Raw genomic sequence first — 452562 nt, forward strand, 5'->3', positions numbered from 1 at the left:
CTGGTCTTAAGACCGGATGCAAGCGAGCTGCTCGGCGTAGCTCCAATAAAGCAATCCGGTCGAACACGTCGATGGCATCTGAATGGTCTGGTTGTAAAAGGTAACCAGATTGTTGGAGCTGAGCGTGCGGCAATCGCAAGATTGTCCGTATGGTCAGATTTGGAACCCCTTCGAGCGCAAGCGAGAAGGATAGGAATTCCAAATCCAACTAAGGATGAGCATTGGCAATGAGAACGATTAAGTGTCGTAAGGGCATTTGGTGGATGCCTTGGCATGCACAGGCGATGAAGGACGTGATACGCTGCGAAAAGCCGTGGGGAGCTGCGAATAAGCTTTGATCCATGGATCTCCGAATGGGGCAACCCACCTTAAATGCTTGGAAAATCATTCTGGTTGTTTAGGCAACCCGAGTGGTTTCCAAGCATTGTGATAAGGTATCTACACCTGAATACATAGGGTGTAAGAAGCGAACGCAGGGAACTGAAACATCTAAGTACCTGCAGGAAAGGACATCAACCGAGACTCCGCAAGTAGTGGCGAGCGAACGCGGACCAGGCCAGTGGCAATTGTGGTTAAAGTGGAACAAGCTGGAAAGCTTGGCCGTAGTGGGTGACAGCCCCGTACGCGTAGATACCATGATTGTCCTAGAGTAGGGCGGGGCACGTGAAACCCTGTCTGAACATGGGGAGACCACTCTCCAAGCCTAAGTACTCGTGCATGACCGATAGCGAACAAGTACCGTGAGGGAAAGGTGAAAAGCACCCCGACAAGGGGAGTGAAATAGAACCTGAAACCGGATGCCTACAAACAGTCGGAGCCCGCAAGGGTGACGGCGTACCTTTTGTATAATGGGTCAACGACTTAGTGTAACAAGCAAGCTTAAGCCGGTAGGTGTAGGCGAAGCGAAAGCGAGTCTGAATAGGGCGATTTAGTTTGTTGCATTAGACCCGAAACCGAGTGATCTAGCCATGAGCAGGTTGAAGGTTGGGTAACACCAACTGGAGGACCGAACCCGCATCTGTTGCAATAGATTGGGATGACTTGTGGCTAGGGGTGAAAGGCCAATCAAACTCGGAAATAGCTGGTTCTCCGCGAAATCTATTTAGGTAGAGCGTCGAGCGAATACCCCGGGGGGTAGAGCACTGGATGGGCTATGGGGACTCACCGTCTTACTGATCCTAACCAAACTCCGAATACCCGGGAGTACTACTCGGCAGACACACGGCGGGTGCTAACGTCCGTCGTGAAAAGGGCAACAACCCTAACCTCCAGCTAAGGTCCCCAAGTCATGGCTAAGTGGGAAAGGATGTGAGGATCCCAAAACAACCAGGATGTTGGCTTAGAAGCAGCCATCATTTAAAGAAAGCGTAACAGCTCACTGGTCTAAATAAGGGTCTTTGCGCCGAAAATGTAACGGGGCTGAAGCCATGCACCGAAGCTGAGGATTTGCAGCAATGCAAGTGGTAGCGGAGCGTTCCGTAAGCCTGTGAAGGGACAGTCGTGAGACATCCTGGAGGTATCGGAAGTGCGAATGTTGACATGAGTAACGATAAAGAGGGTGAGAGACCCTCTCGCCGAAAGACCAAGGGTTCCTGCTTAAAGTTAATCTGAGCAGGGTTAGCCGGCCCCTAAGACGAGGCGGACACGCGTAGTCGATGGGAACCACGTTAATATTCGTGGGCCTGGTGGTAGTGACGGATTGCGTAACTTGTTCATTCTTATTGGATTGAGTGGGCAGGGAAGCGGTTCCAGGAAATAGCTCCACCGTATAGACCGTACCCGAAACCGACACAGGTGGTCAGGTAGAGTATACCAAGGCGCTTGAGAGAACTATGTTGAAGGAACTCGGCAAATTGCACGCGTAACTTCGGAAGAAGCGTGACCCCATTTTACGCAAGTGAGATGGGGTGGCACAGACCAGGGGGTAGCGACTGTTTATCAAAAACACAGGGCTCTGCGAAGTCGCAAGACGACGTATAGGGTCTGACGCCTGCCCGGTGCTGGAAGGTTAAGAGGAGAGGTGCAAGCTTTGAATCGAAGCCCCAGTAAACGGCGGCCGTAACTATAACGGTCCTAAGGTAGCGAAATTCCTTGTCGGGTAAGTTCCGACCTGCACGAATGGCGTAACGACTTCCCCGCTGTCTCCAACATAGACTCAGTGAAATTGAATTCCCCGTGAAGATGCGGGGTTCCTGCGGTCAGACGGAAAGACCCCGTGCACCTTTACTATAGCTTTACACTGGCATTCGTGTCGGCATGTGTAGGATAGGTGGTAGGCTTTGAAGCGGGGACGCCAGTTTCCGTGGAGCCATCCTTGAAATACCACCCTTATCGTCATGGATGTCTAACCGCGGTCCGTTATCCGGATCCGGGACAGTGTATGGTGGGTAGTTTGACTGGGGCGGTCGCCTCCGAAAGAGTAACGGAGGCGCGCGATGGTGGGCTCAGACCGGTCGGAAATCGGTCGTCGAGTGCAATGGCATAAGCCCGCCTGACTGCGAGACTGACAAGTCGAGCAGAGACGAAAGTCGGTCATAGTGATCCGGTGGTCCCGCGTGGAAGGGCCATCGCTCAACGGATAAAAGGTACGCCGGGGATAACAGGCTGATGACCCCCAAGAGTCCATATCGACGGGGTTGTTTGGCACCTCGATGTCGGCTCATCGCATCCTGGGGCTGGAGCAGGTCCCAAGGGTTTGGCTGTTCGCCAATTAAAGCGGTACGTGAGCTGGGTTCAGAACGTCGTGAGACAGTTCGGTCCCTATCTGCCGTGGGTGTAGGAATATTGACAGGATCTGTCCCTAGTACGAGAGGACCGGGATGGACATATCTCTGGTGGACCTGTTGTCCTGCCAAGGGCATAGCAGGGTAGCTATATATGGACGGGATAACCGCTGAAGGCATCTAAGCGGGAAACCCACCTGAAAACGAGTGTTCCCTATCAGAGCCGTGGAAGACGACCACGTTGATAGGCCGGGTGTGGAAGTGCGGCAACGCATGAAGCTTACCGGTACTAATAGCTCGATTGGCTTGATCGTTCTCATTGCTTGTGCTCATCGAACTTCGTTCGATGATGCCTGACCTTTTGTCCTCACGCGCCAATGGCGCTGCGGACGGCGCGCCAAACTGTTGGCGACGCGCCTTGCGCTTGCGGCCTTCGGCCGGGAGTGTAGAGCAAGATCAAAGACGTGTTCAAAAAATGCAGCCTAGCGGCTGCGCCAGCTTCTCAATTGTTGCGCTTCGCTGACCTGGTGGTCATGGCGGGGTGGCTGCACCCGTTCCCATTCCGAACACGGCCGTGAAACGCCCCAGCGCCTATGGTACTTCGTCTTAAGACGCGGGAGAGTCGGTCGCTGCCAGGTCTGCTAAACGCAACACGCATGCGCCCGAAGCTGAAAAGCTTCGGAAAGCTGCATGCGAAACAAAAAATCTTCTCATCACATTCTACGGCCCCTGGCCGATCAAAGGGCCGCTCGCAAAGCGGCCTTTTTGCTTTCGAGCCCTATATGCAGACTGAAATAGCGATGCACCGGATCTATAATGGTGCGTCCCTTACAGGAGACAACTCCTTTGGAGTTGCTCCGGCAGTAAGCGTAAATCGCCAAAGGCGTTTTACGCTATCGCGACAAAACCCAAAGGGTTTTGCGCTGGCGCGGGGTGGAGCAGCCCGGTAGCTCGTCAGGCTCATAACCTGAAGGCCGCAGGTTCAAATCCTGCCCCCGCAACCAAATCTCCCCGACACACATCACAGCCCGCGATCGCGCGTTGTTGCGTTTCTGGGCTAGATAAACCGCAACCTCACTCCTCCCGAAACGCACGGCTCAACTGATCCGTCAATGGCTTCGTCAAAAACGACATCGCCGTCCGCTCATGTGTCGAGCAGAGGTTCGCGCATGACCGGATCACACTTCGGTCGATCCATGCCGCCCACATCTCGATGACCGGTCGAGACCTGACATTCGCAGGCAGCGGTTCGTCCTGCTGAACGGTATCGTCATCCCACCCCCGCAGCACGGTGGTTTTTTCCCCTCGTTCAACTCCAAAGAGAAAGCGGTTCCTTACCGCGCTATTTGTCTACTGATTTTATAGGCAATATAGAAATATGGCGAGGCACCGTGATGACCTATCTTCTCAGCTTGCTGGACAAGGCCCCGATCGAAGCGGGCGTGACGGCGACGGAAGCGCTTGCGGCGGCCGTGAAGCTCGCCATTGCGGCGGAGGAGCTCGGTTACCACCGCTTCTGGGTCGCTGAACATCATAGCATGACTAACCTCGCAAGTTCCGCACCAGAGGTGCTGATCTCCTATCTCCTGGCGCGCACGCGCTCGATCCGTATCGGCTCGGGCGGAGTAATGCTGCAGCACTATAGCGCCTACAAGGTCGCCGAGACTTTCAACGTCCTGTCGTCGCTCGCGCCGGGCAGGGTCGATCTTGGCGTCGGCAAGGCGCCGGGCGGCTTTCCCTATTCGACGCGCGCCTTGCAGGTCGCGGTCGATCCTGCGTTGAAGCCGGGCTTTGCCGAACAGCTCTCCGAGCTGAATGCCTACCTTTCGTTCGATGCGCGCGACGACCAGGCGGTGGCAACGCCTATCCCGCCGGTCAAGCCCGAGCGCTTTCTGCTCGGCGCCAGCGTCGACAGCGCTCTGCTTGCCGCGGAGAAGGGGTGGCGGTTGGTCTTTGCCGGACACCTGAACGGCGATCCCGAAAATCTTCGCAAGACCTTCGATGCCTACGCGCAGGCGACCGGCGGCGATGTTCCGATCCTGGCGCTGGCGGCTTTCGCCGCCGAAAGCGCAGAGCAGGCGAGAGCCCGCGTCGGCGATCTGCGCATCGTCAAGGTGTTCCTGCCGAACGGCCAGACGGTGAATGTCGGCAATGAAGAGCAGGCGGCCGAATATGCCCGGCAAGCCGGTGTTGCGGACTATCGCACCGAGGAAAAGATCCCGAGTGTTCTCCATGGCACCGCGCGTCAGGTGCGGGATGCGCTCGACGATCTTCACGCGCGCTACGGCGTCCAGGAATTCGTGCTCGACACGCCGGCCCTGACGCCTGGGGAGCGCCTCGCCTCCATCGAGCTGCTGGCAAAAGAACGCCTTTCACTCGCTGCCTAATTCCCACTCCGGAGACAGATCATGGCTCAGAAACACGTCACTTTCGGCATCATGCTGCAGGGCCCGGGCGGCCACATGAACGCCTGGAAGCATCCGAGCGGTCCGGCGGACGCCTCGACCAACCTTCAGTTCTACGTCGATACCGCCCGCAAGGCCGAGGATGTCGGCATTGCTTTCGCGTTCGTTGCCGACGGCCTCTACATCAACGAGCAATCGATTCCCCATTTTCTCAACCGCTTCGAGCCGCTGACGATCCTCTCGGCGCTGGCCGCCTCGACATCGAAGATCGGTCTGGTGGGCACGGTATCGACTTCCTACAGCGACCCCTTCACCATCGCCCGGCAGTTCGCGTCGCTCGACTTGATCAGCGGCGGCCGCGCCGGCTGGAACGCCGTCACCTCGCCTCTGGAGGGATCCGGGCGCAACTACGGGCGCGAACATCCCGAACATGAGCTGCGATACGAGATCGCTGAGGAATATATCGACGCGGCCAAGGGCCTTTGGGATTCCTGGGATGACGACGCCTTCATCCGCGATCGCGACAGCGGGCGATATGCCGACTTCGACAAGATGCACCGGCTCGATCACAAGGGGCGGTTCTTCCGGATCGAAGGGCCGCTCAATATCCGCCGTTCGAAACAGGGCCAGCCGGTCGTCTTCCAGGCGGGCGCGTCGGATTCCGGCATCAAGCTCGCCGGCAAGCATGCCGATGCCGTCTTCACCAATGGCGGTCCGATCGAGGATGCGAAGACCTTCTACAAGCAACTGAAGCAGAGCGCGGTCGCCCAGGGGCGCAGCGCCAGAGAGATCGGCGTCTATCCAGGCATCGGCCCGATCGTGGGTGCGACGGGGCAGGAGGCGGAAGCCAAGTATCAAGAGATCCGCGGCCTCGTTACCATCGAGGAGGCCTTGCGCTATCTCGGCCGGTTCTTCGATCACCATGATTTCAGCATCTATCCGCTAGATGAGCAATTTCCCGAGCTCGGCGATATCGGCCGCAACAATTTCCGCGCCACGACCGACCGGATCAAGAAGACGGCGCGCGAGAAGGGGCTGACCTTGCGCGAGGTTGCACTCGATGCAGCCACGCCGCGCACAGCGTTTATCGGCACGGCCGATCATATCGCTGACGAGATCATCCGCTGGATCGATGGTGAAGCCGCCGACGGCTTCATTCTCGGTTTCCCGGTGATTGCCGAAGGCTTCGACGACTTCGCACATCACGTTCTGCCCATCCTGCAGCGTCGCGGCTATTTCGATCCCAAGCTCAAAGGCGAAACGCTTCGCGATCATCTGGGGCTGCCCTTCCGCACCAGCCGCTACGCCGAACGCTCCGACGATTCCGACCAGCGAAAGGCCGCCAGCGCCTGAGCGCTGGGGGATACCCGATGAACGTAAGAGTTCAAACACCCCCAGGCCATGACCGCGTCGAGCAGGGGATTGCCTCATTCCTCGACGAATTCGTCGCTCTGCGCCACGATCTTCACCAATATCCGGAGCTTGCGTTTCGCGAGCATCGCACCAGCAAGCTCATCGCCTCGCGTCTTGCCTCGTGGGGCTATGAGGTCGAGCATGGCATTGCCGGGACCGGCATCGTCGCGACCTTGACGAAGGGAAACGGCAACAAGAAAGTCGCCATTCGCGCCGACATGGATGCGCTGCCGATCGAGGAGGCGACGGGCATTGCCTATTCCAGCAGCAACCCCGGCGTGATGCATGCCTGCGGACATGACGGGCACACGACCATCCTGCTTGCAGCGGCGCGCTATCTCGCCGAGAGCGGACGTTTCGATGGAACGCTTCGGCTGATCTTCCAGCCGGCCGAGGAGATCGGCGCCGGCGCGCGCAAGATGATTGCGGAGGGGCTGTTCGATCGCTTTCCTGTCGACGCAGTCTTCGGGCTCCACAATTGGCCCGGTGTGCCCTCCGGGCATTTCGGCTTCGTCGCGAATGCGGCCATGGCCTCGGTCGACCAGGCGGTGATCAGGATCGTCGGCAAGGGCGGCCATGGTGCCGAGCCGCATCGCGGCGTCGATCCGGTGCTGGCATCCGCCTCATTCATCACCGCGCTGCAGAGCGTCGTTTCCCGCAATGTCGACCCGCAGGAGATGGCCGTTGTCACCGTGGGCTCGATCCACGGCGGCTCCGCCTCGAATGTCATCCCCGAAAGCGTCGAGCTGAAGCTCACCATGCGTGCCTATAGCGAGAGCGTTCGCGAAAGGCTTGAGACCCGCATTCCGGCGTTGGCCCGTGCACAGGCCGAAAGCTTCGGCGCGGTGGCCGAGGTCGACTACCGGCGCGGTTTCCCGGCACTGATCAACCATGCCGACGAAACGGCATTTGCGAAAAGTGTAGCGATCAGGGCATTCGATCGCAGCGTCACCGAAGATGATTTCCGTCCGCGGACGGCAAGTGAAGACTTCGCCTTCATGCTGCAGGAGACGCCGGGAAGCTATCTCTTCGTCGGCAACGGCGACAGCGCGCCGCTGCACAGCGCTCACTACGATTTCAATGACGCCATCATAGCGCCTGCGGCCCGCTACTGGGTGCAGCTCGCCGAAACCTTTCTCTCTGAAGACAACGGGTAACGACGACATGAGCGATACGTTCCTCTACACATCACCGCTTGATCCGCAGGCAAAGCCGCTGATCGACGAACTCATTCATGAATATGACAGCCGCTACGGCAGCTATTTCGATGAGAAGGGCGCGGCAGCCGAGCTCAACCGCTATCCCCCCGAAGCCTTCGCCGCGCCGGACGGCAACTTCGTTTTGTTGATCCGCGATGGCGTGACGATCGGCGGTGGTGCCTTCAAGCGCTATGACGAGCGGACCGCCGAGTTCAAGCGCATCTGGACCCGCTCCGACCTGCGACGTCAGGGACTGGCGCGAAAGGTTCTCGTCGAGCTTGAGGCGCAGGCGGCCCGCCAGGGCTATCAGCGCGTCTATCTGACGACGGGGTTCAGGCAGCCGGAGGCCGTCGGCCTCTATCTGAGTAACGGATACACCGCGCTCTTCGACATCAATGTCGATCCTGAATTCTACAAGACGCTGCCGTTCGAAAAGACGATCGCGGCCGCTGCTATCGCGCCAGCGGCAGATATCGACGCAACGCCGCTTCGAGCGGTCGCCAATCTTTGATTTGGGAAGGAACAGGGACATGGCGCTGACCAGCGAATTTGCGGCTATCGCAAAACACGAGCACAGAGCGGTGGAGACCTCCGATTTCACGCGCTACAAGATTGTTCCGGCACGCCACCCGGCGCGCTTTGCGGGCACGATCTTTGCCGCCGCGGTCATTGCGAGCATCATCTATTCGACGTCCACGAACCCGCGCTGGGGCTGGAATGTGTTTGCCGAGTGGTTCTTCGCGGAGCCGGTGCTGGCCGGCCTTGGCCGAACCCTGCTTCTGACAGCACTCGCCACCGTCTCCGGCTCGATCCTCGGAACCGCGCTGGCACTTGCCCGTGTTTCCCGCTCACCGCTGCTGTCGGGTCTCTCCTGGGGCTATATCTGGCTGCTCCGTTCGATCCCGGTCATCGTGCTGCTGCTCGTTCTCAACAATCTCGGCTATCTCTATGAAACGATAACGATCGGCATCCCCTTCACCGATACGGTCTTTGCGAGCTATCCGACGACGCAGCTTCTGACGCCGTTTGCGGCAGCCTTTCTTGGTTTGACGCTCAATCAGTCGGCCTTCTTCGCCGAGATCGTTCGCGGCGGTATTCTCTCCGTGGACCAGGGGCAGCTTGAGGCGGCCGCCTCGCTCGGCCTCTCGCATCGCCGCCAGGCGTTCCGCATCATCCTGCCGCAGGCGATGCGCTCGATCCTGCCGACAGGGTTCAACGAGGTGATCGGTCTCGCGAAGGCGACTTCGATGGTCTACGTGCTGGCCCTGCCGGAGCTCTTCTACACCGTGCAGGTCATCTATCGCCGCAATCTGGAAGTCATTCCGCTGCTGTTGGTCGCGACCGCCTGGTATCTCGTCATCATGACCGTGCTGTCGATCGCGCAGCACTATATCGAGCGGCATTATTCGAAGGGTGCCTTGCGCAATCCGAAGCCCTTGCCGTTCCAGGCCGTCTTCGCACGCTTTGCCCGCCAGCCTGCCGCGGTTGAGTTTGCGCCTGAAACCGCGGTCGCCCATAGGGGATTTGCCGATGCCGCGGTTCTGCGCGCCGGTGGCGCCATCAGCATCCAGGGAATTTCGAAAAGCTTTGGCTCGCTGAAGGTGCTCGATGGCATCGATCTCAATCTGCCTGCCGGCAGCGTGACCGCCATCCTCGGCCCCTCGGGTTCCGGCAAGTCGACGCTGCTGCGCTCGATCAATCATCTGGAGCGCGTCGATGCCGGTTTCATTGCCGTCGATGGCGAGCTCGTCGGCTACGAGCAGAAGGGCAATCTGCTCTATGAGCTCAAGGAGAACGAAATCCTGAAGCGGCGCGCCGATATCGGCATGGTGTTCCAGAGCTTCAATCTCTTTCCGCATCTGACCGTGCTCGAAAACCTGATCGAGGCGCCGATCCAGGTGCGCGGCGCAAAACGCGAGGAAGCGGTCCAGCTGGCTCAGGAACTGCTCGCGCGAGTCGGGCTCGGCGACAAGATCAATGCCTATCCCCGCCAGCTTTCCGGCGGCCAGCAGCAGCGCGTAGCAATTGCCCGGGCGCTGGCACTCCGTCCCAAGGTTCTCCTGTTCGACGAGCCGACATCGGCGCTTGATCCCGAGCTCGTCGGCGAAGTGCTCGATGTCATCAAGGAACTCGCGCGGACAGGGACGACGCTTGTCGTCGTCACCCACGAGATCGGCTTTGCCCGCGAGATCGCCGATACCGTGGTCTTCATGGACGGCGGCAAGATCCTGGAGTCCGGCCCGCCATCGAAGATCTTCACCCGGGCCGACCATTCCCGCACCAGAGAGTTTCTCGCCAAGGTGCTCTGAGCTTTCCGCAGAACACGAAATTCCGGCCGCGACGGGCGTCCGGATCGCATGCCAGCAGCCACAATTTAAAGAAGAAATGGAGTAGGGCAATGACATTCAGAAATAGCGCAATCCAGCTGCTCGCCAGCGCCGTAGCGGTGGCAACCATTGGGATCGGCTCCGCGCAGGCTGCGGAGAAGTTCAACTTGAGCCCGGATACCTCGAACCGGATCCGCGCCGAGAAGGATGAAGCGGCGATCAAGGCAATCTCTCCGTCCTTCAAGTTCGTCCAGAAGGGCAAGTTCACGGTCGCCATCAACCCCTGGGACCCGCCGGTCGCGACCTACGCAACGGATGCGAAGACCGTCGTCGGTACCGATCCCGAGATCGCGCAGCTACTCGCCGACTCTTTCGGCCTCGAGCTCGATCTCGTTCCGGTCGCCTGGGAAGACTGGCCGCTCGGTGTCTCCTCCGGTAAGTACGATGCGGTCATTTCCAACGTCACCGTGACGGAGGAGCGCAAGGAGAAGTTCGATTTCTCCACCTATCGCAATGACGTGCTCGGCTTCTATGTGAAGGCCGACAGCAAGATCACCGCGATCAGGGAGCCGAAGGACGTCGCCGGGCTGAAGGTCATCACGGGCGCCGGTACAAATCAGGAAAAGATCATCCTCGAATGGGACCGCGAGAATGTCGCCGCCGGCCTGAAGCCGATCGAGGTCCAGTATTACGACGACCGGGCCGCGGCCGATCTGGCAATCCAGTCCGGCCGTGCCGATGTCGAATTCAATCCGAATGCCACGCTTGCCTACAGCGCCTCGATCAAGGGCTCGACCAAGCTCGTCGGCACCGTCAGCGGCGGCTGGCCGATTGCGGCCGAGATCGCAGTCACGACCAGAAAGGGCGCCGGACTTGCCGACGCGGTCACCCTCGCTCTCAACGACCTCATCAAGAACGGCAAGTATGGCGAAGTGCTGAAGCGCTGGAACCTGACGTCTGAGGCGACGGCGGAATCGAAGACCAACCCGCCGGGACTGCCGAAGAGCGGTTCCTAAGGCTGGCCGTGCGGACCGGCGCGAGGGACGCGAGCCGGTCCGCACCGTTCATTTCAGGAGATCTAAAATGATGTCTTTTGCTTCCTGGCGCCCGGCGCTGCTTTTGAGCGCGATTATGCTGGCTGCCTCCGGTACGGCGCATGCCGGCGACGAGTTCGATCTGAGCCCCGAGCAACCCGCTCGTGTCCATGCGGTGAAGAACGAAGCGGCGATCGCCTCGATCCCGAAGAGCTTTGCCTTCGTCACGCCGGGCAAGTTTACCGTTGCGATCAGCCCGGGCGGACCACCGCTTGCAACCTATGCCACCGACGCGAAGACGGTCGTCGGCGCCGATCCCGAATATGCCAATGCGATTGCAGAAAGCCTCGGGCTGGAGCTGGAGATCGTGCCGGTCGCCTGGATCGACTGGCCGCTCGGTCTCGTCTCGGGCAAGTACGACGCTGTCATCTCCAATGTTGGCGTCACCGAGGAGCGCAAGCAGAAGTTCGACTTCTCGACCTATCGCAAAGGCCTGCATGGCTTCTTCGTGAAGGGTGACAGCGCGATCGCCTCCATCAAGGAACCTAGGGATGCGGCGGGTCTGCGCATCATCGTCGGTGCTGGGACCAACCAGGAGCGGATCCTGCTGAAATGGAGTGATGAGGACGTTGCCGCCGGCTTGAAGCCGATCGAGCTTCAATATTTCGACGACGAGGCAGCGAGCCTGCTGGCGCTGCAATCCGGTCGCGCCGACGTCATTGTTCAGCCGCATGCGCAGCTCGTCTTCATCGCCGCCCGCGACAAGAACATCAAGCGCGTGGGAACGCTGAGCGCCGGCTGGCCCGATCGCTCCGACGTCGCGATCACGACGCGCAAGGGCAGCGGCATTGCCGACACGCTGACGATCGCCACCAACGGCCTGATCAAGGACGGCACCTACGCCAAGATCCTCGATCACTGGCATCTGTCGGAGGAAGCCTTGCCAGCTTCGGAGACGAATCCGCCTGGCCTGCCGAAATTTTGAGTTCCAGAGATGACCAGTCATTCCATTGCGATCAAGCATGTCGGGTTCCTGACGCCCGGAAACTATCCCGAACACGATCCCCATCGCGGGCTCGAAGAGACGCTTCTGCTCCTGAAACATGGCGAGGAGCTTGGCTTCAACAGCGCCTGGGTCAGGCAGCGGCATCTGGAACCGGGTATTTCCTCGGCAACCGCCTTTCTGGCGGCTGCCACCCAGCGGACCGAGAGGATAGAGCTCGGAACGGCCGTCATTCTGATCGGCTACGAAAGCCCGTTTCGGTTGGCCGAGGATCTCTCGACCGTTGACGTGCTCTCCCGGGGTCGGCTCAATGTCGGGCTGAGCGCGGGACGGCCGCTCCATGCCGATCTGATCGGGCCGCTCGCTTTTGATGGCGCCTGGGAGAGCCATGACTTCTCGCATGCCCGCGTTGTCAGGTTCGCCAACAATCTGAAGGGACACTATCTCGGCGACGAGGAGACGCGGATCAAGACGCCCTTCGGCCCGCAGCGTCCGCGGCTCAATCCCCATGCCAAGGGCCTGATCGACCGCATCTGGTATGGAGGAGGGTCCCTGCGCTCCGCAGCCTGGGCCGGACAGAACGGCTTCAATCTCCTGATCGGCAACGTGACGACGGGCGAGGAGACAGACGAGTTCTTTGTCGCCCAGGGACGCCAGCTCGAGCGCTACAGAAATTCCGGTGGGGCAGGGCGCCGGGTGGCGCTCGGAAGGGTCATCGTTCCCTTCGACAGTGCCAGCCTGGCAACGCGCAAGCGCTACGCTGCCTATGCCGCCGGCCGTCACGAACGGACGCTCACGCCGCAGGGCGAGCGCCGCACCCTCTTTGCTCGCGACCTCGTCGGAACCGCTGACGAAATCCTGGAGACGCTATACGCCGATCCGATCCTGCCCCATGTCGAGGAATTCCGTCTGGAGCTTCCCTATGAATTCATCGACGAGGATTACCGCCAGATTCTACACGACTTCGTGACGCTGATCGGTCCGGAACTCGGTTGGCGCCCCGCTGCGCTTCAGCCAATATCACCGCGCGCCGGTGACGTGAGATCTTTGAAATCAGGATATTAGCAATGACAAAGTCCCTCGAATATTTCTTCTCCATCGGTTCTCCGTGGTCCTATATCGGCCTCGACGCCTTCGCCGATCTCGCCAAGCGGCACCAGGTGGAGATAGAGCCTTTCCTGACCACCGTGATCGAGGAAAACGGCGGCATCTTCTCGCGCAACCGGCCGGAAATCCGCCGGGCCTATTGGATGAGGGACCTGAAACGCTGGGCGAAGGTGCGCGGCAAGGAAATCTGGCTCGACAAGCGCCCGGAACTCGGTGATCCGACGCCCGCCTCCTTTCTGGTGATCGCAGCCTATCTCGACGGCAAGGATTGGGTGGGTGTCACTCGCGCGTTGCAGACCGCCTATTGGGCGGACGCACGTGATATCGGCAAACCCGAGGTGAGGGCCGAGGTCGTCACCCGGGCCGGTTTCGACGGCGAGGCACTTCTCAAGCGCCAGGGCGACGACGACGTTCAGAAGAAGTGGAGCCGCGACCGCGAACGTGCCCGCAACAGCGGCGTCTTTGGTTTTCCGACATTCATCTATGACGGGGAAACCTATTGGGGTCAGGACAATCTCCCCTTCCTTGAGCGGCACTTCGAGGGTGACCGGCCCTGACGCTCATGTGAAAGGGCACGCAGCGTCTCGCTCCGTCCTTACCCCGAGGCAAGGCCGTCATTGCGCCGGTGGCGGCCGCCGAACGTCACAATGTCGCGTCCAATCGCGGCTAGCTTGCGCGTGCCGCCTTGGGGTTGTTGATCTGCAGATAGGATAAGGGAAGTTCGGTCGTGAACTTCAGCTCCTGCATGGCAAAGCGCGAGCTGACGTCGCCGATCTCGATCTTCGCCACCAGCCGCCTGTAGAACGCGTCATAGCCTGCGACGTCGGGCACCACGACCCGCATCAGATAGTCGACGTCGCCGCTCATGCGGTAGAACTCGACCACTTCGGCAAAGCTTGTCACCACCTCGGAAAACCGGCGCAGCCATTCCGGCGAATGCGCCTTGACCCGGATGGACACGAAGACGGTGACGGCGGCGTTGATTTTCGCCGCGTCGAGCAGGGCAACCCGCCGGCGGATGACCTTTTCTTCCTCCAGCTTCTGAACCCTTCGCCAGCAAGGCGTGTTCGAAATGCCGACTGACTTGGCAAGCTCCGGCCCGGGGATGTCGGCGTCGCTCTGCAGCTGCGCCAGGATTTTGCGATCGACCCGATCCATCTCTCAATCCCTCAGGAGCGGCAGCAGCTTGTTTCCCTGCCGTTTGATCTCGGCAAGGTAGGGCGTATCCGAGAGCACGAAATGCGTGATGCCGAGGTCGCGGTATTTGCGCAGCGACGAGGCGACATCTTCGGCCGAACCGACCAGCCACGTCGTTCCCGCGCCGCCGCCGCCGAATTTTCCGGGAGCGGTATAGAGGTTGTCGTCGAGCACATCGCCGCGCTCGTGCAGTTCCAGGAGGCGGCGTTGGCCGACGGCGACAGAGCCACGGTGGTCCTGCCAGCTGCCACCCTGATTTGCCGCCATGGCGGCAACCTTCTTTTCGGCATCCGCCCAGGCTTCCTCGCGCGTCTCCCGCACGAGCGTGGTGATCCTCAGGCCAAACTCCAGCGGTGCAAGATCGCGGTCGAGATCGCGGCTCAGCCGCTTCAGCCTGTCGATGCGTTCCCTGACGCCATCGAGCGGTTCGCCCCAGAAGAGCTGCACATCCGCCTCGGTCGCGGCGACCTTTTCGGCCGCCTCCGAGGCGCCGCCGAAATAGAGCTTGGGGTGGCGGCGGTTGCCATTCCCGGCGATGCGCGGCTGGACGGTCGAGCCCTCAAGCCGGAAATGCTCGCCCGCCGAGGTGACGTTTTCTTCCGTCCAGAGGCGGCGCACGAGGCGCATGAATTCCTTCGTGCGCGCATAGCGATGGGCCTGATCGCCCTCGCTGTCGCCGTAGGCAGCAAGATTGTCCTGCCCGGAAACGATATTGACGCGGACGCGGCCGCCGCTGAGGTGGTCGAGTGTTGCGGCCGCCGAAGCGAAGTTCGCCGGGCGCCAATAGCCTGGCCGAATGGCGATCAGCGGCTCGAAAGTCTTGGTGCGCGCTGCCAGCGCCGTGGCAACCGTGAACGTATCCGGCCGCCCCCAACCGGTGCCGATCAGCGCGCCCTTCCAGCCGTGATCCTCGAGCGCCTGCGCATGCTCCGTCAGCGTTTCCAGGCTGTTGTGATCGATGGTGGCGCTGTCGCCGCGGTGACCGGCCTTGATGTCGTTCGGGATGTACCAGAGAAATTCGGAGCTGTTGGTCATGCCTGTGCCTGCTGATCGATTTGCTGAATGAAAGGGCAGGGCGCTTACTTGAGCGCGAAGCCGAGCTTTCGGATGACGCCCTTCAGAACGTGACGGCCTTTCAGGGCTGCGACGGTGCCGATGCGGTTGCTGACCTGCTCGGTCCAGTCGATCCGCGGCATTGCCTGCTCCGCCTGGAAGGTTCCAAGCGCACGGTTGTAGGCGTCGAGGCCAGGCCGATGTGCACCGGGATCGTAGCGATCGCGATGGAGGATTGCTGCCTGGCCGAGCCGCGGCTTTACATCTGCGGGCCTGCCCGGATCGGGATAACCCACCGTCAGGCCGAAGACGGGGAACACGCCTTCGGGCAGACCGAGCGCGCGCGCCACGGTTTCCGGATCATTGCGGATGGCGCCGATATAGCAGGTGCCGAGGCCAAGGGATTCGAGCGCCACGACGGCATTCTGCGCAGCAAGCGCGGCATCGATGACACCGAGCAGGAAACTCTCGATATAATCGAGACCTTCGGCCGTACCGCCCCGCGTCTCAGCGATGTCACGCGGGCGGGCGAGATCGGCGAGCCAGACCAGAAGAAGCGGCGCCCCGGCAATCTGTCGCTGATTGCCGGCAACGGCATTCAGGCGATCCCTGATCTCCTTGTCTTCGACGGCGATCACGCTCCAGGCCTGGAGGTTCGATGAACTCGGCGCCGATTGAGCCGCGGCGACGGCAAGTTCGATCACATGCGCGGGCACGGATTGCGGGAGATAGTCGCGGACGCTGCGGTGAGACAGGATTGCGTCGAGCGCCTCGTTCCATTGTCCGGACAGCGCCTTATTGCTGCGATACCGGCTCTTTGCGAGCGCGGCCAGTCTGTCTTCCTGTGGCGCGATGGGCGCTGACAACGTCATTCATATCTCCTTGGGCGCGATGCGGGCCGCACCGATGAGCCGAAAACATGCCTGCTCGCGCGCAGCCTTTCCAATTACAAAAGTTCCTTCAGCGGCTTCGAAATAGAATATAATTTCTATAGATATTATTTTTTTAATCCTAGCCTGACTGCTCCTTCGAACGGAGCTCGAAATGGCTGAACGATCGCAACTCAGGCTCGGCGCCTTTCTCTACCCGACCGGACACCACATCGCCGCCTGGCGTCATCCGGATGCGCAGGCCGATGCCGGCTCCAACTTCGCCCATTACGTGGAACTGGCGCAGCTCGCCGAGCGCGGCAAGTTCGACCTGATCTTCATGGCCGATGGCGTCGGCACGCGGGGCACCGATATCGAGGCCTTGAGCCGCACCGCGACGCGCTATGTCGCGCAGTTCGAGCCGATCACGCTGCTCTCGGCGCTGGCGGCGGTCACCCGCAATATCGGCTTCGTCGCCACCGCCTCGACATCCTATAACGAGCCCTATCATATCGCCCGCAAATTCGCCTCGCTCGACCATATCAGCGGCGGACGGGCAGGATGGAACCTCGTCACCTCGTCCAGCGAGCACGAAGCGCACAATTTCGGCCGCGACGAGCATTATGCCCATGGCGAGCGCTACGAGCGCGCCGAGGAATTCGCCGATGTCGTGACCGGGCTGTGGGATACCTGGGAAGAGGGCGCCTTCCCGCGCGACAAGCAGAGCGGCCTCTATTTCGATCCCGACAAGCAGCATGTCCTCAATCACAAGGGCAAGTTCTTCAAGGTTCGCGGGCCGCTGAACGTTGCCCGTTCGCCCCAGGGACATCCGGTGCTCGTTCAGGCTGGCTCTTCCGAGCCCGGCAAGGAACTTGCGGCGCGCACCGCCGAAGTGGTCTTTACCGCCCACCAGACATTCGAGGATGCCCGCGCCTTCTACACCGATCTCAAGGGGCGCCTGCGCAAATACGGCCGTCACGCCGATGATCTGAAGGTCATGCCCGGCATCTTTCCCGTCGTCGGCCTTACGATCGCCGAGGCGGAAGAGAAGTTCGAACAGATCCAGGAGCTGATCCATCCGGTCGTCGGCCTGGCTTTGCTGAGCGGCATGACCGGCGGCGTCGATCTCTCCGCCTATCCCCTCGACGGGCCGGTTCCGGCGCTGCCGGAGACCAACGCCAGCAAGAGCCGCCAGCGCCTGCTGCTCGATCTCGCCCATCGTGAGAACCTGACGATCCGCCAGCTTTATCTGAGGATCGCCGGGGCGCGCGGTCACCGGCAGATCGTCGGCACGCCGGCGCAGATCGCCGACGAGATGCAGCACTGGTTCACGGGCGGAGCCGCCGATGGCTTCAACATCATGCCCCCGCATCTGCCCGTCGGTCTTCGCGATTTCGTCGATCTCGTTCTGCCTGAGCTGCGCCGCCGCGGCCTGTTCCGCAACGAATATGAAGGCACGACGCTGCGCCAGAATCTGGGGCTGCGCACACCGCAGCATCCGGCATCCGCCCCTCTTGCCGCCGAGTAGGATCACCATGAGCATCGCCCATCTCCAGGCCGACCACATCACCCGCCGCTTCAAGATCGGCAACGATACGCTGACTGCCCTCGACGATGTCAGCGTCGATGTCGCGAAGGGCGAATTCGTCACCATCGTCGGCGCCAGCGGCTGCGGAAAATCGACGCTGCTGCGGCTGCTTGCCGGTCTCGATGTCACCACCGCCGGGCGCATCCGCCACGGCGGCGCCGAGGTGCACGAGCCGAGCCTCGATCGCGGCATCGTCTTCCAGGAGCCGCGGCTGTTCCCCTGGCTGACGGTCGAGCAGAATGTCGCCCTCGGTCTCCTGAACACCAGGCTGCCGAAGGCCCGCAAGGCCGAGCTGGTGCGCGAGCATCTCGAGCTCGTCGGGCTTGGCGGCTTTGCCACTGTCTATCCGCATCAGCTTTCCGGCGGCATGGCGCAGCGCGCCGGTATCGCGCGCGGACTGGTCAACCGTCCGAACGTGCTGCTGCTTGACGAACCCTTCGGCGCGCTCGACGCGATCACCAAGGCGCGCCTGCAGGACGAGCTTCAGGAAATCTGGGCCAAGGAAGGCATCACCATGGTGCTCGTCACCCACGATGTCGAAGAGGCGGTCTATCTCGGCGACAGGGTGGTGGTGATGTCGCCACGCCCCGGCCGGGTGCGCGAGATCATTCCGGTTGCGATCGACCGCCCGCGCCGGCGCACGTCGCCTGAGATCGCCGCAGTGCGCGACCGCGTTCTCAACAGCCTGCATGCCACCGGCGAAATCGCCGCTCCCGCGGCCCCGCGCCCGCTGCGCGCCCCCGAACAGGATCGCCCGCGGCCGGCGATCGCCATTGCACGATAAGCATCAACGGAGACAATCATGAAACGCATCACCTTTACCCGCCTGGCCGCCGGCCTCGCCATTCTGCTTGCGGCGACGGCAACATCGGCACGCGCCGAGGATCAGCTCGTCATCCATGTCGGCTATGCCGCCATCGGCATCGACAACCGGCCCTATTCGGAAGGCACGTCGGCCGCGACCGCGCGGGCCGGCGAATTCCTGGAGAAGGAATTTGCCAATGATGCCAACATCAAGATCGAGTGGACCTTCTTCAAGGGCGCCGGTCCCGCCGTCAACGAGGGCTTCGCCAACGACCAGCTCGACTTCGCCTACCAGGGCGACCTGCCGGCGCTGATCGGCCGCGCCACCGGTCTGAAGACCAAGTACCTGCTGGCAAGCGGCGCACGCAAGCCGCTCTATCTCGCCGTCGCCAAGGATTCCGGCATCAAGTCGATCGAGGATTTGAAGGGCCGCAAGATCGCCCTGCAGCGCGGCACCAACGGCCATCTGGCGGCGATCAAGATTCTGGAAGCGCATGGCCTGACCGAACGCGACGTCCAGGTCGTCAATCTCGACAGCGCCGGCACCGTCGCAGCTTTGACCAGCAAGGATATCGATGCCGCTTTCGGCGATACGCAGCTGATCAATCTCGCCGCCAAGGGTGCCGCCGACGTCATCTACACGACCAAGGGCGACGATCCGCGCTTCGGCCGAAACGCCGGCATCATCGGCCGCGAGGCCTTCATCGATGCCCATCCCGAAATCACCCAGCGGGTCGTCGACGCCTTCGTCAAGGCCGCAAAGTGGTCGTCCGACGAGCCGAACCGCGCGGCGCTCTTCGAGCTCTGGCACAAGTCCGGCACGGCAATCCCGATCCTTGAGGAGTACTTCAAGGGCGATACGCTGGCCTACCGCAATTCGCCGCTGATCGATGATCTCCTCGTGTCGCAGTACACGGAGCAGGCGGCCAAGAGCAAGGAATTCGGCCTGATCCGCCGGGATGTCGATCTCAAGGGCTGGTTCGAACCGAAATATCTCGACAACGCGATCGAGCGTCTCGGCTTCAAGAACTTCTGGCAGGCCTATGGTGCCGACGGCAAGCCTGTCGCGTCGTGATCTTGCTGACCGAACAGCCTGAGTGAAAGACCTGGCATGGCAATCGATATAGAGTTCGAAGAACAGGCGCGGCGGCGCAACTGGTTGCAGCATCCGGTCATTCGCCGGATCCGACGGGGAGAGGCATTCCTCTTCCCGGTCGGTCTGATCGCCCTCTGGTGGATCGCTTCGGCGCGCGGCTGGCTGCCGGAACAGATCCTGCCGGCGCCCGCCTATGTCGTCGCGACCGGGCGGGACATGATCTCGACCGGCGAACTGTTCTACCATGCCGGCGTCAGCCTGCGCCGCGTCGTCTTCGGCTTCGCGATAGGGGCCACTCTCGGCATGGTGCTTGGAATTGCCATGGGGCTTTCCCGGCGCTTCGAGGATTATGTCAAGCCGGTCTTCCTTGCTTTTGCACAGATCCCGACGCTCGGATGGATTCCGCTTCTGATGCTGCTTGTCGGCATCGAGGAAACGCTGAAGATCATCATCATCGCCAAGGGCGCTCTGGTGCCGGTAACGCTGAACACCTTCTCGGGCATTCGCAGCGTTCCGGCCAAATATCTTGAGGTCGGGCGGGCATTGCGCTTCAGCCGCCGGCAGACGCTGCGGCTGATCATCCTCCCAAGCGCCGTGCCCTCGATCTTTACCGGTGTCCGCTACGGCCTGACGCATGCCTGGACGTCGCTTGTCGGCGTCGAGCTCCTGGCCTCTTCGGAGGGGCTCGGATACCTGCTCGTCTGGGGCCGCCAGATGTTCTGGCTCGATACCGTCATCATCGCCATGGTCATCATCGGCATCATCGGTTTTGCCATGGATCGCGGACTGGAAGCATCCGAGGTGCTAATCCGGCGCTGGAAGCGGCAGGCGGAGGACTGAGAGATGGAAGAGACTTCAAACTTCGTCCGCATCCGCCGGGGCTTGACGCTGCCGCTTCTGCTTCTTATCGCATGGGAGGCCTCGAGCCGCTTCGGTCTGGTCGATATCCGCTTCCTGCCGCCGATCGAGGACGTCATCCTGACGGCCAAGCAGGAGATCATCGACAACGGCCTGGTGGGCCAGCTTGGCTCGAGCCTGCTGCGCAATATCGCCGGCTTCCTGATCGGCGACGTCCTCGGCATCGGCTTCGGCACGCTTCTTGCCGTCGTCAACATCGCCGACCGGCTGATCATGCCGACCTTCAATGGCATCAAGCAGATCTCGTTGCTGGCCTGGATCCCGCTGATCTCCGTCTGGTTCGGCTTCGGCGAGCAGGCGAAGATCGTCTTCGTGGCACTCGCCGCCTTCATCCCGATTGCGCTCAACACGCATGACGGCATCAAGGATGCGCCGCGCGAACTGGTCGAGGTTGGCCGTGCGCTGCGCTTCAATTCCTGGCAGCGCATCAGCCGGATCTACCTCCCGGTCGCCCTGCCGTCGATCGCGACCGGCATCCACCTCGGCCTGATCTATTCCTGGCTCGCAACCGTCGGTGCCGAATATTTCCTGGCCGTCGGCCCCGGCATCGGCGGCCTCGTCATCGCCGGCCGCGAACGCTTCGACATGGCCCTCGTCATGGTCGGCGTCATCATCCTCGGCATTGTCGGCTTTGCGTTCAATCGGCTGGCGGGTGCTGCGGAACGGCGTCTGCTGCGGTGGCGTGAGTGATGAAAATACCAGTTTGAAAGCGGCGTTGATCGCTGCGGTCGGCCGCGGCCCGCGCATATTCAGGCCGGCAGAAGGCCTGCGGCCCGGTAGCTGTCGATCAGCGTGTCGTAAAGGGAGATATCGGCGCGGCTTCTCGCCATGAGCTGTGCGCCCGCCACTGCCGCAAACACGGCTTTGGCGCGCGCCTCACCTGTTTCTTCATCGACGGCGCCCGACGCGAGCAATGCCTTTTTCAGCCAGGCGACGTTGACGTCTGCGAATACCTGCACCTCTTCCTTCACCTGGTCCGGCAGGTCATCGTATTCGGCTCCCATGAAACTGCACAGACACATGCGGTTTTCGTTTTCGAGGGCTCGCCGGAAAGTCACCGGGAAAAAGCGCAGGCGCTCGGCCGGGTCGGGATTTTCATCCCAGATCTTTTCGAGATCGGCAGCCGCATCTTCCCAATATCGTTTGGCGACTGCGGTGGCGAGTTCGGCCTTGCTTGGAAAATGATAATAGAGGCTGGCGGCCTTGATGCCGACTTCGGCGGCCAGATCGCGCATGCTGAGGCCGCCGTATCCATGGGCCTGAGCCGCCTTCTTGGCCGCCTCCATGATGTCTTCACGCGCATTCGTACCCATTTTCACGGCCTTTCTGATCGCGCCCAGTTAATCGAAAAAAGGGGGTTGACCAAGGAAAACTTTGCTTCTATCCGTAGCTAACTAACGTTAGTTAGTCAAATGGAGCAGGAAGATGCAGCAGGAAAAACTCTATTATACCGACGCCACCAAACTGGCCGACTTGATCCGCACCAAGCAAGTCTCGCCTGTCGAAGTCGTCAAGGCGCATCTCGATCGCATCGAGGCCGTCAATCCCAAGATCAATGCCATCGTCACGATGGCCGACGGTGCGCTCGAGGCTGCAAAGAAGGCTGAGGCCGCGGTCATGTCAGGCGAAAAGCTCGGCGCGCTGCATGGCGTGCCGTTCACCGTCAAGGACAGCATCGATACCGCTGGCGTTCTCACGCAGCGCGGTTCGCCGATCTTCAAGGGACGTGTGCCCGACACCGACGCCACCGCCGTTGCCCGCGTCAAGGCTGCCGGAGGTATCCTGATCGCCAAGACCAATCCGCCCGAGTTCGCCACCTCGATCGAGACCGACAACCTTCTGACCGGCCAGACCAACAACCCCTGGAATCTCGACTATGTCAACGTCAATATCGCGATCACCAAGATCGAGACCGATATCGGCGTCACCGGCTACGGCATCGGCCGCGACAATGTCGGCGAAAATGCCATGCGCAAGCAGTTCCTCGCCAAGATGATCGGCAAGGACCCGACGATGACCGAAGCCGTCTGGAAGGAATTCTGGATCCCGAAGCTCTACGGCCGCCGCGGCCAGGAAACCAAGGCGCTGTCGTCGATCGACATGGCGCTCTGGGACATCAAGGGCAAGCTTGCAGGCCTGCCGATTTGGCGTCTGCTCGGCGGTTACCGCAACCGTATCCCGACCTATGTGGCTGGCGGTTACTACAGCAAGGGCAAGGGCACCCGCGATCTGCAGGCCGAGATGGAGGGCCACGTCAAGAACAACGCCCGCGCCGTCAAGATGAAGATCGGTGCCGTCGAGATCGCCGAGGATGTCGAGCGCATCAAGGCCGTTCGCGAAGTGCTCGGTCCCGATATCAAGCTGATGATCGATGCCAACTGCGCCTATTCCTATTCGGACGCGATCCGCATCGCCAAGCGCGTCGAGGAATATGACATCTACTGGTTCGAGGAAGCCGTTCAGCCTGATGACTACGAGGGCTTCATCAAGCTTTCCCGTGCGACCTCCATTCCGCTCGCGACCGGCGAAAACGAATATACCAAGCATGGCTTCCGCGATCTGATCGCCACGCAGGCAATCGCCTTCCTGCAGCCGGACGCCCGTTACATGGGCGGCGTTACCGAGTTCATGAAGGTTGCCGGCATGGCGCAGGCTCACGGCCTCAACATCTGCCCGCATGGCGACCAGCAGGCGCATATCCAGCTGCTCGGCGCCATCCCGAACGGCCATATGCTGGAATTCGGCGCGAAGGAACTGAACCCGATGGCGGGCCAGGTCTACAAGTACACGCCGGATCTGAACGAAGACGGCACCGTTACCATTCCTGACGTGCCCGGCATGGCGAGCGATCCGAACGAGGCTGCGCTCGAAAAGTACCGGGTCGCCTGACGCAATTGTGGCGGGGCGCCCGAGGCCTATGCGGTCTTCGCCGGGCGTCCCGCTATAATCTCTTGATTCGGAACGGCTTGCCGGATCCGGACAAAAAGACTTTCGATTGGGACAGCCTGCCAGATAAGGGAACTTTGGTTGCAAAACGAAACAACGGAAAAGATCGTTTACGTGAAGACGGAGGACGGCCTCACGCTTGAGGGCCTGATGCTGCAGCCTTTGGGGCAGCCGACGCCCGCCGAAACGGTCATCTGGTTTCACGGCCTGCACCAGAAGTTCTCGGAAGCCGAATATGTCAATATCGGCAGGCAGCTCGCTGCCCGCGGCTTCCGTTTCATCACGGCGAACCTCCGCAGCCACGATTTCGGCACCTGGTTCCGCACCGACAAGGGCGCCTATCTCGGCGGCAGTGCCTGGGAGCTGTTCAGCGAATCCCCGCTCGACATCGCCGCATGGATCGACTTCGCGACGAAGGATCCGGGCCGCGTCGTGCTCGCCGGGCATGGTCTTGGCGGAGCGAAGGTCGTTTACTATCAGGCCGAGCGCCGCGATCCGCGGCTGGCGGGCTTGATCATCGCCTCGTCTGGTTCGCTGTTTCGCGAAAAGATGCGCCAGGACCTGCATCCCGTGGCAGCGAAGATGATCGCGGAAGGGCGGGAAAAGGAACTGCTGCCCTGGGGTACGCGCGGCGACCGCCAGGTCGCGACGATCAGTGCCGAATCTTACATGGATCTGGACCGTATCCACGAGTCGCTCTACGGCTATGAGAGCGTTCCGCCGGCGCTGGCGCGCATCACATGCCCGATCCTTGCCTGGTACGGCTCGAAGGAAAAGCTCGCCAACAAGGACATCGACGACTTCCTGGCCCGCGTGCGCCGCACGGCCACGGCATCGTCCCTGGTGAAGACGAGGAAGATTGCAGGGGTTGAATTTTTCTACACCGGAAGTGAAAAGGTAATAGCCGGCGAAATAGAACGCTGGTGCGAACAGTTACGGACACTCCAGGCGGCCGTTTGATTGATATGAAGGAAGCTTCCAACCGTCCCGGACGCAAGCCCACCCGTGAGGTCCTGCCGGTCACCCGCACGCTGGACCGCGGGCTTTCCGTGCTGCAGATTCTGGCCAAGGCGCCCGGCCTCAGCCTCTCGGAACTGTCGCGCGAGCTTGATCTTTCGCCGAGCACGGTGTCGCGCCTGCTGGCGACGCTTTCGGAGCGCGGCTTCGTCGCGCAGGAAAACGGCACCTTCAAGATCGGCCTTGGCGCCTTCGAGGTCGGGCTCGCCTTCTCCAAGCACATGCGTATCGATCAGGTCGCAGGCCCGATCGTCCAGAGACTGGTCCACGAGATCGGCGATACCGTCAGCCTCTGCATTCTGGAAGGCAAGGAGGTCATCTATGTCGACCAATATGAGGGACGCGGCACCGCGAGAACGGTGATGCGGATCGGTTCCCGCCAGCCGCTCTATTGCACGGCGGCCGGCAAGGTGATGCTCGCATGGCTCTGGGAAGAGCGGGTCCGCGATCTCCTCGGCGATGGCGCGCTTGTCCGCTACACGGAACATACGCTGACAACGACCGACCAAGTGCTGCACGAGCTCGAAAACGTACGCAAGCGCGGCTACGCGACCGACCTGCAGGAGCTCGAAAATGGCGTCTGCTGCGTCGCCGCTCCCATTCGCGGCCGCTCGGGAGAGGTCATCGGCGCGATTTCCGCCTCGGCGATCGAACTGCGCATGACGTCCGATCGTATCGCCTTTCTCGGACCGGAGCTTGCGCAGGTCGCGAACGACATTTCCCACCGGCTCGGCTGGCGCTCCCCCGATCAGGGCAATCGCGGCCACTCGGAATTCAACGATATCTTCAGCGACTGAAGCCTTCGGCTATCCCGTCTTCAGCTGCGCCATTGCGAGCAGCGTATCGGCGCTGATCGACGCCGAACCGGTCAATATGGACAGTGCGGGTGACGAGGCGTTCGTCCCATTGGCGACGTCGTACATGGCGGTAAAGCGCTTGATCAGGTCCTGGACCTTGTCGGGGTCGGAGAGGTCCTTCAGGTCGATGAAATTCTCGACCATCTCGGCCTGTTTATCGACATCCATGTTGGAAACGTAGCTCGAGAGATTGAAGCTCGTGGTGAAGAACTCGAAGAGGGCGCTGTCGCCGAGGATGTCGTAGGCGCTGGAAATGTCGGGCGCCTTGCGCTCGAAATAGAGGGCAAGGCGGACGCCGGTATTGCTGTCGCCCTGATCGGATTCCAGCGTCTGTTGCAGATAGAAGTCGACGGTCTCGAGGACGTCGCCGCGTTGCTGGACGGTTCCCGTCGGCTCGTCCGACAGATTGCCGTCGCTGTCGAAATTGAAGGCGCCGACGAGTTCGGCGTAGCGGTAATCGTCGAGGCCGTTGACGTAGCTGTTTTCGTCGTCGAGGTCCGACGCAAACATCTTCTTGAGCTCGTCGTCGCTGACCTCGTCGGGGTCAAGCCCCTTGGCCTTCAGCGCGAAAGAGACGAGGCGGTCGTCGGCAAGGAATTCGCTCGATGTCTTGATGGTCGCCATCTGCTCGCGAAAATAGCTGATCTCCGTGTCGGCGGCATCGGAGGCATCCGTCTGTTCGGTGCCGGTGAGATAGCGGATGGCGTCCTGTTTGTAATAGGTGGCGAAGTCGTCGATCACGGAAGAGGACATCGCCTGCAGGGGAACCGTGACGTCACCCTCGCTGTCGAAATTGAAGGCATCGCGGAATGCCTCGAAACGATCGTCATGCAGGCGGTTCACATAGCTCTTGTCGTCGGTCGGATCGCTTTCCAGGATCTTCCGCAACTCGGCCTTGGAGACGGTCGAGGGATCGATGCCGAAGGCGGTCAGTGCGATGGCCGAGAGTTCGGGAAGCCCGTCATTGTCCTCGTCGTCATCGCTGGCATTGGTCTTCAGGAAGTCGTCGATCGAGGCGACGCTGGCGATGCGGGTCTTGTAATTCTCGATTGCATCGTCGCTGCTGGCAGCGGCGATCACGGATTGATAGCCGGAGGTGAAGGCCGAGGTCGTCGAAGCGGTCTGGTCGGCGGTCTGGGCGCTGACGCCATCGGCGAGATTGCCGCTCTCATCGAAATTGAAGGCATCGTGCAGCGCCGAGAGGCCGATCGCGGTCGCAACCGAGGCGCTCTTCAGCGACGCGGAGATGAAATTGTCGTTGTCGGAATCGGCAAGGCCATAGGCGGTGCGGAGGTAGCTCACCAGCTTGTCGTCGCTCATCAGCTGGCTGACCGAGGTGATGCTGCCGATGACTGAGGCGAAATAGGTGGAATAGGCCTCGCCCGTCTCCGAGGAAGCGAAGGTCGAGCTGCCGACAGCATAGGCGCTGGAGACCAGCGCCGTCTGATCCTCGGATTGCGCCTCGCCATCGACCGAGCCGTCGCTGTTGAAATTGAAGGCCTTCGCCAGGTTCAGATAGACGTCGTCGCCGAGCTGGTTGACGAAGCTGTCGGGGTCATCAGGGTCGCTGGTCAGCACGTTCCTCAGAAAGCTGGTGGAGGTATATTCGGTGCTGAGGCCGAAAGCCTTGAGCGTGAAGTTGGTGAGCCTGGTGTTCGACAGGAGATCGTCGACCGAGGTGATCGAGCCGATCTTCTCCTGGAAGTAGTCGGTCTCCTCGCTGATCGCGTCGGTCTCGGCGTCGAAGGAGGCCTCGTAGGCGTCGAGCAGCGTATCCCGCTGGGTGCTGGATTGGGCGGTGGCGGTCTCGCCGGAGAATTTGAAGGCGGCGGCGAATTCGGCATATCGGCTATCGCTCAGGCTGTTGGCGAAGCTGGAGGAATCGCTGAGATCGCTCTCCAGGACTTTCTTCATGAAGGCCTTGGCATAGGTCATGTCCTCCAGACCGTAAGCCTTCATCGCATAGGAATAGAGCTTGTAGTCGTCCATGAACTCATCGACCGTGGTGACCTTGGTGATGTGCTCCTTGTAGTAGTCGGTATCGCGCGCCACCGCGCCCTGCGAGGCGACGTTTCTGAGGCTCGTGGTCAGGTTGCCGGCGATGGCGAGATAGCTGACATAGGTGGAGACCATGGGCTGCTCCTTGGCGCAGGCGCGCGGATCGGCGTTCGCGGCCAGCGGAGGGCGGCCACGTCGGGGTGCTTTGGATGTGTGGAGATCGGCGCCCGTCATGGCGCGGACAACGCGAGTCATCCCGCGCCGGTTCTTAATTAAAGAACTAGACGGTTCTGTATTTTATGTCAACGCCATGGCGCTGATATGCCTGGGATGCTACCTGGCGTCGACGCCGGCGCAGAAGATGGCGATGCAGCGGCGCAGATGCGCCAGACGCTCCTCGCGGCCCTGCCATGCCTGGGCGCGGCCTTCCGGCGGACCCATGCCGCCGAAAATCATGTCCATCAGCATGCGTGCGCCGCTTGCGCTATCCTCGAGACGGATGCGCCCTTCGGCGCGGCGCTCGTCCAGCCATGCCGAGAGCTCGCGGCGGGAGGCGAGAACGCCTTCGCGGTGCAGTATCTCGATCAGTTCAGGGAATTGCGGCGCTTCGCGGAAGACGAGCTGCAGCAGACCGGCGCGGTCGGCATCGGTCTCCTCGTCGATATCGATCATGAAGATCTGCTCGAGCGACTGGGCGATGCTGATCGCTTCTGCCTCGCGCGGCAGGTCGAGCATCATGCGGCGGTGCGCGCCGACGACGGCGGCAAAGAGCTCTTCCTTACTTTCGAACAGCTTGTAGAGCGTCTGCTTGGAAACGCCGGCTTCGGTGGCGACGACCGCCGTGGTGCTGGCCGCATAGCCGTTCCTGACAAAGATGCGGCGGGCGTTCTCGACGATATTGGCGCGCTTGTCGTCGTCGCTCGAAACCTTGGGCCTGCCGCGCTTGCGCGGTGCCTCGTCCTCATTCCCGCCGGCCGTCATCGATGCACGCAAGTCCCATTGGCGAAGCGCCGGGCGGGGCCGGCAAAACTGAAGATCGGCGACCGGCGCAGAAAATTCAGTTGCCCTCTGACCGAATCAGAATTAGAGAACTGATTAGTTCTGTAATGCGTTGTTCGACTAACTTGCCCCCTGAGGAGCGCATATGACAGCCGTTCGCAGCACCAAACCGATGTGACGCTTTCCCGCGCCGTCTGCCGTTCGAAGCAGAAAGCGCCGTTGTGTCCAATAAACCGTCTCCCGGCGAAAATGCAACCGCCGCGGAGAGCGAGACCCCACATCTCGATTTCGAGACCTTGAATGCGCTGCCGTCCCGCAGGGGCGGTCTCCAAACGCGCGGATGATCCGCTGCGACCTTCGCCATCAGGCGGCATTCCAACACGATCAGCCTCTTTGCGGTTGCCGGTGCCCGGCTGCCCGTGAGCCCTCGTGCGCGCTTTTTAGGCGCCGAATGCCGTCTTGTCCGGGGCATGTCCAGAAAATCCAAGAACAGGGATCAGATCATGAGCATCTTCGGCAGCATGAAAACCGCAGTTTCCGGCATGAACGCGCAGGCAAACCGCCTGAGCACGGTGTCCGACAATATCGCCAATGCCAATACCGTCGGCTACAAGTCGCTATCGACCTCCTTCTCCTCGCTGGTCCTGCCGTCCTCGTCGGGCAATTACAATTCCGGCGGCGTGCAGACCTCGGTGCGCCAGGCGATCTCGCAACAGGGCGATATTTCCTACACGACCTCGGCCTATGATCTGGCGATTTCAGGCGACGGCTTCTTCATCGTCGAGAGCCCCGACGGCACGCCGGTTCTGACGCGCTCCGGCGACTTCTCGGTCGACAGCAGCGGGAATCTGGTCAACAGCGCCGGTTTCACGCTGATGGGATACTCCTACGATTCCGGCGCGCCGGCCGTCGTCGTCAACGGTTTCGATGGTCTTGTTCCGGTCAATGTCTCGCAGTCAGGCCTCAGCGCCATCGCCTCGACCAGCGCCTCTTTCAGCGGCAACCTGAATTCCGCTGCCGAAGTGGTCAGCGATACCACGACGCTGCCGAGCGCCAATTCCGCCTCGGTGACCGACGATACCAAGAAGATGTCGCTGGTCGCCTATGACAGCCTCGGCGCCACGGTCCAATACGACTATTACTTCACCAAGACGGGCGTGACGACCGACGCCAACGGCGCCGTCACCGGCAGCACCTGGGAAGTGGCCGTCTATCGCAACGGCGATGCGGCGACCGGCAGCACGACGTCCTTCCCTTATTCGTCGGATGCCGTCAGCACCGCGACGCTTAGCTTCGATGCGGATGGCAAGCTCACTTCGGCAACCGATACCGACATCGTCGATCCCACCACCGGCAAGACGATCACCATGGACTATTCCGGCTTCACCCAGCTGTCGTCGGATTTCTCGGCGACCGGCTCGGCCGATGGTCAGGCGGCAAGCGCCGTCAGCTCGGTCTCGATCAGCACTGCCGGCGTCGTTTCCGTCTCCTATGCCAACGGCACCAGCAAGGCGCTCTACCAGATCCCGCTCGCGACCGTCGCCAGCCCCGACAACCTGACGCTGCTGAGCGGCAACGTCTATTCGGCGAACGGCATGTCCGGCGTCACTGTCACCGGCTTCCCGCAGTCGAACGGACTGGGCTCGATCCAGTCGGGCGCGCTTGAGAGCTCGAATGTCGATCTCGCCGGCGAGCTGACCGAGATGATCGAGGCGCAGCGCAGCTACACCGCCAATTCCAAGGTCTTCCAGACGGGCTCGGACATCATGGACGTCCTGGTCAACCTGAAGCGCTAAGGGGAGAGGCTCATGACCCTTTCCTCCGCGCTGAACAGCGTCCAGAGCATCTTCAACACCACGGCGAAGCAGAGCAGCATCGTCTCGACCAACATCGCCAATGTCGGCAATTCCGACTATGTGCGCCGCCAGGCATCGGTCACCACCTCGCTTGCCGGTGCCCAGGTCGTCACCATCAGCCGGGCGCAGGAAGATGCGCTGCTGACGCAATATCTGCAGTCGAACTCAAAGGACAGCGCCCAGCAGACGCTGCTCAGCGGCCTGGAAAGCCTGAAGTCGCTGGTCGGCGGCAACGATTACGAGACGTCGCCGAGCACCTATCTCAGTGCCTTCCAGCAGGCGCTGCAGACCTTTGCCACGTCGCCCAGCAGCTCGATCACCGCACAGTCGGCCGTGACGGCGGCGCAGGATCTGGCGAACTCGCTGAACACGGCAAGCGACGGCGTGCAGTCCGTCCGCGCCGATGCGGATGCCGAGATCGCTTCGCAGGTCGATACGCTGAACAACCTGCTGTCGCAGTTCGAGACCGCCAACAATGCGGTCAAGGCCGCGACCGCCACCGGCGCCGATACGTCTTCGGCGCTCGATGAGCGCGAGAAGCTGCTGAAGCAGATCTCCTCGATCGTCGGCGTCACCTCGGTGACCCGCAGTAACAACGACATGGCGCTCTATACGTCCGATGGCACGGTGCTGTTCGAGACGATCCCGCGCAGCGTCACCTTCTCGCCGACCTCCACCTATGTGGCGGGAACCGAGGGCAATGCTGTCTATATCGACGGCGTGGCGTTGACGGCCGGCGAGGGCTCGACCACCGACGCCAATGGCAGCCTGCAGGCACTGCTGCAGCTGCGGGACGAGGTGGCGCCGACCTTCCAGGCGCAGCTCGACGAGATCGCCAAATCGCTGGTGCAGATCTTTTCGGAAAGCGACGGCACATCGAGTGCGCCGGGGCTTTTCACCTGGACGACGTCATCGGGCGCAGCAGGCGGCACACCGTCGGCAAGCGACGATACGACCGGGATCGCCGCGACGATTTCGATCAACACCGCCGTCATCACCAGCCAGGGCGGCGATGCGATGAAGCTGCGCGACGGCAATATCAGCGGCATCACCGACCTCAATAGCTCCGCCGACGCAGGCTTCACCGACAATCTCGATAACCTCTATCAGGCGCTGTCCGCGAAGCGTGATTTCTCCTCCGACGCCGGGCTCTCCACCAGCCAGAGCCTGATGGACTATGCCAGCGCCTCGATCGGCTGGCTGGAAGAATATCGCAGCGGCGCGACCACCGCTTCAGAAAATACCTCGGCCGCGCTGTCGCGCTCCGACGAGGCCTATTCGAACGAGACGGGCGTCAATCTGGACGAGGAGCTGACGCTGCTCCTCGACATCGAACAATCCTACAAGGCGGCGACCAAGATCCTGAACGTCATCGACGAGATGCTTCAGTCGCTGCTCGACATTGCGAGCTGATCACCATGAAAGCATCCTTCGTCTCATCATCCGCCATGCAAAGCACGCTCCGGCTGACGATCAGCCAGTCGCAGACCAAACTGCTGCAGGCCTCGACGGAAGCGGCAACTGGCGTCTACAGCGATATCGGCGTGTCACTCGGGTCGGGCGCTGCCAAGTCCGTCAACCTGACCAATGCCATCAGCCTGACCGATGCGCTGACGGCGAGCAACTCGATCGTCGGGCTGCGCATGGACGCGTCGCAGACGGCGCTCTCCAGCCTCAAGGATGCCGGCGATACGCTGGTCTCGAACCTGACGGCGCTGCAGGCCGGGCAAGATTCCACCAGCGTCGCGGTCGCCCTGCAGGCGGCCAACGATACGCTGTCGCAGCTGATCTCGACGGCCAATACCTCCGTCAACGGCGAGTTCGTCTTCGCCGGGACGAATGTCGACGAGACGCCTCTGACCGACCAGTCGGCAACGGTGACGGCGGCGATCAGTTCAGCGCTCAACGACTATGCCACGAGCCTCGGCAAGCCGGTCAACGAGCTCTCCGGCGACGAGATCACCGGCTTCATCACCGGCACGATCGAGCCGATGTTCTCGGAAAGCGCCTGGACCGATCCGGCGAATGGCTGGTCGTCGGCGTCAAGCAACAGCATGACGAGCCGCATCAGCGAGAACGAGACGATCTCGTCTTCGACCAGCGCCAATTCGGAGGGAATGCGCTACCTCGCGCTCGCCTCCGTCGTCATTTCCTCGCTGTTCGGCCAGGATCTCGGCGCCGACGCCAAGAGCGCGGTGGCCTCCAAGGCGATCAGTTACGCCTCGCAGGCGACCAGCGGGATCGTCACGCAACAGAGCCAGCTCGGCCTGTCGCAGGAGCGGCTGGAGAAGGCGAACGACGCGCTCGATGCGCGCTCGACGCTCTATCAGGGCAACCTCGTCGATCTGCAGGGCGTCGATGTCTATGAGGCCTCGACCCTCGTCAATCAGCTGCAGACGCAGCTGGAGACCGCCTATACGCTGGTCTCCAAGCTGCAGCAGCTGAGCCTCGTCAACTATCTCTGAGGGGCCCCGATGAGCCTGCAGAAACCCCGAACCTCGATCCTGGATGCGGCACGCTCGATGACGTCGCGCCAGGCCTATATGACCGAACTCTCCTTCCAGCTCGCCTCTAATATCGTCGATACCATCCCCTTTATCGGCGCCAAGCGCGACGCAAAGCAGGAGCGGGCCTGGCCGCGTTCCGGCATCTTCACCGACGATGGCGTCGAGATGGCGGAGACGCCGCAGGAGATCTTCGACCTCTGCGAATTGCTGGCCGAGAACATCCAGCTCGGCCAGACCTTCGACGTCTTTCAGGTTTTCCACAAGATCGCGCGGCTCGACCGGCTGATCGACTGGAGCGGCGAGGGGCTGCAGGGCGGCGGCGGCGGTACCGAAAATAGCATCGTTCACTGATGGCGGTGCGCCTGTTATGTCCTTGTTTCAGCAAGAGATGATATCCGGCGCGTCGGCTGAAGGCCGGCCGGAGGGGTGTCTTAGCGGTGCGTCCCTCCGGCCGGTCATGGCATTATTTGAAGCCTTTCTGGCCAGGGCCGGGGCGTTGCGGCAGCGCATGGTTTCGCTTACGGCATATCGATGGCCGTCAGCCCGTTACAGTGGTCGGCGGCCTTGCTAGACCGGGTATATCCGATGCCGACGCCGCGCGCGAAACGTCCGTTCTCCGAGGAGAACTTGCAGGCCATGCTGATCCGCGTGCTCCGGCCGCTGGTGAAGCTCGCGCTGTCGTCCGGGCTCGGCTTTCCGGCTTTTTCGGCGGTGCTCAGAAGGCTCTACATCGAAGTGGCGGAAAATGACTTTGCGCTTGCCAACAAGCAGCAGACCGATAGCCGCATCTCGCTTCTGACCGGCATCCACCGCAAGGATGTCAGCCGCCTGCGCGGTGAGCCGCTCTCCGAGGCGGCGCTGCCGCCGGCCGTCTCGCAGACCGGCCGTGTCATCGCCCGCTGGCTCGCCGACCCCACCTATTGCGACGAAAACGGCAAGCCGCTGCCGCTGCCGCGCACCGCGCCCGACGATGCCCCGTCCTTCGAGCGGCTCGTCACCGAGGTGACGCGTGACGTGCACCCGCGCGCCGTGCTGGACGAATGGCTCGACCGCGGCACCGCATTAATCGACGCCGAGGGCCGGGTGACGCTCGATGTCGCCTCCGTGGTGCCGAGCGCTGCCGACGATGCCCGCCGCCACTATTTCACCCGCAACCTGCATGACCACGCGCTTGCGGCCGTCACCAACGTCCTGAGCGACAGCCCGCCGCATCTGGAGCGCGCCGTCCACTACGACCGGATTTCGCCGGAGCTTGCCGCGCGTCTCGACGGTATGGCGCGGGAAGAGACGATGGCGATGCTCCTGAAGCTCAACAAGATCGCCCACCAGCTGGTGCAGCAGGATCCGGGCGGCGACGGCCGCTGGATCACCGGCGTCTACGTGATGAACGAGACCGTCGCGCCTGATGCCCCCACCGGAGCCGGGGAGGGCAAGCCATGACGCCTCCCATGCTTTCCAGACGTCAGCTCCTGCTCGGCAGCGTCGCGCTGCAGCTTTTCGGCGCCCTGCCTGTCGACGCCCGTGGCAAGAGCGGCGGCAGCAATAGCGGCAACGGCGACCATGGCATCGGCGGCTCCGGCCTTTCCGTTCATGGCGGCGAGAACGAGGACCACGGCATCGGCGGTACGGGCATCGTCGGCACGATCCAGGGCTTCGGCTCGATCATCGTCAACGACGTCCACATCCCCTTTACCCGCAGGACGCCCGTCACGATCGACGGCAAGCGGGTTTCGACACGGGAGATGCAGATCGGCCATGTCGTGCGCGTCCTCCTCGACGGACGCCGGGCACGGCGGATCAGCATCACCAGCGAGGTGCAGGGCCGCATCGACCGGATCGGCTCCCGGAGCCTATCGATCCTGCATCAGCGGGTTGCGACCCACGGGCTCGACACGGGTTCGCTGAAGGTCGGCGATGTCGTTGCGGTCTTCGGCATCCGCAAGCCTGACGGCAAGATCGTCGCGCGGCGGATCGAGCCACGCCCGGCGGGTGCCGGACAGCATGTGCGCGGTGTCGCCGAGCCGAGAGGCGCCGGCGTTGCGATCGGCGGTCTTTCACTCGGGCCGCGCTACTTCGGGATTGTTGGCCGTCCGGCCCTGGTGCGCTTCCAGACTATAGCCGGCTTGACGGCTGTCTCGACGGTCGCCGTCGAGCCTCTTGTCCCGGGGCTGAAACGCGGCATCGTCAATGTCGAGACCTATGGCCGGCAGGGCAGCAGTTCGCTCGTGCTCGGGATCGGCCGTTTCCCGCCGCGCGGGCCGATGCGCTTCGGTCCCGGTGGCCATGCCTTTGCCGATATCGCCGTGCGTGACGGCGGGCGGCTGATGGATCCCCGCAACGGCATGCGGACCGATTTCGGTCCTTCCGGAGGTCCGGGTCCGAATGGTCAACCCGGTGGTCCGCCGCCTGACGGGCGCCCCTTCGACGGTTCGCAGTTCAATGGCCCTGGTTTCGGACCTGGACCCGGTAGCGGCCCACCGCCTGGTGGTCCTCCTCCGGGTGGCCCCCCGCCGGGCAGTGTCGGTCATCCCCCCGGCGGTTTTGGCGGACCCGGTGGCTTCGGCGGGCCGGGCGGTCCGCCGTCAGGCCCCCCTGGACCAGCGCCTGATTGAGGCGCTTGCGGAAGCGCCTGCTAATTGACATATGGGAAAAATTCCCATTTATTAGGGATGCGATTCTGAAATGCTTGCTTTGCCGCGGCAGCAGTCGCCGGCCGTCCACCTGCGCAACCCCAAGCTGGTAGACGGCCGCCCCGTTTTTTCATGCGTTTGTTTCAATCAACCGTTGACGGATGCGATTGCCGATGGCCGATCGAGAAATGATCCAGGCGTATGCCATGCGTTTGCTGGCAATGGGTAACCCCAAGCGACTGGAAATCCTGGCGATCCTCAACGAAGAAGAGATGAGTGTCTGCGATCTGGCGGAACAGCTCGGCATGGGCCAGTCGTCGCTGTCGCAGCATCTGGCCCGGTTGCGGCAGGCCGATCTGGTCACCACACGCCGCGAGGGGCAGCTGATCTTCTACCGCTCGGCCCGTCCCTGCCTTCTGGAATTGCTCAAGAATTTGTCCCGGCAGTTTTCCGCCCCGCGCACAGCGCCGGCCGTTCGACGATAGGATCCATCATGCTGAGATTAGACGAGCAGCTTTACGGACAATATGACGAGATCCCGCCCTCCGTTGTCACCACCTGGGAGAACCGCGAGGCGATCCTGCAGATGATGCAGGACGCGGCGGGTCTCAGCCAGCGGCTGCAGCGGCTCTGGGAACGCAGCGGCTCCGTCGGCCGCCTCTCACAGGATCATACCGATGAGATGGCGTTGCTGCTCGCCCGGCTCGGCGATCTCGGCAGCGCCCTGCAGCGGCTGGATTGATTGCAGCGATGCCCCGTATAGGGCATCGCTGACACGGGATCACCCGATCTTACGGCACCTTGTTGCCGGCAGCGCGGAACAGGCGGTACCATTCTTCTCGGGTCAGATCGACATCCGAACCTGCAACGCTTTCGCGAACGCGCGCGGCCTTGGTGGTGCCGAGGACGACCTGGATATTGGCCGGATGACGGGTGATCCAGGCGACCGCGATACCGGTCGGCGTCACGCCGTATTTGGCGGCCAGTTCGTCGAGCACGTCGTTGAGCTCGGCAAAGTCCTTGCGGTCGCCTATGAAGACGCCGTCGAAGAAGCCCTTCTGGAAGGGCGACCATGCCTGCAGCATCATGCCGTTGAGGCGGGAATAATCGAGAAGGCCGACATCGCGCGAGATCGACTGGTCGAGACCGGCCATGTTGGCGGCGACGCCCTGGGCGATCAGATTGGCATGGGTGATGCTGAGCTGGACCTGGTTGAACAGCAGCGGCTGCGTCACCGCGGTCTTCAGGAGCTCGATCTGGCCCGGCGTATGGTTGGAAACACCGAAATGCTTCACCTTGCCGGCCTTGTGCAGCGTCTCGAAGGCGTCGGCCACTTCTTCAGGCTCGACCAGCGTATCCGGGCGGTGGAGCAGCAGCACGTCGAGATAGTCGGTCTTCAGCGCGGCAAGCGAGCCGTCGACCGACTGCAGGATATGTTCGCGCGAAAAGTCGAACCAGCCGCGGCGGATGCCGACCTTGCTCTGGATGCTGATCCGCGAACGATCGGCCGCCGACAGTTTCACGGCCTCGCCGAATCGCTTCTCGCAGCGGTGGCGCTCGCCGCCGTAGATATCGGCGTGGTCGATGACGGTCACACCAGCTTCGACCGCGGCATCGAACAGCCCGCGGATTTCCGCATCGGTCATCTCGGCGATGCGCATCAGGCCGAGGATGACGCTGGAAACGCTGAGCGACGTGTTCTTGACAGTATAGGTTTTCATGAAATCTGGACCTCGTTGAGCATAGAGGGAACGACCGCAATCTATCGCGGCCAAAAACGAAAACTCTCCTCCGTCAGGACTGCCTCCCACAAGCGCCCTGACAAACGGCCGCTCCTGAAGCGCGCCCGCGACGTAGATAGCACCTCTGGCGGCGCGATCGAATCTTTTTATCGGGATGTCGAAGGGGAGGTCGCCGCGATCGCCAAGGCTGATCGGAGAATTCGACGCCACCACAAGCACTTGAAGAACTGCTCCCGCCATATTGACCTGCGGTAGCAGCAGACATTAAGACCATACTAACCATGGCGGCATGGGATCGACGAAGTGGCCCGCTTCTGAACACATTGCTGTGTCAGAGGCACTTTTGAAACTGGATGACTCCATGACAGAAAAGCCGATTGCGCCGATCCTTGCCTGCTTGATGCTCCTGCTGCCGCTGGCAGCGTGTTCGCATACCGAGCCGCTGGAAACAGTGGCGGTCACGTCTTCCGTGCCGAAGCAGGCTCCGATGACGGATCAGTCGGTTATCGCCGATGCTGTCGGCAATGCGCCGGTCGGTGCGAGTACCCTGGCTTGGGCCAATCCTTCGACGGGCAGTGCCGGTGTTATCGAAAAGATCGACGCTGCAGGCGACGGCCCGGATGGATGCCGGCGGTTCGTGACGAGCAGCCAAAGCCTGGAAGGCACGACCCGATTCGATGGCGTTGCCTGCCCGGCCGATGGTTCCTGGAAGGTGACCGGGGCGCCGGGATTGCACTGATCCCCGACGCCACCGCTCCGGCGCTGTTTACGCTTTCCCCGCCACTTCATACCGTCCACGGCTGAGGCTCACCAGACTTGCCACGGCAGCGCAGGCGCTGGCTGTGAGGATTGCCGTTTCGAGCGCAATCGATATCGGCAGCAGCGTGAAGATGATCGACATCGAAATCCCGCCCAAGGTCTGACCGAGTAGCCGTGCCGTGCCCTGCATGGCGCCAGCCGCGCCGCTCCGGGCCTTTGGTGCCGACAACAGCAGGATCCGGTTGTTCGGGGTCTGAAACAATCCGAAGCCGAAGCCGGAAATCACAGTGCCCGTGAGGAACGCGATGGCATGCGGGTCCGATGGCGCAAAGCCGATGATCAGAAGACCGAGCGCTAGAAGAGCCCCGCCTGTGGCGCAGAGCCAGGCCGTCTTGACGCGGTTGGCGAGGCGGCCGGAAACCGGCGCAATGATGGCGGTCGCGATCGGCCAGGGCATCATGTAGAGGCCGGCGAGAACTGGGGTCATCCGATAGCTGTGCTGCAGGTAGAAGGGCAGGGCGATGTAGCTCAGCATCTGTCCGCTGAAGCAGCAGACCGAGGCGATGACCGCAACTCGGAAAGCCGGTTCCGCCAGAAGATCGGTCGGGATGATCGGCGTGCGGCTTCCGCGTTCGAGACGCAGCAGGGCGGCAAGGCAGGCGAGTGCGGCGGCGATCAGGGCAATGCCGGCAACCGGCGCGGTGGCGATCCGTTCGGTGCCGCAGAAGAACAGGATAAACATCAGTGTGTTCAGGAGCAGCGCCCTGGTGTTCAGCGGGCGATCGGCGCGCTCCATCTTCCCAAGCAACCGCCCACCGATCAGAACGATAGCGCCGAGCGGCAGGTTGACGGCAAAGAGCCACGGCCATTGCGTCACGGAGAGGATCGCACCGGCAATGCCGGGGCCGGCAGCCGCCGAGATGGCGATAACCATGGCGTTGACGCCGATGATCGGCCCAAGCGATCGTTCGGGCACGACAGCGCGCAGGTTCATCATCGCAAGCGCCATGATCGCGCCGCCGCCGAGCCCCTGCGCGAAACGGGCAACGACCAGAACGGGCAGATTGCCGGCAAGGGCGCAGGCCGCCGAGGCTGTGGTAAACAGCGCGACACCGGCGAGGAAGACCCGCCGGGCGCCGTAGATTTCTCCGAGCGCCCCGCAGGGCAGAATGGCGACAAGCACGGCCAGCTGATAGGCCGAAACGACCCAGACGGTGCTGCCGGCATCGGCCTTCATCGACAGCGCGATCGACGGCAGGGCGACATTAGCGATTGCGCCGTCGAGGACGACGAGAACGATGGTCGACAGGATCAGCGCGACGGCAATCCGGCTGCGCGCCGACTTCAGGCCGGGCTCATCGACGACGGGCATTGTTGAGGCGAGGGACATCAGGACACTCCCTTTGATTTCCATGCCCGATAGCTACGCTCTGCGGACGAGTTGCGCCAGACGCAACGAAGTAAAAGTACCGTTGCATCAAACGCCATTCATCAATATCGTCCAGCCATGACGGAAGTCGATCTCAATCTGCTGGTCGCCCTGGATGCTCTGCTGCAGGAGCAGAGCGTCTCGGCCGCCGCGCGCCGGATGAACCTCAGCACCTCCGCAATGAGCAGAACGCTGTCGCGCCTGCGGACCGCGCTGCGCGATCCGATCCTGGTGCCCGCCGGCCGCGGCATGGTCGCCACCCCGCATGCTCTGGCTATCGCCGCAGACGCCCACGCGCTGAGAGAGGCTGTGGTCAGGGTGCTGAGCCCGGCGGCAACACTTGATATTCGCGAGATCAGCCGCGACTTCACCATCCGCGCCAACGAGGCCTTCGTGCTTCTCTACGCCGCGACCTTGAGCGCCGCCGTCGCCGGTGCTGCGCCGGGCATCCGCCTTCGCTTCGCGCCGCGATCGGACAAGGACGTGACCCCCCTGCGAGAGGCGGCCGTCGATCTCGATATCGGGGTCCTGCCCGCCGATGCCGGCGAGCTGCGCTGCCAGACGCTGTTTGAGGACCGCTATGTCGGTGTTGCCAGACACGGCCACCCCATTCTTGACGCGGGCAAGCTGACTGTCGGTGCCTATGCCGCCTGCGGCCATGTCGTCTTCTCCCCACAGGCCGATTTTGCCGGTCCTGTCGACAGGGCCTTGGCGGAGCTTGGCGCCCACCGCGAGGTCAAGCTGATCGTCCCGAGCTTTCCAGCAGTGATCGCGGTCGCCTCGACATCGGATCTGATCGGTTCGATCCCAAAGTCCTATCTGAGATCGGCCGCCGCCGACCAGGTCGCGACCTTCGACCTGCCCTTTGTCATGCCGGGTTTCGATATCGTGCAGGCCTGGCATCCGCGGATGGATGCCGATCCCGTCCATCGCTGGCTGCGGGCGCTGATCTTCGAGACATTCCGCTCGATGGGCTGATCGCCCGGTCAGGGCCTCGATGCGCTCGTCGCGCTCGCGCCGTCTCCATCCACGAAGTCTTCGACCGCTTTGATATACTGGTCCGGGTCCTGATAGATCGCCAGATGGCTGACATCCTTGAGGATGACGAGCTTGGCGCCCGGGATGGCCGAGGCGATGTAGCGGGAATGTTCCGGCAGGATGAACTCGTCATGATCGCCGACGACGATCTCGGTTGGAACGGTGATCTTGCCGAGGTCGGCGGCCGTGTAATTGGGCTCGGTGGCCCAGAGCTTTTGGATCGCCGCCTTGAAATTCGAGAAGTCGTCCGGCGTCGGCGACAGGCGCTTGTATTCCGTTTCGTCGCGCGCGCCGGCGGCGGTCAGCGCCGTCATGTCGGGGTCGTCGTTCAGGCCGTCGGGCGTGACATTGGCCGCGTGGGCGAAGAGTTTCGCCAGATGATCCGGGTGGTTCATGGCGATGTCGAGGCCGATGATCGCGCCGTCGCTCCATCCCACCAGCGAGACCTTCGGCTCCTTCAGCTTGTCGAGCAGGGCCACATAGTCCTCGGCCATCATATGATAGGTATAGGGCGCATCGGTGCGCGTTGAACGCCCGTGGCCTCTGCTGTCGGCGACGATGACTTCATGATGCTCAGAAAGCCGCGGCACTTCGAAGCCCCAGACATCCCCGGTTCCCATGCCGCCATGCACAAGAAGGATCGGATTGCCCCGGCCCTTGCCGTAGATCGCATAATACATGCGAATGCCGTTCACATCCGCCAGGCCGCTCTCGTCGGCGACGGGCATCGGCGGAGGAGGGGTGAAGACCTGCCACTTTTCGGCAGCATGTGTCCCCTGGACCGATGCAAGATGCATCAAAACGGCTGCTAATTTTGACAATGCGTGTCGAAGCATGACAGGTATCCGCAAAAGCGAGGTTTTTATTAACCTACTGCAATCTCCATGCCACGGGCGAGCCCCCGCCGCATCATCTATCGCTGATGACTAAGACATTCCGATGCGTTACCGGAGTGCCGTTCTAGGAATTGTCGCATCGCGCGACGCACAGGAGGCAGCAATGCCGGCAAACGACCTGAACGACATCCGGTATTTCACCGCTGTCGTCGCACATGGCGGCTACGCGGCGGCAAGCCGCAATCTCGGTATTCCGCGCTCGAAGCTCAGCGTCCGGGTCCAGAAGCTCGAGGACGAGCTGAGCACCCGCCTGATCGAGCGATCGACGCGCAATTTTCGGGTCACCGAGATCGGAAGAGACTTCTACGAACGCTGCGTGGCAATCCTTCAGGCCGCCGAGGATGCGCGAAACGCGGTGATCAGCGCGCAGGAGCGCCCGAGGGGTCTGATCCGGCTCGGATGCCCGATGCCTTTCGTCGATCTCGTCGTGACCCGCACCATCCAGAATTTTCTGAGCCGCTATCCTGAGGTCTCTGTCCAAGTCGTCGGTGTCGAGCACAACAGTGACCTGGTCGGCGAAGGCATCGATCTCGAAATCCGCTCAAGCCGTGAACGCGAAACGCAGTCGAGCGTCGTCATGCGGCGGCTGGCCAAGGCGTCGTCGGTCCTGGTCGCAAGCCCGGCCTTTATCGAGGAGGCGGGCGCGATCACCTCGATCACGCAGCTCGAAGACCTTCCATTGCTGACGGCGACAAGCCTCTACGACGAAGATACCTGGCAGATGACGGGTCCGAACAAGGAGGTCGCGATCGTCAAGAAGCGGGCGCGTCTCGCCTGCCGCAGCATTCCGGCCGTGCTCGCCGCGCTGCGCTCGGGCCTCGGCATCGCCATGCTGCCGGAGATAACCTGCCGTGACGATCTGGCGGCCGGCCGTCTTGTCCGCATCCTGCCGGACTGGAGCCCGGCGGATGAGGAAGTCTATCTCGCCTTTGCAACGCGCAAGGGCAACTCTCCCGCGGTTCGCGCGCTCATCGACTTCTTCGTCGAGAACGCCGAATAGGGAACACCCGGCTTCAGGCTTAAGCCGAAGGACCAAGGTGATATTGCCGGCATTTGGATAGATAGTGACAGTGCAATGCGTGGCGCTTCCGCCTGGCGCGGAGCGCTCCGGCGCCTTGAGTGCAGCGTTTGGTGGCGAGTACCCGATGACATCAGAGCCCAGTGGTATCAAGGATCACATCCTGAAAACGATCGACACGATGGAGACCCTCGGGTCATCGCAGGATTTCGGTGTCCGCAGGAAGTTCAACAGGATGATCGGCGATCAATATGAGGCGCTGATCGCGCTCAGCGCCTCCGAACTGCGCGAGATGGCCGGCGATCCCTCGCCGGATGATTTGTGAGGCATGTCATGAGACGGCTCATCGTATCGGAAGCCCTGACGACCCTGATCGTGCTGACGCTGCTCATCGGCTTCGTGCTCTACGACCATTCCGAGCCCGGCGGCTTCCTGTCGATCCGGTGAAAGCAAAAACGGCCCGGCAAGGCCGGACCGTTCCATGTCTTCACGAGATCGCGCAGGTCTTACCAGGACGCGATCAGCGCACCCTTGAACTGTTCGTTGATGAACTTGCGGATGCTTTCGTCGTGGTAGGATTCGACGAGCGTCTTGGCCCAGGGCGCGTCTTTGTCGGCGGCGCGCACGACGATGACGTTGGCGTAGGGCGACTTTTCGCCTTCGATGGCGATCGCGTCGGTCTTCGGGTGCAGGCCGGCTTCCATCGCGTAGTTGGTGTTGATGACGGCAGCGTCGACGTCATCGAGCGAGCGCGGCAGCTGTGCGGCGTCGATTTCGGCGAAGTCGATCTTCTTCGGGTTCTCGACGATATCGGCAACCGTGACCTTGATGCCCGGGTTTTCCTTGAACTTGATCAGGCCCTTGCTGGCGAGAACCAGAAGCGCGCGGCCGCCGTTGGTTGGGTCGTTCGGGATGGCGACGGTGGCGCCTTCCTTGAGTTCGTCGAGGCTCTTCACCTTCTTGGAATAGACGCCCATCGGGGTGGTGATCGTCGTGCCGATGCTGACGAGATCGAACTTGCGGTCGGCGATCTGGTTGTCGAGATAGGGCTGGTGCTGGAACGAGTTGGCCTGGATGTCGCCGTCGGCGAGCGCCTGGTTCGGCACGACATAATCGGAGAACTCGACGATCTCGATGTTGAGGCCCTTGGTCTTCGCGACTTCGGCGACCTTTTCCATGATCTGCGCGTGCTCGCCCGGCGTGACGCCGACCTTGATGTCTTCGGCAAGTGCCGAACCGGCGGCAAAGGCCGCGATCGCAGCTGCGATGATGAACTTCTTCATGGATGTCTCCTTGGTACGTTTATAGAGTATGCGAATTAGGATCAGTTCTTGCGGTTGCGCTTGTCGAAGCGCCGGGCAAGTCCGTCGCCGGCGCTCTGGACCACCTGCACCAGCACGATCAGCACCACGACGACGATCACCATCATCTCGGGATTGAAGCGCTGGTAGCCGAAGCGGATACCGAGATCTCCAAGCCCGCCGCCGCCGACGGCGCCGACCATGGCGGAGTAGCCGATCAGGCTGACGATGGTCATCGTCAGCGCCATCAGGATGCTGGGTCGCGCTTCCGCAAGCAGCACCTTGAAGACGATCTGGAAGGGTGTGGCGCCCATGGCGCGGGCGGCTTCGATCAGGCCCTTGTCGATCTCGCGGATTGCGGATTCGACCAGGCGGGCGAAGAACGGAATGGTGGCGATGGTCAGCGGCACGATCGCCGCCCAGGTGCCGATCGAGGTGCCGGTGAGCAGCCGCGTCAGCGGCACGATGGCGACGACGAGGATGATAAAGGGCGTCGAGCGCGCCGCGTTGACGATGAGGCCAAGCACACGGTTGGTCGCCGGCGCCGGGAACAGTTCGCCCTTGCCCGATGTGGCCAGGAAAACGCCGATCGGCAGGCCGATGATCGAGCCGACGATGCCGGCGACGAAGACCATCTGCAGGGTCTGCATCAGCGCCTTGGAAAGCAGGCTGAAGATCATATCAGGCGACATAGCCGAGCACCTCCGTCTTGAGGCCCGTTTCAGTATAGAACCTGTTGGCGCGGGCGACGACATCCGGGTCAGCCGAATAAGAGACCACCAGCGACCCGAAGGGCTCGCCCGATATTTCCTCGATCGCTCCCGCGAGAATATTGACGTCGGAGCCGAGCTCGGCGACCAGCCTGCCGGTCAGCGGCTTGAAGGCCGTGTCGCCGAAGAAGACGAGGCGCACCAGCACGCGGTCGCCCGCCGAAGGCTGCGGCTTGATCGTCGAGCGCAGCCATTGCGGCAGCTTCAGCGCCGAAGCGAGCAGCGTGCGCGTCGTCTCGTGCTGCGGGTTGGTATAGACGTCGAAGGTGCGGCCGGATTCGACGATCCGCCCGGCATCGATGACGGCCACATGGCTGGCGATGGTCTTCACCACTTCCATCTCATGAGTGATCAGCAGAACGGTCAGGCCGAGATCGGCATTGATCCGCTTCAGGAGCTCGAGGATCGACTGCGTCGTTTCCGGATCGAGCGCCGAGGTCGCCTCGTCCGAGAGCAGCAGCTTCGGATCGGTCGCCAGAGCCCGGGCAATGCCGACGCGCTGTTTCTGGCCGCCCGAAAGCTCCGAGGGGTAGCTGCCGGCCTTGTCGCCGAGGCCGACGAGATCGAGAAGCGGGCCGACCTTGGCGCGGATCGCCTGCTTGTCGACGCCTGCGATTTCCAGCGGCAGCGCCACATTATCGAAGGCGGTACGCGAAGAGAGAAGATTGAAGTGCTGGAAGATCATGCCGATCTGGCGGCGGAGCCCCCGCAGGCCATCTTCGCCAAGCGCGCCGACATCGACGCCATCGACACGCACCTTGCCGGATGTCGCGGTCTCCAGGCCGTTGACCATGCGGATCAACGTCGACTTGCCGGCGCCCGACCGGCCGATAATGCCGGTGATGGCGCCGCGTCCGACGGTGAGATCGACATGTTCGACAGCGGTAAACCCGCCTTCGCCTGCCGGTCCGTAGCGCTTTCCGGCGCCTTCGAAGGCGACCATCGGCACCGGATGATCGGTGCCTGCAAAATTGCCCTGGGAACGACCGGTTGATGCGGCGCCGGCAGCCAGTTCGTGGCCCGCGTGCTCAGTTGTCATGCTATGCTCTCGGAGGTTGGTCTTCAAAAACTCGCGGTTCTATAACCGCTCATGCGCACATTAGCCAATCAGGCTGCACATTCGAAGACAATCACGGTTCCGGCGCATGACAACAGGCTTTCAGTGTAGGCGGCTGGAGAGGCAAGGCGCCTCTCTTCAATGAGGGGACTTATGCCGCGCCGGGGCGGCGCTGAACAGGGATGAAATTTCACGAGGGCGGCAAAGCAGGAAAAATATTCCCGCCTTGTGATGAGTGGGCGGCCTGTGCCAAACCCTGCGAGAAGTCCGTTTTAAATAGAGAAGGGTGGTTTGATGATCGAAAGAATTGGCTTGGCGGCCCGCTGGAGCGACGCGGTCGTTGTCGGAAATCTGATTTTCCTCGCGGGCCATACGGCGGAGGAAACCCGTGGCCAGTCCGTGAAGGTGCAGACCGCCGAGGTACTCGCCAGCATGGACGACACGCTGGCGCAGGCGGGCGTCACCAAGAACAATCTCGTCAGCGTCACCATCTATCTCGCCGACATCGCGGGCTTCGACGAGATGAACGAAGCCTGGGATGCCTGGGTTGCGGAAGGCCATGCGCCGGCGCGCGCAACCGTCGAGGCACGGCTTGCCCATCCGGATATGCTTGTCGAAATGACAGCGATCGCTGCCAAGTGATCGGTGCCGGAGCGCCCGTGAAGCGCTCCGGCAGGCCGCCGTGCCGCAATGTCAGCGCTAAGCTTGTCGCTTTTCCGGAATGACTCTTTTCCGAAGGTCGCCTGATTTTAGAAAATATAATCTATAATATAAATAGACATTATGGAAATCTCATTGGGACGTCGCCGCAGGGGCTGACGAAAACATTGAGGTGACACCATGGGTATCAAGACATTGCTCGGGACGATCGGTCTCGTTGCGTCATTCATCACCGCCGCACATGCTGATGAAGCAAAGAAGGTCGTTATCGCCTATCAGACCGGCGCCGTGCCCTATCTGGTCGGCATTGCAAACGGCGATCTTGCCAAGCAGACCGGTTGGGATATCGAATTCCGCCGCTTCAATTCAGGCGCCGATATCTTCGCGGCGATCGCCTCCGGCGACGTGCAGCTCGGCGATGTCGGTTCGAGCCCCTATGCGGCTTCGGTCAGCAAGGATCTCGACGTCAAGGGCATCTACATCACGGCGGGTGCAGGCGACAGCGAAGCGCTGGTCGTACGCCCCGATATCAAGTCCGCCGCCGATCTGAAGGGCAAGAAGTTCTCGGCCGCGCCCGTTTCCACCGATCACTACCAGCTTCTCGCCTATCTGAAGCAGGAAGGTCTCACCGAAAAGGACGCGCAGGTCATCGCCATGCCGCAGCCGCAGATCGTTGCCGCCTGGAAGCGCGGCGATATCGACGGTGCCTTTGTCTGGGATCCGGCGCTGAGCGAACTGAAGAAGGACGGCAAGGTTCTGGTGACCTCGGGGGAAGTCTCGAAGCGCGGCGCGCCCGTTTTCAGCGCGCTGGTGGTGACCGGCGACTTCGCTAAAAAGAATGCCGAGTTCCTGACGAAATATGTCGGCCTGATCGACAAGTACTATGTCGATTTCGCCAAGAACCCCGGCAACTGGACCGCATCCTCCGACAACATCAAGGCGATCGCCAAGCTGCAGGGCGGTACGCCTGAGGAAAATGCCGGCTGGCTGAACACGACCGTCGTCGTTCCGCTGCAGGAGCAGGTAACGGCCGCCTGGCTGGGCGAAGGCGACAAGGGCAGCGTTGCCAAGACCCTGAAGGATACCGCCGGTTTCCTGAAGGAGCAGAAGAAGATCACTGCGGTCAAGGATAGCTACGCGAGCTTCGTCGATCCGCAGTTTGCTGCCGCAGCCCTCGCTTCGAACTGAACGTCTGACGAAATGGCGGCCCGACCCGGCCGCCATTTCACATTTACGGAAGACACGACATGCTTGAAGTCCGACACGCCACCGTGAAGTTCGATGCAGCCGACGGAAGCTCCGTCCACGCGCTCGACAACGTCTCCTTCGACGTCCCGCCAGCCTCGATCGTCGTCGCGCTCGGCGCTTCGGGCTGCGGAAAATCGACCTTGCTGAATGCCATCGCCGGCTTCCAGCCGTTGACCGAAGGCGAGATCTTGATCGACGGCGTGGCGGTTTCGCGGCCGGGCGGTGATCGCGGTGTCGTCTTCCAGAAGGATACGCTGCTTCCCTGGTCGAGCGTTCTCGACAATGTCGCGCTCGGCTTGCGTTATCAGGGCGTAGGTAAAAGAGAACGGCACCAGAAGGCGCGCGAGCTCCTGAAGCTTGTCGGGCTTTCCGATTTCGAGAACAAGCCTCCCTATGAACTCTCCGGCGGCATGCGCCAGCGCGTCGGCATCGCCCGCGCCTTGGCGACGGATCCGAAAGTGCTGCTGATGGACGAGCCGTTCGGCGCCCTCGACAGCCTGACGCGCGAAACCATGCAGCAGCTGCTCGCCTCGGTCTGGGCCGAGACGAAGAAGCAGGTGTTCTTCATTACTCACTCGATCGAAGAGGCGCTGACGCTCGGCACCCACATCCTCGTCATGTCGCCGCGGCCGGGCAGGGTGGTTGCACGATACGAGGCCGATTTCGTGCGGGAATTCGCAGGCACCGGCGAGATCGGGCCGATCCTCGCAAACCCGGATTTTGTCGCTCTCAGGGAAGAGATCCGCTCGATCATTCACAAGCCCGCGCATGACCGCCGGGCCGCTTAACGCGGCACACAAAGCAAGGATTCGACTATGAGCGTATTGGCAGAACCAGCCACGGCAGCCCGCGCGGCCTCGCCCGAGCGCAGGCCACGCGTCCGCAAACCGGCGACGGGCACCTTCGCGATCAGTGCCGCGACCCTGGTGGCACTCCTCTTAGGATGGGTGATCGCGACGCGGTACCATCTCGCCTCCCCACTCTTCCTTCCCTCACCGGGCGAAGTGCTCGTCCAGTTTCAGGCGATCGCCGCTGATGGATATGCCAACGGGACGCTTACCGAACATATTCTGGCGAGCCTAGGGCGCATCAGCGTGGCGCTCGCCTTCGGCATCGGCCTCGGCGTGCCGATCGGCCTGATCATGGGGCTGAATCGCTGGGCGAAGGGCGTGCTGAGCGTGCCGATCGACATCTACTGGGGTCTGCCGCCGCTTGCCTATCTGCCGCTGCTGATCATCTGGCTCGGCATCGGCGAATCCTCGAAGATCCTGCTCCTCAGCCTCTCTGCCTTCGCGCCGATCTGCTATGCGGCGCAAGCCGGTGTACGCTCCGTACCGCAGGAGCGCGTCAATGCCGCCCAGTCGCTGGGTGCCAACAGCTTCCAGCTCTTCACGACGATCGTCCTTCCCTCTGCGCTGCCCGAGATCCTGACGGGTCTGCGCATCGCGATCGGTGCAACACTCTCGACCCTGGTGGCAGCCGAGCTCATCGCCGCCCAATCGGGTGTTGGCTACATGATCATGTCCGCCTCTAATTTCCTGGCAACCGATGTCGTCTTCGTCGGCCTGATCGTCATCGCCATCTTCGCCTTCGCCTTCACCGCGGCGATGCGCTTCCTCGAAAAGCAGCTGGTGCCCTGGAAGGGCAAACTCTGAGATCCGGATCCGACCCATGACCGCACATGCAAATCCTCCGCTGAACTTCTTCTGGTACCTGCCGACCCATGGCGATGGTCCCTACCTCGGAAGCGACGAACGCCACCGTCCGCCGACCTTCGGCTATATGCGCGATATCGCCCAGGCAACCGACCGGCTCGGCTTCGAAGGCGTACTGCTTCCGACCGGCACCTATTGCGAGGATGCCTGGATCACCGCCGCCTCCCTCGTGCCGCTCACGGAACGGCTTCGTTTCCTCGTGGCGCTCCGCCCGGGCAGCGCAACGCCTGCCATGTTCGCGCGTCATGCCGCCGCCCTCGACCGCATCTCCGGCGGCAGGGCGCTGTTCAATGTGGTGACGGGTGCTGATCCCGCCGATCTCGCCGGAGACGGCAACAAGCTCGGGCATGGCGAGCGCTACGAGCAGACCGACGAGTTCCTGACCATCTGGCGGCGGGTTCTCTCCGGCGAAAATCCGGATTTCGAAGGCAAGTATCTCTCCTCGCACGGGCGCGGACTTTCGTTTCCGCCGGTGCAGGCTCCGCATCCGCCGATCTGGTTCGGCGGCTCCTCGGATGCGGGCATCGCTGTCGCGGCCAAGCATGCCGACGTCTATCTGAGCTGGGGAGAACCGCCCGCTCTGCTGGCCGAGAAGATCACCCGGGTCAAGGAGCGTGCCCTTGCCGAGGGGCGCAAGATCCGCTTCGGCCTGCGCATCCATTTCATCGTCCGCGAAACCGAGGACAAGGCCTGGGCCGCTGCCGACGAACTGATCAGCCGCGTCACCGACGAACAGATCGCCGAGGCGCAGAACGAATTCCTCAACGTCTCTCAGTCGGTTGGCCAGAAGCGGATGTCGGCGCTGCATCAGGGGAGCCGCGACAAGCTTGTCATCGCGCCGAACCTCTGGGCCGGTCATGGCCTCGTGCGCGGCGGCGCCGGGACGGCGCTGGTCGGGAGCCCGGAAAATATCGCGGCGCGCCTGCGCGAATATCAGGAGATCGGCGTCGAGACCATCATCGGCTCGGGCTATCCGCATCTCGAAGAGGCATTCCATGTCGCCGAGCTGCTCTTCCCGCTGATTGGCAAATCCGGCGAGAAATCCTACGGCATCGGCAAGGATAACCAGACCTTCGAGAGCGGATTGAAATCGAAGCGGACGGCGTGAGGCGCTCCTGTTCCGGTCAGCGAGGCCGGAACAGCTTCGGCCTCTGCGCCTCGAACGTCTTGCGCCCGCCTTTGCATCCGAAGATGACGCGGGCGTTTTCGCGGATGACCTGTTCGCGGTTACCGCAGTCGATGAGGATGATGTCGGCGGGCTCGCCGACGGCGATCTGGTGCATCTTTCCCAGGATCTCTGCCGCGGAGCGCTCGATCATGTCGAAGGCGAGTTGCATATCCTGGCGGCGTGAGAGCTGCGCGACATTGGCATAGAGGTTCGCCATGCGGATCAGCGAGGCGTCGCCGTAGGGCGTGAAGGGATTGAGGATGTTGTTGCTGGCGATTGACGTCAGGACGCCCTCCGAAGCGAGGAGATGCGCAGGGGCGACGCCGCGCGGTACCAGCCGGTCGAAGCTGCGGCCGTTGAGAAAGAGATCGGTCGATGGCAGCACGGTAATGGCGATGCCTGCGGTCTTCAGCTTCTGGGCCACGGCGCGCAATTCGTCCGGCGCGAGCGCCGACAGGTTGGTCATGTGGCCAAGCGAGACGCGGCCTTGATAACCGCGCTTCAGCGTCTCCTCGATGACTTCGGGCAAGTTGCTCTTTTCCGGCGACAGGTCGAAATCGAGGTGGAAATCCACGGGAACGCCGTGCTTTTCCGCAAGATCGAAGATCATGCGAATCTGGCCGTGCGGATCGGGATCGATATAGGGCGCGCCGCCAATGAGATCGGCGCCATCAGCCAAAGCCTGATCGAGCATCGCGAAAGTTTCGGGTTCATTGGTCAGGCCGTCCTGGGCGAAGGCGCAGATCTCGATGTCGACCGCGAAGGCATAGTCGCTGCGGATGCGCTTGATCGCCTCGAAGGAGCGCATTCCTGCGCGAGGATCGATCTCCACGAAGGTTCGCATCCGCATTGTGCCATTGACGATTGCTTTCTCGACGACTTGGGCGGCGCGGGCATAGACATCGGCCTCGGTGAAGCCTGCCTTGGCGACGGCGGTCTCGCGCACGGCTTCGGCGAGCGTGCCCTCGCAGATGCTGCAGCGGTCGAGGATGCAGGCCTTGTCGAGATGGATATGGCTGTCGGTGAAGCCGCAGCTCGCAAAGGCGCCCTCGGCATCGATGGTTTCGACGACTTCGCAAACGAGGTTCGATCCGATCGCCGCGATCATCCCGCCGGATATGCCGATGTCGACAGGGGCGTCCGCATCTTCGAGGCTGGCATTGCGGATGAGGAGATCGAAGAGCGGCGTCGCCATGATCAGATACCGATCGCCCCGCCGTCGCTGCGCGGATCATGTGCGCCATCGATCGTCTCGCCGATGCGGATGACGCCTGCCTGTCCGCCCAGCTGGCTGAAGGCATCGATACTGCTCACCTCGTGGCCCATCGCCTGCAATTCCTCGAAGACACCAGCCCCGGCATTGGCCTCGATCTTCAGTGTGTCCCTGACATCGGAGAAGGTGCGGCCGAGCAGGAAGCGGGGCTGCGACAGGGCCGCCAGCGGGTCGAGCCCGTGGTCGATCAGCAGCGACAACAGCAGCGACAGCGTCTGCGGCTGGCCGTCGGCGCCCTGTGTGCCGTAGAGGAGGTGCGGCCGCCCGTTCTTCAGCGCCATGCCGGGGTTCAGGGTGTAGAAGGGCCGCTTGCCGGGCGCAAGGCGATTGGGGCTCGCGGGATCGAGGCTGAAAGCGGCGCCGCGGTTCTGCCAGAGGATGCCGGTATCCCCGGCCACGACGCCGCTTCCCCAGTCGAAATAGATGCTCTGGAGCATCGAGACGCTGCGCCCTTCGCTGTCGGTGGCGGCGAGGAACGCCGTATCGCCTTGCCTGAACGGCTGCGGCCAGGGCATCGCCTTCTGTGGATCGATCGCGGCCGCCTTGGCAGCTAGGCGGGTGCCATTCAGCAAGGCCTCGCAATCGACTTCGACGAAATCCGGATCGGCGATCCCGGCGCGATGGAGGAAGGCCTGTTTCACCGCTTCGACGAGCCGGTGGTAGAAGGCGGCGCTGTCCGGCTCGAGCGCTGCCATGTTGAACTGGCTGAGAACCCCCATGATGCCGAGCGTGGTGACGCCTTGGGTCGGAGGCGGGGGCGCCAGCAGGGTCAGGCCGCGATAATCGAGCGACAGGGGTTCGGCCGTACGGGCCTTGGTTCTCGCCAGGTCCGCTGCGGTCAAAGGTGAACCGGCCGAAGCCAGCCCGGCGGCAATCCGGGCGGCAAGCTCGCCCTCGTAGAACTCGCGTGGGCCATGGTCGGCAATGGCGCGCAATGTCTTCGCCAGTGCAGGCTGGCGCTGTGTGCCATCGGCGGCGAAAGTCGCCGCAAAGCCCGGCCAGTCCGGGATTTCCATTTCCCTGAACCGGTACCAGAAACTCTGAGAGGGGCTGACGGGAAAGCCGTCTTCCGCCAGAGCGATCGCGTCCTCCAGCAGGGCGGCGAGTTTTTCTTTGCCGTTCCAGCTTTCCGCCGAATGAGCGAGGAGCGTGCCCCAGCTATCGACAAGGCAAGCCGTGGTGAGCGCCGACATCGGTCCGCGAAGCGGGATTGCAGAAACCTCGGGCGGGGTCATGGCCGCCTGGCCGATGCCGAGGAAGGACGTGGCGGTGCCGGAGCGATCGGCGACGAGCCAGATCGCATCGCCACCGAGCCCGCAGAAATGCGGATAGACGACCGAAAGCGCCGCCCCGGCCGCGATCACCGCCTCAATGGCATTGCCGCCGCGACGGAGGACTTTGGCACCGGCCTCTGCTGCAAGCCAATGCGGCGCCGTCACCATGGCGCTCGCGGACGCGGCATCGCTGCCTGATGTCTGGCGGCTTGCCATCGTCATCTGCGGATCACCACGCCGTCTTCGGCAACCAGCTTGCCGGACTTGAAGACCTTGCGGCCCTTCGGCACGCTGACGACGGCCTGCGGGATATGCTCGGCCGGCAAGGTCACGAAGTCTGCCTTGTTGCCGAGTTGAAGGCCGTAGCCTTCCAGCCGCAGCGCCTTGGCGCCTGCCGCGGTCACGACGTCGAAGGCGGCGGCCAGCTCGTCATCGGTATAGAAGCCGGAGCGGTAGCCGATGATTTCGGCCCGGCGCAGCATGTCGCCATCGCCGTAGGGCCACCAGGAGTCGCGGATATTGTCGCTGCCGCTGAAGACGGTCACGCCTGCCTTGCGCAGCAAGGCGACCGGCGGAAAATTGTGATTGCCGGGCGCATTGGTCATGATCGAAACGCCGCTCGCGGCGATCAGGTCGGCCGCCTTTCTTGCCGCATCCGGAGGCAGGTCGCCCAGCCCGTAGGCATGGCTGACGGTGACGTGGCCGGACATGCCGAGCGCCGCAGTCCGCGCACAGATCTCCTCGATGGTGAAGAGACCGAGCGTACCGGCATCATGCAGATGGATATCGACATCGACGCCGTGCTTTTCGGCAACGCCGAAGACGACATCGAGATGGCCCGTCACATCGCGGTCGAAGCTTGCCGGATCGAGGCCGCCGACGAGGTCTGCGCCGAGCGCGATGGCCTGGTCGAGGAGTTCGGGTGTGCCGGGGCTTTTCAGGATGCCGCTCTGCGGGAAGGCGACGAGCTGGATATCGATCAGATCGCGATAGTCCTCGCGGACCTTCAGGATGGTCTCGAGAGACGTCAGGCCGACCGATCCGTCGACCATGACATGGCTGCGCATGGCCGTTGCGCCATTGGCGATGCAGAGGTCGAGCTGGTTGCGGGCGCGCTCGTCCATTGGCGCGGCCTGAGCCATGTTCTGCGCCTGGAACGCGACGCGCTCATGGACGTCGAAGCCGTTGGTGCAGGGCTTATGCGGGATCCAGGCGTCGCCATAGAAGCTGGTGTCGAGATGGATATGGCCCTCGACGAAGCCGGGCACGACCAGCACGCCCCCGAGATCGACGGTACTGCCCGCGCCAGCTGCGGCGCCCGCCGGTGAAATCGCGGCGATCCTGCCGCCGGAAACGCCGATATCCGACAGCGGTCCATCGGCGAGGCGCGCATTGGTAAAGACGGTCTCGGTCTCGGCCATCTCGTTCTCCTTGTTGTTCTGCCGCCGGGCGCCTGACACTCACTCGGGATATGACCTGCAAGAGCAATGCCAGTTGGCGGCCTATGGGATGAAATATCTGCCGGGCACGGATCGCAGGGCCTGGAGACCCGCTTGACCGGCACGGTTTCGCGAGTGCTCATATATCATGTCTACATAAAAGGCAAAATCATGTATACATGATTGAAAAATAGGCGGCGCTACCGGGCGCTGCTGTAGCGCGAGAGGATGCTGCCGAGATCGGGTGCAGTCTCCGCCTCCTCGGTGATCAGCGCGCGCGTCTCCACAGATACGAGATGTTCGTCCATCAACCGTTCGGCGGCAGCGGCATCCTGCGCTTTCAGGGCGGCGATCAGGGCGGAATGCTCGCTGATGGCGCATTCGCTGGAGTGCGGGCGGCTATACATCGCGAGGATCAGCGAGCAGCGCGACACCAGCTCGAAAAGGTAGCGCTCCAACAGCATGTTGCCGGAGAGCGTTGAGAGCTTCAGGTGAAACTCGCCGGCAAGCCGGGTGGAAAGCCGCGCATCGCTCTTGGCATGCGCCGCCTCTTCCTCTTTCACGTGATTTTTCAGAGCCTTCTCGATCTCGGGCGACCAGCGCTTCATCACGCTTCTCATGGCCTCGCGTTCCAGCGAACGGCGCACGGCAAAGACATCGCGGGCCTCTTCCAGGCTCGGCCGCGCCACGGTCGCGGTGCGCTTGTGATAGGTATCGACGAGGCCTTGGGTCTGCAACTTGGCGAGCACGGCGCGCACCAGCGTCCGGCTCATCGAGAAGTGCCGGCCGATCTCGTCTTCCGGCAGCTTGGTGCCGGCCTTCAACGCCTGTTCGATAATGGCGCGCCGCAGGGCGAGGGTGGCGGCTTCGACGCGATCGGAATTCGAGGACATTGCGGATCCTGAGAAGTAATTTTTTGTATACGTTATCCCGCGTTCCCGCATACGGCAACCGGCGGCAGCCGCGCGCTGTCAGGGCCACCCCTTGAGCAGTTGTGATGCGGAACCTAGATCATCAGGAGAGAAGGCCAGGGGGAGAGCAATGCCTGATACAATGGTCGTCAAACGGGAAACCCATGTGGCCGCGCCGCCTGCGGCGGTCTTTGCGCTGCTGACCGATCCCGACAAGATCCTGCGCTGGATGGGAACCGAGGCCCATGTCGAGGCCGAGCCCGGCGGTCTCTATCTCGTCAATGTCACCGGCGCCCGCTTCGCCCGGGGCACGTTCCGCGAAGTCATCCCCGTCCATCGCATCGCCTACAGTTTCGGCTGGGATGGCAGCGAGATCGTGCCGCCGGGGTCGAGCCTCGTGGAGATCGATCTCATCGAAAAGCCCGATGGTACATTGCTGCGGCTGACCCATACCGGCCTGCCGACGCCGGAGCAGTGCGCCGGTCATGCCGAGGGCTGGGCGCATTATCTCGGCCGTCTCGCCACCGTCGTCGCCGGCAAGGATCCGGGACCGGATTCGAATGCCGGCCGCACCGGCTGAAGCTTGGATGACAGGGGCTAGCGGCCATGGCATCATCGCCGCATGAACATGCCTCCCTCCCTTGCCTGGCTGGTCGATGAGGCGAGCCATACGGCAACCCCGGAACTGTTTCTCGGTGAACTCGGCCGGATGCTGCTGGCCGAAGGCATTCCCGTCGCCCGCATGGCGCTGACACTTGCCGTGCCGCATCCGATCATCGCGCAGCGAACCTGGCTTTGGCGCGCCGCCGGCAACGAGGTGATCGAAGCGCTCGGCTTCGGCGTCTCGGCGCAGGCGGGGCGTGAATGGCTGGCCGAGATCGGCAACGCCAGGGAAGGGCTCGCCAGTGAGGCAAGCGGTGTGCGCTTCCTCGGTTGGGCGGGAAGCCAGCCGTTCAGTGCAGAGCAGCAGGCGCTGATCGACGATGCCGCGCGGTTTGCCAAGGCGCCGCTGGCGGCGATCTCGGCACGGCTGGCGGGTGCGGCGTTGCTCGAAGCCTATCTCGGCAGGCGTAGTGCCGCCCGCGTCGGCGCCGGTGCGCTGAAGCGTGGTAGCGGTGAGACCATCCGTGCGGCATTGCTTTGCGCCGATCTTCGCGATTTCACCGCCATGTCCGAAAGTGCTCCGGCGGAAACAGTCATTGCTGCGCTCGACGCTTGGTTCGAGCGGGTGACCGGTGCTGTCAACGTCTTCGGCGGCGAGGTGCTGAAATTCATCGGCGACGGCGTGCTGGCGATCTTCCCGGTGGCCGGGACGGCGCATGATGCCTGCGCGGCCGCCATCCGCGCCGCCAACGCGGCGAAGGCCGGCATGAAGTACCTGAATGCCACGCGGGAAGGCGATGGCCTCCCTTCATTGCCGTTCGGCATGGCGCTGCATTTCGGCGAAATCTTCTGGGGCAATATCGGCGCGGCGGACCGGCTGGATTTCACCGCGATCGGCCCTGCCGTCAATCTCGTCAGCCGGCTCGAAGGGCTCTGCAAACCGCTGGGACAGACGGTTCTTGTCTCCGGCGCGCTTGCGTCCGAAGTGCCGGAAGGGCTGGTGGATCTCGGCAGCCACGCGCTTCGCGGCATTGCCGAGCCGTGCCCGGTTTTTGCGCTCGGCGGCGAATGAAACGAAAAGCCGCCGCGTGTTCATCGCGGCGGCTTTCGAAGCTGACCCGGTGCTGACTTAGCTGCGCGGGTTCAGGTTCTCAGGGTCGTAGAGCGGCTTGTAGCCGACGGCTGCGACTTCGACCGGATAGATCTCGGCGAAATACTCGATGTTGAGCTTGCGGCCGACCTGGCAGTAATCCCAGGGCAGGTAGGCGAGCGCGATGTTCTTGCCGAGCGTCGGGCCGAAGGCGACCGAGGTCGTGTAGGAGCGGCGGCCGAGCTCGTCGATCAGCACCTTGCCGGTTTCCGGGTCCATGACCGGCATGGAACCGACGGGGTAGCGCTTGACGCCCGACTTGTCGGTATTCTCGGTCATGACGAGGGTGCAGAGCATTGCCGGCTGGTGCTCGCGCGCCTTGTATTCCAGGTGCTTGGCCTTGCCGCGGAAGTCGGATTCCTTGACCTTCGGACGGGCCAGATCGGCTTCCAGCAGATTATACTGGGTGAGCAGATCGCCGTTCTGCAGGCGCAGGCTCTTTTCCATGCGGCGCGAGTTCGCGTAGGTCTCGACGCCGAACGGCATGACGCCGGTCGAGCGCAGCGTATCCCAGACGGCGAGGCCGTCTTCGTACTTCATGTGCAGTTCCCAGCCCTGCTCGCCGACATAGGAGATGCGGAAGGCGGTGACCGGCTTGCCGCCGATCTCGATCGGCTTGATCGCCGCGAAGGCGAAGTTTTCGGCATCGAGGCCCGAGGGATCGGCAACCACCTTCTTCAGCGTGTCGCGGGCGTTCGGTCCCCAGATGCCGATGGTGATGTACTTCTCGGAGACGTCGGTGATGGTGACGTCGAGGCCGCGATCCTCGGCAACGCGCTTCATGTAGTGGAAGTCGCGCGGGCCGGCATCGGCGCCGTTGATCAGGCGGCAGCGGTCGGCCATGCGGATGACGGTGAAGTCCGCACGCACCATGCCCTCGTCGTCGAGGAAGTGGGTGTAGATGCCCTTGCCGATATTGGCGTCGCCGCCGATCTTTGCGGCGCAGAGCCATTCGAGCAGGTCGACATGGTCAGGACCTTCGATGTCCACCATGTGGAAGTGGCTGAGATTGACGATGCCGCAATCCTCGCTCATCGCCAGATGTTCGGCATTCGAGACGCGCCAGAAATGGCGGTTGTCCCATTCGTTCTCGCGAACCGGCACGCGGTCGGCATATTTTTCCAGCAGGTGCTCGTTGGCGGCGTAGCCATGCGCACGCTCCCAGCCGCCGAGTTCCATGAAGTAGCCGCCGAGTTCCTTCTCGCGTTCGTAGAAGGGCGAGCGCTTGGCGTTGCGGCCGGATGCATAGGGTTCGCGGGTGTGAACGGCCGGGAAATAGATCTTCTGGGCGGCTTCGTAGCAGCGGCCCTCGATGAATTCTTCCGTCAGCTGATGCGGGTAAAAGCGGGCGTAGTCGATCGAGTTATGGTCGATCTCCGTGCGGCCGTCGGTCATCCAGTCGGCGATCAGCTTGCCGTAGCCCGGGCCGTCCTTGACCCAGATGGCGACGCAGTACCAGAGGCCGCGAACCTTCTGGCTTTCGCCGCAGGAGGCGCCGCCGCCGGCCGAGACCTGCAGCAGGCCGTTGAAGGAGTGGCCTTCGTTATAGCCGAGTTCGCCAAGGATCGGCGTCAGTTCCATGGCGCGCTCGAGCGGCTCGATGATCTGTTCCATCTCGAGGTCGCGCTGCGACGGCGAGAGGCGTGCTTCGTGCTTTTCGAGAAGATCGCGCGGATGGCACATGCGTGGGTTGGTGGTCTCGTAATAGCCCCACTCGATCTGGCCGCCTTCGGTGGTGGCCGGATCGCCCGTGTCGCGCATATAGGCGGAGTTGCCCTGGTCGCGCAGCAGCGGGAAGCCGATTTCCTTGCCGGTGCCCTCGAATTCGTTATAGGGGCCGAAGAAAGTGAGCGGGTGATCGACCGGCATGACCGGCAGGTCCTCGCCGACCATTTCGGCGATCAGGCGGCCCCAGAGGCCAGCACAGACGATGACGTGATCGGCCATGATCGTGCCGCGATGGGTGACGACGCCCTTGATGCGGCCGCCTTCAACGATCAGCGACTTCGCCGGCGTGTTGCCGAACATCTTGAGCTTGCCGGACTTTTCGGCAGCATCGACGAGCTTGCCGGCGACCGTCTGCGAGCGCGGAATGACGAGGCCGGCGTCGGGGTCGAACATGCCGCCCTGAACCTGGTCTTCCTCGATCAGCGGGAACATTTCCTTTATCTCGGAGGGCGAGACGTAGCGGGCGTTGGTGCCGAAGGCCTTGGCGGAGCTGAGCTTGCGCTTGATCTCTTCCATCCAGGTGTCGTCGCCGGTGCGGGCAACTTCCAGGCCGCCGATACGGGCGTAGTGGCCCATCTTCTCGTAAAAATCGATCGAGTACTGGGTCGTCCAGACGCTGAGATAGTCGTGGCTGGTGGTGTAACAGAAGTCGGAGGCATGTGCCGTCGATCCGATATCCGTCGGGATGCCCGATTTGTCGATGCCGACAATGTCGTCCCAGCCACGCTCGATCAGGTGATGAGCGATCGAGGCGCCGACGATGCCGCCGAGACCGATGATTACGACTTTAGCCTTGCTTGGAAATTCCGCCATCACTTGAACCCTTGAACCTTGGTGCGCCGAATCTAATACAGGCCGAAACGGCACTACAGTCGATCCACGACAATAAGATGTAGCGATCCGCCAAGGGGCTTGTCTATTCGAGACGCGAAGCCGCTGGCTCTTTTGCGACATCTGCATGCAGCCATGGCATTTGAGACGAACAGCGGTATGTTTGTAACAGGATCGCGGGAGACATCGCGCATCCATCCATGAGCCAGGCAGGGAGGAGCCAATCTCATGACATCAGACGATCCGGTGGTGATCGCCGGTATGGCGCGCACGCCGATGGGCGGCTTTCAGGGCGACTTCAAGGACGTGGCGGCGACGGAACTCGGTTCGGCGGCAATTCGGGCTGCGATCGAGCGCAGCGGACTTTCAGTGGAGGCGATCGGCGAGGTGCTGATGGGATGCGTGCTGCCGGCAGGGCAGGGGCAGGCCCCGGCCCGTCAGGCCGCACTCGGCGCCGGATTGCCTTATGACTGTGGTGCCGCGACCATCAACAAGGTCTGCGGCTCCGGCATGAAGGCGGCGATGATCGGCCATGACGAGATTCTCTCCGGCAGCCAGTCGGTGGTCGTTGCCGGGGGCATGGAGAGCATGACCAATGCCCCATACCTCCTGAAGCGCGCCAGAAGCGGTTACCGCATGGGCCATGGCGCCATCCACGACCACATGTTTCTCGATGGCCTGGAGGATGCCTATGACAGGGGCCGCTCCATGGGCACGTTCGCGGAAGAATGCGCGGAAGCCTACCAGTTCACCCGTGACGCTCAGGACCATTATGCCATCGCTTCGCTCGACAAGGCAAAACGCGCCGTCGACGGCGGGTTCTTCGATGCCGAGACGGTGATATTCCAGGTGCAATCCGGAAAGGCCAGCCGCGAGATCCGCCGGGACGAGCAGCCGGGCAAGGCGGATCCGGCCCGCATTCCCTCGCTGAAACCCGCGTTTCGCGATGGCGGCACGGTGACGGCCGCAAGTTCGGCCTCTATTTCCGATGGTGCGGCGGCGCTCGTCATGATCAGGCGTTCGGAAGCGGAGCGGCGCGGTTTGACGCCGATTGCCGTCATAGCCGGCCATGCGACGCATTCGCAGGCACCCAATCTGTTTACGACGGCGCCTGTCGGCGCGCTGCGCAAGCTGTCGGAAAAGACCGGCTGGGCGCTCGGCGATGTCGATCTCTTCGAGATCAACGAAGCCTTTGCCGTCGTGCCTATGGCGGCGATGCACGATCTCGGGCTTCCGGCTGAAAAGGTCAATATCCACGGCGGTGCTTGCGCGCTCGGCCATCCGATCGGCGCTTCGGGCGCCCGCATCATCGTGACGCTGCTCTCGGCCATGCAGCGTTATGGTTTGAAGCGCGGCATGGCTTCGCTCTGTCTCGGCGGCGGCGAGGCGACGGCCATGGCTTTCGAGCGGATCTGAGGAGGGAACATGCGGCTCGACGAAACCCAGATCCAGATTCGCGACATGTCCCGCGCCTTTGCGCAGGAGCGGCTGGTGCCGGGTGCCTCCCGCCGCGACAAGGAGCACAGTTTTCCGCGCGAGGAATTGCGGGAGATGGGCGAGCTTGGCCTGCTCGGCATGCTGGTTCCGGAGGAATATGGCGGCTCGGAAACCGGCGCGATCGCCTATGCGCTGGCGATCGAGGAGATTGCCGCTGGCGACGGCGCCTGCTCGACGATCATGAGCGTCCACAGTTCGGTCGGCTGCGTTCCGATCCTGCGCTTCGGCAGCGACGAGCAGAAGCAGCGCTTTCTGCCGAAGCTCGCATCAGGCGAGTGGATCGGCGGCTTTGCCCTGACCGAACCGCAGGCGGGCTCGGATGCCTCGAACCTGAAGACGAGAGCAGAGCGGGACGGCAGCGACTATGTCATCACCGGCGCCAAGCAGTTCATCACCTCAGGCAAGAACGGCGACGTGATCATCGTCTTCGCGGTGACCGATCCGGCGGCCGGAAAGAAGGGCATCACCGCCTTCATCGTGCCCACGGATACGCCGGGTTACGAAGTCGTGCGCGTCGAGGACAAGCTCGGGCTGCACGCATCCGATACCTGCCAGATCGCCTTCAACGGCATGCGCATCCCGGCCGCCCTTCGACTGGGCGAGGAGGGCGACGGCTACAGGATTGCGCTCGCCAATCTCGAAGGCGGCCGCATCGGCATTGCCGCGCAGGCGGTCGGCATGGCGCGAGCGGCATTCGAGGCGGCGCGCGATTATGCCCGTGAGCGAACCGCTTTCGGCAAGGCGATCGCTGAGCATCAGGCGATTTCCTTCCGGCTCGCCGAAATGGCGACGAAGATCGAGGCGGCGCGTCAGCTCGTCCTGCATGCGGCGGCTTTGAAAGAGGCCGGCGAGCCGTGCCTCTCCGAGGCGTCGATGGCGAAGCTCTTTGCATCGGAGATGGCCGAAGCGGTCTGTTCGGCGGCGCTGCAGATCCATGGCGGCTATGGCTACATGTCCGATTATCCGGTGGAGCGCATCTACCGCGATGTCCGCATCTGCCAGATCTATGAGGGCACCAGCGACGTACAGAAGATGGTGATTGCGCGGAACCTTTGAGGCTCAAATGCCGATTTGGGGTTGCACTTTGCCGCGAGTGTGGAAATGACTGCACGCTAATATGTTGCTTTGATCCCGGAACCAGGCGGACCGTTTGCCAATGTCAGATTCCACCCAGAACCTCTCTGCCATCGACATCCTGCGGACCCGTTCGCTTGCCAATGTCGTGCAGGCCGAGATCGAGCGGATGATCATCGACGGTGAGCTGAAGCCGAACGAGCGGGTCAACGAAAACGGCCTGTCGCAGCGCCTCGGCGTCAGCCGCGGACCGATCCGGGAGGCCTGCAGCGCGCTCGCCGCCATGGGGCTGATCGAGATCATCCCGAACCGCGGCTTCTTCATCCGGGCGCTCAGCACCGACGAGGCGCTGGATCTGTCGGAGGCCCGCGCCGGCGTCTTCGGCTGCATGGCGATGATGCTTGCCGAGCGGATCACCGATGCGGAGCTTGCAGTGCTGCGCGGCCTGATCGAAAAGATGGAAGAGATCGTCGCGCTCGGCGACCTCCATATCTATTATCCCGTCAACCTCGAGTTCCACAAGCAGATCGCCGGCATGGCGGGGAACCTGCGGCTGGCCGCCACCTATCAGAGCTTCGTGCGCGAGCTGCATATCCAGCGCTACCGCGCGCTCTCCGGCCCCGACATGCTGCATGTCTCGAACGAAGAGCACCGGGCGATCGTCGATGCGCTGGCCGCCCGCGATCCGGTTCGGGCGCTGATGACGGCGCGCACCCATATCCTCAACGGTATCATTCGCGCCCGGAATGCCGGCGAAGCGCGCAAGGGCTGACTAGCTCCGCCTTTCGCAGGGCGACTATTCATCCTGAAAATTGTTGACAATCTACAATTTGAAACGCAAGGTCGCCCCGACAACGAGGGAGGCATTGCATGGAAAGTCATCTGGTCATCGGTATTCTCAATGGAGACGATATCGGCCACGAGATCGTGCCGGCGGCAGTGGATGTCGTGAGGGCTGCAGCTGAAAAGACCGGGCTGAAGATCGACTGGCGGCCGATGCCAATCGGGCGGACGGCGCTCGATACGCATGGCTCGACCTTCCCCGAGGGAACGATGGAGACGCTCGCCAGGATGGATGGCTTCATTCTGGGACCGATCGGCCATCAGGCCTATCCGAAAGTGCCCGGCGCCATCAATCCGCATCCGATCATGCGCAAGGGTTTCAATCTCTTCGCCAATGTCCGCCCCACCAAGTCCTTTCCCGGGCTCGGCGCCATCTATGACGATATCGATCTGGTGATCGTCCGCGAGAATAACGAGGGCTTCCAGCCGGACCGCAATGTCGTGGCCGGCTCGGGTGAATTCCGGCCGACGGAGGAGATGACCATCTCTGTGCGCGTCATCACCCGGCTCGGCTCCTCGCGTGTGGCGCGGGCCGCCTTCGAGATCGCCCGGCAGCGCAAGAAGCGGCTGACGGTCGTGCACAAGAACACCGTTTTCAAGCTCGGCTGCGGCATGTTCGTCGAAGAGTGCCATCGCGTCGCCAAGGAATTTCCTGATGTGACGGTCGATGAGGTCATCGTCGATACCATGGCGATGCGGCTGATCCGCGATCCGCAGAGCTTCGACGTCATCGTCACCACCAACATGTTCGGCGATATCCTGACCGATGAAGCGGCGGGTCTGGTCGGCGGTCTCGGCATGGCGCCCGGCCTTTGCATCGGCGAGGGCAATCTCGCGATGGCGCAGGCGACGCATGGCTCGGCGCCCGACATTGCCGGCAAGGGCATCGCCAATCCCTTCGCGATGATCGAGTCGGCCCGGATGATGATCGAGTGGCTGGGGCATAATCGCGGCATCCCGCAGGCGGTCGAGGCAGGGGCAATCATGGAAAGGGCGATTGCCAGAGCGCTCGCCAATCCCGAGACCCGCACGCGCGACATCCGCGGTACTGCCGGCACGGACGGGATGACGCGCGGCATCATCGCGGCACTCGGCTAGCGGTCAGAAACCGGTCAGCTGCGGCCAGCAATGGGCAAGGGCCGCAGCCGTTCCGCCAAGCGCGAGAACGGCGACCACCGGCATTTTCGGTTTCCAGTAGAGCAGGCCGCAGGAGAGTGCGGCGATGACAAGCGCCAGCACGCCGCCTTCTGCGACCCGGAACAGCGAGATGACACCGGCGATGATCAGACCGGTGCCGATCGGCGCCAGCCCCTCGCGCATGGCGCGGTGCCACTCCTTGTCACGGTGGGTATTGGTGAGCCGGAAGACGGCGTAGCAGAGCAGCGACGAGGGCAGGAACAGCGCCAGCGAAGCGATCAGCGCGCCGAGCCAGCCGGAGACTTTCCAGCCGATCACGGTGGCGAGCATCGTGCCCGGGCCGGGCGCTGCCCGCGACACGCCGAAGAGATGCAGGAACTCCGCCTGTGTCAGCCAGCCATGCACATTGACTGTCTCGTTCTGCAGCCCGGCGATGATCGCCGCGCCGCCGCCGATCGATGTCAGCGAGAACGGGATGAAGACGAGGGCGAGGCCGATGAGGGGATTGTCGCGCATCTACCGTCTCTTCCAGGCCAGCGCGATACTGAAGGGCGCGATGGCGAAAACGACAGGGATCAGCGGCCATTCCAGCACGCCGACCAGAAAGGCTGTCAGCGCGATGACGATGGCGGCCGGCGGAAAGCGGATCGCACGGCGGCTTCCCTGGATGCAGGTCAAAAGCAGAAGGCCGATCGCGGCGAAGGCAATGCCGTTGAAGACGACGGGAAGAAGCTCGTATCCCGCCAGCAGATCGAAGAGCCTGTAGAGGCCGATCACCGCGAAGAACGGGCCGACGAGAAAGCCGGTGAAACAGGCGATGGAGCCGAGTGGGCCGCGCAGCTGTTCGCCGAGGCAGATGACGAGATTGACGACATTGGCGCCGGGCAGCATCTGCGAGATCGCCAGGCTGGTCGAGAAATCCTCGTCGCTGACGAGCTCCTTGCGCAGGACGAATTCCTGGTAGAGCCATCCGGAAAGACCGCCGCCGAAGCTCAATATCCCGACCTTGAAGCAGAGAAGGAAAAGGGCGGCGAGGCTCGGCCGGTCCGCCGGCCGCAGGGATTCCGGTACAGACATCCTACGGGTCCATCATGCGCTTGAGCCCCGGCGGCGATGCGCCGGGGAACGTTGTTCAGACTGTTTCCGCGAGTCGCGGGCGATCGGTCAAGGCAGGAAGGCGCCGCCGTTGATATGCAGCGTCTGGCCGGTGGGTGAAACGCGCCTGCATGCTGGCGAGATAGGCAACGGCTGCCGCCACCTCTTCCGGCGTGCCGCGCCGTCCGACCAGCGTGCGCGTCGTCTTGTGATGGGCCGGATCGCCCGCCTTGGTGTGCTCGCGATTGGTCTCGATCATCCCCGGCGAGACAAGGTTGACGGTGATGCCGTCAGGGCTGAGTTCCTGAGCCAACGCCTTGGTCATGCCATCGAGACCGGCCTTCGCCGAGACGACGTGGACGCGGTTGACCGCACCGGTATAAGCGGTGAGGCCGCCGATATTGATGATCGCGCCGCTGCCGCCCGCCCGCAGATGCGGGATCGCCGCCCGGCTCATCAGGAAGGCGCCGTCGAGCGTGACGCTGATCACGTCCCGCCAATCCTTGTAGGACAGTTCCTCGACCGGCGCTTCGCGGCGGATCGCGGCATTGTTGACGAGAATGTCCAAGCGGCCGAGCGCCGAGGCGGCTTCGGAGACCAGCCTTGCGGCATCCGCCTCGCTCGCGACATCGCCCATCAGCACCTTGGCCTTGACGCCGAAAGCCTCGACCTCGCGCGCGACCGCTTCCGCGGCCTCCCTGTCGGAGCGGGCGACGATGGCGATCGAGGCGCCGGCCTCGGCGAGCGCCAGTGCGATGGCGCGGCCGATATTGCGGGAGGCGCCGGTCACCAGTGCGGCGCGGCCCTTGAGACCGAGATCAGTCATGATGCCCTCCGTTCACAGCCGCGCTACCGACAGATCGACAGCGCCGCCATCGGCGATGCGGCCGAGTGCCGAACGAAGTGCATCGATCCGCTCGCCGGTCAAGCCGCCGAAGGCGAGGTTCGCCTCGAACTTGGCTTGCAGCTCGGCATCCGGCAGCGGCTCATGCGCGCCGCCGCGCATATGCGGCTGGCGGAATTCGCGGATGCTGCCGTCCTTCAGGACTGCCTTGACGTGGCCGGTATAGCCGCGCGGATAGGGATCGTTGGGGTCGATCTCGTAGGAGACCTTGGCGGCAAGCGCGCGCAGTGCCGGATCCTTGACGCGTTCGTCGGTGAACTGGCCGAGCCCGGCCTGGCCATCGGTGAAGCCGACGGCGATGCAATAGGGCGTCGAGAACTTGCCGGCATAGCCGTTCGGCGGCTGATGTTTCTTCGCAAGCGGCTCCCAGAGGCGATGGACGGTGCCTTCGCCGACATTGCAGGTGATCGAGACGATATCGTCGGCGGCAACGCCCGACTTGGCGAGCTTGATGGCGCAGTCGATGAAGGGCTGGGTCATCGTTCCGCAGGCATAGGGTTTGAAGGCCAGCGTCTCCAGCACCCAGCTCTCGCCGAGACCATCGACCAGCGGCGCGAAATCGGGCGTCTTCGACGGCGCGAAGGCTTTGTACATGCCATTGGTGCCGTCGAAGACGGTGAGCGGTCCGGTAAAGCCGCCTCCCGCGAGCAGTGCGGCGCGTAGACCGGCCTGGGCCGCCGCACCCGCATGAAGGCGCTTGGTTGAGCTGCCGTCGGCGAGATATTCGATGATGCCGGATGCGAGGCTGCCGGAGATGCCGAGCGCCCGGGCAATGGTTTCCTCATCCTGTCCAAGCGCGGCGCCGACGGCTGCGGCCGCTGCCGGTGCGCCGAAGATCGCGGTCGGGTGGAAGCTTGCCTTGTGGGTCGCCTGCGGCGCCACGAGGCTCATGCGGCACATGAGTTCGGTGCCGACGGCAATGCCGCGCATGACCGCTTCGCCATCGAGCTTGCGCTGTTCTGCGATCGCCAGCACGGCAGAGACGATGACCGCACCCGCATGGATCGGTCCGCCTTCGAACGTGTCGTCATAGTCCTCGCCATGGGCGGCGGTGCCGTTGACGAGGGCTGCATCGTAGAGGCCGAGCCTTCGGGTGTGACCGAAGGCGGTGCAATCGCCTTCATCCGCAGCGCTGCCGAGGGCCGCCTTGACGTAATCGGTATCGCGGGCGGCGACTGCGAGCGCGACGATATCGAAGATCAGCTGGCGGCAGGTGGCGCGCGCTGCTGCCGGGGGCACTGCACTCGCGGCAAATGCCGCGAGCGTGGTTGCGACCGGTGCCGGTTTCGAGACGGCAACATTCATGAATGAGCTTCCTTCAGCTTGGCCTTGCGCGCGTCGCGGACTTCGCGGGCGAGGGAGAAGACGATAAAGATGAGGGCGAGCGTCAGCAGGCCCAGCGCGATCGGATCCTGCAGGAAGATCATCAGGTCGCCGCCGGACAGGACCAGCGAGCGCCGGTAGCTGGATTCGACCATGTGGCCGAGGACGACGCCGAGGATCATCGGCAGAACCGGGAAGCGCGTCAGGCGCATCAGGTAGCCCACCAGGCCGAGCCCGAGGGCGATGCCGAGGTCGAAGAGGCTGTTGTTCAGCGTGTAGATGCCCGACAGGATCAGCGCGAAGATGAAGCCGGAGCGGTACTGCCGCGGACGGTTCACCAGCCAGATGCAGGCGGGCAGGATGATGATGCCGATGCCGATCTGGGCGATGATGGCGATGAACGAGCCGACATAGATGCTGTCGATGACCTGGGCGCTCTGTTCGAACAGGCGCGGTCCCGGGATCAGGCCGTGCATCAGCAGGCCGCCGAGCAGAACCGCCGTGGAGTTCGAGCTCGGAATGCCGAAGCTGAGCAGCGGGATCATCGCCGTGCTTGCCACGGTGTTGTTGGCGGCCTCGGGAGCGGCGACGCCTTCTTCGGAACCCTTGCCGAAGAGCTGCGGGGTCTTCGACCAGCGGCGGGCTTCGTTATAGGACATGAAGGCTGCGATCGAGCCGCCGCCGCCGGGCGTCAGGCCCTCGAACAGGCCGAGGATGCAGCCGATGAACTGCGAGCGCTTGAGCTTGTTCATCATCGACAGGCTCGGCAGCTTGATGCGGATGCTGGCATTGAGCCGGCTCATGCCTGCCGAACCGGACTGGCTCATCAATTCCGTCAGCGCGAAGAGGCCGACCATGACGAGAACCGGCTCGATACCGCCGAGAAGATCCGGGATATCGAAGGTGAAGCGGGTGACGCCGGAGATCGGGTCGGTGCCGACGGTCGAGAGCATCAGGCCGATCGTCGCGGCCGCCAGTCCCTTGATCAGCGAGCCGCCGCTCATCGAGGCGATGACGCTAAGGCCGAGAATGCCGAGGCCGAAATAGGATGCAGGCGTGAAGGCAAGCGCCAGCCACGAAAGCGGTTCGGTCAGCAGGATCAGCATAGCCAGGCCGAACAGCGAACCGACGACGCCGGACATCAGCGAGATACCGAGCGCTTCGCCGGCGCGGCCCTGGCGGTTCATCTCGTAGCCGTCGATGACGGTCGCGGCGGACGAGTTGGTGCCGGGCGTGCGGATCAGGATCGCCGGGATCGAGCCGCCGTATTCGGCGCCGATATAGACGCAGGCCAGCAGCGCGATCGCCTGTGCCGGGTCCATCGTGTAGGTGAACGGCAGAACGAGCGCCATGGTGATCGAGGCGGAAATGCCGGGAAGCGCGCCGCCGAGAATGCCCCAGGTGAGGCCGGCGATGGCGACGAAGAAGATCGGCGTTTCAGTCAAGAGATGGATGATGTCCCAGAAGGTCGCCATCAGAATAGTCCTTGGAAGAGCGAGCCCATCGGCTGGTTGACGCCGAGCAGCTTCACGAAGATGGCCCAATAGAGAATGCCGCCGCCGACCGCGGCCGCCGGGATGACCCAGGTGCGCGGCGATCCCTCGTATAGGGCGATGCCGGCGATCAGCAGGGCCGTCGCAATCGGATAGCCGACGAAGGGCAGGAGGGCGACGTAAGCGGCGCCGAAGAGCAGGAAGCCGATGGCGCGCGGAAGCTTGGCGTTTTCATCCGCCTCTTCGTCGTCCGCATTGCCCGCGGCAGCCGCGGCCGTTGCCGGCCTCATGCGGGCCGAAAGCAGCGTGCGGACGATCAGGCAGACGGCGAGAATGGCGAGGATGGCGGCGAGAACCTTGGGCAGGCCGCCGGCACCGATCTCGTCGGAGAGCGTGCTGTCGGCGATTTGCGTGGTCCAGGTGTAATAGGTGCCGGCGACGGCCAGAAGCACGACACCGCTGAGAAGGTCTTTGTTCATGAGACAATCCTCATGGAGAAGCAGGGGGCTCCGGAACCGCGGGCCGCGCGGTCCCGGCGTGTCGCGGCCGATTACTTGATCGCGCCGGTCGATTTCAGGAAGTCTTCGGTGGTGGTCGCGAAGGTGTTGACGAAATCGGGATATTCCTTGTGGCCGATCGGCTTGGCGACGAGCACTTCTTCGGAATAGGCCTTCTTGTAGTCCGGGTCTTCGAGCAGCTTCTTGACGGCTTCGTCCCAGATCGCCGCAGTCTCATCCGGAATGCCCTTCGGGCCTGCGAGGCCGCGGAACTTGACGAGCGAGACGTCGTAGCCGAGTTCCTTGACGGTCGGGACATCAGGCTTGTCGGCGATGCGTTCCGGATTGAAGGTGGCGAGAAGCACGATCTTGCCGGCGTCGAGCTGCGAGCGCAGTTCCTGGATTTCGCCGATGCCGATGTCGAGCGTGCCGTTTAGCACGTTGAGCATCATGTCGCCGCCGCCTTCATGGGTGACGATCGCGGGCGTGACGCCTGCGGCGCGTTTCAGCTGTTCGGCAGCCTGGCGTTCCAGCGAGGCCGGGTTTGCAGCGCCCCAGCGGCCACGCTCCTTCTTGGCGTGATCGATGACATCCTTCAGCGACTTGTAGGGGCCGTCGGCGCGGGTGAAGATCACTTCGCTGTCGAGGAAGAAGTTCACCAGCGGCTGCATGTCCTTGTAGGTCGACTGCGGCTTGCTCATCAGCGAGGTGTAGATATAGGTCGGCGTCGTCGCGTAGAAGACGCTGCCATCGGCAGGGGCCGCGGCGACACGCGCCATGGCCTTTGCACCGCTGCCGCCCTGGACGTTTTCGACGACGAAGGTAGCGTTGATGTACTTGCCGAGATATTTCGACATCTCGCGAAGGAAGACGTCGCTGCCGCCGCCCGGGCTCGAATGCGTCACCAGGGTGACGACCTTGACCGGATAGGCCGCCGGCTCTGCGAGAGCCGGCGTTGCGGACAGCAGTGCCAGAGCGGCGAGCCCGGAAACTGCTGTTCCAATCATCTTGATCATGCTCATTTCTCTCTCCCACTAGTTCACCGCCTCTCCCACGGCGGTGTTGCCTCAAATAATCAGATCATTCCGCAGCAAGGCCCCCGGCGGCTGCGCCGTCACAGCTGATCAGCGCCATCAGGCGCTTGATGTCTGCGCCCTTGTCGATGCCGCGGACCAGGCGGAGCAGTTCGGCCTGGCCGTTGTCGCTGATGACGCCCTCGGCGCACATCAGGAACTTGGCGTCCAGATCGGTATCGTTGATCGGGTTGGACGGGCCGCCGCGATAGCGCTCGTCTGCCCACTGCACGAGAGTGCGGCCGTCCTTGGTGGCGACCTCGATGCGCGAGCGGATCTTGTCGTAGCCCTGCGCGTCGATCTCGAGATCGTTGATGACTTCGGTGCGTGCCTGCAGATCCTGCATCGCCTCTCCGGCGACGAAGGCATCCTCGAACTCATGATGGCTGGCGCGGCGGCAAAGCGCGATCATGGCGAGCAGCGCCGGCATCGAGAACTTCGCCTGAAGATGGTTCCTGGCGATCGGATAGCGGATCGGCTCGATGATGTTCTTGCCGGCGAAGAAGCGGATGCGGTCGATCTGCTCCGGCTTGAGATCGTGATCGAGCACCAGTTTCAGCATCGCGTCCATCGACTGATGGGTGAGGATACCCGACGGATAGGGCTTGATGCTGACGCCGGGGCTGACGATCGTCAGCGGCGAGGCGAAGCCCTGCTTGGCCTTCTCTTCATCGAAGCCTTCGCCCATGACCGAGAAGAAGCCCCAGGTGCCATCAAGCGCTGCCGGATCGGCTTCGAAGCCGCGTGCAGCCAGAAGGGCGGCAGTGATGCCGTTTTCGCAGGCGCGGCCGACATGCAACGGCTTGGTCATCGTGCCGAAATTGACGCGGATGCCGGCGGCGAAGCTGGCGGCGAGGCCGAGCGTATGGGCAAGCTGCGCGCCCTTGAGGCCGAGCAGCTTGGCGGCGGCAGCAGCCGCACCGAAGGTGCCGACGGTGCCGCTCGTGTGGTGGCCGCGGCGGTAGTGGCGCGGCTTCATCCATTCGGAAATCTTGCACTCGACTTCGAAGCCGACCTGGAAGGCCAGCATGATGTCACGGCCATCGACATTGCCAAGCTCGCTGGCAACGATCAGCGCAGCCGTCAGCGGCGGCACGGAAGGATGGGTGAGCAGGCCGTAAACATGGGCCGGATCATGCGAGACCTGCGTGTCGTCCCAGTCATGCGCGTGACCCGACGTGCCCCAGACGCGGCCGGCGATCGCGGCCGGAACCTTCTTTGTGCCGGCGCCCGGCAGCGGAGCATCGCCGCGGCCGCCCTGGGCCAGCGCGTCCTCGATCAGGATACGAACGGAGGATTCCTGGCTGCCTGCGAGATAGAGGCCAACCGTATCGACCATGCAGCGGCGGCCGATGGCAAGGGCTTCCTCGGGCAGGTCGGCATAGGTCGTCTGCTCGATGAAACGGATGGCCTGAGCCGTGATGTCGGATATGCTGCTCACCAGTGGTATCTCCCTATTTATTTATGTGTCGCGACCGTCGCCATCAGCCGGAGCCGGGCGGAGTCGACATGTCCAGTATGTGCTGCCAGCGCCCTTTGCGGGTCGCGGGCAATGATCGCGGCGGCCATCTCGTGGTGTTCGAGATGCGAGGCATGCAAGGAATCGCCGAGCATCAGGTTGCGGGCGCGGTAGAGCCGCAGCTGCTTGACGAGGCCGAGATATTGCTGGGCAAGCGTCGGGTTTCCGGCGTTGCGGACGATAAATTCGTGGAAGGCGAAATTGAGCTTCACATAGGCTTCGAAATCATCGGCCGCGACCGCCTTGTCCATGTCGGCGATGAAGGTCTTGACCCGGCCGATGCCTTCGTCGGTGATGCGCTCGGCAAGCAGCTTTCCGGCAAGGCCGAACAGTGCGGCACGGACTTCATAGACGTCGCAGGCCTGCTCGGCGCTGAGTTCGCGGACGAAGAAACCGCGGTTCGGCACCTGCTCGACGAGGCCGGAAGAATCCATCGAGCGCAGCGCCTCGCGGATCGGGCCGCGGCTGATGCCGAAGCGCAGCGCCAGTTCCTTCTCGTTGATCCGGTCGCCGGGACCGAACTCACCGCTCAGGATGACGCGCTCGATCTCCTGCTCCAGCACCATGGGCAGGGACTGCGACCGCAAGATCTCGACAGCGCTCAGAACCATTCAACTCTCCTCTTGAGGCAAGACTTCACATGCAGAATGTAAATTGTCAACAATTTAATGTCGATCAAACCGGCGGCCTGTGGATGGGTCGTGGTAGTGCAGCCAGGGAGGAGGGATGGAAATAAGGGTGCGGCAGAGCCGCGCTCGCCGCTATTCGGCGGCGTTGTCGTCGAGCTTCAGCGCGGTGCGGCCGCGGGTCAGGTTGGTGATCAGGAGAGCGGCATCTTCGGCGTGCTTCTCGATGATATCGAGCGTCAGCCAGCAGCCTTCGTGGTCGAACTGCTCGGCCATGACGCGGGCCATGCCTGCCGATGTTAGCTTGGCGCGGACGATCTCCAGATCCTGAAAGCTCAGGTGAACGGTCCCGCCGATCGAGGCGGCGGTTTCCTCAAGCTCGGCCTCGCGCAGGCAGGCGGCAGCCGTGCCGCCATAGGCGCGAACCAGGCCGCCCGCACCGAGCAGCACGCCGCCGAACCAGCGGGTGACGATGACGAGTGTCTTGTCGAGCTGGCGACCTTCTATGGCCTGGAAGATCGGTTTGCCCGCCGTGCCCGAGGGTTCACCGTCATCGTTGAAGCGATAGATGTTGCCGACGCGCCATGCGTAGCAATTGTGATTGGCGGACGGGTCGGAATGTTCCGCGAGCGCCATCTTTACCGCGGTTTCGCTGTCGACCGGAATGGCGATTGCCAGAAACCGGCTTTTCTTGACCGTCTGCTCAAGGCTGATCTGGTTTTTAAGGACGAACATCTGCGGCGGCGGACCCGGCTGGTTGGCGTGATGCCTCATAGCGCAAAGCCGCGGCCGCCTCCAGCGCCTGTTGGCGAAGTGGCGCGGCTGTGCCAAAAGGATCGAAGTGCCGGATAGCTGAGGGGAATCAACGTGACGATCGGGCTTGCCCATGCCGAACTCATGGCTGTCGTGACGGCCGTGACCGGTGACGAGCCGCGCGTTATGACCGTCCGCTCCGGCGAAGCGCTGCCCTCCGGCCCCTTCGAGCTCGGGCATCGCACGCTGCAGAGCGGGCTGCGCGAATGGATCCAGGAGCAGACGGGCCATCCGATCGGCTATCTCGAGCAGCTCTATACATTCGCCGACCGCGACCGGAACAACGACATTCTCGGTGGCCGGACGATCTCGATCAGCTATCTCGGTCTCGTGCGCGAACAGGAGGCGCCGGGCGCCGGGCGGCCTGCCTGGCATGGATGGTATGAGTACCTGCCCTGGGAGGATCATCGTCAGGGTGCCCCCGAGGTGCTGGGCGAGGTCATCGATAAACTGCGGCTCTGGGCCGATGCCGATCCGGCGAGGCGCCATGAGCGCCACAGGCGTGCGGACTTCACCTTCGGTCTCGATGGTGGCGGCTGGAACGAGGATCTGACGCTGCAGCGCTATGAGATGCTCTACGAGGCAAGGCTCGTGGCCGAGGCCGGTGGCGGCGACAATTTCGGTCGCCCGATGTTTGCCGATCACCGGCGCATCCTGGCGACCGGTGTTGCCCGCCTGCGCGCCAAGATCAAATATCGCCCTGTCGTTTTCGAGCTGATGCCGGAGAGCTTCACGCTGCTGCAGCTGCAGCGCGCCGTCGAGGCGCTGGCGGGGCTCGGATTGCACAAGCAGAATTTCCGCCGTCTGATCGAACAGCAGGAGCTGGTCGAGGAAACCGGCGGCGTGACCAGCGAGACTGGCGGGCGGCCCGCCAAGCTCTTCCGCTTCCGCGAAACCGTGGTCGAAGAGCGCGCCCTCTCCGGATCGAAACTGCCTCTCTCCCGCAATTGACATATGCTCAATGTGAGAATATCTATTTGCTCCGTAAATGCTCAAATTGAGCATAAAGGAGACCGCCATGAACCGCCCCGTATCAGCTGCGTCCCTCTATGATCGCGTCAGCCGCGTCATCCCCAAGGCCGAATGGATGTCGTTCGAAGACGATGTCGAGGCGATCCTCGAACTGAAGCGCAAGCGCAACGCCGTCATCCTGGCGCATAACTACCAGACGCCGGAAATCTTCCACGGCGTCGCCGATATCGTCGGCGACAGTCTGGCGCTCGCCCGCAAGGCGATCGATGTCGATGCCGACGTGATCGTGCTCGCCGGGGTGCATTTCATGGCCGAGACGGCGAAGTTGCTCAATCCGGCAAAGACGGTGCTGATCCCCGATATGGGCGCCGGCTGTTCGCTGGCGGACTCGATCACGCCAGAGGACATCGCGCTTCTGCGCCAGGCGCATCCCGGCGTCCCCGTTATCACTTACGTGAACACCTCGGCGGCGGTGAAGGCGGCTTCCGATATCTGCTGCACCTCGGGCAATGCCAAGCAGGTCGTCGAGTCCCTCGGTGTTCCCAAGGTGCTGATGATCCCGGACGAATATCTGGCCCGCAACGTCGCCCGCGAAACCAATGTCGAGATCATTGCCTGGCACGGTCATTGCGAGGTCCACGAGCTGTTTTCGGCCGACGACGTCAGGCAGCTGCGCGAAAATCATCCCGGGGTCACCGTTCTCGCCCATCCCGAATGCCCGCCTGAAGTCGTCGCCGAGGCGGACTTTGCGGGCTCGACAGCCGTCATGTCCGACTATGTCGGCGCAAAGAAGCCGGCGCGTGTCGTGCTGCTCACCGAATGCTCGATGAGCGACAACGTCGCCGTCCATCACCCGGATGTCGAGTTCATCCGCCCCTGCAATCTCTGCCCGCATATGAAGCGGATCACGCTATCGAATATCCGCACTGCGCTGGAAGAAAACCGCCACGAAGTCACAGTTGATGAGAGCGTGGCGGCTGCCGCCCGTCTCGCTGTCGAAAGGATGCTGGCGATATGACCGAGATCCTCACCCATCTGGCTGGACGCCCGGTCATCGTCGGCAGCGGGCTTGCAGGCCTGATCGCGGCGCTGACGCTGTCGCCTGCGCCCTCCGTCATCGTCACCCGCAGCGCGCTCGGCGCCGAGACCTCGAGCGCCTGGGCGCAGGGCGGCATTGCCGCGGCCCTCGGCGCCGATGATAGCGCCGGCCTGCATCTTGCCGATACGCTCGCCGCGGGCGACGGCCTCTGCGACGCCGGAGCGGCCGAGAATATCGTCGCGGATGCGGCCGGTACGATCGCAGCGCTGCAGCGTTTCGGCGTCCGGTTCGATCGCGACGGCGCGGGCGGCTTGGCGCTTGGCCTGGAAGCAGCGCATTCGCGCCGCCGTATCGTTCATGCGGAAGGCGATGGCTCCGGGGCGGCGATCATCCGGGCGCTTGCCGCTGCGGTGCTCGCCGATCCCGCGATCACGGTCATCGAGGGCGCCGAGGCCCGGCAGTTGATCATGGCGGATGGCGCGGTCCGCGGCCTGCTTTGCGCCGGTGCGGGCGGCGATTTCGTGCTGCCGACTTCGCGGGTGCTGCTGGCGACCGGGGGCATCGGCGGTCTCTATGAGGCGACGACCAATCCAGCGGGCAATTTCGGTCAGGGCATTGCGCTTGCGGCCCGCGCCGGCGCCGCGCTTGCCGACATGGAATTCGTTCAGTTCCACCCGACCGCGCTCGACAGCCGCCGCCGGCCGCTGGCGCTGGTCAGCGAAGCCGTGCGCGGCGAGGGCGCCGAGCTGATCAACGAACGGGGCGAGCGGTTCATGGCCGATGTCGCAGGCGCCGAGCTTGCGCCGCGCGATATCGTCGCTCGAGCCATCAGCGCCGAGATCGCCCGCGGCGGCCGCGTCTTCCTTGATGCCCGCCGCGCTCTCGGCACCGGCTTTGCTTCGCGTTTCCCGGTGATTGCCGAGCTCTGCCAGGAGGCGGGCGTCGATCCCGGCCTGCAGCCGATCCCCGTGCGCCCGGCGGTGCACTATCATATGGGCGGCGTTGCCACCGATCTCGACGGCTGCAGCAGCGTTCCGGGCCTGTGGGTCGCGGGCGAGGCGGCATCGACCGGCCTGCACGGCGCCAATCGCCTAGCAAGTAATTCGCTGCTCGAAGCCTCCGTCATGGGCATGCGGGCGGCCCGCAGCATCGCGGGATCCGATGCCGACGGCAGCCTCGCGGCGATCCCCGCCATGCCGGGACGGTCGAACACGGCGCTCGTCCGGCCTATCGTCTCGCGCCATCTCGGCGTGCTGCGCAATGCCGGAGCGATGCATGGCGCGATCGCCGCCCTTCTGCCTCTGGCGGAAGAGGAGGGGCCGGCTTCGGATCCGGCCGTCGTCGCGCTGGCGATCGCGGTCTTCGCAAGCCTGCGCAACGAGTCGCGAGGCGCGCATGCGCGGACTGATTTCCCGCTCAAACATCCGGCCGCCAGACGGCGGACGATGACGGTGGCGCAGGTGCTGGAAAGCGCCCACGCCGCCACATCCCAGGATTTTGCAAGGAGTGCCTGACATGACCCCTGTTTCCCTGCCGCGCGTCATCGTCGAGCCGATCGTGCGCAATGCGCTTGCCGAGGATCTCGGGCTTGCCGGAGACATCACCTCGGCCGCCGTCATCCCGGGCGATTATCGCTCGACCGTCGTCATGGCCGCGCGGCAGCCCGGTGTGATCGCCGGTCTCGATGCTGCCGAGCTTGCCTTCCAGCTCGTGGAGCCCGCCATTACCATGACCCGGCATGTCAACGATGGCGCTGCCGTCGAGGCCGGAGAGGTGATCGCGACGATCAACGGCCCATCACGGGGTCTGCTGACCGGCGAGCGCACCGCCCTCAACTTTCTCAGCCATCTCTCGGGCATTGCCACCGTCACCGCATCGATTGCGCGCGCGATTGCCGGAACCAGGGCGTCGGTCGCCTGTACGCGCAAGACCACTCCGGGGCTTCGCGCATTGGAGAAATACGCCGTCCGCGCCGGCGGGGGCATGAACCATCGTTTCGCCCTGCACGACGCGATCCTGATCAAGGACAACCACATCGCCATTGCCGGTGGCACGCGCGAGGCGCTGCGCCGGGCCAAGGCGGCGGCGGGTCACATGGTCAAGATCGAGATCGAGGTCGATACGCTCAGCCAGCTGCGCGAGGTGATGGAGGAGGGCGTTGACGCCGTGCTCCTCGACAATATGGGGCCGGAACAGCTGCGCGAAGCCGTCGGCATCGTAGGTGGGCGGGCGATCACGGAAGCCTCCGGCCGCATCACGCCGGAGACGGCCGCCGCCATCGCCGCTTCAGGCGTCGATCTTATCTCCGTCGGCTGGATCACCCACAGCGCCCCGATCCTCGATATCGGCCTGGATTTCCGCTCGGAAGCCTGAGCTAAGACGGGCATTCGGCGCCGGTATCCACCCAGGCGGCGATCAGCGCCGCAAAGGCTTCCTGCGATCCCGGAGGGGCGGGGCGGCCGTCGCCGGGATGCCAGGCCCAGCCGACGAGATGATCCTCGCCCATGTGCCGGATCAGATCAGCATGCGAGCGGTTGCCGTTACGACTGGTATCCTTCACCTGCTCGCAGATCTGGCCAACCGTCAGGCCCTGCCAGGCCATGCTGGCGGGCGCAAGCTGCCAATGGGCGTTGCCGGGGATCGATTTCAGCTTGCTGCCGACGATCGGCCGGTTCTCCGCGCCATGGCAGGTGGCGCAGGCAAGCCCTGCGGGGCCATGCGAGGTCTTTGCGGCGATCATCAGCGGCACATGCGGATGCATGTCCTCGCCCTGCGTCGGGCTGCGGGTTGCCGGGTGGCAGTTGATGCAGCGCGGATGGGTCATCACCCGGCTCGCCTCCTCGAAGATCGCCTTGGATCGCGCGGCCTTGTCGGGGATCGTTTCGAAATCGGCGACGGTCTTCAGCGCCCCGTTCTTTGCCGTCTCGGCATAGGTCTTAATGGCGCCGGTTCCGGCCAGCGTGGTGCCGAAGGCGATGAAGGTGGCGAATGACAAGGTGGCCAGCGGTCTCATCTCACACCCTCCTCAATCCGCCCTGGTCGATCGGCAGCGAGCGCAGCCGTTTCCCGGTCGCGGCAAAGATCGCGTTGAAAAGCGAAGGCGCGACCCCCGGCGTGCCGACTTCGCCGATGCCACCAGGTGTTTCCGAGCTCGGGACGATGTGAACCTCGATCTTCGGCGTCTCGTGGATGCGCAGCACGGGAGAGTCGTCGAAATTGCCCTCGACGACGGCACCATTCAGAACCGTGATGCGGCCGTAGAGTGCCGCGCTCAGCCCATAGACGATACCGCTCTGGATCTGCGCTTCGACGGTATCCGGGTTGATCACCTGGCCGCAATCGACGGCGCAGATGATGCGCTCGGTCTTGAACGCGCCATCGTCACCGACGCTGACTTCCGAGATCATCGCCGAGAAGCTGCCGAAATCTTCCGAGAGCGCGATGCCGCGGCCTTTTCCCTTGGGTGGTGCGTTGGTCCAGCCCGCCTTTTCGGCAGCGAGATTGAGCGCTGCAAGCAGGCGCGGCTTATGCGCGAGCAGGCGCCGGCGGTATTCCAGCGGGTCAATCCCGGCAATATGGGCGAGTTCATCGATGCCGCCTTCGATCGGCGGGATGTTGCGCGTCGCGCCGACGCCGCGCCAATTGCCGGTCAGCATGCCATCCGGCGCCTCGTGGCGCGCGAAGTCGGTATATTTGTTCGGGATGGCATAGGGCGTTTCCGCGCCGCCCATCTGGTCGAGGTCGATCCCATCGCGGGTGAAGGCCGGAAGCCAGCGGGCCATGACGGAGGGACCGATGACGCGATGGCGCCAGGAGACCGGCATGCCGTCCGGCCCGAGCGTGGCGGTGACCTTGCTGTAGTTCAGATACCGGTAGCAGTCGTGGCGGATATCTTCCTCCCGGCTCCAGGTGACTTTCACCGGGCCATTGACCTGCCTGGCGATCTTGGCGGCAAGGATGACGCCATCGACATCCAGCCGGCGGCCGAAACCGCCGCCGAGTAAATGATTGTGAACGACGACCTTCTCCACCGGCAGGCCGGTGACCTCGGCAACCGCCTGTCGCGTACGCCCCATCACCTGCGTCCCGACCCAGACCTCGCAGCCATCCTTGCGGACATCGAGCGTGCAGTTCATCGGCTCCATCGCCGTATGCGTCAGGATCGGCAGCCGGTAGATGAATTCGTGAACCGGACCATGTTCGGCTTCCGCCTTGTCGACATCGCCTTCCTTGATATGGGCAAGCGCTTCGCCGGAGATCGCGGCATCCATCCGCTGCTCGAGCTCGGCGAGAGACACGTCGGCGCTTGAGCCTGCATCCCACTCAATCGACAAGGCGGCAAGGCCCTTGCGCGCCGCGCCGGTATTGTCGGCGATCACGGCGACGGCCTCTTCGGTGCGCACGACCTGCTTCACGCCTTTGACCGCAAGTGCCGGCGCATCGTCTACGCTCTTGAGCTTGCCGTTGAAGTGCGGACAGATGGCGATTGCCGCATAGGACACGCCGTCCGGCCGCGCATCGATGCCGAATTTCGCGGTGCCGTTGACCTTCTCCGGGCTGTCGAGACGGCGTACCGCCTTGCCGATGACGGCGAAGCTTGAGGCCGGTTTGAGCGGCACATCCTGCGGCACCGGTTGCGAGCCGGCATCGCCAATCAGGTCGCCATAGCTGGCGCTGCGGCCGGTCGCTGTGTGCAGGACTTGCCCGTTTCTGGCTTCGCAGCTTTCCGGATCGACACCCCAGCCGCTCGCGGCGGCATTGACCAGCATGATGCGGGCCGCAGCACCCGCCTTGCGCATCTGGTCGTAGACCGCGCGAACGGCCAGCGAGCCGCCGGTGATCTGGTCGCCGAGAAGCGGGTTCGCGTATTTCTCGGGATCCGCCGGTGCATGCTCGAGAACGGTCTGGTCGAGGCTCACTTCGAGCTCTTCGGCGAGCAGCATGGCGACTGCCGTGTAGATGCCCTGGCCCATCTCGACCGAAGGCATGATCAGCGCGATCTTGCCTTCCGCCGGGATGCGGATGAAGGCGTTCGGCTGCAGTGGGAGCGGCGGCGCGTCGGCGGCGAGCGAAGGCCTGACGCCGATCAGCAGGCCCGATGCCGTCAGCGAGGCGCCGATCAGGAAATGGCGGCGCGAGAGAGCGGGATTGATCTTGTCGAGGAGAGACATCGCATCACGCCTCCGCCGCCAGCTTGATCGCCGCGCGGATGCGCGGATAGGTGCCGCATCGACAGATATTGCCGGCCATGACGGCGTCTATGTCGTCATCTGTCGGCTTCGGATTGGCGGCAAGCAGCGCCGTTGCCGACATGATCTGCCCGGACTGACAGTAGCCGCATTGCACGACATCGATATCGAGCCAGGCTTTCTGGATCCGGGCGCCAGCCTCGGTGTTGCCGATCGCCTCGATCGTGGTCACCTGCTTGCTGGCAGCTTCCGCCACCGGCATGACGCAGGAGCGCATCGCCACGCCATCGACATGAACGGTGCAGGCGCCGCACATGGCGATGCCGCAGCCGAACTTCGTGCCGGTCAGGCCTATCGTGTCCCGCAGAACCCATAAAAGCGGAATGTCACCATCGACATCAACGGCATATGTCTTGCCGTTGACCATAAGATCGTAGGTCATGTGAGCTTCGGCTGAAAGCCGCCCCCAACGAACATTCAGTGACGCGAAAGGTAGAGGAGGGGCGCTTGTACGGCAAGTAATCGAGATGGGCTAATCCGGATGGTGCAGGTCTGCGACCGTACCAGCAATGGCTGCAGTGGGCATCTTGATCTCCTGAGGTCCATCACTAAAGATGCCGCGCGCTGACCCGGCGACACGAGCCGTCTTTTTCCGGTCAGCCCGCCTATCCGCTTGGCTTGCCCTTTAAACAATTCAACCCCAAACGATAAGAGGACGACCAATATGACCGAGCATTTCGTCACCACCAAAGATGGCGTGCAGATCTTCTACAAGGACTGGGGCCCGAAGGATGCCCAGCCGATCATGTTCCATCACGGCTGGCCGCTTTCGGCCGATGACTGGGACAATCAGATGCTGTTCTTCGTGCAGCGCGGCTACCGCGTCATCGCCCATGACCGCCGCGGCCATGGCCGCTCTTCGCAGGTGAGCGAAGGTCATGACATGGATCATTACGCCGCCGACGCCTCTGCCGTCGTCGAGCATCTCGATCTCAAGAACTCCGTCCATATCGGCCATTCCACCGGGGGCGGGCAGGTTGCGCGCTATGTGGCCAAGTTCGGCGAGCCGCAGGGCCGCGTCGCCAAGGCCGTGCTGGTCAGCGCCGTTCCGCCGCTGATGCTGAAGACCGCGGCCAATCCGGGCGGTCTGCCGCTCGAAGTCTTCGACGGCCTACGCAAGGCGCTTGCCGATAACCGCGCGCAGTTCTTCCTCGATGTCCCGACCGGTCCGTTCTACGGCTACAATCGTCCGGGTGCCGCAATCTCCGAAGGCGTTATCCGTAACTGGTGGCGCCAGGGCATGATGGGCAGCGCCAAGGCCCATTACGAGGGCATCAAGGCCTTCTCGGAAACCGACCAGACCGAAGACCTGAAGAATATTTCGGTACCGACGCTGGTGCTGCATGGTGACGACGACCAGATCGTGCCGATCGGCGCTTCCGCGCATGAATCGATCAAGCTTCTGAAGAACGGTACGCTGAAGGTCTACAAGGGCTATCCGCACGGCATGCTGACTACCCATGCTGACGTTCTGAACGCCGACCTGCTCGCCTTCATCAAGGGCTGATCGCATCCGGTCCAGACCTCCGCCGCGGTCCGGGCTGCGGCGGAGGTTCATTGAGCGCGCCTTGCAAACTGGCGCCCGTCTCCCTATCTTTTCGTCATCACTCACATACTAACCCAAGGCATCGCCGGCGCTCAGCGCCGGCCGCCTGGCGTTTTGCGCCGGCTGGTGCCGGATGCCGCCCTCAGGCGGCCAAGGATGACATTTGAACAAGACGAATACCGCGATTGCGCCTGCCGCGGCAGCGCCGCGCGAGCGCGACGAGGCCGTGAAGCGGCCCGACAAGAACTGGAAGCCCTATCCCTGCCTGCTGACGCGCCGGGAGCTGAAGGCGATCATCGCCAAACAGCTGGGCTGAGACATCAACCGCCAACGATAAGGAGAACACCATGCAGGTCATTGTCAGAGACAACAATGTGGAACAGGCAATCCGCGTCCTCAAGAAGAAGATGCAGAAGGAAGGCTTGTTTCGCGAGATGAAGGAACGCCGCGCCTACGAGAAGCCGTCCGAACGGCGGGTGCGTGAGCGGGCGCAGGCCGTCGCCCGCGTGCGCAAGGCGGCAAGGAAGAAGCTGCAGCGCGAAGGGCTGTTGCCCACCAAGCGCCGCGCTTCGGCACGGTAACGATCCAGGGGCTGCCGGCAGATGCGCCGGCGGCCGGGACATGAAAGGGTTGTGCGATGGAAGAACTGTTCAGCATGAATGTCTCGGATGAGAGGCTCGAGGACTGCCGCGAGGTGGTGGAGCCCGATCTCCAGGATCTTATCCGCTCGACGATTGCCTCCGGCTTTAGCGCCGAAGAGGTGCTGATCGCGATCAGCGAGCTCGTTGCCGAGGACTTCGCTCTCATGGTGAAGACGCCGAGTGTCCATTAATTGCCCGCCATATGGGCAAGCTATGCAATTGACGCATTGCTGATTGGATGTCTTTGCGCTGCAAATCGGCCGCAGCTCATATTATATACATCTCATCGAAGCGAACGGAGCGCCGATTGGGGCAGCAGGGTTCGCAAAGCCCAAGGAAGGGGACTAAGATGAACATTGCACGCTCTTTCAATAACTGGCGCAAGTACCGTCAGACCGTTGCTGAACTCGGTCGCATGTCGAACCGCGAACTCAGCGACCTCGGCATCGGCCGCAGCGAAATCCAGTCGGTCGCACGCGCTGCTTCCGGCCGCTAAACGGCCGGCGAAAGCCGAATAAAATCCCATACGAAACGCCGGTTCACACGAGCCGGCGTTTTTGTTTTGGGCGCATGGGAGCGTCCCGTTTGGCGCATAGCGGGACTGCGCTGCTCGCAAGGGGCATTTTCCGGTGCCGTGGCGACACTCTGTTCAATCCGCCGCGGCTATACCGGGCGGCGCTCCCGTGCGAAGAAGCCGGCAACGAAACATTGCAATTGGTGACACCATGAAAAAGATTGGCTTTCTCTCCTTCGGCCACTGGTCGCCCTCTCCGCAATCGCAGACCCGCTCGGCCGGCGATACGCTGCTGCAGTCGATCGATCTCGCCGTTGCCGCTGAAGAGCTCGGCGCCGATGGCGCCTATTTCCGCGTCCATCACTTCGCGCGCCAGCTGGCTTCGCCTTTCCCGCTGCTCGCCGCCGTCGGCGCGAGGACGAAGAGCATCGAGATCGGCACGGCCGTTATCGACATGCGTTACGAGAACCCGCTCTATATGGCGGAAGATGCCGGTTCGGCTGACCTGATCGCCGGCGGTCGTCTGCAGCTCGGCATCAGCCGCGGTTCGCCGGAGCAGGTGATCGATGGTTATCGCTATTTCGGCTACGCGCCCGCCGAGGGCGAGAGCGACGCCGATATGGGCCGCCGCCATACCGAAGTCTTCCTCGATGTGCTCAGGGGCGAAGGCTTTGCCGAGCCCAATCCGCGGCCGATGTTTCCGAACCCGCCCGGCAAGCTGCGCCTCGAGCCGCATTCGGAAGGTCTGCTTGAGCGCATCTGGTGGGGATCGAGCTCCAATGCGACCGCCGTCTGGGCAGCCAAGCTCGGCATGAACCTGCAGAGCTCGACGCTGAAGACAGATGAGAGCGGCAAGCCCTTCCATGTCCAGCAGGCCGAGCAGATCCGTATCTATCGCGAGGCCTGGAAGGAGGCCGGTCACAAGCGGGAGCCGCGCGTCTCGGTCAGCCGCAGCATCTTCGCGCTGATGAACGACATGGACCGTGCCTATTTCGGCGCAAGCGGCCAGAGCCAGGACCAGATCGGCTATATCGACCCGCAGACCCAGGCAATCTTCGGCCGCTCCTACGCCGCAGAACCCGACAAGCTGATCGATCAGCTGCGCAAGGACGAGGCGATCGCCGAGGCCGACACGCTGCTGCTCACCGTGCCGAACCAGCTCGGCGTCGCCTACAACGCGCATGTGATCGAGAGCATCCTGAAGCATGTCGCCCCGGCGCTCGGCTGGCGGTAATCAGCTCCAGGCCGAGAAGATCTGGCCGATCACTTTGCCGTCTTCGCGCAGGAGGCGGCAAAGTGCGGCGCGACGTTCAGGCGTCATCGCCATCAGCTCCAGATAGACCGTCTCCCCCTGACGGATATTGCCGGAAAAGAACACGTCGCGGTGCCGGATCGGTCGCGTTGTGCCGAACCATCTCCCGAAGGCGCGATCGGTGATCGCCTGGAACTGCGCGAAATAGAAAAGCCCCGCACCGTTGAACTCCTGCGATGCATCCGGCTCGAAGCGGAAGCCACGCAATCGCTTCGGCGGATTTGCCTGTAGGCCGAGATGGGTATCGAGCTGGCCCGAGCGTAGCAGCGAGGCAGTGCGGGCGAGCGCGTTCTCCGCAGTAGCCTCCGCCATGCCGGGCAGGGGCACGCGGGCGATCGAGTAATTGTCACCGTCCCGGGTGCGGTGGACGAAGGTGGAGATCAGCTCAACATCGCCGATGGGTATGCCTCGCACTGATAGCGCGTGGCGGGTAGAGACCTGTGTGCGCGAGACCGGGGTCAACGCCGAGCGAATGGTCAGGACGTCGTTGGCGCGCGCCTTGTCGAAGCGCGCATCCTGCAGCGAGGTCGCGCAGATCGCCGCATAGGCTTCGCCGCCGTCGGACGTGCGGAAATCGGCGTCGGGCATGCCGAGATGACGGGCGAGCATCAGCCAGTGCCGGTGGCCGAGTTCCTTCATCAGCCACGTATCGGAGAGGCCGGCGGGGGTCATATGCGGCATGCCGATCAGCAGGTGCGGCGACAGTGCCTGCTCCATCAGTTCCGCCACCGATGGTATTTGCGGTGGCAGATGGCTTTCCGTTTCCCGGGCATTCGCGAAGTCGAGGACGGCGATATTCATGCTCAGCCGCCCGCCGCCTGTTTCAGCACTGGCCGGCCGCTTTCCAGATGCCCGGCGAGGTGGCCGACGACATGTTCGGCATCCTTGCCGACGGCAAGGAAGCGACCGGAGCCCCAGGTCCACAGCCACGGCAGCCCCAGCACATAGACGCCATCGATGCCGGTGACGCCGCGCCGCTGGACGGGGTAGCCAGTACCGTCGAAGATCGGCAGGCCGACATAGGACCAGTCTGGCGAGAAGCCTGTCGCCCAGATCACCGACGTGATGCCTTCCGCCTTGAGATCGAGTTCGGCCGGTTCGCCCTCGGGTTCCCACAGCGGCGTATAGACGTTCGCGGGCGGCGCATCGATGCCCTTTTCAGCGATGTGGCGGTCGATCAGCGCGTTGATGCCGTTATAGACGCGGTCGGCATTGTCGAGGTTGGATTTCAGATTGGGCGCAAACAGCATCTTGCCGTTCGAGACGCCTTCCATGCGGCCATAGAGCGCCATGCCTTCGAGGGCAAACTTGCGCAGATCGAGGTCACGGCCGCCATCGCGCCCGGTGAGATAGTGGTTGGTGTCGTGCTTTTTCTTGGTCATGCCGTCATGCTCGACGGTGATGTCGTACTGGCCGACATCGGCCAGCCAGTCCACCACATCGCGGCCGCGATAGAAGCGGGCGCAGCGCGGCGCGTTGCCGGTGACCATATGCACCTTGCGCCCGGCCAGATGCAGATCCTCGGCGATCTGGCAGCCGGATTGGCCCGAACCGACGACGACGACGGCACCGTCCGGCAGCAGGCTTGGATTGCGGTAATCGGCCGTGTGGATCTGCAGGATATCGTCGGGCAGCCGCTCGGCGGCGCGCGGTATTGCGGGCGCGCTGTAGAGGCTGGTGGCAATGATGACGCTGTCGGCGGTGATGCTGCCAGCCGAGGTCTCGATCTTGAAGAGATCGCCGGTCTTTTCCAGCGAGGTGACGCTGGTGCCTTCCAGCACCGGCGCATTCACCTTCTTCACGAAGCGGTCGACATAGCCGATGATTTCATCCTTCACCATGAAGCCGTGCGGATCGTCGCCGTCATAGGGATGATCGGGAAGCTGGCACTGCCAGTTTGGCGTCACCAGGCAGAAGGCATCCCAGCGCTCGTTCTTCCATTTGTGCGCCACCGTCTTCTTCTCGAAGACGACATGATCGATGCCGTGCTTCTTCAGATAATGGCTGGCGGAAAGACCGGCCTGTCCGCCGCCGATCACGGCAGTGCTGTAATGCGGCTTGAGGAGAAATGTCATGGGACGTTCCTTTCAGAAAATGAAGCTTTGGCAGCGCACGCGCGCATCGGCGTCGGATAAGAAGCGGGCACCGGCCTCCTCGATGCGGGCGAGCTGGCCGCGGGCGAGTGAGCAGGGGTAGCCGTATTTCGCCTCGACCCGGTCGCTGGCGATGCCAAGTGCCTGACGGCTGCGGTCGAGAAAGTCGCGGATCGGATAGGTCTGGCCTTCCTCGAAGAAGTCGCGGATCACCAGCGAGGGCGAGTAGCAGGTTTCCTCCCGGCCATCGGGCCAGGCGATGACGAAGCGCATTTCAGGCATGGGCAGGCTCCCTCAATGTCTCGTAGGCGTCGAGATGGGCAGCGGCGGTGCGCCGCCAGCCATGACCGGCGGCGATCACCAGGCCGCGCGGGACCAGCCGCTGCCGCACCGGCGGCATCAGCGAAATAGCCATAGCTTCGGCAATCGAGGCGGGATTGTGCGGATCGCACCAGATGGCATCGCCAGAGCCGAGATATTCGGTGAAGGGCGCAATCGAGGAGACGACAACAGGAATGCCGCTTGCCATCGCTTCCAGCACGACAAGGCCGAAGCCCTCCTTGACCGACGCAAAGACCAGCGTATCGGCAAGCCGGTAAAGCGCTGGCATGTCTTCATCGGCGACCGTGCCGAGGATATGGACGGCGCCCGCATGATCGCCGAGGGCGGCGAGGGCTGCGCGAAACTCGCCCTGATAGCCGCGGTGATCGAGCAGCGATGCGCCACCGGCGATGACGAACTGTGCGTCGGGGCGGATGGCGCGCACCTGCCGGAAGGCTTCGAGCATCGAGAGCGTGTTCTTGCGCGCCTCGATGCCGCCGACCGACAGGAAGACCGGCCCTGCGGGCAGGCCGAGCTTGCGGCGCAGCGCCGAACCATCGGCGGATGGAGAGAAGCGGTTGGTATCGACGCCGTTGCCGACGATGGTCGAGGAAATCCCGCGTTCGCGCTTCAGCCTGTCGCGCCACAGGGCGCTGACGGTGAAGAACAGGTCAGCATTGTCGATCGAACGGTCCTGCAGCGCCATCAGCCTGGCATCGCTGAACTGGTCGATATGATGGACCGTGCGGGCGAAGCCGGCGATGAGGCCACGTTCCTTGAGCGTTGCCAGCGCATTGCCCGAAATGCCGTCGTGGGCGTGGTAGAGGTCGAAATCGCGGTTGGCGGGATTGTCGAAGTGATCAAGGTAGTCGGCAATGCGCTGTTCGACCATTACAGTCATGTCCGAGAGCATGGAGTTCGCGGCCCCCTCATCCGCCTGCCGGCACCTTCTCCCCGATGGGGAGAAGGGATCTGCGGCTTGCTCAACATCCCCTTTCCCCTCAGGGAGAGGGTAGGATGAGGGGGCTGTAGTCTCAGTGTTTGCGGGCTGGGCAACCGGTATGCAGACGGTCTGGCATGTCGTTGCCCTGAAGAACCCGGCGCCTGTCGCATCCGGTGCATGCAGGACAACATCATGACTAAGCGCCGTCAGCGCCTCCGAAAGCTGCATGGCATGCACCACGCCGCCGCGCGGATTGGTGGAGTGCGAGAGCATCGCGATGCGCAGCGGGCGGCTCATGCTGCATCCTCCCGGCTGGCGACGGCTGGTCCAAGCCGCAGCAACGGGGTTTTCGCGTAGTCGCGGATGACGGCGCGCGCAGTGCCGTCAGTGATCGCAACCTCGCTGCCTGGTACGACCGTGCCGATTGCGGCGGCTGTGATGCCGCGGGCCGAGAACCTGGAAATAACGGCGTCGACATTCTCCGGCGCGACCGACAGCAGATAGCCGTAGCTGGGGAAAGTCGCGAGCCAGCGGTCGAGCGTCACGCCTGATGGCAGCGGGATCGGCGCGACGTCGATCTCGATGCCGACGCCGGAGCATTCGGCGAGCATGATCGCGGTGCCGGGAATGCCGCCCTGGCTGATATCCTTGGCGGCGAGCGCCAATCCGGCCTCGGCGATTTCGGGCATGATTTCCAGATCGCCGCGCAGCCGGGCAGGCGGCGCGTCTGTCGCTGCTTCCCAGTTGTTAAAGGGCTCGCGGTAGCGGCCGCGATGATCGACTGCGGCGATCAGCACATCGCCGGGGCGGGCATCGAAGCTGGTCAGCAGCCTTTTCGCCCGGCCGAGAATGGCGACGGAGAGCTGGTGGCGGTCGGTGCGGATATTAGTGTGACCGCCGACGATCGGCATGCCATAAGTCAGTGCCGCCGCCCGCATGCCTTCCAGCACCGGAGCGGCATTCTCCTCGCCATTCGCCCAGAGCGCATCGACGACAGCGACCGGCCGTCCGCCCATGGCGGCGACATCCGAGATGTTGACCATCACCCCGCACCAGCCGGCAAACCAGGGATCGGCGGTGACGAACTCGTTGATGAAGCCTTCGATGGCAAAAAGCAGGTAGCCGTCACCATCCGGCAGCGCGGCGCAATCGTCGCCGACAGGGATGGCTGGCGACAAGAGGACGCGCGGCGCCGTCCCGCCAAGATCATGCAGCGAGTGCGGCTGGGTTGGCCCCTCCCCCTTGTGGGGAGGGGTTGGGGAGGGGGTTACAGCTCCCATCAACCCCAAGCGCTCCGCCGCAAACCCAATATCAGCTTTTGCAGCGATACCCGCGGATGCCCGGAGCTTTTCGGCCAGCGCCTTGATGTCGATCGCGCCCATCATGCCGCCTTCTTCGGTAGTGCCACGAAACCGGCCTCCGGTGTCGGGCAGGGCGGATACCAGGCGAGATCGGCCTTCATCCGCAGATGCGGCTTGCCGTAGATCTCGAATTCCTCGACGACATCCCAATGCAGGCGGCGGAAGAGCAGGCCGTTCTGCACCTGCACATTGGCAAGGAACGTGTGGCAGCCCATGGCATTGGCCGAGGAGACGGCGAGCTTGATCAGCGTCGCACCGAGCGCTCCGATCTTGCGGAAATCCTCGTGGACGGCGAGGCGCGAGCCCCACCAGAGCCCAGGCTCCTCCTCATGAATGCGCACCGTCCCGGCCAGCCGGTCGGAGGCGACGCCCATCATCGAGAGCGCAACGATCGGAATGGCGTGGTCGTCGATCGCGTCGCGATCATCGCCGTCGAAAATCTTCTGCTCCTCGCAGAAGACGGCGCGGCGCAGCGCATGTGCCTGCTGCCTTTCCCAGGACGAGGTGGCGAACTTCACTTGGAATTCCGCGGCGCGGTAGGGAGCGAAGGGTTCGTGCATCATTTGGTCAGCATCCTTTCGTAGGTCGAAAGGGCCGAGCAGGCGCCGCATTTGCCACAACCGGCCTTGATGTCGACGGCCTTTAGGCCGCTATCGACCAGCATCTTCGAGAGCGGGCCGAGGATCGAATGCATGAAATCCGGCTTCGGCGCCGGGTGGCTTTCGAGCGGCGTTCCGGAGATCGGCACAAAGGGCACGACGAAGGGATAGACGCCGATCGCCACCAGCTTCTCGCAGATGTCGAGGATCGCTTCGCGGGTATCGCCGAGACCGGCGAGGATATAGGTGGAGACCTGGCCGCGGCCGAAGACCTCGACTGCCGCCTTGAAGGACGCCATGTATTTCTCGATCGAGACCTGCGCCTTGCCGGGCATGATGCGGGCGCGCACCTCCGGTGTGACGACCTCGAGATGCATGCCGAGCGCATCGACGCCAGCATCCTTCATGATCTGGAACCAGGCATTGTCTTCCGGCGGCTCGCATTGCGCCTGGATCGGGATATCGACCGCTGCCTTGATGGCACGGGCGCTGTCGGCGAGGATGGAGGCGCCGCGATCCGAACCCTTCGGCGTCCCCGTCGTCATCACCATATGCTTGACGCCATCGAGCTCGACGGCGGCCTTCGCCACCTCGGCAAGCTGCTCCGGCGTCTTGTGGGCGATGGTGCGGCCGGCGGCGAGCGACTGGCCGATGGCGCAGAACTGACAGGTCTTGGTGCGGCTCTGATAGCGGATGCAGGTCTGCAGCACCGTCGTTGCCAGTACATCGCGGCCATGTAGCACGGCGATCTGCGAATAGGGGACGCCATCCGCCGTTGTGCGCTCGTAGAAGCGGGGGCGCAGCGGGAAGGAGACTTCGCCGAGCACGCGGCCATCGCGGCTGATGCGGCTCTTGCCCTCTTCGTCAGGCTTGTCCACCAGATAGGGGCTTTCAAAGGCCGGGGCGGTGTGCACTGGCACCATGACGGTCATCCCGTCGATGGTCATCGGCTTATGGTCGGACGGACCGGCGCCGCCGCGGCGGCTCTCGTGCCCGGCCTTGGGATCAACCAGCCTGGCTCCGTAGGACTGCAACTCGTTGATCAGGATCTCGGTCGGAAGACGTGTCGTCGTACTGGTATCCATCGGTGTTGCTCCTTGCGGCTGCGGTTTCGAAAGAATTCTGGGAAGCGATCATCGGCGCGGTGGCGCGGCCATCGATGACGAGGTGAAGCAGTTCGGGGCGGGCGTAGTGGCCGACCGAGTCCATCATCCGTTTGCGCTTGGTGATCAGGCTCATGTCGAGATCGGCGATCAGGATGCCTTCGCCCTCGGTGACCGGCGGGGCCAGATGCTTACCCTCGGGCGAGATGATCGCCGTCATGCAGCCGCCGCGCAGCGCCTTCTGCAGATTCTGGTCCGGCGTGATCGAGACGATCTGCTCGTCGGTCAGCCAGCCCGTGGCGTTGACGACGAAGCAGCCGCTTTCCAGCGCATGGTGCCGGATCGTCACTTCCATCTGCTCGGCGAAGATCGGGCCGACCATCGAGCCCGGGAACTGGGCAATATGGATTTCCTCGTGCTGCGCCATCAGTGCGTAGCGGGCGAGCGGATTGTAATGCTCCCAGCAGGCGAGCGCGCCGAGCCGGCCGATGCGGCTATCGACGACAGTGAGCCCGGAACCATCGCCCTGGCCCCAGATCATTCGCTCGTGGAAGGTGGGGGTGATCTTGCGCCGCTTCAGCAGTAATTTGCCGTCGGCATCGAAGAGGAGCTGGGTATTGTAGAGCGAGCCGTGATCCCGCTCGTTGACGCCGAGGGCCACGACGATGCCGTGCTCACGGGCGGCGGCCGCGACGGCATCGGTTGCCGGGCTCGGGATGGTGACGGCCTCCTCGTAGAGGCGAACGTGCTCGCGTCCAGAAAGGACGGGTGGCAGCACGAAGGAGAAATACGGATACCAGGGAACGAAGGTCTCCGGGAAGACGATCAGCTCGGCACCCTTCGACGCCGCCTCGCTGATGGCGTCGAGCACGCGCGCTAGCGTCTTCTCCCGCGAGGTCAGATCGGGAGCGATCTGCGCGGCGGCGGCCCGGACGGTCAGTTTCTTCTCCATGGCAAAAAATCCTTGCTTCGGTTTCCCTTCTCCCCGGCGGGGAGAAGGGAGCGGGGGTCAGAGCGTCCAGGTATCGAGGATGAAGGCGCCGTCGCGGCGGTGGAGCAGGATCAGGTCGAGCACATCGAGCGGGCTGATCGGCGTGATGCCGGGGATCAGAGAGGGTTCGCCGTGTCCATAAAGCGCCTGCAGCGCAAAGCGGCAGGCATAGACCTTGCCGCCCTCATCCATGAAGCCCTTGATCTGGTTGTTGAAGTTCAGATGACCGGGGAAGGCTTCCATGCCGAGTTTGGGGAAGCCGCGCTGCACGCCGAGTGTGACGCCCGGGCCGTAGAGCAGCACCGAGGTCTCGAAGCCCTTGCGCTTCAGGCGCTTGGCCTGCAGCAGGTTGACGAGGCCGATCGAGCCTTCGAAGGCGACGGTATGGAAGGTGATGAGGGCCTTCTCGCCCTCCTTTGCCTGGACGTCTTCAAAGACCTTGTCTTCGTAGTCGACGAAGAAGTCTCCATCTGCGTGGGCCGGTGCGGTAACTGCGGGCATGAATGGCTCCTGTGTTTGAAGTCAGGCCCCTGTCGCGGGGTACAGCCATTGAATTGCAAGCACCGTGCCAGATTGAATCTGCACAAATAGCAGTCAAAATCACAGGAAATGCGATCAATATTGCATTCAATGTCGATGGTCGCTTGGATTGCCGCTAAAATGGCGTGCAGTTCCCTGCCAAAAATGAGTGCATCTATGACTTGAATGAATGCATTCAATATGCAATCAAATGTCAGCTGTTTTGCTCTGCCGAGCTGCTGATGCGGCATTCCGTTGTTGCGCGGCGGCCGATTGCCGCCGTGATTTCGCGTGACAGGGCGAGGGTGCAACAATATACGATCAATGTCCCCGGATTCCCTTCCGACGACGATCACGAATTGCGGATATGAAATGAAAGACTGGCATCCCGACCTCAGCCGTTCCTCCAGCCCTCGATATATGGCGATCGCCGATCTGATCGAGATGGATCTGCGTAGCGGCGTGCTTGCGGTCGGCGACCGGCTGCCGCCGCAGCGTGAGCTTGCGCGCAGGCTCAATATCGACTTCACCACTGTCGCTCGCGGCTATGTCGAGGCGCAGAAGCGCGGGCTGGTCGGCTCGCATGTCGGGCGCGGCACCTTCATCACCGGCGCTCAGGACAAGGAGCGCCGCGGCTTTGCGTCCGATGCGGCGCCCGATCCGCGCCGTGCGTCCGTCGTCGACTTCTCGATGAACCTGCCGCCCGAGCCCGATGATCCGGAGCTGCTCGACCGCATGCGCGAGGGCATGTCGGCGGTTGCCACCAATCTCATTCCGTTGCTGCGCTATCAGGGATTCGGCGGTTCCGGCATGGACAAGGAAGCGGCGGCCGCCTGGCTCAGCCGCCGTGGCCTCGTGCCATCGCAGGAGCGCATCTTCGTCACCCCCGGCGCACACCCGGCGCTGCTGGCGATCTTCGGCCTGCTGGCGCGGCCGGGCGATACGGTTCTCTCCGAAAACATCACCTATCCCGGCATGCGCTCGATCGCGGCACAGCTGCGGCTCAACCTTTCCGGCCTGCCGATGGACGACGAGGGCATTCTGCCGGATGCGCTGGCCGATGCCTGCGAGCGCCTGAAGCCGAAGGCGCTCTATCTCAATCCGACGCTGCAAAACCCGCTGACGCTGACCATTCCGGAGCGCCGGCGCGAGGAAATCGCTGCCGTTGCCCGCAAGTATCATGTGCCGATCGTCGAGGATGACGCCTATGGTTTCATTCCGCTGCATGGCCCGCCGCCGCTCGCGGCCATCGCGCCCGACCTGACCTGGCATATCGGCGGACTGGCGAAATGCATTGGCGCCGGGCTGCGGCTTGCCTTCGTCGTGGCGCCCGATACCAAGGCGATCTGGCCCTTCGTCAGCGCCATGCGCACCAATAATGTCATGGCTTCGCCGCTTAACCTGGCGCTGGCAACGCGCTGGATCGAGGATGGCACGGCCGACACCATCCTGCGCTTCATCCGCGCCGAGGCGGCCGCCCGTCAGCAGATGGTGGCCGGCATTCTGCCGGAGGGAAGCTACAGGGCCGATCCGATCAGCTTCAATATCTGGCTGCCGCTGACCAATGGCTGGACCCGCTCGACCTTCGGCAGCCATATGCGCAGTTCCGGCATCGGCGTCGTCGCCAGCGATGTCTTTACTGTCGATGGTGCAGCCGCCGAAGCCGTTCGCGTCTGCGTCGGCGGTCCGATCAGCCGCGAGCGGCTGCGTGGTGCGCTGGATTTCATGGCGCATGCGCTCGAAGGGCCGCCTGAGATGACCGCGTCCTTCTTCTGACGCTTCATTTGATCGACTTTGATGAAGGCGGGCCGTCGTGCCCGCTTTTTGCGTTTGCCGGCGCTATCGTTAAGCGCCGGGGACGCGCGGAAGGGCTCCATTAATCCTCTTCCCACAATCCTGCGGCATTGTGACTAATAGACTAGCAATCCGCGTTCAATGTAATTATATTGTATGCATACATTTAGAGGCGTTGAATGCATTTAAGGATGCCTCGCAACCCGAAAAGCGAGACTGCCGTGGATACCGATTATCCTCCTCTCCCTCCCATGCAGACCGGCGTGCGCGGCCGTTGTCCGCGTTGCGGGCAGGGGCATATGTTCAAGGGCTTCCTGACGCTGAAAACCGAATGCGAGGCCTGCGGCCTGGACTATTCCTTCGCCGACCCGGCGGATGGCCCGGCTTTCTTCGTTATCTGCTTTGCCTGCGTGCCAAGCGTGCTGCTCGGCGTCTGGCTCGAAGTCGCCTTCTCGGCGCCGCTTTGGGTTCAGTTCCTGGTCACCGGCCCGTTCATGGCGCTCACCTGCATTCCGCCGCTGAGGCCTCTGAAGGGGTGGCTGGTTGCCAGCCAGTATTTCTACAAGGCCGAAGAGGGCAAGCTTGCCCGAAGAGAAGCGCATCCGGCCGGCTGATTCAGACTTCGCCAAAATGAAAACGGCCTGCGCGGGTATCTCGCGCAGGCCGTTTTGCATTTGCTGCTTCGTCAGCGATCAGACCGAGACAGGGTCCTTCGCCGGCTGCGTGAACCAGTTGGCGCCGGTTTCGCTCATGTAGATATGGTCTTCGAGGCGAACGCCGAACTGGCCGGGGAAGACCACCATCGGTTCGTTCGAGAAGCACATGCCCGCTGCAAGCGGCGTCTTGTTGCCGCGCACGATAAACGGACCCTCGTGGATTTCCAGGCCAAGGCCGTGGCCGGCGCGATGCGGCAGGCCGGGCAGGCGATAGTCCGGGCCGAGGCCGTGGCTGCCAAAGGTTTCGCGGGCGGCGGCATCGAGTGTTTCGCAGGCGGCGCCGAGCTTGGCCCCATCGAACACGGCCTGCTGCCCGGCGCGCTCGATCGTCCAGGCGCGCTCGAATTCGGCATTGCCGCCATCAAGCATATAGGTGCGCGTCAAATCCGAGTGATAGCCGTCGAGACGGCAGCCGGTATCGACCAGAATGACATCGCCCTTCTGCAGGATCTGCTCGCCATCGGCGCCATGCGGCAGCGCCGTCGCGCCTCCGAAGGAGACGATGCAGAAGTTCGAGCCGTTATCGGCCCCGGCGGCGCGATGCTGCTGGTCGATATAGCGGATCACTTCGGAGGCGGCGATACCAGGCTGCAACATGCCGCGCACCTTGGCGTGGATATCGAGCGTCAGACCCATCGCATATTTGATCAGGGCGATTTCGGCCGGCGACTTGATGAGACGAAGGCCGTTGATGACAGGACCGCCATCCACCAGCCGCGCCGGATCGATGACCTTCGAGAAGGCGTGGTAGAAGGCGAGCGGCAGGGCGTCGTCGAGCGCCAGCAGGCCTTTGGCACCGGCGAGCGATGCGACCAGCGCCGACGGGCTTTCCTCTTCCTGCCATACGGCGATCTCGCCCGGCAGGTGCGGCAGGGTCTCGACGCGGCTGAATTCGAAGCCCGGAACGATATAGGTGAGCTTGTCGTCCGTGACGACGGCGCCGAGCAGGCGCTCGCTGAGGTGCCAGACGAGGCCGGTGAAATAGCGCAGGCTCTCGGTCGGGCCGAGCAGGGTGGCGGAGATGCCCTGTTCGCGCATGCGGCGGCGCAGGCTTTCAAGGCGTTCGGCGCGCTCGGTTTCGGTAATGGCGGCGACCGGGTGGTTCCATCCCTGTTGCATCATGATGCTTATCCATTCTCATTCGAACCGCCGGCGACACCCGCCGGCGCAGGGCCGAAGAGATGCATCCGATTGCCATCGAAGGGAAGTGGTATTTTTTGCCTGCCGCGCGATCAGCTCCAGCGCCGCCTCAGTGCATGGCTTCCGTCGCCCGCAGCGGGTGGCCGAATTCTCTGAGCGCCATCTCCAGATGGCGCACCATATCCCATTGGCCGCATTGGCGGGCCAGGTGATAGGCCTGCAGGCAGTGCCAGAAGAGGCTGTCCTGCGGCGCGCGCTCATCCGCCTTCGGGCAGACGACACCGGCATAATGCGACGGCGTACCGGCGGCGTCACGGAAGCAGCGGCCGAACGCCGAGACACTTGCGCGCGTGCCGTCGGGGCGAAGTATATCGTAGTCCTGCTGATAGGCCGCGCCGGTGACGATCGCCTCGTGGATCGCCTGCGCGATGCGCGGCTTGTCGACCGCATCGATGCGGTCGAGGAAGTGAATGATAGGCTGTCCCGACTGGGCGACCTCGGCATCGAAGCCGAAGAGGGCCGCCAATGTCGTATCGGCATAGACGGTGTCGGTACCGAGATCCCAGGTGAAGACGCCGGCCTCCGCCAAATCGGCGGCAGAACCGATATCCGCTGATCCGCTTTGGGTGAGGGACATTTGCGCTCTCTAAATTAGATTCGTTCTGATTTTCAGTGTCATATGCACACCGATAGAGGTATCGCAAGATTTCGGGATGGCCGGTCCGTCAGGTGAGCCCCAAGGCGGGCGAAGAATTCGCACCACCCGGCTGCATGCCGCGGAAAATCATGTAGGCTCACGGTTCTTGATCACGAAAGGAACCGCAATGGCCACCGTCAAGCTCCTCACCGATGCCGAAGTCGAAGCAAATCCCGCTGCCAAGGCGGTGTTCGACGACATCAGAGCCACCCGCAAGTCAGATTTCGTCAACAACTTCTGGCGCGGCCTCGCCAACGATCCCGCCCTTCTGAAGCGGACCTGGGAAGGGGTGAAGACGGTGATGTCGGCCGAAGGCGCGCTCGACCCGCTGACGCGCGAGATGATCTATATCGCCGTCTCGACGGCAAACAGCTGCTCCTATTGCGTCCACTCGCATACCGCAGCGGCAAAGGCGCGGGGGATGACGGAGGCCCAGCATGCCGAACTGCTCTCGGTGATCGCGCTTGCAGGGCAGAACAACCACCTGCTGACGGCCATGCAGATTCCCATCGATGAGGCGTTTCTTATCTAGGCGGCGTGGCGTCCTCTGGACGGTCCGCGCTGCCTTTACCAACTGGAAAGCATTGTAATTCTTAAGGATATTTCCGAAATCTCCGTCCGTCTCCCGTCAATTGAAGGCCGATCTTAATTAGCGGCGGGAGATGCTGACCGAAACAAAGGCGGCGGGGGCCAGGATGTTCAAGCGTAGAATTCGTGCATTCGTCAGTGATATCGGCGGTAATTTCGGGATCATGACGGCGGTGCTGATGCCGGTTCTGATCGGATCGGCGGGCGTCGCCGTCGATTTCTCCAATATGCTGCTGACGAAGCAGAACCTGCAGAACTACGCCGATGGCGCGGCACTCGCGGCCTCTTCGGCGCTGGCATCGAACGGCATTACCGAGGCGCAGGCGAAATCGCTGGCGACGGACTATCTTAAGGGCCAGATGACCGGCGAGGGCCTGACTGTCTCGCCGCAGATCACCGTCTCGACGGTCACCGGCGTCAACAACAGCAAAACCTATACCGTCGATCTTGCCTTCGATCTTTCGATGGCGCTGTCGCCGATGATGAGTGTCTTCAACCAGCAGACTGCGAAGATCTCCATCAGCAGCCGGTCGACCTCGTCGCGCGGCGCAAGTAATTCGCTGTCGATGTATCTGGTGCTCGACCGCTCGGGCTCGATGCAGACGAGCACGACCTCGATCAAGTCGACGACGCAGCCCTGCCACTATTACTACATGCCGAATGCCAGCACGATCAAAGACGGCGGCAGCAAGACGCCCTGCTACTATCAGCGCATCGAGGCGCTGAAGCTGGCGGCAGACACGCTGTTCAGCACCTTTGCGACCGCCGACCCCAGCGCCGGCCTGATCCGCACCGGCGCCGTGTCCTACAATTCCGCAAAGCAGACGGAGACGCCGCTCGCCTGGGGCTGGTCGGCAACCGACAATTATATCGACGCGCTGACCCCGACCGGAGGCACAAGCTCGACGGGCGCCTTCAAGGTGGCGCTCGATGCGCTGAACTCGACCAGCGAAGACACGATCCACAAGAACAAGAACGGCCTGACGCCGAACAAGGCGATCGTCTTCATGACCGACGGCGAAAACTCCTCGTCGTCCGACGACACGACGACGCTGACCCATTGCGCCACGGCAAAGAGCAAGGGCATCACCGTTTACACGGTTGCCTTCAGCGCCTCCGACCAGGGAAAGAACCTGCTGTCGAAATGCGCGACATCTGCGGCTACTTTCTTCTACGCCGAGAACGCTACCGACCTAACGGCGGCCTTCAAAACCATCGGCCAGGTGGCCGCAACAGGCCTGCCGCGCCTGACACAATAATTTGCTCCATACGCCCGTCTTGAGCCGGGCTCGGCCTGCTCCATTTTTAGCTCCGGCCGCCTTCGCAAGAAGGTGGCCGTTTGTGCAGGAATGTGAGACGTTGCTTTTGCGCCGGGCGGCTGCCCGGTTCGATGCCGTCTTCTGAAACGCGCGAGTTGCAGCGCAATGGGGAAAATAATGGCTGATGCAAAAATGATGTCTCAGATGGCTGACAAAGCGGGTTTCATCGCAGCGCTCGACCAGAGCGGCGGCTCGACGCCGGGGGCGTTGCGCCTCTACGGCATCGCCGATAGCGATTACAGCGGCGAAGACGAAATGTTCCGGCTGATGCACGAGATGCGCGTGCGCATCATGACGGCGCCGGCATTTTCCGGCGACAAGGTGATCGGCGCGATCCTCTTCGAAAAGACCATGGATGGCGAGGCCAAAGGTAAGCCTGTGCCGACATTCCTCTGGGAAGAGCGCGGCGTCGTGCCGTTCCTCAAGGTCGACAAGGGACTGGCGGCCGAGGTCAATGGCGTCCAGGTGCTGAAGCCGATGCCGGAGCTCGATGGGCTCCTGGAACGGGCGGTCAAGAAGGGCATCTTCGGCACCAAGATGCGCTCGGTCATCGCTGAAGCGAACCGGGCGGGCATTGCCGCCGTCGTGCATCAGCAGTTCACGGTCGGTCAGCGCATCCTCGAGCACGGTCTCGTTCCGATCATCGAGCCTGAAGTCTCCATCAAGAGCCCGACCAAGCGCGAGGCGGAGGTAATCCTGCGCGAGGAAATCCTGCGCGAGCTCGATGCACTGCCGGCAGGCAAGAAGGTGATGCTGAAGCTTACGCTTCCGAGTGTCGCCGATTTCTACAAGCCGCTCAGCGACCACAAGTCAGTCATCCGCGTTGTGGCGCTCTCCGGCGGCTACACCCGCGCCGATGCCTGCGACAAGCTTAGCCATAATCACGGCATGATCGCCAGCTTCTCACGCGCGTTGACCGAAGACCTCAGGGTGACGATGGCCGATGCTGAATTCGACACCAGCCTCGGCAAGACGATCGACGAGATCTATACCGCGAGCACGACAAAGTCCTGAGCGGGTAGCGAGGTCAGCGGGCTCCTTCCTGGAGCCCGCATCCCCTGCGAAAACGCGAGCTTTCTCCCGCGCAGCAAGGCCGGACGCTTTCTTTCCGGCTCCCGGAAATGATATAGCTAGCGCATGAAAATCCTCATCGTCGAAGACAACAGAGAGCTGGCCGACTGGCTCGCAAAGGCTCTCCGCCAGGCGCAATATGCAGTCGATATAGCCTTCGATGGCGAGGATGCCGAATTGATGCTGAAAGTGGCGAGCTATTCGGCGGTGATCCTCGATCTTTCGATCCCGAAAATCGACGGCATGACGCTTCTCAAGCGGCTCCGGCAGAGCGGCGAGCGGGTTCCCGTCATCATTCTGACGGCCAATGCCAGCCTCGACGGCCGCGTCGCCGGCCTGGATGGCGGTGCCGACGATTATCTCGCCAAGCCCTTCGAGATTGCCGAGCTGGAGGCGCGCATCAGGGCGATCGTCCGGCGCGGGCAGGATCGTGCGGCGCCCGAGGTGGTGGTCGGCGATCTCACCTTTGCAGGCGCGACGCGGCAATTTTCTATCAATGGCGAGCCGCTCGCCCTGACGCCCAGGGAACATGCTGTTCTCGAGCATTTGATCACCCGGGTCGGAACGACGGTGTCGAAGGCGGCGCTGTCGGAAAGCGTCTTCGGTTTCGATGATGAGGCGGACCCGAGCGCCATCGAGATCTACATCCACCGGCTGCGCAAGAAGCTCGAGGCGAGCTCCGCCCAGATCGCGACGCTGCGCGGACTTGGATATCTGCTGCGGGACGCGTCCTAGGATGAGCCGTCTGCGGAGTGTGCTGGCCGGTGTCTGGAGCTTGCGGCAGAGCCTGCGCGCCCAGCTTCTGGCCTGGGTCGTGCTGACGCTCGTCGGAGCGATATGCTTCAATCTCTATGACAGCTACCGGACGGCCGACCAGACGGCGAAGCTGGTTTCTGACCGTACGCTGCTGAGTTCGGCGCGGGTGATCGCCGAAGCGGTGCGGGTCGATGAGGGCGGCAATATCGAGGCGGACATTCCGCCTGCGGCGCTCGAGATGTTCGATACCGGCTATGGCGATCAGGTCTTCTATCAGGTGATCACCGCCTGGGGAAACCTGGTCAGCGGCTTTCCCGATCTGCCGCTGCCGACCGTCGATCGCACCGGGCAGGACGTGACCTTCCGCAACTCGACGGTTCGCGCGCTGACGCTGAACCACCCGGTCGTCGGCCTGCCTGACGATGGCGATATCTCGGTCACCGTGGCGATTACCCACAACAGCCAGTATGCGCTGCGCCGGCGGCTGTGGCTCGACGATTTTAGCAAGCAGTTCATTCTCGTGCTGCTCGCAGGCGCGGTCACAATCATCGGCCTGCAGCGGGGGCTGGCACCGGCGCTTCGCCTGCGCGATGCCGTGCGTACCCGCGGGCGCGAGCGGCTCGATCCGTTGTCGCCGGCCATGGTCCAGACCGAATTCCAGCCGCTGGTGCGCGCGCTGAACGATCACATGGAGCGCGTCCAGAACCAGATGGCGGCGCAGCGGCGGTTCGTGTCGAATGCTGCGCATCAGCTGAGGACGCCGCTGGCGCTGATGTCGACGCAGGCGAGCGTGGCAGCGCGCGAGACGGATGAGATGAAGCGCGACGAGGCGCTGCAGGCGCTGCGCAGCAGCACGCGTCACATGTCGCGTCTGGCAAGTCAGCTTCTGACGCTGTCGCGTGCCGAGCCCGGAAGCCGGCGGCCGCGCAGCGATACGATCGATCTTTCTGCGGCTGCCCGCGATATTGTCGCGGCCCATGCGGAGCAGGCGCTGCAGCGCGATATCGATCTCGGTCTGGAGGTTTCAGGTTCGGTGCCGGTCGAAGGCGACGGCACGATGCTGCGGGAAATGCTCGTCAATCTCGTCGACAATGCGATCCGCTACACCCGCCGCGGCGGCCGGGTGACGGTTTCGGTCCGCCGGGCAGGGGATCTTGCCGTTCTCGATGTCGAGGACAACGGTCCCGGCATTCCGGCAGACGAGCGCGAACAGGTCTTCGAGCGCTTCTACCGGGTACTCGGTACCGAAGGTGACGGCAGCGGTCTGGGTCTGGCGATCGTCCGCGAAGTGGTCGATGGCGCCGGTGGCACGGTTGCCCTTGCGGAGGCCGATGGCGGCGGTCTCGTCGTCAGCGTCCGGCTTCCGGTCGCGGCTGCGGGATAGGCATGAAAAAGGCCGGATCTCTCGACCCGGCCTTCCGAAGCCTTGGGAGGATGGCCTCTTTTATTGCACGTCCATCTGCTGCTGCGGCCGCCACTTGGCGAGGCGGTTCTCGATGATCGTCATGATGTATTCGGCAACGAGCGTCACCACCATGACCAGCAGGATTGCGGCGAACATGCCGGCGGCGTCGAAGGTGCCCTTGGCGATCGAGATCAGCTGGCCGATGCCGAACCGGGCGCCGACGAACTCGCCGACGATGGCGCCGATGATCGCAAAGCCGAACGAGACGTGAAGGCTGGCGAAGATCCAGCTCATCGCCGAGGGAATGACGACGGTGCGCGTCACCTGCCAGTCGGAGGCGCCGAGGATGCGGGCATTGGCGATCATGTTCCGGTCGGCTTCGCGCACACCCTGGAAGGCGTTAGCGAAGACCACGAAGAATACCATGATGAAGGCAAGCGCCACCTTGGAAGGAAGGCCGAGACCCATGATCATGATGAAGATCGGCGCGAGAACGACGCGCGGGATCGAGTTGATCGCCTTGATGTAGACAGAGAAGATATCCGAGAGGAAACGGTTGCGGCCAAGGCCGATGCCGACGAAGACGCCGGTGATCGAGCCGGCGAAGAAGCCGATCAGCGCCTCTTCCATGGTGACCCACAGATTGTACCAGAGCGACCCTTCGGTCGTGCCCTCGGTGGCCCATTCGTACAGGCGCTCGATGACGCCGCTCGGGCTCGAATAGAAGAACGGATCGATCCACTGCATGTTGGAGGACAGCTCCCACATGCCGATGACGAAGACGAGGATGGCGATCTGCCAGAAGCGGACAAGCGCGGTGCGTCGCTTCATCGCCTTCATCGCGGATGCCTCGATTTCCGCATCCGAGGTTCCCGGGCGAAACAGCGCGGCGGAGCCTGCGCCCATTGTCGTATCAGTCATTGTCCCCTCCCTCAGGCCGCTTCGCTTGCGCGGCGGTAGCTGGTTTCCACCTCTTCGCGCAGGTCGTCCCAGATGGTCTTGCAATAGTCGATGAAGTTCTGCTCGTAGCGGATCTCGGACACCACGCGCGGCCGCGGCAGATCGATCGTGTAGACTGATTTCACCGTCGCCGGGCCCGCCGTCAGCACATAGACCTTGTCGGCGAGAGCCACGGCTTCCTCGAGATCGTGGGTGACGAAGATCACCGATGCCTTGCGCTCGGCCCACAGCTTCAGCAGCTCTTCATGCATGACGGTGCGGGTCTGCACGTCGAGCGCTGAGAAGGGCTCGTCCATCAGCAGGATTTCCGGTTCGTTGATGAAGGTCTGCGCCAGCGAGGCGCGCTTGCGCATGCCGCCCGAAAGCTGGTGCGGATAGTGATGCAGGAATTTCGACAGGCCGACGCGGGCCAGCCAGTCCTTGGCGCTCCTTTCGGCTTCCGCCTTCAACTTGCCGCGAAACAGCGGCCCGGCCATCACGTTGTCGATGACGTTCTTCCAGGGAAAGAGCGCATCGGTCTGGAATGCGAAGCCGACGCGGCGGTCGATGCCGGTGATCGGGCCGCCCATCAGGCGAACCTCGCCGGCGCTCGGCCGGGCAAGCCCGGTCACGAGGTTGAGCGTCGTCGACTTGCCGCATCCGGTCGGGCCGACGACGGCAACGAACTCGCCGCGTTCGACGGTCATGTTGAAGTCGCGGAGAGCGGTGAGGGACTTGCCGGTCGGCGAGACAAAGCGGCGGCTGACATTGATCAGCTCCACCGCAGGCGTCTTCATGTTTTCCTGCTGCATGGCGATACCTATGCGTGCCTCTGCGGGCGTGCACGCAGTGCCCATAGCGCGCTGCGCTCCCGCCATCCGGCGGGAGCCGTCGCGACGGAAGTTACTTCGCGTTCTTGACGAACTCGGTCGTGTAGGTCTTGGAGAGGTCGATCTGCTTGCCCTTCACGTTCTTCGAGAACTCGGACAGCACGGCCAGAACCGTCTTCGGACCATCTTCCGGCATCACGCCATCCGGCGTGAACATGCCTTTGCCTTCCTCAAGCGCCTTGATGTAACCATCCTTGTCGCCGACGTAGAAATCCTTCGGCATCTTGTCGGCGATTTCGGCCGCAGAATGCGTGTTGATGAACTTCAGCGTCTTCACGAAGGCGTTGGCGAGCTTCTGGGTTTCTTCCTTGTGCTCGTCCACCCAGGAGCTTTCGAGATAGAGCGAGGCTGCCGGATAGGTGCCGCCGAGCGCCTGGCGCGTCGCATCGACCGTGCGCATGTCGACGAGAACCTTGGCTTCGCCGGTCTTCAGCATGCGCGAGATGGTGGGCTCGGTGGTCATGCCCGCCTGGATCTGGTCCTGCTGCATGGCGGCGATGAAGGTGCCGCCGGCACCGACCGGAACCGTCACGACGTCGCCCGGCTGCAGGCCGGCCTTGGATGCCATGAAGAGGGTGAGGAAATTGGTCGAGGAGCCGAGGCCGGTGACGCCGAGGCTCTTGCCCTTGAAGTCGGCCGGCGACTTGATCTCGGGATGCTTGGTGGAAACGAGCTCCACTTCACCCGGCGCCTGGCTGAACTGCACGATGGATTCGACGAACTTGCCCTTGGCCTGCAGGTCGACACAGTGATCGTAGAAGCCGACGACGCCCTGAACGGCGCCAGCCAGCAGCTGGTTTTCGGCATCGACGCCGGCGGCTTCGTTCAGAAGCTCGACATCCAGGCCTTCATCCTTGAAGTAGCCGAGGCTCTCGGCAAGCTTGGCGGGCAGATAGATCTGCTTTTCGTAGCCACCGACCATGATGGTGATCTTGTCGGCAGCATGCGCGGCCGATGCGCCAAGCGATGCGGCGGTGACGACGGCAGAAAGGGCGATTCCATTGAATAGATTGCGTGTGAAACGCATGAAGGTCTCCTCCGGGATAAAATGGTCGCATCGCATTTCGCCACGAACATTGTGCCTCCTCCACGATGCGGCCTTGTAGGTATCCGGTCGAAGCTTTCAACCAGCTTTCAGTTGCAGAACCCGTTCGGCTGTTTCTGTGGAGCGCCGGATTTCGGCTTTCTCAGGGAATTTTTTTCTCACTTCACCGTGATAATCGCAACGATCGGGCCTGATGAAAGGTGAGGCTGCGCAGTAAGTTGCACTTGTTAGCGTGCGGCGCTCTGCCGGGTCCAACGCGCATATAAATATAATCAGGAGACGAAAATGTTGCTGCAATCTTGGCGGGGAGCGCTCCTTGGCGCCGTATTCAGCCTTGCGCTCGGTCCGCTTGCCGCCCACGCCGAAACCCCGAACGACACGCTCGTCGTTGCCCAGTCGATCGATGACGCGACGAGCTTCGATCCGGCCGAAGGTTTCGAGCTGACGACGGTGCAGTCCTTCAACAACCTCTACCAGCGTCTCGTGCAGTCCAACCGCGACGATGGCACGAAGATCGAGCCGGCGCTCGCCGCCTCCTGGGAAGCCGGCAGCGATGGCAAGAGCCTGACCTTTGCGCTCGCCGATGCAAAATTCGCCTCCGGCAATCCGGTTCGTCCCGAAGATGTGGTCTTCTCGCTGACGCGCGCCGTCAAGCTCAACAAGTCTCCGGCCTTCATCCTCAACGAACTCGGCTGGAAGCCCGAGACCGTCGACAGCGCCGTGACCAAGGTGGACGACAAGCATGTGAAGCTGACCTGGAGCGCCGATGTCGGTGCAGGTTTTGCGCTCTCGCTGCTGACCGCCCCGATCGCCTCCGTCGTCGACGAGCAGACGGTTTCGGCCAATGCCAAGGACAACGACTTCGGCAATGGCTGGCTGAAGACCAACTCGGCCGGCAGCGGCGCCTTCTCGATCGCTGCCTACACGCCGCATGAAGCCCTCGTGCTGCAGGCGAATGCCAATTCGTCGGACAAGCCGAAGCTCGAAAACGTCATCATCCGCAACGTGCCTGACGTCGGTGCCCGCCGTCTGCTCGTCGAGCAGGGTGATGCGGATATCGCCCGTGGTCTCTCTGCGGACCAGATCGAAGCGCTGAAGGACAAGAGCGGCATCAAGGTTCTCTCTGTTCCTTCCGCCCGCACCGATTATATCCTGCTCAACACCAAGGCGAACCCGACGCTCGGCAATCCGGCGTTCTGGGAAGCGGCACGCTATCTCGTCGACTATGACGGTATCGCCAAGAACCTCCTGCGCGGCCAGAGCAGCGTCCACCAGTCCTTCCTTCCGGTCGGCTTTCCGGGCGCCCTGACGGATACGCCGTTCAAGCTCGACCCTGAGAAGGCGAAGAAGATCCTGGCCGACGCTGGCATCAAGACGCCGTTCAAGATCGAATTCATCGTCTTTAACGATCAGCCCTATCTCTCGATTGCCCAGTCGCTTCAGTCGACCTTTGCGCAAGCCGGTATCACGCTCGACATCCAGCCGGGTGTTGCGAGCGACATCTATGCCCGTGGCCGCTCCGGCAAGTTCGAGATGACGCTGCGCTACTGGATCCCGGATTATTTCGATCCGCATTCCAACGCCAGCGCCTTCGCGATCAACAAGGACAACTCGACCAACACCGCGGCGAAATATGCCGGCTGGGTTATCCCGGAACTGACGGACGAGACGCTTTCTGCCGTCAAGGAACAGGATCCGGCCAAGCGCATCGCGCTCTATCAGGATCTACAGAAGAAGATCCAGGCGAGCTCGCCCTTCATCTTTACGCTTCAAGGCAACGATCCGGTCGTGCTAAGCGACAAGGTGAAGAACTATGCGCAGGGTCTGAACGCAGACCAGGTCTATTACGACAAGGTAGAAAAATAAGTGCCGCAAACGGCAACGAACAATATTGCCGGCATGACCGACTCCCGTCAGCGAAACAGCTGGCGGGAGTTGTCTTTCATCTGGCCTCTTTTCAAGTGGTTCTGGTCATTCGCGCTGACCCTTTTCGGCTTGGCGCTGGTGACGTTTGCGATGACGCGGCTTTCGCCGATCGACCCGGCGCTGCAGCTCGTCGGCGATCACGCGAGCAAGTCGACCTACGAGCAGGCGCGCGTCGAGCTCGGGCTCGACCAGCCGCTGCCGCTGCAGTTCCTGCGTTATGTCGAGACGGCGCTATCGGGCAATTTCGGGCAGTCGATCTCCACGGGCCAGCCCGTCGCCAAGGATATCGCCCGCACTTTTCCCGCAACCATCGAGCTCGCCACCGCAGCGATCGTTATCGGCGCGATCGTCGGTCTGTCGCTGGGCATCGCCGCCGCGATGCGGCAGGGGACATGGGTGGATAGCCTGGCGCGCTTCGTTTCGCTCTTCGGCTATTCCGTGCCGATCTTCTGGCTGGGGCTGCTGATGCTGCTCCTGTTCTATGCCCGGCTGCATTGGGCGCCGGGGCCCGGCCGGGCCGACGTCGTCTTTCAATTCACGGTCAAGCCGGTCACTGGCTTTGCGCTGATCGATACCTGGATGTCGGGCAAGGCGGGCGCCTTCCGCGATGCGCTGGCGCATCTCGTGCTGCCTGCGACGGTGCTTGCTTTCCATGCGCTTGCCGCCATTTCGCGCCTGACGCGCGCGGCAGTCCTCACCGAGCTCGGGCAAGAATATGTGACGACGGCGCGTGCCAAGGGCGCGAGCCTGCGCCGCATCGTCTTCGTCCATATCCTGCCCAATATTTCGGGGACGCTGCTGACGGTGATCGCGCTTTCCTATGCCAGCCTTCTCGAAGGCGCGGTGCTGACCGAAACCGTCTTTGCCTGGCCCGGCATCGGCCGCTATCTGACGACGGCGATGTTTTCCGGCGACATGCCGGCCATTCTCGGCGCCACGCTGATCGTCGGCGCCTCCTTCGTGCTGCTCAATGCGCTGACCGATCTCGGCGTCGCACGGCTGGAAGCGGGGAGGAAACGATGAGCGAGACCGTTCAGCCGCCGCTCGGCGGATCCGTCTTTCTGCAACGTCTCCTGCGCTCGCCGGCCGCTGCCGTAGGATGCCTGGTCGTTGTCGTCATCCTTGCGCTGGCGCTCTTTGCGCCCTGGATCGCGCCCTACGATCCGAACTTGCAGGAAACGGCCAATCGACTGATGCCGCCGGATGCGGCCCACTGGCTGGGCACCGACGGTTTCGGCCGGGATATTCTCTCACGCATCATCTATGGCGCGCGCCCGACACTGCTGCTCGTCTTCGTCGTCGTGCTGCTGATGGCGCCGCTCGGGATACTCGTCGGCATTCTCGCGGGCTTCTTCGGCGGTATCGCCGAGCGCGTACTGATGCGGCTGACCGATATCGTCATGTCCTTCCCGCGCCTGCTGCTTGCCTTTGCCTTCGTCGCGATCATGGGGCCCGGGCTGATCAACGGGGCGCTGGCTCTCGCGCTGACGAGCTGGCCCGCCTATGCGCGCCAGGCCCGGGTCGAGACGGCAGCGCTGAGACGCAGCGACTATCTGGCCGCCGCCGAAATGGTCGGCATTCGCGGCATCAGGCTGCTCTGGGGGCATATCCTGCCGCTCGTGCTGCCTTCGGCGATCATCCGCCTGGCGCTCGATCTTTCGGGCATCATCCTTGCCGCCGCGGGCCTCGGCTTCCTTGGCCTCGGCGTGCGTCCGCCGACGGCGGAATGGGGCTCGATGGTTTCGGAGGGCACGCAGGTGATCTTCGACCAGTGGTGGGTGGCCGCCGTTCCCGGCATCGCCATCCTGATCACGTCCTTTGCCTTTAATTTGCTGGCCGACGGCCTGCGTGACATTCTGGATCCCCGCCATGACTGATCCCTTGCTTCAGGTCGAGGATCTGTCGATCTCCTTTCCATCGGCAAACGGACCGGTGCGGATCGTCGATGGCGTATCCTTCTCGGTCGGCCGCGAGGTGGTGGCACTCGTCGGAGAATCCGGCTCCGGCAAGTCGATGACCGGCCGCGCCATCATGGGTCTGCTGCCGTCACGGGCACAGGTCGCGGCCGCGCGCCTTTCCTTCGACAGGCAGGATCTGACGGCCCTCCCCGAAAAGGGCTGGAACAGCCTGCGCGGCAGCGGCATGGGCCTGATCCTGCAGGATCCGAAATACTCGCTGAACCCGGCACACAGGATCGGCCGTCAGGTGGAGGAAGCCCTGCTTCTTCACACCAAACTGTCGGCCGCCGAGCGACGGGAGCGGGCGCTCGACATGCTCGACAAGGTCGGCCTGCTGGATGTCAGCCGCATCTATTCCAGCTATCCGGCGGCGCTGTCCGGCGGCATGGGGCAGCGTGTGATGATCGCTGCGATGCTGATCAACCGCCCGAAGCTCCTGATCGCCGACGAGCCGACGTCGGCGCTTGATCGCGGGCTGCAGGATCAGATCCTCACACTGCTGCGCTCGCTGAGCGAGGAGCTTGGCATGGGATTGCTGCTGATCAGCCACGACCTGCAGCAGGTGTCGCGCTACGCCGATCGTGTGATGGTGATGCGCCGCGGGAAGATCGACGAACAGATGGTGTCGGCCGATCTCGCAAATGCCAAGTCGGACTATACGCGTGCCCTCTGGGCCGCCCGTCCGTCGGCCGCGACTTACGGAACGAGATTGCCGGTCTATGGAGAGCAGCCATGAGCGCGCTGTCCGTCACCAATCTCTCCGTAACCTTTCAGGGGCGCGACAAGGGCTTCACCGCGGTGCGGGATGTCAGCTTCGATGTCGGCGCGGGCGAGACCTTCGGGCTGATCGGTCCATCGGGTTGCGGCAAGACGACAGTGCTTCGTGCCATCGCCGGTCTCAACACCAACTGGCAGGGCTCGATTGCCGTTTCCGGTGAGCCGCTACAGCCAGGACGGAAGATCACCGGCGCGCTGCGCGCCAGCATCCAGATGGTCTTTCAGGATCCCTATTCCTCGCTCCACCCGCGCCATCGCATCGCCCGCATTCTCGGCGAGCCGCTGTCGCTGCGTGGCGAACGCGATGTGGAGGGTCAGGTGCGGACCGCGCTTGAGCGGGTCGGTCTTCCGGCAGCCGTCGCAGGCCGCTATCCGCATCAGCTTTCCGGCGGTCAGCGCCAGCGCGTGGCAATCGCCCGGGCACTGCTTTTGAAACCGAAGCTGCTGCTGCTCGACGAGCCGACTTCGGCGCTCGACGTTTCCGTACAGGCCGGAATCCTCAATCTGCTGAACGATCTCAAGGCGTCCGAGGGCATGACATTCGTCCTCGTCAGCCACGATCCCGGCGTCGTCGCGCATATGTGCGACCGCGCCGTCATCATGGATGCCGGGCGTATTGCCCGCTCGATGGACCGGGCGCAGATCGCCGCTTCCTGGAGCGACGCTGTGGCGATTGCGGGGTAGCTTTCAATATGGATTGCGCCGGGGCGGCTAGCCGCCCGGGCGCCATTGTGCTGACGATCAGCCGATCGTCATCAGGCTGGCATTGCCGCCGGCCGCAGCCGTGTTGATCGATGTCGAGACTTCCTCGACCAGCCAGTTCAGGCAATAGGCCTCGATATCGCTCTCGATCTCCGCCGTCGTTGCCGATTGCACTAGAACCAGAGGGCCGTCGAGCGCGGCGATCGCCTTGTTGACCGTGAGAATCCGCTCGGCATCGCCTTCGACGAGAGCCGAGGCGAAGGGGCCATCCTTGTTCCAGTCCGAGGTCCAGCTGATACGATGCGCGACGCTGGCCGGCAGGTCTTTCAGCGCTTGGCGAAGGCCCGAAACTTCGTCGATGACGAGTTGGTTGCCGGTCGCGAGACCCGCGGCGATCTGCCGGTAAAGCCCGCGTTCGCTGGACGGGGCGAGAAGCACGCGGCCGCGCGGATGGAGGGCGTAGAGATTGCGCTCGCCGACCGGGCCGACGAGCTCCTTCTGCAGGCCGACGGCCGAGAGGCTGCCGAGCTCGCGGGCGGCTTCGGCATCGTCCGCCTTGCCCTTGCCCGAAAGCCAGACGGCAAAATCGGCAAGCGCCGGGTCTGTGTGGACCGAGCTGTGCTGTGGCGGCACCGGCGCCTTCTGCACGAGGCGGCCGATATAAAGCGGACCGCCCGCCTTCGGACCCGTGCCGGAAAGGCCGCGCCCGCCGAAGGGCTGGACACCGACGACGGCGCCGATGATGTTGCGGTTCACATAGAGATTGCCTGCCTGCACCCGGCTCGTCACATGCGCGATCGTCTCGTCGAGGCGCGTGTGCAGGCCGAAGGTCAGGCCATAGCCGGAGCCGTTGATATCGTCGATGAGACGGTCGAGATCAGCGCGGCGATAGCGGATGATGTGAAGCACCGGTCCGAACACTTCCTTCTCGAGATCGGAGAGCTTCTTCAGTTCGATGATCGTCGGCGGCACGAAGGTGCCGAGGGTGGCCGTCTCGGGAAGCGGCAGCTGCTCCACCTTGCAGCCGAGCGCCTTCATCTTCTCGATATGGCCGTCGATACCGGCCTTCGCCGTCGCTGTGATGACTGGGCCAACATCGACGCTCAACCGGTCGGTGCGGCCGATCGAGAGCTCCTGCAATGCGCCCTTCAGCATGGTCAGCGTGCGATCGGCGATATCGTCCTGCAGGCAGAGGACGCGAAGCGCTGAGCAGCGCTGTCCGGCGCTGTCGAAGGCCGAGGCGATGACATCGCCGACGACCTGTTCGGCGAGAGCCGAGGAATCGACGATCATGCCATTCTGGCCACCAGTTTCGGCAATCAGCGGGATCGGCTTGCCCGAGTTCGAAAGCCGGTTTGCGAGCTGCGCCTGGATGAGGCGGGCAACGCCGGTGGAGCCGGTGAACATGACGCCAGCCGTCTCCGGCGCGTCGATTAGCGCGGCGCCGAGCGGGCCGTCGCCGGGCGTGAACTGCAGGGCATGGCGGGGGATGCCTGCTTCGTGCAGGATCTTAACGCTTTCGAAAGCGACGATCGGCGTAACGCCGGCCGGCTTTGCGATGACCGAGTTACCCGCGACGAGCGCCGCGGCGACCTGGCCGGTGAAGATCGCCAGCGGGAAGTTCCACGGGCTGATGCAGACGATCGGGCCGAGCGGGGCGTGCGAGGGGCCGAGCGTGCGGCGGGCCTGCTCGGCGTAATAGCGAAGGAAGTCGATCGCTTCGCGCACTTCGCCGATCGAATTCGCCGCCGACTTGCCGGCTTCCCGCATGATCACGCCCATCAGCGTTTCGATGCGCGACTGCATGATATCGGCTGCGCGATCGAGGCAGGCTGCGCGATCGGCCGGAGAGACCTGGGCCCATTCGGTGGCGCCGATCGCCGCAAGCTTGGCGATCTTCGCAACTGCCGCCGGTTCGACCTCGGTCACCTCGCCGACGGCATCGCCGTGATCGGCGGGGTTCAGGATCGGGCGCGTCACACCCTGCGTGTCGCCGTCTGCCAGAAGCGGCAAGGCATGCCAGGTCATCGTGACGGTCTTCGACAGGTTGCCGCCCAGGCGCGCCAGTTCCGCCTCATTCGCCAGATCGATACCGGCGGAATTACGACGTTCCGCGCCGTAGAGATCGTCGGGCAGGGAGATCAGATCATGCGGCTTGCCGGGCGGCGTCATCGCCTCGACGAGGTCGACCGGATCCGCCGTCAGGTCGTCGACCGAGACCTTCGGGTCGGAAATGCGGTTGACGAAGGAGGAGTTTGCGCCGTTTTCGAGAAGGCGGCGGACCAGATAGGCGAGCAGCGTTTCATGCGTGCCGACAGGTGCGTAAATGCGGCAGGGGCGGTCGAGCTTGTCCTTGCCGACGACTTCGTCATAGAGCGGTTCGCCCATGCCATGCAGGCACTGGAACTCGTACTTGCCGACCTGGAAATCGTTGCCGGCCAGATGATAGATCGTTGCCAGCGTCTGGGCGTTATGCGTCGCGAATTGCGGGAAGACCGCGTCGGTGGCCGCAAGCAGCTTGCGGGCGCAGGCGACATAGGCGACGTCGGTGTGGATCTTGCGCGTATAGACCGGGAAATCCGAGAGACCATCGAGCTGCGAGCGCTTGATCTCGGCATCCCAATAGGCGCCCTTCACCAGGCGCACCATCATCCGGCGGCCGGAGCGGCGCGACAGGTCGATGATATAGTCGATCACGAAGGGGCAGCGCTTGCCATATCCCTGGACGACGAAGCCAAGGCCGTTCCAGCCCTTCAGCGCCGGATCGAAGCTGAGCTCTTCCAGGAGATCGAGCGAGAGCTCCAGGCGGTCGGCTTCTTCGGCGTCGATATTCAGGCCGATATCGTATGTGCGGGCGAGCAGCGCCAGCTTCTGGACGCGGGGAAGCAGCTCTTCCATGACGCGCTTCGACTGCGCGCGCACATAGCGCGGGTGCAGGGCGGAGAGCTTGATGGAGATGCCGGGGCCTTCATAGATACCGCGGCCGGCGGCCGCCTTGCCGATGGCGTTGATGGCGTTCTCGTAGTCGCGATAGTAGCGCTCGGCATCCTTCGCCGTGGTCGCGGCTTCGCCCAGCATGTCGTAGGAATAGCGGAAGCCGCGGGCTTCCAGCGGGCGGGCGCGCTTCAGCGCCTCGTCGATGGTCTCGCCGGTGACGAACTGTTCGCCCATCATACGCATCGCCATGTCGACGCCGCGGCGGATTACCGGTTCGCCGCAGCGGGCTATCAGACGGGTGAGCGCCGCCGCCAGGCTGCGGTCATTGACCGTGGAGGTCAGCTTGCCGGTGACGACGAGGCCCCAGGTCGCGGCATTGACGAACAGCGAGCGACCGCCGCCGACGTGGGACTTCCAGTCGCCTTCGGAAATCTTGTCGCGGATCAGCGCATCGCGGGTAGCCGTGTCGGGGATGCGCAGCAGCGCTTCGGCAAGGCACATGAGGGCGACGCCCTCCTGGCTCGATAGTGAATATTCCTGAACCAGTCCTTCGACGCCTGTGCCCTTGTGCTTGGCGCGCAGCGCCTCGATCAGCTTGCGCGCCGTGCCGCGGATCGTCGTCTTCAGATCGTCGGGAACCTTGGCGGCCGCGACCAGCGGCGGCAGGCACTCGGTCTCAGGACGACGGTAGGCCGCGGTGATCGCCTTGCGAAGCGCCGACTGCTCGCGGATCGGCGGGGCAAACTGGGCAAAGGGCGAATTCGGGTTCGATCCGGAGGCGTTGTCGGCGACGTCTGTGAGCATGGAAGGTCCTAGCGGCGAAGGTTGTTGAACGTCCAAAAGCCAGCGCCTTCGGGCTTCTCCAAAGCCCTCTGTCACCAGCAAGCGCAGCATAACATGACCGCTTCAGGTCGATCTAACTTGCTTTCGGCGTCATCCAGTGGCAATCGTCTATTCTAGTCCCATTCGAGAAGGCGTCATGACTAGAGAAGCGGCAAATTTTAGTGAACTTGACCAGTTCGATAAGAGGATACTGGAGGCCCTCTCGGAAGACGGCCGAATGTCCATTACGGACCTTGCTGCCCGCGTCGGCCTGTCGAATACACCCTGCCAGATTCGCTTCAAGCGCTTGCTGGCGGAAGGCTATATCGAAGGTTTCAGGGCGGTGCTCAATCCTGCCAAGATGGAACTCGATCACGTCGCCTTTGTCGAGGTCAAACTCTCGAATACCACCGAAGGTGCGCTGAAGAGCTTCAACGATGCGGTCAAGAAGATCAAGGAGGTCGAGCAGTGCCACATGATCGCAGGCCGCTTCGACTATCTGCTGAAGGTCCGCACCCGCGACATCGCCAAATACCGCCGTGTCCTCGGCGAAAAGATCTCGACGCTGCCGCATGTCGCGAGCACCTCGACCAACCCGGCCATGGAAACCGTCAAGGACGGCTGGGACCAAACTCACCTGTGATCGGCTCCGAAGGCTCTTGAGGCGCCGCTCTCATGTGCCCTGCTGGCTGCCTTCCAGCACCTTCGCGATCTCTTCGCCGCTTGCCCGGATGTGCTTGCTGAGGGCCGACGTTGCGACAGCGATGTCGCGCGTGCGGCAGGCTTCCAGAAGTCCGCGATGTTCCTCATCGGCGCGGCGCCGGTAATCCAGTGCGCCGACGTGAACATTCGAATATCGCGCCAGCGCCACATACTGGCCGGCAATCAGCGTCTTTAGGCGCGGCGATGCCGTGCCAGCGTAGAGGCTGTTGTGGAACTGCTCGTTCAGCGCCGTCCACTTCGCCGCATCCTGGCATGCCTCCATCCGGTCGAGTATCGCTTCGGCCTCCTCGAACTGGCGGTCAGTGAGGAGGGGTAGCGACAGGCTGAGGGCAAGCGTTTCCAGCGCCGAGCGGATCTGGTCGATCTCGCGGACTTCTGCAGGCAGCAGCTCGGCAACAACGGCGCCGCGGTGAGGCGCCGAAAGCACCAGCCCCTCGGCTTCCAGCTGCCGCAGCGCCTCGCGGATCGGCATCCGGCTTACCCCGAAAACCTTTGCGAGCTCTTCCTGGCGAAGCGGGGAGTCGGCCTTGATCGCCCCTTCAAGAATCGCTTCGCGAAGGCCTTCGACGGCGATTTCCATCGCGGTCTTGAAGCGGGCGCGGGGTCGTGCGGCAATCTCGGCAAGGGTTGGCATTGGCTCGTATGTCGCCTCGGTCGGTGTCCGGATGGGTCGGTCTAACAATTTTCAAAAACGTTCTTGACACGCTCCGGCTACACCGTCAACATTGGATCCAATGTATCCGATTGTGGATTCTTAAGGAGATTGCCAGTGGAAAATTCGTCTAGAAAGCCTTCGGTTGCCGCCATCCAGGGCCGCATCTCCGACCGTAGCCCCGGTGGCATGATCGGCGCCGGCTTGCTGGCGAAGGCGCTGGAGCGCGAGCTTGGTGTTCCGGCTGCGCTGCACGGCACGCCGTCGAAGCCACTGAACGATCACTGGACTTTCGCGCTCGAACAGGCGCGGCCGCTGATCGCCAAGGCCGCTGCCCATATCGAGGACGGCCTCCTGGGCAACAAGTTTCCGATCCTGTGCCTCGGCGAGTGCGCCACCAGCCTCGGGACGATCCCCGTCGTTCACCGCCTGCACCCGGATGCGCGGATCGTCTGGTTCGACGCGCATGGCGATTTCAATACGCCGGAGACCACCACCACGCGCTATCTCGGCGGCATCACGCTGACCGGCGCGAGCGGCTACTGGCATACCGGTTTCGGCACGGAGATGCGCCCGGATCAGTTCGTGCTGGTGGGTGCCCGCGATCTCGATCCGCCCGAAGAAGAACTGCTGCGCGAAGCCGGCGCGACGATCATCCCGCCGGGTCCGGGTCTCATCGAGAAGCTGCAGAAGGCCATCGGTTCGCATCCGATCTGGGTTCATATCGATTGCGACGTCATGGATCCCTCGACCTTCCCGACCGAATACGTCGTTCCGGGCGGCCTCCAGCCGTCGGAACTGCGCGAGGCGCTTTCGGCGATCGGCGCGAGCAACCGCGTTCTTGGTCTCGAAGTGGCCGAGTTCGAGGCGCCGGAGAGCGTCGACGCGCGCCAGGCGGCCGTCACGACGGCGCTCGATGTTATCGAGCCCCTGATCTCCGCCTTCCGTCCGCAGGCTTGAAGCCATGTACATCCCCGATGAATACCGGTGTTCCGATCGCCAGAAGCTCGGACAGGTCATCCGCGACAACGGCTTCGGCACGCTCGTTACGGGTGGCGGGAGCGGGCTGTTTGCGACGCAGATCCCGTTCCTTGTCCTGTCGGAGGGGCCCGATACGCTGATCCTGGAATCGCATCTCGCCAAGGCCAATCTGCAATGGAGCGCTTCCGATGCGGACAAGCCGGCGATGGCGATCTTCAACGGTCCCCACGCCTATATCTCGCCGACATGGTACGGCGTGCGCCCCTTTGTCCCGACCTGGAACTACGTGACGGTACAGGCGACCGGCAAGATCGAATGGATCCACGACGTCGGTGAGATCATCGGCGTCCTGATGCGCACGGTTCACTACTTCGAGGACCAGTATCAGACGGCGTGGGATCCGGGCCCGTCCGCTGAATATATCGACCGCATCGCCTCTGGGGTCGTTGCCTTCCGCATGGAAGTCACCGCCCTCGAAGGCGCCTTCAAGCTCGGGCAGGACAAGGCCCCCGAGCTGCAGGACAGGGTCATCTCAAATCTCAAGGCGTCCGGATCGACTGCGGCGGAGGGGGTCGCCCAGTTGATGGCGTCGGAGAACAATCGTCCGTTCTAAGGCGCTATGCCTTGAACGCATCCACGGGAGGTTAAACTACATGCGAAACTATATCGTTCTGGCCGCAATGCTCGGCCTGATCGCGTCGCCGGTCGTGGCGCAGGAGTGCAAGGAAATCCGCTTCGGAACCGATGCCGGATTTGCACCCTTCGCGTTTCGTGACGAGAGCGGCGAGCCCAAGGGCTTCGAGATCGACCTCATCAAGGCGATCTGCACCCAGCAGAACGCGACCTGCAGCTTCGTGATCAATGACTTCGACGCTCTGATCCCAAGCCTGGTGACGAGCCGTATCGACGCTATCTCGGCGGCGATGTCGATCACCGACGAGCGCAAGAAGCAGATCGCGTTCAGCCAGTCCTACGCCAATCCGCCGGCGCGCTTCGTCGGGCAGAAGGATGCCGAGTTCCAGCTGACGAAGGAATTCCTGTCCGGAAAGACCGTCGGCGTGCTGCGCGGCCAGACCGGCGAAACCTACATGAAGAAGTCCTTCGGCGATGCAGTGACGCTGCAGCTCTACGACAGCCAGGACAGCATGACCCAGGACCTGGCGACAGGCCGTCTCGACTTTGCCCTGAACGATGCTCCTGGCCTTTCTGAAGGCTTCCTGAAACTCGCCGGCGGTGAAGACTACGCCTTCGTCGGACCGGAACTGCACGACAAGCTCTTCGGAGACGGCTACGGCTTTGGCCTGCGCAAGGACGACGAATGCCGCCTGCGTGTCATCAATGACGGCCTGGCCGCCATCCGCAAAGACGGCACGTACGACAAGGTCCGGCAGCACTGGTTTGCCTATAACATCGAATAGGCCAGATCGCCGTGGTTGATATCCTCAAATATGCGCCGCTGCTTGCAGACGGTGCATTGGTAACGGTCAAGGTTTCGGTGACGAGTCTCGTCATCGGAACCGGCCTGGGCGTCGCGGCGGCAATTGCGGCCGTGTCGAACAATATCTGGCTGAAGCGCCTCGTCGGTGCCTATGCCGGCATCGTCAGAAGCTTCCCGGAACTGCTGATCATCTTTGTGCTGTTCTACGGCGGCACGGTTGCGCTCAGCCGCCTCTTCGGCGGCCACGTCGAGATCAGTGCTTTCTGGGCCGGCTCTGCTGCGCTTTCCATTGTCTTCGGCGCCTATGCCTCGGAGATCTTCCGCGGCGCGATCTCATCCATTCCCCGCGGCCAGTTCGAAGCGGCACAGATTCTCGGGCTCAGCAAAGCGCAACTCTGGAAAAGCATCCTGCTGCCGCAGGTCGCCTATCGCGCCTTGCCGGGTATTGGAAACCAGTGGCTGATCCTTCTGAAGGACAGCTCTCTCGTCTCCATCGTCGGCATCGAGGACGTGATGCGCAGTGCGGCAGTGGCGGGCAACGCGACGCGCAGCCCGCTGACCTTCTATCTGGTCGCCGCCGCCATCTATCTCGTGATCACCGCGATATCGGTGCTGTCGATCGCCCTTCTCGAGCGATCCGTCAAAGCACGCTTCGTCTAGGGGATGCAGATGAACTTCGACATTTTTGCTTCCACATTCATGCCGCTCCTGGCAGCCTTCGGAACGACGATCGCGCTGACGATTTTCGGATTCGCGTTCGGCCAGATCCTCGGATTGCCTGTCGGCATCGCACTCAGCTCAAATTCGACCACCGCCAAGACGCTGGCCCGCATCTACACGTTCGTCTGGCGCGGCACTCCGCTGCTGGTGCAGCTGCTGATCATCTACTACGGCCTTCCAAGGCTGACCTTCCTCAAGGGGACTGTCATATGGCCGTTCCTGATCGCTCCGCTGGTCTGTGCGACGATCGGCATCGCGCTGAATTCCGCGGCCTATACCGGCGCCCTCGTCGGTGGTGGCATCCAGCGCGTTGCGGCGGGACAACGCGAGGCCGCGCAGACGCTCGGTTTCAGCAAATGGCAGACGCTGCGCTACATCATTCTGCCGCAGGCCTACCGCTCCATCTTTCCGGCGATCGGCAACGAATTCATCCTCGTCATGAAAGCCAGCACGCTCGCCAGCGCGATCGCGGTGATGGATGTCACGGGCGCCGCCCGCTCGATCGTCGCGCAGACCTACGCGCCTTTCCAGGTCTTTGCCGTCGCCGGCCTTCTCTATTTCGTGTTCGGCTCGATTGCCGGACAGGTTTTCCGTTTCCTCGAAGCGCGCAGGCTCGGTCCCATCGGGCCCGGTGCGGCAAGCGCTTCATAATAAGCCCTATTGGGAGGCAAGATCATGAGCCCTGCAGCTCGGCAAGCAGCCGATGCGCCCGTCGTCACCGTGCGCGACGTCAATAAGAAGTTCGGCACGTTCGATGCACTGTCCGATATCGATGTCGAGCTTGGCAAGGGCGAAAAGCTCGTCATCTGCGGGCCTTCCGGATCGGGCAAGTCGACCTTGATCCGCTGCATCGCCGGACTTGAAAAGCGTGTCTCGGGCGAGATTTCGATCGCTGGGCGCCGGTTGGACAGCGACTGTGCGAATGCCAGCGTTCTGGCCGGCGTGATCGGAATGGTCTTCCAGCAGTTCAACCTGTTTCCGCACCTGACCGTTCTCGAAAACCTGACGCTGGCACCGCGCAAGGTTCTGAAGATCGGCAAGACCGAGGCCGATGCACTGGCCCGCAAGATGCTCGAGCGCGTGCATCTTTCCGCTCATGGCGGCAAATATCCGGGGCAGCTTTCCGGCGGGCAGCAACAGCGCGTGGCGATCGCCCGCGCGCTTTGCATGAAGCCCCAGGTTCTGCTCTTCGACGAACCGACGTCGGCACTCGATCCGGAAATGGTTCACGAGGTTCTCGACGTCATGGCGTCGCTGGCGTCGGAGGGAATGACGATGATCGTGGTGACCCACGAAATGAGCTTCGCACGAAGCTTTGCCGATCGCGTCCTCTTCCTGGAAAGCGGCAAGATCGTCGAGGCGGCGTCTGCCGCCACCTTCTTCAACGCCCCGAGCCATGAGCGCTCGAAAGCCTTCCTGCGCAAGTCCTTCCCGGGGATGGTTCATCAATGACCGGCATCGGTTCCAACACGAATTCCGCGCCGCGGGCGAGCGTGCTTCTGGTCGGCTGCGGCAACATGGGCTTCGCCTTTCTGAAGCGATGGCTCGATCGCCGTGATGCTACGGGCAATGACTATCACGTCGTCGAGCCCAACGCGGACCTCGCTGAGCGCGCCAAACAGGCCGGAGCGACGGTTTATGCCGGGGCATCGGAACTGCCGGAGGGTTTCGACCCCATCGCGGTCTTCTTCGCCGTGAAGCCGGATATGCTGGCCGCCGTAGCGCCACCTTACAGCGTGATGCGGTCTGCCGTCTTCGTCAGCTTTGCAGCCGGCGTCCCCGTCGCTTTCTTCGAGGAATGCCTCGGGCCTCGGTCGATCGTCCGCGCCATGCCGAATATTCCTGTTGTTGCCGGATGCGGAACGACGGTGTCGTTCTCGAACTCATTCGTCACGCCCGGGCAGAAGGCTGTGGTGCAGGACCTACTGGCGCTCGGCGGTTCTTCGCATGCGGTCGACCGCGAAGAGCTGATCGACGTGGCAACGGCGGTCTCCGGATCCGGCCCTGCCTACATCTTCCTTATCGTCGATCTCATCGCCGAAGTTGCGATGCAGCTCGGGCTCTCCGAAGAGCTTGCCTTCGCGATGACGAAGGAGATGGTCGTCGGTGCCGGGGAACTCGCGCTGAAGGAGCCCGGCAGTCTTGCAGGGCTGCGCAAGCAGGTGACGAGCCGCGGCGGGACGACCGAAGCCGCGCTCGCCGTGCTCAACGGCGGCAACCGGCTTGCCGATGTCCTGCGCGAAGCGGTGACTGCCGCCCACGCGCGCGCCCTGGAATTGCGACCGGCATCGGCCGCTTCTTCATGAGGCGGTCCACCCTGCTCGCGATTGCTGGGGAATCGCCAGCAGGGAATGCCGGTTTGGGCTGATTAAGGCGGGAGGCGAAGTGGTCTACCAGTGGGGTCATTCAGCCCCTGAGGACACAACCCATGAAAACCTGGTTCATCACCGGAGCATCGCGCGGCTTCGGATCGCTCTTCGTCAAGGAAGCGATTGAGCGCGGAGACAATGTCGTCGCCACGGCGCGCGATCCGAAGGCCATTCTCGATCGGTTCGGCGAACGCCCGAACCTTCTTGCCGTCAAGCTCGACGTCACCGACGAAGAGCAGGCTAAGGACGCGGTCGCGCAGGCCGTTTCGCGGTTCGGCCGTATCGACGTGGTGGTCAACAATGCCGGCTTCGGCGTGATCGGCGCCATCGAGGAAATCTCCGGCAAGGAGGTCGAGGCCGTCTATCGCACCAATGTCTTCGGCCTGCTGGCCGTCACGCGTGCGGTTCTGCCGCAACTGCGCCGGCAGCGCGCCGGCCATATCCTGAACGTGTCGTCGATCGGCGGATATCGCAGCTGGGCGGCCTGGGGCGTCTACGCTTCGACCAAGTTTGCAGTCGAGGCGATCAGCGAGGCGCTGGCGATGGAACTCAAGCCGCTCGGTATCAACGTCACGATCGTCGAGCCCGGCTATTTCCGCACCGACTTCCTCGACGCGCAGTCGCTGACGACGACCGAAAGCACGATTGCGGATTATGCCGAAACCGTCGGCGAAATCCGCAAGCTCGCGGTCTCGCTGAACCACAACCAGCCGGGAAATCCGGCGCTGCTGGCCAAGGCGCTGCTGACGATTGTCGATGCCCCGAACCCGCCGCTGCGCATTCCCTTCGGTTCCGATACCGTTGCGGCGATCGAAGCGAAGCATCAGCAGGTGAGCGCCGAGCTGGAGAGCTGGCGGGCGCTATCGGTTTCCACGGACTTCGCCGCCTCGCAATCGTAGCGCCGGCTGCTGCCTCAGGCATGCCTCGATCTGCGCTGGACTTCCTTGATGATGTCGACGAAGGCGCGCAGGCCGGGCGGAACCAGGCGATGGCTTGGATAATAGAGGCACTGCCCGGCAAAGGGCGGTGTCCAATCCGTGAGCACGGCGACGAGTTCGCCCTTTGCCAGGGCTTCCCGGGCGATGTCGGCCGAGACATAGGCGATGCCGACGCCCTGGATCGCTGCGCGCACCATCAATCCCATATGGTCGATGGTCACCGGCCCCGGCACATCGATCTTCAGCGAATGCTCATGCCGCTCGAATTCCCAGCGGTACATCTTGCCGCTCGGAAGGCGAAAGCGCACGCAGCGATGATTGTGCAGGTCGTCGGGGGTGCGGGGCACGCCGAATGTCTCGAGATAGGCCGGAGACGCCACCACGAGGAACTGCCCCTCGGTACCGAAGGGCACCGCGATCATGTCTTGCGGCACCGCTTCGGCAAGCCGGACCCCGGCATCGAAACCATCCGCCACGATATCCACCAGCTTGCCTTCGGTGACGAGGTCCAGATGCACGTCCGGATAGCGCTCGACGAATGTCGGAACGATCTCCTGCATCATCATCTGCGTTGCCGATTCAGACGCGTTGATCCGCAGGTTTCCCGAGGGGCGCGAGCTGAACGTATCGACATCGGCGAGTGCGGCATCGAGTTCGCTGAGGATTGGCATGAGGCTGCGGAACAATCTGGTTCCCGCCTGGGTCGGGGCGACGCTGCGCGTCGTGCGGTTGAACAGGCGCACTGCCAACCGCTCCTCCAGTCCACGCATCATGTGGCTGAGGGTCGATGGCGACATGGTGAGCTCGTCGGCCGCGGCGCGAAAGCTCGCATGACGAACGATCGTCGTGAATGCCGTGAGTTCGGTGAGGGTCGCTCGCTTGCTATTCATGGGAAAAAGCCAGTATCCCATGCAGATATTGCTGCATAGACCCAGTAATCACCCCTCACTAAATTTCCTTTCACAGCAATGCGGATCCCACGGCAGCGGTGCCGCGCATTGCGTCGACGGGATCTTCAACAACGGGGGTATTGCATATGTCGACCTATTTCGCTCGAAGCATGGCTGCCAGCGCGCTGGTGGCACTGATGGGGCTCGCTCCGGCAGCGGCTACCGAACCGGCAAAGACTTCAGCGGTGCAGACAAGGAACCTGGACATGGAAACGAAGAACAAGGCAACGGTCGAAGCCGTCCTCACGGCCTGGAAGAACGGCGATGGCGGCGCCCTGCAGCCGCTGTTGTCCGACGACATCGAATGGACGATAACCGGCAACTCGGCGGCCTCAGGCACCACGAAGGGCCGGGCCGAGCTGATGCAGAAGGTGCTTGGCCCCTTCGGCGCCCGCTTCAACAAATCGAGCGACCGCTTCCGGCCGACCAAGATCTACGGCGTCTATGCCGACGGCGACGTGGTCACCACCTATTTCGACGGCGCCGGCACGGCCAATAACGGCTTCTCCTACAAGAACAGCTATGTCTGGCTGCTGACCCTGAAGGACGGCAAGGTGGTGAAGGCAACGGCTTTCTTCGACAGCATCGCTTTCAACGAGCTCTGGGAGGACAAGGTCGAGCCGGCGCAGAACTGAGGCATGTCTCTGGTGAACTCGGCTGCGGATTGCGGCCGGGTTTCGCTGGCGACGACTATCTGGTCCTTATCCGCCGTTTGGACAAGGCTTAGCATCGTTCAAAGCAGGATCGAGTTTACCGGCTTCGGCAGTTCTGGCAGGTCCTTTTCGCCGAGTGCTTCGCGCAGCGAAAGCTCGATGGCCTTGGCGATTGCGGCGATCGGCAGGTCGTTCGGCAGGGTGCCGAAGGGCTCTTCGAGCTCTTCGCTCAGCGCATCCAAGCCAAAGAACGTGTAGGCGACGACGCCGGCGGCGAGGGGTGTGACGTAGCCGAGCACGTCGGCGAAGCCGAAGGGCAGCATGAAGCAGAAGAGATAGGCTGTGCGGTGGAGCAGCAGCATGTAGCCGAACGGCACCGGCGTATTGCGCAGCCGCTCGCAGGCGGTCAGCACGCCGTTCATTTCGCTGACGGTGCGGTCGAGCAGCGTGAATTCGATATCGCTGATCCGCCCGGCATGGCGCTCGGCGGCGAGCAGGCCGCCCATCAGTCGCAGCAGATAATCCGGCTTATTCCGCTGCTTGCGAAGTTCGGCGGCCTCTTCCGCAGTCAGCCGTGTCGAGCCGGCCGGCTCCGCGCTGGTACGCAGGTGGCGCACGAGCTCTGCGGCGAATTCGATATTCAGATTGAGAAGATGCTGGCGCAGCTTGCTGCCGCCCTTGCTTCCTGAGAGCAGCAGGCTCTGTCTCGCGAAGTCGCGGCTGACGGCAAGGAGGTGGCCCCAGAGCTTGCGGGCCTCCCACCAGCGGTCGTAGCAGGCGCTGTTGCGAAAGCCGAGAAACACCGACAGCGAAATGCCGATCAGCGCGAAGGGGGCGCCGATCACCGATGGAATGATGCCCGGGTCGTTGTTGTGCCCCCAGACGATCGCCGCCGACAGCAGCATGACCGCCAGGACCTGCGGATAGATGCGCTCGATCACCGATCCCCGGAAGATGAAGAACAGGACGAGGAAACTTGGCTTGTCACGAACAATCATCGGCGGATCGGGTCCAACGCGGGGTCTGGTGATTTCCCCTACGACGCGGTTTTCCGTCTCGCAAGGGACAAAAGGGCGCGGCCGGGCGACTGCTCGCGCTTCGAAAAACATGCGCAGGCGCCGTTGGTTCACATTTTGGTGTGATCACCGCGACGTGTGTAACAAACGGCAGGCTTCTCACGTAGATGCAGGCAGCGCTATATTCAGGAAAATATAGCGTAATGGAATAAGAACGCCCTCCAGCGTGTCTTATGTCTCGTTTGGTAGACCAGGTGAGGAGACTGAAACCATGGTCAGAAGACGTCATGTCCTTTTTGGCGCCGGGCTTGGCGCCCTTGCGCTCCGCTTCGGCTTTTCGGCCCGGCCGGCCGAAGCCGCCCAAGATTTTCCGCTGACCCATACGGATGCGGAGTGGCAGAAGCTGCTCACTGCCGACCAGTATCAGGTCCTCCGCAAGGAGGGGACGGAATATCCGTTCACCAGCCCGCTTCTCAACGAGCATGGGAAAGGCAAGTTTGCCTGCGCCGGCTGTGATCAGGATGCGTTCTCGTCGGATACGAAATTCGAGAGCGGAACCGGCTGGCCGAGCTTCTGGGCGCCGCTCGACGGCGCGGTCGGTACGACGAGAGACAGCTCGATGGGCATGGTCCGCACCGAGGTTCATTGCAGCCGCTGCGGCGGCCATCTCGGCCATGTCTTCGAAGATGGACCGAAGCCGACCGGGCTGCGCTACTGCATGAACGGCGTTGCCATGACATTCCATAGGGCTTCGGCCTGATCGACCAGAGACAGTTCCATGATCCTTTTCGTCCTTGCCTATCTCGGCGGCGTGTTGACGATCGTCAGCCCCTGCATTCTGCCCGTGCTCCCCTTCGTCTTCGCCCGCGCCGGGCAGCCCTTCATGCGCAGCACCCTGCCGATGCTCATCGGGATGGCGGCGACCTTCGCGGCGGTCGCCACACTTGCCGCCCTCGGAGGCGGCTGGGCGGTGCAGGCGAACGAGTATGGCCGCTATGCCGCGCTGGCCCTGCTTGCCGTCTTCGGCATCATCCTGTTGTTTCCCGCTTTGTCGGATCATCTGACGCGGCCGCTGGTTTCGCTCGGCGCGCGTCTGTCGCAGTCCGCCGACAAGGGAGCCCGCGCCGGCGGCTCCAGCGTCGTCGCCTCGCTGCTTCTCGGCGTTGCCACAGGCCTGCTCTGGGCGCCCTGTGCGGGACCGGTTCTCGGCCTCATCCTGACCGGGGCGGCACTTCAGGGTGCCAGCGTCGGCACCACGCTTCTGCTGCTTGCCTATGCGCTCGGCGCGGCGACCTCGCTTGCGCTGGCGCTGCTTGTCGGCGGCAAGGTCTATCAGACGATGAAGCGGTCGCTCGGCGTCGGCGAATGGCTGCGCCGCGGGGTCGGTGTGGCGGTTCTCGTTGCCGTCGCCGCAATCGGCCTCGGCCTCGATACCGGCTTCCTGACACAGGCGTCGGTCGCCAGCACCGCATCGCTGGAGCAGGGACTGATCGACAAGTTGCAGCCGCAGAAACCGTCTTCCGTCGTGATGAACGGCAATGATGGCGGCGCGATGATGATGAGTGGCGGCAGCAACCAGATGATGATGAGCGGCGCCAACACGATGATGCAGGCAAAGCCGCAAGCAGCCGCGGACACATTGCCGGTCGAAGGCAAGATGCCGCCGCTGGACGGTGCCATCCAATGGCTGAACTCGCCGCCGCTTTCGGCCGAAGCGCTGAGGGGCAAGGTGGTGCTCGTCGATTTCTGGACCTATTCCTGCATCAACTGCATTCGCGCCATCCCCTACGTCAAAGCCTGGGCGGAGAAATACAAGAATCAGGGGCTGGTGGTCATCGGCGTTCATGCGCCGGAATTCGCCTTCGAGAAGAATGTCGACAACGTCAAGAAGGCGATCGGCGATCTCGGCATTACCTACCCCGTTGCCATCGACAACGACTATGCCATCTGGCGCGCCTTCGACAATCAATACTGGCCGGCGCATTACTTCATCGATGCCGAAGGCCGCATACGCCATCACCATTTCGGCGAGGGCGAATATGATCAGTCCGAGCGGGTGATCCAAGAGCTGCTCGCCGAGGCCGGAAAGCAGAATGTCGCGGGCGGCATCGTCGATGTGAAGGCGACCGGCACGGAGGCGGCCTCGAACCAGAACGACGTGCAGTCTCCCGAAACTTATGTCGGCTGGCAGCGTTCCGAGAATTTCGTCGATACCAAGGGTACCGTCAACGACGCGCCGCATGTCTATAGCGCGGCGGAGCCGAAGCTCAACGAATGGGGGCTGACGGGCAACTGGACGGTCGGGCCTGAAAATGCCGGGCTCAACGACAAGGATGGCAGCATCTATTACCGCTTCCATGCCCGCGACCTGCATCTCGTTCTCGGTCCGAATGCGGACGGAAAGCCGATCCGCTTCAAGGTCACGGTCGATGGCAAGCCGCCGGGGGATAGCCATGGTGTCGATACCGATGCCGACGGCAACGGCACGGTGACCGGCCAAAGGCTCTACCAGCTGGTGCGCGAGGCCGGCCCGGTCGGCGACCACACGTTCGAGATCCATTTCCTCGATCCCGGCGTGCAGGCCTACGCCTTCACCTTCGGTTGAGGGGATCGCCACGCGCATTGGACGTCTTGCCGCAACGCGCCGCAAGGCGTCCATGAAACCTTTTGATTTTTGCGCCGTTGTCGGCTCATGGCCGAAGCTCAATTGAAACCGAAATCGGTCGATGGCACCAAACCGGAAGGTGCCGCGAAGTCGCACCAAGGGGAGGGATCGACTGTTGAGGCCCCTCCACCGCCGGATATTGCCGAACCCGATCCGGGCCTGACGCCGGAAGAAGCCGAGCATGCGCGCAAGCGCTATCTGCTGCGGCGCTTCTGGATCAGCGCGCGGGGCTACTGGAGCCGTCATGGCGACAGCTTCGCCTGGCCCTGCACGCTCGGGCTGCTGGCGATGATCGTCCTCAATGTCGGCTTCCAATACGGTATCAATCTCTGGAACCGGAAAATCTTCGACGCGATCGAGCGGCATGATGCCGGCACCGTCTATTATCTGAGCGCAGTGTTCTTGCCGCTGGTGCTCGGAAGCGTGGCACTCGTTACCGCACAGGTGCTGGTCAGGATGATGATCCAGCGGCGCTGGCGCTCGTGGCTGACGAAGGCGGTCATCCAGCGCTGGCTGGCCAATGGCCGCTATTATCAGCTGAACCTGATCGGCGGCGACCACGCCAACCCCGAGGCCCGTATCTCCGAAGACCTCAGGATCGCCACGGAATCGCCGGTCGATTTTATCGCCGGTGTCATCGTCGCCTTCCTGTCGGCCTCCACCTTCATCGTCGTGCTCTGGACGATCGGCGGCGCTCTGACCTTGCCGGTCGGCGGCTCGATGATCACAATTCCGGGTTTTCTGGTGGTTGCCGCCGTTCTCTATGCCGGGATTACCTCGACCTCGATCGCTTTCATCGGCCGCAACTTCGTCGCGGTCTCCGAGGTCAAGAACCAGACCGAGGCCGAGTTCCGCTATACGCTGACGCATGTGCGCGAAAACGGCGAGAGCATTGCGCTGCTCGGCGGCGAGGAGGAGGAGCGCAACGACGTCGACCGGACATTTGGCAAGGTTATCCGGCAATGGGCGCTGCTGGCCGGCCAGCATATGCGCACGACGCTGGTCTCGCAGGGATCGAGCCTGATCGCGCCCGTCGTGCCGATCCTGCTCTGCGCGCCGAAATTTCTCGAAGGCGCCATGACGCTTGGCGAGGTCATGCAGGCCGCATCGGCCTTTACCATCGTCCAGGCCGCCTTCGGCTGGCTGGTCGACAACTATCCGCGCCTTGCCGACTGGAACGCCAGCGCGCGCCGTATCGCTTCGCTGATGATGTCGCTCGACGGGCTCGAGCGCGCCGAACACAATGACTCCCTCGGCCGTATCCAGCACGGCGAGACGGAAGGCGAGGCCATGCTGAGCCTCAACGATCTCTCGGTGTCGCTCGATGACGGCACCTCGGTCGTCAAGGAAACGCAGGTCGATATCGAACCCGGCGAGCGTGTGCTCGTCTCCGGTGAATCCGGCACGGGCAAGAGCACACTGGTGCGCGCCATTGCCGGTCTCTGGCCCTGGGGCCAGGGCAGCGTCAACTTCCGGGCCGGCAGCCGGCTCTTCATGCTGCCGCAGCGCCCCTACATCCCCTCGGGCACGCTGCGCCGGGCAACGGCCTATCCGCGTGCCGCCGACGACTGGAGCGAAGAGGAGATCAAGGGCGCGCTGAAAGCCGTCGGGCTGGATTATCTGAGCGCCAGGATAGAGGAGGAGGCGCCCTGGGATCAGACCCTTTCCGGCGGCGAGAAACAGCGCCTCGCCTTCGCCCGCCTGCTTCTCCACGATCCCGATATCATCGTACTCGACGAGGCAACCTCGGCGCTCGATGAGAAAAGCCAGGACCAGATGATGCAGACGATCATCCGCGAACTGCCGAAGGTCACCATCGTCAGCGTCGCGCACCGGGCCGAGCTCGAAGCGTTCCACAGCCGCAAGATCACCCTGGAACGCCGCGACGGCGGAGCAAAGCTCGTCAGCGATATCGATCTCATCCCGCGAAAGCGGAAGTCGAAATCGCTCTTGCGGCGCATGGTGCCGCGGCACTCACGGTCGAAGCGCAGCGGGCGTTGAGAACAGCCGGCGTGCGTTACACGCCGGTGATCATCGAGACGATCTCGTTCTTGTCGGTTTCCGACGTCTTGCGGATACCGATCTGCTTTCCACGTCTGAGAACGCAGATGCGGTCGGAGAGCTTGAAGACCTGGTCGAGGCTGTGGCTGATGATCAGGACACCGATATTGCGCGATTTCAGCGACTGCACGATCGCCTCCACCTTCGCCGTTTCGGCAACGCCAAGTGCTGCGGTCGGCTCGTCGAGCAGGATCAGCTTCTTTGCCCAACGGGTGGCGCGGGCGATCGCGACGCCCTGGCGCTGGCCGCCCGAGAGATCCTTGATCGTCGCGTGTGCCGAGGGGATGCGGACGTCGAGTTCCTTCACCAGCTTCTCGGTTTCGGCGATCATCGTCTTGCGGTCGAGCAGGCCGAAGCCGTTGGTCAGTTCGCGCCCCAGGAACATGTTCATGTAGACGGTCTGCTGGTCGGCGAGCGCCAGATCCTGATAGACGACCTCGATGCCGTGCGAGCGCGCCATCGTTGCACTCGACATGGAAACGGTGTCGCCCTCGATGGTGATCGTCCCCGACTGAGGGGGCATAGACGCCGGAGATGATCTTGATCAGCGTCGATTTGCCGGCGCCGTTGTCGCCGACGAGGGCGACGATTTCACCGGGATGGATGTCGAGCGAGAAATTCTCGATCGCTACCACGGCGTCGAAGTTCTTCTTGATGTCCTTCAGCGACAGGACGGGAGCGGAAGCGTTCATCGGCAATACCTCAGACCGGCCAGGATTCGGCTTCGCCGAAGCCGTTCTCGATGCTCTCGACCTTCGGCGGTCCCCTGGAGATGCCGGAGACGCCGACGACATAGGCGCGGGTGACAAAGGCCTGGCCGCGGAAGCCGAATACGGCGGTGTCGCCTACCTTCGGCGCCTTGGCGCCTTCGGCATCGATCATCGCGTAATAGTCGATCATCGAGGGCGGCGGGATCTCGACGCTACGCAGTGCGGAAGCAGCAGTCGTCGGCTCGTCGGCGACGATCGCCTTGACGTCATAGTCCGGGAAGATCGGGTCGATATAGAAGCCGCCGCCGAGGCAATAGGCCTTGCCGCCAGAGAGGTGCGAGACCTCTGTCAGGTAGCAGACGGCAGGCAGTTCCGGCAGGTCCTCGACGGCATGCAGCGCTGTCGTTCCGTGCAGCCCGTTGCCCGGCTCGCATTGCGTGGCGCCCGCATCGGCAAGCGCCTGCAGCAGGACGGAGGAAGTGGTGCCGGGGGCATTGACCTCGATATCCTTGCGGCCGGCCTTGGCCAGCGCTTCGGCGGCCTTGGTCAGCGTCGCCAGATTGTGGGTCGGCATGACCTTGCGCGTCTGGTGATCGAAAAGCAGCGCCGGGAAGGTGGTGATGCCGGCAAATCGGCCGCCGTCGAGCCGGTCGAAGTGCTCTGCCACTGTGGCAACATCGGCCGCTTCGAAGCCGCCCTCGTGGCCGCGGTAGAAGGTATCGCCTTCGGCGCGGATGCGGGCGAGCAGGCTCTGCGTATAACCGGCGGCCTTGGCGCCAGCCGCGGCTTCGGCGGCCTTCTCATCGTTGAACACTGTCCAGTAATCCGGGCGGAAGGTCTTGGCGGCGGCCTTTGCCTCGTGCCGCGCGACCTGCTGCAGGTGACCGAGATGGCCGACCTTGAGACCGGCGCGATGGGTCGCGCGAGCGCAGGCCATGTCGACGGCCACCGAGCGGTTGATGCCGCCGCGCATGACGGCGTGGGCAAACGAGCTGGCGCGGCCGACCTGCTTGGTCATCGCGAAGATCTTCAGGCCCAGCCGGTCGGCCTCATTCTTCAGGATGCGGGCATTGGCCTCGACCGTATCGAGATCGAGCACGTAGGAATTGGCGGGGATCCGGCCTTCGCGATGGAGGGCGATGGCGGCTTCGATGAACTTCGGGTTACGGCGGCGGAGAACGTCGAGAAACATGGGAAAACCTCTCTTCAGCGTAGCTTTTCGCGCAGGGACACGGCCACTGCCGCAAGAATGATGAAGCCGCGAACGATCATCTGGTCGGAAACGGAAAGGCCCATCAGGATCAAGGCCGTTGTTGAGCATGCCCATCATCAGCGAACCGACGAGGGCGCCGACGATCGAGCCTCTACCGCCGTTGAGCAGCGTGCCGCCGACGATGACGGCGGCGATGACGGTCATCAGGTCGGTTTCGCCGAGCGTGTATTTGGCGGCCTGCAGGCGGCCGGAGTAGAGCAGCCCGGCAAGTCCGGCGAGGCCGCCGCTCAGCATCATCACGGCCAGCCGGATGTGCGGAACCTTGATGCCCGAAACGCTGGCGGCCCGTGCATTGTCGCCGACAGCCAGCACATGCGCGCCGAACCGGGTCTCGCGATAGACGATATGCCCGGCGGCGATCGCCAGAATGGTCCACCAGATCAGCGACGGGATGCCGAGGAGCGAACCCGAGCCGAAGAAGCCGGTAAAGGTCTCGTCGGTGACAGGCACGGACCGCAGATTGGTCAGCGACCGGGCGACACCGGCAAACAGGCCCATGGTCGCAAGCGTGACGAGGAAGGACGGCAGCCTGACATAGGCGACCAGCACCCCGTTGGCGAAGCCGATTGTCAGCCCGGCGCCCAGGCCGGCAAGAACGCCCGGCACCACGCCATAGCTCTCGATCACCACGGCGGCGCTAAGGGCGGAGACCGCGACGATCGAACCGATCGAAAGGTCGATCTCGCCTGCCGAAAGCACGAAGACCAGGCCGATCGCCATGATCGTCACCGGGGCGGTCTGCAGCACGATGTTGGAAAGGTTTCTGGTGGTCAGGAAGCCGCTATCCTGCAGCATCACCGCGAAGAAGATGAAGATCGCGACGAAGCCGAAATAGACGACATACTGCTGAAGATTGATGCGCATTTTCAGGGGCATGGCCGGTCTGCCTGTTTACTGGCGATAGACATGCCGCCCGCTGGAACGGCATGAATGCTCAAGGGGAGCGGTGAACCCGCCTCCCGGTTTCCGGAGAGCCGGCGGCCGCAGAGGCCGCCGGTCAGCGCAATCACTTTGCGGCGTCGAGAACCGACTTCGGCGCATCGCGGTTGAGCGATTCCTTCCATCCCTCGGCAACATTGGCCTTGGTGACCGTCAGCGCCGGGGCGACGATGAAGGGCGGGGTCTTTTCGCCGATCAGCGACTTCAGTCCGGCAGCCGCCATGGCACGGCCGAGCTCATAGGCCTTGTCGGCGACAATAGCCGTAACGTTGCCGCCCTTGACCATGTCAAGGCCGACAGGCTCGGAGAGGTCGAGCGTGACGACCTTGGTCGTCTTGTTGCCGGCGCCGCGAAGGGCCGCGAGCACGCCATCGGCCGGTTCCGCCCAGGTCACGTAGATGCCGTCGAGATCGGGATGCTGGAGGAGCATCGCATTGGCCAGCTCCTCGGCGCGGGCCGGATCGGAGATGCCCTGCTCGGCAACGATCTTGATATCCGGATAGTCCTTCTCGATCGTCGACTTGAACGCCTGGTCGCGCTGGTTGGTGACGTAGTAGGTGGCGTCGTGGAAGATGTAGCCGACCTTACCCTTCTTGCCGATTGCGGCAGCGAGCGCATCGGCTGCCTGCTTGCCCATCTGGTAGAGGTCGTCGGTGACGATCGCCGCATAGTCGGTGTCGTGCTTGTAGCCGGCGGGCAGGTTGGAGAGGAAGACCAGCTTGGTGCCGTCCTTGACGGCCTGCTTGAAGGCTTCGGCCGACGTTGCCGGGTCAAGCGGCAGCGCCAGGATGACGTTGGGCTTGGCGGCGAGCGCGGTCTCGATGTCGCTGCGCTGCTTGGCAGCGTCGAAACCGGCATCCGTCGTAACGGCAATATCGACGCCGGCCTTGGCGAACTCATCCTTGGCGCCGGCCGAAACGGCATTGGTGAAATCCGACGATGTGTGCCAGAGCAGGGCGGCCTTGTAGCCCTTGCCCTTGAGCTTGGCGAGATCGGCGTCGGAGAGCTTGATTTCCTCGCTCTTGGTCGCGGCTTCTCCCGATGGGCCGACGGTCTCGGCCTGCGCCAGCATCGGCGCGGCGATCAGGGCGCTCGTCACAAGCGCGGCATTCAGAATCTTCCTCATCAGCATGGTCATGTTCCCTTTTTCGTCGTTGTTGGTTTGGCACTCTTTATTCCGCCACGCCGCAGTAGCGCGCCATGAAGCTGGCGAACGCGACTATCCCGGCGAGGTATTCCTCGATGTCGACATGCTCTTCGAATGTGTGGCAGTTGCGGATATCGCCCGGCGCGCAATAGACGGCGGGAATGCCCAGCCGGTTGACGAAGAACGGCGATTCCGACCAGAACGGCGCGCCCTCGATCGCGCCACGTCCGGCAAAGGATTGGGCGACCGACGCGCAGAGCATCGACACCGCAGGCAGGTTTGGATCGATCTCGGCTGCCGACCCGCCGACCCGGTGGTCGCGTCCGGCGGGATAGGCAATCTCGACCTTGATCTCGGGGTCCGCGATGGCGCCGCGAATGACAGCTTCCATCTCGGTCGCCGCATTGTCGAGGGATTCGCCCGGAAGCAGCTTGCGGATCAGCGAAAGCTTGCATTCCTCTGGCACCGCAATGAAGCCGCCGCCGGTCAGGCCGGTGATCAGCAGGAAACCGCGGCCGATCAGCGGATGCTCGCCGCGGGCGGCGATCTCGTCCGAGTGTTTCCAGAGCGCCGACATCACGGCATGGCTTGCTTTCAACGCATCCTTGCCAAGTTCCGGCACGCCGAAATAGGCGGATTTGCCGGTGATGGTGATATCGGCGATGAAGAAGCCGATCTGCGCCGAATAGACCGCAAGCTGCGTCGGCTCGGTGTAGACGACGAAATCCGGCCGCTCAATTTCGCCGGCCTCGATGCGGGCGGCATAGTCCTTGATGCCAGCGGAAATGCCTGTGCCCGGCTGGCCGCTCTCCTCGTCGCCGACAAAGGCAAAGGCGAGATCGCCCTTCAGCCTGATGCCGGCCTTGTCGAGCAGCGACAGCGCCGCCAGCGACGTGCAGATCCCGGCCTTGAGATCGCCGGAGCCACGGCCCCAGATCTGGCCGTCGATGATCGGAGCGGCGAAGGGATCTTCACGCTCGGTACCGGCCCAATGCTCCCGCCAGCCATCGACGTGAACGGTATCGGTGTGACCGATGAACTGCAGCCGATGGCCGCCACCGGCACCCTTGCGCTCGCCCCAAACATTCGGACGGCCGGGAAGGAAATCGGCGGTCTTTACGTTCTCTACGCCGCGGGAGACCATTTCATCCCTCAGCAGCGAGACGACATTGGCCTCGTTTCCGGTGATGCTGTCGCGGCCGATCGCGGCGCGCAGCAGCCTGATGGCATCGTCGCGGTCGAGCGCTTCCCGCAAGCGCTTCGTCAGATCGTCTGCGCTCATCGGGCGGCCTCCCTGAAATGCATGGTTTCCGCCGGCGGCAGGGACATCCGGCTATCGGGGGCATCGGCGCCGAACAGCGCGTTGTGCAGATGGCCGAGACCGATCGCAATGGCGCCGACGATCGCCGCCTGCACGCCGAGCGCGCTCTTCTCGACCTCGACAGGGTAGGGGAAGCATTGCGGCAGGAATGTCCGCACGCGCTCGATCAGTTCATCACGCAGGCCGATCGAGCCGCCGAGAATGACCTTCTGCGGGTTGGCGATCGCCGCGATGGCGGCAATGCCCTGCGCCAGTAGCCTGGCGGTGTCGTCAAGCACGGTGGTAGCATCGGCGTCGCCGCCCGCTGCCTTTTCGAAAATCTCAGGCACCGTCGCGGGTTGGCCGGAAAGCGTCTGGTAGCGCTCCATGATGCCGAAGGAGGCGGCGACGCGCTCATAGGCGCCGGTCCGCAGGGATTCCGGCTCGAACGGATCGGCGCCGAACGGCAGGAAGCCGAGCTCGCCGGCGGCATTGCCGACGCCCCGCACCAGCTGGCCGTTGACCATCAAGCCGCCGCCGATGCCTGTGCCGACGGCGATATAGGCGAGATTGTCGATGCCCTGGCCCTGGCCGAGCCAGTTCTCGCCGATGACGCAGAGATTGACGTCGTTCTCAAGCGTCACATTGAAGCCGAGTGCCTTTTCGAGCGCAGACGCCACGTCCATGGCGTCGAAGCCGGGGATATTCGGAGCGAGAAGAATGCGGCCGGTCGATTTCTCCGGCGCCCCAGGCGCCCCGATCACCGCCATGCGAATCTTCTCTCTCGGGATATTTTGACGCGCAGCAGCCTGCCAGCAAAGATCGGCGATCTGATCGACGACAAACTGGCCGCCGCGGCGATCGGTCGGTGCCACCTCTTCGGCGAAGACATGAAAGGCGAGATCGGCGATCGCCACCCGCACCTTGGTGCCGCCAAGGTCGACAGCGGCAATGAAGGCCGCATCGGGAATGAGTTCATAGGTCACAGCGCTGCGGCCGATATGGCCCGTCGTGCGTCCGGTCTCCTGGATCCAGCCATCGAGCTCAAGCTGACGGACGATCTCCGAGATCGTCTGCTTGGAAAGATTGGTCTGCTTGGCAATCGAAGCGCGCGAGATCGGCCCGCTCTGGATAATCGCTTCCATGACGGCGCGCTGGGAGAACTTTCTGGAGATGCGCTGAGTATCGCTCACGAGGTCCTCAATTAATTCGTTCTATGACCGAACAAAATCACAAAGGCAAAATGGAGTCAACGCGGCTGCGCGTGTATTTGCACGTTTGTGAAATCAGCGAGGGCGCCGAGGCAGGATGGAGGGCTACCGGTTACGTTCTGCCGATAAGCTCTATCACCTGTTATCCCCGGCAAAATCGACCGATGAGATCTCCACCGACCAGTCGAGGTCGGCAGGCGACAGGTTGAGTGTGTCGAGGCCGCGATAGTGGTTGAGCGCGAAGCAGGTGCCGTAGACGGCCTTGGGCTCAATGATCTTGTAGCTGGTCAGGTAGTCGGCATAGGCCTCGACGCTGTAGCCAGGGCGTTTGGCGATGAGGCGGAAGCGGACGGCGTCCACCTGGCGGTCGGAGCCGTTGGTGATCTCGACGAAGACCGGCTTGGCGGGATCGGTGCAGCCTTGGGTTCCGGTGCTGGTGGCGGTCACCAGGCTTGCCGACGTATTGCGGCCGGATTGCTGGTAGTAGAGATAGGCTCCGATGCAGGCCACCGTAGCGATGATGATGGCGAGTGCCACGAGCGCGGGCCGGGGGAAGAGGAAGAAGAACACCACAAAAATCGCTATCGCGACTATCAGCAAGATCATCGGCCGTTCTCCCTTTCCCGTTGAGCTAATGCAGGCACCCTGCTTATGCAAGGCAGGGCGGCGTCTGGTTTCGGGAGGATGGCAATTATGCGATATCATCGCGTGACGACGGAGGGATTCGATGAACGGTTTGGCCGACCTGATTGCCTGGATTATCGCGCAGGGACTTGCCGCCGATGATATCGATGCCTTGCTCGAAGGCCTTTCGCTGCGCCTGACTGAACAGGGATTTCCGCTGCTGCGCGCCTCGATCGCCATGCCATCCATCGATCCGAAGCATCGCGGCCTCTCGGTTGCCTGGTATCGGGGCACCGGCATATCCAAGGAGGCGCAGGAACATGGCGAAGAGGGTGAGGCGCTGTTCCGGCGCTCGCCGATCTCCTATCTGTTGGAGAACCAGCTGGAATTCATGCGCTGGAGCCTTCCGGCCAACGCTGAGACGCCGCCGTTTCCCATCCTGATGGACCTCAGCGATCTCGGTGCCACCGATTTCGTCATCAAGATCACGCCCTTTCCTGGTGATACCGCTCTGGCAGGCGCCAGCTTCTCGATCGCCACCGATCAGCTGGGCGGTTTTACGGAAAGCCAGCTTGCCGGCTTCGAGGGCGTCATGCCCGCTCTGGCGCTCGCCTGCTGCCGCATCGCCATGACCCGCGTGGCGAAGGATGTGCTGGCCGTCTATACCGGCGAGCGGACGAGCGAGCTGATCCTGACCGGGCAGATCCAGCGCGGCGATGGCGCGTCGATCTATGCCGCGATCCTGTTTGCCGATCTCAAGGACTTCACGTCGCTCAACGAAAAGCACGAGCCGCACGACATCGTCGACTGGCTGAACGAGCATTTCGACGCGATCGGCAAGCCGGTTGTCGAGGAAGGTGGCGAGATCCTGAAATTCATGGGCGACAGCCTGCTGGCGATCTTCCCGGTGCAGGCTGCCGATACGGCGCAGGCCTGCCGTCTGGCGCTGTCGGCCGCGCAGAGGGCGCTCGCCATGAACGATGCGCTCAATCAGGGCAGGCGGGAGCGTGGCGAGCCCGAGATCCTCGTCGATATCGTGCTGCATCTCGGCGAGATCTTCTACGGCAATGTCGGCACCGATCGGCGGCTTGATTTCACCGTCATCGGCCGGGCCGTCAACGAGGCGTCGCGGATGGAAAAGCTCGCCGATGCGCTGGAAACCAACCTGCTGGCTTCGGCGCCCTTTGCGGCCCAGACCGGCGGCGCCTTCCAGGCGGCGGGACATTTCAAGCTCCGGGGCGTCGAGGAGCCGGCCGAGATCTATGCCTGGACGGGCGCGGTGTGACCGCCTGCCGGTCGTTCGGATTTTGTTAAACATAAACTAAAATCTTAATCATCGGCCGCGCTCCGATCCGCATTTTCGTGCGTTCTTCGATCATGCGACAACGGAGGGAAACCGGATGGCAGTCGTGATGATCGTGGAAGACGAAGCCCTGATCCGCTTTGCATTGGCCGATGAACTGATCGCCTGCGGGCATATGGTGATCGAGTGCTGCAATGTGCTGGAGGCGCTTGCGGTTCTCGGCAAAGACGGCGAGGTCGATGCCGTAGTCACTGACGTCGATATGCCCGGCGGGTTGAGCGGGCTGGATCTCAGTCGGCTGCTCGCGGCCACAAGGCCGTCGCTGCCGCTCTGGGTCACCTCGGGCCGGGAGGTTGATATCTCCGCTTTGGGTCCGGCAGCGGCTTTCCTGCGGAAACCCTATGATATGAGGGCGCTCGCCTGCGAAATCGCGCGGCGGGAGGCGATGTCCGCCGAGCGCTCGGCCTCCTTCGGCTGAGCCTCAGGGGCTGGTCAGGTACTCCACCAGCTTGCGGGCATGGACGGGCAGGGCGGCGAAGCTGCGGGCGCAGATCAGCAGATGGCGAAACGCCCAGGCATCGGTGAGTGGGATCACGCCGAGTGCCATTTCGGCCTGATAGCGCCGTGCATAAACGTCTGGAACGATGGCGAGGCCGACGCCGCTGCTGGCCATCGCGCAGATGTCTTGGAAACTGTCGAGCCGTACGCGAATCTTGAACTGCCGGCCCTCGCGGACGGCGTGCGCAGACAGGTGCCCCTGCAACGCACTGTCCGCCGGCAGGACGACGAAGGGTTCGCCGAGGATATCGCGGAACGCCACCGATCCCGCGGCGATCAGCGGATGATCCGAGGCGGCCACGACGACGAGGCGGTCGATCTCGAAGGGGCGGGTTTCGAGCGATCCTGTCTCGCTCGTATCGGCGGCAATGCCGAGATCCGCGAGACCGCCCGCGACAGCCGCGACGACATCCGGGCTCTGCTTTTCCTGCAGGTCGATATCGATCGCCGGGTGATCGGCCAGGAAGTGGCGCAGTCTGGCCGGAAGATGCGCCATGGCGGCGCGGCCGGAAAACAGCCGGACCTGGCCGCGCAATCCTCCCGCATAGAGCTGCAGATCGCCGCGCATCTGCTCCATCTGCCCGAGCACGATGCGGGCATGATGGGTGAGCGCTTCTCCCGCCGGCGTCGGCCGGACGCCGCGTGCCTCGCGCTCCAGCAGCGGGATGCCGCTCATCTCCTCCATGCCGCGGATGCGGGCGCTCGCCGAAGGCAGCGCCATGCCCGATCGCTCGGCGCCCTGTGTGATGCTCTGTGCTTCGACGACATGCAGGAAGAGACGAAGGTCGGTCAGATCGAAGCGCATAGTCCCTCCCGCGTCAGGCCTTCGGATTTTCCGAAGCCTTGCCTTGTATCTTCCGCATTGTGCGAAATCGCCGGCTGCCGATCATGCTTGATATGGTCTTGGAGCCGGATTGGACATGGACGCTTCTGAAAAAATCTTGCGTGCCTTCGCTTTTCGTCTGGCACTTCTTGTGCTGGCCGTCGCCGTGGCAAGGAGCCTGCCTGACAACCGGGCAGACGACGCTCTGGCGGGATCGATTGCAGTCGCCAGTGTTACGCCCGAATGCGGATCAGCCCCGCCGCAGGGTGGCGAGGCTGATCCAGGCATACGCGACATGTATCTGCACGACTGAGGCGCGGCTGATCGCATCCTCAGGCAGTATCATTCCTCGTCGCCGAACATGTCCATCTCTTCCTCGGGGGCTTCCTCCTGAGGTTCGGCGGCCTGCGCCTCGTTGCCGCCCATCATGCCCATGACGGCATTGGTCAGCAGCATGCCGCCGGCGACACCCATTGCCGTCTGCGCGGCACCGGCCAGGAAGCCGCCACCGGCGCGCGGCGCCATCGGAGTGGCATGACCGTATCCCTGGTTCGGAGCGCCACCCCAGGGAGAGGCGGGCGCGGCATCGTATCTCTGCGGGCGGGCGACCGCGCGCTGCGGCGGGTTGCTGCTGCCGAACATCGACGCGAAGAAGCCGCCGCGCTGCGGCTGCGCACTGGCGCTCAACATCTCCAGTTCCTCGATGCGGCGCTGGGCGGCCTCGAGCGCCTGTTCCTGCACGACGATCGTCTGCGCCATGTAATAGGGCGCGCCGGGCTGCTGGGTGATGCGCTCGTTGATGAACTGTTCGGATTGCGTGTCGCGCGGCGCCGATTGCCGCTCAACATTGGCGAGCTTGGTGAAAAGGCTGTCGATGGCCTGCTGATCGTTGAGATCCATGCATGTCTCCTTGGCGGTGGTATCCGCGGTGGTCAAATCAGGGTTTAGTTGGGTGCGCGCAGCGCAAATGCTGGCCGGGCAGGTGCAGCCGGGTTCCCAGGCGAGAAAACCGGCGGAGCCCATTTGCGGGCGGCCCGTGTTTCGGGCAGGGCGTAGCGCGAGAGTTGATTTCCGGAAGCGGAAAGTCGTGTGATGGTCCTCATACCTGCATGTACGAAGCAGGAGGCCGATAGCTTCCATCACAAAGATTTTATTCCGGCGCCGTCAAAACGCCGGATCTGACGGCAGCGGTCAGTTCTCGATCTGCTGCTCGGCGACGACGCTGGCAACCACTTCGTCGGCGCCATTCGGATAGGTCGGCAGGTCGAGCGTCACGGCTTCCTTGAAACCCTCGCGTTCGATCGAGAAGAATTTGCGCACCCGCACTTCGCCATTCTGCTGGCCGGAGGCGGTGGCGCTTTTCGCCGCGATGAGATCGCGTTCGAATTGCGCGGCGTCAACCCCGGCAAAAGCCATGGTGCAGCTTTCGACCGGCTTCTCGCCGACGGTTGCCTTGGCGATGACGATCGCTTCGAAGGGCTTGTCGCCACCCGTCTGGGTGATCCAGCCGTCGAAGGCGGTCGGCTCATCGAGCGGCAGGATGCCGAGCGTCATGTCCTGCGACAGCGCTCCCCACCCGCTTTCCTTCGCAAGTGCCGCCGTGCGGTCATAACGCGGCCCTTCGTTCATGCACTTCTCGGCGAAATCGGCAAAGGGTGAGGGTGCTGCCGCCTCTTGGGCAGACGCGGAGCCAGCGGCGGCCAGAGCTGCGATTACGAGCGCGGTTATCTTCAGGGTCGTCGTGGATTTGCTCATCGAATGTCCAGTTCCGCGCAGTCGTGCTCTGTGAACCTACCAGATAGGCGATGCCGCAAGAAAACGCCACAGCAGGTCATGGCCCTCATCCGGAAACGGCGATCGAATGTCAATCCGGAGAGCCGCCCTCGATGTTCGGATCGTAATCGTCAAGCGCCTTCTGGACGGTCTTGTTCCGGGCATAGCGGTGCTTCAGCCGGGCCAGCTCCGCGTCGCTTCCGCTGCACAGCGTGCGCAGCTGCTGATCGATTTCTGCCTGCCGTTCTTCGTCGGGCGAGGCTTCGCCGCGGAAATGGTCGCAATCATCGCGGCGGCTGATGAAGGCCCTGACGTCGTCAGGCAGGGTGGCGTCATCTGCGAGGGATGGCCCGGCAAGGCAGAACTGGACTAGCGCCAAGCCTGCATATGTCAGCCGCCGCCCGGCCATCATTCGATCTGCATGTCGAGTTGCTGGGCAATCTCTTCATAGTGGCGGGATGATGCGGCGTTGCCCTCTTTGGCATAGAGGGCGCCGACTGCCCGCGCTGCCTCTGCTGCGGCACGGAAGGCGTGAAGACGATCCTGCGACTCAAGCTCGGCATTGCCGCCGATATCGCCGTTGCTGAAGCGGCCGACGCGGTAGCCTTCATTGTCGATCACGCCGATCACAGGCACGCCGTTCTGCATTTCGCCGTAGAAAGCCGGACCGGCCTGGGCTCCGTCACGGCGGCGCAGCATGCCGAGGCCGGAGGCTTTGTTGCCGGCGCATGCACCGGTCCAATAGGTCGGGCCTGCGGTCAGCGAGATGGGAGAAACGAATTCGCAATGGCTGGCCGGATCCCTGGACCAGGTCGCACCGGCCGGCGCGTCCTGCGCCATGAGTGACGGCGCCCACAACAGGGAGGCGACTGTCGCGAGTGCTGATAGCGCGAGGAATGCGTTTCGATGCAGCAAAGCTATCGTCCCCTCAGGAATTGGCCATCAGCGATGCGACGTCGATCATCCGGTTGGCAAAGCCCCATTCGTTGTCGTACCAGCCGAACACGCGCAGCAAGCCACCGGCCGATACCGAGAGTTCCGGGCCTGAAACCACCAGGGATTCCGGCCGGGCGCGCAGGTCGACGGATACGAGCGGCTTCTCGATCCAGCCGATGACGGACGATGCGGCGATCGCGCTTTTCAGCTTATCGCGTGCTTCTGAGAGGGACGGCGCTTTCTCCAGCGATACCGTCAGGTCGATCGCCGAAACGCTGGCGGTCGGAACGCGAATGGCGCGGGCCTCGATCTTTCCCGCAAGCGACGGCAGGACCTTGCCGACCAGCTTGTGGGCGCTGGTGCTGGTCGGAACCATGGAAAGGGCGGCGGCGCGGCTGCGGGCAAAATCGTCGCGCGGCTGGTCGACGGTCGGTTGGCTGCCCGTATAGCAGTGAACCGTCGTCATCTGTCCGCCGATAATACCGAAGAGGTCATCGACCGTTTTCAGGAGCGGCGCCAGCGCATTGGTGGTGCAGGAGGCGTTGGATATGATCTTGTGGCCGGCGATCATCTGCTCGTTGGCGCCAAGCACGACCGTCACGTCGGCCGATTCAGCCGGACCCGAAATCAGCACGCGCTTCGCCCCGGCTTCCAGCGCCCGTGAGACATAATCGCGGGTATAGGGCTGGCCGGTGCATTCGAGGAAAATATCGACGCCGGAGAGATCGAGGGCGCGAATGTCGCGCTCGTTGTGGAAGGGGATAGAGCGCGAGCCGATGCGCAATGCGCGGTCTTCGGCTGATACGTCTTCCGCCCAGGGACCGAAGACGCTGTCATACTGGAAGAGGTAGGCGCAGCTTTCCAGCGGGGCAATGTCGTTGACGAGCACGACCTCGATATCGCGGCGCTCTTTCAGCAGGATACGGAGAACGGAGCGGCCGATGCGGCCAAAGCCATTGATAGCGATTTTCGGCTTCTGTTTTGTCATCCGGCGGGCTCCCTGCGATCGTCTGATGAGGCCTATGACAAGCGCGGAGTATTCGCAATATCAAAGCGGTGGCCGCTGGTGCTTCCAAGCGCCGCGGGCGCTGAGGAAAGGTGCGCAATTGCGCCCGGCACGTCGGACCATGGTCCGTGTCTGACCCGGCACCATGGTCCCGGGACCTTGCTTTTCGCAGCCGGTAGCGATCTCATACGTCCTGTCTTGCGTAGAAGCTGCAAGAAGCAGAGACGGAAACCATGAGCCAGTCGAAACGACGCTTTCTGAAGATCATCGCCGGAGCCGGGCTGGCCGCAGCCTTTCTGCCGCTCGGTGGCGCACGTCGTCTGAGCCTCGATGCCTTCGCCAAGAGCGGCAACAATGGCAATGGCGGCGGCAATAACGGCAATGGTGGCGGGAACGGCGGCGGAAATGGAAATTCCGGCGGCGGCACTGGAAATGGCAATGGCAATAACGGGAATGGCAAGGGCAATGGCGGTCCGGCAAGCTCCGCCGATCCTGCCGATGCCGGGGCTGCCTCTACGGGCGCTGGCGTCCAGGCGACGCGCGGCGCGGACGGCACAATCCGGATCCGCCACCGCAACGGTATCACCGAGACGATCGTCTCGAACCGCTACGTGATGAAGGATGCGAAGGGCCGGACGATCAGCAACAGGCTGGCGACGCAGGCCGATGTTACGCGCCTGTCGCGGTATCTCCGCTAGGCCAGATCCCGCCATTTGATGGCGGCCTCGGTACGGTTGGTCACGCCGAGCTTCAGCAAGATCTGCGTCATGTGATGCTTGACGGTCTTTTCCTGCAGGTCGAGACGCAGGCCGATATGCTTGTTGGAGAGGCCTTCGGCGACGAGTTCCATCACCTCGAGCTCGCGCGGCGTCAGTGACGCCTTCGGCGAGGACTGAGCGCCCAGCGAGCGCTCCATCACCTTGGCGGACATCGCCGGAGAGACGAATTTCGAACCGCGTACCACCGCCCGGATCGCTTCGGCAAGGCCGCGCGACCCGATCCCCTTCAGCACATATCCGGCTGCGCCGCGCTGCAGGGCTGCGGACAGTGTATCGACCTCCTCGGACGCGGTCAGCATTAGCACCCGTGTTTCCGGGCTTCGCGACAGAACCGAACTGATCGCCTCCAGGCCGCCGCCGGGCATGGAGACGTCGAGCAGCAGCACGCTGGGCCGGTCGGAGGCCGCAAGCCGGATCGCGTCGTCGCTGCTCGCACCTTCGCCGATCACCACGAAATCATCGACCTCCGAGAGACTGCGGCTGACGCCTTCCCGGAACAGCGGGTGATCGTCCACGATGCCGATCGTGATCGCCGTCATTTTGCATCCTCCAGTTCCATCAGCTGAAGCGTCATCGACACCACCGTGCCGGCGCCGCTGGTCTTGATATCGAAGTCTCCGCCGAGACTGTCGACCCGTTCGCGAAGTCCCGCAAGCCCAAGGCTTGTCGGCCGCACCTCGTTCGGATCGAAGCCATCGCCCTGGTCACGAACCTCGATCCTGACCTCGCCGTCGCGCACACGCGCCGTCACCGATTGCTCGATGCCGCCGCCATGGCGATAGGCATTGTTGAGCGCTTCCTGGACGAAGCGGTAGACGCAGATCTTCACCGCGGCCGAGAGGTCCGAGCGATCATCCTCGACGCTGCGCGAAACCGTGCTCGCCGTCCTCGTCTCATGGGCGGACACCACCCGTTCGATGATCTCTGCGAACGAGGCGCCCTCGATCTCCGGCAGGACGAGGCCTCGGCAGATCGTACGGATTTCGCGCATCGCCTCGGCAAGGCTCGAGCGGATCCACGACAGCTCCTTTTCCCGCATGTCGGGGCTTGTTTTGGCATCGACCAGCATCTCGCTGTCGAGCCGCAGCGAGGCATAGGCGATATGCTGGGCGGGTCCATCGTGGAGATCGGCGCCGACGCTGCGAAGATAGGTTTCGTTGAGAGCGGCGGCCCGCAGCGAGGACCGTTGCAGGCGCCGCTGCAGGGCAAGTTTTTCGGCAAGCAGGGCCGAGAGTTCCGTCACCTTGTCGCGGAGATCACTGCGTTGCGCCTCGATCAGCCGGCTGCCGCGGAAAACCAGAGCCGAAAGCGCCAGAAAGAAGATCGCCGTCAGTCCGGCGACAGAGGCCCAACTCCAAAGTCTTGCGCGGGCAATGCTGTCGGCAAGTCCCTCAGCCGTCTCGTAGAACTCGACGACCGCGACCGGCTGGCCGGACCATGGCTGCAGCACCGGATTGTAGATTTCCATCAGCGGCTTGCCGAGTTGCCTCTCCTTTTCACTCTCCGGATCGCTGGCGACCTCGTAGCGGGCGACGAGCGCGCCTGAAAAGGCCTGGCGAAGCTTGTCGCTGACCGGGAATTTCCGGCCGATCAGCTCCTGTTCGTTGGAATAGAGGATGGTGCCGTCGTTTCTCCAGAGCTTGAACGAGACGAGGCGCTTGCCTAGCGCGCCCTGCGACAGCGTCTCGTTGAGCGCCTGGGCGCTTCCTTCGTCAAGAAGCGTTTCCGTCTGCATATCGGGAAGCAGCGGGGCGACGACGCTATCGACATACAGCGCGGTCGCTGCGCCGGAATTATGGATCACTGCGTCCTCGATCAGCCGCGTCAGCAAAATGCCGATCAGGAGCATCGCCATGATCGAGACGACGCCCCCGGTTATGAAGAACTGGGAGGCCAAGGAGCGGGCATTCCAACGGCTGAGCCAATGCATCTGCGACCTGTCGACTGCGTGTCCGACAGACATGGTACTACCCTAGAGGAATTCCAGATAGCTGCGTGACATCCCGGCAGCGCCTAGTTCGGGGCATCGCGTGTATCGATGATATCCGCGCCGGCAACGCTCTTGGTGATCTGCGTATCGCCCGACATCGCCGCGCCGAAGAAATAGAGGACGCCGCACAGGAAGACGACCAGTGCGACGACCGACGCATTGATCGCAACCGGGCCGGCGGAAGGTCTATGGATGCTGCTCATGACTGGGCTCCTTTGGTCCCTGTAGCAACGAGCCGAAATGGCCGCAGTTCCAGACCCCCGACCATGGTCCGGGGTGCCTCGGACTGAGGTCCGATGCCCGGAACAGGTGCCGCCTCCGATGGTTGGGTAGGCAGCGGTCATTAAGGCCGCCTAGCGACAAAAGGAGGAGAAAATGCTCTCCAAGCTTATGGTAGGCGTGGCTGCGGCCGCGACCCTGATGTCGGGCGTTGCACTCGCCCAGTCTTCCACCGTCAATGGCGCTGCAGGTGGTGCCGTGACCGGCGCGATCGTCGGCGGTCCTGTCGGTGCTGCCGTCGGTGGCGTGACGGGTGCCGTTGTCGGCACGGTCATCGATCCGCCGCCGCAGAAGGTCGTCACCTATGTCCGTGAAGCGCCGGCGCCTTCGGCCCGCGTCGTGGTCAAGGAAAAGATCGTCGTCGGCCAGCCGCTTCCGGAGACCGTCGTCGTCACGCCGGTTCCTGAAAATCCGAAATATGCCTTTGCGGTCGTGAACGATGAGCGCGTCATCGTCGAGCCGTCGTCCCGCAAGGTGATCCAGGTCATCAACTGACCGGATCCCGGACGCGGCCGAGGTCGCGTCCTCCATTCCTCAACACGAAACGAAATCCAGCCGCACATTGTGAGGCACGGCCTCGTGCGGCCCGAACTCAGAGAGATTGTCATGAAAACCAAGACCCTTGCCGTCCTGATGACGGCCCTGTCGATCGGTGTATCGCCCGTCGGCATCATGTCCGCCTCGGCCCAGGATGCCCCGATCATCAAAAAGAAGGGTGCAGCCCAGACCGATCAGTCCGGTGGCGCCACTCAGCAGCAGCCGGATGCCAGTGACGGTGCTGGCGGCAAGGCGCAGGTTCAGCCCGGCACCTCGACAGAAGGCGGCACGGCGCCGGCCCAATCCGGCAGTGAGACGAAACCGGACGCTTCAGGCAATGGTGCCGCGCAGGGTGGCGGCATGAAGCCCAGTGGCACCTCGGGCACTGACGGCTCCAAGCCATCGACCGAAACCCAGAAATCCGGCTCGCAGGAGAGTGGCACGTCATCCGAGACCCAAAAGTCCGGCAGCGATGCGCAGAAATCCGGCGATGCCACGAAGCCGTCCGGCTCGACCGAGACGCAGACCAACAGCAAGACCAATGTCGAAAACAATACGACCGTCAACAAGACGACCAACGTCAACATCTCGGTCGAACAGCAGACGGAAATCCGGCAGGTCGTCAAGGAAGTGCATGTCGAACCGGTCCGCGAAGTGAACTTCACGGTCTCGGTCGGCACCGCGATCCCGAAGAAGATCCGGCTGGAGCCGCTGCCGCCGCGGATCGTCAAGATCGTACCGCAGTACGAAACCTACCGCTTCTTCATCCTGGCCGACGGACGGATCGTCATCGTCGATCCGACGGCCTACACGATTGTCTACATCATCACGGCCTGACGGCCTGAACCGGTGGCGTTCGCGCCGCCGGTTTTTCTTATGGAGAGACGGATGATCTACGGGGAACCAAAATCGGCAAGCGCCGTTCTTCCGATCGTCGCCATCCTGATGGCGATGGCCGGCTGCATCCTCGTTCTGCTTTCGAATGTCGATCGCGGCGATGAGAAGCAGGGCAGGGTATTCGTTCCGGTCGAACAGCGGGAGCTTGGCAAATGAACGCGGTCGCATCACTGACATTCGGTATCGTGACATCGGTCGCCGGCTGTATCGCGGCTGCATCCGTGGCTTCGATCGTCATGGCGGAATCGGAGACGCATCGGCTCGCCGATCTCTCGGCGCCGGATCTTTGGACGACGAGCCCGGTTCGCGTCGATCCTGGCAAGCAGAATTACCAGCGCGTTGCACCCGTCTATTCGAGCTATGTCACCGATGCGCCGAAGATCAGCGTCGCGTCGCGCGAGCCGGATCCCGCGCCGGTGGTGGCTGCCGCAGCGGAGCCGGCTTTGCCGGCAGAGCACCTCAACTGGTGCTCGCAGCGCTACCGTTCCTACGATCCCGCGACCAACAGCTACCGCGCCTTCAGCGGCGAGAGGCGCAGTTGCACCTCGCCCTTTTCGGAGCAGGCTGGCAGCGGAGAGGCTGTGACGCAGACTGCCGCGACAGCCAGCCCAAGCGCTGTCGAAAGCCAGGCGGCTGCGTCCTGGTGCGCGGCGCGCTACCAGTCCTACCGTGCGGAAGACAACAGCTATCAGCCTTTCGACGGGCCGCGCCGGCAATGTCAGCCGCCGTCTCAGGATGTGGTCACCGCGATAAATTGACCCGCATCAGACTTTGTGCCGTGGTGCCCATCGGGTCCGGCGAATACATCTGTGGCCCAACCACGGGAGTAGCAGATGTCGATTCCGGTCATTACCGCTATCCAGGCCGCGAGCGAAAGCGTGCCGTCGCTGACGCCAGCGGACAAGCGCATGCTGGTTGCGCATATCCACCGCTATCTGGAAGACTATCGCCGGGACGTGCTGGGCGATCTGCCCGACCGCCGCTGCGGCTGGATGCTGCGCCTCATCGAAGCTGTGTCCTCCAAGGCCCGCGGCATCGTCGAGGCTGATGCCAAGGAATTCCGATCGATCATGGTGGAATTCGAGAAGCTGCTGGTCGTGCTCGACGATCTCAGGCTGTCGCACAAATGGTCCGAGCAGCCGGTCGTCCTGCACTAGTGCCGGCAAAAAAAATAGGGCCATCCGTGGATGGCCCAAATGGGAGAGTTCGAAAACCTCCAGAGGGAACCGCCGACGAAGGCCGGGAGGAGTGGCCTCGATGCTTGTCGGCGAGTTCATAATCGCCGTTCAGCCACTCTTTTGAAAACATCCAGTCTCCAATAACCGGCGCTTATTGAGCATTTTCTGTTATGAGATCGGCTGCCGCCGGAACCGCATTCTCCGGGAACTCCTGCCTGACCAAAATTGGTAGCATCAAGCGCTTGCAAAGCCGCTGCATCGGCATAGAGTAAGCCTATGAAATCGCTTCGCAGGTGACCACGGATGTACTGGCACCCGCTGACGGCGATGATGGGAGGTCGGTGCGAGAATTCGCCCGGCCTTTTCCCTTTTAGGGCGGCTGCGTCCGGCGCGCCCCTTTACAATCATCCCGAATTTCCCGACGAAGGCATCGGCACCCGGATCGAGGGTGCGCTGGAGTGCCTGCAATTTGCCCGATGATCAAAGTCCAACTGCCGCGCCGCGGCGCAATCTGGTTATCAAAGCCGCCTATATCGGGCTTGGCCTGGTGATGGTGGCGCTCGGCATTATCGGCGCGTTTCTGCCGCTGATGCCGACGACGATCTTCCTGATCATTGCTGCCTGGTGCTTCGCCCGGTCCTCGCCGAGGCTCGAAGCAAAGCTGATCAACAGCCGGTTCGGCGCGCCGCTCAGGGACTGGCGCGACAGCGGCGCGATTTCGGGTTCGTCGAAGCTGCTTGCTGTTTTCGGTATGGCCTCGGGCTATGCGATCTTCTTTGCAACGTCGCACCCGTCGCCGATCCCTGCTGTCGCAGTCGGCCTTGCGCTGCTCGCCTGCGCCGCATTCGTCCTGTCCCGGCCGCGGCCGTGATCAGCCTGGCGAGCGGCAGGTTACGTCCTTGCCCTGCGGACCCGTATAAGTGTTGTCGGTCGGGTTATAGGATGGGAAGCGCTGCGCGCACCATTTGATATGCGCGATCTCGGCAGGAGAGAGCAGCCAGTTCTCCGGCTCCGCCGCCTTGCTTGTCCCTGAGGAGTAAGCCGCTACCGCGGCGTTGTTGTCGGAACTGCCTGCCGTTGCCGGAGGAGAAATCCTGAAAGCAAAGGCGGAAGGCGCGCCCGACAGGGCAATGACCGCAGTCACGGCGCATGCTGTCAGAATTTTCCTTGCCGGCTTCATTTGCCACTCCATTCACCTATCGCAAATGAACGGAGAGGCTGGCGATTTTGTTCCAGCCACGATCGCGTGAGCGCTGCCGAGGGATAACGGGGCGTCAATGAATCTGTGCCAGGCTGTGCCAGACAATTGCGGATAGAGGAATGTGATGCTGCTGTCGTCCCTGGTGAAGAAGATCGGAAGCCGCTCGGACGATCGCAACATCAACAGGCTGGAACTGGCCAACGACGTCCATCACCTCAAGCAGGTCTTCGACCGCTGCTCGAAGGCCGCCCGCATCGGCGTATGGGAATGCAATCTCGCCGATGAGCGTCTCTCCTGGACCGACATGGTCTACGAACTCTTCGATATTGAACCCGGCACGCCGCTCGTGCGAAGCGAGATCGTCGCCATGTATTCTCCCGCCGCTCTCCTCGAGCTTCAGCGGCTGCGCAGCGATGCGATCGAGCAGCAGGGCGGCTTCTCGCTCGATGCGGAGATCGTCACCCACAAGGGTAACCGCCGCTGGATCAGGATTACCGCGACCGTCGAATGCGAGGACGGCCGTCCCGTCCGTGTCTCGGGCTTGAAGCAGGATGTAACGGCAGAGGTGATGCTGCTCGAAGAAATCCGCCGCCGTGCGGATTTCGACCACCTGACCGGGCTCGCGAACCGGTTCCGCTTTCATGAACGCCTCGGCGGTCTCTGCGCGTCGGAAACAGGCTGCGCGCTGCTGCTCGTCGATCTCGACGGCTTCAAACGCGTCAATGATATCCTCGGCCATCAGACGGGCGATGTCTGCCTGGTCGAGACGGCAAACCGGCTGAGTGCTGCGGCGGAGAACGCCGACCTGGTATCGCGGGTCGGCGGCGACGAGTTCGCCGTCATCTACAACGGCGCCTCCATCCACCAGATCGAAGCTGCCGCGGCACGCATCGTTGCCGCCCTGCAATGGGATGCCGGCGACGGCATCATGCTCGGAGCATCCGTGGGGATCGCCTGGGCGAGCCCCGGATCGACGTCGGCTTCTCTCTACGAAGAGGCGGACAAGGCGATGTATCGCGCCAAGACCTCCGGCCGAAACCGCTTCGTCGCCCATCGCCCGGCGGGCGATCTCGACGCGGCGTAAGCCCGGTCCTGTTCCAAGGAAGAAATTCCAGACAATTGCCGCTCAGGCGGTGCGCTTTGCGGTGATCATGCCCCAGGCGAGGCGCAGCTTTTGCAGGCGGGATGCCGTGCGCTCATGGACGGGGGTGCTTATGCCGTTGCGGAAATCGGCCAGGGCCTGCGCCTGTAATCTCGTTCTCGCCGGCTGTCCGGCGTGTTCGTCGATGGCGCGGCCATCCTTGGCGTCGATGACTGCCCAGCTTCCGTTCTCGAGATGTTGAACCTGATATCTCTGCATACGCCACCCACCCTATTGCTCTCCAAGAGAACGGGCTCTGGCAGCAAAAATCAATCCGTCTTGTCAGAATGTGCTGATATACTTTCGAACAGTGGTGAACGGCTGATTATCTTTCTGCCCCCACCGTTCATACTTTAGCGAGAGTAGCCGGTTGTACGCCTGGCCAGCCTCCGGCGCGATCAAGCGGCCAGGGCGTCCTCGTCCTCGGCGAGATAATCCAGGAGGTCGTAGAGAACCTCCGTCTCGCTATCGTTGTCGGGTCTGCGTGTCGGCGGGACGTTCTTGACCGGGGCTTTCGGCCGCTGGCGGAACGTCGGTCTTGGAACACGCACGCTGTTTGCGCGTCTGTTTGCCATCTCTTCCTCACTCGCAACAAAAAAGAGGATCACTAGCTCTCTGGCATTATCCAACCACAAAGGGCCCGATGTGTCGCGTGACGCCGGCGTGACAGGGCTTCTCCGGCTGTTGTGAAGCTTAAGTCAGCTGTTTCAAGGCGCGCAGCAGGGCTTCGGTTCTCTCGCTGGAGACGAGCGCCAGGGATTGGTGCTCGGCCAGTTCCCGCAGTCCGGCGAGCACTTCGGCTTCCTTCCAGCCGCTATCGACGGCGTGGTCCACCAGTTCGCGGAATGCAAGCTGCAAGGCATCCTGGCATCGGATGGGTCGGTCAGGATCGTCTTCGGTGACAAACGGCCTGGAAATATCGCTCAAAGGCGGCGCCGGCTACCGGTCGTCGGCTTCAATCGGGGCGATCGCCATGAAACACAACACGACGGCGAGGGCCAAAACTGCAGAGATTGCGGACAAGGTTATCATCGTCACGTCCTCGCAAATATTGGATGAAGATTAGCGTGAACTGATTTGCACGAATTGGCAACCGGGGCCGGCTGATTGAGGCGGATCGCAGACCAGGGACGAGTTGTGCAAGTGCGCAAGGCAGGCGGCCGGACGATAGTCGCATTCAGCCGGTGGGTTTAGTAGATGCGCCCGAAAGCACGTATAGCGATAGTATTGTTGATGTAATCGCGGCCGATACCCCGCAATACTTGCAAGTAGCGTAAACGCTAAATCAATACTACCTTATTTAGAATAATTGTCGTGAATGGTTGTGGTTCGGCAGCAGTCCGGCCGGCGTTTTTGGCCCTGTCGATCCACACCTTCACTCCGCCATTTGCAACCCCGCAGGCGGCACCGGCCAGCAATCAGATACGATCATCCGAACCAAGATGCCAACGCCAACCCTCTCGAACGCGCGCTATCACGATGCCTCGCTCGGCCGACGCGGATTGCTTGCGGTTTGCGTCTATGGGGCGATTTTCCTGGCGTTGCTGGCATTTGCCCTGGCGACGCCGCGCGGTGAATTCGTGCTCGTCGTCGGCAAGCCCGGACAGTCCGAAGGTCAGGTCGTCGAGCTGATCGGCAGGGCAGGCGGGTCTTTCGTCGCGCCGGGACGTTTCGGCTGGATTGCCGTTGCGCATTCGAGCGCCCCGGATTTCGTTCGCAAACTGAACGCCGCCGGTGCCTTTCTCGTTCTCAATCACGCCCTTGCCGTGGGCTGCCTCCAAAAGGATACCTGAATGAACTCGCTTCATGCCTTCCGGCTGCGTGTCTCGCCCGTCATTTTCGGGCTCCTCTGGATCAATGCCGGCATCGCCATTCTGGTGCCGGTGCTGCGCGGCAATGGTTTCGACTGGACGGCTTTCATCGTCTGCGCTGCAGTCTTGGCGATGACTTCGGTCTCCTGGTTGCAGGATCGCACCGGGCCGGTGACGCGGCTCGTGACGTCCATGGCTCACGCCGTCAATGTGGCGATGATCGTCTATGCCTTCGAGGGTTCGATCCTCCAGTCGGACATACATATGTATTTCTTCGCCGTTCTGGCGATCTGCGCGGCCTGGCTTGATTGGCGCGCTGTCGTCGCCTTCGGAGGCATCACTATCGTTCACCACACGCTGCTCTATCTGGCCGCCCCCGCGCTGGTCTTCCCGGGAGCCTCCGATTTCGGCCGCGTGCTGCTGCATGCGGCGATCGTCGCCATTCAGTCGGCGGCGCTGATCTCGCTGACGAGCTCGATCTCCAACGCATTCGTCTCCGCCGAGGGAGCGCTCGACGCCGCCAACAACGCCAGCACCAGCGAACGCGAGACGCGCGAGCGCGCCCAGGCCGCCGACCGGCTAGCTGATGCGGAGCGCGCCGAGCGCGAGGCGGAAAAGCGGATCGCCGCCGAGGAAACGGATCACGCCATCCGTGTCCTCAGAGGCGCGCTCGAAAAGCTGTCGGACGGATATCTGGGAACCCGCATCGATGGCCGTTTTGCCGGAGAGCTCGACAATCTCAGGCTCTCGTTCAATCAGTCGGCCAACAATCTCGAAGCCGTCATTACTCAGGCAAGTCAGGTCACACAACGGGTTCGCCGCGAGGCCGGGGATCTCAACGCCGCGGCGGGCGAACTCTCCGAGCGTTCGGAGCGCCAGGCAGGTTCGATCGCAGGCGCGACGAATGCAGTTGCCCATGTCCGCAGCACCGTAGGCCAGACGGGAACGGTCGCCGAGAAGGTCGGCGGTCTCGTCAGCCACGCCAAGGAAGCGGCCGAGCGCTCGGCGGGCATCGTCACCAGCGCTGTCGGCGCCATGGACCGCATAGAGAAGAGTTCGGAAGAAATCGGCCAGATCATCGGCGTCATCGATGAAATTGCATTCCAGACCAACCTTCTGGCGCTCAATGCCGGTGTCGAGGCCGCCCGTGCGGGCGAGGCTGGCAAGGGCTTTGCGGTCGTTGCCCAGGAAGTGCGGGAACTGGCGCAGCGTTCCGCAAACGCCGCCAAGGAGATCAAGCAGCTGATCACCGCTTCGGGCGATCACGTGAAGCAGGGTGTGGCGCTCGTCGACCAGACCGGCGACGCCCTAGGCCATATCGCGACTGAGGTTGCCGAGATCAGCCGGCATATCGAAACGATCATTTCAGGCGCGCGGGAGCAGGCGGCCGGGCTCGCCGAACTCGATACGATCATCGTGCAGATCGATAGCCTGACGGCGCAGAACACGACGATGGTGCAGCAGTCGCTGAGCGCCACCGACGCGCTGGCCCATGAGGCGACGATCCTCGAAGGTTTGATGTCCGGCTTCTCCGGCGAACAGGGTCAGGCCAAGCGCAAGGCGGCCTGACGGCCGCGTGGTAGCAAAACCGGAAAGCCCGCCTCTGGCGGGCTTTTGTCATTCGGCGCTCTACGCCTATTGCTTCAGATCAAAGGCCTGACCGTCAGCGCGAAGTTCCGCCAGCGTCTTGCCGACACAGGTGCCGGCGGTGTTGCTGCCGATGGCCTTGGCCTCGCCGCCGAGGGTGATCGTGCCGCCGATCCGCTCGGAGGCGACATAGGTCGCGACGCCGTCCTTGGAGACGCGCGATATGTAGAAGGCGTGATAGGTGTCGTTCTGCTTGCACTGGATCAGCACGGGGAATTTTCCGAAGGGATTGTCCTCGGCCTGCGCCGTCGAGATCGGCAGGACGGCGAGTGCAAGAAGGCCGGCGAGCAGCGTGCAGGCCGATTGGCGGAAGAGATGGCGGGATGCGGGCGTCATAGGTAATCCCCTTCTTCAAATGCCCTGGATACGGCGGGCTAGACCGTCAAGGCGATGAGTGCATCCCGGTCCAGAAGGCGGACGATGCGTTGCAGCTTGCCGTTCAGGCAAAGGACATGTTTTTCGCGGAGCTTCGTGAAGCAGCGGGCGACTGTCTCTACCGTCAGGCCGAGATAGTCGGCGATATCGCTGCGCGACATCATCATGTCGAATTCGCGGGCGCCCGGATGGCGCTCGGCCATTTCGAAGACGAAGGCTGCGACCCGCTTCAGCGCGCTCTGCTCGGTGATGACCAGCTGTTTGTGCTGCGCCTTGGCCAGGTTGGTCAGCGCGATATGCAGCAGGTCGATGGGCGCGGCGGTATTCTGGCTGGCGCGAAAGGGGCGTATCGACGTCTCGCACACGGCCTCTGCGAAATCTGTCCTGACATTGCCGGTTTCGAGGCCGAACCATTCGCCCTTGCCGCAGAAGGACAGGATGTAGCGCTGGCCGCTCGGCGTCAGGCGATAGATCCTGACGGCGCCGGTTTCGACCTGATAGATCGCCCGGGCGTGCTCGCCTTCGCTATAGATCGTTTCGTCGGGCTTCAGCCGGATCGGCTGGTCTCTCGCTGGCGCAGGCGGATAGTGCCGCCCGCCCGCTGCATAGTCTCCGATCGTCTGGTCATGAAGCATGGCATCACCCCCATCTCGACCCGCAGAATAGGGAAAGGCGGCTCGCTCCGGTATTCGAGAAACCCCTTACGTATTGCTACGGAAGCCCGGAATGCGCGGTGGGTGTATAAGGCCATGCCCCCTTGATGAAGGCGATACGGAGATATGGCGGAGATCTCGATGTCATCTGTAGACGGAGGGGAAGACCGCGCACCCGGGAACCCCGAAGGCATCCGTGCGCAGCTTGAGCGGATCCTCGCGAGCCCGGAATTCCATGCGCCCGAGCGCGGCCGGCGCTTCCTGCAATATATCGTCGAGGAAACGCTGGAAGGGCGCAGTGCCCAGCTGAAGGCCTATACGATCGCGCAGGCGGTGTTCGGACGCAACGCATCCTTCGATGCGCAGAGCGATCCCGTGGTCCGCATCGAGGCGGGGCGCATCCGCCGCGCGCTGGAGCGCTACTATCTCGTCTGTGGCAGCCAGGACCCGATCCGGGTCACCATCCCCAAGGGCAGCTATTCGCCGCAGTTCTCAGGCAATGACGACAATATGATGAGCTTGCCGGGCAGCTCGAAGGCGCAGAGCCATGATGGCGAGCCTCCGCTCCGCCTCCGCCAGCTGCTGCTGCCGATCGGCGTGCCGGCATTCTTCGGCGTGATGGCCGTTCTGGCGCTCATCCGCCCGCTCGAGGCCTATCTCTCTCCACCGAAGACCTCGCCGTTCTCGACCGCATCGACGACGGCGGCCAGTATCCGGATCGCCGTCGAGCCCTTCGACGCGCTCGGCGGCACGGCGCGCGGCGAAGACCTCGCGAAGGGCCTCACCGATCAGGTGATCGCCCGGCTGACGAAGGTTACCGATATCGTGGTGCTTGCGCCTGGCCGCGCGGGTCAGGACGGCGGCGGGCTGCTTCTCAGCCTGCAAGGCGGCGCACTTGTCGAGGGTACGGTCCTGCGGCTGCATGTGCGGCTGATCAACGTTTCCAATGGTGCCGTGATATGGGCCAATCAATATGACCGGAATCTCGACGGCCAGGCGATCCTCGACATCGAGGATGACATCGCGGCCGATATCGTCACAGAGATTTCCGGCAGCGGCAAGCTCAACGGTCTGCGCCCGCAGTCGTGAGTGCTATTGCGAGGGTATCGCTGCCGGATCGACACCTGCCGCGCGTAGGCCGCTGAAGAACCGTTCCCGGTCTTCCGGCCGCTGCAGGCGAAGCGAAATTTCACCGTCGATGTTGCGCATCAGCCCGGGTGCGTGGAGGGTCAGCCAATCGGTCTCCTGCCGCGCTTCGTCCGCCTTTCCTGCGGCGCCGAGAATGGAGAGCAGCACGAGATGGTGCATGGGATTGGCTTCGAGATCGGACTTGCGCGACCACTGCTCGGCATCGGCGACATCGCCCCTCATCAGCTGGCAGAGCGCCATGCCGGCCTCGTAATAGCCTTTCGAACCGATGCCCCGGTTGAGCGCGATCGACAGCAGCTCGCAGCCGGTCTGCCACTTGCCGGACATCGCCAAGCGGATGCCATATTCGCCGGCGACTTCGACATCGTCGGGGTTTGCCGCATAGGCTGCAGTTCCGGCTTGCAGCGCCCTGTCGACATCCCCGCGGAAGAAGCTCACCATCATCAGCGCTTGCAGCGTACGCGGGCTTGACGGCGCCAGCACGGCAGCGCGGTTCACCGCGTTGCTTGCCATCCGCAAGGCATCCGGCGAGGCCGGGGTGCCGAGCTTGTAGCGAAGCCGGATCTCGTCGAGATAGATCATCGATAGCTGCGCCCAGGACGTGGCATTGTCCTGATAGCGCTGCGTCGCATTCTGCAGGCAGTTGCGTGCAACGCTGTGGCTGGTGGCGGTGACATTTTGCCGGTAGCTGTAATAGGCGAGCGTGCAGGCATAGGTGCTCTGATCGCCTCTCTGCGCCGTCGGGGCGATGCCCTCGGCGTTGAAAGGTTCGGTGATCGCGCCGGCAATCTGTTGCGCGATCTGGCCCTGCACCGCGAGCTTGTTCTGGACGCCGAGGTTGGCATCGAAATTGTTGGCCCAGATGACCGCGCCATCCTGTTGGCGCACGAGCCGGACCGCGGCGCGCAATCTGTTTCCATCCAGCTGGACATTGCCCTGGAGCGTGAAATCGGCACCGGCGATACTGTCGTCACGCAGCGTATCCGCCACGACCACGATGCCGCGGGACCGTGCCAGCTGGCCGATGACGTCGTCCCTGAGGCCACGGGCGATATCGGAGCGCGTGTCGTCGCGGTCGGCCTCGGCGAAGAGTTCGACCATCACCTTCGGGCTTGCGGTGGCGGCCTGCGCATTCGGCCGTGCGGGCAGAAGAAGCGCGAGCGCGCCGGCGAAAACCACCAGCAGCGCCGCGACGCATGCTCCGAGATGAAGAAGGGTGAGCTTTACCGGATGCGTGCTGCCGGAAACCGGCTTCTCGCGGCTCTCGTGTTGAGGCGGCGGCGCCCGTTCGGGCTGCTTGACCGGCAGCGGCGCCGGAGCGCTCGTGGCATATTCGAAATGGGGGACATATCCGCCTTTGGGGACGGTGACGATCACGCTGTCCGAGCGTCCTGCCACGAGATAGTAGCGCTCGAGCGCCTTGCGGATCCGGCCGGCCTCGATGCGCACGACGGGATCGTTCTGCGGGTCGAACGAGGCTTCCCGGCCGAAGACCACATTGGCGATTGTAAAGGCCTTGAGAAACTCCGACCGTCCGGCCAGCGTTTCGTTGACGACGAATTCGAGAAAGCTTCGCCCGCGCTTGGCCGCGTGGAACTCCTCGCTGGCGAGAATTCGTTCGACCTGCTCGCAGATTTCGTCAGCCGTCGGCCCAAGACGGCTAAAGGCAGTCGCTCTTGCACTCGTCATGATCGCCCCTACAACACAAGATCATGCAATTACTTAAGCATTGTCTAAGGCATCATATCGCACATGCCGCTGGTTGCAAGATTTGCTTTCGGAGTTGCTTGCGCTAGTTCGGCCAGCCGTTCGCTGGCGTCGCCTTGCGGCCTTCGAGGGGATAGGCGGCCACGCCGGTCGCGATGACCATGCGCATCAGTTCTGCCAGATTGCGCGCGCCCATCTTGGCCATGACGTTGGCGCGATGGACCTCGACCGTGCGGGCGCTGATGCCGAGATGATAGGCGATCATCTTGTTCTGCAGGCCATCGAGCACGCCGACGAGAACCTGATGCTCGCGGGTGGTCAATTGCGCCAGCCTGGCGGTGACGCTGTCGGGTCCCTGCGTTGCGCGGCTTGGACGTGCCTGTCCAGTCGCCGCATGAATGGCTGCTATCAGCGCCTCTTCCTTCACCGGCTTTTCCAGGAAGTCGACAGCGCCGGCCTTCATTGCCTGAACGGCGGCTGCAATGTCGCCCTGCCCGGTGATAACGATTGTGGGGATGTCCATGCGGAACTGATGTAGTTGGCCGATCAACTCGATGCCATCCATGCCGGGCATGCGCAGGTCCGTCACCAGGCAGCTCCTGCCGGAGAGGGGCAGCAGATCGAGAAAAGCACGCGCGCAACTATGCGTACGTACCGCAAAGCCGGCGGAAACAAGCATGAAGGTCAGGGACCGCCTGAGTGCCTCCTCGTCATCGACGAGATGGATCGTAAGGTCGTTTGCCATTCTGGCCGATCTCCACGATGGGTAGCGAGAAGGAAAGTACCGAGCCGCCCTGCAATCCCCGCCGGGCCGCAATGCGCCCGCCATGGGCCTCGATGATCCGCTTGGATAGCGCCAGCCCCATGCCGAGGCCGCGCGGCTTGCTGGTCACGAAGGGATGAAACAGCATCGTCTCGATTTCGGCCGCGATGCCGCAGCCGTTGTCCGAGACCTCGACGACGAGACGCCTGCGATCGCTGGTCCGTGTCGTCACGGTAATCTCGGGCTCCTGAACTCCGTCGGCAGCTTCCGCGGCATTGCGCAACAGGTTCGTCAGCACCTGGGTGATCTGCACGCGGTCGGCAATGACGGCGTCACTCTTTGCATCGAGCTGGAAATCGACCCGGAGATCCTTCCGCGCCAGGCCGCTAAGGGCAAGTGCTGCGGCTTCGCGGATCAGCGCATGCATGGATTCCAACCGCTTCTCACCGGCGCCGCGGCCAGCGAATTCGCGGATGCTTTGCACGATCGTTCCGGCCCAGAGCGCATGCTGGGTGATTTCGGACAAGGCTTCCCTGAGTGCCGCGAATTCGCAGCCGTTGTCGCTCACCAGATGCCCGCACCCCTGCGAATAGGCGAGGATCGAGGAGAGCGGCTGCGAGAGCTCATGGGCAAGCGCCGGCGTCATGTCGCCGAGCGCAACCGTTCGCGCGAGGCGTGCCATTTCGCTCTGAAGCTCGCGAACCTGCTGCAACGTCTCATGCTCGGTACGGAAGTCCTCGAGGATTGCGGCCGCAAAGCCCTGTTCGCGAACGATCGTCAAGGCGGCAGGAAACCGCGCGCCGTCCTTGGTGCTTGCAATACCGGCGCGCATGGCGCCTTGGCTTGCCCAGCGGGCCTTGAGCCGGACGCCCGGCGTCGACGACCAGACGAAGTCGATCTTCTGGCCGATCAGTTCATCTTCCTGGTAACCGAGCAGGGCGATTGCGGCGGCATTGCAGGCGGAGATCCGATGGCAGGATGTGATGACGAAGACGGCGTCGGGAACATGGCCGTAGAGATTTCGCAGCCAATCGGCAGACGGGCCGCCAGGGGGCGGGCGGTCCATCTGCTTCTGGGCGAGCGTCTCCGCAAACAGAGGCTTCCTCGATAGGTGAGGGGCGACGGACCCGCGATCGGCAATGTCCAATGCCTTCGTGCTGGTAGCCATGATATTCCCCTCGCCCTACGATCTGGGACAGGTGTCCCGGCGGCTCTCCCATTCAACGATGGCGCGAGACTACTCTTCTTCTCTGACGGATAGATGTAGCATCGCGTAGCCTCTATTGGTCTTACCCTGCGGGCCTTTCAGCCATGCAAGCGGCCCTCGTTCAGCCTCTCAACCATTGATCCGGCTCAATGCCTTTGCGCCTTTGCTCCGTTACTCTGAGCTGCATGGGTTCACGCCACCTGAGGAGCAGGAACATGAGGAAGTTTGCCCTTGCTATCGCCATTTTGAGTGCGGCGTCGATCGTCGTGCCCGCCGCTGCGCAGCAGACCTCGACACAGACCCGCAAGGAATACCGGCGGATGAACTGGGGAGACAATCTGCCTGCGTCGATCAAGACTTTTCACAACAAGCGCTTCACCGTCGTCAGCTATCGCATGCAGGAGGAGACCGGCCACCATCCGTCGCCGGGAAGCGCGGAGCAGGTGGCGCAGATCCGCTCGGCGATCCGCTCCAACAAGTGGCTCGTCGATCAGCTGAAGGCGAAGAAGGTGTCGCCCAGCCAGATTCTCTGGGCATGGCGTGCCCGTAACGGCAACATGGTTTTCTACATCGATTGAGCGATTGCCGTCCGGCAACGGGGTAGGCGGAAACAACGGCCTCCGTCCGGTCGACACGCATACATCGTCGGGAGGGTCGGTGATGTGGCGGTTGGTCGTCGAAGCTCCGTTCGAAGAGGATATCGAGCTTGCCGTCCTCGATGACGACGGCATTCACGCTCTGGTCTTCCCCTGCCAGCGGCTGCCCGGCGGCTGGGCGAATGCGCTGACGGGCGAGATCCTCGATGTCCACCCGACGCACTGGCGCACCTGGCAGCTTCGCCGCGCCGACACGTCCGAACTGCACTGAGCGCTTTCAGGGTCAGCAAAAGCCGGTCTGGCTTGTCTGCGATCAATGACCGTGGTGCCCGGCAAAAATAGACTGACGGCAAGAAACCGGCGGCGCGGCCGCCATCCCGATGGCTGGAAGGAGGACCCGCATGCGTGGTTTCGGTGTTCATTCTGAGGTGGGAAAGCTCAGAACCGTCATGGTCTGCAGACCATCGCTCGCACATCAACGGCTGACGCCGGCAAATTGCCATGACCTGCTCTTCGACGATGTGCTCTGGGTGCACGAGGCTCAGAAGGACCACTATGACATGGTCCTGAAGATGCAGGAGCGCGGTGTCGAGGTTCTCGAACTCCATGACCTGCTGGCGCAGACGCTTGCCAACGAGCAGGCGCGCGCCTTCGTGCTGGACCGTCGCATCACGCCGAATGTCATCGGTTCGCAGGTCGCCGAGGCGATGCGGCCCTGGCTGGACGAAATGCCGGCCGCCCAGCTCGCCGCCGTCATGATCGGCGGCATCGCGATCTCCGATCTTCCCGATGTGAAGGCGAAGGCCCTGATGCTCAGTGCATTGCCGGCGAGCGACTTCGTCATCCCGCCGATCCCGAACACGCTGTTCCAGCGCGACCCCTCCTGCTGGATCTATGGCGGCGTCACCTGCAATCCGATGTTCTGGCCGGCACGCCGCGCCGAGACCCTGCTGCAGCGGGTGATCTACAAGTTCCACCCCTTCTTCAAGGGTGCCAATTTCCAGATCTGGTGGGGGGATTCGGACGATCAGTTTGCCAATGCCTCGCTCGAAGGCGGCGATGTCATGCCGATCGGCCATGGCACCGTGCTGATCGGCATGGGTGAGCGCACCACCTATCAGGCCGTCGGCCAGGTGGCGCAGGCGCTGTTCCGCAGCAAGGCCGCCAAGCGCGTCATCGGCTGCCTGATGCCGAAAAGCCGCGCGGCGATGCATCTCGATACGGTCTTCAGTTTCTGCGACCGCGATGTCGTCACGCTGTTTGCCGAGGTCGTCGATCAGATCCGCTGCTACAGCATGTATCCGAAGGGCGACGACGGCACTTTCGAGATTCGCCCCGAAAACCGGCCGATGCTGGAAGTCGTCGCCGAGGTGCTTGAGGTGCCGAAGCTGCGCGTCGTCGAGACGGGTGGCAATTCCTATCAGGCCGAGCGCGAGCAATGGGACGACGGCAACAATGTCGTCGCCCTCGAGCCCGGCGTCGTCGTCGCCTATGACCGCAACACCTACACCAACACGCTTCTGCGCAAGGCCGGTGTCGAGGTCATCACCATACGCGGCGCCGAACTCGGGCGCGGCCGTGGCGGCGGGCATTGCATGACATGCCCGATCTGGCGCGACCCGGCCTAATGACCCTCTTCATCCACGAACAGACCGACGGAGCAAGACCATGAGCTTCAATCTGCGTAATCGTTCGCTTCTGACCGTGCAGGATTATACCTCGCGGGAATTCCGCTATCTCCTCGATCTCGCCCGGGATCTGAAGCGGGCGAAATATGCCCGGACCGAGCAGCAGCACCTGAAGGGCAAGGAGATCTGCCTGATCTTCGAGAAGACCTCGACGCGGACGCGATGCGCCTTCGAGGTGGCCTGTTCCGATCAGGGTGCGAACGTCACCTATCTCGACCCGTCCGGTTCGCAGATCGGCCACAAGGAATCCTTCAAGGATACGGCGCGTGTTCTGGGCCGCATGTATGACGCGATCGAATATCGCGGCGCGGCGCAGCACGGTGTCGAGACGCTGGCACGCTATGCTGGCGTACCCGTCTATAACGGCCTGACGGACGAGTATCATCCGACGCAGATGCTCGCCGACGTCATGACCATGCGCGAACATAGCGACAAGCCGATCGCCGATATCAAATATGCCTATGTCGGCGATACCCGCTCGAATATGGGGCACTCGCTGCTGATCGTCGGCTGCCTGCTCGGCATGGACGTGCGCATCTGCGGGCCGAGGTCGCTGTGGCCGTCGGAGGAATATATGAAGATCGCCAAGGATCTTCAGCAGGCCTCGGGCGCCAAGCTGCTCGTCACCGAAGATCCCAAGGAGGCCGTCAAAGGCGTGGATTTCATCCATACCGACGTCTGGGTATCGATGGGTGAGCCGAAGGAGGTCTGGCGCGAACGCATCAAGCTGTTGACGCCCTATCAGGTCAACACGGATCTGATGAAGGCGTCCGGTAATTCGCAGACCAAGTTCATGCATTGCCTGCCGGCATTCCACGATACCGAAACCACGCTCGGCAAGCAGATCGCCGAGGATTACGGCATGACCAACGGGGTTGAAGTCACCAACGATGTCTTCGAGTCCGAGGCGAACGTTGCCTTCGAGCAGGCGGAAAACCGCCTGCACACGATCAAGGCCCTGCTCGTCGCGACCCTGGGGGATTGAGCATGCGTGTCGTCATAGCACTCGGCGGCAATGCGCTTCTCCGGCGCGGGGAAGCCATGACCGCGGATACCCAGCGGCGCAACGCCCGCGTCGCGGCTCAGGCCATCGCGCCGCTCGCTGCCGAACATGAGGTGGTAATCACTCATGGGAATGGCCCCCAGGTCGGGCTGCTCGCCCTGCAGGGGGCGGCTTACAAGCCGGAGGAAGCCTATCCGCTCGACGTTCTCGGCGCCGAGACCGAAGGCATGATCGGCTATATGCTGGAGCAGGAGCTCGGCAATTTCCTTCCCTTCGAGCAGCCGCTCGCAACGCTGCTGACGATGGTCGAGGTGGACGCCGGCGATCCCGGCTTCCAGAACCCGACAAAGTTCGTGGGGCCGGTCTATGACAAGGGTGAAGCGGACCGCATCCGTGGGGAGAAGGGCTGGGTCTTCAAGCAGGATGGTGACAAGTGGCGGCGGGTCGTCGCCTCGCCGGCTCCGAAGCGCATCTTCGAGATCCTGCCGATCCGCTGGCTTCTGGAGCAGCGCACGATCGTCATCTGCGCCGGCGGCGGCGGTATTCCGACGATGTACGAGAAGGGCGCCGATCGCAAACTGGTCGGCGTCGAGGCCGTCATCGACAAGGATCTCTGCTCCGAGCTTCTGGCGCGCGAGCTGCGCGCCGACCTCCTGGTCATGGCGACCGATGCCGAAGCCGTCTGCATCGATTGGGGCAAGCCCTCGCAGAAGGCGATCCATCGGGTTCGCCCCGATGATCTCGAGCAGTTTTCTTTCCCTGCCGGTTCCATGGGGCCAAAGGTGGAGGCCGCCAGTCACTTTGCGCGCACCAGCGGCAAGACGGCCGCCATCGGATCGCTGGCCGATATCGCCGGGATGGTGCGCGGCGATCGTGGAACGATCATCAATACGGGCTTTGCCGGTTTGACCTGGCACGGCTGATAGCGTCAGCGAGAAACTATCCGGAAACGGCGGGGTGCGTTGCTGCACCTGGCGCCGTTTTCGTTTGGCTGACGGTTTCGCGGCCATTGCGCCGTTGCCAGACATAGACGGGGATGCCGAGCATCAAGAGGACGAGGCCGTAGAGCACCGGCTCGGCGCCCGAGCCATAGAGCGTGAAGATCGCGAAGATGAAGGCAATGAGCTCGATCACCGTGACACGCGGCATCCGCCCCTGTGTGGCCCCGGCCACGAGGCTGCCGGCAAGGGCGCAGAAAGCATAGGGAACGACGGCGGCCATGGTGCTCAAGCCGACCATCAGCTTGTAGGCGGCCGCAAAGCCCTCCGAACCGATCGCCTGGACCAGCACCAGGATCGTCGCCAGGGAGGCCGAGACCATCATGCCCCAGGCAGGAACGCCACGGGAGGAGAGCCGCGAGAAGAGCGGCGGGAACAGGCCATCGCGGGCGGCGGCCATCGGAACCTGGCCCATCAGCAGCGTCCAGCCGTTCAGCGCCCCGATCGACGAGAGCAGGACCGCAAGCGAGATCGCCAGCTCGCCCGGGCGTCCCCACATGATGCCGGCTGCCTGCGAGAACGGCGCGACGGAATGGATCAGCTGTTCGCGCGGCACCAGCCCCATCACCACGATCGTACCGAGCACATAGAGAATGGCGGCGATGGAAATGCCGAGCACGGTCGAGCGCGGAATGGTCTGCTCGGCATTCTGGACGTCGCCGGCAGGAACGGTCGCCGATTCCAGGCCGAGATAGGCAAACATCGTCAGTGGCGCGAGCGTCGCGATCGACTGCAGCAGTGGTTGGCCGCTCGGGTTGAAGTCGGCGAAATGCGAGGTGTCGATGAAGAGGAGGCCGATGATGGCGACGGCGCCGAAGGGCAGCAGCTTGGCATAGGTCGTCACCTGGGCGAAGAGACCGGCGGCGTGAACGCCGCGCAGATTGACGAGCACGATCGTCCAGATCACCCCGAGTGTCAGGATCGTCGCCGTCACGCGATTGCCGAGCGCCGGGAACAGGTCGACGATGACGCCGGTAAAGGCGATGGCGATGACGGGGAGCGATGTCCAGATCGAGATCCAGTAGCCCCAGGCGATCAGGAAGCCGGCAAAATCACCATAGGCGAGACGGGTATAGGCATAGGGTCCGCCAACCGCCGGAACGAGGCTCGCCAGGCGCGCAAACGTCAGGCCGAGGCAGATGGCGCCGGCGCCCATGATGATCCAGACGAGGATGGCGAGATTGCCATAGGGGGCGACTGCGGCCGGCGAGAGATAGAAGCCGGAGCCCACCATGTTGCCGACGACGATCGCGGTGCAGGCGGCGAGTCCGAGGCTTTTGCCGTCAGATGAGCTGGTCATGCCGTCCCTCCCGAGCTCCGCTTGAGCTGATGGCCCAAGGGGTTTTGCCTTCGAGGCGCGATTGTCGTTGCAAAAATTGGCGCCCGCAATTCGGATCAATGCGTAGTCGCCGCGGGCGGGCTAGCCTTTATAGTAGGCGCAACAGTGATCTGGTCCGGAGGACTGAAGGGGATGGGCGAGCAGGGGTTTCTCAGAATTTCGATCGCGGCCACCGTCGTCGTCGCCACGCTCGGCGTTGTCTTCGGCATTCTCTCGGGATCGTTCTCGATCGCCTTCGATGGCGTCTATTCGCTGGCCGACGCGGCGATGACCGGACTGGCGCTCTGGGTCTCCAGCCTGATCATCGACTCGACGAAGAGCGACGCCCGCTCCGGCCGTATCCGCAACCGCTTCACCATGGGTTTCTGGCATCTGGAGCCGATCGTGCTGATGTTGAACGGCTGCCTGCTGATGACGGTCGGTGTCTACGCGCTGATCAGCGCCATCATCAGCATCCTGAACGGTGGACACGAGCTGCATTTCGGCATGGCGGTCTTCTATTCGGCCTCGACGGTGGTCGTCTGCGCCATCATGGCGTTTTCAGGCATCAGGCTGAACCGGCGCATCAAATCCGATTTCGTTTCGCTCGACATCAAGGCCTGGATCATGTCGGGCGGCATTGCTCTTGCGCTCTTGATCGCGTTCCTCGCCGGCATGGCGGTGCAGTCGACGTCGATTGCCTGGATTGCCGCCTATCTGGATCCGGCCGTGCTCGCACTCGTCTGCCTCGTCATGATCCCGCTTCCGATCGGCACGGTCCGGCGAGCACTGACCGAAATCCTGCTGATCGCTCCGGTCGATCTGAAAGACCATGTCGATCGGGTGGCTTCCGAGATCGTGCAGCGGCTCGGCTTCCTTTCCCATCGCGCCTATGTCGCGCGCGTCGGGCGGGCGACGCAGATCGAGCTCTATTTCATCGTCCCCGAAGGCCTGCCGGCGAGGACGATCGAGCAGTGGGATGCGCTGCGCGACGAGATCGGCGATGCGATCGGCGATGAAAGCGCCAACCGCTGGCTGACGATTGCCTTTACCGCCGATACGGAATGGGCCGAATAGAGCCGCCGGCCTCTTTCGGTCGCGTCTTGATTGCAATCAACGACGCTCATGCCCCCGGTGTGTACGATCTCCTCCCATGGCGAAATAGCTCAGCCGTCCAGCCTTGGAGGGGCGCATGGAATTCCAACAGGCATTTCCGGTAGCCGTTATCGACGAGGACTTTGACGGCAAGAGCGCGGCCGGGCGCGGCATGCGCGATCTCGCAGCGGCGATCGAGCGGGAGGGGTTCCGCATCGTCTCGGGCATTTCCTACGACGATGCCCGCCGTCTCGTGCATGTGTTCAATACCGAATCCTGCTGGCTCGTCTCCGTTGATGGCGCCGAGGACCGGACGACGCGCTGGCGGGTGCTGGAGGAGGTTCTGAGCGCCAAGCGCCAGAAGAACGACCGGCTGCCGATCTTCCTGTTCGGCGACGACACGACGGCCGAGGACGTTCCGACGGCGGTGCTCAGGCACGCCAATGCCTTCATGCGGCTTTTCGAGGATTCCGCGGAGTTCATGGCCCGCGCCATCGTTCAGGCGGCACGCACCTATCTCGACCGGCTGCCGCCGCCGATGTTCAAGGCGCTGATGGAATACACGCTCGAGGGCGCCTATTCCTGGCATACGCCGGGTCACGGCGGCGGCGTCGCCTTCCGCAAGAGCCCGGTCGGACAGCTCTTCTACTCCTTCTTCGGCGAGAACACGCTGAGATCCGATATTTCGGTGTCGGTCGGCAGTGTCGGCTCGCTGCTCGATCATGTCGGGCCGATCGCCGAGGGCGAGCGGAATGCGGCACGCATCTTCGGCACTGACGAAACGCTCTTCGTGGTCGGCGGCACATCGACGGCGAATAAGATCGTCTGGCATGGTATGGTCGGCCGCGGCGGTCTCGTGCTCTGCGACCGCAATTGCCACAAGTCGATCCTGCATTCGCTGATCATGACCGGCGCGACGCCGATCTATCTGACGCCGTCACGCAACGGCCTCGGCATCATCGGGCCGATTTCCAAGGATCAGTTCACCCCCGAAGCCATCGCCCGCAAGATCGCGGCCAGCCCCTTCGCCGGTCAGACGAGCGGCAAGGTGCGGCTGATGGTCATCACCAATTCGACCTATGACGGGCTCTGCTACAATGTCGATGCTATCAAGGAAACGCTCGGGGATGCGGTCGAGGTGCTGCATTTCGACGAGGCCTGGTATGCCTATGCGAATTTCCACGAGTTCTACGACGGCTTCCACGGCATCTCGTCGACGCAGCCGGCCCGCTCGAAGAGCGCCATCACTTTTGCCACGCACTCGACCCACAAGCTGCTGGCGGCGCTCTCGCAGGCCTCGATGATCCATATCCAGCATGCCGAGAACAAGCGCCTCGACGTGACGCGCTTCAACGAAGCCTTCATGATGCACACCTCGACTTCGCCGCAATATGGCATCATCGCCTCCTGCGACGTCGCCGCCGCGATGATGGAGCAGCCGGCGGGCCGGGCGCTGGTGCAGGAGACGATCGACGAGGCGATCAGCTTTCGCCGAGCCATGCATTCCGTGAGGACGCAGACGGCGGGAGGTTGGTGGTTCAAGGTCTGGGAGCCGACCGTTGCCGAACATACGCCGAGCGACAATCACGCCGAATGGGTGCTGAGGCCCGGCGAAGCCTGGCACGGGTTTGCGGGGCTCGCCGAAAACCATGTGATGGTCGATCCGATCAAGGTCACCATCCTGTCGCCCGGCCTTTCCGCCAGCGGCGCCATGCAGGAACACGGCATACCGGCCGCCGTCGTCACCAAGTTCCTTTCGTCCCGCCGGATCGAGATCGAGAAGACCGGCCTCTATTCCTTCCTCGTGCTGTTCTCGATGGGGATCACGAAGGGCAAGTGGAGCACGCTCGTCACCGAGCTCATCAATTTCAAGGATCTCTACGACGCCAATGCACCGCTGACGCGGGCGCTGCCGGCGCTCGCCGCCGCCCATCCGGAAGCCTATGGGAAGATGGGCCTCAGGGATCTCTGCGAGCAGATTCATGCGGTCTATCGCAAGGACGACGTGCCGAAGGCGCAGCGCGAGATGTATACGGTGCTGCCCGATATGGCGCTGCGGCCTGCCGATGCCTATGACCGGCTCGTCAAGGGCAAGATCGAGAGCGTCGAGATCGACGATCTCATGAACCGCATGCTTGCGGTGATGATCGTTCCCTATCCGCCCGGCATTCCGCTGATCATGCCCGGCGAGCGCATCACGCCGGCGACCAAGTCGATCCAGGATTACCTGCTCTACGCGCGTGAATTCGACCGCAAGTTCCCGGGCTTCGAGACCGATATTCACGGCCTGCGCTTTGCGCCTGCCGATGGTGGCCGGCGCTATCTCGTAGACTGCATTGCAGAAGGACCGGAACAATGATCCCGCGCGATGTGAAATCTCCGACCGTCGCCATCCCCTTCCACAAGATGCTGAAGGTGGTGATCGTCGCCGATGGCGGCAATCCGCAGGTCCAGGAGCTGGTCGCGCAGATAGCGGCCGAGAATTTCGAGGTGGAGCTGCGCGACGACTATTCCGCCGATGTTTCCGAGGATGCCTCGGTGGGTGCCTATGTCGGCTCGGTGGAAGGCGGAAGGCTGCCCGATGCACGGCGCTTCCTGCGTTCCGTCAGGGAGATCGGCTTCCGCACGCCGATCTGGGCAATGGCCGATACGCTGACGATCTCCGATATGGATGTCGTCGAGATGGCGGGCGAGGTCGATGGCTTCGTCTATCTCGGCCAGCAGACGCCAGCCTTCTACGCGAAGCAGGTCATTTCAAGCCTCTACAATTACGGCAAATCCCTGCTGCCGCCATTCTTCGGCGGCATGATGGCCTATGACGGCGAGGCGAATATCGCCTTCGATTGCCCCGGCCATCAGGGCGGGCAGTTCTACCGGAAATCACCGGCCGGACAGCTGTTCTTCAAATATTTCGGCGAAAGCATCTTCCGCAACGATCTCTGCAATGCTGACGTCGATCTCGGCGATCTCCTGATCCATGAGGGGCCGGCGGCAGAAGCGCAGAAACAGGCGGCCCGCATCTTCGGCGCTGACCGCACCTATTTTATTCTCAACGGCACCAGCACCTCCAACAAGGTCGTCGCCAATGCCGTGCTGCGGCCGGGCGATCTCGTGCTGTTCGACCGCAACAATCACAAGTCGCTGCATCAGGGAGCGCTGGTGCAGGCCGGCGCCATTCCGGTCTATCTGCCGACGGCTCGCAATTCCTTCGGCATGATCGGCGCCGTCGATTGGGAGGCCTGGGACGAGGGCGCTCTGCGGCAGCGGATCGAGGCGCACCCGCTGGTGCAGGACAAGAGCCGCGCCCGCGCCGACCGGCCGTTCCGGCTCGCCTGCATCCAGCTCTGCACCTATGACGGCACGATCTACAACGTGCGCCAGGTGATGGAGAAGATCGGCCACCTCTGCGATTACGTTCTCTGGGACGAGGCCTGGATCGGCTACAACGCCTTCCATCCGCTGTTCGAGGGACATAGCCCGATGCGGCTGACGGACCTTCGGCCCGATATGCCCGGCCTGTTTTCGACCCAGTCGGTGCACAAGCAGGGAGCGGGCTTTTCGCAGGCCTCGCAGATCCACAAGCGGGACGAACATATCAGCGGCCAGCGCCGGTTCGTCGAACACAAGCGGTTCAACGAATCCCTGCTGATGAACGTCTCGACCTCGCCTTTCTATCCGCTCTTCGCCTCGCTCGACGTCAATGCCAAGGTGCACGAGGGCAAGGCCGGCGAGATGCTGTGGGACCGCTGCATCGAACTCGGTATCGAGGCCCGCAAGAAGCTGCGCGGCTTCGTCCACCACTACGAGACGAAGGCCGGCGACGCCGAGGAACAATGGTTCTTCGATCCCTTCGTACCGGACAAGGTCTCGATATCGGGCTCGAAGCACACAAGCGACCTCGCAGAAACGCGATGGGAGGATATCCCGACCGAGGTGCTGAAGCGCGAACAGCAATGCTGGCGCTTCGATCCGGAGGCGAAATGGCACGGCTATTCCGGCTATGCGCCCGGCTATACGATGGTCGATCCGAACAAGCTGGCGCTGCTCACCCCGGGGATCGATCGCAAGACCGGCGAATATCGCGATTTCGGCATTCCGGCGACGGTCGTCGCCAATTACCTGCGCGAACAGCGGGTGGTGGCGGAAAAATGCGATCTGAACAGCCTGCTCTTCCTGATGACGCCCGCCGAGGACGAGAGCAAGCTGAACACGCTGATCGCCAAGCTGGTGAAGTTCAAGAACCTCTGGGACCGCGATGCGCCGCTGCAGGAAGTGCTGCCGACGGTATTCGCCGCCAATCGCGAGCGCTACAAGGGCTACACGGTCCGCCAGGTCTGCAAGGAGATGCACTCCTTCTACCGCCAGGCTGGCGTCAAGCAATTGCAGCGGCTCTGCTTCCGCTCCGAGAGCTTTCCGGAGCCGGCACTCCCGCCGAAGCTCGCCTATGAGGCGCTTGTCGCCAACAATGTCGATTATGTGCCGCTGACAGAGGCGGCCGGGCGCATCTCGGCGACGCTGGCGCTGATCTATCCGCCGGGTATCGGCGTCATCGTGCCCGGCGAGCGCTGGGACGAGCGGGCGCGCCCGATGCGCGACTATTTCCTGGCCTTCGAGGAATCCTTCAACCGCTTTCCCGGCTTCAACTACGAGGTCCAGGGCGTGTTCCAGGAGCGGGTCGACGGGCGGATCAAGTTCTACACCTATGTCGTGCGCGAGTAGCGGGGACGGGAGGATGTCATCATGACCGACAACACAATGCATCTTGCAGCCGAAACGACGGCCAAGAAGAAGATGAATCTGGTGCAGCTGACCTTCATCGTCGCCGTCAACATGATGGGATCAGGCATCATCATGCTGCCGGCCAACATGGCACAGGTCGGCGCGATCTCCCTGCTTTCCTGGCTGGTAACGGCCGTCGGCTCGATGGCGATCGCCTATGGCTTCGCGCAGGCTGGGCTGTTCAACCAGCGGCCGGGCGGCATGTCCGCCTATGCGGAGGATGCCTATGGGAAGGACGGCTATTTCATGGTCTTCTTCCTGTATTTCCTGTCGCTTGCCGTCGGCAATGTTGCCATCGGCATCTCGGCGGTCGGCTATCTTGCCGGCTTCTTCCCGGTACTGACCTCGACGCCCGTCATGACCTGCCTGGCGCTGATCGTGCTTCTGTGGCTGACAACGGCCGCGAATTTCGGCGGGCCGCGCATCACCGGGCGCATCGGCTCGGTCACGGTCTGGGGCGTCATCATTCCGGTCGGGCTGTTGTCGATCATCGGCTGGCTGTGGTTCAGCTCGAGCACCTTCGCCGCCGCCTGGAACCCGAAGGGATTGAGCATCGCGCAGGGTATGGGATCGAGCATTTCGCTCACACTCTGGGCCTTCCTCGGCATGGAATCGGCCGCGCAGAACTCGGATGCCGTCGAAAATCCCAAACGGGACGTGCCGCTCGCCTGCATGTTCGGCACGCTCGGGGCCGCCGTCATCTACATCCTGTCGACGACGGTCATCCAGGGCATCGTTCCGAATGCGGATCTCGCAAGCTCGACCGGTCCGTTCGCGCTCGCCTATGCCACGATGTTCAACCCGACGATCGGCTCGATCATCATGGCGCTTGCGGTACTCGCCTGCCTCGGATCGCTGCTCGGCTGGCAGTTCACGATCGCGCAGACGGCGCGCACGGCGGCCGAAGAGCGGATGTTTCCGTCGATCTTCAAGCGAGTCAACGAGATGGGCGCTCCGGTCCCCGGAATGATCGTCCTTGGTATCGTTCAAACCGGCCTTGCCTTGATGACCATATCGCCGACGCTGAGCGAGCAGTTCTCGGCGCTCGTCAATCTCGCGGTGGTCACCAATGTGCTGCCCTACATCATTTCGCTTTCGGCCCTGTTCGTGATGATGAAGGCTGCGGGCGTGCCGCAGTCGAAATTCCGGCTGAATGCGACGGTTGTGATCATCGGCATGGCCTATAGCGTCTTTGCGATCTACGCCTCCGGCAAGGATGCGGTGCTCGGCGGTATGATCGTCACAGGTATCGGCTTCATCATCTACGGCCTGATTGCCCCGCGTTTCGCCACCGGCGCGAACCGCGTCCCGGCCGGCCAATAGCGGGAGGACCAGACATGTCAGGACAGAATCCCCGTTGGGCGCTTGCCGCCGTCTCCTTCGTAACGGCGGCCGCTGCGCTGGCGATTGCCGTTCCGGCTTCGGCCCAGACGCTCGATCGCGTCAAGTCGAGCGGCGCGCTCAAGCTCGGCTACGATCCAGATGCCAGGCCCTTCTCTTTCGACGGCGGGCAGGGGAAGCCGGATGGCTACGCCGTTGCGCTCTGCAACAAGATCGCCGACAGCCTGAAGACGCAGCTGCAGCTTGAGAAGCTCGACGTCGAATGGGTCTCGCTTGCCGGCGACGCGAAGACGCAGGCGATCCAGAGCGGTGCTGCCGATATCGTCTGCGGCGCCGAGCCGGTGACGCTGACGCGGCGGCAGGTGGTTTCCTTTTCACTGCCGATCTTTCCGAGCGGCACGGGCGCGCTGCTCAGCGCCAGTTCGCCGTTGGCGCTGCGCGAGGTGCTGCAATATGGGCAGCCCTCCGACCGGCCGGTCTGGCGCGGATCTCCTGCTCGAACGATCCTCGAGCATAAGACCTTCTCCTCGATTGCCGGAAGCACCAGCGAGAGCTGGCTTTCGGAGAGGATCAAGACCTTCCAGCTCGCGGCGACGGCGACAGCGGTCGCCAACTATCAGGAGGGGATCACGCGCGTGCTGGACGGAAGCTCGGCTGTCCTCTTCGGCGATATGCCGCTCCTGATGGATGCGGCGGCCCGCAGCGACAATTCAGGCAACCTGATCGTCATCCAGCGCTATTTCACCTTCGAACCGCTCGGCCTCGAGCTGGCGCGGGGTGACGAAGATTTCCGCGCTGCCGTCGACCGGGCGCTGAGCCAGACCTATGCCGCACAGGATTTCCCGGCGCTCTTCACCACCTGGTTCGGGCCGCCGGATATTGCAACCGTGACATTCTTCCAGCAGACGGCTTTGCCCGAATAGGGATATGTCTTTGACCTCTTCGGTCCCGGATCGATACATTTTTGTGATCGCGGGGAACGATCTGATGCCTTGTTGGCTTCGTATTAGATGCACGGGGAGTGCGTTGAACGCGGAGCTGATCCATGAGCCGAGAACGCGGCCGCAGAAAACTGATGCTACGACTGCCCGACATCCGTCATCTCTTGGCGGGTGTCAGCAGCGAGGCGCTCGGGGAGATGTTCGAAGCCTATGATCTGGCTGTCGATGCGCTCGACCGCTTCCGCAATCAGTGGCCAAGGGAAGAGAAGCTCGTGACCGAATACGAGCAGATATGCCGCGAGATCGAGCAGGAGATCGTCGTCTACTGTACCGAGCGCTGAACCTATAGGTTCCGCTCCAGCTGCCCATGCAGGCCGACAACCGGATCCGTTGCCGCATTCTCCGGCGCGGCCGGTGGCCAGGCCCAGGCGCGCAGCAGCTCATAGAAGACGCTGAGGATGACCGGTCCGAGGAACAGCCCCAGAAGACCATGCGAGAGCGTGCCGCCGATGACGCCGATCAGGATGACGGGCATCGGCGTCGAGAGACCGCGCGACATCAGGATCGGCTTCAGCACATTATCGACGAGGGTGATCGGCACCGCGACGCAGGTGAAAACGAGCGCCAGCCCCGCCGGCCAGGAAAACCAGGCCCAGATGATCAATGGCAGGATCACCAGCCCCGGCCCGATCTGCATGACGCAGAACATGAAGACCAGGAAGGTCAGCGCGCCGCGGGCGGGAACGCCGAAGATCACGAAGCAGAGGCCGCATAACAGCGTTTGCAGGAAGGCAACGCCGATGACGCCGCGCGAGACATTGCGCACGGTATTCCCGGCCAGCCGGGCAAATCCCACACCCTTTTCGCCGGCGACCCGGTTTGCCAGCACTTGAACGGCCGAGGCGAGACGCGCCGAGCGCCTCAGGAACAGCCCGGAAAGCATGACCGAGACGACGAAGCTCAGGACGCCGCCGCCGATCGAGGCGAGCTTGGTGACGACCACGCCCATCACCTCGCGGATTGGCGCCTGGAACTTGATGATGGTGGAGGCGAGGTCGCCGGAGACCTGGTTCCAGAACTCATGCAGCCGTTCGCCGACGAGGGGCCATGCCTTGATGGCTTCAGGGGCGGCAGGCAGGGTGAAGTTGCCGGACCATAGCTTGCCGATCAGGCCCTGCACCGTGTCGGCGAAATTCACGGCGACGAGCGCCAGCGGCGCGATGATCAATACGAGGCAACCGATGACGATGACGATCGCGGCGATGACCGGCCGGTTGCCGATCAGCCGCGACACTGTGGCGAACAATGGATAGAGCGCGACCGCCAGGATGGCCGACCAGATCACGATCAGCAGGAACGGCGCGATGAGCACCATCGTCCAATAGGCAAAGAGCGCGATGATGCCCAGCCGGACGATATCGCTCACTCGGGCCTCGATCGAGATCTGGCCTGAATCGGCTCGCGGAGCCGTGTTCTCGGTTATCTGCTCCATCCCGGTATCCGCCTATCCCCGGCCGGCTGCTTAAGCCGTCGTATCGGGCACGACATGGCGGACGCTGCGATCTTCCATGAAGTCGGACGGACGCTTCTGCCGCTTGCCGAGATCGGGCTCGTCGAACTTCAGCCGCTCATAGGGGATCGACTGCAGAATATGCGAGATGCAGTTGATGCGCGCCCGCTTCTTGTCGTCGGAAGGCACGATCCACCAGGGCGCATGATTGGTGTCGGTCATCCGCAGCATTTCGTCATAGGCGCGCGTGTAGTCCCACCAGCGCTGATAGGATTCGACATCCATCGGGCTCAGCTTCCACTGCCGCATCGGATCGTCGATCCGGCGGCGGAAGCGGCGTTCCTGCTCTTCCTCGCTGACCGTCAGGAAATACTTGAGCAGGATGACCCCGCTTTCGACGATCGCGGCTTCGAAACGCGGTGCGAGCTCGAGGAAGCGTTGCGCCTTCTTGTCGCTACAGAAACCCATCACCCGATCGACGCCGGCGCGGTTGTACCAGCTGCGGTCGAAGATCACGATCTCGCCGGCGGCCGGCAGATGGGCGATGTAGCGCTGCATGTAGATCTGCGATTTCTCGCGCTCGGTCGGTGCCGGGAGCGCCGTGACGCGGAAGACGCGCGGGCTGACCTTCTCGGTGATCCGCTTGATCATCCCGCCTTTGCCGGCAGCGTCGCGCCCCTCGAACACGATGACGATCCGGGCGCCGGATTTCTTCACCCAGGCCTGCAGATGCGCAAGCTCCACCTGCAGACGGACGATTTCCTTGTCGTAGTCCCAGGCCTTCTTTTTCTTCTTCGCCTTGGTCTTGGGCGTTGCGTCGCCATTGGCCTCGGTTGGTTCGTAGTTCTCTTCCATGGCTCTCCCTCCTGGCGTGTTTAAGGTGCGTTATGCGCGACTGCGGCCGGGCCGATCTGGTCGATGTCGCCGATCAGCGTCCGCAGGGCTTCTTCCCTGCCATTGAAAAGGTTCTCGGCACCGATCGCCTTGATCACCCCGGCGCGCTCCAGGATCGGCCGGCTGTCCTCGCTGAGATCGGCGATGGCGAAGGTGATGTTCCGCTTCTGGAGAAGCTCGGCCACGGCCTCCAGAGCGGTGGCGCCGGTGCTGTCGATCTGGCTGATCGCGCTGGCATCGAGCACCAGGCACCTGGTCCCCGGCGGAAGGTCCTTGATGACGGAGGTCAGCCGGATGCGGACATAGTCGGCGTTGTAGAAAAGGATACTCCCCTGCACCGCGAAGACGGCCGCGCCCTCGACAGGGCGGGCTTCCGGATAGCGCTTGAGATCGAAGAAGCCGTGCCGGCCCTCGATGCGGCCGAGCAGGCCATCACGCGGAAACATGGTCTGGCGCAGCAGGTAGACGAAGGTGGCGCCGACGGCGACGACCACACCGTTCAGCACGCCGAAGCTGATCGCGCCCCACATGGCGATCAGCGCGAAGACGAACTCCATGCGGCTGATGCGCCAGATCTTCTTGAGCTCGTCGATATCGATGAGGCTGATCGCCGCCGTCGCCAGAATGGCGGCGAGCGCCGGGATCGGCAGGATGCGAAGGGCGCCGTGCAGGAAGACGAGTGCGGCAATCAGCGTCGCCGCCGAGACCAGGCCGGAGAGTTGCGAAACGCCGCCGGTCGACAGGTTGATCGCGGTGCGGGAGTCCGAGACGCTGACCGGGAAAGAGCCGAAGAGCCCCGGCGCGATATTGGCGGCGCCGATGCCGATCAGTTCCTGGTTGGCGTCGACTTCTTCGCCGGTGCGCGATCCGAAGCTGCGGGCTGCGACGATTCCGGCGCCGAAGCTGACGAGAAAGATCGCGGCAGAACCGAGGATGATCTTGTCGAGCGGCATATGCTGGAAGGCGGGGATCGAGAAGGCGGGCAGCCCGCTCGGCAGATCGCCGACAACGGCGATGCCCCGGCCCTGGAAATCGAAAAGCGCCGAAAGGATGACGGATATCACGACGACCAGAACCGGGCCGGGAACACGCCAGCGGAAGGCCTTGACGATCCACAGCAGGGCAAACATCGCGACCCCGAGCAGCAGCGAGGGCCAGTGGATCCCGGCAACCTTCGCCGCGATCTCCAGCAACGGCGCAATCAATCCCTCGGATTCGATCTTCACGCCGGTGAAACGGCCGATCTGCCCGACGAGGATCGAGAGTGAAACACCGGCAAAGAAGCCGACGAGAATGGGGCGCGAAAGGAAGCTTGCGAGAATGCCGAGCCGCAACAGCTTGGCGGCAATGCAGCAGATGCCGACGCCCAGCGCAAGCGCTGCGGCGATCGCCACCCGGTCGACTTCGGCTCCTGCCGGCGCTGCCGCGACGATCGTTCCCATCGCGGCGGCAAGCACGGTCATGGTCGCGGCATCTGGCCCGACGATGAGCAGGCGCGAGGGGCCGAAGATCGCATAGGCAATCGGTGCGACGATGCTGGCATAGATCCCGGTCTCGGGCGGCAGGCCGGCGATTGCGGGGTAGGCGATGGCGCTCGGCAGGCCGACGGCGGCGATCGACAGACCGGCCGGGATATCACTGCGCAACCAGTCCTTGTTGAAGCCGGTCAGGCCTCGCAACATCGGTAGACTGCCTATCACCGCCTGCTCCTATCGTTTCACTGCATCTCCGTTGTCTGCGGCCCGCCCAAGCGCGAGCCGCCTTTTGCATCAATGTTCGAGGAACACGTAGTTCATCCAGGCGCTCATCCGCAGCAGAACCTTGCGGAGGATGGCGACGTGGTGCCAATAGTGCGTGTAGACGGCGACATCGGCGACGACACCGCCAGGTAGCTGATATTGATCGGTATTTTCCAGGATTTCGATGCGTGCCAACGTCTGGCCGGGTGCGATGCGCTCGGGTGCCTGCGGGTCGATCAGCGCTCCGCTCGGCTGCAATTGTCCCTGCGCCATGACGTCGATGACTTCCTGGACGCGCGCCTTGAAGATCTTGCCGGGCACGGCCTTGAACGACACCTCGGCATCATCGCCGACGCGCACGCGTTGCAGCGAGTTCTGGATGAAGGCTGCGGCAAGCATCCGGTCCTCGCTGTTGATGAACACCATGACCGGACGAAGCGGCAGCGGATTGGCCATCATGCCCGGACGCAGGAAGACCTGGGTGACATAGCCATCCGTCGGTGCGCGCACCGTGGTCTGGTCGAGCTCGTACTCGGCATTGTTGAGTTCGGCCTGGAGCCGGGCGACGGTCGGGTTCGTTCCGTCGATTTCGGCCTCATAGGCGAGCTTTGCCTGGGCAGCCTGGGCGCGGGCGGTATCAACCGCTGCTTCTGCCGTCAGATAGATGCCGCGGCGGTTTTCGACTTCGAGTTCGGAGTAAACCGCGCCGCGGCCGCTCGACTTCGAATTCTCGTTGGATTGCTGGAACTTCTCGAAGGCCTGCAACGAGCGGTCGCGAGAGGCTTCGGCGCCGGTGACGGCCGCGTTCGCGGCGTCGAGTGCGGCCTTCAGCTGCAGAACGGTCTGTTTGGCTTCGGCAAGCGATGCCTTCTTCTGGTCGACGGCGAACTGATAGGGCCGCGGGTCGATGCGGAAGAGGACATCGCCCTTCTTCAGCGGTACGTTCGGGGTCACGGGAACCTCGACGACCTGGCCGCCGACGACGGGGATGACCGGGGCCGAGGTGAAGTAGATGCGCCCGTCACTCGAATAGGGATGGTTGTAGCTCATCAGCAGCAACAGGCCGGAGATCAGGAACACGCCGCCGAGAACGGCGGTCGAGAGCGTCCACTGGTTTACCGGGATGCGGAAGATCTTGAAGATCGTCCAGCAGATCGCGGCATAGGTCAGGATGAGGAGCAGATCCATCAGGCATTCTCCCTCTGCGGCGTCTGTCCCTCGAGCTCGGCGATGCGAGCATGCAGACGGGCGATTTCGGCATTTGCCTCGGCCTCGGCCGACAGCTTTCCATCCTGGCGGATGCCCCAGCCGCGATCCTCGCGATAGAGCGTTGCCCATATGAAGAGGAACGGCCAGATGGCGTGCAGCGTGAAGAGGCTCACCCAGCCGGCGACATGGATTGCATCCTGATGCGGATGATTGCGCGATTTGGCGATGAGATGCGGAATGTCATGGATCGCGATCACCGCATAGAAGAGGGTGATGACCACGAAGACCAGGACCCCCAGGGCAAAATAGTCGAGAAACACGGCTCCTCCCTCCGGCTGGTCTGAACGAGCCGTTTTGATCGCTATTCGACAGGCGGATGTTAGACCCGTTTTGGCGGTGAGGCCTGTAGCATCGCGTAATCTCTATCGGCGCGATCAGGACGGGCGGACAGGCGAGAGCAGTCGCGGCTGCAGGGGCGAGCGGGGACGGCGCGCTTCTCCGCCGACTAGGATTGAATTCAAAGGCTTTTTGGAAACGAGCCGCCGTAAGATCACGTATTTTACGTCTGCCGCGGAGCCGGTTGCTATATATTTCTCATGTCTGCTTGGCGCAGTTCGGCGGGGGCGGAGATGGTGTCGGGAGAGGGTGGTTCTGCATATTTGTCGGCGCTGGAGGCGGCAGAGGTTTACTTCCCCGACCAGAAGCGGCTCGTGCAGCGGCTTTTTTACGTGAACGAAGCCTTCCACAGCATGTGCGAGGATCTCGCCGCTGCGGCACAGGCCATGGCGACGACAGACCGGCTTCCCGAGACGCTCCGTGATGCACGGCAGCTGGAATATGCGGGTCTCGTCGATGCGCTGTTGAAGGAGATGGGCGAGGCCATCGCCCAGTCGAAGATCGTCGTCCTCCGGCAATCGCCGGAGAACGGCCGGAAATCGCCTTGAGCGTGCCTGCCATTCAATAAATCCAAGGGAGGTCTTTGAGCGATGAAAGCAATTTCCCGCAAACTGCTCAGCGGATTGTCCGTTATCGCGATCATCGCGTTGCACCCAGCCATTCCCGCTTATGCGCAGGCTGCGAAGCCGGCCGCAGCACCGGCGCAGACGGCGACGGCCGAAACCCCGGCGGCGCTGCTGACCGACGACCAGCTCGAAGTGCTGGTGGCGCGGATCGCCCTCTATCCCGATGAACTCGTCGCGGCCATATCATCCGCCTCGCTCTTCCCGCTGCAGATCATCGAGGCGCAACGCTTCCTCGACGCGAAAAAGAAGAATGCCGATCTCAAGCCGAAAAGCGATTGGGACGGCAGCGTCATCTCGCTCCTGAATTATCCGGAGATCGTCAAGATGATGAGCGACGATCTCGACTGGACCCAGTCGCTCGCCGATGCGCTCACCAACCAGCAGAAGGACGTGCTGATCGCCATCCAGCAGCTTCGCGACGAGGCGGTGGCGAAGAACATCATCAAGACCGATGACAAGGTGACGGTCGTTACCGAAAACGACAACATCATCATCCGCCCGACCAATCCGGAAAAGATTTACATCCCGCAATATCCGCCGGAAATGCTCTATGAGCCGGCCTATGTTTCGCAGCCCATTTCCTACTATCCCGAATATTACGACAACTATTACTACCCCGGAGCGCTCTTCTTCGCAGGCGCCGTGACAGGTCTCGCCTGGGCGGCGATCGTCAACTGGGATGATTGGGGCGTCTGGGGCGGCCGGTGGAACGGCGATGTCGATATCGATTGCAACAATTGCTTTAACGACCGGAACTTCAACGGAAAGCTGAAGTGGAATGATGTTGACTGGACGAAGGTTGATCGCAGCAAGCTGAATATCAACAGGGATCAACTGGCGAAGATCGATCGTTCGGCCATTAAATCGGGTTTGCAGGGCGACAATCGCAACCAGTTGCGTAATCGCGCATCCGATCTTAAGGCGAGCCAGCTGCCCGCCAATCGCGCCATGTCTGCACGCGCAGACGACATCCGCAAGGGAACGGCGCAGGGGCTGAAGGACCGGCCGCAGCCGAAGGCTGGCGCCGGCAACCGGCAGAACGCCGCGGCCCGGCCTGACAACCGCCCGCAGAACTCCGCCAACCGGCCAAACAAACCTGCGCAGAAGGCGGCGGCGAAGAGGCCGAACAAGCCGCAAATGGCGGCGCGGCCCGACAACCGCGCACGCCAGCAAAGCGCGCTCGGCAATGTCCAGTCCGGCCGGCGCGAGGCCGTCGCCTCCAAGCGCGGCGGACAGAGCATGGGCGGGCATCGTCCGCAATCGCGGCCGGCGCAGCACAGGCGTCCGCCTGTCCATCGCGGCGGCGGTGGTGGCGGTGGCGGCCGGCGCCGCTGAGACCCTTTCAACCCGGGAGTTACATCATGAAACGTCGTTCGACCGTAATTCCGCTCATCCTTGCGACGGCGCTGGGCGCACTGCCAGCCGCCCCGGCACACGCGCAATCCAATAGCGATTTCGCCGAATACCGGGCAACATCGCCGCAACAGACCTTCGACACACCCGAGCTGGCGCTGGACCGGCTGAAGGCGGTGCTCGCCTCCAACAATATCGACGATCTCGCCAACTTGCTGGGCCTCAAGGCCGACAAGCTGCGTGCCAACAATGCGGCAATGATTGCCTATGGGCTGATCCGCGAAGGCGCCGAGCGGCAGGTTACGATGCGCGATTTCGAAGGCATGAAGGTCATCACGATCGGAGACCGGCTCTGGCCGCTGCCGTTTCCGCTGACCGAGAACAAGGACGGCAAATGGGCTTTCGATACAAAGCGCGGCCTTGAGGAGATCGTCAACCGCCGTGTCGGCGAAAACGAGCTCGCGACCATCGATACGATGCGCGAATATGTGGCGGCCCAATATCAATACGTCTCGGAGGACCGCGACGGCGACGGCATCCAGGAGTTTGCCCGCAAGCTGATCAGCAGCCCCGGCAAGCTCGACGGCCTCTATTGGGATCCGAATGTCTATCCCGAGGAAAGCCCGGCAAGCGCTCTCGTCGAGAACGCCGCCTTTGGCGCTGCCAAGCGCGGGGAGGGCTATTTCGGTTACCGCTACCGGATCCTGACGGGCCAGGGCGACAATGTGCTCGGCGGCAAGCAGAGCTATATCGTCAACGGCTATATGACCGGTGGCTTCGCACTGATCGCCTGGCCGGTCAAATACCGGGTGACGGGTGTCCAGACCTTCATGGTCAACGCGATGAACGTCATCTATCAGCGGGATCTCGGACCGAAGACCGATGAGCGGGCGGCGGCGATCAAGGATTTCAATCCGGACGCCAACTGGAGCGTCGTCAACGACTGATATCAGCGGCGGCGGGATGGCCCTGCGTTGGCGGAGGAATCCGCAGCGCAGCGGCCATGGCGCGGTTGGAATAGCGCTTCTTGCCCGTCACTTCCCGCCCCAGCCATTGCTGCAGATTGGGGCAATCTTCCTCACTCGCCATTTCGACCTCGGCAAGCGTCAGCCCCTCATAGGGGCCGCCGAAGACGTCGACATACCAGTTCCTGCCGTCGTGGAGCACGTGGTAGCGGGTTTTCTCCAGCACATGGCCGGCCTTGGTGAGGACATCGATCGCCTCGTCTACGGGGATCTCATATTCATATTCCTGCTTGGTGAAGCCGACGCCGCGGAACTTGATCGTCAGCAGCGCGGAAGTGCCGTCGATGAGACGGACGCGGACGGTCGTCTGGTCGCGGCGAGAGAGATAGACCTGCTGAAAGACATGCGGATCGGCGGCGCAGGAGCGCCAGCCGTCATTGCGGACCAGGAACTTTCGCTCGATCTCGGTCAGTTTCAACGTGCCAATCCTTCGTCGATGCCTGTCTTACTCCTCGACAGGCGGTTCCCAGGTGAGGAAGAAGCCGACGTCTCCCGGCATGCCGTCGGGGAAATTGATGATCATCGCTTTCAGGCCGTAGCCCTGCGGCTTGGCAACCTCTTCGAAGAGTTCGTGCAGCTCCTTGGCGCGGCCCTGCAGCGTCTTCTGCCAGCCGGGGAGGTTGTTGTTGATCGCCCGGCCGCTATCGGTGCAGAAAGTCGATGGGAAGCTGTAGATCAGCGCCTCGTATTTGCCGTCCGCCGCTGCCTTCATCACCAGCCGCTTGATGACGGCGCGCTCGGTTTCCCCGATATGCTTGCGGAAGAAATCCTCGACGAATTCGGCATGTTTCTTGGCTTCGCGCGCCTTGATCTTATCGTTGCGCTCCATTTCCAGAAGCTGCAGTTCGAGCGCGCGTTTGCGCAGCTCCTCGGCGCTCGCCATGGGTTTGGATGTGGACGTTTCAGGTGCTGTCATCGCCATCTCCTCCAGAGTGTCCGGAAGATGATAAGGCGCGGGGAGAAGCGAGGGCAGTAAGATACTGTAGTCTACGTTTGGGCCGCCGAATTGCACCGCATGTGCCTACACATTCGGGTTATTAAGAGTAATCTGATTTAATATTCCTCCTGCGTTGCCGCGGCCACAACTTGGGATTATCGTTGCGCATCAAGCTGCAAATTGTACGGAATCGGAGGCTGGGGAGCCGATGGCGAGTGCAAGTATTGACAGCGCTACCAGCAGTATTCCGGCCGAGGGTGAGGTACGGGAGCAGCTTGAGCGCATTTTGCTGAGCCCGGAATTCCGTCTTCCCGAGCGGACGAGACGGTTTCTCGAATTCGTCGTGGCCGAAACGCTGGCCGGGCGGCGCGATTATCTCAAGGCTTTCACCATTGCCCAGGCCGTCTTCGGCCGTGATGCGAATTTCGACGCGCAGCAGGACCCTTGCGTGCGCATCGAGGCCGGCCGGCTGAGGCGGGAGCTCGAGCATTATTACCTGACGGATGGCAGCGCAGATCGGGTGATCATCACCGTTCCCCGGGGTGGATATGCACCGGTCTTCGACGTCAGGCAGGAGGCTGCGGATGAGGATGTGGAGCCCGCCCGCGCGTCCTTCTCGGGAGATGATGGTCGGCAGGAAAAATGGGTCCGGCGCGGTCTCAGCAGCGGCATTGCCGATCAAAACTGGCCGCTTGCCCGCTACTGGTTCGTCGCCGGAGGGGCGCTGCTGGTTCTCGTCGCCGCATCCGCCATGCTGCATGGCTGGGAATTCGGCGGCACCACGCCACCGGCGGCGGTGAACCACGCGACCATTCTGGTCGAGCCGTTCGAAAGCGCCTCGGAGGGTAGGCTTGCCTCCGATATATCGCGGGGCATCACCGACGATGTCATCGAGAAGCTGGTTCCCTTCAACGATATCGTCGTCGTTGCCGCCTTGCCGAAAAGCAGGAGCGGTCAGGCCGCGCCCGAGCCGCTCTATGCGCTGCAGGGCAGCGTCCGGCTCGAGGGCAGCACGTTGCGCTCGACGGCGCGGCTGATGCGGCGCGCCGATGGAGCCGTCATCTGGGCGAATAACTACGATGCCGATATGAAGGTGCAGGGCATCCTGAAGACCCAGGCCAGCCTCGCCGACGATATCGTGACCGCGGTGGCGCGGCCCTTCGGGGTCATGTTCCAGACAAATGCCGCCAGCATTGCCGGAAGCACCGATGCGTTCTCCTGCACATTGTCCTATTACAGCTATCGCACCGAATTGACGCTTGCGGCCCATGACGCAACGAAAGCCTGCCTGCAGCAAGCCATCGAAAAGGCACCGGAGAGCTCAAACGCGGCGGCGTTTCTGTCGCTCACCTATCTCGACGAGTTCCGCTTTCCCTACCAGCTGAACACCAAGCCGGATGCTGAGACGCTGAAGCTCGCCAAGGATCTCGCCCAACGCGCCGTGCAGCTGGACCCGAAGAATGCGCGTGCTCTCCAGGCGCTGATGCTCGCGGACTTCTTTGAAAACGATAATGCCGGGGCCATGCGGGCGGGGGCGGCGGCCTATGCCATCAATCCCAACGATACCGAGGTTGCCGGCGAATACGGCGTGCGCCTGTCGATGTCCGGAGAATGGGATAAGGGCTGCGCGCTGGTTTCGGAAGCCGTCAGCAAGAATGCCGGGCCGCGCGGCTATTACGAGGTCGGGATGGCGCTTTGCGCTTTCATGCGCGGCGATACGCAGGCGGCCGAGCTCTGGTCGCGCATGTCCGATCTCGATTACAATCCAATGCACCGCCTGGTGCTGCTCGCCATTCTCGGCACGCTCGGAAAGAAGGATGAGGCGGCAACGCAGCTCACCTGGCTCAAGACCCGCTCGCCGGCTCTCATTCCAAACGTCAGGCGCGAGATCGGCCGGCGTCTGGCACGGCCCGAGGATCAGGAACGTTTCTTCGCCGGCCTGGCGGCCGCCGGCCTGCCGCTGGACGACAGGCAGGTGACCGAGAAGTAGAGCTCTAGCGGGCCGTGATCAGGATTTGCTCTTGAAGACGCCGAGATTGATCAGCTGCACACGGCGGTTGTTCGATGCCGCGGTATCGCTGCCTTCGATCGGCAGGTACTCGCCGACGCCGATGGCGTAGAGCCGCTGTGGATCGACCGCGAAGGTCGTTGAGAGTGCTTCCTTGATCGCCGCCGCCCGCTGCTCGCTGAGTTCGAGATTGTGCTTTTCATCGCCCGTCGAGCTCGCATGGCCGACCACGAGGAACTTGTAGGCCCAAAGATTCGGATGATGCAGCGCATCGGCGATCAGGCCGAGCGTGCGGTAGGACTGCGGCTGGATGGCAACGGAGTCGTTCTCGAAATTGATCTCGACGACCATCTGCGGCAGCTTGGCGATCCGCTTCCAGTTCGGAAGCTCCGCCATCGGCTTGTGTCCGCCGTTGATCGCCTCCTGCCGCAGAATTTCGAGATCGATCGCCGGGGCGGCGGCGGTCAGCTTGCCGAGACCCTTGACGATCCGCTCCTGCGAGACCTCCTGTGCGGAGGCGGTTCCCGAGAGCAGCAGCCCGGCGGCGAAAAGCAGCATGGTTCTGGAAATGCTGTGTCTCATGGCTTTATCTCCAACCTGCATCGGTGATGACCTGATTGCATTCCTTGCTGACGCGCGGCTCCTTCTTCACGAGGCAGGCGAGGACGAAGCCGTCGCCCTTGATGCCCGAGCAGCTCTTCGACATGTCGCGCTGGCAGACCTGCCGGTAGGCGGTCTGCGCGTGTTCGCGCTGGGTGATCGACTGGAAGACGGTCGCCAGCGACGCCTTGCAGGTCGGCGATACCTTGTCTGCATTCTGCTGCAGGCAATCGGCGATGCGCCCGCCGCCAAGGTTCAGCCCCTTGCAGAGTTTCTGGATGTCCTTGCCGCAATCATCGGCAAGCTTGGTCACGGCATCCGCGTAGCTCAGCGTCTGTGCTGAGGCCGTTGCGGCAAAGATCATCGGCATGCAGGCAACTGCCGCCAATAACAATCGGCGTTTCAACATGTTGGTTCTCCCTCGCTCTGACTTCCGTCGCGGCGAAAGTCGCACGAAGCGGCGCTGCGGGGGACGTATAATACGGTAGCGAACAGCTGCGTTTACGGGCTCATTTCGCCGGAGTGGCCGCAGCCTGCTGGGCCCTGAGCGCCTGGGCGGCGGCTGCGCCTCCTCCCTTGTCGTCGCCGCCGACCTGCACCATCGGCTGGGCAAACGAGATGTCGTTGGCGAGAAAGACTTCGCGGATCTTGGCGTAGGCCTTGCGGCGGATATAGGTCTGCATGCCCGGTACCGTTGTCATCGCGAAGCTCAGGACGATGCCGTAATCGGCAAACTGCTCGACGCCCTTCATCTTCAACGGCTCGATGAAGAGCTTTCCGAGTTCGGGATCCTCCTTCAAGTCCGCGCCGACTTTCTTGGTGAGCTTGCGCGCCTTTTCGATATCGGTGTCGAAGCCGACGGTGATCCTGAACTTGTCGATCACCCAGTCGCGGCTCATGTTTTCCACCGCACCGAGTTCGCCGAAGGGGACGGTGAAGACGGGCCCGCGGTGGTGGCGCAGGCGCACCGAGCGCAAACTGAAGCCTTCGACTGTTCCCTTGTAATCCTTGGCCTGGATATATTCGCCGACGCGGAAGGCATCGTCGAGCATGTAAAAGACGCCGCTGATGACATCCTTCACCAGCGTCTGCGACCCGAAGCCGATGGCGACGCCGAAGATACCGGCGCCGGCGATCAGTGGAGCGATCTGCACGCCCATCTGCGACAGCACGATGAGGCCGGCCATGACCGCGACGATGACCGCGAGCGCATTGCGGAAGATCGGCAGAAGAGTGCGGAAGCGTGCCCGCCGCGCCGCATCGGCCGGGGCGAGCGATGTCGTGTCGGTTGAGACACGGATCGTCCGGTCGATCCAGCCTCTGGCCAGCTGCCAGAGAAAATCGGCGACGACGATGATCAGGATGCTCTTCAATGCGCCATAGAACAGGGCGGCGAAGATCGGATCGCGGCGCCCCAGCGTATCGGGATTGAATTGCCAGACGAGCACCAGCCAGCCGACGGCGAGCGCAATGGCGATCGCGCGCGCGCCGCGCACGACGATAATGCCCTGAAGGCTGCTGAGATCGCTGACGAAGGACCCGGCGATGCGGCCGACCGTATTCAGCGCTGACGGCAGAGCAAGCGCATAGACGCCGATCCAGAAGAGGCCGCGCATGTTCACGCACCAGATCAGCCAGAGCAGGACGAGAAATGCGGCGAGCGCGGCCTTTCGCGACAGGGTCTTGCCGGAGGTCGACCAGAGCGCCTCGATCGCCAGAAGCAGCACGACGGCCGAGAAACAGTAGCTGATGGCATCGGTGACCGGGGCCGAGACGCCGAGCGGCTCGCCGAGCGCGGCGATCGAAATCGCCAGGCAGAGAACCCCGGCCATGAGCGTCAGCCGTCTGCGCAGGGCAGGCGTCGAGGCGGCCGCGGCAAGCAGAACGGCAACGACGCGGAAGACGACGAAGGCGGAGAGAAAGGCAAGCAGCGAAATGCGCGCCAGCGGCGGCCAGTCGACGGCAAAGAAGACGATTGCCATCGCCGCCGTGAAGATGCCGATCGGGATCAGCCGGCCAATCAGCGTTTCGCGACGGACGGCGAGTTTGCGGTAGACGCCTTCGGCGATCAGCCCAAGGCCGACGAGGCCGCCGAAGATGACGAAGACGGGGGCATAGCCGCGGCTCGTCGCATCCTGACGGACACGGAGGATGGTGGCTCCGATCTCTGTCGGAATATTCGGGATTGCCGTCAGTATTTCATGGACACGGCCACGGGCAGCGGCCTCCCATTTTGCCAAGGGGGAGCTTTCGGCCGCCGGCGCCGGCTTTGCTGCTGCCGGGGGCGCCGCGGCGGCCCTGGTGTCGAGCCAGGCCTTGACGTCGGGGTCCTGCAACAGGCGCACGAGGTCGTCTATCTTCTGTTGTGAAGCGGCGGGAGCAGGCGGAGCGGTTTGCGCCAAGGCGCCGAAGGCGAGGAAAAATGCGGCGGCGAGAGACAGAAACCATCTCATGATGACATCCCTACTGCGTCAGCGTCTGTGATTCCAGATCGCCGCTCAGCGTCTGGTCGGCTGCCTTCTTCTTGGCGCGGCGCGGCTGGTCGACGATGATCGCAGGCGCCGCGACGGCCGTTGCGGCGACCGTGCCGATATTCGATACCGTGCCGCCGACCACGGCGGTGATGCCTTCGCCGAGCGACACGTTGGAATCCGTCAGCGTCTGTCCGGTCATCAGCCGCTGGCCAATGAGCTGGACGATCTCCGGGCTTTCCGCGAACTTGCCGTGATTGAGGCCGTCTCCGCTTTTCACCTTGGTCAGGTCGATGGCGGTAATGCCGGCTTCCTCAAGCTTCGAGCGGTATGGCTCCTCGGCCGGGTTGATCGCGCCGAGACGGGAGACGCGGCCGGTTATGAAACTGGAGATGGCCAGCGCCTTGTCGTCCTGCGAGACGAAGATCGTCAGCTTCGGACGCGGCGCGCCCATCTCCACATATTGCTTGGCGAAGACCTGGATATCGATGTCGGGAGAGGCGAGGATGACATTGTGGATCTTCGAATTCACATGGCCGTCGCGGATACCCATCTGGCGCAGCGATTCCATAGCCAGCCAGGAGCCCATCGAATGGGCCATGACGGTGATGTCCTTCACATTCGGGTCTGCTGCCAGCGTGCGCAGCGCCTGCTCGAGGCCGGTGCGCGAATAGTTGGTGCTTTCCTTGTCGTATTGATAGGCGGTGATCTCTGCGCGCGAGGGCCAGGTGAAAAGCACCGGCACCGCATTCATCTTGCTGTCATGGACGATCTGCGCCAGCCGGAAGACGGAATCCTCATAGGTATTGTTGAAGCCGTGGATGAAGACCAGCGCATGGCCACCCTTCGTATGCTGGCTGAACCACGCCCGCCCCTGAGCGATCGTATCGATCTGCGAGACATGGGTGACGGCAAACTCAGTTGCCGGATTGGGCGGCAGCCGCTTCGGCCATTCGACGGTACCCGCCTCGCGCTTCGCCGGGATCGAGACAGTGATCTGCGTCAGGTAGGGTTTCGGGCTGCGCTCGCCGTTGAAGAGCGTGGCGGGGTCGCCGGATGGCTGGCGTGTCGTCGCCACCAGCATCTCCACCTTGGATGGCACGGGAGCCACCGTCGAGGCCGCGACCGGCACCATGACGCCATCAGGATGCCCGCAACCCGTCAGCAACAGGAGAAGGAGAATAGGGGCAACGCGTTTTACCATCTGCACATTCCGGCTGCTGCTCGAAGGGGATGTCCTGGAGGCGAACGCTAGCAGCTGGTGTCGGCTGGGGCCTGTAGCATCATGTAATATCTGTAAGGACGGCTGCCCCTTTTGACGCGGCCGGCGCTTCATATGGCGAGCTTTCCTGAGACCCGCCCCGGCCTTGCCTCCGGCGGCGGCCGGTATTTGTTGTCTTCAAGAAAACAGCTGTCGATGAATATACGCCTTGTAATTGTCAGAAAAATTCACGCCTTCACAAGCTTTCCGATAGTATCCGTTTGTGCTAATTTAAAATAATCGAAGATAGACTTGAGGCGTGGTTCCTGATTGTCCGGCCTGCGTTATTTCCTTGGTCTGCCACGTTTCTGCATATTCCGGAAAGTTCTTCCTTGGGGGGAGGTAACGATGGGAAAATTTGCGGCCTTTCGGGCAATAATTCTGTATGAAAAATCCGGTTTTCGGCCGGTGAGGCTGGCGGCCCTGGCGCTTGCGGGTGCCTTGTGTCTTCCAGTGATCGCCGCCCACGCGCAGCAGCCGACGGATGCGCAGCGGAACGCCATCCGCTCGGCCTGCCGGTCGGACTTCATCGCGCAATGCTCGGGTGTAACGCCCGGAGGCATGGAGGCGCTGAACTGTCTGCAGCAGCATGACGCGTCGCTTTCCAAAGCTTGCCGGGATGCGATCTCGGCGCTCGGCGGCAAGAAGAAATCGAGCGACGCTGCGCCGGCGCAGACACCCGCGGCTCAGCCAACGACCGCTGCAGCAGCGCCTGCCGCTCCGCCGAAACCAGCGGGACAGCCGACGGATGCGCAGCGGAATGCGATCAAATCGGCCTGCCGTTCGGATTTTATGGCGCAGTGCTCGGGCGTGACGCCGGGCGGATCGCAGGCGCTTGCCTGCCTTCAACAGCACAATGCGGCGCTCTCGCCATCCTGCCAGGCGGCGGTCGGCGCGCTTGGTGGTGGCGGATCGGCACCCGCGGCCAATACCACCAAGACGGCCGGTGGCGGCGCGCCCGCGGCGATGCCGATGGCGTCGTTTACACCGCGCGAAGAGTTGATCGTCATGCGCCGTACCTGCGGTCCGGATTTCCGGGCGTATTGCCGATCGGTGATGCTCGGCGGTGGCCGCGGGGTGAATTGCCTGCGCGAGAATTTTCAGCGCCTGTCGCCGACCTGCCAGCATGTGCTGACCAACGGTCTCTAGCTTCGGTGCCTAATGTCTCCATCCGCTTCGAGGGGAGGCGGAGCGGAGGTTCATCCCTGATCCATGATCCCCGCTCATCGCGCGGCGCGTTTCCGCCGCGCTTTCGCCTGCCGAAAATTCTGCATGCCGGAGCGCCACGGAAGGCATCTCTGATCCGCGCCGGCGGATACTCGATGAAACAACAAGACCCAAATGGAAGGCATTGCCATGTCATCGGTTTCTCCCATCGGAAAGCTTGCACGTCTCGTCGTCTATGGCTCGCTCGCGGCCTGCCTGATCCTGCCCAAACCGGCGGCCGCGGATGATGCGGAGGCCATTCTAAAGGCCATGTCGGATTATCTCGCGGCGCAGAAGACGATGTCCTTCACCTATCAGTCGGCGGTCGAGGCCGTCACGCCCGACTTCGAGAAGCTGCAATTCGTCAGCTCCGGTACCGCCAGCCTGTCGCGGCCGGACAAGCTGCGGGTGACGCGCACCGGCGGCTTTGCCGATGTCGATGTCAGCTTCGATGGCACGACGCTGACGGTGCACGGCAAGAATCTCGATGCTTATGCGTCGATCGAGGCGAAGGGGTCGGTGGATGAATTGCTCGACCGGCTGATCGGTGCAGGAATGGAGGCGCCCGGTGCCGATCTCCTGGCGGCAAATGCCTTCAACCTGCTGATGACGGATGTGACTTCGGCGAAGCATGTTTCAAGCGCTTATGTCGGCGGTGTCGAGTGCGAATATCTGACCTTCCGCACGCCGGAGATCGACTGGCAGATCTGGATCCAGTCCGGCGACAAGCCGATCCCGCGCCGCTACGTCATCACCAGCAAGCATGTCGGCCAGGCGCCGCAATACACGCTTGAAATCAGCGATTTCAAGACCGGCTCCGAGGTCGCCAATGCCTCCTATAAGATCGAGATTCCAGCCAACGCCAAAAAGGTGGATCTGAGCGAGCTGCAATCGCTTGACGAGCTGCCTGCGCCCACCCAGCCGGGAGAAGTCAAATGAGATACGTCAAACCGCTCCTTCTCGCCGCGCTGAGCGGCGCATTCCTCTTCGCCGAGGCTGACGTGAAGCCGGATGGATGGATGCCTGTCTCGGTCGAGTTCGCGACACCCGCCGGAGCCGTGATCGGCCGGCCGCTGACGCCGCTCTCCTATGCTGGCGTTGCGCGGCGCACGACGCGCCGCACCGTCATGTGGACGACAACGACGATTGCGGTTCTTCCGGCTGGGTGCGTCTATGGCGCTTACTACGGCGGTTATTACTACCGGTGCGGCTCCGGCTATTACGCCAAGAGCGGCGGCGTCTATGTGCGCGTCGTCGTTCAATAGGCGGCGCTGATCATTCTGCTGCCTGAGGCGCCGGATTTGCCCGGCGCTTTCTGTATTCCTCGAACCGCTGCAGCACGACATAGAAGGACGGCACGAAGAGGACGGCGAGGCAGGTCGAAGCGATCATGCCGCTGAAAACCGATATGCCGATCGACTTGCGGGCCGAAGCGCCAGCGCCGCTTGCCAGCACCAGCGGCACGACGCCGAGAATGAAGGCGAAGGATGTCATCAGGATCGGGCGGAAGCGCAGGCGGGCAGCCTCGACCGCTGCCTCCAGGATTTCCATGCCCTCGGCGCGCTTCTCGCGCGCATATTCGACGATGAGGATGGCATTCTTCGAGGCGAGCGCGATCAGCAGGATGAGGCCGATCTGGGTGTAGAGATTGTTGGCGACGCCGGCAGCACTCAGTGCACCGACGGTGCCGAGCAGCGCCAGCGGCACGGCAAGCAGGACGGCGAGCGGCAGGATCCAGCTTTCATATTGCCCGGCGAGCACGAAATAGACGAGCAGCATGGCGAGACCGAAAACGAAATAGATTTGCGTGCCGACGGCCTTCTCCTGATAGGAGAGCGCCGTCCATTCGAAACCCGCTCCTGGCGGCAGGGTGCGATCGGCAATCTGTTCCATGACGTCGAGCGCCTGGCCGGAGCTGAAGCCAGCTGCAGAGCCGCCGACGATCGTTGCTGTCGGGTAGAGATTGTAGAGGCTGATCAGCGACGGCCCCTGGACGCTCTTCACGTCGACGACGGTGCCGAGCGGCACCATCGTGCCGTCGCCCGCCTTGACGCTGAGGTTGCGGATATCCTCGGGACGAATGCGGAATTCGGGTGCCGCCTGCGCATAGACCTGGAAGGTGCGACCGAACTTGTTGAACTGGGTGATGTAGCTCGAGCCGACATAGCCTGAGAGCGCCGAGAAGACCTGGCCGGTGGTGATCCCGAGCGTTTCCGCCTTGATGCGGTCGACCGAGACCGAAAGCTGCGGCACGCCGGCGCGGAACGAGGTGCTGAGCCGCTGCAGCGAGGATTGCGCATTGCCGTTCTTGACGATCGCATCGGCTGTGGCCTGTAGCAGTGGAAAGTCGAAATTGCCGTTGCGGATCTCGACTTGCATGGTGAAGCCATTGGCATTGCCGATGCCCTGGATCGGTGGCGGCACGACGACCAGCGTCTTGGCCTTCAGGATATCGGAGAGCGCGCCGTTTAGGTGCTCGTAGATCGAGAAGAGGTCCTGGCCCTTTTCCTTGCCCCTGACATCCCAATCCTTGAGGACGACATAGGCGACCCCCGCATTCGGCAGGCTGGCGCTGTTGTCGAGAATGGAAATGCCGCTGATCGTCAGCACCTGATCGACGCCAGGCGTCTGCTGCGCGATCTTGCCAACTTCGGCCATCACCTCGTCGGTGCGCTCCTTCGAAGCGCCATCGGGCAGCTGCGCGCTGATCAGCACGTAACCCTGGTCCTCGAGCGGCAGGAATGCCGTCGGCAGCCTGGTGAGGCCCCAGATGGCGACGCCCATCAGGACGAGGGCGGCGAGAACGGCAAGGCCGCTGCGATGGACCATGCCGCCGATCAGCCGGGTATAGCCGTGTTCGGCCTTGTCATAGACCTTGTTGAAGCCGCGATAGAAGACATTGCGCTTTTCCGGCGGTGCCGGCGGGCGCAGCCAGAGGGCGCACTGCGTCGGCTTCAGCGTCATGGCATTGATGGCGCTGATCAGCGCCGTGGCGGCGATGACGAGCGCGAATTGCTTGTAGAGCTGACCGGTGAGGCCCGGAAGGAAGGCGGCGGGAATGAAGACCGCCATCAGCACCAGCGTGATGCCGATGACCGGGCCGAACAGCTCGTCCATCGCCTTCTCGGCGGCTTTCCTGCCGGACATTCCCTGCTCGATATGGCGCGCCACGCCCTCGACGATGACGATCGCGTCGTCGACGACGATGCCGATCGCCAGCACGATGGCGAAGAGGGTGGAGAGATTGACCGTGAAGCCGAGTGCAGCCATCGCCGCGAAGGCGCCGATGATGGTGACCGGAACCGTCGTCGCCGGAACCAGCATCGCCCGCCAGTCCTGCAGGAAGACGAGGATGACGATCAGCACGAGCACACCGGCCTCGATCAGCGTCACGTAGACTTCGTCGATTGAGGCGGTCACGAATTTCGTGGTGTCGAAGGGGACGTCATAGGCAAGGCCCGGCGGAAAGCTCTTGGAGAGCTCGGCCATCTTGGCCGCGACGTCCTTGGCAACGGTGATCGCATTGGCTTCCGGCAATTGGAAAACGCCGATGCCGGCCGCCGGACGGCCGTTTTGCATGAAGGACTGGCTATAGGTCTGAGCGCCGAGTTCGACGCGGCCGATATCACGGACGCGGGTGATCCGCCCGCCATTCTGGTCGTCCACCTTGACGATGATGCTTTCGTAATCGGCCGCCTCGTTCAGGCGTCCGTTGACGTTCAGCGTATATTGGAAATCCTGCCCCGCGGGCACCGGCGGAATGCCGATCTGGCCAGCCGTCACTTCCTGGCTCTGCTGCTGCACGACGTTGATCACGTCCTGTGGCGTCATGCCCCGCGCTTTCAACAGCTCGGGATTCATCCAAATGCGCATCGCATACTGGCCGGCGCCGAACACCGAGACATTGCCGACGCCGGGCAGGCGGGCGAGCTCGTTCTGCAGGTTGATGACGGCGTAGTTGGACAGGAACAGGCTGTCGTAACGGCTGTCAGGGGAGGTGATGCTGACGAATTCGAGGATCGAGGTCGATTTCTTCTGCGTCGTGACGCCCTGCAGCTGGACGGCGTCGGGCAGCGATGACATGGCGATCGCCACGCGGTTCTGCACCAGAACCTGCGCTTGGTCCGGGTCGGTGCCGATGGCGAAGGTCACCGTCAGCGAATAGGTGCCGTCGCTGGCGCTGGTCGACTGCATGTAGAGCATGTTCTGGACGCCGTTGACCTGCTGCTCGATCGGTAGCGCCACCGTATCGACAAGCGTCTTGGCGCTGGCGCCCGGATAGCGGGTGGTCACCTGCACCGTTGGCGGCACGACATTCGGATATTGCGCCACCGGCAGCTGGAAGAGCGCCACGGCGCCGATCAGCACGAAGACCAGCGCCAGGACATTGGCGAGAATCGGCCGCTCGATGAAGAAGCGAGAGATCATGCGCGCCTCCCGGGAATATCAGCCGAAGGAGGGCGGGGGCTCATTGGGCACCGGCCTGGGGCGCCGCTGCCCCGGAGGCGTCAGCCGTTGCCGGTATCTCCATCGTCGCCTTCTCGGGCGCCACCTTGTTGCCTGGAACGGCCTGCTGGAAACCCTCGGTGACGACCCAATCCCCGGCGCTGAGCCCGGATTCGATGACGCGCAGGCGTCCCTCGCTTTGGCCTGTTTTGACGGGCCGCTGCTCGACGGTATCGTCCTTGCCGACGACGAGCACGTAGTTGCCCTGCTGGTTGATGCCGATCGCGTCGTCGCGCACCAGAAGCGCCTTGTCCTCATGCCCGACAGGTACCCGCACGCGCACGAACAGCCCGGGCAGCAGCGCCCGATCCTTGTTCTCCACGACGCCGCGAACCGCCAGTGTCCCGGTCGAGGCGTCAACCTGTGGGGCGGCATAATCGAGGTGGCCCTTGAAGGGATAATCGGTTTCGCCCTGCAGGCCCATTTCGATCGGGATGTTGGGAAGATCGGTCTGCTTGAAGGTATGGCCCTGCGCCGCAAGCTCGCGCTTGATCATCAGCACCTGGCTCTCGCTGACATTGAAATTGGCATAGAGCGGATCGAGCTGGACGATGGTCGCGAGCGTGGTCGGCCCGGAGACGCCGACGAGCGTGCCGATCTCGACGAGATGCGCGGTGACCGTGCCGTCGAACGGAGCGGTGACGGTCGTGTAGCCGAGATTGATCTTTGCCAGTTCGAGGCTCGCCTGGGCGTTCAGGATGGTGGCATTCGCCTGGTCGAGCGTTGCCTTGGCGTTGTCGAGCGCGGTCTGCGTGCCGACTTTCTGGGCGCTCAGATTGACCTGGCGCGTATATTCCTGATTGGCGCCGACCTGTGCGGCCTGGGCCGAGGTCAGCGTCGCCTGCGCCTGATCGAGCTGCGCCTGATAGGTGTTGCTCTGGATGCCAAAGAGCTTGTCGCCGGCTTTGACCGCGGTGCCGTCGCGATAGTCGATCGTTTCGACGAAGCCCTGGACACGCGCTTCGATATCGACCGACTTGAAAGCGGCGGTATTGCCGGTCAGCTCGAAATATTTGGTGACGTTCTGCTGCAGCGGCTGCGCCATGCGCACCTTGGCAGGCGGCGGTGCGACATAGGTGTTGCCGTTGCCGTCACAGGCGGTAAGCCCGGCCGCACACAGGAGCGCGGCAAGCAGATGAAAACCCTGAGACCCTCCCTCACGCACCCTGTCACCTCATAATCTACGAGCTGCAGTCCCTATGCGCGTCCCCGGCAACCTAAGGGTTGCAAGGTTCAAAGCTATCACAATATGAAGCCGTATTTTTTAGAATTGCAATAGCCCGCTATCGATCTCGCTAACATCGCGGGCTAAAGCGAACGGGCTAGGCGGCGCGGAGCCTCCTATAGGTGAATGCGCCGCCGATCAGCAGGGCCGCCACTGCCGCGATGGCAACGAGAACGTGCCGGTGCAGCGGCAGGTGGCCGAAGATCTGCTCTATGCCCTGTCCGAAAAGATAACCGATGGCGGTGAACAGCGTGCCCCAGATGACGGCGGCGACCGCGTTGACGGCCATGAAGGTCGCGGTCGGGACATTCGACATGCCGATCGCAACTGGGCTGATCGTGCGCAGGCCATAGACGAAGCGGAAGGCGAAGATAAAGCCGGCGGGATAGCGCTCGAGAAGCCTGTTGGCGCGCTGGAAGGCCGGTTGATCGACGAGCTTGCGGATGCGCGACCAGCGCCGCGCGTGGCGGCCGGTGAAGAAGAACAGCTGGTCGGCGATGAAGGATCCGGCCGCCGCGGCGGCGGCCGCTTCCCAATAGGTCATCAGGTGGCAATGCGCGAAGACGCCGCCGAGGATGACCATGGTTTCCCCCTCGATGCCGGCGCCGAGAAAGACGGCCAGCAGGCCGTATTTCGCAATCAGAAGCTCAAGGGTCATGGTCGCTGGCTCCGGTCACGGCTGGAAGATCAGCAGAACATAGGCAAGGAAAAGCACCAGATGAACGGCGCCCTGCATCATATGCGTGCGGCCGCTGGCGAAGGTGATCATGTTGACGGCCAATGTCAAAGTCAGCATCACCAGATCGGTGCCTTCCAGGCCAAGCCTGATCGGATGGCTGGAAATATGGGCAACCAGCAGCATGGCCGGTACCGTCAGGCCGATGGTCGAGAGCACCGAGCCCAGGAAGATGTTGACCGAGCGCTGCAGGTTGTTGGCGATCGAGGCGCGGACGGCGCTCAGCGCCTCAGGCGTTGCGACAAGCACGGCCATGATGATGCCGCCGATGGCTGCGGGCGCATGCACCGTCTCGATGATGTAATCGATTGGCCGGGCCAGCTGTTCGACCAGGAAGACGACGGGCACCATATAGGCGAAGAGCAGCAGGGCATGGAGCAGGATCGCGCCCTTCCGCAGTGGTGCGCGATGCTTCGGCTGCCCCGCTTCGCCCTCTTCGCTGAAATAGCGGTGGTGGCGGCCTGCCTGCAGCATCAGGAAGATGCTGTAGAGGCCGACCGAAATGACCACCAAGATCATCTGTCGCGGTGTCGAGGCCTGGCTGCCGTCGGCGTGGATAAAGCTCGGCAGGATGAGGCTCAGCGCCGCCAGCGGCACGATCAGGCCGAGATAGGCATTGGCGCCCTGCATGTTGTGCTGCTGCTCCGGCCGCCGCCAGCCGCCGACCAGCAGAGATAGCCCGACCATGCCGTTCAGAATGATCATGACGACAGCAAAGAGCGTGTCGCGGGCAAGCGTCGGGTTGTTGGCGCCATGGATCATCACCGCGGAAATCGCCATGACCTCGATCGAGGTGATCGCCAGCGTCAGGATCAAGGTGCCGTAGGGTTCGCCAAGTTGTTCGGCGAGATGATCGGCATGGCGGACGACCGAAAGCGCCGAACCGAGCACGGCTGCGAAGATCCAGAGAAAGATGACGGCAAACCAGGCCGGGTTGGTCAAATGGTCGAACAGCGCGTCTTCGAAGAGCAGGATGATGGCGCTGGTGACGAGGCCGATGCCCAGAAACCATTCCTCGCGAAGGAGCCGCGCGATGCCGAAGGAGGGGACGGCCAGACTGTTGGTCATGACGACGGCAGCCCTGTTGGAAGATCCCGCCGCCGAATATGCATCAACGCCATCGCATCCCCCAACTCTTCGGCGGCTCCTCCCGCCGGCAGGAGCGTACACGTCTTTGCGATCTTCGGCGAGGGTGCGTGCCGAAGAGGAACAGTCCGGCATCCAGACCGGCGTGGCGGTCATGTTCTTGTGACCAGCGCCAGCGCTTGGGAACCGCAGGCCATCGTTCGCGTTTCTCCGCAGCCGACAGGAGATCCATCAATGAACATGGCCGCCAATATCAGCGAATTTAAGGGTGTAACAGGTGTACCGGTGCTGCTCGCCGAGGCCCGCCGCAGCAAGGGCTATTCCCTAGACGACATGGCCGAAACATCCGGTCTGACGGTCAGCGAGATCGTGGCGCTGGAAAGCGGCAAGGATCAGGACCGGCAGCATATTCGCCGCATGGGCTCAGCGCTCGGACTGCCGCTGGCCGCTCTCGGTATCTGAATGTTCCATATACAACTAGCCGGTCGGCAGGATGCCGCTACGGCTTTCCAGGCGGTAGCGGTGGCCCGGATAGACGATGCGGGCGGTCGATACGACTCGCCGGCCCGACCATGTGCGGCGCCGGATCGTCAGGCACGGTTCGGTCTTCAGGATCATCAGCAGCTTGCATTCCCAGGGAAGCGGAACTGTCGCTTCGACGACATGTTCGGACCCGCTCAAGGGCGCGATCGCCGATAGATAGGCGTTCGGCGTGATCACCGAAAAATCCTGATCCAGATAGTCGGGCGCGACCTCGGGATGAACGTAGCGATCCTCGATCTGGACCGGCACGCCATCCTCGCTGTGGACGATCAGCGAGTGGAAAACCGCCGAGCCGATCTCCAGCCCGAGCGCATCGGCAACGTCAGGCGAAGCGGAGGCCTTGGCCAGGGAAACCACTGTCGCCTCGTGCAAATGGCCGCGTTCGGCGATCTCTTCGGCGATATTGCGGACTTCGAAAAGCGCCGATACGCCTTTGCGCTCGGCAACGAACGAGCCGACGCCCTGGATGCGGATCAGCTCGCCTTCGTTGGCAAGCTCGCGTAGCGCCCGGTTGGCCGTCATCTTGCTTACGCCGAGTTCCAGTACCAGCTCGTTTTCCGAGGGTACGCGATATTTCGGCGGCCATTCTCCACTATGGATTCTGTCTAGAATGATCTGTTTGACGCCTGCGTAGAGCGGCGTAGCGTCATTGGCTACCAGCTCTTTTTTCATCTCGCCGCTGCGTTTCATTGCCTAATCCCCGGGCACGATGATCAATCGCCAAAAATCTAAACTTAATTCTTGCATAACACAAATTTTTTCATATGGTACCATATACAACTTCCGCTGCTGACGCTGACGGAGGCAAGCCGGCGCAGATCGGTGGGTGACGACAAGTCAAAGCGAGCTTCAGAGGAGTAACACAATGAAATTCCATCATACCATTCTTGCGGGTGCGGCCATCGCGGCAGCGCTCTCCGCTCCGGTCATGGCAAAGGACTGGAAGACGGCGACCATTACGCTTGAGGGCGCTTACGCCCCCTGGAACATGACCAATGCAGACGGCACGCTCGGCGGCTTCGAGCCGGAGCTTGCCAAGGTGCTCTGCGAACGCGCCAAGATCGAGTGCAAGCTGGTCGCTTCCGACTGGGACGGCATGATCCCGGCGCTGAACGCCGGCAAGTTCGACGTGATCATGGACGCCCTGTCGATCACCGACGAGCGCAAGAAGATCATTGATTTCACCGTTCCCTATGCTGCGACGCCCGCAGCCTTCGCAACGGCCAAGGACAGCCCCCTTGCCAACGCTGCCGGAACCGGTGCGGTGATCAAGATGACGCCCGGCCAGACCGGCGTGAAGGAAATCGAAGCCCTCAAGGAAGCCTTCAAGGGCAAGACGATCGGCATCCAGGCGGCAACCGTCTATGCCAAGTTCGTCTATGACAATTTCGGTTCGATCGCCGAAGTCCGCGAGTACAAGACCGGCGCCGATCGCGATCTCGACCTGCAGAACGGCCGTATCGACCTCGGCTTCGACGATGCCGTCTATTTCAACAACGCCTTTGCGTCGGCAAACGACACGCTGGCCTTCACCGGCCCCGAGATCGCCGGCTCCATCTGGGGCGAAGGCGAAGGTCTTGGCGTGCGCAAGGAAGATACCGACCTGCGCGACAAGCTCAGCGAAGCCATCAAGTCGGCGCTTGCCGACGGCACCGTCAAGAACCTCTCGATGAAGTGGTTCAAGGTCGACGTCAGCCCGCAATGATCGCTGGCGGCTGACGCCGCCGCTACGCGGCCTCCGGCGCAAGCCGGAGGTCATCATTGCTGTCTTGCTGCCGTAACGGACGGGGGATCGGACCTATGGCAACCCTGGGACTCCTGGGCTTTGGTGAAAATGGATGGGGCGCGCTGCTCCTCGTCGCGACGCTGATGACACTCGCCGTCACCGCGACGGCGCTATTGATCGGGGCCGTGCTCGGCACGATCATCGCCTCGGCGAAATTGTCCGGCAACTTCCTGCTGGTCACCATCGGCAACATCTATACGACCGTCTTTCGCGGTGTTCCCGAGCTTCTGATCATCTACCTGATCTATTTCGGCGGCTCGTCGGCGGTTACCGCGATCGGCCGATCGCTGGGCTATGAGGGCTTTCTCGGCCTGCCGTCCTTTGCGGCCGGTGCGCTTGCCGTCGGTATCATTTCCGGCGCCTATCAGGCCGAGGTCTATCGCGGCGCATATCTCGCGATCTCCAAGGGAGAGCTCGAGGCCGCCTCGGCAATCGGCATGCACCGCATGATGCGGCTTCGCCGGATCATCATGCCGCAGGTTCTGCGCTTTGCCATTCCGGGGCTCGGCAATGTCTGGCAGCTGAGCCTGAAGGACTCGGCGCTGATTTCGGTGACCGGTCTTGCGGAGCTGATGCGCACAAGCCAGGTCGCCGCCGGCTCCACCCGCCAGTATTTCCTGTTCTTCATCGCCGGCGGCCTGCTTTACCTGCTGCTGACCAGCCTGTCCGACCGCATCTTCAACGGCGCCGAGCGGCGCGCCAACCGCAGCCTGGCGCCGGCTGCCATGGGGCAGGCGTGATGGATATCGAGTTTCTCACATCCACGATGGTCACGCTGCTGAAGGCCGTTCCGACGACCCTCATGCTGTTTTCATTATCGATCTTCTTCGGCGGCTTGCTGGCCCTCGTCATCGTCTCCATGCGCGTCAGCGGCAATCCGATCCTTTCCGGTTTTGCCAAGGGCTACATCTTCGTGTTCCGCGGCTCGCCGCTGCTGATCCAGATGTTCCTGGTGTTCTACGGGCTCGGTCAGTTCGGCTTCATCCGCTATTCCTTCCTCTGGCCGTTCCTGCGCGAGCCGGTCGTCTGCGCGGTGCTGTCGCTGGCGCTCTGCACTGCCGGATATTCGGCGGAAATCTTCCGCAGCGGCATCCGCGCCGTCTCGCCGAAGGAGATCGAGGCGGCCCGCGCCATCGGCATGTCCGGCTTCCTGATGGTTCGCCGCATCATTGCGCCGATCGCCTTCCGCCACGCGCTGCCGGCCTATTCGACCGAGATCGTGCTGATGATGAAATCGACGGCGCTGGCGAGCCTTGTGACGGTCTGGGAGGTGACGGGCGTTGCACAGCGCCTGATATCGCAGACCTACCGGACGATGGAGGTCTTCCTCTGCGCCGCGCTGATCTATCTCATCCTGAATTTCCTCATCCTGCAGGCCATGGCCCTGCTCGAATATTCGCTCTCCAAACACCGCCGCGCCGTTCCGCCGGCACTCAAGGCTTAAGGAGCAAATCACCATGCCCGGTGTGACCCGTCTTTCCGTTCGCAACATTCGCAAGAGCTTCGGCACGCATGAGGTTCTGCGCGGTATCTCGCTTGAGGCGCAGGATGGCGATGTGATCTCGCTGCTCGGCGCTTCGGGATCCGGAAAATCGACCTTCCTGCGCTGCATCAATCTTCTGGAGACCGCCAGCGATGGCGAGATCTGGGTGGATGGCGAGCAGATCCGCATGGTGCACAAGAATGGCCGCGCGCGTCCGGCGAGCCAGAAGCAGGTCGATCATATCCGCTCGGAACTCGGCATGGTGTTCCAGAGCTTCAATCTCTGGTCCCATATGACCATCCTGCAGAATGTCATCGAAGGTCCCGTTCACGTTCTCAAGCGCCCCAGGGCGGAATGCATCGCCGAGGCCGAAGTGCTGCTGGAAAAGGTAGGCATCGCCGACAAGCGCCATGCCTACCCGGCGCATCTTTCGGGTGGCCAGCAGCAGCGCGCCGCGATCGCCCGGGCGCTTGCCATGAAGCCGAAGGTCATGCTCTTCGACGAGCCGACCTCGGCCCTCGACCCGGAACTGGTCGGCGAAGTTCTCCGCGTCATGCGCGCGCTCGCCGAAGAGGGGATGACGATGCTCGTCGTCACCCATGAAATGAGCTTTGCCCGCAACGTTTCCAACCGTGTCGTCTTCATGCGAGAGGGGCTGGTGGAAAGCAGCGGTTCGCCGGACGAGATGTTCGGCAGCGGCGCAACACCCGCCTTCCGCCAGTTCATCGGTCACTTCGGAACCGGTCAATGAGCATCGTCGTTGCAGACCACCTTTCATGGCGGGACGTCGCCAGGGTCGGCGACGGGGAGACGCTGTCCGTCTCGAAGGAAGCCGCAGCGCGGCTTGCCACTGCCAGCGCGATCGTCGAAAGCATCGTTGCGGCGGGAACCCGCGCCTATGGCATCAATACCGGCGTCGGCGCGCTTTCCGATACGGTTGTCGACCGGCAATCGCAGAGCCGTCTGTCCCGAAACATCATCCTGAGCCACGCCTGCGGCGTTGGCCCGCTGCTGGCACCACGCGAAGTCCGCGCCATCATCGCCGCGCAGATCGCCAATTTCGCCCATGGGCATTCGGGTGTCCGTCCGGAGATCGTCGCTACGCTGGCCGCGTTTCTCGAGCATGATTGCAATCCCGAAGTGCCCTCGAAGGGATCGGCGGGCTATCTCACCCACAATGCCCATACCGCGCTGGTGCTGATCGGCGAGGGCTATGCGACGATCAAGGGCGAGCGCAAAGCCGGACGCGAGGCGCTTGCCGCGATCGGGCTGCAGCCCCTGGTGCTGTGCGCCAAGGAAGGGCTGAGCCTTGTCAACGGAACGGCTTGTGCGACTGGCCTGCTCTCTGTCGCTCTCGGCCGCGCCGAGCGTCTGCTTTCCTGGGCCGATGCGGCGGCCGCTCTGACGCTCGAGGCCGTTGGCTGTCAGATGGCGGCTTTCGACGAGGCCGTCCTGGCTTTACGGCCATCTAACGGAATTGCGAAGGTCGGCGCCGGCCTGCGCGCGCGCCTTGCCGGTAGCGATCTGATCTCCAAGGCCGTCGGGAAGCGCACGCAGGATGCGCTCAGCCTGCGCGCCGTGCCGCATGCGCATGGCGCTGCCTGGGATGTCTTCGAGCAGACCGGCGCGATCGCCGATCAGGAGCTGGCTTCCGTCACCGATAATCCTGCTGTCTCGGGCACCCCCGAAAATCCTGTCGTCTCTTCCGAAGCGCATGCCGTCGCTCCAGCGCTCGCTCTCGCGGCGGACAGCCTCGCAATCGCGATCGCCCAGCTTTCGGCAATGAGCGAGCGGCGCACGGACCGCCTCGTCAATCCGCTGGTGAGCGGCCTGCCTGCTTTTCTTGCCAGCGATGCCGGCAGCCATTCCGGCTTCATGATCGCCCAATACACCGCGGCGGCGCTCAGCAACGAGAACCGCCGCCTGGCCGCGCCGGCCGCAACGGATGGCGGCATCACCTCGGCCCAGCAGGAGGATTTTCTTGCGCACCCGACGGCGGCGGCAAACAAGCTGCTGGCCATCATCGACAATGCCGAGCATATCCTGGCGATCGAGCTGATGGCGGCAGCCCAGGCACATGATTTCCTGACGGAGAGCGGAACGCGCGCCAAGGGAACCGAGGCGATCCATTCGGCCATCCGCTCGGTGATTGCCCATTACGAAGATGACCGCCCGCTCGGCGCGGATATCGAGACACTGAAATCCCTGATCGCCGCGCAGATGCCGGCGCAATAATGCGAGAGACGAGAGCGATGCCCGCAGAATTCGATGTTGCCATCATTGGCCTCGGCGCAATGGGCAGTGCTGCCGCGGCCTTCGCCGCCTCGCGCGGCGCCAGGGTGATCGGCATCGAAGCGCATTATCCGGCGCATGCGCTAAGCTCTTCGCATGGCGACAGCCGGTTGATCCGGCTCGGCTATTTCGAGGACCCGTCCTATGTGCCGCTGCTGAAGCGCGCCTATGAGAACTGGCGGGCGCTGGAGGCGCGGCTCAGGGAAGAGATCCTGACGGTGACGGGCGTTCTCCAGATCGGCCGTCCCGACAGCAAGATCGTCAGCGGCACGCTCGCCTCCTGCAAGATGCACGGCCTGACGCATGAGCTGCTCGACAAGCACGAAATGGCACGACGCTATCCGGCCTTTGCGCTCGATGATGACGAGATCGGCCTCCTCGATCCGCAAGGTGGCTATATCCGCCCGGAAGCGGCGATCATGGGCTTTCTCAAGCTTGCGGCTGGTGATGGCGCCGAACTGCATTTCGGCGAACGGGTCGAGGCCATTTCGCCGGATGCGGACGGCGTCACCGTCATCTCGGCCAATGGCCGCTACCGCGCCAGAAAGGTGATCGTCGCGACGGGAGCGTGGATTGCCGAACTCGTTCCGGAACTCGTCTCGAAAGCGCAGCCGATCCGTCAGGTCGTCGCCTGGTATCAGCCGGAAGACGGCTTCATCGCCCAGCCCGGCCGGATGACCTGCTTCCTGCGCGACGACGGCGAAAACGGCTCCTTCTTCGGCTTCCCGGCGATCGGCGCCGACGGCGTGAAGATCGGCCGCCACGCGCATTTCCGCGAGCCGATCGACCCCACGCTGCCCAATCCGCCCGTCAACGACGCCGATACCGAGCTGCTCGACACTTTCGCCCGAAAGCGCCTTCCCAAGGCTGCCTCGCATCGCATCCGTGCCACGACCTGCCGCTACACGATGCTGCCGAGCGAGGACTTCCTCATCGATTTCGTCCCCGGCAATCGCAACGTCGTCGTCTCCTCCGCCTGCTCCGGCCACGGCTTCAAATTCACCAGCGTCATCGGCGAAATCCTTTCGGACCTCGCCCTCGACGGCGGCACCAAACTGCCGACGTCGCTCTTCTCGTTCGAACGGCATTTTCCGAAGGGATGATGGTGCCGCGCTCCAGCCGGCACCATTATCAGCCTCAAGCGCTTGCCTTCTGCCGATAGGCGGAAATGGTGAGCCAGATGGCCGAGACGAGGAAGTAGAAGGCGCCGAAGGCGGCGTAGGGGGCGATGTCGAGGATCGATGGCGGCATGGCGCCCAGCGACTTGCCGATCATGAATCCACCCGCGAGCGCCGATTGGGCGCCGCTGAGGATCATCGCCCACTGGGCGCCGTAGGAACGCCAGCGGCGGACACCCGTATAGAGCTGCAGCAGGCCCGACAGGATCGCCCAGACGCCGAAGACGGCGAGGACCGCGTAGCTGTCCTTCATGACTGCGACGATGACGACGATGGTCATGATCGTGCTGGTCGCGACGTTCAGGCTCTGCGACCTATTTGCCGCCAGGCCGCCATTGGCGCGGGCATCGATCAGATTGGCGAGTGCATCCCAGGCCGGATAGATGACGAGCAGCAAGGCGGCGATGGCCGGCTGGCCTGCCGCCAGGATCGCTGCACCCACCCAGACAACCGAGAAAGCCGCACGGGCGTAATAATAGGACCGCAGCCAGCTCGACTGCGCCGACGATTGAACTTGCATGATGAAATCCTTATGTTGATGCCTTCCTACTAATAGGTAGGCTAATTATGGATGTCAACAGATCGTTTCAGTAGGTTGGTGATGGCAGCGTTGACTGGCCATCCTACTAGCAGGTAGGTAATCGGGATGAACCAGATGACGACAGCAGACGCGATCCTCGATCACGCGCAGAAACTTATCGTGGCAGGCGGCTATAACGGCTTCAGCTACGGCGATATTTCAGATGCCATCGGCATCCGCAGGGCGAGCATCCACCACCATTTCCCGACCAAGGCGCGCCTGGTCTCGGTGCTCGTCGAGCGCTATGTCGGCCGCGCCCGCGAGGGACTGGAATCGATCAAAACGCATGTCGACGATCCCGCAGCGCAGATCGGCGCCTATCTCGATTACTGGCAGCAATGCGTAACGGATGGTGCTCAGCCCTTCTGCGTCTGCGCCATGCTGGCGAGCGAAATGCAGATGCTGCCCGACGAAGTCGCGGCGCAGGTCCGCCGGCATTTCGCAAACCTCTCGGAATGGCTGGCTTCGGTGCTGCAGTCCGGTGTCGAGAAGGGCGTGTTCCGCCTCAAGGGGTCGCCGGAAGAAGAGGCGCAAATTCTGATGGCGGCGGTTCACGGCGCCTTGCTGTCGGCGCGCGCCTTTGCCGATCCGGATATCTTCCGCGCCATCATGCGCCCGCAGATGGAACGGCTGCGCCCGGTATGATGCCGGCCGGAGAGGCTGTGGCGTCTGCCACGTTCCTCTCCGGCCGGTTATGTCTTCAATTCGTCAGGACGAGATCTTGTCGCCGGTCTTGGTCTCGAAGTCGGAGGCGTCATGGCGCTCGCGAAGCTGCTCTGAAGGCTCTCCGAAGACGCGGTTGACCATACGGCCGCGCTTCACGGCAGGGCGGGCAGCGATCTCGGCCGTCCAGCGCTGCACGTTCTTGTAGCTTTCGACTTCGAGGAAGGTGCCGGCTTCGCCATAGGCCTTGCCCTGGGCAAGGTTGCCGTACCACGGCCAGATGGCGATATCGGCGATCGAATATTCGTCGCCCGACATGTAGCGGTGGGTGCCGAGATGCCGGTCGAGGACGTCGAGCTGGCGCTTGACCTCCATCGAGAAGCGGTCGATCGCATACTGGATGTGGATCGGAGCATAGGCATAGAAATGGCCGAAGCCGCCGCCGAGATAGGGCGCCGAGGCCATCTGCCAGAAGAGCCAGTTCATGGTCTCGGTATGGGCCTTGTGTTCCTGCGGCAGGAAGGCGCCGAACTTGCGGGCGAGATAGAGCAGGATCGAGCCGCTTTCGAAGACGCGGGTCGGTTCGGCCGTCGAGCGGTCGAGAAGTGCCGGGATCTTGGAGTTCGGATTGACCTCGACGAAGCCGGAGCCGAACTGGTCGCCGTCACCGATCTTGATCAGCCATGCGTCATACTCGGCGCCCTTGTGGCCGGCCGCCAGCAGCTCTTCGAGCATGATGGTCACCTTGACGCCGTTCGGCGTTGCCAGCGAATAGAGCTGCAGCGGATGCTTGCCGACCGGAAGCTCTTTGTCATGGGTAGGACCGGCGATCGGCCGGTTGATATTGGCAAACTGGCCGCCATTGCCCTTTTCCCACGTCCAGACCTTGGGAACCTGGTATCCGGCGGGAAAATTGTCGGCTGGATTCTTGTCGCTCATTCTCGCTATCCTCTTGATTTATCGGCACGGACCATAGCGCAGGCCGCCGCCGGGGGCAGTCATTTCTTTTGGACGATCGATATCAGGCCGTCGCCGTCTATCGAAGGTTCGACGGACATATAGTCATTGATCGACGGATAATCAGGGAGGTGCAGATCGTGGCCGGCCGCCGTGATCACCATGACGGATGCGCCGGCTGCGGCACCCGCCTGAACGCCGGCTTCGACATCTTCGAAAACCAGGCATTGCGAGGCGGCGACGCCGACTTTCTCCGCGCCGAGAATATAGCCCTGCGGATTGGGCTTGCCGACCGAAACATCCTCGCTGGTCACCATATAGCGCGGCACGGTGAGGCCCGCAGCGGCAAGGCGGCGCAGAGCCAGGGCCTTGGTCGATGAGGTGACGATCGCCCAGCGCTCCGGAGGCAGCGCGGCGAGGAAAGCGGCGGCACCGGGGATTGCGACGACGCCCTCGACATCCTCGATCTCGGCCTGCGTGATTTTCTCGGCTTCCGTCTCGGGATCAACACCCGGCAGGCCGAGCTGACGGATGGTGTCGACGCCGCGCTTTCCGTGCATCGTCGGAAGAAACTTCACCGGATCGAGCCCATGGCGCTCCGCCCATGCGCCCCAGACGCGCTCAGCGGCCGCCGTCGAGCTCAGGATCGTGCCATCCATATCGAACAGGAATGCCGCAAACTTCTTGCCGGGTTCGGGAAACATCTTGGCTCCTTGAATTGCGTAGAGGGTCCGGGGGATATCACCCGGTGATACGGCCGAGCACGCGATTGAGCGCCTGCGTCAGCGCCGCGGCTCCACCCTTGTCCTTGAAGTCGCGCAGGACCTGCTCGTTCAGCCCGCCCGCGGTTGCGAATTCACGGCTCATCTCCTGAAAGTCGACGTGGCTTCCGGCAAGCACAGCCGTTTCAGACAAGCCCGCAAAGAGTGGCGCGAGATAGGCGCGGCCTTTTTCGGCTGGCAGTCCCTTGGTCTCCAGCCATTCCGTCGTCTGCTGCATGATGCCGAAATAGGTCGCCATCAGCGCACTTGCTGCGGCAAGCAGATCATATTCCTGCTTGGTCTCGCATTCGACGGCATTTCCCATCAGGTTGAAGATCGCGGCCGTCCGCGGATCCGGCGGGTAGACGGCGGTTACGCCGCTGCGCCTGGCGACGAAGGGCAGGGGGATCGCCTGCGTCAAGCGTACATCGGCACCGATCCAATCCAGAAGCGCGTCGCGCCCTGTCGCGGCGATAACGCTGATGACCGTCTGGCCGTCCCGGAAGCGAAGCGGGCGCACGACTTCCTCGGCGACTTGTGGGCGGATGGCCAGCACGACGACATCGCAGCTATCGACGATATCCTGATTGTCGTCGCTGACACGCACAGCCGGAAAATCGGCGGCAAGCTTGGCCGAAATCGCCGTGCTGCGAGAGGACACTACGGCTTGCACCGCGGCGGCAGGCTCGATCAGAAGACCGCGCACCATTGCGTCGGTGATGGCGCCTGTTCCGATAAAGCCGATGTTCTGCGGGAGGGACATGCTCGTATGCCGTTGTCAGATAACAGGAAATGTCGGCCGCCGAGGACCGGCAGCCGAGGTCGCGCCGGATGCTAGTGAGAAATCCCGGCTGAGACAACCGTATCCGCGCGCTTTACGGATTGAGACCGGCGCAGCGCGCGGTGTTGAGTACGTGGTTTTCCATTTCCTGGCGGGCGCGCACAGCATCGTTGTCGCGCAGGGCCGCAATGATCCGCCGGTGTTCGGCGATCGAGGCCTTCATGCGGGCGGGCTCGGTGATCGGGATCGGCTGGCGCTGCGTCTCCGTCAGTTGTTCGCGGACCACCTGGTAGAGGGCGCGCATCATGGCGTTGCTGCAGGCCGATGCGATGATCGCGTGGAATTCGAGATCTGCCTCGACATTGGCGAGCAGATCCTGCTTCGCCCAGCAATCCTCCATTTGCTTAGTCGCCGCTTCCATCGCCTGCAGTTGGTTGCCGGTCAGGCGCCCGGCGGCCAACGCCGCGATATTGCCTTCGAGCATGATGCGGGTCTGGAAGACATCGAAGACCGAGTAGCTGTCGGAGTACCGCCAGGGCGCCATGCCGCTGTTTGCGGCGCCTCCGCGCTCGGCGACGAAGGTTCCGCGGCCGGCTTCGGTCTTGATGAGGCCGAGCGTTTCAAGCGTCAGCAGCGCCTCGCGCAGCGATGCGCGGCTGATGCCGAGCTTGGTGGAGAACTCGCGCTGGGAGGGGATCTTCTCGCCGGCGGCGAGCTCTCCGCTTTGGATCATGTCCTGTATCAGGCGTGCCGCCGATTGCGGTACCAATGTCCTGTTGAGCATTCTTTCCATTCTCTCGGCGTGTCGGGTGAGGCCACCCGGATTGTCCCTGCATTTAAATCCATCAGTCGCTTGCAAATGACAAGAGAGCGTGCTTGATTTGGCCTGACTGGTCAGACCGGTTAGACCAATAGCAAAAATGCGCAATACAAAACAAGGGGAACCTAAATGCGTCGTTTTTCGATTTTGAAGACTGTCATGCTCTCCGGCGTCCTGGCGTTCGCCGGAGCCGCCGCCCATGCCGCCGATCTCTCGGTCGGCGCCAATATCGGTAACGTCCCGTGGGAGTTTCAGGACGAGACCGGCAAGACCGTCGGCTTCGAGGTCGATCTCGTCACCGAGGTCGCCAAGCGACTCAACAAGTCCGTCGAGTTCGTCAACATTCCGTTCAACGGTCTGTTCTCTGCCGTTCAGTCGGGCCGCATCAACATGGCGGTCTCCTCGATCACCATCACCGAGAAGCGCCTGGAATCCGTCAGCTTCGCCCAGCCCTATTATGACAGCGACCAGTCGCTGACCGTCATGGCCGCGAGCGGCATCAAGGACCTGAAGGGCATGAGCGGCAAGGTCGTCGGCGTCGATACCGGCTCGACCGGCGACATGTGGGCGACCAACAATACCGCCAAATACAGCCTCGGCGAAATCCGTCGCTTCGAAGGACTGCAGCCGGCGATGCTCGATCTCGCCGCCGGCCGTATCGACGGCTATATCAGCGATATCCCGGCGCTCCAGTATTACGTCAAGGACAAGCCGGAGATCAAAGTCGTCGAGCGCATTCCGACCGGCGAAAAGTATTCGATCATGTTCAACAAGGGCGACCCGCTTGCCAAGCAGGTCAACGACGTGATCACGACGCTGAAGGGCGAGGGTTTCATCGCCAAGCTGCATGAAACATGGTTCGGCGCCAAGGCCGAAGACACGACCTCGACCGTGAAGGTCGAAGACATGCCTGCCGCAAAATAAGGCCGGATGGTCAAGGATACGGATGACGGGTTCGCCCGTCATCCGCCCCGAAACGGCTGATCGGTTTTTCAATGGATATTTTCACGACTTTCTTCAATCTGGCGGTGCTGGAGCGTTCCTTTCCGCTGCTCCTCTCCGGCCTGTGGATCACGCTCGAGCTTGGCCTCGTCAGCATTGTCGGCGGCCTCATCGGCGGTCTGATCCTCGCACTGCTGCGCCTCTACGGGCATCCGGTGATCCAGGCGCTTGCCAAGGTCTATATCGACATCTTCCGCTCGATCCCGCTGCTCGTCCTGCTGATCGTCATCTACTATGCCCTGCCGTTCGTCGGCATCCGGCTCTCGCCCTTCGTCTCGGCAGTCAGCGCGCTGACGCTGGTCTCGACGGCTTACACGGCCGAGATCTTCCGCGCCGGCATCGAGGCCATTCCGCGCGGCCAGTTCGAGGCATCGGAGGCGCTCGGCCTTTCCTACCGGCACATGATGGCAGAGATCATTCTGCCGCAGGCGGTCAAGATCGTCATCCCGCCGCTCACCAACAACTGCATCAACGTCATGAAGGATACCGCGCTGGCGTCCGTGGTGGCGATGCCTGATCTTCTCAAGCAGGCAACCCAGGCTCAGGCGCTGACGGCCAATCCTTCGCCGCTGATCGGCGCCGCGGTCATCTACATCGCCTTCCTCTGGCCGATGGTCATCATCGTCGCCCGGCTCGAAAAACGCTTCAGTGCGGGGAGGCGCAGATGAAAACCATCGTCAACATCCAGAAGCTCGACAAATCCTACGGCGATTTCCAGGTGCTGCACGGCATCGACCTGTCGATTGCCGAAGGCGAGGTGGTCTGCGTCATCGGCCCATCGGGCTCGGGCAAATCCACCCTGATCCGCTGCATCAATCACCTGGAAAGCTTCTCCAGCGAAAGCCGCATCGAAGTCGACGGCATCAAGGTCGAGCGCGGCCGCAACCTTGCCCGGGTGCGGGCCGAGGTCGGCATGGTCTTCCAGTCGTTCAACCTCTTCCCGCATCTGAGCGTCCTGAAGAACATCATGATCGCCCCGATGCGCGTGCGCGGCACGCCGCCTGACGAAGCGGCGCGCAAGGCGAGGGACCTGCTTGCACGCGTTGGTATCACCGAGCAGGCCGACAAGTATCCCGAGCAGCTGTCCGGCGGCCAGCAGCAGCGCGTAGCGATTGCCCGGGCGCTTGCGATGGAACCGCGCGTCCTGCTGTTCGACGAGCCGACATCGGCGCTCGACCCGGAAATGGTCGGCGAAGTTCTCGATGTCATGCGCAAGCTTGCCGGTACCGGTGTGACCATGATCGTCGTCACCCACGAGATGGGCTTTGCCCGGCAGGTCGCCGACCGCGTGATCTTCATGGATGGCGGCCGCATCGTCGAGGCCGGCACGCCGGCCGAGATTTTCGACAATCCGCGCGAGGAACGCACGCGAAGCTTCCTGCGCGCCGTTCTCAATCACTGACAAGAAAAGACAAGGTTCCGGAGGACCCAATGGAAACGCAACCCCAACTCGACATCGATTTCGTCCGGAGCCAGTTTCCCGGCCTCGATCATGGCTGGGTGTTTTTCGATAATGCCGGCGGCTCGCAGATCCTGAAACGCGCCGTCGAGCGGATCAACACGTTCCTCTACGACAAGAACGTCCAGATCGGCGGCAGCTACGATGTTTCGCAGCAGGCGGCCAAGGCGTTGATGGACAGCCGCATCGCGGCGACCCATCTGGTCAATGCCGCGCGGCCGGAAGAGATCGTCTTCGGCAGCTCGACGACGGTGCTGCTTCAGAACCTGGCGCGCTCGATGCGCAGCCAGCTTGCGGCCGGCGACGAGATCATCGTGACGATTTCCGATCACGAGTCGAATATCGGCCCCTGGGACGGGCTGCGCGACATGGGCGTCGTCATCAAGTTCTGGCCGCTCGATACCACGACCTACGAACTCGATATTGCCGAGCTCAAGCCGCTGCTGACCGAGAAGACCAAGCTCGTCTGCGTGACGCACGTCTCGAACATTCTGGGCGCGATCAACCCGATCGCAGAAATCGCCGAGGTCGTCCACGCCCATGGGGCGCGCATCTGCGTCGACGCGGTCGCCTATGCGCCGCATCGCGCCGTCGACGTGCAGGCCATGGATGTCGATTACTACGTCTTCAGCTTCTACAAGACCTATGGTCCGCATTACGCGATGATGTACGGAAAGTACGAGCATCTCTTGGAGCTCGATCCGCTTTACCACTTCTTCTATGGCCGCGACAAAGTGCCGGGCAAGCTGGAGCCGGGCAATCCGAACTATGAGCTTGCCTATGCGGTGACCGGCATTGTCGACTATCTCTGCGAACTCGGCACGAAAGCCGGTTCGAAGGGCTCGCCGCGCGAACAGATCCTGGCCGCCTTCGAAGCAATCACCGTGCAGGAAAACGCGCTGACCGAACGTCTGCTATCCTATCTGCGCAGCCGCAACGACTGCCGCATCATTGGCGAGACCGCCAACCGCAACGGCAGGCGCATTCCGACGATCAGCTTCGTTTTCGAAGGCCGGAATTCGGAAGATATCTGCAAGGCGATGGACGCCTACAAGATCGCCATCCGCTTTGGCGATTTTCATGCGCGCCGCCTCGGCGATCATGTCGGCCTGCCGCAATATAACGGCGCCGTGCGCGTTTCCATGGTTCACTACAACACCATCGGTGAGGTCGACCGGCTGATCGCCGCGCTCGATGAGGTCCTCGCCGATCAGAAGAGGGGCGCTGCCTGAATGCATTTCGACACGATCATCAAGAACGGCACCGTCGTTACCGCCAGCGATACGTTTCAAAGCGATGTCGGCATTCGCGACGGGAAGATTGCGGCACTTGCGGCCTCTCTTGATGGCGCGGACGAAATTATCGATGCCTCAGGCCTCTATGTGATGCCGGGCGGGATCGACAGCCATGTCCATCTCGCCCAGCCATCAGGCGACGACATCGTCATGGCCGACGACTTCGCGAGCGGCACGCTCTCGGCAGCCTTCGGCGGCAACACCACGGTTCTGACCTTCTGCATGCAGGAGAAGGGCACGACGCTGCGTGAATCGCTGAAGGCCTATCATGCGAAGGCCGAGGGCGAGTGCTATATCGACGTGTCGTTTCATCTCGTTGTTACCGACCCGACATCCTACGTGCTCGGCCAGGAGCTGCCGGCGCTCGTCGAGGATGGCTATACCTCGCTCAAGGTTTTCATGACCTATGAGAACCTCCGCCTGCGGGACGACCAGATCCTCGATACGCTGGATAGTGCCAGGCAATCCGGCGCGCTGGTCATGGTTCACTGCGAGAATGAGGATGCGATCCGCTATCTCATCGGCAAGCACGAGCAGAACGGCGAGCTCGCGCCGAAATTCCACGCACTGAGCAGGCCGGCCGCCGCCGAGCGCGAGGCGACGCATCGCGCCCTGTCGCTCGCCGAAATCGTCGGAACGCCGATCGTTATCGTCCATGTCTCGAACCGGCAGGCGATGGAGGAAATCGAGCGTGCCCGCAAGCGGGGCAGCAAGGTGGCGGGCGAGACCTGCCCGCAATATCTGCTTCTGACCGCCGATGATCTCGATGCCGCCGAACTCGAAGGCGCGAAATTCGTCTGCTCGCCGCCGCCGCGCGACAAGGAAAGCCAGGAGGCCTGCTGGGAAGGGCTGCAGAGCGGCACGTTTGAGCTCTTTTCCTCCGACCATTGCCCCTTCCGCTACGACGATGACAGCGGCAAGCTGAACGAGAAAGGCAAACGGCATTTCCGCTGGATCCCGAACGGCATCCCAGGCGTCGAAACGCGGCTCCCCATCCTGTTTTCCGAAGGCGTCAGCAAGGGCCGCATCGACATCAACCGCTTCGTCGCTCTGTCATCGACGAACCACGCGAAGCAATATGGCCTCTATCCGCAGAAAGGCACGATCGCGATCGGCTCCGACGCCGATATCGCGCTATGGGATCCGCAGAAGCAGGTGACGATAACCAACGATATCCTGCACCATGGGGCAGACTATACGCCCTATGATGGTCTCGATGTCCGCGGCTGGCCGGTCAGGGTGCTCCTGCGCGGCAAGACGATCGTCGACGGCCCGTCCTCGACCGGCACGCTGGGGCAGGGCGCCTATCTCAAGCGCAAGCGGTCTAGCTAAACGCTGCCTATTTCAGCGGAGCTTGCGGCGCCAACCGCCGCAAGCTCCGTTTCGATTCCGTCATGCCCCGCGCAGGTGGGCAATATCCTTCATCGCCTTGTCCGCGGCTTCGAGCGCCTGGTCGATATCATCGGCCTGGTGGGCGCTGCAAAGGAACATGTTGTGCTTCGGATGCAGGTAGATGCCATAGCGGAGCGCGGCGGCGCAGAAGGCGTTGGCGATCTGCAGGTCCGGGTCGTCCTGGAAGCGCAGCATCGGCATCTGGACGGGTCCGGTCTGGTGCAGAACGAAGCCGTGCCCTTTGGCGATCGAGGCAAAGCCGTCGCGGAAGCGGGCGCCCATCGCTTCGATATGAGCGAGCGCGTCGGTTTCCTTCAGGATGCCGATGGTCTTGATGCTGGCCGCCATCGAGGCGGAGCCATACCAGAAGGAACCCGTCGTGAAGATCTTCGAGGCGCCGTCCAGCATCCGGCGGCTTCCGGCGACGGCGGCGAGCGGCCAGCCGTTGGCGATCGCCTTCGAATAGGCGCCGAGATCCGGCTTGACGCCGTGCTTGGCCCAGCTGCCCCTGACATCGAGGCGGAAGCCGGCGCGGACGTCGTCGAGGATGAGGGCGGCACCCGTCTTGTCGCAGATGCTGCGCGCATGCCTGAGGAAGGCCGGATCAGGCATTTCCTGATCGCGGTTCAGGTCGTGGCGGAAGGCGGTGAGCAGGATGGCGGCGAGATCGTCTCCGGCTGCGGCGACCGCCTCGTCTAGGCTCGCGGCATCATTGTAATCGAAGAGAATGACATGGGCGCGGTCTTCGGTGGTGACGCCGACGACCGAGGGCGAGCACCACGGCACCGCTCCGTGATAGGAGCCGCGTGCGACCAGGATCTTGCGCTTGCCGGTCGTGGCACGGGCGACCGTGACGCAGGTGGTCGTGGCGTCGGTGCCGTTCTTCTGGAAGAGCGCCCAGTCGGCGTAATCGATCGTATCGACGAAGAGCTCGGCGAGCTCGACCATCTTTTCCGTTGGGCCGTTATTGATGTCGCCATTGGCGATTTCGGCGAGCGCGGCCGCATCGACTTCGGCGTTCTTGTAGCCGAGGAGGTTCGGACCCCAGGCGCACATGAAGTCGATATATTCATTGCCTTCCGCGTCCCAGACGCGGCAGCCGTCGGATTTCGAGAAGAACTGCGGATAGCCGGGGCCGATCGCGCGGGTTGCCATATGGCCCCACATGCCGTTCGGGACGACCTTGCTTGCGCGCGCAAGCAGCTCGCTGTCGCGGCTGTTGTTCAAGCTATGCTCCATTTCATTCTCCCTGCATTGTCATGGCGCCGGGGGCGCGGATCGCTTTGATGACGTGATTGAGTTCTGGCGGGCGGGTGTTGGTGAAGAGGCAGGTCACGAGGCGCGCACGGGTTGGCGGCCGTAAGTCTTGTAGCGCTCCTTGACCTCCACGAGATCGTCCGGCGTCAGCACCACCGGCTGCGAGAAGGAGCGGCAGAGGATGTACTGGCGCGCCAGCGTCTCCAGCTTCACCGTGCGCCCGAAGGCTTCCGCGACCGTTGCGCCGACCGCGACCATGCCGTGGTTGGCAAGCAGGCAGGCCGTCCGTCCCTCGATCGCCTCGACGGTGACGCCGGCGAGCTCCGGCGAGCCGAAGGCCGCATATTTCGAGCAGCGGATATCGTCGCCGCCGAAGCCGGCAATCATGTAGTGGAAAGCCGGAAGCGGCTCGCGGGCGCAGGAAAGCGCGACGCAATTATCCGGATGCGCATGGACGATCGCCTGAACTTCCGGGCGGGCCTTGTAGATCGCGGCATGCAGCGCCCATTCGCTCGAGGGCGTCATCTCGCCGGACCAGGCGCCGTCGAGATCCATCTCGACGATCATCTCGTTGCGCAGCGACTTCGAGGGAACGCCGGTCGGCGTGATCAGCATGCCCTTATCCGTCCTGACGCTTATATTGCCGGAGGTGCCTGCATTCAGGCGAAGCGCCTCTGCTTCTCTCGATGCGTCGACGAGCGACTGGCGAAGGTGTTCGGACGTTTCAGTCATGGATCAGCCTTTCGGGGGCCAGCGGGTTAGAATGGGTTCCTCGACGATTGGGCGGCGCATATCGTCCAGCGCCGAAGCGAAGAGGTCGAGGCTGCCGAGCTTGCCGGATTTCAGCATCAGCGCGATCGCGACGGGTTGGGTGGCGACGGCCCGGGAGAACCCGGGCTCGCGATAAGGGCCGGGCTGCATGTCGCTGATCCCAAGAGCCCTGACGATGGCGCCCGATGTCTCGCCGCCGGCGACGACAAGACGGCGCACGCCGAGGCCCAGAACAATCGCCTTGGCGATCTCCGAGAGGATTTCCTCGGCGCGGGCAGCGATTTCAAGGCGGCCGTGCTCCGCCTGCAGAGCGTCGATGCGTTCCTGCGGCAGCGCGGTACTGATCGCGAAGCTGCGTCCATCGGCGATCGCAGCGGCTGCGAACTGGCGGGCCTCTGCGATGAGGTCATGGCCCGTATAGGCGCGGGCGATATCGAGTGTGCAGGCCGGATTGCTGCGCGCGAACTCCGTCAGCTGGGCAGCGCTTTGCGGCGCGACACTGCCGACGAGCACTGCGCCCGGCCCATCGACACCGGCGAGCCGGATCGTCGAGGGCTCGCTCGCCAATCCCTGCTCCAGCCAGACCGGAGGCAGATGCGCGGCGACCGAGGAGTTGCCGGTCAGCAGGCGCATATCGGCGGCGGCGCGGGCGAGTGCGGCCAGATGATGCTCGTAGAGCGTATCGGCGATGAACAGCGATTTCCCAGACCGTTCCGCCTGGTCATGGATACTGGCGCGGATCGCTTCCGGCCCCTTGTCGACCACCGTGTAATCGACAAGCCCGACGGAGCGGCGGCTCTGCGCCTGCAGGACGCGGGCAAGGTTCGAATCCGTCATCGGCGTCAGCGGATCGAAACGCTTGGGGGATTCTCCGAGAAGCTCGGCGCCGCCGAACATGTGCCCCTGGAAGACGGTTCTGCGCGTCTCGCAAAGGGCGGGAACAAAGAGCGCCTTGCCGATCCCGAGCCGCTCCATGATCGCCTCGGCGCAGGGGCCGATATTGCCTGCCGGCGTGGAGTCGAAGGTGGCGCAATATTTGAAGAATATCTGCCGGGCACCGTGATCGAGAAGGATATCCAGGGCGCTCATGGCCAACTGGACGGCCTGATCGACCGGAATGACCCGCGACTTGAGCGCGATGATATGCGCCATCTCGACCTTCGCCGGCCGGCCGGTGCCGACGGAGAGCGAAGTGGGGATGCCGCGTGCGACCAGCATGGAGGCGAGTTCGAGGCCGCCGGTCAGGTCGTCGGCAATGACGCCGAGGAGCAGCGGGTGCGTATTTTCTCCTGCAGCCATCACGCCACCGCCTTGTCTGCTTCGATATCGGGGAAGTGGCACGCGACCTGATGGCCCTGTTCGATGTCGGCGAGTTCGGGAACGGCGCTCGCACAGACGTCCTGCGCTTTCCAGCACCGCGTCCTGAACGGGCAGCCGGAGGGAACGTTCAGTGGGCTCGGCACATCGCCTTTCAAAGTGATCCGCTGGCGTTCGCGTTCGATATCAGGATCGGGCAGTGGCACGGCTGACAGCAGCGCCTTGGAATAGGGGTGCGCCGGCCGCTCATAGATATTCGCGGCCTCGCCGATCTCGACGACCCGACCGAGATACATGACGGCGACGCGGTCCGAGACGTGGCGCACGACCGCAAGATCGTGGGCGATGAACACGTAGGAAATGCCGAGCTTCTGCTGCAATTCGTCGAGCAGGTTGAGAACGCCTGCCTGAACCGAAACGTCGAGCGCCGAGACCGGTTCGTCGAGCACCAGGATTTCCGGGTTAAGGGCGAGCGCACGGGCGATCCCGACGCGCTGTCGCTGGCCGCCCGAAAGCTCATGCGGGAAACGGTCGCCGTGCTCCGGCGCCAGGCGCACAAGGTCCAGCAACTCGGCAGCCCGCTCCAGTGCCGGCTTGCCGGTCATGCCGATTAGGCGCAGCGGCTCGGCGATGATGTCACGGATGCGCATACGGGGATGAAGCGAGGCGAGCGGGTCCTGGAAGACGATCTGCAGGTGGCGGCGGAACTGCCGCATCTCGTCGGCCGAGAGCGTCGAGAGGTCGGTGCCCTTGAAGCGGACTTCGCCCGAAGTGGGCTCGACAAGCCTCAGCAGGCAACGGCCGAGCGTCGATTTCCCGCAGCCGGATTCGCCGACGAGCCCGAGCGTTTCGCCCTTCAGGAGATCGAAGGAGACGCCGCCGACGGCCTTGACTTCGCGAACGGACTGCCAGCCGAAGAGGCCGCCCTTGACCGGGAAGTTCTTGGTGACGGCGCGAACGGTCAGGACCGTTTCGGGCGCGCCGGATTCTGGTTTGCTGGCAGGCTTCATGAGTGCCTCACGCTTGGGATCGGTTGCTCGGAGGCGATGGTCTGAAGCTCGGCGGCGAAATGGCAGGCGCTCATGACGCCATCGGCTTGCCGGAGCGCCGGCTCCTGCGACCGGCAGATGTCCTTTGCCATCGAACAGCGCGGATGGAACGGACAGCCCTGCGGACGGGTGCTGAGCAGCGGCGGGCTGCCTGGGATCGGCTGGAGCGCGCCTTCCTTGCCGCTGATGGTCGGCAGACAGGAGAGAAGCCCGCGCGTATAGGGATGGCGCGAGTTGTAGAAAATCTCGCGAACCGGTCCCTTCTCCATCACCTTGCCGGCATACATGACGATGACGGTATCCGCCGCCCCGGCAACGACGCCGAGATCGTGGGTGATCAGCACCAGCCCCATCGAGAATTGCTTCTGCAGGTCCTTGAGGACTTCGAGGATCTGCGCCTGCACGGTGACGTCGAGCGCCGTCGTCGGTTCGTCGGCGATCAGCACTTCGGGATTGTTGGCGACCGCCATGGCGATCATCACGCGCTGGCGCATGCCACCCGAAAACTCGTGAACATACTGGTTGGCGCGCACCTCCGGCTGCGGGACGGAGACGAGCGTCAGGAGCTCGATCGCCTTCTGCCTGGCGGCCGACGCCGACATGCCGGGATTGTGGAGGCGCACCGCCTCGGCGATCAGCTTGCCAACGGTGATGACGGGGTTCAGCGCCGTCATGGGATCCTGGAAGACGAGGCCGATCTTGCTGCCGCGCAGCCGCTGCATGCGGCGCTCGGGAGCGCCGATGAGTTCCTCGCCGCGCAGCTTGATCGAGCCCGAGACTTTCGACTGCGTCGGGGCGAGGCCCATGACGGCGCGCATGGTGATCGACTTGCCGGAGCCGGACTCGCCGACGATGCCGACGACCTTGCCGGCTTCGGCGACGAAATCGACACCGCGGACGATCTCGACGCCGTTGCGCAGCGTTACCTTGAGATCGTTGACTTCAAGCAATGGTTCGGTGTTGGCCATCGATCAGTGCTCCCTGGGATCGAGGATGTCGCGCAGGGCGTCACCGATGAAATTGAACCCGAGGCCGAGCGACAGGATCGCGATGCCGGGACCGAAGGCGACCCACCAGGAATAGAAATGCGCCGCGCCATCGGAGATCATCGCCCCCCATTCGGGGCTCGGCGGCTGGGCGCCGAGGCCGATGAAGCTCAGCGATGCGGCGAGCAGAACGACCTGGCCAAAATCCATGGTGGCGCTGATGATCGTCGGCGTCCAGGAGAGCGGCAGGATGTGCTTGGTGAGCAGCCGGAAGGACGTGGCGCCGCTGGCGCGTGCCGCCTCGATATGGTCGCGCGAGATGACATCGAGCACCTGTCCGCGCATCAGCCGGGCATAGACCGGCCACCACACGGCGATCACGGCGATCGCGGCATTCTGCAGGCCGGGGCCAAGCGAGGCTGCGACGGCCATGGCGAGCAGAACCGGCGGAAAGGCGAGCGTGACGTCGACGAGACGCATGATCAGCCCGTCGACCCAGCCGCCGAAGAAGCCGGCAATGGCGCCGAGTACCGAGCCGATGGCCACGGAACAGACCACGACGACGACAGAGATGGCGATCGAATAGCGCGCACCGTAGAGCGTGCGCGTCAGCACGTCACGGCCGAGCGCGTCGGTGCCGAGCCAGTGCTGAAGGGAGGGTTCCAGCAGTTTCCGGCCGACGATCTTCAGCGGATCGTAGACGCTCCAGATATCGATCGTCAGCGCGACGAAGACCCAGAAGAAGACGATGGCGAGGCCGATCGTCAGGACCGGGCGTGTCGTGATGACCGAGAACCGCTGTGTTGAGGTGCTTATCGACAGAGACATCGGATCATCCCAACTTCAGGCGAGGATTGGCGAAGGCATAGGCCACGTCGGTGACCAGGTTCGTCAGCAGGAAGGCGGATGCGCCGATGAGAGAGACGCCGATGATCGCCGGGTAATCGAGCGTGCGGGCGGAATCGACGGCATAGGAGCCGATGCCCGGCCAGGCGAAGACCGCTTCGGTCAGCACCGCACCGGTGATCAGGTAGGCGAAGGAGTAACCGATGATCGTCAGTGTCGGGATCATCGCGTTGGGAAGCGCGTGGCGCAGCAGCGTGCGCGCCTCGCCAGCGCCCTTGGCCCGGGCGGCGAGAATGTAGTCCTGCCCGAGCGCATCAAGCATGCTGGCGCGCACCAGGCGGGAGATGATGCCCGTGACCGACCAGCCGAGCACGAAGGCGGGCAGGACGAGATGCTCCAGCGCATTGAAGAAGGTGGCGAACTGGCCGGCGATCAGCGCGTCGATCGTGTACATTCCCGTGACGAATTCCGGTGCGACGGCGCGCGCATCAAGGCGTCCCGGTCCGGGAATGACGCCGAACTTGACGGTGAAAAGATAGAGGAAGAGCAGGCCGGACCAGAAGACCGGGACCGTCGAGCCGAACAGCGCGAAAAAGCGCGCCAGATAATCGGCAGGCCGGTCGCGGAACCGGGAGGCGACGACGCCGAGCGCGATACCGCTGAGGGTGCCGAACAGCATGGCGAAGATGACGAGCTCGAGCGTCGCGGGCAGGCGCTCGGCGATATCGGTCAGGACCGGGCGGCGCGTGCGGAACGAGATGCCGAGATCGCCGGAAACGAGATTCTTGATGTAGACGGCATATTGTTCGGGAACGCTCCGGTCGAGGCCCCATCGCTGCTTGGCGGCGGCGACGACTTCAGGATTGTTCATCTGCCGCTCGCTGACGAGAGCAGAAAGCGGGTCTGCCTGGGTGAAGTGCGACAGCAGGAAGGCGACCGTTGCCACGCCGAGCAGCAAGAGGGGAATGGAGATCAGCCTTCGAAGAACATACCGGGTCATCTGACGGAAACTTTCCTGTTACTATCCGCCGCGGGTTGGGCCTGCGGCGGCCGTACCGTTTCTCTGCAAGCGGCATTCTACTGCTACAGCCGCGCCTGCCCAATCGGCTGCGCAAGATGCGCTTCCGCGAAGGGTTCGATCCGGGCCAGACGGCTCTGGTTGCCGGAGGCTGATGGCCTCCGGCAAAGCGGCAGCAGATGGTCAGCCGTTGCTTAGTCGGCCTTGATGTCCGAGAGGACGATGTTGCAGCAGGCCGAGAAGCGCAGGCCGGAGACGCCCTTGCGGGAAACCAGCACCGCATCGGGAGCGACGATCGGCACGATCACATGGTCGGTGGCCATGGTCTCGCCGAGCTTGCCGAACAGTTCGGCGCTCTTGTCGCCACCGGCAGAGAGAGCTTCCGCCAGGATCTTCGGCGTTTCCGGATTGGCAAGTGCCGGGTCGGCCTTGCCGCCGGCGCGCTTGTACCAGACGGTACCGTCCATCATCGCGAAATACTGGACGTATTGCGAAGAGCCGTAATAGTCAGGGGCGAAGAAGACGGCGGTCAGCGGAATGCCGTCGCTGTTGATCTTCTCGCGCCAGACCGAGAATTCGACCGGCTTGAGCTCGAGCTTGATGTTGATCTCGGCCAGATCCTGCTGGATCTTCTGCATCATCAGCGAGTAGTCGACGCCGTACTGGTTGACGTTCGGGTAGGTCGCGTCGAGCGTGAAGCCGTCGGTCACGCCTTCTTCGGCCATCAGCTTCTTGGCCTTCTCGACGTCATATTTTGGCGCCTCGCCAGTTCCGCTGCCGGGGAAGCCGGTCGGGATCGGCGAGCTCAGGCGCTTGCCCTTGCCGTCGACGGTCAGGTCGATGATGCCGTCATAGTCGATGGCGCTGGCAATCGCTTCGCGGATCTTGGCATTCAGCGGGTGCGGCAGGTTCTTGGCGCCGGGGCTGATGGCGATATAGACCATGTTGAAGAACGGCTTGGTATCGACGATGATATCAGGATTGGTGATGTTCTTCGCCGTGGTCGGATCGACCTGCGTGGCGATATCGGCGCTGCCGCTTTCTAGCAGCTGCGTCTGGCTGACGGCATCCTTGGTCTGCAGGAAGACGAATTCGCCGACGGCAGGCTTCTTGGCCCAGTAGTTCTCGTTGCGCTTCAGGCGCAGTTCGTGGTCCGGGCTGTAGTTCGACAGAACGTAAGGGCCGGCGCCTGCCGAATTGGCGAGCAGCCACTGTTCGGCGGTGTCCTTGGCGCTCGCATCGGCTCCGGCATCGCCGCCGTGCTGCATGACGAGATCGGAATTGATGATGCCGGCATAGGGGGCCGTCAGCGATCCCACGAATTCGGAGTTTGCCGCCGAGAGCGTCACGACGACGGTTGCAGCGTCCGGGGCTTCGATCGAGGTGACGTTGTCGAGAAGGTAGGCCATGCCGCCCTTCATGTTCTTCAGGCGCTCGAGCGTCCACTTGACGTCCTTGGCCTCGACGGCGGAACCGTCGGAAAATTTCGCGGCCGGATCGAGCTTGAAGGTGATGACCTTCTGGTCGGCGCTCGCGCTCCATTCCTTGGCGAGCGACGGCACGAGCTTGTTGTCGGGCGAGAGATCGACGAGGCGGTCATAGACCGAGCTCAGGTAGATTTGACAGGTGTCGCAGAAGGCCCTGGAGGGGTCGAGCGAGTTGAGGTCCATGTCGCGGGCAATCACGACGGGCTTGCCTGCATCCTGCGCAAAACCTGCGGTGGGGGCGGCGAGAACCGACGCAAAAAGCGCGGCCGCAATCGCCGTCGCGCCCGCATATCGGCGCTTGTTGGTAAAATGAAATTCCGGCATTTTGAGTAACATTGAATATACTCCCGTTCCACCACTGAGGCTTTGTGCGCGCCGATCTTTGTTGCGTTTTGTGGTCTGCGCAGGTGGATAATGGCACCGATCTTTTCGGACCAAATTGACAATCGCGAACCATATCGTGCAATAAACGAATACAAATGTCGCTTTATTCATCATGTTTCTGTGATGCCTGCGGTTAGGAAAATGGACGCTACCAGCAGCCTTGTGAGCACGCTTCCGGATGGTGCCGAACGCCGGAGATCGATTGCCGTAATCGTGGGTAGAGAGCCCTCGCTCCATAGTATTCTTGTGGCTGTCGAGCCGTTCCGCGCTGCCAACCGGGTGGGCAAGGCGCAGCTCTTCAGCATCGATTTCATGCCCGGCGATCCGCGCGATACGCCGAGCAGCATGGACATCGCCGTGCCGCGAACGGCGACCTTCGACGACCCCAAGAAATACGATCTGATCCTGCTGATGTTCACCTATACGGTGGCAGATGAGGCCAAGGGAAAGCTGTTTCGCTGGCTGCGGCGGCAGGCGGCGGGCGGGGCACATCTCTGCGGCATGGATACCGGGCCGCTGGTGCTTGCCGAGGCCGGATTGCTGAACGGCTACACCGCTACGGGACACTGGACCGGCATGGCGTCACTGAAGGAGCTGGCGCCCAGCGGCACGATCGTCGAGCAGCTCTATGTCATAGACCGCAACCGCTCGACCTGTGCCGGACAGGCATCGAGCCTCGATTGCTCGATGGCGCTGCTCCGGCGTATGTGCGGCGACACGCTCTATCATCTCGTCTGCAACGAGCTCGTCTATACCGCGCCGCGCGCTGCCGAGACGCGCCAGCGCGAGATCGTCAACGGCCAGTCCTGGCTTGCCAATCCGATCCTGCTGAAAGCGCAGCGCATCATGCAGGAAACGGTCGAGGATCCGCTCGATATGGATGGTGTGGCAGAGCGCTGCGGGGTTTCGGCGCGGGAGCTTCAATATCTCTTCAAGCGCTATCTCAATACCAACCCGAAGAAGATGTATATGGCCTTCCGTCTGCAGCACGCGAAGGAGCTGTTGCTCTATAGCTCGATGAGCATCCGCGAGACCGGGCTCGCCAGCGGCTTTGCGACGCCGTCAGCCTATTACCGTGCCTTCCACGCCGTTTATCAGAAGAGCCCGCAGGAATATCGCGGCGATTTCGCCAAGAACCGCTCGGCAATGTACGGCCGCAATCTCTACTGACGCTCTTCGCTCTCCAGCATCTCCCAGCCGCCGGACAGAAGGTCGCTATGTTCTCCAAGACCCGGGGAGCGGCGTGATGTGTCGAGCGAGGCGTCCGAGAAGACGATCGGCGTGCGGATGCCGGGCGCGCCGTCGTTTTCGACCACCATGCCACGATGCAGGATCTGCGGGTCGGTGAAGACATCGGTGAGGTCGTTGATCGGACCGGCGGGTACGCCTGCGCGTTCCAGACCGGAAAGCAGCTGATCGCGGGTGACGCGCCTGGTCTGCAGCTCCAGAATCTCGGTCAGGGCGGCGCGGTTGTGAACGCGGCTCGGATTGGATGTGAAGCGCGGATCCGCGGCGAGCTCGGGAACGCCCAGGATCGCTGCGAGCTTGGCAAACTGGCTGTCGTTCCCGCAGGCGATGATGACGTCGCCATCGGCGACCGGAAAGACCTGGTAGGGGGCGATATTCGGATGGGCATTGCCGAGACGCTTCGGCGAGACGCCGGAGGCAAGATAGTTCATGCCCTGGTTGGCGAGCACCCCGACCGTGCTGTCGAACAGCGCCATGTCGATATGCTGGCCAACGCCGGTTCTCTCGCGCAGGGCCAGCGCAGCCTGGATGGCGATGACGGAATAGAGGCCGGTGAAGATATCGGCAAAGGCAACGCCGATCTTCTGCGGTTGGCCCTCGGGCTCGCCGGTCAGATGCATGATCCCGGCCATGCCCTGGACGATGAAATCGTAGCCGGCGCGCGAGGCATAGGGGCCGGACTGGCCGAAGCCGGTGATCGAGCAATAGATCAGCCGCGGATTGATCTCCTTCAGCGCCGCATAATCCAGCCCGAACCTGGCAAGGCCGCCGACCTTGAAGTTCTCGATCAGCACATCGGCGCCGCGGATCAGCTCTTTGATATGTTCGAGATCGCCGGGTGCATTGAAATCGGCGGTGACGCTGCGCTTGCCGCGATTGCAGGCGTGGAAATAGGCGGCCGTCGTTTCCTGGCCGGCTTCGACGAAGGGAGGCCCCCAGCGTCTGGTGTCGTCACCCTCTGGGGATTCGATCTTGATGACGCTGGCGCCGAGATCGGCAAGCGTCTGTCCGGCCCAGGGGCCGGCCAGAATGCGTGCGAGTTCGACCACTCGTATTCCGCTGAGGGGCGTTGCCATGTCTGTGTGGCTCAGAAGAAGGCCTGGATGTCCGTCTGGGCGCGGCCGAGGATCAGCGCATGGACGTCATGCGTGCCCTCGTAGGTGTTGACCGTCTCCAGGTTTTGCGAATGGCGCATGACGTGGAATTCGATCTGGATGCCGTTGCCGCCGTGCATGTCGCGGGCCTGGCGGGCGATATCCAGCGCCTTGCCGCAATTGTTGCGCTTGACGATGGAGATCATTTCCGGGGCCATCCTGTGCTGGTCCATCAGCTGGCCGACGCGGAGCGACCCCTGCAGGCCGAGCGCGATTTCCGTCTGCATGTCGGCGAGCTTCTTCTGGTAAAGCTGCATGCCGGCGAGCGGCTTGCCGAACTGCTTGCGGTCGAGGCCGTATTGGCGGGCGCGGAACCAGCAGTCTTCGGCCGCTCCCATGACGCCCCAGGAAATGCCGTAGCGGGCGCGGTTGAGGCAGCCGAACGGACCCTTCAGGCCAGAAACGTTGGGCAGCAGCGCATCTTCGCCGACTTCGACGCCGTCGAGCACGATCTCGCCGGTGATCGAGGCGCGCAGCGACAGTTTGCCGCCGATCTTCGGCGCCGAAAGACCCTTCATGCCTTTTTCGAGCACGAAACCGCGGATCTCGTTGTTATGCGCTTCCGACTTTGCCCAGACGACGAAGACATCGGCGATCGGCGCGTTGGAAATCCACATCTTGGAACCGCGCAGGCGATAACCGCCCTCGATCTTTTCGGCGCGGGTCTTCATGCCGCCCGGATCAGAACCTGCATCCGGCTCGGTCAGGCCGAAGCAGCCGATCAGATCGCCCGAGACGAGGCCCGGCAGATACTTCTTCTTCTGTTCGTCGGAGCCGTAGGCATAGATCGGGTAGATGACCAGCGAAGACTGGACGCTCATCATCGAACGGTAGCCTGAGTCGATGCGTTCGATTTCGCGGGCGACAAGGCCGTAGGCGACGTAGGTGGCGTTGGCCGCACCGTATTCTTCCGGCAGCGTGACGCCGAGGAGGCCGGTCTGGCCCATCAGCTTGAAGAGGCCGGCATCGGTCTGTTCGTCGAGATAGGCTTCCTGGACGCGCGGCAGCAGCTCGGCCTTGGCGAAGGCGGCCGCCGAGTCGCGGATCATCCGCTCATCTTCGGAGAGCTGTTCGTCGAGCAGGAAGGGATCGCTCCAGGTGAAAGCGCTGGAGGACTTGCGGGCGGTATTGGGAGAACTGGACAAAAGCGATCCTCGCGGCAAACGACGTGATACCATTCGAGTTTATGCATTTATCAATTGCGCGCTAGCCACGAAAACCATAATTACACATAAGTTGATGTATGGTATGCATAGGCTAGAGATGCGCCAGAGACGATTTCTTCCCCATATCAGCCATCTCTCGGCCTTCGAGGCGGTGCTGCGGAACGGCTCTACGGCCGCGGCCGCCCGGGAGCTGAACCTGACGCAGAGCACGGTCAGCCGGCTGATCCAGACGCTGGAACAGCAGCTCGGCCGGGCGCTGTTCGAACGGCACAAGCAGCGTCTCGTGCCGACCGAGGCGGCGCAGGCCTATGGCCGCGACATTACCCGCGCACTCGACCTGATCCAGCGCGGCAGCATGGAATTCTCGGCTAATCCTGGCGGCGGCACGCTGACGCTAGCGATCCTGCCGGCTTTCGGCACCCGCTGGCTGGCGCCGCGGCTCGGCGGCTTCCTGAAGGATCACCCTGGGATCAACGTCAATCTGGCGACGCGCCTCAAGCGCTTCAATTTCGCCGCCGAAGGCTTTGACGCCGCAATCCATTTCGGCACTGCCGACTGGCGCGAAGCTGATCATCTCAAGCTCTTCGACGAGCGCCTGACGGCCTGCATTTCACCATCGCTGCTGCAGGAAAGGCCGGTCGGCAAGCCCGAGGATGTGCTCGACCTGCCGCTGCTGCAGCTGGAGACCCGCACCAGCGCCTGGGCGATCTGGTTCGCAGCGCAGGGCATCAAGCCGCGCGGCGTCACCGGCATGCTCTTCGACCAGTTCGCCACCATGACCCAGGCCGCCATCGCCGGCCTCGGCGTGGCGCTGCTGCCGGATTATCTGGCGAAGGACGAAATCCAGGCCGGCCGGCTCCTGCCGCTCCTCAAGCCGTCCCTCACCGGCACCGGAACCTATTGGCTCGCCTGGCCCCAATCGCGCGCCAGCTACCCGCCGCTCGTGTCGTTTCGCTCATGGCTGGCGAAGATAGTGGACGAGAGCCCTTGGGGCATCGCGGACTAGCCTTAAGCCACCGCCAGCTTCCGCTGTGCCGACAGTGCCCGGATGCAGGTCAGCGCCAGGATGATCACCGGCAGGCAGACGAGGTAGGAGGAGCGGATGCCGAAATGTTCGGCGACGAAGCCGAGGAGTGGCGGGGCGAGGAAGAACACCACGAAGGACATCTGCGCGAGGGCCGCGACGTTGAGATGCGAGGCGCGGTCGCGGCGCTGGGCAGCCGCCGAGACTGCAAGCGGGTAGACCGCGCTGCAGCCTGAGCCCATCAGGGCGAAGCCGAGGAGTGCCACATATTCATGCGGTGCCAGCCAGACGGCGGCGAGGCCTGCGGCCGACACCAGAAGCAGCACGAAGGCGACGTTTCGCGAGCCGAAGCGGTCGACGAACGGGTCGGCGAAAAGGCGGGTGACGGCCATGAAGAAGGTGAACAGCGTCAGGCCGAGACCACCGATGAAGGGCACGGACTGGAAGACGTCGCGCATGTAGATCGCCGACCAGTCGATGCCGGCACCCTCGACGAGGAAGGCCGCGATACCGATGGCGCAAAGCGGCAACAAGCCGCGCGTCGGCAGCGCGATGTGGCCGGCATCCGCATGTTCGGCCGTCTGGCGCACCGGCGCGTTCTGCATGCCTGAAATGGCTATGGTGCCGACCACGAGGACGAAGGCGAAGGTCAGGCCGAGATGCATATGGACCGAGACTTCGGCCTGGCGAAGAGCCGCCGATACCAGCGCGGTGACGAAGAAGCCCAGGCTCCAGAAGCCGTGGGCGCGGTTCATCACGCCCTTGCCGAGCCTTGCCTCGACGCGGTCGATCTCGACATTGAGATTGATCTCCAGCGCGCCGGCCAGCAGGCCTTCGCAGAAGAGGATCGCGAAGACGAGGGGCGCGCTGCCCGCCCAGGGAACGAGCGCCAGCAAAGCGGAGGTCCCGAGAACGGTCAGGAATGCGGTCTTGCGGGCGCCGAAGCGGGCGATCAGCGGCGAGGAGAAGGTCAACGACACCAGCGCGCCGATCGCCGCACCAATCAGCGTCAGCCCGAGTTCCGATTTATCGACCCGCAGGCTCTCCTGCAGGTCGGGCAGGCGTGATAGCATCGCGCCCATGGAGACGGCGAACAGGAAGAAGCAGATGTAGATCCGCTGCTGCGGCTGGATTGACATGATGCCTCGCGGTCTTCGGCTGATGGTTGCGCCCGCTTCAGGGCGTACAAAGAGAAGTCGTCAGTAGCACAGGAAACCGGATCGGTGGAAGGCCGCTAACATATTGCTAAAATTTGAAAATCCGTGTTGCTTTCATGCTACGGTCTTCGGCGCTGCAGTCACCGCTCTCCTGTCGTTCTTCACGCCCGTCATCGGCATCCGCACCGCGGTTGCGCAGGAGAGCGCACAGATCTGCGAGAGAAAGCCGTTCGAGCAGCAGTCCTATATCGTCTGCTCGCCGGACGCCGCCAAGGGCAGTTTACAGCTCTTCTGGAAAGGCGCCGATGGTCAGCCCTACCGGACCTTCTCGCAGCTGGCGGACAGTTTGACGGCGAAAGGGAAGACGCTGGTCTTCGCGATCAATGCCGGCATGTATCAGCCGGATTTCACGCCGCTCGGTCTCTATGTCGAGAACGGGCAGGAACTTCGCCCGGCCGAGACGGGCACCAGGACGAGCGAGCCGGGCACCAGGACGGGCGAGCCAGGCAAGATCCCGAATTTCTACAAGCAGCCGAATGGCGTTCTCTATTGGGGCTCAGCCGGGGCTGGCATCCTTTCGACTGGAGACTTCATCAAGCAGAAGCCGGCTGCGGAATTCGCGACGCAATCCGGTCCGATGCTGGTGATCGACAATAGGCTGCATCCGGCTTTGATCCCCGGTTCGTCTGACCGCACGCGGCGGAGCGGCGTGGGTGTCTGTGACGGCGGCAAGGTCCGCTTTGCGATCAGCGAAGACAGCGTGAACTTCCACGATTTCGCCCGCTTTTTCCGCGATGGCCTGCATTGCCCGAACGCTCTCTTCCTCGATGGCGGCAATGGCAGCGGCCTCTTCAATCCGGCGCTCGGCCGCAATGACTATTCCTGGCACGGCGGATATGGGCCGATCGCTGGATTTGTTCAGTAAGCGATCCAGATAATGACCTTCAGAGCCCCGCATTCCGGCCAATAAATGCACAGGCGTGCAAAAAGTGCATTTTTGTCATTGCCGTGTCACGCGGCAGCGATAGCTACCTCCCGAAAGGCTCGCCGGGGAGCAGCCTGCAGAAGAGGAAAAAGGTCATGAACAGACGCGAATTTCTTATCACTTCGTCGGCCGCAGCGGGCCTCCTGGCAATGCCGCGCTTTGCTTCTGCAGCCGGAGAGACGATCGATCTCTATAGCGGTTCCGATGCTCAACATCATCGATTTCTGGTCGAACGTCGTGGTTCCGGCCTTTTCAAAGGCTCATCCCGAGCTGGCGATCAAGGTCACCGATGCCGGCGACAATACCGGTCTTCGCGCCATCGCCGACCGCGGCCTCGCTGCTCTGAAGAGCAAGACCGATCCGCAGGCCGACATTTTCGAGCATTTCGACCCGCGCCTTCCGGCTGGCGGCATCGATGCCGGCCTCTGGGTCAAGTTCTCGGCCGAGAACATCGAGGGCTTCGATCACGTCAACCCGCTGAGCGTCGATAGCGAATATTCGCTTCCCTACCGCGGCTCGCAGGTTCTGCTCGCTTACGACACGACCAAGCTCGACCCGAAGAACGCGCCGAAGACCTGGGAACAGCTGACGGCCTGGATCAAGGCGAACCCGGGCCAGTTCATCTATAACCGTCCTGACAAGGGCGGTTCCGGCGGCAATTTCGTTCGCCGCGCCATCCATGAAGCCAATGGCCGCGACCCGAAGAAGTTCACCGTCGACAACTTCACCGCCGACTATGCCAACCAGACGCTGACGCCGGCCTGGAAGATCCTCACGGATCTTGCGCCGTCGCTCTACGAAAAGGGCGCCTATACCGCCGGCAATACCCAGTCTATCCAGCTTCTGGCACAGGGCGTCGTCACCATGACCCCCGTATGGTCCGACCAAATCCTGCAGGCGATCGCGCAGGGCGTTCTGCCCGAGACGACCGGCCTCGTTCAGCTGAGCGATCTCGCGCTCTGCGGCGGCTTCTCGCGCATGACCGTCTTCTCGAACGGCGCTCACAAGGATGCCGCGCTGAAGCTCGCGGCCTTCCTGCTCACCAAGGAGATGCAGGAAGCGATCATCACCGAGATCGGTGGCTTCCCGGGCGTTTCCTGGGATCACATCTCGGACGAACTGCGCAAGAAATACGCTGACGTCATCCCGACGACCATTCCGGTCTTCCCGAGCGGCGATTGGGAAACCAACATCAATGACGGCTGGTACCGCAACGTCGCTCCGAACATCAGCCGCACCTGATGCGCAGACGGATACCGGTACAATCGCCGGCGCGTGAAGGCGCGCCGGCCAAGAGTGCCTCGGCGGGGCTGCTTTTGGTCGCCCTGCCGGTTCTGCTTCTCGGCTGGCTGATCGTCTACCCGATCATCTCGGCGGTCATGGGCACGATCTTCGTGCGCCAGGCGGATGGAAGCTCTCAGTTTTCGCTCGCCTCCTACCAGTTCTTCTTTACCGATAGCTACAGCCTCGCCAATCTCTGGGTCACGCTCTGGACGACCTTCGTCTGCGGCCTGCTGCTCGTCGTCATCGGCTTGCCGATCGCTCTCTACCTGCGTTTCTCGCAGGGACGGCTTGCCGGCTATGTCCAGGGGCTGGCGATCTTTCCGATGTTCGTGCCGTCGATCATCCTGTCCTACGCGCTGATCCGCACCATCGGCCCGAACGGCACGGTTGATATCCTGTTGAATGCCGTCGGCCTGCCGAAGCTGCCGTCGCCTTATCTGACGCCCTGGGGACCGGTGATCGGCCTCGTCTGGGACAACCTGCCGCTGACCGTGCTGATGCTGACGGCCGGCCTCAGCAGCATCTCGAAAAGCTCGATCGAGGCCGCACGCGACGTTGGCGCCAAGCCTTTCCGCGTCTTCATATCGATCATCATGCCGCGCATGGGCAATTCGTTGCTGGTCACCGCATCCTTCGCCGTTCTCGGCATCTTCTCGTCCTTCACGCTGCCTTACGTGCTCGGTCCCGCTTCGCCGGAGATGATGGGGCCGTTCATGCAGCGCACCTTCTCCGACATGAACGATCCGCTGAACGCGCTGACGCAGGCCGTCATCTCTTTCGCCTTCTGCCTCATCTTCGGTATCTTCTACGTGCGTTCGATTGCCAGGAACCGGGAGGGCCGCCGATGACGCCGGTTGAAAACACCGCTTCACGCGCCGGGATCGACTGGATCGGCATCTGCTTCGCAGTCCTTCTGACGCTGTTCATCGCATTGCCGCTCGTCGTCGTCGGCACTTGGGCCTTTACCGAGGTTTGGCGCTATCCCTCGGTCATTCCGCAGCAGTTCGGCCTGCGCTTCTGGCACCAGACGCTGTCGCGCGCCGATGTCTGGGATGCGCTGACGCTGAGCCTGCGGCTGACGGCGACGGTCACCGTCCTTTCGGCGATCATTTGCCTTCCTGCTGCCTATGCGTTCGCACGGATGAAGTTTCCGGGCCGCAACATCCTCTTCCTGTCCTTCCTGGCGTCGCACGCCTTTCCGAAATTCGGCCTGCTGGTCGCGATCGCCGGCATTTTCCTGCAGCTGGGGCTGATCAGCACCTTCTGGGGCGTCGTGCTGATCCAGTTGGTCGGCACGTTGATGCTGATGATCTGGATTCCCGTCGCGGCCTTTCAGAATGTCGATCGCCGGATGGAAGAGGCAGCGCGGGATGCGGGCGCCACGCCGCTTCGGGTCTTTTGGTCGATCACCCTGCCGCAGGCGGGACCGACGATCGCCGCCGCTCTGCTTCTGACCTTCGTCGGCACCTTTTATGAAACCGAGGGCGCCTGGCTGATAGGCGCGCCCGAGATCCGCACCATGCCGGTGCTGATGATCACCTTCATCAACAACCAGATCGTCGTTCAATATGGCGCCGTGCTTTCGGTGATGCTCTGGGTGCCGTCGTTCATCGCCTTGATGTTTGCCCGCCGCGTCGTCGGAACAGGTGCATTCGCCCGGGGCTTCGGTGCATAATATGATTGGGTTCTGCCCGAAGAGAGGCTGCTAATGGCACGTTTGACGATCAACGGCGTTTCGAAGAGCTTCGGTACGTCTTTCGCCGTGCGCGATTTCTCGCTCGATGTCGAGGATGGCGAGCTGGTCTGCCTTCTCGGCCCCTCCGGCTCCGGCAAGTCGACGTTGCTGCGCATGATCGGCGGCTTCGAGCGCCCGACAGGCGGTTCGATCCTGATCGACGCCAAGGATGTCACCGGCCTCCCGCCGGAAAAGCGCCCGACCGGCATGGTGTTCCAGAGCCATGCGCTCTGGACGCATATGGACGTGTTCAACAACATCGCCTTCGGCCTGAAGCTGCGGCATTTGCCAAAAGCGGAAATCCGCGACCGCGTCGAAGGCGCGCTCGAACTCGTCGGTCTTTCGAATTACGGCAAGCGCCAGACGACCCAGCTTTCCGGCGGGCAGCAGCAGCGCGTCGCGCTGGCGCGTTCGCTGGTGCTGGAGCCGAAGATATTGCTGCTCGACGAGCCCTTCGCCAGCCTCGATCAGCATCTGCGCGAGCGGTTGCGCGAAGAGGTCAAGGATATCCAGCAGCGGTTCGGCATCACCACGCTGTTCGTCACTCACGGGCAGGATGAGGCGCTGGCGCTCGCCGATCGCATCGTCGTCATGCGCGACGGCGGCACGGAGCAGATCGCGCCGCCCGATGTCATCTATCGCGAACCGCAGACCGCCTTTGTCGCGGGCTTCATCGGCTCGATGAATTTCGTCCGCACGACCATCAGGAACGGGATCAGCGAGCATCCGGCCTTTCCGCTCACTGTTCCTGTCAGCGACGGTGAGGTGGAGATCGCCTTCCGGCCCGAGGCGCTTTCGCTTTCGCCTTCCGAGAAGAAGGCCGCATCGGTGCATCGGACGATCGATTTCGGCACCCACAAGCTTGTCGATATCGATCTCGCCGACGGCAGCCGTCTGAAATCGATGACCGCGCCCGATACCAATTGGCCGAAGGGCAGTTTTGTCGAGCCGAAAGTTGCAGCCTACTTCGCATTCCGCGATAACGGCCTCGTCTATCAATCGCCGCAAGCCGGCCATCAGGGACAGAGGCAAGTATTCGGTCATGTCTGACACCAAGGGCGTAGCAATCAAGACGGACGGGCATCTCACCTGGCTGAAGTGGCACCGCGGCCACCGGCAGGCCGGTGATATCTCCTTCACGCGCCAGCGGATCGCCGAGGGCATGGCGCTTGGCGCGAGCGTCGAGATCGATCTCGTCTGCTTTGCGGGCGACGGCTTTGCCGTCCTGCATGACGACGTGCTGCATCCAGCGACGACGGGGGAGGGCGCTGTCGCCGATGCCTCGCCCGACTATCTCCGCAGCCTCTATCTTCGCGACCACAAAGGCCAGCCGACCGGCAATCCGGTCATGCTGATCGACGATCTCGGACGCTTGCTCGAGGAGATCGATTGCCATCCGGAGGCGGTGCTGCAGCTCGATCTCAAGGAGTATTCCGTCCGCATCAGCGAAGCTGATGTCGCCGCGTTTGCCAAGGCGATCGCGCCGGTGGCGAAATCGGTCATTCTTTCAGGAGGTGATGCGGTGGCTGTCGAGCGTTTGTCGCGCGCCGTCCCGGCCATGCCCGTCGGCTACGATCCCTGCCATGACGGCGCCATCGAGCGTCTCATGGAAAGCCGCGATTTCGCGGGCTTCGTCGCCGGCGCAATTGAAGCATCGCCGAAGGCAACGATGATCTATCTGCATCACAAGCTGGTGCTATTTGCCGATGCGGCGGGCTTCGACATGATCGGCGCCTTCCACCAGGCGGGCCGGACGATCGACGCCTATACGATCAATCGCGCCATTCCCGATGTCCTGCCGGATGTTCGCCGCCTGCTGGCGCTGAAGGCCGACCAGATCACCACCGATGACCCGGTTGGCCTCGAGGCATTGATCGCGTCCAGTCACTAGCCTTCGCGCAAGCCGTCCACGAGCCAGGAATGGACCGCGGTGTTTGCCGCGAGGATATCGCCATTCGGCGTTACCGGGCCGCCCGAGAAGGCGGAAACATTGCCGCCCGCTTCTTCGACAAGCAAGGCCGATGCGCCATAGTCATGCAGTGACAGGCCATCTTCGAAGAAGCCATCGAGGCGGCCGCAGGCGACATAGGCGATGGAGAGTGCTGCCGAGCCCAGCCGTCTCACACCGGCCGTCTGATCCATCAGCCGCTGCAGGGCCGACAGATAGGTTTCCTTCTTCACCGCCTTGACCTGGCCGGGAACAGGAAGACCGGCACCGATCAGGACGTTCTCGATGTCTCCATTGTCGATGCAGCTGATCTTCTCGCCGTTGAGATAGGCGCCGCGGCCCGCTTCGGCGCTGAAGAGTTCGTCGAGCATCGCGTCATAGACCACGCCGGCGACGACCTTGCCATGTTCGGCAATCGAGATCGTCATGCCGAAATGCGGAATGCCCCAGGCATAGTTCGTGGTGCCGTCGATCGGATCGATGTAGATGACAGGCGTATCCGGCCCGGCCTGACGGTTGCCGACCGCTTCCTCGCCCTGGATCGCATAATCCGGGAAGGCCTTCACCATCTCATCGACGATGATGCGCTCCACGGCGACATCGATTTCCGTTTGATAATCGCGCGGCGCCTTGGCGAGCATCTCGGTAATGCGGCGGCGCTTGAGCGAGGATCTGGCGAGCTCACCCGCCTTGAGGACGGCGCTTGCGAGCAGCTGAAGGCGTTCTGAGGCGCCTGGCGGGAGGCGATGTTCGGCACTGGGAGATGTCATGGGAACCTGTGGGGAAGGATTCTATTCCATTTGCATGCCGACCCATTGCAGAGGGACATGACAGTTTTGCGACCCTAAAGCCGAAATGCCTTAAGGTCATGATCTCATTTGGAACTGAAGCCTTCGCAGTCAAGCGCCGGCATGCCTATCCAATGCCGAATGCTGCCTGTGATACCGGCGTACTCATCTCGCGGCGGCGATGTTTTGCCGTTCTGCCGCGGGCGGTCAGTAACCGGTCCATTTCCACCTTCGAGCAAGCAAACCTGGCGAGCAGCCGCTCTGCCTCGGCGGGCTCGATTCCATATTGGAGGCCCAGCGTGCGGATGGAATAGGGTTCGGTCATTGCCTTGGTCATTTGTGTACTCCTTCGAAGGAGAGAACCGCGAGGGCACGGCTACCGTTCCGTCAACAAATGCGACCCATTGTAACCGAGCGTCAGGCCGGTCGTTTCTTTCTGCGTTTCTCCACCACGACGGACCCTGCCAGCAGTTTGCCGATATCAGCGGCGGGCAGCGGCCGGGCGAAGAGAAAGCCCTGGAATGCGTCGCAACCCGTCTCCGCCAGAAACGCCGCCTGCGCCTCGGTCTCGACGCCTTCGGCGATCACTTCGAGATCGAGCGTATGTCCAAGCGCAACGATCGCCGAGGTGATCGCCATATCCCCAGGATCGCCGGGAATGTCCGTGATGAACGAGCGGTCGATCTTGATACGCGACAGCGGAAAGAGCTTCAGGGTGCTGAGGCTCGAATAGCCGGTTCCGAAATCATCGATCGACAGGCTGACGCCGAGCCGCTTCAGCTCGCGCATGCGGGCGATCGCTCCGTCGACGTCTTCCATGATCAGGCTCTCGGTCAGTTCGAGCTCGAGAAGCGCCGGGTCGAGGCCCGAGGCGGAGAGCGCTGCCGCGACTTTCGCGGGAAGCGACGGCTCGCGGAACTGCCGTGCAGACACGTTAACCGCCATGCGCACCGCGGGCAGGCCGCTATCCAACCACGCCCGCAGCTGGCGGCAGGCCTTGTCGAGTACGATTTCGCCGAGTTCGACGATCAGCCCGGTCTCTTCGGCAAGCGGAATGAACTCAGCCGGCGAGATCAGCCCCGCCTGCGGATGCTGCCAGCGCAGCAGCGCCTCGATGCCCGAAATCTCGCCGCTGGCGATATGCTTCTGCGGCTGGAAATGCAGCAGGAATTGATCGTCAGTCACGGCGCGGCGAAGATCGTCGATGCGCAGCAGCTTGTGGCGGGCTGCCTCGGCCATTTCAGGTGTGAAGAGCTGGATTGCATTGCGGCCGGCATCCTTGGCGCGGTAGAGCGCCATATCGGCATTGGCGACAAGCTCGCTCGCCACCCGCCCATGCTCCCTGGACGAGGCGACGCCGATGCTGCAGGTCACCCTGATCTCGACGCCGTCGATGTTGCAGGGACGGGCGATCGCATCGGCAATCTTGCGCAGCCGCGGCAACGGATCGTTGCCGCTCGCTTCGATCACGACGATGAACTCGTCGCCGCCGATCCGCGATACCAGCCCCTTGCTGCCGATTTCCGCCGTGATGCGCGCAGCAACGATCTTCAGAAGCTCATCGCCTGCCGCGTGGCCGAGGCTGTCATTGACCAGCTTGAAATTGTCGAGATCGATGAAGGCGACGCAGACCGCATTCTCGTCGACCTCGAGGAGATCGCCGAGCTTGCGGTCGAGCAGCGTGCGGTTCGGCAGGCCGGTCAGCGCATCGTGTTCTGCGAGAAAGGCGATCCGGGCGGTGTCGCGATGGCGGTCGATCGCAATGCCGATGGTCTGGGCGACGCCGGCCAGAAACTCCGAAAGCCCGGCTTCCCCCAGGCATTCTCTCTCCGATACCAACAGACTTCCGTGACTGCTGCCGTCGCGGCAGGCAATCTGGAATTCCATTCGCGGGACGTCGATACCGGCCTCCTCGACTCCGTCCAGAACGATGCTGACCGATCGCCCAGGAAGCAGCCGCTCCAGCAACAGCTGCGCGTCCTTCAGGAAGGAATTGAGCTCGACGCCGCGCGCCACATCCTGCAGCAGCCGCGTTTGCGCCGCCATCAGCTCTTCGGCACGCTTGCGCGCCGTGATATCGCGCGAGGCGCCGACGACGCCGATGATTGCGCCGGTGCGGTCGCGCAGCGGCACGCGCGACATCATCAGCCAGCCTTCGCCCTTCATGCGGCGTTCCTCGACACCGAGATCGGAGCTTCCGGTCTCGATGACGCGCTGCTCGACCGCATCGATATCCTCGGCATGGGTGTGTGGATGGATCTCGCCATCCGTCATTCCGATCAGCTGGCCGACGGTCTCGAAGCCGTTGTTCAGCACCACCGCGCGGTTGGCGAAGAGGAAACGCCCCTGCCTGTCCTTTGCATAGATGAAGTCGGGCACATGATTGATCATCGCCTCCAGCCATTCATAGCGTTCGACGAGCTCGGCATGCTGGCCGCGCAGCGCGGCAATCATGTTTTCGAGGTCGCCGGCGGGGTCGAATGCCGGTGCTGGAGAGGGTGCCGCTTGCTTTGTCATTGCCGGGGTCTCACTGATTTCGACCGGACGATAAAGACAACCTCTTATGCAACCATGAAGGAAATCCGTCCTTTTTGGCGTGTATGGCTGCGTACAAATGTCGCCTCTACGGGACACCCGCTCGCCTGCTTCGAACGATGCCGCCAGCGCCGCCCGCAGTCGCAAACGATCTCGCGCCCGGTTCATCTTCCATCCTATAATCGGCGGACCAGGCTGCCGGACGGACTTTCCCATGCGTGAAAACAGAGCGAATTCCCTGAAGCTGAAAATCGGCTTCCTGCTTGCGAAGAATTTTACGCTCAGCGCCTTCTCGCTCTTCGTCGATACGCTGCGGCTCGGCAGCGACCAGCGCGACAATTCCGGGCGGATCGCCTGCGACTGGCTTGTCATGAGCGCCGACAAGCATTTCGTGACCTCGAGCTCTGGTGTGCAGGTGCCGCCGAATGCGCCGCTCAAGCCGCCGACGGATTTCGACTACATCGTCGTGGTCGGCGGGCGGATCAACGAGAAGGTGGAGGTGCTCGACAGCCAGGCCGTCGCCTATGTCGTCAACGCCTCGCATGCAGGGGTACCGATCATCGGCCTCTGCACCGGAAGCTTCATCCTCGCCGAGGCCGGGCTTCTGCAGGGCAAGCGGGCCTGTGTCAGCTGGCTGCATCATGGCGATTTCCGCGAGCGTTTTCCTGAGATCTCGGTCACCTCGCACGAGCTCTTCGTCGAAGACGGCAGGGTAATCACCTGCGCCGGCGGCAGCAGTGCCGCCGATCTTGCTGCCTTCCTGCTCAATCGGCATGTCGGCGAATTCGCCGAGAAGAACGCCCTCGAAATCCTGCAGATCGCCCGCCGCCGCGACGCCAAGGAAATGCAGCCGCGCAATCCGCTCGGGCGCGGCACGATCGACGATGCGCGGGTCGAGAAAGCGCTGCTGACCATGGAGCAGCATGTCGAAGACCTGCTGGATATCGAGGATATCGCCGCGCAGAGCGGCTTGTCGCGGCGCCAGCTGGAGCGTTCCTTCCGCACCGCGCTCGGCGTCTCCCCGGCATCGGCCTATCTGACGGTGAGGCTCGATGAGGCAATGCGTCTCGTCAAGACCACCAAGATCCCACTCGCCGAGGTCGCGATTCTCGCCGGGTTCCAGAACTCCTCGCATTTCATCAAGAAGTTCCGCCAGCGCTTCGACATGCCGCCGGCGACGGTGCGCAAGAACCTGAAGCTCAGCGGTCTTCTGAGCTGACGCCTGAACGGCCGCCACAGTATCGCGCGCTGCGTTGCTTCAAACCGGTATGGAAAGCCTCAGTAGCGCGTGCTGCGGTGCGGTATCGGCACAGTGCCGCCGCTCGCTTTCATTTCGGGGCGCTGCGGCGTTAACGGCACGTTGGCAAGACAATGTCGCGCTGGTCTCGCGCCATCCATTAGCGCTCGCCTTTCTGCAATCAATGCCTCAACCTTCGTTTGTAGTCGCGCTGGAATGCGCGAAGAACGGCTGAAAGCCGATCCCAAGCGGCCAGCCAGAATCCACCGAAGGAGCTGAGATGACCACTTCTATCGTGAACGCCGTCGGCAGACCCCTCTATTACAGCGGCTCATCGACCGCATGGTTCTCCGCAACCAAGGCCGGCCCGGTCCAGACGGGCGCGGCGGGCAATGACTCCATGTGGGGCGACAGCGCCGTAAAAGTCTCCATGCAGGGCGGCACCGGCGATGACATCTATTACCTCTATTCCGCCAAGAACACCGCGGTGGAGCAGGCCGATTCCGGCACGGATACGATCAATACCTGGATGGACTACACGCTGCCCGAAAACTTCGAGAACCTGACGGTGACGGGCAACGGCCGCTATGCCTTCGGCAATGACGGCGACAATATCATCTCCGGCGCCTCAGGCAGCCAGACGATCGATGGCGGCGCGGGCAACGATGTGCTGATCGGCGGCGGCGGGGCGGATACCTTCGTCTTCAACCACGGTAGTGGCAGCGATCTGATCACCGATTTCGGCGCCGACGACGTGATCCGGATGGACAGCTTCTCGTCCTTTGCCGATCTCGTCGCGCATTCGACGCAGGAGGGCGCCGATGTCCGCATCGACACCGGCAACGGCGAGAGCCTGGTTCTCGCCAATGCCGATATCGATCAGCTGAGCGCCGCCCAATTCCAGCTGACGCTCGACCGCTCGCATCTTTCGCTCTCGTTCAACGACGACTTCGACAGCCTGTCGCTGAGAGATGGCGATCAGGGCACTTGGGATGCCAAGTTCTGGTGGGCGCCGGAGCGCGGCGGAACCCTGAGCGGCAACGGCGAGCAGCAATGGTACATCAACCCATCCTACGAACCGACGGCATCCGCCGATCCCTTCAGCGTCAACGACGGCATCCTGACGATCTCCGCAAACCCGGCATCGGCGGCCTTGCAGCAGAAGATCGACGGCTACGACTACACTTCGGGCCTCCTCAACACCCATTCCTCCTTCTCGCAGACCTACGGCTATTTCGAAATCCGCGCCGACATGCCGGATGATCAGGGTGTCTGGCCAGCCTTCTGGCTGCTGCCGGAAGACGGCTCATGGCCGCCAGAGCTCGATGTCGTGGAAATGCGCGGCCAGGATCCGAACACGGTCAACGTGACGGTCCATAGCGACGACGGCGGCTCGCACATCATCGATTCAACGCCGGTGAAAGTCGCAAGTACCGAAGGCTTTCACAACTACGGCGTCCTCTGGGACGAGGACCACATCACCTGGTATTTCGACGACGTCGCCGTCGCCCAGGCAGATACCCCCGACGACATGCACGACCCGATGTACATGCTCGTCAACCTCGCCGTCGGCGGCGCCGCAGGCTCACCCGCAGATGGTCTGGCGGGAGGCTCGGAGATGAACATCGATTATATCCGAGCCTATGAACTGACCGACAACACGGTGCCACCGGAGCCGGCGGTGGAGTTTTATGTGTAGGTGATCAGCACCAGCCTCTAAGCGCGGGACGGCTTTCGCCATGCTGCGAGCGCCGTCTCGACGCTGAAGGCGATCTGCAGCAGGCGGTGGTCGGCGCCGAGCGGTGCCGTCAGCTGCAGGCCGAGCGGCAGGTGGCCGTCCATGCCGGAGGGAATGCTGATAGAGGGCTGGCCGGTCATGTTGGCAAAGCCGCTGGAGAGCATTTCGCCTTCCTCGCCATCCTCGGTGAATTCAGGATCCTCGACCGGGGACGGGAAGGGCACGCTCGGACCGATCAGCACATCCACATCACCGAAAGCCGCTTCGACGGCATTGCGCAGTTAGGCACGGAAACCCTGGGCGCGCAGATAATCGACGGCTTTCGCCTCGAAACCGGCTTTGACCTGCGCCCGGGTGCGCGGTGCATAGCCCGCCGGATTTTCGGCGTGGAGCGGTGCGTGGATGACGGAGGCTTCGGGCAGGATGATGCGGCGCAGTTCGGAATTGGCGCGGGCGAGTTCCGAAATGTCGATCGGCTTGACGATGGCTCCGGCCGCGGCGAGACGATCGAGCGCCCAGACAAGATTGGCGGCGACCGCCGGTGTCAGCTCGGGGCTCTCGCAGTGAAAGCGCACCGCGCCGATCCGGATGCCTGATACCGATGGCGGGGTCAGCGGCAGGGGAGTGGCGCTCAGCGCTTCGAGCAGTAGCGCCGTATCGGCGACATCGCGGGCGAGCGGCCCTGCATGGTCGAGCGTCCAGGACAGCGGGAAGACGCCGTCGAGCGGCACGAGGCCGAAGCTCGGCTTCAGTCCGGCAATGCCGCAATAGGAGGCGGGGATGCGGATCGAGCCGCCGGTATCCGTGCCGATCGCCAGCGGCACGATGCCCGCGGCAACCAGCGCCGCCGACCCGCCGCTGGAGCCGCCGGAGGTGCGTCCGGTATCATGCGGATTGTTGGTCTGTCCGATATCGGGATGGGCAATGCCATAGGCGTATTCGAGCAGGTTCGCCTTGCAGAAGATGATCGCGCCGGCCTGCCTCAGCCGCTGTACCAGCAGAGCGTCCGCGTCTGCGATCACAGGTGCGCGCACCTTGCTGCCATAGCCGGTTGGCGCGCCTTCGACCTCGATCAGGTCCTTGATCGCAACAGGAATGCCATGCAGCGGACCGCGATCGTTGCCGGCGCGCAGCTCTTCCGCTGCCCGCCCGGCTTCTGCCAGTGCCGATGCGTCCAGCCGGTGGGCGACGGCGTTGAGGCTGGGTTCGAGCGCCTCAAGCCGCTGAAGCGCGGCGGTGACGACATCGACTGGCGACAGCGTGCCGGCGCGATAGGCGCGCCCGAGTTCGCTCACGCTCATAAAGGCGGTTTCATCGGTAGCCATCGCCCGCTCCTCCAGGAAGAACGTTCCGCCGCCGATCAGCGGCGGAACGCGGTGTTCAGCTCTATGCCTCAGTTCTTGACGGTGTCTTCCAGGAAGAAGCGGCCGAGCGGGTTCTGGTAGAAGTTCTCGACATTCTTGCGCGCCACGTTGATGTAGGGGCTGTAGTAGAGGTCGATCCAGTTGACGTCGTCCTTCGCCGTCTTCTGCAGGTCGACATACATCTGCTCGCGCTTCTTCGGGTCGAGTTCAAGGCGGGCCTTGGCGACCAGTTCCTTCACAGCCTCGTTCTTGTAGTTGGTCGAGTAGTTGTTGTTGGAGTCATGGCCGAGCACGAAGGTGGTCTTCTGGTCCGGGTCGAGGATATCGTTGGTCCAGTAATTGACCGAGATGTCATAATCGCCGGCCACCGTCATGTCCCATTCCTGGCTCGGATCGACCTTCTGCAGGTTGGCGGTGATGCCGGCCTTGGCGAGCTGCTGCTGCACGAGAACCGCGGTCTGCTCGTCCACTTCGTCGCCGGCGCGGATGAGGTAGTTCAGCGTCAGGTTGGAAACGCCGGCGTCGGCCAGCATCTTCTTTGCCTTTTCAGGATCATAGGGGCGCTGCAGGTTGTCGGCGTAATAGTAGAGGGCGCCCTTCGGGATATAGGAATTGGCAACGGTACCCTGGCCGAAGGTCACGGCATCGACGATCGCCTTCTTGTCGATGGCGAGATCGAGCGCCTGCCGAACCTCCTTCTTGCCGAGATCTCCATGGGCATGGTTGATCAGGAGGTGATCTTCGCGGGTCGACGGATCGATGAGGACGTTGAGGTTCGGATCCTTCTTCATCTCCTCGACGCGCGAGAAGGGCACGAAGATCGCCGCATCGAGCTGGCCAGCCTGGACGTTCAGCATGCGGGTGTTGTCGTCGGGAACCGAGATCCACTCGACGCCGTCGAGCTTGACGCGGTCGGCCTGCCAGAAATTCGGGTTCTTCTTCAGGATGATACGGTCGCCGCGGCGCCATTCATCGACGGTGAAAGCACCGGATCCGATCGGCTTTTCGGCATAGGCGTCAGGCCCCAGCGATTCCATGCCTGCCTTGGAGATGACCGAGGCGTTCGGCAGTGCCAGCGTCGACAGGAACGGCGCCGATGGGTTTTTGAGCTTGATCGTCAGCGTATGCGGATCGGTGGCGACGGCGGTGTCAATCACCTTGTAGCTGTCGCTCCAGAGCGATGCCGGATCGTCGCGGATGCGCAGCAGGCTGAAGGCGGCGTCTTCGGCCGTCAGCGGCGATCCGTCGGAGAACTTGGCGTCGCGGATCTTGAAGACATAGGTGAGGCCGTCTTCCGAGGTGGTCCAGCTTTCGGCAAGGCCGGGCTCCAGCTTGGTGCCGGTCTTGTCGACGCGCACCAGCACGTCATAGACGTTGGAGAACACCCAGTTGTCGATGTTCTGCGCCGTCTTGATCGGATCGAAGGTCGTCGAGTCCTCGCGGCGGCCGATGGTCAGGACGCCGGCTGCTTCGGCATAGCTTGCCGTCAGCGAGAGGCCGGCGATGAATGCGGCAAGTCCGATTGATTTCCACCTGTTGGTCATGTGCTGTTCCCTTCTTTGTTATGGTATGCGTTTGGCAGGCTGAGCCGGTATCGACGGCATGTCTTCACCGAGGCCAGAGCCGCCGAGAAGCGGCCGGTCGGGATCGATGTCGGGAATGGCGGCAATGAGCGCCGCGGTATAGGGATGCTTCGGCCGCGAGAAGACCTCTTCGGAGAGCCCCTCCTCGACGATTTCGCCGTGATACATGACGACGACGCGTTCGCAGAGATTGCGAACGATCGCCAGGTCGTGGGCGATGAACATCAGCGTCAGGTTCATCTTCGCCGTCAGTTCGCGGAACAGCGCGATGATCTGCGCCTGGATCGTCACGTCGAGCGCCGCAACGCATTCGTCAGCGATAACAAGCTTCGGATCGACGGCCAGCGCCCGGGCGATACCGGCGCGCTGGCACTGGCCGCCGCTCATGCTGCGCGGTTTGCGGTTGGCGAATTCACGCTCCAGCCCGACGAGATCGAGCAGTTCGCCGATCCGTGCCGGAATGCCGGCGGCCGGCACCTTGCCCTGAACCTTCAGCACTTCACCGAGCATCTGGCCGATGGTGAGCCGCGGGTTCAGCGCATTATAGGGATCCTGGAAGACCATGGCCGCTTCGCGTCTCAGCTTCGCAAGGCCGGCGGTTTGCTGCTGCGCCAGATCGATGCCGTCGAAGGAAACGTGGCCTGCGGAAATCGGGGTCAGGCCCAAGATGGCCCGCGCCAGTGTGCTCTTGCCGCTGCCGGACTCGCCGACGATGCCGATTGTCTCGCCGGGCATGACGCGCAGGCTCACACCGGCAACGGCACTCACGGTCTTGGTGCTCGCCTTGAACAGGCTGCCGCCGGTCTTGAAGCGCACATGGAGATCGTCGATTTCGAGCAGCGGGCGAACGGCTGTCTCGGCTGGCGCGATCACGACTACGGGCGGTGCCGCCTCATCGGGCATCGAGGGGTGGCTGTTGATCAGGTTGATCGTGTAGGGATCCTGCGGGCGCGACAGGATCGTCCGCTTCGGCCCCTGTTCCAGGAGCTTGCCGTTGCGCATCACCGCGATGCGGTCGCAGGTCTGGGCGACGATGCCGAGATCGTGGGTGATGAGGATGATCGACAGCCCGCGCTTGTCGCGGATATCCATCAGGAGCTTCAGGATCTGCGCCTGGATCGTGACGTCGAGGGCCGTCGTCGGTTCGTCGGCGATCAGAATCTTGGGGTTACACGATAGTGCCACACCAATCATGGCGCGCTGGCGCATGCCGCCGGAAAACTCGTGCGGATAGCTGTCATATTGCCTGGTGGGATCGGGAAAGCCGACCTGCGTCAGGATTTCGACGGCGGCGGCCCGTGCCTCTCTTGCGCCCAGTCCCTGATGATAGCGGATGCCCTCGGCGATCTGGTCGCCGATCCGCATGACGGGGTCGAGATGGCTGGTCGGGTTCTGGAAGATCATGCCGATCTCGCCGCCGCGGACCTCCAGCATTTCGGCATCGCTGACGGCGGTGAGATCGCGGCCTTCGAGAAGGACCGTGCCCTGCTCGATCTTGATCAGCGACGACGGCATCAGCCGCACCAGCGAGCGGCAGAGCAGGCTCTTGCCCGAGCCGCTTTCGCCGACGAGGCCAAGGATCTCGCCCTTGGTGAGATCGAGCGCGACATTGTCGATCAGCGTTCGCGTCCCGCCGTCGAGATGGACCTTGACCGTCAGGTCGCGGACCAACATCTGCGCGCGGATCAGGCGGGCATAGGAGACCCAGCCGACCAGCGCCATGGCGATATAGAAGCTGCTCAGTCCCGGTCCGAGAATGGCGATGATCGACAGCATCAGCACCAGGAACGGGAAGGCGAGGATGATATCGACAATGCGCATGAAGATGGCATCGACGATGCCGCCGAAGAAGCCGGCGATGGTGCCGACAGTCGTGCCGATCAGAAACGGGAAAAGCACGCCGATGACGGCGATCTGCAAGTCGATGCGCGTGCCCCAGATGACACGCGAGAGGATGTCACGGCCGAAATTGTCGGTGCCGAACAGATGCGCCAGTGACGGCGACTGCAGCCGGGCGTCGGCGTTCTGCAGGATAGGGTCATAGGGCGCGATGATGGGTGCGCCGATCGCCAGCAGCAGGAAGAACAGCAGCATGCCGGCGCCGATGACCAGCGTCAGGCGGCGGCCGAAGAAACGGCGCCAGGCAATTGGCGCGGGAGAGAAGGTGCCGACGCTCATAGCTTCACTCTCGGATCGACGGCGACGGTGACGATGTCAGCCAGGAAATTGACGAGAACGGTGGCGCAGGCGAATGTCATGGCGACGCCCTGAACCACCATATAGTCGCGCGAGAAGATGGCGCGCACCAGAAGCTGGCCCATGCCGGGCAGGGCGAAGACGCTTTCGACCACCACGGTGCCGCCGATCAGCCACCCGATATTGACGGCGAGCAGATTGATCGTCGGTACCAGCGAATTCGGCAGCACATGGCGCCAGAAGACGATGCTTTCAGGCATGCCGCGGGCGCGAGCAGCCGTTGCCACATCGGATTTCAGGGCTTCGATCATCGCCGAGCGCAGGCTGCGGGTCAGCACCGTCGAGAGCGACAGCGCCACGGTGAGGCTTGGCAGGATCAGATGCGAGAGTTTGTCGCCGAGCGTGGTCCCGTAGCCGGAGACCGGTAGAATGCCGAGTTCGACGCTGAAGAGGATGATCAGCATCAGGCCGAGCCAGAATGGCGGAAAGCCGATGCCGAAGGTGGAGATGACGCGCACCGCATGGTCGGGAGCGCGGCCGGCATTTCGCGCCGCAATCGCCGACATCGGCACGGCGATCAGGATCGACAGGATGACGCTTGTGAGAACCAGCGCGATGGTCGGCTCGATGCGGGTGGCGATCAGCGGCAGGACGTCGATCTTGTAGAGGATCGACTTGCCCATCTCGCCATTCGCGAGGTTCTTCAGGAAGTAGAAATATTGCAGCCACATCGGCTGGTCGAGGCCGTATTGGGCGCGGATATTGGCAAGAGCGGTCGGTGTGGCGCGGGTGCCGAGAATATTGCGGGCCGGGTCTCCGGGGATCAGGCGCACGAGGATGAAAGTGATAACGCTAATGCCGAAAATAACAGGCAGAAACTGAAATGGACGGGTCAATATGAATTTATAACGATGCATGGCGGCGCTGGCCCCCCTGTCTTCGCCGGGCTTCGATCTCGCTACACTGCATCAGCTTGCCCCATGCCGCGACAGGAAATCGATCAGCGCCGGATAATAATCCTGCGGGTTCTCGTAGAAGGGCATGTGGCTGGCATTGGCGAAGACCTTGAGTTCGGCATTCGGCAGAGCCAGTTTCATCCTGAGCGCGCAGGCCGGCGTCAGTTCGTCGTGTTCGCCGGTGGTAATCAGTACCGGGACAGTCACGCGCGGCAGGTCGGGAATGCGGTTCCAGTCCTTCAGATTGCCGATATAGAGAAACTCGTTCGGCCCCTGCATGGTCTCGTAGGGACCCATGTTCCAGTCGTCGAGCGAGCGACGCACGGGGGCGGGCCATTCCGGCAGGCGGCAGACGTGGCGATAATTGAGGATCGTCACGGCGGCCAGATATTCCGGATGATTGTAGGTGCCCTGCGCCTCATGCTTCTGCATCATCGACACCGTTTCCGGACCGAGCGCGGCGCGCAGCCGCTCCAGTTCCAAGATCAGATGCGGCATGTCGGCGACGGTATCTTCGAGAATGAGCGTCTGGAGGTTTTCGGGATAGGTCAGCGCATAGTCGATCGCCAGCCAGCCGCCCCAGGAATGGCCGAGCATATGGACCTTGCCGAGGCCGAGCGCCTTGCGCACGGTCTCCGTCTCCTCGACATAGCGGCCGATCGTCCACAGCGAGGCGTCGGTCGGGCGGTCCGAAGCGCCGGTGCCGAGCTGGTCGAAGGCGACGACGCGGTAGCCCTTGTCGATCAGACAGGAATGGGCTTCGCGCAGATAATCGCAGGGCAGGCCGGGGCCGCCATTCAGGCAGAAAACCGTTTCGCTTCCGCTGCCGAAGCTGTAGGCTACGACCTTGTGGCCGTCGACCTCGATTTCATGTCGCGCCTCAGGCTCGATTTCACGCCACATTGACCGCTCCGGCAGAAGATTTCGCTTGCTCAATAATTGGGCATGGCTAAATTTTTATCTTAAACCGCAGTCTTTGCCAGCTATAAGAAGTGATAGGTGGTGAGCCACCGATGGAGCCTGCCATGCTTGACGAGATCGGCACGATCAGACGGCAATTCTCAGCCCACCAGACGCTGGAGGGGCGGATCGACCAGGTTTTCGAGGCCATGAAGGCACTCGGTTTCGAGGCCCTGATCTACGACTATACGCCGGTGCCTTACGATCTCGACGGCGAGGTAATGATCCCGTCGCTGCTGAAGCTGCGCAACATTTCCGAAGACATGCGGGAATATTGGTTCGACCGCGGCTATTTTCGTATAGACCCGGTGCAGCAGGTGGCGCTGCGGACGTCGGCGCCGTTCTACTGGAACTATGACGCAGACGCCGACACGCCGATCAGCCGCTTCATGAGCGCCGATACGGCGCCTGTGACCCGCTTTCTCAACGAACGCGACATGTCGACGGGTGTAACCGTGCCGGTCCATATGCCGGGCGGCGACTATGCGACGGTGACCGGCATCCGCTTTGGCGCCAATGGCGATTTCGAGCAGCATGCGCTGCGCTATATCGCCGATTTCAATCTCCTGGCGCATGTCTTCCACGAGGCCGCCTTCTCGCTCTTCGATGCCGAGGCCCGCAGCGTCGGCAAGATCCGCCTGACGGAGCGCGAGCGCGAATGCCTGCGCTATTCCGCCGAAGGCCTTTCGGCCAAGGAGATATCGAGGATCATCGACCGGTCGGTGCCGACTGTGGTGATGCATCTCAATGCCGCGGCCAAGAAGCTCGGCGCCCGTAACCGCACGCAGGCGGTCGTGCGCGCCACGCATTACCGGCTTCTCGACGATCGTCCATCCTATAACTTCTGATAGCTGCCTTCGGCTTTGCGCCGCCGCTATGCTTTTTCCATCATTGCCCCACGATGGAGACGCCAGTGGCCGCCGTTCAGACGACAGAAGCCTATCTGCCCTTTCGCGATTACCGCACCTGGTATCGCATCACCGGTTCACTGGATTCGGGAAAGCTGCCGCTCGTTGTTGCTCATGGCGGTCCCGGCTGCACGCACGATTATGTCGATTCCTTCAAGGGTATCGCCGCGCTCGATGGCCGTGCCGTCATCCATTACGACCAGCTCGGCAACGGACATTCGACGCGGCTCCCTGAGAAGGGGCCGGATTTCTGGACGCCGGCGCTGTTCCTCGAAGAGCTCGATACGCTCCTGAAGCATCTCGGCATTCAGGACCGCTACGCCTTTCTCGGCCAGTCCTGGGGCGGGATGCTCGGCGCCGAACATGCGGTGCGCCAGCCGAAGGGCCTGAAGGCCCTCGTCATCGCCAATTCGCCCGCCAACATGCATACGTGGGTCGCGGAGGCCAATCGCCTGCGCAAAGAGCTGCCGCAGGATGTGCAGGACACGCTGCTGAAGCACGAAGAAGCCGGAACGATCACCGATCCCGAATATATCACCGCCTCGCGTGTCTTCTACGACCGGCATGTCTGCCGCGTCACGCCCTGGCCGGACGATGTGGCGCGCACTTTCTCGGCTATGGACGAGGACAATACCGTCTACCGCAACATGAACGGCCCGACGGAATTCCACGTCATCGGCACGATGAAGGACTGGACAATCGAGGACCGGCTGCCGCTGATCGAGGCGCCGACGCTGCTGATCTCCGGCAAACACGACGAGGCGACGCCGCTCGTGGTCAAGCCCTATGTCGACCGGGTCAAGGGCTGCGAATGGGTGCTCTTCGAGCATTCCAGCCATATGCCGCATGTCGAGGAAAAGGAGCTTTGCCTCGCCACCGTCTCCGGCTTCCTGTCGAAATACGATTGACGATCACGCGGTGAGATCGTCGACCTTGCGTGCGAGGTCGGCGATATAGGCCGTGGTCGACAGATCCGATCCCGTCGCATCCATCAGCAGCTGGCTCGCGCTCTTCGAGCGGCCGAACTGGTGGACGTTGCCGTTCAGCCAGGTCTTCAGCGGCAGGTAATCGCCGCTCTCAAGCCCGTCGGCGATGGCGCGCTCCTTGCAGGCGGCGGCGAAGAACTGCGAGGACATGATGTTGCCGATCGTATAGGTCGGGAAAGAGCCGACCATGCCGGAGGACCAGTGAACGTCCTGCAGCACGCCGAGCGTATCGGAGGGCACATGGAGGCCGAGATAGGATTTGATCTTCTCCCGCCAGATCGCCGGCAGCTCACTCACCCGGATGTCGCCCGCCATCAGCCCTGCCTCGATTTCGGAGCGAAGCATGATGTGCATGTCGTAGGTCAGTTCATCGGCCTCGACGCGGATGAAGCCGGGGCGGGCGGCGTTGACGGCCCGCCAGAAATCCTCGGGCGTGACGTCCGAGAGCTGGTCGGGGAAGGTCTTCTGCAGGTCGGCGAAATTCAGCTCCCAGAAGCGGCGCGACCGGCCGACGCGGTTCTCCCAGAGGCGCGATTGCGATTCATGGGTGCCGAAGCTGGTGCCGCCGACGGCGTAGAGATTGACGAAATCGGTGGTGAAGACCGAGCGGCTGAATTCCTCCGATATACCCTGCTCGTACATGCCGTGACCGGCCTCGTGCCAAACGGCAAACAGGCCGCCCGGCAGCCAGGTCTCGCGGAAGCGGCCGGTGATGCGCACATCCGAGCGGGTGAAGGAAATCTCGAAAGGATGGACGGTGTCGTCCAGGCGGCCGCGGTTGAAGTCGTAGCCGAAGCGGCTGGAGATCAGGCTGGAGAAGGCGCGCTGTTTCTCGACCGGATAGGCCCGGTCGAGAATTTCGGAGCGAACGCTCGCTTCTTTGGCCCGGGCGAGCAGCGGAAGCAGGCCGCCGCGCAGCTCTCCGTAGATCGCCTGTAGCCGCGACCAGGTCATACCGGGCTCGTAAGTGCCGACAAGCGCGTCATAAGGATGCTCGGCATAGCCGATCGCTGCAGCGATCTCGCGCTGCATCTCCATCGTCCGTTCCAGCATCGGCGCGAAGGCCGCAAAATCATTGGCGGCACGCGCCTTGCTCCAGGCCGCCTGGGCAACGGTGTTCAGCTCGGCCGCGTCGCTGACCAGCTTTGCCGGAATGCGTGACAGGGTGCCGATCGCTTCGGCGGCCTGCTCGACGGCAAGCCTGCGGCTGTCGCCGGGTGCGGCGCCCGCGAGTTCGGCCCGCGCATCCTCGATGGCGCGCTGAAGGCTGTCGCCGGTCGCGAGATCGCGGGCGAGGCCGACCAGCGTGGCGATCTGCTTGCCGCGGGCATCGACACCGCCCGGAGGCATCATCGTGCGGGCATCCCAGGTCAGCAGGTTCACGGCGCAAAGCACATCGTTGATCCGGGCGATCTCAGCTTCAAAACTGGCGTAGGTCATTGTCTCAAATCCTCATTGCGCCGTAGGAGCGCCGAAATCCTCGATGTGGCAAGCGGCGAGCTGGCCGTGGCCGCGCGGCGTCAGAAGCGGGCGTTCGATCCGGCAGCGGTCGAAAGCATGTGGACAGCGGCTGGCGAAGGCGCAGCCGGGCGGAACGTCGAGCGGGCTCGGCAACTCGCCGCGGGCGGCAACCGTTCGGCTGCGGCGCGACGGGTCGAGTTCCGGTGCGGCATCGAGCAGCGCCTTGGAATAGGGGTGGCGCGGCGCGGTGAAGAGGGCTTCCGAGGTGCTGACCTCGACGACCTGGCCAAGATACATGACCGCGACGCGATGCGAGATGTGCCGCACCAGTCTGAGATCATGGGCGACGAAGACGACAGTCAGATGCAGCTGTTCCTGTAGTTGGAGCAACAGGTTGACGACCTGCGCCTGCACCGAGACGTCGAGCGCCGAGACCAGTTCATCCGCCACGATCACATCGGGCTCGACCGCAAGCGCCCGGGCAATGCCGATGCGCTGCCGCTGGCCGCCGGAGAACTCGTGCGGATAGCGCGCCGCGGCGTCCTGCGGCAGCAGCACCAGGTCCAGGAGTTCGGCGATCCGGTTCGGGATCTCGGCCTTTGGCCGCATTCTGTGGACGGAGAGTGCTTCGCCAAGGATCTGCTGCACCGTCATGCGCGGATTGAGCGAGCCGTAGGGATCCTGAAAGATCATCTGGACCCGCCGGTTGAAGGCACGGCGTTCGCCGCCGCGCAGGCGCGCGATATCCTCGCCCTCGAAGCGGATCGCCCCGCCATCCGGTTCGTGAAGCCGTACGAGACAGCGCGCCAGCGTGGACTTGCCGCAGCCGGATTCCCCGACGATGCCGAGCGTCTCTCCGCGATGAATTTCCAGCGTCACATCACGCAGCGCCTGGACGGCGAGCGGCGGCTTGCCCTGCAGGCGCCGCGTCAGTGAATAGGGGCCGGCAAAACGCTTCGAGATGCCGTCAATGGAGAGGATGGGGAGGGTCGCGTTCAAAGGATCGCCTCCGCCGCGGCCACCTGGCTGTGATGGAAACATGCGGCCGCCCGCCCTGGAGCGCCCACCGTTTCCAGCGGCGGCCGTTCCTTCAGACAGCGCTCGGTCGCAAAGCTGCAACGCGGATGAAAGGCGCATCCTTCGGGCAGGTTGGTGAGGCTTGGCGGCGTTCCCTCGATGGACTGGAGCACGGTGCGGGCCGCACCCGAGCGCGGCACGGAACCGAGCAGCCCGCGCGTGTAGGGATGGTGCGGCTGGCGGAAGACATCGGCGACCGTCCCGGTCTCGACGATCCTTCCAGCATACATCACGGCCATCCGGTCGCAGGTGGCGGCAACCACGCCGAGATCGTGGGTGACGAGCACGACGCTCATCGACAGACGGTCGCGCAGGTCAAGCAGCAGTTTCAGGATCTGGTCCTGGATGGTGACGTCGAGCGCCGTTGTCGGTTCGTCGGCGAGCAGCAGCTTGGGCGAGCAGGCGAGCGCGATGGCGATCATGGCGCGCTGGCGCATGCCGCCGGAAAACTGGTGCGGATATTCCTGCAGACGCCGCTCGGCGGCGGGAATGCCGACGATGTTCATCAGTTCAAGGGCGCGCGCCTTGCGGTCGCGGGCATTGAGTGTCGTATGGGCAACGAGGTTCTCCTCGATCTGCACGCCGACAGGCAGAACCGGATTGAGCGCCGTCATCGGCTCCTGGAAGATCATCGCGATCTCGCCGCCGCGCACCTTGCGCAGCTCCTCCGCCGGCATGGCGACCAGATCGCGCCCGCGCCATTCGACACGGCCGCTGACATGGCCGGGCTCGCGGATCAGCCGCATGATCGAGCGCAGCGTGACGCTCTTGCCGGAGCCGGATTCGCCGACAAGGCCGACGACTTCACCCGGCGCGACGTCGAAATCGACATCGGCGGCGGCGATCGCCTGGCCGCGCGGCGTATCGAAGGTCGTCGTCAGGCCGCGCACGATCAGTCCGCTGTTTTCGCTGGCTGCGCCCATCATCGTCTGACCCTCAACAGTTCGGCGACACCGTCCCCGGCCAGGCTGAAGCCTAGACCGGTGAGAACGATCGCAACGCCCGGGAAGACCGAAATCCACCAGGCGGTGTTCATGAAGTTCTTGCCGTCGGCGATCTGCACGCCCCATTCGGCCGCGGGCGGCTGGGCGCCGAGGCCGAGATAGCCGAGGCTCGAGCCGAGCAGGATGGCGAGCGCCATGTCGGTCATCCAGTAGACGATCGCCGGGGTGATGGCGTTCGGCAGCAGATGGCGGAAGACGATGCGCAGCGGCGCGTACCCCATCACCTTGCCGGCATCGGCATAATCGAGCCGCTTCTGCACTTTGATCTCGGCGGCGACCAGCCGGGCATAGAAGACCCAACCGACAACGCCGACGGCGACATACATGTTGCCGAGGCCGGGGCCGAGCACGGAGACGATGGCGATGACCAGCACGAGGAAGGGGAAGGTGATCGTCGCATCGACGATACGCCCGAAGATCGCCTCCCAGATGCCACCGGCATAACCGATGAAGGCGCCGACGATGGTGCCGAAGATAAAGGGCCCGATCGTCGCGAAGACGGCGATTTGCATGTCGAGCGTATAGGCATGGATGACGCGCGATAGTACATCGCGGCCGAAACTGTCGGTGCCGAAGGGATGCGCCGCGCTTGGCGGCTTCAGCAGCGCGTTGTAGTCGAAGGTGGTTGGATCGTAGGGGGCAAACAGCGACGGCCAGATCGCCACGATCAGGCTGAGGCCGAGAATGATGCCGCCCCAAATAAGCGAGCGGGGTGGCTTGCGCCACTGGACGAGGCTGTGAGCGGCTTTGGCCGCCGGCGCGCTCATCGGGCAATCCTCGGGTCGAGCCAGGCCTGGACGATATCGGTGACCAGGAAGGTCAGCGAAACCAGGATGGCCAGCGCGATGGTCAGGCCCTGAAGGACCGGGTAGTCGCGGCCATAGATGCTGTCGATCAGCAGGCGTCCGGCGCCGGGAACGGCAAAGACCGTTTCGGTAATCACGGCGCCGCCGAACAGCGAGCCGATCTGCAGACCGAACAACGTCACCGTGGAGATCAGCGCGTTGCGCAGGATGTGTCGGATCAGGATGACGCGCGACCGGAGGCCTTTGGCGGTGGCGAAATCGACATATTCGGCATTCATGACGCCTATGATCGAGGCGCGCAGATTGCGCATCAGCACGGCGGCGAAGCTCAGCGCCAGTGTCAGAGCCGGCAGGAAGAGGTGGTATAGCCGGTCGCCGAAACTGTCGCCGTAGCCGCCGACCGGGAAGAGCTTCAGCTGTGCGGCAAACACCGTCAGAAGCACGATGCCAACATAAAAGACCGGCATCGAAAGCCCGACCTGAAAGGTGCCGCGGATGATGCTGTCGGGCAGTTGCTCGCGCTTGAGCGCTGCAACGAAGGCAAGCGGCACGGAAAGGGCCAGCGCGATCACCGCCGACATCAAGGTCAGCATCAGGGTGACGGGCAGGCGCTGCAGGATCAGCGACATGACCGAAACCTTGAGGCCGATAGAATTGCCGAGATCGCCGGTCACGATGCGTTCGACATAATAGAGAAACTGGACGGGAAGCGGCTGGTCGAGACCGAGCTGGCTATTGATGCGTTCGACATCGGCATCGAGGGCGCGATCGCCGAGCATGGCGCTGGCGGGGTCGCCGGGCAGCAGGCGCACGAGAACGAAAGTGACGATGAGAATGAAGATCACCGTCGGGATCATCTGCAGTATGCGGCGGATAATAAAACTGAAAAGGGGCAATAGCCGCTCCTGGTCTTCCTCTGGTCGAAAAAGGCCGCGGGCCTCGCTGTGAGGCCCGCGCAGCAGGCTGGGGTCAGGTGTTACTTGTCCTTCCAGGTCTTGGCGAAGATATTGTTGCCAAGCGGGATCTGCAGGAAGCCGTGAACCTTCTTGCTCAGAGCGACCGGATAGGGCGTCTCGTAGAGCGGCACGATCGGACCCTGATCGTTGTAGATCTCCTGCATCTTTGCATATTGATCGGCGCGCTTCTTCGGATCCATCTCCTTCTGCGACGCCTCGAAGAGCTGGTCGGCTTCGTCGTTCTTCCAGCCGCTATGCAGCGCGTCGATCGTCTTGGAATAGACGAAGTAGGAGGTGATTTCGTTCGGGTCGGCGATATCGTCGGTCCAGGCCGCGTTGCGCATCACGAACGTGCCGTCGCGATATTGCTGGGTGCGGGTCGGGTTGTCGACCTGTTGCAGCTCGAGCTTGATGCCGATCTGCGCCCACATCTGCTGCAGCGCCGTGGAGATGCCGACTTCGTCCTGGTTGCCGGCAAGCACGAGAATGCTGGTCGAGAAGCCGTTTTCGAAGCCCGCTTCCTTCATCAGGCTCTTCGCCTTCTCGATGTCGTAGGGATAGAGCGGCTTGTCGCCGACATGCAGCGGCGTTGCCGTCGACATGTAGGACGTCTGCGGCGTGCCGACGCCATGGGTGACGATCTGGATGATCGCGTCCTTGTTGACGGCATAGTTCATCGCCTGGCGCACCTTGACGTTGGACAGCGGATTGTCCTTGCCGCCAAGCTGCGGGCGCACGTTCAGGGTAATGTATTCGACGCGGGTCGACGGGAAGAGCTCCATGTCGAGATTGCCGGCCGACTTCAGCTCTTCGACGCGAGAATAGGGAATGAATTCGGCGCCATCAATTTCGCCAGAGGTCAGCTTGAGAATGCGGGTGGCATCATCCGGGATGAGCTCGAAGTCGATCCCGTCGAGATAAGGCAGCGGTTTGCCGTCCTCACCCTTGCCCCAGTAATATTCGTTGCGCACCAGCTTCATGCTGGAGCCGCGATCCCAGGATTTCAGCATGAACGGGCCGGAGCCGACGGGATGCTCGGCGAACGCCTTGGCCTTTTCCTCCTCCGTGGCACCCGGCGATGCCTCGAATGTCTTCTCGGGCAGGATGCCGGTGTTGAAGACGGTGAGCGCTGCCAGAATGGCTGGATCGGGATGCTTGAGCTTGATGATGACGGTCTTGTCGCCTTCGGTCGTCACGTCATCGATGGACTCGATCATGAAACCCCAGATGCCGTTGTCCTTCTTGGAGGCGCGCTTCAGCGACCAGGCGACGTCGCCGGGGGTGATCGGGGAGCCATCGGAGAACTTGATGCCGTCGCGCAGCGTCAGCGTCACGCTCATGCCGTCGTCGGCAAGCTTGTAGGCGCTGGCGAGACCCGGCTGCACGCCCTTGCCGTCATCGGTCGGCAGAAGCAGCGTGTCGTAGAGGTTGGACAGGATCCAGATATCGACATTGGCGTCGTTCAGCACCGGATCGAGAAACAGGCTGTCGGCATAACGGCCGTAGACCAGCGTGCCGCCCCGCTCCAGGGCAAATGCAGACACACCGGTGCTCAATAGAACTGCAGCGGCAATGGCCGCCCGAGCGATCATTCTCATGGCATTCCCCTTTTATATTTGGTCTGACTGTTATTATTGGCTATAACGATTTCACGCCAAAAAATGACTGTCAACCAGTTTTTATCTAGCAACCCTAAGACGCTTCGCTTGCCTGCAAGCGGATTTCGAGCTAACCGTTATATATAAATAGAACAGCTAGCCGAACGGGTTTCATGGACTTCTTCATCGACCGGGATTTGCCAGTTCCGCTGCGCACGCAGCTTCAGGGCCTTATCGAATACGGTATCGCCTGCGGTGAACTGGCGCCCGGCGAAGCGCTGCCATCAGTCCGGGATCTGGCGGAAAAGGTCGGCGTGGCGCCGATGACGGTGAGTCAGGTCTATGCCGATCTCAAGGCCGCTGGGCTGATCGATACGCGTCCCGGCTCCGGCACCTTCGTCAGCGACAGCCACCAGGCGCGGCTTGCGGCGCGCGCCGATACCACCGATCTGCATCTCCATATCGACCAGTTGATCGACGAGAGCCAGCGGCTCGGCATCCGCACCGCCGACCTCGTCTCGCTCGTCAATGCGCGGGCCTTCTACCGGGACAGCATCGGTCCGCGGCTGCGGATCGTCATGATCGGCATCTTCCAGGATGCGACGGCGAGTTACGCCCGCTTCATCGCCGCCCGTCTCGGCCGCGAGGTAACGGTGGAGCCGCTGACGGTCGCCTCGATCGAGCGCGATCCGGCCGCCAAGGCGCGTGCCAATTCCGCCGACCTTGCCGTGACCTTCGCCAACCGCCATCGCGAAGTGGCGACGCTGGTTGCCAATACCAAGGTGGTGACGATCAGCTTCACGCCATCGGAGGAGACGCGCCGGGCGCTGGCCTCACTGGATTCGCTTGCCTCGATCGCCGTCGTCTCCCGCTTCCCGGATTTCCTGCCGATCATGAAGAGCGGCGTGCAGCGCTTCGCCCCGCATGTCAGCGAAATTACCGCCACGACGCTGGAGGCCAATGACCTCGAAGAGCTGCTCTCGAAGGTCTCGGTCGTTATCTACGCATCCGGCGCCGAGAGCGTCACCGGCCTGCTGCCCGAGGGCGTGCAGGCGATCGAATACCGCCATGCTCCTGATACCGCCGATATCGAACGGGTGATCGTGCCGATCATCCGTGCTGCGGGCGTGCAGGCGCAGGGCGAGGAAAGCCCGAAACGGAACGAAGCCGACGCGAAGGTCTAGGAAAGGCAGATGTGATGAGAGTATCGGAAACCAACTGGCAGCAGATCGAAGCCTATCTGAAGACCGATGACCGGGCGATCCTGCCGCTCGGCAGCACCGAGCAGCATGCCGGCCTGTCGCTTTCGGTCGATTCCATCCTGTCCGAGAAGGTGGCGGCCGATGCGGCGGCACCGCTCGGCATTCCGGTCTTCCCGGTCGTCGCATACGGCATCACGCCGTATTTCCTCTCATATCCCGGCACGATCAGCATCCGGCAGGAGACCTATATCCGGCTGGTGCGTGACATCCTCGACGGGCTGAGGCTGCAGGGTTTCCGCCGCATCCTCATCGTCAACGGTCACGGAGGCAATCAGCCGGCGGGCAGCATGGCGATCGAGTGGATGGCAGACAATCCCGACACGGCCGTCAAGTTCCACAACTGGTGGAACTCGCCGAAGACCTTCGCCAAGGTGCAGGAAATCGATACGGTCGCCTCGCATGCCTCCTGGATGGAGAACTTCCCCTGGACGCGTCTTGAAGGTGTCAAGCAGCCGACGCAGCAGAAGCCGATGATCGATCTTGCCCGCATGCGGGTGATGTCACCCGATGCCGTGAAGGCCTATCTCGGCGACGGCAATTTCGGCGGCTATTACGAGCGGCCTGATGAGGAAATGCAGGCAATCTGGGATGTGGCGGTCGAAGAGACGCGCGCGCTTCTCGAAGGAGGCTGGGCGTGAGCGATCCGATCCTGATCTGGGGCGCGGGCGCCATCGGAGGCACGCTCGGCGCCGCCTTCATCCGGGCCGGCCATGAGGTGATCTTCGTCGATAACGTCAAGGACCACGTCGATGCCATCAATACGAAGGGGCTGAAGATCGTCGGCCCGATCTTCGAGGATGTGGTCCAGGCGAAGGCCTGCCTGCCCGAAGATCTCAAGGGCACCTACAGCCGGACATTCCTCTGCGTGAAGGCGCATCACACCGAGGCGGCGGCCAAGATGCTGGTGGAGCATCTCGCCTCCGACGGCTATGTTGTCTCGGCGCAGAACGGTCTCAACGAGCGGGTGATCGCGCGGATCACCGGCGAAAACCGGGTCATCGGCTGCTTCGTCAATTTCGGCGCCGATTATCTGGAGCCGGGTGTCGTCCAATATAGCGGTCACGGCGCCGTGGTGATCGGCGAGCTCGACGGGCGGTTTACGGACCGGGCCGAAGATATCTACGACCTGATGAAGCAGTTCGAGCCCAAGGCGCTGATCACCAACAATATCTGGGGTTTCCTCTGGGGCAAACTGATCTACGGCGCGCTGCTCTTCGGCACGGCTCTCACCAATGACAGCATCGCCGACGTTCTGGACGATCCGGTCGCGAGGCCGGTGCTGCGCAAGCTGGCGCTTGAAGTGGCAACGGTTGCTGCCATCAACAACATTCGCCCGGAAGCCTTTGACGGTTTCGATCCGGCAGCCTTCGGGCCGTTGGCGACGCCGGAGCAGACCAGCAAGTCCTTCGACGACATGTCGGTGCACAACCGCAAATCGGTGAAATCGCATTCCGGCATCTGGCGCGATCTCGCGGTGCGCAAGCGCAAGACCGAGGTCGATGCGCAGGTGCTGCCGGTGGTCGAGATCGGCAAGGAATCGCGGGTGCCGACACCGCTTGCTGCCCGGGTCATCGAGATGATCCACGAGATCGAGGACGGCAAGCGGCCGCTTTCGATGGAGAATATCGAAGAGCTTGCGAGGCTGGCATGAACATTTCCTTCGAGGGAAAGACGGTGATCGTGACCGGGGCAGCGCATGGCTTCGGCCGCTCGATTGCCGAGGGGTTTGCGAGCCGCGGCGCGCGGGTCCATGTCTGCGATGTCAACGTGGCGGGGTTGGCGGAGACGGTAAAGCTCTGCGGTGACAGGACGAGCGCCCATGTGCTTGATGTCGGCAATCGCACCGATGTCCAGGCACTGGTGCCTGGGTTCGGCGATGTCGATATTCTCGTCAACAATGCCGGCGGCGTGCGTGGCCAGGTCGGCCGGCCGATCGAGGACATATCCGAGAGCGACTGGCAGACGATCTTCGACGTCAATCTGTCCGGCGCCTTCTTCATGTCGCAGGCGGTCTCGCCTGTCATGAAGAGGCGCAAATCCGGCCGCATCATCAATATTTCGAGCGGCGCCGGTCTCGGTATTTCGCTGACGGGCATTCAGGCCTATGCCAGCGCCAAGGCCGGGCAGATCGGCCTGACGCGGCAGCTCGCCCATGAACTCGGCCCCTGGGGCATCACCGTCAACAACGTCGCGCCCGGCTTCGTCCGCTCCAACCCGACCACCGAGCGGCAGTGGGATGCTATGGGCGAGGAAGGGCAGGCGCGGCTGTTGCAGAACATTGCACTGAAGCGCCTCGGCGTGCCTGAAGATATTGCCGCCATGGTGATGTTCTTCGCCTCCGATTATGCCGGCTGGGTTTCCGGCCAGGTCATCAGCGTGGATGGCGGCAAATGAGCGTCGAGGTCTATCTGGAAGAGAATTATCCGGCAGCCCTCGAAGACCTGAAGGCCTTCTGCCGGATCCCGAGCGTCAGCACCGATCCGGCCTTCATCGATGGGATAAATCAGGCGGCCGCCTTCGTGGTGGAGCGGCTGCGGAAAGCGGGCTTCGCTTCGGTGGAGATGCTGCAAACCGGCGGCCATCCGGCCGTCTATGGCGAGATCATCGCCGATCCCAAACTGCCGACCTTCCTTGTCTACGGTCACTACGATGTCCAGCCTCCGGACCCGCTGGAGAAATGGCAGACCCCGCCCTTCGAGCCCAACGAGCGCGATGGCAGGCTCTATGCCCGCGGCGTCTCGGACGACAAGGGGCCGTTGCTGATCCCGATCCTCGTCGCCGAAGCCTTCATGCGCGTCGAGGGCAGGTTGCCGGTCAATCTGAAGGTGCTGATCGAGGGCGAGGAGGAATCCGGCAGCCCGCATTTTGCGTCGACGCTGGAAAAGTATCGCGAGAAGCTCCGCTGCGATCTGGTGCTCTCGGCCGATGGCGCCATGTGGCGGCCGGACAAGCCATCGATCACCGTCGCAAGCCGCGGTCTGGCTGCCCTCGATATCACCGTGACGGGCGCGGCCAAGGATCTGCATTCCGGCCGCCACGGCGGCAGCGCACCGAACCCTATTTCTGCGCTTTCGGCGCTGCTCGCTTCGATGCATGGCCCGGATGGCCGGGTGAGCGTCGAAGGTTTTCTCGATGGTGCGACACCGCCCGATCCACGCATCCTGACAGCGATCGACGCCTCGAATTTCGACAGTGCCGCCTATTACCGCGAGATCGGCGTTGCCGGTGGCGATCCGATCGATACCGGCCGCGAACTGCTGATCCGCCAGTGGCTGGAGCCGACGCTGGAGTTCAACGGCATCTGGGGCGGCTATCAGGGTAAGGGCACCAAGACGGTCATCCCGAATACCGCTGGCGCCAAGATTACCTGTCGCCTTGTTGCCGGACAAAAGCCGGATACGGTTATCGCTGCGATCACCCGCCACCTGCAGCAGCGCCTGCCGAAGGGTTTCCAGCTCGAAATCCATCGCCATGGGCCGGGCAGCGAGGCCGATTTCGTCGATCCTGATCTGCCGGCGCTGAAGATTTCGGAAGAGGTGCTTGGCGAGTTGCTCGGACAGAAGCCGCTGCGCGTTGCCATGGGCGCCACGATCCCGATCGGCAGCGCCTTCCGCCAGCATCTCGGCTGTGCGGCGATCTTCTTCTCATTCTCGACGGCGGATGAGGATTACCACGCACCGAACGAATTCTTCCGGCTGTCGAATTTCAAGCTGGGCATGCGCGCCTGGACCATGCTGCTGCGGCGGCTCGCCGCCGCCTGAGACGATCTAGTGATGGAGGACAAGCGATGACCGCCCTGCCAGCCTTGAGAACCGGAAAGCCCCGATCCGAATTCGGCCATATCAAGCCGACGGCGGAACTCGAAATCCCCTATGCAATCATCGAAGGAGCCGAGGCGGGGCCATGCCTGCTGGTCACCGCGGGCGTCCATGGCTCGGAATACTGCTCGATCGAGGCGGCTGTGCGGCTGATGAAGACGCGGCCGGAGGAGATCAGGGGCACGCTGCTCGTCTTGCCGGTCCTCAATGTCGAGGCCTTTCACCGGCGCAACATCTACATCATGCCGCAGGACGGCAAGAACCTGAACCGGATGTTCCCCGGCAAGCCTGACGGCACGACCAGCGAGCAGCTTGCCCACTGGCTGGTCACAGAAGTCTTCCCGAAGGCCGATGCCTATATCGATTGCCATGGCGGCGATCTCGACGAGGGCCTCGAACCCTTCACGATCTTCCCGGCCGGTTGCGAGAAATCGCAGGCGCTTGCTGCCGCATTCGGCATCAAGATCGCGGTCGCAGCCGGCGGTTCGGGCTATACGGTCGATGCCTCCCATAAGCTCGGCATTCCCAGCATCCTGCCGGAGGTCAGCGGCAACGGTCTCTGGGGCGAGGCGACGGTGACGCAGATGACCGACGGTATCCGCCGGGTGATGCAGCAGATCGGCATGCTCCCGGGCACGGCCCCGGTAACAAAGCTTGACGTCGTGACCATGTGGGTACCAACAGCATCCGTCAAAGGTCTCTGGTATCCGGCAAAGGATCTCGGCGACCCAGTGATCGCAGGCGAGGTGCTTGGCGAAATCAGGAACGTCTTCGGCGAAACGCTGGCCACCATCCGCTCGGAAAAAGCAGGCTTCATTCTCTACCGGCTGACCAGCCTGTCGGTGAACGAGAAGGAAGCGCTGCTGGGCGTCGGGACACCGGTCTGACGCCCGCGCATCACGGAACCGTCACGCGAGATTAAATTTTCGTCATATATCGCGATATATCTTGATTGCCGATATATCGGGACGATAGGTTCCGCCGCATGACCGGCCGAGACCTGCATTTCTCCGATGATGCCCGCCCTGAAGACGAGCGGGAGGATCACCCCGGGCGCCATCCGCGCGGCGGGCGTGGGCGGCGGCTGTTCGACTATGGGGATCTGCGTCTTCTCATCCTGGCAATGATCGTCGAGCGTCCGGCGCACGGCTATGAACTGATCAAGGCGATCGAGGAGCGTCTCGGCGGCAGCTATTCGCCAAGCCCCGGCGTCATCTATCCAACGCTCTCCTGGCTCGACGATATGGGCTACGCCTCCATCACGCTCGAAGACGGCGGCCGCAAGCTCTACCGGCCGACGGCGGAAGGGCGGCTCTTCGTCGATGCGAATAGAAAGCAGATCGACGATATCCTGGCGCGCGCTGTCATCGCCGGTGAGCGTGGTCCGCCGCGCGATGCGCCCGATGAGGTGGTGCGCGGCATGCAAAACATCAAAATGGCCTTGCGGATGAAATTGCGGCAAGGCGCCGTCACCAAAGAGACGATCAGCGCTGTCGCCGAGGCTCTCGATGAGGCAGCCCGCAAGATCGAGCAGAGCTGAGAGCTTGCCGTGCCGCCTGCGCTTTGACGAGCTGCGGCGGGGTGCGGACGAAACCGATTTCGCGGTCCGCCGTTATAGCGGCGGCCGCCATTGCAAATCACGAACTGCCTGCATTGCCTCCCAAGCGATCGCCAGGCGACACAGGAGCCTTGAATGCCTATCGCCAAGACCAGATGGCTTGCGAACCTTGGTTATGCCACCGCGCTCACGCTTGCGCTCGCATCCTGCAACGAGCAGGCGCCGCAGCAGCAGAAAGCCGCCGCCGATGCCAAGCCGCAGGTGAGCGCCGTGACGCTGCGTCCGCAATCGGTGACGATCACCGCCGAAGTGCCGGGCCGCACCGCCGCATCGCTGATCGCCGAGGTCCGCCCCCAGGTCGGCGGCATCATCCGCGCCCGTAATTTCAAGGAGGGCAGCGAGGTCAATGCCGGCGACGTTCTCTACGAAATCGAGCCGAGCCCCTACCAGGCAGCCTTTGACAGCTCCGTCGCCACGTTGCAGAAGGCCGAGGGTGCAGTTCCAAGCGCTCAGGCGAAGGTCGATCGCTACCAGGGCCTGACATCACAGGCCGCGGTCAGCAAGCAGGACCTCGACGACGCCCGCTCGACGCTGGCGCAGGCTCTTGCTGATGTCGCCTCGGCGCGCGCTGCCCTCGAGACCGCGCGCATTAATCTTGGCTATACGAAGATCCGTGCGCCGATCGGTGGCCGCATCGACGCATCGGCTGTCACGGTCGGTGCACTCGTCACCGCCGAGCAGACGACGGCGCTCGCGACCATCAACCAGCTCGACCCGATCAATGTCGACGTCACGCAATCGAGCACCAATCTTCTCGCCCTGCGCAAGTCGATCGCGGAGGGACGCATCAAGACGACGGGCGACAATGTCTCTGTCAACGTCAAGCTCGAGGACGGCTCGAAATACGACAAACCCGGCAAGTTCGAATTCCTCGAATCCTCCGTCTCGCAGACGCTCGGCACCGTGACGGCGCGCGCGACCTTCCCCAATCCGGACCGGCTGCTGCTGCCCGGCATGTATGTGCGCGCGACGATCGAAGAGGGCGTGGCGCCCAACAGCTTCCTTGTGCCGCAGCGTGCGGTCACCCGCGACACCAAGGGCGATCCGACGGCAATGTTCGTTTCCACGGACGGCAAGGTGCAGCGGCGGACGCTCAGCGTTCAGCGCAGCATCGGCAACAGCTGGCTGGTGGCCGGCGGCATCAATGATGGCGACCGCGTCATCGTCGAGGGCATCCAGCGCGTCAGGGACGGCCAGGATGTCAAGGTCGACGACGTGACGCTCGACGACGCGACCGGCGAGATCAAGCAGGCCGATGCGGCCGAGGCTGCCCCGGTCAAGGAAGCGGCGAACACGCCCGTAACGAAGTGAGGTAAGCCCGTGTCCCGGTTCTTTATTGCCAGGCCGGTCTTTGCCTGGGTCATCGCCATCGTCATCATGCTTGCCGGCATCCTGTCGATCACGACACTGTCGATCTCGCAATATCCGCAGATCGCCCCGACCACCGTGCGCATTTCCGGCACCTATCCGGGTGCCGACGCCGAAACGGTCGAAAATTCCGTCACCAAGGTCATCGAACAGGGCATGACCGGGATCGACAATCTCGACTACATGACCTCGACCTCGCAATCGACCGGTCAGGCCTCGATCTCGCTGACCTTCACCAGCGCCGCCAACCCCGACGTTGCGCAGATGCAGGTGCAGAACAAGCTGCAGCTCGTCGAGGCGCAGCTGCCGCAGAGCGTCCAGAACACCGGTCTGACGGTAACGAAGTCGACGTCGAACTTCCTGATGGTCATCGGCTTCGTCTCGATGGACGGCAAGCTGACGTCGACCGACCTGGCCGACTACGTCAACAGCTCGCTGAACGACACGCTGAAGCGCGTTCCCGGCGTCGGCGACACGCAGCTCTTCGGCTCCGGTTACGCGATGCGCATCTGGGTCGATCCGGACAAGCTCGCGAAATACTCGCTGATGGTCAGCGATGTGACGAACGCGATCGAGGCGCAGAATACCCAGGTCGCAGCCGGCCAGCTCGGCGCGCTGCCGCAGCGCAAGGGCCAGCAGCTCAATGCGACGGTGACGGCAAAGAGCCGCCTGCAGACGCCCGAGCAGTTTCAGAACATCATCCTGAAGAGCGCCAGCAGCGGTTCGCTGGTGCGGCTGAACGACGTCGCGACCGTCGAGCTCGGCGCCGAGAGCTATTCGAGCTTCTCGACCTATAACGGCAATCCGGCCGCCGGCCTCGCGATCAATCTCGCCTCCGGCGCCAACGCCATTGACACGGCCGAGGCCGTGCAGTCGACGGTCGAGACGCTGCGCGGCACCCTGCCGCCGAATGTCGAGGTCGTCTATCCCTATGACACGACGCCCTTCGTAAAGCTGTCGATCGAAGACGTGGTGAAGACGCTCGTTGAAGCGATTGTCCTCGTCTTCATCGTCATGTTCGTCTTCCTGCAGAGTTTTCGCGCGACGCTTATTCCGACGCTCGCGGTTCCGGTCGTGCTGCTCGGCACCTTCGGCGTGCTCGCCTTCTTTGGCTACTCGATCAATACGCTGACGATGTTCGGCATGGTGCTGGCGATCGGTCTTCTGGTCGATGACGCGATCGTCGTCGTCGAGAATGTCGAGCGCGTGATGGAGGAAGAGGGACTTTCGCCGCGCGAGGCGACCATCAAGTCGATGGAGGAAATCACCGGTGCGCTGATTGGTATCGCCACCGTGTTGTCGGCGGTGTTCATCCCGATGGCCTTCTTCTCAGGCTCGGTCGGCGTCATCTACCGGCAGTTCTCGGTGACGATCGTGTCGGCCATGCTGCTCTCGGTCGTCGTCGCCCTGATCCTGACGCCGGCGCTTTGCGCCACGATCCTGAAAAAGCCAAAGCATGGCGCCAAGAGCCGCGGCGTCTTCGGCTTCTTCAACCGCAATTTCGATCGCGGCACTCGCGGTTACCAGCGCAGCGTCAGCGGCATCATCCGCCGGTCCGGCATCTTCATCGCCATGTTCCTGCTGATTGCCGTCGCGACCGGCTATCTCTTCACGCGGCTGCCGAGCTCGTTCCTGCCGGATGAAGACCAGGGCATCCTGATCACCAGCGTCCAGCTGCCTGTCGGCGCCACGGCGGACCGCACACAGAAGGTGCTGAAACAGGTGACGGACCACTATCTCAACGATGAGAAGGACTACGTCACCGGCGTCATGGCCGTCGTCGGCTTCGGCTTCGGCGGGCAGGGGCAGAATGTCGGCCTCGCCTTCGTGAAGCTCAAGGATTTCGATCAGCGAACGACGCCGCAGGCGAAGGCTCAGGCCATTGCGCAGCGGGCGATGGGAGCATTCTCGAAGATCAAGGACGCCAATGTCTTCGCTCTGTCGCCGCCGGCCATCCCTGGCTTCGGCAACAATGCCGGCTTCGATTTCTATCTGAAGGACATGAACGGCGCCGGCCACCAGCAGCTCATCCAGGTCCGCAACCAGCTCCTCGCGGCTGCCGGCAAGAGCAACAAGCTCGTCGGCACGCGCCCGAACGGCCAGGAGGATTCGCCGCAATATTCCGTCGATATCGACCAGGAAAAGGCGAGTGCGCTCAACCTCAACCTCTCGGATATCGACACGACGCTGTCGACCGCCTGGGGCGGCAATTACGTCAACGACTTCATCGACCGCGGCCGCGTCAAGAAGGTCTATGTCCAGGCCGACAAGGCGTTCCGCATGCAGCCGGAGGATTTCGACCGGTGGTATGTGAAGAATTCCGATGGCGAGATGGTGCCGTTCTCGGCCTTCGCCGACGGCCACTGGAAGTTCGGCTCGCCGCGCCTGGAGCGCTACAACGGCTCGTCCGCCGTCGAAATCCAGGGGGCTGCGGCGCCGGGCGTTTCGTCGGGTGACGCGATGAACGAGATCGACGCGATCGTCGGCCAGTTGCCGGGTGGCTTCACGCATGAGTGGACCGGCCTTTCGGCGCAGGAACGTCTCTCCGGCAACCAGGCAGCACAGCTCTACGCGATCTCGATCCTCGTCGTCTTCCTGGCGCTTGCAGCCCTCTATGAAAGCTGGGCGATCCCGTTTGCGGTCATGCTCTCCGTTCCGATCGGCGTCTTCGGCGCGCTCGCCGCGGCGCTGCTCTTCGGCCAGAACAACGACGTTTACTTCAAGGTGGGCCTGCTGACGACGATCGGCCTTGCGGCGAAGAATGCGATCCTGATCGTCGAGTTCGCGATCGATCAGCAGAAGTCCGGCAAGGATCTGGTTACCGCCACCGTCGAGGCGGCGCGCCAGCGCCTGCGGCCGATCCTGATGACCTCGCTTGCCTTCATCCTCGGCGTCTTGCCGCTGGCGGTCGCAAGCGGCGCGGGCTCGGGCAGCCAGAACTCGATCGGTATCGGCGTCATGGGCGGCATGATTTCGGCCACCGTCATCGGCGTCTTCTTCATCCCGCTGCTCTTCGTCACCGTCCGTCGCGTGTTCAAGGCGCGGCCGGTGGAAGAGGAGCCCGGCGAGGCCGTCGCCGAGGCGAAGTGATATCAGGGCCTGAGGCGCGCATCGCTGCGCCTCAGGCCAGTCTTTCAGATGTAGCCGGAATGCTCGCCGAACGGCACGTCTTCTTCATCAAGATTGCCGGTGCCGATGCGCTCGCTCTCGCCCGACAGCTTCTCGGCGGCGTCGGTCTGCTCCGCGCTTTCGGAGTGATGCAGATCGAGATGGCGGCTGTCGGCGTCTTCGGCATTACTTTCCGGATGCGGGTGCTCGCCTGACTTCCTGCGGTCCTCAAGCCCCTCGTCGATTTCCGCCTGACGGCGCGCCGCCCATGCGATCTCGGGTTCTGCCACCGAAATGCTGTGTTCGATGCGTGTTGCGATCGGCGCCGCGGATGCGGAAATCTTCGATATTTTCTCGACCAAATGCGCCTCCGCCAACCGCTGATATCAGGACTATGCCGGAATCGGCACCGATCCGCCAGAGAGTGGCCGGATAGCGATTGAGCTTCAGGCGCTCTGCGGCTATTGGCTCAGGCAACATCTCCCTTTCGAAGGTCTTCACGTGAACATTGAATTTCTGGTCACCCATTCCGGCGGCTTCCATGCCGACGAGCTGATGTCGAGCGTCGTGCTGACGAAGCTGTTTCCTGCAGCCAGGATCGTGCGGTCGCGCAGCCCGGAATGGCTTGCACCGGCAGCCGATCGCATCGTCTATGACGTCGGCGGCGCCTTCGATCCCGAGCTTCGCATCTTCGACCATCATCAGCGCGGCGCGCCGGTGCGCGAAGACGGCCGGCCGTTCAGCTCGTTCGGCCTGATCTGGCGGCAGTACGGCATGGATTATCTTGCAGCACTCGGCGTTCCCGCCGAACGGGCGGCTGCGGTTCATGCGGCTTTCGACCGGAAATTCGTGCTGCCTATCGATCTCGTCGATAACGGCGCCATCGACCCGTCGATCGCCGGCGAACTCGCCGGTCTGACGCTGCCTGCGCTTTTCGACACGCTGAAGCCGTCTTTCGATGCGCGCGGCGAGGATGCCGACGAGCGGGCTTTCCATGCGGCGCTCGCCGTAGCGGCGATCTTCGTTGAAGGCGGCATCCGTGTTCAGGATGCCAAGCTTCGCGCCGAGGCGCTGGTGCTGGAAGCGATCAAGACGACGGGCGACAACCGCGTTCTGGAACTGCCGATGGGCATGCCCTTCCGTCCGGCGATCATCAAGGCGGGCGCGGAACATCTGCTCTTCGTCGTCCATCCCCGCGAAAACGACTGGTGCGTTACCGGGATCCGCCGTGCCGACGAGGGTTTCGAGCTGCGCGCCGATCTGCCGGCTGCATGGGCGGGACTTTCGAATGCGGAGCTGGAAAAGGCGTCCGGCGTTGTCGGCGCTACCTTCTGCCACAAGGGCCGGTTCATCGCCGCGGCGAAGACCCGTGAGGCGGCTCTGGAACTGGCACGTCTTGCCGTCGAAGACGTCACCTCGGCCTGAAGAGAGGCTGACGTCCCGGTGGGACGTCAGCGATTTCAGAATTAACGGCCGATAACCGGGCAGCCGCGCACATTGGCGAAGCTGATTTCATCCTGTCCGCGGCGCGTCCAGCCCTGGACGATGACGCGGCGCGGCGTGATGTCGACGACGCGTGCACGGCGGAAGCCGAAATCACGGGCCTTGTCTTCAGCCCAGCGCGGATCGCAGCCGCGCGGCGGGCGGCCGTAACCTGGCGGGGGCGGCGGAGGGCGGCGCCAATCCGGCTGCGGCGCAAAACGCGGCGGCGGCGGACGGTCATAGGGATCGTAATATTGCGCGGAAGCGATGCTCGACGTCGAGACGACGCCAGCCACTGCCAGAAGCAGGCCGAGGCCGATTTTCGTAAGATTTGTCATTCAATGATTCTCGTTTTGGGGCAGACAGGCGAAGCTAAAGTAGCGCATCGTGGCGAACTGATGGCCACGCACGAAGCCGCATGCTTTTCAGTGCGGCAGCCTGAAAGTCAATCGATGACGCCTTTGCGCAGGGCGGCCGCAACGAGCGCGGTGTCCTTGTAAACAGCAAAAATGTCCTTCAGCGCGTCGATATGGGTGCGCACCGTGTGCACGGAGCAGCCGAGAATCATGGCGATCTCCTGCGCGGTCTTGCCGGCGCTCATCAGCTCGAGGATTTCCTTCTCGCGTTTTGTGACCTGGATCGACATACCCTTTAATATGGTACGCCAGCGGCCGGATTGCACGGCCTGATCGCGCAAATGCGATCAGATTTCATGTTGCGCGAAAATCCCGGTCGCCTCGCTTGAAAATCGGACGGCGCGGGCAATCTCCTCCTGACGCGAGGAGATAGGAACATGAACGTATTGATTGTCGAAGACGAGGGCTTCATCGCCCTCGAATTGGAACGAATAACCACCGAAAGCGGCCACCGCGCCCTTGGTCCGGCGGCGACCATCGAACAGGCGCTGGCCTTTGCGCCGCGAGCGGATGTGGCGCTTGTGGATGTGGGCTTATCCGATGGAACGAGCGGAACGCAGCTGGCGCGCCGTCTGATCGACCGTTTCGGCATCAGCGTCATCTTCGTGACGGGTGCGCCGCAGGCTGTATCGCAAGGTTTTGATGGTGCCTTCGCCGTTGTCGGCAAACCGTTCAGTGACGAGCGGATCGCCACCGCGCTGCAGGCGGCAGAAGACTGGCGGCGCGGGCATCCGGCTCGGGCGTCTGCGCTCTAGTCTCAATCGCGTGAACGCCTGAACAAACTGAATTGCGTAAGGTTTGATCCGGGCGGGCAGGGCCCCGCTCGGGTGAGGACCATGACATATTCAACTTCAGGCATCCCAATTCAGCGTTACAAGGCGTCGCTGCGCGCCATTCGCCGGGCGCTGCTGGTTGCCAGTGATTTCGGCAACACCGTCTGGCGCGTTTCCGCGCAATAGGAGTCTGCAGCCGGGCTTTGCCGCCCGGCTGCATCAGCTTCAATTGTAGTTCATGGCATCGAGATCGGCGATCAGGCCGGGGCCGGATGGGTGCCAGTCAAGCTTTTCCCGTGTCCTGGCGCTGGAGGCCGGGAAGTCCATGCCGGCGAACATCGCCATCCATCCGAAATAGCCGGCTGCCTCTTCTGCCGTCAGCGATTTGACCGGCATGCCGAGGCCGCGGCCGAGCGCTTCGGCGATGGTGCGGGCATCGATGCCTTCCTCGGCGACGGCATTGTAGCGCGCGCCGCGCTCGCCCCGTTCGGCGGCGAGGCGATAGAGGCGCGCGACATCCGAGACATGGCCGGCCGGCCAGCGGTTGCGACCGTCGCCGAGATAGGCGGCAAAGCCTTTGTCGCGGGCGATCTCGATCAGTGGCGTGATCAGGCCCTGCTTTCGCGTGTCATGCACCTGCGGCAGCCGGACCACCGAGACGTTGACGCCCTTTTCGAGCAGCTTTTGACCGGCAAGCTCGGAGGCGATGCGCGGGTTGGGATGGCTGGTGTTGAAGACGTCTTCGCTTGCCAGTTCGCCGAATTCGGCATTGCCCATGCCGGTCCCCGATGTGATCAGCAACGGGCGGTCGGAGCCTTCGAGCGCGTCGCCCAAGGCCGCGATCACGCGACCGTCCTTCTCGCAATTTGCGACGAAGCGCGAGAAATCGTGGTCGAAGGCCGTATGGATGACGCCGTCGGATTCGAGCGCGCCGCGGCGCAGGCTGTCGGGTTCTTCCAGCGTGCCGAAATAGGCAGTTGCCCCGGCGGCTTCGAGCGCCCGCGCCCCATCATCGGACCGCGTCAGGCCGACGACGTCGTGGCCGACACTGATGAGTTCCGGCACGATAGCCGAGCCGATGAAGCCGGTTGCTCCTGTCAAGAAAATGCGCACAGCATGTCTCCTCATGTTTGATCTGCACCCATTATCGGCTACTATCCATCCTGTTAAAGTAGTGACTTTATCCTAGTATAATCGCTAACAGGATCGCCATGCCGATCAACAATGCAGGCTCGCTCGCGGCCTTTCTGAAGGATCGCCGCACCCGGCTCGACCCGGCCTCTTTCGGCTTTTCCGGCCGCCGGCGCACGCCGGGATTGCGCCGCGAGGAGGTGGCGCAGCGCGCCAATATCAGCCCCACATGGTACACCTGGCTTGAGCAGGGACGCGGCGGCGCGCCGTCTGCCGACGTCCTGAACCGGATCGCGGCCGGGTTGATGCTGACCGAGCCGGAGCGCGAACATCTCTTCATGCTCGGCCTCGGCCGCCCGCCTGAAGTGCGCTACACGCCCGTCGAAGGTGTGACGCCGCGGCTGCAGCGGCTGCTGGACTCGCTCGATTCCAGCCCCGCCTTCATCAAGACGGCGATGTGGGATGTGGTCGCCTGGAACCGTGCTGCCGCCGTTGTCCTGACCGATTACAGCACGATCCCGCCGGAGCAGCGCAACATCCTCCGGCTGATCTTCTCCAATCCTGCGATCCGCGCCAAGCAGCACGATTGGCAGACGCTCGCCGGCTTCGTCGTCGCGGCATTTCGCGCCGATGTGGCGCGCGCCGGGGCGGGCTCGGAAGTCAGCCGTCTGGTGGAAGAGCTTTCGGCCTCCAGCCCCGATTTCGCCCATCACTGGAAGGAGAATGACGTCCGCATCCATGGTGACGGGGTCAAGCGGTTGCAGCATCCGAAGCTCGGTCCGATCGAGCTCGAATATTCCGCCTTTTCCGTCGATGGCCGGCCGGATCTCGGGCTGGTGATCTATCACCCTGTTGATCCCGCCACCGCGGACCGGATTCGCAAGCTCGCCAACGGGCAGGAGTGAGCGGCGCAAAAATGCGGCACCCGTGTCGGGTGACGCCGGCGCCAGTCGTCCTTGTCTGGAATAGAGGAGGACGCAATGCTCACATTGCCACGCCAGACTGAACGCGGCCCGCAGCGCTATGTCGCGGTGCGCCGCAAGGTTACGATGCCTTTCGGAGACGCCGTCGGCCCGGCCTTCGGAGAATTGTTCGCCGCATTCGCGAATGCCGGCGTCGCCGCCGATGGAATGGAGTTCATCAAATATAACCTGATCGACATGCCTGACCTCGAGATCGAGATAGGGATGACGACGGATGCGGCCATCCCGCTGTCCGGCGCCTTGATGGAAGGCGAGTTGCCGGGTGGGCGCTATATCGAGACGACCTATACCGGCCCCTATGACGATCTTTATGAGGTCACGGCGATGCTGATCGGTTGGGCAAAAGAGCGCGGCATTCGCTGGGATATGGAGGAAACGTCGGAGGGAGATCGTTTCGCAGCCCGGCTGGAACACTATCACAACAACCCCGTCGATGAGCCCGATCCGGCGAAGCTGCGCACCACCTTGCTGTTCAAGCTCGCCAGCGGCTAGGATCATATCCGGGATCGCCAAGGCTCTGAACTTTCGCCGTTATCGGGCGTTTCCCGAACGCTTTTCGAATCGAGGAAACCTGATGAAGCCGCATGTGACCTGCCTGATGATGTCTTCCATAGACGGTGGCCTGCACCCGAGCACCTGGACCGACAATCCCGATGCCGGGCGCAAGGAGTGGTCGTCGATCTATGAGGAAACGCATGAGGCGCTGCGGGGCGATGCCTGGCTCGTCGGTCGCGTCACCATGGCCGAGATGGCGAAGGGGTCGCCTCATCCGCCGGCTGTTGCCGGCGACGTCAAGCGTCCGTTCCATTTCGCCCGGAAGGATGCGCCGGTCTATGCGATCGGTGTCGATCCCGGCGCGAAGCTGCATTTCAAGGCGCCTGACATCGGCGGTGACCATGTCGTCGTGCTGCTCGGCAGTGGCGTCAGCGACAGCCATCTGGCCGAGCTGGCGGGCGACGGCGTTTCCTACATCGTCTCCGATAGTCCGACGATCGATCTCAGGGCGGCGCTTCAGACGCTGCATAGCGAGCTCGGCATCGAGCGCCTGCTGCTCGAGGGCGGGGCGGGCATCAATGGCAGCTTCCTTGCGGAGGGGCTGGTCGACGAGATCTATCTGCTGGTGGCGCCTGCTATCGACGCCACCGGCGGACAGGCAATCATCGCCTTTGAAGGCGGGCTGAAAGGGAAGGCGCAGCTATCGCTGCAATCGGCCGAAGCGCGCGATCACGGCGTAGTCGCACTGCGCTACAAGGTGCAATCACCCGGCTGAGCGTCAGCTCTCGGTGATCCGCCGCTCCTCGTCGGTGCCGACGGAGAGCTGCTTCCAGTCGAGATCTTCCTGGAGCTCGAGATATTGCGTCGGGCCGATCTGGTCGGCATCGCGCAATTCTTCGAGACGTTGGCGCTGGGCGATGACGACCGCCATCGCCAGATTGCGGCGGCGGTCGGAGGGTGTTCGGTCGGGCTCTCGGGACGCTCGGGCGTGATGATCCTTGTATACGATGCGCAAGGCGTCGGCTTCGGCGCCGGTTTCCGGTTCCAGCCGGGAAAGTGCTGCCTCGGCTAGCGATTTGCGGGCGGCCTCCAGCTCTTCCTGCACCTCGCCCTGACGGCCGAGCTTCAGGAAGTGGATCATTGGCGCCAGCGTTGCACCCTGGATCACGAGCGTCGCCAGTACTACCGAGAAGGCGGTGAGGACGACGAGATCGCGATCCGGAAAATCGGCGGGCAGGGCAAAGGCGGTCGCGAGCGTGACCAGACCGCGCATGCCGGCCCAGCCGACCAGCAGCGTCTCGCCGCGATTGAAGGGCGCCAGCACATGGCCGCGCCGGTGGCGGTGGACGACGAGCGCATGGAACAGGAAGGCCATCGCCAGCCGTGTCGCGATAATCGCGACGACGACGATCGCGGCGAAGCTGACCGCACGCTCCAGATCCGCCGCCGACATCGCCGCAACGATGCGCCGCGCCTGCAGGCCCATCAGCAGGAAGGCGACAACGTTGAGCAGAAAGACGACCGTTGTCCAGACGGCGAAGGAATGGACGCGCATCCGCGGCGAATCCTCGACCGTCGCCAGCGTCGCGATCGTCATGGCGCTGGCGACTGTGGCAAGCACGGCGGAGAGATGCAGGTGCTCGGCAATCAGCCAAGTGGCGAAGGCATAGACGAATTGCAGAAGCGTGCCGCCGACTGTGTTTTCGGTGACCGGCCTGAGGCGCGAGACGAGAAAGCCGAAGGCAATGCCGAAGAGGATGCCGCCCGGCGCTGCAAAGCCGATCCGCAAGGCAGTTTCCGTATCGAGCCCGCCGCGCGCCTGAACCGTCAGCGCCGCGCCGAACAGCAAGAGCGCCGTCGCATCGTTGAACAGGCTCTCGCCCTTGAGCAGCGCATCGACGCGCCGCGCCACCGGCAGGTTGGAGAGCACGGCGGTCGCGGCAGCCGCATCCGGCGGTGCCACGATGGCGCCGAGCGTCACGGCGACTGCAAGCGGCAGGCCGATCGTGAAGGCATTGATGGTGACGACGACGCCTGTCGTGACCAGGATCGCGACGACGGCATAGAGAAACAGCGGCAGCAGCATGCGCTTGGCCGCGCCGAGCGGGAAATCATAGGCGGAATCGATCAGCACGGGGGCGATGAACAATGCCAGCGCCGTCGGCGGATCGATGGGGATCGTCGGGGCGCCCGGCAGCATCGCGACGCCGACGCCGGCAGCGGCCAGGATGCCCGGATAGGGCAGGCGCATGCGCCGCGTGACCTGCAAGAGCAGGATGGCAACCGCAAGCAGGGCGACGAGCGTTTCGAAGAAGGTCATGGCGCATAGTAGCAGCGTTTTGGCTGCGTTGAAGCCGGTCGCCTTCCTATGTAAAGTTTGCACCATATCAAGGCGATGGCATCTCGCAGAAGCGGAGCGGCGATGGATTACGATGTGGCGATTGTCGGTGCAGGGGCTGCGGGGATCGCTGCGGCGCGGACGCTCGTGGCCGCCGGCCGCTCCGTCGTGCTGCTGGAGGCGAGCGACCGCGCCGGGGGGCGTGCCTGGACGATCGAGCTTGCCGGCATGCCGCTCGATATGGGCTGTGGCTGGCTGCACTCCGCCGAGCGCAATCCGCTGGTGACGATCGGCAAGCAAGCCAATTTCACCATCGAGCAGGGGCCGACGGCCTGGAAGACGCAATGGCGTGACCTCGGTTTTCCGCCCGCCGACCAGGCGGCGGCGGAGGCGGCCTGGAATGCGCTGGACGAGCGCTTGAAGTCGGATCCTCCGGCGAGTGACCGGGCCTCCGATGCTCTTGAGCCGGGCGGGCGATGGCATGCCTATTGCAACTCGCTCAGCGGCTATATGAACGGCGCGGCGCTCGACCGGCTGTCGATCACCGATTTCCTCGCCTATGACAATGCCGCCTCCAATGCGAACTGGCGGGTGCATGAAGGCTATGGAAGCCTGATTGCGGCGGCCATGCCGAAGGCCGAGCTTCGGCTCTCGACGCCGGTCCGCCGCATTCTCCTCGAAGGGCAGGGTGTCAGGCTGGAAACGGGTAGAGGTGCGATCGCGGCCCGTGCGGCAATCGTCACGGTCTCGACCAATGTGATGGCGGGCGGGGCGATCGGCTTTGAGGGCGGAGCTGACGACCACCTCCATGCCGCAAGCCAGCTGCCGCTTGGTCTCGCCGACAAGCTGTTTTTCGAACTCAAGGGAAATCACGGTTTTGAGGCGGAAACCCATCTGCTTGGCGATCCCCAGAACCCGGAGACCGGCAGCTACTATATCCGTCCGCTGGGGCGGCCCGTGCTCGAAGGCTTCTTCGGCGGAATGGGTGCGGTGGTCATCGAGCGCACCGGTCTCCTCGATGCCTTCGCCTTCGCGCTGGAGCAGCTTTCTTCGCTGCTCGGAAGCGGCATCCGCAAACATCTGCTGCCGCTTGCGGCATCGTCCTGGTGCCGGACGGATTGGATCGGCGGCTCCTATAGCCACGCCCTGCCCGGGCAGGCGAGCCAAAGGCAGGTGCTGGCGCGGCCGGTCGGCGAACGGCTGTTCTTTGCCGGCGAGGCAACGCACCGCACGGATTTTTCGACGGCGCATGGTGCATGGGAAAGCGGCATCCGCGCCGCTCGCGAGGCCGGTGAGATACTCGGCCATTCTGCCCTGAAATGAGAGGCGGCGGGCTGCGCACCCGCCGCGCCAGTGCTTACTTGCCTGCCTCTTTCGCAGCGTCTTCAATCGCTTCCGCGACTTTCTGCGCCTGCGATGCGAAGACGGTGTGGCTCGCCTTGATCTCCGTCACCTTGCTCCCGGCGCGCTTGGCCATGTCCCGCTCCAGGTCGGGATTGATGGAGCGATCCTCTGTCGCAACGACGGTCCAGCTCTTCTTCGCGCGCCAGGCGGGATCGGCGATCTTGGCGGTAAAGGCTTCCTTGGCGGCGAAGACCTGGGACTTTGCCATGAAGGCTGCCTCGTCCTTCGGCAGGTCGGCGGCAAAGTCGGCGGCGAAGGCCGCGGGATCGAGGTAGAGATACTTGCCGTCCTTGGTCTCCCTGATGTTCATGCCGCCCGCCGGTTTCGAGCTTGCGAGGCCGATCAGGCTTTCGCCCTTGTCCGGCTGGAAGGCCGCGACATAGACAAGGCCCGCGACATCGGACCGGTTTCCTGCTTGGGTGATGACCATGCCACCATAGCTGTGGCCGACGAGGAGGGATGGACCGCTCTGCAGGTCGAGGACGCGGTTGGTGGCGGCGACGTCGTCGGCGAGCGAAGTTATCGGCTCCTGGACGATGGTGACGTTGAAGCCGCGCTTTTCGAGGATCTCGGTGGCCTTCTGCCAGCCCGATCCGTCAGCGAGAGCGCCGTGGACGATGACGATATTCTTGATCTCGGCCGCCTGGGCGGTGAAGGCGGCGGCGCTGATTGCGAAGGCGAGAGCGACGGTGGAGAGCGTGCGATTGGTCATGGAAGAAACTCCTTTTCTGGGTTGGGAAATGCGGATTGATGGTCAGCCGAAGGTGAAGGCGTAGGCGGCGACGCCGGGATCGAGGAAGCGGATCTCGAAGTTGCGGGCCTCGACCTCGCCGCTCTGGCGGACCAGCTGGTAGAGCTTTGTCGACGTGACGATGCCGTTGCCGCTTTCGTCGGTATCGGTGCCATGATTGGCGCCCGGCGCCTTGCCGTCGACCGTCACCTGGAAGCGAACCGGCTTGCCGTCAGCGCCGGGTCCGAGAACGAGATGCAGGTCGCGGGCGCTGAAGCGGTAACTGATGCCGCCATCGGCGGCATCAAGGCTGGCGGCTTCCGGCCCCACGGTCCAGCGCCCTGAAAGACTCCATTCGTTCAGGCCGAGGGAGCCTGCGCTGTAGTCGCGCGGGGTGTCCGCTGCGAGACCGCCGGGGGACGCGAAATTCGAGGCCTGCTGGTAGCCGATATAGGTCTCGCCGGAGCGGACATGACGCAGGTCCGGGCTTGCCTCGGCGCCCTTCGCATCGGGTGTCACAATGGCGCTCGAAGCCATCTGGCTTCCGGCCTCGTGCAGCAGGTCCTGGATAGCCTTTTCGGTCTGGCGGTAGTTGCCCTCGCCGAAATGGGTGTAGCGGATCTGCCCATTGGCATCGATCAGATAGTGAGCTGGCCAGTAGTTGTTCTGGAAGGCGCGCCAGATCTTGTAGTCGTTGTCGATGGCGACGGGATACTTGATACCGAAGTCGCCAACCGCCTTGCGGACATTGTCGATGTTCTTCTCGAAGGCGAATTCCGGAGCGTGGACGCCGATGACGACGAGGCCCTTGTCCGCGTACTTCTCTGCCCAGGCGCGGACATAAGGCGTGGTGCGGATACAGTTGATGCAGGAATAGGTCCAGAAATCCACGAGCACGACCTTGCCGCGAAGTGCTTCCTTGGTGAGCGGCCCGGAATTCAGCCACTGCACGGCGCCATCGAGCGACGGGGCAGGGCCTTCGACCGGCAGATCGCTCTTGAACGGTTGCCCGGTGTCGGCGACGGTATCGATCATGGCGCCGTTGCTGGCAACTTCGGGACCAGACTGCGGCTTGACGTGCAGACGGTCGAGGACGGCCTGTTCCAGAGTGGTGGTGCTGGCATAGGAGAAGCGCGACAGCAGGCTGGTATCGAGGCCGAGCGCAATGACGGTGACACCGGCGAGAACGGCAGCACCCAGCGCCTGGCGGATCCGTTCGCTGACGCCGAGCGATCGCTTCATGGCAGCAAAGACACGACCACCAACGAGAAGCGCTGTGGCGAGCGAGCTGGCCGCCCCGGCGGCATAGGCGAGCAACAGAAAGGTCGTCTGCAGATTGGCGCCCTGGAGGGCAGCACCCGTCAGTACCAGGCCGAGGATCGGTCCGGCGCAGGGCGCCCAGAGCAGGCCCGTCGCAACACCGAGAAGCAGTGAGCTTGCCGGAGAGGCGGTGGCGCCATTGCCCGAGGCATTGAGCAGCCTGTTGCCGAGATCGACGACGGGCTGGGTGATGCCGCCGGCAACGCGCGGCGAGAGCAGGCTGACGCCGAAGATGGCGAGCAGCAACAGTGCGGCAAGCCGGCCATATTCATTGGCGTTGATCGCCCAGCTGCCGCCGACGGCCGCGAGTGTGGCGACCAGCGCAAAGGTGCCGGCCATGCCTGCCAGCATCGGCAGCGTGCTTCGGAAGAAGGGCTGGCCCGCGCGGGCGAAGACGAAGGGGAGGATGGGGAGGATGCAGGGGCTGAGGATCGTCAGCGCGCCTCCGAGATAGGCAATGATGAGAAGCGTCATGGTCGGTTCCTTCCGCTTGGTTGCTCGTGGCCTTTGCCAGCGATGCCGCGAAACTGAAGGGGCGACGTATCCCGGATGTGTCTGATATCCGGCAGAAATGTACCGCAATGTAGCGGGCTGCAGCGAATTGTATCGGAATGTATCTGCAGGCCTCCACGCTACAAAGGCATGCATAAAACCGTCGTTCGCGACACATCGGGGATACATCCGGACTATCTTTTGCTCATCATCAACAGTTCAGGAGATGGAGAGAAAACAATGTCCGAGGAAATCAACCACCAGCGCCGCCGCTTCTTTGGTGTAGCCGCAATGACCGTCGCAGCCGTCGAGTTCGGTATCGGCAGTGTCGCAAGTGCTGCGCAGGCCGCAGCGCCGGTTTCCGCCGCCGTCAAGGCAGGCGGCAACAGCTTTTCAGCCTTGAAGCAGATCCGCGCCGGCGTGCTTGATATCGGCTATGCCGAGGAAGGTCCCGCCGATGGTCCGGCCGTCCTCCTGCTGCATGGCTGGCCCTATGACATCTACAGTTTCGCCGATGTGGCGCCCCGTCTTGCCGCCAAGGGCTACCGGGTGATCATTCCCTATCTGCGCGGCTACGGCACCACCCGTTTCGTTTCGGAAAAGACCAAGCGCAACGGCCAGCAGGCCGCACTCGCCGCCGACATGATCGCGCTGATGGATGCGCTTCATGTCGAGAAGGCTGTCGTCGGCGGTTATGATTGGGGTGGCCGCACCGTCAATATCATGGCGGCTCTCTGGCCGGAGCGCTGCAAGGCGATGGTCTCGGTCAGCGGCTATCTGATCGGCAGCCAGGAAGCGAACAAGAAGCCGCTTCCGCCGAAGGCCGAGCTTGCCTGGTGGTATCAGTTCTATTTCGCCACCGAGCGCGGCCGTCAGGGTTACGACGCCAATCGCCGCGAGTTCTCGAAGCTGATCTGGCATACCGCATCGCCGACCTGGAATTTCGACGACGAAACCTTCAACCGCTCGGCCGACGCTTTCGACAATCCCGATCATGTGGCGATCGTGATCCACAATTACCGCTGGCGCCTCGGACTGGTGAAGGGCGAGGCAAAGTACGATGCCTATGAGGCCGTGCTCGCCAAGGGTCCGGTCATCTCGATCCCGACCATCACCATGGAAGGCGACGCCAATGGTGCGCCGCATCCGGAACCCTCGGCCTATGCCGCGAAGTTCTCGGGACGCTACGAACACCGCACGATCTCGGGCGGTATCGGTCACAATCTGCCGCAGGAGGCCCCGGAAGCCTTCGCGCAGGCGATCCTGGATGTTGATCGTTTCTAGATCGAATATAGGGTGTCACGAATCCCGCACCATCCTGCTGCCCGAGACGTCAGCCGGACGGTGCGGATTGCCCGCATTGGAGGTTGCTGAAAGCGCCATGGAGCATGTCGACCATATCCTGATCGTCGATGACGACAGGGAAATCCGCGAGCTCGTTTCGAGCTATCTGAAGAAGAACGGGCTGCGCGCCACCGCCGTTGCCGACGGGCGCCAGATGCGGAGCTTTCTCGAAGCCAATGCGGTCGATCTGATCATCCTCGACGTGATGATGCCGGGGGACGACGGCCTCGTGTTGTGCCGCGAACTGCGCGCCGGCAAGCACAAGGCGACGCCGATCCTGATGCTGACGGCGCGCAGCGACGAGATGGACCGCATCCTCGGGCTTGAAATGGGCGCCGACGATTATCTGCCGAAGCCTTTCGCGGCGCGGGAGCTGCTGGCGCGCATCAAGGCCGTTCTGCGCCGCACGCGCATGCTGCCGCCGAATTTCCAGGTGAGCGAGGCCGGCCAGATGCTGAGCTTCGGCGAATGGCGTCTGGATACGGTGGCGCGCCACCTGCTGGACAAGGAGGGCACGACGATTGCGCTCAGCGGCGCCGAGTACCGGCTCCTGCGCGTCTTTATCGATCATCCTCAGCGGGTTCTCAACCGTGATCAGCTGCTGAACCTCACGCAGGGGCGCGATGCCGAGCTCTTCGACCGGTCGATCGACCTGCTCGTCAGCCGCCTGCGGCAGCGGCTTGGCGACGATGCGCGCGAGCCGATCTATATCAAGACGGTGCGCAGCGAGGGCTATGTCTTCTCCGTTCCGATCGAGATTTCGGAGTTGCGGCAATGAGCGCGGTGGCCCTTGCAACGTTCGGCCGCGTCTGGCCGAGTACGCTGCGCTCGCGCATTGCCATCATCCTGCTTCTCGGCCTCGCGATCGCCTATGGCCTGTCGTTCAGCGTGCTCTATGCCGAGCGCATGATGTCGGCAAAGGCGGTCATGCTCGGCACACTGGAGAGCGACGTTGCTACATCGATCGCCGTGCTCGACCGGTTGCCGGCGGATCAGCGGGCGGATCTGACCGATCCCCTGAGCCGCGGCAACTATCGTTTCGTGCTCGGCCCGGGCCTGCCGGGTGTTCCCGATCATTCAACACGCGGCGGCGAGATTGCGGCGACCATCAGCGATGCGATCGGTCATCGCTTTCCGATCCGCATGGAAGCGATCCCCGGCGACGTCACGCGCCTGCAGGCGCATCTGACGTTGACCGACGGCACGCCGCTGACGATCGACATCACGCCGAGGGGCATCATGCCGCTGGCGGGGTGGCTGCCTTATGTCTTCGTCGTACAGATGCTGCTCATCGTTCTCCTGACCTGGCTTGCCGTTCGCCAGGCGACACGGCCGCTCGCCGATCTGGCTGCCGCCGCCGATGCCCTTGATCCGAACAAGAAGGGCGAGGTGATGAGTGACAGCGGCCCCAGCGAGGTGGCGCATGCCGCACGCGCCTTCAACGCAATGCGAGACCGCATTGCCCACTATCTCGAAGAGCGCGTGCAGATCCTCGCAGCGATTTCGCATGATCTGCAGACGCCGATCACCCGCATGCGGCTACGCGCCGACATGGCGGACGAATCTCCGGAACGGACCAAGCTGCTGCACGATATCGGCGAGATCGAGCGGTTGGTTCAGGATGGGATCGCCTATGCCCGCAGCTCGCATGGAAACGGTGAAAAATTCTCCCGCATCGACCTCGCGTCCTTCATCGAGAGCCTTTGCTACGACTATCAGGATACGGGAAAGCCCGTGTCCGTCCTTGGACTGGTCAGTGGCACCGCCTCTACCAAGCCGCATGCGCTGCGCCGCATCCTGTCGAATTTCATCGACAATGCCCTGAAATTCGGCGGCACGGCCGAGGTGAGCGTCGAGCGCCGAGAAGAGGGGGCGATCGCCATCACCGTCATGGATCGCGGCCCGGGCATTCCCGGCGATCAGATCGAGGCGGCCATGCAGCCCTTCTTCCGCCTGGAGCAATCGCGAAACCGCGAGACCGGTGGCTCCGGTCTCGGGCTTGCGATCGCGCAGCAGCTGACGGCGGCAATCGGCGGGACGATGCGCCTCTATAACCGCGACGGCGGTGGCCTCGCGGCCGAGCTGGTGATCCACTGAAAAGCGAGCCGCTTGTTGTAGCGGCTCGTATCACTTCTGGCGCCTGCTAAGCTTCGTTACAAATCCCGTACATTCGGGAAACATGCCGGATACGTCGCCGGGTCAAAACACTCCCCGTCAACTGAAGCCGCGTCGCGCGGCAGAAACCAAGGAGTGTCACATGACCACGATCGAAAAGGTTCTCTATACCGGCAAGACACACACCACCGGTGGCCGCGAGGGTGCCGCCCAGAGCAGCGACCGCGCACTGGATGTCAAGCTCTCGCCTCCCGGCAGCGGCCGTCCGGGCACCAATCCGGAGCAGCTCTTCGCCGCCGGCTGGTCGGCCTGCTTCATCGGCGCGATCGGCCTTGCCGCCGGCAAGCGTAAGATCCGTCTTCCGGCGGAGACAGCCGTCGACGCCGAAGTCGATCTCGGCCAGACCGACGGCGCCTATTTCCTACAGGCCCGCCTGAATGTCAGTCTTCCCGGTATCGACGCCGAGCTGGCACGCGAACTTGTCGAGGAAGCGCACCAGACCTGCCCCTATTCGAAGGCGACACGCGGCAACATCAATGTCGAGCTGAATATCGTCTGATCGCCAGTACGAACAAACGGGACGAGGCTTTTGCCTCGTCCCTGGAGCATCCCATGAAATTCATCATCATCGGCATCCTGACAGCCAATGTTTTCGCCGCATCCTGCATCTACGACGCGGCCTCCAACGAGCCTTCGCCGGTTGCGGGACTTGTCGCCGTCGCACAGACGATTGCGGCTCAGCCGGCGGGCAGCAGGTTCTTGAAATAGATCGACAGAAGCTGCGTCTGCGAGGAAATCCCGAGCTTGCGGTAGACGTTGCGGCGGTGGACCTTCACCGTGCCTGTCGAGATATTGAGCTTCAGTCCGATCGACTCGGATGAATGGCCCTGCAGCACAAGATCGACGATCGCGGTTTCGCGGCTCGTCAGATTGAGGTCCCGCCATACGGTATCGGCCGGGGCAAGGTTCGGGTTGCCGCCGGTCTTGCGGTGTTTCTTTCCGCCGGCTGTAAGTTGTGCGTCGAAGCGCGGGGCGAGGCCCGCCCAGTAGTGCCGCACCATATTGGCGATCAGCGGCTCGGCTTTCTTCAGCGTCGCGAAATCGGCCGGCGGAAAGGCGCCGGTCTTCTCGCGCCGCATCAGCGACAGGACGATGGTTATGTCCTTGTCGGCATTGATGAAAAAACCGATCTCTTCGGCGAGCCCCGTCTGAACGTAATAGGTGCGGTAATATTCGCTGGAAAAGAAGCGGTCCGGCGCCAGTTCGCGCATCCTAAGCACGCCTTCGCGCCGCTCCCGGGCCGTATGGTAGAAGGGATCAAGCAGGTAGGGACCGGCCTGGTAGAGCGTGACGAAGACCACATGCTCTTCGGCATCGAAGGTGGAGTAGAGGTCGATCGGCCGTTCCTTGCCGCGATAGGCGAAGACCACGACGTAGTCGAAGCGCACCAGCGCCGCCATCATCTGCCGGAAGGTTTCGCCGAACTCGGCATCGCCCATGGCAGGCCTGCCGACCGTGGCGTTGAAGGCGCCGAACAAGGCTTCCAGATCGGTGCTCATGTGACGGTCTCCCTCTGCCGCCGGCGCAAAATTCTGCGCATCCCCATATACACCTTCCACGAAGCTTTATCCGCTTAAATACCTCTCTCGGGGTATATACCGCGCCGGAAGCTCAGGCTTACTCTTTCCTTAACGACGGTGGCAATAAGGCAGCAAAGACTGCCAATTCCAAACCAACCGCAGGGAACAGACGTGGCATCCGCTTCGACGAACGATATCGAATTCCGTTCTGTCACCAAGAACTATGGCGCTGTGACCGCCGTGACGGACATCAATCTCAATGTGCCCAAGGGTGCCTTCCTGGCGCTGCTTGGCCCTTCCGGCTGCGGCAAGACGACATGCCTGCGCATGATCGGCGGCTTCGAGCAGCCGAGCGAGGGCACGGTGCTGATCGACGGGCGCGAAATGAACGGCGTCCCGGCCTACCGCCGCCCCGTGAATATGGTGTTCCAGCACTATGCGCTGTTTCCGCATTTCAATGTCGAGCAGAATGTCGCCTATGGGCTGAAGCAGATGCGCCCGAAGATCGCGGCGCGCGAGATCGACCGCCGGGTGGCCGAAGCGCTGGAAATGGTGCGTCTCGGCGGCTTTGCGAAGCGCCGTATCCACGAAATGTCGGGCGGCCAGCAGCAGCGCGTGGCGCTGGCGCGCGCCATCGTCAACCGCCCGTCCGTCCTGCTGCTCGACGAGCCGCTTGCCGCCCTCGATAAGAAGCTGCGCTCGGCGATGCAGATCGAGCTGCAGACGCTGCAGCGCGAACTCGGCATCACCTTCGTGCTCGTCACCCACGACCAGGAAGAAGCGCTGTCGATGGCCGATATCGTCTGCGTCATGAGCGCCGGGCAGATCCGCCAGCTCGGCTCGCCGCAGGAAGTCTACGACCGTCCGGCCGATCTCTTCGTCGCCGATTTCGTCGGCAAGACCAACCGGATCGCCGCGACGATGGAGGCCGATGGCACGACGCTGCGGCTCGCCGACGGCTCGGCGATCGCATCCGGCAAGCAGCTTGCGCCGGGCCAGGCGATCGCCGCCCTTCGTCCCGAGGCGATCCGGCTAACACGCGGGCAGGCTATCGGCGGCGCCGCGTTCAGGGGCACGGTCACGCACCGGATCTTCCTGGGCTCCTCGGCGGAATACGCCGTCAGCGTTCCGGGCCTCGGCGATTTCCTGATCACCGCCGACCGCCGCAGCATGAACGAGAGCGATCTCGTGGAGCCGGGCGAGGAGGTATTCCTCGGCTTCGACCCATCCACCATCCATGTCTTTCCAGCATCGAATGCATAAACCAAAACAAGGGAACAGCATCATGAGCAAGGATTATAAGGACAATCTTCCGATCTCCGCCGAAGGCTTCATGGACGAGTTCATGCGGCTCAAGCGTGGCTCCGTCAGCCGCCGCCACTTCCTCGGCATCACCGGCCTCGGTCTCGCCACCGCCGTCATGTCGCGCTTCCCGGGCGCCTTGTCGACGCCTGCCTATGCCGCCGGCGAGCTCGGCACGCAGATGTCGATCGCCACATGGCCGAACTACCACGATCCGGCAACCTTCGAGAATTTCAAGGCCGCTACCGGCGTTGCCGTCGAGGTCAACGTCTTCGGCTCGAACGAGGAAATGCTGGCGAAGCTGCAGGCCGGCGCTTCCGGCTGGTCGCTTTTCGTCCCAACCAACTACACGATCTCGACCCATCACAAGCTCGGCCTGATCGACGAACTCGATCTTTCCAAGATTCCGAATTTCAGCCAGGCGAGCGAAAGCCCGCGCTTCACCAAGGAAGGCCAGATCGACGGCAAGACCTATGCCGTGCCGAAGAACTGGGGTACGACGGGCTTCTCGGTGAACACCTCGAAGATCAAGACCAAGCTCTCGAGCTGGAAGGACTTCTTCGAGATCGCCCAGACCGAGGGCGACGGCCGCACGATGGTGCATGACTATCAGCTGACGACGATCGGCAGCGCGCTGGTTTCGCTCGGCTACGATTTTAATTCGATCAAGGCCGACGAGCTTGCCAAGGCCGAGGAGCTGCTGATCAAGGTCAAGCCGCATCTCTTCGCCATCAATTCCGACTACCAGCCGTCGATGCGCTCCACCGATGCGTGGCTGACGATGTGCTGGACCAATGACGGCGCGCAGCTGAACCGCGACATGCCGGAGCTTGCCTATGTGCTCGGCACCGATGGCGGCGAGATCTGGACCGATTATTACGCGATCCCGAAGGACGCGCCGAACAAGGCGGCCGGCTATGCGCTCCTCAACTATCTGATGGATCCGCAGAACGCCGTGAAGGAGCACATCGCCAACGGTGCGCCGACCACCGACAACCGCGTCATCGCGCTGCTGCCGAAGGACATCACCTCCAACAAGATCGTCTATCCGGACGAAGCGGCACTGACGCCGCTGGAATTCGGCGCCGCCGTGACGCTTACCGATCCGGGCCGTGCCGAACTGATGGCGCGCTTCAAGTCGGCCTAATCTTCGTTGAGAGCTCCGGTCCCTTCACGGGGACCGGAGCCCGACGCTGCGGAAACAGACGTATGTCCCTGACCCTTGCCACGAAACGGCGCCTTGTCACTGCTGCCCTTGTCGGGCCGGCAAGCATCTGGCTGTTCGTCTTTCTCGTCCTGCCCTTCATCGCCATCATCGTCTTCGCCTTCGGCGAGCGGGCGCCGGAGGGCGGGTATCAGGCGGCGTTCACCTTCGCCCAGTTCGCCAATCTCGGCTCGCGCTCGGCGGCCTTCGTCAACACGCTGATTCTGGCGCCGATCGGGGCTGCTGCCTGCCTGCTGGTAGCCTATCCGGTCGCCTATTACCTTGCCGTCAAGGCAAGCCCGAAGCGGCGTCTGCTGCTCGTCTCGCTTGTTGTCGTGCCGTTCTGGACCAGCCTTCTCGTGCGCACCTATGCGTGGATGTACCTGCTCGGCGCCCGCGGAATCCCACATCTTCTGGAGTTCGTCGGTATCGAGAATGTCCGGCTGATCAATACGCCCGGCGCGGTGCTGCTCGGCATCGTCTATGGCTATCTGCCGCTGATGATCATGCCGATCTATGTCTCGCTCGAGAAGCTCGACCGGCGCCTGCTCGAGGCCTCTGCCGATCTCGGCGCCAAGCCCGTCTCGACCTTCTTCGGGATAACCCTGCCCCTGTCGCTGCCGGGGGTGATGACCGGCGTGGCGCTGGTGACGATCCTGCTACTCGGCGAATACCTCATTCCGCAGCTTCTCGGCGGCGGCAAGGTGTTCTTCATCGGCAATGCGCTCGTCGATCTCTTCCTGCAGTCCCGCAACTGGCCGTTCGGGTCGGCGATTGCGGTGACCCTGGTCGCCGTCGTCGTCGTCATTCTGCTGGTCGCCATGCGTATTGCCTGGCGCGTGGCCGGTACCCGTCAGGTGGATCTCGTCTGATGCGCGCGCTGGTCACCTTCGTCTATCTCTTCCTCTACACGCCGATCGCGCTCGTCGTGCTGTTCTCGTTCAACTCCGGCCGCAACGCCAGCGAGTTCGTCGGCTTCTCGACGGAGTGGTATGGCCGGGCGCTCTCCAATACCTTCCTGATGGAAGCGCTGCAGAACAGCCTGATCATCGCCTTCACCAGCGCCGGGCTTGCGGCGATCTTCGGAACCATGGCGGCGATCGGCATGGAACGGCTGGGCGCCCGAATGCGCGCGGTTTTCGACGGGCTGTTTGCCGCGGCGATCGTCGTGCCCGGTGTGGTCATCGGCATCGCGACGCTGGTGGCACTCGTCGAGGTCTTCGGTTTCGTCAATCCCGTCATCGCCGCCATCTGGCCGGGTGACCAGCCGCCGAAGCTGGCGCTCGGCTACGGTTCGATCATCGCCGCGCACGGCCTCTTCACCATGGCGCTGGTGACGATGATCGTCAAAGCCCGCATCGCCAGCCTTGGCCGGGATATCGTCGAGGCGTCGAGCGATCTTTATGCAACGCCGCTCACCACCTTCCGCCAGATCGTGCTGCCGCAGATCATGCCGTCGATCCTTGCCGGCTTCCTGCTCGCCTTCACCTTCTCCTTCGACGATTTCATCATCGCCTTCTTCGTCGCCGGATCGAATACGACGCTGCCGATCTACGTCTTCGCGTCGATCCGCCGCGGCGTCACGCCGGAGATCAACGCGATCGCGACGATGGTGCTGATCGCCTCGCTCGCCCTCATCCTCATCGCGCGCTTCCTGATGCGCGAAAAGACAACGACAAACTGACCGGGGAAATGCCATGATACTTAGGGATCGCGTTGCAATCGTCACCGGGGCGGGCTCCGGCATCGGCCGGGCAGGGGCGCTGATCATGGCCCGCGAGGGCGCCCATGTGATCGCCGCCGATATCGATTTCATGAATGCGGAGGAGACGGTCAGCCAGATCGCCGAGGCCGGCGGCAGCGCCGAAAGCCTGGTGGTCGACGTCACGGATGACAAGGCGCTGGAAAGCGGCATTGCCGCCGTCGTCCTGCGCCACGGCCGCATCGACATTCTCCACAATCATGCCGGCGCGCAGGTGGCAGGCGATCTGGAGCAGGTGACCATCGACGGGTTCGACCGGTCCTGGGGACTGAATGTGCGGGCGCATTTCATGGCTTCGCGGCTGGTGATGCCGATCATGAAGAAGGCCGGCAAGGGCGTCATCCTCAACACCTCATCCTCCTCGGGCGTGCTCTACGACCGCGAGATGATCGCCTATACGACGACGAAACACGCGGTCATCGCCATGACCCGGCAGATGGCCGGCGACTACGCCAAATTCGGCATCCGCGTGAATGCGCTCTGCCCGGGTTGGGTCGATACGCCGTTCAACGAGCCCTTCATCGCGCAGATGGGCGGACGCGGCGCCATCGAGAGCTACATTGCCGACAAGGTGCCGCTCGGCCGCTGGGCCGATGTCTCGGAGATCGCCGAGCCGATCCTCTTCCTCGTCTCCGACCGGTCATCCTACATGACCGGCCAGATCCTCGTCGTCGATGGCGGCGAGACGGTGGTGTAGCGGGACGCTAGGCCCGCTCGGGGATCAGCGGCGGAACCTGGATGATTCCCGGCTTGTTCGAGCCTGATTCGATGAGCTCGAAGACCTTGGTCAGCATACCCGGCACATCCTGGCGCACCATCTCGATGCCGTTGCCGAGCAAGGTGACGAAGGGATCCCAGTCGAAACAGCCGAGCACGAGACTGCGGTCGTCGAGGTGGCCGGAGCGGCGAATCCAGCGAATGACGCCTTCAAGCGAGATGGTCGAATTGACGAACATGCCGCGCGCCAGCGCATTGCCCTTCATGGCGAGATCATCCAGCGCTTTCTCAGCTTTCTCAGGGGCATAGCCGCAGGCGAGGATGTGATCTTCCGCGACCGCGACGCCAAGATCGGCATGCGCCTGGCGGAAGCCGCGGATACGCTCGGCGGTATTGTGATCGCTGCCGCGGCCGCCGATGAAGAGCAGCGGTTCCTTCTTGCCGAGCCGCTCCTCGCAATTCATCAGGATGCGGCGGGTGAGCTCGCGCGCGCCGGCGAAATTGTCGGAGATGACGGATGGTGCAAGGGCGCCCGGAAGGTCGAGATTGAGGCTGCGCACACCGGCGGCGGCGCACATTTCCGTGATTTTATCGGGGTCCGTCGCACCCGTCGCGATCAGGCATTCGACTTGGTAGGAGAGCATGGTGCGCGCCGCCTCGATCTCCAGTTCCGGATCGCGCCGCGTGCAGGTGATGATCGGGAAAAGGCCTCGCGCACGTGCCATGTCTTCGAACAGTTCGACGATCGAGCCGAAGTAGCGGTTATCATATTTCGGCACGAGCATGCCGATGATGTGCGACTTTTCGCGCCTTAGAAGGCTTGCCTGCATGTTCAGCGCATAGCCCTGTTCCTCGGCGATTTTCATGATCTTTTCGGCAAGCTGCGTGCTGATCCGGCGCTTCTTCCAATTGCCATTGAGAACGGCGCTGACGGCGCTGGCGGAGGTCCCTGCGAGCTCCGCCAGATCGTAGATCGTCGTCCTCTTGGCCTGCTTTACGTGATTCAAAATTTGCTTCTCCATTTCGACGTAACTTGACACCAATCGAGAGAAGTGGCAATTCTTGCTTCATCGATTGAGCAAGCTTGCGCAATCGATGTTACAAGCTGGCCTCGTTGCCGGCGCAGGGAGGTATTTCTAAGAAGCTGCGGACTCCGGGTCCTTTCGCAGGGGTGTTTCGCTTTGCCTTTCGTGGGGCGGCGGGGACGGTGGCGAATGCGCGGTAACCGTGGCGACTGGCAGCAATGCCTGGGCCTGTTTTCGAACACACCAAGGAGGAGAAAATGAACTATCGCAATTTGCTTTTGGCCTCGGCGACCGTCGTCATGGGCTTTGCCGGTGCGGCGTCCGCACAGGAGGCGTCCACCGTTGCCTTCCTGATGCCCGACCAGGCATCGACGCGCTACGAGCAGCATGACTTCCCGGGCTTCAAGGCCGAAATGGAAAAGCTCTGCGCCAAGTGCACCGTCGTCTATCAAAACGCCAATGCCGATGCCTCGCTTCAGCAGCAGCAGTTCAATTCGGTGATCGCCCAGGGCGCCAAGGTGATCGTGCTTGACCCGGTCGATTCCGCCGCCGCTGCCGGTCTCGTCGAGATCGCCCAGTCGCAGGGCGTCAAGGTCATCGCCTATGACCGCCCGATCCCGGACAAGCCGGCCGACTTCTACGTTTCCTTCGATAACGAAGGTATCGGCTACGCGATCGCCAAGTCGCTGGTCGAGCACCTGAAGAAGGAAGGCGTTGCCGATGGCGCAGGCGTTCTGCAGATCAACGGTTCGCCGACCGATGCCGCTGCCGGCCTCATCCGCGACGGCATTCATCGCGGTCTGAAGGAATCCGCCTACAAGACGCTCGCCGAATACGACACGCCGGAATGGGCGCCGCCGAAGGCTCAGGAATGGGCTGCCGGCCAGATCACCCGCTTCGGCGCCGACATCAAGGGCGTCGTGGCCGCCAATGACGGCACCGGCGGTGGCGCAATTGCCGCATTCAAGGCTGCTGGCGTCAAGCCGGTTCCGCCGATCACCGGCAATGACGCAACGATCGCTGCGCTGCAGCTGATCATTTCAGGCGATCAGTACAACACGATCTCGAAGCCTTCCGAAATCGTTGCGGCAGCGGCTGCCAAGGTGGCCGTGCAGATGCTGAAGGGTGAAACGCCTGAAGCGAAGACGACGCTCTACAAGACGCCGTCCGAACTGTTCATTCCTGCTGTCGTGACGCAGGAAAACATCAAGGCTGAAATCTTCGACAAGAAGATCCAGACGGCTGATCAGATCTGCACCGGCGAATATGCCGACGGCTGCAAGAAACTCGGCATCACCAACTAAATCTGCCTATAGTGTCCGGCCGCGATCGCCGCGGCCGGACGTTTCCCGGGCAAGAAGGGCTTCAGCCAATGGTTACCGTTAAGGGTATGCCGGAGAAGGGACAGACGATCCTCCGGCTCAGCAATGTTTCCAAGAATTTCGGCGCGGTTTCGGCGCTGACCGATATCGACCTCGAGGTCAAGGCAGGCGAGGTCGTGGCGCTGGTCGGCGACAACGGCGCCGGCAAATCGACGCTCGTCAAGGTTCTCGCCGGCGTGCATCAGCCGTCGTCGGGCAGTATCGAATTCTGCGGCCAGAACGTCACGCTCGACAGTCCCGGCAAGGCGCTCGAGCTCGGCATCGCCACGGTCTTCCAGGATCTGGCACTCTGCGAAAATCTCGATGTCGTCGCCAATCTTTTCCTCGGCCACGAACCGTCGCCCTGGAGCCTCGACGAGGTGGCGATGGAAGTGCGCGCCTGGACGCTGCTCCGCGAACTCGCCGCCCGCATCCCCTCGGTACGTGAGCCGATCGCCTCGCTCTCCGGCGGTCAGCGCCAGACGGTCGCGATCGCCCGCTCGCTGCTACTCGACCCGAAGATCATCATGCTCGACGAGCCGACCGCCGCACTCGGCGTGGCGCAGACGGCCGAAGTGCTGAACCTAATCGAGCGGGTGCGCGAGCGCGGCCTCGGCGTCATCATCATCAGCCACAACATGGAAGACGTGCGCGCCGTCGCGGACCGCATCGTCGTTCTCCGTCTCGGCCGCAACAACGGCGTCTTCACGCCCGATGCGTCCAACCAGGAACTCGTCGCCTCCATCACCGGCGCGACGGAAAACTCCGTATCCCGGCGCCTCGAGCGCAAGAGCAGCACGGCCCAGGAAAACAGCGGGAGCCCGGCATGAGCCAGAAACCATCCACGGCAGCACCGGCTGCCGCACTCGACCGCAGCGATGAGCGCGTCCGTCACGACGACAGCATCGGCGCCATGATCAAGGCCTTTTTCGATCGTGTCCGTTCGGGCGATCTCGGCATGCTGCCGGTTGTTGTCGGCTTGATCGTCATCTCGACGGTCTTCTCGATCCTCAACCCCGTCTTCCTCGCCCCGAACAACCTCGTCAACCTGCTGTTCGACTGTGCGACGGTCGGCGTCATCTCGCTCGGCATCGTCTGCGTGCTGATGCTCGGCGAAATCGACCTCTCGGTCGGGTCGATGAGCGGCCTTTCCTCGGCAATTCTCGGAGTTCTCTGGGTCAATACCGGCTGGCCGCTGCCGCTCGCTATTGCCGTCGCGATCGTTGCCGGTATCGTCGTCGGTTCGCTCTACGCCGTGCTCTATAACAGGCTGGGAATGCCGAGCTTCGTCGCGACGCTGGCCGGTCTGCTGGCACTGCTCGGTATGCAGCTTTATATCCTCGGCCCGACGGGCAGCATCAATCTGCCCTTCGCTTCGTCGCTCGTGCGCTTCGGCCAGATCCTGGTGATGCCGGCATGGCTTTCGCATCTGCTCGCGCTGCTGCCCGGTCTGATCTTGATTGTCAACGGCTTGCGCAAGCGCCAGCAGCGCCAGTCCGTCAATCTTTCGCAGGCGCCGCTCGGCGCGCTGGTCGTCAAGGCGGTGGTCCTGACCGCCGCGCTGGAATTTGCCGCCTATTATCTCAATCTCGGCCGCGGCGTGCCGTGGATGTTCGGCCTGTTCGTCGCGATCGCCGTCATCCTCAACTACGCGCTGACGCGCACGCAATGGGGCCGCTCGATGTTTGCCGTCGGCGGTAATCGCGAGGCGGCGCGCCGTGCCGGCATCAACGTGCGCCGGATCTATCTCAGCGCCTTCGTGCTCTGCTCGACACTGGCAACGATCGGCGGCATCCTGTCCGCCTCGCGTCTTGCCTCGTCCAGCCAGCAGGCGGGCACCGGCGACGTCAACCTGAACGCCATCGCGGCTGCCGTCATCGGCGGTACCAGCCTCTTCGGCGGCCGCGGCAGCGCCTATTCCGCACTGCTCGGCATCATCGTCATCCAGGCCATTTCCAACGGCCTGACGCTTCTCAATCTCAGCTCGTCGCTGCGCTACATGATCACCGGCGCCGTTCTTGCAATCGCCGTCATCGTCGACTCGCTTGCCCGCCGCTCACGTGTCAGCCACGGCCGCGCCTGATCCGCATTTTATGAAGGAGTATTTGCCATGACTGGATTGATGAAGGGCAAGGTTGCCGCCATCACGGGTGCTGCATCGGGTATCGGGCTGGAATGCGCCCGCACCCTGCATGCAGAAGGCGCCACCGTCGTGCTCGTCGACCGCGCCAAGGACAAGCTCGAAGCGCTCTGCAAGGAGATCGGCGAGGGCGCCCTGCCTCTCGTGGTCGATCTGCTCGACGGCAAGCAGGTTTCCGGCATGCTGCCGCGCATCCTGGAGATTGCCGGGCGGCTCGACATCTTCCATGCCAATGCCGGCGCCTATATCGGCGGACAGGTGGCCGAGGGCGATCCCGACGCGTGGGACCGGATGCTGAACCTCAACATCAACGCCGCCTTCCGTTCGGTTCATGCGGTCCTGCCGCACATGATCGAGCAGAAGTCGGGCGACATCCTGTTTACGAGCTCGATCGCCGGCATGGTGCCCGTCGTCTGGGAGCCGATCTACACGGCCTCGAAATTCGCGGTACAGGCCTTCGTTCATTCCACCCGCCGCCAGGTGGCGCCGCATGGCGTGCGCGTCGGCGCGGTTCTGCCGGGTCCGGTGGTGACGGCTCTGCTCGACGACTGGCCGAAGGCCAAGCTCGACGAGGCGCTTGCCAATGGCAGCCTGATGCAGCCGAAGGAAGTGGCCGACGCCGTGCTCTTCATGCTGTCGCGTCCGCGCAACGTGACGATCCGCGATCTGGTGATTTTGCCGAACAGCGTCGATCTCTGAACATCGCAAGGCCCGCTCAAGGGCCGCGATCGACCCTGTTCCGCCTGACCGAAACGAGAGACCATGAGCGACACATCTCACACGCCACAAGCGGGTGCCAAACACGTCATCGGCGTCGATGTCGGCACCGGCAGTGCCCGCGCCGGACTGTTCGACCTCACCGGCCGGATGCTGGCTTCCGCCAAGCGGGACATCACGCTGTTCCATGAGCCGGGCTCGATGGTCGAGCAGTCGAGCACGGAGATCTGGACGGCGGTCTGTGCCTCCGTGCGCGAAGCCGTGTCGCTGGCCGCTGTCGATCCGGCTTCCGTCGTCGGTCTCGGCTTCGATGCCACTTGCTCGCTCGTCGTGTTAGGTGAGGGCGGCAAGCCGCTCGCCGTCGGCCCCTCCGAAAATCCCGAGCGGGACATTATCGTCTGGATGGACCACCGCGCCGTTCCGCAGGCGGAGCGGATCAACGCGCTGGGTCACGACGTGCTCCGCTATGTCGGCGGCAAAATCTCTCCTGAAATGGAGACGCCGAAGCTTCTCTGGCTGAAGGAAAACCGCCCCGAGATTTTCGACAGGGCCTGGCAGTTCTTCGATCTCGCCGATTTCCTGACATGGCGGGCGACCGGCGACCTCTCGCGCTCGACCTGCACCGTCACCTGCAAATGGACCTATCTGGCGCATGAGAAGCGCTGGGATGCTGGCTATTTCGAAGAGATCGGCCTCGGCGCTCTGGCTGACGAGAACTTCCTCCGCATCGGCCAGTCGATCGTCGAACCCGGTTCGCCGCTTGGCCATGGATTGACGGCCGCAGCGGCAGAAGAGCTTGGATTGCCTGTCGGTACCGCTGTCGCTGCAGGGCTGATAGACGCCCATGCCGGCGGCATCGGCACGGTCGGGATCGGCGGAGGCCCGCAGGCCAATCTCGCCTATGTCTTCGGCACCTCCTCCTGCACCATGACATCGACCTCGGAGCCGGCTTTCGTGCCAGGCGTTTGGGGACCGTATTATTCCGCCATGGTCCCGGGGCTCTGGCTCAACGAAGGCGGCCAGAGTGCTGCGGGTGCCGCGATCGACCAGCTTCTCTCCTTCCACCCGGCCGCAGCCGAAGCGAAGGAACGCGCCAGGAGCGCCGGTGTGCCGCTCCCCGTCTTCCTGGCGGATCAGGCGGCCGGAAAGGTTTCTTCCGCATCGGATGCCGTCACGCTCGCCAAGGGGCTCCACGTCGTCCCGGAATTCCTCGGCAACCGCGCGCCCTTCGCCGATCCGCATGCGCGGGCCGTCATCACCGGTCTCGGCATGGAACGGGATCTCGACAATCTGGTCTCGCTCTACATCGCCGGCCTCTGCGGCATTGGCTATGGCCTCAGGCAGATTGTCGATACGCAGGCCGCCACAGGCGTCAGCGTCGAGAATATCGTCATCAGCGGCGGAGCGGGCCAGCATGACTTCGTGCGCCAGCTGCTCGCCGATGCCAGCGGCAAGCCCGTCATCGCCACCAAGGCGGACGAGCCGGTGCTGTTGGGGGCGGCGATCCTGGGTTCGGTCGCGGCAGGGCTGTTTAGCGATGTCCGCGAGGCAATGACCGGACTGACGGCCGTCGATACGACTTTTGCTCCCGCCGATGGCGCCCATGCAGCCACGCATACGGCTCGCTATGAAGGGTTCAAGACACTGCAGAGCGTCGCCAGCAAGCTTCGGCAGTATTGATGGCAAGTATTTCGCCGAATACTGCGAATAAAGGCGCGCCTAAATTAGCGAATAAATAACGGAATAAACCGAAGATGCTCCGCGATCAGCTGGAGCATCTTGCGATGACACGGCAGTTTGGCAGACGATCGATGCTGACGGGGCTGGCGGCGGTAGCCGCAGCCGCTGCCTTTCCGCGTGCGGCAGCCACGGCATGGAGCCCTGCTATGTCCGGTTTGAACGCCCATCTCGCGCCGCAGGGCCGGTACTTCGGCACGGCAGTCAGGATCGACCAGCTGCGCGAGCGTTCAGCTTTGCGCAACGCGGTGCTGCAGAATTGCGGCGCGGTGACGCCGGAGATCGATCTGAAATGGGCAGCGCTCGAATGGAACCGCGGCGCCTATAATTTCCAGCCGGTCGACGAGCTGATCGGCATGGCAACCGAAAGCGGCATCGCGGTGCACGGCCACACGCTGCTCTGGGGCCAAAGTGTACCGCCCTGGGCGATGGAACATATGGCCGCCAATCCGGGCGACTGGTCCGTCATCTCGACTTACATGCAGGCAGTGCTCTCGCATTTCGGCGGCAGGATAGGCCGTTGGGATCTGCTGAACGAGGTCGTCGACACCGCCGAGAGCGACAGTCTTCGCCGCAACATCTTCTACAAGACTTTCGGCCCCGACTATGTCGAGCGAGCGCTGGCGGAAGCCCGCCAGCATGCGCCGCAGGCGAAGTTCCTGATCAACGAGTACAGTCTCGAGTATGACAATCCTGTCGATGCGGCGCGCCGCGTTGCGGTGCTGCGGCTCCTGGAGCGATTGAAGCGGGCAGGGCTGCCTTTTGACGGCCTCGGTGTTCAGGCGCATCTCGATCTCACCAAGGGCAGGGTGAAGCGCAGCACGATCAAGCCGTTTCTGGAGGCGGCGGCCGATCTGGGGCTGGAGATATTCGTCTCGGAGCTGGATATTCAGGAAGCCGATCTCAGTGTGCCCAAGGCGGTGCGTGACCGGAAGGTGTCGGACGAGGTTCGCCGCTATCTGGACATCGTGCTTGAAGTTCCCGCGGTCAAAGGCATCACCTCCTGGGGGCTTTCGGACGGTCTTTCCTGGCTCAATTCGGACGAATACAAGCGTCGTGACGTCAAGGGTGCCGCGACATCGAGCAATCGCGGTCTGCCCTTCGATAACGACATGCGGCCGAAGGAGCTCTATTACGCGATGAACACCGCTTTCTCCGAGGCGAGCATCGGCTGAAAGGGGAGCCGGCGGACCGGCTCCCGCAGGCGTCAGACCATCAGCTTGCTGCTGCTGAGTTCGGCCATGCTGACCGCCGTCTTGTCTACCGGCTTCTTGGCTGTCTTGACCCATTCGATCAATTCGGCCATCCCTTCCTCGAAGTCGCGCTGCGGCGTTACACCGAAGACATCGCGAATCTTGCTGATGTCTGCGAAGCAGTGGCGGATGTCGCCGACGCGGTACTTCTGGAGGATATCGGGAGCGATATTCTTCTGCAGCAGGCGGGCGAGCGTCCGGGCAATGTCATTGACGGTGATCGACTTGCCGCTGCCGACGTTGAACACGTCCCAGACCCGCTTGTCGCTTTCCAGGATCGTCGCGAATGCATTGGCAACGTCCATGACATGGACGAAGTCGCGCTTCTGCTCGCCGTCTTCGAAAACCAGCGGAGGCTGGTCGTTGAGAAGGCGGGAGATGAAGATGGCGGCGACGCCGGTATAGGGGTTGCTGAGTGCCTGGCGCGATCCATAGGCGTTGAACAGGCGGAGCGCCGATGTCGGGATATTCAGCGCGCGGCCGACGGAGAGGAACATCTCCTCATGGTCGCGCTTGTTGACGGCATAGATCGAGGCCGGCTGAAGCAGCTTCTTCTCAGTCGTGGGGATCGGGATGAGCTTGGCGCCATCGCCGGTAAAGAGCTCCCAGCTGCGTTCGGCCAGCTGCTCATGGCTGCGCAGCTCGGGCGCTGTGCTGTCACCGGTGCCTTCGATCTCGTATTCGCCTTCGCCATAGATCGACATCGAGGAGGCGACGACCATGCGCTTGATCGGATGGTTGCCGGAGGCATCAAGCGGCATTCTCGAGAGAACTTCGAGGATGACGGCTGCTGCCATCGTGTTGTTGCGGGTATATTCGACGATGTTGGTCATGCTCTGACCGACGCCGACCGAGGCCGCCAGATGGGCGAGGTGGGTGATGCCCGTCAGGCTCGCTTCGAAGACGCCGTCATCGAGGATGTTGCCCTTGATGCGGCGGGCCTTCTTGTTGAGATAGACCGGCCAGCCCTGCGCGTCCTTTTCGGCATCGCCGTGGACCTGATCCAGCAGGCAATCGAGAACGGTGACTTCGAAGCCGCGCCCGAGGAGATAATCGACAAGGTGCGATCCGATGAAGCCGGCGCCACCTGTTACCAGTACATGTCCTTTCGTCATTTTCCCTACTCCTTACATTGAGGTTGATTGCGGGTCATTCAGCCGCGATTTGCGTCATGATCAGGTCTTCGTTTGCATTGGTCTTGACCGTGCGCTCCCAGACGAGGCCCTGATCCTTGATGTACATGCGCAGCCCGATGTAGAGCGGGATGAGCCAGATCAGCCACCAGACCATCAGCGATACCGGATTGATGCGCACGAGGTACCAGACCCTCGTCCAGACGCTCTCGGCGACCAGTTTGCTGCGCGTCCAGACGCTGATGTAGAGACGCAGCAGCAGCAGCGAGAACATGCTGAGATTGAGGATCGGGAAGATGGCGGCCTCGGCGGGCAAATTGCCCTGTCCACTGAAATACTGCCACATCGCCCATATCCCGATCGGTATGCCGATGGTGTTGATCGACATCGACAGGCACGGCAGGAAGTTCAGCCAGGCGCGGAATTTCTGCCAACGGGTCATGCCCATCGAGGTCAGCGGCGAGGTCAGGCTCTGGAAGAAGCCGCAGACCCAGCGCTTGCGCTGCGTGATGCCGTGCATCAGCGTCGAGGGCACTTCCTCGATCAGCGGGTTTTCGATGACGCCGAGTTTGCGGCCGTTGGTCCAGAACCGCATGCCGACCTCGGGATCCTCGATGGTGATCCACGGGTGGAAGCCGCCGAGTTCGATCAGGTCCGAGGCGCGGAAGAACAGACCCTTGCCCAGCACCCAATAGGGCTGACGGCCATTGGCTGTCAGATGCGGGTAGGTGAGCCCGTCCCAGGACATGTGATCGGCGGCATGCCAGGTCGCCGCCATGCTCTCGTTGAGATTGCCGGCGATGTTCTGTGCCTGCAGAACATCGTATTTCTTCATGCCGGCGGCACCGGCCAGGAAGTGATCGGCAGGCGGGCAGCTGTCGGCATCGATATAGTTGACCAGGAAGTCCTCGCGGCCCTCGAACTTCTTGGCGACGTTGTAGAAGGCATAGACCAGCTGGCGGGTCTTTTTCGGCGGCAGGTCGCGATTGTAGGCGCGGTGCCCCTCATGCCACCAATAGGCCTTCCGCGTGGAGTCCCAGCCGTCCCAGACCGCCTGCCAGCTCGGATGCGTGGTCGGCGGCACCTCGACGATTTCGAGGAAGGAGAATTCCTGCTTGAGACGGCGGAGCGAAGCCACCGTCTCGTAGTCGTTCTCGTTGGGGATCGCCACGACCTTGTAGCGATGCTTCGGGTAGCGAAGCTGCGAGAGCGAGGTGAAGGTCGTGCGCATCGTTCCTTCCAGCTCGCGCAGAACCGGATAGAAGAGAACGATGAAGGGGCATTCGTCCTCCGTCACCGCATCGATGTCTGCCTGCGTCACCATGTTCGTCGGCAGGCTGGCGAAGAAGAAGTTCAGCCCGAGGCTGAGGCTGTAGGCGATCTGCACCACGAAGAAGAGCGTGAGCAGGGCATACTGGCCTGAAATCGAGATCATATCCATCGTACGCTAAACCTTTGATTGGATATAGATATTACACTGCAGCAGGCTGTGGTGCCGGGCGCACCGAACCATTGGCCGCCGGATGCTCCCGCTCGACGCGGCCTGCATTCTTGGGCTTCAGGAGGCGCGGGGTGACCTGGATCGATGCGGTCTCGGTGCGGCGCGGCGAGCCGATCCGGTGAAGCTCGAAGCCGGCAGCTTCGACCTTGCGGCTATCGAGGATGTTGCGCAGGTCGACGATGACAGGATGACTGACCAGCGAGCCGAGGCGGGCAAAGTCGAGCCCCTGGAATTCCTTCCACTCGGTCGCGACAACGATGCCATCGGCGCCGGCGACGCAGTCATAGGCGTTCTCGGCATAATCGACATTTTGCAGATAGTGACGCGCCTGCTCCATGCCTTCCGGATCGTAGGCGCGAACGCGGGCACCCATCTTCTGCAGGGCGGCGATGATGTTGAGCGACGGCGCCTCGCGCATATCGTCGGTATTGGCCTTGAAGGTAAGGCCAAGGATGGCGATCGTCTTGCCGCGCACCTGATTGCCGAGCGCCGTGATGACGCGCCGGCCGATACCACGCTTTCTGGCGTCGTTGGCGGCAATCGAGCTCTCGACAACGCGTAGGCTGACGGAATGGCTCTGCGCGGTTGCCAGCAATGCCAGCGAGTCCTTCGGGAAGCAGGAGCCGCCATAGCCTGGACCCGGGTTCAGGAAGGCGCGGCCGATACGGGTGTCCTGGCCGATCCCGTTTGCGACTTCCGAGACGTCGGCGGAGACCGCCTCGCAGAAATCGGCGATCTCGTTGATGAAGGAGATCTTGATGGCGAGGAAAGCGTTTGCTGCATACTTGATGACTTCAGCGGCATTGCGGCCGGTATAGAGGATTGGAGCGCCGGTGGCGCGAAGCGGCTCGTAGAGCATCTTCATCTTCTCGGTCGCCCAGGGAACATCGCAGCCGACGACGACGCGATCCGGGCTCATGAAGTCATCGATGGCGCTGCCTTCCTTCAGGAATTCCGGATTGGACACGGCGGCGAAGACGAGATCGGGACGCGAGGTGCGGATGATCGCTTCGACGGCATCGCCGGTGCCGACAGGCACGGTCGACTTGGTGACGACGACGAGGCCGTCTTCGGCGCTGAGCGCGATCTCGGAAGCGACGGCATAAACGCTCGTCAGATCCGCTTCGCTGCCGCCCTGGCGGGTCGGCGTGCCGACGGCGATGAAAGCGAAATCGGCGCCTTTGAGCGATGACTTGAGATCGGTCGAGAAGGTCAGCCTGCTCTCATCGATATTGGTCTTGATCAGGGCGTCGAGACCGGGCTCGAAGATCGGCACGCCGCCGGAGTTCAGGAGGTTGATCTTCTGCGCGTTGCTATCGACGCAGACGACGGAATGACCGATGGCGGAAAAGCACGCACCGGAAACCAGGCCCACGTAGCCGGAGCCAACAATTATGACTTTCATGTTTCACCTATGATCTGATGGTTATTCAGCAGCGCTGATGGCGGCGGCGGGCTGCCGTCTGAGTTCGCCGTCGAAATATTCGATGGTCTTGAGCAGTCCCTCGCGGAGGCTCACTTCAGGGCGCCAGCCGAGAAGCTCGCTCGCCTTGCTGATATCGGGCTTGCGGCGCTTGGGATCGTCGACCGGAAGCGGCAGGCGGACGATCGGCGAGCGGGAGCCGGTGATCTCGAGGACGAGATGCGCGAGCTCTTCCATGGTGAATTCGCCGGGATTGCCGAGATTGACCGGCGTGTCGGCGAGTTCGCTGCGCATCAGGAGGTCGAAGCCGCGGATCAGGTCGTCGACATAGCAGAAGGAGCGCGTCTGGCTGCCATCGCCATAGACGGTCAGCGGCTGGCCGAGCAGCGCCTGAATGACGAAATTCGAGACGACGCGGCCATCGTCCGGCTGCATTCGCGGGCCGTAGGTGTTGAAGATGCGGACCATGCGGACGGTGACGCCGCGGGTCTTGCCGAAATCGGTAAACAGCGTCTCGGCGAAGCGTTTTCCCTCGTCGTAGCAGGAGCGTGGGCCAACGGTGTTGACGTTGCCCCAGTAGTGTTCCGGCTGCGGGTGGATTTCGGGATCGCCGTAGATTTCCGAGGTGGAGGCGTGGAAGACGCGGGCGCCGTCGCGTTCGGCGCGGCGCAGCACATTCCAGGCGCCCTTGCAATTGATCATCGCGGTCGCGACGGGATCGGCCTGATAATGTACGGGTGACGCCGGGCAGGCGAGATTGTAGATCTCCGCGAATTTCGGCAAGGTATCGGGCAGTTCGTCGGTGACGTCATGCTGCACGACGCTCAGGCGGTTGCTGAACTGGAGTCTGGAGAGATTGGACGCACGGCCGGTGTGGAAATTGTCGAGGCAATAAACGTGATTGCCGCGGGAAACGAGCAGATCTGCAAGATGAGATCCGAGGAAACCGGCTCCGCCGGTTATCAGGATATTTGCGCCCTCGAGAGCGGGACGCAGCGACCCGGTCGCATGATTAAACTCTATCACCTTAGGACTCCATACAATATCGCTCCGAAGAACAAGGCTCTTCAGCAAGCAGTTGATAGATTGTTCTTGAGGCTTCCCCCTTATTCTTGTTGTTAACGGTCCATTAATATAGCTTTTTCGAAAATACAATTACACGTGATAACCGCAAATTGCGTTTTTAATCTTCTGAACGCCTTATTTCTGTGAAAAGCAGAAGCCGTTACCTGAGGAAATACAATGCCAGAGTTGTCGAGGCGGGGCTTCTTAAGGAATATTGCAACCGGAGCTATGGGCGCAATTGCAGCCGCTTCATCCTTAAAGCCAGCCTACTCATCCCAAAGGAGTAGGCCTATCCCTTTCGGGTCAGCCGCCCGTACCCAATTCATCGAAGCGGACGGGCAATACCGGGATTCTCTCCTGCAATATTGCAGCCGCCTGACGCCGGAGATCGAGTTCAAATGGGACCAGATCGAGCCGCGGCAAGGGCAGTTCGCGTTCGAAGCAGCAGATACGGTGGCGAATTTCGCCAGGGATCACGGCAAGGAGATCTATGGCCATACGCTGCTCTGGCACCGCAGCATGCCGCCCTGGCTGCCTGACCATCTCCGCGAGACCCGCGACTGGAGCACCGTCACGGGTCATATCGGCCGGATGGTCGGCCGCTACGCGGGTGTCCGCTATTGGGACGTCGTCAACGAGCCGATCGATACGGGGTTCCGGGACGACGGCCTCAGGCCATCCGTCTTCCTGGACTGTTTTGGTGCCGATTACATCGCGATGGCACTTCAGGCGGCGCGGGCGGCATCACCGGGTGCTGAGTTGCTGATCAACGAGTATGGGCTCGAATATGATCTGACCGTGGAGCACGACCGGCGCTTTCACTTCCTGCGGCTGCTCGAACGGCTGAAGATGGGTGGCGTCCCGATCGGTGGCATCGGGCTGCAGGCCCATCTCGACCTGCGCAAGGGGCCGGTGTCGCAGGCTGCCATTTCGAGCTTCTTGAAGGAGATCCGTAATCTCGGTCTTTTCGTCTTCGTCACCGAGCTCGATGTCACCGAAGCCGACTATGTCATGTCAGCGGTAGAGCGCGATGCGAAAGTCGGGGCCGAGGTGGCGCGCTATCTCGATGTGGTCTGCGATTTCGAGGATCTGCGCGGCGTCGCCACCTGGGGGCTGACGGATCGCTATTCCTGGCTTGGGCTACCGCCCGAAGAGGTCGAGGCCTACAAGCAGCATGGCTACTGGCGCGACGGAACCTCGCCCGGCTTCAACCGTGGCCTGCCGCTCGATACCGACCTGCGGCCAAAACCGTTTCTCGATGCGCTCAAGGCGCACGGCGTAGGACAGTTCTGAACCATCTCAGCCGGCATTCTCCATCCTGCGGGCAGCGGCCGTCTCCAGGACCGCCTGTGTCACCTGCGCCGGTTGCGGCCGGCCGAAGGCGTATCCCTGCAGCGTATCGGCGCCAAGCCCGGCCAGCAGGCGGGCGTGATCCAGCGTCTCGACACCCTCGGCGACGACCTCGATCTCGAGCGTGCGGGCAATGTCGATCAGCGAGCCGATCAGCCGCCGCTGTGTCTCGCTCTTCAGGATCGGCAGCACGAGATGGCGGTCGATCTTGACGCGATTGGGCCTGAGCTCGAGCAGGCCGAGCAGCGAAGCATGGCCGGAACCAAGATCGTCGATCTCGATATCGATGCCGAGCTGGCGGATGCGCTCGATATTGCGCTTCACCTGCTCGCTCAGCGTATCCAGGAAGATGGTCTCGATGAATTCGAAGCTGATTTGCCCGGGTGCAATACCGAGCGCGCTGACCTTGCCGGGCAGCGACGGATCGCCGAGGCGGGCGGCCGAGAGGTTGACCGACACCGTCGGAACCTTGATCCCCGCCATCGACCAGCGATTGATATCGAAGAGCACGCGGCGGAAGACAGCGTCATCGACGGCGTCCATCAGGCCGTTAGCGGCAGCAAGCTCAAGGAAATCGCCCGGCATGCGCAAGCCCTTCGGGCTCTCCCAGCGGGCAAGCGCTTCGAGACCGCAGATCGCATAATCGCTGGCGCGGACCTTTACCTGATAGAAGGGCACGATCTCGCCGATGTGCAGGCCGCTGCGCAACTCCTGCAGCATCTGTTTTTCGGCGTTGCGCTTCTCGGCAAGTGCCGGCGTAAACAGCTGGTCGCGATTGCGGCCGTTCTTCTTCGCCTCGTAGAGCGCGATGTCGGAAGACGTCAGCAGCGCGGCAACATCGGCGCCGCTCGCATGGGCGTAGCCGATCGAGCATTCCACGGTGAAAGGCTCGCCATCGATAAAGACCGGCTTCTGCAGATCTTGGCGGATTCTCGCAACGATCTCGCGCATTCGATCCGGCTCAGGCGAAAGCGACAGAACCGCAAACTCGTCACCGCCAAGGCGCGCTGCAATCTCGCCACCGGCGATCCCCGAAGCAAGCACGGAACCGACATGCCGCAACACCGTATCGCCGCCGCCATGGCCGAAGCGGTCGTTGATCTCCTTGAACCGGTCGATATCGATATGACAGAGCGAGGCAACGGGTTCGGACGCTTGCAGCAGGCGCGCAAAGGCATCGTCGAAGGCGCGGCGATTCAATAGGCTCGTGAGAGAATCGTGATCGGCTGCATAGCGTGCTTCCGCCCGGCTCTGCTCGGCCGCTTCGCGCTGCTTGGCGAGCTGCTGGTTGCGCAATGCGTCCTCGGTCACATCCCATTCGGCGCCGATGAAGCAGGGCTCGCCCTGGCCGTCCACGAAGTACTGTGCTCGTGATCGGATATGGCGGATCTCGCCATCCGGGCGGATGATACGAAACTCCGAGGCATAGTCGCTCTTGTTGGCAATGGCCGCCTTGAAGATCGTGCTGGCACCCGGACAGTCGTCGGGATGCACGCTCTCCAGCCAGATGACGTCGTGTTCGCCCTTGGCAACGCCGTAAATGCGCTGCAGCTGATCGTCCCACCGGGTCTGGTTCTTGGCGATATTGTGCTGCCAGATCCCGATGCCGGATGCCTCAAGCGCAATGCCGAGCTGCCTGACCAGGTCTTCAAGCTCGTTGTTCGTCCACGTTAATTTATTGCCCACTGACGCGTGCCCGCCCCTCTTTGGCGAGCATTATGCCGGGGACTCCTTAGTAAAGGCTGAAGCCTGCACTTGGGCGTTGCTTGGTGCGACGTTCTGACACTTGCCGCGCGAGCACATTTCTACGGTCGATTGCATCGGATCGACTCGAATATTCAAAGAGTTGATCTTTGCCGCCGATACGCAGCGAAATCCCCATCACAAATCGTTTGAAACTTCGGCGCCGCTTTCTAGGTCCCTTGGGGTGAAGTTTCAAAAACCGTCATCGCATAAGGAGAACGCTTATGCAATTCACCATCAATGGCGAGCCGATCGATGTCACTGCGGATATCCGCACGTCGGTGCTCGATCTCTTGCGAAACTATGCCGGCCTCATGGGCACCAAGAAGGGCTGCGACCAGGGGGCGTGCGGCGCCTGCACCGTGCTTGTCGACGGGGAGCGCATCAACTCCTGTCTGGCGCTCGCCGTCCAGTATCAGGGGCGCAGCATCACTACGGTCGAGGGCCTGGCCAAAAATGGCGATCTTCACCCGCTGCAGAAGGCGTTCATCGAACATGACGGTTTCCAATGCGGCTATTGCACGCCGGGACAGCTCTGTTCCGCCATCGGCATGGCCGCGGAAATCAGCCGCGGCGTGCCGAGCGCCATCACCCCGGATCTGGCTGCTGAGCAGATCGCTCTGACGGAAACTGAATTGCGCGAGCGCATGAGCGGCAATCTCTGTCGATGCGGAGCCTATAACGGCATCGTCGAGGCAATCGCCGAGACCTATTCCGGCCAGACCGCCGCCGAGACGAAGGCGAGGGCACGCGCATGAACCTCTTCACCTATGAGAAGGCATCCACCCCATCCACCGCGATCGAGCTCTCCGGAAAGAGCAGCGCCGCCAGATATCTCGGCGGCGGCACCAATCTCGTCGACCTGATGCGGGAGACAGTCGAATGTCCTGAGACGCTCATCGACGTCACCGCACTTGCCGATGGCATCGATCAGACCGGCGATGGCACGCTGATGATCGGCGGCGCGGTCAAGAACACGGCGCTTGCGGCCGATATGCGGGTGCGATCTGCCTATCCGGTGCTGTCGCGTGCGCTTCTCTCCGGCGCCAGCGCGCAGATCCGCAACATGGCGACCGTCGCTGGCAATATCCTGCAGAGAACGCGCTGCCGTTATTTCTACGACAACGCCTCTCACTGCAACAAACGCGAACCGGGTGCCGGTTGCGACGCGATCGGCGGCTTCAATCGCTATCATGCCGTTCTCGGGGCCTCCTCATCCTGCGTGGCGACACATCCCTCCGATATGTGCATCGCGCTTGTGGCGCTCGATGCCGTGGTTCATGTCGAGGGGCCGTCGGGACGGCGCGCGATCCCGCTTGCGGAACTTCACCGGCTGCCGGGCGATCGTCCTGATGTCGAAACCGAATTGCAGCCCCGGGAGCTGATCACGGCGGTGGAGATTCCGCAGCTATCCTTCGGCCGGCGTTCCGCCTATCGCAAGGTGCGCGACCGGGCCAGCTATGCCTTCGCGCTCGCCTCAGTGGCGGCAGCGCTCGACATCGATGATGCCGGCAACATCCGCGATGTCAGGCTGGCGCTTGGCGGCGTCGCGCCCAAGCCGTGGCGTGCTTCGAAAGCGGAGGCGGCGCTGAGAGGGCAACCGGCCACGGAACAGACCTTCCGGGCCGCGGCAGAGGCTGAGCTCTCATCCGCAAAGGCGCTTCGCGACAACGGCTTCAAGATCGAGCTCGCCACGCGAACGATCGTTGCCGTCCTCAACGAATTGAAGGGAGAGGGCGCATGAGCACCCAGCCGGAAACCACCACCGCAAAATCCGGCCGCTGGCAGCCCGCCGTGACATCGGATCCGATGTTGCGCCGGCATGGAGCGCTCGGGCGCCCGGTTTCGCGTATCGACGGACCGCTGAAGGTTCAGGGTGGCGCCCGCTATGCGGCCGAGTATCCCTATGAGGACATCTGCTATGCGGCCTTGAGTTTCAGCACGATTGCGCGCGGGCGCATTCTGTCGATTGAGACGGTGGCAGCAGAAAAGGCGCCGGGCGTCATTCTCGTCATGACTTATCACAACGCCCCGCGGATGAAGGCGCCATCGCTGATGATGTCGTCGCCGACGGCCGCAGGCGCCAGCGACCTGCCGGTGATGCAGAACGACGAGATACACTGGAACGGCCAGCCGGTGGCCTGTGTGCTTGCCGAAACGCAGGAGCAGGCGGATTATGCGGCAAGCCTGATCAAGACCGAATACGCGGCCTTGCCGGCTGTCACCTCGTTCGAGGAGGCGAAGAAGACACCGAGGCAGCTTGAAACACTGCTCGGCCAGCCGCCGATCCTGGAGATCGGTGACGCCGAGGCCGCTCTCAAACGTGCTGAAGTCAGCGTCGACCAGATCTACCGGACGCCGAGGCATAATCACAACGCCATCGAGCTGCATGCGGCGACCGTCGCCTGGGATGGCGATCACCTGCGAATGCACGATGCCAGCCAGCTTCTGGATCTGACTGCCGGGCAGCTCGCCGACATCTTCGGGATCGATCCGCAGAATGTGCACGTCACCTCGCCCTATGTCGGCGGCGGGTTTGGCGGGAAATGCCTGTGGGATCACCAGATCCTTGCCTGTGCGGCAGCGAAGCTCGCCGGGCGGCCGGTGCGCATCATGCTCTCCCGCGAAGGCGTCTTCCGTCTTGTCGGCGGGCGCACTGTCACCGAGCAGCGTGTCGCGCTCGGCGCCAAGGCGGATGGGACGCTCGACGCCCTGATCCACACCGGCATCGTCGCGATGACGCTGCACAATTCCTGTCCGGAGCAGTTCACCTTCCCGGCCCGTCATATGTATGCGGCCGGATCCTTCAGGCTCGCGCAGGAAGTGGCCGATATGGATATGCTCGCCAACACCTTCATGCGCGCACCCGGCGAATCCGTCGGCACCTTCGCGCTGGAATCGGCAATCGACGAGCTGGCGGAAAAGCTTAAGCTCGACCCAATCGAACTCCGCCGCCGCATCGAGCCCAAAAGGGACCCGACCAGCGGCAAGCCCTTTTCATCGCGCCGCCTCATTGAATGCTACGAGAAGGGTGCCGAGAAATTCGGCTGGAGCGGGCGCAGCATGGTGCCGCGCCAGAAGCGCGACGGCGAATGGCTGATCGGCATGGGATGCGCAACCGCGACCTATCCCTATCACCGCTTCCCCGGCGGCGCCGTGAGGATGCGGCTGACGGCCGAGGGCAAAGTAACGGTTTCCACTGCTGTCCACGATATGGGCATGGGCACGGCAACCGCCCAGGCCGAGCATATCGCGCTCCGTCTCGGCATCCCCTTCGAGGACGTGACCTTCGACTATGGCGACAGCACCCTGCCGCGCGGCGTGATCGCTGGCGGCTCGACGCAGACGGCGTCGATCGCAGGTGCGGTGATCGCGGCCACGGAGATCTTCGTCGACGAGCTGTTAAAGCTCGCCGGAAACGACTCGCCGCTTGCCGGGCTGTCGCTTGCCGAGGTCGAGCCGAGAGACGGCGGGATCGGCCATCGCGACGAGAAAGGACGCTTCGAATCCTATCAGTCGATCCTGCGCCGCGCGGGGAGGGACGAGCTTGTCGTTCAGGGTGAAGCACCGCCACCGGCGGAAATGGAGGCCTTCTCCATGCACTCCTACGGCGCGCAATTCTGCGAAGTCAGGGTCAGCGAAATCACCGGCGAGACGCGCATATCGCGCTTCCTGGGCTCCTTCGACGCCGGAGTGATCCTCAACGCCAAGACGGCGATCAGCCAGTTCAAGGGCGGCATCATCATGGGGATCGGACTGGCGCTGACCGAAGAGACCAATTTCGACGAACGCTTTGGCCGCGTCGTCAACGCATCGCTCGCCGAATATCACGTGCCGGTGCAGATGGACGTCCCCGAGATCGACATCATCTACACGAACGAGCCCGACCCGCAGGCGCCGATGGGCGCCCGCGGCATCGGCGAAATCGGCATCACCGGCGTCGCCGCCGCCATCGCAAATGCCGTCTACAACGCCACCGGAAAACGCATCCGCGATCTGCCGATCACCCTGGACAAGCTGCTATAAGCAGCTTGTCCAGGCTTTTTACAGGCCAAGCGCCTTGATGTGATCGATCGAGCGTTTGGCGAAGCGGCGCCAGTCCGAAGGATTGTCGTGTTCGGTGACGATGTGCTCGGCCGCCGTTTGGCGGAAGAGCGGTACGAGGCCTCCCCAGTTGATGATGCCGTCGCCGGTCGCAGCCCAGCCGTCGTCCCCGGTTGTTCCAGCAGGCGCCATGTCCTTCATCTGTATGGCGATGATGCGGTCCGCAAATTTTCTGAGCTCGGCCGGGGGATTGGCGCCCGCGCGGGTGATCCAGCCGCAATCGATCTCGAACCAGAGGTCCGGGCCGCCGCCTTCGAAGATGAGGTCGATAGGCCGCGATCCATCGGCGAGTGGGCGATACTCGAAATCGTGATTGTGCCAGGCGACTTTCAACCCGTGAGGTGCCGCGCGTTCGGCGCCCGCCGCGAGCCTCTCGCCCAGCCCCCGCCAGTAGTCCGCGGTCGTATCGCGCTCTTCCGGGGCCACGTAAGGCGGGATCATTACCGTGGCTCCGATCGTCAGGGCAATGTCGATAAAGCGGTTCGGCTCGTCGATGAGGCCAGCCAGCGGCATGTGAAAGCAATGACACGCGAGACCGGCATCATCGAGCGCCTGCCGGAACGTGCGTGGATCGGCCTCATAGGCCGGGAGCCAGGGCTCGATCGCATCGTAGCCGAAGGCCTTGAGCTCAGGGAATTGTGCGTAGAGCGGCGGAAAATTGCGGGAAGAATAAAGCTGATAGGAGATCGGATAGGTCATGGCTTCCTCCTCTTGCGCGGCGCCGCGGTCAGACGCGCCCAGTCGTGCTTTCGCGGACGATCAGATCGGGATCGATCATCGTCACCCGGGGTTCTGGAAGTGTGTCCCCCGCATTGATCAGCCGCATCAGGCGATCGACGGCGAGTTGGGTGACGACATCGACGGCATAGTTGACGCTGGAAATCGGGGTCGCTGCATGCTCGGCAAACTCGATATTGTCGAAGCCGACGATAGCCACGTCGCGGGGCACGGAAATTCCATTCTTCTGGCTCCAGCGCAAGGCGCCAAGTGCCAGCGAGTCGTTTGCTGCAAAGATGCCGGTTGGGCGTGGTGCGATGCTCATCAGTGTGTCCGTCGCCCAATAGCCCTTCATCACGGTATGGCCCTGCGGGTCCGCGGCTAAAGCCGGGTCGAATCCGATGCCAGCCTCTTCTAGAGCCTGCAGATATCCCTCACACTTCTCGAGATTGCCGAGCGGGTTGGCGCTATCGATGATCGCGATACGGCGATGACCGGTCTCGATCAGGTGACGCGTTGCCTTGTAGGCACCGCGGCGCTCGTTGACACAGACACCATCGACGCCGGAATCCGGATCGCCGACGAGGAGAACAACGGGATAGTTCGACTGCCTCAAGCGCCGGATATGGTCAAGGCGCCGGTGGCTGCGTGGATAGACAAGCATGCCGTCGACCTGCCGTGAGCGGAACATCTCAAGTGCGCGAATCTCCTCACCGAAATCGTTGTTGGATGTTGCAAACAACGTGCCGTAGCCTCGCTCGGCGAGCGCCAATTCGATCGCCTGTGCGGTGCGCGTCAGCGTCGGGTTGGTGATGTCGGTCAGGATCAGGCCGATCGTCTTCGTCTCGCGATTGACGAGAGACTTGGCGATATGGTTCGGCAGATAATTGAGCTCGGCCGCCGCATCCCGGATCAGCTGCCGCGTTTCCTCGGGAATGCGCGGGCTTTCCCTTAGCGCCAACGAGACCGTGTTGACGGAGAAGCCCGTTTTGCCGGCGATGTCTTTGAGGCGGACGGTTGATCGCGTCATCGGTTCATATCTGCATTTGTAACACTCCGCTTCCATTAGCGCTGCCGCAAAGAAAGCGGAAGGGAGCCGCAGTGCATGACCGCGGCCCCGCCCGATTATTTACCTTCGGCGTGAAGCCGCTTGATGCCCTGATACTGAAGGCAATCCGGATGCATCTCCATTAGTTCGATGCGGTTGCCATCCGGATCCTCGATCCAAGCCTGCCGATTACCGTCGAGGCCGGCCTTGATCTCCGCCGTCAGCTTTATGCCGGCCGCCTTGATGCGGCCGGCGGTCGCATCAAGATCGTCGATCGTGAAGCACATGTGGTTGACGCCATTGGCATTCCAGCCCGGCGCCCTTTCGTTCTCTGCGCCGGGGAAGATTTCAAGATAGTGTTCGTCAGTGATCCGGAGATAGACGAGCCAGGTCGAGCCATCATCGTTCTTCAGCCGAAGCATTTCCGGAAATCCAAGTTTCTCACGGTAGAAATCAAGCGAGGCGTCGAGATCCTTCACCTTGATCGCAACGTGGCCGTAGCCGGTAATTCCAAGCATAAATCCTCCTCCCGGCAACGTTGCCATTGCCGCTCATTCGCTCCATGGAGCAATTTAGTTTAACGTTAATACGAGCGTAAGAATTGCCGTGATCGCTGCGGCTTGTCAATGGGGTCCAGTCAATCCCACTTCGGTCCCCAATCCGGATTGATGACGCGCAGGTTGCGGTCGACGGTCTCGATTGCGGCGACCTCCTCGACCGAAAGCGTGAGTTTCGACGCCTGGAAATTCGAACGGATACGCTCCGGCTTGCCGGACGTGGGGATTGCACAGTAGCCTTTGGTAAACTCGAAGGCGAGGGCGATCTGCTCGACGCTCGCGTCGTGTCTCGCCGCGATGGCTTCTATGACCGGGTCGCCACGCAAGGCGCCACGGGCGATAGGCAAGTAGCAAGTGACGGAAATTCCCTTTTCCATGCAATGCTTTGCAAGCCTCTTGTTCTGCAGGTGCGGATTAAGTTCGAACTGGTTGTTGGCGACCTTGCCGTCGCCCAGAATCGCGGCAGCCTGCTCCAGAAGGCCGATCGTGAAATTCGAGACGCCGATCAATCGCGTCAGGCCGCGTGCCTGCGCTTCAGCAAGCTGCGGCAGATAGACCTCCGGCGAAATTCGCCCGTGCGGCGCCGGCCAATGGATAAGCGTCAGATCCATCTGCTCAAGTTTCGTCGCCTCTAGGCTGCGCTCGAGGGAGGGGATAAGCTGCCCTTCGCCAAGGTTGTCGGTCGAAATCTTAGTAGTGATGAACACATCCTGGCGCGGTAGGCCGGACTCCCGAAACGCCTTTCCGGTCTCCGTTTCGGTGTCGTAAGTCTGCGCCGTGTCCAAATGGCGGTAACCGGTCTCAAGGGCAAAAAGGATCGCAGTAACGCCGTCAGCGCCCGTCCGCCCATAAGTTCCGAAGCCGATCTGTGGAATACCCCATTGTTTTCTCATCGTTTATTCCTCCTCCCTGAAGGTCGCGTCAGCTGCCTTATGATCCGTGCTGTGCACAGGTTGCCGCCACGCAAACCAAAAACAGCTGTTGACCTAATGCGATTTTTGAACATAGTTTAACGATAATACAAGCTCGAATTCGAGCGAAGGGGGTGTGGGAGCGCCGCCTTGGGGAGGACAGAGATGCAACTACGCTGGAGCCGCGTGGCGCCCCAGCTGGCTCTCGCGCCGGCTGTTGCCGTCACCATGGTTGCTTTCATCGGAGCGATCGGCTGGACCGTCTGGCTGTCGTTTACTCGCAGCCGCCGCATGCCCGAATATGAAATCGACTGGACAGACTGGACGCGCCAATACGCCCGGTTGTTCAATGATGGCGGCTGGGCGATCTCGCTGCAGAATCTGATCATTCTCGGCCTCGGCAGCGCGCTCGCCATCGTTTTCGGCTTCGTGCTCGCGGCGATGATCGACAGGGAATGGCGCGGAGAAAGCTTCTTTCGCACCGTCTTTCTTTATCCGCTCGCCGTCTCGCTGATCGTCACGGGTGCTGCCTGGCGCTGGATTTTCAATCCGCAGCTCGGTCTTGAGAATTTCCTGCACGGACTTGGCTTTACCTCCGTCAGCTTCAACTGGCTGGCGAGCCCGGATACGGCGATGTACGCCATCATTCTCGCCTCGATCTGGCAGAGTTCCGGCTTCTACATGGCACTGATGCTGGCCGGTTTGAAGTCGATCAACACGGAGATCTGGAGTGCGGCGCGGCTCGATGGCGTCAGCTTCTGGCGTCTCTATATCGAGATCATCATCCCGATGATGAAGTTTACCTTCATCACCTGCGCCATCCTGCTCTCGCTCGGTGTGATCAAGGCTTATGACGTCGTGGTCGCCATGACAAACGGCGGTCCTGGCAACTCTACTTGGGTTCCCGCCTATTTCACGATCAACGCGCTCTCGGCAAAGAGCAATATCGGCTATGCCTCAGCGGCGGCGATCACAATGCTTGTCATCACGGCACTGATCTTCCTGCCGCTGGTGCTGATTACGGCATGGCAGCAGCGCCGTGTGAATGGCGGTGGCGCATGACGATGATCACCCAGGCTGCAACGCTCGAAGACGCGGCCAATGCATTGCCGACACAGCGCGGCCCCTTCTTTCCGCGCAAGAAGAAGCGGATCGCTGGCCGTTCGATCGCAATTCTCGTTTTCCTGACGATCTGCGCGCTGTTCTTCTGCGTGCCGCTCTATGTCGTGGTCGTCACGTCTTTCAAGACAATGGACCAGATCCGCGAGGGCGCGATCTTTTCGCTGCCGCATGTCTGGACACTGGAGGCCTGGGATCACGCGTGGAACAAGGCCTGCTCGGGCATCAATTGCAATGGTCTGAAAGTCGGTTTCTGGAACTCGGTTCTGATCCTCTTTCCGTCGCTGATCCTGTCGATCGCGCTGTCAATCGTCACCGGTTATGCGCTGGCGCTCTGGAATGTTCGCTGGGCGAATGCGTTCCTGTTCCTGCTGTTCATCTGCGCCTTCGTGCCATTCCAGGTCATCATGTATCCCCTGATCCGCATCACCGCGTCGATCGGGATTTACGGTACGCTCTGGGGCATCGCCGCCGTCCATGCGGTTCTCGCGATGCCGGTGTTGACGCTCATCTTCCGCAACTACTACAAGGACATACCGCAGGAGATCATCCGCGCCGCGATCATCGATTCAGGCTCGTTCTGGCGCATCTTCATCGAGATCATTTTGCCGATGTCCGGCAATATTCTGATCGTCGTCCTCATCCTGCAGATCACGTCAATCTGGAACGACTACCTGATTGGCGTGACTTTCGGTGGGCTGGGAACGCAGCCGATGACGGTCATCCTTGCCAATCTGATCACGGTTTCGACCGGCGTCGTCGCCTATAACGACAACATGGCAGCGGCGCTGCTGACCGCTATTCCACCCCTCGTCATCTATTTCCTCGTCGGCAAATTCTTCGTTCAGGGAATTACCGCCGGCGCGATCAAGGGTTGATCCATGCCGCGTGTTTCATTCGAACATATTGTCAAATCCTTTGGTTCGCTGACCATTCTCAACGACCTCAATCTTGCGGTTGACGACGGTGATTTCCTGGTACTGCTCGGCCCCTCCGGCTGTGGCAAGACCACGCTTCTCAATCTGCTGGCGGGCCTGCTTGAGGTCAGCGACGGGCGGATCATGATCGGCGAGCGGGATGTGACCGATCTCGATCCGAAGGATCGCGGGCTCGCGATGGTCTTCCAATCCTATGCGCTCTATCCGACGAAGACCGTCTACGGGAACCTGAAGTTCGGCCTCGCAGCCAGCCGCCTCGACAGGCAGGAAGTCGAGCAGCGGATTGCTACAGCGGCAAAACTCCTGCAGATCGAACCGCTTCTCAATCGCAAGCCCGGCCAGTTGTCAGGCGGCCAGCGTCAACGCGTGGCGATCGGCCGGGCGCTTGTGAAGCAGGCGGATGTCATTCTCTTCGACGAGCCGCTTTCCAATCTCGACGCCAAGCTGCGGACAGAGATGCGGCTCGAGATCAAGAAGCTACACGACACGCTGAAGCCGACCATCGTTTACGTCACTCATGACCAGATCGAGGCGATGACGATGGCAACGCGGATCGCCGTCATGGATGGCGGTGTCATCCAGCAATTCGGTACGCCGGATGAGATCTACGAGCGTCCTGCAAATCTCTTCGTTGCCGGCTTCATCGGCGCGCCGGCAATGAACCTGCGTCCGGCGCGGTTGAAGATCGATGGGCCTTGCGTCAAGGCGAAGTTTGATACCGGCGACTTGATCGATCTGGCGGGCTATCCGTTTTCGGCCCCGCCGCAGGATGGTGCTGAAGTCATCGTCGGATTGCGCCCGGAACATTTCGTCGTCGCCGATCAGCCGCTCGCCAATGCGGCGGCCAGCTTCGCGCTGCCGCTTCGCCAGGCTGAGCGTACGGGCTCGGATGCTACTGCCTATCTCGGTTTCGGCGCCGCACTTCTTGCCTTGCGTGTCGATCCCGATCGTGCGGCGGGACTTGCAGCCGGGCAGTCGGTTCGCGCCGAATTTCCACGCGGAAAGGCCAATATCTTCGACGCTCGCACCGGGCGGCGGATGTGAATGCATAAACGATGGGAGGAATGGAAATGATGAACAGGATTATTGCCGGCATCACTGCCGCCATGCTTGCAGGCGCCGCCCCCCTGGGCGCACACGCCACAGAATTGGTGATCTACCACACTTGGTCGGCTCCGCCGGAGGTGGCCGCATTGAACGTGCTCAAGAAGCATTTCGAGGCGAAGGGCCATAAATGGACGGATATCGCCATCCCGCATGACACCGGCTCGAACGTCAACCTGATGAATCTCGTCGCAGGCGGCAATCCGCCGAACGTCTTCATGGAATCCAACCCAGGCGTTTATCGCGATTTGTCAAAGCAGGGCTTCGGTCGCCCGCTGACAGATTTCTTCAAAGATCAGGGCTATCCCGATAAGTATCCAGACGCTGTCGCTCATTCGATGGTCGTCGATGGCCAGGTCATGAAGGTGCCGACCGCGCTGCATATCGATGGCATGGTCTATTACAACATGGACGTCGCCAAGAAGGTTGGCGTCGATCCGACGGCTTGGAAGACGCTCGACGACATGTTCGCAGACTTCGATAAGGTCAAGTCGGCTGGTGTCATCCCGCTCGCCGTTGGCGGTCAGCAGTGGCAAGTTGGATACCTCACCCATGCTCTGGCGGCGACGATCGGCGGTCAGGATTTCTTCAACAAAATCTACGGCGAAAAGCCCGATCCTGCGGTGTTCGACACGCCCGAGTTCCGCAAGGTCTTCGAATATCTTCGGAAATTCCAGCAGGCAGCGGACGAGGGTTCGGCCAATCGCGAGTGGAATCTGACGACCAACCTCGTGATCACCGGCAAGGCTCTGATGCAGATCCACGGCGACTGGATGAAGGGCGAATGGCTTGCTGCCGGAAAGACAGCAGGCAAGGACTTCGGTTGTATCCAAATCCCCGGCGCCAAGGCCGTAGTCGCGAGCGTCGACAGCTGGGGCCTCCTCGGCGGCCAGCCTGAGGACAAGGATAAGGCGGAACTGGATTTCGCATCCGTCGTGATCGACCCGAATGTCCAGGCAAAGTTCGCCAAGGCAAAGGGATCGACGCCTGTTCGCCTCGACGCGCCGCAGGATAGTCTCGACGCCTGCTCCAAGGAGGTCCTGCACATCGTCGCCGACCCCAAGCATCAGGTGCAGAATCCGCACAGCATCAGCGATGCCGACTGGGAAAATTCGATATGGGAAGTGGTCTTCAACTTTTGGAGCGATCCCAACATGAGCATTGATGATGCGATCTCCAAGGTGAAGGACAACTACCAGACTATCCTTGGCTAATCGATCCCTCCCAGAGGGCGGCCGCTCAAAAGATCGGCCGCTCCCGCGACCTTGCTCCTTCAAAGGATTGAGACATGGACAAACGCTTGCTTGACGAAGATGCGGTGATGCAGATCTGCTTCGTCACCGACGACGTGCAAAAATCCGCGGCCTGGTTTTCCGACCTGACGGGCAAGCCCGTCCCGGCCGAAGGTAAAGCCGCAGATCCGGACGAGGCGCAAGCTATCTATGATGGAAAGCCAGCGGAAGTTGGCTGCCGCATCATCATGTTCAAGTTCGGCAATATCGACGTTGAGTTTCTGCAGCCGGGGCCGGAAAAGAGCGCTTGGCGCGATCTTCTGGAAGAGAAGGGGCCGGGCTGCCACCATATCGCCTTCAGAACCCGGAACCTGACCAATCGCAACCGCTACCTGGAAGACAAGGGGCACCGGCTGCTACAGCGCGGCGAGTTTGACGGCGGACACGGGCGCTATGCCTATTACGACACCGTCAAGGACCTCGGCGTGATGGTCGAATTGCTGGAATTCGACAGCGACAAGGAACGCCAGCCCGTTTGATGTAGCCAATCCGCTATCGTGGCAGGCGTTTAAGTATCTGACAGTTCCGCTACGGCAGTTGCCGGGGAGGGGCGTGAGACGCTAATGATATGCGCATGTTGGATAATATCGATGAGCGTCTCGGCGCACGGGTGAGAATTGAGCGGGAACTGCGCGGCTGGTCGCTGACGGAGCTGGCGAAGCGGTCGAGCGTGTCGCGGGCGATGATCCATAAGGTCGAGCGTGGCGAGGCGAGCCCGACAGCGATGCTTCTGGCGCGGCTTGCGGGTGCGTTCGAGATGAGCATGTCGACGCTGATGGTGCGTGCCGAGATGCAGGAGGGAATGCTGCTGCGCAAGGGTGAGCAGCCCGTCTGGATCGATCCGGTGACCGGCTATGCGCGCCGCCATGTCTCGCCGCGGTCTGCGACCCCGATCGATGTCATCAATATCGATTTCCCGCCCGGCAAGGAATCGTCCTTCCCTGCGGCGTCCTATATCAATCGCAAGCACATCATCTGGATGCTCGATGGCGAACTGGTCTTCCTCGAAGGCGAGGCGCGCCATGAGATGAAGGAAGGCGACTGCCTGGAACTCGGGCCGCCGAACGACTGCACTTTCCGCAACGAGAGCAACCGGCCCTGCCGCTACGCGGTGATCGTGCTACGCGATTCATGATCGAGCGGTCCTGATTCTCTGGGCTGCCTGAAGGCGGAGCATGTCTATCCGCAACTTTCTTTTGTGTTCCGTACTCTTATAGTGACGGCTTTGCGTCGCCAGGCGAAGCCTTTCTGCCCGCGTCCTGGCGTGCTTGTGCAGTGCTGCGGGCGTTCTGCGGCGTGACCACACCTTTCAGAAAATTCTTTGACATAGATCAATCGCTCATCATAGTGACACACAAAGTCCAATATGGTGGACAGATAGAGCGAACATTTACGAGGGGGAGCCAATAAATGCCTCGCCAAATCCATCTCAACGCATTCGATATGTTTTGCCCGGGTCACATCCAGCAGGGGATGTGGACGCATCCGCGGGATCAGTCGGCGCGCGTCAATGATCTACAATATTGGACGGAATACGCCCGCAAGCTCGAGGCCGGCCTGTTCGACGGCATCTTCTTTGCCGATGTGGTCGGCGTCTATGACGTCTATGGCGGCAGCCCGGACGCGGCGGTGCGCGGCGGTGTGCAACTGCCGGCCAACGATCCGACCATCGTCATCCCGGCAATGGCCGCGGTCACCAAGAATCTCGGCTTCGGCGTCACCTGCAACCTGACCTACGAGCAGCCCTTCCTGTTTGCCCGGCGCATGTCGACGCTCGATCATCTGACCGGTGGGCGCATCGGCTGGAACATCGTCACCGGCTACCTCGACAGCGCGGCGCGCGCCATCGGCCTGCAGGGCCAGGTCGCCCATGACGACCGCTACGATCTCGCCGACGAATATATGTCGCTGGTCTACAAGCTGTGGGAAGGCTCCTGGGATGACGACGCCGTCGTCATGGATCGCGCCAACGCGGTCTTTGCCGATCCGAGCAAGGTGCGCGTCATCCATCACGAGGGGCCGCAATACAAGGTCGATGCGATGCATCTCTGCACGCCGTCGCCGCAGCGTACGCCGGTTCTCTATCAGGCAGGTTCTTCGCCGCGTGGCCGCGAGTTTGCCGCGACCCATGCAGAGTGCGTCTTCGTCAACGGCCAGAAGAAGGAAGATGTTCGCGGCATCACCGACGACATCAAGGCGCGCGCCGTCGCCAAGGGCCGCTCGGCCGAGGATCTCAAGGTGTTCCTCGGCGCAACACTGGTGCTCGGCAAGACTTCAGCCGAAGCGCAGGAGAAATTCGAGGAATACAAGCGCTATGTCAGCTCCGAAGCGGCACTGGTGCATGCCGCCGCCTCGCTCGGCATCGACTTCTCGAAATATGACATCGACGAGCCGATCGAGACCGGCAAGAGCCAGGCGATCACCTCGAATGTCGAGATCATGAACAAGGCTGCAGGGCCGAAATGGACGCGCCGCAAGCTCCTGGAGCAGATGGTGCTCGGCAGCCGCCAGGCGCCCTGGGTTGGCTCGGCTGAGGAAGTGGCGGACACCCTTATCGGCTGGAGCGAGGAAACCGGCGTGGCGGGCTTCAACCTGTCACGCACGGTCGCCCCCGAAAGCATCGACGATGTCGTCAACCTGCTGATCCCGGTGCTTCAGGAGAAGGGCGCCTACAAGACCAGCTATGCCGACGGCACCTATCGCGACAAGCTGTTTGGCCATGCGCGCCTGCCGTCGACGCATTCGGCCGCGCAATATCGCGGCGGCGCAGCCGCCCGCTAAGGCTTGCAGGGATCTGGAGGAGGATTGAACGTGGTCGACAAATCCGCGTATCGCGATGCCATGGCCGGCCTGGCGGCCGCCGTCAACATCATCACGTCGAATGGCGAAGCCGGTCTCGCGGGCTGCACGGTCTCGGCCGTCTGCTCGGTGACCGACGAGCCGCCGACATTGCTCGTCTGCATCAACCGTTCGAGCGCCAATAACGAGATCATCCGCAAGAACGGCAATCTCTGCGTCAACGTGCTCTCGGCCGAACAGAAGACGGTCGCCATGCAGTTTGCGACCAAGGGCCTTTCGATCAGCGAGCGCGCTGGCCTGCGCCAGCTGGGGCACTCTCGAAACCGGCGCTCCGGCGCTGGACGGCGCGGTCTGCGCCATCGATTGCGAGGTCGATTCCGTGTCCGAAGTCGGCACGCACACCGTTTTCTACTGCCGCGTGAAGGCGGTCCGCAACCAGCTCGACCGTGACGGGCTGATCTATTTCGGCCGCGACTTCCACCGAGTCGGCAAGCCGGTCCCGGCTGCCGAGGCGAGGGCCTGATCCGATGAGCGGGCGAACGACACCCCCCGGCGCCAACCCGCTCGCCGCGCCAGGCACTGGCAGGGCTCTATCGTTGGCACTGATCCTCGCCGCGCAGGTGGCGGCGATGAGCGTCTGGTTCTCTTCGAGCGCGGCAATCGCCGGCATCAAGCAGCATTATACGATCGGCGCCTCGCAAGAGGCGCTGCTGACGACGGCTGTTCAGATCGGCTTTGTCGCCGGGACCATCGTCTCGGCCCTGCTGTCGCTCGCCGACCGTTTCGACCCAAGGCGGCTGTTTGCGCTCTGCGCCGCGATCGCCGCGGTTGCGACCGCCTGCCTGATCTTCCTGCCGCCGACCGGCGGCGCGGTGATCCTGCTGCGCTTTCTGACCGGTGTCTGCATGGCGGGCGTCTATCCCGTCGGCATGCGGATGGCGGCGACCTGGGCCAATCGCGATATCGGCCTGCTCATCGGCCTGCTGGTCGGGGCGCTGACGCTGGGTTCGGCAAGCCCGCATCTCTTGGCTGCGACCGGCGGTGTCGAGTGGCGGGCAATCTATGGCGTTGCCTCGGCTTCTGCTCTTGCAGCAGCGGTGCTGATCGGCTTCGTCAAGCTCGGCCCGAACATCCGCCGCGCCAGCGCGGTCGACATGAGCAAGATCGCTCAGAGCTGGCGTCGCACGTCGCTGAGGCGGGTCAATCTCGGCTATCTCGGCCACATGTGGGAGCTCTACGCCATGTGGGCTTGGCTGCCGGTCTTCCTGCACCAGTCCTTCGCTGATCGCGGCATGGAGAATTCGGATGCGAAGGCGGCATGGCTGACCTTCGCGGCCGTCGCGGTCGGCGCAGTCGGGTCCTGGCTCGGCGGCATGTTCGCGGATCGCCGGGGGCGTACCTTTGTGACGATCACGGCCATGGCCGCAAGCGGCATCTGCGCAGCGCTGATCGGCTGGCTCTATGCCGCGCCGCTCGCCGTGCTGATCCCGGTCGCGATCATCTGGGGCATCACCGTGATCGCCGATTCCGCGCAGTTTTCGGCCTCGATCGCCGAGCTTGCCGAACCAAGCTCGGTCGGAACGCTGCTGACGGCGCAGACCTGCGCGGGATTTTTGCTGACCATGGCCAGCATTCATCTGGTGCCCGAAGTGCGGGATCTCTTCGGCTGGCCCGGAGCCTTCACCATGCTGGCAATCGGCCCCTTCGCCGGCTGTATCGCCATGTGGCGATTGCGGCGGGATCCGGAGGCCAGGCTGCTCGCCGGCGGGCGGCGCTAGAGGCCAAACACGACATCACAGGAATTACCGAACCATCTCTCAGGAGGAGAGGGGTGCGGGAGCAATCCGCCGGAAGAGCGGGATAATCGACCAGTCGCTTCATAGAGGATGGAACATATGCGACCCATACATTTACTTAGTCTGATACCGATCTGCGGGGTTCTCGTTGCCCCGTTCTTTTTGAACCAAGTGAAGCCGTTCATTCTGGGCATGCCCTTCATGCTCGGATGGTATTCGCTGATGCTGGTGGCGACTTCGATCGTCATGGCCTGCATCTATTTCTCCGACAAGGCATCCGGCGCCCATGCCAGCGATGCAGCTGAAGGAGAGCGGAAGTGAACAGCGCCCTTTTCTTCATTTTCGGCATCCTCATCGTCGCCCTGGCGCTCGGCCTTCGTGCCCGCCGCGGCAAGGACATGAACCTCGAGCAGTGGACCGTTGGTGGCCGCGGCTTCGGCGCCATGATCATCTTCCTGCTGATGGCAGGCGAGATCTACACGACCTTCGTCTTCCTTGGGCGGCAGTGGCTATGCCTATGGCAAGGGCGCGCCGGCCTATTACATGCTGGGCTATGGCAGCCTGTGCTTCGTGCTTTCCTATTGGCTGCTGCCGCCGATCTGGCGCTATGCCAAGGAGCGCAAGCTCATCTCGCAGCCGGATTTCTTCGCAGCCAAGTATGAGAGCCGGTCCTTCGGTGTTCTCGTCGCCGTCGTCGGCGTCGTGGCGCTGATCCCCTATCTCATCCTGCAGCTCAAGGGCCTCGGCATTATCATCAACGTCGCCTCCTATTCGGCGATCTCGTCGACGCAGGGCATCTGGATCGGCGCCGTCATCGTTGCCGCCTATGTCTTCGTCTCCGGCATCCATGGCTCGGCCTGGACCTCCGTCGTCAAGGACATCCTGGTGATGTCGGTCGCCGTGTTCCTCGGCCTCTACCTGCCATACCACTATTATGGCGGCATCGGCGCGATGTTCGAGGCGATCGATCAGGCAAAGCCCGGCTTCCTGGCGTTGCCGGAAAGTGGCCAGAGCTCGACCTGGCTGGTCTCCACCGTGCTGCTTTCGACCCTTGGCTTCTACATGTGGCCGCATATGTTCACCGCAACCTTCGCTGCGAAGCGGGAAGATGCGCTGCGCAAGAACGCCTATGTGCTGCCGATCTACCAGCTGATGCTGCTGTTCATCTTCTTCGTCGGCTTTGCCACCGTGCTCCAGGTTCCTGGCCTGCAGGGCGGCGATATCGACCTGGCGCTGTTCAAGATCTCGCTGCAGACCTTCGACCCCTGGTTCGTCGGCGTCATCGGCGCTGCCGGTGTTCTGACAGCACTTGTGCCGGGTTCGATGATCCTGGTGACGGCGGCGACGCTGGTCGCCAACAACATCTATCGCCCGCTGCGTCCGCAGGCGAACGACGCCCATGTCGGCTTCGTCGCCAAGCTGATGGCGCCCTGCGTCATGCTGGTTGCGGTCTATTTCACGCTTGGCGGCGGCGATACGATCGTTGCGCTGCTGCTGATGGCTTATGCCTTCGTCACGCAGCTCTTCCCGGTCCTGCTGGCGAGCCTGATGCGCAACAACCCGGTGACGCGCACGGCTGCCTTCGCCAGCGTCATCGTCGGTGAGGCGACCGTTGCTTGGGTCACGCTGACGAAGAGCACTGTTGCGGCGCTCTTCCCGTTCCTGCCGGCGCCGCTGGCTGATCTCAATGTCGGCATCGTCGCGCTCGTCCTGAACGTCGTCACGCTCGTCGTCGTCACGCTCCTGACCCGCAATCTGCAAGGCAGCCAGACGACGCGCGTCAAACAGGCCTGATCGAACGGCCGCGGGGTTTGCGCCCCGCGGTCTTTTGCCTTTCCGGCGGCCATGCGCCGCCGTCTCTTTTCAATTCCATTTTCTGACGGTTTTGCCATGACGATTTCCTTCGATCCCGATCGCATCGAACTTCCCCTCGGCCACTGGATCGGCGACAGGCTTGTCTCTGGCGCACCGGAGATCGAACTGCTGCGCCCGTCCGACGCCGTCAGCTATGCGCGCTGTCCGGTCGCCAGTGCCGATATCGTCGATCAGGCCGTCTCGACGGCAAAGAGCGCACTGAGATCGAGCGGCTGGGCTACATGGCGTCCGCGCCTGCGCGCCGAGGCGCTGCATCGCTGGGCCGATCTGATTATCGCCGAGCGCGAAAAGCTCGGGCGGCTGGAATCCCTTTCCTCGGCGCGTCCAATCGCGCAGTCCGTATCGATCGATGTCGCGGTGACAGCCGAGCAGATCCGCTTCTTCGCCGAAATGGCCGACAAGGAGGGCGGAGACGTCGTGCCGACGGACGGCAACCATCTCGGCATGATCCTCAGCGAGCCCTATGGCGTGGTCGGCGCCATTACCCCGTGGAACGTGCCGCTCTCGATGGCCGGCTGGAAGATGGGACCGGCGCTCGCGGCAGGCAACGCAATCGTGCTGAAACCGTCCGAGTTGACGCCATTCTCGACACTCTATCTCGCGGAACTCGCTGTACGCGCCGGTATCCCGGCCGGTATCGTCAATGTCGTGCTCGGGGACGGTCCGACGACCGGCGCCAGCATCGTCGCGCATCCCGATATCGCCAAGGTAAGCTTCACCGGGTCGACCGTTGCGGGTGGCGCGATCATGAAGACGATCGCCTCGTCGCAGATCAAGCCGGTGACGCTGGAGCTTGGCGGCAAGAGCCCGCAAGTGGTCTTCGCGTCGGCCGATCTCAAGAAAGCCGCCGGCTGCATCGCGCGCAGCATTCTCCTGAACGCCGGGCAGACCTGCGTCGCCGGTACGCGGGTGATCGCCGACCGGCGCATCGCGGAGCCACTGCTGGCAGCGCTCACGGAGGCGATGTCCACGCATCGCGCCGGGCCGACCTGGGACGCCGAAAGCGACTATTCGCCGGTCATCTCCGAACGCCAGCTGCAGCGCATCGAAACCATCGTCGATGCCTCGATTACCGGTGGCGCGGAGTGCGTCATCGGCGGCAGGCGAATGGAACGGCAGGGCTATTTCTACGAGCCGACGATCCTTGCCAACCTCGCCGCGAATTCTCCGGCGCTCGCCGAGGAGATCTTCGGCCCGGTGCTGACGCTGCAGACTTTCGACGACGAAGAGGAAGCCTTCGCGCTCAGCGATCACCCCTCCTACGGCCTTGCCGCCGGTGTCTACACGACGGACCTGTCGCAGGGGTTGAGAGCGGCGAAGCGGATCGAGGCGGGCACTATCTGGGTCAACCGCTACGGCCGCTCGCGCGACCACATCCTGCCGACCGGCGGCTACAAGAGCTCCGGCATCGGCAAGGATCTCGGCAAGGAGGCCTACAAGTCGAACCGCCGCCAGAAGAGCGTGCTGATCGAGCTTTAGGGGAGGGGCGAGGATGACGGCGGATGTGCAGGAGATATTGGCCCGGCTGATCGGTTTTCCGTCGGTCGTCGGCACACCCAATGCGGCAATCGTTTCCTATGTCAGGGACTATCTTCAGTCCTTCGGTGCGAGCGTGCATATCCTTCCCGGCCCGGAAGGCGACCGGTCCAACTTGTTCGCCAGTTTCGGCCCTGTGGAGCGGCCGGGACTGATCCTGTCGGGCCATATGGACGTCGTTCCGGCGGAAGGTCAGACATGGTCGTCCGATCCCTTCACGCTCCGCGCCGAGCGAAACCGTCTATACGGACGGGGAACGAGCGACATGAAGGGATTTCTCGCGGCAGCGATGTCGCTCGTTCCCGAAATAGCCGCCATGCGCCTCGACCGCCCCCTGCATTTCGCCTTCTCCTACGACGAGGAAGCGGGCTGCCGCGGGGTGCCGCATATGATCGCCGCGATACCGGCGCTCTGCGCCTTGCCGTCCGGCAGCATCGTCGGCGAACCGAGCGGTATGGCGCCAATCCTTTCACACAAGGGCAAGGCGGCGATGCGCATCTCGATCAGGGGAACGGCAGGCCATTCCTCGCGCCCCGATCTCGGCCGCAATGCGATCCACGCGCTCGCCGGCGTGTTGTCGGAAGCCGTCCGGCAATCGGAGCGGCTGGAACAGGCCGAGCAGAACATGCTCTTCGCGCCGCCCTATTCGACACTTCAGGCTGGAATCGTCAGCGGCGGCATGGCGCTGAATGTCATCCCGGAACATGCGCGGCTCGACATCGAGGTACGCGCCGTACCGGGCATCGAGCCCTCCGCGCTTTTGCAGCCTGTGCTGGCCGCGGCACGCGCGCTCCAGGCGAGGGGCTTCGAGGTGACGACGGAAACGATCTCCGATTATCCCGGCATGGCGCTCCCGGCCGGTAGCCCGCTCGCTGCGCTGGTCGGTGATGCCTCGGGCGTGACAGCCGTCCCGGCGGTGAGCTACGGAACCGAGGCCGGCCTCTTCGAGCGCGCCGGCATTCCCGCAATTATCTGCGGCCCCGGCGACATCGCCCGCGCTCATAAGGCCGACGAATTCATTCTGATGTCGGAACTCGAAGACTGCCGCCGCATGCTTCTCAACGTCGCCGCCAGCCTGCAGGGCTGAACGCTTTTTCGCGCCACCATGCGGGTCGGCGCGCCATCGCCAATTCATGAACCAATTCTTTCGTCACCGCCCTTGACGGCGAAAGATTCTTACGGAATGCTAAGATGTCAGACCAATTTAAGGTCGGCTGCCTGATAAAGAAAAATGGGGAACCATGAAGGCAAATGTGGGCGACAGACCGGTGATCAGGCCGCTTCCGGCGATCGATCGTGCGCGTCAGGTGACTGAGGCGCTGGCGCATTACGTCGAGGATGCAAAGCTGAAGGCGGGCGACCGGCTTCCGGCCGAGCGCGAGCTGATGTCTGCCCTTGCTGTCGGACGTTCGACCATTCGCGAAGCCATCCGCCACTTCCAAGCACTCGGCGTCATCGAGACCCGGAAGGGCAGCGGAACCTATCTACTGAAACCGGTTTCGAAGGCGACTATTCACGTTCCGCTCTCGTTCGAGGGCGCCAATCTGCGCGATGCATTGTTGCAGACGCTGGAAGTGCGCCGCGGCATTGAGTGCGAGGCGGCAATGGTCGCAGCGCGCAAGCGCACGGCTGAGGATGTCGTCAACATCGAGACCAAGCTGAACGAGATGGAGCGCGTCCATATCGCCAAGGGAACGTCAGGCCCCGAGGATCTCGCCTTCCACATGGCCGTCTATGACGCCACGCACAATCCGATGTTCGGCCAGCTTCTGGAACAGATGCGCGAGACCTTCGTGCGCTTCTGGTCGCATCCTTTCGACCGGCAGGACTTTGCCCGCCGCTCGTTTCCCTTTCACCGCACGCTTTTCAACGCCATCGCCGCTCAGGACCCCGAAGCGGCGCGCTGCGAAACATTGAAAATCCTCGACGTCGTCGAGGAAGACATCAAGGAAATGTCCAAATGACTGACGGCTCCGAACCGTTCGATTTCGCTTCGCTGATCACCGCCCATGACGACGGCAATTTCGCCGAGGCCGTGGTGCCGCCGATCTTCCAGACGTCGCTTTTCACCTTCTCCGGCTACGACGACATGATCGCCTCCTATCGCGGCGAGAAGGTACGGCCGATCTATACGCGCGGCCTCAACCCGACGGTGCGCATGTTCGAGGAAATGCTGGCGAAGCTTGAAGGCGCCGAAGACGCGCTCGGTTTTGCGAGCGGCATGGCGGCAATCTCGTCCGCCGTCCTGAGCTTTGTCGAGCCGGGCGACCGCATCGTCGCCGTCAAGCATGTCTATCCCGATGCCTTCCGCCTGTTCGGCACCATCCTGAAGCGGATGAAGGTCGAGGTCACCTATGTCGACGGCCGCGACGAGGAGGAAGTCGCCAAGGCGCTTCCGGGCGCCAAGGTCTTCTACATGGAAAGCCCGACGAGCTGGGTGATGGAAGCCCATGATGTCGGCGCGCTGGCGGCGCTTGCCAAGAAGCATGGCGTCGTCACCATGATCGACAACAGCTGGGCAAGCCCGATCTTCCAGCGGCCGATCACGCTGGGCGTCGATATCGTCATCCATTCGGCCTCGAAATATCTCGGCGGCCATAGCGATGTCGTCGCCGGCGTCGTTGCCGGTTCGAAGGAGATGATCGCCCGCATCAAGGCCGAGGCCTATCCCTATCTCGGCGGCAAGCTTTCGCCCTTCGATGCCTGGCTTTTGATCCGCGGCCTGCGCACCCTGCCGATCCGCATGAAGGCGCACCAGACCGCGGCGATGACCATTGCCCAGCGCCTGCAGGCGCTCGATTGCGTCGAGCAGGTCTGCCATCCGGGCCTCGCCAACCGCCTGCCTGCGGGCCTGAACGGCACGTCGGGCCTCTTCTCCTTCATCTTCCGCGAAGGCGTGGACATCCGCACCTTCGCCGATCACCTCAAGCTCTTCAAACTGGGCGTGAGCTGGGGTGGACATGAAAGCCTGATCGTACCGGGCGAGGTCGTGCTTCAGCAGAAGGCACAGCCGAATTCCGCGCATGCCTTTGGCATTCATCCGCGGTCCGTACGCCTCCATGTCGGCCTCGAAGGAACCGAGGCCTTGTGGACGGATATCGAAGAGGCGATCGCCGCCGCTTCGTGACGACAATAGTGAGAGAAACACCTTCAACAAAAGGGGAACTGAGCATGAAAAGACTGATAACCGCTACGCTCTTCGCCACCATGATGGCAGGAACGGCCTTCGCCGACACGACGCTGAAACTCGTCGAAGTCATCACCAGCCCGGAGCGCACCGAGACGCTGAAGTCGATCGTCGGCAAGTTCGAGGCCGCCAATCCGGGCACCAAGGTCGAGATCATCTCGCTGCCCTGGAACGAAGCCTTCCAGAAGTTCGCAACCATGGTTTCGGCCGGCGATACGCCTGACGTCATGGAAATGCCGGACACCTGGCTGTCGCTCTACGGCAATAACGGCATGCTCGAAAGCCTCGAGCCCTATCTCGCCAAGTGGGAACACACCAAGGACCTGACGCCCCGCGCCCTGGAGCTCGGCCGCGACGTCAAGAACACCGCATACATGCTGCCCTACGGCTTCTATCTGCGCGCCATGTTCTACAACAAGAAGCTGCTCGCCGAAGCCGGCGTCAAGGAGCCGCCGAAGACGATGGAGGAGTTCACCAAGGCTTCCGAAGCCGTCTCCAAGATCTCCGGCAAATACGGCTACTGCATGCGCGGCGGCCCGGGCGGACTGAACGGCTGGATGATCTTCGCCGCCTCGATGGCCGGCTCCAACAAGTATTTCAACGACGATGGCACCTCGACCATGAACAGCGAAGGCTGGGCCAAGGGTCTGGAATGGATGGTCGATCTCTACAAGAAGGGCTATGCGCCGAAGGATAGCGTCAACTGGGGCTTCAACGAAGTCGTGGCCGGCTTCTACTCCGGCACCTGCGCCTTCCTCGACCAGGATCCGGACGCGCTCATCGCCATTGCCGAGCGCATGAAGGCCGAAGACTTCGGCGTCATCCCGCTGCCGAAGGGTCCGGATGGCAAGTCCTTCCCGACCATCGGCTATGCCGGCTGGTCGATGTTCACGACGAGCCAGAACAAGGATCTCTCCTGGAAGCTGATCGAAACCCTCGAAAGCCCGGATGGCAATATCGAGTGGAACAAGAAGATCGGCGCTCTGCCGGCCTATACGGCAGCCGAGAAGGATCCGTTCTACGCCGGTGACCAGTTCAAGGGCTGGTTCCAGGAACTGGCCGACAAGGACACCGTCCCGACCGTCATGCCGACCTACCTCGAAGAATTCGCCTTCTTCAAGGACTCGCTGGCGATCAAGACCTCGCAGCAGGCTCTCCTCGGCGACATCTCGCCGAAAGACCTTGCCGACCAGTGGGCTGATTACCTGACCAAGGCTCAGCAGAAGCATCTGGCGAAGTAAATCGGGCGGGCTCCGAACCCGGAGCCCCCTCATCCGCCTGCCGGCACCTTCTCCCCGCTGGGGAGAAGGGGTTTTGCGGCAACCTATCCATTCCCTTCTCCCCCTCGGGGAGAAGGTGGCCCGTAGGGCCGGATGAGGGGGCTGCATATGCCAAGGCTATTAGACAAGAACACGGAAAGCCGACCACCGATGACTATGACCGCCGATACGCTCGACAGGCGCCGCGACCGCAGGCCGTGGCTGAAGCGTCTCGCCGATGCCTCGGAACCCTATCTCTATAGCGCCCCTTCGCTGATCCTCATCATCGGGGTGATGATGGTTCCGCTGGTGATCGGGATCTCCTATGCGTTCCGCGACATCCAGCTCCTCAATCCGTTCTCCGGCGGCTTCATCGGGCTCGAGCATTTCCGCGACCTTTCCAAGGACGCCGCCTTCTACGGCGCGCTCAAGAATACGCTGTGGTGGACCGGTGCTTCCGTCATCCTGCAGTTCGTCTTCGGCCTCATCCTGGCGCTGCTGCTCGACAAGCCGTTCTGGGGCAGGGGCATCGTCCAGGCGCTGGTCTTCCTGCCCTGGGCGGTGCCGTCCTTCCTGGCCGGTCTCAACTGGGCCTGGCTCTTCAATCCGGTGATCGGCCCGATCCCGCACTGGCTCTACGCGATGGGCCTGATGAGCGAGCCGGGCAATATTCTCTCCGACCCGCAATATGCGATGTGGGGACCGATCATCGCCAATGTCTGGTGGGGCATTCCGTTCTTCGCGATCACGCTGCTCGCAGCCCTCCAGGCGATCCCGCGCGATCTCTACGAGGCCGCCTCGATCGATGGCGCCGGCTGGTTCCAGCGTTTCGGCTCGATCACCCTGCCGTTCCTGGCGCCGACGATCGCCATCACCGTGCTGCTGCGCACCGTCTGGATCTCGAATTTCGCCGACCTGATCGTCGTCATGACCGGCGGCGGCCCGGCGGACCGCACGCAGATCGTCGCGAGCTACATCTTCACCCAGGCCTTCAAGCGGTTGGATTTCGGTTATGCCTCGGCGATCGCGCTGGTGCTGCTCGCGCTTCTGCTTGCCTATTCCATGCTGATCATCCTGCTGCGGCAGACCCTGCTGAACAAGGATTGAGACCATGAAGCGATCCGTCATCCCCACTATCGCGCATCGTCTGGCAATCCTTTGCTACATCCTGTTTGCGCTCTTCCCGCTCTTTTGGCTCCTGAAGGTTTCGGTGACGCCGAACGACCTTCTCTATTCCGAGGGCGTTCGCATGTGGCCGTCGCGCACGACCTGGGAGCACTATTCCTTCGTCCTGCAGCACAGCGCCTTTCCGACCTTCTTCAAGAACAGCCTGATCGTGTCGGCCTCGACGGCGATCACGGTTACGATCTGCGCTTCGCTCTCAGGCTATGCGCTGTCGCGCTTCAACTTCCGGGCCAAATACTGGATCGTGGCGCTGATGCTGCTGACCCAGATGTTCCCCCTCGTCATGCTCGTCGCGCCGATCTTCAAGATTCTGACGCCGCTGCATCTGACAAACAGCCTGACGGGTCTGGTGATCGTCTACACCGCCTTCAACGTGCCCTTCGCAACCTTCCTGATGCAGTCCTTCTTCGACGGCATTCCGAAGGATCTGGAAGAGGCGGCGATGATCGATGGCGCGACGCAGTTCACGGCGTTCCGGCAGATCATCCTGCCGCTGACGCTACCGGGGATCGCGGCCACGCTCGGCTTCGTCTTCACGGCGGCATGGAGCGAGCTGCTCTTCGCGCTGATGCTGATCAACGGCAATGACGCGGCGACCTTCCCGGTCGGGCTTCTCACCTTCGTTTCGAAATTCTCCGTGGATTTCGGGCAGATGATGGCGGCGGGCGTCATGGCGCTCATTCCGGCCGGTCTCTTCTTCCTGCTCATCCAACGTTATCTTGTGCAGGGCCTGACGGCCGGCGCGGTCAAGGGTTAAACACATGGCATCGATCGATATCCAGAACGTCAAGAAGGCCTATGGCCATGTGCAGGTGTTGCACGATGTCGACCTCAAGATCGGCGACGGCGAATTCGTCGTTCTCGTCGGCCCGTCCGGCTGCGGCAAGTCCACGCTGCTGCGCATGATCGCCGGTCTCGAGGACATATCCGGCGGCGAGATCCGCATCGGCGGCAATCGCGTCAACGATCTGCACCCGAAGGACCGCGACATCGCCATGGTGTTCCAGTCCTACGCGCTCTATCCGCATATGAACGTCGCGGGCAACATGAGCTACAGCCTCAAGCTCCGGAAGACGGCGAAGGAAAAGATCGCCAGCGCCGTGGGTTCGGCCGCGTCGAAGCTCGGCCTTGATCCGCTGCTGGAACGCCGCCCGAAGGCTTTGTCCGGCGGCCAGCGCCAGCGCGTCGCCATGGGGCGCGCCATCGTTCGCCAGCCGAAGGCCTTCCTGTTCGACGAGCCGCTGTCGAACCTCGATGCGCGCCTGCGCGAGCAGATGCGCGCCGAGATCAAGAAGCTGCATGGCGATCTGAAGGCAACCTCGATCTACGTCACCCACGACCAGATCGAAGCCATGACGCTCGCCGACCGCATCGTCGCCATGCATGGCGGCGTCGTGCAGCAGGTCGGCAGCCCGCTGGAGCTCTACGACCGTCCGGCAAACCTGTTCGTCGCCGGCTTCATCGGCTCTCCGGGCATGAACTTCCTCGACGCGACCTATGAGAATGGCGGCGTGAAGCTGAAGGACGGCACGATCGTCCCGCTTTCCGCACCGCTGTCCGTCGCCAATGGCGCGAAGGTCACGCTCGGCATCCGCCCCGAGCATGTCGTCATGTCATCCGATGGCAATGGCATGAGCGCCGATGTCGAACTCATCGAACCGACCGGCTTCGGCATCATCCTGCATCTGTCGCTGCACGGCCTGCCGTTCAAGGTCTTCACGCTGAACCGCGACGCGCTGTCGGCCGGCCCGAAGGTCAACGTCACCTTCCCGGCACAGCACCTGCATGTCTTCGACGAAGCGGGCAACCGGGCGAGCTAACTCGCCCGGCAAGAGGGGATTAGCTCCGCAGACCCGGCGCTTCCTGGCCGGTGCGCTCGACATATTCGGTATAGCCGCCGCCATACTGGTGGATGCCGTCAGGGGTCAGTTCCAGGACGCGGTTGGAGAGTGCGGCCAGGAAGTGGCGGTCGTGCGAGACGAAGAGCATGGTGCCTTCGTATTCGGCGAGCGCCTTGATCAGCATTTCCTTGGTGTCGAGGTCGAGATGGTTGGTCGGCTCGTCAAGGACCAGCAGGTTCGGCGGGTCGAACAGCATCTTGGCCATGACCAGGCGGGCCTTTTCGCCGCCCGAGAGCACGCGGCACTTTTTCTCGACGTCGTCACCCGAGAAGCCGAAGCAGCCTGCCAACGCGCGAAGCGGTGCCTGGCCGGCGAGCGGGAAGGAATCCTCCAGCCATTCGAGGACCGTGCGCTCGCCATCGAGCAGGTCCATGGCGTGCTGGGCGAAATAGCCCATCTTGACGCTGGCGCCGAGCGCGACGCTGCCCTGATCGGGGTCAGTCGAACCGGCGACGAGCTTCAGGAGCGTCGACTTGCCGGCGCCGTTGACGCCCATGATGCACCAGCGCTCCTTGCGGCGGACCATGAAGTCCAGGCCTTCGTAGATGCTGCGGCTGCCGTATTTCTTGTGAACGTTCTTGATGTTGATGACGTCTTCGCCCGAGCGCGGTGCCGGCAGGAATTCGAAGGCGACCGTCTGGCGGCGGCGCGGCGGCTCGACGCGTTCGATCTTGTCGAGCTTCTTGACGCGGCTCTGCACTTGCGCCGCGTGTGACGCGCGGGCCTTGAAGCGCTCGATGAACTTGATTTCCTTGGCGAGCATCGCCTGCTGGCGCTCGAACTGCGCCTGCTGCTGCTTCTCGTTCTGCGCCCGCTGGTTTTCGTAGAAGGCGTAGTCGCCCGAGTAGCTGTTGAGCGAACCGGCGTCGATCTCGATGATCTTGGTGACGATGCGGTTGAGGAATTCGCGGTCGTGCGAGGTCATCAGCAGCGCGCCGTCGAAATTCTTCAGGAAGTCTTCGAGCCAGATCAGGCTTTCGAGATCGAGATGGTTCGACGGTTCGTCGAGCAGCATCACGTCGGGACGCATCAGCAGGATGCGGGCGAGTGCCACGCGCATCTTCCAGCCGCCGGACAACTTGCCGACATCGCCGTCCATCATTTCCTGCGTGAAGCTCAGACCGTCGAGCACTTCGCGGGCGCGGCCTTCCAGCGCGTAGCCGTCGAGCTCTTCGTAGCGGGCTTGCACTTCGCCGTAGCGCTCGATGATCGCGTCCATCTCGTCCATGCGGTCGGGGTCGGACATGGCGGCTTCGAGATCGCGCAGTTCGGCGGCGACTTCGCTGACGGGGCCGGCGCCTTCCATGACTTCGGCAACGGCGCTGCGGCCGGACATCTCGCCGACATCCTGGTTGAAATAGCCGACGGTCATGCCCTTCTCGACGGAGATCTGACCTTCATCCGGCGTCTCGTCGCCGGTGATCATGCGGAACAGCGTCGTCTTGCCGGCGCCGTTCGGTCCGACGAGGCCGATCTTCTCGCCCTTGTTGAGCGCGGCGGATGCCTCGAGATAGAGAATGCGGTGGCTGTTCTGCTTGCTGATATTTTCGATGCGGATCATGGGAAAGCGGGTACCTGATAAGAAGCTGCGGCGCGCTTATCATGCGCCGCAGCATTTGTCGCGGTTTTCCTTCGTCAGGAGCCTTAGAAGACCTGGCGAAGGATGATGAAGAGCACGAAGGCGATGGCGATCGAGGCCGGCAGCGTCAGCACCCATGCCATCAGCATGTTGCGGACCGTCGACCATTGGAGCCCCGAGCCATTGGCGGCCATGGTGCCGGCAACGCCTGACGATAGAACGTGCGTCGTGGAAACAGGCAGGCCAAAATGGTCGGCCGCGCCGATCGTCGCCATGGCGACGATTTCGGCAGCAGCGCCCTGACCATAGGTCAGATGCGTCTTGCCGATCTTCTCGCCGACGGTCACGACAATGCGCTTCCAGCCGACCATCGTGCCGAGCCCGAGCGCCAGCGCCACGGCGACCTTCACCCAGAGCGGGATGAACTTCGTCGCGTTGTCGACGGCCTTGTGGTAGTTGGTGACAGCCTGCAGGTCCGTTGCGTCCATCGGCAGGAGCTTCTGCTTGTCGATCAGCTTCAGCGATTCACCGATGAGATAGATGTCGTTGCGCACATTGCCGACGAGATTGGTGGGAACCGCTTCCAGCGTCGGGAAGGCGGCGACTTCGGCGCTCGTCTGGTGGATATATTGCTGCAGGGCAGGCGTCGTCGCGTCCGTCCAGGTCTTTGTCTTCACCGCATTGCTGACCTCGGCCTTGTAGTCGGTCACGGTCACGCCGGGCTTCACATATTTGCCGAGCGCGGTTTCGACCTGGGCCGAGGCCTGCTTGTAGGCCTCGAGGTAGTTGACATCGGGCGTCCGGTTCAGCGCGAAGGCCGTCGGCACGAGGCCGATCAGGATGAGCATGATCAGGCCCATGCCCTTCTGCCCGTCGTTGGAGCCATGGGCGAAGCTCACGCCCGTGCAGGTGAAGATCAGGATTGCCCGGATCCAGAGCGGCGGTGGCTGGTTGCCCTTCGGCTCCTCATAGAGCTCCTTCTTGCGCACAAGGAACTTCATGACGAGGAGAAGCACGGCCGAGAGAGCGAAGCCGATCAGCGGAGAAATCAGCAGCGACAGGCCGATATTGGTCGCCTGCGACCAGTCGACGCCGCTGGTCGCGCTTCCCGCCGGGGCGAGAAACTGGTTGGCGAGGCCGACGCCGATGATCGAGCCAACGAGCGTGTGCGAGCTGGAGGAGGGCAGGCCGAGATACCAGGTGCCGAGGTTCCAGAAGATCGCGGCGATCAACAGCGCAAAGACCATCGCAAGGCCCGATCCCGAGCCGACCTGCAGGATGAGCTCGACCGGCAGTAGTGCCAGAATCCCGAAGGCGACGGCGCCCGTCGATGTCAGCACGCCGAGGAAGTTGAAGAAGCCGGACCAGATGACGGCGAGCTCGGCGGGCATCGAGCGCGTGTAGATGACGGTGGCGACAGCATTTGCAGTGTCATGGAAGCCGTTGACGAACTCGAAGCCGAGCGCAATCAGCAGCGCCAGGCCAAGCAGGATCCACGGAACCGCGGAGGCTTCGGTCAGATCGCGGCCGAGCGCATAGGCGACATATCCAAGGCCGCAAAGAAGAATGACGAGAAAGACCGGCACGAACCACTTGCCTGCACTCGACGAATGCAGCGGGTGCTTACCGGACTCAGGCAACAGGTGATCGGGGGCAATATCAGCCATGTCCTTGTCCTTTCATGGAAAAGCAACCAAAACTACGTCCGCCCCGTGAACCTTGCGTGACACAACTTTGCGGTATCTCCGGCGGCCTTCCTCGCGCGGCTCGCATTGTCACATTACTGTCGTCAAACCCTGTTGATGTGGCGCCGATCAGAGGGACAGGACCATGACTCAGGAAGAAATCGACCAGCTCCGCCGCATCAAGGATGAGATTGCAGACAGTTTCGACGAGGAACTGGAAATGCAGATGGAGGAGGACCGGCTGGACGAGCTGGTCGCCGAAAACATGCCTGGCGGCCTTGAGGATGTGCTCGACCGCAAGACCTATTTCCGCGAACTCTTCCGCCTCCAGCACGAGCTGGTGAAGCTGCAGGACTGGGTGCAGCACAAGAAGCTGAAGGTCGTCGTGCTTTTCGAAGGCCGCGATTCAGCCGGCAAGGGCGGCGCGATCAAGCGCGTCACGCAGCGTCTGAACCCGCGTGTCTGCCGCGTCGTCGCACTTCCGGCGCCGACCGAGCGTGAGCGGAACCAGTGGTATTTCCAGCGCTACGTGCCGCATCTGCCGTCGGCGGGCGAAATGGCGCTCTTCGACCGCAGCTGGTACAACCGTGCCGGCGTCGAGCGTGTGATGGGTTTCTGCACCAAGGATGAACTCGACGAGTTCTTCCGCTCCGTTCCCGAATTCGAGCGCATGCTCGTCCGCTCCGGCATCATCCTCGTCAAATACTGGTTCTCGATCACCGACGAGGAGCAGGAATTCCGCTTCCGCATGCGCATCCAGGATCCGCTGAAGCAGTGGAAGCTGTCGCCGATGGACCTCGAAAGCCGCGTGCATTGGGAAGAATACACCAAGGCCAAGGAAGAGATGCTGGAATATACCCACATCCCCGAGGCGCCGTGGTGGGTCGTTCAGGCCGTCGACAAGAAGCGCGCCCGCCTCAACATGATCAACCACCTCTTGAAGCAGATCCCCTATGAGGACGTGCCGAAGGATCACGTCGTCCTGCCGCCGCGCGTGCGTCACGACGATTACTCGCGCGTTCCGGTTCCGCCGGACATGTATGTTCCGGAAGTCTACTGAATGTGAGAGCGGGCGGCCTTGCCGCCCGCAGGCGTTGCGGATGCTCGGGACAGGCCCGAGCATGACGGCGTAAAGGGGTCAGCCCCTCCTGAACAGCTTCCAGCGCGTCGGCCGGAAAGCGATATGCTTGCTGTCGAGGACCTCGGTGTGCGAGGGCGGAACTTCCAGCTCGATATGCTGATGCGCGGTACCGATATCGATCTCGATATGCCGTGTTCCCGCAACGCGGCGGCTGGAGGCCAGCTTGCCGGGAATGCCGCCGCGGTTTGCGTCCAGCAGTTCGATGTCGTGCGGGCGGAAATAGAGCTGCGCTTCGCCATCCGGCTCGCCATCTGCCTTCAGGCCGAGCGTGCGGCCCTCGAACAGGATATCGCCATTGGCGATCTTCACATTCAGACAGTTGGATTGGCCGACGAAGCCGAAGACGAACGGTGAGTTTGGCCGGTCGTAGACTTCATCAGGCGTGCCGACCTGCTCGATCGCGCCCTGGCTCATGACGACAACGCGGTCGGCGAGCTCCATCGCCTCGTCCTGGTCGTGGGTGACGAAGACGGTCGTATGGCCGGTGCGGTCATGGATTTCGCGAAGCCATTTGCGCAGGTCCTTGCGAACCTGGGCGTCGAGCGCGCCGAAGGGCTCGTCGAGCAGCAGCACGTTCGGCTCGACCGCCATGGCGCGGGCGAGCGCCACGCGCTGGCGCTGGCCGCCGGATAGCTGCGCCGGATAACGCTTCTCAAGGCCGGAAAGCTGCACGAGGTCGAGCAGCTCGAGCGCCCGCTTGCGGATCTCGGCCTTCGGCGGACGGCGCGCGCCGCTGCGGACCTTGAGGCCGAAGGCGACATTGTCGAGCACCGTCATGTGGCGGAACAGCGCGTAGTGCTGGAAGACGAAGCCGATATTGCGCTGCTGTACCGTCTTCTTCGAGGCATCCTCGTCGCCGAAGAACACCTTGCCGTCAGTCGGGCTTTCGAGACCTGCAATCAAACGCAGCAGCGTCGTCTTGCCGGAACCGGAAGGACCGAGCAGCGCGATCAGCTCGCCCGAGCGGATATCGAGCGAAACGTCGTGGAGCGCCGGAAACCGGTCGAATTCCTTGCGTATGTTTTGAACGCGAACTTCCATTCTCAATCCTTCAGTGCCGCCGGCTGGCGGCGATTTCCGCGCTGTATCGCATTTCGAGCAGCGTCTTCAAAACAAGGGTCACAAGGGCAAGCAGGGCAAGCAAGGTCGCGACGGCGAATGCGCCGGTGAAATTATACTCGTTGTAGAGGATTTCCACCTGCAGCGGCATGGTGTTGGTCTGGCCGCGGATATGGCCGGAGACGACCGAGACGGCGCCAAATTCGCCCATGGCGCGCGCGTTGCAGAGCAGCACGCCGTAGAGCAGACCCCACTTGATATTCGGCAGCGTGACATGCCAGAAGGTCTGCCAGCCGCTGGCGCCGAGCGACAGCGCCGCCTCTTCATCCGCTGTCCCCTGTTCCTGCATCAGCGGGATCAGCTCGCGGGCAACGAAGGGAAAGGTGACAAACATGGTGGCGAGCACCAGACCCGGAACGGCGAAGAGGATCTTGATGCTGTGGGCATCGAGCCATTTGCCGAGATAAGTATTGGCGCCGAACAGCAGCACGAAGACCAGGCCCGAAATAACCGGCGAGACCGAGAAGGGCAGGTCGATCAGCGTCGTCAGGAACGCCTTGCCCTTGAACTCGAACTTGGCGATCGCCCAGGCGGCGGCAACGCCGAAGACCAGGTTCAGCGGCACGCTGATGCCGGCGACGATCAGCGTCAGCCGGATCGCCGAGAAGGTTTCCGCATCCTGCAGCGCCTCGAAAAAGGCGACGACGCCCTTGCGGAAGGCTTCGACGAAGACGGCCGCCAGCGGCAGGAAGACCATCAGGAGCAGGAAGAGCAGCGACAGGAAGATCAAGCTCCAGCGCGCCAACCGGCTTTCGGTGACGACGGAGCGGACTTTGGGAGCGGCGGTGGCCGTATCAAGCGCCATGTCCGTACCTCCGTCTGCGCCAGCTCTGGATCAGGTTGATGACGAGCAGCATGGTGAACGAGATGATGAGCATGACGGCGGCGATCGCCGTGGCGGCCGCGTAATTATACTCTTCGAGCTTGATGACGATCAGAAGCGGCGCGATCTCGGACTTGAACGGCAGGTTGCCGGCAATGAAGATGACCGAGCCGTACTCGCCGACGCCGCGCGCAAAGGCGAGCGCAAAGCCCGTCAGCACCGCCGGCGCAAGGCCGGGCAGCAGGACGCGGGTGATCGTCTGGAAACGGTTGGCGCCGAGCGTCGCCGCAGCTTCCTCCACTTCCCTGTCGATTTCTTCCATAACCGGCTGGACCGTGCGCACCACGAAGGGCAGGCCGACGAAGATGAGGGCGACGACGATACCGGCGGGGGTGAAGGCGATCTTGATACCGAGCGGCGTGAGGAATTGGCCGATCCAGCCGTTCGGTGCATAGAGCGTCGTCAGCGCGATACCGGCCACTGCCGTCGGCAGCGCGAAGGGAAGATCGACCATGGCGTCGATGATGCGCTTGCCGGGAAAGCGGTAGCGTACCAGAACCCAGGCGAGGATGACGCCGAAGACGGCATTGATGCAGGCGGCGACAAAGGCGCCGCCGAAGCTGATGCGAAGCGCATTGACCGTACGCGGATCGAGCGCGATCGACAGGAATTTCTCCCAGCCGAGCTCGCTCGAGCGCCATGCAAGGCCCGATAGCGGGATAAGGATCAGAAGGGTGAGCCAGGTCAAGGTTAAGCCGAGCGCCATTCCGAAACCCGGAATGACACTCGGCCGCTTGAACCGCCACCGCGCGTGGCTATGTGCGTTCATGAACTCTATTATTGGGCCGGCTTGTAGATCTGGTCAAATACCCCGCCGTCGGCGAAGAACTTGGGCTGAGCTTCCTTCCAGCCGCCGAAGTCGTCGATGGTGGCGAGCTTCAGGTCGGGGAACCGGGCGATGTCGGCCTTGTCGGCGGCTTCCGGCTTGATCGGACGGTAATAGTGCTTGGCCGCAATCTTCTGGCCTTCGTCCGAATAGAGGTAGTTGAGGTAAGCTTCGGCAACCTTGCGGGTGCCCTTCTTGTCGACATTGCCGTCAACGATCGCGACCGGCGGATCGGCGCGGATGGAGAAGCTCGGGGTGACGATCTCGAACTGGTCGGGGCCGAGTTCTTCGAGCGAGAGATAGGCTTCGTTTTCCCAGGCAAGCAGAACGTCGCCGAGACCGCGCTGGACGAAGGTGGTGGTGGCGCCGCGCGCACCGGTATCGAGAACCGGAACATGCTGCAGAAGCTGCGTCACATATTCCTGTGCCTTGCCTTCATCGCCACCATTTGCCTGCTTGGCCCATGCCCAGGCCGCCAGGAAGTTCCAGCGGGCGCCGCCCGAGGTCTTCGGGTTCGGGGTGATGACCTGGACGTCGTCCTTGACGAGATCGCCCCAGTCCTTGATGCCCTTCGGATTGCCCTTGCGCACCAAGAAGACGATCGTCGAGGTGTAAGGCGTCGAGTTGTTCGGGAACTTGGTCTTCCAGTCCGTCGGGATCTTGCCGGTCGCCTTGGCGATGGCGTCGATATCGCCTTCGAGAGCGAGCGTCACGACATCGGCTTCGAGACCGTCGATAACCGAGCGGGCCTGGGCGCCGGAGCCGCCATGGGAGGCCTGGATGGTGACCGCTTCACCGGTATCCTTCTGCCACTTGGCAGCGAAGGCGGCGTTGAAATCCTTATACAATTCACGCGTCGGGTCGTAGGACACATTGAGAAGCTGCTGGTCGGCAAATGCCGGCGCAACGGCGCCGATTGCTACGCTGCCGGCGAAGACCGCGGCGGCGAGAAGCCGTGTGATCCGAGTTGACTGCATGAAAACCTCCTTCGTTTCTGCGTAAACTCTATCAACTTGGTCGTATAATGAAACGAAAGTTCTTCCGTTTAAAGAGCTGCTTTCTGGAATGTCGTTTCATTTACATTCCGTTTCTGAAACGGACTTACCGGGCGCGACCTGTGGGGCGGCCATCCCTCTCTGTGTGCTAATAATGGCACACGGTATGAGATAGGTGTTGGCCAACTGAAACAAATACGGTCATTCGCCCGATCGCTTCCTACATGAGGCCTTGCCGACTGCAACTGCGGCATTGCCCCACCCTGTCGAAGGGATCGATCGACATGCATATCAAGACCGTCCTGTTTGCCTCCGCCGCGGCCCTTGCCGCCGTTTCCGGCGCCCACGCTGCCGACGCCATCGTAGCGGCCGAACCTGAGCCCGTGGAATATGTCCGCGTCTGCGATGCCTATGGCAGCAGGTATTTCTACATTCCGGGTACTGAGACCTGCCTCGCGATCGGCGGTTACCTCAGAAGCGAAGTCCGCTTCGGCGATGCGGCCAACAATGACGAGGACTGGAGCTTCTTCAACCGCGCCCAGGTGACCTTTAGCTCGAAGAGCGATACGGAATATGGCACGCTGACCGGTGTCATCACCTACCGCATCGAATATCAGGGTGGTGAAAGCGATCCGACGCTCGATGAGGGCTATATCGAGCTCGCGGGCTTCCGCTTCGGCAAGCAATATAGCTGGTGGGATGACGATGCGACCGGCGAGACCGACATTCTCGCCAGCAACGAGACGACGATGAACTCGATCCGCTATCAGTATGAGAGCGGCGACTTTGCTGCCGGCATCTCGCTCGACGAGGTCGGTACCAACTACATCCACTCGGAACCCGGTTCTTTCGGCGGCAACGATCTCGGCATCGCCAGCCAGGTCTCCGGCAAGTTCGGCGCCGTGACCGGCTACCTGCTCGCAGGCTATGACACCGATGAGAACAACGTCGCGATCCGCGCCATCGTCTATGCCGATCTCGGCCCCGGCACTCTCGGCCTTTATGGCGTCTGGACGAGCGGCATCAACTATTATTACGAGGCATCCGAATGGACCGTCGGCGCCCAGTACGAATACAAGCTTACCGACAAGTGGGCGGTGACGCCGGGCTTCCAATATTTCGGCAACGTGATTGCCGATGCCGATGACGACGGCGTTGCCGATGGCGGTGGCTACAGCAACCGCGATGCCTGGGCGGCCGGCGTGACCGTCGATTACAAGGTCGTCGAGGATCTGAAGGCCAAGCTCAGCCTGCAATATCGCGACGAAGACGACGGCGATGACGGCATCTTCGGCTTTATGCGTCTGCAGCGGGACTTCTAACTAGGGGCGCGAGTCCGCGATGAAGTCGGAATAGAGCTCGTCGGCACTGCGCGCCTTGCGCATCGATTCCAGCACGCCAGGCGCTTGCAGCCGCCGGGCGATGGCGGCCAGCACATTGAGATATTCGCCGCGATTGTTTTCGCCGAAGAGCAGCATGAAGGCGATATCGGTCTTGATGTCGTCGATCGCCTCGAAATCGAGGGGATGGGCGAAGCGGATGAGCAATCCGCGCGGGCTCGTCATGCCGGGGATCGCCGCATGCGGAACGGCGATGCCGTTGCCGATCCCCGTCGAGCCGAGGCTTTCGCGGCTTTCGAGCGCGCGGATGATCGGCTGCTCCTCGATCGCGAAGGCCTTGCCGGCCTTTTCCGCCATGGCCTGCAGGGCGCGCCACTTGGTTGCTGCGGAAACGCCGATGAAGGTGTGTTCCGGCAGGATGATATCAGCGAGATTCATGTCATTTCCATAGATGTTCGCAGAAGCGGCGGGACCACTCAGTCCGGTTCCCGAAGCCGGTAGCCGACCCCGGTCTCTGTCGTAATATAGTGCGGCTGGTCCGGAACCTGCTCGACCTTTTGCCGCAGCTGCCGGACATAGACGCGCAGATACTGCACATCGGCTGCCGGTCCCCAGACCTGCTTCAGCAGGAACTGGTGGGTCAGCACCTTGCCGGCATGCTGGGCGAGCACGCGCAGGATATCGTATTCCTTCGGCGACAGCTTGATCTCCTTGCCGTCGACCTTGACGATGCGCTTGACGATATCGATCGACAGCCCGCCGGTCTGGAAGATCGCCTTCTCACCCTGCTGCTGCAGCCGGTGGCGGAGGGCCACGCGAATGCGGGCGCCGAGTTCGGCAATGCCGAAGGGCTTCGTGACATAGTCGTCGGCGCCGGTTTCCAGCGCCTTGACGATGCCGGCTTCATCGGTGCGGCTGGAGAGGATGACGACGGGCATGGTCAGCCCGTCGTCGCGCCATTCCTGCAGCAGGTCGTGACCCGGCGTATCCGGCAGGCCGAGATCGAGCACGACGAGATCCGGCAGGTCGTCGACCACGGATTCGCGCGCGGCCAGCGCATTGGCTGCCTCGTGCACTTCATATCCCTGCGCCGTCAGACCGACGCGCAGCAGCTTGCGGATGGGGGGCTCGTCGTCGACGACGAGGATCTTGATGGGCGAACCGCTCATTTGAGTTCATCCAGTTTCGGAATGTCGTTGGTTCCCGGAAGCCGGATGGTGAAGACGGCGCCAGAGCGGTCCGTCCTGTTTCCGGCGGTGATTGTGCCGCCCATCGCCTCGATGAAGCCGCGGCAGATGGAAAGCCCGAGCCCGGTTCCGGCGCGCACCTGGTCGCCTTTGCGGACACGGTAGAACGTATCGAAGATGCGGTCGAGATCGCCTTCTGGAATGCCGGGGCCTTCGTCGGAGATTTCGAGCGCAACACTGAAGGCATCGGCAGAGCCGCGGATGCGGATCGTCGAGCCTTCGGGTGCATATTTGGCGGCGTTGTCGAGCAGATTGAAGAGCACCTGCTCGAAAAGCACCGGATCGACCTTCACCATCGGAAGATCACCGGGGATGTTCATCTCCGTCCGGTGGCGTTCGAGGATCTTGGCGGCACGGCGCAGCGCGCTTCCCGCGATATCGCCGGCATAGTGCAATGCATAATTCGGCTCCATGGCGCCGGATTCGATCTTGGTCATGTCGAGCAGATTGGCAATGAAACGGTTGAGCCGCTCGGATTCGTCGACCACGGTCGAGAGGAGATCGTTGCGGTCTTCCTCCGGCATCGAGCTCAGATAGTCGCGCAGCGTCCCCGCCGCGCCGAGAATGGCGGCCAATGGCGTCTTCAGGTCGTGCGAGATCGAGGTCAGCAGCGCCGAGCGCAGCCGGTCGGCTTCGGCCGCCAGCTTGGCGCGATCGACATCGGCGACGAGCTGGACGCGCTCGATGGCGAGTGCTGCCTGATCGGCGAGCGCATCGAGCAGCCGCTGCTGCTCCGGCGTCAGCAGCGGGCCGTCGCGCCGGTCGCTGTCGAGGCCGATCACGCCGACGGCGGTGCGGCCGGTCCGCAGCGGCACGTAGAGACGCTTAGCGCCGGGCAGGGTATCGGCGCCGCGCCCGGCCGCATGATTGTGCTCCCAGGCCCAGCGCGCGGCGGCGATATCGGCGTCATCGAGCGTATCGTCTGGCGGATAGCCGGCCTTGACGGCAATGCCGCCGTCTTCGGGCAACAGCAGCACGACGCGGACCTTCAGCATCGAGGCGATCTGGAAGGCGGTCGCCCAGAGCACGTCGTCGAGCGTGCCGGTTCCAGCGAGCTTCTTGGAAAAGAGATAGAGATCTTCGGTGGTGCGCGCCCTCTGCCGCGCGGCGGCGGCCTGCCGCTGCACTGTTGCGGTGAGGTTCGAGGCGATGATGGCGACGCCGAGGAAGAAGAATAGCGCCAGCACGCTTTCAGGGTCGCTGATCGTCAGCGTGTAGCGCGGCGGCAGGAAGAAGAAATTGAAGGCGAGGGCGCTGATGATGCAGGTATAGAGGGCCGGGCGCAGCCCATGGAGAACCGCCGAAGTGAGCACCGCCATCAGGAAGACGAGGGCGAGGTTGCGGACATCGAGCACCTGATCGAGCACGACGCCGACGCCAAGCGCGATCGCCACATAGGCGGTCGCCAGCACATAGGCCCGCAGGTCGAACAGCGGCGCCGTCACGGCGGCCTTGACGCCGCGCTGCGCGGTCTGGTCCTTCTCGTTGCCCGATATGACATGGACGCTGATATCGCCGGCCTGGCGGATCAACTGGTCGGTCGCCGAGGGCTGCAGCCATTCGCGCCATGTCGGCTTCTTCGGCGAGCCGATGACGATGTGGGTGACATTGTTGGCGCTGGCATGACGCAGCAGCTCTTCGGTGACTTCGCGTCCGGGCAGCGTCAGCGCCTCGCCGCCGAGCTGGCCGGCAAGCCGGAGCGTCGCGGCGATCGTGTCGCGCTGCTCTTCCGAAAGGCTGATCGAGCGGTTCGTCTCGATATAGACGGCCGACCAGGGCGCGCGCAGCCGCGAGGCCATGCGGGCGGCATAGCGCACCAGCGAGGCGGACCGCGGATGATGGTCGATCGAGACAAGCACGCGCTCGCCGGCGGCCCAGGGGCCGGGGATCGCATGCGCCTGCATATGGGTCAGCAACTGGTCATCGACGCGTTGCGCCGTCTTGCGCAAGGCGAGTTCGCGCAGCGCCGTGAGGTTGCCCGGCGTGAAATAGTTGGTGAGCGCCCGCTCGGCGGTGCGCGCCACATAAACCTTGCCGTCATGGAGCCGCTTGATCAGGTCATCAGGGGTCAGGTCGATGATCTCGATGTCGTCGGCCATGTCGATCACCGAGTCCGGCACCGTCTCGCGCACCCGGATGCGGGTGATCTGCGAGACGACGTCGTTCAGGCTCTCGACATGCTGGATATTGAGCGTCGTGTAGACATCGACGCCGCGGTCGAGCAGCTCCTTGACGTCGAGGTAACGCTTCGGATGGCGGCTGCCCTGGGCATTGGTATGCGCCAGTTCGTCGACGAGAACGAGATCGGGTTTCCGCGCCAGGATGCCGTCGAGATCCATCTCCTCCAGTTCCTGGCCGCGATAGGCGACCTTGACGCGGGGGACGATCTCGAAACCGGCCAGCAGCGCCTGGGTTTCCTTGCGCCCATGCGTCTCGACGACACCGATCACCACATCCATGCCGTCAGCGATCTTGGCGCGGCCGGAGATCAGCATCTCGTAGGTCTTGCCGACGCCGGGGGCGGCGCCGAGGAAGATTTTCAGACGGCCGCGCGTTTCCGCCCGTGCCTTCTCAAGAAGCGCATCGGGCGACGGCCTGCCGGCCTGGTCGCGGTTGTCGTCTGGCATTCGGCTTTGTCTTTCTAAAAAGGCATCATTCGGGGTTGCGCAAACCTGCCTTCCCTCATTCCTGTGCTTGTCACAGGAATCCAGCCACGCGAAGTCTTTCGCGTGAAAGGAGTCTCCCGCGCCGCAGACGCGGCGCTGCTGGATCCCTGTGACAAGCACAGGGATGAGGGAGGAAAGGGAGTGCCAAACCCGTCAACTCACTGATTCATAGGTGCATCAAGCGCCATATTCAACGCAAGCACATTGACGACTGGCTCACCCAGGAACCCAAGCTCTCGCGCCTCGACACTGGCATCCACCAGTGCCTTGACCTTGACCTCATCCATCCCCCGCGCCTTGGCAACGCGCGCCACCTGGAAATAGGCGGCCTCCGGCGAGATATGCGGATCGAGACCGCTGCCCGAAGCCGTCACAAGGTCGATCGGAACGTCGGCATTGGGATTGCTGGCCTTGGCGGCTTCGTAATCGGTCTTGACGCGGTCGATCAGCTTCTGGCTGGTCGGGCCGAGGTTGGAGCCGGAGGAGGCGGCGGCGTTGTAGCCGTCGCCGGCGGCCGAGGGGCGGCCGTGGAAATATTTGTCGCTGGTGAAGGCCTGGCCGATCAGCGAGGAGCCGATGACGGTGCCGTCCTTCTCGATCAGGCTGCCATTCGCCTGTTTCGGGAAGAGCGCCTGGGCCGCACCCGTCATGGCGATCGGGTAGAGGAGACCGGTGATCGCCGTGGTGGCGACGATCATGACGATTGCGGGACGAAGTTCTTTCAACATGGATTGTACTCCTTAAGCGAGACCGATGGCCGTGATGACCATGTCGATCGCCTTGATGCCGATGAACGGGACGACGATGCCGCCGAGGCCGTAGATTAGGAGATTGCGGGAGAGCAGCGCGCCTGCGCCGATCGCCCGGTATTTGACGCCCTTCAGCGACAGCGGGATCAGCGCGACGATGATCAGCGCGTTGAAGATGATCGCCGAGAGGATGGCGCTCTGCGGGGTTGCGAGGCCCATGATGTTCAGGACGCCGAGCTGCGGGTAGAAGGTCAGGAACATCGCCGGGATGATGGCGAAATACTTGGCGATGTCGTTGGCGATCGAGAAGGTCGTCAGCGCCCCGCGGGTCATCAGCAGCTGCTTGCCGATCTCGACGATCTCGATGAGCTTCGTCGGGTCCGAGTCGAGGTCGACCATGTTGCCGGCCTCGCGGGCTGCGACCGTGCCGGTGTTCATGGCGACGCCGACATCCGCCTGGGCGAGCGCCGGGGCGTCGTTGGTGCCGTCGCCGCACATGGCGACAAGCTTGCCCTTGGCCTGTTCCTCGCGGATCAGCGACAGCTTGTTCTCCGGCGTTGCCTGGGCCAGGAAGTCGTCGACACCGGCTTCGGCGGCGATGGCGGCCGCGGTCATCGGGTTGTCGCCGGTGATCATGACAGTGCGGATGCCCATGCGGCGGAGCTCCGCAAAGCGCTCGCGGATGCCGCCCTTGACGATATCCTTCAGCTGGATGACGCCGAGCAGCTTGCCGTCACGGGCAACTGCGAGCGGCGTGCCACCGGCCTTGGCGATCTCGTCGGCGATCGCCTGCAGCTCACGGATCACATCGGTCTCAGGACGCAGCGCGATCGCGGCATTGCCGTTCGACGGCGCATTGTTGGCACCGACATAGGCAAGCACGGCGTCAACGGCGCCCTTGCGGATCGAGGAGCCGCCGACATCGACGCCGCTCATCCGGGTCTGCGCGGTGAAGGGCACGAAGGTCGCCTGCAGGCTGCCCATGTCGCGGCCGCGGATCGCATATTTCTCCTTGGCGAGCACGACGATGGAGCGGCCTTCCGGCGTCTCGTCGGCAAGCGAAGCGAGCTGGGCCGCATCGGCCAGTTCCTGCTCGGTGATGCCGCGGACCGGGCGGAAGCTGGTGGCCTGACGGTTGCCGAGGGTGATCGTGCCCGTCTTGTCGAGCAGCAGCGTATCGACGTCACCGGCAGCCTCGACAGCGCGGCCGGACATGGCGAGCACGTTGAAGCGGACGAGGCGGTCCATACCGGCAATGCCGATCGCCGAAAGAAGCGCGCCGATCGTGGTCGGGATGAGTGTCACGAAGAGCGCGACCAGAACGATGATCGGGATCGAGCCACCGGCATAGGCGGCAAAGCTCGGGATCGTCGCGGTGGCGAGAACGAAGATCAGCGTCATGCCTGCGAGCAGGATGTTGAGGGCGATTTCGTTCGGGGTCTTCTGGCGCTCGGCACCTTCGACCAGCGCGATCATCCGGTCGATGAAGGTGGAGCCGGCAGCCGCGGTGATGCGGACGCGGATCACATCCGACAGAACCTGCGTGCCGCCGGTGACGGCCGAGCGGTCGCCGCCGGATTCGCGGATGACGGGGGCGGACTCGCCGGTGATCGCGGCTTCGTTGACCGAGGCCACACCTTCGACAACTTCGCCGTCCGACGGGATGATGTCGCCGGCTTCGACGAGGACGAGATCTCCGACCTTCAGGCTGGTGCCCGGCACCATGCGGTAGCCGGAGCCGTTATTGGCGGTCAGAAGCTTGGCCTGGGTTTCGGTGCGGGCCTTGCGCAGAGAATCCGCCTGCGCCTTGCCGCGGCCTTCGGCGACGGCTTCGGCGAAATTGGCGAAAAGCACGGTGAACCAGAGCCAGAGATTGATCTGGAACGAGAAGCCGAGATTGCCGCCGCCGGTCGCGACGTCGCGGAGAAAGAGGACGGTGGTCAGCGCTGAGACCGTCGCCACCACGAACATCACCGGGTTCTTGGCCAGGGTGCGCGGGTTGAGCTTGGTAAAGGCGGCGCCGATCGCCGGGATGAGAATGCGACTATCGAGGATACTCGCGGATTTTGCCTGGCTCATAAGAGACTCCAGCTTGAAAGAGTAAGGCGGAACCGGTCTGTCCGGTCAGCCATGAAACAGTCTGAGAACGGCGGCCACGACGAGGACGGCCGCGAGCAACACAAGGATCGCGTCGGTCGCGCGCAGGGTCTTGCGTGCCCCACGCTCCGGCTGACCGAAGCGTGGGTGGATCGACTTGCGGAAGGCGTGACGGATGATCATCGGCGCGCCTCAGAAGGTCTGGCCCGCGGTCATCACCAGATGCTCGACGACAGGACCGAGTGCCAGTGCCGGCATGAAGGTGAGGCCGCCGACGATCAGGATCGTGCCGACGAGCAGGCCGACGAACAGAGGACCGTCGGTCGGGAAGGTGCCGGCAGAGGCCGGAACGGTCTTCTTGGCGACCAGCGAGCCTGCGATCGCAAGGGCAGGGATGATGACCAGGAAGCGGCCCATCAGCATGCCGATGCCGAGTGTCACGTTGTACCAAGGCGTATTGCCGGTCAGGCCGCCGAAGGCGGAGCCGTTGTTGGCCGCAGCCGAGGTATAGGCGTAGAGGATCTCCGAGAAGCCATGCGGACCTGCGGTGCCGACGGAAGCGACCGCCGAGGGCAGCACGCTGGCGATGGCGACGAAGACCAGCATGGCGAGCGGCAGGCAGAGAATGGCGAGCACGGCCATCTTCATCTCCTTCGCCTCGATCTTCTTGCCGAGATATTCAGGCGTACGGCCAACCATCAGGCCCGCAACGAAGATGGCGATGATAATGAAGAGAATGATGCCGTAGAAGCCCGCACCGACACCGCCGACGATGACTTCGCCGAGCTGCATGTTGATGAGCGGGATAAGGCCGCCGAGCGCCGTGAAGGAGCCATGCATGGCATTGACCGCGCCGCAGGAGGCCGCCGTGGTGATGACCGCGAAGAGCGAGGACATGGCGATGCCGAAGCGGACTTCCTTGCCTTCCATGTTGCCGCCGCCGAGACCGAAGGCATGCATCAGCGGGTTACCCGCAGCTTCCGCCCAATAGGTGATGGCAACGCCGACGATGAACAGCAGGCCCATCGAGGCAAGGACCGCCCAGCCCTGGCGCTGGTTGCCGACCATGCGGCCGAAGACGTTGGTGAAGGCCGCGCCGATCGCGAAGATCGACAGCATCTGGATCATGTTCGAGATGTTGTCGGGGTTCTCGAAGGGATGGGCCGAGTTGGCATTGAAGAAGCCGCCGCCATTGGTGCCGAGCATCTTGATGGCAAGCTGCGAGGCGACCGGGCCGAGCGCGATCGTCTGTTTGGCGCCTTCGAGCGTCGCCGCATCGACATAGGGGCCGAGCGTCTGCGGAACGCCGAGCCAGACATAGATGAGCGTCAGCACGATGCAGAAGGGCAGCAGGACGTAGAGCGTTGCGCGGATCATATCGACCCAGAAATTGCCGATCGCCTTGCCCGAAGCGCGCGAGAACGCGCGGATCAGACCCATGGCAATGGCCATGCCGGTTGCGGCAGAAACAAAGTTCTGCACCGTGAAGCCCATCATCTGTGTCAGATACGACATGGTGCTTTCGCCGCCGTAGTTCTGCCAGTTGGTGTTGGTGACGAAGCTGACGGCGCTGTTGAAGGACAGCTCCGGCCCGACGGCCGCCATGCCCGCGGGATTATAAGGCAGGACCGCCTGCAGCCGCATCAGTGCATAAAGGACGAGAACGCCGAAGAGATTGAAGAGCAGCATCGCGAATGCATAGGAGGTCCAATGCTGCTCCTCGCGTTCGCTGGTGCCGGCAAGCGCGTAAAGTCCCCGTTCCACCGGAACGAGGACCGGCGAGAGAAGCGTGCGCTCGCCCGAGAAGACGCGCGTCATGTAGCCGCCGAGCGGTTTGACGAGCGCAATGAGGATCCCGCAGAAGACGAGGATCTGTAGCCATCCGTTGAGTGTCATGGGAGGAACTTTCGAGTACCCGGCAGCTGATCAGAAGCGCTCGGGTCGGATAAGGGCGTAGGTGAGATAGACGGTGAGAAACACGGTCACGGCGCCGCTCAGGATATAGTCGAGGGTCATAGCCATCTCTCCTGTCACAGCCGGTCGCAGGCGCGCGTATAGGCAAAGCACAGTCCGAAAAAGACGATCGCAGTGCCGAGCAAAATGAGATCCATCATCGATGTTGACTCCTGATGTTCTGGTTGGAGTCAGACAAGACAAGGGCGCCAATCCGGCGGATCGGCACCTTTAGACTTTCTGGCATGGAGAGGATCTTGCGATCTCTCGAGCCTGAATATCTGCCGACGCGCATAAAGGTTCGAGACGCGCGAGAAGGCGCCGATATAAAAATCTTATAAATGCCTTTATACGGTGAGACGTGAGCATTTCATCGATTGATGAGCAAAAGCTGAATTGCGGCGATTGAAATCCGCACGGCCGCAGTCTTATAGTCTGCACCAACGGCGCGGCTGAATCGTAAGCGCCACAGGGAAGGAAACTGCCATGACCAAAGTCCCTGCTCTCGTTCTGGAGCGCCAGCATGAGCTTGCGCTTCGCGATATCGATCTGCCGATGGAAACAGGCCCGGGTCAGGTGAAGATCAAGATCCATACGGTCGGCGTCTGCGGTTCCGACGTTCACTATTATACGCATGGCAAGATCGGCCCCTTTGTCGTCAACGAGCCGATGGTGCTTGGCCATGAGGCGGCGGGGACTGTCATCGAGGTCGGCGAAGGCGTCACGCATCTGAAGGTCGGCGACCGCGTCTGCATGGAGCCTGGCATTCCCGATCCGAACTCCAAGGCGAGCCGTCTCGGGATGTATAATGTCGATCCGGCCGTGACCTTCTGGGCGACGCCGCCGGTTCATGGCGTGCTGACGCCCGAAGTCGTCCACCCCGCGAACTATACGTTCAAGCTGCCTGACAATGTCAGCTTCGCCGAAGGCGCAATGGTCGAGCCTTTCGCCGTCGGCATGCAGGCGGCCTCGAAGGCGAAGATTGCGCCGGGCGACACGGCCGTCGTCCTCGGTGCCGGTCCGATCGGCACGATGGTGGCGATTGCGGCACTTGCTGGCGGTTGCTCGCGCGCCATCGTCGCCGATCTGGCGCAGCCGAAGCTCGATATCGCCGCGCAGTATCAGGGCGTCATCCCGGTCAATATCCGCGAGAAGAACCTCGCACAGGAAGTAGCCCGGCTGACCGATGGCTGGGGTGCCGATGTGATCTTTGAATGCTCCGGCTCGCCGAAGGCCTGGGAAACGATCATGGACCTGCCACGCCCGGGCGGCGTCATCGTCGCCGTCGGCCTGCCGGTCAATCCTGTCGGTTTCGATGTCTCGACCGCTTCGACCAAGGAAATCCGCATCGAGACGGTCTTCCGCTACGCGCATCAATACGAGCGTTCGATCGCACTGCTCGGCTCCGGCCGCGTCGACCTGAAGCCGCTGATCTCGGAGACTTTCACGTTCGAAGATTCCATCAAGGCCTTCGATCGTGCCGTCGAGGCGCGCCCTGACGATGTGAAGCTGCAGATCGTTCTCGGCTAAGCTTGAAGCCGGCGGATGGCTCAGCCGTTCGCCGGAAATTCCACGATCGCGGTGCCATAAGGCGCGAGCACAACAGCGACGCCTTCGGCAACGGTCGCAGAGATATCGACGCTCAATTCCTGAGCCGTGATGTTGGCGAGGCAAAGGGCATTGCCCGCGGCCTTCTCGGCAATGAAGCCGAGAACCTGCGACGGTGCTGATGACCGGCATTCATGCCAGCGAAGCCCGGCCATGCCGGCAAGCGCCTTGACCGTGTGAAACAGCGGACGAACGGCGCCCGGTTCCGAAGGCTCGTTCTCGCCGGCGATCAGGCCGAATGGTCCTGTTAGCGCCGAAAGCGTCAGGCATTCGAGATCCGCATCAATCACCTGCGCCGCATAGGCGAGCGCAAAGGCTTCGGCGAAGCGGCCGTTGTGGCGCGGATCGGTATTGGCCATCGGGATGCGCTTACCGCCGGGATTGTCCATCGTCCGGCTGCCATAGGGGTTCTGGCGCATCGGGATGGTCGAAGGGCCGACGCGATAGGGCTTCTTGCCATAGATCGCACGCACCGAGCGGGTGATGAAGGGCAGGGCCTCCAGCGTCTGCATGACGCTGAGATCATCGGCGGCATGGACGATCGGGTTGGTGCAGTGGGTGACGAAATCGAGATTTTCGGGCGGGACGCGCTTGCGGTTCAGCTCGGTGAAATAGCTGAGCATGCCGCCGCCGAGGCGGGCATTCGGGAAGGCGGCGAGTGCTGCGGCATAGACCTCTTCCAGCGGCGGGCATTCGGGCCACTTGCTGCCGGGCGGCGTCGACTGTCGATCGACGGCGGGCGAGACGACGACGGCATCGGGGGAGAAACCGGCCGCCGCCATCTCAGCCGCGATCGCGGCGGCTTCCTCTGCCGGTGACGCCTTGCAGGGCAGGGCGATTTCCAGCGTCGTGCTGCCGCGATGGATCCTTGTCAGCGCCGCGAAATCGGCGAAGGCTGCGGGGCCATGGCCCGCGAGCGGATCGAAATGAAATAGCAGTTCCTGCGGGCCGATTTCGGCGAGGTGCGCGGCAGTCGCGAGTGTGGCCTTGGCTTCTTCGGGTGTCACGATCAGGCCGATCGAGGGCATCACGCCGGTCTTTTCGCCCTTGGCAATGGTCACCGGCTTCGCTTCGGTCGCCGGTGATGCGGCACGCGGCCTGCTGTCGGCAATGGAAAGGACAATCCGCTGGGTCTGCCGCTCGTTTGCCGGGATCTGGTAGGGCCAGGGCAGGGCGAGCGGGCGCACATAGGTCTTGTAGGAGGCGTCGGACCAGTTGCGCTGGTCTTCCATCTCGAATGTATCGCCTTCCATCAGACACTTGGCGCTGACGCCCGGCATGACGCTATGGCTGATCGCCCGCATGTCCATGAACGGCTGCCAGGGATCGATCTGATCCGGGAAGCGCGTCTCGACGATACGGCCGTCGACATGCTCGACACTTGCCGGGGTGCCCGCGATACCGACGATCGGGTGCAGGATGCAGAAGCCGCAGCGGTTGGTTTCAAAGCCGCTTGGTGACAAGGCTTCAGCAGCAAAGGTCAGCTCGCTCTCCCTTGCCTCGATCTGCACGGCAATCGCCAACCTGCTGGCATCGGGGCCGTCGCAATAGGCGGTGTAGCCGATCGAGAAGCTGTCGCGGTCCTGCCTGACCGCGAGATTTTCGATCCGCGGGCTGTAGGTGCCCCAGTCGCGGTCACGCACGAGATAGGAAATTGCCCGGAGCACGTCGATACCGTCATAGCGGATCGAGCGCAGATTGCCGTTTGCCAGGTCGGCGGAGAGCCGCCCGGCCGTCAGCGTGACGGGACGCTCTTCGGCCTCCTGCGTGCCATAGAGGGCGAAGGCGTCGGTCGTCATTTCAGCATTGCCTCCACATCGACGGTCTTGCCGGTCGCAGCACTTTCATAGGCCGCCTCGACAAGCGCGAAGGTCTTCAGATTGTCGGCGCCCGATGTCGCGGGCTCGCCGCCGTTCTTCAGCCGCTCGACCCAATGATCCTGGATGGCATAGACGCTTTCCTGAATGTTGTGCCAGGGGCGGGAGGCCCAGGAGAGCAGCTGCGGCGAGGCGTCGGAAACGATGGTGCCGCTCGCATTTGAGACCTCAAGCCGGTAACCCGCCGAAAGCCGTATCGTCCCATCCGTGCCGTCGAGCTCGATCAGGGTTTCTGGGAAATTCTCGGTGCCGAGCTTGGTGGCGTAGCTGACGTCTACAACAGAGGTCGCGCCGCTCTCGTGATCGAGAAGGATCGTCGCCACGTCCTCGCCCTTGATCTTCGGATTGACCCGCTTGGTGCGCGCCGTCAGCGTCTTGACATCGCCGAGAATGAAGCGGGCGATATCGAGCGTGTGGATGCCGAGATCCTCGATGATGAAGCGTTCGCCCTCGGCGAGATAGGGCTGGCCGGAGAAGACGTCGTAACCCGAACGGAAAGAGAAGCGGCCCCAGAAGGGCGTGCCGATCGCCTTGCTGTCGAGAAGGCGGCGCACCGCCTGGATCGGCGTCTGCCAGCGGAAATTCTCGTGCACCATCAGCGAAATGCCGGCTCCGCGGCAGGCCGCTACCATCGCCTTGGCATCGGCCAGCGACAGCGCGAAAGGCTTCTGGCAGATCACGGGTACTTTGTGCCTTGCTGCCATCTCGACCAGCGGGCGGTGGCTCGGAACGGTCGTTGCGATATCGACGAAGTCGAAGCCGCCGGCGGCGAAGAGCTCGGCCGCATCGGAATAGCGGCGCTCAATGCCGAACTGGTCGCCGACCGCCTTCAGCCGGGCCGGATCGCGGTCGCAGATCGCCACGATCGCAGCGCCCTCGACATCGCGCCATGCATGCATCTGGTTGACTGCGAAAAAGCCGCAGCCGATCAGGGCACCCTTCAATCCGGTCATATCAACCTGCCTTTGCCATCTGCATGAGGGTAACGCGCTGCTGCAAGCGGCGCTGTGCCTGGTCGACGACGACGGCGATGATGATGACGAGGCCCTTGATGACCATCTGCCAGAAGGACGACACGCCCATCATCACCAGTCCGTCCGACAGGATGCCGATGACGAAGGCGCCGATGATGGTGCCGCCGATGGTGCCGCGTCCGCCCGACATCGAGGTGCCACCGAGAACGGCTGCCGCGATGGCGTTCAATTCGAAGCTTTCGCCGGTCGCCGGATGCGCTGCCATCAGTTCGGAGGAGATGACGACCCCGACGATCGCGGCGCACAGGCCGGAGAACATGTAGACGAAGATCTTCACGAGATCGACCCGGATACCGGACATGCGCGCTGCCCGCTCATTGCCGCCGACCGCGAAGATGTGGCGGCCGATCGGGGTGGAGCGTGCGACATAAGAGGCGACGAGCGCCAGTACGATCAGGATCCAGATCGATACCGGCAGGCCGAGAATGCGGCCGGCGCCGAAGAAATCGAATCCCGTCGTCGCATATTCGGGACGGCCGACGAGGTTCGGGAAGGTCTGGCCGTCGGAGGAGAGCAGCGCCAGGCCGCGGGCGATATAGAGCGTGCCGAGCGTCGCAATGAAGGGCGCGACATTGAGCTTGGTGATCAGCAGGCCGTTGATAAGGCCGATGATGAGGCCGACGGCGAGCGTGATCAGCACGATCTCGAAAAGATTGAAGAAGATCGTGTAACCGATCGGCAGTTCGATGCCGTAGAGGATCAGGCCACCGGCGACCATGCCGCAGAGGCCGACGATCGAGCCGACCGAAAGGTCGATGCCGCCGGTGATGATGACGAAGGTCATGCCCATGGCAAGAAAGGCGTTCAGCGCCACATGCTTCGACATCAGGATCATGTTCGCGGTCGAGGTGAAGTTCGGCGCGAAGATCGCAAAGAAGATGATGACGGCAAAGAGCGCGATGAAGGTTCTGAGCTTCATCAGCGTCAGAAGTGCGGAGCCGTTGGCGCCCTTTGGCGCGAGTGTCGTTGTTGCCGCCGTCATGACGCGATTTTCCCCTGGTGTCCGTGTCCCTTGGCCGAAGCCGCGATAATGGCATCTTCCGTCGCTTCGTCGCGATCGAAGACCGCGATCAGCCGGCCGTTGCTCAAGACGGCGATGCGATCGGAAAGCGCCATGACCTCTTCGAGGTCAGAAGTCGAAAACAGGATGGCGAGCCCGTTGGCCGCCAGCCTCCGCATGGTTCTGAAGACATCGGCCTTGGCGCCGACGTCGATGCCGCGGCTCGGCTCGTCCATCAACAGAACCTTCGGATTGGTCATCAGCGCCTTGCCGATGACGACCTTCTGCTGGTTGCCGCCCGACATCGAGGTGACCTCGAAATCCGGATTGGGAGCCTTGATCGAGAGATCCCTGATCGCCTCGGCGATGGCATTCTTCTCGGCGGCCGCGCTGATATGGAAGAAGCGAGCGAAGCGGCCGAGGCTTGCGAGCGTGAGATTGCTGGCGATTGAGAGAACCTGCACCAGGCCCTCGCGCTGGCGATCCTCAGGGATCAGCGCAAGGCCGCGGCGGATGCGGCGCGTCGTATCGCGGGCGCGCACTTCCTCGCCGTCGATGAAGATCTTGCCGGTGGAATGCATGTGGCGGCCGATGACGCATTCGAAGAATTCGCTGCGTCCGGCGCCCATCAGGCCGTAGATGCCGAGAATTTCGCCCGATTTCACAGAGAGCGAAACGTGATCGACGGCGAGCCCGCCGGTCGGGCGGGGGAAAGAGATGTCCTCGGCGCGGAACATTTCGCCGCCGAGCGCGTGATTGTCGGCCTTGGCAAAATCCTTGGCGTCGGAGCCGATCATCGAGCGGACGATCCAGCGGGTGTCGATATCCTTGACCATCGCCTGGCCGGTGATCTGGCCGTCGCGCAGAACGGTGATGTAGTCGCCGATCCGCATCAGCTCTTCGAGGCGGTGGGAGATGTAGACGATCGCCACGCCCTGCGCCTTCAGCTCGGCGATGACCTTGAAGAGGATCTCGACTTCGGCCGCCGAAAGCGCCGAGGTCGGCTCGTCCATGATCAGGATGCGGGCGTCGAGCGACATCGCCTTGGCAATCTCGACCAGCTGCTGCTGGCCGATCGGCAGGTCTTCGACCATAGTCTCGGCGTCGATCCCGGCGTCGAGGCGCTTCAGGAAGCCGTTGGCCTTCTCGACCTGCGCCTTGTGATCGATGCCGAGCACGCCGCGGGTGATTTCGCGGGTGGCGAAGATGTTTTCGGCAACCGTCATGTTGGCGAAGAGGTTGAGCTCCTGGAAGATCATGCCGATGCCGTGCGCCTGCGCGTCGGCCGGGCTGTCGAAGGAGACCTGTTCGCCATCGAGGATGATCTTGCCGAGCGTCGGACGCTCGACGCCGGCGATGATCTTCATCAGCGTCGACTTGCCGGCGCCATTTTCGCCGACGAGCACATTGACCGCGCCGCGGCGCAATTCGAGATTGGCGCGCTTGACGGCAACGATACCCGAATAGACTTTCGAGACGTCGTCGAGGCGCAGGATGATATCGTTCTTGGCGGCGGCATCCGTCATGGCGCCACCGTCAGTTCCGATGGGGTGATAAGCGGCAGGTCGCTACCGGATGGCAGCGGGAAGGCGCCGACGACCGTGACGGTCTTGCCGGTGATCCCGTCACGCGGAATGGCTGACAAGAAGGCGGTATTGGCCTTCTCGTTGAAGGCCTTGCCGAACTGGGCCCATTCGATCTGGTTCTTGAACTCGTTGAAATTGACGAAGTCCAGCGTATCGCGCAGCGCAGTGCCGCGCAGCGCCGGGCCGATCTGCACTTTTGCATCCGCCTTGCCGTCGCCATCAACGTCGACGTCGAGTGTCGCGGCGCGGGATTGCGTATCGGCAGCCACGACCTTGCCGGTGAATTTCACCGCATAGGTCCAGGGCGAGCTCGCCTGCTTCTTCGGGTTTCCGTATTTCTCGCCGGCCTGATCGGCACCAGCAGCGACCGCCGCCACGACATCCTTCAGCTCACCGGCGCGCTTTTCGAAATAGGGCACTGCCTGCGACTGCCAGATCGCCTCGACCTTGGCATTCGGATCGAATGCATCCTTTGCAGCCGCCGCGGCCTTTTCCTCGGCAGTCGGCGTCTTGATGATCTTGCAGCCAGGCAAAGCCGCCGCCACGAGAGCGGCGATCAGGGCGCCCCTGATCCTCAACATGCTGTGAACCTCGAAATGATGTGAAATAGACCGCAGAGGGTGCGGTCTCCCGAACCCTCTGCCGCTGTTTTATGCCGATTACTTCGCCAGAGCGAAGGTTTCGAGCTTGGAAGCGTTGTCAGCGTTGATGAGAACGCAATCCATCAGCTGCTTTTCTTCCTTCGGCGTCGTCTTGTTCTTGATGTAGGCGTCAGCCTGCTCGACGGCCATCTGTGCCTGAGCGTATGCCGGCTGCAGAACGGTCGCCTTGATGCCGCCTGCCTTGATCGAGTCGCGAACGTCGTTCGAACCGTCGAAGCCGACGACGATCACGTCCTTGCGGCCGGCAGCCTGCAGAGCGGCAATCGCGCCCATGGCCATCGTGTCGTTGCCGGAGATGACGCCCTTGATATCAGGGTTGGCCTGAAGGATGGTTTCCATCTTCGAATAGGCTTCCGTCTGGCTCCAGTTGGCCGACTGCTTGGCAACCAGCTTCAGATCCGGATAGTCGTCGATGACGTCATGATAGCCCTGCGAGCGGATGCCGGCATTGGTGTCGGATTCCTTGCCGACGAGCTCGACATAATTGCCCTTCTCGCCCATCAGCTTGACGAATTCCTGCGCGCCGAGCTGGGCGCCCTGGTAGTTGTTGGACACGATCTGGGCGACGGCAACGCCGGTGGCGTTGATTTCGCGGTCGATCAGGAAGGACGGGATACCGGCGTCCTTAGCCTTCTTGACGGCGGCGACGGAGGCGTCGGCGCCGGCGTTGTCGAGGATGATGGCCTTGGCGCCGCGGCCGATCGCCGTGTCGATCATCTCAGACTGCTTGTTGGCATCGTCGTCATGGGTCATGACGAGCGCTTCGTAGCCGAGTTCCTTGGCCTTGGCTTCGGCGCCGACGGCTTCAGCCTTGAAGAACGGGTTGTCATGGGCCGGCGTGATGATGGCGATCAGGTCTGCCGAAAATGCCGGCATGGCAACGCCGAGCGAAAGCGCGCCGGCGAAGGCAGCAAGGGTCAGTCTACGTGTAAAAGTCATGGTTTCTCCTCCCGAGTTTGACGCATGGGCCGGACCACCCCGGCCCGACCAGAATTCATGCGATATTCCATTGCCGGACCGTCTCTTGGACTCCCCACCGGGCCGGCGATGCGGCAAGACCTTAGCCTTGCCGCGGCATTGTCAGGTGATGCGCCGGATGCTTTCGGCGATCTCCTGAGGTTCGAAGACCTTCTTCCAGTCGTCGCGCATCAGCGCGGGGATGCCGAACTCGATCGCCTTGTTGCAGGCATCCGAGAACACGCCGTCGACTTCCTTGAAGATGACGGCGCCAAGCACGTTCATGTGGCCGAGCAGGAAGTCGCGGGCGGCTTCCGCCGGAACGCCGCGGGCAACGCATTCGTCCATTGCCTGGCGCATGACGACGAGCAGCGAGGCGCAGACCGTTTCCGAAAGGCCCGGCTCCAGCATCGCCATCTGATCGACGGTGACGCGGTGCGAGCGCATGACCGGCGCCCAGATGACCTTGGCGATTTCCTCGCCGAGCGCGTAGGCGCTTTCCGGACCCTGCATCAGCGCCGAGACGATGTGCTGCTTGGCGAACAGGCCGCCGAAGTGGTCCTTCTTCGCCTGCATGTCGGTCTCGTCGTTGAAGATCGGCGGATGGCAGGGGTGGGTCACGAAATAGGTGAGATCGGCGCGCTCCGGCAGATGTCCGGCGAAGGGGGCGGCGGCGTCGAGAGCGACGACCATCGTGCCCGGCTTCAGCTTGTCGACGATACCGGCTGCGACCTTGCCGATCGCCGTATCGGGCACCGCGAGAATGACGACCTCGGCACCGGCAAGACCTTCATCGGGACCGACGCAATCGATACCGAGATCGTTCTTGAGGCGTGCCTTGCCGGCGTCGCTGACCTCCACATGGCGGACATCGAAGCGGGAACCTTTGAGATTTTTGGCGAGCCGGTAGCCCATTTTGCCACCAGCGCCGAAGAGGGCAATTGCAGTCATGTTTCCTCGCCTTTCGATTTTTCTATCAGCTAGCTTAACTGGTATGATGAGTCAATCACTATAGCAGTTGATATCAACATTTCCCTGGCCGTCAGGCCCTGCGTCCGTCGCGAATCTGCGCGAAATAACCGTCCAAGCCCACTTGGCCGCCCTTCAGCGCGATCTGCAGGCCGTTGGTCGGGGCATACGCGCCGTGCGCCGTGCAGAGCGGCGAGCCCGGCGTCTGCGGCAAAGGCAGCAGCGTCGTCAGCGCCTCGACCCGCAATTCGCTCAGCGCGTGGCTCGACGTGTCGCCGCCGGCGATGACGGCGCGCGTCAGCTTCTCGGCCTCCACGAGACGGCGCAGGATGATACCGAGGCGGATGCCCAGGCGATGGCGCGCTTCGGGGATGCGGTCGATCTCGGTGCCGCGATCGGCCGAGGGGCCGAGGGCAGTGTGCAGGATGACGCTGCGGCCGGATTTCAGCGCCGACAGGCCAGAGGCGACAGCACTCTCGATCGCCGCATCGCCGCTTTCGCCAACCAGCGCCACGGGGTCGACGGGAATGGCGTCGAAGCCGTTTTCCGTCGCATTGCGGATCTGCCGTTCCGTCGTCGGCGAGACACTGCCGGAGACGACGGCAAGACGCTCCACCGCGCCGGGCAGGGGAAACTCGACCTTGCCCGATGTCAGCCCTTCGCGTTCCCAGGCATGGAGCAGGGCGTATTGAATACCCGATGATCCCGCAACGAAGAGACCGCGATCACCGCGCAGGCGCCAGACCTGCTCTCCGGCAACAGCCTGCGAAGCCGGTCCATCGACATCGGCGAGCAGGATGCCGGGTTTGTCGGCGAGAAGCGCATCGATACCGGTGGTGGCGTCGCCGGCCGTCATCGCCAAGTCGGCAAGCCGGATCGGCAAACTGGTCTGCGCGGCAAGATGGATCGTCAGATCCGCCTCGGCCATCGGCGTCACCGGATGACGGCTCATCACCGGGTGGCGGTCGATGCGGTAGACCTTGCCCTGATAGGCGGCGAAGAGATGCCCGAAGGCCGTATAGCGCTTCAATTGCGGCGCGCCGACGATGACGGGCACGCAGTCCTGCGCGAAAGTCTCGCGGCCGATCTCGATCGCCTTGCCGATATTGCCGATTGCAGGGCTGGAATCGAAGGTCGAGCAGACCTTGTAATGGCAGATCGCCGCGTCGAGGCTCTTCAGCCAGGTAAAGGCAGGGCCGAGATTATCGGACATCCATTGCGGCGTCTGGCTGCGGCTGGTCCCGGCGATGCCGATCGCCTGGCAATCGGCGAATTTGGCGAGCGTTTCGGCACTCGGGATGCCCAGGAACAGGGCCGTCTTCACGCCATTCGAAGCAAGCGCCTCCATGACATCGGTGGAGCCGGTGAAGTCGTCGCCGTAATAGCTGAGGAGCAGCTTACTCATGACTCTCACGCGCCCTTGCCGTCAGCGAATTTGGCAATCGATGCGGCGAGTTCCGGATGGTCCTTGGCATACGTATCGAGCGGGATATCGGCGACCGCCGCCTGCCAGGCCTGCTGCACGGCGCGCACGCCGGCTGCCGGTCCGCCCGGGTGGCTGACGATGCCGCCGCCGCAGAGGTAGAGGAGGTCGGTCGTCCGGCCGGTGCGCTGGTAGGTCTCCGGCGCCTGACCACCCCACTGGCCGGAGCCTGCCACCGGAAGCGGGCAATCAGTCTTGTCGAACAACGGTGTGCTGACCGCCTTGAAGGATTCGACGAAGCTTTCGTCCGGCTCCCAGTATTTCACGCGGATGCCGTTGATCTGAAACTGGTCGACGCCGAGCAGGCGCCAGAACTGCTGGTAAACCCTGAAATCCATACCGGTTGCGGGGTTGCGGGTCAGGATATCCCAGCCGTTGCGATGCGCATGCAGCACCAGACCGGAGCGCTTCCGCAGGAAGCTCATCCCACCGAAGCCGATCGAATTGATATTGACCACGGCGCAATTGCCGCCCGCCTTCAGGACAAGGTCGTGATTGCGCATCATCTCGTCCGGATCGGCATGCGAGATGCCGAAGGCATACATGACCTTCTTGCCGGTCTTCTGCTCATGATCGAGGATCAGCGGCATGATCGCCTCGACGCGATCCCTAAGCGGCGAGTAGGCCGGGCTCATCAGCTTCTCGTCGTCCTTGATGAAATCGACGCCAGACTGGATCAGTTCGCCGACGAGCTCCGCCGTCTCGTGTGGACGCAGACCCAGCGCCGGCTTGACGATGGTGCCGATGATCGGGCGGCCCTCGACGCCGGTCAGCCTGCGGCTGCCGGGTAGGCCGAATTGCGGGCCGGGATGCGCGTCCTTGAATTCCGGGGGCAGCTTCAGATCGACGATGCGGATGCCGGTCATGCCCTTAATCGAATAGACGCCGCCGATGGCGATCGTCATCAGCGCCGAAAGGTCGGTGCCGATCGCATCGAGCGGGAAGGCGATATCGACATCGGCGCGGCGAAGCGGACCGTGGCCTTCGGCAACCTCGGGCCAGCCCGGCGTCTTCGCCTCCTCGAGGGGACGAATCGCCAGCACCCGGGCCGCAACTCGGGCCTTCAGCTCCTCGGTCTCGCCGGGAACCGGAACGAATGTGCCCGTCGACTGGTCGCTGGCGATCTTCTCCGCCATGGCCTCGATGCTGCCAGGGGTTTCGATGCGGTAGGTCAGGGTGATCATGCTCACGTCGGTAATGCTCCTCCGGCCAAGCCCAGCATCTTGGCGTCACTCATTAACTGGTATAATGAGTATTCCAATTTGCGCAATCGGAAAGTTTCGACTCGAGCGCAAATGAGCCCATCGCGGCCTTTGTCGCGGCGGCGCAAAATGCTAAAGGGAGGGGAGTTTGAGCCAGCGAGACATCATGACCCAACCAATCGAGCAGATCGTTCGCCGGAAGCTTTCCGACGAGGTTTTCGACAGGCTCGAACGCATGATCACCTCGGGCGAACTGAAGCCCGGTGACGAAATGCCCTCCGAACGCGTGCTGATGGAGCGTTTCGGCGTCGGCCGGCCCGCGATCCGCGAAGCCATGCAGTCGCTGGCAGGCATGGGGCTCGTCAACATTTCCCACGGCGAGCGCGCCAAGGTTCTGAAGCTGACGGCGAAATCGATCTTCCAGCAGGTCGATCTGACGGCGAAGATCATGCTGTCCCAGTCGGCAGACAGCCTGGAGAACCTGAAGAGCGCCCGTATCTTTTTCGAGCGCGGCATGGCGCGAGAGGCCGCCCAGAGGGCGAGCGAGGCCGATATCGCCGAATTGAAGCGGATCATCGAGCGCCAGCGCGAATCGCTTGGAAACGCGGAGGATTTCATCTCCGCCGACATGCAGTTCCATACCCGCATCGCGCAGATATCGGGCAACCCGATCTTCGCCGCCGTCAGCGAGGCGATGCTCGCATGGCTGCGCGAATATCACACGGAAATGCTGATCTGGACCGGCAAGGAGAAATTCACGCTGGTCGAGCACGAAGAGATCGTCGAACGGCTTGCGGCCCATGATGCCGACGGTGCAGAATCGGCGGTGCTGAAACATCTCGAACGCTCGAGGGCGCTCTACACGAAATAGGCAGGCCGTCCGCCTGGGAAGAGGGGCGGCGGCATGCATCGAAGGAGGATCGATGACGGTCAAGAAGATCATCAATAACGGCGCCGATGCCGTTGACGAAATGCTGGCGGGCATTCTCGCCGCCCATCCCAATCACCTGAAGCGCGTCGAAGGCACGGCCCGTTCGGTCGTCGCGGTCGATGGTCCGCGCCAGGGCAAGGTCGGCCTGGTGATCGGCGGCGGCTCGGGCCACGAGCCGAGCTTCGTAGGCTTCGTCGGCCGCGGTCTCGCCGATGGCGCGGCGATCGGCAATGTCTTCGCCTCGCCGCCGCCGGATCCGGTCCTCGAATGCGCCAAGGCCGTCAATGGCGGCGCCGGCGTGCTCTTCATGTACGGCAACTATGCTGGCGACGTGATGAATTTCGACATGGCGGCAGAAATGGCGGCGATGGAAGACATCGAAGTCCGCACCGTGCTGACGACCGACGACGTAGCCTCTGCTCCCCGCGACCGGAGGGCCGATCGCCGGGGCGTTGCCGGTAATGTCTTCGTCTTCAAGATCGCCGGTGCCGCCGCCGACCGGATGATGGATATCGATGCCTGCGAGGCGGCTGCCCGCAAGGCCAACGACCGGACCTTCACGATGGGCGTGGCGCTCGGCCCTTGCTCCCTGCCGCAGACGCGCAAGCCGAATTTCGAACTCGGCGAAAACGAGATGGAAATCGGCATGGGCATCCATGGCGAGCCCGGAGTCGAGCGCGGTCCGCTGAAGAGCGCCAACGAGATCACCGACCAGCTGCTCGACAAGATTTTGCCGGAAATGAACGCCGCGCGTGGCGACCGCGTCGCCGTGCTGGTCAACGGTCTCGGCGCGACGCCGCTGATGGAACTCTACATCATGATGGCCCGCGTCAAGGAGCGGCTGGATGGCGAGGGGCTGGTGATCCACTCGACGCTGGTCGGCAATTATTGCAGCTCGCTCGACATGATGGGCGCCTCGGTGACGCTGATGCATCTCGACCACGAGCTGCAGACCCTTCTCGACCATCCCTGCGATTGCGCCATGTTCCGGAGCGGCCGCTGATGGCTGAAATCACCGCACAGGACCTGCGCGCCATGTTCTCGGCGATCGCCGCGACCATTGCCGAAAACCGCGACCGCCTCAGCGAACTCGACGGCGTCATCGGCGATGCCGACCACGGCATTACCATGGAACTCGGCTTCTCCACCGTGAAGACGGCCCTTGCCGCCAGCGAAGCCGAAACCGATCTCGGTGCCATCTTCAACCTCGCCGCCAAATCCTTCCTCAATGCCGTCGGTGCGTCGTCAGGCCCGCTCTACGCCACAGCCTTCATGCGCGCCGGAGCGGTGCTGAAGGGCAAGGCGGCGGCCGGCGACGAGGACATGGTCAAGGCTTTCGCCGCCATGGCCAAGGGCATAGAGGACCGCGGCAAGGCGGTGCCAGGCGAGAAAACCATGGTCGACGCCTGGCGGCCTGCGGCAGATGCGGCGGAAGCGGAGTTTGCGAAGGGCGCGGCGCTGGCGGTTTGCCTCAAGGCTGCAGCGGATGCGGCGACTGCCGGAGCGGAGGCGACGAAGTCGATGCTGGCGACCAAGGGCAGAGCGGCGCGACTGGGCGAGCGGGTGCTTGGGCATGCCGACCCGGGTGCGGTTTCGGCGGCGCTGGTTGTTGCGACGATGGCGGAGAGTTTGGGGTAGGGACCGTAAAGGCGCCATGCACTACACGGCGTTCCGGCCGCTTTATGCACCAAGCCCACATCTCCTCACTTACTGTGCTTGCCACAGGGATGAAGAAAGAACTGCGCCCGGAGCCCCCTCATCCGCCCCTCGTCGTCCCTTCTCCCCGCTGGGGAGAAGGGACGACGAGGGGGCGGCTCGCGCCACGCCGGGTGGGCAGGGTGAGGGGGCTACGGGTACAACAGTTCCATCGGATCAGGCCAAGAACCTTAGCCTACCGGCCCACCCAAAAACTCACCGAGCGTTATACTTCGCGTCCAGTTCGTCCATCGCCTTCACATTCCCGGCAGACCGGCCGTTCTCATCGAACGTCTGGGCCAGAAACGCATCGGCAATCGACTTCGCCAGTTCCGTACCGATAACGCGGGCGCCCATGGTGATGATCTGGGCGTTGTTGGAGAGGGCTGCGCGCTCAGCGGAGTAGGTGTCGTGGGTGAGTGCGGCGCGGATGCCCGGTACCTTGTTGGCCGAGATGCAGACGCCGATGCCGGTGCCGCAGACGAGGATCGCCTTGTCGTAGGTGCCGTCGAGCACGCCCGATGCGACGCGGTCGGAGAGGTTGGCGTAGAAGGGGTCGGCACCGCCGTTGGTGCGCGACACTTCGTGCACCTCGAAACGGTCCTTCAGATGATCGGCCAGAACCTTGGCGAGGCCTTCGCCGGCGCTGTCTCCTGCAATGGCAAGCTTCATTGTCGTTCTCCTTAGAGTTTGGCGGCGCATTTTGCGAGAATGTCGAGGTAGCCTTCGACATTCCAGGCCGAACGGCCGATGAAGAGCCCGTCGATATGCGGGCTCGAAATCAGTTCTTCGCAGTTTCCGGGGTTGACCGATCCGCCGTAGAGGCAGGGGATCTTGTGGCCGAGGATCTCTTTGGCGACCGCGATGATCTCGGCCTGACGGGCATCGGCATAGTCGGCTGATGCCGGGATGCCGTTTTCGCCGATCGCCCAGACGGGCTCGTAGGCGAGCAGGATTTCGGCGGCTTTCTGGTCATTCGAGAGCTTCGAAAGCGCGCCGCGCACCTGTATCGCTAGAAAGTCGGCGGCCTTGCCGCTTTCGCGGTCGGCCAGGGTTTCGCCGATGCAGATCAACGGGATCAGGCCGTGGCGGACGGCGGCTTCGGTCTTCAGGCCGACGGTCTCGTCTGTCTCGCCGAAATGCTCGCGGCGCTCGGAATGGCCGAGTTCGACGATATCGAGGTTGCAATCCTTCAGCATCACCGGCGAGACCTCACCGGTCCAGGCGCCCTGATCGGCCCAATGCATGTTCTGGGCGCCGACCTTGACGGAGGTCTCAGCGAGCATCGCCTTGACTTCGCGCACGGCGGTGAAGGGCGGGATGACGAACCGCTGGATGCGCGGATCGCGGGCGGCATCGGCCGCTTTCAGGCCGCGGGCAAACTGCTGCGCCTCGGCGAGCGTCTTGTTCATCTTCCAGCTGGTGCCAACCCAGAAGCGCGGCTTTTCGGTCATGTCGGGTCCTGTTCCGATGCAATGGTGAGCGTTATGCCCGCCTGTACGAATTCCTCGATGACAGCCGCGTCCGGCGCGCTGTCGGTGATCACGGCGTCGAAATCGGCCAGATCGGCCATGACATGCAGCGCCGTGTGGCCGATGCGCTGGTGATTGACCAGCAGGCAAGACCTTGCCGAAGACGCCATCATCGCCCGCTTGGTGCGGACGGCGTTGTCGTCCATGTGATAGGCGCGCCTGCCGCTGACGGCGGGTGTCGAGATGAAGGCGATATCGGCCCTGAGCTTCGACAGCGCCTCTTCGGTGACGACGCCGAGATAGGCGTTGAACTTCGCCGAATAGATGCCGCCAAGCGCAATCAGCGTGATGCCTGTTTCTGCCTTCAGCCGCTCCATGATCGCCGCATTGTTGGTGATCACGGTCAAAGGCCGCTTCTGCAGCAGCATTTCGCCGAGCACTGCCGCCATCGACCCGTCATTGACCATCACGGTCATCCCGGGCTCGACCATTTCAAGCGCGCTCTTGGCCATCGCGACCTTGGCTTCGTGGCCCTGGCGCTCGCGGATGCGGAAGTCGCTCTCGAACTGCGTTCCGGCGTCGATCGTCGCGCCGCCTCGCACCTTTCGAAGCACGCCCGCCTGCTCGAGATCGTCGAGGTCACGATGGATCGTCATCTTCGAGACGATGAAGCGGTTGGCAAGATCGTCGAGGTCGACGGTCTTGTTCTCGACGAGCAGATTGACGATCAGCTGCTGCCGTTCCTCGCGCTTCATTCCGGTCTCCACCCATCTCCTGATGTTAAGATAACGGATAAATCGTGATAATCAACATTATTCATGTTATTTTGCGATCAATTCTTGTTGCCGATCACGTCATTTCAACAGTGTCTGCGCCGTGCGTTCATCGGTGATCAGGCCGTAAAGGCGGTGACTTTTCAGGATGGCGCGGATGGCCGGAACCTTCGACTGCCCGCCGGCAAGCGCCACGAGCCGCTCATTCTTCGTTTTCGGGAAGGAGGCCGAGAGTGTCCGCGCCGTCAGCGCCGTATCCAGCATGTCGCCATCTGCATTGAAGAAATGCCCGAGGATTTCGCCGACGCCGCCGGCAGTCGCGATATCGTCGATCTCGCTCGGCTCGACCATACCCGAGAGCACCAGCTGCGCATCGGCATCGACAGTGCCGAGGCCGACGAGCTTCAGGTCGGCATTGTTGGCGAGGTCGAAGACCTCCTTGACGGCGCGCTGCGCTTTCAGCACCTCGCGGTCGTCTCCTGTATTGGCGAAGAACGGGACGGGCATCACATAGGCCTGCGTTCCCGTCTTTTCGGCGATGCGATGCATCACGTCATAGGGGTTGGCGCCATAGTTGCGCGTAAGACCACCGAGCAGCGAGACGAAGCGCAGGTTCTTGGCGCCGACGCGCGGCATGTACTGGACGGCGGCTGACAGCGTGCGGCCGTGGCCGAGGCCGATGACCTTGTTGTCGCCGCGCTCGATCTCACGCTTCAGGTAGCCAGCGCCGGCATGGCCGAGGGCGCGAAGCGGCAGGCCTTCCTCGCCGAGATCGGGTGCGACCTCGCAATATTGCAGGCCGTAGCGCTCCGAAAGGCGGGACTCGAGCTCGACGCATTCGACGATATCGCCGTCGATCGTCACCTTGACGACGCCATCGGCGACGGCGCGGGCAATCAGCCGGTGCGCCTTGACCGAGGGCACGCCGAGACGGCGGGCGACATCGGATTGCGTCAGGCCTCCGGCGTAATGCAGCCAGGCAGCGCGCACCGCAAGCGTATCATCGGCGTCCGTCATCGCCGCTCCCTTTCAAAATAAGTCCTGCAACGATTCCGTTGCGATATCTGCAGCCTTTTAAGGATCTCCGCCTCAGATGTTCAAGTCGTCGATGCCGGTGTCGATATAGGGCGCCCAGAAGGCGACGCTCTCGGCAATCTGCGGGATCACTTCGCGGTCATTCGGCTCACGCTCCTTGAAGGAGAGCTCAAGGCAGATCTCGTTATCAACAGCCCCGCCTTCGGCGAAAGCTTTGAGAAGCGGCGCCGGCTGGATCCGGCCCTTGGCGTTGAAATCCGCGGTGAACGGCCGGTGGCCGCCCTTGTCCATCAGGCTCTGCTTGATGTGGATGATCGGGGACACCGGCGGCACGGCGCGCGCCCAGGCATAGGGGTCAAAATCGTCAGGGTTGGCGGAGGTGACGTCGCCGTGGTCGATATCGGCCATCATCCACATCGGGATCGCCATGTTTGCCGCCGTCAGCCGCTCCTGCAGCGACAGGCAGGCGGCGATCGTCTCGCCGAATTCACGGCCGATGCTCATCGGCTCCCAGAACACATAGGAAAGACCGGCGGCGCGGCCATGCTCGGCCACTTCGGCCCAGCAGTCGATGGCGATCTTGATCAGTTCCTCGCGCTTCGCCGGATCGTCGAAATCCCGGTAAGTGAAGATCGCAAACTGAGTACCGACGGAATCGCCGCCGAGATCGGCGGTGATATCGGCGAAGGTCTTGAACCAGTCGACATAGTAGCGGCGCACATCGGCGTCCGGATGGCCGAAATGGTTGAGGCGGCCATAGGGGCCGGTCATGCCGGAGGTGACGCGAACGCCGGTGCGCCGCAGCGCCGAATTCATGCTGCGGGTGAGGCGGCGGATCACGGGCGCTTGCCAGCTCGGATTGATGAACTCATGGGTCAGCTGCAGGTCGCGGATCTTCAGGTCGCGCGCCACGGTATCGATCAGGTCGTCGGGGTCGGCAAAGCGGTTGACCAGCGGATTGGTGTTCAGCGAAAGCGTCAGCGGCATCGTGACCTCCTTCAGGCAGCGGCAAGGCGGGAGGAGACGAACCAGTCTGCAAAGGCGGCACGCTCCGCTTCGCTCATATGCAGGTAATGCTTGGTCCGGCGGTAGAGGATATCCTCGGCTGTTTCGGCCCATTCCGTGGCCACGAGATAACGCGCTTCCGCCTCGTAGAACTGCCCGCCGAAATGGCGGCCGAGGCCTTCGAGACCGGTGGCGCCTGCGACGACATTCTTCGTACGGGCGCCGTAGAGGCGGCCATAGTGATGGACGAGCTTGCGCGGCATCCAGGGATAGGCATCGCGCAGGCTGTTGGCGAAGGTCTCGTAGTCGGCGTTGGGGATTTCCCCGCCGGGGAGCGGCGCCGATTGCGTCCAGTCGCCGCCCATGGCCGGGAAGATGTGCTTGAGGCGATGCAGGCCGCGCTCGGCCAGCTCGCGGAAGGTGGTGATCTTGCCGCCGAAGACGTTGAGCAGCGGCGCGCCGCCCGTCTCGTCGAGATCGAAGACATAGTCGCGGGTGACGGCGGACGGATTGCCCTTGCCGTCGTCGAAAAGCGGGCGCACGCCGGAAAAGCTGTGCAGCACGTCCTGCCGGCGGAGCTTCTCCTTGAAGTAGCGGTTGACGGCCTTCAGCAGGTAATCGATCTCGGCCTCGTCGGCGGAGACGTCCTCGGCACGGCCCTCATAGGCGATATCGGTCGTACCGATCAGCGCCTTGTCGCCCTCGTAGGGGTTGATGAAGATGACGCGCTTGTCATGGTTTTGCACGAGATAGGCATTCGAGCCTGCCCAGAATTTCGGAACGATGATGTGACTGCCCTTGACGAGGCGGACATTGCGCGAGGAGTTCGAGCCGGCGACACGGTTGATGATGTCGCTAACCCAGGGGCCGGCGCAGTTGACGAGACATTTGGCGCGGAAGGTGCGCGTCTCGCCGCTGGTGCTGTTCTTCGTGGTGATGGTCCAGGCGCCGTTTTCTCGCCGGGCCGAGACGGCGGGCGAGCGGGTCAGCACGAGCGCGCCCTTTTCGGCGGCGCTGACGGCGTTGAGCACGACGAGGCGGGCGTCATCCACCCAGCAATCGGAATATTCGAAACCGCGGGTATATTGGTCGAGGATCGGCGTGCCCTCGGGGTCGCGCAGCAGATTGAGGGTGCGTGTGCCCGGCAGCTTCTTGCGGCCGCCGAGGTGGTCGTAGAGGAAGAGGCCGAGCCGGACGAGCCAGGCCGGGCGATCCTGCGGGCTGTGGGGCAGGACGAAGCGCATCGGCCAGATGATATGCGGAGCGGCATTCAGCAGCACTTCGCGCTCGATCAGTGCTTCGCGCACCAGACGGAACTCGTAATATTCGAGATAGCGAAGGCCGCCATGCACGAGCTTGCCGGAACGCGACGACGTGCCCTGCGCCAGGTCGTCCTTTTCGCAGAGCGCCACCTTCAGCCCGCGGCCGGCCGCATCGCGGGCGATGCCCGCGCCATTGATGCCGCCGCCGATGACGAAGAGGTCGAGGGTTTCCGGTTCGGTCATGTCATGCTCCTTCGATGCTTCTGCATCAGAACTTGAGTTACGCGCCTGGCGTCGCAGCAGTGGCGAGCTTGTCCCAGGCGGGCGCCATGGCCTGACGCACGTCCGTGTAGGCGGAGAAAAGGCGATCGAAGCGCGCGGCTTCGGCGGTGTCGGGCACTTCGGGCTCGCCGAGCAGCGGCGTCACCCAGTCGGCAATGCAGTCGTCCATCGTGGCGTAGACGCCGACGGCGACCGCAGCCATCATCGCCACACCGGCAGCACCGGTCTCTTCGCGCCGGGACTGGCGGATCGGCGCGTTGACGGCTGATGACAGCGAGCGGCGCAGGCCGAGCGAGCGGGTTGCGCCGCCTGTGATGCGCAGCTCTTCCGGCATCGCTCCCATCGCCGCGTAGCAATCGTGGGTCGCAAGGCCGAGGCCCTCGACGACGGAGCGGACGAGATCCGGAAAGCCGTGACGGGTGGAGAGGCCGGTGAAGCCGGCCCGGGCATTAGCGTTGACGAAGGGCCCGCGCTCGCCGGCCTCCGAAATATAGGGGTGGTAGAGCACCGATCCCGGCTTGCTTTCGGCAAACCAGCCGTCGATCCGGGCGATCAGATCTGCATGCGAAACGGTCTTCCCGGCGTCCGCCATCAGGTAAGAGGCAATTTCCAGGATCCAGTCGATATTGATCGTCGAGCCCATGTTGGTCTGGACCTGGGTGACGATGCCGGGGATCGGCAGGGCGATGACATAGCCGGTGCCTTCGCTGTTGAGATGAACGTCGGCCACCGCCTTGGCGCGCATGTGGACGCCGGTGGAGCCGATCGTCGAGCAGGCGGCATTGCGCCCGCTGCTGCGCACACCGGCGCCAAGCGCCGTCATCACCATGTCGACATAGCCGAGGCAAACGGGCGTTCCTGCAAGCAGTCCGCAGGCCTTGGCGGCCTCCGCCGTCAGGGGATGGCTGACTTCCGTGCCGTCGATGATCTCAGGCAGAAGATTGCGGCGACGATCGAGGCCAAGCGCATCGATGACGACGCTGTCGTATTGGCGCGTGCGGAAATTGCCGAACGTGAAGCTTGCTTCGGAGGGGTCGGTGGCGCGGATGCCGGTGAGATTGAGATAGAGCCAGTCCTTGCAGTGCAGGGCGGCTTCGCTTCGATCGAGCAGTTCCGGCGCGACCTTGTCCATATGGGCGAGCTGAGCGCCCTGCTGGCAGGTGTTGAGGCCGGTGCCGGTCGCTTCGAAGCGGGCGCGGTTGTCTACTCCGCCGGCCAGTCTGGTGACCGTCGAGGCGGCACGGGCATCGAGCCACAGCCAGGCGTCGGTCACGGGCGCGTTGCCGCGGCCAACGAGCCAGGTGCCGTCGCCCTGTCCAGTGACTGCGACCGCGGCAGTGCGCGCGGCGAGATCGGCGACCTTTTCGCCGAGACCGCGCAATGCGCTGGCGCAATCCATCCAGGTCTGCGCGAGGGATTGCGTTGCCGAACCATCGTCGCCGGTCGCGTATTTGTTACGCACGGAAGCGGTTGCGATCTGCTGGCCTGCGAGATCGAACGCCACCGCCTTGATCACGGATGTTCCGGCGTCGATCCCGATGATGATGTTCTGGGTCGATGTCATTGCAGACTATCTCGCCAATGCTGCGAACGCCGCGACGGGCAATACGCGCGTCCAATCCATCTCAAGTCCTCCCGATCGGCCTTTCACGAGGGAACAATCCCCCAGCCGCATCATTTGATCCGCATGCCGCCAGCGGCAAGCCGCGGCCTCTGCAAATGCCGGATCGAATATTTGCCGAAACCTCCCATAGGCCTCATCGCAAAACATAACATAAAGATATCACATTGCCAGCAAGATTTTTCTGGTCATGAAAAATTTTTCAGATAAAATGGATGACATAGGAATTTAGAGCGTCGGCTCCGGCCAAGTCTCGATGAGCGCACGATCAGCCAGCATATAGCTGATAGAAATTCTTATTTTTCATTTATATACAGATACTTACTGAACGTCACGACTTTGGGCTTTTTGTGCGCCTGCCACATCAGTTTGCTGCGATGCAGCGCGATAAAAACCATGTGAGAGTCTGATTAGGCAAGCATGTACTGATAAAAGGGCCGTTGACATCTGTTAAAATTCATAACATTGTTTCCGGCATAAATAACACAGTTCTATCACGGAAGCTCACTTCCGGATGGAGATTGCAGGTTCCGGCGATTGGAGGAGACAGGCGCCGGCTCTCTGAGGAGGCTTCCAATGCTGATTTTCATCGCGCCCTGCGTCGTCGCGGACTGCCCGCCGGTTCTTCAGCCGGCCAGCCGTCGTGCCGCGGCACGGCTCCGATCGTAATCGCACCCAGCCCCTCCGCTTCACCATCTCCTGGACAAAGGCCGTCACGACATGAGTACACAGCCCGATTATGCAGCCCCCAAGCCCGGCAGCGGCAATCTGAAGCTCATCGTCAGCGCCGCATTCGCGGTCGTCGTCATCGGCGCCATGGCGCTCGACACCACGGTCGTGAAGATCGGCTCGGCAAACGATGTCCGGCAGCAGGCCTTTTCGCCTGAGACTTTCGGCACAGAGCAGTTCCCGAAGATCCAGGCCAATGTCGAGCAGCGCGCCGTCGCAGCCGCCGAACTGGCAACCGCGATCGCCGCGAACAAGAAGGCGGCGAGCGAGAAATACGGCACGGCAACGAGCACCGGCCCGGTCATTCCCGTGACGCTGACCGGCACCTTCGGCGCCCGCAAGTCGAACACCAATGAAATGAAGATCGACGGATTGCCTCCCGAGACGGTGGTCCGTGTCCAGACCGGTCCCGCGGTCAACGGCACGGACCTCCGCGATGCCACCGGCGAGATCGAATTCGGCCAGTTCACCAACCAGATCCAGTATCAGGATGCCGGATCGGCCATCAACAACGAGATGAAGAAGACCGTGCTTTCCGGTCTCGATCCGGATCAGCTGGACGGTAAAACCGCGACCGTCGTCGGCGTCTTTAAGCTCATCAACCCGAAGAACTGGCTGATCACGCCGGTGAAGGTCGAGGTCAAATGAGCCAGCCGCTGCGCAATCCCGGAACCCAGGGCGAGGTTGTGCTCGCCGCCCGAAACATCGCCAAGTCCTATGGCAATGTTCACGCGCTCAAGGGCGTGAACTTCGATATTCATCGCGGCCAGGTGACGACGCTGTTCGGCGAGAACGGTGCCGGCAAGTCGACGCTGATGAAGATCCTCTCGGGCGTGGTGCAGCCGACCTCCGGCGAAATCGTTCTCGACGGTTCGCCGATCAGCTTCGCATCCTCGACCCATGCCCGCGAGTGCGGCATCTCGATCATCCACCAGGAACTGAGTCTCGCCCCCAATCTGAGCGTTCGCGACAACATCTTCATGGGCCGCGAGATCATCACGGGCGGCATGGTCGATTTCGCCGAGGAAGAGCGCCAGACCCGGGCGCTGATGGAAGAGCTCGAAGAGGACATCGATCCGCTGACGCGTGTCGAGGACCTTCGCCTCGGCCAGCAGCAGATCGTCGAGATCGCCCGCGCGCTCTCGGTCAATTCCCGCATCCTGATCATGGACGAGCCGACCTCGGCGCTGAGCGCCACCGAAGTCGAAGTTCTCTTCAAGGTCATCCACGACCTGACAGGCCGCGGCGTCTCGATCGTCTATATCTCGCATCACCTCGAAGAGGCGCTGCAGATCACCAACCACGCCGTCGTCCTGCGCGACGGCACGATGACTGCCTATGCCGAGCGCAAGGATATCGACCTCGAATGGATCGTCCGCAACATGGTGGGCGACAATTTCGATCTCGGCAGCCCGCCCGAAGGACACCAGTTCGGCGAAGTGGCGCTGTCGATCGAGGGCCTGACCGTTCCCGGTCCCTCGGGTGCCGCCTATAACGCTGTCGATCGCATGTCGCTGAAGGTGCGGGCCGGCGAGGTGGTCTGCATCTACGGACTGATGGGGGCAGGGCGCACCGAGCTTCTGGAATGCGTCGCCGGGCGGCTGCGCTCCAGCGGCGGCCGCGTTCTGCTCGAAGGGCAGGATGTCGGCGCCCTCAGCATTGCCGGGCGTATCGAAAGCGGCCTCGTCCTCGTTCCCGAAGACCGCCAGCGCGACGGCCTAGTGCAGACCATGACCGTCGGCTCCAATCTGTCGCTTGCCAGCATCGGCGCCTTCACCAAGGGCCTCTTCACATCCGGCCGCCGCGAACGCGATCTCGTCACCGAGTCGATCCGCCGCGTGCACGTCAAGACCGATGGCGGCGAGGCGGCAATCGGCTCGCTCTCCGGCGGCAACCAGCAGAAGGTCGTAATCGGCAAGATGCTGGCGACGGAACCGAAGGTCATCCTGCTCGACGAACCGAGCCGCGGCATCGATATCGGCGCCAAGGCCGAAGTTTTCAAGCTGCTCGCTGAGCGCGCCAAGCAGGGCCTCGCGGTCATCTATTCGACCTCGGAAGTCAACGAATGCCTCAGCATCGCGCATCGCATCATCGTCATGCACCGCGGCCGCATTTCGGCAGAGTTCAGCTCTGACGTCACCAAGGAAAAGATCATGGCCGCCTCCGGCGAATCCATGGTCGCGCACTAGCCCGGAATTATGGAGCACTGATTATGTCAGTCACAAACGTCACCGAGAAGAAGTCAGTTTCGAACGGGCAGAAGCGGAACACCAATATCGTGCGCCTGATCCTGGAAGGACGCGCGTTCTTCGCGCTGATCGTCATCATCGCGGTCTTCTCCTTCCTGTCTCCCTATTACTTCAGCCTCAACAACTTCCTGATCATGGCCTCGCATGTGGCGATCTTCGGGATCCTGGCGATCGGCATGCTGCTGGTCATCCTGAACGGCGGCATCGACCTTTCGGTCGGCTCAACGCTGGGGCTTGCAGGCTGCATCGCCGGCTTCCTGATGCAGGGCGTCACACTCAGCTATTTCGGCGTCATCCTCTATCCGCCGGTCTGGGCCGTCGTGGTGCTGACCTGCGCGCTCGGCGCCGTGGTCGGCGCGGTCAACGGCGTGCTTGTCGCCTATCTCAAGGTGCCCGCCTTCGTCGCCTCGCTCGGCGTCCTCTACGTCGCTCGCGGCATCGCCCTCCTGATGACCAACGGCCTGACCTACAACAATCTCGGCGGCCGTCCGGAACTCGGCAATACCGGCTTCGACTGGCTCGGCTTCAACCGTCTCGGCGGCGTACCGATCGGCGTCATCGTTCTCGCGGTCCTCGCCATCGTCTGCGGTATCGTGCTCAGCCGTACTGCCTTCGGCCGCTGGCTCTATGCATCGGGTGGCAACGAGCGCGCTGCCGACCTTTCGGGCGTTCCGGTCAAGCGTGTGAAGATCATCGTCTATGTGCTTTCGGGCGTCTGCGCCGCAATCGCCGGCCTGGTTCTGTCCTCGCAGCTGACCTCCGCAGGTCCGACGGCGGGCACCACCTACGAACTGACGGCGATCGCAGCTGTCGTCATCGGCGGCGCGGCGCTGACGGGCGGACGCGGCACGGTGCGCGGCACCATGCTCGGCGCCTTCGTCATCGGCTTCCTGTCGGATGGCCTCGTGATCATCGGCGTCTCCGCCTACTGGCAGACCGTCTTTACCGGTGCGGTGATCGTTCTCGCCGTCCTGATGAACAGCATCCAATACGGCCGCCGGGTCAAATCGTCCTGACGGCTGAAACCGAACTTATCCACGACGGCAGGCCTCTGGCGCAAAGGCCGATTGGGGAAAGCACCGCCGGATCATCGGCACCAACTGAGCTCACTAATGGGAGAGAGACTATGTTTAAGAAAGGCATGCGCATTCTTCTGGCCGCCGCGGCTGTCGCACCGATCCTCGTCAGCACCGCCTGGGCAGCAGGCCAGATGACGATCATCGTCAACGACCCGTCCAACCCCTACTGGCTGACGGAAGGCAACGTTGCCAAGGCAACCGCTGAGAAGCTCGGCTACACGGCTTCGGTCAGCGCGCACAAGGGTGACACCAACACAGAGAGCAACCTGATCGACACGGCCATCACCAACAAGTCGGTCGCGATCATTCTCGACCCGGCAAACGCTGACGGCTCCGTTGGCGCGGTGAAGAAGGCTGTTGCCGCCGGTATCCCGGTTATCCTGGTCAACGCTGAAATCAACCAGGAAGGCCTGGCGAAGGCGCAGCTCGTTTCCAACAACGCCCAGGGCGCGGCCCTCGGTGCGCAGCAGTGGGTCGAAGCTGTCGGCGACAAGGGCAACTATGCCGAACTGTTCGGCGCTCCCTCCGACAACAACGCCGCAACGCGCTCGAACGGCTATGAAACCGTGCTGTCGCAGTACCCGGACCTGAAGAAGGTTGCCAAGGAAGTTGCCGATTGGGACCGCACCAAGGGTCACAACAAGATGCAGTCCATGCTGCAGGCAAATCCTGACATCGTCGGCGTCATCTCCGGCAACGACGAAATGGCTCTCGGCGCCATCGCAGCACTGAAGGAAGCCGGCAAGCTCGCCAACATCAAGGTCGGCGGCTTCGATGGCTCGCCGGATGCTGTTGCCGCGATCAAGGCCGGCGAACTGCAGTACACCGTCCTCCAGCCGGTGGCGATCTTCTCCGAAGAAGCCGTCAAGCAGGCCGACAATGTCATCAAGAACGGTAGCACCGGCGCCAAGAGCGAAAAGCAGCTCTTCGATTGCCTGCTGATCACCAAGGACAATGTCGACAAGTACACCGGTCCGTTCGTTCTCGAGCAGTAATCGGTCGAGGCGCCCGCAAGGGCGCTCTCCAGGCCGGGCGGCATCCACCCGCCCGGCTCCCCGCATGCCTGAAACGGTTGCCCGCGGTATAAGCCGCCCGTTCCGTTTCGCCATTTTGCCTTGGCACGGCAATCACTGTACGAAGCTGGTATCCAGAATTCAGCGACAGGGGTGACCCGTGACACAGAAGACCAGCCAGGGCGAAGATCTGTTGGAGCAGCTTACGAGCGACAGCCGGCAGACGCGCCAGATCGCGCGCCGCCGCATGATCGCAGAGGCCGTGATGAGTGAAGGCTCGATGCGGATTGAAGACCTGACCGACCGTTTCGGTATCAGCCTGATGACGGCGCATCGCGATGTCGATGAACTCGTCAGCCGCGGGCTGTTTCGCAAAACGCGCGGCATCGTAACGGCCGCCGCCACCAATCTCATCGAATCAAGCGACGTTTACCGCTCCAACCGCCAGGCGAGCGAAAAGAAGCTGATCGCCGAGGCGGCGATGCAATTCGTCGAGCCCGGCCAGGCGATCTTCTTCGACGATTCCACCACCGTTCTGCAGATGGCGACGCATCTGCCGTCCAGGGTTCCCGTCACGGCGATCACCAATTCGCTGACGTTGATGAATGCGCTGACCGGCATGCACGACGTGACGCTGCTGGCGCTGGGCGGGCAATATTACAACTGGTGCAACGCCTTCATGGGCCGCATGACAATCAGCGAAATCAAAGGCTTGCGCGCGGACGTTGCCTTCATTTCGATGTCGGCGATCAGCGACGGCACGGTGCTGCATCAATCGCCGGAGACCGTCGATACCAAGCGCGCCATGTTCGACTGTTCCGTCAAACGTATCCTGCTTGCCGATCACACCAAGTTCGAACGGCGGGCACTTCACAGTTTCGCAGCACTGGACGAGTTCGATGTCGTCATCGTCGACGACAAGACCAATCCCGTGCATATCGACCGCATGCGGTCCAAGGATATCAACGTGGTGGTTGCCCGGGGTGCCCAAGGGCGCTCGTAAGGTGGCTTGCCCGTTGCACAAACGAGGTAAGGGCGAATGCCGAGTCTGCTCGGGATCGATAGTGGCCTGACGGTCACCAAGGCCGTCATTTTCGATATCGACGGCACGCCGCTCGCAGTCAGCAGGCGCCGCGTCACTCAGTTCATGCCGAAGGCGCGCCATATCGAGCGCGATATGAACGAGCTCTGGACGGCGACCGCCGATGCCATCCGCGAGGCGATTGCGCTGAGCGGCAGGCCGGCGAACGACATCCAGGCGATTTCCGCCACGGCGCATGGCGATGGCATCTATCTCCTCGATCACGACCAGAAGCCGCTCGGCCGCGCCGTTCTCTCGCTCGACAGCCGGGCAGGGGAGATCGTCGATCGATGGGAGGGCGAGGTGGCGGATGCCTCGATCGAGCTCACCGGCCAGATTCCGCATGTCTCGGCGCCCTCGGCACTGCTCGCCTGGATTCGTGAAAACGAGCCGGAGCGGTTTCAGCAGATCGGCCACTTCATCAGCTGCAAGGACTGGCTGCGCTTCTGCCTCACCGAGATCATCGGCACCGACCGTACCGAGGCCAGCACCTCCTTCACCAATGTGCGCACGCAGGATTATAGCCAGGACGCGCTGAAGCTCTTCGGTCTCGAAGCGCTCGTTCACGCCCTGCCGCCGGCCTCCCGCTCCGACCAGATCGTCGGGCGGGTAACACGCGAGGCGGCGCTACGGACCGGCCTTGCCGAATGCACGCCGGTCGTCGCCGGATTGCATGATGTCACCGCCTCGGCGCTAGGCGCTGGGGGATACGGGCAGGGCGTCGTCGCCGTCATCGCCGGGACCTATTCGATCAACGAGACGCTGTCTTCCGAGCCGCGCGTCGACAGGCGGTGGTTCTGCCGCAACGGCATTGCGCCCGGCATCTGGAACAGCATGTCGATCTCGCCGGCCTCGACCGCGAATTACGACTGGTTTCTCGATACGCTCTGCGCCGGCGAGCGGGCACAGGGCGGCGCGATCCACGCGCTGCTGGCGCCGGAAATCGACGCGGCCTTCGAGCGCCCGTCGACCGCGCTCTTCCACCCCTATCTCTTCGGTTCGCCCTATGGCGCCGCAGCCAGCGCGAGCTTCTTCGGTCTTGGCGGCTGGCACGATCGCGGCGACATGCTGCGCGCCGTCCTCGAAGGTATCGCCTTCAATCACCGTATCCATGTCGATGCGCTGCGCGATGGTTTTTCCTTCGATCGGGCGCGGCTCGCAGGCGGCGTGTCGCGCAATCCGACCGTGGTGCAGATGTTTGCCGACGTGCTCGGCATGCCCGTGACTGTGACCGAGACCGATGAGGCAGCGGCCTGGGGTGCGGCGCTTTGCGCCGGATCGGGCGCCGGAATCTATGCCGATCCGCAAGCCGATCCCCGTGACATAGCAAGCATCGCCAGGACCTGCGAACCGGATGCGGTACGCAGCGCCGATTACGAGAAGCGCTACCAGGTGTTCCGCGAAATCGCCGAGGCGATGACGCCGCTCTGGCCAAAGATTGCCGGCCTCGCACCCGTAAACGCGGCAAACTGACAAGACGAATGCCGGTGCTCCCACCGGCGATTTAGGATACGACCATGACAGCCGACATGCAGCAGCGCTTCTCAAACCTTGGAGAGGGCGATATCGACGTCCTGATCATCGGGGCGGGCATCAATGGCGCCGGACTTTTCCGCGATCTCTCGGCGCAGGGCGTCAATTGCCTGATCATCGACAAGGGCGATTTCGGCTCCGGCACCAGCGCCGCACCCTCGCGCCTCATCCATGGCGGCCTGAAATATCTGGAGACCGGCGAATTCGGCCTCGTGGCGCAATCGACGCTGGAGCGCAATCTGCTTCTCAAAAACGCGCCGCATTGCGTCGAGCCGCTGCCGACCTTCATACCGGTCTTCTCCTGGACGCGCGGCATTTGGGCGGCCTTGCGCACGCTGTTTGGCTCGAAGACGGCACCGCGCAGCCGCGGGGCCGTGCTGATCAAGATCGGCCTCGGCCTCTACGATTTCTTCGGCTCGCGCGATCGCGTCATGCCGAAGCACCGGTTGATCTTGAAGCGGCAGGCGCGCAAGGAAATGCCGCATGTCACGCCAGCGATCGTCGCGGGCGGCATCTATTACGACGCCAAGATTAGCCGCCCGGAGCGGCTTGTCTATGAGCTGGTCAAGGATGGCTGCGATGCCAATCCGAAAAGTCTGGCCGCCAATTTCACGACACTGGATTCCGTCGAGGAGGGCCGGCTGACATTCCGGCAGGCTGACGGGTCGAGCTTCGCCGTGAAGCCGAAGCTTGTGGTCAATGCGGCTGGCCCCTGGATCGATCACGTCAATACCGCGCTGGGCGCACCGTCACACCTGATCGGCGGCACCAAGGGATCGCATATCCTGCTCGATCACCCTGAACTCGTTCGCAGCCTGAACGGCCACATGATCTATTTCGAGGCCGACGACGGCCGCATCTGTCTCGTCTACAGTTATCTCGGTCTGGCGCTGGTCGGCTCGACCGATATTCCGGCGGATGACCCAGACAACGTCCTCTGCGAGGAGCCGGAGACCGACTATTTCCTCGAAAGCGTCCGCTCGCTGCTGCCGACGCTGCGTTTCGACCGCGACCAGATCGTCTACAGCTATAGCGGCATCCGCCCGCTGCCCGCCTCGGATGCGACGGCACCGGGCCTGATCAGCCGCGATCATTCCGCACCGGTGAAGGAACCTGAAGGCAATCGCCCGTTCCCGATCGTCTCGCTGGTCGGCGGCAAGTGGACGACGTTCCGCGGCTTTGCCGAAGAAGTCGCCGATACCGTTATCTCCCGCCTGCAGCGCGACCGCCGGGAATCGACGCGCTATCTGGCGATCGGCGGCGGCAAGGGCTTTCCTGCCGATGGTGAGAAGCGTGGACACTGGATCAAGGATCTCGCATCGAAGGGCAACGTTTCTATCGAACGCGCCGACGAATTGCTGGGCCGCTACGGCACGACGGCTGCGCCGATCCTCACATTCGCTTCGGTTCATTCCGACGAGACGAGACTGACAGGCGCCCCGCGCCAAAGCTTCCGGGAGATTGACTGGATCGCCAGAAACGAGCTTGTCGTCCACCTCGCCGATATCGTGCTTCGCCGCACGACGCTGGCGATCGAGGGGCGGCTGACGATCGAGGGGCTGAGAGAAATCGCCGATATTGCCGCCGCAGCTCTCGGCTGGGATGCGGCGCGGACGGAAAGCGAGATCGCCGAAGACGTCACCGGTCAGTTGAGCCGCTTCCACGGCCAGACGCTGACGAGCACTGCTCCGGCTGCCGGCCGCGAGAAAACCCCGCGCCCGGCTTCAGGCTGACTTTGCTCAAGAGCCAACGCGCCGGTGCCATTTCCGGCGCGCGCTTCATCCGATCAGAGCGCGGCGACCGCCAGGTTGCTGCGTGCCTCGAGGATCGCCCTGCAGGCGTTAGCCGCTTCCTGGCCCTTGATCACGAAGTGGTTCATGAAGAACTCGATATGGGCTTCGCTTTCCTGGAAGTGATGCGGCGTCAGCACTGCGGAGAGAACCGGGATGCTGGTATCCAGCTGCACGCGCATCAGGCCATCGAGAACGGTGCCCGCCACGAAATCGTGCCGGTAGATACCGCCATCGACGACGAAGGCGCAGCCGAGGACCGCGGCATATTTGCCGGTGCGGGCGAGCGTCTGCGCGTGAAGCGGGATTTCAAGGGCGCCGGGAACGTCGAAGATCTCGACATCGGCGGCATTGCCGCCTTGCGCCTGCCACGTCGAAACGAAGGAATTCACGCACTGGTCGACGATACCGGCATGCCAGCGGGCACGCACGACGGCGATCTTGATGCCCTGGGGTTTGGTTGCGATAGTCATGTCTCTGCCTTTCAAGGGTGCCATTTCTGGCGGTTGCGTCGAGCCGCGAAGCGGCCCAATTCTCCCTTGGGCGAACAGCACTGCGCACCTCTCGCGCGGAAAGGTGCTGCCTGCATGCTCTCTTCCATCCGGACTATACCGTCGGCTCCGGCCTCTCACCGGATCTGCTGACCTTCCATTTGCGGAAGCGCTCGCGGGCTCCGGGTTTCCCCGATACCGCCGGTGGGGAATTGCACCCCGCCCTGAGAACAGCGCGAGATAAATCCAATTTCAGCAAGGATGCAAGTCCGGAAACGGCGTCAGATGACCTGTTTGGTCAAACAGGCTTGAGATCGCCGATGATCGTCGGAATGAGCTCCGATACGGTCGGATGGATCGGCACCGACCATTGCAGGACCGGATAGGTCGTCCCGGCATTCATGGCGTCGATGATCCCGTGGATCGCCTCGTCGCCCTCGATGCCGAGGAAGGCGGCGCCAAGGATTTCCTGGGTTTCCGCATCCGCGACGATCTTCATGAAGCCCTTGGTCTCGCCGCGTTCATTGGCGCGGCCGACACGGGTCATCGGCCGTTTCGAGACGGCGACCTTGCGGCCGGAAGAGCGCGCCTGCTTCTCCGTCATCCCGGCACGGCCGAGCGGCGGATCGATATAGAGCGCGTAGGCCGGAATGCGGCTCGAAACCTTTCGGTCGCCGCCATCAAGCAGATTGGCGGCCGCGATCTCGAAGTCGTTATAGGACGTATGCGTGAAGGCGCCGTGGCCGTTGCAGTCGCCGAGCGCATAGATGCCCTCGACATTGGTCATCAGCCGGTCGTCGACGGTGATGAAGCCGCGTTTGTCGGTCACGATACCCGCCTTGTCGAGGCCGAGATCGCCGGTATTCGGCGTGCGGCCGGTGGCGACGAGCACATGGCTGGCATTGATATCCGGCTTGCCGGAAATCGAGACGGCGATACCGTCACCCGCCTTGGCGAAAGCGATGTTCTCCGCTCCGGTATGAACGGCGATGCCTTCGGAGGTGATGATTTCCTCGATCGCATCGGAGATATCCTCGTCCTCGCGGGACGCGAGTTTCGGGCCGCGCTCGATGACGGTCACCTCGGAGCCGAAGCGGCGATACATCTGTGCGAATTCCAAGCCGATATAGCTGCCGCCGATCACCAGGAGATGGCGGGGCAGGGTATCGAGCTGGATGATCGAGGTGCTGGTCAGGTAATCGACATCGGCGAGGCCCGGAAAATCCGGAATGGTCGGCCGGGCGCCGACATTCAGGAAGATCTGCGGCGCAGTCAGCACCTCGCCATTGACCTCGACGGTCCTGGCGCCGGTGAATGTCGCGTGGCCATAGATCACCTCCATGGTCTTCATGCCGGAGAACCAGCCGGTCAGCCCGTTGCGGGCGTTCATCGTCACGGTTTCGGCGCGCTTGCGCACCACCTTCATGTCGATCCCGATCGGACCCGAAATCTTGACGCCATAGTCGCTGCCGGTGCGTGCCACATGCGCGGCGCGCGCACTCGCGACCAGCGTCTTGGTCGGCATGCAGCCGGCATTGACGCAGGTGCCGCCGAGATATTTGCGCTCGATCAGCGCCACCTTCATGCCCTTCTCGGCCATGCGGGCGGCAAGAAAGGGGCCGGCCTGACCGGCCCCGATGAAGATGGCGTCATAGGTCTTCATGCGACGGCCGAGATGATGAGGCCGGCGCCGACGATGGCGACCGCGTCTTCGATGAGGGCAGCCGGCGTATCCTTGCCGAAGATGGCCGCGAGCTTGCCGCGGGCAGCGGCACCGCCCAGCGTTCCAACGACCGCGCCGACCACACCGGCAATCAGGCCGCCTACGAGCGAACCGCCGGAAGCGCCGATCGTGGCGCCGGTCAGCGCACCCATGATGATACGGGCGCCGAACTGCATCGGCACCTTGCGGCTCGGCGTCGTCGGCAGCTGGTCGGTGATCAGCTCGACGGCGGCGAGCACCGTGAAGATCCACGGTGTCCACTTGTAGCCCATGAAGGAAAGCGGGGTCTGCGATACGTCGAACCAGCCAAGCGCCGCGCCCCAGGCGACGGCGGCAGGTGCTGTCATGGCCCGAAGGCCGGCAATGATCCCAATCAAAAATGCAAGAAATAGAAGCATGCGAGGGTCCCCTTCCTCTGCGGATGCCGAAACGGCAAAGCCAGCGTGGCACAAAGCTCTACCGGTTGCAATTGGGGGTAAACGGCTCTACCGGCCGAGTGCCTGCAGCGCCTCTTCGGCGGCGCGAAGCCCGCTTTGATAGGCGCCGTGGGCCGTCGAAAAATCCGTCTGGTGCGTTGCTTCGCCGGCAAAAAATACCCTACCGTCATAGGGCTTTGCCAGCTCGAGGCGGGCATTGGCCTGGCCGGGCAGGGCGTGGCTGTAGCCACCGCGGATCGAGGGCGTATTCGTCCACTCCGAGGCGGCGAGCGGGCGCAACTCTTTGCGGATACCTGAGCCGAAGATCGCCGCCAGTTCATCCATTGCATGCGGGAAAGCACCGTCCGGATCGGTTGCGACGGCGCGGGCTCCGGCTCCGCCGAGAAAGACCTCGATCACGGGTTTGCCGAAGGGGCGGATATAATAGGTGCCGGTCTTCGGATCGCGCGGATTGCCGAGGACATGGCTCTCGGCTTCGAAGCTGTTGCCGCCGGTTATTTCGAAATAGAGCTTCTCGTTATTGCCGAGCGGCAGTTTTGCCGCTGCCTCGCGCCACGGATCGAGCGGCGAGGGCATCCGGATAAAGCCACCCGCAAGCACATTGGTGGAGACGGCGATGATGACAGCCTTCGACCTCACAGCGCCCTGCGCTGTCTGCACAGTCACCCGGCTTCCATCGAGCGCAATCGACTGCACCGGCGTCCCGACATGCAGTTCCACCGACGCCGGCATGGTCGAGGCGACAAGCGCGCCGTAGCCGGTCTCGACCCGCCAGTTATACTCCGTCGAGGCCTCGTCATAGGCGGCATAGTCTTTCGCGGAAATTCGCTCCAGCTCGTCGCCGCTGATATAGCCGCTCAGCGCCTGCAGATAAGCGAGCCACGGTTCTCCGGGCTCCACCACGTCGATGGCGCAATCGCTTGGCGGCGGCGCATCGGCGACACGTTCGCTCCAGCGGGCAAAGGCGGCGCGGGCGGCCTCACGATCGGCCTGCGGAAAGCCGAAGTCGCGATCCTGCCGGTGCCAGGCGCTTGGCTTGCGATCGACTGAAATCCCGGCTTCCTCGGCAATCCGCGTCCAGGGATTGCGGTCGCCGGAATGCAGCCAGCCGCAACCGAGATCGATCGCGGCGACAGAAGTCTGCAACGTCCAGGCACGGCCGCCGATGCGGGGCAGGGCTTCGAAGACGGAAACCGAGAGGCCGCTTGCCGCAAGCCTTCTTGCTGCGCCGACGCCCGCGGCGCCCGCTCCGATGATGGCAATATCCGGTTCTGAATTCATGGGGCAAATAGACTCGAACGATGCCTCATCATGCGCCTTCTGTCAGGCAGCAGGCAAGCCGCCTGACGGCCTCGCCGGTACGCCAAACTATCAGCCGCTCTTGCGCCCGGCCTGCACGGCAAAGGGCGGAATGAACCGGGCATCCGGCCAGGTCACGGCCTCGCGCAGGAAATCGATCACGGCGCGTACGCGCGGCGCCTGTTTCAGGTCCTGATGACAGGTGATCCAGTAGCTGCGGGTCAGATCCACCTCGTCGGGCAGCACGCGCTCGAGCTCCGGATAGCGGCTGGCGAAGAAATACGGGAGGACGCACAGCCCCAGCCCGTTACGCGTCGCCGTCAGCTGCGCGAAAATGCTGGAGCTCTGGAATTGCGGCCGGATGCGCGGGTGGACGTCGCCGAGGTAGTCGAGGCCCGGGGCAAAGATCATCTCCTCGATATAGCTGATGAACGGATGCGACAGCAGATCTTCGCGGCTCAAGACCGGGGCGCTGGCGTCGAGATAATCCCGCGATCCATAGACCTGCAGATGATAGTCGGTGAGCTTCTCGGCATAGTAGGGGCCGCCCTTCGGTTCATCGAGCACGACGCTGATATCCGCCTCCTTGCGCGACAGCGACATGATCTGCTGGATCGTGACAAGCTCGAGCGACAGATGCGGATGCCGCTCCGCAAATTGCGGCAGCACGGTCGCAAAGAAGAAATTGGCAAAGCCTTCAGGCGCGCTGAGGCGCACGACACCGCGCTGCGCCATCGCACCGGTGGCAAGATCGGCGCGCAGCCGCTCCGTCTCCTGCTCCATCTTCTCGGCGGTCTCGACGAACCGGTTGCCCATCGCCGTCAGCACGTATCCGCGCGGATTACGCTCGAACAGCTTCACCTTCAGCGCAAATTCCAGCCGGTCGATCCGCCGCGACACCGTCGCGTGACTGGTCCGCAACTGCCGCGCCGCCGTCGACAGCTGCCCGGTTCTGGCCACCGCTAGAAAAAACTGCAGGTCGTCCCAAGTAAACTGCGAGGAATTGGTCATTCGGCTCCGTATCGGTCTTAGCCTTTGGTCTAATGCCGGCTGCGGCGGCGTGCTGCCACGAGGCCGGATTCAGTGCTTTTGGTACGGTTCTGTGCAAAAATGAACAGATACTGTTTGGAATTATTTGTAAACGCTTGGTTGCCTCATCGGAAAAATTCCGTGATCGTGGGCGTTGAGTGGCTGTCTTGAGGAGGACGGCTCGTCAAATTTGAACAGACTCGCAATCTGCCAATCTCTGGGAGGAGAGACATATGCGAAAGAGCTTCATTGCATCCGTTGCATTTCTTTTGGCAAGCAGCACGGCCGTCTTCGCGCAGAGCGCGACGGTTTCCGACGGCAAGGTCAAGATCGGCATTCTGAACGATCAGTCCGGCGTCTATGCGGATTTCGGCGGCAAGTCTTCGGTCGAGGCCGCCAAGATGGCGGTCGAGGATTTCGGCGGCAAGGTGCTCGACATGCCGATCGAGATCGTCGATGCCGACCACCAGAACAAGCCCGACGTCGCCTCGAACATTGCCCGCCAGTGGTATGACACCGAGCAAGTGGATGCGATCATGGAGCTGACGACATCCTCGGTGGCGCTTGCCGTCCAGGCCGTCGCCAAGGAAAAGAAAAAGATTGATATCGTTACCGGTGCTGCGACCACCGACTTGACCGGCAAGGCCTGCAGCCCCTACGGCTTCCACTGGGCCTATGACACACATGCTCTCGCAGTCGGCACCGGCGGCGCGCTCGTCAAGCAGGGCGGCGACAGCTGGTTCTTCCTGACCGCCGACTATGCCTTCGGCTATTCGCTGGAGCAGCAGACCGGCGACTTCGTCAAGGCGAATGGCGGCACGATCGTCGGCTCGGTGCGCCACCCGCTGTCGAGCCAGGATTTCTCGTCCTTCCTGCTGCAGGCGCAGTCTTCTGGCGCCAAGGTCATCGGCCTTGCCAATGCCGGGCTCGATACCGCGAACGCCATCAAGCAGGCGGCCGAATTCGGTATCGTCCAGGGAGGCCAGCGGCTTGCGGCTCTGCTCTTCACGCTCGCTGAAGTGCATGGTCTCGGCCTTGAGGCGGCGCAGGGTCTGACGCTGACCGAAGGCTATTACTGGAACCTCGACGACAAGAGCCGCGAATTCGGCAAGAAGTTCTTCGACCGCACCGGCAAGATGCCGAACATGATCCATGCCGGCACCTATTCCGCCGTGCTGCAATATCTGAAGGCCGTGCAGAAGGCCGGCACAGACGAGACGGAAGCCGTTGCCAAGCAGCTGCATGAAATGCCCGTCGACGACGTCTTCGGCCGCGGCGGCACAGTCGGCGCCAACGGCCGCATGATCCACGACATGTATCTGCTGCAGGTCAAGAAGCCTGAGGAGAGCAAGGAGGCGTGGGATTACTACAACGTGCTCGCCACCATTCCCGGCAAGGAAGCCTACATCGATCCCGCCAAGAGCGGCTGCGATCTGGTGAAGTGATCCATGGCGGTTTCCGCACCAGTGACTGACACGAAGCCGCGGGTGGTTCTTTCCGCCCGCGGTCTGAGACGGGATTTTGGCGGCTTCACCGCGGTGAAGAATGTCGATCTCGATATCCATGATGCCAGTGTCCACGCGCTGATCGGCCCGAACGGGGCGGGAAAGACCACGGTCTTCAACCTGCTCACCAAGTTCCTGCAGCCGACGGCGGGCACGATTACGCTGATGGGTACCGATATCACCAAGACGCCCCCCGACCGGGTGGCGCGCATGGGGCTCGTGCGCTCCTTCCAGATTTCGGCGGTCTTTCCGCATCTTTCCGTGCTCGACAATGTGCGCGTCGCGCTGCAGCGCCCGAACAATCTGTCGACGCAGTTCTGGCGGCCGCTTTCGGCGCTCGATCAGCTGACCGGCCGGGCCGAGCAACTGCTAGCGAGCGTCGGTCTTTCCAAGGAGCGCGACGCGATCGCCGCCGATCTTTCCTATGGCCGCAAGCGCGTGCTGGAGATCGCCACGACGCTGGCGCTCGATCCCAAGGTGCTGCTGCTCGACGAGCCGATGGCCGGCATGGGGCAGGAGGATGTCAGCGTCGTTTCCGCCATCATCCGCGACGTCGCCCGTGACCGCGCCGTGCTGATGGTCGAGCACAATCTCTCTGTCGTCGCCAATATCTGCCAGCATGTCACCGTGCTGCAGCGAGGCGAGATCCTCGCCGAGGGCGATTACGCGACGGTCAGCCAGGATCCGCGCGTCCGCCAGGCCTATATGGGCTCGGAGGAGGGCTGATGGCGGCGCTGCTCGAAATTCAGGGGCTGAACGCCTGGTACGGCGAAAGCCACATCCTGCACGGCATCGACATGACGGTCGGCGAGGGCGAGACAATCACCATCCTCGGCCGCAACGGCGTCGGCAAGACGACGACGCTGCGCACCATCACCGGCATCGTCCGTGCCCGAAAGGGAAAGATCAGCTTTGCCGGAACCGACATGATGCAGGTGCCGCTGCACAAGACAGCGCATAAGGGCATCGGCTTCGTTCCCGAGGAGCGCGGCATTTTCTCGACGCTGACCGTCTCCGAAAACCTGCTGCTGCCGCCCGTCGTCGCCGAAGGCGGGATGACGATCGACGAGATATACGAGCTCTTTCCGAACCTCTATGAGCGGCGTGCAAGCTCCGGCACCAAGCTTTCCGGCGGCGAACAGCAGATGCTGGCGATCGCCCGTGTGCTGCGCACCGGCGTGAAGATGCTGCTGCTCGACGAGCCGACCGAGGGCTTGGCGCCCGTCATCGTCCAGCGCATCGGCGAGGTGCTGAAGACGCTGAAACAGCGCGGCATGACGATCCTGCTCGTCGAGCAGAACTTCCGCTTCGCCAGCCGCATCGCCGACCGCTTCTATCTGATGGATCATGGGCAGGTGGTGTCGGAATTCCCGGTCGGCGAACTGCCGCAGCGGATGGATACGCTGCACAAGGTTTTGGGGGTTTAGGGTATGGTTGCGTTCCTGATCAAGACCCCTCCCCAACCCCTCCCCACAAGGGGGAGGGGCTTACTTCGCCGCACCGCCGACATCCGATTGACGCGAGCGTGCGCCGCGAGTCTTCTCCCCCCTCGTGGGGGAGATGGCCGGCAGGCCAGAGAGGGCATTTCATCCCACAGAAATGAGGAGATCGCCCCATGACCATGATCTTCGGCATCCCCCTCCAGGCATTCCTCGGCCAGCTGCTGATCGGTCTGATCAACGGCTCCTTCTACGCGCTGCTCAGCCTCGGCCTCGCCATCATCTTCGGCCTGCTGCGGGTCATCAACTTCGCCCATGGCGCGCAATACATGCTCGGCGCCTTCGTCGCCTATCTGATGCTCGCCTATGGCGGTATCGGCTATTGGCCGGCGCTGATCCTGGCGCCTGTCATCGTCGGCCTGTTCGGGGCCGTCATCGAGCGGTTGTTCCTGCGGCGGCTCTATGATCTCGATCCGCTCTACGGCCTGCTCTTCACCTTCGGCATGGCGCTGGCGATCGAGGGGACGTTCCGCTATCTCTACGGCTCCTCCGGCCAGCCCTATGCGACGCCAGCAGCACTCGCCGGCGGCACGAATCTCGGCTTCATGTTCCTGCCGATCTATCGCGGCTGGGTGGTCATCGTCTCGCTGGTGATCTGCATCGGCACATGGCTGTTGATCGAGAAGACCAAGCTCGGCGCCTATCTGCGTGCCGCCACCGAAAACACGACGCTGGTGCAGGTCTTCGGCGTCAACGTTCCACTGCTGTTGACCCTGACCTACGCGCTCGGCGCCGGTCTGGCGGCCTTTGCCGGTGTGCTCGCGGCGCCGATCTACCAGGTCTCGCCGCTGATGGGCTCGAACATCATCATCGTCGTCTTTGCCGTCGTGGTCGTCGGCGGCATGGGCTCGATCATGGGGGCGATCATCACAGGTTATGTGCTCGGTATCGCCGAGGGCCTGACCAAGGTTTTCTATCCTGAGGCGTCGAATATCGTGATCTTCGTGATCATGGCGATCGTCCTTCTCATCCGGCCTGCGGGCCTCTTCGGCCGGGATGCGTGACATGACTGACATCACCGAAACCATCCGCACGGAAAAGAGCCGCACCGCACTATCGGTCCAGGCCGGGTTCCTGGTCATCGGCCTGCTGCTTCTGCTGCTGGCGCCGTTTTTCTTCTACCCGATCTTCCTGATGAAGCTGCTGTGCTTCGCGCTCTTTGCCTGTGCCTTCAACCTGCTGCTCGGCTATACCGGGCTGCTTTCCTTTGGCCACGCGACCTTCTTCGGCGGTGCAGCCTATTTCACCGCCTATACGGTGAAGGAATGGGGCCTGCCGCCGGAGCTCGGCATTCTCGTCGGTGTCGCGGGCGCGGCGTTCCTCGGGCTGGTGATGGGCTACATAGCGATCCGCCGGCAGGGCATCTACTTCGCGATGATCACGCTGGCGCTGTCGCAGATGTTCTTCTTCTTTTGCCTGCAGGCGGAGTTCACCGAGGGCGAGGACGGCATCCAGTCTGTCCCGCGCGGGCATCTTCTCGGCTTCATCGACCTGAACGACTCGACGAACATGTATTTCTTCGTGCTCGCCGTCTTCATAATCGGCCTCCTGATCATCTGGCGCTTCATCAATTCGCCCTTCGGGATGATCCTGAAATCGATCCGTGAAAACGAGCAGCGCGCCGTATCGCTCGGCTATTCCGTGGCGCGCTACAAGCTCGGTGCCTTCGTGATGTCGGCGGCGCTTGCCGGACTTGCGGGGGCGGTCAAATCGCTCGTCTTCCAATTCGCGACGCTGACCGATGTCGCCTGGCAGATGTCGGGCGAAGTGATCCTGATGACGCTGCTCGGCGGCATCGGCACGCTGATCGGGCCGATCTTCGGAGCCGGGCTCGTGGTGACGCTGCAGAACTATCTCGCAACCTCGGAATTCCCTGTCACGATCATCACCGGTGTCGTCTTCATGGTCTGCGTGCTGATTTTCCGCCGTGGTATTATCGGTGAGTTCTACGCGTCGCGGATCGGCCGCAAGCTGGGCTTTGTCTATCGCCGCTGAGCGGCCGGTGCTGAAGATGGATCGCTACGACTATATCATCATCGGCGCTGGCAGCGCGGGCTGCGTGCTCGCCAACCGCCTGTCTGAGGACCGCAACAACCGCGTCCTGCTGCTGGAGGCCGGTGGCAACGACAACTACCACTGGATCCATATTCCGGTCGGCTATCTCTACTGCATCAACAACCCGCGCACCGACTGGTGCTTCACGACGGCGCCCGAGGACGGGCTGAATGGCCGGGCGCTCAACTATCCGCGCGGTAAGGTGCTCGGCGGCTGCTCGTCGATCAACGGCATGATTTATATGCGCGGCCAGGCCCGCGACTACGATCTCTGGCGGCAGATGGGCTGCCCCGGCTGGAGCTGGGACGACGTGCTGCCCTTCTTCCGCAAGTCGGAGGATCACTACCGCGGCAAGAACGAGATGCACGGTGCTGGTGGCGAATGGCGGGTCGAGAAGGCGCGCGTCAAATGGGCGGTCCTCGATGCCTTCCAGCAGGCGGCGAAGGAAGCGGGCATTCCCGTCACCGAGGATTTCAATCGCGGGACCAACGAGGGCTCCGGCTATTTCGACGTCAACCAGCGCTCCGGCATCCGCTGGAATGCCACCAAGGCTTTTCTCCGCCCGGCGATGAAGCGCGGCAATCTCAAGGTCATGACCAAGGCGCAGGTGCGCCGGCTGCTGATCGAGGATGGCGTGGTCACCGGCGTCGATTTCCAGCATGGCGGCACGCCCAGGCAGGCCTATGCGTCGAAGGAGACGATTCTCTCCGCCGGATCGATCGGTACGCCGCATATACTAGAGCTATCGGGCATCGGCCGCGGCGACGTGCTGCAGAATGCAGGCATCGACGTTGTCAGCGAAGTGAGGGGTGTCGGCGAGAACCTGCAGGATCACCTGCAGCTGCGGCTGGCCTACAAGGTAACCGGTGTTCCGACGCTGAACGAGAAGGCGACGAAGCTGATCGGCAAGGCGGCGATCGGGCTTGAATATCTCGTGCGCCGCTCCGGGCCGATGGCGATGGCGCCGAGCCAGCTCGGCATCTTCACCCGTTCGGGGCCGGACAAGGAGACGCCCGATCTGCAATATCACGTGCAGCCGGTCTCTCTCGACAAGTTCGGCGATCCCGTCCACGCCTTCCCGGCTATCACGGCGAGCGTCTGCAATTTGCGGCCGGAAAGCCGCGGTTCGGTGCACCTGTCGAGCCCGGATTTCGCCATGCAGCCGACGATCGCGCCAAAATACCTCTCGACGGAACGCGATCGCGACATAGCTGTCAGATCGATAAAGCTGACGCGGCGGATCGTGGCGCAGCCGTCCTTCGCACGCTTCAGCCCGGAAGAGTTCAAGCCCGGCCCGTCCTACCGGAGCGATGAGGAGCTGGCGCAGGCGGCGGGCGACATCGGCACGACGATCTTCCATCCCGTCGGCACTTGCCGGATGGGCGGCGATCGCGAGAGCGTCGTCGATCCGCGGCTGAAGATGCGGGCGCTAGGGCGGCTCCGGATCGCCGATGCCTCGATCATGCCGTCGATCACGTCGGGAAACACCAATTCGCCTGTGATCATGATCGCCGAAAAAGCGGCGGCCATGATCCTCGAAGACAACAGATAGGAGACACCAGTGGCACGGATCGCGTTCATCGGCCTCGGTAATATGGGCGGCCCGATGGCTGCCAATCTCGTCAAGGCGGGCCATCAGGTGACCGGTTTCGACCTCGCAGCGACGGTGCTGAAGGCGGCGGAAGAGAGCGGCGTGAAGCCCGCCAGCCATGCCAGCCAGGCCGTCAAGGATGCCGAGATCATCGTCACCATGCTGCCGCAGGGAAAGCATGTGCTGACCGCCTGGGCCGATATCCTGCAATCAGCGGCAGAGGGATCTCTGGTCATCGACTGCTCGACCATCGATGTCGAGAGTTCGCGCAAGGCGCATGATCTCGCCAAGGCGGCGGGCTGCCTTTCGCTCGATGCGCCGGTCTCCGGCGGCACCGGCGGGGCGACGGCGGGAACGCTGACCTTCATGGCAGGCGGATCAGACGAGAGCTTCGCCAAGGCAAAGCCGATCCTTGAGGCAATGGGCAAGAAGATCGTCCATTGCGGCGAGGCGGGAGCGGGGCAGGCCGCCAAGATCTGCAACAACATGATCCTTGGCATTTCAATGATCGGCGTCTGCGAGGCCTTCGTGCTTGCCGAAAAGCTCGGTCTCTCGCATCAGGCGCTCTTCGATGTCGCCTCGACCTCGTCGGGCCAGTGCTGGTCGATCAATACCTATTGCCCGGTTCCGGGGCCGGTGCCGACATCGCCTGCCAATAATGACTACAAGCCGGGCTTTGCTGCGGCCCTTATGCTGAAGGACTTGCGGCTGTCGCAGGAGGCAGCACTGTCGAGCGGCGCATCGACACCGCTCGGCGCCGAGGCGGCGCAGCTTTATGCCTTGTTCGAAAAGCTCGGCAATGGCGGAAAGGACTTTTCCGCCATCATCGAGATGTTCCGCAACAGGGACTGATTACTGCGTCAGCGACAGGTGCATCCTGGCATCGCCGAGCGTCGTGTCGAGCTCGCCGCCCGAGGCAAGCTCGATCGCGCCGCAGAGTGAGCCGGTGGTGATGACTGCGCCGGAACGCAGCGAGCTGTCCGGCCGGAACGTGTCGTTGGCATAATCGGCCAGCCAGGTGAGCACATCGACCTTCACATGCTGGGCCGTCGCATCATAGATCGGCTGGCCGTTCAGTGTCACCTTCAGCGGCGTGCCGGTGCAGGTATCGAGGATCGACCGCGGCAGCGCCGGACCGAGCACATAGCCGAGATTGGCAAGGCGGTCTGCGAGGAAGAGCAGCGGAGAAATCTTGTTGCCCTCGGCGACCGCGGTCCACGACAGCTCGACGCCGAGATAGGCATCAGCAACGGCATCCGCGATCTCGGCGCGGGTGTATTTGCCGCCGCTGCGGATCGGCAGATCCTTGCCGAGGCGCACCGCGATCTCCGCTTCGTACTTCATGCCCGCGACCCAGGGGAGCTTCGCGCCCGATACGGCTTCGACATAGGGATGCAGCGGCGCCGTTACCGGCTGATTGTCCGCCGGCATCGCGACCTTCCAGGCATTGCTGCGAATGCCTTCCTCGGCCGAAAGGAAATTCTGCGCATCCATGGCCTGGCGATGGTCGCCGGGCAGCGGGAACTCCGCGGTGGAGGCCTGCTTGCCGGCGTTGCGAAGGCTGCGAAGCTTGGCCGCAAGGGCGCGCGGATCGAAGGCTGAATCTGTCATGGTATTTCCTCCACCTGATGTGTGCGCGCAAACTAAACGCCTGAGATAGATGGGGTAAAGCGCGGCCTTGGAAAGACTGTTATTCCGTCAGCGCATACCAAGCGGCGCGATAGGCCACGAGCCCGGCGATATCGGACGGCGCGAAACGCGTCTCCTTGGTCGGCGCCGGCTTGACGCCGGTCAGCAGCGAAGCGCCCTGGCTGGTGCCGGTCGAGCCGGGAAGCGCGATGACCTCACGCTGCGTCAGCGCTGCCATGAGCTTGAGATAAAGACCGTTCGTCGAGAACGGTCCCTCGACGATCACCGGCCCCTTGGCGCCGATCAGATCAAGGCAGGCTTGGCTCATCAGCGCGAGATAGAGGCACGCGGCGGCATAGCGCTCGGCAGAGCCCGCTGCATCGGCGTTGATCCATTGCCTTTCCCGTCCGGGGAAGGGGCCGGAGCCCGGCGCCACGTTGGGCAGCAGCATGATCTTGCCGGAAATGACGGATGGCAGGGCAGCGATCGCATCGTCCTCGGAAACCTTGCCGATCTCGGCCGAAAGTATTTCGAACTCACGCCCGCCCATGAAGCGCGAGGAGGGGACCGCGCGGCCATAGGCATCGACATTGGCGAGCGCATCGCGCTTCGCATCGAGATGTTCCAGATCACCACCGACGCCGAAATTGACGACCCAGGTGCCGGTCGAGACGACGGCGAAGGGCGCTTCGCGGGCAACCAGATGCGGCAGCAGCGAGGCGTTGGAATCGTGGATGCCACAATAGACCGGAACCGAGATGCCGATCTCCTTGGCAATATCAGGCAGCAGTGGGCCGAGCGCATCGAACGCCGAGCGGATCGGTGCCATCAGATCGCGAATGCCGAGTGTATCGACCAGTGTCGAATACTGCCCGGTCTTCGGGTTCCACAGATCTGTATGGCAGCCGAGCGATGTCGCTTCGTTGGCGGCAACGCCGGTCAGTCGCGCCGCCCAGTATTGCGGGTAGGTGACGATCGCGGCGACCTTCGCGAAGTCATCCGGAAAAGCCGTCTTCTGATAATGCAGCTGGGCGCCGATATTCAGGCCCATCGTCTGGCGCGGCGAATAAGTCTCGCTGAAGGGCGGGCGGAGCGCCGTATAGGCGTCGCGGATTGCGACGGGATATTCGTGTTCGTAGTCGAGCACCGGCATGGCGAGATTGCCACCAGCATCGAGAAGGGCCGCCGATGCACCATGGGTGGTGATCGAGATTGCCTCGAAACCCGGCTCCTTCGCAAAGCGCCTGAAGGCGTCGAGCATGAAGGACCAGAGCGCTTCGACATCGTAATGCGGATAGACCCCGTCCTTGAGAACGGTATTCGCCATCCTGGCGGCAGCGATCTCGCCGCCGGTTTCGGCGTCGAGGACGACGACCTTGGCGTTGGTCTTGCCGATATCGAGAACGGCGATGCGGCGATAGCTGCTCATGGCATATGGAAGACGGTGACGAGATCGCTTTGGACGGGCGAATTGTCGGGGTTGGTCGCCATGATGTCGGCCATATGCGACCACCACTTCTTCATCACCGGATGTTCCGGCAGGCTCGCCATCGTATGATCGGCCGGGCGCGTCAGCACGCCGAACAGCGTGTTGGTCTCGCGGTCGAGATGGATCGAGTAATCGCTGGCGCCGGATTTATGCAGGAGATCAACCAGTTCCGGCCAGATCTCGTCATGCCGCTTGATGTATTCGGCTTCCATGCCCGGATTGAGCTTCATCTTGAAGGCGTGTTTCTGCATGGTCATTTGGAGCTCATCAGCTTGATGCGGCGGGCGATGATCGGGATGGCGATGGTGATGATCAGGAGCAGGCCGATGAAGATCGACATGACGATGCCGGGAACATTGAGCAAGCCAAGGCCGAAGGTCACCAGACCCATGACGAAGGCGGCGATAACGACGCCGCCGATCGTGCCGGAGCCGCCGAGGATCGATACGCCGCCGAGCACCACCATGGTCACCACTTCGAGCTCCCATCCCTGGGCGATCGAGGGGCGCGTCGAGCCGAGGCGCGAGGTCAGGCAGACGGCTGCGATGCCGCTCATCACGCCTGTCAGCACGAAAAGGATGAACTTGATGCGCTCGACCGGGATGCCGGAGAAGCGGGCGGCGAACTCGTTATTGCCGATCGTGTAGATCTGGCGGCCGAAATTCGTGGCATGAAGCAGGATCGCGAAGGCAATCGCCAGCACGATGAACAGCACGAATTCGAACGAAAACACCCAGAAGACATAGCCCTGGCCGAAATAGGCGAAATCGGCCGGATACTTGCCGTAGGCCTGGTCGCCGAGCACGATATAGGAAATGCCGCGGAACAGGCTCATCGTGCCGATGGTCACGACGATCGACGGCAGTTTCATTACCGAAACGAGGAAGCCGTTGAAGATGCCGCAGAGGAGGCCGGTTCCGATGCCGATCAGCACGATGACGGGCGTTCCGAAGCCTGCCTGAACGGCTGCGCCCATCGCCGTCGAGGCAAGCGCGATGATGGCGGCGACGGAGAGGTCGATTTCACCGGCGATGACGAGCAGCGCCATGGCAAAGGCGATCATCGCCTTTTCGGTGAAGTTGAAGGTCGCATCCGAGAGGTTCCAGGCATCGAGGAAATAGGGTGACGCCACGGAATTGAAGATGAAGATCAGCACGGCGACGCCGAAGAGCAGGACTTCCCAGCTCGACATGATGCGGCGCAATGGCGTGCCCAGACGATCGGGAATGACGCGCTTTTCAGGCGCTGCTGACGAAACGGTGCTCATGCTGCCACCTCTGCTGCTGCCTTGTCCCGCAGGATGATGCGACCGCGATTGCGTTCGCGGCGGGCGTTGAAGACGACGGCGAGGATGATGACCGTCCCCGAGATCGCCATCTGCGTGAAGGGCGAGATGCCGATAACGGGAAGGGCGTTCTTGATGACGCCGAGGAACAGCGCGCCGAGCACCGTGCCGATGACCGAGCCGACGCCACCAGCAATCGAGATGCCGCCGATGACGCAGGCCGCGACGCTGTCGAGCTCGAAACCGTTGGCGATATCGACATAGGCTACGGCATAGCGCGAGACCCAGAGATAGCTGGAAAGGCCCGCCAGCGCGCCCGAGAGCACGAAGGCGAGGAACTTCGTCCAGCCGGTATCGATCCCGGCATAGACGGCAGCCGTCGGATTGCCGCCGGTCGCATAGGCCGAGCGGCCGAACTGCGTGTATTTCAGGAGCATGTACATCAAGAGCACGATGATGATGCCGACCCAGCTCAAGACCGGCAGGCCGAGGATCGGCTCGCGCGGGACGGAGAGGAAAGTCGGCGTCATCTGATGGGCGTTCACCCAGGCGCCGCCGGAGAGGACGAAGGCCATGCCGCGATAGATCGTCAGCGTACCCAGCGTCACCACGATCGGCGGTATTTCGAGCGCCCAGACGAGGAAGCCGTTGATGGCGCCGAGTGCGGCGCCGATCGCGATCGCCGCGACGATCAGCACAATCAATGGGATGCCGGGATAGGCGGCGTTCAGCATGGCGATCGCCATGCCGGTAAAGGCAAGGTTGGCGGCGACCGAGAGGTCGATCGATTTCGTCAGGATGACGGTCATCTGCGCCAGCGCCAGGATGATCAGGATCGAAGTATCGTTGAAGATGCCGGCGAGGTTCGACGGCGTCGCGAAATCGGACGCGCGCGTCGAGAAGATGCCGATCATCACGACTATGATGACGAAAAGCAGGGTTTCGCGTTTTCTGATCAGTCTTGCCATGCTTTTACCTCACGCATTTCCGGTCGCCGCGCGCACCAGCACTTCCGGCGAGAGTTTGTCGCGGTCGTAGAGGCCGGCCGAAAGGCCTTCCTTCATCACCAGCACACGATCGGACATGCCGATAATCTCCGGCAGTTCCGAAGAGATCATGATGATCGACAGGCCCTCGGCCGCAAGCTCGCTGATGAAGCCATGGACGGCGGCCTTGGAGCCGATATCGATGCCCTTGGTCGGCTCGTCGAGAATGATGACCTTCGGCATGGTGGCCAGCCACTTGCCGATGACGACCTTCTGCTGGTTGCCGCCCGAAAGCGTGCCGACGGGCACTGAGAGCGCGGCCGCGCGGAGATCCAGCCGCTCGGCATATTTGCGGGCGAGGGCGAATTCTTCCGCGGCCTTCAGGAAGCCCTTGCGCGAGGTTCGCGTCAGCGACGGCAGGGTCATGTTCTGATAGATCGGCATCGGCAGCGCCAGGCCATGGCGGCCGCGTTCTTCGGGCACATAGACGATACCGGCGCGGATCGCATCGAGCGGCGAATTGATCGACAGTTCCTTGCCTTCCAGTGTCAGGCGGCCGGAGAGCGGCTTGGTGATGCCGAACAGCGATTGGCCGAGCTCCGAGCGGCCGGCGCCGATCAGGCCGTAGACGCCGAGGATTTCGCCCTTGCGGAGCGTGAAGGAAATGTCGCGGAATTCTGTACGGTGACAGTATTTCTCGACGCTCATGACCGGAGCGCCGATCGCCACGTCGATCTTCGGGAAGGCGTTCTCGACGTCGCGGCCGACCATCATCTTGACGATCGTATCCTGCGGCGTCTCCTTGAGACGCCCGGCACCGACCGCCTTGCCGTCGCGAAAGACGGCGAAATTGTCGGCGATCTCGTAGAGCTCGTCGAACTTGTGGCTGATGAAGAGGATCGCCTTGCCCTTGGCCTTCAGGCCCTGGACGATGCGGAAGAGATCGTCGATCTCCTTGCGCGAAAGGGCGGCCGTCGGCTCGTCCATGATGACGATCCGGGCCTCGATCGACAGCGCACGGGCGATCGCCACCAGATGGCGCTGCGCGATCGAGAGGTCCTTGAGGCGGATCGTCGGATCGATATTGCTTTCCAGCGAGATCAGCAGCTCCCTCGAGCGCTCGTTCATCGCCTTCCAGTCGATGGTGCGGAAGCGGGTTTTCGGCGCATGGCCGAGAAAGATGTTTTCGGCAACCGTCAGCTCGTCGAAGAGCACGGTTTCCTGGTGGATGGCGGTGACGCCTGCGTCGATCGCGGCCTGCGCGCTCGTAAAGCTGACAGTCTGCCCATCGACGATGATCTCGCCTTCGTTCGGGCGGTAGATGCCGGTGAGGATCTTGACCAGCGTCGATTTGCCGGCGCCGTTTTCTCCGATGAGCGCCGTGACCTTGCCCGGATAGAGCGCAATGCTGACATTATCGAGCGCCTTCACGCCCGGGAATATCTGCGAAATGCCGCGCATTTCGAGAATGGCGGGCGCGTCATCGGGCCTTGTGGCCTGGACTGGTTCTTGAAGGGCAGTCGTCATCAGCAAAACCATGAAGAAAGAGAAGCCCGGCGGCATGGTGCCGCCGGGTGTCCGGATGTTTCCGAAAGATCAGAAGACCTTGGAGAACTGGTCGATGTTCGAAGCGTTGTAGACGAACGGATCGGACATGGCGGCTTCGCCCTTGTCGTCGATCTTGATTTTGCCCATGCGGCCGGCTTCGATTTCCGTGCCCGGCTTGCCGTCGGCATCACCCTTGACGAGGTGATAGGCGATCTGCGTTGCGGAATAGCCGAGGTCGATCGGGTTCCAGATCGCGAATTCCTTGGTCGCGCCAGACTTGATCGCGCCGGCCATTTCGGACGGCAGGCCGAGACCCGTCACGTAGACCTTGCCGACGAGGCCCTTGTCTTCGACAACCTTGGAAGCGGCGAGAACGCCGACCGTCGTCGGAGCGACGATGACCTTGACGTTCGGGTTGGACTTCAGGAGGCCTTCAGCTTCGCGGTAGGACTTGTCGGAGAGGTCATCGCCGTACACCGTGGTGACAAGGTTCAGGCCAGCGAAGTCCTTCAGCTGCTTCTTCATCTGGTCGATCCAGATGTTCTGGTTCGTCGAGGTCGTCGTTGCCGACAGGATGGCGAAATCGCCCTTGCCGCCTTCGAGGTGATCCTTGACGAGCGTCAGGCACATCTTGCCGATCAGCTCGTTGGACGACGGGTTCAGCTGCAGGATACGGCCTTCAGGTGCAACGCCGGAGTCCCAGGAGATGACCTTGATGCCGCGCTGTGCGGCCTTCTTGAGGGCCGGAACGACAGCGTCCGGATCGTTTGCCGAGATGGCGATCGCATCGACGCCCTGGGCGATCAGCGAGTTGATGACTTCGATCTGGCCTTCTGCGGTCGTCGAGGTCGGGCCGGTGTAAATCACTTCCACGCCGCCGAGTTCCTTGGCTGCTTCCTGCGCGCCCTTGTTGGCGGCGTCGAAGAAGCCGTTGCCCAGCGACTTCACGACGAGACCGATCTTGATGTCCTTGGCGCTGGCCGAGCCGGCCATCACGGCGACGGCAAATGCCACGCCGATTGCAAGTTTCTTTGCTAGTTTCATGCTTTCATCCTCCCACGTTGATTAAGTCTAACGACATCCGGCCGGCGCCCCTCAGGCGACCGACGAGGAATCCTCCCTTGCCGCCTGTGCGGCTGCGCTCGCGATCACGAGCTTGATACCTGCATCCTCGATCATGCGGACGGCCTCCTCCGGGATGCCATCGTCCGTGATGATCGTCGAAACGCGCTCGAGCGGGCACAGAATGAGGCTCGAGCGGCGGCGGAACTTGCTTGAATCGACCATGACGACGAGCTCGTCTGCCTGATGCATCAGCTTCTGTTCGCTTTGAATGATCTGCGCATCGGCTTCCATGATGCCGTGCGGGCCGACGCCCTGGGCACCGAAGAAGAAGCGGCGTGCATAGAAATGACGGATCGCGTCATTGTCGAAAGGCGACAGGATCAGGCTCTGCTCGCGATAGATCACGCCGCCCGGAACCGTCACCGTATTCTTCGAGTGCTTCACCAGATGTTCGGCGATCGCGAAGGAATTGGTCATCACCTGCATCCGGTGGCCGGACATGAAGTGAACCATCTGGAATGTCGTCGTGCCGCCGTTGATGATGATGGCGTCGCCGGGGTCGCAGAGATCAACGGCTGCGCGGGCAATTGCGCGTTTCTTATCGATATTGACTGATTCTGACACCCGGAACGGACGGCCTGCCAGATTGCCCAACTGCGGCGGGTGAACGGCCTCGGCGCCACCGCGCACGCGGCGGATCTTGCCCTGCACATGAAGGGCCGCAATGTCACGACGGATCGTGGCCTCGGAAGCCTCGGTCAGTTCAGCGATATCCTGAATCGTGACGACCGACTTTTCCTGTACCGCGCTCATGATGATGCGATGGCGTTCGCGTTCGTGCATTGGTTCCTCCGTGTCACATTTATTTCGTATCGGTTAAAAGCTGTCAATCAAAAACGATCAAGAAATTTCATACTGCGCTGCACAATAACTGTTTTTGATCGTTTTCGATTGACAACGCGCATTTTGATGAGCGATACCCGTCACGACAAGAGCGTGGATCTTTCTGCGCACAAGAACTCACATGGGAGGATGACATGGCGGCCAACGTCCGGCTTCTTGATAACCGTTGGGATGACAGTTACGCGGCGAAACTCGATGAGCCCGGCAAGCTGCTCTACCGCTCCAACCTCCTCGGCGCCGACAAGCGCATCACCAATTACGGCGGCGGCAACACCTCTGCGAAGGTGATGGAAACCGATCCGCTCAATGGCGAAAAGGTCAAGGTTCTCTGGGTGAAGGGCTCCGGCGGCGACGTCGGCACCATCAAGCTCGATGGCTTCGCGACACTCTATCAGGACAAGCTCGACTCGCTGAAGAGCATCTACAAGGGTGTCGAGGACGAAGACCGCATGGTCGGCTTCCTGCCGCATTGCACCTTCAACCTGAACTCCCGCGCTGCCTCGATCGATACGCCGCTGCACGGCTTCGTGCCGTTCACCCATGTCGATCACATGCATCCGGACGCGATCATCGCGATTGCCGCCTCCAAGAATTCCAGGGAATTGACGCAGCAGATCTTCGGCGCTGACATCGGCTGGCTGCCCTGGCGCCGTCCGGGCTTCCAGCTCGGCCTCGATCTCGAAGCCTTCGTCAAGGCCAACCCGAATGCCAAGGGCGTCGTCCTCGAAAGCCACGGCCTCTTCACCTGGGCGAACGATGCCAAGGCCTGCTACGAGCTGACGCTCGATATCATCAACAAGGCAATCGAGTGGTTCGCGCAGCAGACCGAAGGAAAGACGATCTTCGGCGGCGCGTCGACCGAGAGCCTGCCGGTTGCCGAGCGCCGCGCCATTGCTGCCCGCCTGATGCCGGAAATCCGCGGCCGCATCGGCAAGCAGGAGCGCAAGCTCGGTCATTTCGATGATCAGGACGCCGTGCTAGAATTCGTCAATTCGAAGAACCTGCGCCCGCTCGGCGCGCTCGGCACCAGCTGCCCCGACCATTTCCTGCGCACCAAGATCCGACCGCTGATCGTCGAATTCGATCCGGCAAAGCCCGATGTCGATGCCATCATCGCCGGTCTCGATGCGGCGCTGGAAGCCTACCGCGCCGACTACGCCCGCTATTACAATGACTGCAAGCACGACAATTCGCCCGCCATGCGCGATGCGAACCCGGTCATCTTCCTGGTGCCCGGCGTCGGCATGCTCTCCTTTGCCCGCGACAAGGCAACGGCCCGCATCGCCAGCGAGTTCTACGTCAACGCCATCAATGTCATGCGCGGCGCTTCGACGGTTTCCGAATATCAGGGCCTGCCGGAGCAGGAAGCCTTCGATATCGAATACTGGCTGCTTGAAGAAGCCAAGCTGCAGCGCATGCCGAAGCCGAAGAGCCTGGCCGGCAAGGTTGCCTTCGTCACCGGCGGCGCCGGTGGCATCGGCCGCGCAACGGCGGCCCGTCTGATGGGCGAGGGTGCCTGCGTGGTGCTCGCCGATATCGACGCCGAAGCGCTCTCTGCCGCCGAAGCCGATTTCGCCAAGAAGTACAGCGCCGACGCGGTTCGCAGCGTCAAGCTCGATGTCACCCGAGAAGATGCGGTCATCTCGGCCTTCGCCGAATCCTGCGTCGAATTCGGCGGTGTCGATATCCTCGTGTCCAATGCCGGCATCGCCTCCTCGGCGCCGATCGAAAGCACCGAGCTTTCGATGTGGAACAAGAACATCGATATTCTCGCGACCGGCTACTTCCTGGTATCGCGCGAAGCCTTCCGGCTGTTCCGCAAGCAGAACCTCGGCGGCAATGTCGTCTTCGTCGCCTCGAAGAACGGCCTTGCCTCGTCGCCGAATGCCGCCGCCTATTGCACGGCCAAGGCTGCCGAGATCCATCTCGCACGCTGCCTTGCGCTCGAAGGCGCGGAAGCCGGCATTCGCGTCAACACGGTCAACCCGGATGCGGTTCTGCGCGGCTCGAAGATCTGGAACGGCGAGTGGCGCGAACAGCGCGCGGCCTCCTCGAAGATCGAGGTGGACGATCTCGAGGAACATTACCGCAAGCGTTCGATGCTGAAGCTCAACGTCTTCCCGGAAGATATCGCCGAAGCCATCTACTTCCTGGCGTCCGATCTGTCGGCCAAGTCGACCGGCAACATCATCAACGTCGACGCCGGCAACGCACAGAGCTTCCCGCGGTAAGGCATGAGGTTCCCTTCTCCCCAGCGGGGAGAAGATGCCCGTCAGGGCAGATGAGGGGGATGCCGAGCAACGCGAGGCGTGCCTTGAGCGAATTGCGAAAGGCCAGAAGTGACGGTGCGGGTAGCCCCCTCATCCGACCCTTCGGGCCACCTTCTCCCCGAGGGGAGAAGGGAGGAATCGAGATCGGGAGGAAATCATGACTGAACAGAAGATCGCGCGGGATGTAATCGCGCAGCAGAACGACAAGCGCGCGGCCGCGCTGAAAGACGACTACGACGCGCTCGGCGCTACGCTTGCGCGCCGCGGCATCGATATCGAGAACGTCACCCGCAAGGTGTCCGAATTCTTCGTCGCCGTTCCCTCCTGGGGCGTCGGCACGGGCGGCACGCGCTTTGCACGCTTCCCCGGAACCGGTGAGCCGCGCGGCATCTTCGACAAGCTCGACGATTGCTCCGTCATCAACGAGCTGACGCGGGCGACGCCGAATGTCTCGCTGCATATTCCGTGGGACAAGGCCGATGCCAAGGAGCTGCGCGCCAAGGGCGATGCGCTCGGTCTCGGCTTCGATGCGATGAATTCCAACACCTTCTCGGACGCACCCGGCCAGAAGCATTCCTACAAATACGGTTCGCTCAGCCACACGGATGCGGCAACCCGCGCCCAGGCGGTCGAGCACAATCTCGAATGCATCGAGATCGGCAAGTCGATCGGCTCCAAGGCGCTGACCGTCTGGATCGGCGACGGCTCGAACTTCCCTGGCCAGAGCAATTTCACGAGGGCCTTCGAGCGCTATCTCTCCTCAATGGGCGACATCTACAAGGCGCTGCCGGACGACTGGAAGCTGTTCTCCGAGCACAAGATGTACGAGCCGGCCTTCTACTCGACCATCGTGCAGGATTGGGGCACCAACTACCTGATCGCCCAGACTCTCGGCCCCAAGGCGCAGTGCCTCGTCGACCTCGGCCACCACGCGCCGAACACCAATATCGAGATGATCGTCGCCCGGCTGATCCAGTTCGGAAAGCTCGGCGGCTTCCATTTCAACGACTCGAAATACGGCGACGATGACCTGGATGCCGGCTCGATCGAGCCCTACCGCCTGTTCCTCGTCTTCAACGAGCTTGTCGATGCCGAACAGCGCGGCGTCAACGACTTCAATCCGGCCCATATGATCGACCAGTCGCATAACGTCACCGATCCGATCGAGAGCCTGATCAACAGCGCCAACGAAATCCGACGCGCCTATGCCCAGGCCCTGCTCGTCGATCGCAAGGCGCTCGCCGGCTATCAGGATGAGAACGACGCGCTGATGGCGACCGAAACGCTGAAGCGCGCCTATCGCGCCGATGTCGAGCCGATCCTCGCCGAAGCCCGCCGCCGCGCCGGCGGCGCGATCGACCCGGTCGCGACCTACCGCGCCAGCGGCTACCGCAAGAAGGTATCGGCCGAGCGCCCGGCTTCGGCCGCAGGCGGTGGCGGCATCATCTAGGAAAGACTAGCCTCCCAAGGCTCGGCCGCTGCAGATCGATGCGGCGGCCGGAAGATTTCTAGAAAATAAGTTCAATATATCCGTCTAAGCCATTGAATATATTTCGACAAAGCGGAGCAGGCAAAAACGAAAAACTTTAAGACAATTTATCAAAAATGGCTGTTAAGCAGCTGTTTTTGAAGGCTTTATTCGTGATAAATGGCGTACGCTCTTACCCGGCAGGCTGCGCCTGTGGGTATTTTTCTGGAGCGCCGCGGTCTCCAGCGAGGCTGCGCTGGCCGAGAGCGACGATTGCCGCGGCTTCCAAGGCCTGCCGGCGATAGGCGATCAGTCCGGACAGGTAATGCTCGACATCGTCGATGCGCACCCGGAAGGCGTGATGGCGGATGAAGAATGAGCCTGCGATCCGTGCAGGGTTCTTCATGAACATTGCCAGTTCCGGCCAGAAGTGACCGTTCAGCAGATAGAGGGCCCGGCGTTCGAGGGCCGCGCCGAAACGGCTCCGGTCGATATCTCCGAGCAGATGCGCGTGTTCTCGATCACCTTCCAGCCGGGTCATCACCTGCCGAGACGCCATCATCAGCTCCAGCAGGGTGGGGAAGGTGGTGATCCGTTTGGCGACGAAATCCAGGTGACCGGCGACATTGGCAATCGCGAAGCGGTAGTAGTCCTCCCGCGGGCAATGGCGGGTGAGTTCGTTGGCGGCATAAGCCAGCCAGTGATCGTGATGCCTCTCATTGCCGGCTGCGATAAAATGCGAGAAGGCCCTCTGGGCCGCTGTCAGCAACGCCCTGTCTCCGGTGAGATCGTAAAGGCGCATCAACGCGAAGGCAGCCTCGCCCTCGTAATAGATCGTCCGGAACGCATCCTTGGTGGCGAGTGATGGGAAATGGAGAACGTGACGGAATGCGCCGCTCTCCGCGTCCTGCATGAAAGAGATCCCGGCTGCGAGCCGCGACATCAGCCCGTGATCAGCATCGCCGCTTTCCACCTCAGCCAGCTTGGCAAGCGCAAGGATCGCCAGCGCATTGCCACCCAGCTTGATCTCGGAATTCGCCTCGACCAGAAACGCGGCAGCGCGCCCGTCCGGCAAATCCGTGCGGACGATGAAATCTTCTCTCATGCGGGTCAGGGAACGCTCGATCGCGTCGCGCAACGACTGGCTGCGCGTGACTTCGTAAGCCTCGATCATCGCGTAAGTCGCGCTGGCTTGTCTGAGCGTATTGTAGCTATCGATGGTCCGGTCGAAGCATGGATGCAGGCCGTAGACGAAACGCCCGTCCGCACCGACCTGATCGGCGAGAAAATTGGATCCGGCCGCAATCAGCGAATTGAGCAACGGGATGCTCAGCGCATCGATAATACGTCGGCCGGCATTGCGGCCCGTCGGATAGAGATCGTGCAAGACACCATCGAAGAAGGCGCCCTTGCTGGTGAAGAGATGCACTGGCGTATCGTCACCAAAGGCAGGCAGGGGAGTGCGGGGGAAGCGGCTTTGAAAATAGGCGCGGAAGTTGCCCTCGTTGAATTCGGCCGTCGGATTATGATTGCCGCCATAGAGCATCGCATTGGCGTTCAGCTCCTGCTCAAGGAGGGCACGCTCGAAATTCTCATCGAAGCTGATGCCGAGCCGGAAATAGTTCCGCTTGGTGCCTGCGAGCATGCGGTGAAGCTCAGCAAAAGTCGTTGCATCGACGGCCATCGGCCAATCGATGCGGAGCCAGAAGTTCTCACCCGTTTGCTGCTCCGCAAGCTCGCGTATCGCCGCGACCCCGGCCTGCCAAACGGCGTCGAACGTTGCGCCACGCACCATCCGGACCGCCGCGCGCTCCTTGCCGGAGGAGAAGGAGATGAACAGCACGAAGGCAGGGTATGGGTGTTGAAGCTCCTGGCAGCCTCGCCGCACCTGCTCGCGCAGCGCCGCGAGATCGGCGTCGGAGATGAGCCCCATCATGCCTCAACGCTCTCGCATGGCTTCACGCGCCTTGTTGAAGGGCTTGATCAGATAATCGAGCACGCTCTTCTCGCCTGTATGGATGTCGACGGTTGCGATCATGCCCGGCGAGATCGGGAATTGCTTGCCGGCCGCGTTGCTCAGCGCATCCTTCTCGGTCTTCACGAAGACGCGATAATAGTAGATCTCGGGATCCACCTCGTCCTGGATCGTATCCGGCGAGATCGTCACGACCTTGCCCTCCAGGCCGCCATAGATTGCGTAGTCATAGGCGGTGATTTTCACCGTCGCCCGCTGATCCGGGTGCACGAAGGCAATATCGCGCGGTGACATGCGCGCTTCGATCATCAACTGATCGCCGAGCGGTATGATATCCATCAGCTTGCCGTTCGGCGGCACGACGCCGCCGATTGTCGAGACCTCGATATTCTTGACGATGCCGCGCACCGGCGAGCGCAGCGTCAGGCGCGCTAGGCTGTCGGAACGGCCCTTGATCACCGAGCGCAGCGAGGCGACGTCGGCATTCGCCTTTGAAAGCTGCTCGCGGGCCTCGACGACATATTGCGTCGTCGCCTCGACCTTCTTGAGCTCGAGTTCCGCCTGTTCGCGCTTCAGCCTGATGATCTCGACGCTGCTTGCCGCCCCCATCTCGCTCAGGCCTTCGTTGACGCTGAGTTCCTGGCGGCTGAGCGCCAGGGACTCGTCTAGCCATTTCAGCGTCTGTTTCAGGTTTCCAAGCCGCGCATCGTAGAGCTTGGTTTCGGTGGCAATCAGATCGGGATCGCTTTTCAGCTCGTCGGGAAAGACAAGCGGGGTCTGATTGACCTCTGCCGTCAGCCGCGCCGAGCTCGCCAGCGCTGCACGATATTTGGCCGTCGATTCACCGACATCGGATTCGGTCAGCGTCGGGTCGAGCTGTGCCAACAGCTGCCCGGCCTCGACGATCTGGTTCTCCTGAACCTTCAGCGTCGAGACGATACCGCCCTCCAGCGATTGAATGACCTGCTCGCGGCGGATCGGCACAACCTTGCCGTCGCCGGTCGAGACCTCGTCGAGAACAGCGAAATTCGCCCAGCCGATCGCCACGATGAGGAGCAGCAGGAAGAGCTTGACGACGCGCGTTGCCTTGGAGAGGCGGACGGCATCTTCGCCGCCGAAATGCCAGCTATCGTCGATGGCGCGGGAAAAGGAGGTGCTCATGGGCTGCTCCGCTCCTGAACAGGACGTTGCTCGAAGGCTCGCTCGAGGCGCTCGCGCTGGGCGATCGCCGTCTCTGGTGTCTGCGGCGGCGGTTCGCCTCTGAGAGCCCGCAACGCCTGCTCCTTCGGCGCGTCGAGCACGATCCGGCCCTGATCGAGCGCCACGACACGCTCGATCAGGTCGAGAACCCGCATCCGGTGCGTGGCGATCACCACCGTCTTGCCGCGGCACCAGGCGGAAAACCGCCGGATGAAGAGCCGCTCGGTCGCTTCGTCCATCGAGGCCGTCGGCTCGTCGAGGAGAACGACGGATGGGTTGCGGATCAGGAGCCGTGACAGGAGCAGCGCCTGCTGCTGGCCGCCGGAAAGACCTCGCCCGCCTTCATCGATCAGGTGATCGAGCCCCTTCGGCATCATGCGGATGAAGTCGTCGGCGCCGGTCATCTGGAGGGCATCAAGCAGCGCCTGCTGGGAGGCGCTTTGCGCACCGAGCAGGATGTTTTCGCGTATTGTGCCGTGAAACAGCCGCGAGTTCTGCGTCAGCAAACCGACTTCGCGGCGGAGATCGTTGGGATCGATCTGCTCCATGGCGAGATTGTCGATCAGCACCTCGCCGGAGGCGGGCTCGATCTGCCCTGACAAGGCCTGAAGCAAGGTCGATTTTCCCGCGCCGTTCTTCCCGAGCAGGGCAATCGTCTCGCCGGCATCGATCTTCAGTTCCGCCACCGAAAGCGCCGGCTTGCCGACGGGCTGGCCGTAATAATAGAGCGTATTGCTGAGCTGGTACTGCCCGAGCAGCGAGCCAACCGAGAGCCGCGTTTCCGCCGGCGGATGATCGACCGGCATCTTCATGATCGTATTGAGGCTCTGCAGCCCGAGCTTGGCATGCTGAAACCGGCTCAAGACCTGCGTCAGCTGCGCCATCGGCGCCATCATCCGCGAACCGAGGATCGAGCAGGCGACCAGAGAACCGGTGCTCATATCGCCCTTCATGACGATCGGCGCGCCGCAGAAGACGATGACGGCAAAGACGCTGGTCTGGATGCTGTGCCCCCAGCCGGTGAGGATGCTGGTGATGTAGCGCAGCCGGACCTGAGCATCGGCACTCGCCGTATTGAAGGTGTTCCACTTCTCCTGAAACACGCTTTCGGCCTGCAGCGCCTTGATATCCTCGATGCCCTGTACCGCCTCGACCAGCATGGCATTGCGCAGCGACGCCTCGCGCATCGCCTGGCCGGCGCATGCCCGCAGGCGGCGCTGGGCGAGCAATCCGGGAGCGATCATCAGCAGCAGCGCCACCGCGGGGATGACCGCAAGCCATCCGCCGATCAGCGCCATCAGCGCCAGGAAGAGGAAGAAGAAGGGGAGATCGGCGATCGCCGCGACGGTCGTCGAGGTAAAGAGATCGCGGACCTGTTCGAGATCGCGCAGCTGCGCGATGAAGGTTCCGGTCGCCTTCGGCCGGTTCTGGTTGCGCACCCGTAGTGCATGACCGAAGACCACGTCCGAAATCTTGATATCGGCGCGTTTTCCGAGCACGTCGATGATCAGCGTCCTCACCTTGCGCATGATGAAATCGAAGACCACGGCAAGCATCACACCGATGAACAGCACGACCAGCGTGCTCATCGAATTGGCGGGGACGACGCGGTCATAGACCTGCATCGAGAAGATCACGCCGGTCACCGAAAGAGCGTTGGCGATCAGCGAGGCAAGCAGCACATAGCCGTAGGGGCGAAGATCATTGAGCGCCAGCTTGCGGAACCAGCCATGCGTATCGGGCGCGATATAGGCATCCACCCGTTCGTCGGTCCGTGTGCGGGCGTCGCGCGCGATCAGCAGATGAGCAATACCATCCTGCAGATAGGATGTCTCGATCCACGTCCACTGGCCGTTATCCTCGGCAAAGGTGATCTTGGCCTCGCCATCCCTGATCTCGGTGATCAGGCCAACCGCGCCGCCCTTCAATTCCAAAAGTAACGGCAGGCGCCGGCCAGTGATGCCGCTGACCACCGGTTCAACCGGCTTCACATCCAGGCCGAAGCGGCGGGCGAGCTTCTCGATGCGGCGCAACGGCGACGCCGTCTCCTGCATGATCGGCAGATAGCTGTTGGCAGACCGGGAATGCGTGATGCCGTAATGCTGCGCAAGCCTGCCGACAATCTCGATCCAGCGCAGGCCGCGCGGATCATCTGCTGTGTTCGGTGCGACTGCGGCCGTGGCCCCGCTTCGCTGTTCGAATGCTGCGGGAGTGTCGTCTGCAAGAGCCATCGGCGATCTCCTAAACGTCACACGACAGGAAGCTTATGCGTGGTCAGATCGTCATCCGGCTTGATCGGCTCGAACGGATCGATCGTCACAGTCGCCGCGGTCTCGACAGGGACCGCGACCTCGTGCGTCTCCACAGCTACCGGCGCCGCCGATCCCGTGTCTGTTGCCGGGGTATCGTGCGAGATGGCCGAGAGGCCGCTGAGATCGATCTCCTGACCACCCTGATCCGGCACCAGCCCCGCCGTCTCGTCGCCGGTGGCGTGATTGGCTGAATCGCCGGTATCATGGGTGGAGCTATCGGTGCGTTCGGCCGTCGCATGCGTCGTGGCGCTGCTTGCGTCCACCGCATCGGTATCGGCAAAAGCAAGGGTCGAGATGCTGGATGCCGCAGCCGTGGCCGAAGATGCGTCGTGGATATCGACATCGATGCTCAGATCGGCGGTCAGCGCATTGCCGGTATCGGGGTCGAAGACCGTCACCGTGAAATGATCCGTACCGCCCGCCGTGACGCCGGTATCCGGCGTGTAGGTGTAGCTGCCGTCGGCATGGATCAGCAGCGTGCCGAAATCACCGGTGACGCTGACGCTGCCATTGACCATCGCGTGCGCATGGCCGTCGAAATTGACCGAGCCGACCTGGAGGTCATCGACGCTGCCGGTCGCTGAACTGGCGATGAAATTGCCGGTCGCCTTTTCTCCGACGCTGACATTGACCTGTTCCGTCAGATCCGTTGCCACCACCGATATGTCGCGTGTCAGGGCGACGCCGATATTGACCCCGGCGTCGGGAACCAGCGTTGCGCGGTAGGTGCCGGCCGGTATGTCGTCGAGGCTGATCACGGCATGGGTGCTGCCCAGACCGAGCAGATCGAGATCGAGGATGCCGTTGTGCACCTGATTGCCGAGATCGCCCGGACGCACCCACGCGCCATTCTGGAAGCGCTCGATGATGACTGTGTAGCTGCTCAGCAGGCCGATCTGCAGCGCGCCCGATATCCCGAGATCGAGGGCGACATGATTGTTTGCCCCACCGAGATTGAAGTTCACCACCGGCTGGTTTGCCGAGCCGAGGTTGACGCTTGCAAGATTTCCGATGTTGAGCCCGAGCAGATCGAACTGCGTATCGGATGCGGTGGAGGGCCTCGCTTCGGGGATATCCGTCACGCTGCGATCGAGCGTCGCTGTGGCGCTGGCATCGGTGAGCTGGAAGTCGAGCCCTGGCGCGAGAATGCTGCCGGGAAGCGAGATATTGCCGGCGGTATCCCTGAGCTCGATCTCCAGAGCGCCGCCATCGACCTGCGCCGGCGACAGGCCGATGCTAAAGGTGCCGTCGGCGTGAACCACGCCGGTACCGACGACATTGCCATCGGTATCAACGACGGTGACCGTGGTTCCAGCCTCGCCCATGCCCGTTAGCTCGGTGCCCGATGCATTGACGGAAAGACCTGTCGGCGCATCCGGTGGCAGCAGGTCCGGCGTCAGGATCGAACCGGGATCGGAGATATTGTGTGCGGCATCTTCGAGCACCACCGTCAGCGCGCCGCCATTGGCCTGTGCGGGGGACAGAGTGACGCTGAAGGCACCGCCTGCGGCCACGATCGCCGTACCGACGGCGACGCCGAGGGCGTTATAGACCGTCGCCGTCGCACCTGCTTCGCCCTGGCCGGTGAGCAGGGTGCCGGTAGCGTTGACCGTAAGCCCGGTGGGCGCGGCCGGATCGACGAGATCGGGGGTAGCCGCGGTGCCGGGATCGGAGATGTTTCCAGCGATATCCTTCTGCACCACCTGCAGATCACCGCCATCGATCTGCGCCGGGGAGAGGCCGATCGTGAAGGTGCCATTTGCGGCGACGATGCCGGTGCCGACAACAGTACCGGCAGCATTGGTCACGGTAACGGTTGCACCGACTTCGCCTTCGCCGGTCAGCGACGTCCCGGTTCCGCTGACGCCGAGCTCAGTCGGCGCGTCCGGGGCAGTGGTATCAGTGGTGGCTGTGTTTGCCGGATCGGAGTCGTTTCCAGCCGCATCAGAAAGCACGACGGAAAGGTTGCCGCCATCGGCCTGCGCGGGCGAGAGCGCCACATTGAAGACGCCGTTGGCGCCGACCGTGCCGGTGCCGACTTCGATACCGGCAGCATTGGTGACGGTGACGAGCGCGCCGGGCTCGCCTCTGCCCATCAGCGTTGCCCCGCCATCGTCGACGGAGAGATTGGTCGCCGCATCGGGCGGCGTCAGGTCGGGCGTCTCGGCAAAGCCCGGCTGCGATGTTCCGCCGGCCCCGGTCAGCACGACCTTCAGGTCGCTGCCATCGATCTGTGCCGGAGCAAGCGGGATATTGAAGGTGCCATTGCCGCCGACCATGCCCGTGGCGATGACCGTGCCGTCGGCGCGCGAAACCGTGACCGTGCTCCCGGCGAGGCCATCGCCGGTCAAGGCCGTTCCCTCGGCATTGACGATCAGATTGTCCGGTGCGGGCGGGGCATCAGGATCGGGCGCAAGCACGGTAGCCGCCGTGGAGTCATTCCCTGCGGCATCCTCCTGCGTGACACTGAGCGTCTGCCCGTCGAGCTGCGCCTGCGAGAGCGCAACGCTGAAGGCGCCGTTGGCACCGACGAGGGCAGTGCCAAGCACGGTGCCGGAACCATTGGTCACTGTGACCGTGGCACCAACTTCGCCGACACCGGTGAGCTGCAGCCCACTGGCGCTGACCAGCAGACTGGTCGGCGGCTCCGGCGGCTGAATATCCGTCAGCGGCAAAGCCGTTGCCTGCGAGGCATTGCCCGCCGCATCCGCCTGGACGATCTGCAGGGTGCCGCCCGCGGTTTGCGCCGGGCTGAGATTGATCGAGAAGCTGCCGTCGGCCGCAACGAGCCCGGTGCCGACGGTGACCCCATCGGCATCCTTGACGGTGATGGTCGCGCCGGCCTCGCCGTCGCCGGTCAGCACCGTCCGGGCGCCGTTGATCGCGACGTCGAGAGGAGCATCAGGAGCCGCGAGATCAGGTGTCGTTATCGAGGCTGTCTCGGACTGGTTGCCGGCGGGGTCGTCGAGCCTGACCGTGAGGTCATCGCCATTGGCCTGAGCCGGATTGAGCGGGATTGTGAAAGTACCGTCAGTACCGACCGTACCGGTCGCCACCTCAGTGCCGGCTTCATTGGTGACGATCACCGTCGCCCCAGCTTCGCCGCGGCCGGTGAGCACGGTGCCGGTGGGATTCAGCGAGAGATTGGTCGGCGCGTCGGGCTCCAGCAGGTCGGTCGACGGCACCTGTTCGGGCGCCGAGGCATTGCCATCGGCGTCGGTCAGAGTAACGTTGAGATTGCCGCCATCCGTCTGCGGCGGCGCCAGTGCGACGGTGAAATTGCCGTCGGTGCCAACTGTTGCCGTGCCGATGGGATCGCCACCGGCGTTGGTGACCGTAACGGTCGAGCCGGGCTCCCCCTTGCCGGTGAGACTGCCGCCATCGGCCGCGACGGCGAGATCGGTCGGTGCGTCAGGAGCGAGGAGATCGGGCGATGCGACGGTGGCTGCGGCGGATTGATTGCCCTGAGTATCCGTCAAACGGACTTCCAGGTCGCCGCCATCGGTCTGCGCCGGGGAGAGGCCGATCGTGAAGGATCCATCGGGCCCAACCGTCGCGGTGCCGATTACGGTACCCGCGGCATTGGTCACAGTCGCCGTTGCTCCGGGTTCGCCCTGGCCGGTGAGCACCGTGCCGGCATCATTGACATCGAGACCGGCGACGGCCGCGGGCGGCGTCGCATCCACTGTCGCGGCCGTGCCCGGCTCTGACGTGTTGCCGGCCGTGTCCTGAAGGGTGACCTCCAGTGGCCGCCCGTCGGCCTGCTGCGGGCTCAGCGGAACGGTGAAAGTGCCGCCCGCGCCAACGAGCGCGGTGCCGACGAGAACGCCGTCAGCGGTCGTGACCTTGACCGTCGTTCCGGCCTCGCCGCGGCCGGTGAGCACGGAGCCGGCGGGATTGACGACGAGATCGATCGGCGCATCGGGGGCGAGGTGATCCTGCGTCGGCGTCGAGGCGGCTTCCGACGTATGGCCGGCAGCATCCGAGAGAGTGACCTGCAGATTGCCGCCATCCGCCTGCGCGGGTGCCAGCGCTATGTTGAAGGACCCATCCGGCGCCACAATGCCGGTGCCGACGACATCGCCGGCAGCATTCTTGACGCTGACAGTCGCGCCGGGCTCGCCACGCCCGGTCAGCGAGACGCCGGTGTCATCGACATGCAAATTGGTCGGAGCATCGGGCCCGATCAGATCGGGCGAGAGCACGATGCCGGGCTGCGACGTGCCATTGGCATCCGTCAGCACGACATGCAGCTCCCCGCCATTCGTCTGCGCGGGATTGAGCGTCACCGAGAAGGTGCCGTCTCCAAGAACGGTACCGGTACCGACCGTATCACCGGCGGCATTGGTCACCTTGACCTGAGCGCCCCCAGTGCCTTCGCCGGTCAAACCCGTCCCTTGCGCGTTGATGACGAGACCGGTCGGAGCGGCCGGGGCATCGGCATCCGGCGCGAGGACCGAGCCCGGATCGGATGTGTTGCCCGCGGCATCCTTCAGCACGACGCTCAGGGGCACGCCGTCGCTCTGCGCCGGGTCGATGGTCACGCTGAAGGTGCCGTCGGGATTGACCGTATTGGTACCGAGCACCGTGCCGGCGGCGTTGGTGACCGTGACGGTCGTCCCGGCCTCGCCGTGGCCGGTCACGACCGTTCCGGCATCGTTGACGAGCAGACTGGTCGGCGTACCCGGCGCCTCGGTGTCGGTGATCGTCAGACCCTGCGGTGTGGAGGAATTGCCGGCCGCATCCTTCAGCACGACGTCGATCTCGCCGCCATTTGCCTGCGGCGGCGCCAGCGATACGGTGAATGTCCCATTGTTTCCGACCGTTGCCGTGCCGATCGTGACGCCATTCGCATCGGTGACCGTGACGGTAGCGCCGGCTTCGCCGCGGCCGGTGAGCGTTGCGCCGCCATTGCTGACGGCAAGCTCGGTCGCGGCTTCCGGCGCCGCGAGATCGGGCGTCGTGACGTTTGCCGCCACAGAGACGTTATGCGCCGCATCCTCCAGGGTGACGGAGAGTGCGCTGCCATCTGTCTGCGCCGGATCGAGAGCGATGGAGAAGGCGCCGTTCGGGCCGACTGTGCCCGTCCCGACCACATCGCCATTCGCATCCTTCACCGTGACGGTGGCACCGGCTTCACCCAGCCCGCTCAGCAGCAATCCGGATGCGTTGACCGTCAGATTGGTGGCGGCTGAAGGTGGATCGGTATCCGCATCGGAGTCGGAATCTGCGTCGGCATCCGCGTCCGCATCGGCATCAGCGTCCGCATCGGCATCGGCATCCGCATCGGCGTCGGCGTCTGCGTCAGCATCCGCGTCGGCATCCGCATCTGCATCTGCATCAGAATCGGTGTCGTCATCCGAGCTGCCGCCGCCACCCCCGCCGGCGGCGAGCGCGACACCGCCCGCGGCAAGAGCAAGAGGCAGCGCGATGCCGAGGAGGGATCCCGCGCCGGCACCACCAGCCGCCGCCCCGGCGCCGACGAGCTGGTCGACTGCGCCTGCGGGCGTAAAGGTGATATCGCCGGCTGCATCGGCATAGTCGCCCATCCAGACGTTTCCGGAGGAATCCTCGAGAACGAGTTCGCTCTGCTCGCCACCCTGGCTGTGATAGAAGCCCTGGACGTCGACTTCCTGGCCGTTCTGCAGATGGATGATGAGGTCGTCGCCGACGCGCGCAGTGGAGGCGATGTCACTGGGCGACAGGGCAAGCTTTACGGTGCTCGGCCTTTCGAGGACGATCTTGTCCTCCGCCACGGTTTCTGTCTTACCGCTCACCTTGTCCGAGACGATTGCGACCATCGATAGGCTCCTCAACAGCTTGGCGCCGCGTCATGCGGCCCCGGTCCACCACCGCCTTGGCGGATGATGGCGTTCAAACATGTTGCCCTTGAGCGTTTTGCAGCCGCCTCCCACAGCGACGGACACCTGCTGCTCCATCGCCGCTTTGATGTCCACGTATGGTCAAAAACTGCCACAACCAGCGGAAGCTTCAACCGCCAGTCGGTGCCGGATTTCACTTAAAATTTAGGATCGGTGAAAGTTGCTGCTCAGTTTGAGAGCATTCCGTACCGAAATGGTACAATCTGCAGCCGTGTCTGCGGCGACTGTCTTGCCGCAAAGACCCGCTTTGAGCCACTTTCGCCCTTGATATCAAGGCGATCGGCCGTCCGGAGCCGGATTGTTTCAAAAAAATTCGCAGGGAATTTCAATACGTCAGCTCAGATCGGCTTGGCGGAAGCGACTTTCTTAATGTTAGCGCTTTCATTACTCACTCCCGGTGGCGTGAGCCCAAAGACCTCTCTTAGTCGGCCTGATGCATAAGCACATTCTACATTCAACTTATAGAGGTCGAAACGCGTGTTGATTTCATCGAAGCGCGCCGAGTGAAGCTCCTGATCGGCATTCAACACATCGAGTAGGGTACGGGTGCCGAGATCGAGAAACTGCTTCTGATAGAGATCGCGTGTTTCGCGCATCATCGGCTGGCGCGACGCCAGCGATTTCTGCAGCGCCTCGAGGCTGATGACCTGGGCGCTCGATTCATTCCAGCTCTTCTGCACGTCGAAGAGCGCGGCGGCGACTGCCGCTTCCGATGACTGCGCCGCATATTTCGCGGCGTTCTGGCGGGCCTGGAACGAGCCGCCGTTATAGAGGTCGCCCTTGATCTTCAGACCGACGACATAGTCGGGATCCTCGTTGCTGTCCCACATGTTGAATTCGCCGGATGCCTCGAGCGCCAGCGTCGGCAGCATCTCGGCACGGGCGAGCTTGACGCGGGCATCGGCCTCGCGCTTGCGGGATTTGGCAGCGACGACGGCCGGAACGATCTCGAAGATCGGCGCCGCCCCGGCGCAGGCCGTCTGCAGCTTCAAGGGCATCGATGCGCCGAGCTGCACGGGCGAGGTGGCGCCCACCAGCGCATTCAGGGCGCTTGCCCAGCGCTGCTTCTGCGCGCCGATCTCGATCGCCCGCGATTCAGCCGATTGCACCCGGGCCTCGGCCTGCAGCTTGTCGGAGCGCGTGCTTGCGCCCTGATCGGTGCGTGCGGCCACAAGCTTCCCGATCGCCTGGACGTCGCCGATCTGATCGTTGGCGACGACAGCGAGCTTTTCGGCCCGTAGCACCTCGACGGATGCCAGCGCCGTCTCCCGGATGACATCGTCGACGCTCGCCAGGAACTCGGCCTTGCGCGCATCCTCAAGCGCCGATTCCGCCTCGACGCGCCCGGAGACCTTGCCGAAATCGTAGATCATCTGCGTCGCCGTCAGATTGAAGCGCGGCGCCCAGTCTCCGCGATCGTTGTTCTCGGCTCCGAGATTCACGCCGCCGCCAACCGAAGGCAGATAGCCGGACTTCGCATCGGCGATCAGCTCGCCCTGTTCCTTGATCTTGCCCGCAGCCTCGCGAATTGCCGGATGCCAGTTGATTGCGCGGCGAACAGCCGATTCCACATCCGTCACCGGCTCCAGCGAACGGCCGGTCGTGGCTGGCGGCGGCGATGACACCGTGCTGTTGCCAGTCGAGATCGACCCGGTCGTACGCGGGTCCGTTGCCGGCGGCTTCTGGGCGCAGGAGGCTTGGGCAAGGGCAATCGCAGCGAGGAGGCTGAGGGCCAGCGGCCGGCGACCTGAATGCATTCCGGGAGCTCCATCAACTGGAGATCAAAATTGCAACCGGCCCACGCATTACCAACGGCTGGCGATGAATCCACGCACTTGGATGACGCAACTATAGGTGATTCGTCAATTTCTGCAAAAGCTTAGCGAAGGCCTCGTTCTGCGATCGAGCGCAACTGACGGGCGACTGGAGCGTGCGGACCGATTTTATCCATCCGCTATCGCGCATTTTCTAATGAAACTTCCAGTCGCCGCACCCCTATCAGAGCCAGACGGCCCGGTGCTTGTCGACGAATTCTGCGAGCGTCATCGGCGCCCGGCCGGTTATCCGCTCGACAAAATCGCTGGTGCCCGCCATCAGCCCGTCACGATGCATTTCGGCAATCGCCTTGATGTGCTGCGTCAGGAACGGGATGTCCTGGCCGGCGACTTCGAGGACCCATTGCTCGCCGGTAATCGTCTCGTAGCGTACCGTCTTGCCGAGCGCAGTGCCGACGGTCTCCGCGATCTCGGGCGGCGTCAGCTCAACAGGACCGGTCAGCGGATAGGTCTTGCCAGCGTGACCGGTGGGATCGGCAAGAATGGCGGCGATGACGGCGCCCTGATCTTCGGCGGCGATCGGTGCGAAGCGGCCAGTCGGCTCGAAGGCCACGGCGTAGCGGCCCTCGCGGATCATCTTGCGCATGTAGAGCAGCCATTCGCAGAAGGCGGTCGGATGCAGATGGGCGACCGGCGTTCCCGCCCGGTCGAAGATGCGTTCCGCCAGCCAGTGCTGCTGCGCCGAGTCGCTCGGCGCGTCGGAGCGCGCAGTCTTCTGTGACATGTTGACGATGAATTCCGCGCTGGCTTCCAAGGCCGCCTGTGCGAAATGCGCCGTGGCCTGCACCAGGCCCGGCCGCATCGGATAGACGAAATAGGCACGCTTGATCCCGTCGAAAGCCCGGCGGACGGCACGGAAATCCAGAAGATCAGCGACCACGACCTCAGCGCCAAGAGCCTTGAGCTGCCCAGATCGGCCATCCTCCTTGTGCGCCAATGCCCTGACGCCGAAGCCTTTCTCCAGGAGGATTTTCGCGGCGGCGCTGCCCGTCGCGCCGGTAGCGCCGCCGATCAGGATGGTGGGTTGCATGAAATTGATCTCCGTAAGTGAAATGATGCCGGCTCGTCTGCCTGCGCACCAACCTAGCTCCTGGCGAACACGTGGCTATGGGCGTAAATGCCAACTTTGATATGACTCACGCCAATGCGGCTCGGCCATCGTACCAGTCAGGCAGGGGAGAGTTGCGCCGCCTCTAGCCATTTCCAGCGAAAGCGCATAGTGTCGTAAAAGATAATATCGAGGTCATTCACGCCATGCGCATTGCCGTCCTCGCCCTGGAAGGGCTATTCGATTCCGGGCTCACGGTCACGCTCGACGCCTTTGCCACCGCAAACTCGCTGTCGGGAAAGCTGCTCGGCGGGACGCCGCGTTTCGATGTCACCGTCGTCGGCGTACGCAAGAAGGTCACCTCGGCGCAGGGGCTGATCATTCCGGTGAAGCCGATCACACCGGATCTGAAACCCGACTGGATCATCGTGCCCGCCCTCAGGGCAACAACGCCCGAGACATTGCTGCCATCGCTGCAACGGCCGGACGTTCGCCAGGCCAAGGCCCAACTTCTGCAATGGCATCAGGAAGGTGCGCAAGTCGGCTCGTCCTGCATCGGAACGTTCCTGATTGCGGATGCCGGTCTTCTCGACGGACGGGAAGCGACGACGTCATGGTCACTCGCGCCGTTCTTCCGCCAGCGCTATCCGAAGGTTCTGCTCGATGAGACCCGTATGCTCGTTCCCTCGGCAATCGGCGTCACGGCCGGTGCCGCCATGGGGCATCTCGATCTCGCCCTTTGGCTGATCCGCAAGGCCAGCCCGGAATTGGCGTCGCTGGTATCGCGTTATCTTCTCGCAGATATCCGCTCGTCACAGGCCTTCTACATCATTCCCAATCATCTGGCGCAGGCCGACCCGCTGATTTCGCATTTCGAACGATGGTCGCGCGATCACCTGCAGGAAGGCTTCTCGCTGCAGGACGCCGCCAAGGCGCTCGGCACCAGCACCCGTTCGCTTCAGCGGCGCTGCCAGGCGGTTCTCGGCAAGTCGCCGCTCGCCTATTTCCAGGATCTCCGGGTCGAGCGGGCACAGGCGCTCCTTCATGGCAGCGGTATGGATGTGGAAGCCATCGCCACCGAGGTCGGCTATGTCGACGGCGCGACGTTGCGTACACTGCTGCGAGACCGGTTGGGGCGAGGGGTCCGTGAACTCCGGGCCGACCTGCGTTGAGTTTGCGGCTCACATTTAAAGCCAGAAAAGGCAACGATTAGCCGGGCCCGGCTCAACAATCACGAAATGCTTATCGGCAAAGATGCGCCCGCCCGGTTGCGAAAAAGCCATAATTGTTCCACCTACATCATTGTTTCGAAACGCGGCACCCAGAGTTGGATCAGAGCGGAATGCGCATACACTACGGATTATTCGGTCTTTTCCTTGCAGTTGCGCCGTCCGCGTATGCCCTGGAAGCTGCCCCGCCTGTCCTTGAGCCGCTGAAGCAGCAGGGCCAGGCAGCCCAGATGAGCGCGCAATTTCTGACGCGCTACAGCTACCGGCCGGTTCCGCTCGACGATGATCTCTCGGCCAAGATCATGGATAGCTACATCAAGGCGCTCGATCCCGACCGGACGATTTTCCTGCAGACGGACATCGACAAATTCATGGCCGACAAGGGCAAGATCGATGATGCGATCGCCCAGCAGAACCTGCAGATCCCGTTCTCGATCTTCAATACCTATGAGAAGCGGGTCGTCGACCGCATGAATTATGCGCGCGGCCTCCTCAAGCAGAATTTCGATTTCAACGCGCACGAGGATTTCGCCGTGCTGCGCGACAAGGCGCCGTGGCCGAAATCCGAGGCGGAGGCCGATGATCTCTGGCGCAAGCGCGTCAAGAGCGACTGGCTGCGCCTGAAGCTCGGCGGCAAGGATGACGCGGCGATCCGCGATACGCTCGACAAGCGCTACGAGAATACGCTGGAGCGCGCTTACAAATACAAGAGCGAAGACGTCTTCCAGACGTTCATGGACGCCTATGCGACCTCGGTCGATCCGCACACCGATTATTTCGGCGCGGCCGCTTCCGCCGATTTTGATATTTCGATGAAGCTCTCCCTGGTCGGCATCGGCGCGGTGCTGCAGGAGCGCGACGACTATACGACGATCCGCGAGCTCGTTCCCGGCGGTCCGGCGCAACTGTCCGGCAAGCTTGCCGTGGGCGACCGTATCGTCGGCGTAGGGCAGGGGGAAAAGGGTCCGATCAAGGACGTGATGGGCACGCGCCTCGACGAGGTCGTGCAGATGATCCGCGGCGAGAAGGATTCCGTCGTGCGGCTCGATATCCTGCCGGCTGAGGCCGGCGCGGAGGGCAGCCATCACATCATCAGCCTGGTGCGCGACAAGATCAGTCTCGAAAAGCAGGCTGCCCGCAAGGACATTCTCACAGTCAAGGACGGCGATGCCACCCGCAAGGTCGGCGTCATCACGCTGCCGGCCTTCTACGAGGATTTTGAAGCGCGCCGGAAGGGCGACAAGGATTACAAGAGCGCCAGCCGCGATGTCGCGAAGCTTCTGCTTGAGCTGAAGCAGGAGGGCGTCGATAGCGTCCTGCTCGACATCCGCAACAATGGCGGCGGCTCGCTCAGCGAAGCGATCGACCTGACAGGCCTCTTCATCGGCAACGGCCCGGTCGTGCAGCAACGCGGCAGCGACGGCAAGGTGGCCGTACAGAAGGCCGACTTCAAGGCTCCGGTCTGGAGCGGCCCGCTTGGCGTGCTGATCAATCGCGGCTCGGCTTCGGCTTCCGAAATCTTTGCAGCGGCCATTCAGGACTACGGCCGTGGCGTGATCATCGGCGAGCAGAGCTTCGGCAAGGGCACGGTACAGACCGTGGTCGACCTCGACGAGATGGCCAATAACAGCAAGCCGAAATTCGGCGAACTGAAGGTCACCATCGCGCAGTTCTTCCGCATCAATGGCGGCACGACGCAGCTGCGTGGCGTAACCCCCGATATCAGCCTGCCTGGTCTTTCGGACCCGTCGACCTTCGGCGAGACCAGCTACGACAACGCGCTGCCCTGGACGCAGATCAAGGCCGCGAAATATTCGCCGGAAGGTGACGTCACGGCGATGCTGCCGGAATTGCTGAGCCGCCACGACGCGCGGGTGAAGAACGATCCTGATTACAAGAGCCTGCTGGAAGACATTGCCGACCTGAAGGCGCAGCGCGAGAAGGGCACCATTTCGCTGAACGAGGCCGAGCGCCGCAAGGAGCTGGCAGCGCGTGAGGCCCGGCTGAAGTCCCGCGCAGCGGTGACCGGTGGCGACGATCCCGATGCAGACGACGGCCTGCAGTCGAACGAGCGCAGCCTGAGCGCCGATCTCGCGATCGAAAATGCCCGCAAGAAGGCAAAGGACGTGCTCTTGACCGAAGCTGCCGCCATCGTCTCCGACGAAGCGGATCTGCTGCAGGCGTCGCCGAAGGCCGCTCAGAAGTAAATGAAACGGCGCCGGTGGAAAACCACCGGCGCCGCTTCCAACTCAGACGCCGAGCGCCTCGCACGCCACCTTGGCAATCGTCTCGGCGCCGATTTTCAGCGCGGCTTCATCGACCCGGAATTGCGGATGGTGCAGCGGGTATATCGAGCCGTCGGTCTCGTTGCGAATGCCGAGCCTGAAATAGACCGATGGCCGCTTCTCGCTGTAAAAGCCGAAATCATCCGCCGCAGTCCAGCCGGGCGCCGCAATCGAAGTGCCGTTCCCAAAGAGCTGATCCGCTGCCGACGAAACGATCTGCGCCAGCGCCGCGTCATTGACGACCGGCGGCTCTCCCTCGATCAGCTTGAACTCGACCGTTGCGCGGTGGGCGGCGGCAAGCCCCTGCAGGATTTCATGAACCCGCTCGCGGGCCCGAAGCCGGGTAGCCGGGCTGCCGCTGCGGATCGTTCCCTTCAGGCGCACGGTATCGGCAATGACGTTATAGGCGCCGCCGCCCTCGATACCGGTGATCGACACGACCAGGGGATCATAGGCATCCGTTTCCCGAGCAACGATCTTCTGCAGTTCCGAGACCATGGCGCAGGCCGCGGCAATCGCATCGACTCCTTCCGCCGGTTTCGCGGCATGCGCGGATGTGCCCCTGACGATGACATCGAAAATATCGCTCGCCAGCGTATAGGGTCCGCCGGAGACCGAGATTTTGCCGGTCTCGGTATAGGGATCGACATGGATGCCGATCGCCGCGTCGATATCGTCAAGCAGGCCTTCCTCCACGATACGCCGCCCGCCGAGCGGCTCTGCCTCTTCGGCCGGTTGGAAGATGAAGCGGACCGTCCCGGCAAAGCTGTCGCGATGCCGGTGCAAGTGAGTGGCCGCTGCAAAGACCATCGCCGCATGCGCATCGTGCCCGCAGGCATGCATGACACCGGGTTTCGCCGAGGAAAACACAACGCCCGAGCGCTCCTCAATCGGCAGCGCATCGATATCGGCGCGCACCGCGACCTTGCGGTTGGAGAAGCCGCCGGTACCGGCGATATCGACCGAAAGGCCGTAACCCGCGACATCACGGATATCAGCCAGTCCTTCGGCCTCCAGCTGCGCGCGAAGATAGGCCTGGGTTTCGGCTTCCTCGTTGGAAAGCTCGGGATTGGCGTGGAGGTGCCGGCGCACGGCAATCATCCGCGCGACAAGCTCGGCAGGCAGTTGATCAGGCCCTGGCATGGATTTCTCTCGGCAGGTTGGTCAGCGTCTCGGCGCCGGTCGCGGTCACCAGAATGGTCTCGCTGACCTCGATGCCCCATCCATCCATCCACATGCCCAGAATGGAGTGGATGACATTGCCGGGCTGCAGCACGCTCTTGTCGCCGGGGCGAAGGCTGATCGTGTGCTCGCCCCAGTCCGGCGGGTAGGCGACGCCAATCGAATAGCCGATGCGCGACTCCTTCTTCAAACCATAGCGCTCGATGACCTTGCGCCAGGCGAGCTCGACATCTTCGGCCAGCACACCCGGCCGGATCGACGACAGGACCGCCTCCATGCCCTCCAGCACCGCCTTTGCCGTCTCGGTCACCTGAGGTGATGCCTTGCCAAGCTGCATGGTGCGCGCCAGACCCGCCGTATAGCGGCGGCAGACACCGGCAAGCTCGAGCGCAATCGTCTCGTCCTTGCCGAAACGGCGGTCGCTCCACATGATGTGCGGCGCCGAGGCATTCTCGCCGCCGAGGATGGTCGGGGGCAGGGCAGTGATATCGCCTGCATAGTCGGCACTTCCGGCCACCTGCGCGGCCTGGATCTTGGCGATCGCATCGCATTCGCGCACACCCGGCGCAATCGCATCATAGGCCGCCGTCACAGCCGCTTCCGCCAGACGCGATGCCTTCCTGAGATAGCCAATTTCGGCTGGGCTCTTCACAGAGCGTATCCAGTTGACGAGGAGATCGGCATCGACGAACGTCGCGTTCGGCAACCCGGCAACGAGGCGCGCATGCGCCTTCGGCGAATAGTAATAGGCCTCCAGCTCGATACCGATCCGCCGTCCGCCCCAGCCTTTCGAGACGATCCATTGGGCGATCCAGTCCATCGGATGACGATCGGCCTGCTGCACATAAGGCTCCGGGAAGCCGACGACGTTCTCCGGCTTCATCCAGGCCGTCAGCAAGCCGCCCGCCGCATCCATGGCGCGCCCGAGCCAGACCGGCTCGGCGCCGTCTTCGACCGGCACCAGCACCGTCTGCGGCGTATAGAAAGACCAGCCGTCGTAACCGGTGATGTAATGCTGGTTCGCGACGTCGTTGATCACCAGAAGCTCAAGCTCGCGCCTGCGCATCTCGACGCGGATCTTTGTGAGCCGCTCTTGGTATTCCTGCCGTTCGAACGGTAGCTGGATCATTCTTGCCCCTCTCTATGCCTGCCGTAGCGCTGCCTCGCGCACCATACCCGATGACAAGAGCTTGGCACCTGAGCCGCAAATTTTTGGTCTAAAATAGTGGCGCCGCATAGACGATCTCTCTTTTCGCGCCGACGCTTCTTGAGAAGGTGGAAACCAAAGGCTACCGTTCGAGACCTTCAAGACGCAGAGAGAATCTCCCATGGAAAACCGCTCCTACTATTCCCCGCCAGGCGGACTTCCGCCGCAGACCGATCTGCTCTCCGGCAAGGCCGTGTTCACGACGGCATATGCGGTTATCCCGAAGGGCGTGATGACCGATATCGTCACCAGCTATCTGCCGCACTGGACGAAGACCCGCGCCTGGATCATCGCCCGCCCGATGACCGGTTTCTCCGAGACCTTCTCACAATATATCATGGAAGTGGAACCCGGCGGCGGCAGCGCAAAGCCGGAATCCGAGTCCCGCGCCGAAACGGCAATCTTCGTCGTGGCGGGCACACTGGCCATCGGCCATGAAGGACGCGTCCATCACCTGAACGCCGGCTCCTTCGCCTTCCTGCCTGCCGGAAGCGCCTGGACGCTGCAGAACGACGGCGCCGATGCCGCGACCTTCCACTGGATCCGCAAGGCCTTCCAGCCCGTCGAGGGAGTGGAGCCGCCGCCCGCGATCTTCACCCACGAAGACGAACACCCGCCGGGCGCGATGCCGGGCACCGAAGGCAAGTGGGCAACGACCCGCTTCATCGACCCCGCCGATATCCGCTACGACATGCATGTCACCATCGTGACCTTCGAGCCGGGCGCCGTGATACCCTTCATGGAAACCCACGTCATGGAACACGGCCTCTACGTCCTCGAAGGCCGCGCCGTCTACCGCCTCAACCAGGACTGGGTGGAAGTCGAAGCCGGCGACTTCATGTGGCTGCGCGCCTTCTGCCCGCAAGCCTGCTACGCCGGCGGCCCGGGCAAATTCAGGTACTTGCTCTACAAGGACGTCAACCGGCATGCGCCGCTTTGGTAGAAGCGAAGCGTAAAGGGTTTGGGGCTATTTGATGAATGAGGTGAATGTGGGCCTCTAAGCACAGACTACAGTTGATGTTTTTAAACATCGGCTCAATCCGTCATGTGGTTCCATAACGTATGTTATGCGATCTTTTGATGTAGCCGCAAAGTTAGAATGTCCTGTTTCTGCAAAGTTGGAATGTCACACTCCCCGGGTCTGAAGGATGCGTGGGAGATTGCAGATGGGATTGATAGCGATGAGCGAGCGCGATCTGCAGCGGATTGAGATTTTATCGAAGGTGGCCGCTGGCCGGATGACGACGGTGTCAGCGGCGCATGTGCTTGACCTGAGCGAGCGCCAGGTGCGCCGACTTCTGGAACGGATACGGATTGGCGGCGCGGCATCGATCCGCCACAAGGCGATTGGCCGGCCATCGAACAACCGGATCAGCGACGGCGTTCGGGACTATGCGATGACGCTGGTTCGCGAACGTTATGCGGATTTCGGTCCGACCTTGGCGACGGAGAAGTTGGCTGAGCGCGATGGCTTGCGGGTGTCGCGCGAGACGGTGCGCGGTTGGATGTCGGAGGCCGGACTGTGGTTATCACGCAAGCAGCGGCGGACGTTTCATCAGCCACGGCTTCGACGCGAGGCTTATGGCGAGTTGGTGCAGATCGACGGATCGGAGCATCGCTGGTTCGAGGATCGCGGGCCGCCTTGCTCGCTGCTGGTGTTTGTCGACGATGCGACCGGCAGGCTGATGCAACTGCGTTTCGTGCGCTCGGAAAGTGCCTTCACCTATTTCGAGGCGCTGGAACTCTATCTCCAGCGTCACGGCGCGCCGATTGCCTTTTATTCGGACAAGCATTCGGTGTTCCGGGTGGCGAAGAAGGATGCCAAAGGTGGCCAGGGCATGACCCAGTTCGGGCGTGCACTTTGCGAGTTAAACATCGAGATTCTATGCGCAAATTCGAGCCAGGCCAAGGGTCGTGTCGAACGCATGAACCGGACGCTGCAGGACCGCCTGGTCAAGGAGCTCAGGCTTTGCGGCATCGACAGCATGGAGGCCGGCAACGCGTTTTTGCCGGACTTCATGGAGGACTACAATGCGCGTTTTGCGGTTACCCCTGCCCGGTCTGATGATCTGCATCGGCCGCTGAATCTGGCGCCAGATCGGTTGACGGAGATCCTGTGCAAACGCGAGCAGCGCTATGTTGGATCGCAGCTGACGTTTTCGTTCGAGCGCCAGCGGATCATGCTGGAGGAGACCGATGTGACGCGTGGGCTGGTGGGGCGCTATGTCGAGACCTATGCCTATGCCGACGGTCGTCTGGATGTGCGGTGGAAAGGCTACTCCCTGCCCTACACGGTGTTCGACAAGGACCAGCGGGTGACGCATGCCGCGATCACCGAGAACAAGCGGTTGGGTGATGTTCTGGCCTATATCAAGGAGCGCCAGGAGCAGCAGGACAAGCCGAAGGTGAAGAGCAGCAGTGACAAGAATGGCTACGTCAAACGGGCTCGCGGACCTGGCCGGCGGAAGGATTTCATGAACGATCCGGCAGTGATCGCACGGCGCCAGAAAGCACTGTCGCGACAGCAGGCTGCGGAGTGAGGCGTGTCAAAGCTAAAGCCGAAGAGGTGTATTTACCACCCGCCCCGATCTGATCTTGCAACCGGGATCAGCCGCTCAGATCGGGGCTGACCGTTGTGCCGTGTGATGACCACGCGGACATTTCTACCTTGCAAACCGCCGGACATTCCAACTCTCCCGCCACATTTGATGGGCGTTGGTACATTCTATTTCGTAAAGCGACAGTTGTGCCAGTTAGAGATGCGACGGTCTCGCTTGGCCGCCGTACTCTCCGCAGTATCACCGTCCATGTCGGCCGTCGACGATACCGGCGCCTGTTGCCGGCGGCTAGAGGAAGCGTTGCGGATGGAATGGTTTGGGGGCCGCAAAGGTTTCTTCACCAACCATCTGCTCCGCCAAGAGCCGCCCGCCGGCTGGCCCGAGCGTGAGGCCGTGATGCGCATGGCCGAAATTGAACCAGAGACCCGCATGGCGTGGCGCCGGGCCGATGACCGGGCGCATGTCCGGGAGGCACGGACGAAGGCCGAGCCAGGGCGTTGCCTCCACCTGATCACCAAGCGGAAAGAGTGCGCGTGCCATCGTCTCGGCCCGGCCGAGCTGGATTGTGTTGACTGGTGCATCGGGTGCAGCGAACTCGATACCGGTCGTCAAGCGAATGCCCCGGGCCATCGGTGCCAGAACGTAGCCGGCTTCTTCGTCAACGACCGAATGGCCGAGTGGCTGGCCGCCGCTCTGGGCGTAGTGCCGGTGATAGCCCCGCTTGACGGCCATCGGCAGAGCGTAACCGAACTTTCGAAAGATCAGGCCGGATTGCGGGCCGAGGGCAACGACGACCTCCCTCGCCTCCAGGATCGAGCCGTCTTCTGCCGCCAGTGACCAACCGTTCTTCTCCTCGCACAGCATCGCCGCATCAGCGCGGACGATCCTGCCGCCCGAGGCAGTGAAGGCTCTCGCATAGGCGGCTGTCAGCGCTTGCGGATCGGTCACGGTTTTCGGATCGAGCCAGTGAATGGCGCCGGCGATTTCCGTGTCTGTTGCCGCGAAAGCCGGTTCGAGCGCCTGAAACGCCGGACCATCGAGGATCCTGATCGCCAGTCCATATTTCGATAGACTTGCGGCCTCCGCCCGGGCGGCATCAAACCGCCGGGTGTCCTTGTAAAAAGAGATCCAGCCGTCAGAGCGGATGAGGCGAGACGCCCCTGCCCGCTCGATCAGCTTGTCATGTTCGCTGATACTGGCCTCGACCAGAGGCAGAAGCGCGCGGGTCGATATCTCCAGATTGGCAGGTGAGGAATGCCACCAGTAACGTGCCAGCCAGGGCGCGATCCGGGGCAGATAGAAAGGGTCGTAGCGGACGTCGGACGCGCGGTTCAGCGCGTATTTTGCGATCGTCGTAAATTGCCGCGGAAAGGCGTAAGGGATGACCGAGGAGCGCTCGATCAGCCCCGCATTGCCGTAGCTGGTCCCGCCGCCCGGCTCACCGCGGTCGGCAAGCACGACCGAGCGGCCGCGATCCTGGAGATGTATGGCCGCACTCACGCCGACGATGCCGGCACCGAGAACGAGGATGTCTGTTTTCATCGGATAGCTGACAGGGTTGGCGCAGAGGCTTTTGGACCTCTGCGCGACTGGATCGCCAGGCGATCAGTAGATGTCGAAGGGGAAATATTTTCTGGTGATTTCCTGGTACTTGCCGTTGGCGACGAGCGCATCGATTGCCTTGTTGAAGCGCTCCTTCAGCTCGGTGTCGCCCTGGCGAATGCCGATGCCGGCTTGCGTTTCGGTACCGGGAACGTCGCCAAGCAGCTTGCAGCAATCCTTGCCGGCCTTGTTCAGCCAGTCCACGACAACGAATTTGTCGGAAATCAAAGCGTCCATGCGGCCATTCTGCAGATCGGCGACCGCTTCGTCCTGGGTCGGATACATTTTCGCTTCGGCACCACCCTTGGCATAGTGGTCGTTGAGATAGTCAGCCTGCGTCGTCGATGCCTGGGCGCCGACGATCTTGCCCTTCATGTCTTCGACCGAAACGCCTTTGAGGTCGCTATCCTTCGGCACCGCAACAGCAAGCGGCGTCGTATAGTATTTGTTGGTGAAATCGATCTGCTTCTTGCGTTCGTCGGTGATGCTCATCGATGCGATGATCGCGTCGTATTTCTTCGCGAGAAGTCCCGGGATGATGCCGTCCCAGTCCTGGGCGACAATCGTGCACTTGGCTTTCATCTCCTGGCAAAGCGCATTCGCCATGTCGACATCGAGACCCTCGAGGCTGCCGTCCGATTTGACATAGTTGAACGGAGGATAGGCGCCCTCGGTTGCAATGCGGATCGTGTCGTCCGCGCGGGCAAGATGTGCTGCCGCCAGCAAGGCTGCGGCAGCCAGGAGGATGGTCTTTTTCATTGCTGTTCCCTTTTTGGATTATTCGCCTGCTGAGTGTAGCAATTCCGACCTGCTTCACAACCCTGAACAGGCCATGGCGTGCGCCGCCGGGCGAAGCCGCGCTTCGGCTACGGCTGCGAAGTCCGATATACGGCTACTCCGGAAGATGAGACGCGATGCGCTCCTCAAGCGCAAGCAGGCCCAAAAAGACGGCGATCGAAAGCAGCAGGCCAAGCGTTGCGTCGGACGCGTAATGCGCGCCGACGGCCACCCGAAGTCCGGCTGTCGCAACCGAAGCCAGGATGACGGGAGGTGCTATCCAGATGCGGTAGCGGGGTGGCAACACGAAGAGAACGCATATCAGCCAGCCTGCGCCGGATGCTTCCCCGGATACGAACGAGCAGTTTCGTTCGCAGGCTCCATTGAACGATCCCGCCGGCATGAATTGGAGCTTGCCGCCAAAGAGATCGGTATCAAACGGACGCGGCCGGCCGGAATGCGTCTTGAGGAACAGATTGGTGATCAACCCGGTTCCGATGCCGAGGCTGAGGAGGGATATCCAAAGCCGCTGTACCGGCATCCGATAGCGAAGCATCGGCGAGTATCCCGCAACCAGCAACGCAATCACGACCGCCGCGGCAGCCAGATAGGGCAGCGCATAGAGAAGCCACCGAAGGGTCGTGATCCACGCAACCTTGCTGAGTGTGAAATGTCCGCATTGCGGCACCGTGGCTCGGTCCATACAGAGCGCAGAACTGAAGAAACTCTGCGAAATCCTGACATCGATCATCGGCCATGCATGGAATATCGCCAGCAACAGAAACCAGAACGCCGTCAGAACGAGGAAGGAATCGAGATAGGTCCGTTGGCGGGAGACAGCATGTAGGGTGGTCATCGCGGCGCTCTTCATGGAAATGAGACGTCGCCGCCATATTCCGGTTGCGCCTGACAGGAACCTGAACGGATCCCGCTGAATTCTTTACGGATCCGTAAAAATCCAAACCCTGCGAGCGGGACCTGTTTCGAGCGTAGCAATGTTGATGCCGCGGACCGAAGCACTTCCAGGCTCCAACGTCCCATTTGCGCCAGGACTTCCTCGAAGCCGAGCAGATCGGCCTGGAGCCGAGATCTCGCCCGCTACGAAGGCTGCCTCTCGTTCAGCGGGAAAGCCCGGTTGTTTCACGCTGATCCTGGTCGGCCGTCATGTAGATGACGATCAGGATGATCGCTCCAAGAAAAGCGAAGCTTGTGTAGATCGTCCCAAAACCAAGGCCACCATATTCACTCGGCTGCGATAGCAGATCGCCGAACGAAGCGCCGAGCGGGCGGGTGAAGATATATGCCAGCCAGAACGCCGCGACGCCGTTCACCTTGAGGATGAAGTACGCCGCAGCAATCGCCACGATCAGTGCCAGAAAGATCAATGCGGTCGTCAGATACCCGAAGTCGAACTTCTCGGCCACCAGATCGCCCGCGGCCGTTCCGAGCGCGAATGTGAACAGGATTGCCAGCCAATAGAAGCCTTCGCGGCGGTTGGTGAAAATCGTGTGGATCGAAAGCGTTCGCTCCGTCAGATGCCATCCGAGGAACGTGGCGCCGAGCGCGACCGTGAAGAAGATCGTCGATGCCTCCAGTGAAACGCCGAAATTGTCCGTGAGGTTGTCGGTCACCAACGTCCCGACGACGCTGATAAGAACCACGGCGGCCCAGTAGGCGGCAGGCACATAGCGCTTCTGTGCAAATTGTGCTCCGACCACGACGACGAGGACGATGGTCATGATGATGGACGTCAGCGTCAGGCCGAGGCCGAGATTGACGGCCAGGTAGTCGGCTGCGGTCTCTCCCATGGTGACCGCCATGAGTTTGATGAGCCAGAAATCGACGGTCACCTCGGGCACGCGATTTTCCGGCCCGGCAAGCTGCTGGTTTGCCATGGTCATGGTCTATCCTCCGCTCACTTGCCGATGATCTGCATGGCTTCGGTGAGGAACTTGTCCGCACGCGTGTCGTCGTCGGCATTGCACCTTTCGACCGCCTTGGTCTCGAGTTCCTCGACCTTTTTCATGTCGGCGTCTGAAAGCTTTGCGGACGCTTTCGCAGCACGCATGTCCTTCAGCATGTCTTCGCAGGGTACGGCAGCGTGAACGGGCACGGCGATTGCGATGAGCCCGAGAGCCACGACGGAGTTCAAAGCGGCGGCGGCTACAATTGTCTTCATGATTTTGGTCCTCTCGCTGGAGCGGTTTTGATGCAGCAGGATTGCAGCGAGGGGGACGATATTGACCGGGACATACAAGCGCCTTGCCGGAACCATACCATTTGGTAAGGCCGCGACTTTACGAAACCGTATGTTGTAGGATGCGCATCATCGCGGTTACATTTTCGCTCGAACATCAATCTGGTGAAAACCTCAAATGCGCCTTCTCCTGGTCGAGGACGATCGCAAGACGTCGGAATACGTGGCCAAGGGCTTCGCAGAGGCAGGGCATGTCTGCGATGTCCTCGCCGATGGACGCGACGGGCTCTTCCAGGCTCAGCGTGAGGCCTACGACGTGATCGTCGTAGACCGGATGCTGCCCGGCCTCGACGGCCTGTCGCTCGTCCGGTCTCTGCGCGCAGCCCGCGTCGGCACCCCTGCCCTGTTCCTGACCTCCATCGGCGGCGTCGACGATCGCGTCGAGGGACTAGAGGCAGGCGGCGATGACTATCTGGTCAAGCCATTTGCATTCTCCGAGCTGCTTGCGCGGGTAAACGCGCTCGCCCGGCGCCCGCCGGTTCAGGAGCAGAAGACAGTGCTGAGGGTCGCAGATCTCGAACTGGATCTGATCCGCCGCGAGGCCCGCCGCGCCGGTCAGGCGATTGAGCTTCAGCCGCGGGAATTCACCCTCCTGGAAGTGTTGATGCGCGGCGAAGGACGGGTGCTGACCAAGACCATGCTGCTCGAACGCGTCTGGGATTTTCATTTCGATCCCAAGACCAGCGTGGTCGAGACCCATGTCAGCCGGCTGCGCGCCAAGATCGACAAGCCGTTCCAGACGCAGCTCCTCCATACGGTGAGGAACACCGGATATAGCCTGCATGCGCCTCGCTAGCCTGCGCCGTAGCACGCCCTTCCGACTGGCCATGACCTTTGGGGTGCTGTTCATCCTGACGTTCGTCGTCAGCGGCGCCGTCATGTATCACATGCTGCGCACGGGCCTCGCCCATGAGATGGATGCGTCTCTTCAGGAGATGAATTCCGTCATTGCGTCGACCTATGCGCCCGATGACATGGAAGATCTGATCGCGACGCTGAACAGCTACGTCAATCTGCAGACGACCAAGGACGGGCTCTATTCGCTTGTCGATGCGAGGGGGAACAGGCTCGCGGGCAACTTCACAGCGATCAAGATGCCGCCGGGCGTCTACACCATCAATCCGGAAGACATCGGCCAGCCCGGTTCCGGCAGATTCAGGATCCAAGTCACCGAACTTGGACCGAACCTCCTGGTGGTCGGAGAAAGTTTCTCCGACATGGATGACCTCTTGAAGATCGTGCTGGTGAGCCTTGGCTGGGCGGCCCTGCTGGTTGTTGTCGCGGCGCTGGGCGGCGGCATCTTTCTGGCAGCCAGAGCCCAACACCGCCTTGATGCGGTCGCCCGCACGATGCTCGACGTTTCCAACGGGTGGCTCGAGAGCCGGATTCCGCTCAAGGGAAAAAGCGATGACCTCGATCTCGTGGCGATGCAGATCAACAGCGCTCTCGACCGCCTTTCGGGCTTGGTCGAGGGGATGCGCCAGGTCAGTGCCGATATCGCCCATGAACTCAAGACGCCGCTCAATCGCCTGAAGATGACGCTCGGCGATGCGATTGAGGGTGCCGCCGGCGGTCGCGATGTCGGCTCGCTTTTGGCCGATGCGCGCGCCGAAAGCGACCAGATCAACGCGACTTTCGAGGCCCTGCTGCGCATCTCGCAGATCGAAGCCGGTGCGCGCCGGCAGCGCTTCCAGAAAGTCGACCTTGCCGGGATCCTGACCTTCGTCGAGGAGGTCTATGCCAGCGTGGCCGAAGACAATGGCCAGATGCTCGAGTTGCTCCCCTCGCCTTCGGTCGAGATTATGGGTGACCGAGAACTCCTCACCCAGATGGTGGTCAATCTCGTCGAGAATGCCATCACCCATTGTCCCGAAGGGACACGGATCGGCATGGCTCTGCTGCAGGCCGACGGCGAGACGGTTCTTCGCGTGGTCGATAACGGAGCGGGTATCCCTTCGGACGAACGAGACAATGTGTTCAGGCGCCTCTACCGCATGGACAAGAGCCGAACGACATCAGGAAGCGGACTTGGCCTCACCCTCGTAAGGGCCATTGCCGATCTACATTTTGCGCATATCGAGCTTGGCGACAATCGCCCGGGACTGGCAGTTGCCGTGTCGTTTCCAGATCCGCCGCCATCGGCCGGATAGAAGGTTGCTGGCCCTCGGCGTCACAAATCTGACATTCAGGTGGCCGTCAGGAAATCACATCATCAGCTTCGCAACACGCCATGCTGCGAGACACGATGAAGAACCACGCCAAGCTATCCATTGCCGTCGGAACCGTTCTCTCCATCGGGGGAGCTCTCGGCGGCTATGCTGCTTACCTGCAGGCCGTTGGAAATTTCCATACTGTCATCGAGGGGCAGCTTTACCGTTCTGCGCAGCCGACCCCGGCGCAGCTCGACGCCTACGTCAAAGATCACGGCATCAAAACGATCATCAATCTGCGTGGTGAAAAGCAGAATGCCGCCTGGTACCAGGCGGAAATCAGAACCGCCGCCGAACTCGGCGTCGAGCATATCGATTTTGCAATGTCGGCCTCCCGGAAGCTGACACCGGACCGCGCCGACGAGATCGTGGCGATCATGGCGGCAGCGCCCAAACCGATCCTTGTCCACTGCCAGTCGGGATCCGACCGCACCGGGCTCGTCTCGGCGATCTATACCGACAGGATCGCTGGTGAAGGTGAGGACAGAGCCGAGAGGCAACTATCCTTCTACTATGGCCACGTCGCGCTCCCCTTGATTTCGGCTGCCTGGCCGATGGATGCAAGCTGGGAAGATCTCGAAGCGCATTTCGAGCGCAAGGGCTGACCAGCGGATCGCTTTCCGGATGAAAGCGCCAGCAAAGCGCGGCCCTTTCAGCGTCCCGGCCAAAGATTGCGGAAAAGAAGGCTCGAGCGCGCGATAAAACGCGACACCTCATAAAACGCCCGCCACGGCAAGACGGTCAGGTAGTGGCGAGCGGGCAGCTTGAAGCGCTTGAGACCGTTCTGGATCAGTGAGCCGCGCTCCGCGCTCTGGCGTATCGGCTGCGGATCGACGAACAGGCCCCGCAGGCCAGAAAGATGCTCGAGATCGAAGGCCAGATCATAGGGCAGCCGCATCGGAACGAGTTCGTCGACGATCCATCTCGCCGCCTTGCGATTGATGAGATAGGCACCGGATCCCTTTTCCCTCGTCAAAGACACGGCAAGCCTACGGCAGCGGGTGAGGCGCTGAAGTTTGAACTTCTTTCCTTGATTGACGGTCGACAGCCGGAGGATGTCCCATTTCCGCTGTTCGTCGAGCGCGGCACCGAGCACCTCCACGATATCCTCCTCGAATATCAGGTCGTCCTCGAGGATCAGTGCGTGTCCGGCGTCCGACTGGAGCATTCGCCGCGCACATTCGACGTGGCTGAGAAAGCAGCCGATCTCGTAGGGATTCGGCATGCGCCCGTGACGCAGGCGATATCCCGCCTCGTCGAAACCTGGCACCGGAAACGCAAGGTCGCGGCCGTCGATTGCAGAGACGCGTTCGAACTCCAGTCCCTTGGTGTGGATCCGCGCTTCCATCCGCAGACGCCGCTCCGGCGAGCGATCCAGGTTGATCAGATAGACTGAAAGCCTAGCATTAAGTGTGGCGCTCAGGTCGCCGCGGTCTGCCGTGGCGGCGGTGTGCATGTTCATGGGAAGCCTCGAAGTGCAATGATCAGGCCCGAACGTTGCGCTTCGAATTTCACCGGCTGCTGACCGCAGCCATACGGATTTGTAAGGTCAGGGCACTCGCTCTTACCGATCCGTAAAGTTCGGGACAGGAAACCCCAAACTTAACGTTGCAGCCTCCTCACCGGCCCAATAACGGGCACTAGAAGGAGAAGAAAATGAACCGTTACCGCTCATTCAAGACCGCCATGGCGGCGATGATTACTGCTGGCGCCATCGGGTTTGCCGTCCCGACGCCCGGCCAGGCAGCCGACCAGCAGAACGGCAAGGACGATCGCGCCGAATATTCCAAACTGTCGACGGCGAAGATCAGCCTCTCCCAGGCCATTGATGCTGCGGAAAAGAAGTTCGGCGGTAAGGCCGTCAACGCCGCGCTCGACAACGAGCAGGCGAACGCTGCCTTCGAGGTCGAACTCATGACGGGCAACGGCTCTCAGACCGTTGCAGTCGATGGCATCAGCGGCGCGGCGACCGCGGCGCCCGACCAGCACGACAACGGCGGCGAAGACGTCGAATAACTCCCCTCCTTGCGGCTGCGGGGGCGATGGCACCGTGGCCGCTCATCAGCTTGCCCGGACCCCGCAATGACACTTCCCATGTTTCCGCTACTCCTCGAAATCCACTATCGATGCGCCGATAGCCCCGACAACCAGTGGATCGTTCTGGACGCGGCGTTCGCCGAGGCTGAGTTGGAGCTTCTGCAGACCGGCATCGAACAAGGTTTCATCGCGTGCGATACCAACGCCGATGGTGCCGATGTCGCCGATTACTACCGGCTATCCCTCACCGAGCGGGCCAGAAGGCAATTTGGTCTTCCGAAGCCAGCTGTTCAAACCGGTCTCCTGCGCCAGCTGGCACGTCGTCTCTTTGCGCGATCTGACAAGCTTGGAGGCTGACGCGATTGCCCTTGAGGCGTGCGGCGCTCAACATGCAGAGGCGCCATTCGTCCGACTTGCCTTTCGAGACCTATCGCTTGCCGGCTTTGCGCGCAGCGCGCCAAAGGCTTTCCAACAAGATCAGGATGCAGCCGATCAGGAGCATGACCCCACCTGCTAGAGCCTCGAGATGAGCATACTTGACGGCCGCGGTGACGATGAGGATGAGACCGAGCGCCAAGATGGCAAGGGCGCCGTCGTCGACGAACATGCCGGCGACTTCCTCGAACGCGATCTTGAAAAGGTGCTTCATCGCACAGCCCCTTCGTCCGCGAAGCGATGCTGGCGAAGGCCTTTCACGGCAAGCGAGGAGAAAGCAGCAAGCGCCGCAAAGATAGGGATCAGCGACAGATCGGCACCGGGCCACCGAGCGCCGATGCCCTCTCCGGTCCAGAAAATCCCGAAGGCGCTGAGAAGCAGGCCAACGACAAACTTCAGGCTGTTTTCCGGAACCGACGACAACGGCTTATGGACGAACAGCCCGACGATCAGGACCAGAATACAGGCTGCGGCAGCGCCGATGCTGGCATACCCCATCATTCCCTGCCCTGCTCCGGTGGCGATCACGATGAAGACGACCTCGATGCCTTCAAGCAGGACAGCCTTGAAGGCGGCAATACCTGCTAGCAGATTGGCTCGCTGGTCGGCCGAGTGCCGGCGAAGGCTCTCGCTCTCCTTTGCGAAGGCCTTTTCCTCGTCATGAAGCGCAATGTAGCCGGAGGCTCGAAGAATAGCTTTGCGGAGCCAGCGCAGGCCGAAAAGGATCAGAAGCGTGCCAATGGCAAACTGCAGCGCTTCGATCGGGATGAGACCAAGCAGCGGCCCGAGAGTTATCGTCAAAAGGCCGAGGACGACAAGGGCAGCACCGGTCCCGATGAACGCCGGCTTCCAGCTCTGCGTCACACCGACGGCAAGAATGATCGTGAATGCTTCGACCACCTCGACCAGCGAGCCGAGGAATGCAGCACTGATCGTTGAGGCAATGCTTGTGACGGATGTCATTTCGACTCGTGCCCTAGAGTAATCTTGAAGACCGGCGTCTGCACTTCGACGCTGGCGATGCGCGCCACAGCGCACCTATTCACGAAGGCTGACGATCACCTGAACGCGCTCGCAATGATCGCCGCGACGGGCGCTGTTTGTCTCCAGCCGATCAGCTTGATCCCTCAGCAAACGCCGACGCCGGCAAACTCGATCCTCCTTTGAGGGCCTGAACTCACAAATCGAGCTCTCTGCGCAGCGTCTCCAGCCGCTCCATCGCGATCACACCGTCCGCAATGCTTGGCGCCGGAGTTGACGCACCGGCGAGTGCAGGAACGACGTCGGCCAGCAGTGAGTGGTAGCCTTTCGGGTCCTCGTTGGCGGCGGCCGTAAAATTCGGCTTCCACGTCAGAGTGTCGCTATCGTCCTTGAGCGTCGCAGCCAGATCGTCGATCTTGAATGGAGGATTCCTGTGCCATTTGATCTCGATCACGTCGTCGACTTCGATGCGCTGGTGATCGCTCATCAGCTCGATACGCTCCACCGGCGTTCCGCGGGACTGAATGGTTCCCATCGCGATGTTGCCGATCGCGCCGCATTCGAATTCGAACCCGACATGGAAGAGTACGCGGCCGGGCGTCTTCTCGACCTTGCGGGCCGAGATCGTCCGTACGGGCGACACGAGGAATGAGACGAGGTCCATATAGTGGACGCAGTGGTGCAGGAAGAAGCCAGTGTAATCGACGTTTCCGGCGAAGTATCCGGGCGCCGTCATGTAATAGCCGGTCAGTCCCATCACCTCGCCGAAACGGCCGGACCTCACGATGTTCGCGGCCATCCGGTTGCCGATCGAGTATCGCTTCATGAACCCCAGCAGCAGCGGCTTCTTCGCCTTCTCGGAGGCGGCCAGCAGTTCGCGTGCACCTGCGGCACTTCCGGATGGCGGCTTTTCCATGAAGACGGGCAGGCCCCTCTCAAGTGCCGCCTTGCCGAAGGCCAGATGCTGGTCCGGGCCGACCGCCATGCCGATGGCGTCGAGGCCAGGCGTGCGCAGCAGATCTTCGACGTCGGTCACGAGATTGGTGACACCGAACTGGCGGCCAGCGCTCTTCAGGCGCGCGCCGTCGATATCGCACAGTCCGACCAGCTGGACGTCATGACGGACGAGCTGCGGGAGAAGCATTTGGGTTGCGTGGATGCCGCAACCGATCCAACCGATTTTCATAGTCATCGACGATATTCCGTAAGCAGGAGGTGGGATTTCATGAAGGCGCTCGATGCCGAGAGGCGATCGCTCTCGTCCTCGTGCGGCGCGCGCCACTGGGCAAAGGGCACGCCGAAGCGGTCGTCGGTGCGCCGGAAAGGCTCGAGCGATATCGGGCCGGTATAGCCAACCGCGTGCAGCGCCCGGCAGACTTCGACCCAGTCGGTCATGCCGGTGCCGGGGAAGCCGCGATGATTTTCGTTCGCCTGGAAATGCACGATGCGATCGCCACCGAGCCGGATAGCCTCGGCCAGAGAGCTCTCCTCCATGTGCATGTGGAACGTGTCCAGCATAAGCTTCACGGCAGGATGATCGACAGCGTCGAGCAGTTCCATCGCCTGCTGCGTCGTGCAAAGGACGTCGCTTTCGAACCGGTTGAGCGGCTCGACCGCCAGGGTAACGCCGGCATTCCGGGCATACTCCCCTGCTTCCTTCAAACCTCTGACGCAGCGATCCTTGCGCGCCAGCCGCTCGGTTTCTTCGACAGGCTGCGGCGGCCGGCCGGCAAAGACCAGCGGGTTGCCGGTCAGCGGGCCGCCGACGATCTTGGCTCCCAGCCCCGCGGCGCAATCGACCGTGTACTTGAGATATTCGACACCGGACCGATGAGCCTGGATCTCCGCCGATGCGAGATTGCGCTGAAGGTTGACGCGGGCTGCGAGCACCACGCCGAGCCCGGCATCATCAAGAGCCTTGCGTGTCTCCTTGATGTCGAGCTCGCCGACCTCGGGAACGAGAAGCTCAACGAAATCAAACCCGTGTTCCCGCATCTTCGTAAACAGCGGAAAGTGCTCGGCTGTAAAGGGCCGCGCATATTGCATCGAAATCAACCCGATCGGGTTCATCTGCCATTCCTTTTTAAGAGCGAGGTTCGAACTGCCGAACCCGATTGAAAATCGATAGACGTCAGCCTTTGACCGCCCCCTGGGTCAGCCCGCCGATGAGGCGCCGTTGCACGAGAAGGAAGAGGATGGTCGCCGGCATGGCGCCGACGACGGCACCCGCCGCGAGCAGACCCCATTCGATCTGGTATTCTCCGATCAGGGTCTGGATCGCCACGGTGACGGGGCGCACGTTGCGGCCGCCGAGCGTCAGGGCGTAGAGATATTCGTTCCAGGCGGTGATGAAGATATAGATGCCGGTCGAGATGATCCCCGGCATGGTCAGCGGCAGCACCACCTTCCGCAACGCCGTCAGCCGTGAGGCGCCATCGGTCATCGCCGCTTCGTCGAGGCTCTTCGGGATCGCCCCGATGTAGCTCGTCAGCATCCAGACGGCAAAAGGAATGGCAACGGTCGCGTTGGCGAGGATCAGGCCGAGATGCGTGTCCAATATTCCGAACTTTCTCATCAGCACGAATAGCGGAAGAATGAGGAGCACGATCGGGAACATGTTGATCAGCAGGAACTGGAGCATCAACAGTTTCCGGCCGGGGAAGCGAAAGCGCGAAAAGGCATAGGCCGCGGTGACCGAGACGATCAAGCCGACGACGACGGTCCCGCCGGCGATGATCAGGCTGTCCATCATGTTCTTCAGGAACGACGTCTGCTCGAAAAGCCTGACGTAGTTGTCGGCACTCCATCCGGCCGGCGAAAGCGACACTCCGCTGGCGTTGAGCGCCGCGGTAGGTGTCATGGACGTCAGGATCATCCAGGCGAAGGGTGCCATTGCGAAGATTACCAGCAACGCGACCGGCAGGTCGGTCGTCAGGATACGCCGAAGGGTTCCGGGCTTTTTCACTTCTGCACCTCCCGCATCGTCCGGGCCAGATAGATGGCGACGAACGCCCCGAGGAAAATGGTGAAGGTCACGGCGATCGACGTTCCGTAGCCGAAATCAAGATTCTGGCGCGCCTTGATGAAGGCATAGAGAGGCAGCGTATACGTCGCGTAGCCCGGGCCGCCGCCGGTCATGACGAAGATCACGTCCATCGAATTGGCAACCCAGATCACCCTGAGCAACCCGGCAGTCGCCAGAACCGGCGCGATACCGGGCAAGGTAATGTGCAGGAACTGACGCCAGGGCGACGCGCCGTCGATCGACGCGGCCTCGTATTGGCTTTTCGGAATGCCCTGCAGGCCAGCGAGGATCATCACCGCGAAGAACGGAAATCCCTGCCAGGTCAGAGTGGCGATGATCGCGTAGATCGCAACATTGGGGTCGGCAAGCCACGGAACCGCTGCCTTGACGATCGAGAGATAGATCAGGATGTCGTTGAGAACGCCGGTATTCGGATCGTAGATCCAGCGCCACATGAGCGCGATGACAACACTCGGCAGAGCCCAGGGAATGATGATCAAAGCGCGCGCGAGACCACGCCACGGAAATTCGCGATTGAGCAGCAGCGCCGTCAGCAGGCCGAGCCCCATCTGCAGCGGCACCGTCAGACCGATCCAGATGATCGTGTTCCAGAGCGCCGCCCAGAAGACCGGGTCGCTGAACAGCTTCACATAGTTTGCGAAGCCGACGAACTTGCTGGCATTCGGCCTGAAGAGCACGAGATCGTAGAAGCTCGTCCACACCGCCTGGATCATCGGCATGAAGACGATGACGATCGTGACGAAGACGGCCGGCGCCAGGAGCATGTAGGGAAGGATGCGTTCCGAACGCCATTGAATTCGGCTTCGGCGCATCGGGGTAGAGGTCGTCGATAAAGACATGATCGGCTCCGGGGACGAACTGCGGTGGACGGCCCCGGAGCAAACCGGAGCCGTCGCCCATGGACTACTCGGCAAAAAGCGTCTGCAACTGTTCCATCATCTGCTTTGCAGTGATCTGTCCGGTGAGAGCCTGCTGCGTGTTCGTCTGCCACGCCGTGTTGACGAACTCGGTCACGGCCGACGTCTGCGGCAGCACCTTGGCGAAGGGCAGCGACTGCACCGTCGCATCGACAAAGCGGCGCTCATGCAGTTTCCAGTTCGCCGAACCACTCTTGGTCACGGTCATCTGGCCGGTCGCACTGTTGAACGCGACATTGTTTTCGCCCTCGGCGAGGAAGGAGATCCACTTCCATGCCGCATCCTTCACGGCCGATGACGAGAAGATCGCCAGGGATTCGTCGCCATAGGATGTCCACTGTCCCTTGCCGCACTTCGGCACCGGCACGGCCGATACCTTGTCACCCAGCGCCGCCACGAGATCCTTGGAGGAGCCGATGTGATGGATGGTCATTGCCGTCTTGCCGGATTTGAAAGCCGCGATGATTTCCTGGAAGCCGTCGTTCGGTGCCGAGGGCGGAATGACCTTGTCCTTCTGGAAGAGATCGACGAGCCACTGGTTGGCAGCGATCGCTTCAGGGGTCGTCAGACCGCCCGGCTTCAGCTCGGCGCCCTGCGACATGACGAACGAGCCCCACTGGTCCCATCCACCCTTACCGCCACGCAGCCCGAAGCCGTAGGTATCCGGTGCCTTCGTCAGCTTGATCGCGTCGTCCCTGAATTCCTCGCAGGTGGTCGGCGGCTTCAGGCCTGCGGCCTGAAAGAGGTCCGTGCGATAATAGAGATAGAGAACGACATACTGGATCGGCAGGTAATACTGCTGGCCGTCAGGTCCCTTGTTCAGCTCGAGCAGGTTGTCGAGCAGATCGGCCTTGCCCTTCCAGGCGTCGATCCGATCGCCGAGCGGCTCCAGCGCGCCCATCTCGACGAGCCGCGGCTGTGCGAACAGCTTCACCATCGCGGCGTCAGGCGCGTTGCCGCCCACGATCGAGGTGTAGAGATTGTCGTAATAGCTGTTCCACGGAACGTTTTCCGCTTCGATCTTGATATCAGGGTTTGCCGTTTCGAACTTCTTCACCAGGTCCGACATCGGGTTGGCGGGATTGTCGAAATGGTACCAGAAGCGGACGGTCTCCGCCGCCATGGCGTGACTAAAGGCGGCCGAAGCTGCCAGGGCGGCGCCGAGCGCCAAAGTCTTCAGAATTTTCATGCCTTCCTCCTCCTATTTTAACACTATTGGCGGCCGGTCAGCCGCCTTGCTGCATTGCCCGCCGCATGAAGCGCCTCCCGCGCCGCGGCCAGTTCACGAGTGTTCTGCAAGAACCCGTGCATGACGCCCGGGACGATTTGCAGTTCGTCGTCACGGCCGAGCGCCCGAAGGCGCCGGCCAAGCTCAAGTGTGTCGGAGAGCAGCGGATCGACGGCCGCCGCCATGAGATAAAGCGGAGGCAACGACGCCAAGGCGGCATCGTCAGCCATCAGCGGGCAAGCCAGGGGATTGCCGTCAATCGCCTGCTCGCCGGCATAAAAGCTCCAGTAGCGCTGCATTTTCGGCCGCGTCAGGCCTGGACCATTCTCGAACCGGATATAGGACGGGGTCTCGAACGATCGGGCGTAATTTCCATAGAACAACAGGGCGCCATCGGCCTTGGCTCCGCCGGCTGCCTGCTCGTGAAGCATCGCGGCCAATGCGAGGTTCGCCCCGGCCGAGTCACCCGAGATCAGAACTGGCCCGCTCCTGACGCCAGCCTCCTTCGTCGCGGCAAAGACGCTTCGCAGCGCCGAGACGACGTCCTTGAGCCCGGCAGGAAACGGATCTTCCGGCGCCAGCCGGTAATCCGGCAGAACCACAGGCATACCACTCTCGACAGCGAGCACCCGTGCACAACGTTCGTGCGTTTCGGGTGAACAGAAAGCGAAGCCGCCACCGTGGATGAAAAGAATGACACCGGGGCGAGCGCCTTGCGGCACCAGCACCTTGAGACGGGTCCGCGCCGCGCCCATGGCCGCGTCTTCGTCCACCCAGACATCGCCAGCGAAATCCATTGCCGGCATCTCGGTGTTGCATCGCGCGTTGGCGGCGAGCGATTGAGCGCGCCCTTCCGCAGGCGGCAGCGTCGTCGGATCTGGCAGAGCACCGAGTTCCAGGTAAACCGCCTCTATCAAGGCGATCGATTCCTCGGACAGTTCTCCCGACATATCCACGGACGCGCTCACTGCGTCGCCTCCGGAAACACCTCGGGACCAAGATCGACAATCGTCGCGATGTGATGCTGCATCGCCTTGGTGGCGCGAAGCGCATCGCCGCTTTCGATGCAGTCGATGATGCTGCGATGGCGCCCTGCCGTTGCCTCAAGGTCCCGGGCTGCCGGGCTGCGGGATATCTTGAAGCGGTGATTGTGAACGAGGCAGCGATGCAAGATCGGGTCGAGGGCCGGAAGGTTTGCATCTTCGAAAATACGGCGATGGAAATCCCTATCGAAGGCGGCAAGCTCCAGTTCATCACCGGCCTTTGCGGCCGACATCATCTTGTCGAACAGCTCGTTCAGATCCCGGATCAACGTCCGGCTCGGCGCCCGCATCACGCGCGCCATGCCGTTTCCTTCGATCTGCTGTCGAAGGCGAAACATTTCGATCGCCTCGTCTTCGGTGCATTCCGAGACCTGCGTGCCCCGCCGCCCCTTTCGCAACACGAGACCTTCTTCCTGAAGCTGCAGCAGCGCTTCGCGAACGGTGCCCTGGCTGCATTGGAAGTGCGCGGCCAGATCCAGTTCGGTGAGCCCTGTGCCGGGCTCCAGCACACCGAGCATGATGTCGCGCTTCAGAGCATCGAAGGCCGCCCCCGCCTTTGCGGGCCTGCTCGCTGTCTGCCTGGGAGGAAAATATGCCATGTGCCGGTCCGAACGGTTGCCAATCCAATCAACTATCATTATCGATATTGATCTCGATAATGAGCGTCAAGTCAGAAATTTCGATCTGGGAGGAACATGTGGCCGGAATCGAACTGAAAAGAATCCAGAAGTCGTACGGTTCGCTGAAGGTCATTCACGACATCGACGTGGACATCAGAAGCGGAGAATTCCTTGTGCTGGTCGGGCCATCCGGCTGCGGGAAATCCACGCTGCTGCGGATGATCGCCGGCTTGGAGGAGATATCCGGTGGCGACCTGATCATCGACGGCGCGCGCGTGAACGAGCTGGCGCCGGCCGAGCGCAATATTGCCATGGTGTTCCAGGACTACGCGCTCTATCCGCATATGACAGTCCGCGAAAACATGTCCTTCGGCCTGAAAATGCGGGGCGAGAAGGACGATCAGATATCGGGCCGGGTGGGACAGGCAGCCGATGTGCTGAAGATCGCCGATTATCTCGAGCGGCGTCCCGGCCAGCTCTCCGGAGGACAACGCCAGCGCGTTGCCATGGGCCGGGCGATCGTCAGGGAGCCTGCCGCGTTTTTGTTCGACGAGCCGCTATCCAACCTCGATGCAGCGCTTCGTGTCGAAATGCGGCTCGAAATCGCAAAGCTGCACAACCGCATGAAAGCAACGACCGTCTATGTCACGCATGACCAGGTCGAGGCGATGACACTGGCGGATCGCATCGTCGTCATGAACGGCGGCGTCGTCGAGCAGATCGGCCGGCCGCTCGATCTCTACCACAAGCCCTCCAGCCTGTTCGTCGCCCGCTTCATCGGCAGCCCGACCATGAATACGATACCTGCGACGCTCACAGCCGACAGCGCCGGCATCCAGATCCTCGGCCGGCATCTGCCGCTTCAGACTCCCATTGCGTCGGGCGCCTCGACCCGGGACATCGTGCTCGGCGTTCGGCCCGAAGATCTCACCCAATGTTCCGCGGATGCCGCTTGGTTCAGCGGCGAGCTTATGGTTGCCGAGCGACTGGGCAGCCAGACTTACGGCTACGTCGAAATTGGCCACTCGAAAATGTTGAGCGTCGAATTTCCGAGAAACAGCGACCTGACTGTCGGCGACACGATGCATTTCCGCTGCACAAGCGGGAACATTCATCTCTTCGATGCGAGCAGCGGCAGGAGATTGTCCTGATCGGATGCGTGAAGGGATGGCAATCAACCCACGGCCGCAGAAAGGTCAACCAGGATCGCCGGAGGCAACTCGCTGGCCAAATGGTTGAAATTTGCGCCAGATGAACAGCCTCAACCACCCAGCCACTAGCTGCCGCTATCTCGCGCCAAGACGAAATCGTGCTCGACATCCCAGAATTTGTCGGCGAATTCGAGAACCCTGGCCCTGCCGGCGTCCTCCTTCAGGCGAAATTCCGCCAGCAGGCTTTCTTTGACCCCGAACACCGCATCCGAGTGGATGTAGGGATCGTCTGGATCGAAGATGTGGGTCGTCAGGGTTTCGAAGCCATCGGCCTTGATGATGTAGTGCAGATGCGCCGGACGGTAGGGATGGCGGCCGAGTTGAGCGAGCAGCTGCCCCACGGGTCCGTCATCCGGAATCGGGTAGAATTTCGGCTTAACGGCGCGGAACCAGTAATGACCGTCAGCGCCCGTGCGGAAGATGCCCCGGAGATTGAAGTCCGGCTGGATGCCCTTCTGCTGGACGTCGTAGAAACCCTCGTCATTCGCCTGCCAGACGTCGATCACGGCATTCTCGATCGGCTTTCCGTCGGTGTCGAGGATACGGCCGCTGATGACCATGTCCTCGCCCTTCTGATCGAGGCAGATATTGGCGCCCATCGGTAGTTCCGGTGCGTCAGCGACATGGAAAGGCCCGAGCACGGTGCTTTCCGAAGCGCCTGAAGGCTTGCGGTTGTTGATGGCGTCCACCAGCATCGAAACGCCGAGCACGTCCGACAGCAGGATGAACTCCTGGCGCCAGTCGGTGCAGGTGTGGCCAGTGCGGGTGAGGAACATGATCGCCTCCATCCACTCGTCCTGCGTCGGCTCCAGTTCCTTGACCGCCTCGTGCAGCTTGCGCGTCACGACCTCCATCACCTGCTTCAGCCGCTCGCACTTGGCGTTGACGTTCCGGCTGGTGACCACCTCGACCGAGCTTGCCTCGGTGAAATATCCCTTTTCGTCGCTGCTCATTTCTGCCTCACCGGTCCAGAACGGTCTTGAGAACGCGGCGCAATTCGCCTTCGGCATCGGGTACCGCTGCCTCGGCGCGCCACGCGACATGGTGATCCGGACGCACCAAGAGAGCGCCGGAGTCCCGGATTTCACGTGCTCGCGCCCAATCGCCGGTCAGATCTTGCCAGACCTGCCGCGGTCCGATCTTGTGTACGTTGATCTGGATACCGAATTCCTTGGCAACGGCCTTTGCCGCAGCCTGCCATCCGTCCCCGCCGATGCCGGTCAGGATGGTAAACACCCCATGCCCCGTCAGGTCGAGGCTCGATATCTTCTCGCCGTTCTGGCCGAACAGCCAGACATGCGGCAGGCGGGCGCCCGGCCAGGATGTCGGCTGGAAATGAAGCTCGGCGTCCTTCTCGAATTTCGGTTCGGGCTGATCGTCCTTGACGACGGCATTCGAGGCATAGCGGTGGTTCATTTCGACGCCATGCGCATCAAATTCATAAACCTTGGAGGCGATCGCTTCGCGGATGGCGGCGCGCTGGCGCTCGGCGTCGTCAGTGTCGTTGCAGCGTGCGTCCATATTCTGCTGCATCTTGACCGGATCGACGGAATCCAGAAGGCCGAGGGATTTGAAGATCGGGCCGAATTCCTCGATCGACTTGTTGGCGCGCGTAACGATCTGCTTGGCAACAGGCGCCCGCTCGGCCTGATAGCTGTCGAGCAGACCTGCTCCCGCCTGCCCCTTGAGCACCATCGCAAGCTTCCAGGCGAGGTTGAAACCGTCCTGGATCGAGGTGTTG

General features: G+C 62.7%; 425 protein-coding genes, 1 tRNA gene, 2 rRNA genes, 4 pseudogenes and 1 riboswitch (1 of these 433 cut by a window edge). Of the genes and pseudogenes, 225 read left to right on the forward strand and 207 right to left on the reverse strand.

The window, feature by feature from the left end; genetic code table 11:
* Positions 1-235 precede the first annotated feature (235 nt).
* From ABIE40_RS22900 to ABIE40_RS22955, 12 genes are all read left to right on the forward strand, one after another.
* Positions 236-3037, forward strand: a 23S ribosomal RNA gene (locus ABIE40_RS22900).
* Between the two features lie 209 nt (positions 3038-3246).
* Positions 3247-3361 (forward strand): 5S ribosomal RNA (gene rrf / locus ABIE40_RS22905).
* 289 nt (positions 3362-3650) lie between these two features.
* Positions 3651-3727, forward strand: a tRNA-Met gene (locus ABIE40_RS22910).
* A 390-nt stretch (positions 3728-4117) separates the two neighbouring features.
* Positions 4118-5110, forward strand: coding sequence for an MsnO8 family LLM class oxidoreductase (locus ABIE40_RS22915; RefSeq protein WP_199628368.1), 993 nt, complete (start codon positions 4118-4120; stop codon positions 5108-5110).
* Between the two features lie 21 nt (positions 5111-5131).
* Positions 5132-6481, forward strand: a complete 1350-nt coding sequence (locus tag ABIE40_RS22920; RefSeq protein ID WP_199628367.1) for an LLM class flavin-dependent oxidoreductase — start codon at positions 5132-5134, stop codon at positions 6479-6481.
* Positions 6482-6498: 17 nt separating this feature from the next.
* Positions 6499-7698, forward strand: coding sequence for a M20 aminoacylase family protein (locus tag ABIE40_RS22925; RefSeq protein WP_199628366.1), 1200 nt, complete (start codon positions 6499-6501; stop codon positions 7696-7698).
* A 7-nt stretch (positions 7699-7705) separates the two neighbouring features.
* Positions 7706-8251, forward strand: a complete 546-nt coding sequence (locus ABIE40_RS22930) for a GNAT family N-acetyltransferase (RefSeq protein ID WP_199628365.1) — start codon at positions 7706-7708, stop codon at positions 8249-8251.
* A gap of 19 nt (positions 8252-8270) precedes the next feature.
* Positions 8271-10049, forward strand: a complete 1779-nt coding sequence (locus ABIE40_RS22935) for an amino acid ABC transporter permease/ATP-binding protein (RefSeq protein ID WP_199628364.1) — start codon at positions 8271-8273, stop codon at positions 10047-10049.
* 89 nt (positions 10050-10138) lie between these two features.
* Entirely contained in the window at positions 10139-11083 is a 945-nt protein-coding gene (locus ABIE40_RS22940) for an ABC transporter substrate-binding protein (RefSeq protein WP_199628363.1), read from the forward strand.
* 115 nt (positions 11084-11198) lie between these two features.
* Complete coding sequence (locus ABIE40_RS22945) at positions 11199-12086, forward strand: ABC transporter substrate-binding protein (protein WP_502944822.1); 888 nt, start codon at positions 11199-11201, stop codon at positions 12084-12086.
* Positions 12087-12095: 9 nt separating this feature from the next.
* A complete protein-coding gene (locus ABIE40_RS22950; protein WP_199628361.1) occupies positions 12096-13169 on the forward strand; it encodes an LLM class flavin-dependent oxidoreductase in 1074 nt (357 codons plus the stop codon).
* A gap of 2 nt (positions 13170-13171) precedes the next feature.
* The gene (locus ABIE40_RS22955) at positions 13172-13768 is read left to right on the forward strand and encodes a 2-hydroxychromene-2-carboxylate isomerase (RefSeq protein ID WP_199628360.1); all 597 of its coding nucleotides are present in this window, start codon (positions 13172-13174) and stop codon (positions 13766-13768) included.
* Positions 13769-13877: 109 nt separating this feature from the next.
* On the opposite strand, the gene ABIE40_RS22960 is transcribed toward ABIE40_RS22955, so the two are convergent.
* From ABIE40_RS22960 to ABIE40_RS22970, 3 genes are read right to left on the reverse strand one after another with little or no spacing between them, the layout of a single operon-like run.
* Entirely contained in the window at positions 13878-14369 is a 492-nt protein-coding gene (locus tag ABIE40_RS22960; RefSeq protein WP_199628359.1) for an Lrp/AsnC family transcriptional regulator, read from the reverse strand.
* A gap of 3 nt (positions 14370-14372) precedes the next feature.
* A complete protein-coding gene (locus ABIE40_RS22965; RefSeq protein ID WP_199628358.1) occupies positions 14373-15443 on the reverse strand; it encodes an LLM class flavin-dependent oxidoreductase in 1071 nt (356 codons plus the stop codon).
* 44 nt (positions 15444-15487) lie between these two features.
* The gene (locus tag ABIE40_RS22970; RefSeq protein WP_199628357.1) at positions 15488-16333 is read right to left on the reverse strand and encodes an NADPH-dependent oxidoreductase; all 846 of its coding nucleotides are present in this window, start codon (positions 16331-16333) and stop codon (positions 15488-15490) included.
* 172 nt (positions 16334-16505) lie between these two features.
* Between ABIE40_RS22970 and ABIE40_RS22975 the strand changes: the two genes are divergently transcribed.
* From ABIE40_RS22975 to ABIE40_RS22995, 5 genes are read left to right on the forward strand one after another with little or no spacing between them, the layout of a single operon-like run.
* The gene (locus ABIE40_RS22975; protein WP_199628356.1) at positions 16506-17858 is read left to right on the forward strand and encodes an LLM class flavin-dependent oxidoreductase; all 1353 of its coding nucleotides are present in this window, start codon (positions 16506-16508) and stop codon (positions 17856-17858) included.
* Between the two features lie 7 nt (positions 17859-17865).
* Positions 17866-18702 carry an ABC transporter ATP-binding protein gene (locus tag ABIE40_RS22980; RefSeq protein WP_199628355.1) on the forward strand — a complete coding sequence of 279 codons (837 nt, stop codon included), beginning with the start codon at positions 17866-17868 and terminating at the stop codon, positions 18700-18702.
* Between the two features lie 18 nt (positions 18703-18720).
* Complete coding sequence (locus tag ABIE40_RS22985) at positions 18721-19797, forward strand: ABC transporter substrate-binding protein (RefSeq protein ID WP_199628354.1); 1077 nt, start codon at positions 18721-18723, stop codon at positions 19795-19797.
* 36 nt (positions 19798-19833) lie between these two features.
* A complete protein-coding gene (locus tag ABIE40_RS22990) occupies positions 19834-20658 on the forward strand; it encodes an ABC transporter permease (protein ID WP_199628353.1) in 825 nt (274 codons plus the stop codon).
* Positions 20659-20661: 3 nt separating this feature from the next.
* The gene (locus tag ABIE40_RS22995; protein ID WP_199628352.1) at positions 20662-21426 is read left to right on the forward strand and encodes an ABC transporter permease; all 765 of its coding nucleotides are present in this window, start codon (positions 20662-20664) and stop codon (positions 21424-21426) included.
* Positions 21427-21485: 59 nt separating this feature from the next.
* Here ABIE40_RS22995 and ABIE40_RS23000 read toward each other — a convergent pair whose 3' ends face one another.
* A complete protein-coding gene (locus ABIE40_RS23000; RefSeq protein ID WP_199628351.1) occupies positions 21486-22049 on the reverse strand; it encodes a TetR/AcrR family transcriptional regulator in 564 nt (187 codons plus the stop codon).
* Positions 22050-22161: 112 nt separating this feature from the next.
* Here ABIE40_RS23000 and ABIE40_RS23005 point away from each other — a divergent pair, with 112 nt between their 5' ends.
* The 3 genes from ABIE40_RS23005 to ABIE40_RS23015 all read left to right on the forward strand — a co-directional run bounded on the left by ABIE40_RS23005 (position 22162) and on the right by ABIE40_RS23015 (position 25496).
* On the forward strand, positions 22162-23625 hold the full coding sequence (locus ABIE40_RS23005) for an enolase C-terminal domain-like protein (RefSeq protein WP_199628350.1): 1464 nt from the start codon (positions 22162-22164) through the stop codon (positions 23623-23625).
* Positions 23626-23763: 138 nt separating this feature from the next.
* On the forward strand, positions 23764-24642 hold the full coding sequence (locus ABIE40_RS23010) for an alpha/beta hydrolase (protein ID WP_354541121.1): 879 nt from the start codon (positions 23764-23766) through the stop codon (positions 24640-24642).
* 5 nt (positions 24643-24647) lie between these two features.
* The gene (locus tag ABIE40_RS23015) at positions 24648-25496 is read left to right on the forward strand and encodes an IclR family transcriptional regulator (RefSeq protein ID WP_199628389.1); all 849 of its coding nucleotides are present in this window, start codon (positions 24648-24650) and stop codon (positions 25494-25496) included.
* A gap of 9 nt (positions 25497-25505) precedes the next feature.
* Here ABIE40_RS23015 and ABIE40_RS23020 read toward each other — a convergent pair whose 3' ends face one another.
* The gene (locus ABIE40_RS23020; protein ID WP_199628388.1) at positions 25506-27689 is read right to left on the reverse strand and encodes a DUF1217 domain-containing protein; all 2184 of its coding nucleotides are present in this window, start codon (positions 27687-27689) and stop codon (positions 25506-25508) included.
* A 198-nt stretch (positions 27690-27887) separates the two neighbouring features.
* Positions 27888-28535: a TetR/AcrR family transcriptional regulator gene (locus tag ABIE40_RS23025; protein WP_112711343.1), complete on the reverse strand. Its 648-nt coding sequence runs from the start codon at positions 28533-28535 to the stop codon at positions 27888-27890.
* Positions 28536-29056: 521 nt separating this feature from the next.
* Between ABIE40_RS23025 and ABIE40_RS23030 the strand changes: the two genes are divergently transcribed.
* From ABIE40_RS23030 to ABIE40_RS23065, 8 genes are all read left to right on the forward strand, one after another.
* Positions 29057-30349, forward strand: a complete 1293-nt coding sequence (locus ABIE40_RS23030) for a flagellar hook protein FlgE (RefSeq protein WP_199628349.1) — start codon at positions 29057-29059, stop codon at positions 30347-30349.
* Between the two features lie 12 nt (positions 30350-30361).
* Positions 30362-31822 (forward strand): flagellar hook-associated protein FlgK, encoded by a 1461-nt coding sequence (gene flgK, locus ABIE40_RS23035; RefSeq protein ID WP_199628348.1) that lies wholly within the window; start codon positions 30362-30364, stop codon positions 31820-31822.
* A gap of 5 nt (positions 31823-31827) precedes the next feature.
* Positions 31828-32874, forward strand: a complete 1047-nt coding sequence (locus ABIE40_RS23040) for a flagellar hook-associated family protein (RefSeq protein WP_199628347.1) — start codon at positions 31828-31830, stop codon at positions 32872-32874.
* 9 nt (positions 32875-32883) lie between these two features.
* The gene (locus tag ABIE40_RS23045; protein ID WP_199628346.1) at positions 32884-33267 is read left to right on the forward strand and encodes a hypothetical protein; all 384 of its coding nucleotides are present in this window, start codon (positions 32884-32886) and stop codon (positions 33265-33267) included.
* Between the two features lie 234 nt (positions 33268-33501).
* The gene (locus ABIE40_RS23050) at positions 33502-34356 is read left to right on the forward strand and encodes a DUF6502 family protein (RefSeq protein WP_199628345.1); all 855 of its coding nucleotides are present in this window, start codon (positions 33502-33504) and stop codon (positions 34354-34356) included.
* Positions 34353-35528 (forward strand): DUF5666 domain-containing protein, encoded by a 1176-nt coding sequence (locus tag ABIE40_RS23055; RefSeq protein WP_199628344.1) that lies wholly within the window; start codon positions 34353-34355, stop codon positions 35526-35528. The genes ABIE40_RS23050 and ABIE40_RS23055 overlap by 4 nt, the downstream gene beginning before the upstream one ends.
* 191 nt (positions 35529-35719) lie before the next feature.
* Positions 35720-36031: an ArsR/SmtB family transcription factor gene (locus ABIE40_RS23060; protein WP_246777612.1), complete on the forward strand. Its 312-nt coding sequence runs from the start codon at positions 35720-35722 to the stop codon at positions 36029-36031.
* An 8-nt stretch (positions 36032-36039) separates the two neighbouring features.
* On the forward strand, positions 36040-36288 hold the full coding sequence (locus ABIE40_RS23065; protein ID WP_199628343.1) for a hypothetical protein: 249 nt from the start codon (positions 36040-36042) through the stop codon (positions 36286-36288).
* Between the two features lie 49 nt (positions 36289-36337).
* Here the strand turns inward: ABIE40_RS23065 and ABIE40_RS23070 are convergent, their stop codons facing one another.
* Positions 36338-37267, reverse strand: a complete 930-nt coding sequence (locus tag ABIE40_RS23070; protein ID WP_112711279.1) for an aldo/keto reductase — start codon at positions 37265-37267, stop codon at positions 36338-36340.
* Positions 37268-37649: 382 nt separating this feature from the next.
* On the opposite strand from ABIE40_RS23070, the gene ABIE40_RS23075 reads away from it, so the two are divergent.
* Complete coding sequence (locus ABIE40_RS23075; RefSeq protein ID WP_199628342.1) at positions 37650-38027, forward strand: RT0821/Lpp0805 family surface protein; 378 nt, start codon at positions 37650-37652, stop codon at positions 38025-38027.
* A gap of 27 nt (positions 38028-38054) precedes the next feature.
* On the opposite strand, the gene ABIE40_RS23080 is transcribed toward ABIE40_RS23075, so the two are convergent.
* Positions 38055-39362: an MFS transporter gene (locus ABIE40_RS23080; protein ID WP_354541151.1), complete on the reverse strand. Its 1308-nt coding sequence runs from the start codon at positions 39360-39362 to the stop codon at positions 38055-38057.
* A gap of 192 nt (positions 39363-39554) precedes the next feature.
* Here ABIE40_RS23080 and ABIE40_RS23085 point away from each other — a divergent pair, with 192 nt between their 5' ends.
* Positions 39555-40454: a LysR family transcriptional regulator gene (locus tag ABIE40_RS23085; protein ID WP_199628340.1), complete on the forward strand. Its 900-nt coding sequence runs from the start codon at positions 39555-39557 to the stop codon at positions 40452-40454.
* Positions 40455-40462: 8 nt separating this feature from the next.
* Here the strand turns inward: ABIE40_RS23085 and ABIE40_RS23090 are convergent, their stop codons facing one another.
* Complete coding sequence (locus ABIE40_RS23090) at positions 40463-41311, reverse strand: alpha/beta fold hydrolase (RefSeq protein WP_354541122.1); 849 nt, start codon at positions 41309-41311, stop codon at positions 40463-40465.
* A 202-nt stretch (positions 41312-41513) separates the two neighbouring features.
* Here ABIE40_RS23090 and ABIE40_RS23095 point away from each other — a divergent pair, with 202 nt between their 5' ends.
* Both ABIE40_RS23095 and ABIE40_RS23100 read left to right on the forward strand, forming a co-directional pair.
* Positions 41514-42410, forward strand: coding sequence for a LysR substrate-binding domain-containing protein (locus tag ABIE40_RS23095; RefSeq protein ID WP_112711274.1), 897 nt, complete (start codon positions 41514-41516; stop codon positions 42408-42410).
* Between the two features lie 145 nt (positions 42411-42555).
* Positions 42556-42753: a hypothetical protein gene (locus ABIE40_RS23100; protein ID WP_112711273.1), complete on the forward strand. Its 198-nt coding sequence runs from the start codon at positions 42556-42558 to the stop codon at positions 42751-42753.
* A 181-nt stretch (positions 42754-42934) separates the two neighbouring features.
* On the opposite strand, the gene ABIE40_RS23105 is transcribed toward ABIE40_RS23100, so the two are convergent.
* Genes ABIE40_RS23105 through ABIE40_RS23115 form a run of 3 tightly spaced genes read right to left on the reverse strand, consistent with a single transcriptional unit; the run spans position 42935 to position 45442 of the window.
* The gene (locus ABIE40_RS23105; RefSeq protein WP_112711272.1) at positions 42935-43711 is read right to left on the reverse strand and encodes a MetQ/NlpA family ABC transporter substrate-binding protein; all 777 of its coding nucleotides are present in this window, start codon (positions 43709-43711) and stop codon (positions 42935-42937) included.
* 41 nt (positions 43712-43752) lie between these two features.
* A complete protein-coding gene (locus ABIE40_RS23110; RefSeq protein WP_112711271.1) occupies positions 43753-44421 on the reverse strand; it encodes a methionine ABC transporter permease in 669 nt (222 codons plus the stop codon).
* Positions 44411-45442 carry a methionine ABC transporter ATP-binding protein gene (locus ABIE40_RS23115; RefSeq protein WP_502944823.1) on the reverse strand — a complete coding sequence of 344 codons (1032 nt, stop codon included), beginning with the start codon at positions 45440-45442 and terminating at the stop codon, positions 44411-44413. The genes ABIE40_RS23110 and ABIE40_RS23115 overlap by 11 nt, the downstream gene beginning before the upstream one ends.
* 408 nt (positions 45443-45850) lie before the next feature.
* Here ABIE40_RS23115 and ABIE40_RS23120 point away from each other — a divergent pair, with 408 nt between their 5' ends.
* The 5 genes from ABIE40_RS23120 to ssuD all read left to right on the forward strand — a co-directional run bounded on the left by ABIE40_RS23120 (position 45851) and on the right by ssuD (position 50287).
* Positions 45851-46198, forward strand: coding sequence for a RidA family protein (locus tag ABIE40_RS23120; RefSeq protein ID WP_130281724.1), 348 nt, complete (start codon positions 45851-45853; stop codon positions 46196-46198).
* Positions 46199-46396: 198 nt separating this feature from the next.
* Positions 46397-47404, forward strand: coding sequence for a taurine ABC transporter substrate-binding protein (locus ABIE40_RS23125; RefSeq protein ID WP_199628337.1), 1008 nt, complete (start codon positions 46397-46399; stop codon positions 47402-47404).
* 59 nt (positions 47405-47463) lie between these two features.
* Positions 47464-48252, forward strand: coding sequence for a taurine ABC transporter ATP-binding protein (locus ABIE40_RS23130; RefSeq protein ID WP_199628336.1), 789 nt, complete (start codon positions 47464-47466; stop codon positions 48250-48252).
* 27 nt (positions 48253-48279) lie between these two features.
* The gene (locus tag ABIE40_RS23135) at positions 48280-49119 is read left to right on the forward strand and encodes an ABC transporter permease subunit (RefSeq protein ID WP_130281718.1); all 840 of its coding nucleotides are present in this window, start codon (positions 48280-48282) and stop codon (positions 49117-49119) included.
* A gap of 16 nt (positions 49120-49135) precedes the next feature.
* Complete coding sequence (gene ssuD / locus ABIE40_RS23140; RefSeq protein WP_199628335.1) at positions 49136-50287, forward strand: FMNH2-dependent alkanesulfonate monooxygenase; 1152 nt, start codon at positions 49136-49138, stop codon at positions 50285-50287.
* Positions 50288-50303: 16 nt separating this feature from the next.
* Here the strand turns inward: ssuD and ABIE40_RS23145 are convergent, their stop codons facing one another.
* From ABIE40_RS23145 to ABIE40_RS23160, 4 genes are all read right to left on the reverse strand, one after another.
* Positions 50304-51542, reverse strand: coding sequence for an amidohydrolase family protein (locus ABIE40_RS23145; protein WP_199628334.1), 1239 nt, complete (start codon positions 51540-51542; stop codon positions 50304-50306).
* A 2-nt stretch (positions 51543-51544) separates the two neighbouring features.
* A complete protein-coding gene (locus ABIE40_RS23150) occupies positions 51545-53116 on the reverse strand; it encodes a gamma-glutamyltransferase family protein (protein ID WP_199628333.1) in 1572 nt (523 codons plus the stop codon).
* On the reverse strand, positions 53113-54315 hold the full coding sequence (locus ABIE40_RS23155; protein ID WP_199628332.1) for an amidohydrolase family protein: 1203 nt from the start codon (positions 54313-54315) through the stop codon (positions 53113-53115). Before ABIE40_RS23155 ends, ABIE40_RS23150 begins: the two co-directional genes overlap by 4 nt.
* Before the next feature lie 218 nt (positions 54316-54533).
* Positions 54534-55226 carry a GntR family transcriptional regulator gene (locus tag ABIE40_RS23160; RefSeq protein ID WP_199628331.1) on the reverse strand — a complete coding sequence of 231 codons (693 nt, stop codon included), beginning with the start codon at positions 55224-55226 and terminating at the stop codon, positions 54534-54536.
* A 148-nt stretch (positions 55227-55374) separates the two neighbouring features.
* Here ABIE40_RS23160 and ABIE40_RS23165 point away from each other — a divergent pair, with 148 nt between their 5' ends.
* Both ABIE40_RS23165 and ABIE40_RS23170 read left to right on the forward strand, forming a co-directional pair.
* A complete protein-coding gene (locus tag ABIE40_RS23165) occupies positions 55375-55824 on the forward strand; it encodes an SRPBCC family protein (RefSeq protein ID WP_199628330.1) in 450 nt (149 codons plus the stop codon).
* Positions 55825-55866: 42 nt separating this feature from the next.
* On the forward strand, positions 55867-56919 hold the full coding sequence (locus tag ABIE40_RS23170) for an adenylate/guanylate cyclase domain-containing protein (protein WP_199628329.1): 1053 nt from the start codon (positions 55867-55869) through the stop codon (positions 56917-56919).
* A gap of 57 nt (positions 56920-56976) precedes the next feature.
* Here ABIE40_RS23170 and ABIE40_RS23175 read toward each other — a convergent pair whose 3' ends face one another.
* A complete protein-coding gene (locus ABIE40_RS23175) occupies positions 56977-59538 on the reverse strand; it encodes a GcvT family protein (RefSeq protein ID WP_199628328.1) in 2562 nt (853 codons plus the stop codon).
* Between the two features lie 246 nt (positions 59539-59784).
* On the opposite strand from ABIE40_RS23175, the gene ABIE40_RS23180 reads away from it, so the two are divergent.
* From ABIE40_RS23180 to ABIE40_RS23195, 4 genes are all read left to right on the forward strand, one after another.
* Positions 59785-60972: an acetyl-CoA C-acyltransferase gene (locus ABIE40_RS23180; RefSeq protein WP_199628327.1), complete on the forward strand. Its 1188-nt coding sequence runs from the start codon at positions 59785-59787 to the stop codon at positions 60970-60972.
* Positions 60973-60981: 9 nt separating this feature from the next.
* Positions 60982-62109 (forward strand): acyl-CoA dehydrogenase family protein, encoded by a 1128-nt coding sequence (locus ABIE40_RS23185; protein WP_199628326.1) that lies wholly within the window; start codon positions 60982-60984, stop codon positions 62107-62109.
* Between the two features lie 100 nt (positions 62110-62209).
* On the forward strand, positions 62210-62899 hold the full coding sequence (locus ABIE40_RS23190; protein WP_199628325.1) for an FCD domain-containing protein: 690 nt from the start codon (positions 62210-62212) through the stop codon (positions 62897-62899).
* 98 nt (positions 62900-62997) lie between these two features.
* Positions 62998-64068: an isocitrate/isopropylmalate dehydrogenase family protein gene (locus ABIE40_RS23195; RefSeq protein WP_199628324.1), complete on the forward strand. Its 1071-nt coding sequence runs from the start codon at positions 62998-63000 to the stop codon at positions 64066-64068.
* Between the two features lie 3 nt (positions 64069-64071).
* On the opposite strand, the gene ABIE40_RS23200 is transcribed toward ABIE40_RS23195, so the two are convergent.
* From ABIE40_RS23200 to ABIE40_RS23245, 10 genes are all read right to left on the reverse strand, one after another.
* Positions 64072-64623 (reverse strand): chromate transporter, encoded by a 552-nt coding sequence (locus ABIE40_RS23200; protein WP_199628323.1) that lies wholly within the window; start codon positions 64621-64623, stop codon positions 64072-64074.
* Positions 64624-65184, reverse strand: coding sequence for a chromate transporter (locus tag ABIE40_RS23205; RefSeq protein WP_199628322.1), 561 nt, complete (start codon positions 65182-65184; stop codon positions 64624-64626).
* Between the two features lie 55 nt (positions 65185-65239).
* Entirely contained in the window at positions 65240-66028 is a 789-nt protein-coding gene (locus tag ABIE40_RS23210) for an SDR family NAD(P)-dependent oxidoreductase (protein ID WP_354541123.1), read from the reverse strand.
* 12 nt (positions 66029-66040) lie between these two features.
* Complete coding sequence (locus ABIE40_RS23215) at positions 66041-67411, reverse strand: MmgE/PrpD family protein (protein ID WP_199628320.1); 1371 nt, start codon at positions 67409-67411, stop codon at positions 66041-66043.
* Positions 67408-68904, reverse strand: a complete 1497-nt coding sequence (locus ABIE40_RS23220) for a tripartite tricarboxylate transporter permease (RefSeq protein WP_130281684.1) — start codon at positions 68902-68904, stop codon at positions 67408-67410. The genes ABIE40_RS23215 and ABIE40_RS23220 overlap by 4 nt, the downstream gene beginning before the upstream one ends.
* On the reverse strand, positions 68904-69401 hold the full coding sequence (locus ABIE40_RS23225; RefSeq protein ID WP_199628319.1) for a tripartite tricarboxylate transporter TctB family protein: 498 nt from the start codon (positions 69399-69401) through the stop codon (positions 68904-68906). The genes ABIE40_RS23220 and ABIE40_RS23225 overlap by 1 nt, the downstream gene beginning before the upstream one ends.
* A gap of 71 nt (positions 69402-69472) precedes the next feature.
* A complete protein-coding gene (locus ABIE40_RS23230; RefSeq protein WP_199628318.1) occupies positions 69473-70441 on the reverse strand; it encodes a tripartite tricarboxylate transporter substrate binding protein in 969 nt (322 codons plus the stop codon).
* 58 nt (positions 70442-70499) lie between these two features.
* Positions 70500-71933, reverse strand: a complete 1434-nt coding sequence (locus tag ABIE40_RS23235) for an MmgE/PrpD family protein (RefSeq protein WP_199628317.1) — start codon at positions 71931-71933, stop codon at positions 70500-70502.
* Positions 71934-71950: 17 nt separating this feature from the next.
* Positions 71951-72622 (reverse strand): FCD domain-containing protein, encoded by a 672-nt coding sequence (locus ABIE40_RS23240; protein ID WP_199628316.1) that lies wholly within the window; start codon positions 72620-72622, stop codon positions 71951-71953.
* A 150-nt stretch (positions 72623-72772) separates the two neighbouring features.
* On the reverse strand, positions 72773-73372 hold the full coding sequence (locus ABIE40_RS23245; RefSeq protein WP_199628387.1) for a YigZ family protein: 600 nt from the start codon (positions 73370-73372) through the stop codon (positions 72773-72775).
* Positions 73373-73504: 132 nt separating this feature from the next.
* Here ABIE40_RS23245 and ABIE40_RS23250 point away from each other — a divergent pair, with 132 nt between their 5' ends.
* The 4 genes from ABIE40_RS23250 to nadC all read left to right on the forward strand — a co-directional run bounded on the left by ABIE40_RS23250 (position 73505) and on the right by nadC (position 77834).
* Entirely contained in the window at positions 73505-74401 is an 897-nt protein-coding gene (locus ABIE40_RS23250) for an NUDIX hydrolase (protein ID WP_199628315.1), read from the forward strand.
* 67 nt (positions 74402-74468) lie between these two features.
* Positions 74469-75440: a quinolinate synthase NadA gene (gene nadA, locus ABIE40_RS23255; RefSeq protein ID WP_199628314.1), complete on the forward strand. Its 972-nt coding sequence runs from the start codon at positions 74469-74471 to the stop codon at positions 75438-75440.
* Positions 75437-76975 carry an L-aspartate oxidase gene (locus tag ABIE40_RS23260; RefSeq protein ID WP_199628313.1) on the forward strand — a complete coding sequence of 513 codons (1539 nt, stop codon included), beginning with the start codon at positions 75437-75439 and terminating at the stop codon, positions 76973-76975. Before nadA ends, ABIE40_RS23260 begins: the two co-directional genes overlap by 4 nt.
* Before the next feature lies 1 nt (position 76976).
* Positions 76977-77834 carry a carboxylating nicotinate-nucleotide diphosphorylase gene (nadC, locus tag ABIE40_RS23265; RefSeq protein WP_199628312.1) on the forward strand — a complete coding sequence of 286 codons (858 nt, stop codon included), beginning with the start codon at positions 76977-76979 and terminating at the stop codon, positions 77832-77834.
* A gap of 1 nt (position 77835) precedes the next feature.
* Here nadC and ABIE40_RS23270 read toward each other — a convergent pair whose 3' ends face one another.
* Genes ABIE40_RS23270 through ABIE40_RS23280 form a run of 3 tightly spaced genes read right to left on the reverse strand, consistent with a single transcriptional unit; the run spans position 77836 to position 81092 of the window.
* Positions 77836-78474, reverse strand: a complete 639-nt coding sequence (locus tag ABIE40_RS23270; RefSeq protein ID WP_199628311.1) for an Isoquinoline 1-oxidoreductase subunit — start codon at positions 78472-78474, stop codon at positions 77836-77838.
* Position 78475: 1 nt separating this feature from the next.
* Entirely contained in the window at positions 78476-80632 is a 2157-nt protein-coding gene (locus ABIE40_RS23275; protein WP_199628310.1) for a xanthine dehydrogenase family protein molybdopterin-binding subunit, read from the reverse strand.
* Positions 80633-80636: 4 nt separating this feature from the next.
* A complete protein-coding gene (locus tag ABIE40_RS23280; RefSeq protein ID WP_199628309.1) occupies positions 80637-81092 on the reverse strand; it encodes a (2Fe-2S)-binding protein in 456 nt (151 codons plus the stop codon).
* Between the two features lie 282 nt (positions 81093-81374).
* Between ABIE40_RS23280 and ABIE40_RS23285 the strand changes: the two genes are divergently transcribed.
* The 6 genes from ABIE40_RS23285 (at position 81375) to ABIE40_RS23310 (ending at position 84645) form a co-directional block, all read left to right on the forward strand.
* On the forward strand, positions 81375-82217 hold the full coding sequence (locus tag ABIE40_RS23285) for an alpha/beta fold hydrolase (RefSeq protein ID WP_112711240.1): 843 nt from the start codon (positions 81375-81377) through the stop codon (positions 82215-82217).
* A gap of 202 nt (positions 82218-82419) precedes the next feature.
* Complete coding sequence (locus tag ABIE40_RS23290; RefSeq protein WP_165402710.1) at positions 82420-82572, forward strand: hypothetical protein; 153 nt, start codon at positions 82420-82422, stop codon at positions 82570-82572.
* A gap of 31 nt (positions 82573-82603) precedes the next feature.
* Complete coding sequence (rpsU, locus tag ABIE40_RS23295) at positions 82604-82837, forward strand: 30S ribosomal protein S21 (protein ID WP_112711239.1); 234 nt, start codon at positions 82604-82606, stop codon at positions 82835-82837.
* 56 nt (positions 82838-82893) lie between these two features.
* Positions 82894-83088, forward strand: a complete 195-nt coding sequence (locus tag ABIE40_RS23300; RefSeq protein WP_199628308.1) for a hypothetical protein — start codon at positions 82894-82896, stop codon at positions 83086-83088.
* Between the two features lie 158 nt (positions 83089-83246).
* A complete protein-coding gene (locus ABIE40_RS23305; protein ID WP_112711237.1) occupies positions 83247-83393 on the forward strand; it encodes a DUF1127 domain-containing protein in 147 nt (48 codons plus the stop codon).
* A 229-nt stretch (positions 83394-83622) separates the two neighbouring features.
* Positions 83623-84645, forward strand: coding sequence for an LLM class flavin-dependent oxidoreductase (locus tag ABIE40_RS23310; RefSeq protein WP_199628307.1), 1023 nt, complete (start codon positions 83623-83625; stop codon positions 84643-84645).
* On the opposite strand, the gene ABIE40_RS23315 is transcribed toward ABIE40_RS23310, so the two are convergent.
* Genes ABIE40_RS23315 through ABIE40_RS23355 form a run of 9 tightly spaced genes read right to left on the reverse strand, consistent with a single transcriptional unit; the run spans position 84646 to position 92635 of the window.
* Positions 84646-85524, reverse strand: coding sequence for a Pnap_2097 family protein (locus ABIE40_RS23315; protein WP_199628306.1), 879 nt, complete (start codon positions 85522-85524; stop codon positions 84646-84648).
* Positions 85525-85526: 2 nt separating this feature from the next.
* Positions 85527-86798 carry an MSMEG_0569 family flavin-dependent oxidoreductase gene (locus tag ABIE40_RS23320; protein ID WP_199628305.1) on the reverse strand — a complete coding sequence of 424 codons (1272 nt, stop codon included), beginning with the start codon at positions 86796-86798 and terminating at the stop codon, positions 85527-85529.
* Positions 86799-86810: 12 nt separating this feature from the next.
* Complete coding sequence (locus ABIE40_RS23325; RefSeq protein WP_199628304.1) at positions 86811-87098, reverse strand: MSMEG_0570 family nitrogen starvation response protein; 288 nt, start codon at positions 87096-87098, stop codon at positions 86811-86813.
* Complete coding sequence (locus ABIE40_RS23330; RefSeq protein WP_199628303.1) at positions 87091-88377, reverse strand: MSMEG_0565 family glycosyltransferase; 1287 nt, start codon at positions 88375-88377, stop codon at positions 87091-87093. The genes ABIE40_RS23325 and ABIE40_RS23330 overlap by 8 nt, the downstream gene beginning before the upstream one ends.
* The gene (locus tag ABIE40_RS23335) at positions 88374-89462 is read right to left on the reverse strand and encodes a sll0787 family AIR synthase-like protein (RefSeq protein ID WP_354541152.1); all 1089 of its coding nucleotides are present in this window, start codon (positions 89460-89462) and stop codon (positions 88374-88376) included. The genes ABIE40_RS23330 and ABIE40_RS23335 overlap by 4 nt, the downstream gene beginning before the upstream one ends.
* Entirely contained in the window at positions 89462-90004 is a 543-nt protein-coding gene (locus ABIE40_RS23340; protein ID WP_112711230.1) for an MSMEG_0567/Sll0786 family nitrogen starvation N-acetyltransferase, read from the reverse strand. Before ABIE40_RS23340 ends, ABIE40_RS23335 begins: the two co-directional genes overlap by 1 nt.
* Entirely contained in the window at positions 90001-91125 is a 1125-nt protein-coding gene (locus ABIE40_RS23345) for an MSMEG_0568 family radical SAM protein (RefSeq protein WP_199628302.1), read from the reverse strand. The genes ABIE40_RS23340 and ABIE40_RS23345 overlap by 4 nt, the downstream gene beginning before the upstream one ends.
* The gene (locus ABIE40_RS23350; RefSeq protein ID WP_199628301.1) at positions 91046-92095 is read right to left on the reverse strand and encodes a Nit6803 family nitrilase; all 1050 of its coding nucleotides are present in this window, start codon (positions 92093-92095) and stop codon (positions 91046-91048) included. The genes ABIE40_RS23345 and ABIE40_RS23350 overlap by 80 nt, the downstream gene beginning before the upstream one ends.
* 57 nt (positions 92096-92152) lie before the next feature.
* On the reverse strand, positions 92153-92635 hold the full coding sequence (locus tag ABIE40_RS23355) for an MSMEG_0572/Sll0783 family nitrogen starvation response protein (RefSeq protein WP_112711228.1): 483 nt from the start codon (positions 92633-92635) through the stop codon (positions 92153-92155).
* Between the two features lie 390 nt (positions 92636-93025).
* On the opposite strand from ABIE40_RS23355, the gene ABIE40_RS23360 reads away from it, so the two are divergent.
* On the forward strand, positions 93026-94429 hold the full coding sequence (locus ABIE40_RS23360; RefSeq protein ID WP_199628300.1) for an aminotransferase-like domain-containing protein: 1404 nt from the start codon (positions 93026-93028) through the stop codon (positions 94427-94429).
* A gap of 239 nt (positions 94430-94668) precedes the next feature.
* On the forward strand, positions 94669-95061 hold the full coding sequence (locus tag ABIE40_RS23365; RefSeq protein ID WP_199628299.1) for a DUF983 domain-containing protein: 393 nt from the start codon (positions 94669-94671) through the stop codon (positions 95059-95061).
* A gap of 78 nt (positions 95062-95139) precedes the next feature.
* Here the strand turns inward: ABIE40_RS23365 and ABIE40_RS23370 are convergent, their stop codons facing one another.
* Positions 95140-96285, reverse strand: coding sequence for a M24 family metallopeptidase (locus ABIE40_RS23370; RefSeq protein ID WP_354541125.1), 1146 nt, complete (start codon positions 96283-96285; stop codon positions 95140-95142).
* Positions 96286-96412: 127 nt separating this feature from the next.
* Positions 96413-96940: a PAS domain-containing protein gene (locus ABIE40_RS23375; protein WP_199628298.1), complete on the reverse strand. Its 528-nt coding sequence runs from the start codon at positions 96938-96940 to the stop codon at positions 96413-96415.
* 187 nt (positions 96941-97127) lie between these two features.
* Here ABIE40_RS23375 and ABIE40_RS23380 point away from each other — a divergent pair, with 187 nt between their 5' ends.
* The 5 genes from ABIE40_RS23380 to ABIE40_RS23400 all read left to right on the forward strand — a co-directional run bounded on the left by ABIE40_RS23380 (position 97128) and on the right by ABIE40_RS23400 (position 102118).
* Positions 97128-97532 carry a carboxymuconolactone decarboxylase family protein gene (locus tag ABIE40_RS23380; protein ID WP_199628297.1) on the forward strand — a complete coding sequence of 135 codons (405 nt, stop codon included), beginning with the start codon at positions 97128-97130 and terminating at the stop codon, positions 97530-97532.
* A 163-nt stretch (positions 97533-97695) separates the two neighbouring features.
* Positions 97696-98847 (forward strand): vWA domain-containing protein, encoded by a 1152-nt coding sequence (locus tag ABIE40_RS23385; protein ID WP_199628296.1) that lies wholly within the window; start codon positions 97696-97698, stop codon positions 98845-98847.
* 177 nt (positions 98848-99024) lie between these two features.
* On the forward strand, positions 99025-99921 hold the full coding sequence (locus ABIE40_RS23390) for a fructose bisphosphate aldolase (RefSeq protein ID WP_130281643.1): 897 nt from the start codon (positions 99025-99027) through the stop codon (positions 99919-99921).
* A gap of 123 nt (positions 99922-100044) precedes the next feature.
* Entirely contained in the window at positions 100045-100713 is a 669-nt protein-coding gene (locus ABIE40_RS23395; RefSeq protein ID WP_199628295.1) for a response regulator, read from the forward strand.
* A gap of 1 nt (position 100714) precedes the next feature.
* Positions 100715-102118, forward strand: coding sequence for a sensor histidine kinase (locus tag ABIE40_RS23400; protein ID WP_199628294.1), 1404 nt, complete (start codon positions 100715-100717; stop codon positions 102116-102118).
* Positions 102119-102178: 60 nt separating this feature from the next.
* On the opposite strand, the gene ABIE40_RS23405 is transcribed toward ABIE40_RS23400, so the two are convergent.
* From ABIE40_RS23405 to ABIE40_RS23415, 3 genes are all read right to left on the reverse strand, one after another.
* Positions 102179-103060: an ABC transporter permease gene (locus ABIE40_RS23405; protein WP_112711222.1), complete on the reverse strand. Its 882-nt coding sequence runs from the start codon at positions 103058-103060 to the stop codon at positions 102179-102181.
* 11 nt (positions 103061-103071) lie between these two features.
* Complete coding sequence (locus ABIE40_RS23410) at positions 103072-103890, reverse strand: ABC transporter ATP-binding protein (RefSeq protein WP_199628293.1); 819 nt, start codon at positions 103888-103890, stop codon at positions 103072-103074.
* Positions 103891-103981: 91 nt separating this feature from the next.
* Positions 103982-104995 carry an ABC transporter substrate-binding protein gene (locus ABIE40_RS23415; protein WP_112711220.1) on the reverse strand — a complete coding sequence of 338 codons (1014 nt, stop codon included), beginning with the start codon at positions 104993-104995 and terminating at the stop codon, positions 103982-103984.
* Between the two features lie 303 nt (positions 104996-105298).
* Here ABIE40_RS23415 and ABIE40_RS23420 point away from each other — a divergent pair, with 303 nt between their 5' ends.
* From ABIE40_RS23420 to ABIE40_RS23440, 5 genes are read left to right on the forward strand one after another with little or no spacing between them, the layout of a single operon-like run.
* Positions 105299-106879: an ABC transporter substrate-binding protein gene (locus tag ABIE40_RS23420; protein ID WP_199628292.1), complete on the forward strand. Its 1581-nt coding sequence runs from the start codon at positions 105299-105301 to the stop codon at positions 106877-106879.
* Entirely contained in the window at positions 106880-107962 is a 1083-nt protein-coding gene (locus ABIE40_RS23425; protein ID WP_199628291.1) for an ABC transporter permease, read from the forward strand.
* A complete protein-coding gene (locus tag ABIE40_RS23430) occupies positions 107959-108816 on the forward strand; it encodes an ABC transporter permease (protein ID WP_199628290.1) in 858 nt (285 codons plus the stop codon). Before ABIE40_RS23425 ends, ABIE40_RS23430 begins: the two co-directional genes overlap by 4 nt.
* Positions 108809-109633 (forward strand): ATP-binding cassette domain-containing protein, encoded by an 825-nt coding sequence (locus ABIE40_RS23435; RefSeq protein ID WP_199628289.1) that lies wholly within the window; start codon positions 108809-108811, stop codon positions 109631-109633. The genes ABIE40_RS23430 and ABIE40_RS23435 overlap by 8 nt, the downstream gene beginning before the upstream one ends.
* Positions 109630-110358 (forward strand): ABC transporter ATP-binding protein, encoded by a 729-nt coding sequence (locus ABIE40_RS23440; protein WP_199628288.1) that lies wholly within the window; start codon positions 109630-109632, stop codon positions 110356-110358. The genes ABIE40_RS23435 and ABIE40_RS23440 overlap by 4 nt, the downstream gene beginning before the upstream one ends.
* A 57-nt stretch (positions 110359-110415) precedes the next feature.
* Here the strand turns inward: ABIE40_RS23440 and putA are convergent, their stop codons facing one another.
* Positions 110416-114117, reverse strand: coding sequence for a trifunctional transcriptional regulator/proline dehydrogenase/L-glutamate gamma-semialdehyde dehydrogenase (gene putA / locus ABIE40_RS23445; RefSeq protein WP_199628287.1), 3702 nt, complete (start codon positions 114115-114117; stop codon positions 110416-110418).
* A gap of 175 nt (positions 114118-114292) precedes the next feature.
* On the opposite strand from putA, the gene ABIE40_RS23450 reads away from it, so the two are divergent.
* Complete coding sequence (locus ABIE40_RS23450; protein ID WP_199628286.1) at positions 114293-114778, forward strand: Lrp/AsnC family transcriptional regulator; 486 nt, start codon at positions 114293-114295, stop codon at positions 114776-114778.
* Between the two features lie 30 nt (positions 114779-114808).
* Here the strand turns inward: ABIE40_RS23450 and ABIE40_RS23455 are convergent, their stop codons facing one another.
* A complete protein-coding gene (locus ABIE40_RS23455; protein WP_199628285.1) occupies positions 114809-115492 on the reverse strand; it encodes a GntR family transcriptional regulator in 684 nt (227 codons plus the stop codon).
* Positions 115493-115627: 135 nt separating this feature from the next.
* Between ABIE40_RS23455 and ABIE40_RS23460 the strand changes: the two genes are divergently transcribed.
* The 8 genes from ABIE40_RS23460 (at position 115628) to ABIE40_RS23495 (ending at position 121917) form a co-directional block, all read left to right on the forward strand.
* Entirely contained in the window at positions 115628-116470 is an 843-nt protein-coding gene (locus ABIE40_RS23460; protein ID WP_199628284.1) for an arginase family protein, read from the forward strand.
* Positions 116471-116474: 4 nt separating this feature from the next.
* Positions 116475-117104: an FMN-binding negative transcriptional regulator gene (locus tag ABIE40_RS23465; protein ID WP_199628283.1), complete on the forward strand. Its 630-nt coding sequence runs from the start codon at positions 116475-116477 to the stop codon at positions 117102-117104.
* 40 nt (positions 117105-117144) lie between these two features.
* Complete coding sequence (locus ABIE40_RS23470; RefSeq protein WP_199628282.1) at positions 117145-117909, forward strand: transporter substrate-binding domain-containing protein; 765 nt, start codon at positions 117145-117147, stop codon at positions 117907-117909.
* 11 nt (positions 117910-117920) lie between these two features.
* Positions 117921-118589, forward strand: coding sequence for an ABC transporter permease (locus tag ABIE40_RS23475; protein WP_130281619.1), 669 nt, complete (start codon positions 117921-117923; stop codon positions 118587-118589).
* 9 nt (positions 118590-118598) lie between these two features.
* Positions 118599-119300, forward strand: a complete 702-nt coding sequence (locus ABIE40_RS23480) for an ABC transporter permease (protein ID WP_199628281.1) — start codon at positions 118599-118601, stop codon at positions 119298-119300.
* A gap of 24 nt (positions 119301-119324) precedes the next feature.
* The gene (locus tag ABIE40_RS23485) at positions 119325-120101 is read left to right on the forward strand and encodes an amino acid ABC transporter ATP-binding protein (RefSeq protein WP_199628280.1); all 777 of its coding nucleotides are present in this window, start codon (positions 119325-119327) and stop codon (positions 120099-120101) included.
* Positions 120098-120955 carry a pyrroline-5-carboxylate reductase family protein gene (locus ABIE40_RS23490; RefSeq protein WP_199628279.1) on the forward strand — a complete coding sequence of 286 codons (858 nt, stop codon included), beginning with the start codon at positions 120098-120100 and terminating at the stop codon, positions 120953-120955. The genes ABIE40_RS23485 and ABIE40_RS23490 overlap by 4 nt, the downstream gene beginning before the upstream one ends.
* Before the next feature lie 122 nt (positions 120956-121077).
* Positions 121078-121917 (forward strand): oxidoreductase, encoded by an 840-nt coding sequence (locus ABIE40_RS23495; RefSeq protein ID WP_199628278.1) that lies wholly within the window; start codon positions 121078-121080, stop codon positions 121915-121917.
* 14 nt (positions 121918-121931) lie between these two features.
* Here ABIE40_RS23495 and ABIE40_RS23500 read toward each other — a convergent pair whose 3' ends face one another.
* A complete protein-coding gene (locus ABIE40_RS23500) occupies positions 121932-122846 on the reverse strand; it encodes a LysR family transcriptional regulator (RefSeq protein ID WP_199628277.1) in 915 nt (304 codons plus the stop codon).
* Between the two features lie 266 nt (positions 122847-123112).
* On the opposite strand from ABIE40_RS23500, the gene ABIE40_RS23505 reads away from it, so the two are divergent.
* Positions 123113-123541 carry a nuclear transport factor 2 family protein gene (locus ABIE40_RS23505; RefSeq protein WP_199628276.1) on the forward strand — a complete coding sequence of 143 codons (429 nt, stop codon included), beginning with the start codon at positions 123113-123115 and terminating at the stop codon, positions 123539-123541.
* Positions 123542-123639: 98 nt separating this feature from the next.
* Here ABIE40_RS23505 and ABIE40_RS23510 read toward each other — a convergent pair whose 3' ends face one another.
* The gene (locus tag ABIE40_RS23510) at positions 123640-124557 is read right to left on the reverse strand and encodes a bestrophin family protein (protein WP_199628275.1); all 918 of its coding nucleotides are present in this window, start codon (positions 124555-124557) and stop codon (positions 123640-123642) included.
* Between the two features lie 289 nt (positions 124558-124846).
* Between ABIE40_RS23510 and msrB the strand changes: the two genes are divergently transcribed.
* The 3 genes from msrB to ABIE40_RS23525 all read left to right on the forward strand — a co-directional run bounded on the left by msrB (position 124847) and on the right by ABIE40_RS23525 (position 129241).
* Positions 124847-125335: a peptide-methionine (R)-S-oxide reductase MsrB gene (msrB, locus tag ABIE40_RS23515; RefSeq protein ID WP_112711203.1), complete on the forward strand. Its 489-nt coding sequence runs from the start codon at positions 124847-124849 to the stop codon at positions 125333-125335.
* Between the two features lie 18 nt (positions 125336-125353).
* Positions 125354-127180 (forward strand): cytochrome c biogenesis protein DipZ, encoded by a 1827-nt coding sequence (locus tag ABIE40_RS23520; RefSeq protein WP_199628274.1) that lies wholly within the window; start codon positions 125354-125356, stop codon positions 127178-127180.
* An 87-nt stretch (positions 127181-127267) separates the two neighbouring features.
* Positions 127268-129241, forward strand: a complete 1974-nt coding sequence (locus ABIE40_RS23525) for an ABC transporter ATP-binding protein/permease (protein ID WP_199628273.1) — start codon at positions 127268-127270, stop codon at positions 129239-129241.
* Between the two features lie 16 nt (positions 129242-129257).
* Here the strand turns inward: ABIE40_RS23525 and ABIE40_RS23530 are convergent.
* The 6 genes and pseudogenes from ABIE40_RS23530 to ABIE40_RS23555 all read right to left on the reverse strand — a co-directional run bounded on the left by ABIE40_RS23530 (position 129258) and on the right by ABIE40_RS23555 (position 136487).
* Positions 129258-129993 (reverse strand): annotated as a pseudogene (locus ABIE40_RS23530) (ATP-binding cassette domain-containing protein).
* 10 nt (positions 129994-130003) lie between these two features.
* Complete coding sequence (locus ABIE40_RS23535) at positions 130004-132160, reverse strand: ABC transporter permease subunit (RefSeq protein WP_354541126.1); 2157 nt, start codon at positions 132158-132160, stop codon at positions 130004-130006.
* 130 nt (positions 132161-132290) lie between these two features.
* Entirely contained in the window at positions 132291-133355 is a 1065-nt protein-coding gene (locus ABIE40_RS23540) for a substrate-binding domain-containing protein (protein WP_112711329.1), read from the reverse strand.
* 40 nt (positions 133356-133395) lie between these two features.
* The gene (locus ABIE40_RS23545; protein WP_199628269.1) at positions 133396-134652 is read right to left on the reverse strand and encodes a M20 family metallopeptidase; all 1257 of its coding nucleotides are present in this window, start codon (positions 134650-134652) and stop codon (positions 133396-133398) included.
* Entirely contained in the window at positions 134649-135863 is a 1215-nt protein-coding gene (locus ABIE40_RS23550; protein WP_199628268.1) for an ROK family transcriptional regulator, read from the reverse strand. The genes ABIE40_RS23545 and ABIE40_RS23550 overlap by 4 nt, the downstream gene beginning before the upstream one ends.
* A 153-nt stretch (positions 135864-136016) precedes the next feature.
* Positions 136017-136487 (reverse strand): hypothetical protein, encoded by a 471-nt coding sequence (locus ABIE40_RS23555; protein WP_199628267.1) that lies wholly within the window; start codon positions 136485-136487, stop codon positions 136017-136019.
* A 121-nt stretch (positions 136488-136608) separates the two neighbouring features.
* On the opposite strand from ABIE40_RS23555, the gene ABIE40_RS23560 reads away from it, so the two are divergent.
* Both ABIE40_RS23560 and ABIE40_RS23565 read left to right on the forward strand, forming a co-directional pair.
* Complete coding sequence (locus ABIE40_RS23560; protein ID WP_199628266.1) at positions 136609-137790, forward strand: adenylate/guanylate cyclase domain-containing protein; 1182 nt, start codon at positions 136609-136611, stop codon at positions 137788-137790.
* A gap of 115 nt (positions 137791-137905) precedes the next feature.
* Positions 137906-138286, forward strand: a complete 381-nt coding sequence (locus ABIE40_RS23565; protein WP_199628265.1) for a response regulator — start codon at positions 137906-137908, stop codon at positions 138284-138286.
* Between the two features lie 3 nt (positions 138287-138289).
* Here ABIE40_RS23565 and ABIE40_RS23570 read toward each other — a convergent pair whose 3' ends face one another.
* Positions 138290-139171 (reverse strand): LysR substrate-binding domain-containing protein, encoded by an 882-nt coding sequence (locus ABIE40_RS23570; protein ID WP_199628264.1) that lies wholly within the window; start codon positions 139169-139171, stop codon positions 138290-138292.
* 115 nt (positions 139172-139286) lie between these two features.
* Between ABIE40_RS23570 and ABIE40_RS23575 the strand changes: the two genes are divergently transcribed.
* Entirely contained in the window at positions 139287-139502 is a 216-nt protein-coding gene (locus ABIE40_RS23575; RefSeq protein WP_199628263.1) for a hypothetical protein, read from the forward strand.
* A 29-nt stretch (positions 139503-139531) separates the two neighbouring features.
* On the opposite strand, the gene ABIE40_RS23580 is transcribed toward ABIE40_RS23575, so the two are convergent.
* The 5 genes from ABIE40_RS23580 to ABIE40_RS23600 form a co-directional block, all read right to left on the reverse strand.
* Entirely contained in the window at positions 139532-140089 is a 558-nt protein-coding gene (locus ABIE40_RS23580) for a DUF2076 domain-containing protein (protein ID WP_199628262.1), read from the reverse strand.
* Positions 140090-140380: 291 nt separating this feature from the next.
* On the reverse strand, positions 140381-140944 hold the full coding sequence (locus ABIE40_RS23585) for a hypothetical protein (protein WP_199628261.1): 564 nt from the start codon (positions 140942-140944) through the stop codon (positions 140381-140383).
* A 109-nt stretch (positions 140945-141053) separates the two neighbouring features.
* Complete coding sequence (locus ABIE40_RS23590) at positions 141054-141374, reverse strand: hypothetical protein (RefSeq protein ID WP_199628260.1); 321 nt, start codon at positions 141372-141374, stop codon at positions 141054-141056.
* Positions 141371-141802 (reverse strand): hypothetical protein, encoded by a 432-nt coding sequence (locus tag ABIE40_RS23595; protein WP_354541127.1) that lies wholly within the window; start codon positions 141800-141802, stop codon positions 141371-141373. The genes ABIE40_RS23590 and ABIE40_RS23595 overlap by 4 nt, the downstream gene beginning before the upstream one ends.
* An 88-nt stretch (positions 141803-141890) precedes the next feature.
* On the reverse strand, positions 141891-142886 hold the full coding sequence (locus tag ABIE40_RS23600; RefSeq protein ID WP_199628258.1) for a type I glyceraldehyde-3-phosphate dehydrogenase: 996 nt from the start codon (positions 142884-142886) through the stop codon (positions 141891-141893).
* Between the two features lie 251 nt (positions 142887-143137).
* On the opposite strand from ABIE40_RS23600, the gene ABIE40_RS23605 reads away from it, so the two are divergent.
* Positions 143138-143602, forward strand: coding sequence for a hypothetical protein (locus ABIE40_RS23605; protein ID WP_199628257.1), 465 nt, complete (start codon positions 143138-143140; stop codon positions 143600-143602).
* Here the strand turns inward: ABIE40_RS23605 and ABIE40_RS23610 are convergent.
* The 3 genes from ABIE40_RS23610 to ABIE40_RS23620 form a co-directional block, all read right to left on the reverse strand.
* Positions 143599-144222 carry a response regulator gene (locus ABIE40_RS23610; RefSeq protein WP_112711184.1) on the reverse strand — a complete coding sequence of 208 codons (624 nt, stop codon included), beginning with the start codon at positions 144220-144222 and terminating at the stop codon, positions 143599-143601. The two genes, ABIE40_RS23605 and ABIE40_RS23610, sit on opposite strands and share 4 nt — an antisense overlap.
* Positions 144219-145613, reverse strand: coding sequence for a sensor histidine kinase (locus tag ABIE40_RS23615; protein ID WP_199628384.1), 1395 nt, complete (start codon positions 145611-145613; stop codon positions 144219-144221). The genes ABIE40_RS23610 and ABIE40_RS23615 overlap by 4 nt, the downstream gene beginning before the upstream one ends.
* A gap of 83 nt (positions 145614-145696) precedes the next feature.
* The gene (locus ABIE40_RS23620) at positions 145697-145876 is read right to left on the reverse strand and encodes a hypothetical protein (protein ID WP_199628256.1); all 180 of its coding nucleotides are present in this window, start codon (positions 145874-145876) and stop codon (positions 145697-145699) included.
* Positions 145877-146048: 172 nt separating this feature from the next.
* Between ABIE40_RS23620 and ABIE40_RS23625 the strand changes: the two genes are divergently transcribed.
* The 6 genes from ABIE40_RS23625 to ABIE40_RS23650 all read left to right on the forward strand — a co-directional run bounded on the left by ABIE40_RS23625 (position 146049) and on the right by ABIE40_RS23650 (position 149435).
* Positions 146049-146447: a DUF1236 domain-containing protein gene (locus ABIE40_RS23625; RefSeq protein ID WP_130281566.1), complete on the forward strand. Its 399-nt coding sequence runs from the start codon at positions 146049-146051 to the stop codon at positions 146445-146447.
* Positions 146448-146558: 111 nt separating this feature from the next.
* Positions 146559-147326, forward strand: a complete 768-nt coding sequence (locus tag ABIE40_RS23630) for a DUF1236 domain-containing protein (RefSeq protein ID WP_199628255.1) — start codon at positions 146559-146561, stop codon at positions 147324-147326.
* 51 nt (positions 147327-147377) lie between these two features.
* Positions 147378-147542 (forward strand): hypothetical protein, encoded by a 165-nt coding sequence (locus tag ABIE40_RS23635; protein WP_165402705.1) that lies wholly within the window; start codon positions 147378-147380, stop codon positions 147540-147542.
* Positions 147539-148144 carry a BA14K family protein gene (locus tag ABIE40_RS23640; RefSeq protein ID WP_199628254.1) on the forward strand — a complete coding sequence of 202 codons (606 nt, stop codon included), beginning with the start codon at positions 147539-147541 and terminating at the stop codon, positions 148142-148144. Before ABIE40_RS23635 ends, ABIE40_RS23640 begins: the two co-directional genes overlap by 4 nt.
* A gap of 75 nt (positions 148145-148219) precedes the next feature.
* Entirely contained in the window at positions 148220-148543 is a 324-nt protein-coding gene (locus tag ABIE40_RS23645) for a hypothetical protein (protein ID WP_112711179.1), read from the forward strand.
* Between the two features lie 490 nt (positions 148544-149033).
* Positions 149034-149435, forward strand: coding sequence for a YbaN family protein (locus ABIE40_RS23650; RefSeq protein WP_354541128.1), 402 nt, complete (start codon positions 149034-149036; stop codon positions 149433-149435).
* Here ABIE40_RS23650 and ABIE40_RS23655 read toward each other — a convergent pair whose 3' ends face one another.
* Complete coding sequence (locus ABIE40_RS23655) at positions 149436-149744, reverse strand: BA14K family protein (RefSeq protein ID WP_354541129.1); 309 nt, start codon at positions 149742-149744, stop codon at positions 149436-149438.
* A 145-nt stretch (positions 149745-149889) separates the two neighbouring features.
* Here ABIE40_RS23655 and ABIE40_RS23660 point away from each other — a divergent pair, with 145 nt between their 5' ends.
* A complete protein-coding gene (locus ABIE40_RS23660; RefSeq protein WP_210341134.1) occupies positions 149890-150849 on the forward strand; it encodes a GGDEF domain-containing protein in 960 nt (319 codons plus the stop codon).
* Positions 150850-150891: 42 nt separating this feature from the next.
* Here the strand turns inward: ABIE40_RS23660 and ABIE40_RS23665 are convergent, their stop codons facing one another.
* From ABIE40_RS23665 to ABIE40_RS23675, 3 genes are all read right to left on the reverse strand, one after another.
* A complete protein-coding gene (locus tag ABIE40_RS23665) occupies positions 150892-151125 on the reverse strand; it encodes a hypothetical protein (RefSeq protein ID WP_199628252.1) in 234 nt (77 codons plus the stop codon).
* A gap of 179 nt (positions 151126-151304) precedes the next feature.
* Positions 151305-151481: a hypothetical protein gene (locus tag ABIE40_RS23670; RefSeq protein WP_162708575.1), complete on the reverse strand. Its 177-nt coding sequence runs from the start codon at positions 151479-151481 to the stop codon at positions 151305-151307.
* Positions 151482-151599: 118 nt separating this feature from the next.
* Positions 151600-151764: a hypothetical protein gene (locus tag ABIE40_RS23675; RefSeq protein WP_354541130.1), complete on the reverse strand. Its 165-nt coding sequence runs from the start codon at positions 151762-151764 to the stop codon at positions 151600-151602.
* Positions 151765-151804: 40 nt separating this feature from the next.
* Here ABIE40_RS23675 and ABIE40_RS23680 point away from each other — a divergent pair, with 40 nt between their 5' ends.
* The 3 genes from ABIE40_RS23680 (at position 151805) to ABIE40_RS23690 (ending at position 154286) form a co-directional block, all read left to right on the forward strand.
* Positions 151805-151972 carry a hypothetical protein gene (locus ABIE40_RS23680; RefSeq protein WP_199628391.1) on the forward strand — a complete coding sequence of 56 codons (168 nt, stop codon included), beginning with the start codon at positions 151805-151807 and terminating at the stop codon, positions 151970-151972.
* A gap of 256 nt (positions 151973-152228) precedes the next feature.
* On the forward strand, positions 152229-152699 hold the full coding sequence (locus tag ABIE40_RS23685; protein WP_199628250.1) for a hypothetical protein: 471 nt from the start codon (positions 152229-152231) through the stop codon (positions 152697-152699).
* A complete protein-coding gene (locus ABIE40_RS23690; protein WP_199628249.1) occupies positions 152700-154286 on the forward strand; it encodes a methyl-accepting chemotaxis protein in 1587 nt (528 codons plus the stop codon).
* A gap of 66 nt (positions 154287-154352) precedes the next feature.
* Here ABIE40_RS23690 and ABIE40_RS23695 read toward each other — a convergent pair whose 3' ends face one another.
* Both ABIE40_RS23695 and ABIE40_RS23700 read right to left on the reverse strand, forming a co-directional pair.
* Positions 154353-154700 carry a hypothetical protein gene (locus ABIE40_RS23695; RefSeq protein ID WP_199628248.1) on the reverse strand — a complete coding sequence of 116 codons (348 nt, stop codon included), beginning with the start codon at positions 154698-154700 and terminating at the stop codon, positions 154353-154355.
* Between the two features lie 38 nt (positions 154701-154738).
* A complete protein-coding gene (locus ABIE40_RS23700; RefSeq protein ID WP_130281548.1) occupies positions 154739-155374 on the reverse strand; it encodes a helix-turn-helix domain-containing protein in 636 nt (211 codons plus the stop codon).
* Positions 155375-155533: 159 nt separating this feature from the next.
* On the opposite strand from ABIE40_RS23700, the gene ABIE40_RS23705 reads away from it, so the two are divergent.
* Complete coding sequence (locus ABIE40_RS23705) at positions 155534-156481, forward strand: hypothetical protein (RefSeq protein WP_199628247.1); 948 nt, start codon at positions 155534-155536, stop codon at positions 156479-156481.
* 3 nt (positions 156482-156484) lie between these two features.
* Here the strand turns inward: ABIE40_RS23705 and ABIE40_RS23710 are convergent, their stop codons facing one another.
* From ABIE40_RS23710 to ABIE40_RS23720, 3 genes are all read right to left on the reverse strand, one after another.
* Complete coding sequence (locus tag ABIE40_RS23710) at positions 156485-158230, reverse strand: hypothetical protein (protein WP_199628246.1); 1746 nt, start codon at positions 158228-158230, stop codon at positions 156485-156487.
* 103 nt (positions 158231-158333) lie between these two features.
* Positions 158334-158993, reverse strand: a complete 660-nt coding sequence (locus tag ABIE40_RS23715; protein ID WP_199628245.1) for a response regulator transcription factor — start codon at positions 158991-158993, stop codon at positions 158334-158336.
* A complete protein-coding gene (locus ABIE40_RS23720) occupies positions 158959-160179 on the reverse strand; it encodes a PAS domain-containing sensor histidine kinase (RefSeq protein WP_199628244.1) in 1221 nt (406 codons plus the stop codon). Before ABIE40_RS23720 ends, ABIE40_RS23715 begins: the two co-directional genes overlap by 35 nt.
* 254 nt (positions 160180-160433) lie before the next feature.
* Between ABIE40_RS23720 and ABIE40_RS23725 the strand changes: the two genes are divergently transcribed.
* The 5 genes from ABIE40_RS23725 (at position 160434) to arcC (ending at position 164428) form a co-directional block, all read left to right on the forward strand.
* Positions 160434-160796, forward strand: a complete 363-nt coding sequence (locus tag ABIE40_RS23725) for a hypothetical protein (protein WP_112711168.1) — start codon at positions 160434-160436, stop codon at positions 160794-160796.
* A gap of 82 nt (positions 160797-160878) precedes the next feature.
* Positions 160879-161085, forward strand: coding sequence for a hypothetical protein (locus ABIE40_RS23730; RefSeq protein WP_112711167.1), 207 nt, complete (start codon positions 160879-160881; stop codon positions 161083-161085).
* Between the two features lie 130 nt (positions 161086-161215).
* Complete coding sequence (arcA, locus tag ABIE40_RS23735; RefSeq protein ID WP_199628243.1) at positions 161216-162442, forward strand: arginine deiminase; 1227 nt, start codon at positions 161216-161218, stop codon at positions 162440-162442.
* 40 nt (positions 162443-162482) lie between these two features.
* Positions 162483-163487, forward strand: a complete 1005-nt coding sequence (locus tag ABIE40_RS23740) for an ornithine carbamoyltransferase (protein ID WP_112711165.1) — start codon at positions 162483-162485, stop codon at positions 163485-163487.
* A 2-nt stretch (positions 163488-163489) separates the two neighbouring features.
* Positions 163490-164428, forward strand: a complete 939-nt coding sequence (gene arcC, locus ABIE40_RS23745) for a carbamate kinase (protein WP_199628242.1) — start codon at positions 163490-163492, stop codon at positions 164426-164428.
* Positions 164429-164444: 16 nt separating this feature from the next.
* Here the strand turns inward: arcC and ABIE40_RS23750 are convergent, their stop codons facing one another.
* Positions 164445-165803, reverse strand: coding sequence for an amino acid permease (locus tag ABIE40_RS23750; RefSeq protein ID WP_199628241.1), 1359 nt, complete (start codon positions 165801-165803; stop codon positions 164445-164447).
* 171 nt (positions 165804-165974) lie between these two features.
* On the opposite strand from ABIE40_RS23750, the gene ABIE40_RS23755 reads away from it, so the two are divergent.
* From ABIE40_RS23755 to ABIE40_RS23780, 6 genes are all read left to right on the forward strand, one after another.
* A complete protein-coding gene (locus ABIE40_RS23755; RefSeq protein WP_199628381.1) occupies positions 165975-166898 on the forward strand; it encodes a cation diffusion facilitator family transporter in 924 nt (307 codons plus the stop codon).
* A gap of 115 nt (positions 166899-167013) precedes the next feature.
* The gene (locus ABIE40_RS23760) at positions 167014-169275 is read left to right on the forward strand and encodes an Orn/Lys/Arg family decarboxylase (protein WP_199628240.1); all 2262 of its coding nucleotides are present in this window, start codon (positions 167014-167016) and stop codon (positions 169273-169275) included.
* Positions 169272-171635 (forward strand): ornithine decarboxylase, encoded by a 2364-nt coding sequence (speC, locus tag ABIE40_RS23765; protein ID WP_199628239.1) that lies wholly within the window; start codon positions 169272-169274, stop codon positions 171633-171635. The genes ABIE40_RS23760 and speC overlap by 4 nt, the downstream gene beginning before the upstream one ends.
* Positions 171636-171656: 21 nt before the next feature.
* A complete protein-coding gene (gene potE / locus ABIE40_RS23770; RefSeq protein ID WP_130281526.1) occupies positions 171657-173018 on the forward strand; it encodes a putrescine-ornithine antiporter in 1362 nt (453 codons plus the stop codon).
* A gap of 14 nt (positions 173019-173032) precedes the next feature.
* Positions 173033-173959: an amino acid ABC transporter substrate-binding protein gene (locus ABIE40_RS23775; protein ID WP_199628238.1), complete on the forward strand. Its 927-nt coding sequence runs from the start codon at positions 173033-173035 to the stop codon at positions 173957-173959.
* 122 nt (positions 173960-174081) lie between these two features.
* A complete protein-coding gene (locus ABIE40_RS23780; protein WP_112711157.1) occupies positions 174082-174318 on the forward strand; it encodes a hypothetical protein in 237 nt (78 codons plus the stop codon).
* 2 nt (positions 174319-174320) lie between these two features.
* On the opposite strand, the gene ABIE40_RS23785 is transcribed toward ABIE40_RS23780, so the two are convergent.
* From ABIE40_RS23785 to ABIE40_RS23805, 5 genes are all read right to left on the reverse strand, one after another.
* Positions 174321-175469 (reverse strand): AI-2E family transporter, encoded by a 1149-nt coding sequence (locus tag ABIE40_RS23785; protein ID WP_199628237.1) that lies wholly within the window; start codon positions 175467-175469, stop codon positions 174321-174323.
* Positions 175470-175499: 30 nt separating this feature from the next.
* Positions 175500-176342, reverse strand: a complete 843-nt coding sequence (gene ppk2 / locus ABIE40_RS23790; protein ID WP_112711155.1) for a polyphosphate kinase 2 — start codon at positions 176340-176342, stop codon at positions 175500-175502.
* A 20-nt stretch (positions 176343-176362) separates the two neighbouring features.
* Positions 176363-178081, reverse strand: a complete 1719-nt coding sequence (locus tag ABIE40_RS23795) for a SulP family inorganic anion transporter (protein ID WP_199628236.1) — start codon at positions 178079-178081, stop codon at positions 176363-176365.
* 69 nt (positions 178082-178150) lie between these two features.
* Positions 178151-179308 carry an HlyD family secretion protein gene (locus tag ABIE40_RS23800; RefSeq protein ID WP_199628235.1) on the reverse strand — a complete coding sequence of 386 codons (1158 nt, stop codon included), beginning with the start codon at positions 179306-179308 and terminating at the stop codon, positions 178151-178153.
* Positions 179308-179649 (reverse strand): DUF3302 domain-containing protein, encoded by a 342-nt coding sequence (locus ABIE40_RS23805; RefSeq protein WP_112711152.1) that lies wholly within the window; start codon positions 179647-179649, stop codon positions 179308-179310. Before ABIE40_RS23805 ends, ABIE40_RS23800 begins: the two co-directional genes overlap by 1 nt.
* Positions 179650-179958: 309 nt before the next feature.
* Between ABIE40_RS23805 and ABIE40_RS23810 the strand changes: the two genes are divergently transcribed.
* The 3 genes from ABIE40_RS23810 to ABIE40_RS23820 are packed head-to-tail and all read left to right on the forward strand — an operon-like array spanning position 179959 to position 182651.
* Positions 179959-180273, forward strand: coding sequence for a hypothetical protein (locus tag ABIE40_RS23810; protein WP_199628234.1), 315 nt, complete (start codon positions 179959-179961; stop codon positions 180271-180273).
* A gap of 42 nt (positions 180274-180315) precedes the next feature.
* Entirely contained in the window at positions 180316-181686 is a 1371-nt protein-coding gene (locus ABIE40_RS23815) for a DUF3300 domain-containing protein (RefSeq protein ID WP_199628233.1), read from the forward strand.
* Between the two features lie 26 nt (positions 181687-181712).
* Entirely contained in the window at positions 181713-182651 is a 939-nt protein-coding gene (locus ABIE40_RS23820; RefSeq protein ID WP_199628232.1) for a DUF2950 family protein, read from the forward strand.
* Here ABIE40_RS23820 and ABIE40_RS23825 read toward each other — a convergent pair.
* Positions 182641-183147 carry a CYTH domain-containing protein gene (locus ABIE40_RS23825; RefSeq protein ID WP_199628231.1) on the reverse strand — a complete coding sequence of 169 codons (507 nt, stop codon included), beginning with the start codon at positions 183145-183147 and terminating at the stop codon, positions 182641-182643. The two genes, ABIE40_RS23820 and ABIE40_RS23825, sit on opposite strands and share 11 nt — an antisense overlap.
* A 27-nt stretch (positions 183148-183174) precedes the next feature.
* Entirely contained in the window at positions 183175-183645 is a 471-nt protein-coding gene (locus ABIE40_RS23830; protein ID WP_199628230.1) for a hypothetical protein, read from the reverse strand.
* A gap of 229 nt (positions 183646-183874) precedes the next feature.
* On the opposite strand from ABIE40_RS23830, the gene ABIE40_RS23835 reads away from it, so the two are divergent.
* On the forward strand, positions 183875-185656 hold the full coding sequence (locus ABIE40_RS23835) for a hypothetical protein (protein WP_199628229.1): 1782 nt from the start codon (positions 183875-183877) through the stop codon (positions 185654-185656).
* Between the two features lie 18 nt (positions 185657-185674).
* On the opposite strand, the gene ABIE40_RS23840 is transcribed toward ABIE40_RS23835, so the two are convergent.
* From ABIE40_RS23840 to ABIE40_RS23855, 4 genes are all read right to left on the reverse strand, one after another.
* Positions 185675-186256, reverse strand: a complete 582-nt coding sequence (locus tag ABIE40_RS23840; RefSeq protein WP_199628228.1) for an OmpA family protein — start codon at positions 186254-186256, stop codon at positions 185675-185677.
* Positions 186257-186260: 4 nt separating this feature from the next.
* Positions 186261-186683: a cysteine rich repeat-containing protein gene (locus ABIE40_RS23845; RefSeq protein ID WP_112711144.1), complete on the reverse strand. Its 423-nt coding sequence runs from the start codon at positions 186681-186683 to the stop codon at positions 186261-186263.
* Between the two features lie 100 nt (positions 186684-186783).
* Entirely contained in the window at positions 186784-188727 is a 1944-nt protein-coding gene (locus ABIE40_RS23850) for a mechanosensitive ion channel family protein (protein ID WP_199628227.1), read from the reverse strand.
* Between the two features lie 10 nt (positions 188728-188737).
* Complete coding sequence (locus ABIE40_RS23855; protein ID WP_199628226.1) at positions 188738-189949, reverse strand: alpha/beta hydrolase; 1212 nt, start codon at positions 189947-189949, stop codon at positions 188738-188740.
* A gap of 618 nt (positions 189950-190567) precedes the next feature.
* Between ABIE40_RS23855 and ABIE40_RS23860 the strand changes: the two genes are divergently transcribed.
* The 3 genes from ABIE40_RS23860 (at position 190568) to ABIE40_RS23870 (ending at position 192477) form a co-directional block, all read left to right on the forward strand.
* Positions 190568-191155: a cysteine rich repeat-containing protein gene (locus ABIE40_RS23860; RefSeq protein ID WP_502944824.1), complete on the forward strand. Its 588-nt coding sequence runs from the start codon at positions 190568-190570 to the stop codon at positions 191153-191155.
* Positions 191156-191362: 207 nt separating this feature from the next.
* Complete coding sequence (locus tag ABIE40_RS23865; protein WP_199628225.1) at positions 191363-192151, forward strand: DUF2092 domain-containing protein; 789 nt, start codon at positions 191363-191365, stop codon at positions 192149-192151.
* Positions 192148-192477, forward strand: a complete 330-nt coding sequence (locus ABIE40_RS23870; RefSeq protein WP_199628224.1) for a hypothetical protein — start codon at positions 192148-192150, stop codon at positions 192475-192477. The genes ABIE40_RS23865 and ABIE40_RS23870 overlap by 4 nt, the downstream gene beginning before the upstream one ends.
* Positions 192478-192487: 10 nt before the next feature.
* Here the strand turns inward: ABIE40_RS23870 and ABIE40_RS23875 are convergent, their stop codons facing one another.
* The 4 genes from ABIE40_RS23875 to ABIE40_RS23890 all read right to left on the reverse strand — a co-directional run bounded on the left by ABIE40_RS23875 (position 192488) and on the right by ABIE40_RS23890 (position 198747).
* Positions 192488-195640: an efflux RND transporter permease subunit gene (locus ABIE40_RS23875; protein ID WP_199628223.1), complete on the reverse strand. Its 3153-nt coding sequence runs from the start codon at positions 195638-195640 to the stop codon at positions 192488-192490.
* A 40-nt stretch (positions 195641-195680) separates the two neighbouring features.
* Positions 195681-196883, reverse strand: coding sequence for an efflux RND transporter periplasmic adaptor subunit (locus ABIE40_RS23880; RefSeq protein ID WP_502944815.1), 1203 nt, complete (start codon positions 196881-196883; stop codon positions 195681-195683).
* A gap of 157 nt (positions 196884-197040) precedes the next feature.
* On the reverse strand, positions 197041-197601 hold the full coding sequence (locus ABIE40_RS23885) for a DedA family protein (RefSeq protein WP_199628222.1): 561 nt from the start codon (positions 197599-197601) through the stop codon (positions 197041-197043).
* A 15-nt stretch (positions 197602-197616) separates the two neighbouring features.
* Positions 197617-198747 carry a calcium:cation antiporter gene (locus tag ABIE40_RS23890; RefSeq protein WP_199628221.1) on the reverse strand — a complete coding sequence of 377 codons (1131 nt, stop codon included), beginning with the start codon at positions 198745-198747 and terminating at the stop codon, positions 197617-197619.
* Positions 198748-198999: 252 nt separating this feature from the next.
* Between ABIE40_RS23890 and ABIE40_RS23895 the strand changes: the two genes are divergently transcribed.
* Positions 199000-199227: a helix-turn-helix domain-containing protein gene (locus ABIE40_RS23895; RefSeq protein ID WP_199628220.1), complete on the forward strand. Its 228-nt coding sequence runs from the start codon at positions 199000-199002 to the stop codon at positions 199225-199227.
* A gap of 15 nt (positions 199228-199242) precedes the next feature.
* Here ABIE40_RS23895 and hutC read toward each other — a convergent pair whose 3' ends face one another.
* Positions 199243-199998, reverse strand: a complete 756-nt coding sequence (gene hutC / locus ABIE40_RS23900) for a histidine utilization transcriptional repressor HutC (RefSeq protein WP_199628219.1) — start codon at positions 199996-199998, stop codon at positions 199243-199245.
* A 175-nt stretch (positions 199999-200173) separates the two neighbouring features.
* Between hutC and ABIE40_RS23905 the strand changes: the two genes are divergently transcribed.
* From ABIE40_RS23905 to solA, 6 genes are all read left to right on the forward strand, one after another.
* Positions 200174-201013 carry a transporter substrate-binding domain-containing protein gene (locus ABIE40_RS23905; protein WP_112711134.1) on the forward strand — a complete coding sequence of 280 codons (840 nt, stop codon included), beginning with the start codon at positions 200174-200176 and terminating at the stop codon, positions 201011-201013.
* A 95-nt stretch (positions 201014-201108) separates the two neighbouring features.
* Positions 201109-201834, forward strand: coding sequence for an ABC transporter permease (locus tag ABIE40_RS23910; RefSeq protein WP_112711133.1), 726 nt, complete (start codon positions 201109-201111; stop codon positions 201832-201834).
* Positions 201834-202538 carry an ABC transporter permease gene (locus ABIE40_RS23915; protein ID WP_112711132.1) on the forward strand — a complete coding sequence of 235 codons (705 nt, stop codon included), beginning with the start codon at positions 201834-201836 and terminating at the stop codon, positions 202536-202538. The genes ABIE40_RS23910 and ABIE40_RS23915 overlap by 1 nt, the downstream gene beginning before the upstream one ends.
* 13 nt (positions 202539-202551) lie before the next feature.
* The gene (locus ABIE40_RS23920) at positions 202552-203328 is read left to right on the forward strand and encodes an ABC transporter ATP-binding protein (protein ID WP_112711131.1); all 777 of its coding nucleotides are present in this window, start codon (positions 202552-202554) and stop codon (positions 203326-203328) included.
* Positions 203325-204812: an HAL/PAL/TAL family ammonia-lyase gene (locus ABIE40_RS23925; protein ID WP_199628218.1), complete on the forward strand. Its 1488-nt coding sequence runs from the start codon at positions 203325-203327 to the stop codon at positions 204810-204812. Before ABIE40_RS23920 ends, ABIE40_RS23925 begins: the two co-directional genes overlap by 4 nt.
* A 17-nt stretch (positions 204813-204829) precedes the next feature.
* Positions 204830-205972, forward strand: a complete 1143-nt coding sequence (gene solA, locus ABIE40_RS23930) for an N-methyl-L-tryptophan oxidase (RefSeq protein WP_199628217.1) — start codon at positions 204830-204832, stop codon at positions 205970-205972.
* A 34-nt stretch (positions 205973-206006) separates the two neighbouring features.
* On the opposite strand, the gene ABIE40_RS23935 is transcribed toward solA, so the two are convergent.
* The gene (locus ABIE40_RS23935) at positions 206007-206567 is read right to left on the reverse strand and encodes a DUF308 domain-containing protein (protein WP_199628216.1); all 561 of its coding nucleotides are present in this window, start codon (positions 206565-206567) and stop codon (positions 206007-206009) included.
* A 126-nt stretch (positions 206568-206693) separates the two neighbouring features.
* Between ABIE40_RS23935 and ABIE40_RS23940 the strand changes: the two genes are divergently transcribed.
* Positions 206694-207272 carry a TetR/AcrR family transcriptional regulator gene (locus ABIE40_RS23940; protein ID WP_199628215.1) on the forward strand — a complete coding sequence of 193 codons (579 nt, stop codon included), beginning with the start codon at positions 206694-206696 and terminating at the stop codon, positions 207270-207272.
* A 63-nt stretch (positions 207273-207335) separates the two neighbouring features.
* Here ABIE40_RS23940 and yghU read toward each other — a convergent pair whose 3' ends face one another.
* The 4 genes from yghU to ABIE40_RS23960 form a co-directional block, all read right to left on the reverse strand.
* Positions 207336-208229, reverse strand: coding sequence for a glutathione-dependent disulfide-bond oxidoreductase (yghU, locus tag ABIE40_RS23945; protein WP_199628214.1), 894 nt, complete (start codon positions 208227-208229; stop codon positions 207336-207338).
* Between the two features lie 59 nt (positions 208230-208288).
* Positions 208289-208951: an HAD-IA family hydrolase gene (locus tag ABIE40_RS23950; protein WP_199628213.1), complete on the reverse strand. Its 663-nt coding sequence runs from the start codon at positions 208949-208951 to the stop codon at positions 208289-208291.
* A 37-nt stretch (positions 208952-208988) separates the two neighbouring features.
* Positions 208989-209771 carry a pyrroline-5-carboxylate reductase gene (locus tag ABIE40_RS23955; RefSeq protein ID WP_199628212.1) on the reverse strand — a complete coding sequence of 261 codons (783 nt, stop codon included), beginning with the start codon at positions 209769-209771 and terminating at the stop codon, positions 208989-208991.
* 112 nt (positions 209772-209883) lie between these two features.
* Positions 209884-210573: a FadR/GntR family transcriptional regulator gene (locus ABIE40_RS23960; RefSeq protein WP_112711123.1), complete on the reverse strand. Its 690-nt coding sequence runs from the start codon at positions 210571-210573 to the stop codon at positions 209884-209886.
* A 165-nt stretch (positions 210574-210738) separates the two neighbouring features.
* Here ABIE40_RS23960 and ABIE40_RS23965 point away from each other — a divergent pair, with 165 nt between their 5' ends.
* The 5 genes from ABIE40_RS23965 (at position 210739) to hydA (ending at position 215697) form a co-directional block, all read left to right on the forward strand.
* Positions 210739-211533, forward strand: a complete 795-nt coding sequence (locus ABIE40_RS23965) for a transporter substrate-binding domain-containing protein (RefSeq protein ID WP_112711122.1) — start codon at positions 210739-210741, stop codon at positions 211531-211533.
* 71 nt (positions 211534-211604) lie between these two features.
* The gene (locus ABIE40_RS23970) at positions 211605-212279 is read left to right on the forward strand and encodes an amino acid ABC transporter permease (RefSeq protein ID WP_199628211.1); all 675 of its coding nucleotides are present in this window, start codon (positions 211605-211607) and stop codon (positions 212277-212279) included.
* A complete protein-coding gene (locus tag ABIE40_RS23975) occupies positions 212276-213013 on the forward strand; it encodes an amino acid ABC transporter ATP-binding protein (RefSeq protein ID WP_210341133.1) in 738 nt (245 codons plus the stop codon). The genes ABIE40_RS23970 and ABIE40_RS23975 overlap by 4 nt, the downstream gene beginning before the upstream one ends.
* Positions 213014-213042: 29 nt before the next feature.
* Positions 213043-214302, forward strand: a complete 1260-nt coding sequence (locus tag ABIE40_RS23980) for a cysteine desulfurase-like protein (protein WP_199628210.1) — start codon at positions 213043-213045, stop codon at positions 214300-214302.
* Positions 214303-215697 carry a dihydropyrimidinase gene (hydA, locus tag ABIE40_RS23985; protein WP_199628209.1) on the forward strand — a complete coding sequence of 465 codons (1395 nt, stop codon included), beginning with the start codon at positions 214303-214305 and terminating at the stop codon, positions 215695-215697.
* A 60-nt stretch (positions 215698-215757) separates the two neighbouring features.
* Here the strand turns inward: hydA and ABIE40_RS23990 are convergent, their stop codons facing one another.
* From ABIE40_RS23990 to ABIE40_RS24025, 8 genes are all read right to left on the reverse strand, one after another.
* Complete coding sequence (locus ABIE40_RS23990; protein WP_112711117.1) at positions 215758-216996, reverse strand: aminotransferase class III-fold pyridoxal phosphate-dependent enzyme; 1239 nt, start codon at positions 216994-216996, stop codon at positions 215758-215760.
* Positions 216997-217089: 93 nt separating this feature from the next.
* On the reverse strand, positions 217090-217746 hold the full coding sequence (locus ABIE40_RS23995; protein WP_199628208.1) for a class II aldolase/adducin family protein: 657 nt from the start codon (positions 217744-217746) through the stop codon (positions 217090-217092).
* Between the two features lie 3 nt (positions 217747-217749).
* Positions 217750-219084 (reverse strand): 3-oxo-tetronate kinase, encoded by a 1335-nt coding sequence (gene otnK / locus ABIE40_RS24000; RefSeq protein ID WP_199628207.1) that lies wholly within the window; start codon positions 219082-219084, stop codon positions 217750-217752.
* A complete protein-coding gene (locus tag ABIE40_RS24005; RefSeq protein ID WP_112711114.1) occupies positions 219084-220112 on the reverse strand; it encodes an ABC transporter ATP-binding protein in 1029 nt (342 codons plus the stop codon). The genes otnK and ABIE40_RS24005 overlap by 1 nt, the downstream gene beginning before the upstream one ends.
* On the reverse strand, positions 220109-221119 hold the full coding sequence (locus ABIE40_RS24010; protein WP_112711113.1) for an ABC transporter ATP-binding protein: 1011 nt from the start codon (positions 221117-221119) through the stop codon (positions 220109-220111). The genes ABIE40_RS24005 and ABIE40_RS24010 overlap by 4 nt, the downstream gene beginning before the upstream one ends.
* Before the next feature lie 3 nt (positions 221120-221122).
* Positions 221123-221965, reverse strand: coding sequence for an ABC transporter permease (locus tag ABIE40_RS24015; protein ID WP_199628206.1), 843 nt, complete (start codon positions 221963-221965; stop codon positions 221123-221125).
* 4 nt (positions 221966-221969) lie between these two features.
* Entirely contained in the window at positions 221970-222983 is a 1014-nt protein-coding gene (locus ABIE40_RS24020; RefSeq protein WP_112711111.1) for an ABC transporter permease, read from the reverse strand.
* A 212-nt stretch (positions 222984-223195) separates the two neighbouring features.
* The gene (locus ABIE40_RS24025; RefSeq protein WP_354541131.1) at positions 223196-224824 is read right to left on the reverse strand and encodes an ABC transporter substrate-binding protein; all 1629 of its coding nucleotides are present in this window, start codon (positions 224822-224824) and stop codon (positions 223196-223198) included.
* Positions 224825-225013: 189 nt separating this feature from the next.
* Here ABIE40_RS24025 and ABIE40_RS24030 point away from each other — a divergent pair, with 189 nt between their 5' ends.
* Positions 225014-226042 (forward strand): GlxA family transcriptional regulator, encoded by a 1029-nt coding sequence (locus ABIE40_RS24030; protein ID WP_199628205.1) that lies wholly within the window; start codon positions 225014-225016, stop codon positions 226040-226042.
* Here ABIE40_RS24030 and ABIE40_RS24035 read toward each other — a convergent pair.
* Both ABIE40_RS24035 and ABIE40_RS24040 read right to left on the reverse strand, forming a co-directional pair.
* On the reverse strand, positions 226036-227196 hold the full coding sequence (locus ABIE40_RS24035) for a CaiB/BaiF CoA transferase family protein (RefSeq protein ID WP_199628204.1): 1161 nt from the start codon (positions 227194-227196) through the stop codon (positions 226036-226038). The two genes, ABIE40_RS24030 and ABIE40_RS24035, sit on opposite strands and share 7 nt — an antisense overlap.
* 11 nt (positions 227197-227207) lie before the next feature.
* Entirely contained in the window at positions 227208-228419 is a 1212-nt protein-coding gene (locus ABIE40_RS24040; RefSeq protein ID WP_199628203.1) for an acyl-CoA dehydrogenase, read from the reverse strand.
* Positions 228420-228537: 118 nt separating this feature from the next.
* Here ABIE40_RS24040 and ABIE40_RS24045 point away from each other — a divergent pair, with 118 nt between their 5' ends.
* Positions 228538-229446, forward strand: coding sequence for a LysR family transcriptional regulator (locus ABIE40_RS24045; RefSeq protein ID WP_199628202.1), 909 nt, complete (start codon positions 228538-228540; stop codon positions 229444-229446).
* 2 nt (positions 229447-229448) lie between these two features.
* On the opposite strand, the gene ABIE40_RS24050 is transcribed toward ABIE40_RS24045, so the two are convergent.
* On the reverse strand, positions 229449-230603 hold the full coding sequence (locus ABIE40_RS24050) for an MFS transporter (RefSeq protein ID WP_199628201.1): 1155 nt from the start codon (positions 230601-230603) through the stop codon (positions 229449-229451).
* Positions 230604-230772: 169 nt separating this feature from the next.
* On the opposite strand from ABIE40_RS24050, the gene ABIE40_RS24055 reads away from it, so the two are divergent.
* The 6 genes and pseudogenes from ABIE40_RS24055 to ABIE40_RS24080 all read left to right on the forward strand — a co-directional run bounded on the left by ABIE40_RS24055 (position 230773) and on the right by ABIE40_RS24080 (position 236516).
* Complete coding sequence (locus ABIE40_RS24055) at positions 230773-231546, forward strand: phosphodiester glycosidase family protein (protein WP_199628376.1); 774 nt, start codon at positions 230773-230775, stop codon at positions 231544-231546.
* A 155-nt stretch (positions 231547-231701) separates the two neighbouring features.
* Positions 231702-232848: pseudogene (locus ABIE40_RS24060) on the forward strand (extracellular solute-binding protein).
* Complete coding sequence (locus ABIE40_RS24065) at positions 232848-233738, forward strand: ABC transporter permease (protein ID WP_199628199.1); 891 nt, start codon at positions 232848-232850, stop codon at positions 233736-233738. The pseudogene ABIE40_RS24060 and the gene ABIE40_RS24065 overlap by 1 nt, the downstream one beginning before the upstream one ends.
* Positions 233735-234565, forward strand: coding sequence for an ABC transporter permease (locus ABIE40_RS24070; protein ID WP_199628198.1), 831 nt, complete (start codon positions 233735-233737; stop codon positions 234563-234565). The genes ABIE40_RS24065 and ABIE40_RS24070 overlap by 4 nt, the downstream gene beginning before the upstream one ends.
* A 33-nt stretch (positions 234566-234598) precedes the next feature.
* On the forward strand, positions 234599-235675 hold the full coding sequence (locus ABIE40_RS24075; protein WP_199628197.1) for an ABC transporter ATP-binding protein: 1077 nt from the start codon (positions 234599-234601) through the stop codon (positions 235673-235675).
* Positions 235668-236516: a glycerophosphodiester phosphodiesterase gene (locus ABIE40_RS24080; protein ID WP_199628196.1), complete on the forward strand. Its 849-nt coding sequence runs from the start codon at positions 235668-235670 to the stop codon at positions 236514-236516. Before ABIE40_RS24075 ends, ABIE40_RS24080 begins: the two co-directional genes overlap by 8 nt.
* Here the strand turns inward: ABIE40_RS24080 and ABIE40_RS24085 are convergent.
* The 3 genes from ABIE40_RS24085 to ABIE40_RS24095 all read right to left on the reverse strand — a co-directional run bounded on the left by ABIE40_RS24085 (position 236513) and on the right by ABIE40_RS24095 (position 239878).
* Entirely contained in the window at positions 236513-237343 is an 831-nt protein-coding gene (locus ABIE40_RS24085) for an inositol monophosphatase family protein (RefSeq protein WP_199628195.1), read from the reverse strand. The two genes, ABIE40_RS24080 and ABIE40_RS24085, sit on opposite strands and share 4 nt — an antisense overlap.
* 145 nt (positions 237344-237488) lie before the next feature.
* Positions 237489-237698, reverse strand: a complete 210-nt coding sequence (locus ABIE40_RS24090) for a hypothetical protein (RefSeq protein ID WP_199628194.1) — start codon at positions 237696-237698, stop codon at positions 237489-237491.
* Positions 237699-237778: 80 nt separating this feature from the next.
* Positions 237779-239878, reverse strand: a complete 2100-nt coding sequence (locus ABIE40_RS24095) for a putative bifunctional diguanylate cyclase/phosphodiesterase (RefSeq protein ID WP_354541132.1) — start codon at positions 239876-239878, stop codon at positions 237779-237781.
* 232 nt (positions 239879-240110) lie between these two features.
* On the opposite strand from ABIE40_RS24095, the gene ABIE40_RS24100 reads away from it, so the two are divergent.
* Complete coding sequence (locus ABIE40_RS24100) at positions 240111-241115, forward strand: GlxA family transcriptional regulator (protein WP_199628193.1); 1005 nt, start codon at positions 240111-240113, stop codon at positions 241113-241115.
* A gap of 298 nt (positions 241116-241413) precedes the next feature.
* Positions 241414-242832, forward strand: coding sequence for an endo-1,3-1,4-beta-glycanase EglC (gene eglC, locus ABIE40_RS24105; protein WP_199628192.1), 1419 nt, complete (start codon positions 241414-241416; stop codon positions 242830-242832).
* A gap of 17 nt (positions 242833-242849) precedes the next feature.
* Here eglC and ABIE40_RS24110 read toward each other — a convergent pair whose 3' ends face one another.
* The 7 genes and pseudogenes from ABIE40_RS24110 to ABIE40_RS24140 form a co-directional block, all read right to left on the reverse strand.
* On the reverse strand, positions 242850-243152 hold the full coding sequence (locus ABIE40_RS24110) for an amidase family protein (RefSeq protein ID WP_354541155.1): 303 nt from the start codon (positions 243150-243152) through the stop codon (positions 242850-242852).
* On the reverse strand, positions 243153-244196 hold the full coding sequence (locus ABIE40_RS24115) for an amidase (protein ID WP_199628190.1): 1044 nt from the start codon (positions 244194-244196) through the stop codon (positions 243153-243155).
* 68 nt (positions 244197-244264) lie between these two features.
* Positions 244265-245779, reverse strand: coding sequence for an ABC transporter substrate-binding protein (locus ABIE40_RS24120; protein ID WP_199628189.1), 1515 nt, complete (start codon positions 245777-245779; stop codon positions 244265-244267).
* An 18-nt stretch (positions 245780-245797) separates the two neighbouring features.
* On the reverse strand, positions 245798-247492 hold the full coding sequence (locus ABIE40_RS24125; RefSeq protein ID WP_502944825.1) for a dipeptide ABC transporter ATP-binding protein: 1695 nt from the start codon (positions 247490-247492) through the stop codon (positions 245798-245800).
* 6 nt (positions 247493-247498) lie between these two features.
* A pseudogene (locus ABIE40_RS24130) lies at positions 247499-247996 on the reverse strand (ABC transporter permease); the annotation flags it as partial.
* Entirely contained in the window at positions 247993-248931 is a 939-nt protein-coding gene (locus tag ABIE40_RS24135) for an ABC transporter permease (RefSeq protein ID WP_112711091.1), read from the reverse strand. The pseudogene ABIE40_RS24130 and the gene ABIE40_RS24135, both read right to left, overlap by 4 nt.
* A 51-nt stretch (positions 248932-248982) precedes the next feature.
* Positions 248983-249873 (reverse strand): proline iminopeptidase-family hydrolase, encoded by an 891-nt coding sequence (locus tag ABIE40_RS24140; RefSeq protein WP_199628187.1) that lies wholly within the window; start codon positions 249871-249873, stop codon positions 248983-248985.
* Between the two features lie 122 nt (positions 249874-249995).
* Between ABIE40_RS24140 and ABIE40_RS24145 the strand changes: the two genes are divergently transcribed.
* Positions 249996-250778, forward strand: a complete 783-nt coding sequence (locus tag ABIE40_RS24145; RefSeq protein ID WP_112711321.1) for a LuxR family transcriptional regulator — start codon at positions 249996-249998, stop codon at positions 250776-250778.
* Positions 250779-250831: 53 nt separating this feature from the next.
* Positions 250832-251746: a proline iminopeptidase-family hydrolase gene (locus tag ABIE40_RS24150; RefSeq protein ID WP_199628186.1), complete on the forward strand. Its 915-nt coding sequence runs from the start codon at positions 250832-250834 to the stop codon at positions 251744-251746.
* A 3-nt stretch (positions 251747-251749) separates the two neighbouring features.
* On the opposite strand, the gene ABIE40_RS24155 is transcribed toward ABIE40_RS24150, so the two are convergent.
* From ABIE40_RS24155 to ABIE40_RS24180, 6 genes are all read right to left on the reverse strand, one after another.
* Positions 251750-253264, reverse strand: coding sequence for a gluzincin family metallopeptidase (locus ABIE40_RS24155; protein ID WP_199628185.1), 1515 nt, complete (start codon positions 253262-253264; stop codon positions 251750-251752).
* Positions 253265-253276: 12 nt separating this feature from the next.
* Positions 253277-254284: an ABC transporter ATP-binding protein gene (locus tag ABIE40_RS24160; protein ID WP_199628184.1), complete on the reverse strand. Its 1008-nt coding sequence runs from the start codon at positions 254282-254284 to the stop codon at positions 253277-253279.
* Positions 254281-255288, reverse strand: coding sequence for an ABC transporter ATP-binding protein (locus ABIE40_RS24165; protein WP_112711086.1), 1008 nt, complete (start codon positions 255286-255288; stop codon positions 254281-254283). The genes ABIE40_RS24160 and ABIE40_RS24165 overlap by 4 nt, the downstream gene beginning before the upstream one ends.
* Positions 255285-256133 (reverse strand): ABC transporter permease, encoded by an 849-nt coding sequence (locus ABIE40_RS24170; RefSeq protein ID WP_199628183.1) that lies wholly within the window; start codon positions 256131-256133, stop codon positions 255285-255287. Before ABIE40_RS24170 ends, ABIE40_RS24165 begins: the two co-directional genes overlap by 4 nt.
* Positions 256130-257068, reverse strand: a complete 939-nt coding sequence (locus ABIE40_RS24175) for an ABC transporter permease (protein WP_199628182.1) — start codon at positions 257066-257068, stop codon at positions 256130-256132. Before ABIE40_RS24175 ends, ABIE40_RS24170 begins: the two co-directional genes overlap by 4 nt.
* A gap of 80 nt (positions 257069-257148) precedes the next feature.
* Entirely contained in the window at positions 257149-258726 is a 1578-nt protein-coding gene (locus ABIE40_RS24180; protein ID WP_112711083.1) for an ABC transporter substrate-binding protein, read from the reverse strand.
* A gap of 173 nt (positions 258727-258899) precedes the next feature.
* Between ABIE40_RS24180 and ABIE40_RS24185 the strand changes: the two genes are divergently transcribed.
* The 9 genes from ABIE40_RS24185 to ABIE40_RS24225 all read left to right on the forward strand — a co-directional run bounded on the left by ABIE40_RS24185 (position 258900) and on the right by ABIE40_RS24225 (position 269882).
* Positions 258900-259910 (forward strand): GntR family transcriptional regulator, encoded by a 1011-nt coding sequence (locus tag ABIE40_RS24185; RefSeq protein WP_199628181.1) that lies wholly within the window; start codon positions 258900-258902, stop codon positions 259908-259910.
* 14 nt (positions 259911-259924) lie between these two features.
* On the forward strand, positions 259925-260626 hold the full coding sequence (locus tag ABIE40_RS24190; protein ID WP_130281402.1) for a creatininase family protein: 702 nt from the start codon (positions 259925-259927) through the stop codon (positions 260624-260626).
* On the forward strand, positions 260623-261639 hold the full coding sequence (locus tag ABIE40_RS24195) for a ketopantoate reductase family protein (RefSeq protein ID WP_199628180.1): 1017 nt from the start codon (positions 260623-260625) through the stop codon (positions 261637-261639). Before ABIE40_RS24190 ends, ABIE40_RS24195 begins: the two co-directional genes overlap by 4 nt.
* Complete coding sequence (locus tag ABIE40_RS24200; RefSeq protein WP_199628179.1) at positions 261636-262382, forward strand: SDR family NAD(P)-dependent oxidoreductase; 747 nt, start codon at positions 261636-261638, stop codon at positions 262380-262382. Before ABIE40_RS24195 ends, ABIE40_RS24200 begins: the two co-directional genes overlap by 4 nt.
* A complete protein-coding gene (locus ABIE40_RS24205; protein WP_199628178.1) occupies positions 262379-263749 on the forward strand; it encodes a dipeptidase in 1371 nt (456 codons plus the stop codon). Before ABIE40_RS24200 ends, ABIE40_RS24205 begins: the two co-directional genes overlap by 4 nt.
* Positions 263750-263775: 26 nt before the next feature.
* Positions 263776-264693 carry a succinylglutamate desuccinylase/aspartoacylase family protein gene (locus tag ABIE40_RS24210; protein WP_199628177.1) on the forward strand — a complete coding sequence of 306 codons (918 nt, stop codon included), beginning with the start codon at positions 263776-263778 and terminating at the stop codon, positions 264691-264693.
* A gap of 98 nt (positions 264694-264791) precedes the next feature.
* A complete protein-coding gene (locus tag ABIE40_RS24215) occupies positions 264792-265346 on the forward strand; it encodes a PadR family transcriptional regulator (protein ID WP_199628176.1) in 555 nt (184 codons plus the stop codon).
* Between the two features lie 153 nt (positions 265347-265499).
* Complete coding sequence (locus tag ABIE40_RS24220; protein WP_130281393.1) at positions 265500-266735, forward strand: efflux RND transporter periplasmic adaptor subunit; 1236 nt, start codon at positions 265500-265502, stop codon at positions 266733-266735.
* A 9-nt stretch (positions 266736-266744) separates the two neighbouring features.
* A complete protein-coding gene (locus ABIE40_RS24225) occupies positions 266745-269882 on the forward strand; it encodes an efflux RND transporter permease subunit (RefSeq protein WP_112711075.1) in 3138 nt (1045 codons plus the stop codon).
* 44 nt (positions 269883-269926) lie between these two features.
* Here the strand turns inward: ABIE40_RS24225 and ABIE40_RS24230 are convergent, their stop codons facing one another.
* A complete protein-coding gene (locus tag ABIE40_RS24230; protein WP_199628175.1) occupies positions 269927-270262 on the reverse strand; it encodes a hypothetical protein in 336 nt (111 codons plus the stop codon).
* 139 nt (positions 270263-270401) lie between these two features.
* Here ABIE40_RS24230 and ABIE40_RS24235 point away from each other — a divergent pair, with 139 nt between their 5' ends.
* Positions 270402-271325 (forward strand): MYG1 family protein, encoded by a 924-nt coding sequence (locus ABIE40_RS24235; RefSeq protein WP_199628174.1) that lies wholly within the window; start codon positions 270402-270404, stop codon positions 271323-271325.
* Between the two features lie 41 nt (positions 271326-271366).
* On the opposite strand, the gene ABIE40_RS24240 is transcribed toward ABIE40_RS24235, so the two are convergent.
* Positions 271367-271720 carry a hypothetical protein gene (locus ABIE40_RS24240; protein WP_112711072.1) on the reverse strand — a complete coding sequence of 118 codons (354 nt, stop codon included), beginning with the start codon at positions 271718-271720 and terminating at the stop codon, positions 271367-271369.
* Between the two features lie 107 nt (positions 271721-271827).
* On the reverse strand, positions 271828-272079 hold the full coding sequence (locus tag ABIE40_RS24245) for a response regulator transcription factor (RefSeq protein ID WP_502944816.1): 252 nt from the start codon (positions 272077-272079) through the stop codon (positions 271828-271830).
* A gap of 96 nt (positions 272080-272175) precedes the next feature.
* Here ABIE40_RS24245 and ABIE40_RS24250 point away from each other — a divergent pair, with 96 nt between their 5' ends.
* Positions 272176-272553, forward strand: coding sequence for a response regulator (locus ABIE40_RS24250; RefSeq protein ID WP_112711070.1), 378 nt, complete (start codon positions 272176-272178; stop codon positions 272551-272553).
* 81 nt (positions 272554-272634) lie between these two features.
* Complete coding sequence (locus ABIE40_RS24255) at positions 272635-272757, forward strand: hypothetical protein (protein ID WP_281438222.1); 123 nt, start codon at positions 272635-272637, stop codon at positions 272755-272757.
* Positions 272758-272796: 39 nt separating this feature from the next.
* On the opposite strand, the gene ABIE40_RS24260 is transcribed toward ABIE40_RS24255, so the two are convergent.
* A complete protein-coding gene (locus ABIE40_RS24260) occupies positions 272797-273684 on the reverse strand; it encodes an SDR family oxidoreductase (RefSeq protein ID WP_199628173.1) in 888 nt (295 codons plus the stop codon).
* A 98-nt stretch (positions 273685-273782) separates the two neighbouring features.
* On the opposite strand from ABIE40_RS24260, the gene ABIE40_RS24265 reads away from it, so the two are divergent.
* From ABIE40_RS24265 to ABIE40_RS24275, 3 genes are all read left to right on the forward strand, one after another.
* Complete coding sequence (locus tag ABIE40_RS24265; RefSeq protein ID WP_162708569.1) at positions 273783-274607, forward strand: helix-turn-helix transcriptional regulator; 825 nt, start codon at positions 273783-273785, stop codon at positions 274605-274607.
* 75 nt (positions 274608-274682) lie between these two features.
* A complete protein-coding gene (locus ABIE40_RS24270) occupies positions 274683-275177 on the forward strand; it encodes a GyrI-like domain-containing protein (protein ID WP_199628172.1) in 495 nt (164 codons plus the stop codon).
* Between the two features lie 82 nt (positions 275178-275259).
* Positions 275260-275955, forward strand: coding sequence for a RibD family protein (locus tag ABIE40_RS24275; RefSeq protein WP_199628171.1), 696 nt, complete (start codon positions 275260-275262; stop codon positions 275953-275955).
* 3 nt (positions 275956-275958) lie between these two features.
* Here the strand turns inward: ABIE40_RS24275 and ABIE40_RS24280 are convergent, their stop codons facing one another.
* Positions 275959-277500, reverse strand: coding sequence for a cation:proton antiporter (locus ABIE40_RS24280; protein WP_199628170.1), 1542 nt, complete (start codon positions 277498-277500; stop codon positions 275959-275961).
* Positions 277501-277602: 102 nt separating this feature from the next.
* Here ABIE40_RS24280 and ABIE40_RS24285 point away from each other — a divergent pair, with 102 nt between their 5' ends.
* Complete coding sequence (locus tag ABIE40_RS24285; protein ID WP_199628169.1) at positions 277603-278841, forward strand: flavin monoamine oxidase family protein; 1239 nt, start codon at positions 277603-277605, stop codon at positions 278839-278841.
* Between the two features lie 34 nt (positions 278842-278875).
* Here ABIE40_RS24285 and ABIE40_RS24290 read toward each other — a convergent pair whose 3' ends face one another.
* Positions 278876-279634, reverse strand: a complete 759-nt coding sequence (locus ABIE40_RS24290) for an alpha/beta hydrolase (RefSeq protein ID WP_199628168.1) — start codon at positions 279632-279634, stop codon at positions 278876-278878.
* Between the two features lie 42 nt (positions 279635-279676).
* Positions 279677-281446 carry a cytochrome c biogenesis protein DipZ gene (locus ABIE40_RS24295; RefSeq protein ID WP_199628167.1) on the reverse strand — a complete coding sequence of 590 codons (1770 nt, stop codon included), beginning with the start codon at positions 281444-281446 and terminating at the stop codon, positions 279677-279679.
* Positions 281447-281704: 258 nt separating this feature from the next.
* Between ABIE40_RS24295 and ABIE40_RS24300 the strand changes: the two genes are divergently transcribed.
* The 5 genes from ABIE40_RS24300 to ABIE40_RS24320 all read left to right on the forward strand — a co-directional run bounded on the left by ABIE40_RS24300 (position 281705) and on the right by ABIE40_RS24320 (position 285691).
* Positions 281705-282748 carry an alpha/beta fold hydrolase gene (locus ABIE40_RS24300; RefSeq protein WP_199628166.1) on the forward strand — a complete coding sequence of 348 codons (1044 nt, stop codon included), beginning with the start codon at positions 281705-281707 and terminating at the stop codon, positions 282746-282748.
* Positions 282749-282845: 97 nt separating this feature from the next.
* On the forward strand, positions 282846-283586 hold the full coding sequence (locus tag ABIE40_RS24305) for a response regulator (RefSeq protein ID WP_199628374.1): 741 nt from the start codon (positions 282846-282848) through the stop codon (positions 283584-283586).
* Positions 283583-284905, forward strand: coding sequence for a sensor histidine kinase (locus ABIE40_RS24310; RefSeq protein WP_199628165.1), 1323 nt, complete (start codon positions 283583-283585; stop codon positions 284903-284905). The genes ABIE40_RS24305 and ABIE40_RS24310 overlap by 4 nt, the downstream gene beginning before the upstream one ends.
* 160 nt (positions 284906-285065) lie before the next feature.
* Positions 285066-285482, forward strand: a complete 417-nt coding sequence (locus tag ABIE40_RS24315; protein ID WP_199628164.1) for an organic hydroperoxide resistance protein — start codon at positions 285066-285068, stop codon at positions 285480-285482.
* A 53-nt stretch (positions 285483-285535) separates the two neighbouring features.
* A complete protein-coding gene (locus tag ABIE40_RS24320) occupies positions 285536-285691 on the forward strand; it encodes a hypothetical protein (RefSeq protein ID WP_199628163.1) in 156 nt (51 codons plus the stop codon).
* Here the strand turns inward: ABIE40_RS24320 and ABIE40_RS24325 are convergent.
* Positions 285661-286482 (reverse strand): helix-turn-helix domain-containing protein, encoded by an 822-nt coding sequence (locus ABIE40_RS24325; RefSeq protein WP_199628162.1) that lies wholly within the window; start codon positions 286480-286482, stop codon positions 285661-285663. The genes ABIE40_RS24320 and ABIE40_RS24325 overlap by 31 nt on opposite strands.
* A 192-nt stretch (positions 286483-286674) precedes the next feature.
* Between ABIE40_RS24325 and ABIE40_RS24330 the strand changes: the two genes are divergently transcribed.
* From ABIE40_RS24330 to ABIE40_RS24350, 5 genes are all read left to right on the forward strand, one after another.
* Positions 286675-287766 (forward strand): ABC transporter ATP-binding protein, encoded by a 1092-nt coding sequence (locus tag ABIE40_RS24330; protein WP_199628161.1) that lies wholly within the window; start codon positions 286675-286677, stop codon positions 287764-287766.
* Between the two features lie 22 nt (positions 287767-287788).
* Positions 287789-288952, forward strand: coding sequence for a polyamine ABC transporter substrate-binding protein (locus tag ABIE40_RS24335; protein ID WP_199628160.1), 1164 nt, complete (start codon positions 287789-287791; stop codon positions 288950-288952).
* A 62-nt stretch (positions 288953-289014) separates the two neighbouring features.
* Positions 289015-289881, forward strand: a complete 867-nt coding sequence (locus ABIE40_RS24340; RefSeq protein ID WP_199628159.1) for an ABC transporter permease — start codon at positions 289015-289017, stop codon at positions 289879-289881.
* Entirely contained in the window at positions 289881-290693 is an 813-nt protein-coding gene (locus tag ABIE40_RS24345; protein WP_130281361.1) for an ABC transporter permease, read from the forward strand. The genes ABIE40_RS24340 and ABIE40_RS24345 overlap by 1 nt, the downstream gene beginning before the upstream one ends.
* Positions 290694-290706: 13 nt before the next feature.
* Complete coding sequence (locus tag ABIE40_RS24350) at positions 290707-291468, forward strand: SDR family NAD(P)-dependent oxidoreductase (RefSeq protein ID WP_130281359.1); 762 nt, start codon at positions 290707-290709, stop codon at positions 291466-291468.
* A 7-nt stretch (positions 291469-291475) separates the two neighbouring features.
* On the opposite strand, the gene ABIE40_RS24355 is transcribed toward ABIE40_RS24350, so the two are convergent.
* Entirely contained in the window at positions 291476-292495 is a 1020-nt protein-coding gene (locus ABIE40_RS24355; RefSeq protein WP_199628158.1) for a LacI family DNA-binding transcriptional regulator, read from the reverse strand.
* Positions 292496-292770: 275 nt separating this feature from the next.
* On the opposite strand from ABIE40_RS24355, the gene ABIE40_RS24360 reads away from it, so the two are divergent.
* The 6 genes from ABIE40_RS24360 (at position 292771) to ABIE40_RS24385 (ending at position 299643) form a co-directional block, all read left to right on the forward strand.
* Positions 292771-293817, forward strand: a complete 1047-nt coding sequence (locus tag ABIE40_RS24360; RefSeq protein ID WP_112711050.1) for an ABC transporter substrate-binding protein — start codon at positions 292771-292773, stop codon at positions 293815-293817.
* 68 nt (positions 293818-293885) lie between these two features.
* Positions 293886-294704, forward strand: a complete 819-nt coding sequence (locus tag ABIE40_RS24365) for an ATP-binding cassette domain-containing protein (protein WP_199628157.1) — start codon at positions 293886-293888, stop codon at positions 294702-294704.
* Positions 294701-295957, forward strand: a complete 1257-nt coding sequence (locus ABIE40_RS24370; RefSeq protein ID WP_130281355.1) for a sugar ABC transporter permease — start codon at positions 294701-294703, stop codon at positions 295955-295957. Before ABIE40_RS24365 ends, ABIE40_RS24370 begins: the two co-directional genes overlap by 4 nt.
* 27 nt (positions 295958-295984) lie before the next feature.
* The gene (locus ABIE40_RS24375; protein WP_199628156.1) at positions 295985-296713 is read left to right on the forward strand and encodes an SDR family oxidoreductase; all 729 of its coding nucleotides are present in this window, start codon (positions 295985-295987) and stop codon (positions 296711-296713) included.
* A 63-nt stretch (positions 296714-296776) separates the two neighbouring features.
* Positions 296777-298411 (forward strand): FGGY-family carbohydrate kinase, encoded by a 1635-nt coding sequence (locus ABIE40_RS24380; RefSeq protein WP_199628155.1) that lies wholly within the window; start codon positions 296777-296779, stop codon positions 298409-298411.
* Positions 298412-298617: 206 nt separating this feature from the next.
* A complete protein-coding gene (locus ABIE40_RS24385; RefSeq protein ID WP_199628154.1) occupies positions 298618-299643 on the forward strand; it encodes an endo-1,4-beta-xylanase in 1026 nt (341 codons plus the stop codon).
* Positions 299644-299675: 32 nt separating this feature from the next.
* Here the strand turns inward: ABIE40_RS24385 and ABIE40_RS24390 are convergent, their stop codons facing one another.
* The 4 genes from ABIE40_RS24390 to ABIE40_RS24405 are packed head-to-tail and all read right to left on the reverse strand — an operon-like array spanning position 299676 to position 304804.
* On the reverse strand, positions 299676-300836 hold the full coding sequence (locus tag ABIE40_RS24390; protein ID WP_199628153.1) for an NAD-dependent epimerase/dehydratase family protein: 1161 nt from the start codon (positions 300834-300836) through the stop codon (positions 299676-299678).
* 34 nt (positions 300837-300870) lie between these two features.
* Positions 300871-302295, reverse strand: a complete 1425-nt coding sequence (locus ABIE40_RS24395) for a glycosyltransferase family 2 protein (protein WP_199628152.1) — start codon at positions 302293-302295, stop codon at positions 300871-300873.
* Between the two features lie 31 nt (positions 302296-302326).
* The gene (locus ABIE40_RS24400) at positions 302327-303760 is read right to left on the reverse strand and encodes a UDP-glucose dehydrogenase family protein (RefSeq protein WP_199628151.1); all 1434 of its coding nucleotides are present in this window, start codon (positions 303758-303760) and stop codon (positions 302327-302329) included.
* Between the two features lie 21 nt (positions 303761-303781).
* A complete protein-coding gene (locus tag ABIE40_RS24405; protein WP_354541133.1) occupies positions 303782-304804 on the reverse strand; it encodes a UDP-glucuronic acid decarboxylase family protein in 1023 nt (340 codons plus the stop codon).
* Between the two features lie 267 nt (positions 304805-305071).
* On the opposite strand from ABIE40_RS24405, the gene ABIE40_RS24410 reads away from it, so the two are divergent.
* Positions 305072-306136, forward strand: coding sequence for an endo-1,4-beta-xylanase (locus ABIE40_RS24410; RefSeq protein WP_199628150.1), 1065 nt, complete (start codon positions 305072-305074; stop codon positions 306134-306136).
* A gap of 6 nt (positions 306137-306142) precedes the next feature.
* Here ABIE40_RS24410 and ABIE40_RS24415 read toward each other — a convergent pair whose 3' ends face one another.
* The gene (locus ABIE40_RS24415; RefSeq protein WP_130281341.1) at positions 306143-307879 is read right to left on the reverse strand and encodes a bifunctional diguanylate cyclase/phosphodiesterase; all 1737 of its coding nucleotides are present in this window, start codon (positions 307877-307879) and stop codon (positions 306143-306145) included.
* A 281-nt stretch (positions 307880-308160) separates the two neighbouring features.
* Between ABIE40_RS24415 and ABIE40_RS24420 the strand changes: the two genes are divergently transcribed.
* The 3 genes from ABIE40_RS24420 to ABIE40_RS24430 are packed head-to-tail and all read left to right on the forward strand — an operon-like array spanning position 308161 to position 311962.
* The gene (locus ABIE40_RS24420) at positions 308161-308694 is read left to right on the forward strand and encodes a 2Fe-2S iron-sulfur cluster-binding protein (protein WP_199628149.1); all 534 of its coding nucleotides are present in this window, start codon (positions 308161-308163) and stop codon (positions 308692-308694) included.
* Positions 308691-309680: an FAD binding domain-containing protein gene (locus ABIE40_RS24425; protein WP_199628148.1), complete on the forward strand. Its 990-nt coding sequence runs from the start codon at positions 308691-308693 to the stop codon at positions 309678-309680. Before ABIE40_RS24420 ends, ABIE40_RS24425 begins: the two co-directional genes overlap by 4 nt.
* Positions 309677-311962 carry a xanthine dehydrogenase family protein molybdopterin-binding subunit gene (locus tag ABIE40_RS24430; protein ID WP_199628147.1) on the forward strand — a complete coding sequence of 762 codons (2286 nt, stop codon included), beginning with the start codon at positions 309677-309679 and terminating at the stop codon, positions 311960-311962. The genes ABIE40_RS24425 and ABIE40_RS24430 overlap by 4 nt, the downstream gene beginning before the upstream one ends.
* An 18-nt stretch (positions 311963-311980) precedes the next feature.
* Here the strand turns inward: ABIE40_RS24430 and ABIE40_RS24435 are convergent, their stop codons facing one another.
* From ABIE40_RS24435 to ABIE40_RS24450, 4 genes are all read right to left on the reverse strand, one after another.
* Entirely contained in the window at positions 311981-312739 is a 759-nt protein-coding gene (locus tag ABIE40_RS24435) for a sugar phosphate isomerase/epimerase family protein (RefSeq protein WP_199628146.1), read from the reverse strand.
* 28 nt (positions 312740-312767) lie between these two features.
* Entirely contained in the window at positions 312768-313787 is a 1020-nt protein-coding gene (locus tag ABIE40_RS24440; RefSeq protein ID WP_199628145.1) for a LacI family DNA-binding transcriptional regulator, read from the reverse strand.
* Between the two features lie 95 nt (positions 313788-313882).
* A complete protein-coding gene (locus ABIE40_RS24445) occupies positions 313883-314323 on the reverse strand; it encodes a VOC family protein (protein WP_199628144.1) in 441 nt (146 codons plus the stop codon).
* 119 nt (positions 314324-314442) lie between these two features.
* Entirely contained in the window at positions 314443-315255 is an 813-nt protein-coding gene (locus ABIE40_RS24450) for an aldo/keto reductase (RefSeq protein ID WP_199628143.1), read from the reverse strand.
* Positions 315256-315438: 183 nt separating this feature from the next.
* On the opposite strand from ABIE40_RS24450, the gene ABIE40_RS24455 reads away from it, so the two are divergent.
* The 20 genes and pseudogenes from ABIE40_RS24455 to ABIE40_RS24555 all read left to right on the forward strand — a co-directional run bounded on the left by ABIE40_RS24455 (position 315439) and on the right by ABIE40_RS24555 (position 335183).
* Positions 315439-316335, forward strand: a complete 897-nt coding sequence (locus ABIE40_RS24455; protein ID WP_199628142.1) for a carbohydrate ABC transporter permease — start codon at positions 315439-315441, stop codon at positions 316333-316335.
* On the forward strand, positions 316332-317270 hold the full coding sequence (locus ABIE40_RS24460) for a carbohydrate ABC transporter permease (protein ID WP_199628141.1): 939 nt from the start codon (positions 316332-316334) through the stop codon (positions 317268-317270). The genes ABIE40_RS24455 and ABIE40_RS24460 overlap by 4 nt, the downstream gene beginning before the upstream one ends.
* 3 nt (positions 317271-317273) lie before the next feature.
* On the forward strand, positions 317274-318374 hold the full coding sequence (locus ABIE40_RS24465) for an ABC transporter ATP-binding protein (RefSeq protein WP_199628140.1): 1101 nt from the start codon (positions 317274-317276) through the stop codon (positions 318372-318374).
* A 26-nt stretch (positions 318375-318400) separates the two neighbouring features.
* A complete protein-coding gene (locus ABIE40_RS24470; RefSeq protein WP_199628139.1) occupies positions 318401-319648 on the forward strand; it encodes an ABC transporter substrate-binding protein in 1248 nt (415 codons plus the stop codon).
* 74 nt (positions 319649-319722) lie between these two features.
* The gene (locus ABIE40_RS24475) at positions 319723-320205 is read left to right on the forward strand and encodes a VOC family protein (protein ID WP_199628138.1); all 483 of its coding nucleotides are present in this window, start codon (positions 319723-319725) and stop codon (positions 320203-320205) included.
* A 95-nt stretch (positions 320206-320300) separates the two neighbouring features.
* Positions 320301-320861, forward strand: coding sequence for a helix-turn-helix domain-containing protein (locus tag ABIE40_RS24480; RefSeq protein WP_199628137.1), 561 nt, complete (start codon positions 320301-320303; stop codon positions 320859-320861).
* A 275-nt stretch (positions 320862-321136) separates the two neighbouring features.
* Positions 321137-322507, forward strand: a complete 1371-nt coding sequence (locus ABIE40_RS24485) for an LLM class flavin-dependent oxidoreductase (protein ID WP_199628136.1) — start codon at positions 321137-321139, stop codon at positions 322505-322507.
* 60 nt (positions 322508-322567) lie between these two features.
* Positions 322568-323048 (forward strand): annotated as a pseudogene (locus tag ABIE40_RS31050) (flavin reductase).
* Between the two features lie 73 nt (positions 323049-323121).
* Positions 323122-324303 (forward strand): MFS transporter, encoded by a 1182-nt coding sequence (locus ABIE40_RS24500; protein ID WP_354541135.1) that lies wholly within the window; start codon positions 323122-323124, stop codon positions 324301-324303.
* Between the two features lie 117 nt (positions 324304-324420).
* Positions 324421-324642: a DUF3311 domain-containing protein gene (locus ABIE40_RS24505; protein ID WP_112711316.1), complete on the forward strand. Its 222-nt coding sequence runs from the start codon at positions 324421-324423 to the stop codon at positions 324640-324642.
* A complete protein-coding gene (locus ABIE40_RS24510; protein ID WP_354541136.1) occupies positions 324639-324983 on the forward strand; it encodes a hypothetical protein in 345 nt (114 codons plus the stop codon). Before ABIE40_RS24505 ends, ABIE40_RS24510 begins: the two co-directional genes overlap by 4 nt.
* Positions 324865-326115: a sodium:solute symporter family protein gene (locus ABIE40_RS24515; protein WP_354541137.1), complete on the forward strand. Its 1251-nt coding sequence runs from the start codon at positions 324865-324867 to the stop codon at positions 326113-326115. Before ABIE40_RS24510 ends, ABIE40_RS24515 begins: the two co-directional genes overlap by 119 nt.
* A gap of 96 nt (positions 326116-326211) precedes the next feature.
* A complete protein-coding gene (locus ABIE40_RS24520) occupies positions 326212-327675 on the forward strand; it encodes an aldehyde dehydrogenase family protein (protein WP_199628133.1) in 1464 nt (487 codons plus the stop codon).
* A 13-nt stretch (positions 327676-327688) separates the two neighbouring features.
* Positions 327689-328819 carry an acetylornithine deacetylase gene (gene argE, locus ABIE40_RS24525; RefSeq protein WP_199628132.1) on the forward strand — a complete coding sequence of 377 codons (1131 nt, stop codon included), beginning with the start codon at positions 327689-327691 and terminating at the stop codon, positions 328817-328819.
* 154 nt (positions 328820-328973) lie between these two features.
* Positions 328974-329696: a FadR/GntR family transcriptional regulator gene (locus ABIE40_RS24530; RefSeq protein ID WP_199628131.1), complete on the forward strand. Its 723-nt coding sequence runs from the start codon at positions 328974-328976 to the stop codon at positions 329694-329696.
* Entirely contained in the window at positions 329693-330859 is a 1167-nt protein-coding gene (locus ABIE40_RS24535) for a PLP-dependent transferase (protein WP_112711031.1), read from the forward strand. Before ABIE40_RS24530 ends, ABIE40_RS24535 begins: the two co-directional genes overlap by 4 nt.
* Before the next feature lie 44 nt (positions 330860-330903).
* Positions 330904-332160, forward strand: a complete 1257-nt coding sequence (locus tag ABIE40_RS24540) for an ABC transporter substrate-binding protein (RefSeq protein WP_130281319.1) — start codon at positions 330904-330906, stop codon at positions 332158-332160.
* 189 nt (positions 332161-332349) lie between these two features.
* A complete protein-coding gene (locus ABIE40_RS24545; protein WP_130281315.1) occupies positions 332350-333285 on the forward strand; it encodes a carbohydrate ABC transporter permease in 936 nt (311 codons plus the stop codon).
* A gap of 4 nt (positions 333286-333289) precedes the next feature.
* The gene (locus ABIE40_RS24550) at positions 333290-334120 is read left to right on the forward strand and encodes a carbohydrate ABC transporter permease (protein WP_112711028.1); all 831 of its coding nucleotides are present in this window, start codon (positions 333290-333292) and stop codon (positions 334118-334120) included.
* 4 nt (positions 334121-334124) lie between these two features.
* Positions 334125-335183, forward strand: a complete 1059-nt coding sequence (locus ABIE40_RS24555) for an ABC transporter ATP-binding protein (RefSeq protein WP_199628130.1) — start codon at positions 334125-334127, stop codon at positions 335181-335183.
* 19 nt (positions 335184-335202) lie between these two features.
* Here the strand turns inward: ABIE40_RS24555 and ABIE40_RS24560 are convergent, their stop codons facing one another.
* Both ABIE40_RS24560 and ABIE40_RS24565 read right to left on the reverse strand, forming a co-directional pair.
* Positions 335203-336825 (reverse strand): ABC-F family ATP-binding cassette domain-containing protein, encoded by a 1623-nt coding sequence (locus ABIE40_RS24560; RefSeq protein WP_199628129.1) that lies wholly within the window; start codon positions 336823-336825, stop codon positions 335203-335205.
* 83 nt (positions 336826-336908) lie between these two features.
* Positions 336909-338510, reverse strand: a complete 1602-nt coding sequence (locus tag ABIE40_RS24565; protein ID WP_199628128.1) for an inorganic phosphate transporter — start codon at positions 338508-338510, stop codon at positions 336909-336911.
* A gap of 163 nt (positions 338511-338673) precedes the next feature.
* Here ABIE40_RS24565 and ppk2 (ABIE40_RS24570) point away from each other — a divergent pair, with 163 nt between their 5' ends.
* Complete coding sequence (ppk2, locus tag ABIE40_RS24570; RefSeq protein ID WP_112711025.1) at positions 338674-339588, forward strand: polyphosphate kinase 2; 915 nt, start codon at positions 338674-338676, stop codon at positions 339586-339588.
* Between the two features lie 78 nt (positions 339589-339666).
* Here the strand turns inward: ppk2 (ABIE40_RS24570) and ABIE40_RS24575 are convergent, their stop codons facing one another.
* The 4 genes from ABIE40_RS24575 to ABIE40_RS24590 are packed head-to-tail and all read right to left on the reverse strand — an operon-like array spanning position 339667 to position 343474.
* Positions 339667-340710: a sulfate/molybdate ABC transporter ATP-binding protein gene (locus ABIE40_RS24575; protein WP_199628127.1), complete on the reverse strand. Its 1044-nt coding sequence runs from the start codon at positions 340708-340710 to the stop codon at positions 339667-339669.
* A gap of 10 nt (positions 340711-340720) precedes the next feature.
* A complete protein-coding gene (gene cysW, locus ABIE40_RS24580; RefSeq protein WP_112711023.1) occupies positions 340721-341593 on the reverse strand; it encodes a sulfate ABC transporter permease subunit CysW in 873 nt (290 codons plus the stop codon).
* Positions 341583-342440 (reverse strand): sulfate ABC transporter permease subunit CysT, encoded by an 858-nt coding sequence (cysT, locus tag ABIE40_RS24585; protein WP_130281306.1) that lies wholly within the window; start codon positions 342438-342440, stop codon positions 341583-341585. Before cysT ends, cysW begins: the two co-directional genes overlap by 11 nt.
* 8 nt (positions 342441-342448) lie before the next feature.
* The gene (locus ABIE40_RS24590; protein ID WP_199628126.1) at positions 342449-343474 is read right to left on the reverse strand and encodes a sulfate ABC transporter substrate-binding protein; all 1026 of its coding nucleotides are present in this window, start codon (positions 343472-343474) and stop codon (positions 342449-342451) included.
* Between the two features lie 302 nt (positions 343475-343776).
* Here ABIE40_RS24590 and ABIE40_RS24595 point away from each other — a divergent pair, with 302 nt between their 5' ends.
* Positions 343777-344814 carry a porin gene (locus tag ABIE40_RS24595; RefSeq protein WP_199628125.1) on the forward strand — a complete coding sequence of 346 codons (1038 nt, stop codon included), beginning with the start codon at positions 343777-343779 and terminating at the stop codon, positions 344812-344814.
* On the opposite strand, the gene ABIE40_RS24600 is transcribed toward ABIE40_RS24595, so the two are convergent.
* The 8 genes from ABIE40_RS24600 to ABIE40_RS24635 form a co-directional block, all read right to left on the reverse strand.
* Complete coding sequence (locus ABIE40_RS24600) at positions 344815-345270, reverse strand: PTS sugar transporter subunit IIA (protein WP_130281300.1); 456 nt, start codon at positions 345268-345270, stop codon at positions 344815-344817. It abuts the gene before it with no gap.
* Positions 345271-345308: 38 nt separating this feature from the next.
* Complete coding sequence (locus ABIE40_RS24605; RefSeq protein ID WP_112711018.1) at positions 345309-346001, reverse strand: response regulator transcription factor; 693 nt, start codon at positions 345999-346001, stop codon at positions 345309-345311.
* Positions 345998-348706, reverse strand: a complete 2709-nt coding sequence (locus ABIE40_RS24610; protein WP_199628124.1) for a DUF4118 domain-containing protein — start codon at positions 348704-348706, stop codon at positions 345998-346000. Before ABIE40_RS24610 ends, ABIE40_RS24605 begins: the two co-directional genes overlap by 4 nt.
* Positions 348707-348903: 197 nt before the next feature.
* Complete coding sequence (gene kdpC, locus ABIE40_RS24615; RefSeq protein ID WP_199628123.1) at positions 348904-349473, reverse strand: potassium-transporting ATPase subunit KdpC; 570 nt, start codon at positions 349471-349473, stop codon at positions 348904-348906.
* Positions 349474-349485: 12 nt separating this feature from the next.
* Positions 349486-351573: a potassium-transporting ATPase subunit KdpB gene (kdpB, locus tag ABIE40_RS24620; RefSeq protein WP_199628122.1), complete on the reverse strand. Its 2088-nt coding sequence runs from the start codon at positions 351571-351573 to the stop codon at positions 349486-349488.
* 45 nt (positions 351574-351618) lie between these two features.
* Complete coding sequence (locus ABIE40_RS24625; protein ID WP_199628121.1) at positions 351619-351774, reverse strand: hypothetical protein; 156 nt, start codon at positions 351772-351774, stop codon at positions 351619-351621.
* Between the two features lie 9 nt (positions 351775-351783).
* A complete protein-coding gene (kdpA, locus tag ABIE40_RS24630) occupies positions 351784-353487 on the reverse strand; it encodes a potassium-transporting ATPase subunit KdpA (RefSeq protein WP_199628120.1) in 1704 nt (567 codons plus the stop codon).
* A 30-nt stretch (positions 353488-353517) separates the two neighbouring features.
* The gene (locus ABIE40_RS24635; RefSeq protein ID WP_016556800.1) at positions 353518-353607 is read right to left on the reverse strand and encodes a K(+)-transporting ATPase subunit F; all 90 of its coding nucleotides are present in this window, start codon (positions 353605-353607) and stop codon (positions 353518-353520) included.
* Between the two features lie 423 nt (positions 353608-354030).
* Here ABIE40_RS24635 and ABIE40_RS24640 point away from each other — a divergent pair, with 423 nt between their 5' ends.
* Entirely contained in the window at positions 354031-355074 is a 1044-nt protein-coding gene (locus ABIE40_RS24640) for an NAD(P)-dependent alcohol dehydrogenase (protein WP_199628119.1), read from the forward strand.
* Between the two features lie 20 nt (positions 355075-355094).
* On the opposite strand, the gene apnL is transcribed toward ABIE40_RS24640, so the two are convergent.
* The 9 genes from apnL to oiaX all read right to left on the reverse strand — a co-directional run bounded on the left by apnL (position 355095) and on the right by oiaX (position 365904).
* A complete protein-coding gene (gene apnL, locus ABIE40_RS24645; protein ID WP_199628118.1) occupies positions 355095-356951 on the reverse strand; it encodes a D-apionate lactonase in 1857 nt (618 codons plus the stop codon).
* Positions 356948-357982, reverse strand: coding sequence for a Gfo/Idh/MocA family protein (locus ABIE40_RS24650; protein WP_199628117.1), 1035 nt, complete (start codon positions 357980-357982; stop codon positions 356948-356950). Before ABIE40_RS24650 ends, apnL begins: the two co-directional genes overlap by 4 nt.
* Before the next feature lies 1 nt (position 357983).
* Entirely contained in the window at positions 357984-359045 is a 1062-nt protein-coding gene (locus tag ABIE40_RS24655) for an ABC transporter permease (protein ID WP_112711011.1), read from the reverse strand.
* A complete protein-coding gene (locus ABIE40_RS24660; RefSeq protein WP_199628116.1) occupies positions 359042-360589 on the reverse strand; it encodes a sugar ABC transporter ATP-binding protein in 1548 nt (515 codons plus the stop codon). Before ABIE40_RS24660 ends, ABIE40_RS24655 begins: the two co-directional genes overlap by 4 nt.
* Positions 360586-361230 carry a DUF2291 family protein gene (locus ABIE40_RS24665; RefSeq protein WP_199628115.1) on the reverse strand — a complete coding sequence of 215 codons (645 nt, stop codon included), beginning with the start codon at positions 361228-361230 and terminating at the stop codon, positions 360586-360588. The genes ABIE40_RS24660 and ABIE40_RS24665 overlap by 4 nt, the downstream gene beginning before the upstream one ends.
* Positions 361231-361308: 78 nt before the next feature.
* Positions 361309-362250, reverse strand: coding sequence for a D-ribose ABC transporter substrate-binding protein (locus ABIE40_RS24670; RefSeq protein WP_199628114.1), 942 nt, complete (start codon positions 362248-362250; stop codon positions 361309-361311).
* 141 nt (positions 362251-362391) lie between these two features.
* Entirely contained in the window at positions 362392-363219 is an 828-nt protein-coding gene (locus tag ABIE40_RS24675) for a phosphogluconate dehydrogenase C-terminal domain-containing protein (RefSeq protein ID WP_199628113.1), read from the reverse strand.
* Between the two features lie 91 nt (positions 363220-363310).
* Positions 363311-364642: a four-carbon acid sugar kinase family protein gene (locus ABIE40_RS24680; protein ID WP_199628112.1), complete on the reverse strand. Its 1332-nt coding sequence runs from the start codon at positions 364640-364642 to the stop codon at positions 363311-363313.
* Positions 364643-364647: 5 nt separating this feature from the next.
* A complete protein-coding gene (gene oiaX, locus ABIE40_RS24685) occupies positions 364648-365904 on the reverse strand; it encodes a 3-oxo-isoapionate-4-phosphate decarboxylase OiaX (protein WP_199628371.1) in 1257 nt (418 codons plus the stop codon).
* A gap of 184 nt (positions 365905-366088) precedes the next feature.
* On the opposite strand from oiaX, the gene ABIE40_RS24690 reads away from it, so the two are divergent.
* Genes ABIE40_RS24690 through dhaL form a run of 3 tightly spaced genes read left to right on the forward strand, consistent with a single transcriptional unit; the run spans position 366089 to position 368491 of the window.
* Positions 366089-366793, forward strand: a complete 705-nt coding sequence (locus tag ABIE40_RS24690; protein WP_112711004.1) for a transcriptional regulator NanR — start codon at positions 366089-366091, stop codon at positions 366791-366793.
* A gap of 52 nt (positions 366794-366845) precedes the next feature.
* Positions 366846-367856: a dihydroxyacetone kinase subunit DhaK gene (gene dhaK / locus ABIE40_RS24695; protein ID WP_199628111.1), complete on the forward strand. Its 1011-nt coding sequence runs from the start codon at positions 366846-366848 to the stop codon at positions 367854-367856.
* Positions 367856-368491: a dihydroxyacetone kinase subunit DhaL gene (gene dhaL / locus ABIE40_RS24700; RefSeq protein ID WP_199628110.1), complete on the forward strand. Its 636-nt coding sequence runs from the start codon at positions 367856-367858 to the stop codon at positions 368489-368491. Before dhaK ends, dhaL begins: the two co-directional genes overlap by 1 nt.
* 273 nt (positions 368492-368764) lie before the next feature.
* On the opposite strand, the gene derI is transcribed toward dhaL, so the two are convergent.
* The 7 genes from derI to ABIE40_RS24735 form a co-directional block, all read right to left on the reverse strand.
* Complete coding sequence (gene derI / locus ABIE40_RS24705) at positions 368765-369220, reverse strand: D-erythrulose-4-phosphate isomerase (RefSeq protein WP_130281270.1); 456 nt, start codon at positions 369218-369220, stop codon at positions 368765-368767.
* Positions 369221-369231: 11 nt separating this feature from the next.
* The gene (locus ABIE40_RS24710) at positions 369232-370002 is read right to left on the reverse strand and encodes a triose-phosphate isomerase (protein ID WP_199628109.1); all 771 of its coding nucleotides are present in this window, start codon (positions 370000-370002) and stop codon (positions 369232-369234) included.
* Positions 369999-370775, reverse strand: coding sequence for a DeoR/GlpR family DNA-binding transcription regulator (locus ABIE40_RS24715; protein ID WP_199628108.1), 777 nt, complete (start codon positions 370773-370775; stop codon positions 369999-370001). The genes ABIE40_RS24710 and ABIE40_RS24715 overlap by 4 nt, the downstream gene beginning before the upstream one ends.
* A gap of 99 nt (positions 370776-370874) precedes the next feature.
* Positions 370875-371810 (reverse strand): sugar-binding transcriptional regulator, encoded by a 936-nt coding sequence (locus tag ABIE40_RS24720; protein WP_199628107.1) that lies wholly within the window; start codon positions 371808-371810, stop codon positions 370875-370877.
* Positions 371811-371882: 72 nt separating this feature from the next.
* Positions 371883-372815 carry a sugar phosphate isomerase/epimerase family protein gene (locus ABIE40_RS24725; protein ID WP_199628106.1) on the reverse strand — a complete coding sequence of 311 codons (933 nt, stop codon included), beginning with the start codon at positions 372813-372815 and terminating at the stop codon, positions 371883-371885.
* An 11-nt stretch (positions 372816-372826) separates the two neighbouring features.
* Complete coding sequence (locus ABIE40_RS24730) at positions 372827-374338, reverse strand: glycerol-3-phosphate dehydrogenase (protein ID WP_199628105.1); 1512 nt, start codon at positions 374336-374338, stop codon at positions 372827-372829.
* 37 nt (positions 374339-374375) lie between these two features.
* Positions 374376-375941, reverse strand: coding sequence for an FGGY-family carbohydrate kinase (locus tag ABIE40_RS24735; RefSeq protein ID WP_199628104.1), 1566 nt, complete (start codon positions 375939-375941; stop codon positions 374376-374378).
* A 777-nt stretch (positions 375942-376718) separates the two neighbouring features.
* Between ABIE40_RS24735 and ABIE40_RS24740 the strand changes: the two genes are divergently transcribed.
* The 7 genes from ABIE40_RS24740 (at position 376719) to ABIE40_RS24770 (ending at position 385415) form a co-directional block, all read left to right on the forward strand.
* Positions 376719-377375 (forward strand): DUF2291 family protein, encoded by a 657-nt coding sequence (locus ABIE40_RS24740; protein WP_199628103.1) that lies wholly within the window; start codon positions 376719-376721, stop codon positions 377373-377375.
* Positions 377372-378916, forward strand: coding sequence for a sugar ABC transporter ATP-binding protein (locus ABIE40_RS24745; RefSeq protein WP_199628102.1), 1545 nt, complete (start codon positions 377372-377374; stop codon positions 378914-378916). The genes ABIE40_RS24740 and ABIE40_RS24745 overlap by 4 nt, the downstream gene beginning before the upstream one ends.
* Positions 378917-378939: 23 nt before the next feature.
* Complete coding sequence (locus ABIE40_RS24750) at positions 378940-379992, forward strand: ABC transporter permease (RefSeq protein ID WP_112710992.1); 1053 nt, start codon at positions 378940-378942, stop codon at positions 379990-379992.
* 110 nt (positions 379993-380102) lie between these two features.
* Positions 380103-381050: a D-ribose ABC transporter substrate-binding protein gene (locus ABIE40_RS24755; protein ID WP_112710991.1), complete on the forward strand. Its 948-nt coding sequence runs from the start codon at positions 380103-380105 to the stop codon at positions 381048-381050.
* A gap of 178 nt (positions 381051-381228) precedes the next feature.
* Positions 381229-382071 (forward strand): DeoR/GlpR family DNA-binding transcription regulator, encoded by an 843-nt coding sequence (locus ABIE40_RS24760; protein WP_130281252.1) that lies wholly within the window; start codon positions 381229-381231, stop codon positions 382069-382071.
* 36 nt (positions 382072-382107) lie between these two features.
* Positions 382108-383622, forward strand: a complete 1515-nt coding sequence (locus ABIE40_RS24765) for an FGGY-family carbohydrate kinase (protein WP_199628101.1) — start codon at positions 382108-382110, stop codon at positions 383620-383622.
* 44 nt (positions 383623-383666) lie between these two features.
* Positions 383667-385415 carry a glycerol-3-phosphate dehydrogenase/oxidase gene (locus ABIE40_RS24770; protein ID WP_354541138.1) on the forward strand — a complete coding sequence of 583 codons (1749 nt, stop codon included), beginning with the start codon at positions 383667-383669 and terminating at the stop codon, positions 385413-385415.
* 53 nt (positions 385416-385468) lie between these two features.
* Here ABIE40_RS24770 and ABIE40_RS24775 read toward each other — a convergent pair whose 3' ends face one another.
* From ABIE40_RS24775 to ABIE40_RS24795, 5 genes are all read right to left on the reverse strand, one after another.
* Positions 385469-385945: a 6,7-dimethyl-8-ribityllumazine synthase gene (locus tag ABIE40_RS24775; protein ID WP_112710987.1), complete on the reverse strand. Its 477-nt coding sequence runs from the start codon at positions 385943-385945 to the stop codon at positions 385469-385471.
* A 112-nt stretch (positions 385946-386057) separates the two neighbouring features.
* A riboswitch (FMN riboswitch) is annotated at positions 386058-386199 on the reverse strand.
* Positions 386200-386261: 62 nt separating this feature from the next.
* Positions 386262-387626, reverse strand: coding sequence for an FAD-containing oxidoreductase (locus ABIE40_RS24780; protein ID WP_199628099.1), 1365 nt, complete (start codon positions 387624-387626; stop codon positions 386262-386264).
* Positions 387623-388084 carry a DUF4126 family protein gene (locus ABIE40_RS24785; RefSeq protein WP_199628098.1) on the reverse strand — a complete coding sequence of 154 codons (462 nt, stop codon included), beginning with the start codon at positions 388082-388084 and terminating at the stop codon, positions 387623-387625. Before ABIE40_RS24785 ends, ABIE40_RS24780 begins: the two co-directional genes overlap by 4 nt.
* Before the next feature lie 87 nt (positions 388085-388171).
* A complete protein-coding gene (locus ABIE40_RS24790; protein ID WP_199628097.1) occupies positions 388172-389404 on the reverse strand; it encodes a flavin monoamine oxidase family protein in 1233 nt (410 codons plus the stop codon).
* A gap of 90 nt (positions 389405-389494) precedes the next feature.
* Positions 389495-390433, reverse strand: coding sequence for a LysR family transcriptional regulator (locus ABIE40_RS24795; protein ID WP_199628096.1), 939 nt, complete (start codon positions 390431-390433; stop codon positions 389495-389497).
* 251 nt (positions 390434-390684) lie between these two features.
* On the opposite strand from ABIE40_RS24795, the gene ABIE40_RS24800 reads away from it, so the two are divergent.
* From ABIE40_RS24800 to mmsB, 7 genes are all read left to right on the forward strand, one after another.
* Entirely contained in the window at positions 390685-391896 is a 1212-nt protein-coding gene (locus ABIE40_RS24800) for an ABC transporter substrate-binding protein (protein ID WP_199628095.1), read from the forward strand.
* Between the two features lie 3 nt (positions 391897-391899).
* Entirely contained in the window at positions 391900-392682 is a 783-nt protein-coding gene (locus tag ABIE40_RS24805; protein WP_112720571.1) for an ABC transporter ATP-binding protein, read from the forward strand.
* Positions 392682-393383 (forward strand): ABC transporter ATP-binding protein, encoded by a 702-nt coding sequence (locus tag ABIE40_RS24810; protein WP_199628094.1) that lies wholly within the window; start codon positions 392682-392684, stop codon positions 393381-393383. Before ABIE40_RS24805 ends, ABIE40_RS24810 begins: the two co-directional genes overlap by 1 nt.
* A gap of 188 nt (positions 393384-393571) precedes the next feature.
* Positions 393572-394459 (forward strand): branched-chain amino acid ABC transporter permease, encoded by an 888-nt coding sequence (locus ABIE40_RS24815; RefSeq protein ID WP_199628093.1) that lies wholly within the window; start codon positions 393572-393574, stop codon positions 394457-394459.
* A gap of 1 nt (position 394460) precedes the next feature.
* Entirely contained in the window at positions 394461-395450 is a 990-nt protein-coding gene (locus ABIE40_RS24820; protein ID WP_199628092.1) for a branched-chain amino acid ABC transporter permease, read from the forward strand.
* 16 nt (positions 395451-395466) lie between these two features.
* Positions 395467-397062 (forward strand): GMC family oxidoreductase, encoded by a 1596-nt coding sequence (locus ABIE40_RS24825; protein ID WP_199628370.1) that lies wholly within the window; start codon positions 395467-395469, stop codon positions 397060-397062.
* 9 nt (positions 397063-397071) lie between these two features.
* Positions 397072-397953, forward strand: a complete 882-nt coding sequence (mmsB, locus tag ABIE40_RS24830) for a 3-hydroxyisobutyrate dehydrogenase (RefSeq protein WP_199628091.1) — start codon at positions 397072-397074, stop codon at positions 397951-397953.
* Here the strand turns inward: mmsB and ABIE40_RS24835 are convergent, their stop codons facing one another.
* The 8 genes from ABIE40_RS24835 to ABIE40_RS24870 all read right to left on the reverse strand — a co-directional run bounded on the left by ABIE40_RS24835 (position 397954) and on the right by ABIE40_RS24870 (position 405946).
* Positions 397954-398712, reverse strand: coding sequence for a fumarylacetoacetate hydrolase family protein (locus tag ABIE40_RS24835; protein WP_199628090.1), 759 nt, complete (start codon positions 398710-398712; stop codon positions 397954-397956).
* A 79-nt stretch (positions 398713-398791) separates the two neighbouring features.
* Positions 398792-400159 carry an FGGY-family carbohydrate kinase gene (locus ABIE40_RS24840; protein WP_199628089.1) on the reverse strand — a complete coding sequence of 456 codons (1368 nt, stop codon included), beginning with the start codon at positions 400157-400159 and terminating at the stop codon, positions 398792-398794.
* Entirely contained in the window at positions 400156-400476 is a 321-nt protein-coding gene (rhaM, locus tag ABIE40_RS24845) for an L-rhamnose mutarotase (protein WP_199628088.1), read from the reverse strand. The genes ABIE40_RS24840 and rhaM overlap by 4 nt, the downstream gene beginning before the upstream one ends.
* Entirely contained in the window at positions 400473-401486 is a 1014-nt protein-coding gene (locus ABIE40_RS24850) for an ABC transporter permease (protein ID WP_199628087.1), read from the reverse strand. Before ABIE40_RS24850 ends, rhaM begins: the two co-directional genes overlap by 4 nt.
* The gene (locus ABIE40_RS24855) at positions 401483-402472 is read right to left on the reverse strand and encodes an ABC transporter permease (protein WP_199628086.1); all 990 of its coding nucleotides are present in this window, start codon (positions 402470-402472) and stop codon (positions 401483-401485) included. The genes ABIE40_RS24850 and ABIE40_RS24855 overlap by 4 nt, the downstream gene beginning before the upstream one ends.
* Before the next feature lie 9 nt (positions 402473-402481).
* Positions 402482-404017 carry a sugar ABC transporter ATP-binding protein gene (locus ABIE40_RS24860; protein ID WP_199628085.1) on the reverse strand — a complete coding sequence of 512 codons (1536 nt, stop codon included), beginning with the start codon at positions 404015-404017 and terminating at the stop codon, positions 402482-402484.
* 69 nt (positions 404018-404086) lie between these two features.
* Positions 404087-405082: a rhamnose ABC transporter substrate-binding protein gene (gene rhaS / locus ABIE40_RS24865; protein WP_112720560.1), complete on the reverse strand. Its 996-nt coding sequence runs from the start codon at positions 405080-405082 to the stop codon at positions 404087-404089.
* A gap of 51 nt (positions 405083-405133) precedes the next feature.
* Complete coding sequence (locus ABIE40_RS24870) at positions 405134-405946, reverse strand: DeoR/GlpR family DNA-binding transcription regulator (RefSeq protein ID WP_112720559.1); 813 nt, start codon at positions 405944-405946, stop codon at positions 405134-405136.
* 194 nt (positions 405947-406140) lie between these two features.
* On the opposite strand from ABIE40_RS24870, the gene ABIE40_RS24875 reads away from it, so the two are divergent.
* Positions 406141-408237, forward strand: a complete 2097-nt coding sequence (locus ABIE40_RS24875; protein ID WP_199628084.1) for a bifunctional rhamnulose-1-phosphate aldolase/short-chain dehydrogenase — start codon at positions 406141-406143, stop codon at positions 408235-408237.
* Positions 408238-408433: 196 nt separating this feature from the next.
* On the forward strand, positions 408434-409726 hold the full coding sequence (gene rhaI / locus ABIE40_RS24880; RefSeq protein ID WP_112720557.1) for an L-rhamnose catabolism isomerase: 1293 nt from the start codon (positions 408434-408436) through the stop codon (positions 409724-409726).
* A gap of 211 nt (positions 409727-409937) precedes the next feature.
* On the opposite strand, the gene ABIE40_RS24885 is transcribed toward rhaI, so the two are convergent.
* From ABIE40_RS24885 to ABIE40_RS24910, 6 genes are all read right to left on the reverse strand, one after another.
* Positions 409938-411680: a poly(glycerol-phosphate) alpha-glucosyltransferase gene (locus ABIE40_RS24885; protein ID WP_199628083.1), complete on the reverse strand. Its 1743-nt coding sequence runs from the start codon at positions 411678-411680 to the stop codon at positions 409938-409940.
* A 3-nt stretch (positions 411681-411683) separates the two neighbouring features.
* Complete coding sequence (locus ABIE40_RS24890; RefSeq protein WP_199628082.1) at positions 411684-412880, reverse strand: HlyD family type I secretion periplasmic adaptor subunit; 1197 nt, start codon at positions 412878-412880, stop codon at positions 411684-411686.
* Positions 412877-415150: a type I secretion system permease/ATPase gene (locus ABIE40_RS24895; protein ID WP_199628081.1), complete on the reverse strand. Its 2274-nt coding sequence runs from the start codon at positions 415148-415150 to the stop codon at positions 412877-412879. Before ABIE40_RS24895 ends, ABIE40_RS24890 begins: the two co-directional genes overlap by 4 nt.
* A 17-nt stretch (positions 415151-415167) precedes the next feature.
* On the reverse strand, positions 415168-421032 hold the full coding sequence (locus tag ABIE40_RS24900; protein ID WP_199628080.1) for an Ig-like domain-containing protein: 5865 nt from the start codon (positions 421030-421032) through the stop codon (positions 415168-415170).
* A 419-nt stretch (positions 421033-421451) separates the two neighbouring features.
* Positions 421452-422870, reverse strand: coding sequence for a TolC family outer membrane protein (locus ABIE40_RS24905; RefSeq protein ID WP_199628079.1), 1419 nt, complete (start codon positions 422868-422870; stop codon positions 421452-421454).
* Positions 422871-423111: 241 nt separating this feature from the next.
* Positions 423112-423978, reverse strand: a complete 867-nt coding sequence (locus ABIE40_RS24910) for an NmrA family NAD(P)-binding protein (protein WP_199628078.1) — start codon at positions 423976-423978, stop codon at positions 423112-423114.
* Between the two features lie 224 nt (positions 423979-424202).
* On the opposite strand from ABIE40_RS24910, the gene ABIE40_RS24915 reads away from it, so the two are divergent.
* The gene (locus tag ABIE40_RS24915) at positions 424203-425168 is read left to right on the forward strand and encodes a GlxA family transcriptional regulator (protein ID WP_199628077.1); all 966 of its coding nucleotides are present in this window, start codon (positions 424203-424205) and stop codon (positions 425166-425168) included.
* Between the two features lie 170 nt (positions 425169-425338).
* Entirely contained in the window at positions 425339-427432 is a 2094-nt protein-coding gene (locus ABIE40_RS24920) for a carboxy terminal-processing peptidase (RefSeq protein ID WP_199628076.1), read from the forward strand.
* Positions 427433-427474: 42 nt separating this feature from the next.
* On the opposite strand, the gene ABIE40_RS24925 is transcribed toward ABIE40_RS24920, so the two are convergent.
* Positions 427475-428653 carry a M20 metallopeptidase family protein gene (locus ABIE40_RS24925; RefSeq protein ID WP_354541139.1) on the reverse strand — a complete coding sequence of 393 codons (1179 nt, stop codon included), beginning with the start codon at positions 428651-428653 and terminating at the stop codon, positions 427475-427477.
* A complete protein-coding gene (locus ABIE40_RS24930) occupies positions 428640-429821 on the reverse strand; it encodes a M24 family metallopeptidase (protein WP_199628075.1) in 1182 nt (393 codons plus the stop codon). The genes ABIE40_RS24925 and ABIE40_RS24930 overlap by 14 nt, the downstream gene beginning before the upstream one ends.
* Before the next feature lie 199 nt (positions 429822-430020).
* Between ABIE40_RS24930 and ABIE40_RS24935 the strand changes: the two genes are divergently transcribed.
* Together ABIE40_RS24935 and ABIE40_RS24940 are read left to right on the forward strand one after the other, a co-directional pair.
* Complete coding sequence (locus ABIE40_RS24935) at positions 430021-430842, forward strand: bifunctional allantoicase/(S)-ureidoglycine aminohydrolase (protein WP_199628074.1); 822 nt, start codon at positions 430021-430023, stop codon at positions 430840-430842.
* Positions 430843-431065: 223 nt separating this feature from the next.
* Positions 431066-432439: an ISNCY family transposase gene (locus ABIE40_RS24940; protein WP_354540990.1), complete on the forward strand. Its 1374-nt coding sequence runs from the start codon at positions 431066-431068 to the stop codon at positions 432437-432439.
* A 306-nt stretch (positions 432440-432745) separates the two neighbouring features.
* Here the strand turns inward: ABIE40_RS24940 and ABIE40_RS24945 are convergent, their stop codons facing one another.
* From ABIE40_RS24945 to ABIE40_RS24965, 5 genes are all read right to left on the reverse strand, one after another.
* Positions 432746-433999: an NAD(P)/FAD-dependent oxidoreductase gene (locus ABIE40_RS24945; RefSeq protein WP_199625139.1), complete on the reverse strand. Its 1254-nt coding sequence runs from the start codon at positions 433997-433999 to the stop codon at positions 432746-432748.
* Positions 434000-434062: 63 nt separating this feature from the next.
* Positions 434063-434818: an ABC transporter substrate-binding protein gene (locus ABIE40_RS24950; RefSeq protein WP_199625141.1), complete on the reverse strand. Its 756-nt coding sequence runs from the start codon at positions 434816-434818 to the stop codon at positions 434063-434065.
* 133 nt (positions 434819-434951) lie between these two features.
* On the reverse strand, positions 434952-435707 hold the full coding sequence (locus ABIE40_RS24955; protein WP_354541140.1) for a phosphatase PAP2 family protein: 756 nt from the start codon (positions 435705-435707) through the stop codon (positions 434952-434954).
* Positions 435708-435954: 247 nt separating this feature from the next.
* Entirely contained in the window at positions 435955-436737 is a 783-nt protein-coding gene (locus ABIE40_RS24960) for a COG4705 family protein (RefSeq protein WP_502944817.1), read from the reverse strand.
* 14 nt (positions 436738-436751) lie between these two features.
* A complete protein-coding gene (locus ABIE40_RS24965; RefSeq protein WP_199625142.1) occupies positions 436752-437015 on the reverse strand; it encodes a hypothetical protein in 264 nt (87 codons plus the stop codon).
* 196 nt (positions 437016-437211) lie between these two features.
* Here ABIE40_RS24965 and ABIE40_RS24970 point away from each other — a divergent pair, with 196 nt between their 5' ends.
* The 3 genes from ABIE40_RS24970 to ABIE40_RS24980 all read left to right on the forward strand — a co-directional run bounded on the left by ABIE40_RS24970 (position 437212) and on the right by ABIE40_RS24980 (position 439908).
* A complete protein-coding gene (locus ABIE40_RS24970; protein WP_130281187.1) occupies positions 437212-437889 on the forward strand; it encodes a winged helix-turn-helix domain-containing protein in 678 nt (225 codons plus the stop codon).
* Positions 437876-439243, forward strand: a complete 1368-nt coding sequence (locus ABIE40_RS24975) for a sensor histidine kinase (RefSeq protein ID WP_199625144.1) — start codon at positions 437876-437878, stop codon at positions 439241-439243. The genes ABIE40_RS24970 and ABIE40_RS24975 overlap by 14 nt, the downstream gene beginning before the upstream one ends.
* Before the next feature lie 95 nt (positions 439244-439338).
* Positions 439339-439908, forward strand: a complete 570-nt coding sequence (locus ABIE40_RS24980) for a dual specificity protein phosphatase family protein (protein WP_199625875.1) — start codon at positions 439339-439341, stop codon at positions 439906-439908.
* Positions 439909-439955: 47 nt separating this feature from the next.
* Here the strand turns inward: ABIE40_RS24980 and ABIE40_RS24985 are convergent, their stop codons facing one another.
* Positions 439956-440765, reverse strand: a complete 810-nt coding sequence (locus ABIE40_RS24985; RefSeq protein WP_199625145.1) for a glycosyltransferase family 25 protein — start codon at positions 440763-440765, stop codon at positions 439956-439958.
* 194 nt (positions 440766-440959) lie between these two features.
* On the opposite strand from ABIE40_RS24985, the gene ABIE40_RS24990 reads away from it, so the two are divergent.
* Together ABIE40_RS24990 and ABIE40_RS24995 are read left to right on the forward strand one after the other, a co-directional pair.
* The gene (locus ABIE40_RS24990; protein WP_199625147.1) at positions 440960-441319 is read left to right on the forward strand and encodes a PepSY domain-containing protein; all 360 of its coding nucleotides are present in this window, start codon (positions 440960-440962) and stop codon (positions 441317-441319) included.
* Positions 441320-441385: 66 nt separating this feature from the next.
* A complete protein-coding gene (locus tag ABIE40_RS24995; protein ID WP_199625148.1) occupies positions 441386-441697 on the forward strand; it encodes a hypothetical protein in 312 nt (103 codons plus the stop codon).
* Positions 441698-441767: 70 nt separating this feature from the next.
* Here ABIE40_RS24995 and ABIE40_RS25000 read toward each other — a convergent pair whose 3' ends face one another.
* Together ABIE40_RS25000 and ABIE40_RS25005 are read right to left on the reverse strand one after the other, a co-directional pair.
* A complete protein-coding gene (locus tag ABIE40_RS25000; protein ID WP_199625150.1) occupies positions 441768-441989 on the reverse strand; it encodes a hypothetical protein in 222 nt (73 codons plus the stop codon).
* On the reverse strand, positions 441986-442738 hold the full coding sequence (locus ABIE40_RS25005) for a COG4280 domain-containing protein (protein ID WP_199625152.1): 753 nt from the start codon (positions 442736-442738) through the stop codon (positions 441986-441988). Before ABIE40_RS25005 ends, ABIE40_RS25000 begins: the two co-directional genes overlap by 4 nt.
* A gap of 24 nt (positions 442739-442762) precedes the next feature.
* Between ABIE40_RS25005 and ABIE40_RS25010 the strand changes: the two genes are divergently transcribed.
* Positions 442763-442942 (forward strand): hypothetical protein, encoded by a 180-nt coding sequence (locus ABIE40_RS25010; protein WP_199625153.1) that lies wholly within the window; start codon positions 442763-442765, stop codon positions 442940-442942.
* Positions 442943-442952: 10 nt separating this feature from the next.
* On the opposite strand, the gene ABIE40_RS25015 is transcribed toward ABIE40_RS25010, so the two are convergent.
* The 7 genes from ABIE40_RS25015 to ABIE40_RS25045 all read right to left on the reverse strand — a co-directional run bounded on the left by ABIE40_RS25015 (position 442953) and on the right by ABIE40_RS25045 (position 449589).
* On the reverse strand, positions 442953-443948 hold the full coding sequence (locus ABIE40_RS25015; RefSeq protein WP_199625154.1) for a Gfo/Idh/MocA family protein: 996 nt from the start codon (positions 443946-443948) through the stop codon (positions 442953-442955).
* Positions 443945-444826: a sugar phosphate isomerase/epimerase family protein gene (locus ABIE40_RS25020; RefSeq protein ID WP_199625155.1), complete on the reverse strand. Its 882-nt coding sequence runs from the start codon at positions 444824-444826 to the stop codon at positions 443945-443947. Before ABIE40_RS25020 ends, ABIE40_RS25015 begins: the two co-directional genes overlap by 4 nt.
* A gap of 61 nt (positions 444827-444887) precedes the next feature.
* Positions 444888-445721 (reverse strand): carbohydrate ABC transporter permease, encoded by an 834-nt coding sequence (locus ABIE40_RS25025; RefSeq protein WP_199625156.1) that lies wholly within the window; start codon positions 445719-445721, stop codon positions 444888-444890.
* Positions 445718-446641 (reverse strand): carbohydrate ABC transporter permease, encoded by a 924-nt coding sequence (locus ABIE40_RS25030; RefSeq protein WP_199625157.1) that lies wholly within the window; start codon positions 446639-446641, stop codon positions 445718-445720. The genes ABIE40_RS25025 and ABIE40_RS25030 overlap by 4 nt, the downstream gene beginning before the upstream one ends.
* 64 nt (positions 446642-446705) lie before the next feature.
* Entirely contained in the window at positions 446706-447908 is a 1203-nt protein-coding gene (locus ABIE40_RS25035; RefSeq protein ID WP_199625159.1) for an ABC transporter substrate-binding protein, read from the reverse strand.
* A gap of 23 nt (positions 447909-447931) precedes the next feature.
* On the reverse strand, positions 447932-448915 hold the full coding sequence (locus ABIE40_RS25040; protein ID WP_199625160.1) for an alpha/beta hydrolase: 984 nt from the start codon (positions 448913-448915) through the stop codon (positions 447932-447934).
* Positions 448912-449589 (reverse strand): GntR family transcriptional regulator, encoded by a 678-nt coding sequence (locus ABIE40_RS25045; RefSeq protein ID WP_112717847.1) that lies wholly within the window; start codon positions 449587-449589, stop codon positions 448912-448914. Before ABIE40_RS25045 ends, ABIE40_RS25040 begins: the two co-directional genes overlap by 4 nt.
* Before the next feature lie 98 nt (positions 449590-449687).
* Between ABIE40_RS25045 and ABIE40_RS25050 the strand changes: the two genes are divergently transcribed.
* Positions 449688-450761: an ABC transporter ATP-binding protein gene (locus ABIE40_RS25050; RefSeq protein WP_354541141.1), complete on the forward strand. Its 1074-nt coding sequence runs from the start codon at positions 449688-449690 to the stop codon at positions 450759-450761.
* A gap of 125 nt (positions 450762-450886) precedes the next feature.
* Here the strand turns inward: ABIE40_RS25050 and ABIE40_RS25055 are convergent, their stop codons facing one another.
* On the reverse strand, positions 450887-451774 hold the full coding sequence (locus tag ABIE40_RS25055; RefSeq protein ID WP_199625164.1) for an intradiol ring-cleavage dioxygenase: 888 nt from the start codon (positions 451772-451774) through the stop codon (positions 450887-450889).
* A 7-nt stretch (positions 451775-451781) separates the two neighbouring features.
* A protein-coding gene (locus ABIE40_RS25060; protein WP_199625166.1) for an FAD-dependent oxidoreductase crosses the window boundary here: on the reverse strand, positions 451782-452562 show its 3' portion. The gene runs 974 nt beyond the window's last position; only the last 781 of its 1755 coding nucleotides appear in the window; its start codon lies off the right edge, out of view; its stop codon occupies positions 451782-451784.

The sequence above is a fragment of the Rhizobium sp. OAE497 genome (assembly GCF_040546565.1).
Taxonomy (GTDB): Bacteria; Pseudomonadota; Alphaproteobacteria; order Rhizobiales; family Rhizobiaceae; genus Rhizobium.

Bases quoted from the DNA above. Each gene is read 5' to 3' on its own strand.
- ABIE40_RS22915 (WP_199628368.1), top strand. From the start codon at position 4,118: ATGACCTATCTTCTCAGCTTGCTGGACAAGGCCCCGATCGAAGCGGGC.
- ABIE40_RS22920 (WP_199628367.1), top strand. From the start codon at position 5,132: ATGGCTCAGAAACACGTCACTTTCGGCATCATGCTGCAGGGCCCGGGC.
- ABIE40_RS22925 (WP_199628366.1), top strand. From the start codon at position 6,499: ATGAACGTAAGAGTTCAAACACCCCCAGGCCATGACCGCGTCGAGCAG.
- ABIE40_RS22930 (WP_199628365.1), top strand. From the start codon at position 7,706: ATGAGCGATACGTTCCTCTACACATCACCGCTTGATCCGCAGGCAAAG.
- ABIE40_RS22935 (WP_199628364.1), top strand. From the start codon at position 8,271: ATGGCGCTGACCAGCGAATTTGCGGCTATCGCAAAACACGAGCACAGA.
- ABIE40_RS22940 (WP_199628363.1), top strand. From the start codon at position 10,139: ATGACATTCAGAAATAGCGCAATCCAGCTGCTCGCCAGCGCCGTAGCG.
- ABIE40_RS22945 (WP_502944822.1), top strand. From the start codon at position 11,199: ATGCTGGCTGCCTCCGGTACGGCGCATGCCGGCGACGAGTTCGATCTG.
- ABIE40_RS22950 (WP_199628361.1), top strand. From the start codon at position 12,096: ATGACCAGTCATTCCATTGCGATCAAGCATGTCGGGTTCCTGACGCCC.
- ABIE40_RS22955 (WP_199628360.1), top strand. From the start codon at position 13,172: ATGACAAAGTCCCTCGAATATTTCTTCTCCATCGGTTCTCCGTGGTCC.
- ABIE40_RS22960 (WP_199628359.1), bottom strand. From the start codon at position 14,369: ATGGATCGGGTCGATCGCAAAATCCTGGCGCAGCTGCAGAGCGACGCC.
- ABIE40_RS22965 (WP_199628358.1), bottom strand. From the start codon at position 15,443: ATGACCAACAGCTCCGAATTTCTCTGGTACATCCCGAACGACATCAAG.
- ABIE40_RS22970 (WP_199628357.1), bottom strand. From the start codon at position 16,333: ATGACGTTGTCAGCGCCCATCGCGCCACAGGAAGACAGACTGGCCGCG.
- ABIE40_RS22975 (WP_199628356.1), top strand. From the start codon at position 16,506: ATGGCTGAACGATCGCAACTCAGGCTCGGCGCCTTTCTCTACCCGACC.
- ABIE40_RS22980 (WP_199628355.1), top strand. From the start codon at position 17,866: ATGAGCATCGCCCATCTCCAGGCCGACCACATCACCCGCCGCTTCAAG.
- ABIE40_RS22985 (WP_199628354.1), top strand. From the start codon at position 18,721: ATGAAACGCATCACCTTTACCCGCCTGGCCGCCGGCCTCGCCATTCTG.
- ABIE40_RS22990 (WP_199628353.1), top strand. From the start codon at position 19,834: ATGGCAATCGATATAGAGTTCGAAGAACAGGCGCGGCGGCGCAACTGG.
- ABIE40_RS22995 (WP_199628352.1), top strand. From the start codon at position 20,662: ATGGAAGAGACTTCAAACTTCGTCCGCATCCGCCGGGGCTTGACGCTG.
- ABIE40_RS23000 (WP_199628351.1), bottom strand. From the start codon at position 22,049: ATGGGTACGAATGCGCGTGAAGACATCATGGAGGCGGCCAAGAAGGCG.
- ABIE40_RS23005 (WP_199628350.1), top strand. From the start codon at position 22,162: ATGCAGCAGGAAAAACTCTATTATACCGACGCCACCAAACTGGCCGAC.
- ABIE40_RS23015 (WP_199628389.1), top strand. From the start codon at position 24,648: ATGAAGGAAGCTTCCAACCGTCCCGGACGCAAGCCCACCCGTGAGGTC.
- ABIE40_RS23020 (WP_199628388.1), bottom strand. From the start codon at position 27,689: ATGGTCTCCACCTATGTCAGCTATCTCGCCATCGCCGGCAACCTGACC.
- ABIE40_RS23025 (WP_112711343.1), bottom strand. From the start codon at position 28,535: ATGACGGCCGGCGGGAATGAGGACGAGGCACCGCGCAAGCGCGGCAGG.
- ABIE40_RS23030 (WP_199628349.1), top strand. From the start codon at position 29,057: ATGAGCATCTTCGGCAGCATGAAAACCGCAGTTTCCGGCATGAACGCG.
- flgK (WP_199628348.1), top strand. From the start codon at position 30,362: ATGACCCTTTCCTCCGCGCTGAACAGCGTCCAGAGCATCTTCAACACC.
- ABIE40_RS23040 (WP_199628347.1), top strand. From the start codon at position 31,828: ATGAAAGCATCCTTCGTCTCATCATCCGCCATGCAAAGCACGCTCCGG.
- ABIE40_RS23045 (WP_199628346.1), top strand. From the start codon at position 32,884: ATGAGCCTGCAGAAACCCCGAACCTCGATCCTGGATGCGGCACGCTCG.
- ABIE40_RS23050 (WP_199628345.1), top strand. From the start codon at position 33,502: ATGCCGACGCCGCGCGCGAAACGTCCGTTCTCCGAGGAGAACTTGCAG.
- ABIE40_RS23055 (WP_199628344.1), top strand. From the start codon at position 34,353: ATGACGCCTCCCATGCTTTCCAGACGTCAGCTCCTGCTCGGCAGCGTC.
- ABIE40_RS23060 (WP_246777612.1), top strand. From the start codon at position 35,720: ATGGCCGATCGAGAAATGATCCAGGCGTATGCCATGCGTTTGCTGGCA.
- ABIE40_RS23065 (WP_199628343.1), top strand. From the start codon at position 36,040: ATGCTGAGATTAGACGAGCAGCTTTACGGACAATATGACGAGATCCCG.
- ABIE40_RS23070 (WP_112711279.1), bottom strand. From the start codon at position 37,267: ATGAAAACCTATACTGTCAAGAACACGTCGCTCAGCGTTTCCAGCGTC.
- ABIE40_RS23075 (WP_199628342.1), top strand. From the start codon at position 37,650: ATGACAGAAAAGCCGATTGCGCCGATCCTTGCCTGCTTGATGCTCCTG.
- ABIE40_RS23085 (WP_199628340.1), top strand. From the start codon at position 39,555: ATGACGGAAGTCGATCTCAATCTGCTGGTCGCCCTGGATGCTCTGCTG.
- ABIE40_RS23090 (WP_354541122.1), bottom strand. From the start codon at position 41,311: ATGCATCTTGCATCGGTCCAGGGGACACATGCTGCCGAAAAGTGGCAG.
- ABIE40_RS23095 (WP_112711274.1), top strand. From the start codon at position 41,514: ATGCCGGCAAACGACCTGAACGACATCCGGTATTTCACCGCTGTCGTC.
- ABIE40_RS23100 (WP_112711273.1), top strand. From the start codon at position 42,556: ATGACATCAGAGCCCAGTGGTATCAAGGATCACATCCTGAAAACGATC.
- ABIE40_RS23105 (WP_112711272.1), bottom strand. From the start codon at position 43,711: ATGAAGAAGTTCATCATCGCAGCTGCGATCGCGGCCTTTGCCGCCGGT.
- ABIE40_RS23110 (WP_112711271.1), bottom strand. From the start codon at position 44,421: ATGTCGCCTGATATGATCTTCAGCCTGCTTTCCAAGGCGCTGATGCAG.
- ABIE40_RS23115 (WP_502944823.1), bottom strand. From the start codon at position 45,442: ATGGTCGCCTTCGAAGGCGCCGGAAAGCGCTACGGACCGGCAGGCGAA.
- ABIE40_RS23120 (WP_130281724.1), top strand. From the start codon at position 45,851: ATGATCGAAAGAATTGGCTTGGCGGCCCGCTGGAGCGACGCGGTCGTT.
- ABIE40_RS23125 (WP_199628337.1), top strand. From the start codon at position 46,397: ATGGGTATCAAGACATTGCTCGGGACGATCGGTCTCGTTGCGTCATTC.
- ABIE40_RS23130 (WP_199628336.1), top strand. From the start codon at position 47,464: ATGCTTGAAGTCCGACACGCCACCGTGAAGTTCGATGCAGCCGACGGA.
- ABIE40_RS23135 (WP_130281718.1), top strand. From the start codon at position 48,280: ATGAGCGTATTGGCAGAACCAGCCACGGCAGCCCGCGCGGCCTCGCCC.
- ssuD (WP_199628335.1), top strand. From the start codon at position 49,136: ATGACCGCACATGCAAATCCTCCGCTGAACTTCTTCTGGTACCTGCCG.
- ABIE40_RS23145 (WP_199628334.1), bottom strand. From the start codon at position 51,542: ATGGCGACGCCGCTCTTCGATCTCCTCATCCGCAATGCCAGCCTCGAA.
- ABIE40_RS23150 (WP_199628333.1), bottom strand. From the start codon at position 53,116: ATGACGATGGCAAGCCGCCAGACATCAGGCAGCGATGCCGCGTCCGCG.
- ABIE40_RS23155 (WP_199628332.1), bottom strand. From the start codon at position 54,315: ATGGCCGAGACCGAGACCGTCTTTACCAATGCGCGCCTCGCCGATGGA.
- ABIE40_RS23160 (WP_199628331.1), bottom strand. From the start codon at position 55,226: ATGTCCTCGAATTCCGATCGCGTCGAAGCCGCCACCCTCGCCCTGCGG.
- ABIE40_RS23165 (WP_199628330.1), top strand. From the start codon at position 55,375: ATGCCTGATACAATGGTCGTCAAACGGGAAACCCATGTGGCCGCGCCG.
- ABIE40_RS23170 (WP_199628329.1), top strand. From the start codon at position 55,867: ATGAACATGCCTCCCTCCCTTGCCTGGCTGGTCGATGAGGCGAGCCAT.
- ABIE40_RS23175 (WP_199628328.1), bottom strand. From the start codon at position 59,538: ATGGCGGAATTTCCAAGCAAGGCTAAAGTCGTAATCATCGGTCTCGGC.
- ABIE40_RS23180 (WP_199628327.1), top strand. From the start codon at position 59,785: ATGACATCAGACGATCCGGTGGTGATCGCCGGTATGGCGCGCACGCCG.
- ABIE40_RS23185 (WP_199628326.1), top strand. From the start codon at position 60,982: ATGCGGCTCGACGAAACCCAGATCCAGATTCGCGACATGTCCCGCGCC.
- ABIE40_RS23190 (WP_199628325.1), top strand. From the start codon at position 62,210: ATGTCAGATTCCACCCAGAACCTCTCTGCCATCGACATCCTGCGGACC.
- ABIE40_RS23195 (WP_199628324.1), top strand. From the start codon at position 62,998: ATGGAAAGTCATCTGGTCATCGGTATTCTCAATGGAGACGATATCGGC.
- ABIE40_RS23200 (WP_199628323.1), bottom strand. From the start codon at position 64,623: ATGCGCGACAATCCCCTCATCGGCCTCGCCCTCGTCTTCATCCCGTTC.
- ABIE40_RS23205 (WP_199628322.1), bottom strand. From the start codon at position 65,184: ATGTCTGTACCGGAATCCCTGCGGCCGGCGGACCGGCCGAGCCTCGCC.
- ABIE40_RS23210 (WP_354541123.1), bottom strand. From the start codon at position 66,028: ATGACTGATCTCGGTCTCAAGGGCCGCGCCGCACTGGTGACCGGCGCC.
- ABIE40_RS23215 (WP_199628320.1), bottom strand. From the start codon at position 67,411: ATGAATGTTGCCGTCTCGAAACCGGCACCGGTCGCAACCACGCTCGCG.
- ABIE40_RS23220 (WP_130281684.1), bottom strand. From the start codon at position 68,904: ATGGCGACCTTCTGGGACATCATCCATCTCTTGACTGAAACGCCGATC.
- ABIE40_RS23225 (WP_199628319.1), bottom strand. From the start codon at position 69,401: ATGAACAAAGACCTTCTCAGCGGTGTCGTGCTTCTGGCCGTCGCCGGC.
- ABIE40_RS23230 (WP_199628318.1), bottom strand. From the start codon at position 70,441: ATGAGCATGATCAAGATGATTGGAACAGCAGTTTCCGGGCTCGCCGCT.
- ABIE40_RS23240 (WP_199628316.1), bottom strand. From the start codon at position 72,622: ATGGTTCTGAGCGCTGTCGAGATCTTGCGGTCGCAGTCCCTGCCCATG.
- ABIE40_RS23245 (WP_199628387.1), bottom strand. From the start codon at position 73,372: ATGTTCGTCCTTAAAAACCAGATCAGCCTTGAGCAGACGGTCAAGAAA.
- nadA (WP_199628314.1), top strand. From the start codon at position 74,469: ATGAACCGCCCCGTATCAGCTGCGTCCCTCTATGATCGCGTCAGCCGC.
- ABIE40_RS23260 (WP_199628313.1), top strand. From the start codon at position 75,437: ATGACCGAGATCCTCACCCATCTGGCTGGACGCCCGGTCATCGTCGGC.
- nadC (WP_199628312.1), top strand. From the start codon at position 76,977: ATGACCCCTGTTTCCCTGCCGCGCGTCATCGTCGAGCCGATCGTGCGC.
- ABIE40_RS23270 (WP_199628311.1), bottom strand. From the start codon at position 78,474: ATGAGACCGCTGGCCACCTTGTCATTCGCCACCTTCATCGCCTTCGGC.
- ABIE40_RS23275 (WP_199628310.1), bottom strand. From the start codon at position 80,632: ATGTCTCTCCTCGACAAGATCAATCCCGCTCTCTCGCGCCGCCATTTC.
- ABIE40_RS23280 (WP_199628309.1), bottom strand. From the start codon at position 81,092: ATGACCTACGATCTTATGGTCAACGGCAAGACATATGCCGTTGATGTC.
- ABIE40_RS23285 (WP_112711240.1), top strand. From the start codon at position 81,375: ATGACCGAGCATTTCGTCACCACCAAAGATGGCGTGCAGATCTTCTAC.
- rpsU (WP_112711239.1), top strand. From the start codon at position 82,604: ATGCAGGTCATTGTCAGAGACAACAATGTGGAACAGGCAATCCGCGTC.
- ABIE40_RS23300 (WP_199628308.1), top strand. From the start codon at position 82,894: ATGGAAGAACTGTTCAGCATGAATGTCTCGGATGAGAGGCTCGAGGAC.
- ABIE40_RS23305 (WP_112711237.1), top strand. From the start codon at position 83,247: ATGAACATTGCACGCTCTTTCAATAACTGGCGCAAGTACCGTCAGACC.
- ABIE40_RS23310 (WP_199628307.1), top strand. From the start codon at position 83,623: ATGAAAAAGATTGGCTTTCTCTCCTTCGGCCACTGGTCGCCCTCTCCG.
- ABIE40_RS23315 (WP_199628306.1), bottom strand. From the start codon at position 85,524: ATGAATATCGCCGTCCTCGACTTCGCGAATGCCCGGGAAACGGAAAGC.
- ABIE40_RS23320 (WP_199628305.1), bottom strand. From the start codon at position 86,798: ATGACATTTCTCCTCAAGCCGCATTACAGCACTGCCGTGATCGGCGGC.
- ABIE40_RS23325 (WP_199628304.1), bottom strand. From the start codon at position 87,098: ATGCCTGAAATGCGCTTCGTCATCGCCTGGCCCGATGGCCGGGAGGAA.
- ABIE40_RS23330 (WP_199628303.1), bottom strand. From the start codon at position 88,377: ATGAGCCGCCCGCTGCGCATCGCGATGCTCTCGCACTCCACCAATCCG.
- ABIE40_RS23335 (WP_354541152.1), bottom strand. From the start codon at position 89,462: ATGGGCGCGATCGACATCAAGGCGCTGGCCGAAAAGCTCCGGGCATCC.
- ABIE40_RS23340 (WP_112711230.1), bottom strand. From the start codon at position 90,004: ATGATGCACGAACCCTTCGCTCCCTACCGCGCCGCGGAATTCCAAGTG.
- ABIE40_RS23345 (WP_199628302.1), bottom strand. From the start codon at position 91,125: ATGGATACCAGTACGACGACACGTCTTCCGACCGAGATCCTGATCAAC.
- ABIE40_RS23350 (WP_199628301.1), bottom strand. From the start codon at position 92,095: ATGGAGAAGAAACTGACCGTCCGGGCCGCCGCCGCGCAGATCGCTCCC.
- ABIE40_RS23355 (WP_112711228.1), bottom strand. From the start codon at position 92,635: ATGCCCGCAGTTACCGCACCGGCCCACGCAGATGGAGACTTCTTCGTC.
- ABIE40_RS23360 (WP_199628300.1), top strand. From the start codon at position 93,026: ATGAAAGACTGGCATCCCGACCTCAGCCGTTCCTCCAGCCCTCGATAT.
- ABIE40_RS23370 (WP_354541125.1), bottom strand. From the start codon at position 96,285: ATGATGCAACAGGGATGGAACCACCCGGTCGCCGCCATTACCGAAACC.
- ABIE40_RS23375 (WP_199628298.1), bottom strand. From the start codon at position 96,940: ATGTCCCTCACCCAAAGCGGATCAGCGGATATCGGTTCTGCCGCCGAT.
- ABIE40_RS23380 (WP_199628297.1), top strand. From the start codon at position 97,128: ATGGCCACCGTCAAGCTCCTCACCGATGCCGAAGTCGAAGCAAATCCC.
- ABIE40_RS23385 (WP_199628296.1), top strand. From the start codon at position 97,696: ATGTTCAAGCGTAGAATTCGTGCATTCGTCAGTGATATCGGCGGTAAT.
- ABIE40_RS23390 (WP_130281643.1), top strand. From the start codon at position 99,025: ATGGCTGATGCAAAAATGATGTCTCAGATGGCTGACAAAGCGGGTTTC.
- ABIE40_RS23395 (WP_199628295.1), top strand. From the start codon at position 100,045: ATGAAAATCCTCATCGTCGAAGACAACAGAGAGCTGGCCGACTGGCTC.
- ABIE40_RS23400 (WP_199628294.1), top strand. From the start codon at position 100,715: ATGAGCCGTCTGCGGAGTGTGCTGGCCGGTGTCTGGAGCTTGCGGCAG.
- ABIE40_RS23405 (WP_112711222.1), bottom strand. From the start codon at position 103,060: ATGACTGATACGACAATGGGCGCAGGCTCCGCCGCGCTGTTTCGCCCG.
- ABIE40_RS23410 (WP_199628293.1), bottom strand. From the start codon at position 103,890: ATGCAGCAGGAAAACATGAAGACGCCTGCGGTGGAGCTGATCAATGTC.
- ABIE40_RS23415 (WP_112711220.1), bottom strand. From the start codon at position 104,995: ATGCGTTTCACACGCAATCTATTCAATGGAATCGCCCTTTCTGCCGTC.
- ABIE40_RS23420 (WP_199628292.1), top strand. From the start codon at position 105,299: ATGTTGCTGCAATCTTGGCGGGGAGCGCTCCTTGGCGCCGTATTCAGC.
- ABIE40_RS23430 (WP_199628290.1), top strand. From the start codon at position 107,959: ATGAGCGAGACCGTTCAGCCGCCGCTCGGCGGATCCGTCTTTCTGCAA.
- ABIE40_RS23435 (WP_199628289.1), top strand. From the start codon at position 108,809: ATGACTGATCCCTTGCTTCAGGTCGAGGATCTGTCGATCTCCTTTCCA.
- ABIE40_RS23440 (WP_199628288.1), top strand. From the start codon at position 109,630: ATGAGCGCGCTGTCCGTCACCAATCTCTCCGTAACCTTTCAGGGGCGC.
- putA (WP_199628287.1), bottom strand. From the start codon at position 114,117: ATGCTCACAGACGTCGCCGACAACGCCTCCGGATCGAACCCGAATTCG.
- ABIE40_RS23450 (WP_199628286.1), top strand. From the start codon at position 114,293: ATGACTAGAGAAGCGGCAAATTTTAGTGAACTTGACCAGTTCGATAAG.
- ABIE40_RS23455 (WP_199628285.1), bottom strand. From the start codon at position 115,492: ATGCCAACCCTTGCCGAGATTGCCGCACGACCCCGCGCCCGCTTCAAG.
- ABIE40_RS23465 (WP_199628283.1), top strand. From the start codon at position 116,475: ATGTACATCCCCGATGAATACCGGTGTTCCGATCGCCAGAAGCTCGGA.
- ABIE40_RS23470 (WP_199628282.1), top strand. From the start codon at position 117,145: ATGCGAAACTATATCGTTCTGGCCGCAATGCTCGGCCTGATCGCGTCG.
- ABIE40_RS23480 (WP_199628281.1), top strand. From the start codon at position 118,599: ATGAACTTCGACATTTTTGCTTCCACATTCATGCCGCTCCTGGCAGCC.
- ABIE40_RS23485 (WP_199628280.1), top strand. From the start codon at position 119,325: ATGAGCCCTGCAGCTCGGCAAGCAGCCGATGCGCCCGTCGTCACCGTG.
- ABIE40_RS23490 (WP_199628279.1), top strand. From the start codon at position 120,098: ATGACCGGCATCGGTTCCAACACGAATTCCGCGCCGCGGGCGAGCGTG.
- ABIE40_RS23495 (WP_199628278.1), top strand. From the start codon at position 121,078: ATGAAAACCTGGTTCATCACCGGAGCATCGCGCGGCTTCGGATCGCTC.
- ABIE40_RS23500 (WP_199628277.1), bottom strand. From the start codon at position 122,846: ATGAATAGCAAGCGAGCGACCCTCACCGAACTCACGGCATTCACGACG.
- ABIE40_RS23505 (WP_199628276.1), top strand. From the start codon at position 123,113: ATGGAAACGAAGAACAAGGCAACGGTCGAAGCCGTCCTCACGGCCTGG.
- ABIE40_RS23510 (WP_199628275.1), bottom strand. From the start codon at position 124,557: ATGATTGTTCGTGACAAGCCAAGTTTCCTCGTCCTGTTCTTCATCTTC.
- msrB (WP_112711203.1), top strand. From the start codon at position 124,847: ATGGTCAGAAGACGTCATGTCCTTTTTGGCGCCGGGCTTGGCGCCCTT.
- ABIE40_RS23520 (WP_199628274.1), top strand. From the start codon at position 125,354: ATGATCCTTTTCGTCCTTGCCTATCTCGGCGGCGTGTTGACGATCGTC.
- ABIE40_RS23525 (WP_199628273.1), top strand. From the start codon at position 127,268: ATGGCCGAAGCTCAATTGAAACCGAAATCGGTCGATGGCACCAAACCG.
- ABIE40_RS23535 (WP_354541126.1), bottom strand. From the start codon at position 132,160: ATGCCCCTGAAAATGCGCATCAATCTTCAGCAGTATGTCGTCTATTTC.
- ABIE40_RS23540 (WP_112711329.1), bottom strand. From the start codon at position 133,355: ATGCTGATGAGGAAGATTCTGAATGCCGCGCTTGTGACGAGCGCCCTG.
- ABIE40_RS23545 (WP_199628269.1), bottom strand. From the start codon at position 134,652: ATGAGCGCAGACGATCTGACGAAGCGCTTGCGGGAAGCGCTCGACCGC.
- ABIE40_RS23555 (WP_199628267.1), bottom strand. From the start codon at position 136,487: ATGATCTTGCTGATAGTCGCGATAGCGATTTTTGTGGTGTTCTTCTTC.
- ABIE40_RS23560 (WP_199628266.1), top strand. From the start codon at position 136,609: ATGAACGGTTTGGCCGACCTGATTGCCTGGATTATCGCGCAGGGACTT.
- ABIE40_RS23565 (WP_199628265.1), top strand. From the start codon at position 137,906: ATGGCAGTCGTGATGATCGTGGAAGACGAAGCCCTGATCCGCTTTGCA.
- ABIE40_RS23570 (WP_199628264.1), bottom strand. From the start codon at position 139,171: ATGCGCTTCGATCTGACCGACCTTCGTCTCTTCCTGCATGTCGTCGAA.
- ABIE40_RS23575 (WP_199628263.1), top strand. From the start codon at position 139,287: ATGGACGCTTCTGAAAAAATCTTGCGTGCCTTCGCTTTTCGTCTGGCA.
- ABIE40_RS23580 (WP_199628262.1), bottom strand. From the start codon at position 140,089: ATGGATCTCAACGATCAGCAGGCCATCGACAGCCTTTTCACCAAGCTC.
- ABIE40_RS23585 (WP_199628261.1), bottom strand. From the start codon at position 140,944: ATGAGCAAATCCACGACGACCCTGAAGATAACCGCGCTCGTAATCGCA.
- ABIE40_RS23590 (WP_199628260.1), bottom strand. From the start codon at position 141,374: ATGATGGCCGGGCGGCGGCTGACATATGCAGGCTTGGCGCTAGTCCAG.
- ABIE40_RS23595 (WP_354541127.1), bottom strand. From the start codon at position 141,802: ATGGCGCAGGACGCGCCGGCCGGTGCGACCTGGTCCAGGGATCCGGCC.
- ABIE40_RS23600 (WP_199628258.1), bottom strand. From the start codon at position 142,886: ATGACAAAACAGAAGCCGAAAATCGCTATCAATGGCTTTGGCCGCATC.
- ABIE40_RS23605 (WP_199628257.1), top strand. From the start codon at position 143,138: ATGAGCCAGTCGAAACGACGCTTTCTGAAGATCATCGCCGGAGCCGGG.
- ABIE40_RS23610 (WP_112711184.1), bottom strand. From the start codon at position 144,222: ATGACGGCGATCACGATCGGCATCGTGGACGATCACCCGCTGTTCCGG.
- ABIE40_RS23615 (WP_199628384.1), bottom strand. From the start codon at position 145,613: ATGCATTGGCTCAGCCGTTGGAATGCCCGCTCCTTGGCCTCCCAGTTC.
- ABIE40_RS23620 (WP_199628256.1), bottom strand. From the start codon at position 145,876: ATGAGCAGCATCCATAGACCTTCCGCCGGCCCGGTTGCGATCAATGCG.
- ABIE40_RS23625 (WP_130281566.1), top strand. From the start codon at position 146,049: ATGCTCTCCAAGCTTATGGTAGGCGTGGCTGCGGCCGCGACCCTGATG.
- ABIE40_RS23630 (WP_199628255.1), top strand. From the start codon at position 146,559: ATGAAAACCAAGACCCTTGCCGTCCTGATGACGGCCCTGTCGATCGGT.
- ABIE40_RS23635 (WP_165402705.1), top strand. From the start codon at position 147,378: ATGATCTACGGGGAACCAAAATCGGCAAGCGCCGTTCTTCCGATCGTC.
- ABIE40_RS23640 (WP_199628254.1), top strand. From the start codon at position 147,539: ATGAACGCGGTCGCATCACTGACATTCGGTATCGTGACATCGGTCGCC.
- ABIE40_RS23645 (WP_112711179.1), top strand. From the start codon at position 148,220: ATGTCGATTCCGGTCATTACCGCTATCCAGGCCGCGAGCGAAAGCGTG.
- ABIE40_RS23655 (WP_354541129.1), bottom strand. From the start codon at position 149,744: ATGAAGCCGGCAAGGAAAATTCTGACAGCATGCGCCGTGACTGCGGTC.
- ABIE40_RS23660 (WP_210341134.1), top strand. From the start codon at position 149,890: ATGCTGCTGTCGTCCCTGGTGAAGAAGATCGGAAGCCGCTCGGACGAT.
- ABIE40_RS23665 (WP_199628252.1), bottom strand. From the start codon at position 151,125: ATGCAGAGATATCAGGTTCAACATCTCGAGAACGGAAGCTGGGCAGTC.
- ABIE40_RS23670 (WP_162708575.1), bottom strand. From the start codon at position 151,481: ATGGCAAACAGACGCGCAAACAGCGTGCGTGTTCCAAGACCGACGTTC.
- ABIE40_RS23690 (WP_199628249.1), top strand. From the start codon at position 152,700: ATGAACTCGCTTCATGCCTTCCGGCTGCGTGTCTCGCCCGTCATTTTC.
- ABIE40_RS23695 (WP_199628248.1), bottom strand. From the start codon at position 154,700: ATGACGCCCGCATCCCGCCATCTCTTCCGCCAATCGGCCTGCACGCTG.
- ABIE40_RS23700 (WP_130281548.1), bottom strand. From the start codon at position 155,374: ATGCTTCATGACCAGACGATCGGAGACTATGCAGCGGGCGGGCGGCAC.
- ABIE40_RS23705 (WP_199628247.1), top strand. From the start codon at position 155,534: ATGTCATCTGTAGACGGAGGGGAAGACCGCGCACCCGGGAACCCCGAA.
- ABIE40_RS23710 (WP_199628246.1), bottom strand. From the start codon at position 158,230: ATGACGAGTGCAAGAGCGACTGCCTTTAGCCGTCTTGGGCCGACGGCT.
- ABIE40_RS23715 (WP_199628245.1), bottom strand. From the start codon at position 158,993: ATGGCAAACGACCTTACGATCCATCTCGTCGATGACGAGGAGGCACTC.
- ABIE40_RS23720 (WP_199628244.1), bottom strand. From the start codon at position 160,179: ATGGCTACCAGCACGAAGGCATTGGACATTGCCGATCGCGGGTCCGTC.
- ABIE40_RS23725 (WP_112711168.1), top strand. From the start codon at position 160,434: ATGAGGAAGTTTGCCCTTGCTATCGCCATTTTGAGTGCGGCGTCGATC.
- ABIE40_RS23730 (WP_112711167.1), top strand. From the start codon at position 160,879: ATGTGGCGGTTGGTCGTCGAAGCTCCGTTCGAAGAGGATATCGAGCTT.
- arcA (WP_199628243.1), top strand. From the start codon at position 161,216: ATGCGTGGTTTCGGTGTTCATTCTGAGGTGGGAAAGCTCAGAACCGTC.
- ABIE40_RS23740 (WP_112711165.1), top strand. From the start codon at position 162,483: ATGAGCTTCAATCTGCGTAATCGTTCGCTTCTGACCGTGCAGGATTAT.
- arcC (WP_199628242.1), top strand. From the start codon at position 163,490: ATGCGTGTCGTCATAGCACTCGGCGGCAATGCGCTTCTCCGGCGCGGG.
- ABIE40_RS23750 (WP_199628241.1), bottom strand. From the start codon at position 165,803: ATGACCAGCTCATCTGACGGCAAAAGCCTCGGACTCGCCGCCTGCACC.
- ABIE40_RS23755 (WP_199628381.1), top strand. From the start codon at position 165,975: ATGGGCGAGCAGGGGTTTCTCAGAATTTCGATCGCGGCCACCGTCGTC.
- ABIE40_RS23760 (WP_199628240.1), top strand. From the start codon at position 167,014: ATGGAATTCCAACAGGCATTTCCGGTAGCCGTTATCGACGAGGACTTT.
- speC (WP_199628239.1), top strand. From the start codon at position 169,272: ATGATCCCGCGCGATGTGAAATCTCCGACCGTCGCCATCCCCTTCCAC.
- potE (WP_130281526.1), top strand. From the start codon at position 171,657: ATGACCGACAACACAATGCATCTTGCAGCCGAAACGACGGCCAAGAAG.
- ABIE40_RS23775 (WP_199628238.1), top strand. From the start codon at position 173,033: ATGTCAGGACAGAATCCCCGTTGGGCGCTTGCCGCCGTCTCCTTCGTA.
- ABIE40_RS23780 (WP_112711157.1), top strand. From the start codon at position 174,082: ATGAGCCGAGAACGCGGCCGCAGAAAACTGATGCTACGACTGCCCGAC.
- ABIE40_RS23785 (WP_199628237.1), bottom strand. From the start codon at position 175,469: ATGGAGCAGATAACCGAGAACACGGCTCCGCGAGCCGATTCAGGCCAG.
- ppk2 (WP_112711155.1), bottom strand. From the start codon at position 176,342: ATGGAAGAGAACTACGAACCAACCGAGGCCAATGGCGACGCAACGCCC.
- ABIE40_RS23800 (WP_199628235.1), bottom strand. From the start codon at position 179,308: ATGGATCTGCTCCTCATCCTGACCTATGCCGCGATCTGCTGGACGATC.
- ABIE40_RS23810 (WP_199628234.1), top strand. From the start codon at position 179,959: ATGGTGTCGGGAGAGGGTGGTTCTGCATATTTGTCGGCGCTGGAGGCG.
- ABIE40_RS23815 (WP_199628233.1), top strand. From the start codon at position 180,316: ATGAAAGCAATTTCCCGCAAACTGCTCAGCGGATTGTCCGTTATCGCG.
- ABIE40_RS23820 (WP_199628232.1), top strand. From the start codon at position 181,713: ATGAAACGTCGTTCGACCGTAATTCCGCTCATCCTTGCGACGGCGCTG.
- ABIE40_RS23830 (WP_199628230.1), bottom strand. From the start codon at position 183,645: ATGACAGCACCTGAAACGTCCACATCCAAACCCATGGCGAGCGCCGAG.
- ABIE40_RS23835 (WP_199628229.1), top strand. From the start codon at position 183,875: ATGGCGAGTGCAAGTATTGACAGCGCTACCAGCAGTATTCCGGCCGAG.
- ABIE40_RS23840 (WP_199628228.1), bottom strand. From the start codon at position 186,256: ATGAGACACAGCATTTCCAGAACCATGCTGCTTTTCGCCGCCGGGCTG.
- ABIE40_RS23845 (WP_112711144.1), bottom strand. From the start codon at position 186,683: ATGTTGAAACGCCGATTGTTATTGGCGGCAGTTGCCTGCATGCCGATG.
- ABIE40_RS23850 (WP_199628227.1), bottom strand. From the start codon at position 188,727: ATGAGATGGTTTCTGTCTCTCGCCGCCGCATTTTTCCTCGCCTTCGGC.
- ABIE40_RS23855 (WP_199628226.1), bottom strand. From the start codon at position 189,949: ATGGTAAAACGCGTTGCCCCTATTCTCCTTCTCCTGTTGCTGACGGGT.
- ABIE40_RS23860 (WP_502944824.1), top strand. From the start codon at position 190,568: ATGGAGGCGCTGAACTGTCTGCAGCAGCATGACGCGTCGCTTTCCAAA.
- ABIE40_RS23865 (WP_199628225.1), top strand. From the start codon at position 191,363: ATGTCATCGGTTTCTCCCATCGGAAAGCTTGCACGTCTCGTCGTCTAT.
- ABIE40_RS23870 (WP_199628224.1), top strand. From the start codon at position 192,148: ATGAGATACGTCAAACCGCTCCTTCTCGCCGCGCTGAGCGGCGCATTC.
- ABIE40_RS23875 (WP_199628223.1), bottom strand. From the start codon at position 195,640: ATGATCTCTCGCTTCTTCATCGAGCGGCCGATTCTCGCCAATGTCCTG.
- ABIE40_RS23885 (WP_199628222.1), bottom strand. From the start codon at position 197,601: ATGACCCTTGAGCTTCTGATTGCGAAATACGGCCTGCTGGCCGTCTTT.
- ABIE40_RS23890 (WP_199628221.1), bottom strand. From the start codon at position 198,747: ATGACCAACAGTCTGGCCGTCCCCTCCTTCGGCATCGCGCGGCTCCTT.
- ABIE40_RS23895 (WP_199628220.1), top strand. From the start codon at position 199,000: ATGAACATGGCCGCCAATATCAGCGAATTTAAGGGTGTAACAGGTGTA.
- hutC (WP_199628219.1), bottom strand. From the start codon at position 199,998: ATGAAACGCAGCGGCGAGATGAAAAAAGAGCTGGTAGCCAATGACGCT.
- ABIE40_RS23905 (WP_112711134.1), top strand. From the start codon at position 200,174: ATGAAATTCCATCATACCATTCTTGCGGGTGCGGCCATCGCGGCAGCG.
- ABIE40_RS23910 (WP_112711133.1), top strand. From the start codon at position 201,109: ATGGCAACCCTGGGACTCCTGGGCTTTGGTGAAAATGGATGGGGCGCG.
- ABIE40_RS23915 (WP_112711132.1), top strand. From the start codon at position 201,834: ATGGATATCGAGTTTCTCACATCCACGATGGTCACGCTGCTGAAGGCC.
- ABIE40_RS23920 (WP_112711131.1), top strand. From the start codon at position 202,552: ATGCCCGGTGTGACCCGTCTTTCCGTTCGCAACATTCGCAAGAGCTTC.
- ABIE40_RS23925 (WP_199628218.1), top strand. From the start codon at position 203,325: ATGAGCATCGTCGTTGCAGACCACCTTTCATGGCGGGACGTCGCCAGG.
- solA (WP_199628217.1), top strand. From the start codon at position 204,830: ATGCCCGCAGAATTCGATGTTGCCATCATTGGCCTCGGCGCAATGGGC.
- ABIE40_RS23935 (WP_199628216.1), bottom strand. From the start codon at position 206,567: ATGCAAGTTCAATCGTCGGCGCAGTCGAGCTGGCTGCGGTCCTATTAT.
- ABIE40_RS23940 (WP_199628215.1), top strand. From the start codon at position 206,694: ATGAACCAGATGACGACAGCAGACGCGATCCTCGATCACGCGCAGAAA.
- yghU (WP_199628214.1), bottom strand. From the start codon at position 208,229: ATGAGCGACAAGAATCCAGCCGACAATTTTCCCGCCGGATACCAGGTT.
- ABIE40_RS23950 (WP_199628213.1), bottom strand. From the start codon at position 208,951: ATGTTTCCCGAACCCGGCAAGAAGTTTGCGGCATTCCTGTTCGATATG.
- ABIE40_RS23955 (WP_199628212.1), bottom strand. From the start codon at position 209,771: ATGTCCCTCCCGCAGAACATCGGCTTTATCGGAACAGGCGCCATCACC.
- ABIE40_RS23960 (WP_112711123.1), bottom strand. From the start codon at position 210,573: ATGCTCAACAGGACATTGGTACCGCAATCGGCGGCACGCCTGATACAG.
- ABIE40_RS23965 (WP_112711122.1), top strand. From the start codon at position 210,739: ATGCGTCGTTTTTCGATTTTGAAGACTGTCATGCTCTCCGGCGTCCTG.
- ABIE40_RS23970 (WP_199628211.1), top strand. From the start codon at position 211,605: ATGGATATTTTCACGACTTTCTTCAATCTGGCGGTGCTGGAGCGTTCC.
- ABIE40_RS23975 (WP_210341133.1), top strand. From the start codon at position 212,276: ATGAAAACCATCGTCAACATCCAGAAGCTCGACAAATCCTACGGCGAT.
- ABIE40_RS23980 (WP_199628210.1), top strand. From the start codon at position 213,043: ATGGAAACGCAACCCCAACTCGACATCGATTTCGTCCGGAGCCAGTTT.
- hydA (WP_199628209.1), top strand. From the start codon at position 214,303: ATGCATTTCGACACGATCATCAAGAACGGCACCGTCGTTACCGCCAGC.
- ABIE40_RS23990 (WP_112711117.1), bottom strand. From the start codon at position 216,996: ATGGAGCATAGCTTGAACAACAGCCGCGACAGCGAGCTGCTTGCGCGC.
- ABIE40_RS23995 (WP_199628208.1), bottom strand. From the start codon at position 217,746: ATGACTGAAACGTCCGAACACCTTCGCCAGTCGCTCGTCGACGCATCG.
- otnK (WP_199628207.1), bottom strand. From the start codon at position 219,084: ATGGCTGCAGGAGAAAATACGCACCCGCTGCTCCTCGGCGTCATTGCC.
- ABIE40_RS24005 (WP_112711114.1), bottom strand. From the start codon at position 220,112: ATGAAGCCTGCCAGCAAACCAGAATCCGGCGCGCCCGAAACGGTCCTG.
- ABIE40_RS24010 (WP_112711113.1), bottom strand. From the start codon at position 221,119: ATGGCCAACACCGAACCATTGCTTGAAGTCAACGATCTCAAGGTAACG.
- ABIE40_RS24015 (WP_199628206.1), bottom strand. From the start codon at position 221,965: ATGTCTCTGTCGATAAGCACCTCAACACAGCGGTTCTCGGTCATCACG.
- ABIE40_RS24020 (WP_112711111.1), bottom strand. From the start codon at position 222,983: ATGACCCGGTATGTTCTTCGAAGGCTGATCTCCATTCCCCTCTTGCTG.
- ABIE40_RS24025 (WP_354541131.1), bottom strand. From the start codon at position 224,824: ATGTTACTCAAAATGCCGGAATTTCATTTTACCAACAAGCGCCGATAT.
- ABIE40_RS24030 (WP_199628205.1), top strand. From the start codon at position 225,014: ATGGACGCTACCAGCAGCCTTGTGAGCACGCTTCCGGATGGTGCCGAA.
- ABIE40_RS24035 (WP_199628204.1), bottom strand. From the start codon at position 227,196: ATGGCAACGCCCCTCAGCGGAATACGAGTGGTCGAACTCGCACGCATT.
- ABIE40_RS24045 (WP_199628202.1), top strand. From the start codon at position 228,538: ATGCGCCAGAGACGATTTCTTCCCCATATCAGCCATCTCTCGGCCTTC.
- ABIE40_RS24050 (WP_199628201.1), bottom strand. From the start codon at position 230,603: ATGTCAATCCAGCCGCAGCAGCGGATCTACATCTGCTTCTTCCTGTTC.
- ABIE40_RS24065 (WP_199628199.1), top strand. From the start codon at position 232,848: ATGCGCAGACGGATACCGGTACAATCGCCGGCGCGTGAAGGCGCGCCG.
- ABIE40_RS24070 (WP_199628198.1), top strand. From the start codon at position 233,735: ATGACGCCGGTTGAAAACACCGCTTCACGCGCCGGGATCGACTGGATC.
- ABIE40_RS24075 (WP_199628197.1), top strand. From the start codon at position 234,599: ATGGCACGTTTGACGATCAACGGCGTTTCGAAGAGCTTCGGTACGTCT.
- ABIE40_RS24080 (WP_199628196.1), top strand. From the start codon at position 235,668: ATGTCTGACACCAAGGGCGTAGCAATCAAGACGGACGGGCATCTCACC.
- ABIE40_RS24085 (WP_199628195.1), bottom strand. From the start codon at position 237,343: ATGACATCTCCCAGTGCCGAACATCGCCTCCCGCCAGGCGCCTCAGAA.
- ABIE40_RS24090 (WP_199628194.1), bottom strand. From the start codon at position 237,698: ATGACCAAGGCAATGACCGAACCCTATTCCATCCGCACGCTGGGCCTC.
- ABIE40_RS24095 (WP_354541132.1), bottom strand. From the start codon at position 239,878: ATGACAAAGCAAGCGGCACCCTCTCCAGCACCGGCATTCGACCCCGCC.
- ABIE40_RS24100 (WP_199628193.1), top strand. From the start codon at position 240,111: ATGCGTGAAAACAGAGCGAATTCCCTGAAGCTGAAAATCGGCTTCCTG.
- eglC (WP_199628192.1), top strand. From the start codon at position 241,414: ATGACCACTTCTATCGTGAACGCCGTCGGCAGACCCCTCTATTACAGC.
- ABIE40_RS24115 (WP_199628190.1), bottom strand. From the start codon at position 244,196: ATGGCTACCGATGAAACCGCCTTTATGAGCGTGAGCGAACTCGGGCGC.
- ABIE40_RS24120 (WP_199628189.1), bottom strand. From the start codon at position 245,779: ATGACCAACAGGTGGAAATCAATCGGACTTGCCGCATTCATCGCCGGC.
- ABIE40_RS24125 (WP_502944825.1), bottom strand. From the start codon at position 247,492: ATGTTGGTCCGCGACCTGACGGTCAAGGTCCATCTCGACGGCGGGACG.
- ABIE40_RS24135 (WP_112711091.1), bottom strand. From the start codon at position 248,931: ATGCATCGTTATAAATTCATATTGACCCGTCCATTTCAGTTTCTGCCT.
- ABIE40_RS24140 (WP_199628187.1), bottom strand. From the start codon at position 249,873: ATGTGGCGTGAAATCGAGCCTGAGGCGCGACATGAAATCGAGGTCGAC.
- ABIE40_RS24145 (WP_112711321.1), top strand. From the start codon at position 249,996: ATGCTTGACGAGATCGGCACGATCAGACGGCAATTCTCAGCCCACCAG.
- ABIE40_RS24150 (WP_199628186.1), top strand. From the start codon at position 250,832: ATGGAGACGCCAGTGGCCGCCGTTCAGACGACAGAAGCCTATCTGCCC.
- ABIE40_RS24155 (WP_199628185.1), bottom strand. From the start codon at position 253,264: ATGACCTACGCCAGTTTTGAAGCTGAGATCGCCCGGATCAACGATGTG.
- ABIE40_RS24165 (WP_112711086.1), bottom strand. From the start codon at position 255,288: ATGATGGGCGCAGCCAGCGAAAACAGCGGACTGATCGTGCGCGGCCTG.
- ABIE40_RS24170 (WP_199628183.1), bottom strand. From the start codon at position 256,133: ATGAGCGCGCCGGCGGCCAAAGCCGCTCACAGCCTCGTCCAGTGGCGC.
- ABIE40_RS24180 (WP_112711083.1), bottom strand. From the start codon at position 258,726: ATGAGAATGATCGCTCGGGCGGCCATTGCCGCTGCAGTTCTATTGAGC.
- ABIE40_RS24185 (WP_199628181.1), top strand. From the start codon at position 258,900: ATGGACTTCTTCATCGACCGGGATTTGCCAGTTCCGCTGCGCACGCAG.
- ABIE40_RS24190 (WP_130281402.1), top strand. From the start codon at position 259,925: ATGAGAGTATCGGAAACCAACTGGCAGCAGATCGAAGCCTATCTGAAG.
- ABIE40_RS24200 (WP_199628179.1), top strand. From the start codon at position 261,636: ATGAACATTTCCTTCGAGGGAAAGACGGTGATCGTGACCGGGGCAGCG.
- ABIE40_RS24205 (WP_199628178.1), top strand. From the start codon at position 262,379: ATGAGCGTCGAGGTCTATCTGGAAGAGAATTATCCGGCAGCCCTCGAA.
- ABIE40_RS24210 (WP_199628177.1), top strand. From the start codon at position 263,776: ATGACCGCCCTGCCAGCCTTGAGAACCGGAAAGCCCCGATCCGAATTC.
- ABIE40_RS24215 (WP_199628176.1), top strand. From the start codon at position 264,792: ATGACCGGCCGAGACCTGCATTTCTCCGATGATGCCCGCCCTGAAGAC.
- ABIE40_RS24220 (WP_130281393.1), top strand. From the start codon at position 265,500: ATGCCTATCGCCAAGACCAGATGGCTTGCGAACCTTGGTTATGCCACC.
- ABIE40_RS24240 (WP_112711072.1), bottom strand. From the start codon at position 271,720: ATGACAAATCTTACGAAAATCGGCCTCGGCCTGCTTCTGGCAGTGGCT.
- ABIE40_RS24250 (WP_112711070.1), top strand. From the start codon at position 272,176: ATGAACGTATTGATTGTCGAAGACGAGGGCTTCATCGCCCTCGAATTG.
- ABIE40_RS24255 (WP_281438222.1), top strand. From the start codon at position 272,635: ATGACATATTCAACTTCAGGCATCCCAATTCAGCGTTACAAGGCGTCG.
- ABIE40_RS24265 (WP_162708569.1), top strand. From the start codon at position 273,783: ATGCCGATCAACAATGCAGGCTCGCTCGCGGCCTTTCTGAAGGATCGC.
- ABIE40_RS24270 (WP_199628172.1), top strand. From the start codon at position 274,683: ATGCTCACATTGCCACGCCAGACTGAACGCGGCCCGCAGCGCTATGTC.
- ABIE40_RS24275 (WP_199628171.1), top strand. From the start codon at position 275,260: ATGAAGCCGCATGTGACCTGCCTGATGATGTCTTCCATAGACGGTGGC.
- ABIE40_RS24280 (WP_199628170.1), bottom strand. From the start codon at position 277,500: ATGACCTTCTTCGAAACGCTCGTCGCCCTGCTTGCGGTTGCCATCCTG.
- ABIE40_RS24285 (WP_199628169.1), top strand. From the start codon at position 277,603: ATGGATTACGATGTGGCGATTGTCGGTGCAGGGGCTGCGGGGATCGCT.
- ABIE40_RS24290 (WP_199628168.1), bottom strand. From the start codon at position 279,634: ATGACCAATCGCACGCTCTCCACCGTCGCTCTCGCCTTCGCAATCAGC.
- ABIE40_RS24295 (WP_199628167.1), bottom strand. From the start codon at position 281,446: ATGACGCTTCTCATCATTGCCTATCTCGGAGGCGCGCTGACGATCCTC.
- ABIE40_RS24300 (WP_199628166.1), top strand. From the start codon at position 281,705: ATGTCCGAGGAAATCAACCACCAGCGCCGCCGCTTCTTTGGTGTAGCC.
- ABIE40_RS24305 (WP_199628374.1), top strand. From the start codon at position 282,846: ATGGAGCATGTCGACCATATCCTGATCGTCGATGACGACAGGGAAATC.
- ABIE40_RS24310 (WP_199628165.1), top strand. From the start codon at position 283,583: ATGAGCGCGGTGGCCCTTGCAACGTTCGGCCGCGTCTGGCCGAGTACG.
- ABIE40_RS24315 (WP_199628164.1), top strand. From the start codon at position 285,066: ATGACCACGATCGAAAAGGTTCTCTATACCGGCAAGACACACACCACC.
- ABIE40_RS24320 (WP_199628163.1), top strand. From the start codon at position 285,536: ATGAAATTCATCATCATCGGCATCCTGACAGCCAATGTTTTCGCCGCA.
- ABIE40_RS24325 (WP_199628162.1), bottom strand. From the start codon at position 286,482: ATGAGCACCGATCTGGAAGCCTTGTTCGGCGCCTTCAACGCCACGGTC.
- ABIE40_RS24335 (WP_199628160.1), top strand. From the start codon at position 287,789: ATGAGCAAGGATTATAAGGACAATCTTCCGATCTCCGCCGAAGGCTTC.
- ABIE40_RS24340 (WP_199628159.1), top strand. From the start codon at position 289,015: ATGTCCCTGACCCTTGCCACGAAACGGCGCCTTGTCACTGCTGCCCTT.
- ABIE40_RS24345 (WP_130281361.1), top strand. From the start codon at position 289,881: ATGCGCGCGCTGGTCACCTTCGTCTATCTCTTCCTCTACACGCCGATC.
- ABIE40_RS24350 (WP_130281359.1), top strand. From the start codon at position 290,707: ATGATACTTAGGGATCGCGTTGCAATCGTCACCGGGGCGGGCTCCGGC.
- ABIE40_RS24360 (WP_112711050.1), top strand. From the start codon at position 292,771: ATGAACTATCGCAATTTGCTTTTGGCCTCGGCGACCGTCGTCATGGGC.
- ABIE40_RS24365 (WP_199628157.1), top strand. From the start codon at position 293,886: ATGGTTACCGTTAAGGGTATGCCGGAGAAGGGACAGACGATCCTCCGG.
- ABIE40_RS24370 (WP_130281355.1), top strand. From the start codon at position 294,701: ATGAGCCAGAAACCATCCACGGCAGCACCGGCTGCCGCACTCGACCGC.
- ABIE40_RS24375 (WP_199628156.1), top strand. From the start codon at position 295,985: ATGACTGGATTGATGAAGGGCAAGGTTGCCGCCATCACGGGTGCTGCA.
- ABIE40_RS24380 (WP_199628155.1), top strand. From the start codon at position 296,777: ATGAGCGACACATCTCACACGCCACAAGCGGGTGCCAAACACGTCATC.
- ABIE40_RS24385 (WP_199628154.1), top strand. From the start codon at position 298,618: ATGTCCGGTTTGAACGCCCATCTCGCGCCGCAGGGCCGGTACTTCGGC.
- ABIE40_RS24390 (WP_199628153.1), bottom strand. From the start codon at position 300,836: ATGACGAAAGGACATGTACTGGTAACAGGTGGCGCCGGCTTCATCGGA.
- ABIE40_RS24395 (WP_199628152.1), bottom strand. From the start codon at position 302,295: ATGGATATGATCTCGATTTCAGGCCAGTATGCCCTGCTCACGCTCTTC.
- ABIE40_RS24400 (WP_199628151.1), bottom strand. From the start codon at position 303,760: ATGAAAGTCATAATTGTTGGCTCCGGCTACGTGGGCCTGGTTTCCGGT.
- ABIE40_RS24410 (WP_199628150.1), top strand. From the start codon at position 305,072: ATGGGCGCAATTGCAGCCGCTTCATCCTTAAAGCCAGCCTACTCATCC.
- ABIE40_RS24420 (WP_199628149.1), top strand. From the start codon at position 308,161: ATGCAATTCACCATCAATGGCGAGCCGATCGATGTCACTGCGGATATC.
- ABIE40_RS24425 (WP_199628148.1), top strand. From the start codon at position 308,691: ATGAACCTCTTCACCTATGAGAAGGCATCCACCCCATCCACCGCGATC.
- ABIE40_RS24430 (WP_199628147.1), top strand. From the start codon at position 309,677: ATGAGCACCCAGCCGGAAACCACCACCGCAAAATCCGGCCGCTGGCAG.
- ABIE40_RS24435 (WP_199628146.1), bottom strand. From the start codon at position 312,739: ATGACCTATCCGATCTCCTATCAGCTTTATTCTTCCCGCAATTTTCCG.
- ABIE40_RS24440 (WP_199628145.1), bottom strand. From the start codon at position 313,787: ATGACGCGATCAACCGTCCGCCTCAAAGACATCGCCGGCAAAACGGGC.
- ABIE40_RS24445 (WP_199628144.1), bottom strand. From the start codon at position 314,323: ATGCTTGGAATTACCGGCTACGGCCACGTTGCGATCAAGGTGAAGGAT.
- ABIE40_RS24450 (WP_199628143.1), bottom strand. From the start codon at position 315,255: ATGAGAAAACAATGGGGTATTCCACAGATCGGCTTCGGAACTTATGGG.
- ABIE40_RS24455 (WP_199628142.1), top strand. From the start codon at position 315,439: ATGCAACTACGCTGGAGCCGCGTGGCGCCCCAGCTGGCTCTCGCGCCG.
- ABIE40_RS24460 (WP_199628141.1), top strand. From the start codon at position 316,332: ATGACGATGATCACCCAGGCTGCAACGCTCGAAGACGCGGCCAATGCA.
- ABIE40_RS24465 (WP_199628140.1), top strand. From the start codon at position 317,274: ATGCCGCGTGTTTCATTCGAACATATTGTCAAATCCTTTGGTTCGCTG.
- ABIE40_RS24470 (WP_199628139.1), top strand. From the start codon at position 318,401: ATGATGAACAGGATTATTGCCGGCATCACTGCCGCCATGCTTGCAGGC.
- ABIE40_RS24475 (WP_199628138.1), top strand. From the start codon at position 319,723: ATGGACAAACGCTTGCTTGACGAAGATGCGGTGATGCAGATCTGCTTC.
- ABIE40_RS24480 (WP_199628137.1), top strand. From the start codon at position 320,301: ATGTTGGATAATATCGATGAGCGTCTCGGCGCACGGGTGAGAATTGAG.
- ABIE40_RS24485 (WP_199628136.1), top strand. From the start codon at position 321,137: ATGCCTCGCCAAATCCATCTCAACGCATTCGATATGTTTTGCCCGGGT.
- ABIE40_RS24505 (WP_112711316.1), top strand. From the start codon at position 324,421: ATGCGACCCATACATTTACTTAGTCTGATACCGATCTGCGGGGTTCTC.
- ABIE40_RS24515 (WP_354541137.1), top strand. From the start codon at position 324,865: ATGCTGGGCTATGGCAGCCTGTGCTTCGTGCTTTCCTATTGGCTGCTG.
- ABIE40_RS24520 (WP_199628133.1), top strand. From the start codon at position 326,212: ATGACGATTTCCTTCGATCCCGATCGCATCGAACTTCCCCTCGGCCAC.
- argE (WP_199628132.1), top strand. From the start codon at position 327,689: ATGACGGCGGATGTGCAGGAGATATTGGCCCGGCTGATCGGTTTTCCG.
- ABIE40_RS24530 (WP_199628131.1), top strand. From the start codon at position 328,974: ATGAAGGCAAATGTGGGCGACAGACCGGTGATCAGGCCGCTTCCGGCG.
- ABIE40_RS24535 (WP_112711031.1), top strand. From the start codon at position 329,693: ATGACTGACGGCTCCGAACCGTTCGATTTCGCTTCGCTGATCACCGCC.
- ABIE40_RS24540 (WP_130281319.1), top strand. From the start codon at position 330,904: ATGAAAAGACTGATAACCGCTACGCTCTTCGCCACCATGATGGCAGGA.
- ABIE40_RS24545 (WP_130281315.1), top strand. From the start codon at position 332,350: ATGACTATGACCGCCGATACGCTCGACAGGCGCCGCGACCGCAGGCCG.
- ABIE40_RS24550 (WP_112711028.1), top strand. From the start codon at position 333,290: ATGAAGCGATCCGTCATCCCCACTATCGCGCATCGTCTGGCAATCCTT.
- ABIE40_RS24555 (WP_199628130.1), top strand. From the start codon at position 334,125: ATGGCATCGATCGATATCCAGAACGTCAAGAAGGCCTATGGCCATGTG.
- ABIE40_RS24560 (WP_199628129.1), bottom strand. From the start codon at position 336,825: ATGATCCGCATCGAAAATATCAGCAAGCAGAACAGCCACCGCATTCTC.
- ABIE40_RS24565 (WP_199628128.1), bottom strand. From the start codon at position 338,510: ATGGCTGATATTGCCCCCGATCACCTGTTGCCTGAGTCCGGTAAGCAC.
- ppk2 (WP_112711025.1), top strand. From the start codon at position 338,674: ATGACTCAGGAAGAAATCGACCAGCTCCGCCGCATCAAGGATGAGATT.
- ABIE40_RS24575 (WP_199628127.1), bottom strand. From the start codon at position 340,710: ATGGAAGTTCGCGTTCAAAACATACGCAAGGAATTCGACCGGTTTCCG.
- cysW (WP_112711023.1), bottom strand. From the start codon at position 341,593: ATGGCGCTTGATACGGCCACCGCCGCTCCCAAAGTCCGCTCCGTCGTC.
- cysT (WP_130281306.1), bottom strand. From the start codon at position 342,440: ATGAACGCACATAGCCACGCGCGGTGGCGGTTCAAGCGGCCGAGTGTC.
- ABIE40_RS24590 (WP_199628126.1), bottom strand. From the start codon at position 343,474: ATGCAGTCAACTCGGATCACACGGCTTCTCGCCGCCGCGGTCTTCGCC.
- ABIE40_RS24595 (WP_199628125.1), top strand. From the start codon at position 343,777: ATGCATATCAAGACCGTCCTGTTTGCCTCCGCCGCGGCCCTTGCCGCC.
- ABIE40_RS24600 (WP_130281300.1), bottom strand. From the start codon at position 345,270: ATGAATCTCGCTGATATCATCCTGCCGGAACACACCTTCATCGGCGTT.
- ABIE40_RS24605 (WP_112711018.1), bottom strand. From the start codon at position 346,001: ATGAGCGGTTCGCCCATCAAGATCCTCGTCGTCGACGACGAGCCCCCC.
- ABIE40_RS24610 (WP_199628124.1), bottom strand. From the start codon at position 348,706: ATGCCAGACGACAACCGCGACCAGGCCGGCAGGCCGTCGCCCGATGCG.
- kdpC (WP_199628123.1), bottom strand. From the start codon at position 349,473: ATGTTGAAAGAACTTCGTCCCGCAATCGTCATGATCGTCGCCACCACG.
- kdpB (WP_199628122.1), bottom strand. From the start codon at position 351,573: ATGAGCCAGGCAAAATCCGCGAGTATCCTCGATAGTCGCATTCTCATC.
- ABIE40_RS24625 (WP_199628121.1), bottom strand. From the start codon at position 351,774: ATGATCATCCGTCACGCCTTCCGCAAGTCGATCCACCCACGCTTCGGT.
- kdpA (WP_199628120.1), bottom strand. From the start codon at position 353,487: ATGACACTCAACGGATGGCTACAGATCCTCGTCTTCTGCGGGATCCTC.
- ABIE40_RS24635 (WP_016556800.1), bottom strand. From the start codon at position 353,607: ATGACCCTCGACTATATCCTGAGCGGCGCCGTGACCGTGTTTCTCACC.
- ABIE40_RS24640 (WP_199628119.1), top strand. From the start codon at position 354,031: ATGACCAAAGTCCCTGCTCTCGTTCTGGAGCGCCAGCATGAGCTTGCG.
- apnL (WP_199628118.1), bottom strand. From the start codon at position 356,951: ATGACGACCGACGCCTTCGCCCTCTATGGCACGCAGGAGGCCGAAGAG.
- ABIE40_RS24650 (WP_199628117.1), bottom strand. From the start codon at position 357,982: ATGACCGGATTGAAGGGTGCCCTGATCGGCTGCGGCTTTTTCGCAGTC.
- ABIE40_RS24655 (WP_112711011.1), bottom strand. From the start codon at position 359,045: ATGACGGCGGCAACAACGACACTCGCGCCAAAGGGCGCCAACGGCTCC.
- ABIE40_RS24660 (WP_199628116.1), bottom strand. From the start codon at position 360,589: ATGACGGATGCCGCCGCCAAGAACGATATCATCCTGCGCCTCGACGAC.
- ABIE40_RS24665 (WP_199628115.1), bottom strand. From the start codon at position 361,230: ATGTTGAGGATCAGGGGCGCCCTGATCGCCGCTCTCGTGGCGGCGGCT.
- ABIE40_RS24670 (WP_199628114.1), bottom strand. From the start codon at position 362,250: ATGACTTTTACACGTAGACTGACCCTTGCTGCCTTCGCCGGCGCGCTT.
- ABIE40_RS24675 (WP_199628113.1), bottom strand. From the start codon at position 363,219: ATGACTGCAATTGCCCTCTTCGGCGCTGGTGGCAAAATGGGCTACCGG.
- ABIE40_RS24680 (WP_199628112.1), bottom strand. From the start codon at position 364,642: ATGAGTAAGCTGCTCCTCAGCTATTACGGCGACGACTTCACCGGCTCC.
- oiaX (WP_199628371.1), bottom strand. From the start codon at position 365,904: ATGATCACCCTGACCTACCGCATCGAAACCCCTGGCAGCATCGAGGCC.
- ABIE40_RS24690 (WP_112711004.1), top strand. From the start codon at position 366,089: ATGACCCAACCAATCGAGCAGATCGTTCGCCGGAAGCTTTCCGACGAG.
- dhaK (WP_199628111.1), top strand. From the start codon at position 366,846: ATGACGGTCAAGAAGATCATCAATAACGGCGCCGATGCCGTTGACGAA.
- dhaL (WP_199628110.1), top strand. From the start codon at position 367,856: ATGGCTGAAATCACCGCACAGGACCTGCGCGCCATGTTCTCGGCGATC.
- derI (WP_130281270.1), bottom strand. From the start codon at position 369,220: ATGAAGCTTGCCATTGCAGGAGACAGCGCCGGCGAAGGCCTCGCCAAG.
- ABIE40_RS24710 (WP_199628109.1), bottom strand. From the start codon at position 370,002: ATGACCGAAAAGCCGCGCTTCTGGGTTGGCACCAGCTGGAAGATGAAC.
- ABIE40_RS24715 (WP_199628108.1), bottom strand. From the start codon at position 370,775: ATGAAGCGCGAGGAACGGCAGCAGCTGATCGTCAATCTGCTCGTCGAG.
- ABIE40_RS24720 (WP_199628107.1), bottom strand. From the start codon at position 371,810: ATGACGGACGCCGATGATACGCTTGCGGTGCGCGCTGCCTGGCTGCAT.
- ABIE40_RS24725 (WP_199628106.1), bottom strand. From the start codon at position 372,815: ATGCCGCTGACGCTTTCGCTGAACACCAATCCGCTGGTCAACCGCTTT.
- ABIE40_RS24730 (WP_199628105.1), bottom strand. From the start codon at position 374,338: ATGACCGAACCGGAAACCCTCGACCTCTTCGTCATCGGCGGCGGCATC.
- ABIE40_RS24735 (WP_199628104.1), bottom strand. From the start codon at position 375,941: ATGACATCGACCCAGAACATCATCATCGGGATCGACGCCGGAACATCC.
- ABIE40_RS24740 (WP_199628103.1), top strand. From the start codon at position 376,719: ATGAGTACACAGCCCGATTATGCAGCCCCCAAGCCCGGCAGCGGCAAT.
- ABIE40_RS24745 (WP_199628102.1), top strand. From the start codon at position 377,372: ATGAGCCAGCCGCTGCGCAATCCCGGAACCCAGGGCGAGGTTGTGCTC.
- ABIE40_RS24750 (WP_112710992.1), top strand. From the start codon at position 378,940: ATGTCAGTCACAAACGTCACCGAGAAGAAGTCAGTTTCGAACGGGCAG.
- ABIE40_RS24755 (WP_112710991.1), top strand. From the start codon at position 380,103: ATGTTTAAGAAAGGCATGCGCATTCTTCTGGCCGCCGCGGCTGTCGCA.
- ABIE40_RS24765 (WP_199628101.1), top strand. From the start codon at position 382,108: ATGCCGAGTCTGCTCGGGATCGATAGTGGCCTGACGGTCACCAAGGCC.
- ABIE40_RS24770 (WP_354541138.1), top strand. From the start codon at position 383,667: ATGACAGCCGACATGCAGCAGCGCTTCTCAAACCTTGGAGAGGGCGAT.
- ABIE40_RS24775 (WP_112710987.1), bottom strand. From the start codon at position 385,945: ATGACTATCGCAACCAAACCCCAGGGCATCAAGATCGCCGTCGTGCGT.
- ABIE40_RS24780 (WP_199628099.1), bottom strand. From the start codon at position 387,626: ATGAAGACCTATGACGCCATCTTCATCGGGGCCGGTCAGGCCGGCCCC.
- ABIE40_RS24785 (WP_199628098.1), bottom strand. From the start codon at position 388,084: ATGCTTCTATTTCTTGCATTTTTGATTGGGATCATTGCCGGCCTTCGG.
- ABIE40_RS24790 (WP_199628097.1), bottom strand. From the start codon at position 389,404: ATGAATTCAGAACCGGATATTGCCATCATCGGAGCGGGCGCCGCGGGC.
- ABIE40_RS24795 (WP_199628096.1), bottom strand. From the start codon at position 390,433: ATGACCAATTCCTCGCAGTTTACTTGGGACGACCTGCAGTTTTTTCTA.
- ABIE40_RS24800 (WP_199628095.1), top strand. From the start codon at position 390,685: ATGCGAAAGAGCTTCATTGCATCCGTTGCATTTCTTTTGGCAAGCAGC.
- ABIE40_RS24805 (WP_112720571.1), top strand. From the start codon at position 391,900: ATGGCGGTTTCCGCACCAGTGACTGACACGAAGCCGCGGGTGGTTCTT.
- ABIE40_RS24810 (WP_199628094.1), top strand. From the start codon at position 392,682: ATGGCGGCGCTGCTCGAAATTCAGGGGCTGAACGCCTGGTACGGCGAA.
- ABIE40_RS24815 (WP_199628093.1), top strand. From the start codon at position 393,572: ATGACCATGATCTTCGGCATCCCCCTCCAGGCATTCCTCGGCCAGCTG.
- ABIE40_RS24820 (WP_199628092.1), top strand. From the start codon at position 394,461: ATGACTGACATCACCGAAACCATCCGCACGGAAAAGAGCCGCACCGCA.
- ABIE40_RS24825 (WP_199628370.1), top strand. From the start codon at position 395,467: ATGGATCGCTACGACTATATCATCATCGGCGCTGGCAGCGCGGGCTGC.
- ABIE40_RS24835 (WP_199628090.1), bottom strand. From the start codon at position 398,712: ATGACAGATTCAGCCTTCGATCCGCGCGCCCTTGCGGCCAAGCTTCGC.
- ABIE40_RS24840 (WP_199628089.1), bottom strand. From the start codon at position 400,159: ATGAGCAGCTATCGCCGCATCGCCGTTCTCGATATCGGCAAGACCAAC.
- rhaM (WP_199628088.1), bottom strand. From the start codon at position 400,476: ATGACCATGCAGAAACACGCCTTCAAGATGAAGCTCAATCCGGGCATG.
- ABIE40_RS24850 (WP_199628087.1), bottom strand. From the start codon at position 401,486: ATGAGCACCGTTTCGTCAGCAGCGCCTGAAAAGCGCGTCATTCCCGAT.
- ABIE40_RS24855 (WP_199628086.1), bottom strand. From the start codon at position 402,472: ATGGCAAGACTGATCAGAAAACGCGAAACCCTGCTTTTCGTCATCATA.
- ABIE40_RS24860 (WP_199628085.1), bottom strand. From the start codon at position 404,017: ATGACGACTGCCCTTCAAGAACCAGTCCAGGCCACAAGGCCCGATGAC.
- rhaS (WP_112720560.1), bottom strand. From the start codon at position 405,082: ATGAAACTAGCAAAGAAACTTGCAATCGGCGTGGCATTTGCCGTCGCC.
- ABIE40_RS24870 (WP_112720559.1), bottom strand. From the start codon at position 405,946: ATGCACGAACGCGAACGCCATCGCATCATCATGAGCGCGGTACAGGAA.
- ABIE40_RS24875 (WP_199628084.1), top strand. From the start codon at position 406,141: ATGGCGGCCAACGTCCGGCTTCTTGATAACCGTTGGGATGACAGTTAC.
- rhaI (WP_112720557.1), top strand. From the start codon at position 408,434: ATGACTGAACAGAAGATCGCGCGGGATGTAATCGCGCAGCAGAACGAC.
- ABIE40_RS24885 (WP_199628083.1), bottom strand. From the start codon at position 411,680: ATGATGGGGCTCATCTCCGACGCCGATCTCGCGGCGCTGCGCGAGCAG.
- ABIE40_RS24890 (WP_199628082.1), bottom strand. From the start codon at position 412,880: ATGAGCACCTCCTTTTCCCGCGCCATCGACGATAGCTGGCATTTCGGC.
- ABIE40_RS24895 (WP_199628081.1), bottom strand. From the start codon at position 415,150: ATGGCTCTTGCAGACGACACTCCCGCAGCATTCGAACAGCGAAGCGGG.
- ABIE40_RS24900 (WP_199628080.1), bottom strand. From the start codon at position 421,032: ATGGTCGCAATCGTCTCGGACAAGGTGAGCGGTAAGACAGAAACCGTG.
- ABIE40_RS24905 (WP_199628079.1), bottom strand. From the start codon at position 422,870: ATGCATTCAGGTCGCCGGCCGCTGGCCCTCAGCCTCCTCGCTGCGATT.
- ABIE40_RS24910 (WP_199628078.1), bottom strand. From the start codon at position 423,978: ATGCAACCCACCATCCTGATCGGCGGCGCTACCGGCGCGACGGGCAGC.
- ABIE40_RS24915 (WP_199628077.1), top strand. From the start codon at position 424,203: ATGCGCATTGCCGTCCTCGCCCTGGAAGGGCTATTCGATTCCGGGCTC.
- ABIE40_RS24920 (WP_199628076.1), top strand. From the start codon at position 425,339: ATGCGCATACACTACGGATTATTCGGTCTTTTCCTTGCAGTTGCGCCG.
- ABIE40_RS24925 (WP_354541139.1), bottom strand. From the start codon at position 428,653: ATGCCAGGGCCTGATCAACTGCCTGCCGAGCTTGTCGCGCGGATGATT.
- ABIE40_RS24930 (WP_199628075.1), bottom strand. From the start codon at position 429,821: ATGATCCAGCTACCGTTCGAACGGCAGGAATACCAAGAGCGGCTCACA.
- ABIE40_RS24935 (WP_199628074.1), top strand. From the start codon at position 430,021: ATGGAAAACCGCTCCTACTATTCCCCGCCAGGCGGACTTCCGCCGCAG.
- ABIE40_RS24940 (WP_354540990.1), top strand. From the start codon at position 431,066: ATGGGATTGATAGCGATGAGCGAGCGCGATCTGCAGCGGATTGAGATT.
- ABIE40_RS24945 (WP_199625139.1), bottom strand. From the start codon at position 433,999: ATGAAAACAGACATCCTCGTTCTCGGTGCCGGCATCGTCGGCGTGAGT.
- ABIE40_RS24950 (WP_199625141.1), bottom strand. From the start codon at position 434,818: ATGAAAAAGACCATCCTCCTGGCTGCCGCAGCCTTGCTGGCGGCAGCA.
- ABIE40_RS24955 (WP_354541140.1), bottom strand. From the start codon at position 435,707: ATGAAGAGCGCCGCGATGACCACCCTACATGCTGTCTCCCGCCAACGG.
- ABIE40_RS24960 (WP_502944817.1), bottom strand. From the start codon at position 436,737: ATGACCATGGCAAACCAGCAGCTTGCCGGGCCGGAAAATCGCGTGCCC.
- ABIE40_RS24965 (WP_199625142.1), bottom strand. From the start codon at position 437,015: ATGAAGACAATTGTAGCCGCCGCCGCTTTGAACTCCGTCGTGGCTCTC.
- ABIE40_RS24970 (WP_130281187.1), top strand. From the start codon at position 437,212: ATGCGCCTTCTCCTGGTCGAGGACGATCGCAAGACGTCGGAATACGTG.
- ABIE40_RS24975 (WP_199625144.1), top strand. From the start codon at position 437,876: ATGCGCCTCGCTAGCCTGCGCCGTAGCACGCCCTTCCGACTGGCCATG.
- ABIE40_RS24980 (WP_199625875.1), top strand. From the start codon at position 439,339: ATGAAGAACCACGCCAAGCTATCCATTGCCGTCGGAACCGTTCTCTCC.
- ABIE40_RS24985 (WP_199625145.1), bottom strand. From the start codon at position 440,765: ATGAACATGCACACCGCCGCCACGGCAGACCGCGGCGACCTGAGCGCC.
- ABIE40_RS24990 (WP_199625147.1), top strand. From the start codon at position 440,960: ATGAACCGTTACCGCTCATTCAAGACCGCCATGGCGGCGATGATTACT.
- ABIE40_RS24995 (WP_199625148.1), top strand. From the start codon at position 441,386: ATGACACTTCCCATGTTTCCGCTACTCCTCGAAATCCACTATCGATGC.
- ABIE40_RS25000 (WP_199625150.1), bottom strand. From the start codon at position 441,989: ATGAAGCACCTTTTCAAGATCGCGTTCGAGGAAGTCGCCGGCATGTTC.
- ABIE40_RS25005 (WP_199625152.1), bottom strand. From the start codon at position 442,738: ATGACATCCGTCACAAGCATTGCCTCAACGATCAGTGCTGCATTCCTC.
- ABIE40_RS25015 (WP_199625154.1), bottom strand. From the start codon at position 443,948: ATGACTATGAAAATCGGTTGGATCGGTTGCGGCATCCACGCAACCCAA.
- ABIE40_RS25020 (WP_199625155.1), bottom strand. From the start codon at position 444,826: ATGAACCCGATCGGGTTGATTTCGATGCAATATGCGCGGCCCTTTACA.
- ABIE40_RS25030 (WP_199625157.1), bottom strand. From the start codon at position 446,641: ATGTCTTTATCGACGACCTCTACCCCGATGCGCCGAAGCCGAATTCAA.
- ABIE40_RS25035 (WP_199625159.1), bottom strand. From the start codon at position 447,908: ATGAAAATTCTGAAGACTTTGGCGCTCGGCGCCGCCCTGGCAGCTTCG.
- ABIE40_RS25045 (WP_112717847.1), bottom strand. From the start codon at position 449,589: ATGGCATATTTTCCTCCCAGGCAGACAGCGAGCAGGCCCGCAAAGGCG.
- ABIE40_RS25055 (WP_199625164.1), bottom strand. From the start codon at position 451,774: ATGAGCAGCGACGAAAAGGGATATTTCACCGAGGCAAGCTCGGTCGAG.